Here is a 397,662-nt window from a genome sequence, read left to right as displayed (position 1 = left end):
CGCGCGGGCCCTGCCTTCGTGAAAATGGTTCTTGTTTTCCCTTCCCCGTCACGGGGCAGGGCCCGCGCCTCGTGTCATCCGACACGAAACAGGACGCGACACACACCCCGCCGTGGCCCCGATGCCCGGCCGCACGATGAAACTTGCCTGAAGACCAACCCGACCCTGAGTGGGAGGCCCTGATGCGATCCCGGATAATCCATCATCGGATCGTCATCCATGTCCCAGCCGCTCACATCTCCGCTTGAACTCCGCCCGCTTCCGTCTATGGGCCGCGCCATGTCGAATTCCATCAAACACCTCCGCAATGTCGCCATCGTCGCGCACGTCGACCACGGCAAGACGACCCTCGTGGACAAGCTGCTGCGGCAGTCCGGCACGCTGGACGAACGCGGCACGCTGGACGAACGCGTGATGGACAGCGGCGACATCGAAAAGGAACGCGGGATCACCATCCTGGCGAAGAACACGGCCCTGCGCTGGACGGCTCCGGCGTCGGACGGAAAACCGGGCCAGGAATGGCGGATCAACATCGTCGACACGCCCGGCCACGCCGATTTCGGCGGCGAGGTCGAACGCGTGCTGTCGATGGTCGATTCCGTCGTGCTGCTGGTCGACGCCGTCGAAGGCCCGATGCCGCAGACGACCTTCGTCACGCGCAAAGCGCTGGAACGCGGCCTGAAACCCATCGTCGTCGTCAACAAGGTCGACCGCCAGGGCGCACGCCCGGACTGGGTCGTCGACCAGACCTTCGATCTCTTCGACCGTCTGGGCGCGACCGACGAGCAGATGGATTTTCCGACCGTCTTCGCCTCCGCCATCAATGGCTGGGCCACCCACGAAGCGGGTGAGGTCGGCACCGACATGACGCCCCTGTTCGAAACCATCGTCAAGCATGCGCCCGTTCCGCCCGTGGAAGTCGACGCGCCGTTGCAGCTGCAGGTCAGTGCGCTCGATTACGACAGCTACAAGGGCGTGATCGGAATCGGTCGCATCCAGCGCGGCACGCTGCGCAAGGGCCAGAACGTCGTCGTCGCCACGCCGGACGGCAAGGACCGCAAGGCCAAGATCGGACAAATCTTCGGCTTCATGGGGTTGGAACGGGTCGAGACGGAGGCCGCCACGGCCGGCGACATCGTGACGTTCACGGGGATCGAGGGCCTGGGCATTTCCGACACGATCTGCGATCCGGACCATGTCGAGCGGCTGCCGCAGCTCTCCGTCGACGAGCCGACCCTGTCGATGACCTTCCAGGTCAATGACAGCCCGTTCGCGGGTCGCGAGGGCAAATATGTCACGTCCCGCAACATCAAGGACCGGCTGGATCGGGAGCTGATCCATAATGTCGCCCTGCGCGTCGAACAGCTGGCCGAAGCGGACAAGTTCCGCGTGTCGGGCCGGGGCGAGCTGCATTTGTCGATCCTGATCGAGAACATGCGCCGCGAAGGCTACGAGGTCGCCATCTCCCGCCCGCAGGTCATCAACAAGGAGATCGACGGCGTGCTGTGCGAGCCGTGGGAGACGCTGACCGTGGACCTTGAGGAAGGCACGGAAGGGGCGGTCATCCAGCGCCTGAACGAACGCAAGGGCGACATGAAGAACATGACGCCGGACGGGCAGGGGCGGGTGCGTCTCGATTACGACATTCCAACGCGCGGGCTGATCGGTTTCCGGGGCGAGTTCATGACGCTGACGTCCGGCAACGGCCTGATGTATCACAATTTCGACCGCTACGCCCCGCGCGCGGCCGCCGGGATCGGCCGCCGCCAGAAAGGCGCTCTGATCTCCAACTCCACCGGCAAGGCGCTCGCCTTCGCCCTGTGGAACCTGCAGGAACGCGGCAAGATGTTCATCGGCCACGCGACCGAAGTCTATGAAGGCATGCTGATCGGGATCAACAGCCGCGACAACGACCTGACCGTCAATCCGCTGAAGGGCAAGAAGCTGACCAACGTCCGCGCGGCCGGGAACGACGAAGCCGTGGTGCTGACGACGCCGATCGACACGACGCTGGAATTCGCGCTGGAGTTCATCAACGACGACGAGCTGGTCGAAGTGACGCCAGAAAACATCCGCATCCGCAAGCGCTACCTGCTGGAGCATGAGCGCAAGAAAGACATGCGCGCGCGCGAAGCCATGGACGCCGAAGCCTAGGAGCGCGTAACTTTCAAGGGCGGGCGCGGATAGCCGTAAATGGCGGATGCCGACTTGATCAGCCGGGACTCCTCGGTGACATATTCCCGGTCCGCCACCGCGATGGAGACGAGCGCATCGTAGACGGCCTCGCAATGGGCGGGTTTGGTGAAGCGGGTCAGCGCCTGCAGGACGAGCGTGTTGCCGCCCTTGTCCCAGAGCTGGTCTTCCAGATCGTCCTTGCTCGCGGCGAACCAGTCCAGCAGCGCCTGGCGCGGCATCGTCTCGTGGCCGAACAGTTCGAGCAGGCCGTTGGCCAGTTCCGCAAAGGCCGTGCGTTCGACGGGCCGGACTTTCTGATCGATCACGACCGCGATGGCGAGCGGCATGAGAATGTCGTCGAGGCTCAGATTGGACGGGGCGGGTCGGGTCATCAGACGATCCGGACCCGGATCGGGGCGAGGCCTTCGATCCCGCCTTCGAGTTCGTCGCCCGCGACCGTTGGCCCGACGCCGTCCGGCGTACCGGTGTAGATCAGGTCGCCCGGCCCCAGATCCATGTCGCCGCCGATCTGGGCGATGATGTCTTCCACCGACCAGATCATGTCCGACAGTCGGCCATGCTGCACGATCTCGCCGTTCTGGCGCAACACGATGTGGGCGCCGGACAGATCGACCTGATCGGCGGGCGTGATGTCCGAACAGGGCGCGGCGGCGGCGAAATCCTTGGCCCGCGACCAGGGCGCGCCCTTGGACTTGGCCGTGGCCTGCAGGTCGCGCCGCGTCAGATCGATGCCGACGCCGTAGCCGAATATGCCGCCATTGATTCCGGCGGGGCCTATGGCAACGACGAGCTCCACCTCGTAATGCATGTCCGATGTGTTGGGCGGATAGCGGATCTCGCACCCGCTCTCGACCAGGGCTTCTGCGGCCTTGGTGAAGATGATCGGCTCGCACCGTTTCGGGTCGCCGCCCATTTCGCGCACATGGTCCGCGTAGTTGCGACCGACGCAGTAGATGCGCCGCACGGGAAAGCGCGCCTGCGTCCCGATGACGGGCAGAGATGCGGGATCGCTTGGCGGGAATACGTAATCGGTCATTGTCGGCCTCTGAACGAGAGCCTAGCCTAGCCAAAAGGAAGGGTCGGGTCATGGAAAAACTGAGAACGCCGGACGACCGGTTCAATGGATTGCCGGACTACGCCTTCGCACCGAACCATGCGGAAGTCGGCGACGGTCTGCGCCTGCATTACATCGATGAAGGTCCGCGCGCTGGCCGGCCCGTTCTGATGATGCATGGCGAGCCGAGCTGGTCCTTTCTCTACCGCCATATGATCCCGCCGGTCGCACAGGCGGGCTACCGGGTTCTCGCGCCGGATCTGATCGGGTTCGGCAAATCCGACAAGCCGGTGCGGACATCCGATTACAGCTACACGGCGCATGTGGACTGGATGCTGGATTGGTTCGACGGGTTGGCGCTGAACGGCGTCGTGCTGTTCTGTCAGGATTGGGGCGGGCTGATCGGCTTGCGCTTGGTCGCGGCGAGGCCGGATCGCTTCGCGGCCGTGATCGCGGGCAATACGTCGCTGCCGACGGGCGAGGGTACGCCGCCGGACGCCTTCGTCGCTTGGAAACAGTTCTCGCAGACCGTGCCGGAATTTCCGACCGGCAAGATCCTGCAGGGCGCGACGGTCCGTGAACTATCTGATGCCGAGGTCGCAGCCTATGACGCGCCTTTCCCGAACGAGCGCTACAAGGCCGGCGCCCGGATTTTTCCGGCGCTGGTGCCAACATCGCCCGATCAGGACGGTGCGGAGGATAATCGCGAGGCTTGGAAAATCCTGTCTGCGTGGGACAAGCCATTCGTCACGTGTTTTTCGGACCAGGATCCCGTTACCAAAGGCGGAGACGTCATGTTTCAGAAGCGTATCCCGGGAACCAAAGGCCAGCCGCACCGCATGATCGCGGGCGGTGGGCATTTCCTGCAGGAGGACAAGCCCGGCGAACTCGCCGAGCTCATCCTTGAGGTCGCCAAGGCGCTCTAATCGGCGATGGCATAGCTCATCGTCACGGTCGAGGCGATCTCGCGCTGGCCGGGAGCGAGTGGCGGGGCGGCACCGTCCATAGCGCTCTGTCGAGACATCGATACGACTTCGTCATACATGAAGGGTCCCGGCGCGGTCCCTTCGCGCATGGACAGGAGACGCCCCAACTGCACGCCGGCGGCCTGCGCCATCATCCGCGCCTTCGCTTGGGCCTTGGCGATCGCGGCGGCGCGGGCCTGTGCCTGGGCGCGGTCCGGTTCGCTGACCGTGAAGTTCACGCCGTTGATCGTATTGACGCCCGCCGTGATCAGCGAGTCGATCATCGGCCCCGTCTTGTCGAGGTCGCGGGTCACGACGGTGACTTGATTGCTGGCCTGGTAGCCGACCAGGCGAGGCTGGCCTTCACTGCGCTGTTCGTAATCATAGCGCGGATTGAGATTGAGGTAGGACGTCGAAACATCCTCGCGCGGAATGCCTTGCGCATCGAGCGAGGCGAAGACGGCGCGCATGAGTTCGGAATTGTCCGCCATCGCCTGTTTGGCCGTCAGGGCGTTGGTCTGAACTCCTGCGGAGACGGAGACCCGGTCCGGTGCGGCGTCGGCGGTCGCGGTCGCCGTCGCATGGATCACGCCGGGCATGTCGTCCAAGTCGGTTTGCGCCAAGGCCGTAGCGGGTAGCGCGATGGCCGCCGCAGCAAGGAGTGTGGTGAGAAGTCTGGGCATAACGGGCCTTTCGTGTCGGTTCATCTTGGCAGACCCGCCTAGCGTGCCAGACATGAACCGTGGATTATAGGGGTAAAGCGGAATTTCGTCATAAACGCAGCACGAATCAGCGTTCGAACGTCGACTTGACCCGACCGATCTGGCCTCAATCAGGCTCATGGTTGTGGTGCACTCGGCTTTGACACGCTCTTCGCGCGAACGCCTGTTTGGTGGGAGCTTCCAATGTCGAATTTCATTTTCGTCGCGCCGACCGACGCAGGCGGAAGACCTCCATAATCGAAGCGGATGGACTAGGCTGTTCGACGCCTGACTGGTCGGTCAGTAGAGCGTTTCCAGCGATTTGGCATCGTAATCGCGAAGTTCGTTCTCGCGCCCATCCTTGACCTTGGTCGCCCATTCCGGATCCTGCAACAAGGCGCGGCCGACGGCGACCAGATCGAATTCGCATTTATCCAGCCGTTCGATCAGATCGTCCAGCGAGCGCGCTTGAGAGTTCTCGCCTTGAAACGCACCGATGAAGTCCGATGACAGTCCCACGCTGCCGACCGTGATGGTCGGCAAACCCGTCAGTTTTTTGGCCCATCCGGCGAAGTTCAGGTCCAAACCGCCGTCATGGTCCGGAAATTCCGGTTCCCAGAAGCGGCGTTGCGAACAGTGCAGGCAGTCCACGCCGGCGTCGGCGAAAACGCTCAGCCAGCGCTCCATCTCTTCTGGCGTCTCCGCCAGCCGGGCGGAGAAGTCCTGCTGCTTCCACTGCGAGATGCGGATGATGATCGGCATGTCGGGACCGACGGCCTTGCGGCATTCGCGGATGACGTCGCCCGCGAAGGTCGCGCGGTCGGCCAGGCCGCCGCCGAACCGGTCCTCGCGCACATTCATCACGTCCCAGAAGAACTGGTCGATCAGGTAGCCGTGCGCGCCGTGGATCTCAATCGCGTCGAATCCCAACTCCTTGGCGGAAGCGGCCGACCGGGAGTAGCTGGCGACCATGTCGGCGATGTCTTCGTCGTTGGGCGGGTCCATGACGGCCTTGCCCGTATGGGTCCGGCCCGACGGGCTGTCGGAGGCGACGTCGGGATAGTGGCCTGTGCCAGGCTTGCGCATCATGCCGACATGCCAGAGCTGCGGCGCGATGCGACCGCCCTCGGCCTTGACCCGCTCCACGACCCGCTTCCAGCCGTCCAGCGCGTCGCCGTAGAACTTCGGCACATTGGCATCGTTGCCCGACGCTTTCCGGTCGGGATTAGTGCCCTCGGTCACGATCAGGCCGACATGGTTGGCGGCGCGACGGGCGTAATAGTCGGCCACGTCCTCGCCCGGAATGCCGTCCGGCGAGAAGCTGCGCGTCATGGGCGCCATGACGATCCGGTTGGGCAGGTCGAGCGTCTTGAGTGTGTAGGGGGAGAAGAGGGGGTTGGTCATGCCGCGCCTCTGCCTATGCGAAGGCGCGCCGTAAAGGCAAAGCCGCGCCACATTCTCGATAAGCCGTGGCGCGGCTTCGACCGTGTCGCGATTCAGCCGCCGAGCAGTTGCTTCATGGCGTCCAGATAGTCGATCCACGCCGCGCGTCCGTTCTTGGTCAGATGGACGAGGGTCTGCGGGCGTTTGCCCTTGTAGCCCTTTTCCAGCCGGACATAGCCCGCGCCTTCCAGCTTGGTCAGATGGGTCGACAGATTGCCGTTGGTCGCGTCGGTCCGGTCGCGCAGCTCCGGAAAGCTGGCCGGCGACACGGCCGAGAGATAGGCCATCACGCCGAGACGCAGGCGGCCGTGGATGACATCGTCGATGGCGCCGAGGTCGAAGTCGGGTGTCTCCGTCATCGATCAACCCCGGCCGGACAGCAGCGTCGGCACCACGATGGCGAAGAAACTTCCGATCGCCCCGATCAAGTACACGGCAGTCGTATCGTGCATTATCAAAGCGGCTGATCCGGCCACCAGGCAGGCGACGGAAGAGAAAGCGACCAGTCTGGATGGATGGATGCGCGCCGTCGTCCCGTAGGCCAGTCCTTGACCCATGAAGGCGACGACGACGATCAGGCCCCATGCGGTCTGGTCCTGGAAGCCGAAGACCATGGACAGCATCGCCGCGACGAACGCCGTCGCGATCGTGGCGCCGAACATGACCCAGACCGCGGTCTCGACCCGGTTGCCGACGGAATTGACGCCGGGTTTCTGGTCGATGCGGCGGCCGAGAATGGCGCTGCCCGCACCGCCGACGACGCCGAAGCCGATCCACAGGACGGCGATCCACCATAGCGGCGCCGCGATGATCTGTTCCAGCAGCGCATACTGCAAGCCCAGCACGAGCGTCAGCAAGACGCCCCACATGAGGCCGATGGGACCGCCCAGCAGAGGCGCGTTGTCGGCCGCCCGCGCGATCGCGGCAGCGCCTTTAAGGTCTTTGATGAGGGTCTCGTTGGTCACGGTCTTTTCCTTCCATTGGGTTTGAAATACAAACTACTCTTGACAGTAGTTTATTTCACCGTCAAGTCTGAAATGCAAACCAAACTGAAAAGGAGATTACATGTTTGCTTTTAGAAATATTCCAGGGGTCTTGGGAGCCGTCGCGCTGGTCTGCGTCGCAGGGCCTTCCGATGCGGCGCCCGAGCAGGATGCACGGAATGTGTCCGTGCCTATCACGGTCACATTCAATGATGTGCGAGCGGGTGACGTGCCGTTTTATGTGTCCATACAGACGGAGGGTGAATACCGGTCCCCGCAAGGCCATGGAGACGTTCTGGAAGCGACGGAAGCTGGTAGTTTCACCCGGACATTCATGTTGCCAGCAGCAGGCGACTATGCCGTCAGCGTCTGGCACGATCTCGACGCCGACCGTCAGTTCACCATGGGTCCAGACTACAAGGTCGAAGATGGATGGGGAACTTCGGGCGATCCGGCGCTCGATACCATGCCGACATTTTCGGATGTGAAAGTCAGCGTTTCCGGCGAAGACACGGCGATTGAAATCGACATGGTGTATCCGGAAGACTGACCGCAGATAGACTGATGGCGGCCAGCCCGAGAGCTAGCCGCCATCTTTTACTCCGCGTGGGTTTCCCCCGCGGAGAAGCGCGTTCGGATCCTATACGCCTGTGAGCGTCAGCGGTTCCGGCGGTTCGCATGTGTCGCGGCGGCCAGTTCGCGAACAAGGGCGAGAGCGGCATCTTCGCCCTCTTCATGCAACGCCTTGACGATGGCGGACCCGACCACGACGCCGTCCGCGTCGCGCGCAATCTCTGCCGCGCGCTCCCCTGTCTTGACCCCGAAACCGACCACGACGGGCAGGTTCGCGGCCGTGCGCACGCGCGCGACCTGGTCCGCGACGGATCCTCCGGACACCAGTGCCGCGCCTGTCACGCCGGTCATGCTCACATAATAGACGAAACCCGAACTGCCGGACACGACGATGGGCAAACGCGCCGCGTCGGTCGTCGGCGTGGCGAGGCGGATCAGCGATAGGCCATTGGCGTCCATGGCCGCGCGCACCGGACCGTCCTCCTCCGGCGGCAGGTCGACGATGATCGCCCCGTCCACGCCGGCGTCCGCCGCGGTCTCGGCGAAGTCTTCATAGCCCATGTGGTAGACGGGGTTGGCGTAGCCCATGAGGATGACGGGCGTGTCGGCGTCGGTTGTGCGGAAGGCCCGCGCCATGTCGATCACACTGCTCAGCGTCGTTCCCGCCTGCCGCGCGCGGATGCCCGCCTCCTCGATCACCGGCCCGTCCGCCATCGGATCGGTGAACGGAAAGCCCAGTTCGATGATGTCCACGCCCGCGCCGGGCAGAGCGTTCATGACACGCTGTGAGGCTTCCAGGTCCGGATCTCCGCCCATGATGTAGGCGACGAAGGCGGGGCGGCCCTTGGCGAAGACCGCGTCGATCCGCACGCTCACTGTTCCGTTCCCGCCGCGATATCCTCGCCCAGCGCGTCGGCGATGGTGAAGACGTCCTTGTCGCCGCGGCCGCACATATTCATGATGATGAGGCCGTCGGGGCCGAGTTCCTTCGCCAGATCGAGCGTGCGCGGGATGGCGTGGCTGGGTTCCAGCGCGGGCAGGATGCCTTCGAGCCGGGCGCAGAGCTGGAAGTGTTCCAGCGCCTCGTCATCCGTCGCGCTGACATATTCGGCGCGGCCGATATCGTGCAGATGAGCATGTTCAGGGCCGATGCCGGGATAGTCGAGCCCGGCGCTGATCGAATGGGCATCGGCAATCTGGCCATGTTCGTCCTGCAGCAGATAGGTGCGGTTGCCGTGCAGGATGCCCGGCGTGCCGCCGTTCAGCGAGGCCGCGTGCAAGCCGCTCTTCACGCCGCGCCCCGCCGCTTCGACGCCAATCAGGCGCACGCTTTCGTCCGGCACGAAGGGATGAAACAGGCCCATCGCGTTCGACCCGCCGCCGATACAGGCGACGACCGCGTCGGGCAGGCGGCCCTCGCGTTCCATGATCTGCGCTTTCGCTTCGTGCCCGATCACGGCCTGGAAATCGCGGACCATGGCCGGGTAGGGGTGCGGTCCGGCTACCGTGCCGATGCAGTAGAACGTGTCTTCGACGTTGGTGACCCAGTCGCGCAGGGCTTCGTTCATCGCATCCTTGAGCGTCGCCGTGCCGGAATGGACGGCGCGGACTTCCGCACCGAGCAGACGCATGCGGAAGACGTTCGGTTTCTGCCGGACAATGTCGACCGCGCCCATATAGACGATGCAGTCCATGCCGAGCCTTGCGGCCACCGTCGCGGTCGCGACGCCGTGCTGGCCCGCGCCGGTTTCGGCAATGATCCGCTGTTTGCCCATGCGCTTGGCGAGCAGGAGTTGGCCCATGCAATTGTTGATCTTGTGCGCGCCGGTATGGTTCAGCTCGTCGCGCTTGAAGTAGATCTTCGCCGCACCCCCATTTTCCTTGGCTGCATGTTCCGTCAGCCGTTCGGCGAAATAGAGCGGTGAAGGGCGACCGACATAGTGCGTCAGGAAATCGTCCAACTCCGCCTGGAACGCCGGGTCGGCCTTTGCATCAGAGTAGGCCTGTTCCAGCGACAGGATCGGCGGCATCAGCGTCTCGGCCACGAACCGTCCGCCATAGTCGCCGAAGCGCCCGCGGTCGTCGGGCCATTGCCGGTTTGGGGCCGTGTTGGGAGCCGGGTCAGCCACGCAGCGCCTCCATGAAAGCGGTCATCAAAGCGGGATCCTTTACGCCCGGCGCGGCTTCGACTCCAGAGGAGACATCGGCGATCGGCGCACGCGTCCGCGCCACGGCGTCGCGGACATTGTCCGGGGTCAGTCCGCCCGCGAGCAGGAAGCGTTTCGGCGTAGGCGCCGCGCGCAGGACCGACCAGTCGAAGGACAGGCCGTGCCCGCCGCGCTGCTCGGCGTTCACAGGCGGCTTGGCGTCGAACAGCAGCAGGTCCGCCGCGCCGCTATATTCGGTCGCCAGCTTGACGTCGTCGGCGGTCGCGACCGGCACCGCCTTGATGACGCCCAGGCCGGTCCGCGCGATCTCCGCCGTGCGGTCCAGCGTTTCCGCGCCGTGCAGCTGGATGTGGGTGAAGCCGGCGTCGCGGATCCCGGCGACGAGCGCATCGTCCGGATCGACCGTGACGGCCACCGTATTCGCGCGCACATCGCCGATCAGCGGACCCGCCTCGGCAAGGCTCAGGCGGCGCGGGCTCGGCGCCTCCACGATGAAGCCCAGCCATGCCGCGCCGGCGGCTTGCGCGGCGGCCACGTCCGCGGCGCGGGTCAGCCCGCAAATCTTGGCTTCGGTTCGCACCGCGCGGCCATAAGGGGCGGGCGCGGGCTTGTCACCCGATCACCTCGAAGCCGTGCAGCACGATGTCGGGCGAGAGGTAACCGTCGCGGACCGGCTCGACCCGGGTCAGGTCGGTCGAGAGGTATTTCTTGCTGTCGTCGCAGAACACGGTCGCGACATGACCGCCGCCGGATCCCGCCTTCACGGCGGCCACAAGGTTGGCGCCGGAGCTGATGCCCACGCCGAGCCCGAGCTCCGCCGACAGACGCTGCGCCATGAGGATGCCGTCACCGTCATTCACGGCGATCACGGCGTCGCAGCTGCTAAGGCACATGATGTCCGGAATGAAGTCGTCGGACACGCCCTGGATGCGGTGCTTGCCGACCTTGTAGCCCGTGGACAGGGTCGGGCTTTCGGCGGGCTCGACCGGATGGATGCGGATGGACGGATCGGCAGCCCGCAGCGCCCGTCCCACGCCCATGACCGTGCCGCCAGTCCCCACGCCCGCGACGAAAGCCGAGAGCGTGCTCCCGGCGGCTTGCGCCTGAGCGAGTATTTCCGGTCCTGTCGTCCGGCAATGCGCATTGCAGTTCTCCGCATTCTCGAACTGGCGCGGGAGGAAGACATTGTCCCGCGCGTCCGCCAATGCCCGTGTCTTGGCGATGCTGCCCAGGAATCCACCTTCGTCGTGACTGACCAGACGCACATCCGCGCCGTAGCTTTTCATCAACGCGACCCGTTCCACGCTCATCCAGTCCGGCATGTAGATCACGACCGGATGGCCGAGCGCGCGGCCCAGCGCGGCCAGTGCGATGCCCGCATTGCCGCTGGTCGCTTCGGCGATCGTGTCGCCGGGGCGCAGCGCCCCGGTTGCGTAGGCCCGGCGCAGCACTGCCAGCGCCATGCGGTCCTTGATCGAGCCGGACAGGTTGAAATATTCCAGCTTGGCGAGAACGCGCCGCCGCTCGGTCCGGTAGCTCAGATCGATGGCGATCATCGGCGTGTCGCCGATGAGCCGTTCGAGGCAAGTGAAGGCTTTCGGCTCCAGCGCGGTCGCGCCGTCACGGCTCAGGGTCAGATCGTTCATGGGGGAGACGTAGCGCACGGCCACTGTCGAAATCATCGCAGCGCCGTCATGTCGTTCTTTCCACATGTCGAAAATTATCCTATTGATCGTTCATGACGGCGAAACTCGACACCACGGACCGGCGCATCCTCGCATCGCTGCAAGCCGATGCGGCGCAATCGCTCGACTCGATCGCGGTGGCGCTCGGCGTGTCGCTGAACACGGTCTGGCGCCGGGTGCGGCGCCTGGAGGAGGACGGGGTGATCGAACGCCGCGTCGCGCTGCTCGACAACGAGAAGCTCGGCCTGCCGCTGACCACCTTCGTGCAGGTCCGCACCGACGACCATTCCGCCGCGTGGTCCGCCGACTTCGCCGCCGCCGTCGATGCGATCCCGGAAATCGTGGAGTTCTACCGGCTGGCGGGCGAGGTCGACTACATCCTGAAGATCCTGATCGCGTCGGTCGCCGACTATGACCGGGTTTATCAGCAACTGATCGCGAAAGTCAGGATCAGCGACGTGTCGGCCAGCTTCGCGATGGAGAAGCTGAAATTCACGACGGAGCTGCCACTGTAGCGGGATCACGGCTTGGCGGTGCGGTATACGGATCGCCGAGGTCGGTTTGCGGGTCATTTTCGTGTCCTGGGCTTGGGGGGAGGGGCTTTGTGGTTCGCGCAGGCGCCAAGGCTGGCCGGCCGGGCTGTCTTTCAGCCGGTCCGGCGGATCTGCGGTGCGGCGCCGGCGAAGGCGACACGAGCGCGGGCCCCGACCAACGACGGAACGGGGAAGAGAGTACCGTTTTACGCTGGCCGGAGCCCGCGCCCTGGATCTACCCGGGGTTTGAGCGAGGGGTCCGGCAGGGCCCGCAATGGGCGCACCCGCCGCGGGCGCCAGAGGCCGTCCGCGCTTTCGGCGCGGCCGGCCTGACGCCCGGACGACGGGGGAGGGCGCATCCGCCTTCGCCTGACCTGACGGTCGGCTACGGCGGACTCGTTCACACTCCCCCGCCCGACCCCTCGTCCGCCGCCCGAAGGCCGTCCCGCGCCACGTCAGCTCACGGGACCGCCATGCACGATGGCACAAGGTCCAGGCCCACCAAAACCGAGGTCAACGTAACCCCTCGTGTCCGGGGTGGGTGCGAGTAATATGGGGGCATGGGGCGTTCGCGCGGATACGATAGTCGGTTTGCTTGCGAAAACAGCGGACTAAGCCCCTCTAAATCGAGGACCAATCCTTCCACCGGCAACAGGGCAACACGCGGAGAAAGCGCAGTGAGCATGATGTCCTTTTGTCGCCGCGCGAGACTCCAGCGCGCCGTGCGGCAGCGAAAAAGTAATGCAGATAAGGTTTAAACTTCCAATGTATGTAGAATGTTAAGCATTTCAGCCACTACATTTCTGTAATCCTTGACGTCAGTATTGGTAATAGCAGCTGTGGTTCTTTCATGTATAAGTTTATTTCTAAGAAGGTAGTAATGTTCTGCTTTGACGATCAGTTCATCTGGAATGCAGATTTTATTGGTTACGTGTAATAAAACGTCAGATCTATTTTTAAAAATGTTTAGTAACTTCACATCATCGTATTCAGATTTTGGGAAGATGTCCTTCCTGTGGACAATAAACTCCTTTAACGCTATTTCGAAATTGCTATCTAACAAAATCAAAGCAACTCGATTGTTTGTGGACACTCTTTTGCGAGAGACAAGGTCAACAAAAGCCATCGCCTCTACAAGTCCGCGTAGCCAAGGTTCTTCATCGATTAGCTGAGCATTCTGGGCAAGAAGCCGATCAAAAGCGTTTTGCCTTTGCCTTGGTAAAGGAGGAAATATGTGTTGGCTGGCTGAGCCGAGAACTTCAGGCTTAACAGACCTAACGTCACCTTCGCAAAAAGGCGTTACAGTTTCGTTCCACGTTTTCTTTAGTGCTCTAGAAACTTTTGAGTATCGACTGCACAATGCAATAATGGTTGGTTGTACCTTTTTCAAACAGTAATTATCAAACATGACTTGGGATTTACTACTATTCCAAGGCATTGCGCCTGCTGCGCCATTAAATTCTACTATAACTCTACAAAGTGATGCGTCCGGGTGTGGCACTCCAGCTAGCTGCGAGTTATTATAACCAACTTCTCTTGATCGGTGCTCTTTCTCTATAAGGCGGTCGTTACAGTAAAAATATACGCCGTAATTATTTTTATCAGGTACACGGTCTGCAATCAGACCGCTTGTAATAATCGTCTTTACTAATCCGAACTCTGGATCGGTAAGCTCAATTTCTGTTTTAGTTGGAAGATGCTCTGGAGGATAACTCCAATTTGAAAATTGCCTGGACTGTATCGGTGTTCCGTTCAATTCAATAATTACTCCTTGCAGTATATACTTTGCATATGTTTCAGATAGTTTCTCTCTTACATAGCCTATATCTGCATCCGTCAATATACGTCGAAGCCGTGTTATAGTAATGCAAGTGCTACTCGCTTCGATGTCGTCAACTTGATAAACTGGCACCTCCCACTCATCGGTTAGCAACCAATCCTTCGTCACTTCGATTTGTAATGTTGGACCTTCAGCTTTACGTGTTCTAATTTCTATATGTTCCCCTAGAGCGACTCCTGCGCGTTTGCTGCCAACGCCAAATATCCCAATCACCTGTTCATCAGGATTGTGTCCGCTGCCGCCTGGAGTGACTAAAAGGCCAAGGTCTCGGTGCTCAACTCCGCCTGCGTTGTCTGTGATTGAAACTATCTGACGTTGATGATCGAGGTCGATTGAAACTCGAAGTTCTGATAAAGAGCTATTTTTTGTGGCTAGGTCGACAGCATTGTCGACCAACTCCAAAAGAGCCAAAAGCGTGTTATAATCGCTTATTATCGACCAAAAAAGTCGCTTGTTAGGCGTGCTGTCGATCCGGTCAATCTCGGATTTGTAAACTCCTGTCACACTACCTAAATGCCGCAAAGTAAGTTTGGAGCAAGTAAAAAGGCCGCCCCCAATCGGAAGCGGCCTTTTCTTTAGTCGAGCTAGCGAACAAGTCTCGGGAGACCCCGGATCAAGTCCGGGTAAGTTCGGTACGCCTGCCGGAGGCAGGCTGCGGGCGCGGCGAGCCGCGCCCGACCTCACTTACATCATGCCGCCCATTCCCCCCATGCCGCCCATGTCAGGCATGGCTGGCGCGTCGGCTTTCGGGGCTTCCACGATGGCGGCTTCGGTCGTCAGGATGATGCCGGCGACGGAGGCTGCGTCCTGCAGGGCCGTGCGGACGACTTTGACGGGGTCGATGATGCCGGCCTTGACCATGTCGACATATTCGTCGTTCTGGGCGTCGTAGCCGTAATTCGCCTTGTTCGCGGCATGGATGTTGCCCACGACGACGGCGCCTTCGACGCCGGCATTGTCGGCGATCTGGCGCGCCGGATAGGCGAGGGCGGCTTTGACGATGTCGATGCCGGCCTGTTCGTCGTCGTTGACGCCTTCGATGTCGATGAAGCGACCGGCACGCAGCAAGGCTGTGCCACCGCCCGGAACGATGCCTTCTTCGACGGCGGCGCGGGTGGCGTTGAGCGCGTCGTCGACGCGGTCCTTGCGTTCCTTCACTTCGACTTCGGTGGAGCCGCCGACCTTGATGACGGCGACGCCGCCGGCCAGTTTCGCCAGACGTTCCTGCAGCTTCTCGCGGTCATAGTCGGACGAGGTGTCCTCGGCCTGCTTGCGGATCTGCTCGACGCGGGCGGTGATGTCGCCCTTCTTGCCGGCGCCGTCCACGATGACCGTGTCGTCCTTGGTGATGTGGACGTGCTTGGCCGTGCCGAGATCCGTCAGGGCGACGTTTTCCAGCTTGATGCCGAGGTCTTCGCTGATGACCGTTCCGCCCGTCAGGACGGCGATGTCCTGCAGCATGGCCTTGCGACGGTCGCCGAAGCCCGGAGCCTTGACGGCCGCGATCTTCAGACCGCCGCGCAGCTTGTTGACCACGAGCGTGGCCAGCGCTTCGCCTTCGATGTCTTCGGCGATGATGAGCAGGGGCTTGCCCGTCTGCACCACGGCTTCGAGGATCGGCAGCATGGCTTGCAGGGAGGACAGCTTGCCTTCATTCAGGAGGATGTAGGGATCGTCCAGCTCGGCGCGCATCTTCTCGGGGTCCGTGATGAAGTAGGGCGAGAGATAGCCGCGGTCGAACTGCATGCCTTCGACGACGTCGAGTTCGGTGTCGGCGGTCTTGCCTTCCTCGACCGTGATGACGCCTTCGTTTCCGACCTTGCCCATCGCGTCGGCGATCATCTGGCCGATGGCCACTTCGCCGTTGGACGAGATCGTCCCGACCTGGGCGATTTCCTCGGACTTCTTGATCTTGGACGCCTTGCTGAGCAGGTCCTTGACGACTTCGGCCGACGCCTTGTCGATGCCGCGCTTCAGATCCATCGGGTTCATGCCGGCGGCGACGCGCTTCAGGCCTTCGCGGACGATGGCCTGGGCCAGCACGGTCGCTGTGGTCGTGCCGTCACCGGCCTTGTCGTTGGTCTTCGACGCGACTTCGCGCAGCATCTGCGCGCCGAGGTTCTGGTACTTGTCTTCCAGCTCGATTTCCTTGGCGACGGACACGCCGTCCTTGGTCGAGCGGGGGGCGCCGAACGATTTCTCGATGACGACGTTGCGGCCCTTGGGGCCCAGCGTGGTCTTCACGGCGTTGGCGAGGATATCCACGCCCTCGAGCATGCGGTCGCGGGCTTCGGACCCGAATTTGACTTCCTTGGCAGCCATTTAAGCTTCTCCTAGGTTTGAGTGTGTTGGTGTTGGGTAATCGGGGGTATCGGCTGCGTTAGCCGATGACGCCCATGATGTCGGATTCCTTCATGATCAGCAGCTCCTTGCCGTCGATCTTGACTTCGGTGCCGCCCCATTTGCCGAACAGGACGCGGTCGCCGGTCTTGACGTCGAGCTTGCTGGTGCTGCCGTCATCGTTGCGGGTGCCGGGGCCGACGGCGACGACTTTGCCTTCGGAGGGTTTCTCGGTGGCCGTATCGGGGATGATGATGCCGCCGGCCGTCTTGGTGTCTTCGGCGACGCGTTCTACGACGACGCGGTCGTGGAGGGGACGAAACTTCATGGTTCGATCTCTCGTTTCAAAGGGTTGATAGCGATTGGCACTCCCCGATCGGGAGTGCCAACGCGCCGCATGTATGAAGCGGGCGGAAGCGTCGCAAGGGCGCGGGCGTGAAATTTTCGCAAAAGTTCCGGACGAGACGGTCCGGCAAATGCGGCGCAATTAACGCGGGTTGCGTTTTTGCCGGTCCGGGGTTGCGCCGCTATGCGCTAGTTGGGCCGCCAAGGTTGCGCTATCGCACGAACGGTGGGGTGACGGAAGAAGGACGTTCGCATGACCGTTTTCTTGTTCGAGGGCTTCGACGCCGTCATGCTGGCGCGCATCCAGTTCGCCTTCACGGTCGCGTTCCACTTCATCTTTCCGGCGTTCACCATCGGCCTGGCCAGCTATTTGGCCGTTCTGAACGGGCTTTATCTCAAGTCCGGCGACACGAAATTTCTCAACCTGTTCAAGTTCTGGGTGAAGATCTTCGCCATCACCTTCGCCATGGGCGTGGTGAGCGGGATCACCATGGCCTATCAGTTCGGCACCAACTGGTCGGTCTTCTCGGACCGCGCCGGACCGGTCATCGGACCGCTCATGGCCTACGAAGTCCTGACGGCGTTCTTCCTGGAAGCGGGCTTCCTCGGCATCATGTTGTTCGGGCGCGACCGGGTGGGGCCGGGCCTGCACATGGCGGCCTGCGTGCTGGTCGCCTTCGGCACGGCGCTGTCCGCGACCTGGATCCTGTCGGTCAATAGCTGGATGCACACGCCGCAGGGCTTCGAGATCGCGGCCAACGGCCAGTTCGTGCCGGTCGACTGGCTGGAGATCATGTTCAATCCGAGCTTCCCCTACCGGCTCGCTCATACGCTGACGGCGGCCTATCTGACGACGGCCTTCATCGTCGGCGGGGTCGGGGCGTGGCACTTGCTGCGCGACCACGATCATGACCGCGTCCACCAGGGCACGCGCACCATGTTCTCTATGGCGATGTGGATGGCGGCGATCGTCGCGCCGCTGCAGATCCTGCTCGGCGATCTGCATGGACTCAACACGCTGGAATATCAGCCGCAGAAGGTCATGGCGATGGAAGGCCATTACGAGTCCCATCCGGAAGGCGCGCCGCTCTATTTGTTCGGCATTCCGAACGAGGAGGAGCAGCGGCTGGATTACGCCATCGGCATTCCCAAGGCGAGTTCGCTGATCCTCAAGCACGACCTCAACGCGCCGCTGGACGGGCTCGACACGATCCCGATGGAAGAACGCCCGCCCGTGGCCATCGTCTTCTGGTCCTTCCGCATCATGGTCGGTATCGGCTTCCTGATGCTGTTTGTCGGCCTCTGGTCGCTCTGGGCGCGTTTTCGCAAGCGCCTGTTCACCGACCGCTGGTTGCACCGCGCGGCGCTGGTCATGGCGCCGAGCGGGCTGGTGGCCGTGCTGGCGGGCTGGGTCACGACCGAGGTCGGGCGCCAGCCCTATACGATCTGGGGCCTGATGCGCACATCCGAGAGCGCCAGCCCCCTGGATGCGCCCGCCGTGGGGGCGTCGCTCATGGCGTTCGTCATCGTCTATTTCTTCGTCTTCGGGGCAGGCGTCTTCTACATTTTGCGCCTGATGGCGGCCGGACCGCATGTCTATGAGGAAGGCCTGGCCGAAGCCGACGGTCCGATCCGGACCGCCGGCATCACGCCCGCGCAGCAGACGCAGGCGCATGAGCGCGAAGAGGGCGGCATCAGCCGCAACCGCGCGCCCGAAATCGACACCAAGACAAACGAAGACGGGGAGGGCTGAGCATGGACGTCGTTCCTTGGCTGGCCTATAGCTGGGCGTTCCTGCTCGCTTTGGCCGTGTTCATCTATGTCGTGCTGGACGGGTTCGATCTCGGCCTCGGCATCCTCTATCCCTTCTATCCTGAAAAACGCGACCGCGACCTGCTCATGAACACGGTCGCGCCCGTTTGGGACGGGAACGAGACCTGGCTGGTGCTGGGCGGGGGCGGCCTGTTCGCGGCTTTCCCGGTCGCCTATGCGATCCTGATGCCCGCGCTCTACGTTCCGATCATCGCCATGTTGCTGGCGCTGGTCTTTCGCGGTGTCGCGTTCGAGTTCCGCTGGCGGACCCAGCGTTGGCTGAAATACTGGGACGCGGCCTTCATCGGCGGCTCGCTGATCGCCGCCTTCTCGCAAGGCATCGCCCTCGGCGCGATGGTGCAGGGCGTGGAGATCGATGGCCGCGCCTATGGCGGCGGCTGGTGGGACTGGCTGACCCCGTTCACGCTGCTCTGCGGCGCGGCGGTCGTGGTCGGATATGCGCTGCTGGGCGCGACCTGGCTGATCATGAAGACCGAAGGGCCTGTGCAGGACCGGGCCCGCAAGCTCGCCTGGACGTTCGGCATCGGCACGGTGCTGTGCATCGCCGCGGTCAGCGTCATCACGCCGTTCCTGGACAGCGTCTATTACAGTCGCTGGTTCGAAATGCCGGGCCTGTTGATCGCCGCGCCTGTCCCGGTCGCCGTGGCCGTGATCCTGCTGCTGCTGTTCCGGTCGCTCAACGTGCATCACCACGAATACCGGCCGTTCATCCTATCTTTGATCCTGTTCGCGCTCTGCTTTATCGGGCTCGGCATCTCGATCTTCCCGGACCTGATTCCGCCGGACCTGACCATCCTGGCGGCGGCGACGCCCTACAATTCGCAGATCTTCATGTTCGTCGGCGCGCTGGTGTTGTTGCCGCTGATCCTGGGCTACACGGCCTATGCCTATTGGGTGTTCCGCGGCAAGACGAGCCCCGACGAGGGCTATCACTGATGGAGCGCAAGCCCTGGGCGAAACGGATCGGCTGGTTCGTCGTGCTCTGGTTGGGCGGTGTGGCCGTCGTGACTGTCGTGGCCTATGCGATCCGGGCGGCCATTCTTTAGTGCCTTTCTCTCCTCATCCCGGATCAAGTCCGGGATGAGAATGGCGAAACATTGCGTAGAAGGGTCTTGAAGGCTTCCACTTGCCCCCTTCCGCGCGCCTGCTATGGGCGCGGCGAGGGGACACATGAATTTCGCGTCGGTCACATTCCTGTTCTTCTTCCTGCCTGCCGTGGTCGCGCTCTACTTCGTCATGCGCGGGCGCATGGCGCGCAACGTGTTCCTGTTGGCGGCGAGCCTGTTCTTCTATGCCTGGGGCGAAGGGCTGGGGCTCGCGCTGCTGCTGGTGTCCATCGTCATGAACCACGAGCTGTCGCACCGGATCGCGGCGCGGCGCAAACCCTGGCTCGCCATCGGGATCGCGGCCAATCTGGCGCTGCTGGTCACGTTCAAATATCTCGGTCTCATCACCGAGACGCTCGGCCTGCCGCGTGTCGAACCGCGCCTGCCGCTCGGCATCTCCTTCTTCACCTTCCAGGCGATGAGCCTGCTGGTGGACGTCTCGCGTGGCTCGAAACCCGCGCGGAGTCCTTTGAAAACAGGGCTCTATATCAGCATGTTCCCGCAACTCATCGCCGGGCCGATCGTGCGCTGGGACGAAATCCGCGACCAGATCACCGAGCGCCGCGAAAGCTGGGACCGGTTCTGCGACGGGGCCAAGCTGTTCATGCTCGGCCTGGCGCAGAAGGTTCTGATCGCCGACACGGTCGCGCAAGTCGCCGATGCGGCCTTCGGCGCGGAGGCCGCCACACTGGGGCCTGCGGCCGCTTGGCTCGGTCTTGCCGCCTTCACCCTGCAGATCTATTTCGACTTCGCCGGCTATTCCAACATGGCGATCGGGCTGGGCCGCATTTTCGGATTCGAGCTGCCGCGCAATTTCGAGCATCCCTACAGCGCGGCGTCTTTCCGTGAATTCTGGCGGCGCTGGCACATGACCCTGTCGCGCTGGTTTCGAGACTATCTCTACATTCCGCTGGGCGGGTCGCGCGGCGGGGAGCTTGCCACCTACCGCAATCTCGTCATCGTCTTCGTGCTGTGCGGGCTGTGGCACGGGGCGGCATGGACTTTCCTGCTCTGGGGTCTGTGGCACGGCATCTTCCTGATCGGCGAAAGGCTGGCGGAGAAGGCCGGATGGCCGAAGACGCCGCGCTTCGCCGGCATGGCCTACACCGTTTTGTTCGTGGCTCTGGGCTGGGTCTTGTTCCGGGCCGACAGCCTACCCCATGCGCTGGCCTATTGGGGGGCGCTGGCCGGAATGGGCGAGGGCGGTATGACGATCGACGTGCCGCCGACCGCTTCATATGCCATGATCGTCGGCGGGCTGTTGTCCTGGGACGGCTGGAAGCGGATGAGCGAACGCCTGCCGGGCGTGCCCGCCGTCGCCGCGGTCGGCCAGTGGAGCGCCGTCCTGATTCTCGGCGTTCTGTGTTTTGCAGCCGTGGCCTCGACCACGCACCAGCCTTTCCTGTATTTCCGTTTCTGACATGGCCCGTCTGTTCCGCAATATCGCCGTGCTCCTGCTGATCATGGGCTTCCTTCTGCCGCTGGCCGGTTATGCCGGGACGGTGTTCTTCGGCACGGGCACGATCAGCGAAACGGAAAAACGCACGCTGGCCCCGGTGCCGCGACTCGATGGCAGCCTGCGAGACTTCACGGCCGGTCTGGACGCTCATTTCGAGGACCATTTCGGCTTCCGCATGACCTTCATCCGGACCGCGCGCGAGATCCGCGACAATCTCGGCGAGGATCCGCCCGCCGTGGTCGTCGGCAAGGACGGCTGGCTGTTTCTGGGCAACAACAAGTATCGCGACGAATTCGAAGGGAAGGGGGGCTGGGACGAGACGCAGGTCGACGCCTGGATCGAAACGCTCGCACTGGCCCGCTCTGAACTGGGTGAGCGGAATGTTCCTTTCGCCGCCTTCATCGCGCCGGACAAGGCCCGTATTTTCCCCGACAAGCTGCCTGACGACTGGATCGAGGGGCGGCGGCGCTTCCGCACCGCCGTTCACGGCCATCCCGGAACAGGGCGGACCGGTTTGGTCGATGCGGAACGCTATGTGCGGGCTGCGAAGGCGCACGGGCGGACCGTTTTCTTCCACCGCGATACCCACTGGACGCCGGACGGATCCTATGACCTGGCCATGGCGGTCATGGACGAACTCGACCCGTCCACGCGGCGGCCGCGCCATTTGCCGGATCCGCCGCGCATCCCTGCGCCGAGGTTGATGGATCTGGAAGGCATGGCCGGATATGCGGCAACATCCGAGCCCAGCCATGAGCTGATCGCCTTTCCGCCGGCATCCGGCGACTATATCGAGATTTTGCCGCCAGCCGATCCGGACTCGCCGGCACGAGGCGAGTTCGCCACCTTGCGCATGCAGGGCACGGATGCCGCTCCTGCAGGTCGGTTGGTCATCGTCGGCGACAGTTTCGCCGACACCATGCTGGAACATTTCCGCCCCAGCTACCGCGAGATCGTCCGGTTGCATCACGGGGCGCACCATTACGATATCGGTCTGAAAGACGTTCTGGCGCTCGACCCGGATGCCGTGCTGTTCGCCACCGCTGAACGCCAGGCGGCCCGCAAGGCTCGCCCGCTGCGGCTCGACTGATCCGTCCTCCTAAACGTCCCGGCCGTTCTCGCCGGTTCGATCGTCTTGCTCAGTCTTGTTTGATTAAGCCTTGGCCACGTGCCTTGTTTTCGCCACAGGACCCGATCACCTTTCAGCGTGTTGATACAAGTTAATGAAAGTCGGGCGGATTTTACTGCAAGACTGATCTGACGGGACGGCTCGAACAGTGTCGGCCGAGTGCGAGGAGAGACAGGGCCATGTCGGTAATGCGCGTTTTGACTCGGAGTCTGGCATGCGGCGTCTCGGCAGTGGCTCTGGCTGCCTGCGGTGGCGGGGGCAGCTCTGCACCAGCGCCCGTCGTGCAGGCTCCACCGCCTTCTCCGCCGCCCCCTCCGCCACCGCCCCCGCCACCGCCCCCGCCACCGCCGACGTCGGCCACGACCGTTACGATCAGCGGCAAGGCGACTTTCGACCGTGTGCCGTTCGGCGCTCCGGGCACGGGTCTGGACTTCGGGAGCATCCGGCAGGAACCGATCCGCGGCGCCGTCGTGCAGTTGCTCGACGCTTCGGGCGGTGTGCTCAAGACGTCGGAGACGAATGCCAGTGGCGATTACAGCTTCACATCGGATGCGAACACCGAGGTCCGGGTCAGGGTCCGGGCGCAGATGCTGCGCACGACCAACGCCCCGATCGATACCGAAGTGATCGACAACACGAATGGCAACGCACCCTATGTCCTGGATGGATCGCTCGCTTCCAGCGGGACGGCGAACCAGCGCCGCAACCTGAACGCCGGTTCGGGCTGGGGCGGGTCGTCCTATACGGGAACGCGCGCAGCTGCGCCGTTCGCCATCCTGGACACGATCTACGAGGCGACCCAGGTCTTCATCGCCGTCGATCCGAACATCGTTTTCCCGGAGCTCGATGTGGGCTGGAGCGTGAACAACAGGTCCGCTTCGGGCGCCATCGCCAGAGGCGAAATTACGACATCGTCCTACCTCACCGTCAACGGCGTGCCGACCATACTCATCCTGGGCGATTTCGCGATGGATTCCGATGAGTATGACGAACATGTCGTCTCCCACGAATGGGGCCATTATTTCGAGAACACCTTGTCGCGGGCCGACTCCATCGGCGGGCCGCACAGCAATTCCGAGCGACTGGACGCCCGTGTCGCGTTCGGAGAAGGCTGGGGCAATGCGCTCTCCGGGATCGTTTCCGGCCGGGTCTACCGTGACAGCAGCCGCAATGGCTCGCGGGATTTCGGCATCGATATGGAGCGCAACGATTTCGCGAACGAGGGTTTCTACAGCTCCGGCTCGGTCCAATCCATTCTGTACGACATCATGGACGGGACGGCGGACGGGTCGGATACCATCTCGGACGGTTTGGGACCGATATACCGGGCCTTCACGTCCCAGACCTACAAGGACGTGCCCGAAGTCACCTCGATCTTCGCCTTCTCCAATGCGCTGCGATCGCAGTCCGGCATCGATGCCGCCGCCCTTGACGCGCTATTGAACGACCAGCGGATCATCGGTCGCGGTCCGGCCGGTGCGGGCGAGACCAATAATGGCGGCATAACGGAACGGCTTCCGGTCCACCGTACGCTGACGATCGGCGGACCGGCGCAGTCGTTCTGTTCGGTCAATGACGCGGGCACGTATAACCGTCTCGGCAACCGGGCCTTTTTCCGGTTCAGTCTGCCGGCCGCACAATCCGTCACCCTGACCATGACGCGAACCAGCGGTCCGGCTTCCGCCGATCCGTATTTCGACGTCCTGCGCCGGGGTCGCTATCTGGCAACGCCGGACAATACGGCCGGAAGCATCGAAAGCCAGACGCTGAACCTGCCTGCGGGCGAATATCTCGTCGATGCCTTCGACAATATCAACACCGACATTGACGGAGCCGGTCACGACAGCTGCTTCACCCTTCAGGCACGATGATGGAGACGATCATGACGACTATCAGAACCCGGACCCTGCTGGCAGCATCCTGCCTGGCCGTCGGCCTCGCTGCCTGTTCTTCCGCCACCCCGGAGGCGGAGCACCGCGCCGCCCACGATCACACCGCCCACTCGCATGACGGCGCGACCATCAAGCTCGGCGCCCCCGTCGCCTTCGCCCACACGGTGGACGGGGACTTCTCGGTCGGCACCTACACCGATATCGTCGTCAGTGTGTCGGAGAACGCCGGGACCGGCGCCATGGACCTGTCGGCCTCGGGCACGGACGATCTCGACGTGCTGGGCTCGACGGCCAGCCTGACGATCGGCGATCTGGGCGCGGACGATCCCACCGCCTGGCGGATCGCGGTGCGCCCCAACGCGGACGGCGTCCACTATCTGAACCTGTTCGCGCAGGTCAGGGGCGGTGCGGAAGACGGGCTGACGCGCGCCCATTCCATCCGCATCGATCTTGGCGGCGGTTCTGCGGCGCAAACCGACAACAAGGTCACCGTGATGGACGGCCAACGGGTCGTCGTCATGGAAGCCGAAGAAACGATCGAACAGGCCGAACCGAACTGACGGGCTGCTCGTTGCAGATCCGCTCGCCCGGGACATCTGCGCATCCATTGTTGTGATCGGCCCTGATTCGCTGCTAGGACGGCGATCCGGCGTGTGCGTATCTTCGGGCGCCGGACAGGAAGGACCGCCCGCAATGCAGAAATGGACCCCCTCCAGCTGGCGCCGCAAGCCGGCCCTGCACATTCCCGACGACTATCCCGACGCGGATGCGCTCGAGGCCGTCGAGACGACGCTGCGCGGCTATCCGCCGCTTGTCTTCGCGGGCGAGGCGCGGCGGTTGAAAGCGCGGCTCGCGGACGTGTCCCGCGGCGAAGCGTTCCTGCTCCAAGGCGGGGATTGCGCCGAGAGCTTCAAGGAATTCCACCCCGACAATCTGCGCGACATGTTCCGCGTCATGATGCAGATGGCCGTGGTCCTGACCTATGGCGGCGGGCAGCCGGTCGTCAAAGTCGGGCGGATCGCCGGCCAATTCGGCAAGCCTCGGAGTTCCCCGGTCGAAGTGCGCGACGGCGTCGAACTGCCGAGCTATCGCGGCGACAACATCAACGGCATGGATTTCGATCCGGCGCAGCGCACGCCCGATCCGGAACGGCTGCTCAAGGCCTATGGCCAGTCGGCAGCGACGCTGAACCTACTGCGCGCCTTTTCCACCGGCGGCTATGCCAACCTTCGCAACATCCATAAATGGACGCTGGGATTCGTGGCCGGCACGACGGCAAGCCAGCGTTATGCGGAGCTTTGCGACACGATCAGCGATGCGCTCGACTTCATGGAAGCCTGCGGCGTGACACCGGAATCGACGCCGCAAATGGCGGCGACGGATTACTACACGTCGCATGAGGGCCTGTTGCTCGGCTACGAGGAAGCGATGACCCGCATCGATAGCACGACGGGCCGCTGGTACGACACGTCGGCCCATATGCTTTGGATCGGCAACCGCACCCGGCAGCTCGACCACGCCCACGTCGAGTTCTTCCGCGGCATCGAAAACCCGATCGCGATGAAGATCGGAGAGGGGCTGGAGCCGGACGAGCTGCTGCGCCTGACCGACGTGCTGAACCCCGACAACGAGCCCGGCCGTCTGACCCTTATCGCGCGCTATGGCCACGACAAGGTGGCCAAAGGCCTGCCGACGCTGGCCCGCGCCGTGAAATCGGCAGGCCGTCATGTCGTCTGGTCCTGCGACCCGATGCACGGCAACACGATCAAGACGGCGTCCGGCTACAAGACGCGGCCCGTGGACAATATCCTGACGGAAGTCCGCACCTTCATGCAGGTGCTGCACAGCGAGGGCTGCTGGCCCGGCGGCGTGCATTTCGAAATGACCGGTCAGAACGTGACCGAGTGCATTGGCGGCTCGGCCCGCATGGTGCGCGAGGAAGACCTGTCGTCCCGTTATCATACCCATTGCGACCCCCGCCTGAACGCGGACCAGGCGCTGGAACTGGCCTTCCTGATCGCCGAAGAACTCAACGCGCACCGCAAGGGCGACCGGGCAAAGCTGGCGGTCTGATTTGCTCTAGGGTCCGTCGAGGGTCGGACCGGCGGCAGCGAGCGCGTCGCCCATCGCGGTGACCATGCCGATCATCAGCGCGGCGAACGTCGCGACGAATATCACCGCGACGAGCGCGAAGCCGAGTGTGAGCGCCCGTGCAAAGCGCCTGCCGCGGCTTTCCGATTGTGGGAAGGCTCCGAAATAGGCCGTGATCGACACGATGACCGCGCTGCCGAACAGCCCGAAGAACGACAGGAACGGCGCGGCTTCCGCGGAAAGGGTCGCGATCGGAACCGTCATGACGAGCATGAAGATCTGCGCAGGGATCAGCAGCGCATAGATGTAGCGAATGCGGACGACCATGTTCAACGGCTCGGCATAGGCGCGCCAGACGATACCGAAGAGAGTGTACAGGGCGAAGCTTGTGAACGGCGCCCAGAAGAACATTCCTTCCAGCAGTTCGTTGGTCAATGTGCGCGGATCGATCGATCCAAAAACGCGGGTCGGTTTCCGCCAGACTTGTCAGAGCGTCATCGAACTGATCGACGTAAAGCTCGGTCACGACCTGGCCCTCGCCGATATAGAGATAGCGCAGATAGGACGAGAGGGCGAGCAGGACAACATAGACCCGGATCGACGGCGTATAGCCGGACCAGTCTTGTGTCTGCGCGGCCAAGGAAATAACGGCGCGAATAGACAAGGACGTCCTTGATCGTCAGCGCCGTCATCGCCCCGAAGCCGAAACCGTCCTCGAACAGGTCGGAAATGCCGATATCCACCATATCCGTCTCCCCACGAAAAAGGCCGCTCCGATACGGCGGAGCGGCCCTGACATGTCGAGAGGCAAATCGCGGCACAGCGATGCGAATGTGCGGTCAGCCCGGCGCGCGCATCTGATCCAGCTTCTCGGTCTGCTCCGTCAGCGTCGGTACGCCGAGAGCTGTCCGCAGCGCATCCGGAACGAGATCGCGATCATAGGGGTCCATGGTCACTTTGCCGTCCTCCCGAGTGTACTGCGTGCCGTAGACCTGCGGCTGGCCGATGTTCATCAGGTAACGATCAAGCGTAGCCGCGGAAATCCAAGCGGCGCTCTCATGGCCCTTGGCGACGGCGGCGACGGCCAGCGAATGCGCGAGCAGATAATCGTCCGCCGTGCCGCCATGCTGGAAAATGAAGGCGGCATGATAGAAGTCGTTGTCCGTGCGCAACGCGTCTTCGGCCAGAAGCGCGAGCGTCCGTTCGCGCCGTTCGCGGTCCCCGTCGATCATCGCCTTGATGAATGCGGGATCCTTCGCCTTTTCGGGCGTGAACCCCTGACGCACCGCCTGGTCCGCTTCGAACAGAGCGGCGATCTCGGCATTGTCGGCCGGATGGTCTTTAGCCTGTGTGATCCGGCGATCGCCAACATCCGATTGCGCGGAGACGCCCATCGGCACCACGAAGACACAAAGCAGGGTTAGCAAAAATCGCGTCATGGCGGGTCCGATCCGTTGGTCATGAAAAAAGCCGCCCCGTGGTGACGGAGCGGCCCATGCCTATCAAAGACTACAAGTGTAGTCTAGAGGTCTTTCAAGCCGACGCTCGGACGGAACTGAGCGGAGGTCTTGGCTTTGCTCATCATCTTCTCTCCGGTTTGCGGATTGCGCATTTCACGCGACGGACGGTGTTTGGCGATGAACTTGCCAAAACCGGGCAGGTTCACTTCGTTACCGTCTTTCAATTCGTTGGTGATGATTTCCAGCGTGCCGTTGAGCATGTCGCCGGCGGCGGACTGGCTGGTGTCGAGATGGTCGGCCAATTTGGCGACGAGTTCTTTCTTGTTCATCGTGGAGGCTCCTTCGATGTCTGCCCTGCGGCGACGTGCCCGGGACGTGCTGTAATCTTACTCATTAAAGCGGTCATGTCACGGAAATGCCCATGAAACCGGGGGTTTTTACGGGTTTTTCATCGAAATGTTCGGATTCGAGCCTGTCAGATCGGTCAGATCACCCGAAAATCGTGATTCTGCATGTTCCGGACCGAATCGCTTTTCGCATCGAGATCGCTCTTGCCGCGCGCTTTCGCGGACTTATGACGGCGCCATGAGCGATGTCTTCAAGGTCGGAATCGTCGGAGCCGGCGTCTTTGCCGGTTACCACGCCGGAAAGGTCGCCGGGCATGACCGGGCGGTCCTGTCAGGTGTGTTCGACCGCAATGCCGGACCCTGCCGAAATCTGGCGGCGCGATACGGAGCGCACCCGACGGATAGTCTGGACGCCCTGGCGTCCGCTTCCGATGCTTTGATCGTCGCCATTCCCGCCAACGGACATCTCGATGCCGCTTTGTCGGGGCTCGCTCATGGGTGCCATCTGCTGATGGAAAAACCGCTGGCCGCGACCGTCGCGGAAGCGGAGCGGATCGTCGGCACTGCGGCGGTGCAGAACCGCGTCCTGCAGGTCGGGCATCAGGAACGCATCGTGATGGACGCGATCGGCTTGCAGGATGTTTCAGTCCAACCGAACGAGATCGCCATTGTCCGCCACACGGGCCGCGCGACGCGCAATCTCGATGTCGGCGTGGTCATGGACCTGATGATCCACGACATCGATCTGTTGAACGCGCTCTATGGTCTGCCGGACTGGATCAGCACGGAACGCGCGCGCAGCATCTATTCGGACAGGCTGGACGATGTCTCGGCGGAGTTGGGTTATGGCGACATGACGGCCTATCTGTCCGCATCGCGCAACGCCGAACCGGAACGACGCTGGACCTTGCGCTTTGATGCCGGAACGGTCGAGATCGACTTCAACGCCAAGACGTTGCGCCATGACACGCCGTTCGACCTGGATGCGGATTTCGGGTCGAAGCCCGACGCCGCGGACAGCCTCGCGGCCGCTTTCGACCGTTTCGTCGCCGCCTGCCTCGACGGAGCCTCGCCTCTGGCTTCGGGAGAAGAGGGGCTTGCAGCCGTCAGGATCGCCGCAACGATCGAGGCGAACTGATGGCGCGTATGTCCAAGCGTCTGGCGGTCTTTGCCGTCGCGGTGTTGCTGGTCGCCGGTATCGTCTTCGCCATCAAGAAAGACGACATCGGCCGATTGATGACGGTCAACACGCTGTTCGACGAAGGCAGGATTGTCGACAATTTCTCCAATATGGACCGCGCCTTCCTGACAAATACGCTCGATGTGCCAATCCGCGACGATCTGATGGGCGACAGTGGACCGCTGCCCGACACCGTCACCATTGCAGGCGAAGAGCGCGGTACACTGGATGTTCTGGACGAACTCGACACGACCGCCCTTGTCATCCTGCGCGACGGCGAGATCATTCACGAGAGTTACTACCGCGGCACCGGTCCGGACGACCGCCGCATAAGCTGGTCCGTCGCCAAATCTTTCCTGTCGGGCCTGTATGGCGCGGCACTCGAAAACGGCGCGATCGCCAGTCTCGACGACGATGTCACGACTTACGTCCCGGAACTCCAAGGCACGGCCTATGACGGTGCGACTCTCCGCAACGTGCTGAATATGAGCTCCGGGGTTCGCTATAACGAAGACTATATGGATCAGGACTCCGACATCAACCGGATGGGCCGGACCATCGCATTGGGCGGATCGCTGGACGATTACACGACGACGCTGACCGAGCAGGATTTCACGCCGGGCGACCGTTGGCATTACGTGTCGATGGATACGCACGTTGCGGCATGGGTGCTGCGCGCGGCGACGGGCCGGTCCGTGCATGACCTCTGGGAGGAGATCTACGGTCCGCTCGGCTTTTGTCAGCCACCCTTCTACCTCACGGACGGGGAGGGCGCGGCCTTCGCGCTGGGCGGGCTGAACCTGACCACGCGCGACTATGCCAAGTTCGGGCAGCTCTATCTGCAAGACGGAGAATGGAACGGTCAGCAGCTGATCTCCGCCGACTGGGTCGCCGCCAGCACGGCGCATTCCGCACCGGGCCTGACCGGGCGCGGCACGGGCTATGGCTATCAATGGTGGGTCCCGATGCCGGCGCGCGGCGACTTCATGGCGTCGGGCATCTACGGCCAATTCGTCTATATCGATCCGGCCCGCGATATTGTGATCGCCAAGAATGCCGCCGACCGCGAATTCGCCCTGCCGAACGCGTCCGGGCCGCATTCGATGAACATGAACATCGATCTCTTCCGGAGCTTGGCGGAGCGGTTGGGCGGTTGATGGACCCCGCGCGCCGCTTCCCCTAAAGCGCCTGCATGACGCTCCGCCTCCGCATCGCTTCCTGCCAGCTCAACCCCGTCGTCGGCGACATTTGGGGCAATGAAGCGAAGATGGCGGACGACTACGCCCGGGCCAAAGCCGACGGCGCGGACCTTGCGATCTTCCCGGAGTTGATGATCCTCGGCTACCCGCCGGAAGACCTCGTGCTGCGCCCGACCGTCCAGGACGATTGCCGCAAGGCGTGCCTGCGTCTGGCCGGGTTGACAGCTGACGGTCCTGCCATCCTGACCACCGCGCCCTGGGTCGATGACGGCCAACTCTATAACGCCGCGCTTTGGATGGAAGCGGGCGAAATCAAGCATATACGGTACAAACATCACCTGCCGAACTATGGGGTGTTTGACGAAGCGCGCGTGTTTGCGCGCGGGCCCTTGCCCGAACCCATTATTTTCAAGGGTGTCTCCATCGGCATTCCGATCTGTGAAGACCTGTGGCAGCCGGGAGTCGCGTCGCATCTGGCCGACAAGGGCGCGCAGATCATGCTGTCGCCCAACGGCTCGCCCTGGCGACGCACGGCCCATGCGGAACGGCACGCGGCGCTGGGCGACAAGGTGTTCAACGAGGGCCTACCGCTCGTCTATGTCAATCAGATCGGGGGACAGGACGAGCTGGTCTTCGACGGATCCAGCTGGTCGATGGCGGCGGACGGTCAGATCGTCCAGTCGCTCAAGAGCTTCGTCGAGGACTACGACGTCGCGGAGTGGGAACGGCGTGACGGAGTCTGGCAGTGCGCATCGGCCAAGACCGAGGGGCATCTATCGGGACTGGAGGCCGACTGGCGCGCCTGCTGTCTCGGCCTCGGCGACTATGTGAACAAGAACGGGTTCGAGCGGATCGTGTTGGGCTTGTCCGGCGGCGTGGACAGCGCCATTTGCGCGGCGATTTGCGTCGACGCGCTCGGCCCGGATCGGGTCTGGTGTGTGATGATGCCCAGCGAATATACCTCGTCTGACAGTCTGGAGGACGCGAAAGCCTGCGCGCAGGCGTTGGGCGTGCGATACGACATCATTCCCATCGCCCCGGCGCGCGAAGCCTTCTCGCAGATGCTGGATCCGCTTTTCGACGGAATGGCGGCGGATACGACGGAGGAAAACATCCAGTCGCGCATCCGCGGCCTGACCTTGATGGCCCTGTCCAACAAGTTCGGACCGATGTTGGTCACGACGGGCAACAAGTCGGAAATGGCGGTCGGGTACGCCACCATCTACGGCGACATGTCGGGCGGCTACAATCCGATCAAGGACCTTTACAAGACCGAAGTCTTCCGGCTGTGCGAATGGCGCAATGCCCACACGCCGGACGACCTGCTCGGCGCGGACGTCCCGATCCCGCAGCGCATCATCGACAAACCGCCGTCCGCCGAGTTGCGCGCCGACCAGAAGGACAGCGACTCGCTCCCGGACTACCCCATTCTGGACGACATCCTTCTGGGCCTGATCGAACAGGAACTGCCCGTCGAGGCCATCGTCGCGCGCGGCCACGACAAGAGCGACGTCATGCGCATTCAGAGGCTGCTCTACATCGCTGAATACAAACGCAGACAGGCCCCGCCCGGTGCAAAGATCGGAAGCAAGAATTTCGGACGGGACCGGCGCTATCCGGTGACGAATGGATATCGGGACCGGTATGGGGATTAGAGCCAACCCATGCGCTTGCTAAGCGGAGGCTTGTCCCTATAAGCCGCCGCCATGACAACACGCGTCCGCTTCGCCCCCAGCCCCACGGGCAAACTCCATGTCGGCAATGTCCGCACGGCGTTGATGAACGTGCTGCAGGCGCGCAGCACGGGCGGCACCTTCATCCTGCGCATCGACGACACCGATCTGGAACGCGGGACGCAGGCCTATGAAGACGGCATTCGCGACGATCTGAACTGGCTCGGCCTGCACTGGCAGGAGACGTTCAGCCAGTCGAAGCGCTTCAACCTCTACGACGAAGCGGCTGAAAAGCTGAAGGAAATGGGCTTGCTCTATCCAGCCTACGACACGGCCGAAGAGCTCGACCGTCAGCGCAAGTTGCAGGCGGTCAAAGGCCTTCCGCCCATCTATGACCGCCGGGCCTTGGATTTGACCGACGCGCAGAAAGCCGCCTTCGAGACCGAGGGCCGCAAACCGCATTGGCGCTTCAAATTGTCCGGGAACAGCGTGAGCTGGACCGATCTGGTCCGCGGTGAACAGTCCATCGAGACCGGCAGCATCTCGGACCCTGTGCTGATCCGCGGCGACGGCTCCTATCTCTACACGCTGCCCAGCGTCGTGGACGATATCGACGCGAACATCACCCACGTCATTCGCGGCGAGGACCATGTCACCAACTCCGGCGCGCAGATCGAGATCTTCCGTGCGCTCGGTGGCGTCGAGCCGATCTTCGCCCACACGCCGCTGCTGGTGGACAAGGATGGCGGCAAGCTGTCCAAGCGCCTCGACAGCCTGTCCATGGGTCAACTGCGCGAGCAAGGCTACGAGCCGATGGCGATCCTGTCGCTGCTGGCCAAGATCGGCACGTCCGATCCGGTCGAGGAACGGTTCACGATCAAGCAGTTGGCGGACGAATTTTCGTTCGACAAGATCGGCCGTGCGCCGGCGCGCTTCGATGACGACGAATTGCGGGCCTTGAATGCCAAGATCCTGCACGAGACACCCTATGCGCAGGTCGAGGGCCGCCTCGACGCGCTCGGCGTGGATGGCGGCGAAGCCTTCTGGCTGGCGATACGCGACAATGTAGACGTGGTCGACGACGCGGCCGGATGGAACACGACCCTGTTCGCGCCTATGGCCGGAATGATTGATGCGGACGACAAGGCCTTTTGCGACACGGCGGCCGAGCTGGTCGGTGACGAGGCCGATTGGTCCGAGCTGGTCCGCAAGCTGAAGGACAATACGGATCGCAAGGGGCGACGCCTGTTCATGCCGTTGCGCAAGGCGCTGACCGGTCGCGACCACGGGCCGGAAATGGGTCCGTTGCTGAGGCTGATGGGGGCCGATCGCGCGCGGGCCAGACTGCGCGGCGAAAAGGCGTAAGGGATGACCGACGCTCTCGCGCAGCAAGGGCGGGAATCCATCGAAGCGGGCAGCAAGAGCTTCGCGCTCGCTTCAAAGGTCCTGCCGCCGCGTATTCGCGACGACGCCTCCATGCTCTATGCCTGGTGCCGCTATTGCGACGATGTGATCGACGGTCAGGAGATGGGACACGGCCAGATCGCCGACTATCGCGACGGGCAGGGGGAGCGGTTGGGTATTCTCCTGGAAAGAACCCGCAACGCTCTCATTGTCCCGCCCGCCCCGACGAGGGCCGGGGCCCAGATCGACGCCCAAGCAGTGGCATCGAAGCTGGACCCCGACATGGGTCGAGATGAGCGGGTGGATGGGATATTTAGGGGGATGGCCGTCGTCTTCGAACGCAACGCCGTCCCGCATCGCCATGCATTTGAGCTTCTCAGAGGCTTCGAAATGGACGCCGCCGAGCGAACCTACCGCACGACCGATGACATTCTGGACTATTCCTATCACGTGGCGGGCGTGGTCGGGGTGATGATGGCGATGATCATGGGTGTGCGCGACGACCCCACGCTCGACCGGGCCAGCGATCTGGGGCTGGCCTTCCAATTGACCAACATCGCCCGCGACGTGATCGACGACGCAAGAGCCGGGCGCGTTTTCGTGCCGCAGGAGCTGCTGCTCAAGCATGGCGCGCCTGTCGAACCGGATCTGCTGATGCAACCGCAGAACTGGCGCGCCGCGCATGAGGCGGCCGTCGAATTACTGGACGTCGCCGAAGGCTATTACGCCTCGGCGCGGACCGGCATCCGACATCTGCCGTTCCGCTGCGCTTGGGCGATCACGGCGGCGCTGAAAGTCTACCGCGAGATCGGCGAAGTGCTGCGACGGGGCGGCCCGGAGGCTTGGCAAGACCGGGTGGGCGCGGGAACGGGCCGGAAACTAGCTCTGGCAATGATGGCGGGCGGCCCGGCCATGGTGCGAGCGAGGGCGAAAGATGCGCCGCGCGACGGCTTCTACGCCCGGCCCCTTTAGAAGTCCAGCTTTCACGTCCCCGGCATGAATTGCGGGGATGGAGATGCACGGACGTGGCAGAGACGAAGACGAAAGAGCGGTATAGGAAAGTGACTGGGACTGCGCTCAGCGCAACGCCCTAATTCCGGTCGAACCGCACGCTTTGTTCTGCCGCTCTGAAAAGGGCGGCGGCCTTGTGCCGGGTTTCCGCCCATTCATAGTCCGGCGTCGAATCCATCACGATGCCGGCTCCGGCCCGCACGTGGAGCGTGCCGTCCTTGACGATTCCGGTACGCAGCGCGATGGCCGTGTCCATGTCGCCATTGGCGCTGACATAGCCGACAGCGCCGGCATAGATGCCGCGCTTTTCGTCTTCCAGCTCGTCGATGATCTCCATGGCGCGGACCTTGGGCGCGCCGGAGACCGTTCCGGCCGGGAAGCCAGCCATCAGCGCATCGATGCAATCCAGCCCGTCACGGATGTCACCTTCGACGTTCGAGACGATGTGCATGACGTGGCTGTAGCGTTCGACGATGAAGCGTTCCGTCACGCGCACCGTTCCGGCCCCGGCGACGCGCCCGACATCGTTCCGGCCCAAATCGAGCAGCATGAGATGTTCTGCCCGCTCCTTCGGGTCGGATAGAAGGCTGCGTTCGTTTTCAAGGTCTTCCGACACTGTCTTGCCACGCGGACGGGTGCCGGCGATGGGCCGGATCGTAACCGTGCCGTCGCGCAATCGGACGAGGATTTCCGGACTGCTGCCCACGATCTGATGATCGTCGAAATCGAGAAAATAAAGGAAGGGCGACGGATTCATGCGCCGAAGGGCCCGGTAGAGCGCGAACGGGCTGGCCACCATGGGCGCGGAGAGGCGCTGGCCGATCACGACCTGGAAAACGTCGCCCGCCAGAATGTAGTCCCGCGCGGCTTTCACCCGCCCGCCGAAAGTCAGGAGGTCCGTGCCAAGGGTTGGCGTGATTTCCGGCACCTGCACGACCGAAGAAGGCGAGGGCGGCGTCGGGCCGTCCAGATCGGCAATGGTGGCTTCGATCCGCTTGACGGCGCTACCGTAATCGCCGCCCGGCGGGACGAGCGCGGCGACGATGATCTCCTGCTTGACCTGGTCGAAGATGCAGACGGTGCGCGGCCGCACCATGATCGCGTCCGGCGTGCCGATCGGATCGGGATTGGGCTGGGCCAGGACTTCGACATGGCGGATCATGTCGTAGCCGAGATAGCCGAACAGGCCCGCCGTCATGGGCGGAAGATCGTCCGGCAACTCGAACTCGCACTCCGCGATCAAGGCGCGCAACGCATCGAGTGGCTCGCCCGACATGACCGCATAGGCATTGCCGTCGCGCGATAACGCCGCCTTGTCGCCATAGCTACGCCAGATCAGGTCCGGGTCGAAGCCGAAGAAGGAAAACCGCCCCCGCTGTTCGCCGCCCTGGACGGACTCGAACAGGAAGGCATAGGGCTTGCCGAGCGCCGCTTTCATGAAGGCGGAGACGGGCGTGTCGATGTCGTTGACGACGCGCGCATAGACGATCTGCGGCCGGTCGGACGGCCGGAAGGCCGTGCGGGACGGGGTGAGAGCGGGCGTCACGGCGTGAGCCGGGCTCAGCCTTCGGCGTCGAGGTTCAGAACCGCGCGCAACTGGTCTTCGAAGACGACGTGCTCCGCATCCGCCAGAATGGCGTCCTGATAAGCCTGGCTGACATCCAGTGCGATCTGTTCGGAGACCTGACCGCGGATGATGTCGAGCATCTGTCCGCCGACCCGTTCCCCGGCCGAGGATACAGTGTCGAGGATTGCGATCTCGTAGGTGCCGGGCGTCTGGCCGGGGCCGCGCGCCACCGCGCCGACTTCGCCGTCAAGCAATCCGATGAGCACGGCAGGCGAGACCGTGTTGAGGGGCGAAGATCGCTGGACGGCGATGTTCTCGACTTCGGCGCCGAGTTCCCCGGCGACGACTTCGATGCTCTCGCCGGCGCGCAGGCGTGCGGCCAGTTCAACGCCGCGCGCGGTCAAGGCGTCGCTCAGCTGTTCGGACTTCCAGAGCCGCACCGCTTCGCCGCGCGATTCCTCGAACGGCTCCGGCGCGCTGGGGATGGTGTCGGTAACGCGGAAAACGGCCAACCCGCCATTGGCGGACGGCACGATGTCGGACTCGAATCCGATGTCGCCGGTGAAGACCGCCTGCAGCAGCCGGTCGTCGGACGCGATGCCCGGTATGGCGGAAAAGCCTGTCATGGCGATGCCGTCGGGCGTGGTGCCGCTGCGGTCCAGATAGGGGTAGGAGGACAGGGGAACGTCGAGTGCTTCGGCGATCTCTTCCAGGGTCGCCCCTTCCAGTAGCCGGTCGTCGATCACGCGTTCGTAGTCGTTGATCGTGCGCAGGGCTTCGCCTTGCAGCACGTCCGCCGTCAGCTCGTCGCGCATGGAGTCGAAGTCCGGTTCGTCGGCTGGATTGATATTGCGCACATAGACGACTTCGAACGATCCGAAGCCCGTGGGCGCGACGCGCGCCGTACCGGCTTCGGCCTCGAAGGCGGCGGTCGAGCTGGCGGGGTTGATCAGACCGTCTTCCTTCACGGCATCGAACGTGTCGGGCGCAGGCAGGTCGAGGCTCGCGACGACGGCGTCCAACGCTTCGCCCGCGCTCAGGCGGGCGGCGGCGTTATCGGCGATGGCCTGCGTCGGAACGGCGATGATGCTGACATCGCGCGTTTCCACGGCTCCGATTTCGCCTGCGCCGATCAGCGTTTCGAACCGTTCGCGCAGTTGGTCGTCCGTCACTTCGATATCGCGTTCAAGATCGAACGGTTCGATGCGGATCATCAGGAAGCGGCGATATTCAGGAGCGATGAAACGCGACTGGTTGGCGGCGATGAACGAGCGCAGCTCGTCCTCCGTGGGCTCCGGCAACGTCTCCAACGCGCTGGCATCGAACCGAACCAGGCGCGCGCGCCGCGTTTCGTTGACGAAGCGGTTATAGCGCTGCGCATAGTCGCCAGGCGCCAGGATGCCGCCCATCACGGCTGGGATCGTCTGGCGCTGGACCAGCACGGTGCGCGCGTCGCGTTCGAAGTCCGCTTCCGTCATGCGGTTGGACGCCAGGATGCGTTGCAGCTGCGTCCGGTCGAATTGCTGCGTGATGCTGTTGCGGAAGGCGTCGATGTTCTCGGCGTAGCGAACGATGTCGCGATTGTTCACGCCGATGCCGAGCGCTTCGGCGTCCGCCTCGATGGCAAGCCGTTGCGTGAATTCACCGACCAGCTGTTGCGGAATACCGCGGTCATAGGCTTGCTGCGGCGTCATGCCTTCGCCCGCTTCGTCGGAGATGCGGCGCATTTCCTCGTTGAACCGGTCCAGAAAGGCCTCACGGCCCACTTCGGCGTCGCCGACCTTGACGACGGCGTTGCTGCTGTTGGGCGAGAACACGTCCTCGATGCCCCAGACCGCGAAGGCCAGGACGAGCATCCCGACCAGGACGCCGACCAGGACGGTGCGGATGCGGGAAAACAGGCCCTTGGGGCGGTCGTAAATGTCGTCAGCCATAACGTCGCGCCTGTAGCAGACCCGCGCCGCCTCGCAAGCGGTTGCGTTCAGTCGCGCGAGCCGCCAAACCGGGCGCATGCCACAGCTGATCGCCGCGAACTGGAAAATGAACGGTCGACTCGATTGGGTGGACAAGGTCGGCGAACTTGCCGCGCTGACCGGGGAGGCGGTCTGCGAGCGGCTGATCTGCCCACCGCATCCGCTCGTCGGAGCGATGGCCAGGGCGGCGCAAGGAAGCGGGATCGCCATCGGCGCGCAGGATTGTTCCGAGCATGAAGCCGGGGCGCATACAGGCGAGACGGAGGCCGCATTGCTGGCCGCGCTCGGTGCGCGCTACGTCATTCTCGGCCATTCGGAACGGCGCACCGGCGGCGAGACGGACGACCGCGTCAAGGCCAAAGCCGAACGTGCGGTTGGGTCCGGGCTGCGGCCTCTCGTCTGTGTCGGGGAAAGCCTGGCCGAGCGCGAGGCCGGGACCGCGATCCCGGTCGTCGAAGCGCAACTCTCAGGCAGCCTGCCGCAGCAGGGTGACTACGACATCGCCTATGAACCCGTCTGGGCGATCGGTACGGGGCGCACGGCAACGGCCCGCGACGTGGCGGAGATGCACGCCGCCATCCGCCGCCATGTCGGGGTGGGGCCGCGCATCCTCTATGGTGGATCGGTCAAGCCGGACAATGCGGCCCTGTTGCTGGGCGTGCCGGAAGTCGGCGGGGCTTTGGTTGGCGGCGCGAGCCTGGAGATGGAGAGCTTCGCGCAGATCGTTCACGCAGCCAAAGCGGATTAACGCCGCGCTAACCACGATCGGACAGGTTGGGTGCGACCGAATCGCGAGACCGCCATGCGCTTGTCCTTATTCTCTCTGTCCGCCGTTCTGATCGCGGCTCCGGCTCTGAGCCAGACTTTGGCCGCCGACCCGGGCACCTACCGTCCCGGCACGCCCTACCATGCGGTAATCGTGCCCGGCGCGGATGTCTGTGCCAGCCAGTGCGACGGCGATGCGCGTTGCCGAGGCTGGAACTACGTCAAACCTTCACCGACCGCGAATGGCGTATGCGATCTTCAAGCCGAGATCGGAGCGCCGATCGCCAGCGATGTGTCGATAAGCGGGGTGAGCGTGTCTGCCCCGCCTTTTTCCGTAAACGTCACATCCGGGGGAACGAATACGATCCGGGTCGGCACGGCGGTGACATCGAACCCAGAAACTCGACCTGTCCATCAAGGCGGGCGGGTCGTTCGCCGCGAAGCCGTGCCTGCGCCTTTGTCTGCACGATCCTTGTCGCCCCACCCCGGTCTCAGGCCGCAACTCGACGCGTTTGCCGCCGGATCCGGGTTGCACAGTCCCGGACGGGCCGTCTCTAATCCACGGCGCGGAGTTGCGCCGCCTACCGGACAGCCTATGCCGCGCAAGCCCGCCAGCGCGCCGGTGACATGGCAGTCGAGTGCGTCACTCAATCTCCATGGACGCCCGCAAGAGGATATTGGCGGATCCAGAAGCGTGCAAGGCTACGCCCGTCCGAGCCAGCCGGTCATGCAGTCGGAACTGTCCGAGGTTCAGCCGCGCTAGGACCGGGCAGCGACGCGCCGCACGCCGTGCCAGAGGGCGGCTCCCGACAGGCGGGCCCATCCGAACATCACGAACAGCATGAAACAGAGTATGGCGGAGACTTGCAATCGGGCGGCCAGAGCCGGAACGTCCTGACCCGACAGCATCAGAGCCTGTTCTCCGCCCGCCAGCGCAGCGATCAAGGCAAGGAAAAGCCAGAAGCCGGACCAATAGAAACCGACCAAGCTGGACGACGGCTTGAACGCGGCCGGAACGAGGCAAGTCGTCGCGACAACGACCGTAATGGCGAACATGATCAGGGACGGTAGAAGCATCGGCGTGATATCCGGTTAACGTATCGTTACCGTCATGCAAGTCCTTTGCCAAAATCGCGGTCAGCGGCGCTCCTTGGTCGTCAGGAAGCGCAATTCCGGGTTCTTTTCCTGAGCGTAGCCGATGTCCCATGCCGATTTCGCAAGCAGGACGGGATCGCCGTCAATGTCCTCGGCCATGGTGGCGGTATTCCTGTCCACGAAGTCCTTCAGCTTGTCCGGATCGTCGGAAGCGACCCAGCGCGCCGTCTGGTAGGGCGGCACCTCGAATTGCACGCCGAGCCCGTATTCGGTCTTGATCCGTTCGCGCATCACGTCGATCTGCAGGCTCCCGACCGCCCCGACGATCATGTCCGCGCCGAGCGCCGGCTTGAACAGCTGCGTCACGCCTTCTTCTGCGAGTGATTCCAACGCTTTGCGAAGGTGCTTGGCCTTGAGCGGATCCTCCAGCCGGGCGCGGCGAAGGATTTCCGGCGCGAAATTGGGTATGCCCGCAAACTTGATCTTTCCGGATTCCGACAGGCTGTCGCCGACCCGCAGCACGCCGTGGTTCGGAATGCCGATCACATCACCCGCATAGGCTTCCTCGGCCAGTTCGCGGTCCTGGGCGAAAAACATGACGGGGTTGTGGACGTTCAGGCTGCGGCCATCGGCGGATTTCAGCTTCATGCCGCGTTTGAACTCGCCGGAGACCATTCGGTAGAAGGCGACCCGGTCGCGGTGGTTCAGATCCATATTGGCCTGAACCTTGAAAACGAAACCCGAAACCTCCCTGTCCGTCGGCGACATCTCCACGGACTGCCCCGCCTTGAGCGCGGGTTCGGGCTGTGGCGGCGGGGCAAGCTCGGCCAGCGCGTCGATCAGTTCCAGCACGCCGAATTTGCGCAAGGCGCTGCCGAAATAGACCGGCGTCATGTGGCCTTCGCGGAAAGATTGTTCGCTGAAATCGGGGTATTCGCGGGCCAGCTCGGCTTCCATCTGGAATTCTTCCAGCAAGGCGTCATCATCGAAGGTCGCGCCGATGGAGTTTCCATCCATCTGCGTCCAGGCATGGTCTTCGCCGCTGTCGGGTTTGGCAAAAGCCAGGAAACGGTTCGTGCGCAGATCGGCGACGCCCTTGAAGCGGCGGCCCGACGCGGCGGGCCATTGCATCGGCACGACATCCAGCGCCAGCTTGTTCTCGATCTCGGCGATCAGCTCGAACGGATCCACGCCTTCGCGGTCGAGCTTGTTAATGAAGGTCACGATGGGAATGTCGCGCAGGCGGCAGACCTCGAACAGTTTGAGCGTCTGCGGCTCGATCCCCTTGGCCACGTCGAGCACCATGACGGCGCAATCGGCGGCGGTCAGCGTGCGGTAGGTGTCCTCGGAAAAGTCCTCGTGGCCGGGCGTGTCGAGCAGGTTGAAGGTCAGGCCCTTGTGTTCGAACGTCATGACGGACGAGCTGACCGAGATGCCGCGTTCCTGCTCGATCTTCATCCAGTCGGACTGCGTGCGGCGCGCTTCGCCGCGCGCAGCCACGCGCCCGGCCTGGTGGATCGCGCCGGAGGCGAGCAGCATGTTTTCCGTCAGCGTCGTCTTGCCCGCATCCGGGTGCGAGATGATCGCGAAGACGCGCCGCTTGAGCGGTTCGGTTTGCAGGGCCTTGGACATGAGGGCGGCGGGTAGCGCCGCCGCCGCACGACGTAAAGCGTCCTGTGCGGCCCAAATTCGTGCGAAGCGCTTTGACACGCCGCAGGCGAGTTGCGACGAGAGCGGATGAGCAAGTCCCGATACACATCGGCCGTCAAGGCCGGGAAACATCTCTACAAAGCGGCCAAGTCGATGCGGGTGCTGCGCTCCGTCGCCTGGAACCCGGCCATGAAGACGGCTTTCCTGAAGCGCGGCAAGCTGCCCGACCCGACCTATGAGGCGATGCCGACCGACAAGGCGCGCGAACATGTCAAGGACGCCAGGGCGCTGATCGATGCGGGCGACGACCTCATGTCCGGCTGGCTGTGCCGCTTGAGCGACTCGATGATGAGCACGGTCAACATGATCGAGACGCGCGGCACGCCGGAATTCTTCTCCCACTCCACGGCGCTTTACGGACAGCCCACGCGCCTGATGCTGGACCGCAAGACCATGGTGCTGGACCTGGCCAAGCACATGGATTCGTCGCTGGAAGGTCTCGATTTCGACCGGCTGGTGGTGGAAGGCACGGAGAAACATCTGACCGACACCCAGTTCGCGCGGGCCTTGCGCAAGAAACTGGACCGTCACTTCGAGACCGATGCGCCCAATGTCATCATCAGCCCGACCGTGTCCGCCAAGGCCGCGGCGACGTCCAAGCGAATCAGGATCCGGCAGGGGGCGAGTTTCACGGCGCGGGATGTGGAGCAATTGCTGCATCACGAAGCGCTCGTGCATACGGCGACCGCGTTGAACGGACGCTCGCAGAAGAAGTTTCCCATTCTGGGCTGGAGCCATCCGGGCACGACCGAAGTGCAGGAGGGGCTGGCCGTCTTCGCCGAACTCGTCACGGGATCGATGGATCCGCGCCGCTTCCGCCGCCTGTCGGGCCGGGTGCTGGGCATCCAGATGGCGGTGGACGGGGCGGACTTCAAAGACGTGTTCGACTTCTTCCTGGAGCGCACCGACAGTCCGGACCAGTCCTACGAAAATGCTCGGCGGGTTTTCCGCGGCGGGGTGATCGCGGGCGGCGCGCCGTTCACCAAGGACATGGTCTATCTGAACGGTTTGCTGCGCGTGCACAATTTCATGCGCACGGTGGTCAAGATGGGGCGGTCCGACCTGATCCGGATGTTGTTCGTCGGCAAGCTCGACATCGAAGACGTCCCGGCCCTGTCGCAGATGGCCGTGGACGGCATGATCGAAAGCCCGAAATTCATGCCGCCTTGGGTCAACGATCTGCGCTTCCTGGTCAGCTACATGGCCTATTCGGGGTTCCTGAACCGGGTCGAGATGCCGGGCTTCCAGGAATACTACCAGGAAGAGCTGAAGGAAGTTCCGGACGTGTGGTCGCTAGTGCGGCACGACCGAATAGACGAGACGGGCGAGGATATCATCGCCGAATAGGGTGCGTTCGGACAGGTCGCAGCCCGTTCTCGTTTTCGCAAGGAACTGGCCCGGCAGGCGTCGTTCCGTCGCCGAGAAGATTAGAAACGAGCCTTCCGGAAAGCCTGTTTCCGGCACGGCGTTGAGTGCGAACAGGTCTGTCGTGTCGCCCGCCACGGCCAGATAGCGTACAGGTTGGCCCTGGCGTGGATCGGTCGGACCGCTCGGCCAGTCATAAACCGCGATGTGATGGATCGGTTTGGCCAGATGCTGGTGCGCAGGATTGCGTGACGCCGGCATTTCTCCGGACAATAGCCAAGTCGGGTCCGTGTCCAGCGCCTTGGCGATCCGGTCCAGCGCATCGCGGCGCGGCGTGTGGCCACCACGCTCCCAATTGGCGATGGAGGGCTGCGAGACTTCGACCTGTTTGGCGAGCTCGCTTTGGGACAGACCGTGTTTCTTGCGCGTGTCCTTGAGGCGTTTGGCCAGACTCATAACTTAACTTATATTTACGGGGTGACGGGGTCGATGTGACAAAGCCTGTTGCTTTTATCAAATGCATACCAGCATTGCGGAAATGCATAAAATGAATGGGGGCTGAACCTCAATAATTGTGATAAGTATTACCAACAATACATAAGAAATCCGAATGACGGGCGTTGTGCCATAAAGATCGATTTCTTAACTGTGTCTACGGGAAATGCCACACGAACATGACGCGCTCTCGCGGGTGCGACGTCATCTACACCATTACGAAGGAAACAACGCCATGAAAGGTGATTATTGCACGCGCGAAGGCGCAGAGCGTTTGAAGCAGCAGATCGAGGCCTACTGGGCCGAACGCGGTCACGACGTGAAGATCAATCTCGTCCAAGGTGGATTCCTGGCCTCCATGCGCTCCGCGCGCACGGACGTCCGGTCCAACATGGTCAACGGGGTTCCGAGCCGCAACAAGCAGGACTTCGGCTAGGCCGCCGTTCGTCAGTACGATCCGGCATTCCTGTGCCGGTTGAACAGCATGATAAGGGCTGGTGCGAGGTCGCGGAAATTCCGCAGCCGCGTATCGGCCCTTAATCGTATCTGGGGTCGGTAGCTGTAGCCATAGGTCACGAGCACGCCGTGGCAGCGTGCGCGCCGCGCCCCTTCCATGTCCGGCCAGCTATCGCCGACCATCACGATACGCTCGGCCCGCCTGTGTCCGGCGGACGTGAAAATATGCGAGGGATCGGGTTTGGACGCCGGAACTTCGTCGCCGCCCACGATGCGGTCGAACCGCGCCGTCATGCCGAGCGCATCGAGCAGCGGCCGCGCCAGCCAGCCGGGTTTGTTGGTGCAGACGCTTAATCGCGCGCCCATCCGGTCCAGCTCGTCCAGCGTCGCGCATACGCCGGGATAGGGCCGTGACAGACGCGCAATGTCTTCGGCGTAGCGCGACAGGAATTCGCGTTGCAGCACGTCCAGGCGCGCGGTGTCCACGCCATGTCCCGCACGATCGAGTGCATCGGTGATCAGACGCCGCGATCCCAAGCTGACTGCCGCCCGGGCGAGGCCGTAATTCGTGGCCGGCAAGCCTTCCAGGGCGATGACCTCGTTGGTGACGCGCACCAGGTCCGGCGCCGTATCGACCAGTGTTCCGTCCAGATCGAAACAGATGGACAGCCCTGCCAGAGGCGTAGGCAGAGACGACGTGGAATTTCCTGTTTCGCGGCGTGTCATTCCGCGCGCTATCGGTTAAGTGCGCCGCCATGACAATGTCCGATCGCCCGTCCAGACCGCGTGCCGCCATCATTCTCGCTGCCGGGAAAAGCACGCGGATGAAGTCCGCTACGTCGAAAGTATTGCACGATCTGGCCGGGCGGCGCCTGCTGGATTGGGTCTGCGCTTGCGCCCGTGAGGCAGGATGCGACCGCATCATATGCGTGGTCGGTGAACAGAACGCCGATGTGCGCGAGGCTGCCGAGACCCTCGGCCTGCAGATCGCCGTGCAGGAGCCGCAACTGGGCACGGGTCATGCCGTGAACAGCGCTCGCGATGCGATCGGTGACTTCGACGGCGACGTCGCAGTGCTGTTCGCCGACACGCCCCTCATCACGACGCGGACGCTGACATCGGTTTATGAGTCGTTGAGTGTCTCGGATGTCGCCGTGCTGGGTTTCGAAGCCGAAGAGCCCGCTCAATACGGTCGGCTGATCGAACGCAGCGGCGCTCTGGAAAAGATCGTGGAGGCGAAAGAGGCCGGACCTGAAGAACTGGCCGTGACCCTTTGCAATAGCGGCGTCATCGCCGCTCGGTCCGGCGACATGTTTGCCGCGCTCGACCAGGTGACGAACGACAACGCCAAAGGCGAATACTACCTGACGGACATTATCGAGATCCTGAGGCGGGACGGCAAACGCGCCAGCGTTGTGCGCGGCGACGAAGGCGAGATGCTGGGCGTGAATTCGCGCGCCGACCTGGCCGCCGCCCATCAGGCCTTCCAGAGCCACATGCGGGCCATGGCCCTCGACGACGGGGTGACGATGCGCGATCCTGACAGCGTGTATTTCAGTTATGACACGGTCATCGAACGCGACGCCGTGATCGGCGAAAACGTCGTCTTCGGCCCGGGCGTGACGGTGCGCTCGCACGCCACCATCCATCCGTTCTCGCATGTCGAAGGGGCGGTCGTCGGGGAGGGCGCGTCGGTCGGTCCGTTCGCTCGCCTCCGACCGGGCACGCAGCTCGGACCGGACAGTTTCATCGGCAATTTCGTGGAAGTGAAGAAAAGCACGCTTGGACGCGGGTCCAAGGCGTCGCACTTGACCTATATCGGCGATGCCGAGATCGGCGAAGGCAGCAATATCGGCGCCGGAACCGTCACTTGCAATTATGACGGCTTCTTCAAGCACAAGACGGTCATCGGCGACGGCGCGTTCATCGGAACGCACACATCGTTGGTAGCCCCCGTGACGATCGGCGACGGGGCGTTCACTGCGTCGGGCACGGTGGTCACGCGGGATGTGCCGAACGATGCCATGGCGATCGCCAGAGCGGACCAGGCGAACAAGGACGGCTGGGCGGCCCGGTTCCGCGCAGCCATGACGAAGCGCAAGGGGCAGTCATGAAGGTCGCCAAGGAGAATGCCGCACTCGCGGCGCTGGATTTCGTCTCGGACGGCATGGTGCTGGGGCTGGGCTCCGGCAGCACGGCTGAGATCTTCCTGGAAAAGCTGGGCGACAGGATTGCGGGCGGCCTGAAAGTCTCCGGCGTGCAGACCTCGGAACGAACCCGCCAGGTCGCACTGGAAGCCGGTATTCCGCTGCTGGACCCGGACCGGGTCGAACACATCGACGTCACCGTAGACGGCGCCGACGAGGTGGACGAAGCGTTTCATCTCATCAAGGGCGGCGGGGCCTGCCTGCTGCGCGAGAAGATCGTCGCGCAGGCGTCCGCAAAGATGATCGTGATCGTGGACGATCGCAAGCTCGTCCATACGCTCGGCGCGTTCCAGCTGCCGGTCGAGGTCGATCCGTTCTGCCTCGGCGTCACGGCGCGGCAGGTCTATGACGCGTTGCTCGCGTCGGGATGCCGGGACGGTCTGACGACCTTGCGGCAGAAGGGCGCAGGCGAGGGGCCTTTGGTCACGGACGGCGGCAACTACATTCTCGATTGCCAATGCCAGGAGATTCCGGATCCGGCCAAGACGGCCGACGCTCTGGCGCGCATACCCGGCGTCATGGAATCCGGACTCTTCGTCGATCTCGCGGATGTGATCGTGGTCGGCGAAGTCGATCATGCCAAGGTGCTAGAAATCAAGCGGGACAGCTGAATGAGCGATTACGACTACGACCTCTTCGTCATCGGAGCGGGATCGGGCGGCGTGCGGGCCGGGCGGCTTGCCGCGCAGCTGGGCAAGCGAGTCGGTGTGGCCGAGGAAAGCTTGCCCGGCGGCACCTGCGTCGTGCGGGGCTGCGTCCCCAAGAAATTCCTCGTCTACGGCGCCGATTTCGGCGACGCGATCCGGGACGCCGAAGGCTATGGCTGGTCGGTGGACGCAGCCACCTTCGAATGGTCGGTCTTGCGCGATTCGATCCAGAAGGAGGTGAACCGCCTGTCAGGCATCTATTCGACCATTCTGGAGAAGAACGGCGCCGATCTGTTCCGCGAACGCGCTGAATTCGTCGATGCGCACACGCTCCGACTGGTCGAGAGCGGTAAAACGGTCACGGCCGAGACAATCCTGATCGCCGTGGGCGGGTCGCCCTGGGCACCGGACCTCAAAGGAATCCAACACACGATCGTCTCGGACGACATCTTCCATTTGCCGGAGCAACCCAAACGGATGCTGATCATTGGCGGCGGCTACATCGCCTGCGAATTCGCGGGCGTCTTCGCCGGCTTGGGCACGGACGTGATCCAAGCCTACCGTGGGGGGCGGCTGCTCAACGGGTTCGACGCGGAAGTCCGCGACGAAGTCGGCCACTTGCAGCTGCGCAACGGGATCGACCTGCGGTTCAACATCAGCCCGACGGAAATCCGCAGGACGGAGGGCGGCCTGATCGTGTCATTCGACGACGGTTCCAAGATCGGGACGGATTGCGTGCTGATGGCGACGGGGCGCCGGCCCAAGACGGATACGCTCGGCGTCGAAGCGGCAGGCGTGAAGGTCGATCCGAACGGCGCCGTCCAGGTAGACGCCTATTCGCGGACCAGCCAGCCCAACATCTACGCCGTTGGCGATGTCACCAACCGGGTCAATCTGACACCCGTCGCGATCCGCGAAGGCGCGGCCTTCGTGGAAACCGTGTTCAAGGACAACCCGGTGGCGTTCGATCACGACGATATCGCATCCGCCGTCTTCACCCGACCGCCGGTCGGCGTGTGCGGCATGTCGGAAGGGGATGCGCGCCGCAAATATGGCGACGCCGTCACCGTCTACACGACGCAGTTCCGGCCGATGAAGAACATTCTGGCCGGAAACGAGCATCGCTGCTTCATGAAGGTCGTGACGAAGGGCGAGGAAGAAACCGTTATCGGCGTCCATCTGGTCGGCGACGATAGCGCGGAGATGATCCAGATGGTCGGCATCGCGATCAAGGCGAAACTGACGAAAGCCGATTTTGATGCGACATGTGCCGTCCACCCGACGATCGCCGAGGAAATCGTCACGTTGAAGCCGCGAGAGATCAACAAGACGACCGTCGTGACATGAAAAACGCGGCCCGCGGCCGCGTCAGATATTCCAGGATTTGATGTTCCGGAATTTGATGTTTCAGAGTTCGATATTCGAATCGAGCGTCAGTCGGCGAGTTCTTCCTGCTTGTCGACTTCGGCCGCCTTGCGCTTGTTGAACATCCTGAGCGCTTCTTCTTCCTGACTGTCCGACAAGGTTTCCTTGGCGTCCGGAAAGAACTCCTCTTCCTCCTCGTCGACATGATGGACGACCTTGTGGGCGAGCTTGCCGAACAGCGTGTCCCAGACATCGGCGGATTGGTCCATCGCGTCGAGCTTGGCGGTCATCTCGTGCATTTGCTGATGTTCTTCGATGGCATGGCGCGTATCGTCCGTGCCTTCCGGTTCGGCCATCAGCTTGGAATAGAAGGCCTGTTCCTCGGCGGATGCATGGGCTTCCAACTCGATCTTCAAGTCGGTCCAGAGCTGGGCGCGAGTTTCCGAGCCGGGCTCCGACTGCTTGATGCGGTCGATCAGCGTTCGCTGTTTGTCGTGGTCCTGTTCGAGACGTTCGTAGATGTCCATATGTGAGTCCTTGTATTCAGAGCGTGTTTTCGGGGGCGTTGCCGAAGCAACGACTCACGCAAGGACTCCGTTCCGCCCAATCAGGTCGGGGCAGGATCACTCGGCTTCGATCAGGCCCGCCTTGTCGGCGGCCGCGACGGTCGCCTTCTGGATCTTCTCGAAAGCGCGCGCCTCGATCTGGCGGATGCGTTCGCGCGACACGCCGTAAACCTTGGCCAGCTGCTCGAGGGTCAAAGGCGATTCCGAAAGGCGTCGCTTCATGAAGATGTCGCGCTCCCGATCGTTCAGATCCGCCATGGCGTCCCGCAACAGATCCATCCGGGCGTCGTGTTCCTGATCGTCGGCCAGAATGGCTTCCTGGCTGTCGCTGTCGTCCTGCAACCAGTCCTGCCATTGCGTGGAGCCGTCTTCGGCGCCGATCTGCACGTTGAGCGACGCATCGCCGCCGCTCAGCATGCGCCGGTTCATGGAGGTGACTTCCTCTTCCTTGACGCCAAGCTTGGTCGCGATGGTCTTGACGTTTTCAGGCGTGAGGTCGCCGTCTTCGATCGCTTTCATTTCCCCTTTCAACCGTCTGAGATTGAAGAAAAGTTTCTTCTGCGCGGCGGTCGTGCCCATCTTGACGAGCGACCAGGACCGCAGAACGTATTCCTGGATCGCGGCCCGGATCCACCACATGGCGTAGGTGGACAGGCGGAAGCCTTTGTCGGGATCAAACTTCTTGACCGCCTGCATCAAACCGACATTGCCTTCGGAGATGACTTCGCCGATCGGCAGACCGTAGCCGCGATAGCCCATGGCGATCTTGGCGACGAGGCGCAGGTGGGACGTGACCATCCTTTCGGCCGCTTCCGTATCGCCCTTGTCGGCCCAGCTTTTGGCCAGCATGAACTCTTCGTTCTTCTCCAGCATCGGAAATTTGCGGATTTCCTGGAGGTAGCGGTTCAGACCCTGTTCGGGCGAGAGCGAAACGGACAGGCTGCCCGTATTTCCGGACTTCTTCGCCGCGGTCTTGTTGCGCTTTGCCGGGAGCGTCTTGGTTTCGGCCATGAATATCTCCTGCCGGAGTCGGGTGGGGTGGGGCGCCGCTTTATCGGCGCGGGTGCTCGCGTGAAAGACGCAATCGCGTGATCGGCTATTCTTCTTCGTCGTGGGCGATCTGCGACTGGCTGTTGTGGATGGCCGGGCGGGGCGAGCCGTCGGTCGATTTGCCGGCCATCCGGGCGACCGAACCGTCTGCAACCGGCGCATCCTTGCCGACATAACCGTAGCCGCCGCCGTTTTCTTTCGTCTTGTCCGTCATGAGGGTCTCCTGTTCGGTATAGCGACTCAACGCGAGGGAGTCGGCGCAGGTTGCGAGATTCGTTCGTTTCTTTTGTCGCAGGCCCAGTCGGTGATCTTGTGAGGTGGACGCTTTGGACGCGTGCGCCTAAAGCGCGTTTCATGTCCCGATACGATAAGCTCGACCAACTCGGCGCGTCAGGCGCGCTCCCGGCCTCGCCCGACGACGCCGTGCTGGAACGCGTCGCCAATCCTTGCGACGACCCCTACATGGTGCGTCTGGTCGCGCCGGAGTTCACTTCGATCTGCCCCGTCACGGGACAGCCCGACTTCGCGCATCTGGTCGTCGACTACTGTCCCGACCGATGGATCGTCGAAAGCAAGGCGTTCAAGCTGTTCCTCGGAAGCTATCGCAATCACGGCGATTTTCACGAAGCCTGCACGACCGGCATCGGACAACGGCTGGTCAAGGAGATCGAACCGCGCTGGCTGCGCATCGGCGGGTATTGGTATCCGCGCGGCGGCATACCCATCGACGTCTTCTACCAATACGGCAAGACACCGGACGGTCTCTGGGTGCCGGATCAGGGTGTGCCGCCCTATCGCGGCCGGGGCTGACGCAGGCCGGGCGGGCGGAATTGTGGGTTCCAATCCTCAAGAGGGTCGGTTAGGCGACGGCATGTCCCAGGTAAATCTCGTTTGCGACGAGGCCGACGATGTCTGCGTCTGGAGCGCGCTTAAGCGCGAAGCCGCAGCCTATGCCGTCAAGGAAGTCGCCCTGTCGTCCCTGCTGCACGCCACGATCCTCGACCAGGAGGATCTCGGCTCCGCGCTCGTCAACCATCTCGCCGAAAAGCTTTCCAGCAGCGAGTTCTCGTCCCTGAAGCTGCGCACCGTACTGGCCGAAGCCATCGAAAGCGATCCGTGCCTGGTGCCCTGCATCGCCCGCGACCTTCAGGCCGTGAAACAGCGCGACCCGGCGTGCCATTCCCACCTGCAATGCTTCCTCTATTTCAAGGGCTTCCTCGCCATCCAGACGCACCGTTGCGCCCATGCGCTCTACAAGGCGGGGCGCGACCTGGTCGCCTTCCACTTGCAATCGCGCAGCAGCGAGCTGTTCGGCGTGGACATCAACCCGGCGGCCGAAGTCGGCTGCGGCATCATGCTGGACCACGCAACCGGCTTCGTCATGGGCGAGACGGCGCGGCTCGGCGACGATTGCTCGATCCTGCAGGGCGTCACGCTGGGCGGAACCGGCAAGGCCGACGAAGACCGGCACCCGAAAATCGGCAACCGTGTCCTGATCGGCGCCAACGCATCCATTCTCGGCAATATCGAGATCGGCGACGGCGCCAAGATCGCGGCGGGCTCCGTCGTGCTGAAACCCGTGCCGGAGAACTGTACAGTCGCCGGCGTGCCGGCCAAACCGGTCGGCGGATCCTGCGGGGATCCGGCCGCCGCCATGGACCAAGGAATCGAGTCATGACCCCCGAACAGATGAAATCCGTGCGCGACTATCTTTGCGCGCGGTTCAAGACCGAAGCGATCCGCCTTGCGCCGCGCAAGGTACAAGACAGCGTCGAAGTCTATCTCGACGACGAGATCCTCGGGCTGCTCTACATCGACGACGAGGACAAGGACGACATTTCCTACGATCTCAACATCTCTATCCTGCAGCAGGATCTGGACGGCTGATGGCGGTCTACGCGCTGGACGACCATGGCCCCGACCTGCACGACAGCGTCTGGGTCGCCGAAACGGCGGCCGTGATCGGCAATGTGATCATGGCCGAGGACAGCTCGGTCTGGTTCGGGGCGGTTCTGCGCGGGGACAACGAACCCATCGATATCGGTGCCCGGTCCAATGTTCAGGACAATGCCGTCCTGCATTCCGACCCGGGCCAGCCACTGGTCATCGGCGCGGACGTCGTCATCGGCCACCAGGTCATGCTGCATGGCTGCAGGATCGAGGATGGCTGCCTGATCGGGATCGGTGCGACGGTCCTGAACGGCGCGACGATCGGCGCCGGCTCGATCATCGGCGCGCATGCGCTGGTGACGGAGAACAAGGTCATCCCGCCGAACAGCCTCGTCGTCGGAGCGCCCGGACGTGTCGTCAAGACGGTCGGCGACGCCGAAGCCAGGATGCTGAAACTGAACGCCGACGTCTATGTATCGAACGCGAAACGCTTCCGCGACGGTCTGCGCCGCCTGGATTGACGCCGTCCGGAACTATCGTGCGCCGATCTGCGCTTCGCAGATCGCTTCCAGTCCCGCATTCGCGTCCTCGCCGAGATTGTAGGCCGAGAACTTCGCATGGGTCGCATCCATGACAAACAGGCTGTCGCCGACGCCCAGCGACGGCCCCAGCAGCGCATGAGCTTGGTCCGGAGAGGCGTTGGTCCGAAGCAACCAGACCGTCTCGCCCAGCCGCGTCTCTTCGCCGGCACGGCGCAGATCGCGCAAGAAGTCGGCGGTGCGCCCCGAACGGATTTCCGCCATGACCAGGGCGAGGTTCGCATAGGTGACCGGCAAGGCTTGCGCCGTCGTCTCGACGACGGGAGACGGAATAGGCGTGTGGAACCAGTGGGCGATCTCCAGCCAGTCCTTGGCGGGCAGGAAACCCCCGTCCGGCCGCAACGACAGATCGGACGCCGCGATGACGCGCCCTTCCTGGACGTAACCCCAGAGAGTCGGGTCCGAAAAGGGCCCATAGACCGCATCCGACACGCAGACATACCAGCGTTTGTCCGCCTGCGTTTCCGAAGGGCTCTGTGCGAAAGCGGTCGTCTCGTTCATCATCGTAATACTGATCCTGTCAGAGGGGTGTGTGCGACATTGCGGGGGTTGAGCACCATCACGACCGCGATGGCGACGGCCAGCCCGGTGCAGATCAGAACGGCCAGGGCCACATCGAATGTCCCCGTGACGCCTCGCAGCACGAAGATGGCCTGTATCATCAACGTCAGAGCCGAAAGCGCAGTCAGAGCCGGGCGGTAGGCGCGCCAGGCTCGCAGCAGGCACAGATAGGCCAGACCGCCAATCCCGATGGCGATCATGATCGCCAACAGTTCGGCCGGGGCGGGAAAGCCGAAGCGCGCCAGGCGCGACGGATCCGAGATGATGGTGCTGGTCAGGCCGAACAGAGCCTGCATCAGCATCAGGTCGGCCAACGCGATGCGCCGCGCCAGCCAGCCGATGATCGACGCGTACAGGACGAGGCCCTGGATACCGATCAGAAGTGCGATGCCGAACCCCGGCATGACGAGGGCCGACTGGCCGGAGGCATGCGCCATTTCCCCGAGCAGGTAGAGCTGGAACATGATCGCCGCCGCGACGGAGGCGATCCCGGCGATGGACATGGGCAGTCCGGCGGCGGAGAACCCTTGGGCGCGGTAGGTCCTCAGAAGCAAGGTCATGGCCGCCGCGAAAACGGCGAGAATGGCCATGGCGCCGGCCGTCGGTATGCCGAATGCCGCCATCAGGGTCATGGCCGACGCCATGACGGCGATGATGGAAATGCCGGCGATGAGGCGCGATCCGGCTAGGATCCCGCCGCACAGCCCGATGGAAAAGAGAACCAGCGTGGCAAGCTGTCCGTCCAGCCGCATCCGTGTCAGCCCGTCGGCATCGATCATCAGTCCGAGCAGTGCGGCGATGGCCACGGCCAGGCAGGCGCGCGACCGGGTCAGAGTGCCGATGATCGTGAAGATCAGCGACAGGATGAGCGGTCCGCCACCGCTGGGCCATAGGTCGAGCGCGGGTAACAGGACGATGGCCGAAAGCGACAGGAAGATCCCGGAGAGCATCGCAAAGCCCGATCGCAGCGAGTCGCGGCCTTGCGGCACGGACCGGAACACGATCGCGGCGGCTGCCGCACTCAGCAGGGCGAGCAGACCCGTTTCGTAGGCATCGAAGCCTGCATGCACGGCCGCAAACGTCAGTCCTGAGGCCGCGGCCAGAAAGATCAGTGCGATCAGCCGCGCCGGGGCGAGAAAGAACGTGAAGTCGCGTCTGCGGCGCGGTTTGGAAGGCTGTGCCGGAGCGACGTGGTAGGTGACGGGCTGCGATGATCGCGACGCCGGCGCCACCGTTCTGCGAAACCGTCTTTCGGACGGAACGGCCCTGCGGCCGAAGGAAGCGGAATGCGTATAGGCTGTCATGCGGAACGCGGTAATGGCCGCCAGTCTGTGTGTCTCGCCCCGACACCGAACGGGCGAGTGGCCATCGTTAATTTTCCCTTAAGGCCGGGCGGGTTTCACTCTTCTTCCATCCTGCCGTCGGTCGGCGAGGCTGCGCTCGGCATGTCGCCGATGATTTCCAGGATAGAGCGGATCAGGGGGATTTCGTGTTGCATGGCGCGGTAGCCGCGTTCGATCAGTTCGTCAGCGCGCGTGAACTCCAACATGCCGATATGACCGATGCGAGGAGCGACGAACACGTCCGGCGGATCGCCCGCCATGCGCGAACGGGTCAGCCGGTCCATGACGATGTTGAGCGACCCCATCATGACCGTACCGATCCGCGGGCTTTTCCCCCGCTTGGTGCCACCCAGCAAGGATTTCAACAGGATACGGTCGGGTCTTAACTTGTTGATCGACTGGTGCGCCATGATCGCAATCTCGGAGGCATTCGGCTCGATCTCGGAACCGTCGTCGAAATCGACTTCGTGGCTGGACCCGATCGGGCCGAACGCGTCGCCGCTGAGCGACACGGCGATCACCATGTGCGCGCCCAGCGCGCGGCATGCCGATACGGGCACCGGGTTCACCATCGCACCGTCGATCATGTACCGGTTGTCGATCCGGACCGGTTCGAACGCGCCGGGCAGGGCGTAGGAAGCGCGGATCGCCGGGATGACCGGACCCTGCTGCAACCAGACTTCGTAGCCGGTGCGCAGGTCGCAGGCGACCGCCGCGAAACGCCGGTCGAAATGTTCGATTTTCACATCCTTGAGATAATGTTCCAACACCTTGACCAGGCGCGCGCCCTTCATGAGGCCCGACCCGCCCCAGGACAGGTCCATATAATGGATGACCCGGCGGCGGTTGAGCGCCCGCGCCCATCGTTCCAGGCTTTCCAGCCGGCCCGCCAGGTAGGCTGCCCCCACGACCGACCCAATCGACGTTCCGGCGATGATATCCGGTTCGATGTCGGCTTCGATCAGGGCGCGAAGCGCGCCGATATGCGCCCATCCGCGCGCCACGCCGCCGCCCAAGGCCAGACCCAGCGGCGGCCTGTTGCCGTTGCCGATCGTTTTCGTGTCCAGGCGCATAGGGCGCGCTTAATCATGTCGGCCAATAGCCAGCAAGGGAAAGTCGTTGTCGAGGATGACAAGCCGCGATTGGAAGCAAGACATGAGCGAACGATGAACGGATTGCTCATCGCCTGTGGGGCGCGACCCTGTTAGTCAGGGTTGGCTATCAAGGGGGAAGACCATGAGGCATGACATCGCGAAACTGGGCTTGTGCGCCGCCATGGCGGCGTTGTCGGGCTGCGCGTCCATATCCGAGGACGCCTGCCGGGCCGGCAATTGGGAGGATATCGGGTTCAAGGATGGCGAGGCGGGCCGGTCGCGGTCCCGCTTGGCGGATATCGGCGAGCGTTGCGCGGAGTTCGGCGTCACACCGGACCGGCTTGCCTATATCCGGGGTCTCGAAATGGGCTTGCGACGCTATTGCGGTCCGAGCGCGGGTTACAGCGACGGCCGGTCCGGCGAGCGCCCGAATGCCGAGTGCGAAGCGGGCGGCTACCACGATTATCTCGTGGCGCATGCCGATGGCTATGATGTCTACCGGGTCATGCAAACGCGCGACGAGCTCGTCTCGGACTGGCGGGCACGGCGGAAAGCCTGGCTCAATGTCACGGACCGGTTGGACGAGGCCGACGGGCTGAGCGCCAAGGAAGTTCGCCGGTTGGAACGCAAGGCCATACGGCTGGAGCGTCAGATGGATGATTTGCGGGTCGAGATTCGCGTCTTGGAGGAGTTGAACGGCTTGCCTCGCTGGACACCGTAGAACCGATAGCGACCTCTCAGACCATGGCGGGTTCGCAGTCCGGCGTTTCGCCCGCATGGACGCTGCGGGCGGTGAAATTGCCGTTCTGGTTCAGCGCGTAATGGTAATAGCAATTGCCGCGCTGGAAAATGTTGAAACAGGCGCGGTGGATGCCGCCGTTCCAATTGTCGTAGGTGAAACAGATCACGTTGGACATGATGCGCCATGTGCCCGTATCGATCTTGTCGCCGTGATAATGACGCGTCGTGCCGTTCGCGCTGGTCGTCTCCCGGAACGAAAAGGTATCGATTTCGGGGCGTTTGAAGTTGTAGGTGCCCAGATGCGTCTGGCCGGAAAAGGCGGCTCTCAGAGCCTCCTCGTCCAGAGGCGCTTCCGTCCGCGGATCCGGCATGAAATCCGCATCCGCCGGCGGGGCATCGGACGGGTCTTGCGCGTAGGCAGGGGCTATCGCGGCGATGCAGATCGTTACGGCCGCCATGATCCTACGCATAGGACGGCTCGCAATCGGGCGTTTCACCGTCCAGCACGCTGACGGCGATCATGGTCTGGGACGACGCCGACATCGCATAATAGCAGTTGCCGCGCTGATACATGTTGAAACAGCCGCCGTCCAAATCCTCGTAGGCGAAGCAGACGACGTTGGCGCGCGCTCTCCATGTTCCGGGCGATACGACACCGTCGCGTTCATGCACGGTCGTGCCGTCGGCGTTCATCCGTTCGACGAAGGCCGGATCGGCATCGTCCCAGTCTCCGAACTGGTAATATCCGCGGTGGGTCTTGTCCATGAACAGCGCCGTCAGGGCTTCGCCTTCCAAGGGAACCTCGACGGCCGGGTCTGGCGGACCGTAAGGATCGATCGCCTCGACCTGGGCCACGGCGGTCGTCACGCAAAGGCAGGCTGCGGCGAATGAAAGCAGAAACGAACGCATGTCGCTTCTTACCATGCAAGGCCGGACGCGCCATGTTAAGACGCAGCCATGAACGATCCGCAACGCAAGCCGCCTGCAACGCCTCAGTCCAAACCCAGGCGGCGCGCCAGCCGCTACCAACGCGCGCAGGAACGCCGCCAGGCCCAGCGACGCGCAGACCAGCGGTTCTACAATCTCATCTTCGGCGTGGTCGGCGCCTGCGTCCTTGTCGTGCTGGGTCTGGCAATGATCGCCAGTTCCGGCCAGTCTCCCACTGTTTCCGCCGGCACGCAGATGATGGCCGAGGATATTGTCTTCGGTCTGTCGGGGATCGAAATCGCGGGGCTTGCCGTCGTGACCGTCATCGCAGTCTTCCTATGGCGGCGGATCAGCAAGCGCTGACCGGCGCCACCGGCGACGGTTGCTAGCGGGACTTCGATCTTCTAAGCGGCCCAGTCTTTCATACGTCCCGCTTTTCCACACAAGAGGTTCATCATGGCGACTGATTTCGCTATCGTCGGCGCGACCGGCAATGTCGGCACGGAAATGCTGGAAATCCTGTCCGAGTCGGATATCGACGTCGGACAGGTCTATGCCGTCGCCTCGCGAAATTCGCTGGGCCGCGAGGTCAGCTTCGGCGACCGCACATTGAAGTGCCAGGACATCGAGACATTCGACTTCTCCAAATGCGACATCGCGCTGATGAGCGCGGGCGGGTCCGTGTCCAAGGAATGGTCGCCCAGGATCGCGGCCAAAGGCGCGGTCGTCATCGACAACAGCTCCGCCTGGCGCATGGACCCGGACGTGCCGTTGGTCGTGCCCGAGGTCAATGCCGATGCCGTCGAAGAGTTCGGCAAGAAGAACATTATCGCCAATCCGAACTGCTCCACCATCCAGATGGTCGTCGCGCTGAAACCCCTGCACGACCGCGCGACCGTGAAACGCGTCGTCGTTTCGACCTACCAGTCCGTGTCCGGCGCGGGCAAGAAGGCGATGGACGAGCTGTGGCTCCAGACCAAAGGCATCTATTCCAACGAAGACCTGCCGGCCATCAACTTCCCCAAGCAGATCGCCTTCAACGTCATCCCGCAGATCGACGTGTTCATGGAGGACGGCTACACGAAGGAAGAGTGGAAGATGAAGGTCGAGACCAAGAAGATCCTCGGCTCGGACGTGCGCGTCGCCGCGACCTGCGTGCGCGTGCCGACCTTCGTCGGCCACGCCGAAGCGATCAATGTGGAGCTGGCCGAGGAGCTGTCGGCCGACGACGCCCGCGCGCTATTGCGCGAAAGCCCGGGGCTGATGGTCATCGACCAGCCCGACGGCGAGGACGCGAACTACATTACCCCGATCGAATGCGTTGGCGAGTTCGCGACCTTCGTGTCCCGCATCCGCGAGGACAGCACGCAGGACAACACGCTCGACCTGTGGGTCGTGTCCGACAATCTGCGCAAGGGAGCCGCGCTGAACGCTGTCCAGATCGCGGAATTGCTCGTGCACCGTGGGTTGCTCAACCGCGCATGAGACAAAGGCGCCCCGCGGGGCGCCTTTTTCTTTCAATGACTTGGAACCACCTATTCAACCGGATTGCCGTCCGCATCGACTTCGACGATCGGCAGGCCCAGCGTTTCGAGCTTCTCCATCTGGGTCGCCTTATCGCCGACCACGACGATGAACATGTCGTCCAGGTCGAGATGTTCGGCCGCGAGTGTCGCAGACTCGTCGCGCGTGAACGCTTCGAGAATGCGTTTCTGCTCCGCGATATGCTCCGGCCCGACATCGTAGGTGTTCATCCGCGACAATAGGCCCAGCTTTTGAAACGGCGTCTCGTACTGACGCGCTTCGGACTGGCCGATGGCGGATTTCGTGAACTCGATCTCTTCTTCCGTCGGTCCGTTCTCATGAAAACCGCGGATCTCCGTGAGGAATTCCTGCAGCGACTCCGTCGTGACGTCGGAGCGCACAGCGCCGAAGGCGCGGTACTGACCGCGGTCGAGCTGGCCGATGAACCGCGAACCCGCACCGTAGGTGTAGCCCTTGTCTTCGCGCAGGTTCAGATTGATGCGCGAATTGAACGCTCCGCCGAGCGGGAAGTTCATCAGGGTGGACCGGTAATACTCGCCCGTTGGCGAATAGGACAGGGACGGCTTGCCGATGCGGATTTCCGACTGAGCCGCGTCGGGCTTGTCCACGAAGTAGATCGTGCCCGGTTCGGCCGACAGGCTCGGCGTGATCGCGGCCAGTTCGACATCGCCGCCTTCCCACGCGCTCAACGGTGCGAGCGCTTCTTCGATCTCGGATTGCGACAGGTTCGACACGACCAGGATGCTGCCAATGGTTGGCGAGACGTGAGCGTCGTAGAACGCCCTGACATCGTCCAGCGTGATCGACTGCACCGTTTCCGCCGTGCCGCTCTGCGGGTAGGCGAAAGCATTGCCAGTGCCGTATGCCATCTTGTCGAACAGGGTCGTCGCGACATAGCCTGGATTCTTCTTCGAAGCCTCGATGCCTTGGAGTTGATTGGCCTTGACGCGGTCGAAATCCTCCTGGCTGAAGGCCGGACTGGTCAGCGTATCCACGGCCAATGCGACCGTCTCGTCCAGATTATCGGACAAGGTGCGGATCGTCAGAGTCGATTCCACATCCCCGGCCTGCGCGTTGATGGACGAGCCGAGCTTGTCGAGTTCGTTGGACCGGTCTTCCACGCTCATCGTCTCCGATGCTTCGCTGACCATCTGCATCGTCAGGGAGGCGAGGCCGAGCTTGTCGAGCGGTTCTTCCTTCTGGCCCACATCCATGCGGATCTGGATCGTCGTGGTCGGCGTTTCAGCATTCACGGCGCCCATGACGGGGATGCCTGCGACTGATCCTTCATAGACGTCGGGGGCCTTGATCGACGGGTTTTCGCCAGGCGCCGGGATGATGGAGCGGTCGAAGTCGTCGCTCGGCATCGTCCATTCGATGTCCTCTGCGGCTTGCTTGGGCGGTATGGTGCGTTCGTAACGGTCCCACGTATCTTCGCGCGCGACCATTTGCGGCTGCCCCTTCGGCACGATCGACATGATGACGGCCGGCTTATCCTTGATGTATTCGTTATAGACGCGCTCGACATCCGCCTTGGTGACATTGCGGTAACGCTCGATGTCGTCGGAAATCCCGTTGGGCGTATCACGGAACGTCTCATAGAACGCCAGCTGCGAGACCTTTCCGGAAACGGACTCCAATCCATAGATCAGCCCGGACACGATCGAGGATTTGACCCGGGTCAGATCATCATCCTGGACGCCGCGTTCCTCGAACTCCGTAAAGCTGTCGCGCAGGATCGGCTCCAGTTCCGACAGGCTTTGCACATTGGCGGGATTGGCCACGGCGATGAGGGTGAACATGCAATGCAGTTCGCGGCAGCCGTGACCGGCGCCGGACTGAACGGTCAGCCCGGGTTTGTCGAGGTTCTTGTAGAGCAAGGACGTCTGTCCACCGCCCATGATGTTCTGCAACACGTCTAGCGGCGCTTCGTTCGGATGGTTCGCCGACACGGTCGGCCAAGCCATGTAGAGCAGCGGCAGCTGGACATTGTCTTCGAGCGAGATGTAACGGTCCTGGTCCAGCTCGACTGGCGGCTTCTCGGGTTTTTCGACTTCCGGGCCGCGCGGGATGGAGCCGAAATATTTCTCCACCATGGCCAATGTCTCGGCCTTGTCGATATCCCCGCCGATCGTCAGCGTGGCGTTGTTGGGCCCGTACCAGCGCAGGAAGAAACGCTTCAGATCGTCCAGATCGGCGCGGTCCAGATCCTCCATGTAACCGATCACGGACCAGCTATAGGGGTGTCCTTCGGGATACATGGCTTCCCCGATGCGCTCGCCCAGCAGGCCATAGGGGCGGTTGTCGATACGCTGACCGCGTTCGTTCTTGACGGTCTCGCGCTGGACTTCGAACTTTTCCTGCGTGACGGCGTCGAGGAAATACCCCATGCGATCCGCTTCCAGCCACAACATGCGCTCCAGCTGATTGCTCGGCACGGTCTGGAAGTAGTTAGTGCGGTCGGAGTTCGTCGTGCCGTTCAACGTCCCGCCCGACTCGGTGATCAGCTTGAAGTGCTGTTCGTCGGCGACGTTCTCCGAGCCCTGGAACATCATATGTTCGAAGAAGTGTGCGAACCCCGAGCGGCCGATCTCCTCGCGGCCCGAGCCGACATGATACGTTACATCCACATGGACAAGCGGGTCGCTATCGTCTTCGTGCAGGACGACGGTCAGGCCATTGTCCAGAACGTATTTCTCGTATGGAATCGCGACTTCGGCATCCTCGCCCGTGTAGCGCTCGACCAGTTCGAACCGGTCCGGCACTGCGGTGGTTTCGACGGTCTCGCTGACGGCGGCCTCCGGTGAGTCGGTCGAAGCTGTGTCATCGGCCGGCTGGCAGGCTGCGAAAGCGATGGTGGCGGTGCCGAGAAGAAGAAAGCGGGCAAGCTTGGAAGTCATGAAAGTCCCCTGAACGTCGTTTTGATTTGATTTTTCGTAATTGCCGAAGGCGCGGCTGTCCATAGATAGGATTACAGCCACGGATTGCGAAGATCGCCTCCGGCCGAGCGGCTAGATTGCGGATGCCGCCGCCTTGGACGGCTTTGCGTGTCGGTGCGGCCACCTGCATATTTCACCAACGCCTCGATCCGTTTCTCGATCGGGGGATGGGTCGTGAACAAACCCGCCAGGCCCGTGCGCGGATTGTAGAGCGCCATTTCGCGCACTTCGTCCGGCACGGTCGCCATTTCGGCGTTCCCGGAAATCTTCTGCAGGGCGCGGATCATGGCATCGGGGTTCTTGGTCAGCTCCACCGCACCGGCGTCAGCCATGTATTCGCGCTTCCGGCTCATGGTGAAGCGGATCATCAGCGCGATGACGTAGGTGAGTGCCACGACGACGAAAGCGACGAGGATCAGCACGCCGGCATTGCCGCCGCCCGAACGGCGGTGATTGGACGAGCGCGCGAAATTCACCCGGAACATGTTGCGGAAGATCATCTCGCCGACGAAGGCGAAGATGCCGACGAAGATCACCGCGATGATCAGCATCCGCACATCCTTGTGCATGATGTGGCTGAGTTCGTGCGCGATGACGGCTTCCAGCTCCTCGTCGTCCAGCGCGTCCATCAGGCCGCGCGTCAGCGTGACTTGGTAGTTTTCCTTGCGAATGCCTGACGCGAACGCGTTCATGGCGGGCGTTTCCATCACCATCAGGCGCGGCGTCGTGAGGCCGCGCGAGATGGAGAGCGTCTCGAGCATGCGATAGGCGCGCGGCTCCTGGCTCGGCGTCACCGGTTTGGCGCGCGTCGCCGCATTGATCATGGCGTTGTGGCTGAAGAAGGCGATCCCGAACCAGGCCCCGGCTCCGGCAAGCGCGTAGGGCGCGGCGGTCGGCAGCATGGCGGCGGCTTCGGTCAGTCCCGTTTCGAGCGTGCCCGATCCGGACATGCCGACGAAACCGATCAGGAGGCCGTAGAAGAGGAGCAGTAACAGAACCGGGAAAAAGCACAGCAGAGCCACGCTGCGCAGATTGTTGTTCCAGATGTGCGTGCGAAGCCCGGTCGCTTCGATCAACATGACGGCGCGGCGCCCCTAGGAGGTGCCGAAATCGACGACGGGCGGCGTCTGCAACGTCTCGCGGCCTTCCGGCGCTTCGAAGAACTCACGCTCCGCAAATCCGAACGGCCCGGCGATCAGCACGGCCGGGAACTGTTCGCGCGCCGTGTTATACTCCTGAGCAGCGTTGTTGTAGAAGCGGCGCGAGGCGGCGATCTTGTTCTCGACGTCCGACAGCTGGTCCTGCAGCTGCAGGAAGTTGGTGTTGGCCTTCAGCTCCGGATAGGCTTCGGCCAGCGCGAACAGCTTGCCGAGCGCGGCGGACAGCATGCCTTCGGCTTGCGCCTGGCCTTCGACCGTGTCGGCGCTGACGGCGCGGTTGCGGGCTTCGATGACTTCCTGGAAGGTTTCCTTCTCGTGCTTGGCATAGCCTTTGACCGTATTGACGAGCTGGGGAACGAGGTCCTGGCGCTGTTTCAGCTGCACCTCGATGTCCGACCAGGCCTGGTTCGTCGTCTGCCGCAGCGCGACCAAGCGGTTGTAGATGCCGATGATCAGGACGGCGAGGACGGCGACGATGCCGAGGATCACGAGGAGCGTTGTCATGCGGGCAAGTTACGGGCCGCGGCGCTTCGCCGCAAGCCTAATCCAGCCATCCCGTGACCAGACCGGGAAAAACGATGAGCAGGGCTATGAGCGCGAGCTGGATCGCGATGAAGGGAACGACGCCGCGATAGAGATGGGACGTCGTGACTTCGGGCGGCGAAACCCCGCGCAGATAGAAGAGGGCGAAGCCGAAGGGCGGCGTCAGAAAGCTCGTCTGCAGGTTCAGCGCCATCACCACGCCGAGCCAGACCGGGTCGAACCCGGCCGCGAGCAAGGGCGGCGCGACGAGCGGGACGACGACGAAGGTGATCTCGATGAAATCGAGGAAGAAGCCCAGCACGAACATGACGAGCATGACCAAGGCGAACGCACCCCATGTCCCGCCCGGCGCGGACGCCATGAGGTGGGCCACCATGTCGTCGCCGCCGAGCCCCCGGAAGACGAGGCTGAACACGGTCGCTCCGATCAGGATGACGAACACCATGCCCGTGATATGCATGGTCGTGCGCGACACGTCGGCGAGCTGCCCGTTGCGCCAGAGGCGCAGCGACCCGACCGAGGTGCCGAACAACCCGATCAGGACGAGGAGGGCGGCCACCAGGATCGCCACCGTTTCCACCGTCGTCCATCGCGTCTGCGCAAGGCGCAGATCGATGCCTGTCAGATCCAGCCCAACGAGCGCGAGCAGGGCCACCGCCGCCCAGAGCGGCCATTTCCGGCGCTCCGGCGCCATCCGCGTCGCAGCGAGAAGCATCGCCCCGAGCGCGCCTAGCGCGGCCCCGCGCGTCGGCGTGGCGTAGCCCGACAGGATCGAGCCGAGCACGGCCACGATCAGGAAGAGGGGCGGTCCCATCGCTTTGATGGATTTCCAAAGCAAGGCTCTGGCATCCGTGTCGTCCGGCCAGGGTTGGGCCGGGGCCTTGGCCGGTGTCAACACGGCAGTCGCGAAGATGTAGAGCGCATAGGCGGCGACCAGAATCAGGCCCGGTAGGAGCGCGCCCGCGAAGAGATCGCCGACCGACACGACGGCATCGGTCTGCAGCCCGTAGGAGCGCTGCGCTTCCTGGAAGGCGTTGCCGATCTGGTCGCCGAGAATGACGAGCACGATGGAGGGCGGGATGATCTGTCCCAGCGTTCCCGACGCCGCGATGGAAGCGGAGGCGAGGGGGATGTCGTAGCCGCGCTTGAGCATGGTCGGCAGGCTCAGCAGGCCCATCGTGACGACGGTCGCCCCGACGATCCCGGTCGACGCTGCCAGCAACGCGCCGACGAACACGACGGAAATGCCCAGCCCGCCGCGCAACGGCCCGAACAGGTCGCCCATGTTCTGCAGCAGCTCTTCGGCAATGCGCGATTTTTCCAGCATCACGCCCATGAAGACGAAGAGCGGCACGGCGATCAGGATTTCCCGCGTGATGAGGGGGTAGATGCGCGCGGGCAGCGACAGGAAGAAGCTGACATCGAACAGGCCCAGCCCACTGGCGATGGCGGCGAACACGACGCTGACCCCGGCCAGAGTGAAGGCAACGTTGTAGCCCGCCATCAGGGCATTGCAGGCGGTCACGAACATCAGGGCGGCGATGAGTTCCGACGGGCTCACAGCGGGCCGCCTTCGACATCGCTGAACAGAGGGGGCACGCCGTCCGGCAGGTCCGGCTGGGGATCGTCCCGCAGGGTCATGGCCGCGCGCAGCGCGATGGCCAGACCCTGCATCAGCATGGTGAGGGCGAAGATGGGGATCAGCGTCTTGAGCAGGAACACGCCGCGGATGCCGTCGCTTTCGGTCGAGCCCTCGAAGGTCCGCCAGGCGAAACCGACGAAAGTCTGGCTGTTCCACAGGATCAGGATGCAGACCGGGGCGAGCAGCAGGTAGAATCCGGCCAGATCGACCCGCGCACGAGACTTCCGGCCCATGCCGGCATAAAAGACATCCACCCGGACATGCTGACCGGCCAGCAGTGTCGCCGCGCCGCCCAGCAGGATCACGATGGCTTGGAAGTAAAAGGCGCTTTCCAGCCATTTCACGTTGGCGGTGCCGAAGACCGACAGACCGAAGACGGAGGCTGCAACCGAGATGACGAGCAGGGGCAGGGACCATTTGGCGATCTCGCCAACGCCGTGGTTGATCGTGTCAATGGTCCGCACGAACGCGCTAGCAGACGCCTGCAGAAAATAAGGCTTATAAATCAGGTAGACAAACGGCAAAACTAAAGCCGGGCTGAAAATCCAGCCGATCGCCTTGATCGTGTCCCCCAACATCCGGGCTAGATCCTGCACATCTTTGCAAGACCATAGGCACGATCATTGTCCCCGGCCTTCGTTGCCGGAGACGGCCTTGTCCTGAAGATCATGTCCACGGTCTACCTAGCCCTGCTGCCGGAGCGCGCGGGCTCTGATGAAGGCGCCGTCGCTGATCTCCGTCCATTCGGCGTAGCGGTTGCGCGCGGCGATGTAGCTGTCGAAGATGCGCGTGACCAGCGGATCGCCCTGCGCCAGGTCGCCGACGATGGCGTCGGCCGTGTCGCCGACGGCGCGCAGGATCTCGTCCGGCATGAGCTGCGGTTCGATGCCGTGCCTGTCGCGCAGCGTTTCCAGCGCGCGGGCGTTCTCGACCGTGTATTCGCCGATGGACTGATCGTTGGCCGACTTGCAGGCATGGCGGATGATGGCCTGTTCCGAGGTCGACAGGCCCGCCCACCGGTTGAGGTTGACGCCGACCGCGAGGCTTGCCCCCGGTTCGTGGAAACCCGGCACGTAATAATGCGGCGCTTCGCGGTAGAAACCGAGCGCCAGATCGTTCCACGGCCCGACCCATTCCGTCGCATCGATGGAGCCGGATTGCAGCGCCTGGTAGATTTCGCCGCCGGGCAGCAGGACCGGCGTGGCGCCGAGCTCCGTCAGCACTTTGCCGCCCAGCCCCGGCATGCGCATCCGCAGGCCCTTCAGGTCCTCCAAGCCCGTCAGCGGGCGCTTGAACCAGCCTCCGGTCTGGTGGCCCGTATTGCCGGCCTGAAAGGCGATGACATTGTTGCGGGCCGACAGTTCATGCCACAACTCCTGTCCGCCGCCCCAATCGATCCAGCCCATGATCTCGGTGGCCGTCATGCCCATCGGCACGGCGGTGAAGAAGGTGAAGCCCGGCGACACGCCCTGCCAATAGTACTCCGCGGCGTGGTACATGTCGGCCGCGCCCGTGCTGGTGGCGTTGAAGCATTCCAGCGCGCCGACGAGCTCGCCCGCGGCATAGACTTTCACGTCCAGCAACCCGTCGCTCATCGCGCGCACGGCATCGGCGAACCGTTCCGGCATGATGCCCAGGCCCGGGAAGTCCTTCGGCCAGCTGGTCGCCATGCGGAAGCGCCTGATGCCGCGATTGAGGTTGGGTGCGGCGACGCCGTCAGGTGCGGCGCGCGGCCGATCGGGCTTGTCGCTGCCGGACAGGGCGCCGAGGACACCCGCGCCCGCCGCCAGCGCGCCCGCCCCCAGCACGATGTCGCGCCGGCGCGTCACGCGGTCGGCGTCTGCAACGGCATCCATCCGCGATGGCCCAGCACTTCGGCGGGGCGGAACCGCATCTTGTAATCCATCTTGGGACTGCCCGGCACCCAATAGCCGAGATAGAGGTAGGGCAGGCCTTCCAGCCGCGCGCGCCCGATCTGGTCCAGGATCATGTAGTTGCCGAGCGACCGGGCTTGAGCGTCCGTATCGAAGAAGCTGTAAACCAAGGATAATCCGTCCATCAGCCGGTCGATCAGCATGCATGCGATCAGCGTGCCGTCCGGCTCGCGATATTCCACGATTTCGGTCTCGGATGCGCATTCCTCGACCATCATCTCGTAGCGGCTCATATCCATGTCGGTCATGCCGCCGCCGGGATGGCGATGCTTCAGGTAGCGGGCCAGCAGGGCGAACTGTTCGGTGGTGGCGATGGCGGGCGCGACCTCGATGGACAGGTCGTCATTGCGCGCGATCGTGCGGCGGAAACTGCGCCCTGGCTCGAACATGTCCGCCTTGACGCGCAGCGAGCGGCACTCGCGGCAGCTTTCGCAGGCCGGGCGGTAGATGACGTTCTGGCTGCGCCGGAAACCGGCATGGGTGAGATAGTTGTTCAGGTGCGGGCCGTCGAGCGGGTCGAGCTGGGTGAAGATCTTCCGTTCCATCCGTCCGGGCAGATAGGGGCACGGGGACGGAATGGTCAGGAAGAATTGAAGCTGGTTCGGATCGAACGGATGGCTCATCTCTGATCGGACTCCCCTGTGACCATGGTCCCTGTCATCCGCCCTAAAGACCAAACAAAACGGGCAGGAGCAAGACGTAAGACACCCAGATCACCAGGATCAATGGAATGCCGAAACGGGCGAAGTCGCCGAACCGGTAATGGCCGGGGCCCATGACGAGCAGGTTGGTCTGGTAGGCGATGGGCGTGGCGAAGCTGCAATTGGCGGCGAAGATCACCGTCAGCACCATGATGATCGGATCGATGTCGGCCTGCTGCGAGATCGACAGGGCGATCGGCGCGAACAGCAGAGCGGCCGCCGAATTGCTGATGATGTTCGTGAAGATCGCCACGACCAGGAAGACGGCGGCGATCAGCGCCTGCGTGCCGAACGGCTTGAAGGCACTGACGACGTTCGTGCCGATAAATAGCGCGCCTCCCGTGCGTTCCAGAGCCAGGCCCATGGCGAAGGCGGCTCCGATCAGCAGGAAGATGCGCATGTCGAGTGCGCGGACGGCCTGGCGGATGTTCAGGCAGCCCGTGGCGATCATGCCCAGCGCCCCGCCGAGCGCGGCGATCTCGATGGGAACAAGCGACAGAGCGGCGGCAGCAATCGTCGCCAGAAAGATCAGCCGCGCCGCTTTGGCCTTGCGGATATCCGGCAGTTCCGACGTGCTCCAATCCAGCAGGATCAGATCACGATTCTGACGCAAGGCACTGATTTCGCTCTCATAACCGAACAGGAGCAGAATGTCTCCCGCCTCCAGCCGGATGTCCAGCATGCGTTTGCGGATCATGCGGGAGCGTCGCTGGATGCCCAGGACCAAACATCCGGTCATGCGGCGAAAGCCGATCTGTTCGATATTGCGGCCGATCATGCGCGAACCCGGTGCGACCACGGCTTCCGAGAGCATGATCGAACTGTCCTGTCCGGTATCGCCGTCCGAGAAGCCGCCAATATCGAGCATGCCGCGCAGATATTGCGGCCGTGTCTTGAGCAGGGCGGAGAGTTGCGGGCGGGTCGCCGCGACGATCAGCACGTCCCCAGCCCGAAGCCCTTCCTCGAACGGCGGCAGGAGCGAGGTTTCGCCGCGTTGGACCATGCGGACGGTCACGTCGCGCAATTGCGTGTAGAGTCCGGCCACGGGCTCGACTCCGTCGAGCGGATGACCATCCGCGACGCGGATCTGAGCGATATATTGCTGCCCCGTTGATTGCAGCGCCGGTTCTTCGGATTCGCGTTCGGTCAGCAGCCAGGGCGAGGCGACGATAATGAAGACCGCGCCGATCGAGGCGAGCACCATGCCCGGAACGAATTGGGTGAAGAAGGAGAGCGACATGTCGGTGGAGCGCACGAGCACGTCGTTGACGAGCAGGTTGGTCGAGCTGCCGATCAAGGTCGTCATCCCCGCCAGGATGCAGAGGAAGGACAGCGGCATCATGAAGCGCGAGGCCGTGACGCCCAGTTTCCCCGCCATGGCGGCCAGGACCGGAATGAACATGACCACGACCGGCGTGTTGTTCATGAACATGGACACGGCGAAGGCGACCCCGAAGACCATGGCCAGCGTGCGCCGCGGACGCTTGTCCAGCGCCTTGTTGATCGAAACGGTCACACGTTCCAGCGCGCCGGTCTGGAACAGGCCCTGACCGACGACCAGCAAGGCCATGATGGTGATGAGTGCGGGCGCCGCGAAACCGGACAACAGCGTGGCGCTGCCCATATCCTGTTCCGGCGCGGCGAACAGATTGCCGAACGCCATCAGGGCGAAGATCAGCCCGACGCTGATCGCCTCGATGGAGAACCGTTCGCGGACGTAGAGATAGACGCCGACCGCCACGATGGCGAACACGCTCCACATCTGTACGGTTTCGGGCAAAGCCCACATTACGACGACGACCTCGCTTGCGTTGGACTCGCGCTATGGGCGATAGGCGGCGGCGAACTCAAGCGGTTTCGGACAAATCGCGTAACGTCTTTTAGGAATAGATCATGGCGAAATGCGCATTTCTGGGTCTGGGTGTGATGGGCTTCCCGATGGCCGGACATTTGCGGGCCAACGGCCATGACGTCCAAGTCTGGAACCGGACGCCATCACGCGCACAGGAATGGGAGGACATTCACGGCGAAGGCGCGGCACAAACGCTCGAGGTCGCGGTCGAGGGCTGCGACTACGTCATGATCTGCGTCGGCGCGGATCAGGACGTGTTCGACATCATGGACCGCACCCTGCCGTCTCTGGCGCCGGGCACGACCGTGATCGACCACACGACGGCCTCGCCGGATTGCGCGCGCGAGGTAGCCAAGCGTCTCGCAGATGCCGGTGTGGATTTCATCGACGCCCCGATTTCCGGCGGCCAATCAGGCGCCGAAGCCGGCCGTCTATCGATCATGTGCGGCGGTGAGCGGTCCGTGTTCGATGCCGCGGAACCTGTGCTGCGAAGCTACGGCAAGACCATCACCTATCTGGGCGCGGCGGGGTCGGGCCAGACGGCCAAATGCGTCAACCAGATCTGTATCGCCGGGACGTTGCAAGGTCTGTCGGAAGGCTTGCGCTTCGCCCAGGCCGCCGGTCTCGATCCGGACGCGCTATTGTCGGCGATCGGCGGCGGCGCGGCCCAGAGCTGGCAGATGGACAACCGGCTGCTGAGCATGGCCGCGGACGAATTCGACTTCGGTTTCGCCATCGACTGGATGCGCAAGGACCTGGCCATCGCCCTGAGCGAGGCCGAAGCGATGGGGCTGGACCTGCCGGTCGCCGCGCAAGTGGATGCCGCCTATGGGAAAGTGCAAGAGATGGGTGGCGGGCGTCAGGATACCTCCGCTTTGGTCCGGAGCCTGCCCAAGACCTAACCAGCCAGCAATCGCGCCGCGCGGATGGCCCCGTAACTCAGCACGGCGTCGCATCCGGCGCGTTTGAACGCGGTCAGCGTCTCCAGCAGCAGGCGCTCGCTATCCCCCCAGCCGTTCTGCGAGGCCAACTGGATCATGGCGTATTCGCCGCTGACCTGGAAGGCCAAAGTCGGCACTTCGAACTCGGCCTTGATGCGGTGGCAGATGTCCAGATAGGGCAGGCCGGGCTTGACCATGACCATGTCGGCGCCTTCCTCGATATCCATTGCGACCTCGTGCAGGGCCTCGTCCGTGTTGCCCGGATCCATCTGGTAAGTCCGCTTGTCGCCCTTCAGTGCCGACGCCGTGCCGATGGCATCGCGGTAGGGGCCGTAGAAGGCCGACGCGAACTTGGCGGCATAGGACAGGATCATCGTCTCAGTCAGGCCGGCGTCGTCCAGCGCGTCCCGGATGACGCCGACGCGCCCGTCCATCATGTCCGACGGCGCGACCATGTCTGCACCGGCCTCGGCCAGGATGACGGCGCCTTGCGACAGCATGTCGAGCGTGGAGTCGTTGTCGATCACCTCGCCGCGCATCAGCCCGTCGTGACCGTGGTCGGTGAACGGATCAAGCGCGACATCGACGATGACACCGATTTCCGGCACGTCGCGCTTCAGGCGGCGGATGGCTTCGGGCACAAGACCGTCGGGATTGAGCGCTTCGCTGGCCGTCGCATTCTTCCTGGCCGGGTCGATGTGAGGGAAGAGCGCAAGGGCCGGAATGCCGAGCGCGGCCGCTTCCTTTGCCTGCGCGACCAGCGCGTCCAGGCCGAGCCGCGACACGCCGGGAAGGCTGCCGACGGGGCCTTCCCGATCCACGGAATCGGTGATGACGGTCGTCAGAACCAGGTCGTGCGCGGTGAGGGCAGTTTCGCGCACAAGATTGCGCGACCAGTCGGCGCGCCTCTTGCGACGCATTCTTAGCTGGGGGAATTGGCTCATTTAATCGAATGCTTTCAATGACCTGGCGCTTGTGTCTTGCGTCACAAAAGCGCAGAATTTCGCTGCGGGTTTGCTGGTCATTAACGCTTGTCTTGTCTATATTCCAGCGAAGAGAAGTCAGCAGGTGAGACGTGACCACATCGGTACGATACAGGGATCAGTTCAAGGCGGCCGTCGATGCCGTCCGGGCGGAAGGGCGTTACAGGATCTTCCGCGACATCCGTCGCAAGAAAGGCGCGTTCCCGCGGGCGACCTGGTTCAAGGACGATCACAGCGAACAAGACATCACCGTCTGGTGCTCCAACGACTATCTCGGCATGGGCCAGAACAATTGCGTGGTAGAGGCCGTCAAGTCCGCCGTCGAAGCGGCCGGGACCGGATCCGGCGGAACGCGCAACATCTCCGGCACCACGCGCTACCACGTGCAGCTGGAGAGCGAGCTGGCCGATCTGCACGCCAAGGAAGCGTCGCTCGTCTTCACCTCCGGCTACGTCGCCAACGAAGCGGCGCTGTCCACCATGAGCAAGATCCTGCCGGATCTGCACATCCTGTCGGACGAAATGAATCATGCCTCCATGATCTCCGGGATCCGCAACGCCCGGACGCACAAGCACATCTTCAAGCACAACGATCTCAATGATCTGGAAGAAAAGCTTAAAGCCATACCGGCGGATGCGCCCAAGCTGATCGCCTTCGAGAGCGTCTATTCCATGGATGCGGACATCGCGCCGATCGAAGGCATCTGCGATCTGGCCGACCGGTACGGCGCGCTGACCTATATCGACGAAGTCCACGCCGTGGGCATGTACGGGCCGAGAGGCGGCGGCGTCTGCGAAGCGCGCGGCCTGATGGACCGGGTCGACATCATCCAAGGGACGCTGGCCAAGGCGTTCGGCATGATCGGCGGCTATATCGCGGCCGACCGGGTGATCGTCGATGCGATCCGCAGCTTGGCCTCCGGCTTCATCTTCACCACCTCCATTCCACCCTCCACGGCCGCGGGCGCTCTTCGCTCCGTGCGTGTGCTCAAGATCAGTCCGCAAATGCGCGACCGTCATCAGGACCGCGCCAATGTCTTGAAGGCCCGGTTCCGCGCCGCCGGCTATCCCTTCATCGACGGGGACACGCATATCGTCCCGCTCATGGTCGGCGATCCGGTCAAGTGCCAGGCGGTCAGCGACCGGTTGATCGAAGATTACGGCATCTACGCCCAGCCGATCAACTTCCCGACCGTCCCTCGCGGTACGGAACGCTTGCGCTTCACGCCCAGCCCGTTCCACACCGACGCGATGATGGACGAGTTGATGAGCGCGCTATCGGAAGTGTGGGACGAGTTCGAGCTGGAGCACGTCGAGGCGGCTTGAATGTGGTGCATCTTTGGTGCAATGTCGCACCAAAGGAAGTGCTCATGTCCCGTCAAAGTGTCACATTCACCGATGCCAACGACAAGTGGTTACAAACTCAAGTCGCGAAAGGTGAGTATTCGAGTAAGAGCGATGTCATCAATGACCTCGTTAGACAGGAGCGTCGAAGAGAACGTCGAATTGACTGGATCCGCGCCGAACTCGATAAGGGATATGAGTCCGGAATAAGCGAGCGGTCACCCTCCGAAATTTGGGAAGATGTAAAGGCTCGGCATCATCGCCGTGCCGGTTAAGCTTTCCGCGAAAGCCGACGAGGATCTCGATAACATTTTCACGTTCGGTATCGAACGCTTCGGTGAGCATCTCGCAGAGCGCTACGTTTCGGAACTGCTCTCGCATCTAGACCTTCTTTGCACGTCTCCTGAGCTGTTTCCTTTGGTCGGTTCGGAACGTGCTGGATTACGTCGTAGCGTTTTCCGCTCGAACGTCATCTACTTCGAAAAGGAAGGGTCCGGCATTATCTTGATACGCCGTGTAATCGGCAGACAGGACGCAAGCCAAATATTCTAATTCCGGACTCTGCCGCATTGCTCGGCCCGGCTAGGACGTTTATGGGCGTAACGAACCAGGGAGCACCTATGTCCGTCGCCGAACAGAACTCGACCGCATACGTCGAACGTTTCTTCTCCCAATCCCTCGCCGAGCGCGATCCGGAGCTGTTCGCGTCCATGGCGGACGAGCTCAAGCGCCAGCAGCAGGAAATCGAGCTGATCGCGTCGGAGAACATCGTGTCTCACGCGGTGATGGAAGCGCAGGGATCCGTTCTGACCAACAAATATGCCGAAGGCTATCCGGGGCGTCGCTATTATGGGGGCTGCCAGCATGTCGACGTGGCGGAGCAGCTGGCCATCGACCGGGCGACCAAGCTGTTCGGCTGCGGATATGCCAACGTCCAGCCCAATAGCGGCTCGCAGGCCAATCAGGGGGTCTTTCTCGCCCTGATCAAGCCCGGCGACACGATCCTCGGCATGGATCTGGCGTCCGGTGGGCACCTGACCCACGGCGCGCCGCCCAACCTGTCCGGCAAATGGTTCAATGCCGTGTCCTACGGCGTGAAGGATGACGACCACCTGATCGACTACGACCAGGTCGAGCGTCTGGCCGTGGAGCACCAGCCCAAGATCATCATCTGCGGCGGCTCCGCCTATAGCCGCGTGATCGACTTCGCCCGCTTCCGCGAGATCGCGGACAAGGTCGGGGCTTACCTGCACGTGGACATGGCCCACTTCGCCGGGCTCGTCGCGGGCGGCGTGCATCCCAGTCCTTTCCCGCATGCCCACGTGGCGACGACGACGACGCACAAGACCTTGCGCGGGCCGCGCGGCGGCATGATCCTGACCAATGACGAAGCGCTGGCCAAGAAGTTCAACTCGGCCATTTTCCCGGGACTGCAGGGCGGGCCGCTGATGCACGTCATCGCGGCCAAGGCCGTGGCTTTCCGCGATTGCCTGCAGCCGGAATTCAAGGATTACTCCGCTCGTGTCGTCGAAAACTGCCGCGCCATGGCCGGGGCACTCGTCGAGGCAGGCTACGCCGTCGTGTCCGGCGGGACCGACACCCATCTGGCCCTGATCGATCTGACGCCCAAAGGCGTAAAGGGCAGGGCGGCCGAGAAGGCGCTCGGCCGGGCCTACATCACCTGCAACAAGAACGGCATTCCCAACGATCCGGAGAAGTTCACCATTACCTCCGGCATCCGTGTCGGCAGCCCGGCCGGGACGACGCGCGGCTTCGGTCCAGCGGAATTCCGCGAGATCGGCCTGCTGATGGCCGAAGTGCTAGATGCCCTTGTCGACAGTCCGAAAGGTAATGACGAGGTCGAAGCCAGCGTGCGCGAGAGCGTCAAGACGCTCACGGCGCGCTTCCCGATCTACGAGAGCGTCTCCGCATAGGGGTCGTCTTCGGCATCGGTCGGGGCCGGGGGCCGCGTTCCAGCCTTTTCGTCAAGGTCGACAATATGCCCCGGGCTGGCCGGAATGGGCTATGTCGGCTTTGGTCACGTTCCGGATATAGGAGGTGACAGGTCCTTCGCGCGGCTCTGTTGACGTCCGGTCTCTGCCATTGCCGCCTGCACACCGGAGTTCGCGAAACTGAACCGCGCCCGATTTTAGCGAAGCGCATTTCTCCTTCCTGCCAGGCCAAGTTACACGGCTGCACCACCATTGCTGTGTGAATGACAGCAACTCAAAACACCTATAATTCAATGGTCTAAGATTATTGCCTCATGCTCCTTTGCTTTTATGCATGGCGCCCAAAGCCACTTATAAGTTTCGTTGATGTCCTGCTCTGAAGCCGCCCGGCGCCGTTTTATATAACGAACACGCCGCAATTTCGTGGCTTTGCAACTTTTACAGCCTTGCCCTATGTGATGGCGCATGCGCTGCCCGTTCTGCTCAGGCGAAGATACCCAAGTGAAGGACTCCCGGCAGGCGGAGGACGGCACCGCCGTGCGCCGCCGCAGGCTCTGCGTGAAATGCGGCGGGCGTTTCACGACGTTCGAACGGGTTCAGCTCCGTGATCTCATGGTCATCAAGAATACCGGGAAACGCGTGCCGTTCGATCGGGACAAGCTGATGCGGTCCGTCGGTATCGCGCTGCAGAAGCGCCCGATCGACGAAGACCGGATCGATCAGATGGTGTCCGGCATCGTGCGGCAGTTGGAATCGTCCGGCCAGGCGGATGTCACGTCCAGCCAGATCGGGGAGCTGGTGATGGAGGGCCTGTCCGAACTCGATAAGATCGCCTATGTCCGCTATGCCAGCGTCTACCGCGATTTCCGTGCGACCGAGGATTTCGGGCAGTTCATCGCATCCGAGAAGCTGGGCGACGAAAGCTAGGCCATGTTCACCGGCATCATTACCGATATCGGCATCCTCCATGATGTCAGGCGGGGCTCTGGCTCGGAATGGGGCGACACGCGCATGGTCGTGAAGACGGCCTATGACACGGACACGATCGATATCGGCGCGTCCATCGCCCATGCCGGAGCGTGCATGACAGTCGTGGAGAAAGGCCCGGACTGGTATGCTTTCGACGTCTCCGACGAAAGCCTGTCGAAGACGACTTTGGGCGATTGGAAAGTCGGCCACCGCATCAATCTGGAACGCGCCCTGACCGGCGCGGACGAGCTGGGCGGTCATATGGTCACGGGCCATGTCGATACGACCGCGCAGTGCCTTGCTCGCGAACCGGTCGCCGGATCCGTGCAGTTCCGGATCGCCGTGCCGGACACGTTCGCTTTCGCCATCGCGCCCAAGGGCTCCATAACCATCGACGGCGTGTCCCTGACGGTCAACGACGTTGGCGACGGGGCGTTCATGCTCAATATCATCCCGCACACGGCGGAGATGACGACGCTCGGGACATTACAGCCGGGCGACGATGTAAATCTGGAAATCGACGTGATCGCCCGCTATGTCGCCCGCTATCTCAAGCATATGAAAGATGCGGTTTGACCCAATTGAACGAAGCCACCTTCCAGGACGTCTACAATCTCGCCACGCCTGAAGAGATCATCGACGATGCCCGCAATGGCAAGATGTACATTCTGGTCGATGCGGAAGACCGGGAGAACGAAGGCGACCTCATCGTCCCGGCGCAGTTCGCCACGCCCGATGCCATCAACTTCATGGCCAAGCACGGCCGCGGCCTGATCTGCCTGGCAATGGAGCCGCAGCGGGCCGACGAACTCGGCCTCAAGAACATGAGCGTCGACAACGCGTCGCGCTTCGAGACCGCCTTCACCCAATCCATCGAGGCCCGCGAGGGCGTGACCACCGGCATCAGCGCCGGCGACCGTGCGCGCACCATCCAGGTCGCCATCGATCCGGACAGCCGCGCCGACGACATCGTCAGCCCCGGTCACATGTTTCCGATCATCGCCAAGGAAGGCGGCGTGCTGGTCCGCACGGGCCACACCGAGGCGTCCGTCGACATCTCCCGCCTGGCCGGGCTGAACCCGTCCGCCGTGATCTGCGAGATCATGAACGATGACGGCACCATGGCGCGGCTCGACGATCTGGTAAAGTTCGCGCAATTCCACGGCCTGAAGATCGGCACCATCGAGAGCCTGGTCGCGCACCGGCTGGAACGCGACCATTTCGTCAAGCATGTGGCGACGTCCGACTTCACCTCGCAGCGCGGCGACGACTTCCGCATCCACGTCTACCGCAACCTGCTCGACGGCAAGGAGCATGTCGCGCTTTCAAGGGGTGAACCGCGCGACGGACATCCCAGCCTGGTAAGGGTCCACAAGATCGATTTCGCGGGCGACATCCTGTCCGAGGACAGTCCGCGCTCCGGTTTGATCTGGGACGCGATGAAGGTGCTGGCCGACCATGACGGCCACGCCGTGCTGGTGCTGATCCGGGAAGGCTCGATCGATTCGCTGCTGGAACGGCTTGGCGCGCACAAATCCACCATCGACCGCAAGGAACAGACCGTGCGCGAATACGGCGTCGGGGCGCAGATCCTGACCCATCTGGGCGTCCACCAGATGACCTTGCTGTCCAACACCATGCCCAAGCTGATCGGCCTGGACGCCTACGATCTGGAGATCGTCGGCCTCCACCCCCTCGCGAACACGCGGACCTGAGCCGATGAAAGTCTTGGTCATCGAAGCTCGCTTCTACGAGCATATTTCCGACATGCTTCTGGCCGGCGCCATGGCCGCCCTCGAAGACAGCGGTGCGGATGTCATGACGATGACCGTGCCGGGAGCGCTCGAAATCCCTCACGTCATCAGCTACGCCGAAGATGCCGATGCCGGGTTCGACGCCTACGTCGCGCTGGGTTGCGTCATCCGTGGCGAAACCACCCATTACGACTATGTCTGCCAGGAGAGCGCGCGCGCGCTCATGGATTTGGCCGTGGATCGCAAGCTCGCCATCGGCAACGGCATCATCACGGTGGAGAATGAAGGCCAAGCCATCGCGCGGGCGGATGGATCGCAAAAAGACAAGGGCGGCTTCGCGGCCCGTGCGGCAATGAGGATGGTCGGCCTGCGCGACGATCTTCGGAAAGGCCAGGTCAAATGAGCGGCGCGACCCCGAAACTGCGGCGCCAGGCTCGCCTGTCGGCCGTGCAGGCCCTCTACCAGATGGACCTGACCGGCGCGACGTCAAAGCCCGTTATCTTCGAGTTCCTGAACCACAGGTTCGGTTTCGAGGACGAAGACGGCATGGTCGCGGCGGACGAGCCGTTTTTCGAGGATGTCGTCAACGGGGTCATCCGCGAACAGGCCGAAATCGACTCGAAGTTAGACGCGCAACTCCCTGAAAAGTGGCCGCTTCGCCGCCTCGACATGACGCTGCGCGCGCTATTGCGTGCCGCCGTCTACGAAACCCTGAAACGCCCCGACGTGCCCGGCTTGGTCGTCATCGACGAATATGTCGCCATCGCGTCCGACTTCTTCGACGGCAAGGAACCGGGCATGGTCAATGCCGTGCTCGACAGGATCGCCAAATCGGTGCGCTCAACCGAGTTCGGATTGCCGGCTTTTGAGAGCCCCGGACCGGACGGCTCCAGATCGAGAAATCCCAAGCCTGAAGATAAGGCCGCTTCTTGAACGAGGCGGACTTCATCGCGCTGCTGCGTCCGCTAGCGGGTCCTGGCGGGCTTGGCCTCATGGACGATGCGGCGCTGTTGCAGATCCCGGACGGTCAGGACCTGGTGGTTTCATCCGACACGATGGTCGAAGGCGTTCATTTCCCAATGGGCCGGATCGGCGGCGGCTTTTCGGAACGGCTCCTGCGCACGGCTCTGTCTGACCTGGCCGCCAAGGGCGCCCGGCCGGTCGGCTACATGCTCAACGTCAGCTGGCCGAAGGACCGCGACCCGAAATGGCTGCGCGGCTTCGTGCAGGGTCTCAGCGATGCGCAGTGTGCCTTCGATTGCCCGATCCTGGGCGGCGATACGACGTCTGGAACGGGGCCGCTGGTCGCCAGCGCGACGGTGTTCGGGCACGTGCCGGCCGGCGACATGGTCACGCGCTCAGGCGCACGGCCCGGCCATCAGGTCTGGCATACCGGAGAACTGGGTCTGGCGGAGATAGGCCTGGAATTCGTCGAAGGCCGCGCGCGCGGTCACGACCCGTCTCTGTTGCATCTGGCGGAGGAAGCCTATCTGCGCCCCGAACCGCGTTTTGCATTCCGCAAGCCATTGCGCCGCTATGCTTCGGCCTGCGCCGACATTTCGGACGGCATCCTGATCGATGCGCGCCATATCGCCACTGCCAGCCGGGTGGCCTTGAACCTGAAAGGGGACTGCGTCGCAGGCAAGGACTTCGGCGACGATTACGAGTTGCTATTCACGGCGGATCCGGACTTCGAAAAACCGGTCCGGGAAGCGGCGAAAGCGATCGGATTGCCGGTCACTCTGTGCGGCGAGGTCATTGCGGGCGAGGGCATCAGGGTGAACGGCGAACCGGTGGCCCCGCAAGGCTATACGCACAAGCTCGACTAGGTCGCCCTAGCGCGGACCGCCTGGGCCGCCCGGGACATCCTGCTGCTGGCCGCCGCCGATCCGGTCGACCGGGATGCGGCCGATCGTCCCGAAGACCTGTTCCAGCACCGACAGTTCGCGTCCGCGCGTGGGCGTTTCGCGGTCGCTATAGTCCACGATTCGGCGGTCCTCGATGCCGTATTCGGCCACGCGCGTGACCTGTCCGTCCGGATTGAAGGTGATCGCAGTGACGGACTGGTCCTGGATCTGCGGGCGAAGATAGGCGTACCGCTCCCGGACCTGGTTGATGTAATACCAAGTGTCTTCCTCGACTTCCTCGTCGAACGTGCCTTGGACCGACGGGCTGCCCAGCGCGGCCAGCACGCTCGCCTTGGTGTCGGAATCCGGATTGATCGCCTGCGGCCTGGCGTCGGCCGTCGGCACGTAGCCATGCGTCCTCAGGATGGGATTGCACCCGGCGAGGACGAGCCCGCTGGCCAACAGGATGGTTGCAACCGAATTGCGCATGGACCGTCTCTCCCTTAGGCCGCTCAAATCGAAGGGCGCCCGAAGTCGCGTTGCCCTAGCCAAAGCGCCGACGCGGTGCAAGCATGGCGCGCGGTAGATGACGGAGGCGTAATATGGGGCTTTTTGGCCGGTTGATGGGCCGGGACCTGCCGGAGCGGCGCGACGGTAGGCGCATCTATTTCCGCCTGCTGGAACAGGCCCGCCAACCCGGCTTCTTCGGGTCCGGCCGCTTCGCCGACGATTATGACGGCCGCATCGATGCGATCAGCCTGCACATGGCGGTTCTGATGGAACGGCTGAGGTCCGAAGGCGAGGACGGACGATTGCTGACGCAAGCGATGTTCGACGAAATGAAGGACGATTTCGAGATCGCCCTGCGCGAAGAAGCCATCGGCGATACGGGGGTCAAGAAGCGCATCAAGCCGATGATCGGCCATTTCTACGACCGGCTGAAAACCTATACGGACGCCTTGACCGGACCCGATGCGGTGGACGTGTTGGCGCAATCGCTTCGCTTGACCGACACTGACGATGCGCACCAGGATTTCGCCCGGAAGATCGCGGCTTATGCCGTGCAATGGTCACGCGACCTGAAACAGACGCGTCTGGAGGACATCACATCCGGCCGTTTCTATTTTCCAGAGCTTTAACCCTATGACTGCCGGGATGCGGGGACTATAGCGGCCGGATGCTGGACGGTCTGGTCATATCGGTCGATGCGATGGGCGGCGACGATGCGCCCGATATGGTGGTCAAGGGACTGGAGTATTTCCTGACGCATGCGGGCAAGGGCCGGCGCGCGCGTTTCCTGCTGCATGGCGACAGCGCCAAGATCAAACCGATACTCGCCAAGGCGCCGCAGACGCGCGAGCGCTGCGAGATCGTCCATACCGACAAGGTCGTCTCGATGGACGACAAGCCGTCCCAGGCCCTGCGCCGAGGCAAGGACAGCTCGATGTGGAACACCATCGCCGCGGTCAAGGCCGGTCGGGCCGAAATCGCCGTCTCTGCCGGGAACACGGGCGCGCTTATGGCCATGAGCAAGTTGCAGCTGCGCATGAAACAGGGTGTGCAGCGACCTGCCTTGGCAGCGACCTGGCCGAAGCAGGACGGCGTTTGCGTCGTGCTGGATGTGGGTGCCAATATCGACGTCGATCCGGCGCAACTGACCGAATTCGCCGTCATGGGCGAAGCCTATTACAAGGCGATCCACAAATCGGCGAATCCGTCGATCGGGCTGCTGAACGTCGGCACAGAGGATCAGAAGGGCAACGCCGTGATCCGCGCCGCGCATGAGCGGCTCTCGCAAAGCCGTCTCGGCCTCAACTATGTCGGCTATGTCGAAGGCAACGACATATCCACCGGTCGCACGGATGTCATCGTTACGGACGGTTTCACCGGCAATGTTGCGCTCAAGACGGCCGAGGGCACGGCAAAGCTGATCGGCACTTTCTTCAATGAGGCGCTACAGGGCAATATCTGGTCCAAGATCACGGCCAGCCTGAACGCTTACGCCCTTTTCAAGCTCAAGCACCGGATCGATCCGCGGCGTGTCAACGGGGCCGTCTTCCTGGGCCTGAACGGCATCGTCATCAAGAGCCATGGCGGCACGGACCGCGTCGGTTTCGCCAACGCGGTCAACATCGCCATCGGTCTGGCCGAAACCGATTTCATGCACGCCATTGATGCGCGGCTCGACGCGCTGCACGACGAAGACGACAATATCGGGTTCATCACATGACACGACGCGCCGTCATCGCCGGGATCGGCAGTCATCTGCCCGAACGGATCGTGGAGAATGCGGAGTTCGCGGACCGCATGGGCCTTGAAACCTCCGATGAATGGATCCGCGAACGCACAGGCATCAAGCGCCGGCATTTCGCGGCCGATGACGAAACCACGAGCGATCTTGGCTTCAAGGCCGCGCGCAAAGCCCTTGAAAACGCAGGCTTGACCCCGGCCGATCTCGACCTCGTCCTCGTCGCGACATCCACACCCGACCTGACTTTTCCGTCGACGGCCACAATGATCCAGCATCGCCTGGGCATGACTCACGGCGCGGCATTCGATGTCCAAGCGGTCTGCAGCGGGTTTCTCTACGGCATGCACACGGCGAACGCCCTGATCCGGTCTGGCGCGCATGACCGCATCCTGCTGATCGGCGCCGAAACCTTTTCACGCATTCTCGATTTCGAGGACCGCTCGACCTGCGTGCTGTTCGGCGACGGGGCGGGGGCGGTCGTGTTGGAGGCCGCAGACGATCCGGACCGCGGCATCATCCACACCGTCATACGGTCGAACGGCGCGCACAAGGATATGCTTTATGTCGACGGCGGCCCGTCCGCGACCGGGACGGTCGGCAAGCTGCGGATGCTGGGCAACGCCGTTTTCAAGCATGCCGTGACCGACATCGCCGGCATCATCCGCACTTGTGCCGAAGAAGCGGGGCAGGACGTGCCGTCGATCGACTGGTTCATTCCGCACCAGGCCAATCAGCGCATCCTCGTCGCCGTGGCCCGAAAGCTGAAACTGCGCCCCGAACAGGTCGTCTCGACCGTAGCCGAGCATGCCAATACTTCGGCCGCCAGCGTGCCTCTGGCTTGGGATGCGGCGGTCCGGGACGGGCGCATCCAGAGGGGCGACAGCATCATGCTCGAAGCCTTCGGAGGCGGTTTCACCTGGGGCGCATGCCTGCTTCGCTACTGAAAGTGAAACCCTTTTCGCCGAATCAATCGAACTTTCGCCTTGCTATCCCGCGTCACCATTTGCTTTAAGGTCCACCATGGGTAGCAAAACCGTCAACAGGGGAACCGTCACGCGCGCCGATCTAGCCGAAGCGGTCTATAGTGAAATCGGTCTGTCACGCTCTGACTCATCCGACCTGGTCGAATCCGTGATCGGTCACATATCCGGCGCGCTGCTGGACGGCGAGAACGTCAAGCTGGCCGGCTTCGGCACCTTCCTGCTTCGAGACAAGAACGAACGGGTGGGACGCAACCCGAAAACGGGCGTCGAAGTGGCGATCACGCCGCGGCGCGTCCTCGTGTTCAAACCCAGCCAGGTCTTGCGTGAAAGGGTCGATTCGGCACTTAGCCCCAAACGGTGATAAGGTCTGATTCGCAACAGGAACCCATCCATGCGAGCCAAGACGACACGCGCCTTCAGGACCATCAGCGAAGCCGGAGACGAACTGGGCCTCCAGCCGCACGTCTTGCGCTTCTGGGAATCCAAATTCTCGCAGATCACGCCCATCAAGCGGGGCGGCGGACGGCGTTTCTACCGTCCTGAAGACATCGAATTCCTGCGCGGCATCAAGACCTTGCTGCATGACGAAAAGCACCCGATCAAGGATGTCCAGAAACTGATCGCCAAAAGCGGATCCGAGCGGATCATCGAACTCGGCCGATCCGTCGAGCAGGCGTCGCGCGAGCGCGACCTGACGGACATGCCGCTCGTACCGGACCGGATCGAGACCGGTCAGACCCCCCAGGTCGTACAAGCCGCTCCGCCGATCGTTGCCGAAATCGTCAAGCCCAAGCCGCCCGTTCCCGAAAAGCCTGAGGCGTCCGAGCCGTCCGATGCGGACGTGGAAGGGCTGGAGAGCGCCTTGTCACGGCTGAAATCGCTGCGCGATAGCTGGACGGACTTCGATACATCCGGCTGAAGGGCGTGATGCTCGCCCCGCGTTTGCGCTCTTGCAGGTCCGTGCGCCTCTGCGTATAGGCCGCCTCCACGAGCGGACGGAGTATGGCGCAGTCCGGTAGCGCACACGCCTGGGGGGCGTGGGGTCGCAGGTTCGAATCCTGCTACTCCGACCACTCGCATCGTATTTTTCCGACGATCCGGCTGCGATTGTCGCAGCCCGTTTTCCGCCGCTTCCTCTATATGAGGCCCATGTCAGTTTCCTTCGATCATCGGACGCCTGGATGGGTGACGGCTTGGCTGGGTTTCATGATCGCGCTCGTCGTCGCCATGATCGTCATCGGCGGGGCGACGCGGCTGACCAATTCGGGCCTGTCAATCACGGAATGGGCGCCGATTAGCGGCGCGCTGCCGCCCCTGTCGCAGGAGGCCTGGATCGCCGAATTCGAACGCTACAAGCAGATTCCCGAATTCGAAGCCGAGCATCCCGGCATGGATCTGAATGGGTTCCGCTTCATCTATTTCTGGGAATGGGCGCACCGGCAGCTCGGCCGCATCATCGGCATGGCTTTCGCGGTGCCGTTCCTGATCCTGCTCGTGTCCAAACGGTTGCCGCGGGGCAGGGGGCTGCATCTGTTCGCTGTCCTGCTGCTGATCGGCCTGCAGGGCGCGATCGGATGGTGGATGGTCTATTCCGGCCTGCAAGACGGCATGGTGTCGGTCAGCCAGTACAGGCTCGCCACGCATCTGGGCATGGCCTTCGTCATTCTGGGATTGCTGATCTGGCTGTTCATGGATGGCCGTCGCGGCTGGCGTCCGGTCGTCGGCCGAAGGGCCGGTTGGCTCGCGCCCCTCTTTCTCGGTCTGGTCTTCCTGCAAATCATCGCCGGGGCCTTCGTGGCGGGCACGGGCAGCGGCAAGACCTTCAATAGTTGGCCGTTGATGGACGGACGGCTCATACCCTCCGGCTACTGGTTCCAGCAGCCAGTCTGGCGCAACCTGTTCGAAAACGCCGCGGCGATCCAGTTCAATCACCGTATGCTTGCCTATCTGCTACTGGGCGTGTTCGCGGTCCTGGCATTCCGGCTTCTGCGAAAACCGTCCATGCAGCTTCCGGTCATCGTGCTCGGCGCCCTGTTGATCTGGCAGGTCGCGCTCGGCATCTGGACCTTGCTGGCTGTCGCCCCGCTGAACCTGTCGCTGTTGCACCAGTTCAGTTCGATCCTCGTCTTCATCGCTTCGGTCTGGATGCTCTATCGTCGCAAAGAGTTACGGTATTGAAATACCGTTTCTGTAATGCATTGAAAGCTATGGACATTTAAAGCCTGAATCATGCATGCGAGTCTTGACGGGTCGGTGGGCGCTCTGTAGGTCGCGCCCAATCCTTTTTCCGGAAGGTCCGCCACAGCGCGGGCCTTTCGTTATTTCCGAGGTCACCATGAAGACGACTAAATTTCTCAAGACGGCGGAGGTCGAAAAGACCTGGATCGTCGTGGACGCCGAAGACGCCGTCGTCGGCCGTCTCGCCAGTTTCGTAGCCCTGCGCCTGCGCGGCAAGCACCGTCCCGACTACACACCGCACATCGATTGCGGCGACAATGTCATCATCATCAATGCCGACAAGGTGAAGTTCACGGGCAACAAGCTCACGGACAAGGTCTATTACCGCCATACCGGTCACCCGGGCGGGCTGAAGGAAACCACCCCGGCCAAGATCCTGGACGGACGCTTTCCCGACCGCGTGATGCGCAAGGCCGTGCAGCGCATGTTGCCCAAGGAATCGCCCCTCGCGCGCCAGCAACTCTCCAACTTGCGCGTCTATGCCGGAGCGGAGCATCCGCACGGACCGCAAAACCCCGTCACGGTGGACTGGAAGTCCGCCAACCGCAAAAACGTCAAGGGAGCCTAAGACAATGACCGACCAGGACACTGTCGTTGCCACGAGCCTCGAAGACCTCAAGGCCGCCATGGAAGACCAGGGCGCCGAAGCGGCCCAGGACATTCCGCTTCCCGATCCCAAGATCGACGAGCACGGCCGCTCTTATGCAACCGGCAAACGCAAGAACTCCATCGCCCGCGTCTGGATCAAGCCGGGCTCCGGCAAAATCATGATCAACGGTCGCGATCAGGAAACCTATTTCGCGCGGCCCGTGCTGCGCCTCATCATCGCTCAGGCCTTCCAGGTCGCCGACCGCGTGGATAGCTACGACGTGACGGCCACTGTCAAGGGTGGCGGTCTGTCCGGCCAAGCCGGGGCCGTGCGCCACGGTATCACCAAGGCGCTGACCTATTACGAGCCTGCTTTGCGTCGTCCGCTCAAGGCGGCCGGGTTCATCACGCGCGATTCGCGCGTCGTCGAGCGCAAGAAGTATGGCCGGGCGAAAGCGCGCAAGAGCTTCCAGTTCTCGAAACGCTAGACAAGACGGCCATTTACGGCTCTTCAAGGCGCTTCGGGATCATCCGGAGCGCCTTTTTGTTTGGAGGCTCGCATGAAGAACGCCGCCATTTTCGGAGCAAGCGGCTATACCGGCGCCGAAGCGGTGCGCTTGCTCCAGTCCCATCCGAACATCCGCATCAAGGCTCTGTCCGCCAACCGACGTGCGGGCGAGCCCTACAGCCGCGTCTTCGACAATTTCGTCGGCCATGATCTGCCTGAGACGCAGACTCTGGACGCCATCGACCTGTCGGAAGTCGATGTGGTCTTTTCCTGCCTGCCGCACTCCACAGGTCAAGCCGCCATCGCGCGGGCGCTGGAACAGGTGGAGACGGTCATCGACGTGTCCGCGGACTTCCGACTGGACGACCCCGCGCTGTTCGAGACCGTCTACGGGTCGCCGCACACGCAACCCGACCTTCTATCGGACCGGGTCTACGGACTGACGGAATTTGCCCGGGACAGATTGCCGGGCGCGCGGCTGATCGCCTGTCCCGGCTGTTTTCCGACATGCACGCTTCTGGCCTTGCTGCCCGGCGTCCAGGCCGGGGCTTTCCTCGACCGGACGATCATCGTCGATGCAAAGACAGGGGTGACCGGGGCGGGCCGCAAGGCGACCCTAGGTCTGCACTTTTCCGAACTGTCCGACGGCGCGCAGGCCTACGGCGTGGGTAACCACCGCCATGCGCCCGAAATGGAGCAGGAACTGCGCCGGTCCGGTCACGCCTCGCCTCTCAGCTTCACGCCGCATCTGTTGCCGATGAACCGCGGCATGATCGCGACCTGTTACATGGAACTGGCCGAGGGCATGTCTGTGTCCGCACTGCGCAAGCTTTATGAAAAACGTTACGAATCAGCCCCTTTCATTCATGTCCTGACGGAAGGCGAGGTGCCGCAAACACGGCATGTGCGCGGCTCGAACCAGGCCCGGATCGGTGTGTTCGAAGACCGTGCACCCGGCCGGGCGATCCTGATCTGCGTCATCGACAACCTCACCAAGGGCTCGAGCGGCCAGGCGGTCCAGAACTACAATCTGGTCCAGGGATGGGACGAAACGCTGGGACTGGGCGCTGCGCCCCTGTTTCCATAGTTTAAGCCAAGGGCGGGGTAGGCTGGCCCGGCATTATGCGCTACTCGGCCGCCATGAGACTCCGGTACGCCTTCGCGATAGCAGCCTTTCTTTCGCCGCTCGGCGCCTGCGCGTCCGTCGATCTGCCGGACGTCGAGTTCATGGGCGAATCCGACTTCGAGCAGGACATCGCGCAGTTGGAGCGCAGTTTCCCCCGGGTCGACGAAACGCAGGCCATTCCCACGGACGTCAGGACGGCGCAGGATTGGGACGTCACGGCGCGCCGCATGCTGGAACTCTACGATCTCGACGACGCGCCCGAAAGCGTTCCGCCGCTGGACCCGGCCGAATTCGACCGGCGCTTCCAAAGCGCCAAGGCGGCGGCCAGCGCCTACAAGGCGGACGACCCTCAATGAACTGGCCCAACCCCGACAAGGTGTTTCGGGACGAATTTCATCGCATCCAGCGCCTTCCCCCTTACGTCTTCGCCGAAGTCAACAAGCTGAAGGCCGAACTGCGCGCCGCGGGGCAGGACATCATCGATTTCGGCTTCGGCAATCCCGATCTGCCGACGCCCGGCCATGTCATCGACAAGCTGGTCGAGACGGTGCGCAAGCCCAAGGTCACGGGCTATTCCGCATCGCGCGGCATCAAGGGCCTGAGACAGGCCTGCGGCCGCTATTACGAACGCCGGTTCGGGGTGAGTTTCGACCCGGAGACGCAGATCATCGCCACGATGGGATCCAAGGAGGGCTTCGCCAATCTGGCACAGGCGATCACGGCACCGGGAGACATCATCTATGCCCCCGATCCATCCTACCCGCTTCACGCCTACGGCTTCATCATCGCGGGTGCCGAGATCAAGGCCATCCCCGCCATAACGGCCGAAGACTATCTGGCCGGCGTGAAAGCGGCATTGGCCGAAGCCGACACGCCGCCCCTCGCGATCGTCGTCTGCTTCCCGTCCAACCCGACCGGCATGACCTGCGACCTGTCCTTCTACGAGGAAATCGTCGCGATCGCGAAAGCCAACGATATCATCGTCTTGTCGGACTTGGCTTATTCGGAAATCTACTTTGCCGACCCGCCGCGGTCCGTTTTCGAAGTGCCCGGGGCACACGACATTCTGGCCGTCGAGACGATCTCCTTGTCCAAAACCTATTCCATGGCCGGATGGCGCATGGGTTTCGCCGTTGGCAGCGAAAGGCTCATCGCCGCGCTGACCCGGGTGAAGTCCTATCTCGACTACGGGTCTTTCACGCCGATACAGGTGGCCGCCTGTGCGGCGCTGGACGGGCCGGAGGATCCGGTCGAACAGGCCCGGGCGACCTACAAGGCGCGCCGGGACGTGCTGGTGGAAAGCTTCGGGCGGTCGGGCTGGACGATCCCGGCTCCGGACGCGTCCATGTTCGCCTGGGCGCCACTGCCGCCCGCCTACCGATCCATGGGGTCGCTGGCGTTCTCGAAACTACTGATGCAGGACGCGTCCGTGGCGGTATCGCCCGGCGTCGGTTTCGGTGAAAACGGGGAAGGCTATGTCCGGATCGCCCTTGTCGAGAACGAACAACGCATCCGGCAGGCCGCGCGCAACATCAGGCACATGTTGCAAGGCGATGCCGGTGCCCTGCGCACCATGGATAATATGCCCGCATCATGAATGACCTGCCGCCCGCGCGGCATCCCTTGGAACGATACGAAGAACGGTGAAGATTATGGAATTCAATGCAGCCCTGGCCGTGCAGGCCGCACTGGTGACGGAACAGGCGGCCATCGCCGCGTCCGAGATGGTGGGCCGCGGCCGTGAAAAGGCCGCCGATCAGAAGGCGGTCGATGCCATGCGCCAAGGCCTGAACGCCATGGCGATCCGCGGCCGCATCGTGATCGGGGAAGGGGAACGCGACGAAGCCCCGATGCTCTATATCGGCGAGGAAGTCGGCACCGGCCAAGGGCCGGAAATCGACATCGCTCTGGATCCGCTGGAAGGCACGACGCTGACGGCCAAGGCCATGGCCAATGCGCTGGCCGTCATGGCGTTCGCGCCCAAGGGCGGGCTGCTGTTCGCGCCCGACGTCTATATGGACAAGATCGCCATCGGCCGAGGCTATCCGGACGGCACGATCGACATCAACGACAGCGCGGCAGACAATGTGAAGCGTCTGGCCAAGGTCAAGGGCGTCCGGCCGAGCGACGTGACGGTCTGCGTGCTCGACCGGTCCCGCCACACCGACATCGTCGATAGCTTGCGCGACATCGATGCGCGTGTCCGCCTCATCACGGACGGCGACGTGCAGGGCGTCATCAGCACGACGGACCCGGACACCCAGACGGACATGTATATCGGCCAAGGCGGCGCGCCGGAAGGCGTTCTCGCCGCGGCCGCCCTGCGTTGCATCGGCGGCCAGATGCAGGGCCGCCTGCATTTCCGCAATGACGACGAAGTCGCGCGGGCGCGCCGCGTCGGCATCGACGATCTGGACACGGTCTACGATCTGGAAGGATTGGCGGCAGGTCCGACCATCTTTTCCGCGACAGGCGTCACGCAGGGATCCTTGCTCGATGGGGTGAAGATCCGGAACGGCCGTGCCGAAACGCACACGCTCGTCATGAATTCCGTCGACAATGCGGTGCAGAGGCTCCGCTCGTCCCGGCCCTACGGTCCCGGCGAGACAGGATGAACGAGCCGCGCCCCTTGCTGGGGGTCGAGCGGTCCATTCTCGGCCGACGGTGGGAGACGCGCACCGACGACGCCGCCATCGAGGCCTTCCAACAGGTGTCGGGGTGCGACCGTGTCGTGTCCGCGCTTCTGGCCGGTCGCGGCGTGGCTGGCGAGGCGGCGCAGCGTTATCTGAATCCGACGCTCAAGGCCGATCTGCCCGATCCGTCCGTTCTGACGGATATGGACAAGGCCGCTTCGTTGATCCTCGATGCTCTGCAGGCTGGCCGGAAGATCACCCTGTTTTCGGACTATGACGTCGATGGGGGCACGTCGGCGGCCCAGATGATGCGATGGGGGCGGGGGCTGGATTACACGTTCGGCCTGCATGTGCCCGACCGGGTCCGCGACGGTTACGGCCCGTCGGTCAAGGCGTTCGAAACGCTCAAGGCGGACGGCACGGATCTCGTCGTGACCTTGGACTGTGGCGCGGCGGCGCACGAGGCCCTGGCAGGGGCGGCCGACCTCGACCTGCCCGTCGTGGTCGTGGATCATCACCTCATGGACGGATTGCCGCCGGCGGCCGCGATCGTCAATCCGAACCGGCCCGACGACGCAAGCGGGCTCGGCCATCTGGCGGCGGCCGGCGTCACCTTCATGCTGGTGGTTGCCCTGAACCGCGAAGCGAAGCGTCGCGGACTCGATCCGCGCTTGGACATCCGCGAACTGCTCGGCCTGGCCGGCCTTGGCACGGTGTGCGACGTGGTGCCCATGACCGGGCTCAACCGGCTGCTGGTCAAACGGGGATTGCAGGTCATGGACCGGCAGGGGATCGCAGGGCTGAATGCCTTGTCGGCCATCGCCAATACGGCGCCGCCCTATACGACCTACCATCTCGGGTTCGTTCTGGGACCACGGATCAATGCCGGTGGCCGGATCGGCCGGTCCGAAATGGGCGCGGAGCTGCTCTCGACGGATAATCAGGCGATCGCCACGGCCCACGCCTACGAGCTAGACCGTCTGAATCGGGATCGCCGCGCCATGCAGGACGACATGCTGCGTGGCGCCATCGAACAGGCCGAACGCCAGGCCAACCGTGCCGTCATCGTGGCGTCGATGGAAGGGTGGCATCCCGGCGTGATCGGCATCGTCGCGGGACGCCTCAAGGACAGGTTCGAAAAGCCCGCCATCGTCATCGGCATCGACGATGACGGCACGGGGAAGGGATCCGGCCGGTCCATTCGCGGCGTCGATCTGGGGTCCGCTCTGGTCGAAGCGAAGAAATCGGGATTGCTGTCATCCGGCGGCGGTCACGCCATGGCGGGCGGTCTGACGATCGGGCGGGAAGCCTTGCCGCGATTCACCGACTGGATCGAGGACCGCTTGTCCCCGGATGTCGCGACGGCTCGCGCCGCACCGGTCGCGAAGGCCGATATGGCGCTGTCGGCCGGCGGCGTGACGCCGGATCTGCTCGGCAAGATCGAAGCGGCCGGACCCTATGGTCCGATGAACCCACGCCCGGCGTTCGCCGTGTCCGGTGTAAAGATCGTCTATGCGAATCGCCTGAATGGCGGCCATGTCCGGTTCACGGCCGAAGGGCGCGGCGGCGACCGCCTATCGGGTATCCTGTTTCGGGGCGACGAAACCGATCTGGGACTGGCTTTGCTCGAAGCTGGGGAGCGACGGGTGCACTTGCTCGGGCAGGTCAAGAGCAATCGCTACAAGGGCCAGACCCGCGCCGATTTCCATCTGACGGACATGGCGTGGGCGGATTGATCCGGCAATCGCGCTGCAAATAGTCGGGCGCGCGGCGACTTTTTCCGCTTGAAAGCCCCGACCCACTTTCATATATGGCGGCTCGCAACTGCGTGGTCCCTTCGTCTATCGGTTAGGACGCCAGGTTTTCAACCTGGAAAGAGGGGTTCGATTCCCCTAGGGACTGCCAGTTGCTTTTCCTTCCCCTGATGCGATTTCGACCTGACAGGCCGCTCCCGCTTGGCTACAGGCTTGCGCCATGAAACGCCTGTTCCTGACCGCTATCTTCGCCCTTGCCGCCGCACCTGCGCTTGCGCAGACCGCGCAGGACGACATGGTTGAATTCGGCGATCCGGTTCCGCTGACGATCCAGTCGGAGAACGGGGAACACGTCTTCATGGTCGAAGAAGCCAAAACGCTGGACCAGCAAGCGCGCGGCATGATGTGGCGCGACGCGATGGGCGACGATGAAGGCATGATCTTCGAGTTCGACGAACCCAAGATATCCACCATCTGGATGAAGAATACGGCAATCCCGCTCGACATCCTGTTCGTGCGCTCCAACGGCAAGATCCTGAAGATCGAGCACATGGCGCAACCCTACAAATTGCGCTCGGCCAGTTCGGAAGCCGTGGTGGCCAGCGTGGTGGAATTGAAAGGCGGGCGGGCGCTCGAACTCGGCATCAAGCCGGGCGACATCGTCGTGCATCCGTTTTTCGGCAGTTAGACGCTTGCGCTTGTGCGCCGAGCGGCTATGAGCCGCTCAGTCTGGAACGGGGAGTAGCGCAGCCTGGTAGCGCATCTGTTTTGGGAACAGAGGGTCGCTGGTTCGAATCCAGTCTCCCCGACCAGACATCATCACGACTTGTAAGCCCGTCTTAACGCCTTCCGTCTTAGTCACTGGCGCGAAGAGGCGAGGCTATGATTCCAAACCATATGGGACAGGGGCAGGCGGCCGTGCCCGCCGGTAACGTTCAGCGGTCCGTCGCGCAGGTCGAAATCGGCCGGATCGTCACGGTCGGGTCGTCGGAAGCCGTGATCTCCATCAACAAGTCCCTGATCCGCGACGGCCGTCTGCAGCTCGCGCAGATCGGCACGATCCTGAAGATCCTGACCAGCGCGTCGATCGTCGTCGCCATGGTGACATCGCTGGAAATCGAAGCTGTCGACGACGAAGGCATGAGCGACGGTTGCCTGGCCCGGATGAGCATTCTGGGCGAGATCACCACCAACCCGACCACGCGCCAGACCAAGTTCTTCCGGGGCGTGCGGACGTTCCCCGTGCTGAACGAGCCCGTCTACACCATGTCGCCGGCCGATCTGCAGCTGATCTTCAGCAAGGAGAACGTCCCCACCATCGAGATCGGGCGAATGCAGCAGGATCCGTCGATCGTCGCGCGCGTCCGGACCGACGACATGCTGTCCAAGCATTTCGCGATCATCGGCTCGACGGGGTCGGGCAAGTCCTGTGCGGTCGCCCTGATCCTGCAAGCCGTGCTGCAGACCAACCCGGCGGGGCATATCGTCCTGTTCGACCCGCACAACGAATATTCCCGCAGCTTCGGCCGATGGGCGGAAGTCATCACCGGAGAAACGCTGGACCTGCCGCTGTGGATGTTCGACTTCGTCGAAACCGTCGCCTTGCTGACCTCCGAGATCGAAGACCATTCGCGCGAGGAAGAGGAAATCCTCAACGATGTCATCCTGACGGCGAAACGGCTTTACGACCGTTCGTTGCAAAGCGGCGACGTCAGCGCGCAGGTCAAGCTGGACGATCTGGAAGCGGAACTGCAACGCGCCACGCACATCACGCTGGACAGCCCGGTGCCGTACCGCATTCATGACGTGCTCAAGATCCTCAACCACGAGATGGGCAAGCTGGAAAACAATTCCAATCTCCAGCCCTACAAACGGCTGAACCGCCGGATCGCCACCCTGATGGGCGATCCGCGCTACGCCTTCATCTTCCGCAACCAGGCGATGCCGCGGCCGATCGACGAAATCGTCGGCCGCATCTTCCGCCTGCCGGTCAACGGCAAGCCGATCTCGATCCTCGATTTCTCGTCCATCCCGTCGGAAATGCTGAACATCGTCGTCTCCGTCGTCAGCCGTCTGGCGTTCGAAGTGGCGATGTGGTCGAACCGCAAGATCCCGATCCTGCTGGTCTGCGAAGAGGCGCACCGGTACATTCCGCGCGATCCGAGCCAGGGCTTTCATGCGACGCGCCGCATCATATCGCGCATCGCCAAGGAAGGCCGGAAATACGGCGTATCGCTGGGCATCATCTCGCAGCGCCCTTCGGAGCTGGAACCCAGCACCTTGTCGCAATGCTCCACCGTGTTCTCGATGCGTCTGTCGAACGAGGTCGACCAGAATTTCGTCAAGGCGGCCGTCCCGGAAGGCGCGGCGGACCTGCTCGACTTCCTGCCCTCGCTCGGAACGGCCGAAGCGATGGTGTTCGGCGAAGCGGTCAACATGCCGATGCGGGTCTTGCTCAACACGCTGGCGGAGAAGTACCGGCCGCATAGTTCCAGTGCATCCTTTACCGGCCTCTGGTCGAAGGACCAGGCGACGCCGGACATGATGAAATCCGTCTATGCCCGCTGGCGCAGCAAGACGCCGATCGCGGCCGCTTCGCGCGGAGCCGGATCGCCCGCCATGCCGCCCCAGACGACGCTCGCCCAGAAAGTGGCGGCGGCGCCTTCGCTGCAGAAAGATGTCAAACGACGCAACACGACGGATTTCGAAGCGATACGGTCGCAATTGCGCGCTGCCGCGCCCGAAACCGGCAAGGACGATCCGCGCAGCGTCAAACAGAAACTGAACGACGCGTTCCACCGCAACAATTGAGCGGCGCGCGAAACTGCCGTCTTGCGAAGGTCCGGCCGCGCCTATATCGCCGTGTCCATGTATGCGAAGATCTACAGGCCCCGCCCATCCGCCATGAGCTCGGGCCGTGCGCGGACGCATCACTGGATCCTGGAATTCGACACCGACGAACCGCGCGCCATCGATCCGCTGACCGGCAATGCGGTCTCGACCGACACGCGCGAACAGATCCGCATGACCTTCGACACGCTGGAAGAGGCCGTGTCCTATGCCAAGGCCAACGACATCCCGCACCGCGTGCACGGCTCGCAGGAGCCCAAACGCATCCCGCGCGCCTATTCCGACAATTTCTCCTTTGACCGCAAGCTTCCCTGGACGCATTAGGCGCACGCGCGAAGACCGGCCCCGTAGCTCAACTGGATAGAGCAGCTGACTTCTAATCTGCAGGTTGGGGGTTCAAGTCCTCCCGGGGTCGCCATCTTCCGCTATTGCGCCTTGCCGAAATGCGCGTCGAGGAAAGCGAGAAAGGCCGGCCAGTCTTCCTTGACCACGCCGTGCGTTCCCGGCCTCAGCCAATAGGCCTTGCGGGCGGCCGGATCGAAATCGCCGGGTCGCGCGGCGGTGAAATCCTCGCCCCAAGCCCGTTTGGCTTCCTTGAATGCGCCCCACGGATCCGACCAGACATCGCGCCGCGCATTGCCGAGCAGGACGGGCTTGTCGCCAAGCATGTTCAGAAGATCGGCGGGATCGACGGGCAAGGCGGAGGGGTTGCCGGCATGACGCTCCAGACCTGGGCCAGCCCAATGCGGATAGGACGATAAGAGAGCCGAGACCGGTTCGCCGTCTTCGTCGTCGACCGAAGAGGCGCCGAGCGTTCCGCTCTGATGCGCGATCACGCCGTCGATCCGGTCGGACCAAGCGCCTGCCAGCAACGCCGTTTTGGCGAAACGCGAATGCCCGTAGGCGATGAAGGGCCGCGAACCCTGTTCTTCTTCGATCAGTTCGGCCGCGATGCCGAAGAGTTGCGACCAGACGGCCAGCGCGCCGGGACGATTGTCTGCCGCTGGAAACATCGCATCCAGCACAGCCATGCCGTCCTCGGCGCTGTCCGGGATGAGTTGGGACGGGTAGAGCGCGGCGAATCCGTAACCGCGTTCCAGTATGGTCTGCAGCGGCGGCGTCACGATATAGCGTCCGAATATGCCGGTCATGAGCGATCCGAACAGGCCGCCGCCGGCACAATCGAACGAACTGTCCGAAGGGTATGCAACGCCCGGCAACGGCACGACATCGTCATTGGGGCAGAAGTTCTGCGACAGGATGACGGGGGCCGACGGGTGGGCGTTCGGCATCACCAGGACAAGGTCCACCCTGCGTTCCGCAGCGCCGTATCCGATCTTCAGCTGCCATTGCGTCAATGTGCCCAGACCCTCGACCGCGCTGCCGGACAGGACGGCGGAGGACCGGACGGCGATTCCGGGCACAAGCGACAGATCGCCGTAGATCTCCGTCTGCAAAAGCGAACGCGCAAGTTCTTCCGGCAGTAGCGCGCGCGGGTCCGGCTGCCAACCTTCGGGCAGTTCGGTTGGTGCCTGTTTCAACAGGGTCCGCGCCATCGTGCAGGATCCAAGCGCGATCAGCCCGGCGATCAGGACCAGTTTGGCCAGCGTCCAAACGACATCAAGAATATTGCGCAAACGCTTGTTCCAGATCGGCAATCAGGTCGTCGGGATGTTCCAACCCGCAGGCGAAGCGAACCAGCGGGCCTTCGAACGGCTCGCCGAATTTGCGCTTGAGTTGCGGATCGCAATGGATGGCGAGGCTTTCAAAGCCTCCGTAGGAGAAACCGACCCCGAACAGGCGCAGCGCGTCGATGAAGCGATCGACCTGAACGACGGGCCCAGGCGCCAGGACCGCACCGAACAGGCAGGCACCGCCCGAAAAGTCGCGCCGCCAGAGTGCATGGTCCGGATGGGAGGGCAGAGCGGGATGCAAAACCTGCCGGACTTCATCCCGGTCCGCCAGCCAACGCGCCAAGGCCTCGGCCGTGCGCTCCTGCTGTGCAAACCGTGCCGAGACGGAGCGGAAACCGCGCAGCACCTGATAGGCGTCGTCCGGCGAACTGGCGACACCGAGCTGCTTCGCCGTCAAAGCCAGTGTCGAACCGTGATCTTCGGACGCGCAGATCGCGCCGCCGTAAAGCAGGTCGCCATGCCCGCCGAAATATTTGGTCGCCGAATGAGTTGTGATGTCCGCGCCAAGCGCGAGCGGGTTGCAGGTCAGCCCGGCCGACCATGTATTGTCCACGATCGTCACGGCGGCTCGCTTGCGCGCCGCCGCACTGATCGCCGGGATGTCCTGAATCTCGAAAGTGAGCGAGCCTGGGCTTTCCAATAGAACGACAGCCGTATTGTCCCGGATCAGCGCCTCGATCCCGGCGCCGATGCGCGGATCGTAGAGCTCCGTTTCGACACCCATCTGTTTCAGGAAGGTCTGGCAGAAGAATCGGGTCGGGCCGTAAGCGCTGTCCGTCAGAAGCACATGATCGCCGGGACGCACGAAACTCAAGACCGGCTGAGTGCACGCCATGACCCCGGACGGGTAGAGCTGCGCCGTCGCACCGCCTTCCAAATCGACGAAGAGGCGTTTCAATGCGTCGTGGACCTGGCTGCCGTGACGGCCGTAACCGCGCAAATCGCTACGGTAGAGGTCTTCGGACTTGTCGAACAACAGCGTCGACGCCCGCTCGACGGGGTGATTGACCGGTGTGGCGAGTGTCGGCTCCGGACGGCCCAGATGCGCGAAACGCGTGCGTCGATGCGTCATGATCCGGTTTCGACAGGCAAGTCCGGGTCCACGCCCCACTCCGCCCACGATCCCTGATAGACTTTCACGTTTTTCGCACCACACCGCGTCAGCGCGAAGGCAAGCCCCGACGCCGTCACGCCCGATCCGCACGTCGTGATGATCGGTCGGGACAGATCGATCGTCTTGTCGTCGAAAAGAGCGCGAAGATCGTTCGCCGCATGGAAGCGCCGACCGCTTTTCAGCTGGCCGAACGGAACGTTCACGCTGCCGGGGATGTGGCCGGCGCGACAATCGGGCCGCGGTTCGGGCGTCTCCCCCGCGAACCGCCCAGCCGGGCGGGCATCGACGATCTGCACACCGGTGCCGATCCCGGCGAGAACCTCATCACGATTTGCATTCATCAGGCCCGCATCACGGGTCGGCAGAAATTGGGTTGGCGGCGCGAGCGGCGGGTCGAGCCGGGTCTCGCCCCATCCTTCGACCAGAGCAGCGTCACAGCCGTGCGATCGCAACAGCCACCAGATCCACGGCGCGGAAAACAATCCGACCCGGTCATACACTGCGACGGGTTCGGTGCCGTCCAGTCCGGCCTTGCCGAACATGGCGGCGCTGACGGCCAGACGCTCGCCCACCGGCGCGGCCTTGATGGCCTGCGTGTCGATGCTGAGAGCGGTGTCGCGCAGATAGGGATCGAAGGGCTCCTCGCGGCCCGGCATCGCCCAGCTCGCTTCGGCCAGCACGTAGCCATCCGCGTGGCGGTCGGCGTCGACCGACAGCGTCACAGCCAGCACGGAACCGGCAGGTCACGCTCCCGCAGGAATTCCGGATTGTAGACCTTGGATTGGTAACGCTGCCCGTAATCGCACAGGATCGTCACGATGGTATGGCCCGGACCGAGCTCGCGAGCCATGTGGATCGCCCCCGCGATGTTGATCCCCGACGACCCGCCCAAACAGATGCCTTCCAGCTGATTGAGCTCGAAGATGATCTGCAGGGCTTCCGTGTCGCTGATGCGGTAGGCGCGGTCGACGGCGATGTCTTGCAGATTGGCGGTGATCCGTCCCTGGCCGATCCCTTCGGTGATGGAATTGCCTTCGGTTTCCAGCTCGCCATGATCGTAATAGGCGAACATCTTGGAGCCGTAAGGGTCGGCCACGCCGATCTGGATGTCCGGGTTCTTCTGCTTCAGCCCGATCGACATGCCGCCGAGCGTGCCGCCGGACCCGACCGCGCAGACGAACCCGTCCACCTTGCCGTCCGTCTGCGCCCAGACTTCCTCGGCCGTGCTTTCGACATGGGCCTGCCGGTTGGCGGTGTTGTCGAACTGGTTGGCCCAGACCGCGCCGTTGGGTTCGCTTTCGTTCAGTTCCTTGGCGAGCCGTTCCGAAACGTGAACGTAGTTCCCCGGATTGGCGTAGGGTACGGCATCAACTTCGACCAGTTCCGCGCCGAGCAGCTTGATGGCGTCCTTCTTTTCCTGGCTCTGCGTGCGCGGGATGACGATCTTGCAGCGATAGCCCAGGGCGGAACAGACCATGGCCAGGCCGATGCCCGTATTGCCCGCCGTACCTTCCACGACGACGCCGCCCGGTCGCAATGCGCCGCGCGTTTCCGCATCGCGCACGATCCAGAGCGCCGCGCGGTCCTTGACCGACTGGCCGGGATTGAGGAACTCCGCCTTGCCATAGATGTTGCACCCCGTCATCTTGGAGGCGTCCTGCAACTTCAGAAGCGGCGTGTTGCCGATAAGGTCGATGACGGAATTGGCGATCATGGCGCGTCCATGCCAGCCGCGCGCCGCATTTTCTAGCGTTTATCGCGGGTCGGGGAATTGTGAACGCGGGGGCCGGTCCTGCGCCGGCACGACCGGACTGTCCTGGATCGGCACGACGTCGAGATCGTCCAGCCTGCGCGCGCGTTTGGGCAGGGTGCCGGACGCGACGAGCGCGTCCACCCTGGCCACGGCGTTCTGCTTCAGATCCTCGTAGAACAGGTTCGACGGCAGCGTCCTGAACTTGGCCCCGACCTGGATCGGGCGGCGCAGCGAGCGCGACCGCGGGCGGTCCACCTGCAACGTGCCGTTCACGCATCGCGCTCCGACCTGGTTCGGACTAGCGGCCGGCCGGATATCCGGTTCCAGCCCTTCGGCCGCCACGCCGCCCAGATGCAGCCGTTCGGGCGCGTAGTTTCCGTTTTGCAGCCAAGTCAGCGGATTGATGCAGAGCAGCGGGCGTCCGCTGACGCTCTCATAGTCCTGCCCGCCATGCACGAGTAGACGGTCCCGGAAGCGCTCCGTGATAACGTCCTCGCCAGGCATGAATGTGCCGAAGGCAACGACGCAGTTCGTGTCCACCGCATCCTCGCAAGGCTGCAGCGGCGCAAGCACGGTCTCGAACAAATCCAGCGGCAGGGGGTAATCGATGACGTAGGCCACGGCGAGCCGTTCGATCAGAGGCGACTCACCGGAAAAGAAGTCGTCCAGCAAGCGGATCAGGTGCGCCGCCCCCTGATTGTGCCCGACCAGTACGATGGGCCGCTCCGGCGGACTGTGTTTCAGGAAGGTGTGGAAGGCGCGTTTGACATCCTGGTAGGCGAAGTCCTGCGCCAGGCGCGCATCCTCGCGCGTGGTCATGTAGCTATAGAGCGACGCTTGGCGATAAAAAGGGGCGAAAAGCCGTCCCGCGTCGCCGTAAGGCGTGACGTAGTTCGGCCTGACGATCCGTTCCAGCTTGCTTTTGCGGCGCAGATCGTCGCTCGGCAGGACGTAGTGCTCGCCGCCGCGATAGACGCTCGGCACCACCACGAAGACATCGCCGAGTGCATCGAACGTGAACGGATCCACATCCAGGTCGGGTTGGCTCAGCCAGCTTTCCGGATCGCTGTAGATCGGCGCTTCGGGCGGATCGTAGGTCTGGAAGGGTTGGCGGGGGTCCTGAATGGTCTGGAAGATGTCGTCGCGGTAGGTCCAGGCCAGAACGGCCGCCAGGACCAAGACGAGGAACGCACCGCCCAGCAGCTTCCGCCACAGGGAGAATCGCTTGGCGGTTTCGTCGGTTCGCGGCATTGACGTGATAGGCTTCTTCGCTTTCCTTCGGCGTTCATCACAGCCATAAGCGCAAGGGGGGCACAGCGGCAAGCGCACAAGGTATATGGCAATGACAGGCAGTCATCCCGAAATCAAAGTGGTGCCGAAAGCGGGCCGCTTCCGGCTGATCCGGTGGTTTCGCAACCGGTTCATCGCCGGCATCCTGGTGGCGCTGCCGATTGTGGCCGTGTTCTGGCTGCTCAGCAAGCTGATCGGGACCATCGACAATGCGGTCTGGTCCATCGTGCCGGACGCGCTCGATCCGGCCAACTATTACGACTTCCCCTTTTTCTGGCTGCTTTCGGTCGTGCTGGCTGTGGTCGGTCTGACCCTGTTCGGCATCTTCGTGTCGAACCAGATCGGCACCCGCATCCTGCGGGTCGGCGAGTCCGCACTGGCCAAGGTGCCCGTGGTCGCACCGATCTACAACGGCATCAAACAGATCCTGAACACGATCGCCCAGCAAAAGGACCGCGCTTTCCGGGACGTCTGCCTGATCGAATATCCGCGCGAGGGCATCTGGGCCGTCGGGTTCGTCACCGCCGACCTGTCCGGGGCGCCGAAACGCGAGCTGGCGGCGGACGGCAAGGACTATGTCTGCGTCTTCCTGCCGACCACGCCCAATCCGACTTCCGGCTTTCTTCTGTTCGCGCCGACCGACGAGATAAAGTTGCTGGACATGACGCCGGAGGAGGGGGCCAAGATGATCATCTCGGGGGGCATGGTCTCGTCCAATGAAGCGCTGGAGGAATTCAAGGCCAAGCAACCGACGGTTCCCCTGACGGACGAGACGCTGTCGGATTAGGGCCAGCCGCTGGGAGTCTCAGCGGTGCAGGAAATCCAATCACCCCGCGCGCATCATGGCGATGCCGTGGTCCTGTTCGAACAGATAGAGCAGCACGCGCGCGGCCTGTCCCCGCTCGCTCGTCAAAGCGGGATCGCGTTCGACCAGCAGGCGCGCATCCTGCGTCGCCGTTTCCAGCAGGTCGCGGTGCTTGTCCAGATTGGCGAGGCGGAAGCGCGGCAGACCGGACTGCGCCGCGCCGAGCAGGTCGCCGGACCCGCGCAACTCCCAATCCTTTTCGGCGATCAGGAACCCGTCTTCGCTCTCCCGCAGGATGTTGAGCCGTTCCTTGCCGTTTTGCGACAGCGGGTTCTTGTAGAGCAGGATGCAGGATGAGGCCTTGTCGCCACGTCCGACACGGCCGCGCAATTGGTGCAGCTGGGCCAGACCGAACCGTTCGGCATGTTCGATCACCATGACGGTGGCGTTGGGCGCATCGACGCCGACCTCTATGACGGTCGTGGCGACGAGAATGTCGTAGCGCCCCGCCTTGAAGGCGCGACTGACCGATTCCTTTTCCAGCGCATTCATGCGGCCGTGCAGAAGACCGACCTTCTCGCCGAATATGGCCGTCAGCTGGCGGTGCCGGTCCTCGGCGCTGCCCAGATCGCTGACGTCGCTGTCTTCGACCAGCGGGCAGACCCAATAGGCCTGGTCGCCCGCCTCCACGGCGCGACCGATGGCGTCGATGACGTCGTCCATGCGCTGCAGGGGCAGGGCGACCGTCTGGATCGGCTGCCGACCGGCGGGCTTTTCGTCCAGGATCGAAATGTCAAGATCGCCGTAGCTGGTCAGGGCCAGGGTCCGCGGGATCGGCGTCGCCGTCATGACCAGCAGGTCCGGCGCGTCGCCTTTTTCCGTCAGTCGCAACCGGTCCCGCACGCCAAAGCGGTGCTGTTCGTCGATGACGACCAGCCCGAGCCGGCCGAACTCCACCCCGTCCTGGAACAGGGCGTGCGTACCGACCACGACATCGATGTGGCCTTGGGCGAGGCCGGTATTGATCGCCTTGCGCTGCCCGCCTTTGTCGCGGCCCGTCAGGGCCTCGACCGTCAATCCGGCGGGGTCCAGCATCTGCGACAGGGTGTCGGCGTGCTGGCGCGCGAGGATTTCCGTCGGGGCCATGACGGCGACCTGCGCCCCCGCTTCGCAGGCATAGGCGGCGGCCAAGGCGGCGACGAACGTCTTGCCTGCGCCGACATCGCCTTGCAGCAGTCGCGCCATGCGTGACGGCGATTGCATGTCGGCCTTGATCTCCTCGAAGGCGCGGCTCTGCGCCCCGGTCGGCGGAAAGGGCGACCCTCCCAACACGTCCTGCACATATTCGCCCTTGGCCGCCAGCGCCTCGCCTTTCATCGCGCGGTTGCGTTCGCGCACCAGCGCCATGGCGAGCTGTTTGGCGAACAGTTCGTCATAGGCAAGACGACGCAAGGGCGGGGCGCTGGGCGACACATCCACCACGTGATCGGGTTGATGCAGGCGCAGCACGGCCTCGTTGAAGCCCGGCCACTCATTGGCCTTGATGAAATCCGGGTCGAGCCATTCCGGCAGGGCTTCGCCCAGACTGACTTTCTCCAGGGCGGACCAGACCGACTTGCGCGCCACCTTCGGCGACAATCCAGCCGTGAGCGGATAGACGGGCTCATAGGTCGGGAGTTCGTCCGCCTTGTCGGGCGCGAGGATGTAGTCCGGATGGGTCATCTGCGCTTCGGCCTGATAGATCTCGACCTTGCCGGAGATCAGCCGCTGCGCACCTTCGGGGAATTGCCGTTGCAGCGTCGAGCCGTAGGACTTGAAGAAGACCAGCGTCATCTCGCCCGTATCGTCATAGACCTTGATCCGGTAGGGTCGCGATTTGGTCGATGGCGGCGTATGCCGACCGACCGTGATGAGGAAAGTCGCCACGTCGCCCTGCATCGCGCCCGCAATGCCCGGACGGTTGGACCGGTCGATCAAGGACGCTGGCGGCGTCAGCAGGAGGTCGCGCAGCCGGGCCGGGGCGCGCACGGTGAAGGCCCGCTCCAGCGCGTCGGCTACCTTGTCGCCGACGCCGGTCAACGAGCGGATGTCGGCGAACCAGGGATTGAGGATAGGCGGTCTCACGGCGGCAGATGTGGCGCGGCAAGAGCGCGCGCGCAAGCGTCGCGGCGGTGACAATCCAGTCCTAGCGTCCTAGGGAGGCTCATGGATACGATGGACACGCAAGACGACCTCGACCTGGAAACGCGCCGCAAGCGGCTGATCCACCGAGCGCACTACCGGGGCTTCAAGGAAGCGGACATGATCCTGGGCGGTTTCGCGCGTGAACATGGGCCGGGCTTGAGCGAATCCGAAGTTCTGATGTTCGAGGATCTGCTCGGCGCGAAGGATCACGACATCTATGCCTGGATCACCCAAACTTTGCCCGTGCCGGCCAATTACGAGACCCCTTTGTTGGAGCGTTTGCGGACCTACCGCCCGAAAGTCGGCTGACAGGCCCAACCCTCGTTCCCGGCATGCATGGCCGGTTATGACTCCACGGGCCTGCGTCGTCGAACAACGGCCTGCATTTTCTATTGAAGCCCTTGCTAGGCGCTCATAGGAACCGCCGAACCTCTCAAGCGCTTCGTAACCGTCATGCAGATACAGCTTTCCCGATATGTCGGTCCCGACCTTCGCCTGACGGCCGCCGGCCTGCCCGAAGGCGCCGATGCGCTCGTCGTGACGCGCGCGGCGGTCAGGACTTCGGGGCGCGTGCTGTTCGTGGCGCGGGACGATGCCCGGGCGGCGTCCTTCACCGCGGCCTGCCGTTTCTTCCAACCCGATGTGCCGGTTCTGAACCTGCCGGCCTGGGACGCCTTGCCCTATGATCGCGTGTCGCCCAGTCGCGTGCTGGCCGCACGACGGGCCGGGGCGCTCTACAGCCTGTTGGCCGTCAAGGCGTCCAAACCTTTGATCGTCGTGACGACGGTCGCGGCGATCCTGCAGCGCGTGCCGCCCCGGAAGGTCATCAAGGCGGCGGGCTTCCGCGCCAAGGTCGGCGACGATGTCCGGCGCGAGGATCTGGAAAACTACCTGTCGCGCAACGGCTATGTCCGCGCGTCCACCGTTGTCGAGCCGGGCGACTATGCCGTGCGCGGGGGTCTGATCGACATATTCCCGCCGACCCGCAAGGCACCTTTGCGGCTGGACTTCTTCGGCGACGAGCTGGAGTCGTTGCGCGAGTTCGACGTGGACTCGCAACGCACGACGAACGCCTTGAAGAGCCTGACGCTCGCACCGGTCAGCGAAGTCTTCATCGAAGACGACACGATGAGCCAGTTCCGCAAGAGCTATATCGCGGCCTTCGGCGGCGGAGTGAGCCGCGATCCCGTCTATGCGGCCGTAACGGACGGGATTCGGCCGCAAGGCATCGAACATTATCTGCCGCTTTTCTACGACCATGCGGAAAGCGTGCTCGACTATGTCGGTCCGCAAGCGCTGATCGCCTTCGACGGCCTCGCAAACGAGGCAATGGCGGAACGCGAGGCGCTGATCGAGGATTTCTACACATCGCGGCGCGAGCACCAGGACGCCCGCGACACAGGCTCTGGCGACCCGGCCAAGACGGCGGGGCTGTACCGGCCGCTGCCGACCGACGCGCTCTACATCCCGCCGTCCGAGCTCGCGGAACTGACGGCGCCGTTACGGGTCCGCCAGCACACGGCATTCGACGCGCCGGACGAGGGCGACAAGGTCGACTTCGGCGCGCGCACCGGACGTAGTTTCCTGGCCGAACGCCAGACGGAAGGGGTCAACGTCTTCGATTCGGTCGCGCGGCATGTCCAGGCCCTGCGAGAGACCAAGCACCGCGTCTGGATGGCGGCCTGGTCGGAAGGGTCGCGTGAACGGCTGACCAACGTGCTGGAAGACCAAGGCGTCATCGTGCCGATGGCGCGCGACGGCCGCGCCGCGTTCGACATCGGACCGGGCGAGGTGAGGGCGGTCGTGCTGCCGCTGGAGCAGGGTTTCGTGATGCCGGGTCCGGACGCCGACCTCGCCGTCATCTCCGAGCAGGACATTCTCGGCGACCGCCTCGTCAATCGGGGACGCAAGCGACGGGCGAAGAACTTCATCGCCGAAGCCAGCGCGCTCAATCCGAGCGACCTCGTCGTCCATATCGACCACGGCGTCGGGCGCTATCTGGGGCTGAAGACGCTGGACGTTGGCGGCGCGCCGCACGATACGCTGGAGCTGGAATACGCTCAGGGCGCGAAACTCTACCTCCCGGTCGAGAATATCGAACTGCTGTCGCGCTACGGCAATGCCAACGAGAACGCCGTTCTGGACCGGCTGGGCGGGGTGGCGTGGCAGTCGCGCAAGGCCAAGGCCAAGGGCCGCCTGCGCGAAATGGCGGCGGAGCTGATCAAGATCGCCGCCAAGCGGGCGATGAAGACGATCGAACCCATCGAGATCGACGACGGTGCCTATAACGAGTTTGCCGCGCGCTTTCCCTATGCGGAGACCGACGATCAGCTGAACGCGATCAAGGACGTTTTCGGCGACCTGACGTCCGGCAAGCCGATGGACCGGTTGATCTGCGGCGATGTCGGCTTCGGCAAGACCGAAGTCGCCTTGCGCGCCGCCTTCGCCGTGGCGATCACGGGCCGGCAGGTCGCGGTCGTGGCGCCGACGACTTTGCTGGCGCGCCAGCACTTCAAGACCTTTTCCGAGCGCTTCCGCGGCATGCCGGTCAAGGTGCGGCAGCTCTCGAGGCTGGTCCCGGCCAAAGATGCGAAGCTGACCCGCGAGGCTCTGGCCAAGGGCGAAATCGATATCGTCGTCGGCACCCATGCGGTCCTGTCCAAGCAGGTGTCGTTCCAGAACCTTGGTCTGGTCGTGGTGGACGAGGAACAGCGTTTCGGCGTCCGTCACAAGGAAAGGCTCAAGGCCTTGCGCGCGGATGTTCACATGCTGACCCTGACGGCGACGCCGATCCCACGCACCCTGCAGATGGCGCTGACGGGCATCCGCGACCTGTCGCTGATCGCAACGCCGCCCGTGGACCGGTTGGCCGTGCGGACCTATGTGCTGCCGTTCGACGAAGTGTCGATCCGAAAGGCGCTGTTGCGCGAGAAGTATCGGGGCGGGCAGAGCTACTACGTCACGCCGCGCATTGCCGACATTCCGCGATTGGAAGAGTTCCTGCGGACGAACGTGCCGGAAGTGAAGTATGTCATCGCCCACGGCCAGATGGCGGCGGGCGCGCTCGACGACATCATGAGCGCCTTTTATGACGGCGAATATGACGTGTTGCTTTCGACTTCGATCATCGAGAGCGGGATCGACATTCCGACCGCCAACACCATGATCATCAACCGCGCCGACAAGTTCGGCCTCGCGCAGCTCTACCAGATGCGCGGCCGGGTCGGCCGGGCCAAGACGCGTGCCTATGCCTACCTGACCATGCCGGACGAACATGTCGCCACGCCGGGTGCGCAGCAGCGGCTCAAAGTGCTGCAATCGCTCGACACGTTGGGCGCGGGCTTCACCCTGGCCAGCCACGATCTGGACATGCGCGGCGGCGGCAACCCGCTGGGCGAGGAGCAATCCGGTCACGTCAAGGAATTGGGCGTGGAGCTTTACCAGCACATGCTGGAGGAAGCGGTCGCGGAGCTGAAGGACGACGACACGGCCCATGACCAGAGCTGGACGCCGCAGGTCAATCTGGGCGTCGCGGTCCTGATCCCCGAAGATTACGTCGAAGACCTCAATCTACGCCTGTCGCTCTACCGCCGCATTTCGGATCTCGAAACCGATACCGACAGCGACGCGCTCGCGGCCGAGCTGATCGACCGGTTCGGACCGTTGCCGGACGAGGTCGATGCGCTGTTGAAAGTCATGAAGATCAAACGCTTGTGCCGTAAAGCTCATGTAGCGAAGGTCGATGCCGGACCCAAGGGCGTCGTTCTGAGCATGCGCCACGAGGACGTGACCGATCCAAGCGCCGTCATGAACGCCATCACGCAGAATAGCGGCTGGCGGTTGCGACCGGACCAGACCATTCTCGTCCAGGGCAGCTTCGGAACGCCCAAAGCCCGGGTCCAGGGTGCCGAACGCGCGGTCAAGGCGCTCATCGTCGACAGCGATGTGAAGGAAGTCGCCTAGACTAGACCCGCCTTAGACTAGACCCGCCAAGACTAGACCGCCAGCGTCATCGCGCCCGGCGCCCGCCTGGGGTTAGGGGCATGCTGCGCATCGTCTTGCATCATGATCGCCGTTTCGGCGCCCATGCGCAGCCCGGCTCCCTCGATCTGCGGGAAAGTGGACGTTTCGATCAGGGCCTTGATGCGTGCGGCGATCCGGGCGACGTCCTGCCGGTTCTCCTCCGGGAAGGCGATGATGACCGAGGTCCGGTCCATGCGCGCGACGATGTCCTGCATCCGCACCACGCCGGAGACGGTGCGGACCGACTGCGCATAGGCCGACGCGACCGTCTCGACCGGAAGGTCGGCCGTGGACCGCGCGGTCAGTTTCAGGGTCATGATGCCCAGCGGAACGCCGCGCCTGCGGCAATCATGGCTGACGCGGCGCAAATGCGGTTCCAGGAACCGGGCGTTCATCACGCCCGTCTCCGGATCGGAACAGTCCGGCCCGCCCATATGGTCGAATTCGTCTTTCAGCTGGCGGTGAATCCGGCAGTCGTTCGCGAGTTCGAGGATGCGGCCGCTGACTTCGAACAGGGGCGCTTCGGCGTCGATCACGTCCTTGATGCCGTGTGAATAGGCGACATCGGCCTCGCGGAACTCGGCGCCGTTCACCAACAGCAACGTCGGAACGTGAAACAGTTGCGGGTTGCGCCGCATCGTTTCCGCGATGGTCATGGCCGGCTCGCTGCCATGGCGCGCATTGATGACGACGGCGTCGAACGAACTTTCGTGCAGATAGTCGAAAGCGGAAAACGAGGTGAAGGCGGCGATCACATCGACGTTCTTGTCCTGCAACGCGTTCACGACCGCCATATAGGCCGGGTCGGCCTTGCCGATGAAGAGAACGCGGAACGGCTGGCGCAAGGGCGTATCGGCCAGCTCGAAGTCCTGCCCGAAACTGTCCCGCAACGTGGCTTGGCGCCGGATGATTTCGGCCTCCATCTGTCCGAGACGGATCAGCGAATAGAGACGCTGCGCGACCTGCACGGCATGGACCGGGTCGTACAGGACGGAGTCATAAGGGTGATCGTCCCCGGCTTCGCGCATCAGGCGTCCCAAGACCGGGAAGTCCCGCGGGGCATAGGCGTTGCGGATGCGGGCCACGATGTCGGTGCCGTGTTCGACATAGTCGGACAGGAAGCAGAGAGCGGCGGACGGGCTGCGGTCGGGAAGGTCCACGGCGCCAGTGCCGTCATAGGCGCTCAGACTGACATCCAGGCCCAGCGCCCGCAAATGTCCGATCAGGGCGACGGATCCGTCCACATTGTCCGTGACGACCAAGACCCGCCGGTTCAGGCGGGTCGGCGGTCTGGTCCTGTCCTGTGCAGCGGGAATCGGCATGGACCGAGCCCTAGCGGCCCGGCCCTTTCCGCGCGGTTAACCCTAATCGCGATTCCAGCCGCAGGTCCGGCCTTGGTTCTGCGTTTCGAGATAATCGATCAGCGGCGCGTAGTATTCCAGGATCGCGGAGCCGTCCATGTCGCGCGTGCCGGTGAAGGCTTCCAGCGCATCCGGCCAGGGTTGCGAGGCCCCCATTTCCAGCATGGCGTTGAAGCGCTCGCCGACTTCTTCATTCCCGTAGACCGAACAGCGGTGCAGCGGCCCCTCGAAGCCGGCCTGTTCGCAGGCCGCCTTGTGGAACTGGAATTGCAGCACATGCGCGAGGAAGTAACGCATATAGGGCGTATTGCCGGGAATGTGGTATTTCGCGCCCGGATCGAACGCGTCGGCTGGACGCTCCGACGGCGGGCGGATGCCCTGGTATTCGGTGCGCAGCGCCCACCAGCCGTCATTGTACTGGGCCGGTTCCAGCACGCCGTTGAAGACTTGCCAGCGCCATTTGTCGACCAGCAGACCGAAGGGCAGGAAGGCGATCTTGTTCATCGCCGTCTGCATCAGCAAGGCGATGTCCGCATCCTCTCCAGGCAGGTCGGCCGCGTCCAGAAGGCCGATCTCGACCAGATATTCGGGCGTGATCGACAGGGCGATCATGTCGCCGATCGCTTCGTGGAAACCGTCATTGGCGCCCGTCTTGTAGAAGACCGGCTGATCCTTGTAGGCGCGCTGGTAGATGTTGTGGCCGATCTCGTGGTGAACGGTCTGAAAATCCTCGCCGGTCACCTCGGTGCACATCTTGATCCGGACATCTTCGATATCGTCCAGATTCCAGGCCGAAGCATGGCATTGCACGTCGCGGTCGCGCGGCTTGGTGATCAGCGAGCGTTCCCAGAACGTGTCGGGCATGGGATCGAAGCCCATGGAAACGAAGAAGTCGTCCGCCGTCCGGACCATCTTCATCGCGTCATAGTCATTCTCTTCCAGCAAGGCCGTGACGTCCACGCCTTCGCCCGCACCCTCCGGCGCGGCCAAGCCGTAGATGTTGCCCCATTGCTGCGCCCACATATTGCCGAGCAGGTCGGCGCGGATCGGCGCATCGAGCGGCACGACATCGTCGCCGTAAGTTTCGTTCAGCGCGCCGCGCACATAGCAATGCAGCTGTTCATAAAGCGGATTGACCTGTCCCCAGAGACGATCGACTTCGGTCGCGAACGCATCCGCATCCATGTCGTAACCGCCGCGCCACAACGCTCCGGCATCCGCATAGCCCAACTCTTGCGCGCCTTCATTGATCAGTTCGACCATGCGCGCATAATCGTCGCGCATCGGCGGGCTGATCGTGCGCCAGCCTTCCCAGACCTGCCGCAGCAGCGCCGGGTCGCGCAGTTGCGCCATCAGGCGCACGGCCTGGCCCAGATCGATCCGGTCGCCCTCCACTTCGCCCAGCACCGCGACGATGGCGGGATCCGACGTGTCGATGGCGAAAGTGCCGGTCGCGTAGGTTGCGTCCAGCCCGGCCATGATTTCGGAAAGTTCTTCCGCCGCGCCGTCGCGCATCGGGGCCGGGAAGTTCGACCCGCGCTTGAGCATGTCGATCTTGCGGCGCATGTCGTCGGGCAGGGACACGCCGTTGAACCGTTTGGCTTCATTGGCCAGCCGCGTCGCCAGTTTGGCGCCTTCCGCCGAGGTCTGCGCGACGAGGGCGTTCGTGTCCTCGGTCACGAAGTTGGCATTGATCCAGGCGGCCCGTGCGCCGATCTCGCTGGCCGCGACGATGTCGGCTTCGGCGTCTTCGAGGAACTCGCGCGCATCCTGGACGGTCGGCCGGGTCTCGACCTGGGTCGTCGCGGCCACCGTCAGTTCTTCCGTTGTCGTTTCCGCATCGCGTATCTGACCGTCCTGGCAGGCACCGAGGCCAAGGGCGGCGAAACAGGATGTGGCGAGGAAGAAACGTTTCATGTAATTACTCCGATCAAGAACCGGCTTGCGTGCGCGCCCGGCCGTCTGCATGGCTGTCTCGTTCGTAACCAGCGCAACGGCGTGATTCAACGCCGCTTTTCGCCTTAAACCTGATAAAATCGGAGAAATTCGTGCCCGTCGGTCTTCTCATGGTCAATCTCGGCAGCCCCGATGCGCCGACGGCGGACGCGACCCGGCGCTATCTCGCGCAGTTCTTGCACGATTACCGCGTCGTCGACACCAGCCGCTGGATCTGGTGCCCAATCCTGCACGGCATCATATTGCGCATCCGGCCTGCCCGGTCCGCCAAGGCCTATGCCAGCATCTGGGGCGAGGAGGCGGAAGCGCCGCTGGTCCGCATCACCCGGGCGCAGGTCGCCGGCGTGCAGGCGAGGCTGGGTCCGGAGGTCATCGTGGAAACGGCGATGCGCTACGGCAATCCTTCCATCGGAGCGGGCCTGGAATCGCTGCAGGCCCGAGGCTGCACCCGCATCGCGGTCCTGCCGCTCTATCCTCAATATGCCGGGGCGACGACGGCGTCCGTCTATGATGATGTCGCCAAGTCCCTGCTCGGCAAGTGGAACGTGCCGGAACTGAGGCTGCTGAGGGATTATTACCGCGAGCCGGCGTTCATCGCAGCGCTGGCCGATAGCCTGTCGGACCATTTGGCGACGCTGGACTGGAAACCGGACCGGATCCTGTGTTCCTATCACGGCCTGCCGCAAACCTATGTCGATGCGGGCGATCCCTATCAGTCCGAATGTCTGGAAACGACGCATCTGCTGCGGGAGCATACGGGGTATGACGACACCGTTCTGCAATCGACCTTCCAATCGCGTTTCGGGCCGAAAGCGTGGTTGCAGCCCTATACCGACAAGACGCTCGAAGCGCTGCCGGAGCAGGGGGTCAAGCGCGTCGCCGTGATGATGCCCGGATTTTCGGCCGATTGCCTGGAAACGCTCGAAGAGATCGCGATCGAAGCCGAGGAGAGTTTCCACGAGGCGGGCGGCACCCATTTCACGGCCGTGCCGTGCCTCAACGACCGGGACGACCATCTCGACATGTTCGCCGATGTCGCGCGGCGGCGTTTGCTATGCGGCTGGCTTGACTAGGTCGAACAGGACAGCCGTATCCGGCGTGAGGATGTCGGCGGAACTCACTGTTTTATCGGCCAAAGCGGCGTAGCGCTCCGCGCGTGACGCCAGCAGGCCCGGATAGCAGGCCATTAGCGACTCCCTTTCGCTCAGCCCTGGCATTTCCTTGTAGTGCCCATTCCAGGCCAGGGGTTTGGGCTGGGCGAAATACTGGCTTTTCAGTCTGTCGAGATGCTCGTCCGCTGCTTCGATATAGACGATGAACCACTCCGCGCGCAGCCGCTCCAGCAGACCGGCCTCCGTATAGATCACCGATCCCGTCGTATCGAGCAGCGGATTGCGCGCCTCTCTGTCGAGGCATCGCCGCGTCGCGTCCGTTTCCATGGCGATGGAGCGGCGTTCGCGCGCCTCGTAGCCTTCGCTGTAGGGTTGGCCCTGCCATGCGGCGAAAGCGTCCATGTCGGTCTCGCCGAGCGAGTCCCAGATCAGACGGTCCACTTCGATCAGGGTGAAGTCGTAATCCGTCGCCAGTCGCATGCCCGAATAGCTCTTGCCGATGTTCGACATGCCGATCAGGGCGAGCTTCAGCGTTCCGGCCGCATAGCGTGCCTTAAAAGCGTCGCAGGTCAGTTTCATTCCAGTTCGGACGCCAGATGATCCGCCAGCGCTCCAAGCGTGGGGGCGAGCGTCGCCACGCGCGGTTTCTGCGCCATGGCCTTCGCCAACGGGGGCGGCAAAGGCACATCGTCCCGGATGATCGCTTCCAAACTATCGGCGAACTTGGCCGGATGCGCCGTCCCGACCGTGATCCAGGTCGCATCGGACTCGTCGTGATAATCGCGGAAGGCCTGCAGGCCGAGATGGCCCACTGCCGTGTGCGGACACATCAGATAGCCCGTTTCCTGGTACACGCGGCGAATATGGCGGGCCGTCTGCGCATCGTCGAACGACGTGCCCCAGACCGCTTCCCGCACCGCGTCGACATCGCCGCCGAACAGGCTGAGAATGCGCGGGAAATTGTTCGGACGGCCGATATCCATGGCATTCGACAAGGTCGGCGTGGACGGGCGCGGCCGGTATTCGCCGTCCGCGAGATAATCCACGAACGGATCGTTGACGTTGTGGGACACGACGAACCGGTCGATCGGCGCGCCCATGCGCCGCGCCATAAGCCCGCCGGTCAGATTGCCGAGATTGCCCGACGGCACGGAGATGACGAGATCGCGCATCGGATAGGCCGCCTTGGCCTGCAGCGAGGCCCAGACGTAATAGAAGCTCTGCGGGACGACACGGCCGACATTGATGGAATTGGCGCTCATCAGCTGAAAGCGCCCGGTCAAGGCGGCGTCGGCGAAAGCTTCCTTCACCAGCGCCTGGCAATCGTCGAACGTGCCGTCCAGGGCGAGGGCGCGCACGTTGGATCCGGCTTCGCCGATCGTGCAAAGCTGGCGCTCCTGCACCTTGGACACGCCGCCCATCGGAAACAGGATGAAGACGTCCACTCCGTCCTGGTCCAGGAACGCATCGCCGATGGCCCCGCCCGTATCGCCGGATGTGGCGACCAGGATCGTCCGCCGCTCGCCCGACCGGATCATCAGCGTCGAAGCGGCGCGGCCCATGAAGCGGGCGGCGAAATCCTTGAAGGCGAGAGTCGGTCCGTGGAACAGTTCCAGGATGAAGTCGTCCGCATCGGGCGGCATGGCCGGATCGAGCCGTTCGCCCGAAAACGTCGTCATCGGCACGGCAAAGTCATAGGCATCGCGGCAGAGCGCGGTCAGGCTGCCCGTGTCGAACCCGGCATCCACGAAATGTGCGGCCAATTGGGCGGCGCAGTCGGCGAAATCCATTGCGCCCAGCGTCGCCATCTGTTCCGGCGTGAAACGCGGCAGACTGTTGGGCATCCACAGCCCGCCATCCGGAGCCAGGCTAGCGAGCAGCGCATCGCGGAATTCCGCTTCGACGGAGCGGTCGAGATGTGAGTGGTAACGCATGGGTAAGTCCGACTAATCCCAAAAGGCGCGATGGCAAGTCTTACCTCACCCATGGTGTCCTCGGCAGTGAATGCCGGGACGAGACAAGCTGAACCGCCATCATCCCGCCCGGACACTGTGGGCGAGGATGTTGACCATCGTCGCATGGGCGGGGACGTCGCCGACATTGCGGATCCCGTGTGGCCGGTCGGCCCGGTAGCGCAATGTTTCCCCTTCAACGGCGCGCCAAGCCTCGTTTCCGATCCGGACCTCCAATGTGCCTGCCAGAACCGTCAGGTTCTCGACCGAACCGAGCGGGTGGGCCGAGCTGGCCAACTCGCCGCCGGGTTGGGCCCGGAAATCATAGACCTGCACGAATTCGACCGTTTCCAGCGCGCCGATGATGCGCAATTCGCACAAGCCGTCGTCGGACGTCAGGCGCGGAACGTCCTGTATCCGGGCATGCTGGACGAGGGCGCTTTCCGCCGGACCGGTCGCGAACATGGCTTCGACGCTGGTGCCGAGGGCCTGGCTCAGGCGCGAAAGGGTCGCGACCGTCGGATTGCTTTCGTTCTTTTCGATCTGGCTGATCATGGACTTGGCGACGCCGGACATCTCGGAGAGTTCGCCCAAGGACAGCTGATCGGCTTTGCGCAGGCGAGAAATCGTCTCGCCCAGCTTTTCGGACAGAGCGTCCGTTTCGGGGCAGGGCATGCGGCGGGCGCGGCTTTTGCGGGTCATGACAGCTTCGTGAGGTTTTTGGGGTGGAAGTGCATCAGGGTGTTCGATATATAGAACGCCACGAACTTTCAAGAGAACGACTTCGCCATGCGGTACCTTCCGATCCATATCGACCTCAAGGACAAGACCGTGCTGGTCTTCGGAGACGGCCCGGCCGCCGAAGCCAAGCTGCGCACGCTGATGAAGACCGACGCCCGCTTGGTCGCCGTGGCGGACACGCCGAGCACGGAAATGGCGCTGTGGGCCAGAGAGGGACATATCGAGATATCGGCCGACGCCGACCTGGCGACCGCGACGCTCGTCTATGCCGCGACGGAAGACGAGACCGAGAACCTGCGCATCGCCGGGCGGGCGCGGGCGTTGCGCATTCCGGTCAATGCCGCGGATCAGCCAGCGGGTTGCGATTTCATCACGCCGGCCATCGTGGACCGCACACCTGTCGCCATATCCATCGGCACGGAAGGCACGGCGCCGGGACTGGCGCGCGCCCTCAAGAGCGATCTCGAAGCGCGCCTGCCCAGCGATCTCGGACAAACGTCCCGGCATATCAAGGCACTGCGCGACACGCTTAAAGTCGAGGAGCCGGATATCGCCAAACGGCAGGCCGTCTGGGCCGACGTGCTCGGCGCGGGACTGAACGACCTGACCTCTCTGAACGCCGACGCCGTGTCCGAGCGTTACGACGCCGTCCGGGCCGGCTCCGCGTCCGGTCAGGGCCATGTCCACATCGTCGGGGCGGGGCCGGGAGATCCGGACCTTCTGACGGTCGGAGCGCTACGCGCTATGCACAGCGCCGATGTCGTGGTCTATGACCGCCTCGTCAGCGAGCCCGTCCTGTCGCTCTGCCGTCGCGAAGCCGAATTCGTCTATGTCGGCAAGCAAGCGGGCGAAGCGTCCACGCGGCAGGACGAAATCAACCGCATCCTCGTCGAGAAAGCGCATGAGGGCTACCGCGTCGTCCGGCTGAAATCCGGCGATCCGCTCGTCTTCGGCCGCGCGGAGGAGGAATTCGCCGCGCTGGACGCCGCGCGGATCGGTTTCACCATCCATCCCGGCATCACGGCCGCGGCCGCGGCCGCCGCATCGATCAGGCACAGCCTGACCGTGCGCGGGGAGAACACCGCCGCCGTGCTGGCCACCGGTCATGACGAAAACGGCTTTGCGGAGCTGGACTGGGCCTCGCTGGCCGAGCCGGGCGCGCGGGCGACCATCTATATGGGTCTGCGCGCCGCCCGCTTCATCCAGGGCCGCTTGATGCTGCACGGCGCGCGTCCGACCACACCGGTCGCGGTCGTGGAGAACGCGTCGCGTCCCGACGAGGTCGTGCTGCAGACCACGCTGGGCGACCTGCCCGACGATCTGGTCACGCACGGCATCTCCGGCCCAGCCGTACTGATGATCGGCTATGCGCGCCGCGCCGCCCAAGCTCACTTGAAGGCGGCCTCGTGAGCACGCTGAAACACAAGGGAAAAGGTCCGCAGGCGATGACTGCCAATGAGCTTCGGTCCGGCCTATCGGTCTGGATGACGAAGGATTTCGGGTGGTCGCGTGACTACCGGGACGCGCTGCTGACGGAAGACGAGGCCACGATCGAGAGGATGGACGAAGTCGCCAGGGCGGCGGAGCTCGTCAACGACGTGGTCGGCGCCTATTTCATCGACACGGTGGACGGCAAGCCGGCGCGTTACCGCGAACGCTTCCGCACCCACGGTCCAACTTATGACACAGCGGAGCTGATCTAATGTACCGCTACGACGAATTCGACGCGACGTTCGTGGAAAGCCGCGTGGCGCAGTTCCGGGGTCAAGTGGAACGCCGTCTCGATGGTCGCCTCTCCGAGGCGGAGTTCCGCCCGCTGCGCCTGATGAACGGCCTCTATCTGCAGCTTCACGCCTACATGTTACGGGTCGCCGTCCCATACGGCACGCTGCGGTCGGACCAGTTGAGGATGCTCGCCCATCTCGCTGATAGATATGACAAAGGCTATGGCCACGTCACGACGCGTCAGAACATGCAATTCAACTGGCCGAAGCTGGAAGACGTGCCGGACATGCTCTCGGATCTGGCCAGCGTGGAGATGCATGCCATCCAGACCAGCGGCAATTGCATCCGCAACGTGACCTGCGATCCCTATGCCGGGGCGGCTGCGGACGAGATCGAAGACCCTCGCCCGCTCGCCGAGCTGCTGCGCCAATGGTCGATGCTGCACCCGGAATTTTCGTTCCTGCCGCGCAAGTTCAAGATCGCCGTGACCGGCGCGCCGACCCATGACCGCGCCATGGTGCGCGCTCACGATATCGGCATCGAAGTGGTTCGCGGCGTCGAAGGCGAGGTCGGCTATCACATCATCGTCGGAGGCGGCTTGGGCCGGACGCCCGTGATCGGCCAAACCTTGCGCGTTTTCTGCCCCAAGGACGAATTGCTGCCCTATCTGGAGGCGACGATGCGGGTCTACAACCGCTTCGGTCGGCGCGACAACAAGTACAAGGCCCGGATCAAGATTTTGGTCCGCGAGACCGGGATCGAGGAGTTCCGCTTCCTGGTGGACGAGGAGTTCAAGGCCTTGCCCGCGAGCAAGATCATGGTGGGCCAAGCCGAGCGCGACCGCATCGCCGCCTATTTCGCTCCGCCGGACTATGCCAATGACATCAAGGCCTTCGACCTGTCCGCTCAACCCGAAGCGTTCCGGAAATGGGTCGACACCAATGTCGTGCCGCACATCCAGCCGGGCTACGCCATCGTCAATATCAGCCTGAAGGATCCGGACCGCGCGCCGGGCGACATTACGGCGGACCAAATGCGCGCCGTCGCCGATCTGGCCGACGCGCACAGCATCGGCGAAATCCGAACGACGCATCAGCAGAACATGGTCCTCGCCCATGTGCGCCAAGACGAGTTGCGCGCCGTCTGGGACGGGCTGGTCAAGGCCGATCTGGAAGATGCCAACATAAATCTGATCGGCGACATCATCTGCTGCCCCGGCATGGATTTCTGCGCGCTGGCGACGGCGCGTTCCATCCCGGTCAGCCAAGCCATCGCCGAACGGTTCAACGACCATGCCCGCCAGCAGGCGATCGGCGAAATGCAGATCAAGATCTCCGGCTGCATCAATGCGTGCGGCCACCACCATGTCGGCCATATCGGCATTCTGGGGCTAGAAAAGGCGGGCGTCGAATTCTACCAGGTCACGCTGGGTGGCGACGCGACGCAAACGGCGGCCATCGGCGACAAGATGGGCGCGGGGTTCTCTCAGGACGAGCTGATCGACGGCATCGAACGCATCGTCGATTTCTACATGGGCCAGCGGACGGAGGGCGAACGGTTCCTCGACACCTACCGCCGCCTCGGCACCCCGGCTTTCAAGGAGGCGCTTTATGCCGACGCTTGAGCTTATCCGCCCGACGGGCGTGGAAGCGGACGCGACCCTTCCGCTCGATTTCGACGCATCCCGCAATGACGACATCGAGGCGCTGCGTCTGCCGCCCGATGCCGATCTGTCCCAGATCGAGGACGCGCTGCCGCGCATCAAGTCGATCTTCGTGGCGTTCGATGCCTTTACCGATGGGCGCGGCTTCAGTCTCGCCCGCCTCCTGCGCCAGCGTTACGGCTATGACGGTCTGCTCGTGGCGGACGGACAGCTGATCCCCGACCAGTTCGCCTTCGCTCTGCAATGCGGGTTCGATGCCGTGCGCGTCGCCGAGGGCGAGTTGAAGCGCCACACGCCGGAGGCCTGGACCGACGCGCTGGACGCCTTCGACCTGACCTATCAGCGCGGTTATGCCGTCGCGGCGGGTCCGGCGACCAACATTTTCGACGCTCGCCTGACAGCGATGGAGGCAGGCCAGACCGCCGACCCTTTTTCGGTCTGAGCGCGGAAGCCGCGCTCGCCAAGGCCATCGAGACCCACGCGGGCGACATCTTCCTCGCCAGTTCGCTGGGCGCGGACAGCGCCGTCCTGCTGCACATGGTCAGCCGCATCCGCCCGGACCTGCCGATCTACTTCCTCGATACGGGCAAGCATTTCCGCCAGACGCTGGCCTATCGCGACACGCTGGTCGACCGGCTGGGCCTGACCAATTTCATCAACGTCCATCCCGACCCGGACCAGTTGCGCGACGTCGACCCGACGGGCGACCTGCACGAAACCATGCCCGACGCGTGCTGTGCCGTGCGCAAGGTCGAGCCGCTCAAACATGCCGTCGGGCGTTACGGAGCGCAGATTACGGGCCGCAAACGCTACCAGACGCCGGAACGCGCGGAAATGCCGATCTACGAGGATCTGCGCGACGCGGGCGAAGGCATGGTGAAGATCAATCCGCTGGCCTATTGGTCGGCGAAAGACGTGACCGCCTACATTCGCCGCCACGACCTGCCGCCCCATCCCATGTTCGCCCTCGGTTACCCCTCCATCGGCTGCCAGCCCTGCACGACCCGCGTCTCCGAAGGCGAAGACCCTCGCGCCGGCCGGTGGCGCGGCCAAGGCAAGACGGAATGCGGCATCCACATGGTGGACGGAAAATGGCAGCCGGTGCGGCGCGAAGTGAAGACGTTCGAGGCGTTCTGATCGGCGCGCGGCGCGCTTTCATTGCAGGCGGTTTTAGAAGCGGGATCGCGAATGGGCTCAAGTCTGTCCCGAGCTATATTGACGGGCTTTGTAGAGGCCCGGCCCCAAGACCGATCCAGCGGACCCGCGCTCGTCATGTGAATGTCGACGCTGACAGACCCGGCATTGAATGCCGGTGACGATCAGCGGTGGCGGTCTCGGAGAACGTCTATCACCTCCGCCAAGGCAACATCCTTCGCCGCCAGCAACACAAGCAAATGGTAGATCAGATCCGCCGCTTCGCCCCGGAATGCGTCATCGCCTTCCGCCACGGCGGCGAGCGCGGTTTCCACGCCCTCTTCGCCGACCTTCTGTGCGGCCTTGACGAGCGGGCCTTGCAAGAGCTTCGCCGTGTAGCTCTCTGACGGATCGGCGTTTTTTCTCTCCCGAACTAGCTTGTCGAGATAGGCCAGAAAACCCGCGCCTTCCGCTCCGCCTTCGCCGAAGCACGACGTCGTGCCGAGGTGACAGGTCGGCCCGGCGGGGCGCGCCTTGACCAGAAGCGTGTCTGCGTCGCAATCGACCTCGACGGAGACGAGCGAAAGCGTGTTCCCGCTCGTTTCGCCCTTCGTCCAGAGCGCATCGCGGCTGCGCGAATGGAAGGTGACGAGCCCGGTGTCCCGTGTCTTGGCCAGCGCGGCTTCGTTCATGTAGCCCAGCATCAGGACCTGCAGCGTGTCCGCATCCTGCACGACGGCCGGGACCAATCCGCCGCCCTTGTTCCAGTCGACCCTCATCGCCGCATCTCCACGCCCGCCTCGGCCAGATCGCGTTTCAGGTCGGGAATGGCGATGATCCGCTTGTGGAAAACGGAGGCGGCCAGGGCTCCGTCCACATCCGCCTGCTTGAAGACCGCTTCGAAATGGTCCGTCGCCCCAGCCCCGCCGGACGCGATCAGCGGCACATCGCATATGCCGCGAACGGCCTTGAGTTGCGCGATGTCATAGCCCTTGCGCACCCCGTCGCGGTTCATGCAGTTTAGGACGATTTCGCCCGCACCGCGGTCTTGCACTTCGCGCACCCAATCGAGCGTGTCCCGTCCGGTTTCGCGGGTTCGGCCCGGGTCGCCCGTATGGCTCTTGACGCGGTAGGCGCCGTCTTGCTCGAACGTGTCGATGCCGGCCACGATGCATTGGCGGCCGAAGGCCTGCTGCAACTCGTCTATGAGCGTGGGACGGAGCAGGGCCGGGGAGTTGACCGAAATCTTGTCGGCTCCGGCGGCGAGGCGCTCTCCGGCGACCGCGACCCCGTCGATCCCGCCGGCGACGCAGAAGGGGATGTCGAGTTCCCGGCTGACGCGCCGGATCCAGTCCGTGCCGACGGTCCGGTCATCCGTGGAGGCGGTGATGTCGTAGAAGACCAGCTCGTCCGCGCCTTCGTCGCGGTAGCGCGCGGCCAGTTCGACGATGTCGCCGACATCCTCGTGATTGCGGAACTGCACGCCTTTCACGACACGGCCGTCGCGGACGTCGAGGCAGGGAATGATCCGCTTGGCTAGCATCCTAGCGCTTCACCGACGGTGAAGTTGCCCTCGTAAAGCGCGCGTCCGATGATGATGCCGTAAGGGTCCAGCGCCTTGAGTTCCCTTACATGGTCCAGCGTGCCGACGCCGCCCGACGTAATCAGGTCCAGCGTCGGATAATCTCTCAAGATCGTCTCGTAGAGCTTTGTATTGCCACCGGTCTCCGCACCGTCACGGCCGATGTCGGTGACGAGGATCGTCTTGAGCCCCGAGCCCGAATAGCCGTCGAGCAATTCGAAAAACGGCGTTTCGCTCGCTTCAGTCCAACCTTTGATGGCCGGATAGGCGACGCCGCGATCGTCCAGATTGACGTCGAAGGCCAGCACGATGCGGTCCGGGCCGAGCTCGTTGATCCAGCGGCGGATCATGATCGGTTGCGTGACGGCGAGGCTGCCGATCACGACGCGGTCCACGCCCTGGTCCAGCAAACGCCGGACCATGCCGATATCGCGGACGCCGCCGCCCGACTGCACTTTCAGCCCGCCATCGCGCGCGATCCGGCCGATAAGCTCGGCCTGCGAGAGGGAGCCGTTCTTCGCGCCGTCCAGATCGACGACATGGACCCATTGGGCGCCGGCGTCGGCATAGGACCGCGCGACCTCCACCGGATCGGCGTCATACTCCGTCTTGGCATCGAACCGGCCTTTGAGCAGGCGCACGCAGCGGCCGTTCATCAGGTCGATGGCGGGGAAGATCGCGGAAGAGCTCATAGGGCGGCGAAGGCTTTCAGGATGGCGGCTCCGGCATCGGAGCTGCGCTCCGGGTGGAACTGACAGCCTCTGACATTGCCATGCCGGACGATCGCGGAAAAGGGCGAACCGTAGGACGTCATGGCCAAAGTATGGGTGGAGACCGGCGCAGCATAGGAATGGACGAAATAGGCGTGGTCGCCCTCGGACAGTTCCGCGGTCAGAGAGTCGTCCGCAATATCGGTCAATCGGTTCCAACCCATGTGCGGCGAGGGGAGGTCCTTCGTGTCGAGCGCGCTCACCCGCCCCGGGATCAAGCCGAGACCTTTCGTGACGACGCCGCCTTCGGCCAAATCGTCGAACAGAAGCTGCATACCCAGGCAGATGCCCAGAACGGGCTGGGTGAGGGCGCGCAGCGTGTCGGTCAGCCCGGCCGCGTCGATCCGTTCCATCGCATAGGGGGCCGCGCCGACGCCGGGGATCAGCACGCGGTCGGCGGCGGCGATCCGGTCGGGGTCGTCGCTGATCGTGCTTGTGATGCCGAGCCGGTCGAAGGCAAAGCCGACCGACGCCAGATTGGCGCATTTGGTGTCCACGATCAGCACAGACATGACTACAGCACGCCCTTGGTGGACGGCATGTCGGTTCCGGACACGGCCAGAGCCGGGCGCAGGGCGCGGCCGACGCCCTTGAAGCAGGCCTCGATCATGTGATGGCTGTTCTCGCCCTCGACCTCGATCTGGATTGCCGCGCCCAGCGTCTGCGCCAGACTGGCGAAGAAGTGCGGGCACATCTCCACGGCGAATTCGCCGACATGGTCGGTCGGGAAGTCGCCCTTGAAGGTCGCGGCTGGGCGGCCGGACAGGTCGATGGCGACACGCGCCTGCGTCTCGTCCATCGGCATGACGAAGCCGTAGCGTCCAATCCCGGTGCGGTCGCCCAGCGCCTGTTTCATGGCCGAGCCGAGCGCCAGCGCCGTGTCTTCCACCGTGTGGTGGGCGTCGATCTCCAGATCGCCTTTGACCACGCAGGTCAGGCCGAGCCCGCCATGTTTGGCGATCTGTTCCAACATGTGGTCGTAGAAGCCCAGGCCCGTATCGATCCGAACCTCGCCCGGATCGTCCAGATTGACGCGGATGGCGACGTCGGTTTCCTTGGTCGTGCGGAAGGTCTCCCCGATGCGCTGCGGCTGGGTTGCAGGTGTCACGACGCCAAATGCGGCGAGGGCGAGGTCGTTCTCCTCCGGCGTGCCGATGGACAGGCGAAAATGGCCGGGCAGTTTGCTCCGGAAGTCGCGGATGCGGATGTTCGCGGCATCGAGCTTGGCCAACATGGTGTTGGCATCCGCCGCCTCGAACAGGATGAAGTTTGCGTCCGAATTATATGATTTCGCAACGAATTCCGAGCGCGGTAGCAAATCGGCGACGCGGTCTCGCTCTGACATAAGGATGGCGCGGCGGCGTTCGATCACGGCCATGGCCGGGGCGGATAGGGCCGCCATGGCCGTGTCGATGACTGGCTTGGGCACGGGATAGGGCGGCATGACCTTGAGCATCAGCTCGATCACGGACTTGTCCGCAATGGCGGCCCCTAGACGCACGCCCGCAAGGCCGTAGAGCTTGGACAATGTCCGGGTCACGACCAGATTGCGCGGACGCCGGTCGGCAAAGCTCGGACGGTCCGAAAACTCGATATAGGCCTCGTCCAGCACGACTAGCCCGTCGCTCGCCTCGCAGACGCGCAAAATGTCGGCGTCGTCCAGAGAATGCCCCGTCGGGTTATTGGGCGAGCAGAGAAAGATGATCTTCGGCTGTTCCCCCGAGACCGCGTCCACGACGGCATCCATATCGGGCAGGAAATCATCGCCGCCAGGCACGTCGATGACGCCGCAATCGTTGAGCGAGGCAACGGTGTTGAAGAAGGAAAAAGTGGGGGAAGACAGCAGAATGCGGTCCTGTCCTGGCGTACAGAATGTCCGCACCAGCACATCGATGGCTTCGTCGGCCCCGCGACCCATGGCGATCTCGCTGGGCTTCACGCCGTAAATGTCGGCCAGCCTTTGGCGCAGGGCCGGGGGCTGCTGACCCGGATAGCGGTTATAGCCCGCAACCGCGGCGGTACCCGGCGGCGGTGCCCAGGGGCTTTCATTGGCATCCAAGTGTAGCGCGCCCGTCGACTCGCCGCGCGCGGAATAGGCCGTCATGGCGACGATGTTCGGCCGCGCGATCTGTTCAGCCCAATTCATGACAATGCCTCCAGCCGCAGTGTCACGGCGTTGCGGTGCGCGTCCAGGCCTTCCATCTCCGCCAGCCGCTCGACCACCGGGCCGAGCCGCTTCAGCCCCGCCTTGCTAAGCTGTTGAACCGACACATACTTCAGAAAGCTGTCCAGCGTGATGCCGGAATAGGCCCGCGCCGCGCCATTGGTGGGCAGCGTGTGGTTCGTGCCCGACGCATAGTCGCCCACGCTTTCGGGCGTCCAAGGGCCGAGAAAGATCGATCCGGCATGGCGGATAGCGGGAACGAGCAGTTCGGGCCGCTCCATCTGCACGATCAGATGTTCGGGCGCGTAGCGGTTGACGATGTCGACAATGTCCGCGCGTTCGTCCGTCACGATCAGGCGCGCATGAGAGAGCGCCTCGGCGGCGATGTCGCGGCGGCTCAGGCGCGCCAGTTGACGATCCAGTTCGACTTCCACCGCATCGGCCACGTCCGGGCAACAGGACACACACAGCACCTGCGCGACCCGGTCATGCTCGGCCTGGCTGAGCAGGTCGGACGCGATGAAGGCCGGATCGGACGCCTCGTCGCAAATCACCATGGCCTCGGATGGACCCGCTGGCATGTCGATGGCCGGACCGCCCGGCGCGGACGAGACGAGCGCCTTGGCGGCGGCGACATAGGCGTTGCCGGGGCCGAAGATCTTGTCGCAGCGCGGGATAGTCTCCGTGCCGTAGGCGAGGGCGGCGATGGCCTGCGCCCCACCCACGGCGAACACGTCCGTGACCTTGCAACGCCAGGCGCAGGCGAGGATCACCGGATCGATCCGGCCGTCCTTGCCGGGCGGCGTGACGACAACGCGGCGGCGTACGCCCGCCACTTTGGCCGGGGTCGCCAGCATGATGAGAGTAGAGACAAGCGGCGCCGTTCCACCCGGCACATAAAGCCCGGCGGATTCGATGGCCCGCACTTCGCGGCGGCAGACCACGCCCGGCTCGGTCTCAACCTCCACATCCGCGGGCATCTGCGCGGCGTGGAAGGCTTTGACGTTGCGGCGCGCATGTTCGATCACCGACTGGTCGCGCGCATCCAGCGCGTTCCAGGCGGCTTCCAGTTCCGCGTCCGGCACGCGCAGCGTCACGGCGGCGTCCGTGTCGAACCGGCGCGTATACTCCGTCAGTGCCGCATCGCCGCGCGCTTTGACCTCCGACAGGATCTCGGCCACGCGCCCCATCAGCGCCGGATCGGAGACACCTTCGGGGCGGGCGAGGGCGCGCGTGCGCGCGTCCGCATCCATGTCTGTCCAGTCATAGCGGCGCATCAGCTCATCAACTTCTCGATCGGCAAGACCAGAATGGCGCGGGCACCGAGCGCCTTGAGGTCTTCCAGCGTCTCCCAGAAGACGGTCTCGGTGCAGACGGCCTGCACGGCGACCATGTCGTCCCGCCCGGCCAGCGGCATGACGGTCGGAGCGTCCGAACCCGGCAGCAGGGCGCTGATCGCATCGACCTCGGCCTTGGGCGCGTTGAGCATGATATATTTCGATCCCGACGATGTGGTGACCCCTTCGATTCGCCGCAGCAGCTTGTCGAGCAGATCCGCCTTCGCGGCGGGAAGGGCGCGTGTGCTGCGGATCAGCACGGCCTCGGACTCCAGAATGGTCTCGAACGCGGCCAGCCCGTTGGCTTCCAGCGTCGCGCCGGAGGAGACCAGATCACAGATGCTCTCCGCCACGCCAATGGACGGGGCCAGCTCGACCGCTCCTTTCATCTCGACCAGCTTGGCGTCGATGCCGCGTTCGGACAGGAAGCGCCGCGTCACGCCCGGATAGGTCGTCGCGATACGCGTGCTAGACAAATCGTCCGCCGACTGAACGGTACCGCGTTCCGGGGCGGCCAGGCACAGACGGCAGCGCGAGAAGCCGAGCCGCATCGCGATCTGCGCATCCAGTTCGCCCGTCAGCTGCTCCTCGACCAGCACATTCTCCCCGACGATGCCGATATCGGCGGCGTCATTGGACACGAAGGAGGGGATGTCGTCATCGCGCACCAGCAACAGGTCCACCGGCATATTCTTCACACGCGCCAGCAACCCGCCGCCCCGGATGGCGAAGCGCAGGCCGCAGGCCTTGAGCAGCGCGAAGCTGTCATCGGCCAGCCGCCCTTTCTTCTGCAAAGCGATCAGCAGCCGTTCTTCCGACGGTTTGGCGATCATTTCATCTGCTCCAGCATGAGGCGATATCCGCCATGGGGTTCTTCCTTGAGGAAACGCGACACGCGGCTGATGGTCGTCGTGCTGACGCCCGTCTCCGCACTGATCTCGCGGTAGCTCATCTCGCCCTCCGCCAGCATCTGCGCCACCCGCCAGCGCTCGGCAAGCGCGCGCATTTCCGCAGGCGTGCAGAGATCGACCAGCACGGCGCGCATGGCGTCGGCATCGTCTATGCGTGCGAGCGCGTCGCAGAGATTGTCGAGTGTTAGGTCGGTCATAGTTCCGTGTGAATGTGTTAGCGCACTAATACGCTTTCAAAACACACGGTCAACCGTCGATACTGTTGTTCTATATAAAACGAAGCTTCCCTATGTCGCGTCTCCCCGAAGCGGGTCGGTATGAGAGTAGGCTCAGTCGGAAATCTCTTGCCGAAAATTTCCAGCGACGTCTCACAGACGACAAGACCGATCATATGTGGATTAGGCGAGCCAAGTCTTCACATGAGCCTCACCGACCACTGCAGCTGCGTCCTTTGCCAGGCTTTGCCTCTGAAGGCCGCCGGATGATGTGTGTTCATCAAGCCACTTCACAACATCACCCCCTCTTTGCGCAAAGCCTGTGCGGTTCATGGCATTGTACATTGCGGCTGCGAAGATATGCATGCCGCCATCCTGCTTGCGCCAATAGGCTGTGACGTCTCGGGCTTGGTCCAGTCGAACATTGATGACCGCTTCCAGAGCTTGAACGGCCCCTTCTTCCACCAAACTCCGGATCGATGAATAACCGAAGGTGGAGTTGGATTTTTCGATGACAGATTGCAGTCCGGAGTCCGCCGACAAGCGATCGGTTATCGTCTGAACTTCCGGTCGGGACGGAGGCAGAAGAATGTGCAGCATCTCGTGCACACTGTTACGTCTGACGATCATGATGTCCCAGGTTGGACTGGTGATGAAGCGTTGCCCCACGATCTTGATACCGTGCGGACGCGTCAGTTCGCTGACAAAAACCGAGATGTTCGGATCTAGAGTTTTTGTGGTGTATCGATCGATTTCGCGGACGACATCGATCGGTTCCAGCTGCAATCCGATTTCTTGGACACTCTGGTCTAGGGTTAGCTTGTAAGTGTTATGCCACCAGTCCACGAAATCGGACTCGGCAATGTCATGGAGCGCTTCCGCGCACGGGCCGACAAGCTGACGCAGCTCAGCTTTGCTCTCATCGCTTGTGAAGAAATCGGTCTCTTCGAACGCTGCCAGAACCTTCGCGGGATCGTTGAAAAAACCGGCTGTTTGCACAATATCCGTCAAAGGTGCCGGTGACGCGATCAGGGCTAACGAAGCCCCGGGTGTATTGACGCGTCCCGTATCGGCCAAAGCCCGAATGAGGGTTTCAGCGGATCTCAGCGCCTTTGCTCCCATAAGCGTTCGCAGCGTATCCCGCCGATCAAGATTGTGCCGGACTTGGAGGACAGTGTCAGGAGCGGCTGCAATAATGATGGCGAAACAGGCATCCAGGCCGATGGCAGGGCTGGCTGCCCAACGCGTTCCGACGGGTCGAGGAACTTGCTGGATAGCCTGTCTGGCGCAGGAGGGAAGCACGGTCGCGGCTGAGGCAAGCAAGCCGGATGTCAGGAGAAAAGAACGGCGGTCATAGAGGGTCATGCCTTGCGATTATTGGCTGGCCGCGCACCCGTCTTGTATAATTGTGATATTGTAAATCAGGTTCGGGGCTTGTCAGGTTTGGTAAGGTTCAGAAAGTCGCCCGGCGTAACACCCAAGGCTTTCCGGAAGCGTTTCGTCATGTGGCTTTGATCCGTAAATCCTGCATCATAGGCGACGCTCGCAAGGTCGAGCCCCGACTCGATCAGGGTCATGGCGTGCTGAATCTGCCTTTCCCGTCTCCAGCGACCCGGTGTCATCTGAAAATAGTCTCTGAAGGTCCGGTGAGCGTGCTCTCTACTCAAGATTGATTGCGCGCCATCGAACCGGTCAAATCCAGACTGCACCAGCTCGTCAATCCAGTGTGGCATGCGTTCGGGGTCAACGGACGTGGCGGTCTCCAGAGCGTCCAGGACAGAATGGGCAGGGGGCGGATTGTCCTTCGCGATCAACCTTTCGATCGCCCGTCCGGTATAGCAGGCCCAGGGCAGATCGAAATCAGATCCCAAACCGATATTCCAAACAGACGTCGGCTCGTGGATGTGGTCGACATGAAGATTGAGATGCGGGTGAACGATCAGCATGCCCCGTCGAACATTCACCTTGGCGGTGAGGCTGGCTTCCACATAAGATCCGCAACGGACGAGGGTCGCGTAGGCATCATGATGTCGATGAGGCGAGATAAAGCCTGTTTCCATGCTGGATAAGGCTGTCGTCAACACATCCGACAAGAAGACCATCCTTTCGACAAAGCCTGAAATCAACGAGTAGGGCGCAACAGACGCAGCCTTTGCTTGACTGACGTCGAGCCGTGGCGGGCGGGGCGGGATTCGAACCCGCGAAGGGGTTGCCCCCTTGCCGGTTTTCAAGACCGGTGCATTCAACCACTCTGCCACCCGCCCGTTTCGCGAGGTGTCGTGGCGCGTCGTTACAGTGTGGGCGCAATAACGACGCAATTCCGCCACATCAACCGGCAACTGCCTTTACCGATGCGTAACCATGAAGCTTGGTGATCTGTTTGCAACGTTTGCATACCGCAACTTAGGATCGTTTCTGTAATCCGTTCCTCAATGACACGAAACGCGTGGCGAAAGCCCGGACAGTTTCGGGACGAAAAGGTGAGGGCGCCTGAGGAGGCGTCGTGTTCAGTGACCGAATTGTGAGGCCAGATGTATTTCAAATTAGCTAGAGCGGCGACGCTGACACTCATGGCGGGCCTCATGGCCACGGGGTGTGCATCGACGCAGATGACGACGACCAAGTCGGTCGCACCGATCACCTACAAGATCGGGCAAGGCAATGCGCAATATGCGTCGTTGAGCTACGAGAACCGCGGGCCGCGGGCCGCGACGCCGCGCTTCACCGACCCTCTGGGCGGGCAGGGACCCGTATTCGATCCGGACCGGATGGACCGCAACCTCTACGACCATCAGAAAGTCGGCAAGCGCTACACCATCATGGGACAGACTTTCACGCCGCGCCACGATCCCGATTATGACCGCACCGGCACCGCGTCCTGGTACGGCCCGAAATTCCACGGCAAGCCGACCGCCAACGGAGAGAAATTCGACCAGCATGCCCTGACGGCGGCGCACACGACATTGCCGCTCAATTCTCTGGTCCGCGTGACCAACCTCGACAATGGCCGCGCCGTGACCGTGCGCCTCAACGATCGCGGCCCGTTCACCGGCGGCCGGATCATCGATCTGTCCAAGGCCGGTGCCGAAGCGCTCGGCTTCAAACGCAAGGGCACGGCCAAAGTTCGCGTCCGCTATATCGGCCCGGCCGACCCGATGGCCGCGAATCGCGACGTGCCGCGCAACGCGCCGCGTTTGGCCGAAGTGCCGCGCGAGACCCTGGCGCCCGCCCCTTACGTGGCTCCCATCGTGCCCAAGCGTCTGACAGCGCCCGAACGGGCGGTCCCGCAGGCCGAAGCGCCGCGTCCAGCCCTGCCGGCGCCGATGGCACCGCGCCGCGCTCCGGAGGCGGACTTGCCGGGCGGCGGCAACGTGACGCTGACGATCAAGGGCCCGATCCATATCGCCAAATCCGGCAGTGCGGATGCCAAGCCCGAGTTTCTGACGGGCCCTGTCCGGACGAAGTGATTAAACTTGCGGTTCGCCGCCTTGCGGCGGGTCGCCTTTCCGGGCATTCGGGACGGACGCCATGTCGGCGTCCCTTTTCGATTCAGCAGGTCCATGTTCAAACCCTATTTCCTCGCCGCCTCGCTTCTTGCGCTCTCCGCGCCCGCTTCGGCGCAGTTCACGACCGACGCCAAGCAGGCGATCATCATGGACCACGCGTCCGGCCTCGTCCTTTACGAAAAGGATGCGCGCCGACCCATGCCACCGGCTTCCATGACCAAGATCATGACGGCCTTCATGGTGTTCGAGGCGCTGGAACGCGGCGACATCCAGGAAGACACGACGTTCACCGTCAGCGAAGAGGCCTGGCGGCGCGGCGGCATCAAGTCGGGATCCTCCACCATGTTCCTGGACGTCAACTCCGAAGTCCCGGTCATCGACCTGCTGCGCGGCGTCATCATCCAGTCGGGCAACGATGCCTGCATCGTGCTGGCCGAAGGGCTGGCCGGGTCGGAGGATGCATTCGCGCGCCGCATGACCGAACGCGCGCGCGAGCTCGGCCTGGAAAGTGCGACCTTCCTCAATTCCACCGGCTGGCCGCATGAGGACCACAAAATCAGCGCAGCCGATCTCGCCACGTTGGCCAGCGAGCTGATCGAGCGCTTCCCGGATTATTACGGTCTGTATTCCGAGCGCAGCTTCGAATGGAACGGCATAAGCCAGGGCAATCGCAATCCTCTGCTCGGCCGGTTCACCGGTGCGGACGGGGTCAAGACCGGATCGACTAGCGTGTCGGGCTATGGTCTGGTCGGGTCGGCCGAGCGCGACGGGGCGCGGCGCGTCATCGTCATCAACGGGCTCGACAGCCAGCGCGACCGGGCATCGGCCGCCGTGGACATCATGGAAGCGGCCTTCCGCGATTTCGATGTGCTCAACATGTATGCCAGCGGTGCGGAGCTGGGCGACATCGACGTCTATATGGGTAAAAGCGACACGGTCGGCGTCGTCCTGCGCGAAGACGTATTCGCCAGCTACGAACGCGCCGACGGCGACGAGATTTCCGCACGGATCGATTACCAGATGCCAGCCGCACCGATCGCGGAAGGCGACAAGGTCGGCGACCTGATCGTCATGCGGTCGGGCCAGGAGACGGCCCGCTACCCGCTCTACGCCGCCGAAAAGGTTGCGCGGAAAGGGTTTTTCAGCCGCGTCGGGGCATCGATCCTGCAGAAGATCAGGGGCTAGAGCGCTGTGTCCGGACAGTTTATCACCTTTGAGGGCGGCGAAGGCGCGGGCAAGACCACGCAGGCCAAAATGCTCGCCGATACTCTGGAAGCCCAAGGCGTTGAAGTCATCCTGACCCGCGAACCCGGCGGCACGTTCGGCGCGGAGTCGATCCGCAAGCTGGTGTTGGAGGGCACGGACGACCGGTGGTCGGGCATGACGGAATTGCTGCTGATGTATGCGGCGCGGCTCGACCATGTCGAGAAGCTCATCAAGCCGGCATTGGAGCGCGGGGCCTGGGTCGTCAGCGACCGGTTTTCCGACTCCAGCCTCGCCTATCAAGGCTATGCGCGCGATCTCGGCCCGGACCGGGTGAGGGCGGTGCACGATGTCGTCATGGAAGGGTTCGGCCCGGACCTGACACTCGTCTTCGACATGGATGTCTATCTGTCGCTGAAACGGGTGGAGACGCGCGCGGCACAAGACGATGCCGATCTGACCCGTTTCGACAAGGCCGGACAGGCGTTTCACACCACGATCCGCGACGCCTTCCTCGATATCGCCGAAAAAGAGCCGCAACGCGTGAAGATCATCGATGCCGACGGCTCGCGCCAAGCGGTGCATGCGCGCATCCTCAATGCGCTGACGGCCCGCTATCCGGAATTTGCCGGGAAGCTCAGTGCCGCGTGACGACCCCGCGTTTCCCGAACCGGACCGTTCGTTCGGCTCGGCCCATCCGCGCGAAGTCTACGAATTGCTGGGCCATGCCGATGCCGAAGCGCGCTACCTCGACGCGCAAGGCTCGAACCGCCTCCATCATGCTTGGCTGATCACGGGTCCGCCGGGTATCGGCAAGGCGACGCTGGCCTATCGCATCGCCCGTCACAGGTTGGGCGGGACGAGCCTGCTCGACCAAAGCCTCGACATTCCGCCTACGGACCCCGTCGCGCAGCGCATCGAAAGCCAGGGGCACGGCAATCTGTCAATCCTGCGTCGTCCCTTAGACCCCAAAAGCAAGAAGCTGAAACGCGACATTCCGGTCGACGAGGTGAGGGCGCTGTCCAAGTTCTTCCAGAGCACGGCATCCGAAAGCGACGACTGGCGGGTCTGCATCGTCGACAAGGCCGACGATCTGAACGCGAATTCCGAAAACGGCATTCTGAAACTGCTTGAAGAGCCTCCGGCCAGAACCTTGTTCTTGTTGTTGTCCGACCAGCCCGGCACTTTGTTGCCGACGATCCGGTCACGCTGCCTGCATCTGCCGTTGCGCGCCGTTCCCGATGCCGACATCGCGCGCTGGCTCGGTGCCCGGACGGATGTGCGGCCCGAATTCCAGCAGGCCGCCATCGCCTTGTCCCGGGGCGCACCGGGAAAGGCCCTTGCCCTCGTCGAACATGTCGAGACTGTTCTGCAGCCGATTAAACGGCTCATGCAGTCCCTGACAGGCGAGGGGGACGACATGACGCTCGCAAAGACGCTCGCAGTTGCGAAGGAAGCCACGGCGCGGGCCCTGTTCTGGGACGCTCTGATCGACACGTTGCAGGCCCAGGCTGTCCATGCCGGCACCGGCCGATGGTCCGGGCCGTTCGAACCGATCGGCGCACGCAAACCGCCTGCCACATGGGTCGCGCTGGCCGAGCGCGCTCAATCCACGCGCATGGCGGAGGAGGGGATCAACCTCGACAAGACGGCGTCCATGTTCGACCTTTTGAGCCATGTCCGCGCCGCATGATCGTCGATAGCCACGTCAATCTGCACGGCGAGCGCTTCGCCGACGACCTGGACGCCGTCATCGCGCGCGCCGCCGACGCTGGCGTCAGCCATATGCTGAACATCTGCTGCAACATCAAAGACTTCGACGCCGTCGTGAAAGTCGCGGAAGACCATGATCATATCTGGGCCACGCTGGGCACCCATCCGCACGATGCCAAGGACAACCCCGATCTGAAAGCCCAGACGCTGATCGATATGGCCGCACATCCCAAAGTCGTCGGGATCGGCGAAACCGGCTTCGATTTCCACTACGGCTATTCGTCACGCGAAGCGCAGATTTCGAATTTCGCGGTTCACATCGAGGCGGCGCACGAAACGCAATTGCCGTTGGTCGTCCACACGCGCGAGGCGGACACGCTGATGCTCGATACGCTGCGACGGACGGGCGCCGGGCGGGACTATCCGGCCTTGCTGCACTGCTACACGTCCGGCGCTGAACTCGCCGATTGGGCGGCAGAGCAGGGAATCTACTTCTCCGTGTCCGGCATCGTGACGTTCAAGAACGCGCATGACGTTCGCGACCGTATAAAGGCCATGCCCGACGACCGCATCATGCTGGAAACCGATTGCCCCTACCTCGCCCCCGTGCCGTATCGGGGACGGCGCAATGAGCCCTCATACCTGCCTTACGTCGCGCAGGGTCTCGCCGACGTGAAAGGCTGGACGCTCGAAGAGACGGCCCGCCGCACGACAGACGCTTTCTTTCGCCTTTTCAAGAAAATCGAACGGTGACCTTGCGCGCGACCATCCTCGGATGCGGCAGCTCCGGCGGCGTGCCGCGCGTCGGCGGCGACTGGGGCGCCTGCGACCCGGACGAGCCGAAAAACCGCCGCATGCGGTGCTCGCTGCTGGTCGAGAAAGACGCAGACGGCGGCACGACCAGCATCCTGGTCGACACCTCGCCAGACCTACGAGAACAATTGCTACGCGCGGACGTCAAACGGCTCGACGCCGTGCTCTACACGCACGATCATGCCGATCAAACCCACGGCATCGACGATCTGCGCGCCATCGCCTACCGCATGCGCACCCAGATCCCGGTCTACATGGACGCGCACACCAAGGAGCATCTGGTCTCGCGCTTCGACTATTGCTTCGAAATGCCGGAGGGCCGCGTCCATCCGGCCATCCTCGCATTGCAGGACTTGGTCGAGGATGGCCGGTCTCTGACGATAGACGGCCCGGGCGGTCCGATCAGCGTGGATGTCGTCGAAGCCTCGCACGGACCCACGCCGACATTGCTCTTCGTCTTCGACGGCAAGATCGCCTACAGCCCCGATGTCTGGGAAATCGAAGAAGACCGGCTCGAACGTTTGACCGACATCGACTGCTGGATCTGCGACGCCCTACGATACAGCTCGCACCCGACACATGCCCACGCCGACAAGACCTTGTCCTGGATGGCCCGCGTCAAAGCCCGCCGCGCTATTCTGACGAACCTGCATATCGACATGGATTACGATGTCATGCGTGATGAGCTCCCCGCGATCGCGCAACCGGCCTATGACGGGATGGTCGTGGAAAGTCTTTGAGCCGAAGATGGGAACCGGGTTCTACGGCCCGTGTTCATCCTCAGGCGACTGATTGCGAAAGAAGGCAAGGGATATGGAAACGACAATGCGAACGTTACGAATGACAGTTCTGTTGAGCGCGATGACGGTGACACCTCTAGGGCTCGGAGCTTGCACGACGGCCACCAACCCGATCCAGCAAGCCGGCTACTCCATCCAGGAACGGCTGGGGATCGAAAAGCGCGACATCCTCGTGGACCGTGTCGGGGACGTCGCCGAGGCGCAAGGCGAGGCGAAAGAGGAATTCGAGGACGCACTGAGCGCCTTCCGGGCCGTCGTCGATGTGAACGCAGGCGACCTGGAGTCGACCTATGACGATCTGAGCCGCGCCTATGACCGGGCGGAAGACCGGGCCAACGCGGTTCGCTCGCGTGTAAAATCCGTCAGACGCGTCGCCCGTGATCTGTTCAACGAATGGGAAGGCGAACTCGCGGATTTCTCCGATCCCACGCTACGCCGCGTTTCGGAAGAACAGTTGCGAAGCACGAAGCTGAGATATCAACTGCTGACCGACAAGATGGACGCCGCCACGGCCTCCATGGATCCCGTTCTGACCGTCTTCAACGATCGCGTCCTCTACCTCAAGCATAACCTCAATGCCCGTGCCATCGCCGCCCTCGATGCGGAAACCGCCGACCTGGAAGACGACGTCGCCCGCCTCATCGCCGACATGGAACAATCTATCGCCGCAGCGGACGCCTTCATCCTGGAAATGCAGGGCTAGGAAGGGTCGGCAAAGCTTGGGGTTAGGCAAAGCCTAAGCTAACACGAGAGAATCCGATAATGTATATTATGAGAATATATTTTCTTGATTTACTACATATATGACCTTGATACATGCCAAATTAGTGTAAGAATATTAGCGAAGCAGTGCATAAAGACACTTAGAACGTATGCATCTTTTAAATCGTAATGTTTGCTGATTATGACATAAAAGAATGCCATAATGGCAAAAAAGATCCCTGAATACAAGCCCAGAAAGTTCGACCCATGAATAAAGTATGCGATACTGAATGATAAACCACACGTAATAAGTATTTGCATGTTAAAGGAGCGAAAGGCTAAGGATGAGAGCCAAAAGCTTAATGCGATTACAATGTTTTCGAGAAGCGGGGCTAAAAGAACAGACACAAAAAGAAAATTGATGATAAAAGCAACTGCACCACTAACACTATCTAATAATGAATGAGTATATTCTTGAAGTCTTCCAAACAATAAAAGAAAAATAATGGGAAATAACTTGTAAAAAAAAGTTATTAAGGCGGCAATAATGTAGTACGACTTTAAATCTTTTCTGTCAGCTAAAACAACACAAAGATGTAACCTGGGAACCATTGAACCCAAGTTACAGTTTAATCACCTAAAAAGCTATTCAGATTTATCTTCATCTGCATTGCGAGCCCACTTGCCGGTACCCATCATTTTGTCAAACATATCATTCCAATCATCATGCCAATCAGAAAGAGCTTCAATGCCAATATCGATAGCCTCTCCTATTGCAGTGAAAGGATTGTCAGCCGCACAACCCATTGCTTCAAAAAGACCATCAGAATCTGAACACCCACCGCCACCTGAAACCGATGACATTTCTGCAAGACTGAGATTTCTCATAATTTTCTCCTAAGTGAAAGCCCTAAGCGCTCAACGATTAGTACATAATCTACACAATTACATCTTGTCAACGTCTATCAAACTTTCGTAAAGTGTCATATATTAGCGACGCCCATGGCCTGGATGAAGGCATCCGCCGCGGCGATGGATTCTTCCATGTCGGCGATCAGGTGGGCGACATCGCTTTCTATGTTGGCGGTTTCGGTGTCGAGTGACGCGATCGCGCGGGCGTTGAGATTGTGCTTCAGATACAGGATGCAGTCGTTGAAAACGGTGTTGAAAACGGTCAGGACCGGATCCATGGACGCGGTCGCGGCATCCATCTTGTCGGCCAGCATTTGGTAACGCAGTTTGATATCGCGCAATTGGCGTTCCGACACGCGGCGCAGACCCGTGTCCTAATAAATATCGACTTAGCCTTCCCATTCGCGGAACAGGTCGCGCGCCACTCGCTTGACGGATGCCACGCGCGCCCGGACATTGTTGGCTTGGCCTTCGGCGCGGTCATAGGTATCGCTCAGACGGTCATAGGTAGTTTCCAGCTCGCTCGCATCGAATCGACGACGGCCCGGAACGCACTCAGCGCGTCCTCGAACTCTTCCTTGGCCTCGCCCTGCGATTACGCCACGTCGTAGACGCGGTCCACGAGAATATCGCGCTTCTCATTGCCGAGAAACCGCTCCTGCAAGGCATAGTTCGCCGTCGTGCATCCCGTGGCGAGGACCGGCGTCAATGCCAGCACGCCCATTATTCCGATCAGCTTGTACATGTCCGCTCCGCCATGGTGATCCGTGTCGTCGTGAGGATTAAACCGCTGCAGCCCTGTCGGTTCCGCAATTCGCCCAACTCTATTCTTCCCAATCCGCGCTTTCTAGGATGCGGTTCGCCGTGGCGGCATCGAACAGCTCACGCACGCGCGCCAGTTCGATCTCCGCTTGCTCCCGCTGCCCCAGCACAATCCGCGCGCGCAACAGTCTTGCCCACCCATCCGGGTCGTCCGGCTCCGCCTCCAAGCGCTCGGCGAGGCTGTCCACCATGGCTTGGATCATGGCGGCGCGGTCCGCTTCGCTCAGAGCGTCCGCATTACGGATATCCTCCGCGGTCGGGCCGCGTTGAGGCTGGCTGCCGATCGTTGCGCGCGACCGGATAAGCGCGACGGCGCGTTCACGTTCGGCTAGAATATCGGGATCGGAGCCGCTCAGCGCGACGGCCCGGTCGAAGGCACGCAAGGCGTCCTCATAACGGCCAAGGCTGGTCAGGCTGCGCGCATAAAGCCGCCAGCCTGTCGCATCGTCGGCACGATCCGTCTGAAGCCGCTTTTCCAGCTGGGCAACGAGCGCGGCGAGTTCGGCCGGACGGACGCCCTGCCCGGCTTCGACCGGCATGTCGACATGCGACTGCAAGGGCGTCCCTTGATCGGCATAGACGCCGACCCCGATGAGAAGCACGGCCGCCAGTATGGCCGCCGACCAGACCTTGTTCGGTTTTCCGCCGACGGCTTGCGTTTGACGCGCCAGGATCTGCCGTTGCAGGACGGCGATGGCCGTATCCGCTTCTTCCCGGTCCATGTCGCCGTCGGCGCGGACCGTGTCGATCTGCGCGAAGTAGGCTTCCAGTTCGGCGTCGTCTTCCGGGCCTATATCGGCAAACAGGACCGGCGCGAGATAGGCGACGGCGAGTGCGGCCATCACCGCGAAGGCGATCCAGGGCATGATCATGATTGCGACTGCCGCAGGCGCTCGAGCCTGGCCCGTTCCTCGTCAGACAGTGTCGCGACCGACAGCTTGCGGCTCCTGCGTTGCAAGGAGAAGATCCACCAAGACAGGAATATGGCCAGCAGAACGACGGGTCCGGCCCAGAGAATGAGCGTGTTGGCCTGAACCGGCGGCTTCAGGAGGACGTAATCGCCGTAGCGGTCGCGCATCCGGGCGATGACTTCGGCTTTCGTATCGCCCGCGGCCAGACGTTCGCGCACGACCAGCCGCATATCGGCGGCCAGATCGGCGTTCGATGCCTCGATGCTTTCGTTCTGGCAGACGACACAGCGGAGTTGCGCGCCGACTTCACGAGCGCGCTCCTCTATCTCAGGCGGAAAAACCGGGGCCGTCGCCTGCGCACATGCCGGACTTGCCAACGATCCTAGCAGGATCGCAATCAGCGCGATGTTTCCAGCCGGTCTCATTCGGCCGGAACGGCGGCGGGCACGCCTCCCCTCGCCTTCGTCGGCGTGATGACCGGCTCGGAGACACGCAAGCGACGGTCGGCCATGCTGATGAAACCGGCGAACGCCATCATGAAGGCCCCGATCCAGATCCAGACCACGCCGGGTTGGTAATAGACGCGCATGATGACGCCCTCGCTCAGATCCGTTCCGGTCGCCCCGTCGCCGATCGACGCAAACAGGGTTGCCCCCAAAGACGGCCGGAACCCGGCCTCCGACGTGATCATGCCACGCACGGGATATAGGCGCTGTTCGGTCCGTAGCGCCGTGACCTCCCGGCCGCCACGGGTCACGCTCACATCGCTGCCCATGTAGAGGAAATTGTCGCGCTGACCCTGTTCCAATGTGCCCATGGTAAAGCTGTAACCCGATACGTTCAGCGATTCTCCGGGCTTGAGGCGGCCGACATCCTCGTCGGCGCCGATGCTCATTGCCGTCACACCCAAGGTGAAGACCGCCACACCGAGATGGCTCAGCGCGAAGCCCCACGTTCCGGCCGGTTGCGCCTTCAGTCCGGCCCAGCGCCCGTTGGACCGGCGGTAGAGAGCGCTCAGCGTGCCGAAGATGAGCCATGCGGCGAAGCCAACGCTGATCGCGCCCAGCACGGAGCGGCCGAAGACGAAACCCAGTCCCGCCACGACGACGGCCGCCAGAGCGGCTTTCACGAGGAGCGATCTGTAGCGCGCCAGCCCGTCCGAGCGCCATTTCAGCAACGGGACGATGGCCATGACGGCGATCAGGGCGATCATCATCGGCGCGAAAACGAGATCGAAATAGGGCGCGCCGACCGTGATCTTCTCGCCCGTCGTGGCTTCGACGAACAAGGGGTAGAAGGTGCCTAGGAAAACCGTGGCGGTTGCGGCGACAAGAACCAGATTGTTCAGCACCAGCCCGCTTTCGCGCGATACCATGTCGAGCTGGGTGCGCCGGACGATGGTGTTAGCGCGAAGGGCATAGAGCGCAAGCGCGGCCCCAGTGAAAATCAACAACAGAGTCAGGATCACGACTCCCCGCGACGGATCAACGGCGAAGGCATGGACGCTGACCAGAACACCGGAGCGCACGACGAAGGTGCCGATCATTGCCAGCGAGAAGGTCGCGATGGCGAGCAGGACCGTCCAGTGCGCGAAACTGTGCCGTTGCTGCAGGGTCAGGATGGAATGCAGCAACGCCGTGCCGGACAGCCAAGGCAGGAAAGACACGTTCTCCACCGGATCCCACATCCACCAGCCGCCCCAGCCCAACTCGTAATAGGCCCAGACCGACCCGACCGTGATTCCGAGCGTCAGAAACGACCAGGACACAAGCACCCAGGGCCGCAACCAACGCGCCCAGACCGCATCGACCCGACCTTCCAACAGCGCGGCGACGGCGAAGGAGAAAGCGACGGAGAACCCGACATAACCGATGTAAAGCAATGGTGGATGGATGGCGAGGCCGGGATCCTGCAGCAGCGGGTTGAGCCCCTGCCCGTCCGTCGGAACTGGAAACAACCGCTCGAACGGGTTGGAAGTGAAGATGACGAAGGCGAGAAAACCCGCGCCGATAATGCCTTGGATCGCGAGCGCCCGGGCCCGCAACGATAGCGGGAGTTTGCGGCCGTAGAGCGGGATGGCCGCCCCGAACAGGGCCAGGATCAACACCCAAAGCAGGATCGAGCCTTCATGGTTCGCCCAGACGCCGCTGATCTTGTACATGAGCGGCTTGGCCGAGTGGCTGTGCGAAGCGGCGAGCTTGACCGAAAAGTCCGATGTCACGAACACGATCGTCAGCGCTGCGAAGGCATAGATCAGGAGCACGGCCTGCAGGATGGCGGCGCGGTCGGCGAACATCATCCACCGAACGTTGCGGCGATAGGCGCCCAGCAACGGAATGATGCCCTGTAGAACGGCCACGGCCAATGCCAGAGCCATCGCGATCTGTCCCGTTTCAGGCAGCATGCGCCGCCTCTAGCCAAGGGACGCTGCGGCCACAACCGCCGGTATGTAGAGAAGCCTGCGTCATATCATGTCCGCTCGCCATGACGGACGGCATCGACGCGGTCTTGACGGGCGTCACGTCTTCGTCAGGTGAGTGTTTCCAACTGAACGCCACACCTTCCATCCCGACCATCAGCCATTTCGTGGCCGGTTCGGGCGCCTTGCGACGAGCATGCGCCGAACTGAACGTCCGCCCTTGACCGCATGACTCCCTGTGTGGTCTTTGGGAACGAATATCGAACAAAACAGGCACGCATTGGGGATAAGTCTGTGAGCAAACCGGGGAACAGACTGTGAGTATCGCGCGCGCCAGAGATCATGTCCGCGCCGAGCAAAGACGGTTCCGCCGGGCGCAAGCCGGTCGCTCCTGGAAGATCCGAGACCTCCCACAATATTATTACCTCACCAATTTCAACGACTTTCTGAAAGACGTTCACGCGCTTTGCTTCGACTTGCTCGGCCAGGCGGAGCTGGACTTTCTCAGCGGTTTCGCGGCCCTGCCCCGCGATGCGCAGGCCACCTATGTGAGAATGGCGAACAGGCGAGGCTATGTGTTCGATCGGGATCGCTTCGTTTATGACGAAATCGAAGCCCAGGATCGTCAATGGGACCGGCTCATTCAGAGTGGTTTCGCGGAACCGATCGGCCCGTTGCTCTTCCGCGACTGGTTGTCGAGCCTCGCCAAGCCCGATCTGGCTTTGACGATGGCCGACAGCATGTGCGAAACGCTGTTCCGCAAGAGCTGGAAGAAGGACCGGCTGGTCGATCTGGCCGCGACCCATATCGATCCGCACGACGCCTACGTATCCGACCGTTATATCGGACAGGGCCGTCGCGACGTGCTGCAATACATGCTGTTCCTTTATTTCGGGCGCATCGAAGACAATCTGCAGGTTCTGACCCATCGCGACCTCGGTCTGGTCCGCTTGCCCGAAAGCCGACCGACCTCGCCGGACTACGATGCGGTCGAAGACGCGAAAACGGCCTATTTCTACGCGCAGGCTCTGCATGATTTCCGCAAAGGCACCGACCGGCAGAGCCTCGCACTGTGCGAGAGTGTGCAAAGCTGGCCCGAGCCCGTCTGCGAACGCTCGACGGGCCATCGCGACAAGCTGCTGCAGAAGCTCGGCGGATGGGCGGAACGCCGCGGGGATCTCGAAGTTGCACTGACACTCTACGGACGCAGCGATGCCCCGCTTTGCAACGAGCGCGTCGTGCGCATCCGCTGGAACCGCGACGACGACGGCGACCGCGCCTGGTGCAGGACACGGCTGGAGGGGATGATCGAAAACCCGGCTTCCGATCAGGAAGTCGATTTCGCCGGTGACTTCTATTCGCGCAAATTCCGCAAGAAACGCACCTCTGCCACGACCGACCTGCTCCGGACCGCGACGACGCTCACGCTCGACGAAGCTTACCGCAGCCAGCCGGAGCGGGCGGCGCTGCATCATTACAAAGCCCAAGGCATGACAGCCTACCGCACGGAAAACGTTCCGTGGCGAAATCTGTTCGGCCTGTTGTTCTGGGACTTGCTGCATCATGGTCAGGACACGCGGCGGCGGGTTCCGGCGAAGTTGCGCAACGGAGGTTTCTACGGCGATTACCGCGAGGAGATCGAACGTCGCCTGGGCCGCCTCGACCAGCCATCCGTGATCATGCTCGATTTGCTCAGGACGCTGTCCGTGCATTACGGCGAGGACAATGCCCTCGTCCATTGGGGCTCGCGCTCGCTCGACCGCATCCAGGCGTTGATCCTGCACTCGCCGCGCGGCGCTGTCGCAGCGATGCTGCGGTCCATGGCGCAGGACTGGATCGGGACGAAGGACGGCTTTCCGGATCTGATGCTTATCGATGACGGTCGCGTGCGTTTCGTGGAGATCAAGACTGCCGGTGACAGCATCCGGCGCAATCAGCTGACGCGCCTGCGGCAGTTGACCCAAGCCGGATATGCCATTCAGATCGTCAAGGTGAACTGGGCGGTCGATCCGGACCAGCCTTATGTCGTCGTCGATGTCGAAACGACGGGCGGACGCCCCGGCTTGCACCGGCTGACCGAAATCGGCGCGGTCCGGATGATCGGCGGCGAGATCGTGGCCGAGTTCCAGACCTTGCTGAACCCGCAACGCTCCATTCCGCCGAATATCACGCGGATCACGGGCATCGACAACGCTATGGTCGCGAGCGCGCCGCATTTCATCGAAGTCGCCGAACGCTTCCGCGAGTTCATGGGCGACTCCATCTTCGCCGCACATAACGTCAACTTCGATTACGGCTTCATCTCCGCCGAATACGAGATGATCGACCAGCGCTTCCGCCACCCGAAGATCTGCACCTGCGCCTCGATGCGCCGGCTCTATCCGGGACACCGCTCCTATTCGCTGAAAAACCTCTGTCGCGAATTCGAAATCGACCTGAAACAGCATCACCGCGCGCTTTGCGACGCAAAGGCCGCGGCGGAGCTGCTGAAGCTGGTCAACGAAAAACGCATGGCCGACTAGCGGCGCGGCGCGGACCATGCGATGCGCCACAACATGACGGTCACGGCGCTCGACACAAATGGAACACCGGAGGACAGGATCGACGCGGCGCGCAGCCGTATCGATGCCTGTCTGGCCGGACTCGTGCCGAGCGAGGCGATCTGGCCACGCCGTCTGCACCAAGCGCAGCGACACGCCCTCCTCTCACCCGGCAAGCGGTTCCGCCCGCTCTTGACCTTGTTCCTGGCCCAGGCCCGTGGGCTGGACGCCGCCAAGACGGATGCGGCCATGGAAATCGGCTGCGCGGTCGAAATGGTCCATGCCGCTTCGCTGATCCTGGACGACCTGCCCTGCATGGACGATGCGGATCTACGTCGGAACCAGCCCACAACCCATGTCGCCTTCGGCGAGAGCACGGCGATCCTGTCGGCGACGGCCTTGCTCAATCGGGCCTTCGGCATCATCGCGCGCAATGCGGAAGTTCCGGCCGAGCAGCGGGCCGAGCTGTGCGATCTATTGTCGTATTCGGTTGGATCGACCGGCCTGATCGCCGGGCAGATGGCCGATCTCGACAATACGGGTAACGCATCCGTGTCGGAGATCGAGCGAGTCAACCGACTCAAGACCGGAGCGTTGTTCGATTTCGCCGCCGATGCGGCAGCCATTCTGACCGAAAGCTCCGCGCCGCAGCGCGCTGCGCTGAAGGACTTCTCGCGACAGATCGGACTGGCCTTCCAACTGTTGGACGACGTGAAGGATGTGCTCCAGAGCCCTGAAATCAGCGGGAAAACCTCCGGCCGCGACGCGGGAAAGACGACGTTGGTCGCCAAGCACGGCCTGAGCGAGACAAAGGCCATGTTGAAAACCTACCTCGACAACGCCAAGACAGCCCTCACGCGCGCCGATCTGACCGGGACGGAGGATCTGTCGGCGCTGATCGACCGGCAGTTCGCTTTCATGCGCGACCTCTGATCGCAGCCAAAGCCGCAACGGACGGTTTCATGGCCGCGCAATATCGCCTAGATGGCTACCGCACCATGACCCCGAGTGAGTCCACATCCGCCGCGTCCGCCCGGACGCGCCAGACGGCCCCGGCGAACCGAGGCCCTCTCTATGCCGTCCTGATAGGTGCGGCATGGGTGGCCAGTCACATCTACGCGGTCTTCTTCCACCAGATCGGTGATCCGCTTTGGGCGACCTTCGCGATTATCGCCGTGCAGCTCTGGCTCTATACCGGTCTTTTCATTGTCGCGCACGACACCATGCACGGTTCGCTGGCGCCGAACCGTCCAGCCGTGAACAAGTGGGTCGGCCGCGTGATCCTGTTCTGGTATGCCGGATTCAACTGGGACAGCATGCGCACCGCCCACCACCAGCATCACGCCACGCCGGGCACGGCCGACGACCCCGACTTCAATGCCGACAACCCCCGTGACTTCTGGCCCTGGTATTGGCGTTTTTTCGTCCAGTATTTCTCGTGGCGGCAATTGGTCGTTCTCGTCGCGATCGGTGCGGTCTACATGTTGCTGGGCGCCAGCTATCCGAACCTGCTCGTCATGTGGGCGGTGCCTGCGATCCTGTCTTCCGTGCAGCTCTTCTATTTCGGCACCTTTCTGACCCATCGTCACGGCGACCCTTTCGCAGACGAGCATCTGTCGCGGTCCAACAACTATCCGAAATGGCTGTCACTCCTGACCTGCTTCCATTTCGGCTATCACCACGAACATCATCTCTATCCGCATGAACCGTGGTGGAGGCTGCCGGCCCGCAAAAGAAAGCCTGTTGCATGAGCATCCTGTCCGCCGTCGCCATCGTGCTGGGCTCCGTCGTCATGATGGAAGTGCTGGCCTGGGCGATCCACAAATACGTCATGCACGGCCCCGGCTGGGGCTGGCATGAAAGCCATCACCGCGAAACCGACGGGCCGTTCGAGAAGAACGATCTCTATGCCGTGTGGTTCTCCGTCATCGCCGCCGGTCTTTTCATTGCCGGATCGCTCTGGTGGCAACCGCTCTGGTTCGTCGCGCTCGGCCTGACCATCTACGGCTTGCTTTATGCTTTCGTGCATGACGGTCTGGTGCATCAGCGTTGGCCCTTCTTCGTCCATACGCGCGGGCGCTACATGAAGCGCCTGGTCCAGGCGCACCGCCTGCACCATGCCGTCAATACGCGCGAAGGCGCGGTCTCCTTCGGCTTCCTCTGGGCCGATGATGTCCGCAAGTTGAAGGCGCAACTCAAGGCCAACGCGTCCAAGTGAGCGACCCCGGAACGGGCGGTCTGGAACGATGAGCGGATTCGGTCCCGACGACCTCATCGAATGCTATCGGCGGGGCATCTTCCCGATGGCGGATGCGCGCGACGCGACCAGCTTCTACATACTGGATCCCGAACACCGAGCGGTCTTTCCGATCGATGCATTCACCCCGTCCCGGTCCATGCGAAAGTTCGCCCGCAAAACGCCCCTGATTGTGACGGTCGATCAGGCCTTCGACGATGTCATCGCCGCTTGCGCCGACCGCAGGGACGAAACCTGGATCAGCCACGGCCTGGAAGGGCTCTACCGCATCCTGCATCGACGCGGCGATGCGCATTCCGTCGAAGTCTGGAACGAGGATCGTCTCGTCGGCGGTCTGTACGGCGTCAGCCAAGGCGGCGCCTTTTTCGGCGAAAGCATGTTCAGCGCCCAGACCAACGCCTCGAAGCTCGCCCTCATGCATCTCATGGAGCGGTTGCAGCAGAGACGCTTCCGCTTGCTGGATGCGCAATTCATGACCGATCATCTGGCCTCGATGGGCGCGGTCGAGGTCACAAAAGCGGAATTCCGCCGGCGGTTGGCCGATGCTTTGGCCGTGAAAACCGCCTTCGATTGACTTGCGCCCTGTCGCGCTTGCGTTACGGTGTTGTCATGAAGACGTTCCGTGCCTGCCTGATCCTGTCCGCCGCCATTGCCGCCGCCTGTTCGGGAGCGGACGATGGAGACAAGAAGGACGGCGCCTTCGCCCTGCCGACCGCCTTTCCCAGCACGTACGAGCCCCTGCCCTCGGAATCGCTGCTCATCACGAATGCCACGATCATCGACGGTACGGGCGAAGCCTCCGATGCGGACTCGCTCCTGATCGTCGATGGCGTCTTGTCCGACATCGGGACGGATCTGGACGCCGATGACGCGACGGTGCTCGACGTGAACGGCCGCTACGTCACGCCCGGCATCATCGACATCCATAGCCATCTGGGCAATTACCCCTCCCCCGGCGTGGACGCACATAATGACGGCAACGAGGTCACTTCGCCGATCACGTCGGAAGTCGATGCGGAACACGGTGTCTGGCCGCAGGATCCCGGCTTCGACGAAGCGTTGCAAGGCGGCGTGACGACACTGCACATCCTGCCCGGGTCTGCCAACCTGTTCGGCGGGCGCGGCGTGACCTTGCGCAACGCACCGGCTCGCACGGTCCAGGGCATGAAGTTTCCGGACGCGCCGGAGACGCTGAAGATGGCTTGCGGAGAAAACCCGAAGCGGGTCTATGGCAACCGCGGCGGGCCGGGATCGCGCATGGGCAATGTCGCCGGCTACCGCAATAATTGGGTTCGCGCGGCCGACTACAAGCAGAAGATAGAAGACGGCGACGAGCCGACCCGCGACCTCCAGCTGGAGACGCTGGCCGGTGTGCTCAATGGCGACATTTTGGTGCACATGCATTGCTACCGGGCCGACGAAATGGCCATCATCATCGACCTGGCTAAGGAATTCGACTATACCGTCTCGACTTTCCATCACGCGGTGGAAGCCTACAAGATCGCGGATCTGTTGGCGGAAAACGACATTTGCTCGGCCATGTGGGCGGACTGGTACGGCTTCAAGATGGAGTCCTATGACGGCATTCTGGAAAACGTCCCTTTCGTTCACGCCGCCGGGGCCTGCGCCATGATCCATTCGGACGACGACAAGAATATCCAGCGCCTCAATCAGGAAGTCGCTAAGGCCTGGGCCAACGGCAATCGTGCCGGGCTGGACATCAGCCGGGACGTCGCCTGGACGTGGCTGTCCACCAATCCGGCCAAGGCGCTCGGCATCCTCGACCAGACGGGAACACTGGAGGAAGGCAAACGCGCCGACATCGTCATATGGAGCCATGATCCTTTCTCCGTGAGGGCGCGGCCCGACCAGGTCTACATGGACGGTGCCCTGATGTTCGATCGGGAAAACGGCCTGAAACCGGTTTCGGACTTCCGTCTCGGAACCTTTGCGACCTTGGGGGAGGCCCGGCCATGATGCGTTCTCTTGTCCTGACGGCGGTCCTGTCCGTTGCCGCGACGCCCGCGCTGGCGCAATCGCTCTTTCTCGATGACGCCAATTTCGTCCTGGATAGCGGCGAGACCCAGATCGTCGACATCCGCATAACCGACGGGCGCATCGCCGACATGCAAGCCGATCTGCAGGTGCCGTCCGGGGTCACGACGATCTCCGGCGCCTGGGTCAGCCCCGGATTGTTCGCGCCCTATTCCACTTTGGGAATCGTCGATATCGGCGGTGAAAGCTCGACCAACGACACACAGGCCGAAACCGAACTGTTCTCGGCCGCCATACGCGCCGCGGACTCGTTCAATCCGCGTGAAGTGCATATCGCCAATGCGAGACGACGCGGCGTGACCCACGCGGCCGTCGTGCCCCAACCCGACGGCGACGTCATTTTCGGCGGCATCGGCATGATCGCCAAGCTCGACAATGAGGACGATTCCATCCTGTCCGAAACTGCCTTCATGCATGTCGCCCTGGGCGAGGCCGGGGCGTCGCGGGCCGGCGGATCGCGCGGCGCGGCCATCCAGCAGCTGAGGAGCGCGCTGGACGACGCCCGCCGCAGCTATCTTCAGCATGTCGAAGGCGACGTTTTCCAACGCCGCGACGCCCGGGCATTCCGCGCGGTTCTGTCCGGCGACATGCCGCTTATGATCAGCGCGAGCCGCGCCTCGGACCTGTTGCGCATCATCCGTATCAAGGAAGACGTGCCCGCTCTCGACATCATCGTTGTCGGTGCGGAAGAGGCGCATCTTGTTGCGGATGCCCTCGCCGAAAACGATATCAAGGTCATCGTCGACCCGCTCGAGAACCTGCCCGACAGCTTCGACTCCCTGAATGCGTCCCTGGATAACATCCTCGTTCTGGAAGATGCCGGTGTCGAATATGCCATCTCCGGCTTGTCGTCCCGCAGCGTCGTGAAAGCGGGCGCGCTTGCCCAGCATGCCGGGAATGCGGTCGGCCAGGGATTGCCCTATGACGCGGCGATGAGGGCCGTGACGACAGTACCGGCAGGCTGGTTCGGCATCGATCTCGGCCGCAGAGCCGTCGGGGAAGCTGCGACGATGGTTGTCTGGGACGGCGATCCTCTGGAAGTGACGTCCGCGCCGACCGCGATCTTCATCGACGGAGAAGCCGTCCCGATGGTGTCGCGCATGACGGCGCTGCGCGACCGGTACAACCCCGCCAATGCGGACGATCGGCCGCACAAATACCGCTAGCCCGCATCGGTCAGGCCCAATCATTGCAGCGCTTGATTATGGGGCGCGCCTGTGTAGGGTGCGCTCGCCCGATAGGAGTGCGCGAGAGTCGCGCATATCGCCGCGCCTTTAATCCGACTGCCCGGCACCTGGCCCGAAAGACCCTTAAGTGAGCTCAAAAGACGATTCATTCGAAATCCCGCCCGACGCGCCTGTCGACACGACATTCAAGGAATTGGGTCTCGACCCGAAGATCCTGAAGGCGCTGGACGATATCGGCTACGAAACGCCAACCCCGATCCAGGCGGAGGCCATTCCGGCGGCGCTGCAGAACCAGGATGTGCTCGGCATCGCCCAGACCGGCACCGGAAAGACCGGCGCCTTCACCTTGCCGACCATGAACAAGCTCGCCAAGGGGCGTGCCCGGGCGCGCATGCCGCGCTGCCTGATCGTCTGTCCGACACGCGAATTGGCGGCGCAGGTCGCCGAGGATGTCGAGTCTTACGGCAAATACCTCAAGCTGGAGATGGCGTTGCTGATCGGCGGCGTCTCCTTCGGCGAACAGGACCGGAAGCTGACCAAGGGCGTGGACATATTGATCGCCACGCCGGGCCGTCTGCTCGACCAGTTCGAGCGCGGGAAGATCCTGATGACGGGCGTGCAGACGCTGGTCGTGGACGAGGCCGACCGGATGCTCGACATGGGGTTCATTCCCGACATCGAACGCATCTTCGAGATCACGCCGTTCACGCGGCAAGTCCTGTTCTTTTCGGCCACCATGCCGCCGGAGATCAAGCGTCTCGTCGATCAGTTCCTGCACCAGCCCGTCACGGTGCAAATCGCACGTCGCAATTCGACGGCCAAGACCGTCAAGCAGCGCATCGCGCGGGTGCCTTCGTCGGACGGCAAGCTCAAACGCACGGCGCTGCGCTGGATCATCGAACAAGAAGAGGTCGATAGCGGCATCATCTTCTGCAACCGCAAGAAGGACGTCGATATCGTCGCCAAATCCTTCACCAAACACGGGCTGAACGCCGAACCCATCCACGGCGACTTGCCGCAAAGCGTCCGCACCAAGACCCTGGACCGGTTCAAGGAAGGCTATATCAAATATCTCGTGGCGTCCGACGTGGCCGCGCGGGGGCTGGACGTCTCTTCCGTCAGCCATGTCTTCAATTACGATGTCCCCTTCCATAGCGAGGATTACATCCACCGTATCGGCCGGACGGGCCGCGCGGGCCGCAAGGGCGATGCCATCATGCTCGTCGCGCCGCTGGACGACAAGAATTACGACAGCATCCTGGACCTGATCGACAAGGAGTCCATCGAGGAAATCGACATACCCGACGTGGACGACATGCCGCGCGAAGGTCGCGGCGGATCACGCGGCGGGCGCTCGCCGAAGTCTCGGTCGTCCAACGGGCGTTCCAGAAGGTCGCCGTCGTCACGCTCGTCGTCGGGTGGATCTTCCGGCAGCCGAAAGTCTTCGCCAGTGCAGCGCGAGAACCCGCCGGAAGAAGTGCAGGTCGAGGACAAGCCCAAGACGTCGCGCACGCGCCGCGCGCCTTCCAAATCCGAATCCGGGGGCTCCAAAGCTGAAGAAAAGGCGACGGAGAGCCCGAAACGCGAACCGCGCAAACGCAGCCCGCGTCAGGACGCGTCCAAATCCAAGAAAGACGATAGCGACAAGCCTTCACGCTCATCCCGGTCGAACGACAGACCCAAGACCGAATCGTCGAAGTCCGGCAAGCAGACCGGTTTTGCGGGCGACATGCCCGCCTTCTTCAACCGCTAGGCGCTATTCCCACTCGATCGTGCCGGGCGGCTTGGACGTGACGTCGTAGACGACCCGGTTCACGCCCCTCACCTCGTTGATAATCCGCGTCGCGGTCTCGCCTAGGAAGTCGTGGCTGTAAGGGTAATAGTCCGCCGTCATGCCGTCCGTCGACGTCACGGCGCGCAGGGCCAGCACATAGTCGTAGGTCCGGCTGTCGCCCATCACGCCAACGGTCTGCACGGGCAGAAGTACGGCAAAAGCCTGCCATATGTCGTTGTAAAGCCCGTGTTTCCGGATCTGGTCGAGATAGACCGCATCGGCTTCGCGAAGGATGTCGAGTCGGGCAGCCGTGATCTCGCCCGGACAACGGATGGCGAGGCCCGGCCCGGGGAATGGATGGCGTTCGACGAAGTCCTTGTGTAGCCCCAGCTCGCGTCCGAGCGCTCTGACCTCGTCCTTGAACAGTTCGCGCAGCGGTTCGACCAGTTCTAGATCCATGCGTTCCGGCAGCCCGCCGACATTGTGGTGCGACTTGATGGTGACCGACGGCCCGCCGTCGAAGGACACGGACTCGATGACGTCGGGATAGAGCGTTCCTTGGGCCAGGAATTTAGCCCCGCCGATCTTCCCGGCTTCGCGTTCGAACACGTCGATGAACGTGCCGCCGATGATCTTGCGCTTGCGTTCCGGGTCGGACACGCCGTCGAGCTTGCCGAGGAACTCCTCGCTCGCATCCACATGGACCAGCGGAATGTTGTAATGGCCGCGGAACAATTCGGTGACCTGATCGCTCTCGCCCTTTCGCATCATCCCGGTATCGACATAGACGCAAGTCAGCTGATCGCCGATCGCTTCGTGGATCAGGACGGCCGCGACCGAGCTGTCGACACCGCCGGACAGGCCGCAAATGACCTTGCCGTCGCCGACCTGATCGCGGATCGCCTGCATCATCTCGCCCTTGAAGGCGGCCATGGTCCAGTCACCGTCGAAACCGGCAATCGCGTGGGTGAAGTTCCGCAGGATCGTCGCGCCGTTTTCCGTATGGACCACTTCCGGATGGAACTGGACGCCATAGAAACGGCGGGACTCATCCGCGATGGCCGCCAAAGGCGCATTGGGGCTTTTCGCTATGATTTCAAACCCGTCCGGCATGTCGCTCACCCGGTCCCCATGGCTCATCCAGACCTGTTCCCGGTCGGAGAGACCGTCGAACAGGGGCGAGCCCTGGGTGCTTTCCAGATAGGCCCGTCCGAATTCCTGCTCGTCGGACTTCTCGACTGCGCCGCCGAGTTGCGCCGCCATCACCTGTTGGCCGTAGCAAATGCCCAGCACCGGCACGCCAAGATCGAAGATTGCAGCGTCCGCGCGCGGGCTGCCCGCATCCGCCACGCTGGCCGGGCCGCCCGACAGGATGACGGCCTTGGGCGAGAAGTCCGTGAGAAACGCTGCATCGACCTTGTTGAACGGATGGATTTCGGAATAGACACCGCTCTCGCGAACGCGCCGCGCGATCAGCTTCGTCACCTGCGACCCGAAATCCACGATCAGCAGCCGCTCATGCTGCTGGATGATCCCGTCATGCTGCTCGGTCATGTCCAAAATCTCATGTCTGACGTTCCATCACTGCAAAGAAGAACCCGTCCGTGCCCGTCGATGCGGGCGTCAGGGTCAGGGTCAGCCCGTCCTCGGACCAGGGTTTAGGGCCGTCCGCGCCGAAACGTTCCTCGAACACTTCCCCAGCCGACAGGAGCGCGAACCCCTTATTGCGTTCGAGGAAGGCATAGACCTGCGCTTCGTTCTCCTCGGCCAGCATCGAGCAGGTGACGTAGAACAGGAAACCGCCGGGCCGAACGAATGCAGACCCTTGGTCCAGCACCGTCACCTGTTCCTTGCGGCGGCGCTCCAGCGCGTTTTCCGTCAGGCGCCATTTAGCATCGGGCTTGCGCCGCCACGTCCCCACGCCCGTGCAAGGCGCATCGATCAAGACGCGGTCCAGGGTGCCCTTCAGCGCCGGCAAAGCTTCGGCAGGCGGCGCGATGACATCGATGATGCTCGCCCCGGCCCGGTCCGCGCGTTGCCAGGTCGGTGCCAGCCGGCGCTTGTCGATGTCATAGGCGTGGAGCGCCCCGCGATTGTCCATGTCCGCAGCGATCGCGAGCGACTTGCCCCCGCCGCCCGCGCAATAGTCCAGAACCTTGTCGCCCGGCTGCGCCGCGCAGAGGAGGCTAACGAGCTGGCTGCCTTCGTCCTGGATCTCGAGCTTGCCGCGCTGATAGTCCTGCGTCGATTGGACGTCCGGATGACGGCCGAACCCGTCGACCGGCGGATGCCGCAATCCGATGGGCGACAAAGGCGTCGGCCGGGCGTCCGTCTCGATCCGGTCCCGCTTCGCCTTCAACGTGTTGACCCGCATGTCGAGCGGCGGACGCCGTGCCAGCGCCTGTCCTTCCAGAACCGCTTCGTCGGTGAAGTTGTTCTCGAAAGCCGGCCAAAGCCATTCCGGCACATCCGCTTGCACCCAGAGCGGCGCCTCGTTCAAATCGATGCGGCCTTGCAAGCGGTCTGTTTCGGCCTTCGAGAGCACGCTCGGCGCATGTCGGTCCTCGCCGAAATCGAGCTGTGACACCGGCACGCCGCACCCCCAGACGGTCGCCGCAAAAGCCAGCGCGCGCGGGCTGTCATCATCCATGCGGTAGGCGAAGCTGCTGCGACGCCGCAGCGCATCATAGACGATGTTGCCGATGGCGGCCCGGTCTTTCGATCCGGCGAAGCGGTGACCCTTCGCCCAGTCGCGCAGAGCCATGGCCACGGGGGTGCGGCGCGTCAGGATGTCCTGCAGAACCTCTTCCGCCGCCGAAATGCGTCCGCCCAGCCTCACGCGTCTGCGCCCGTCAACCCGGCATCGAATAGTTGGGCGCTTCGCGGGCGATATGGACGTCGTGAACGTGGCTTTCGCGCAGACCCGCCCCGGTTATGCGGACGAATTCGGCATTTTCATGGAAGGCGGCGATACTCTCGGACCCGGTATACCCCATGGAGGCGCGGACGCCGCCCAATAGCTGGTGCAGGATCGGTCCGACCGGGCCCTTATAGGCCACGCGACCCTCGATCCCCTCCGGAACCAGCTTCATGGTGTCGGACACTTCCTTCTGGAAATAGCGGTCGGCCGAGCCGCGCGCCATGGCGGCGACCGATCCCATGCCGCGATAGGCCTTGTACTGGCGGCCCTGATAGAGAAATACTTCGCCTGGGGCTTCCTCAGTCCCAGCCAGCAGCGAGCCGACCATGGCCGCCGCGGCGCCCGCCGCCAATGCCTTGGCCATGTCGCCGGAATATTTGATCCCGCCATCGGCGATGACTGGCACACCGGCTGCCTTGGCCGCTTTGCAGACATCCATGATCGCCGTCAGTTGCGGCACGCCCACCCCGGCCACGATCCGCGTCGTACAGATGGACCCCGGACCGATGCCGACCTTCAAGGCGTCCGCGCCGGCCTCGATCAGCGCTATCGCGGCGGCTTCCGTCGCGATGTTGCCGGCGATGACCTGTGTCTCCGGATGGCTCGCCTTGATGCGCGACACTTGCGCACCGACGGCGGAACTGTGACCGTGCGCCGTGTCGATGACCAATGCATCGACCCCGGCTTCGATCAGGGCGATTGCGCGGTCATAGCCCGCGTCACCGACCGTGGACGCCGCGGCGACGCGCAAGCTTCCGCTGTCGTCCTTGCAGGCGTTGGGAAAGTTCAGCGCCTTTTCCATGTCCTTGACCGTGATCAGTCCGACACAACGGTAATCGTCGTCCACCACGATCAGCTTCTCGATCCGGTGCTTGTGCAACAACGTGCGGGCTTCGGCCTGTGTCACGCCGATCGGCGCGGTGACGAGATCGGTCGTCATCAGGTCGCGGACTTTCTGCTTGGGGTCGTCTGCGAAACGGACGTCGCGATTGGTGATGATCCCGACCAGCTTGCCGTCCTTTTCCGTCACGGGCAGGCCGGAGAAACTGTAGCGATTTCCCACTTCGGCCAGTTCGCCGCGCGTCGCGTCGGGCGAAATCGTCACCGGGTTGACGACCATGCCGGATTCGTAACGCTTGACCTTGCGCACCTCTTCGGCCTGTTCGTCGATGGACAGGTTGCGGTGCACAACGCCGATGCCCCCGATCTGAGCCATGGCGATGGCCAGCGGCGCTTCCGTGACCGTGTCCATGGCGGCGCTGATCAGCGGGACGTTCATGTCGATCCCGCGAGTCAGGCGCGTGTTCAGACGCGCTTGCGCGGGAATGATGTCGGACGCCTTGGGTTGCAGCAGGACGTCGTCGAAGGTCAAACCTTCTCGAATCTCCATCAGGAGCCTCCGTTCCATTTGCGAGCCGCCCCTATCAGGCATCCATCCGGCCCGCCACCCCAATTTGTCAGGGCCTGAACGATTTCGCGACGAGGTAGATTTCGGGTGAGCCCTTGCGCGAACTCTTCGGCTTGGCGTGACGGACGAAGTCGAACCGGTCGCGCAAACGCTTGAGCAGCATCTCCTCCGTTCCGCCTTGAAACACCTTGGTCACGAAATGCCCGCCGGGCTTCAGCACATCCATGGCGAACTCGGCCGCCGCCTCGACCAGCGCGACGGTCTTCAGATGATCTGTCTGCTTGTGGCCCGTCGTGTTGGAGGCGAGATCGGACATGACGAGATCGGGCGCCCGGACGAGATGGGCTTTCAACCGCTCCGCCGCGTCCTCGGCCATGAAATCGAAATGCAGGATTTCCGCACCGGGCACCGATTCGACCGGCAGGATGTCGATGCCGACGATCCGCCTTGCCCCGCGTTTGAAGGCCGCCTGCATCCATCCGCCCGGCGCGCAACCGAGATCGACGATCAGCGAATCCTTGCTCAGCAGGCCGAACTTGTCGTCTAGCTCTTCGAGCTTGAACGCCGCGCGCGAGCGGTAGCCGAGCTCCTTGGCCTTCTGGACGTAAGGATCGTTGATCTGGCGTTCGAGCCAGAGCTTGGAGCTGATCTTGCGGCCGCGCGCCGTCTTGACCTTCTTGGTCAACATGCGCGTCGCGTTGTCGGCATTCGGCTTGGTCTTGCGCGACCGCTTCTCGCCGCTCGGTTTGCCGCCGCTCATCTTCCGGTCGGTCATTCGGCTGCATCCTGGATTTCCGTCCGGGCGGGAGGCGACGGCTTCGCACCCATCAGGCCGATCAACATGCCTTCGCGCAGGCCGCGGTCCGCCACACGGATCATCTTGGACGGCCACATCTCGCAGATGACATCGATGATGGCGCAGCCGGCCACCAACATCCGCGCGCGGTCCGAGCCGATGCAGGGTTCCTTGGCGCGGTCTTCGGGCGAGCGCGAGGCCATATCGCGTGCGACCGCCACCGCATCGTGCGAGCGCAGCCAGAGGCCGTCCACCTTGTCGCGCTGATAGTAGGGCAGTTTCAGGTGAATCCCGGCCAGAGACGTGATGGTCCCGCTGGTCCCGACCAGATGCCCCCGGCCCTCTTCGAAGGCGCGGACGAAACGGGTATCGCAATTCTGGTCGCGGATCGCCTGGCGCACGGCCTCTTTCATGTCGCCATACCAGCGCTCGCGGTCGTCGTGCTCCGGCACATTGTCGGACAGGGTGACGACGCCCAGCGGCAGCGAACACCAAGCGCTGATCGGCGGGCGATGGATCTTGTGGGTTTCCCCGTCGCGCAATTTGCGCACATCGACCCAGGACAATTCGGTCGAGCCGCCGCCAATGTCGATCACGAGCGCGACATCCTTGGTCTTGTCGATCAGCTTGATGCATCCCATCACGGCGAGCCGCGCCTCGACCCGCGGCGAGATGACTTCGAGCGAGATGCCGGACTCGGACTTCACCCGGTCGAGGAAGTCCATACCGTTCGAGGCCCGGCGGCAGGCTTCGGTCGCGACGCAGCGCCAGCGCTTGACCTGCTTGGCCTTCATCTTGCGTGCGCAGACTTTAAGCGCCTCGACGGCGGCGTCCATGCTGTCTTGCGCCAGCTCGCCCGTATGCGCCAGATCCTGGCCCAGCTTCACGACCTTGGAATAGCTGTCGATGACGCGGAAACCGTCACGGGTTTCGCGTGCGATCAGCAGACGGCAGTTATTGGTGCCCAGATCGATCGCGGCGAAGGTGCGGCTGCGACTGCCGCCCGGACGGCGACCGTCGCGAGCGGGTTTGTTGCGTCGCCTTGCCCGTCTCCGTGCCGTCTCGGGCGCAGCTGTTCCGTCGGGAACTTGCGCGGGCGCGGAGCCGGACCTTTCGTCGTCCGGCATGGCCTGTTCTTTCCATCGCGGCTGCCGGGTCGCGCGGTCCGCAGAGCGCGCGCCGCCTGGCATCCTTCTGATTTGCTTGACGATACGCTTAGACAGGCTCGCGCCGACGCGCAAGCGATCGATTTAATCTCAGTGAATGTCGATATGGTCGTCCAGGAAAGACCAGTCCGGGCCGGGCTGCAACGCTTCCATGGCCTCGTGCTGGGACAGGAAGATCTGGCCGGTCAGCCGGTCCAGGAATGTGGACCGGAACAGGCGCTCGCGCACCCGGCTCTGCATGTCGGAGAAATGCAGCCGGATGTCGGCCGACTTCAACCGGTTGTTGATCGTCTCCAGCGAACTGAGCGCGGAGGCGTCGATCCGGTTCACCGCCGTGCACATCAGGATCAGGTCGGTCAGCTCCGGGTGGGTGGACACGACTTGCGCGACACGGTCTTCCAGCGTCCGCGCATTGGCGTAATAGAGGCTCTCGTCGATCCGCAACGTCTTCACCTGGTCGTTGGTCTCGACCACGAAGCGTTCGGCGTCGCGGTAATGTTCCGTGCCCGGAAAGCGGCCGACCAGCGGCATGTGCGGATTGACCGTCGTCTTGATGTGCAGCGCCATGGCGAGCACGACGCCCGCGAGCACGCCGTATTGCACGCCGAGCAGCAGGACCGACAGGAAGGTGGCGATCGCAGTGAGCCCGTCCATGCGCGAATAGACCCAGGTCCGCCAGATGGAGCGGAAGTCCAGCAGGCTGAGGCAGGCGATGATGATGAGCGCCGCGAGCACGGCCAGCGGCAAAGGCTGCAACAAAGGCGTCAGGAACAAGGCCGTTATCGCCATCATCCCGGCGACCATGACGCCCGACAGCGGGGTTTCGCCCCCGGCGGCGGCATTGACCGCCGAGCGCGACATGGAACCGTTGATGGGGTAACCGCCCGACAGGCCGGACGCGATATCCGCCGCGCCGAGCCCGAACAGCTCCCGGTTGCCGTTGATCGATCCGCGCTGCCGCGCCGCCAGTTCCTGCGACGTGGAGGTGCTGTCGACGAAGGACACGATGGCGATGACCGATGCGGGGATGAGCAGCGCGCGCATCAGGTCGGTCTCGATCATCGGAATGCGGAAAGGCGGCAGACCGCCCGGCACCTTGCCGACCACGGCGAGACCATACTGGTCCAGCGAGACCATCCAGCTGACCAGTATGAAGACCGCGATGATCAGGATCGGCGCCATCCGGGACGCCATCTTGGCTAGATTGCTCGACACACCGGCCCTGACGAGCCTGTAGGCAATGCTGTTGCGCGCCAGGTAGAAGGCCATCAGCGCGACGGCACCGACGAGCAGCGCGACCACCGTGACGTCGCCGATCTGCGCCCTGAGGTTCTCGACCATGGCCAGCGCCGTCCGCCCGCCGCCATCCACGCCAAGAACGTGCCGCAACTGACTGATAATGATTAGGAATGCCGCACCGGTGATGTAGGCCGAAACGACCGGTCGGGCGACGAAGTTCATCAGGAAACCGGCTTTGAGGATGCCGGCGACGATCAGCATGGATCCGACCATAAGCGCCAGCGCGGCCGCGCCGACGATGCGTAGCTCTTCCGGCAGTTCCGAGATCGTGTTCGCCGTCATCAGGGAGATCACCGCCGTGGGGCCGACACTGAGCTGGCGAGAACTTCCCAGCAATGCGTAAGCCAGCAAGGGCGTTATCGAAGCGTAGATCCCGACTTTGGGCGGCAGGCCGGCCAGCATCGCATAGGCCAGCGATTGCGGCACGAGCAGGATGGTGACGACGATGGCCGCAACGAGGTCGCGCGTGAAGATGGAACCCGAATAGTCGCCGATCCATCCCCATTGGGATTTGACGGCGGATCTGAGCCGGCCTTTCACGACAGCGGGCCGATCGGCGCGTCTGTGGCGCCGGGCGTCAGTCCGCGCTCCGCCCGGCGAAGTCGGTCAAGGGTCGGCGGATCCGCTCCAGATCGTACCCGGCCGCGGCCAGCGCATCCATGACGGCGTCCACGCCCATCCGGTCCACATGGGCGAAACCCCACAGCGCGGCCGAGCGCATGCCCGACGCGCAGAATGTCACGATGGGTCGCGGCGCAGTCTCGTAGGCCTTCAGCGAGGCTTCGATCAGGCCGGGCGTCAGCCCTCCCGCCATCGGAATGTGGAAATAGTCGAGCGACGCGGCCATGGCGGCCTGCTCCAACTCATCGGACATGGGCTGCAAGGGCGCTTCCTGGTCGGGCCGGTTGTTGATGAAGCTCATCACGCCCTGCTCGGCCAGCGCCTGCAGCTGGGCCGGCATGAGCTGGCCCGTCACGAAGACATCTCCCGGCAACTCCTTCACCGGGCAAGCCGGTGCTTGGCCGCGCGGTAGACGGCGTTGGCCGTGATGCCGAAATGTTCGAACAGTTCCGCGCCGGGTGCCGACGCCCCGAACCCTTGCATGCCGATGAAGGGGTCGTCGCGGCCGATCAGTGCGTCCCACCCTTGGCGTATGCCGGCTTCGATCGCGACTTTCGGCAAATCCTGCCCCAGGACGGAGCGAATGTAGTCGGCGTCCTGTTCCATGAAGACATCGTAGCACGGAATGGACACGACGCGGGCGGAAATGCCGTCTTCGCCCAGCCGCTCGGCCGCTTCGACGCAGAGATGCACTTCCGAGCCGGTGCCGATCAGCACGATATCGTCCGCCCCCTCCCCGGCGCGCAGCACGTAACCGCCGCGTTCGCACCAGTTCGTGGAGGCATCGTCGCGCACGGCCGGGACGTTTTGGCGGGTCAGCGCCATGACGCTGGGGCCGTCCGCGCGCTGCACGGCCAGTTCCCAGCACTCCGCCGTCTCCACCGCATCGGCGGGGCGGTAGGTGTAGACGTTGGGGATGGCGCGCAAGGACGCCAGATGCTCGACCGGCTGGTGCGTGGGACCGTCCTCGCCGACGCCGATGGAATCGTGGGTGGCGACGAAGATCGACCGGATTCCCATCAGGCCCGCCAACCGGACCGACGGGCGGCAATAATCCATGAAGACCATGAACAAACCCGAATAGGGTATGATTCCGCCATGCAGGGCCATGCCGTTCATCGCGGCCGCCATGCCGTGTTCGCGGATGCCGTAATTGATGTAGCGGCCGTCGTAGCGTCCGGCCTGGATCGCATCGGACGTGGCGGGGGTTTTCGTCTTGTTGGACCCTTCTAGATCGGCGGATCCGGAGACCATGTCGGTCAGGAGCTCGGTGAGCGGCACGAGCGCCTTGCCGGATGCGGCCCGGGTCGCCAGCGTCGGCTGTTCACGCGCGACCGCGTCCTTGTAGGTCTGGAACGCGTCCAGCCACCCCTCGTTCAGCTCCCCCGCCACGGCGCGCTCGAAATCGTCTTTCACGTCCGAGGCGGACAGGCGGTCCTGCCATTCGCGGTTGGCCTTGCGACCCTTGCGGGCGGGCCGCTTCCAGAGTTTGTAGACGGAATCGGGTATTTCGAACGGCGCATGTTTCCAGCCGATCGCCTCCCGCACGCCGGCGATTTCATCGTTGCCCAGCGGCGATCCGTGCGCCTTGTTGAGACCCGCCTTGGTGGGCGCGCCTTTTCCGATCGTCGTCTTGCACGCGATCAGCGTCGGCCTGTCCGATTTCTGCGCGCGGCGCAGGGCGCTGGCGACCTTCTGCGGATCGTGGCCGTCCACGGCGATCACCTTCCAGCCCGACGCCTCGAAGCGTTTCTTCTGATCGGTCGAGTCCGACAGGCTGACGGCCCCGTCGATGGTGATATCGTTGTCGTCCCACATCACGATGAGCTTGTTCAGCGCCAGGTGACCCGCCAGGCTGATCGCCTCCTGGCTGATCCCTTCCATCAGGCAGCCGTCGCCCGCGACGACGTAGGTATGATGATCGACCAGTTCGTCGCCATAGCGCGCATTGAGCTGACGCTCCGCGATAGCGAAGCCGACTGCATTGGAAATGCCCTGCCCCAGCGGTCCGGTCGTCGTCTCCACGCCGGGGACGTGGCCATATTCGGGATGGCCCGCCGTGATGGAGCCGAGCTGGCGAAAATTGCGGATCTGGTCCATCGTCACGGCCTTGTAGCCGGTCAGGTGCAGCAGGCTGTAGATCAGCATCGAGCCGTGACCCGCCGACAGGATGAACCGGTCGCGATCGGCCCAGCCCGGATCGGACGGATCGAATTTCAGGAATTTCGAGAACAGAACCGTCGCGGCGTCCGCCATGCCCATCGGCATGCCCGGATGGCCGCTACTCGCGCGCTGCACCGCATCCATGGACAAGGCGGTGATCGCGTTGGCCATGTCGCGATGGTCGCGCTGGCTTTTCGAAAGCTCGGTCATTTGCGCCCCCTGCCATGAAAAGACGGCGGCGTTAACCCGGCATGACCGGAGTTTGTGGACGAGCGGGAGACCAGCGCCGCACACGGCTCTGGCCAGTCCGCCCAAACGGGCCGGCCAAAGACGACGCAAAGGCAACCGCTGTTAAAATTTAGGAACACAGAGCCAAGTGAGTCGTCCTATGAGCGGGAAGATACTGGAGACCTCATGTTCACATCCAAAAGCAGCGTGGCCGTCATCGGCCTCGGAACCTTCGGTATCGCGCTGGCCCGGTCCCTGACCGAGAAAGGCGCGCGCGTCCTGGGCATCGACACCAGCCAGCACCTGGTGGACCGGTTCCACGCCGAATTGGACAATACGATCCGGGCCGACGCCACGGATGAGCGCGCCTTGCGCGAATGCGCCATCGACGATCAGGACATCGTCGTCATCGCCATCGGCTCCGACGTGCAGGCCTGCCTGCTCGGGACTTATACCGCCAAGAAACTTGGCGCGGAACGGATCTACGCCAAGGCACAGACGCACGCACAGAAAGCGATCCTGGAATCGATCGGCGTCGACGGCGTGATCATGCCGGAAATGGAAACCGGAGAGCGGGCCGCCGAGGACATCCTGTCCTCGCCTGAATCGTGAGGGCCTGAACCGTGAGAGAATGGCTCGACGGCCTGCCGACCCCGCTGAAGATCGCGGTCGCCTATCTGGCCTTCGTTGCGTTCGGGACGTTCCTGCTCTGGCTGCCGGTCAGCTCCCATGCGGGGCTGAGCGTGTCCGAAGCCGCATTCACCGCGACATCGGCCGTCACCGTGACGGGACTGTCCGTCATCGATGTCGGCGCGGAGCTGACCTTCGCGGGCGAGTTCGTCCTGTTGCTGCTGATCCAGTTCGGCGGAGTCGGTCTGATCACGCTGACCGTTTTCGTGCTTTCGGCGTTGGGCATGACGGTCGGGGTGGAACGGTTGACGCTGATGCACAGCGAGATCGGCGCCGGAAAGCGCACACGCATCCTCAAGCTGATCACCCGCATCGTGAAGATCGTCATGGTCGGACAGGCGCTCTGCGCCGCTATCCTGGCCTGGCTGTGGATTCCGGAAATGGGCTGGCGCGACGGGCTGTGGATGGCGGTGTTCCATGCCGTGTCCGCCTTCAATCATGCCGGGTTCGATCTGTTCGGCAACAGCCTGAAGGATTTCGCGACCGATCCGTTCGTGTTGCTGACCGTCTCCATCACCTTCGTGCTCTCCTCGCTGGGTTTCATCGTCTATGCCGATTTGCGGCATGGTTGGCGGTGGGCGCGGCTGAACCTGCATACGCGACTGATGCTCGTCGGCACAGCCGTGCTGATCGTCGTGCCTGTCGCTCTTTTCATCCTGCTGGAACGCGACAATCCGCAGACTTTGGGCCAGACGGCGAGCGGGCTGGAAATGTTCGGGCTGGCTTTCTTCCAGAGCGTGACGCCCCGCACGGCCGGTTTCGCCGCCGTCGATACGGCGTCCCTGGAAGACGCCACGACCTGGATGACGATGATCCTGATGACCATTGGCGGCGGGACCGGGTCGACGGCGGGCGGCATCAAGGTCACGACCATCATCGTGCTGTTGCTCGCCGCCGTCGCCTATTTCCGGCAAACACGCCACATCCGCATCTTCAGAACCTCGGTGGACAGGCGCCAGGTCCACAAGGCGATGACGCTGGGCATCATCGCCGGTCTCGTCATGTGCGTGACGACCTTCGTCCTGCTGGCGACGCAGACGACCGACATGATCGACACGATGTTCGAGGCGACGTCCGCCCTCGGCACCGTCGGCCTGTCGCGTGGCATCACCGGCGATCTGGACCAGACGGGCCGGACGACCGTGATGATCCTGATGTTCCTGGGACGGCTCGGCCCGCTCACGCTTGGCTACCTCATCGCCTCGCAGCGGCCGCCTCTGACGCGCTATCCGAACGGTGAAATACACCTCGGATAAAGGCGGTCATTCGACGGCGAAACGCGGTGGACAGGCCGGATCGGCCTCCCTATAGACGCGCGTCCATGATGGATGGGCCCGAATAGCTCAGTTGGTAGAGCAACGGATTGAAAATCCGTGTGTCCCTGGTTCAAATCCAGGTTCGGGCACCATTCCCCTTCCTGTTTCCCTGACTGCCGCGATCCGCTAGCCTGTCCCGATCATGGCCCGGTTCGATCAGCTCATCTCCCACAGGTTCCGCGGCTTCGCCGACCATGAAAGCACGATGGACGGGCTGACGGCCGCCTTGGATGCGGGCGTGCAACAGATCGAATTCGACATCCGCATGAGCCTGTGCGGCACGCCGCTCATCACCCATGACGAATCAAGCCTGACGGAAGACGGAGAGCTCCTCAGGCTCTGCGACATCCGCGCCGCGCGACTGCACGAGCTGGGCGGCGAGTTCGCCCGCATGCCCGTGGCGGCCGAGCTGTTCGCAGCGATTGCCGCGCACGGGAACCGGACCTGCCGGATCCTGATCGACGTCAAGGATGCAGGCTTCGAAGAGCAGCTCTACGCCTTGTGCGCCGAACACGGATTGCGCGACCGTGCGCTCTGGGTCTCGTGGCTTCCAGAAGTCCTCTATGGGATGCATGATATCGACGGTGGCGCGCGGACATGCCTGTCCCACTGGTGCCGCAGGCCCGGTCGCGCCGTCCGGGCCGTTCATGCCGTCTACGAAGCCAATCTCGGCCATATCGACCGACCGGAACGGCGCTATGCCCACGGCGAGCGCTCCGGCTGGTTCGTGGACGGGCCGCTGCGGGGCGAGTTGCGCGACATCGTGGATTGGGTCTGCGTTCCGGCGGACCAGATCAGCGCCGCACTCGTGGACGACTATCATGCGGACGGCACGCAGGTCAGTGCGTTTTCCTACGTCGCCGCGGTGGACATCGAGCTGTCCGAGGCGCGCTACGGCCACGACGCCTTTTTCTGCGACGCGCGGGAGCCGTTCGACAGTCTGCGTTAGTCGTTCGCCGGATCGGGCAGAGTGTCTCCGTCCGGCGCGCGCTCCTGCGTCGGAATGGCGTAGCCGCCCTTGAACCAGCGACCCAGATCGATGTCGGCGCAGCGTTTGGAGCAGAACGGCCGGTAATCGGCGACGACGTCGCGTGTCTTGCAGATCGGGCAGGTCCGGCTCATCGGTCGCTCCTCGCCTCCACGGTCTCGCCGCGCTCCACCGAGAAGCGGGCGCCCAACCGTTCGGTCATCGGCGTGCGCCAATCGAACGGCGGTTCGTCCAGCCAGTTCCCAATCGCATCCGTCACGCTCAGCACGAGCTGCGCCCCGCCCGACGCCTTGCCTTCGCGTTCCAGCCGCCGCAGCGCGCGGATCGCCTGCGTCTCGACCGTCGGCTCGCCGAAGCGGTCGTTCAGCTTGGCGTCGATGGACGGGCCGTCCTGGCCGCGCGTCATTTCCACCACGCCGAACCTTGAAAAGGGCGCGATGCGGAGGCTCGCAGGGTCGGCTTCGGCCGCATCCTCCATCAGGCGGATCACGGTCGAACGCTGCCGCGGCTGGCGCAGATTCGGAAAGTCGATGGCGATCAGGCCGCCGAGCCCCCGCAAGCGCAATTGGTCGAGGATCAGCTTAGCGGCATTGGTGCTGCAATCCATCCCCGTCTTGGCGCCGCCCTTGTCCACATCCACGGCGATCAACGCCTGTGTGCGGTCGATCGTGATCGACCCGCCGCCCGGTACGGCCAATGTGCGTTCCGTGGCGTTGTCCAGGATGCCGACCGGCGCGTCTTCGAACGCGATGCCCGGAAAGCGGCGGCTCAGCCTCTGTTTCAGGTCCAGCGCCTCGATCACCCCGGGCGCGTCGCGCGTGGGGTCGCCGGCATAGCGCACGACCGGGCCTTTTTCGGCAATGGATTGTTTGGCGATGACGACATCGACCGATTGCCCTTCGGTCAAACGCGGCATGTCTCTCTGACCCTTGAAGGACAGCAGCGCATCCGGCCCCTTGCCCAGCGCCATCCAGATGCCGCCGATCGAGGCGTCGATGGACGCGGCCTGCGCGGTCCAGCGTTCGCCGATGCGCGGCGTGTGGAAGTCCGACCAGCGGTCCAGATGCAACTCCACCAGTTTGCGGCCTTCATAGACGGCGGCGCGGGTTTCGCCGACCGCCTCTTCGATCACGGCGCGGCGTTTCATAGGCTCACTCCGGCGGTTTTCAGCATTTGTGCGGTCTCGTAGACCGGCAACCCGACGACGCCGGTGTAAGACCCGGACAGGAACGGAATGAAGGCCCCGGCTCGGCCCTGAATGCCATAACCGCCCGCCTTGCCGTGCCATTCGCCGCTGTCGAGATAGGCGTTCAGTTCCGCGTCCGACAGGCGTTTGACCTTCAGCCGCGTCTCGCTGAGCTTGCTGCGCGAAACGCCGTTCGCATCGACCACGCAGACGCCGGTGAAGACGCGGTGCGCGCGACCGCTCATCAGGCGCAGGCAGTCCTCCGCCTCGCCGCGGTCCATCGTCTTAGGCAGGATGCGCCGCCCGACGCCGACCACCGTGTCTGCGGCCAGCACGACCCGCCCGGCAAAGCGCTGGGAGACGATCGCGGCTTTTTCGGTGGCAAGGCGGCGCGCATGCGGGCCGGGCAATTCGCCGGGAATGGGATCTTCGTTGATGTCGGCCGGTTCGACGCAGTCGGGCGCCAAGCCGATCTGGGCGAGGAGTTGCAGGCGGCGCGGGCTCGCACTGGCCAGGATGAAGCCGTCACCGGACATGACGGTACGCCCGGACGCTATTTGAATCGGTAGGTGATCCGACCCTTGGTCAGGTCGTACGGGGTCATTTCGACGGTGACGCGGTCGCCGGCCAGCACGCGAATACGGTTCTTGCGCATCCGTCCGGCCGTGTGGGCGATGATCTCGTGATCGTTCACCAGCTTCACGCGGAATGTCGCGTTGGGAAGCAGTTCGACGACTTCCCCTTCGAATTCGAGTAGTTCTTCTTTGGCCAAAACCTATCCTTATGCATCGCCGCGACGCGCGGCGCTTCCATGTCGGGCGCTATATAGGGGCTTTGCGCGCATCCGAAAGGGGAAATGCACTAGGTCAGGCGATCGAGCCGATTGGCGATGACCGACCGGATGGCGCGATAACCGTCCATGACGGCGCGCACATCGTAACTGCCGGAATCCGGCATGGGCAGCGACCAGAGTTCCACCGGGGCGTCCGGACCGAACACGGCCTTCGATGCGGCGAAGGTTTCGTCGGTGAACGCGATGATGCGATCGAACGGCTCATCCGCCATGGACTGGAGCGATTTCGGATCGTGTCCGCTCATGTCGATCCCGACTTCGCGCATCACCGCCATCATGAGGTCGTCCGGCTCCCCCGGTTCCAATCCGCAGGACACGGCCTCGAACCCTTTCCGGCGGGCCAGGCCTTCCGCCATGGGCGAGCGCACCATGTTCAAATGGCAGACGAATAGAAGGCGGCCGGTCACGCGGGCCGCCTGTGCAGCGCGCAGATCAGGGTGAAGAGCCGCCGCGACGTATCGAAGCTCACCTCCGCCTGGTTGCGCAAGCTATCGGCCAGCAGGCGCGAGCCTTCATTGTGCAGGCCGCGCCGGCCCATGTCGATCGCCTCGATCTGGGCCGATGTCGCGGTGCGAATGGCGTTGTGATAGCTCTCGCAGATCATGAAATAGTCCTTCACGATGCGGCGGAACGGCACCATCGACACCGCGAATTTCCCGCGCGGCACGCCCAGCGTCGTTCCGACATCGAAGGTCAGACGGCCATCGTCGAGCGCCAGCCGCACCATGTAGGGACCGGTCGGAGAGCCCTTGGGGCGGAACTGGTTGTCCTCGATCAGGTCGAAGATCGCGACGCGGCGCTCATGCTGCATTTCGGCCGAGGAAACCGGCAGGCTGGCATCGTCGATGTGAAGCTCGGCGATGTAATGGTCGCCGGCCTGGAAATCGGCCTCTTCCGTCACGCGTCCTCATGCCGGGGTTCGGACTTGACGGGACGCGGATCGCCCGTGTCCGAGAGCAGCAAGTCCAGCCCTTCGACGTTCAGGCGCAACACTCCGCCGCCGGCGAGTATGAGGTCCGCGTGACCGGCCGGCGCGTCACCGGGTTCGAAAGCCAGGTCCAGCACGACCATGAAGGCGTCCGGCTCGCCGCGTTCGATGCCGCGGCTTTGCAACGACATGACGCCGTCCACGCGCAGCCCGCATTCCACGCGCTCCCGGCGGCCGGTCTCGTGGCGGTAACGGCTCAGCCGCATCGAAACGGACCGGGCGACGGGATCGAAGCGGATATCGCCCACACGCAGGATCGCATCCTGCAGCGCGGCGGCCACGACTTTCAAGTCGTCCGCGTCGTTGGCTATGAGTTTCAATGGCATAGACGGTTCAGCTCATCCTTCTTCGTCCGGCATGCGCCTGATATGGGCGCCGCAATTGCCGAGCTTCACTTCGATATGTTCGAACCCGCGGTCCAGATGATAGACGCGCGAAATATGGGTTTCGCCCCGCGCCGCCAAACCGGCATTCACCAGGCTGGCCGAGGCGCGCAGATCCGTCGCCATGACCGGCGCGCCGACATATTCGGGCACGCCCCTGACGATGGCTTCGCGCCCCCGCACCGTGATGTCCGCGCCCATGCGGATCAGCTCCGGACAATGCATGAACCGGTTCTCGAAGATGTTCTCGCGGATGATCGACGTGCCGTCCGCCAGCCCGACCAGCGCCATGAACTGCGCCTGCAGGTCGGTCGGGAAACCCGGATAGGCCGACGTGTCGATATCGACCGGGTTGGGCCGTCCCGTGCCACGTTCGATCAGCACCGAATCGTCGTCCAGGCTGACGCGCGCGCCGGCCTGGGCGATCAGCGGCCATAGGGCGCCGAGATGATCGTGGCGCACATTCGTCAACCGGACCGATCCGCCCGCCGTCGCGGCGGCCAGCGCGTAGGTTCCGGCCTCGATCCGGTCCGGCACGACCGAATGGGTGGTCCCCGACAGGGAGGCGACGCCTTCGATCCGGACTTCGGAGCGTCCGGCGCCCGTGATCTTCGCGCCCATCGCATTCAGGCAGTCCGCCAGATCCACGATTTCCGGCTCTCTTGCGGCATTCATCAACACGGTTTCGCCCTTGGCCAGCACGGCGGCCAGCATGGCATGTTCCGTCGCGCCGACGGAGACGAAGGGGAACGAAATCTCCGCGCCTTTCAGACCGCCCTTGGCCGAAGCGATGACATAACCCTGTTCGAGTTCGATCTTCGCGCCCAGCGCCTCCAGCGCCTTGAGGTGCAGATCGACCGGGCGCGCGCCGATCGCGCAACCGCCGGGCAGGCTGACCCGCGCCTGGCCCTCGCGGGCGAGGATCGGGCCCAGCACGTTGAACGAGGCGCGCATCTTGCGGACCAGGTCGTAAGGCGCTTCGGTCCCGGCAAGGTCCGGTGCGTGAAGTTTCAAGGTCGAATCGCCGTCTTGCTCGACGCTGAGCCCGAGATGTTCCAGCAATCCGCCCATGGAGCGCGTGTCGCGCAGCCGCGGCATGTTGGTCAGCGTAACCGGTCGGTCCGTCAGCAACGGCACGGCCATGAGCTTGATGGCGGAGTTCTTGGCCCCGCTGATGCGAATTTCCCCGCGCAGCGGATAGCTGCCTTCGATTACGATCTTGTCCATAGAGCGGCGGCATGACGCGCGGACCCGCCGCAATCAAGGCTGTGGTGCGTCTTTTTCGGGTTTTTCGGGCTTTTCGGTGCAAGCCGTCTTGCGCGCCGCCGCCTTGCGTCGCCGCAAGTTGGCGCGCAATTGCGCGGCCAGACGCTCTTCGCGCGTCATCGGCCCGCGCGATTTGGCGCCGTCTTTCGAAGCCTCTGCCATCGCGTCCATCCTAGCGGCGCGAAAGGGGTTTTCAATGCCGGGAGCGCAAGTTATAGCGCGGCGCCTTCGAACCGGATCGGCCCCGCGTGGATCGGCACCGAACAGGGATCGAACGACGGCACGCCGCGGTAGCTCAGTGGTAGAGCGCATCATTGGTAATGATGAGGTCGAGAGTTCAATTCTCTCTCGCGGCACCAGCCTTCCCGGCTTGCCACTCCAGGCCAGTCCCCCAGACCAATCTCCCAGGCCCGGTCCGCATCTTAACGCCCTCTTTCCCTTTTTCTGCGATTCCAGGCCTCAGTAAGTGTTGGCAGCCGATTGCGACGGGGCATTTTGGACGACTCGCGGGAATACGAACAGGTCGACCGGCGCACATCCATCAGGCGCAAGGAAGACTATTTCTGGCTGAAGCGGCTGGCCGATCTCACCGGTGAGGCCTGCCTGGCCGTCAACCGCCGGATGGATATCGAATATATCGACGACAAGGTCTTCGACGTCCTGCGCATGGATCCGCCTGCTTCGGGCACGATCACGAAACTCGGCCAGCTGACCGGCGTGATGGCCGAACGCGGCTATTTCGGCAAAGGCGACCCGAAAGTGTTCGAGGCGCTGATCTCCGACCTGCTGGTCAATCAGCGCCTCAAACAGGCCAAGGCCACCCAGATCATCAACGCCGTCACCCCGTCCGGGCAGCATATCGACATTCGCGTCAGCCTGGGCCGCGACGACGGCTATCTGATCCTGATGCGCGACACGACGGAGCAGGAGCTGCAACACCGCGTTCTCGAGGCCGCGCTGGAGATCGGCGAGAGCGGTTATTGGTACTACAACATCAAGACCCGGGACTTCTATGTCCGCGCCGATTCGCTGCGCCAGCATTTTTCACCGGAGAACCATGCGCGCATCTTCAAGGAGGGCTTCACCCATGCGGTCCATCCGGACGATGTGGCGTTGGTGCGGTCGACGATGTCGGAGACCATTAAGTCCTGTCGTCCCGCGCACGGCATCATCCGTGTGATCGGAGACGACGGGAACGTCCGGCACCTCAAATCCAGCATCATGCCCAATGTGGACGAAAGCGGGAAAGCGCGTTCGCTCTGTTGCTTCTTCACCGACATCACCAAGCAGATCATGACTGAAGCCGCCCTGCGCCAGGCTCAGCAGGAGGCCGAGAACCTGCTCGGTCTGAACAACGACTTCCTCGGCCGCATGTCGCACGAAGTCCGCACGCCGCTCAACGCCGTCATCGGGATCGCCGACGCGCTGGTCAACAATTCCCGCGATCCGGAACTGACGCCCCAGCTCAAGCTGATCCAGAGTTCGGCCGAGCAGGTGATGGTCATGGTGGACGACACGCTGGAACACGCCAAACTGTCGGAAGACGCCGTCGAGCTGGACATCCGCGATCTCTCGCCGGGCGACCTGGTCAGGTCCATCTGCAGCAAGTGGAGGCCGCGCGCGGAGGCGAACCAGGTGAAGCTGACCTGCACGGTCCATGAAGACGTGCCCGCCACGGCCGCCCTCGACGGCTACCGGCTGGAGCAATGCCTGGGCAACCTGTTGTCCAACGCCATCAAGTTCACGGCCGGAGGAAAGGTCCAGGTCCTGCTGGCCCCGACCGGACAGGGCGAGAAGCGCCACCTGATCCTGGCGGTGCGCGACACCGGCATCGGGATGACGGAACAATCCATCTCCCAGATCTTCCTGCCGTTCAAACAGGCCGACAAGTCGATTTCCAGCCGCTTCGGCGGAACCGGGCTCGGCCTGTCCATCGTCAAGGATCTGGTCGACCTGATGGGCGGACGGATCAACGTCACGTCAGAGCATGGCAAGGGCACGGTGTTCGCCATATCGTTGCCGCTCGCCATGGCGGAGGCCCGAACCGGGCCGCGCCCTGTGCCGAAGGCGGCGGCGGAAGCCGAACCGCGCGAATTACGAGCCGAACCATCCGCGTCACCGCAGAATGCGGAGCCTGTCACGGTCCGGTCTTCCCCGCCTGAGACGACCGTCGAACAGGCGCACCCCCCTGCCCCAGCCGGTACGCCGGACGCGCCATCCGATCCCGACAAGCCCTACGGCGACGTTCGCGTCCTGATCGTCGACGACAATGCCACCAACCACATCGTCGCCAGCTCCCTGCTGGCCCGCGTCGTGGGGGAGATCGAGACCGCGCTCAACGGCCAGGAAGCGATCGACATGCTGAAGAAAAAGCGGTTCGATCTGGTGCTGATGGACATTCACATGCCGGTCATGGACGGCATCGAAACCACATTGGCCATCCGCAGCGAACCGTCCGACTATCAGAACGTGCCGATCATCGCGTTGACCGCCGACCCGCAATACCAGCAGGCGCGGCTCTGCCGGAACATCGGCATGAACGCCTCGCTCGGCAAGCCGATCAAGCTGGCCGGGTTGATGCAGGCCTTCGAGGACGTGCTCTCGGAAGACGGCAAATCCGTCGCCAGCGCCGCCTAGACGCCACGATCGACCGGAACACGCCTTACCGAACGGTCACATGACCGGCTGACACCGCGCATCGGCCCCGCTATGGCGTACGTCATGAAAACTTTCCTACATGCGGTTTCGGCCGTGCTTCTTCTCTCCGCCTGCGGTCAGGCCATGACGCCGGCGGCACCGTCCGTGGCCAGCGTCGAGGGCTGGTGTTTCAGCGGCGGCCCGATCCATACGGCGGACGATCTTCGGCCGCGCGCCGAGGCGGTCGCGGTCGTCGGCGAGACGATCGCCTATGTCGGCGCCGCCGAGGGCGACTGGTGCCCGGACGGAGCGGCGACCTATGACCTGGCTGGCGCCGCGCTCTATCCCGGCCTGACGGACGCCCATGCCCATCTGATCGGCATCGGTGCGCGGGAGATGGAACTCGACCTGTCCGGCGTCACCTCCGTCACGGAGCTGCAGGACGCCGTGCGCGAGGTCGCGCGCGACCTGCCGGTCGGCGAAACGATCCATGGCGACGGCTGGATCGAAACCCATTGGCCGGAGGGCCGCTTTCCCACGCGCGACGACCTCGACGCGGTGACGACGGATCATCCGGTCGTCTTGCAACGCGCCGACGGGCACGCCTCTGTCGTCAACAGCCTCGCGCTCGAGCGCGCCGGGATCGACGAGATGACCGAAGCGCCGTTCGGCGGGGCCATCAACCGCCGGGACGACGGCCGTGCCGACGGCATGCTGATCGACAAGGCGCAGGACCTGGTTGCGGATCTGGTCCCCAAGATGGACGCGGCCGGACGCGAACGGGCCTACCGGTTGGGCGCGGAGGTCTATGCCTCGCGCGGCTGGACCAATATGCATTCGATGAGCGTGGACCGCGACGATATCGAGCTGATCAACCGGATGGCCTCGGACGGCGACATCGGCATCCGCGTCTACAATTCCATCGGCGTGCCCGAACGCCGCCCCGGCGAACGCGTCCGAACCATGCGCGGCGGCCTGTCTGCCGGAGCGCCGACGGTCGTCACCCGGGCGGTCAAGCTCTACGCGGACGGCGCGCTCGGATCGCGCGGCGCGGCCCTGATCGAACCCTATGCCGACGATCCGGACAATCACGGGCTGATGACGCTGGAACGCGACCGCGCGCTGCCCATCTTCCAGAGCGCCCTGCGCAACGGCATCCAGGTCAACACGCACGCCATCGGCGACCGCGGCAACAAGGAAGTGCTGGACTGGTACGAGGAAGCGTTCGCGACCGTCCCGCGCGGGGAGTGGGCCGTGGCGGAGCCGCGCTGGAGGATCGAGCACAGCCAGATCCTGGATCCGGCGGATATTCCGCGTTTCCGCGAGCTCGGCGTCATCCCCTCCATGCAGCCCAGCCATGCCATCGGCGATCTGCACTTCGCCGTGGACCGGCTCGGCCCGGACCGGCTGACCGGCGCCTATGCCTGGCGCGCCCTGATCGATAGCGGCGTCGTGATCGCCGGCGGATCGGACGCCCCCGTCGAAGTCGGCGATCCGCGCATCGAGCTCCACGCCGCGATGAGCCGCACCGACCTGTCCGGCTACTCCAACGAGGACTGGAACGTAGACCAGCGCGTCACGCCGCAGGAAGCGCTCAAGATGTTCACCCTCTGGCCGGCCTATGCCTCGTTCCAGGAAGACAAGCTCGGGTCGATCGAAGTCGGGAAGAAGGCTGATTTCAGCGTGTTCGACCGCGACATGCTTGATCCGGGCATCGAGCCGATGGACGCGGAAGCCGTCATGACGATGGTGAATGGCGTGGTGATTTGGAGTCGATGAGCGAAGCGGTTAGTGTCGACGCGGGGCACTCGCCCTCAAGCCAAGATACGGCCGAATTGCTGGACCGGCTTTCGGCGTTCAACCGCAAACAAGTTCCTGATCTGCAAAGAAGCACGGACGCCATTCCGTGCTTCGTCAGCGCCAAGACGGAAGACGGCACGCTGGTCGGGGCCATAAGCGGGCGATGCCTTTGGAATACGCTGCATATCGACCTGTTCTGGATAGAAGACGATATGCGGGGCCAAGGTCTTGGCCAAAGGCTGCTCTCAGCCTGTGAGAGACTCGCGATCGGACGAGGTTGCGTGAATGCCTATCTCGAAACCTTCAGCTGGCAAGCCAAGCCGTTCTATGAAAACGAGGGCTACCGCCTACTCGGCACGATCGAGGACATGCCCATCGGGCACGCCACGCACATGCTGACGAAAAGGCTCAGTCCCGGAAGTTCTTGAACTGCACCGGCTGTTCCAGGCCCATATCCTTCACGAACTGGATCGCGGTCTGCAAATCGTCGCGTTTCTTGCCGGTCACGCGCAACTCCTCGCCCTGGATCGCGACTTGAATTTTCATCTTCGAGCCCTTGATATCCTTGACGATCTTGCGGGCCATGTCGCGGTCGATTCCTTCCTTGACCGTGATCGTCTGGCGGACGCTTGCCCCGGCGGCGGGTTCGGGGGTGTTGTAGTCGAGCTGGCCCGGTTCCACGCCGCGCTTGGACAGGTGGCCGCGGATCAGCTCCTGGACCTGCTTGAGCTTCAGATCGTCGTCGGCGAAAACCTTGATCGCCCCGTCCGCGACCTCGACCGTGCTCTTGCTGCCTTTGAAGTCGTAGCGCGTGCCGACTTCGCGCATCACGTTCTGAACGGCGTTGCGGACTTCGGCCAGGTCCACTTCGGATACGATGTCGAATGACGGCATGGGAGACTCCTTCGGTGTTTCGTTCCGCTGGAATCGGGGTCCGGGCCGCGAAAGGCAAGCCCTAACCGGAGTCCGACGCCGTGGCTGACCGCATCCGGAAAGCTTGCTATGGGGTCCGGGTCTTCCAGAGCGAAAGTGTCCGATGCCCCGTTTCCGCGCCGCCTTAGTCCTTGCAACGCCAGCCCTTGCGATCCTCGTCGCCTGCGGCGGGCCGTCCGACCGCGAGCCGGACATTCCCGTGCAACCGGTCGTCACGGACGCGCCGGAGCCCGCACTCACCCAACCTGAAACGCCCGCCATCGATGTGCCGGAAGCCGGACCCACTGCTTTCACTTGGCCCGCCAGCCTCGCCCCGTTCGGTGACGGCTACCTCGATGCGGACGATCCGTGCCGACGCGTCGGCGAATCGGCGGCGATGGCGGAGCATCTCGACCATGAACGCGATCTGGTCGGCTGTCCCGGCGATTGGGAGAGCCGCGCCGTGCTGGATCTGATGCAGCGCCGGAACGCGGAAATCGTCGGCGAGGTGGACGGCGTGACGCTGGTCTCCGTCGAACGGTCCTAACCCAGCAGCCGCTTCGCCACCTCGGCCCAGTCATCGACGCGGTCATAACCTGTCTCGTCGCGGTTGTGCGGCGCGGTGTAGAGGAGCGGCTTGCCCTTGAAGCCGTCGAAATGCTTGACGCTGTCGTCGATCAGCCAGTCCGTGCCCATCACCTGCTTGTAGCCGCAGAAGACGAATAGTTTCGGATCCAGGAACGGGAAATGCTCGTGCAGCCAGGCGATCTTTGGCGGGATCGTGTCGGGATATTCCATGGCCGCCGTGCAGATGACGACGGCGTAGCGCTCGTGGAGGCGCTCCACCACGTCGCGGCAGCCCGCCATTAGCGGCAACTCGCGCATCAGTTCGCCGTTGGCGACCAGATCCATCATGGCCCGGCGCGGCTCGCCGTCCAGCTGGTCGCGCAGCGTCTTGAAGCTTTCGTCCGCCAGCTCCAGCCCGTAGCGGTCGTTCAGCCAGTCGCAGAGATAGGCGCCCGTGTCGGCCATGACATGATCCATGTCGATGGCGACCTTGGGCCGGGACAGCAATTCGGTCTTGTCGGGCATGTCGAGCTTCCAAAGAAAACGCCGCCCGGAACGGCGGCGCTGTGACGAAGGATATACGTCCCGTCAGACGGATTGGTTCGTATAGGGCTTCAGTTCCTTGCGCGCGACCTGCATGCGGTGGACGGCGTCGGGGCCGTCGGCGTAGCGCAAGGTCCGCATCTGGATGAACATGCCGGCCAGCGGCGTGTCCTGGCTGATGCCGACGCCGCCATGCATCTGCATGGCTTCGTCGATGCATTTCAGCGCGACTTGCGGCGCGGCGACCTTGATCATGGAGATGTAGGGCGCGGCCGCGCGGTGGTCGCCCGTATCCATCATCGACGCCGCCTTCAGGCAGAGCAGGCGCGCCTGCTCAATGCCGATGCGGCAATCGGCGATGATGTCGTAATTCGCGCCCAGCTTGGCCAGCGGGCGGCCGAAGGCTTCGCGCGACACGGCCCGCTTGCAGAGCAGGTCGAGCGCGCGCTCCGCCTGGCCGATGGCGCGCATGCAGTGGTGGATGCGGCCCGGGCCGAGGCGGCCCTGGCTGACCTCGAAGCCGCGCCCCTCCCCGATCAGCAGCGCGTCGGCGGGCACGCGGACATTCTCGAACTTCATATGCAGATGGCCATGCGGCGCGTCGTCCTGGCCGAAGATGGTCATGGCGCGGACCTTGGTGATGCCCGGCAGGTCGGCCGGGACCACGAACATGGAATGCTGCTTGTGGCGGCGCTCGAAATCGCCCTTCTCTTCCGTGCGCGCCATCAGGATGTAGACCTTGGTGCGCGGATCGCCCGCGCCGGACGACCAGTATTTCTCGCCGTTCAGCACCCATTCGTCGCCGTCCTTGACCGCGCTGAATTCGAGATTGGTCGCGTCCGAGCTGGCCACGTCCGGTTCGGTCATGAGGTAGGCCGACCGGATCTTGCCGTCGAGCAGCGGCTTGAGCCAGCGCTCCTTGTGCTCCTCCGTCCCGTACTTCTCGAACACCTCCATGTTGCCGGTGTCGGGCGCGGAGCAGTTGAAGACTTCGGGCGCCAAGTGCGACCAGCCCATTTCCTCGGCGAGGTGGGCATACTCCACCGTGGTCAGGCCGAAGCCCTTGTCCGACGCCGTCAGCCCCGTCTTGGTCAGCCAGAAGTTCCAGAGCCCCTTCTCTTTCGCCTTCGTCTTCAGCGCCTCCAGCGTCTCCGTCTGCCAGGGCGTATGCGCCCAGCGGTCGTCCGCGTTTGCGGTCTCGTCATGCCACTTCTCCTCGATGGGCAGGATGTCGTTGCGCACCATCTCGCGCACGTCTTCGAGAATGGGTTTCAGGCGTTCCGTCACGCCCAGGCACATCGCGTCGCTCATATCTATCTCCTAAAGTGTTCCGCTATCGATCTTGTGCCGCGCCAGCGCGCCGAGCGCTTCGACCGACCGGTCCATCACCGCGAAGCGTTCGTCCTGCGTCTGTCCGCGGACATAGCGCGCGTGGATCTGCTGGATGATCACCGCCAGCCGCCAGATGCCGTAGACGAAATGGTAGTGGATGTCGGACACGTCGAAGCCCGTCTTCTCGCCATATCGTTGCGCGAATTCGCGGCGGCTCGGCATGCCGGGCGCGGCGGAGGGCTGGCGGATCATCTGGTGCATCGGCGCGGGATCGTCGGCCTGGATCCAGTAGGACAGCGTGTTGCCCAGATCCATCAGCGGATCGCCGATGGCGCAGATCTCCCAGTCCAGCAGCGCCGCGATCTCGCGCGGATCGTCCTCGCGCAGGATGGCATTGTCGATGCGGTAGTCCCCGTGCAGCACGGACGCCGTGCCGCTCTCGGACGGCATTTCGTCCTCGAGCCATTTCTGCACGTCCTCGAAGCGCGTGATGCCGTCCGTCCAGGCCTTGTCCCAGCGCCGGTTCCAGCCCTCGATCTGGCGCCGGACATAGCCTTCCGGCTTGCCGAAATCCTCAAGCCCCAACGCACGCCAATCCAGCGAATGCAGCTTGGCGAGCGTCTCGATGAAGTTCTCGCCCAGCCGCGCCGTGTCGTCCTCGCTCCAGCCCCACTCCGCCGGGATCGTCTTGTGGATCAGCGGGCCTTCGACCCGGTCCATGACGTAGAATTCCTTGCCGATGACGGATTCGTCGTCGGTGTAGAAGACCGTATTCGGGACTGGCTCGAAGGCCGGTTTCAGGTCCCGCATGATCCGGTATTCGCGGAACATGTCGTGACCCGCCTTGGGCAGCGGCCCGAAGGGCGGACGGCGCAGCACCAGCCGCCGGTCCGGATAGTCGACGGCGTAGGTCAGGTTGGAATTGCCCGACGGATATTGCGTCACCTTCGGCGTGCCGGACAGCCCGTCCACATTCGCCTTCAACACCGCATCGACGGCGGCGACATCGAGATCTTCGCCCTTGCGGACCTCGATCGTGGCATTCTCTCCCGCCATGGCTAGAGCGTCGCTCCGCCGTCCACCACCGTGCATTGCCCGGTATAGAAGCTGGCCTCGTCGCTAACCATGAACAGGACCGCGCCGACCATCTCCTCGGGTTGGGCGAAGCGTTTGATGGCCATGGTCATATCGAGGAATTTGTCCACGCCCGGCGCGTTCTTCAGCGCGCTGGCGAGCTTCGTATCCACCGGTCCGGGCAACAGCGCGTTGACGCGAACCCCCTCGCCTTTTTTGTCGTCGGAATACTCCTTGGCCATGCCCTGCGTCATCGCGATCAGCGCGGCCTTGGACATGCCGTAGATCACGCGCGCCGCCGCCGGTTGCAGCCCGTCGATGGAGGCGACGTTGACGACCGATCCGCCGCCGTCGCGCTTGAGCATGGGATAGGCCTTGGACGTCAGGAAATAGGGCCCGCGCGTGTTCACTTCGAAGGTCTTGTCATAGGCCTCTTCCGTCGCGCTGTGCGCCGGGCCGAAATGCGGATTGGTCGCGCCGTTGTTGATGAGGATGTCGAGCCGGCCATGCTCGGCCTCGATCTGCTCCAGCACCCGGTCGTGATGGGACAGCTCACCCAGATGCAGCTCCGCGAAGCTCGCGCTCCCGCCATTCGCCTTGATGTCGTCGGCGACCTTGGCGCAGGCCTCGGGCTTGCGCGAGGTGCAGACCACATGCGCGCCGTGCTCGGCCAGACCGTGCGCGACGGCCTCGCCGATGCCGCGCGACGCCCCGGCGACGAGGGCCACTTTTCCAGACAGGTCGAAACGGCTCATTCGGTCTTCTCCGCGAAAATGTAGGACTTCGTCTCTTTCAGCTTGGCGAGCATCCGGCGCATACCCCCCAACCATGCATCCGGGTCATGCGCCCGGGCGATATAGTATGTCTGCGCCACCGGATGCGGCAGGACGAGGAACCTATCCTCTTCGATGGCGAGCCGCAGCGCCTCGGCCACGTCCTCCGGCTCGATCAGCTCTTCGCGCTGACCGGAGAAGTCCACCCCCGCCGTCATGTTGGTCCGCACATATTGCGGGCAGATGCAATGGCTGTGGATGCCGTCATCGCCATGTTCGATGGCGATACTCTCCGCGAAGCTCACCGCCGCGTGCTTGGTCGCGCTGTAGCTGGCCGAGCCGACCTGGTTGAGCAGCCCGGCCGCCGACGCCGTGATGATGAAGCGCCCCTCGCCCCGCTCCAGCCAACCCGGCATCAACCGCCGCGCCGCATAGACGCTGCCCATGACGTTGACCTGCCAGGCCGTCTCCCAGCTCTCGTTCGACCCGCCCGCCACATGCGGACCGTTGCCGGACCCGACGCCCGCATTGGAAACGAAAATGTCGATGGGCCCTAGATCGGCCTCCACCCGGTCGATGAAGTCGGTCACGCTCGGCTCGAACGACACGTCGCACGCATAGGCCTTGCCGCCGATGGCCTCCGCCGCTTCCGTCGGCGGCGACAGATCCGACAAGGCGACCTTGGCCCCGCCCCGTGCGAACATCTCCCCGATGGCGCGGCCGATCCCGCCCGTGGCGCCCGTGACGGCGACGATCTTGTTCTCGAACATGGCCAAGGTCTTAGCGGACGCGACGCCCTGCGCAACCCGAACCGGACCGGTTCACATGGGCGATGGAGAGTGGGACCTATGAATATGTGGCACACCTTGCGACATGGCGCGCGTCATGCTACATAGAGTGCGTGATCAAGAGCATTCGCCACAAAGGTCTGAAACAGTTCTGGACGAGAGGTCGAACTCAAGGGCTGCAACAGACCCACGTGAGCCGCATTACCGAGCAAATGAACGCTCTCGACGTAGCGGTCGATGTTCAGGACATGAACATACCGGGTTATTCTCTTCACCCTTTGTCGGGTCGGGACAAAGGACGTTGGTCAATCCGGGTCAACAAGAATTGGCGGCTCACCTTCGAGTTCATCGATGGTGACGTCTACATTTTGGATTACGAGGATTATCACTGATGCAACGCCACGCTTCCATAAAGCCGACCCATCCCGGCGCGATCTTGCGGAACACGGTCATTCCGGCGCTCGGCGTCACTCGCCAGGCCTTCGCCGACGCGCTCGGCACGACTCGCAGCACAGTGCAACGCCTTCTGGCCGAAGAAATCGGCGTCTCCGCCGAAATGGCCGTCCGTCTCGGCAAGGTCTGCGGGAACGGACCGCGTCTCTGGATCAATCTCCAAGCCGCCTACGACCTTCATAAAGCCGAACAATCCGTCCCGGTCGACGATCTGCCGACGCTGGAACCGGTGTCGGCATAAGGGTTGGCTATTTGAAGTCGCCCACGGCACTTATTGCCGAAAACATCCTTAACATTTCACCGCTCAGGCCGACTTGATCGGCCTGCCCATCTCCCAGACTTCAACTCATGGGTGATGGGTTCGCCGATCAAGTCGGCGAAAGCGGGGAGACGGGAAGATGGTCTCCTTCCACTCCGCTCATCCCGACGAAAGTCGGGATCCGGGTGACGGTTTTGCGAGAGGCAAATTGGGTCTCAGCTTTCGCTGGGATGAGCGGACGGTGGAGGAGTCGCTCACCGGATCCCCCTATCCTCCGAATCTCCCCGCTTCACAGCCGCGTGGATTTCCGGCAATGTCGGTCCCATGGGGACGGAAGAGGACATCCTGTTGGGGATCGACGAAGGGCGCGGCCTGTTGGACCGGGACCGGATCCCGAACGAGAACCAGTCGCTCGCCTGCTTTTCCTGCGGCGCGCGGATGGTCGGGCTCTATTGCCACGAATGCGGCAACAAGAACGACGATTACCGCCGCTCCGTCTTTTCGCTCTTCGTCGAGTTGATCCAGAACCTGACCGCCGTGGACAGCCGCATGTGGCGCAGCCTGCGCTCGCTGCTGCTGCGGCCCGGGCGCATGGCGCGCGATTTCGCCGACGGAGCCCGCTCGCGCTGGACCTCGCCGGTGCGCTTCTACATCGCCGCCTCCATCCTGCTGTTCGGCTATGTCACCCTGTCCCAGACGCAGATCATCGCCGTCGGCGGCCTGCATGAAAGCACGCCGACCAGCATCGCCAAGATCACCGCCGACGACTCGGCCGTCAGTCCGGAGCTGCACTTCTTCATCCGCAAGAACCAGCTCGTCACCGGCTTCGACCCCGAAGTGACCCGCAGCCAGACGGACGATTTCCTCCGAGGCCTCAATGCGGGGCGCAACGGGGACGGCCCCGAAGCCCTGCGCGAGTCCATCGCGGAGCTCGACGCGCAGATTGCCACCGCCAGCAACGAGATCGAACGCTTCACGCTTCAGGCCACGCGCGACGGCATGGCGCGGACCCTGGCCGAAGCGGATCCACCCGAGACGCCCCGATCGCCGGAGGACGGCACCCCAGACCCGTCCGACGCCGAGGAAAGCGGCGACTCGGGCATCGAGCTGACGGGCTGGGCCGGACGGGAGGTCTCGCTGGACCGTGAAGGCCTCAGAGTCCTGATCGACCTGATGATGGAGCGGCCCGAACTGTTCAACGAACAGGTCAATGACGCGCTCAAGCTCGCCCTCTTCTTCATGATGCCGCTAGCCATGCTGATCGGGGCGATCTTCATCCGCGGGCGGAGCAACGCCATGCTCTACGACCATCTGGTCCACGCCGCCTACCTCCACGCCTTCTCCTTCATCCTCCTGCTCGCCTTCATCCTGCTGCACCAATTTACGCCGGCGACCTGGCTGATCGTGCCCTATACGCTCATCCTGCTGATCTACCTGCCTTTGTCGGCCAAGGGCATGTTCGGACGCGGCTGGTTCAAATCCGTCCTGACCGCATACAGCGTCGGCGCGATCTACAGCTTCGTCATGTTCGCGGCCTTCGTCGTCATCGTCGCGGTGGCGGTGACGAACGTGGCCGCCGACCTGACGGACCAGCGCGCCCGGCTGGCGGCCCTGTCGAGCCCGTCCCAGACCGCGCCGCCCGACCGGCTTGAGCCCCAGACCGGAGATCCGGCCCCCGCGCCGGTCGAGGACTAGGCTCGGTCAGACCGATCCGGCGCCGCCCGTCAGCCTTCGGCCCCATCATGGCATCGTCCTCGGATCACCCAGGGTCGAAATCACCGGTTCCGAGCGCATCATGTCGGGCTCCCGTTGCGGCTCCGGCTTCGAAATTCCGCTCGCGGCGTCCGAAGCCGCGTCTATGGACCGGTCTCCATCCCGCAGGGTCCGGCGTCCGGCCCGACTCCAACCGGTGGTAGCCGTGCGTCTGTTTCGCCCGGAGCGCCTGCAACCGCGTCAAGGCGTCCCGGATCAGGTCGGCCTGGGTCGCGCCGGTATCGGTCTCGTCCGCCTGAGGCGGTCCGGGCGGTGGCGGAGGCGGGTCCGCCTCCGACCAGACCGGCCCCAGATCGACGCAGCCCATCCGCCAGCCGAGGAAACGCCGCGCCATCAGACCGGGCCCACGATGGAGCGGCCGCCCATCGTCCGGGGCCCTGCGCCGTTGCGCGGGGCGCGGTCGCCGAACCACCACAGGGTCGCCGCCGTCGCCGCGAAGACGCAGGCGTCGATCACGCCCGTATCCTGCGTCCGGGCGAAGATGTAGGCCGTGATCAGCCAGAGCATCAGCGTCAGCGCGGGCCGCACCAGGCGCAGCGTGTTGACCACCCATCGGCTGGCCTCGCCCAGCGCGGCGTCGGCCAGGATCGAGGCTTCGAGCCCGCGCCAGCTGCCCGCCTGCGCCGCCAGGGCGAGTTCGTTTTCCGCCTCCTGCGCCTTGGCGCGGCGGTTAAGCTCGTGCAGCCGCAGTTCGTGCGTCCAGCGCGCCCGCTCCTGTTCGAAGCTCTGCTTGCGTTCGAAGAAGCCCGCGACGCGGCCCAGTGCCGTGCCGATCAGGCCGAACAGGCCGCCTGCGGCGGCGTCCAGTGTGAGTGTGGCTAATCCTGTCGCCATTGTGTCCTCGCTGTGTCTGAGCCGTACCAGGACCGCGCAGGCCCCAGATCGGCATGGATGAATGTGGTGTAGAAGCCGAAGCCGGTGAACCCGGCCTCGAGGAGCGCGCCGTGCAGCGCGTGTCGGTCGTGCCCCCGCAGGGCGATGTCGGCGGCCAGGCGCAGATGCTGCGACAGCGGCGCGCCGCCGACGCGGGCATTGTGCAGCCCGCAGCGGTGGCCCGACAGGATGTGGAAGGGGCGCCCGACCCGGTCGCGCGCCGCCTGCAGCGCGTCCATGAAGGCGGGCCAGCGGTAGCCCTCCCCGCAATGGCGGCAGGCCATCTCGCGTGGGGTGAAGTCGGGCCAGCGCCAATCGCCGGACCCGCGCGGAGTCGGTCCGTAGCGCGGATGCACCGGGCTGCGGCTGAAGGAGGGTGTCGATGGGATGTTTCGGATCATGCCATCGAATATGCGGCCGTTCCGCCCAACCCGGATCTTTTAGTCGGGAAAAATGAAAAAGCCTGCCGGATGGCAGGCTTGGGGCGGTTCGCTAAAGTGGATTAACGAGGATGGATTGGCGGATGAGCGCCGACGAGCGCCGCCCTGACCCTCCACTTTCAATACCCGTCCCCGGCATCCGTCGCCGGGGACGGAGATTCGAGGAGACCTGAGCAGCCCCTGAACTTAGCGGAACAGGCTCAGCTTCTTGGCCTTCTTCGCCGCGAGGTAGTAGAACGTCACCCGCGATTTGAGGCGCTGGCCCTTCATCTGCTCGCAGACCGACTTGACCAGCTCCAGCTGCCCCTCTTCCAGGCCCAGCTTCTTGGTCACGAACCCGCTGGCGACGCGGCGCAGTTCCGCTTCGTCCGAACAGGCGACCAAGCTGCTGTCGCGCGATTGCAGCGAGATACCGCAATAATCGACGATGTTCTGAACGACCTTCTTGGAGGCGCGCGCATCATAGGCTTTGACCTTTTCGAGGTACCGGTCGATCTCGTCGCTGGCCTTCGATGCCGATTTGGCGGAGGCGGACTTTGTCGGCATGGCTTTAGCCGGGGCCTTCTTCGCTGCCGCCTTCTTGGCGGTCGTCGCCTTCGCCGTCGTTTTGGCGGCACCCGTTTTCGCCGTGGCCGTCTTGGCGACGGCCTTGGTTTTCGCCTTCGTCATGGCCGTCTTCTTGGGCTTGGCCAAAACCTTGGTTTTCTTGGGCTTTTTGGCGGATGCGGCGGCATCGGACACATCATCCGCTTCGCTCATCTCCGCCAGGCGGCTGTCGAGATATTTGACCCGCGCGGCGAGATAGCGGTTCTGCCATTCCAACGCGTAGGTATCGTCCGTATCGGTCGTCTTGGCGGTCACGTCCGACCCGGTCGGCACGGCGTCGGGGAGCTCGGCTTGAGCGGTCGCTTGCGTTTTCAGCTCGGTCAGTTCGGTCTCGCGCGCCGATAGCCGGCCTTCTAGATCCTGCACGCGGGTGCGCAACGTGTCCGTCTCGGCCCGCAGCGCCCCTTCGCCTTCGACCGACAGATCGCCAGCCCGCTTCGTGCTCGGCTTGAGGAACCAGCCCAGCAGGAAGCCGATCCCGCCGATGACGATGGAGGGGATCACATAGTAAGCCCCGAGAAATGCTAGAAAGTCGTCCATGGATTGGGTCCTACTCCGCTCTGCTCAATAAGAATTCGATGCGCCGGTTCTTTTCGCGGCCGTCCGGCGTTTCGTTGCTGGCCACGGGATTGTCCGGGCCGAACCCGCGCGCGGCCAGGCGCGACCGTTCGATCCCGCCCTGTTCGTTCAGGTGGAACAGCACCGCATTGGCGCGCGCTTCCGACAGGGCCTGATTGTCCCGGGCGTCGCCTTCGCTCGACGTATAGCCGTTGATCGCGATGCGGTAGTCCGGACATTGCCCGGCGGCTCCGGCGATCTCGGCGAGCAGGTCGAAGTTGGCGTCGCCGCGGATCGCCGCTTCGCCCGGCTGGAAGCTGATTTTGCGCTCGCGCCGCAGATCGTCCAGCAGCCCTTGGCAGATGGATTGCGATCCGGACTGTCCGTACACGGCGACCGGCCCGTCCGGCACGGTCACGTTTCCAGCGAAATTGTAGCCCTCCGGCGTGGCGCGTTTCATTTCGGCGTAGAGCGTGTTCTGCACGGCCGTGTTCGCCGCCTGCCCCTGCAACGAACCTTCGCGGTCCTCGATCTGCAGACGCCCGGCTTCGAGCCGGTCGAGCTTGCGGAAATAGCGGCGCACCACATCGCCCCAGGCGCCGTCCGGCGCGCCGTCGGCCAAGTCCACCCGGTCGATCGCGACCCGGTCATTGCCGAAGACGGCCACGGCGTCTTGGAGGATTTCAGCGCGCACCGCTTCGGACGGCGCGTAGCCGCTCAACACGACCGTGCCGTCCGGCGCCTTGCGCGCCGAGAACATGTAGGGCGAGCGCGTTTCCAAGGGCGGGGCTTCGCGCAAGGCGGTCGCGTCCACGACGTCATGCCAGACTTCGTCCGCGTCGCAGGCGGAACAGCGCGCGTCCCGCGCGACCTGGACCGCGGCCTGGCGCTCCCCGACCGTCGGCGCCGTACCGCCGATACGCGCGACATCGACGTCCATGGCGACATCCGCCCAGCCGTAGCCGGCCTCCGCCAAGGCGGCCTCGATCTGCGCACCCACATCGTCGATCCGCGTCTGCGCCGTCAGCACCCCGTAGCCGAGCCCGACCAGCGCCAGCACGACAAGCGCGATGAAAAACCGTCCCAGCACCGTTCTAACGTCCCGCCTTCATGACCCGATGGTTAGCCGACACCTTCCGGAGTCGCAAACGCTTATGACGACAGGCCCGGGACCCAAAGGTCCGAACGTGCCGTCACATCTGCCGAGGATGCATGAAAAAAGCGGCTCCGAAGAGCCGCTTTAGGAAACACATGGAATTGGACCGAACTAGAAGTCGATCGTCGCACCCATGAAGATGTAACGGCCGAAAGCGTCATAGACTTGCGGGTACGTGTTGCCGTTGCCCGGCGCCGTGCCGACGATCGACGACAGAGGCGGATCGACATCGAACACGTTGTTGACGCCGGCCCGGAAGATAATGTCTTCCGTGACAGCGAAGTTACCCGACAGATCGATATAGTCCTGATCGCCGAAGGTCCGGTTGACGTTCGCGAACGACCCGGCCAGCGCACGCTGTCCAGAGGTCTGAGCGACATTGACGGACCCGAAGTGGCGCCACGTCAGTTGCAGGCCCAGACGGGAATCCCACATGTCGGGACGCAGGTTGAAGTCGACCTTGTGACGATATTCCGGGTTCGGAGCTCCGCACTGACCGCCATAGTAACCGGCGCAGTCATAGATCTGGCTGGTCGTGGAAGTCGGAAGCGGCTTCGTCGTGAGGTCGTTCAGAAGCGTCCCAACGTAAGATATCCGCATATCGGCAAAATCCCCGGCACGGAAATCATATCCTGCTAGGAAATCGATGCCGCTTGTCGAAAGCTCACCTGTGTTGAGGTTGGTGGCCGTGATGAAACCGGAATTGTTCGCCCAAAGCGTTCCGCCCGAACCCCGGTTCACCAGATCACAGAAGAACGCCTGACCTGTCTCCAAACACTGGTTCAAAGACAGTTGCTCGGGAACGGTCCCGATGAACCCATCGACGCTGATATCGAAATAGTCGACTGAAACGGTCAGGCCGTCCGCAAACGAGGGCTGGAAAACAAAACCGAACGTGTAGGTGTCGCTCACCTCCGGTTCCAGATCGAGATTGCCGCCGCCAAACGTATTGAACTGGCCTGCAGGGTTATCCGCAATACTTCCATATTGAGCTGCAGTGACTCCGGTATTGGCGCACTGAGCCGCAGTCGCTGCAGGCGTGGTCCCGGCACAGGGATCGAACAGCCCGTTCGATCCTGCAGACAGGTCGAACAGTCCAATCGATTGTTCGGCGAACAGTTCGAACACGTTCGCCGCACGGACGGCACGCTGGTAAGATCCGCGGAACCGGATAGGCTGCACCGGACTCCAGTCCAAGCCGACCTTATAGGAGTCAGTACCGAAATTGTCGTATTCAGACCGGCGATAGGCAAGGTCGAGGCCGGCATCGTAGAAGCCGGAACGGTTCTGGACCAACGGGATGTCAAGCTCACCGAAAATATCCAAAACATCCTGTTCGCCTGCAATAGCGTTGGTCGGCCCGCCTTGACCCGCGCCGTCGCCGGACAGGAAATTGCCATCCGGATTGGAATCGAGCTCATCTTTGCGGTATTCTACACCCACGGCGAAAGCGACTGTGTCGTCAGCCCAGCCAGTGCGAACGCGGTCGCCGAAATCGCCAAACATCTTTGCCGTTAGAATTGTCTGTTCGGTCGTTCCGGTTCTGAGAAGCGGGTTCGACAAATAGTCAACAGCAGCCGGATTCGGTGGCTGCCCAGAAAAGATGTCATAAGGCACACAAGCCGGATCGACGGTGATGAGCGCGCCAGCCGCATCACGCCGCGAATTGATGGCGCAGATCGGATTGCCGGCTCCGTCATCGACTGCATTCAACGCCCTTGTGATCGCGCGGATCGAAAGATCGTTGTTGTACACTTCCGAACGGCGGACGCGGGCATAGGACGCCGAAACATCGTAACCCAGGTTCGTACCGGAAATGTCACCTTCGAACCCTGCTAGCAGACGGAAAGTCGTATGCGTGATGTCGTTGTTGCGCGGACCGCCTTCGACGTTCCGGCGGAGGAGCAATACGGGTGCCACGTCGCCAGCGCCGAGACCGTTCGACGTACAGAGGAAGTTGACTTGCTGTGCCGACAGGAACGGGTTGTTGCAATTCACACCGCCGGTGTCGCCATTGACGCCAAGTCCGAAGACGCCGGATGGAGCGATCTGGTTGTTCGTGCTGTTCTCCATGAACAACAGTTCCGAATAGAAATTGATGTCCGGTGTGATTTCGTAATTGACGAAGGCACCCAGATTGTAGCGCTCGTTCGGCCGCTGGTAGTGGTTGAACGGATTGAAGTTGAACGTATCGGTGGTGAAGTCACGATCGATAATCGTGCCTGTGCCAGCCGGATCGATACGCGCCCAGACCGAACCGTTTGGAAACGCGTAGCCCGGAGCGACTTCGAGAAGGTTCGCAACTTGGTTGGTTGGCGAACCGGAACAGCTGAACTCGTTACCGCCTGCGCGAGTTCCTAATGCACACTGCGCATAGTCACGGTCGCCTTGGAAGATCGGATCCGTTTTCTGATAACCTGCGAAAGCGGTGGCATGGCCGCGACCGCCGTCGAAGAAGCCGCCGACGACACCGGTGATGTCGATGGTTTCGCCGTCGGTGACACTGCCGTTCGGAACACGGTACTGGTCGGGATTGGCTGTGGCGAATTCCTGCAGGAGTCCCTGCAACGGACCGTTATTGTTGTGCTGATAGAACGAGAAGTTCGTGTCCAGGCGGGCCCCTTCGAATTCGTCATCGATGATGAAGTTCACCACACCCGTGATGGCGTCCGACCCGTAGGTCGCGGAAGCGCCACCGGTCAGGATCTCGACATTGGAGACCAGAGCCGAAGGGATGAAATTGACGTCGGCGGCCGCTGTATTCAGAGAGCCGTATGGCATGCGCCGGCCATTCACCAGAACAAGGTTGCGGGTCGAGCCCAGACCGCGAAGGTTGATCGAAGACGTTCCGGTCGCGCCGTTAGCCAGGTTCGATCCCTGTGCGCCGAAGGCTTGCGGCAACGTGTTGATCAGGTCTTCCACTTGGACAACGCCGCGTGCGTCGAACTCGGCTGCGTTGATCTGAGTGACGGGACTCGTCGTCGTCAGATTGGTCGAGCGCGGGATCAGCGTGCCCGTTGTAATAATGACATCCTCTTCGGCGTCACTTTGTTGCGCCATGGTCGGAGCGGCAGCCGCCAGAACCATGCCGGAAATGATCGAAGACAGAAGCAACGACTTCTTGTTGAGCTTACTCATGGGTGAGATTCCCCTTAGGTTGATGAATCGCCCTCTTCTTAGAGATAGAAATATGGCGATGGTTTGATTTATTCAGAGATTGCGGTTGTATGACCGATTTTATTCGAATTCGTTGCATTTATGTCACGTTTCGTTTCCACAAAGTTAAAATCCGCACGGACCGAAACGCATAACGTCTTGGTCTACTCGCTTTGATGCTTCGCCAAACGCGCCAACGCCGCCTTGAACTCTGATTCCATCGCATCGACTAGATCGGCGACGGGCGGGACGTCGTCGACTTGGCCGACGCCCTGGCCCGCGCCCCAGATGTCCTTCCAGGCCTTCTTGTCTGTATTGCCGCCGGAGCCGAAATCCATCGCGGTCTTGTCGGCTTCGGGAAGATTGTCCGGGTCCATCCCGGCCTTTTCGATGGAGCCGCGCAGATAGTTGCCGTGCACGCCGGTGAATAAGGAGGAATAGACGATGTCCTGCGCCACGCTGTCGACGATCTCCTGCTTGTAGGCGGCATCGGCGTTGGCTTCTACGGTGGCGATGAAGCGCGTGCCGACATAGGCCATGTCCGCGCCGATGCCGATCGCGCCCGCGACCGACCCGCCCGTGCTGATCGAACCCGACGCCAGCAGCGGCCCGTCGAAGAACTTGCGGATTTCCGGGATGAGCGCGAAGGGCGACAGGGTCCCGGCATGGCCGCCCGCCCCGGCGCAGACCGCGATGATGCCGTCCGCCCCCATGGACAACGCCTTCTTGGTGTGGCGGATGTTGGTCACGTCGTGCAGGACGATGCCGCCATAGGAATGGGTCGCGTCATAGACCGCCTGGCTGGCCTGCAGCGAGGTGATGACGATCGGTACCTCGTGCTTCACGCAGACCGCCATGTCGTGTTCCAGCCGGTTGTTGGACGGATGGCAGATCTGGTTGACGGCGAACGGTGCGACGACCGCGTCCGGATTGTCGCGCTGGTATTCCTCCAGCTCCAGCTTGATGCGCACGATCCATTGCTCCAGCACCTCGGCGGGGCGCGCATTCAGCGCCGGAAAGCTGCCGATGATGCCCGCCTTGCACTGCGCGATCACCAGATCCGGTCCGGACACGATGAACATGGGCGCAGCCAAGACGGGAATGCGCGTGCGGGTGAGGATATCGGGAAGAGCCATGGAGGTGTGATCCTGTGGTTTCGATGCTGGTGCTTGCGAACCACCGGTCCCGGCACTCATTGCCGGGGTCCGGTGTCGTGATGGTTCGCAACGGTAAGGGTCTGGCCGCGCTCATCTTGTGAGCGATGCCTGTATCAGGCCCCGGCAAAGGGGGTCGGGGACGCAGGTCGTGGCGATCGCGCTCAGCCCTCCGTATCCGCATCCGCGCGGAAGTCCGTCTCCGCATTGGCGGCCGTCCAGGCCATCAACGCGAAGGCGGCGACGTTTTCGGCGATGTCGTCCGGGTCGATCTTGTCGAGCGTGTCGTCGGGCGTGTGGTGCAGGTCGAAATAGTCGGTGCCGTCCTGCTGGAAGCGCATGACGGGCACGCCGGCGCGCGCCAGCGGGATGATGTCCGGACCGCCGGTCGTGGTCCGGTCGCCGATGGGCAGGCCGAGCGTCGCGGCGACATCCCGTATGACCGCGTCGCCTTCGCCGACATTGATCAGAACCTCGTAGGGCGGCTCCGCGCCGAAATCGGATTCGGTCGCCAGGACATGGTTCTCCACCGTGTCCGCATGGGCGTCCGCATATTCGAACGCGCCCAGCAGGCCGACTTCCTCGGCCCCGAACGCGACGACGCGGATGGTGCGCTTGGGCCGCAGGCCCGCTTCGATCAGCACTTGCGCCGCGCCCGCCACGATGCCGATTCCGGCCCCGTCATCGACGGCGCCCGTGCCCAGGTCCCAGCTGTCCAGATGCGCGCCGATCAGCACGATCTCTTCGGGCCGCTCCGTGCCGACGATCTCGCCGATCACGTTGCCCGACGGCGCGTCGCCGAAGAAGTGCGGCCGGACCTTCAGAAAGACCTCCACCGTTTCGCCGCGTTCCAGAATGCGTTCCAGCTGGTCGGCGTCGGGCGCGGACAGGGCCGCGATCGGAATGGGCGGCACGTCGTCGGCGTAGCGCATCTGGCCCGTATGCGGGAAGCGGCGGGAATCGGTCCCGACCGACCGGATGATGACGGCGGCTGCGCCGCGCCGCCCGGCTTCGGTCGCGCCGCGCTGCCGCTTGACGTTGGCGGGGCCATAGCCCGCCCCGTCCGGCGCCTTTTCCATCCGGCCGGAGATGAAGACGATCTTGCCCGCCAGATCGCCGCCTTCGGACGCGAGCGGCGCAGCCTCCAGCGCATCGAAGGTCGGGAAGTAGACCACCTCGGCCTCGATCCCGTCCGCCGGTGTGGCGACGGACCCGCCCAGCGCGGTGACCAGCATCTGTTGCGGATAGGGCGCGGTGATGCGCGCCGTCTCGACGCCCCGGATCCAGCCCGGAATGGTGAAGGGCTCGATGCGGACGTTCTCGAGCCCGATCTCGCGGAACTTCGCGGCGGTCCAGTCGCGGGCGCGCGCTTCCTCGGGCGTCCCGGCCAGCCGCGCGCCGATCTCCGTCGTCAGCCCTTCCACGATGTCGTAGCCCTGCGTGCCGGACCGCGCAGCCTCCAGGATCGCGCGGCTCGTCGCGTCTGCGGTGTCAGGCGTCGCCGCTTGCGGGGCGGCCTGCTGGGCGGCCGCCTCCAGGTTCAAGGCCGCCAAGACGGCCAATGCGGTCGCGGCGCGGCGCGCCAGTCCCTCGATCATCATATGCATCCCCTCTGTCGTCCCGGCCTTATGCCGAATTGCGGACTTGATAAACGGTCGGGCGGCGTTAGCAACTGCGTCAAAGCGAATGGGAGAGATACAATGACCAAGACCGCTGCGACGACCAAGACCGCCCTGATGGGCAAGCCTGTCCTGACAAACAAGACCGCTCTGATGGCGACCGCCTGCGCCGCCCTGCTGCTGGGCGCGTGCGGGCCCGCCACGCCAGACGTGGAAGAACCCGCCGAAGTGGATCACGCCGCCCTGATCTCGACGACCGATCTGGGCCGACGGATCGAAACGCTGTCGGGCGACGATTTCATGGGCCGCGCGCCGGGCACGCAAGGCGGGCAGATGACGCTGGACTATCTGTCGGCGGAAATGGAGGCGGCGGGCCTGGCCCCCATGGGCGAGAACGGCACCTACTTCCAGACCGTGCGCCTGTCCGAAGCGACCCTGTCGCCGGACAGCACATTGCGCATCGAAGGAGGGGGCGGCGACGTGCTGCTGGACGTCGATGCGTCCCAACACGACAATGCCGTGTTCTGGACCAAGAAGACGGCCGCCGAACACAGGCTCGACGATAGCGAGCTGGTTTTCGTCGGTTACGGCACGGTCGCGCCGGAATTCGGTTGGAACGACTATGCCGGGCTGGACGTGACCGGCAAGACCGTCGTCATGCTGGTCAACGATCCGGGCTTCGCGACCAAGGACGACGCGCTCTTCGGCGGCGATGCCATGACCTATTACGGCCGCTGGACCTACAAGTTCGAGGAAGCCGGGCGCCAGGGCGCGGACGCCGCCATCGTCATCCACCAGACCGAACCGGCGTCCTACCCGTGGGAGGTCGTCTCCGGCAGCTGGACCGGGCCGCAGCTCGACGTGGTGCGCACGGATGGCGGCGCGGACCGCACGGTCATGGAAGGCTGGATCGACGAAGACACGGCGCGGCGCCTGTTCGGTGCCGCCGGTCTGGACTTCGACACGTTGGCCGTCGAAGCCTCCACGCAGGGATTCGAGCCCGTGGCCATGGGCGATCTGACCCTGGACGCCGCGCTGGACCAGCAGGTCGCAACGGTCGAGAGCGCCAATGTGATCGGCGGCGTGCGCGGCACGGTCCGGCCCGACGAATACGTCCTCTACATGGCCCATTGGGATCATCTCGGAAACAACGGCGTCGGCGAAGACCACATCTATAACGGCGCGGTGGACAATGCGACGGGCACAGCCGCCATCATCGAGATCGGCGAAGCCTTCGTCGAAGCGGGCGCGCCGGAGCGCACCGCCCTGTTCATGGCCGTGACGGCGGAAGAAAGCGGCCTGCTCGGCTCCGCCTACTATGCGGCCAACCCGCTCTATCCGCTGGAAAACACGGTCGCCGGAGTCAACATCGACGCGGTCCTGCCGGTCGGCGAGACCAAGGACATGACCGTGATCGGTTTCGGCAGCTCGGAACTGGAAGACCGGCTGGGCGACATTCTCGCCCTGCGCGACATGCGCATCGAACCGGACACCAACGCCTCGGCCGGCTATTTCTACCGCTCCGACCATATCAGCCTGGCCAAGCGCGGCGTGCCGATGCTCTACGCGGACGGCGGTACGGACCATGTCACCAAGGGCACGGCGTATGGCGAGGATTTCGCCGCCGAATACACCGAACTCCGCTACCACAAGCCTGCCGACGAATACGACAATAGCTGGGACCTGTCGGGCATCAAGCAGGTCACGGAGATCCTGTTCGAACTGGGTTACGACCTGGCCGACAGCGAGGACTGGCCGAACTGGTACGACGGCAACGAATTCCGTGCCCTGCGCGACGAACAGCGGTCGGGGATGGAGTAACGCTTGATCCCGTGACACGGGATCCGGATCATCAGCGTGAGCGAAGCGAACACAGTTTGATGCAAACCGTCATCTGCATGAAATGGGGCACGCGTTACGGGCCGGAGTTCGTGAACCGGCTCTGGGGGGCGGTGCGGCGGAACACGGTGCGGCCGACGCGGCTGGTCTGCCTGACGGATGACGACACCGGCGTCGATCCGGCGGTGGAATGCCGGTCCATTCCGGAGATCGACCTGCCGCCGGACCTGATCAACACGCCCTGGCGCAAGCTGACGCTCTGGAAGGCGCCGCTGCACGACTTGTCGGGCGACGTGCTGTTCCTCGATCTGGACCTGGTCGTGACCGGATCGCTGGACGACATGTTCGACTTCGAGGCGGGCCGCTACTGCGTGATCGAGAACTGGACGCAGAGGGGCCAAGGCAACGGCAACACCTCCGCCTTCCGCTTTCCGGTCGGCGAACACGCCTATATCTACGACAACTTCCAAGCCGATCCGCAGCGCGTCCTGTCGAGCTACCGGGTCGAGCAGCTCTATATCTCGCGCGAGATCAAGGACATGGTGTTCTGGCCCGCGCTCTGGTGCGCCTCGTTCAAACACACATTGTTGCCACGCTGGCCACTGAACTTCCTCAAGGCGCCTGAGCTGCCCAAGGAGACGAAGATCGTCGCCTTCACCGGCAAGCCGGACCAGGACGAAGCCCTGCGCGGCGAATGGCCGGTCCGGGCGGGCTGGAAGAAGCTCTACAAGCATGTGCGCCCGACGCCCTGGATCGCGGAGCATTGGTGAGCGCCATACGCGTCAAATTCGTGGCCAAGATGGAGGCAGGCGGGATCGACGCGCTCTGGCGGCCGCTTTTGCCGGACGGATCGGACCGGATCGGCGACTGCGTCTTCACCTTCGATGCGGAAGCCCGCGACTACGACTTCCTCGCCGTGTATGAAGACCTGCCGCCTCGGCCCGGCGAGCGGCAGGTGCTGCGCCGCGAACCCCTCGCCTGCGCGCGCGCCAACACGCTGCTGCTCACGACGGAACCGTCCTCCATCCGGATCGACGGACCCGCCTACTTGCGCCAGTTCGGGCATGTCTGGACGTCGCGCCATGCCTCGCTCGCCCCGCACCCGAACCGGGTGCCCGGCACTCCGCCGCTGCGGTTCTTCTACGGCCGCAACATGGCGGGCGGGGCGCATCGTCCCCTGTCGGACGCCCCGCCCGCCAAGTCGAAGGACCTGTCCGGCATGTCGTCCACCAAGGCGATGGCGCACACGGTCCACGCCAAGCGATTGGAGTTCATGCTGGCGCTGAAGGACCGGCTCGGCGCGCGGTTCGACCTGTACGGACGCGGTCTGAGACCCGTGGACGACAAGGCCGAGGCGATGTCCGACTACCGCTATCACGTCGCGGTCGAGAACCATGTCGAGCCCGGCCATTTCACGGAAAAGCTGACCGATTGCTTCGTCGCCGGGTGCCTGCCCTTCTATTACGGCGATCCGGACTATGCGCGGGTCTTCCCGGCCGAGGCGGTCCTGCCCATCGACATCTACGACCTGGACGGCACGGTCGCCCGCATCGAGCGGGCCATCGCGCAGGACGAGTTTATGCGGCGGCGGTCTGCCCTGGCCGAAGCGCGGCGCACCGCGCTGGAGCGCTTCAACACGCTGCGCGCCGTGGCCCGCACGGCCGAAGCCGTCTACGATCCGGACGCATCACGCGGAGGGGAGTTGCTGGGACGCCACGCCTTCCGTAAGGCCCATCCGGTCAAAGCCGTGTCGGACGCGGTCTTCCGGATGCGGGCGAGGAAGAGCCCATTATCCGACCCGCTCCAACGGAACCGAGCGGATTAGCCCTTGCCGCCACGGCGGCAAGCGGTGATATTGTAACTTTGCGACACACTGGCGACCGGCCGGTGGAGGGGAAAACCGATGCCAGACTTCACGATCCGCCGAACGGCGCTGATGGCCGCCACGATCCTGTGCGTGCTGGGCGGCACGCAAGCGGCGAGCGCGACGGACAAGCGGCCCGGTCGCGGTGTCGCGGGCAGCGACACCGACGCCGTCGCCAAATTCCGCCAGATGGGGCCGGAGTTCCGCTCGCCCAATATCTACCGCTCCGCCTCCGGCGCGCCCGGTCCCGGCTATTGGCAGCAGCGCGCCAATGTCGACATCGACGCGACGCTGGACGAGAGCGCGCAGCGCATCACGGCGGAGATGGACATCGAATATGTCAACAACTCGCCCGACACGCTCAACTATATCTGGCTGGCGCTGGACCAGAACCGGTTCAAGGATGGCAGCCTCGCGCGGATGAGCGACACGGCCGGGGCGACCGGCAGTTCGCGCGGACAGGGCGGCGGCGGATCGGACAGCTACAGCTTTTCGCAACTGCGCTACGAACAGGCCACGGAAGACCGCGAATACGGGTTCGAATTCGCGCAGATCGCCGACAGGGACGGCGACGCCCTGCCCTACTTCATCAACGATTCCATGATGCGGATCGACCTGCCCGAACCGCTCGCGCCGGGCGCGACCTTCGACTTCCAGGTCGACTGGGAACACAACATCATCGACGAGGTCGCGGTCGGCGGGCGCGGCGGATACGAGTATTTCGAGGACGAGGACAACTACATCTTCGCCCTGGCCCAATGGTTCCCGCGCCTGGCGGCCTATACCGACTATACCGGCTGGCAGAACAAGCAGTTCCTGGGGCGCGGCGAGTTCACGCTGGAGTTCGGCGACTATACGGTCGATCTGACCGTGCCGTCCGATCACATCGTGTCGGCCACCGGCGTGCTGCAGAACCCGCGCGACGTGCTGAGCGCCACTCAGCGCCGACGCCTGGACGACGCCAATGCGGACGGCCCGATCTACATCGTCACGCCGGAGGAAGCGGCCCAGAACGCGGCCGAGAAGGCGACCGGCACGCGCACCTGGCGCTTTGCCGCGGAGAATGTCCGCGACTTCGCCTGGTCGTCCTCGCGCAAATATATCTGGGACGCGATGATCTTCGAACAGGACGATCCGGACAATCCGCAGGTGCTGGCCATGAGCTTCTTCCCGGAAGAGGCCGATCCGATCTGGTCGCGTTTTTCGACCCAGGCCGTCGTCCACACGATGGACGTCTATAACCGTTTCGCCTTCAACTACCCTTACCCGACCGCGCAGAGCGTGAATGCGTGGGAACGCGGCGGCATGGAATATCCCATGATCACCTTCAACGGCTACCGGCCGTACGAGGATACGGACTCAGGCGAGACCGTCTATTCGCGCAACACCAAATACGGGCTGATCGGCGTCATCATCCACGAGATCGGGCATATCTATTTCCCGATGACCGTCAATTCGGACGAGCGCCGCTTCACCTGGATGGATGAGGGCATCAACACCTTCCTGGAATACATGGCCGAATATGAGTGGGAGGAGAACTTCCCCATCCGGCGTGACATGCAGAATCCGCTGGACGAGATCACGCGCTACATGACCAGCTCCAACCAGGTGCCGATCATGACGCAATCCGACTCGGTGCTGCAATTCGGGCCTAACGCCTACGCCAAGCCGGCGGCCGCGCTGATCGTGCTGCGCGAGACGGTGATGGGACGCGAAGCGTTCGACTTCGCCTTCCGCGAATATTCGCGACGCTGGAAGTTCAAGCGCCCCACGCCCGAAGACTTCTTCCGCACGATGGAGGACGCGTCGGCCGTCGATCTGGACTGGTTCTGGCGCGGCTGGTTCTTCGGCACGGACCATGTCGACATGGCCATCACGGACGTGCGCGAGTACCGGATCGGCACGAACGATCCGGACGTCGAGGGAGACCTCGACCGCGAGGAAGACCTCGTCCGCTATCCCGAAAACATCGTGCAGCGCCGCAACCGCGAGGAAGGCCGCACGACCCGGGTCGAACGGTTCGAGGACCTCAACGACTTCTACAACGAGAACGACAAGTTCGCCGTGTCCAACGCCGACCGCAACACCTTCCAGGATTTCTTGGACGGGCTGAAGGACTGGGAGCGCAAGGCCTACGACCGCGCCATGGAGGACGGCAAGTTCCTCTACTTCGTTGACTTCCGCAATGTCGGCGGGCTGATCTCGCCCCTGCCGCTGACGCTCAACTACGCCAACGGGCAGACCGAAGAGCTGATGATCCCGGCGGAGATCTGGCGCCGCGACAGCCGCAGCGTCAGCAAGCTGATCGTGCGCGACGAGCGTATCGACAGCATCCTGCTCGATGCGGCGCACCAGACGGCGGATGCGGACCATTCCAATAACGGTTTTCCGCAATCCATCGTGTCGGACCGGCTCACCCTGGCCCGCAGCGATGCCAAGCAGCGCAGCCTGATGGCCGACATGCTGCGCGAGTTGAAAGCGGACGAAAAGGGCGAACCGGAGACGCGCGACGGCAGCGGCGACGTCCCGCTGCAGCGCGCCGAGGGCGTGCCGGACGGGCGTGCGGACAGCGCGCCCGAGACGCCGGACGAGGCTCCGGACGAGGCAGGGGAGACGGGCGCCGAAAACACGGATGCCGCAGAGACGGGCGCCGAAGAGACGGACGCCGAGGATGAGGACCGCCGCCGCTCCTTGCGCGAAACGCTGCGCCGGATGCTCGGCCGGGACCAATGATGCTGTCGCGCCGTCTCGTGCTAGGTGGGCTGGGCGCCGTCGCGCTCGCCCGACCGGCCTTCGCGCACCGGCTGGCGCGCACGGAGACGGAAGTGCGCATCGATCCGGACGGCACGGTCGGGGTGGTTCATGTCTATCACGTGCAGGACGCGCAGGTCGCGCTCTACAAGGCCGGCCTGATCAACCGGCCCGACCTTGGCCGCCTGCGCGCTCGTGCCACGCTGGCGCTCTATACGGACCGCAATTTCACGCTCTCCGACGCGACCGGTCCCGTGGCGCTGGACATCATCGGGTCCGAGATCGAAGGCGACAGCATCTATGTCTACCAGGAGGGCCGCGTTTCCCGCGACGGTCCAGGCGGCCCGCTCACCATCGACGCGCGCATGCTGCGCGACCTGGTCCACGACCAGAGGAACAGCGTCAACGTCGTCCGCGGCGGCCGCACGGTCACGCTCGACTTCTCCGGCGAGGGCGGGCCCAAGACGGTTGATTGAAACCGGCGGCGCTCCTAGGCGGTGCTCATGCTGACCGTCCATCATCTCAACAATTCCCGCTCGCAACGCATCCTCTGGCTGCTGGAAGAGCTGGGCGTGGATTACGACATCCGCGCCTATCAACGCGATCCGGAGAGCCGTCGCGCCCCGGCCGTGCTGAAGACCGTCCATCCGCTCGGCAAGAGCCCCGTCATCGAACATGACGGTCTGGTTGTGGCCGAGACCGGGGCGATCATCGTCTATCTGCTCGACACTTTCGACGCCGACCCGGCCTTGCGTCCGGAACGCGGCACGCAGGATTTCATCGATTACGTTCACTTCCTGCACTTCGCGGAAGGCTCGGCCATGCTGCCGCTCCTGCTCGCGCTCTACACCGGCTTTCTCGGAGAAGCCGCCAAGCCGATCCAGCCCCTGATCACGAACGAGATCCGGAGCGTGCTCGACTATTGCGAATACTCCCTGATCCGAAGCGCCTGGTTTGCCGGAGGCCGGCTGAGCGGCGCGGACTTCAACATGATCTTTCCGCTCGAAGCCGCCCGCGCACGGGGCCTGCTCAAGGGTTACGACGCCTGCAACGCCTATATCGACCGCGTCTGGGCCCGCCCCGCCTATCGCCGCGCGCTTGAACGGGGTGGGGATTACGATTACGGACCGAAGGGATGAGTTTCATTCGCCTGAAAGGGACCCGCGAGGCCAGAAACGAACAGCGGAAATCCATTTCCGTCATCTTTCGCACGATCGGATTCGGAGCGCTGGGCGTCGGTCTTTGGGAACCGCTCAGCCAACGATCGGTTGACGGCATATTGCTATCCGTGCCGTTGGCGCTTATCTCTATCGGCATGTTTGCCTTCGGTCTGCGTTATCTGGCCGAACTCGAAGATGGAGAGACGAATGACTGAAGAAATGTGGGTCAATCTCTACATCGTTGGTTTGTTCCTCTTCATGATGGTCGCCTTGCTCTATCTCGGCAGCCGAATCGAGTCCGACAATGCCGACCAGGTCGAGCGGCGCGATTGACCGTCATCCCCTTCCACCTCGCCGCGCCGATCCGGGACAAGGAGGAAGCGCGCCTGTTCTACCGCGACAGGCTGGGCTGCGCGGTCGGACGGGAAGCGGAGAACTGGATCGACTTCGACTTTTTCGGCCATCAGGTCAGCCTGCATGTCTGCCGCGAGCCCGAAACCCAGGCCACGAACGAGGTGGACGGCAAGCAGGTGCCCGTCCGCCATTTCGGTGCGGTTCTCCCCTGGGAGCGTTGGCACGTGCTCAAGGACCGGCTGGCGGCAGCGGGCACGGATTTCGTGATCGAGCCCTATATCCGGTTCGAGGGCGAGCCGGGCGAGCAGGCGACCATGTTCTTCCTGGATCCCAGCGGCAACGCGCTGGAATTCAAGAGCTTCAAGGACCCCGAGCGCCTCTACGCGACTTAGAGCACCTTTCTTACCCTCATCCCGGACTTGATCCGGGATCCATCACAGGACCGTCAGCCTTGCTCGAACAGCTGGGAGATGGATCCCGGATCAAGTCCGGGATGAGGTATGTTAAGGATGATCGGGCTTACAAGGAGCCGTTCTAGAAACTCCGCTCCACGAACAGCCGCAGCTGGTTGTCGTCCGAACTCCCCGTCAGCCCATGCAACGTGCCGAGATAGACGGTGACGTCCTCGCCCACGCCGAACTCCACGAACGGGCCAATCTCCGCCTCGCTGCCCTTGAAGGCGCGCAGCTTTCCCGTGTCGCCGAAATCGACATAGCTGTGCAGGCCGAGGCGGACGCCGCGGTCGGGTAGGTTTCGCGACAGCTCGAACCGGCCCTGGAACTGCAGCTCGTCATTGGTGCGCTGCGCGACCTGCAACGTATTCATGAGGTGCGCCCGAATGCGCCAGTCGTCCGGCAATGCCCACTGGTTGAGCCAATTGGCGCGGATCTCCTCCGGACGGCCGTCGCCGCGCGTGCGCGCCTCGAACCGCATCCCGGTCTGGTAGGCCCGCTCGTCGGGCGTGATCTGCCAGACGGCCTCGATCCGGGCATAGTCGTAGTCGATTTCCCGCGATGGCGTTTCGCGCGTGGCGATTATGCCGCGCAGGCGGAAACTCCCGCTCAGGGCGCGTTCGTAATGCAGGCGCTGGCCCCATTCCGCCTCGTCATCGCCCGCGGCGAGAATGGCGCCGACGCGGTATTCGAGCGCATGGTCGTCGGCATCGACGACGGGGCCGAACACGCCGGTCAGGTTCTGCGCGCTGGCCGACGAGGCCAGACCGGCGAACAACAGGATCGCAAGGCTGAACAGGAGTCGCATGGTTCGATTTCGTCCTTAGAAAATCAACTCTTTGGGCAGGGGGATCGACTCGGTCGCATCGCCGGGCACGGTCGGGAACTCGCCGTTGCGCCAGGCTGTCGCGGCCTGGGCGATGCGGTCGCGGCTGGAGGAGACGAAATTCCATTTGATGTGGCGTTTGCCCAAGGGCGCGCCGCCGATGACGGCGAAACGGGTCCGGCCCTTCGCCGTGACGCGCCGCGCGCCGGGCGACAGAATCGAGAACTGGAACCGCTCCGACACCGCGCCGTCTACCTCGGCTTCGCCGTCCACGACATAGAGCGCGGACTCCGGCGTGTCCGGCAAAGTGACGGCGGCGCCGTCCGGCAGGTCGATTTCGTAATAGAGCGTTTGGGAAAAAGTCTCGACCGGTGAAGCCAGTCCGAACGCCTCGCCCATCATGACGCGAATCGTCGCGCCGTTTTCCAGCTCCGTTTCCGGGATGGTCTCGGCCGGGTGGTGGTGGAAACTCGCCTCGCGCTGTTCCTCGTCCTCCGGCAGGGCATGCCAGAGCTGCAGCCCGTGCAGGCGGTAACCGGACGCACGCAATTCGTCGCGCGTGCGCTCGCTATGGACGATGCCGGAACCCGCGACCATCAGATTGACGGCACCCGGATGGATCGGCGCGGAATTGCCGAGACTGTCGCGGTGCCAGATCTCGCCCTCGAACAGATAGGTGACGGTCGCCAGCCCGATATGCGGATGCGGCCGGACGTTCATGCCGTCGCCCGGCGCGAAGTCCACGGGGCCGAAATGGTCGAAGAACACCCACGGCCCGACCGACCGGTACGACAGATAGGGCAGCGCCCGGCGCACGGTGAAACCGCCCAGTTCCTTGACCTTCGGGGTCAAGGCGGCCTTGATCGGGGCTTCGCCTTCGGACAGCATGGGCGCGGATTAAGGAGAACCGCCGCAATGCTCAAGCTCTATGATTGCTCGACCGCCCCCTCGCCGCGCCGGGCGCGCATGTTCCTGGCCGAAAAGGGCCTGGAGTGGGAGACGGTCGAGGTCGACCTGCGCAACCGGGAGCAGCTGGGCGAGGCCTTCCTCGCCCTCAACCCGCGCGCGACCGTGCCCGTTCTGGAAACGCCGGACGGCGAGATCATCGCCGACAATATCGGCATCGCGGCCTATGTCGAAGCGCTCCATCCCGACCCGCCGCTCATGGGCACGACGCCGCTGGAAAAGGCGCGCGTTCTGGCCTGGGACCAGCGCTGCATGCTCGAAGGCCTGTCGGCCATCGCCGAAGTGCTGCGCAACGGCTCGCCGCATTTGAAAGGCCGCGCCCTCCCCGGCCCGCGCGACCTGGACCAGATCCCCGACCTGGCGGATCGCGGCCGCAAACGGCTCGGCTGGTTCTTCGAAGACGTGGAAGCGCATCTCTCGGATCGCGACCATCTGGCGAGCGACCGCTACAGCCTGGCGGATATCACGCTGACGGTGGCGTTCGACTTCTCCAAATGGGTGAAGGCGCAACCGGGCGACGACCATCCGCACCTGCAGCGCTACATGGCGCGCATGCGCGAACGGCCGTCATACGGTCTTTGAGGGTTGATCGGGTTCGTCATGCATTTACACATGGCGGAATGAACGAGATCCACGTTCCAGACGCCATCGACGTTCCGCGCATTCCCCGCCGCTGGATCAAGGCGATGTATCATTTCCGCAAGCTGATCGCGGACAAGGAGGACACGTCGCAGGTCTTCCACATCACCAAGGCGCTGCACGGCAACGATCTCTACCGCGAATTCAACCGGTTCCTGGCCGACCCGGAAGGACGCAAGCGCTTCGCCGAACATCGCTATCTTCCGCCGCTGCTGGACGACCGGGCGCGCCTGCGCGCCATGCCGGCGGGCTCTCTGGCGCAGGCCTATTGCGATTTCATGGACCGCGAAGGGCTGACGGCGCAGGGGCTGGTGGACGAATATGATCGTTTCATGGAGGGGTCCCAGGACACGCGCAGCGAGGCCTTCCGCTGGTACAACAACCGCTCGCGCGACACGCACGACATGGACCATGTGCTGACCGGTTACGGCCGCGACGCGCTAGGCGAAACCTGCGTGCTGGCCTATAGCTATCAGCAGACCTCCGGGCTGGGCATCCAGTTCATCGCCTATATGGGCGCGCTGGAGGTCAAGCGCTGGGCGCCCCGGGGCGCGCCCGTCATCAAGGCCATCCGCGAAGCTGCCGCGCGGGGCCGGGCCGCCCGCTCGGTCACCTATTATGACCTGCTCGACCTGTTGCCCCGCCCCTTGGAAGAGGTGCGGGACATGTTGGGTGTCAGGCCGATGGAGGTCTATCCCGAGGTCCACCGCCGGATGCGCGACGCGGGACTGGATCCGTACGAGGCACTGGGCGGGCCGCAGCTTGACCCGGTTACAGTCTAGCGAATTACCGAATTGTCAGACCGGTCCGTCCTGTCCGTGTGATAGAGTCACGATGACAAAGATCATCCCACGGCAAAGGTCTGCGCCATGCGCTTCAAGACAAACGCAATTCTGACGACATCCGTGCTTGTCCTGACGGGATGCGGCCACGCCAAGACCTCCGATGTGTCGCGAGCCGAGGCACCGCGTCCGGCAAGCTCGATGCCGGACACGGTCACGAACGCCCAACGCGGCGACGACTGGTCATCGCTCGACGCGTTTGTCGGCGGATATCCGAACAATAACGCACTGTTCGACGATAGCGCGATATCCGATACGCTGAGGACCTTGCTCGGCGACCGGATGACCACGCTCGAGACCAACATGCAGACGGCCGGGCCGCTGCAGCGCGAGGGGTCCGTTTACTATACGTCCGGCAACAAGGCGCACCAAGGCGGCACCGACGCGGCCTATCTCCTCATCGACCGGACACGCCAGGATCTGGAAGTCGGTCTGTGGACGGACGGGGAGCTGAGCGTCTACAAGACCGACGGCGCGGATATCGCCAAGCCAGAAGACATCCGGGTCATGATCGCAAACAGCGAAGACGGGTGAGCGTTACGCGACGGATCGTCGGCGCCATGGTCTTCGTCAAACGAAAAAGCCGCCCCGAGGGACGGCTTCGATACGGATAGGAGGGATGCCCGCCTAACGGCGGGGCTTGCGCTTCTTGCCGGGGATCAGACCTTCGATCTGGGCGCGCTTGCGGGCCAGCTTGCGGGCGCGGCGGACGGCTTCGGCCTGTTCGCGGACGCGCTTCTCGGACGGCTTTTCGTAATGCTTGCGGGATTTCATCTCGCGCAGGATGCCTTCGTTCTGAAGCTTCTTCTTCAGCGCGCGAAGGGCCTGATCGACATTGTTCTGACGGACGTAGATTTCGACCATGTGTAGCGTTCAACTCTCTATTCGGGTTCGACGCGTCGGCGGCGTCAATGTGTGTCGTATCAATAGCAAAAGGCCCCGGGTTGCCCGCGGGACCAGCGTTCAGGCGGGGCCATAGGGGCGATTCCCGGTTCCCGCAAGGCATTTTTGCGGTTGGCAGCGGTCGCGAAAGCGCCAAGACTGCGGCCATGACCTACGATGATCCCACGTTCGTTCCCATAGATGGGTTCCGGATCGCCGCCTATCCGCACGGCCCGGACAGCGGCACGCCGATCGTCATGATCCATGGCTGGCCGGAACTGGCCTATAGCTGGGCGACGACGGTCCCGGCCTTGGCGCAGGCCGGATACCGCGCCCTGCCCTACGACCTGCTCGGCTTCGGCCGGTCCAGCGCGCCGCGCGGCCTGAGCCATTACCGCATCGAAAACCTGGTCGGCCATCTGGAGGCCGTGCTGGACCATTTCGGCATCGCCCAAGCGGTCATGCTCGGCCATGACTGGGGCGGGATCGTACTCTGGCACGCCGTGCGGATGCTGAAGCACCGGACGCTCGCCGCGATCAGCATCAGCACGCCCCATGTCGGCCGCCCGCCCGTCGATCCGATGGCGATTTTCGAACGGCGGTTCGGCCGGGACCATTACTTCGTCCAGTTCCGCGACAATCCGGACGACGTCGAGGCGCTCTATGATTCGGATCCGGATGCATTCTTCCGGATGATGTTCAGGACATCGCCGCAAGGCCTTGAACTCACACCGGAACTGACCCACCTGCCGAACCGCTTCGCCGCCTATCTGGAGCGCGGCGCGCCGGATGATGGCAATATGGTGCTCACGCCGGAACAGCGGCGCGTCTACAGCGAAGCCTATGCCCGCACCGGCTTCCTGCCCGGGATGAACTACTACCGCAACACGACCGCCAATTGGGCGCTGGCCGAAGGGCTCTCGACCCGGATCGACGTGCCGACCCTGATGATCAGCCCGGAAGACGACTTCTTTCTGCCGCCCAGCAGCACGGACGGCATGGTCGAAACCGTGCCGGACCTCACCCGCGTGACGATCCCCGATTGCGGCCATTGGGCGATGTGGGACCAGCCGGAGGCGCTCAACGCCGCCATTCTCGGCTGGTTGCGCGAGCGCGGTTTCTAAACCCTGAAACGCCTTTACCGCGCCAGTCGGGCGCGAACCTCTTCCACGACCGCGTCGCGGCCCGCCATGAAATCCTCGAAACGCGCCGGGGCATAGATGTCGGGGTCCAGGCTGCCGCTCTCTCCCTCGACATACTTGAAATACTCGGTGGAATGCGGCAGCTCGATGCCCGAACGGGGCAGCACGAACATGCGGACTTCGCCGAAATGGTTGGCCTTGCCGCCGCTGCGCGTGCCGATGAATTCGGCATCCAGCATCTGCTTGAAATTCATGGCGTTGATGATGGCGGCCGAGAAGGTCTGCTCGCCGATCGCGACATAGACGGCCTCCGGCTTCTGGCCTTCCGGCAAAGCCGAGATCTGTTCGGCCAACCGGGTTCCCTGCGGCGACGACCCGCCGGAATTGGCGCGCACGTCGAAGATCATCGCTTTCACATCGGTCTCCCGGAGCGTCGCGAGGACGCGTTCGGCGAAGGTCTCGAAGGATGGATAGTCGTCCGCCGTCTCAGGATCGCGGAAGCGTTCCTGCAATTCCCGCCCCCAGGCCGAATTGTACTGCACCAGATAGATGCCGTCTTCATACAGCCGGTCCCGGAACATGATGTCGAGCCGGTCTTCGTTGAAATTGATCCAGGTAGGATGATCGATCCGGTCCGACAGATAGATCAGATCGCCTTCCACCCCACCGAAAACCGACGCCGGGACGCGGACCTTGCGGCCCTCGCCCATCGCGTCGGTCAGGCTCAAAACCGCCGCATCGCCTTCGGCGAAGCCGAGATAGTGATGCAGGCCGATATAGCGCATGAACCACGGTATGCGCTTGCGCATAAAGCCCGTATCCTGCGGCGGGACGAGGCTCGCCAGCCCGGCCGCGACCTCGTCGAAGGGGGTGTCGTCGATCGCGTCGAGACGTGCTCCCAGCAGGGAGACGAACGCTTCCTCCGCACCGATTACCCTGATTTCGTCGCCGAACCAGGCGAATTCCAGCGGAAACGCGCCGCGTTCGAAGATGGCGTCGTAGAAGCCGACGCTGGTATGCGAGTCGCCCAAGGCGGCGACCAGCACCCGCAAATCCATCATGGTGGTGAAAGCGTCCTGCGTCTCCACATCGTCCAGCAACGCGTCGAGACGCGCCTCGAACTCCGGCTTCGACAGAACGATGAACGGGTCGGGATGCCGCGCTTCCAGCTGTTTGACCAAATAGGCGAAGTCGGCCTCGTAGTCGCCGCGAGTCAGATCCTGCGCCCAGGTCGGACTCACCAGGCCGACCGCCAACGCCATTCCCATGACCAAGCGCTTCAACATCGCATCTTCCCTTGTCAGGAGGAGGATATCTCCCGCTCAAAACGCAGGCAAGCGGAAAACGACCTGTGTCGTCGGCTCTTAGAACCGCTTCGTCACCTCCACGCCGTAAATCGCCGGTTCGTTGATGAAGGCGGTGAAGTTGTTGAAATCGACCGCACCTTCCAGCGCCAGAGCGTCAAAGGAGTTGCGGACATAGGCCGCGATCTCCAGGCCGTCTTCATGCATGTACCCGCCGCGCAGGCCGACCTCGGTCAGGCCGTTGCTGCGGAACTCCGCGCTTTCATAAAGGAAGAAATTGACGGCGCTGCGATGGGCCACGTCGGCGAAGACGAAAATCTCGCCGGAGGCAGAAACCGGGAGGCCAAAGCGAGCCGAGGCGTTGGCGATGTATTTCGGCGCCTGCGGCAAGGGGTTGCCGTCGATCCGGGCATTGCCGGTCAGCGGATTGACCGGATCGAGAATGGTACAAGGCGCGCCGCAGGGTCCGACTTCCAGATCGCCGTCGTGGATCTCGGTGTCGTTGATGGAAAAGCCTGCACTCAACTGGATATGATCGGTCGGATCGAGCGTGGCGTCGAGTTCGATGCCGCGCCCGCCGACCGCGTCCGCGTTGAGCAGCTGGTTGAAATTCCCGGCCCCACCCACGGCCGTCAGCTGCTGGTCGCGGGTCTCGAACAGGAACGCCGTCGCGCTGACCGTGCCGCGGCCATCCAGGACGCGGGATTTGAACCCGACATCGATCGAATCGATCGTTTCCGTATCCGCGACCGTGACGGCATCGCCGAAGACGATGCGGCCCTGCACGTTCGGTGCCCGGAAGCCCCGGGAATAGCGGGTGAACAGGTTCAGGGCGTCGTTCACCGCATAGGTCAGGGCCAAGTCGCCCGTCACGACCGTGTCGTCCAGGCTGCGCGTGACGGGACCGAGAGTCCCGGAGCCGAACGGCCCGATCAGGCGCGAGGCGGTGAAGTCTTTCTTCTCTGCCGAAATGCGCAGCCCGCCCGTCGCCGTCAGCCGGTCCGTGGCCTGCCACTCCATCGAGGTGAACAGGGCGTAGCTTTCCGTATCCTGGTCTTGCACGGCCTGGCCGTTCACGACGCCGCCGCCCAGCGTGTCGAAGGACAGGCTTTCGATTTCTAGCTTTTCGATGAAGGCGAAACCGCCGAAAGTGACGTTGAGCGCCGAAGACGCATCGAAATTGTAGCGCAGTTCCTGCGTCCATTGGCCGTGGCCGGTGATGTTGTCCTGGCTCTCTGCCGCGAACGGGATGATGCCCGGGCCGGACGGCGGCGCGAAGACCGCGCCGAACCCGCCATCGACATCCCCGCGCGCATCGATCCGCACGCGCTCATAGGCGGTGATGGCCGTCAATGTGCCCGGGCCGATGCCGCTTTCGATCGTCAGCGAGCCGCCCAGGTTCGACACGTCCAGCAATTGATCGGCATCCTGGGACGCTTCGAACCGGTCGAAACCCGCCACCAATCCGCCCGTGCCGGGGCGGATGGCATTGGCGCGGTAGGTGCGCGACCCGCCGTCGAGCTGCCGACCATGCAGGTTCAGCAAGACGGTCGTGTCGCCCACGGGTTCGAACAATAGCTGCAGGCGCGCCGCATATTCGTCGAATTCCTCATAGCCCGCCTCGGACGGGTTCGGCGCGACATTGTCGACATAGTCGTCGCGGCTCTGGAACAGGCCGGACAGGCGTGCGGATAAGGTCTCGCTCAAGGGGCCGCTGACTGCGCCTTCCAGATCGACCGTGCCGAACCGGCCGTAGGCGCCGCGCACATAGCCTTCCACGTCGTGCGTCGGACGCGCGGATTCGAACTTGATGACCCCGGCTGGCGTGTTGCGGCCGAACAGCGTGCCTTGGGGACCGCGCAGGACCTCGATGCGGTCGAGGTCGAAGACGGGAAAGCCCTTCAGCACCGGGTTCTCCAGCACGACGCCGTCATAGACCAGGCTGACCGGTTGGTTGGCGTTCAGGTCGAAATCGGTATTGCCCAGGCCGCGGATGTAGAAGCGCGGAAAGGTCCGGCCGAACGAGCCTTCGGCATAGACGCTCGGCACGCGCGCGGAGAGGAAGAGAATGTCTTCTGCGCCGGAACTGACCACGTCCAGCGCTTCGCCGCGCACGACGCCCAGGGAGACGGGAACGTCCTGCTGGCTCTGTTCACGCTTCTGGGCCGTGACGATGACTTCGTCGGCGATCGCGCCCTGGGCGCGGGCCGTGCCGAACGACGTGCCCGCAAGGAGAACGGCGCCGAGCGCGGCACCGGTAAGATAACTGGGAAGCATGGGAGGACGGTATCCGGGTCTGTTGTCGAAGCGCCCCCTCAATGGCGCAACGGGCCCAGGGTCAACTCACTTGTGACGGATCGCTCACACCTTTGCGTGAACGACAACACCGGTGCGGGTTTTGAGCCTAGACCAGGCGCGACTGCGCCTTCGCGGCGCCAATGAACCCTTCGAACAGCGGGTGCGGATCGAAGGGGCGGCTCTTGAGTTCGGGATGGAACTGCACGCCGACGAACCAGGGGTGGATGTCCTGCGGGATCTCCACGATCTCGGGCAGCACGCCGTCGGGCGAGAGACCCGAAAAACGCAGGTCGGTGCTTTCCAGCCGGTCGCGATAGTCGATATTGACCTCGTAGCGGTGGCGGTGGCGTTCGCTGATCTCGGTCGTCCCGTAGGCGTCGGCGACCAGAGACCCGTCCGTCAGGACCGCCGGATAGGCTCCCAGCCGCATCGTCCCGCCCAGATCCGTGTCCTTGTCGCGTTCCACCCGCTCATTGCCCTTGGTCCATTCGGTCATGAGACCGACCACGTTTTCGCCGTCCTCGCCGAATTCCGAGCTGCTCGCCGCGTCCAGTCCGGCCAGATGCCGTGCCGCCTCGATGACCGCCATCTGCATGCCCAGACAGATGCCGAAATAGGGGATTCTCTTTTCGCGGGCATATCGCACCGCCCGGATCTTGCCTTCCGTGCCGCGTTCGCCGAACCCGCCGGGCACGAGGATTCCGTGGGCGCCGCGCAGGACCTCTTCGGGTTCCTTGGTCTCGAAGTCTTCGGCCTCGACCCAATCGATGCGCACCCTGACCTTGTTGGCGATACCGCCATGGACCAGCGCTTCGGTGATGGATTTGTAGGCGTCCGGCAGGACCGTGTATTTGCCGACGACGGCGATCTTCACCTCCCCGTCCGGATTGGACAGGGTGCGGTCGATCTCCTGCCAGACGCCCAGGTCGGCCTGCGGCGGGGCGAGGATGCCGAAATGGTTCAGCACTTCGCGGTCCAGCCCTTCCTCGTGATAGGACAGCGGCACGGCATAGATGGACGGGGCGTCCAGCCCCTGGATCACGGAGCTTTCGCGCACATTGCAGAAGCGCGCGATCTTGGCGCGTTCATTGGCGGGAATGGGCCGTTCCGTGCGGCAGAGCAGGATGTCCGGCTGGATGCCGATCGATCGCAATTCCTTGACCGAGTGCTGGGTCGGTTTGGTCTTCATCTCGCCCGCCACGGCGATGTAGGGCAGCAGAGTCACATGCAGGAAGCAGCATTGGCCCCTGGGGAGTTCCTGGCCGAGCTGGCGCAGCGCTTCGAAGAAGGGCAGGCCCTCGATGTCGCCGACCGTGCCGCCGACTTCGCAGAGCACGAAATCCACGTCGCCCGCATCGGAGAGGACGAAATCCTTGATCTCGTTCGTGACGTGCGGGATCACCTGCACCGTCGCGCCGAGATAGTCGCCGCGCCGTTCCTTGGCGATGATGTCGCTATAGATGCGGCCCGTCGTGATGTTGTCGCCCTGCGTGGCCGACACGCCGGTGAAGCGTTCATAATGGCCGAGATCGAGGTCCGTTTCCGCCCCGTCGTCGGTGACGTAGACTTCGCCGTGCTGGTACGGGCTCATCGTGCCCGGATCGACGTTCAGATAGGGGTCGAGCTTGCGCAGCCGGACCTTGTAGCCGCGCGCCTGCAGCAGCGCGCCGAGCGCGGCGGACGCCAGACCCTTGCCGAGCGAGGAGACCACCCCGCCGGTGATGAAGATGTAACGTGGCTGTCCGGCCATTGGCGCAATATCCCGACGCCCGGCGAGGGGCGCGCCGATCGCGCATCCACCGAGGCGTTTAGTCGTCAGTGTCGGTGGGATCCGCAGGGGTCGCAGGGTCGTCTGCAGGTCCATCCAACGGGGTCGCCCCATCGGACGACTCGGCGGGGCTCGTCAAGCCGCCGACTTCGTTGTCCACATTATCCAGAGCGCCCGTTTCCTGGTTTTCGAGCGCGAAGACGACCGAAAGCAGCAGCGACATGACGAGGAACACCGTGCCGAGAATGGCGGTCATGCGCGCGACGGACGTCGTCGCCGCCCGGCCGGACATGAAACCGGTTCCGCCGCCACCGCCGCCCCCGCCGATCCCCAGCGCGCCGCCTTCGGAGCGCTGGATCAGGATCAGGCCGGTCATGACGACCGAGATGATGAGCAGGATGACGAGGAGAACGGTGGACATAGGTGATCGCAGTCAACGAAAGGGCGTCGGACGAGGCCGCGCCCTTAAACCGGACGGGCCGGGACTTCCACCCTCAATGTGGACAGGTTGCAGCCGCGGCCGGAGCGATGGGCCGCTCTAGACGGAACAGTCGTCCATCTCTTCGGCCACGCCTTTCAGATAGGCGCGGCGGACCAGGCCCCGCTCATAGGCTTCGCGCGCTTGCGCCCGGTTGCGGGTCGCCCCGGAAATCGCCCGGATGATGCCGCGGAACGGCAACAGCCCGCCAATGGTGCTGGAGGTGGCCTGCAGGGCGGTCTGTTCGCGCTTGGCGTCCTCGTCTTCGGGCACGTCCATGTCCGCGCCCAGCAGGCGGTCGAGCATCTCGATCTCGGCCTTGGCCGCCGCGCAGTCGCCCGGCAGTTTGGCGTAGGGATTGGTCATTCTGGAGAGGTAGACCGGGATGTCGATATCTTCGAGACCGACATCGTAGACGGGCGAGGCGACGGCGGAATCGACGTCCTGAATGCGGTCGCCCTTGAACGTGGCATCCGTGCCCGCCGTCGCGCATCCTCCCATGGCGAGCGCGGAGGTCAGGGTCAGGGCGAGGATGTATCGTGTCATAAAAGGTCGAACGCGCTTTCGGATGGGTTGGTTGCGATTAAATGGGTCGGGCCGCGTCAGATCAGTCCGGCGAGCGGCGAGCTGGGGTCGGCATAGCGTCTCTTGGGCATGCGTCCAGCCAGATAGGCGTCGCGCCCGGCGATGACGGCATGTTTCATGGCGCGCGCCATGCGGATGGGGTCCTTGGCTTCGGCGATGGCCGTGTTCATCAGCACGCCGTCGCAGCCTAGTTCCATCGCCACGGTCGCGTCCGACGCCGTGCCGACGCCCGCATCCACGATGACGGGGACAGACGATTGCTCCACGATGAGGCGGATGCCCACCGGATTCTGGATGCCGAGGCCCGACCCGATCGGCGCGCCCAGCGGCATGATCGCGGCCGCGCCCATCTCTTCGAGTTTGCGCGCGAAGACCGGGTCGTCGGAACAATAGACCATGACCTCGAACCCGTCGTCCTTCAGCATCGCCATGGCGCGCATCGTCTCTTCCATGTCCGGGTAGAGGTGCTTGGGGTCGGACAGGACCTCCAGCTTCACCAGGTCCCAGCCGCCCGCTTCGCGCGCCAGACGCAGCGTCCGCACCGCGTCCTCGCCCGTGAAACACCCCGCCGTATTGGGCAGATAGGTCGTCTTTTGCGGATCGATGAAGTCGGCCAGCATGGGCTGGTCCGGGTCCGAGACGTTCACCCGGCGCACGGCCACGGTGACGATGTCGGCACCGCTGGCCGCCAACGCGTCGGCATTCTGCCGGTAATCGGCATACTTGCCCGTGCCGATGATGAGCCGCGAATCGAACTCGCGGCCCGCGACGATCAGCTTGTCCCGTTTATCAGACACTTAGCCGCCTCCGATGAAGTGGATGATTTCCAGCACGTCGTGATCGGCGAGCCGCACCTCCCCGAACGTGCTCTTGGGCACGACCTCGCGGTTGCGCTCGATGGCGATCTTGCGCTCGGGCAGACCCAGATGCGCGACCAGGGCCGCGACGGTCAGCCCGTCCGGAAGATCGTCGTGATGATCGCCATTGATGATCAGATGCATGGGCGCGCCGTCTATCCTGTCGTTGCAGCTTGCCTGACGGCATAATGATGACTGCTTGTTGAACCGGGTTGCGGGCGTTAACACGCCGCCCTGTCTCCCGGAAGCCTCATTGGCGCAAGGACCGCAATGCCGATTTGCCTGCACATCATCAACGGCCCCAACCTGAATCTGCTGGGCGCGCGCGAACCGGACATTTACGGGGCGCAGACGCTGGACGATATCGAAGCGATGTGCCGAAAGGCGCATCCCGGCGTCGAGCTGGTCTTCCGCCAATCCAACATCGAAGGCGAACTGGTGGACATGGTGCAGGCGGCGGGCGAGTCCGCCGATGCCGTGGTCATCAATCCCGCCGCCTACACGCACACTTCGATCGCGCTTCACGACGCGCTGAGGGCGGTCGGCGTCCCGGCCGTGGAAATCCACCTGTCCCAGCCCGCTGCGCGGGAGAGTTTCCGCCGCCGCTCCTACGTTTCGGAGGCGGTGACCGGCACGATCAGCGGGTTCGGCGCGGATTCCTACCTTTTAGGGCTGCAAGCGGCGCTGAAACTCGCTAAGGCGCACGGATAATTTCTGCCACGGGGACTCGTTATGGCCGGCTCCAAATCGAATTCGGACAAGACCGATACCGATCTCACGCTCATCAAGGAGCTCGCGAAGGTCCTCGACAGTAGCGACCTGACCGAGATCGAGATGAAAAAGGGCGACCTGAAAATCCGGGTCTCCAAGAACGGCGCCGCCGGTCAGCAGACCGTCATGGCGGCCGCCCCGATGCAGACGGCTGCGCCCGTTGCATCGGCCGCCCCTGCAACGATGGCTGCTGCCGCGTCGCCAGAGACCGCCGACGCCGTCCATCCCGACGCGATCACATCGCCCATGGTCGGCACCTGCTATCTGCGCCCCTCCCCGGATGCGGAGCTGTTCGCGGAAGTGGGCGCGCAGGTGAAGGAAGGCGAGACCATCATGCTGGTCGAAGCGATGAAGACCTTCAACCCGATCACCGCGCCGAAATCCGGCTCGCTGTCGGCCGTCTATGTCGACGATGTTTCGCCGGTCGAGTTCGGCGATGCGCTGTTCCTGATAGATTAAGGCCGCTCCGTGATCAGCAAGGTTCTCATCGCGAACCGGGGCGAAATCGCCCTGCGCATCCACCGGGCGTGCAAGGAGATGGGCCTGTCCTCGGTCGCCATCCATTCCACGGCCGACACGGACGCGATGCATGTCCGCCTGGCCGACGAATCGGTCTGCGTCGGGCCGCCGTCCAGCACGGACAGCTATCTGAACATCCCGTCCATCATCGCGGCCTGCGAGATCACCGGCGCGGACGCCATCCATCCGGGCTACGGTTTCCTATCGGAAAATGCCCGCTTCGCCGAAATCGTCGAAGCCCACGGCCTGACCTTCATCGGCCCCACGGCGGAGCATATCCGCATCATGGGCGACAAGATCACCGCCAAGCAGACGGTCGCCAAGGCCGGCATCCCGGTCGTTCCGGGCTCCGACGGCGCGGTGGAGGATTTCGAGGCCGCCAAGGCCGCCGCCAAGGAGATCGGCTTTCCGGTCCTCATCAAGGCGGCGGCGGGCGGCGGCGGGCGCGGGATGCGGCTGGCCGAAACCGAAGGCGATCTGGACGAAGCCTTGAGATCGGCCCAGACCGAAGCCGAAGCGGCGTTCGGCAACGGCGCCGTCTATCTGGAGCGCTATCTCAAGGGTCCGCGTCACATCGAGATCCAGGTGCTGGCCGATACCCACGGCAATGTCGTGCATCTGGGCGAACGCGACTGTTCGCTGCAGCGCCGGAACCAGAAAGTGCTCGAAGAAGCCCCCTCGCCCGCTCTCACACCCGAAGAGCGGGCCGAGATCGGCGAGATCACGGCCCAGGCGGTCAAGGCCATCGGCTATCGCGGCGCCGGCACGGTCGAATACCTCTACGAGAACGGCGAGTTCTTCTTCATCGAGATGAACACCCGCCTGCAGGTCGAACATCCCGTCACCGAGGAGATCACCGGCATCGACCTGGTGCGCGAACAGATCCGCGTCGCTTCGGGTCTGCCGCTCAACTACGAACAGTCGGACGTGCGCTTCAACGGCCATTCGATCGAATGCCGCATCAATGCCGAACACCCGTTCACCTTCGCGCCAAGCCCCGGCAAGGTCGCCGACTTCCACGCGCCGGGCGGGATGAACACGCGCCTCGATAGCGGGCTCTATACCGGCTATTCCGTTCCGCCCCATTATGACAGCCTGATCGGCAAGCTGATCGTCTGGGGCAATACGCGCGAAGGCGCGATCCTGCGCCTTCGCCGCGCGCTGGGCGAAATGGTCATCACCGGCATCACGACGAACAAGGCGCTGCACGAAGCGCTGATCGAGGATCCGGAATTCCAGGCGGGCGAGTACGATATTCACTGGCTCGAAAACTGGCTGAAAGAGCGCATCGAGGAGAGCTGATGCTGCTCGTCATCGACAATTACGACAGCTTCACCTTCAATCTCGTCCATTACGCGCAGGAGCTGGGCGCGGATACCAAGGTCGTGCGCAATGACGAGATCGGCGCGGACGAGGCGCTCGCGTCCGGCGCGCGGGCCATCCTGCTGTCGCCCGGGCCCTGCACGCCGAACGAAGCCGGGATCTGTCTCGACGTGATCCGCAAGGCGCCGGACGATCTGCCGATCCTCGGCATCTGTCTCGGCCTGCAGGCCATGGGACAGGCGTTCGGTGGGCGCGTGATCCAGTCGCGCGAGATCATGCACGGCAAGACTTCGCCCGTGCATCATGACGGAACGGGGCTGTTCGATGGGCTCGACAGCCCGTTCGAGGCGACGCGCTATCATAGCCTTGCGGTGGACCGCGAGACGGTGCCGGGCGAGCTGCTGATGAATGGCTGGACCGAGGACGGCGAGATCATGGGCCTGCGCCACGCGACCCGGCCCATTCACGGTCTGCAGTTCCATCCCGAAAGCATCGCGTCGGAGAACGGCCACGCCCTGATTGGCAACTTCCTGAAGATCGCCGGGTTGCGGTGAGCGTCGACCCGCAGATCCTCGCCACCCTGTCGCGAAACGAACGCCCGGGCGAAGACGCGCTGCGCGCCGCGCTGACCGCCATCCTGAACGGCGACGCCCGGTCGGAACAGGTGAGCGCCTTGCTGCTCGGTCTTGAAATGATTGGACTTTCCGCTCGCGAAGTCCGTATCGGCACCGAAGTCATGCGCACCAACATGATCCCCGTGGAGATCGACGGCGACGTGATCGACATCGTTGGGACCGGCGGGACCGGTCTGCACACGCTGTCCATCTCGACGGCGACGGCCATCGTCAGCGCGGCGGCCGGAGCCAAGGTCGCCAAGCATGGCAACCGTGCCGCCTCGTCGCTGACCGGCACGGCCGATACGCTGTCCGAGCTGGGCGTGAACCTTGCTCTGTCGCCGGACCGAGCAGCGCAAGTGGTGGAAGAGGTCGGGCTCGGCTTCCTGTTCGCGCCGAACCACCATCCCGCCATGCGCCATGTCGCTCCGGCCCGCAAAGCGCTCGGCATCCGCACCCTGTTCAACATGCTCGGCCCTATGAGCCATCCGGCCCGGGCGCGGCGCATGCTGCTGGGCGTGTGCGACGATGGCTGGCGTGCGCCGATGGCCGAAGCGCTGCGCGATCTCGGCGTCGACCACGTCTGGGTCGTCCACGGCCAGGACGGGCTGGACGAGATCACGACGACCGGTCCAACATACGTCACCGAGGTTAGAGGCGCGGAGATTCGGGAATTTACGCTCTCACCCCAGACCTACGGGTTCGATCTGGCCAGCCTGGACTCCTTGCGCGGCGGCCAACCGTCCCAGAACGCCGATGCCCTGCGCGACCTGCTGGACGGCAATGCCAGCGAATATCGCAACATCGTGCTGCTGAACGCCGGGGCGGCGCTGATGATCGCCGGGATCGCCGAGACCGTGCCGGACGGCATCGACCGCGCCGTGCAGGCCATCGACAGCATGGACGCCCGCGACACGCTCGCCCGGCTCGTCGCCGCGACCAACGCGTGAAAGACGTTCCCGACATCCTGGCCAGGATCGCCACCTACAAGGTGGGCGAAGTCGCAACCATCGACGACGCCGCGGTCGAGCGCGCGCTGGACACGGTCGCCCCGCCGCGCGGCTTCCTCCCGGCCTTGCACGACGCGCAGGCTCCGGCCCTGATCTGCGAGGTCAAGAAGGCATCGCCCAGCAAGGGCGTCATCCGCGAGGATTTCGATCCCGTCGCAATCGCGGAAGCCTACGACACCGGAGGCGCGACCTGCCTGTCCGTGCTGACCGACGGCCCCGGCTTCCAGGGCAGCGCCGCCATCTTCGCCGAGGTCCGCCGAAACACCGCCCTGCCCTTGCTGCGCAAGGATTTCATGATCGACGTCCGGCAGGTTCGAGAGGCGCGGGCCATGGGCGCCGACGCGATCCTCGTCATCCTCGCCATGACGGACGACCGCACCTCGCACCGCCTGATGACTGAGGCCGCCTCGCTCGGCATGGACGTGCTGGTGGAGACCCATGACGAGACGGAAATGCGGCGGGCCGCGGATCTCGGCGCGCGGCTGGTCGGGATCAACAATCGCGACCTGCGCACCTTCGACACATCGCTCGACACGTTCGACCGGGTCGCGCCGCTCGCGCCGGACGACGCATTGCTCGTGGCCGAAAGCGGCATCTTCACCCGCGCGCATATCGACCGGTTGACGGGGTCGGGGGCGGACGCCTTCCTGATCGGAGAGAGCCTGATGCGTCAGGACGATGTCGAAACGGCGACGCGCACGCTGATAGGATTATGAACCCTTTCTTGACATTTGCGGAACATTCATAGAACAGAGTGGCAACGTTGCCATTTTGTTCAAGGGCGATTCCCTTGGACCCGCGCGAAAGGGACAGACCCATGCTGACGAAAAAGCAAAAGGACCTCCTCCTTCTGATCGATACCCGCATCCGGGCCGTCGGCGTGCCCCCGTCTTACGACGAGATGAAGGATGCACTCGGGCTGGCGTCCAAATCCGGCATTCACCGGTTGATCACAGCGCTGGAAGAGCGCGGTTTCGTGCGCCGCCTGCCCAACAAGGCGCGCGCGCTGGAAATCATCAAGATGCCGGAAGGGCTGCAGAAGGACGCGCCCCTCGCCCCGGTCGCGGCCAACGATACCTATGAAATCCCGTTCGTCGGCAAGATCGCGGCAGGCGTTCCCATCGCGGCGATCGAGGATGCGCACAACCTCATGGCCGTGCCGCCGTCCCTGCTCGGCAATGGCGACCATTACGCGCTCGAGATCGAAGGCGAGTCGATGATCGGCGCGGGCATCATGGACGGCGACGTTGTCGTGGTCCGCAAGTCCGACACGGCCCGCAACAACGAGATCGTCGTGGCGCTGGTCGACGAGGAAGAAGCCACGCTCAAGCGTATCTACAAGCATGACGGCCAGGTCGAGTTGATCGCCGAGAATCCCGACTTCCCCAGCCGCACCTTCGGTCCGGACCGGGTGCAGGTCCAAGGCGTGCTGGTCGGACTGGTCCGCAACTACCAGTAGGCTTCAGCCGCCCCATGGCCGGTTGCGTCTCGCCTCGGTGAGAATCGGGACGACTTTCGGCGGCGCCTCTCCGATATCGACGTGGACGCCGCCCGTCCGGGCGAGTTCTCTCACATCGAGCAATCGTGCGGTGCAGCCGCGCCGCGCGACAGGTCCGGCGTTCCGGCTGGCGAGCACGACGATGTCGCTGGTCTCGCACGCTTCGATGACTTCGGACGGCTCTTCGATGACCGTCACGACCGTGGTTCCGACGGTCACGCGGCAGGCCAGCGCATCGCAGTCGGCCAAGGCGTCCCGGTAGTTCCGCCAGACGATGTCGGGATCACCCGACGCTCTGGCGAATTGATCGCGTCCGTATCGGTCGGCGCGCAGGCTGCTCGTCGCCGATTCACCGCCTGACAGGATGCTGACACGACCGCTGTCCGATATCCGCAACTCATAGTTCGGCGCCTGGCTCCAACCGATCAGCGACACGGTCATGGCCGCGATGCCGATCGCTGCGGTCGACCGCGTCGCCAGGCACGCAACGGCGAACCCCAGACCGTAAAGCCCGATCACCCAAGGCTGGCTGGCTTTGACGGTTCCGACCGCGCCCGGCATGGCGCTGACCCAGTCGGCGACGGACAGCATGAATTGCAGCAGCCAACTCATGAGTTGAAGCGGCAGCGCCTCCAGACCCAGCGGCATCAGCAGCAAAGCGACGACACCCGATGCCATGACGACCGGAAAGACGGCCATGGCGGCCATGTTAGCCAGCAGGCCGTAATTGGCGATCCGTCCGAAATGCAGCAGCGCGAAGCCGCCCGTCGCCAGCCCGGCGACCAGGCTGGTTCCGAACAGCGAGCCGTAGAATTTGCCGACCTTGTCCCTGAACGAGACCGGCCGCTGCGACGGCCATCGGTCCTGCCACGCGCGGAAGATCACGACCATCGCCGTCACGGCGGCGAAAGACATCTGGAACCCGACGCTGACGAGCGCTTCAGGCCGGATCAGCAGGGTCAGCAAAGCCGCAACGGCGACGGACCGCACGCTGATCGCCCGCCGGTCGAACATGACGGCCAGAAAGGCGATGCTGACCATGATGTAGGCGCGTTGCGTCGCCACCGATGCGCCCGACAGCAGCAGGTAGAGCGTGGCCGACACGATGCCCACGAACGCGGCGATCTTGCGCACGTCGCGGCCGCGCGACAACCGTTCGACCGCGGCGAGGCTCGCACTGACGCAGACGAAGACGCCAAAGGCGACCATGCCCATGTGCAGGCCGGAGATGGCCAGGACATGGGCCAGACCGGACCGCCTGAGCGCTTCCGTCTGTTCGTCGGGAATGTGGTCCCGGATCCCGGTCAACAGCGCGGCCTGCAGGCCGGACGTGGCGTCCGGCGCGCTGTCGATCACGCGCTCGACGATGTCGGCCCGCAATCGCTCGAGCCTGACCCTGGCGTGCTCCCGACCCGACAAACCCACCTCGACCCGCGTTCCGGGCGATATGGCGAAGCCCGTGCCGGCCAGCCCGTCGAAGTAGGCGCGGCGTCCCGGATCGTAGCCGTCCGGCACGACCGGCCCCGGCAGGGGGCCGACGACGGCCTGCACATGGATGCCGTCACCGATCTCGAAATCCGGGAAGGTCCGACCGACCCGGATACGCACGCGCTCCGGCTGTCCGGAGTCCGGCACGCGGTCGGTCTCGATGACGTCGATGGTCAGCCGCCGCATCCGGCCGCCGGTCTCCACACCGGACACCCATCCGGTGATCCCCAGCCTCTGTTCGGTCACGAGCGGGTTCGGCGAGACGAGCTTCGCATGGATCGCGCACCAGCCGAAGCCGATCAACGCGATCAGAAGAACGGACGGCCAGGCCGAGCTGTGAGACGGCGCGCGCCACGCCGCGGCCCAGACGATGAGAGCGGCCAGGAGCACGATCCATACGCGGGGCTCCGTCGGCCAGGCGAAATAGGTGCCGATCCCGATCCCGAAAGCGATGATCGCCAGTTCGAAGCTCAGCGTCAGGCGCGGCAGAGAGCCTCCGCGCCCGGCTGCAGGGATATATCCCCTCTCCGCGATTTGGCTTTGAAAGCCGCCCATGATCTTGCATAGACCGCGCGCCGCCCCCCATCGCAAGCCTCTTGCCGAAGATCATTCACGATGAGCCGTTCCGTCCGCACCCGTTTCGCCCCGTCTCCGACGGGTTTCCTGCATATTGGCGGGGCCCGTACCGCCCTGTTCAACCGCTATTTCGCAGACCGGATGGGCGGGGAGATGTGGTTGCGCATCGAAGATACGGACAAGCAGCGGTCGACGCCCGACGCGACGCAAGCCATCATCGACGGCTTGGACTGGCTGGGGATCCGCCATACGGGCGACATCGTCCATCAAAGCCGGAACGCGCGCGCGCATGTCGCGGCCGCAGAAGCGTTGCTGGCGTCCGGTGCGGCCTACCGGTGCTATCTGAGCGCGGAAGACCTGGACGCCGAAAGGGACAGAGCCAAAGCGGCTGGAACGGCGTTCCGCTCGCCTTACCGCGACGGCGAGACCGGGTCGGGCGACTTCGCCGTGCGTTTCCGGGTGCCAAGCGGGCGGACCGAGATCCGCGACCATGTCCAAGGCGACGTCGCGTGGGACAACGACCAGTTCGACGATCTGGTCCTGCTGCGCGCGGACGGCACGCCGACCTACATGCTGGCCGTCGTGGTCGACGATCACGACATGCAGATCAGCCACGTCATCCGCGGCGACGACCACCTGATCAATGCCGGGCGTCAGCAGCAACTCTATGACGCGCTCGGCTGGGACGTGCCGGATTGGGCGCATGTGCCGCTGATCCATGGTCCGGACGGGAAGAAACTGTCCAAGCGTCACGGCGCGCTCGGCGTCGAAGCCTATCGGGAGATGGGGTATCTGGCCTCGGGATTGCGGAACTATCTGGTCAAGCTCGGCTGGTCGGACGGCGACCGCGAAATCTATCTGGACGACCGCGAGATTGCGGAGGCTTTCAACCTGGACGGCATCAATGCGGCTCCGGCCCGGCTCGATTTCGACAAGATGGACCATGTCAACGCGCAGCATATCGCGGCAGCCGACGATGCGGTCCTGATGCAGGCAGCCAGGCCGTTCCTCGAACGGAAATCGGGATCGGATCTATCCGCAGACGTCACGGCGCGCATCCGGTCGGCCTTGCCGACATTGAAGCCGCGCTCCAAGACTTTGGTCGAACTCGCTGATAACGCGGCCTACCTGTTCGACGCCAGACCCCTGCAGATCACGGGTAAAGCGGCCAAACCGCTGCGGCGCGAAGGCACGGCCGATCTGGTCCGCGCTTTGACAACGCGGCTGGAATCCTTAGAAGACGCATCGTGGACGGCGGACAGGCTCCAATCGGTGCTGACCGGCTTCGTCGCGGATCATGAGATCGGTTTCGGCAAGATCGGTGCGCCCGTCCGGGCAGCGCTGACAGCGGGAGCCCCGTCCCCCGACCTGCATGACGTCATGGCCCTGCTGGGCCGGGACGAAACGCTCGGACGTATCGAAGATGCCAGGCCCGCAATGGGCTAGAACCAGAACCCGTCAAGGGCAGAAACGACCCCCAAGGGGCTGAAAACGAAGAGAGTCATGGAAAACAAAGTCAAACAAACCGGATCCTCCACCATCAAGATCGAAGGCGGCGAGACGGCCGACTTCCCCATCCTCAGCGGCTCCATGGGCCAGCCCGCCATCGACGTCCGGGCCCTGTCCAAGAAAACGGGTCACTTCACCTTCGACCCCGGCTACACCTCCACTTGCTCGACCGAATCCCAGATCACCTTCATCGATGGCGAGAAAGGCCAGCTTCTCTATCGCGGCTATCCGATCGAACAGCTTGCCGAGCAATCCACTTTCCTGGAAGTCGCCTATCTCCTCGTGAACGGCGACCTGCCCGACAACAAGCAGTACAAGAATTTCACAGACACGATCACGCGTCACACGATGCTGCACGACCAGATCGAAAGCTTCTTCCACGGATTCCGTCGCGACAGCCATCCGATGGCGATGCTGACAGGGACAGTCGGCGCCCTGTCCGGATTCTATCACGACGATCAGCACACGACCGAGGACGAGGCCCGCAATCTTGCGATCCACCGCATCATCGCCAAGATCCCGACGCTGGCGGCGCGGTGCTACAAATACCGGATCGGCCAGCCGCACGTCTATCCCGACAACAGCCTGTCCTATGCGGGCGACTTCCTTCGCATGTGCTTCTCCGTGCCGGCCGAGCCCTATGAGTTGAACCCGGTCATCGAAGCGGCGATGGACAAAATCTTCATCCTCCATGCCGACCATGAACAGAATGCCTCGACATCGACCGTGCGGCTGGCCGGATCGTCGGGCGCCAACCCTTACGCCTGCATCGCGGCGGGCACGGCCTGTCTGTGGGGGCCGAGCCACGGCGGCGCGAACGAAGCGGCGCTGAACATGCTGCGCGAGATCGGGACGGTCAACCGCATCCCGGAATATGTCGACCGGGCCAAGAACAAGGAAGACCCGTTCCGTCTGATGGGCTTCGGCCACCGCGTCTACAAGGCGACCGACCCGCGCGCCAACGTCATGCGCAAGACCACGCATGAAGTGCTGGGCGAGCTCGGCATCACAAACCCCGTTCTGGAAGTCGCGCTGGAGCTGGAAAAGATCGCGACCAACGAGGACTATTTCGTCAAGCGCGGCCTCTACCCGAATGTCGATTTCTATTCCGGCATCGTCCTGTCCGCGCTGGGCTTTCCGACCGACATGTTCACGGTGCTGTTCGCCCTGGCGCGCACGACGGGCTGGATCAGTCAGTGGAACGAGATGCTGGAAGATCCCAGCCAGCGCATCGGGCGCCCGCGTCAGCTCTATACCGGCCCGACCGAGCGCGACTACGTCCCGATGGGCAAGCGCTGACCGATCAAGGACAGGACGGCCTTCGCGGCCTTGTCTGAAGCGTGTTCCGGCCCGGCGCTCATGCGCCGGGTTTCCTGCATCAGCCGGTCACTCAAGCGCTTTGATAAGTCAGCGTTTTCGAGCAATTCAATCAGCGCATCAGCCGGCGCGTCCGAGTCGATGTCGTCCTGCATGAATTCCTGCAACAGCGGAGCCTCGGATCCCGCGCCTGCGCTGTCGGCCGAAATGTTGACGAGCGAAATGAAGCGCGGGCGAAACATGCGACTGGCGATCGCAAACGTCAGAGGTGAAAGCCTGTAGAGCACGACCGTCGGAACGCCCGCGGCGGCCAGCTGCGTCGTTACCGTCCCCGAACAGGCCAAAGCCGCATCCATCGCGGACAGGGCGTCGATGAACTCCGTCTGGTCGATCAGGGTCACGGCTTCGCCAGCGAAAAGCGCCCTCACCTGCGTAGTGACGACTTCGGCGACGATGCAGACGGGCTGCAGCGCAGGTATCGCCGCGCGCGCCGTCCGGAGCGCGCCCAGGATGGCAGGCCCGACACGGTCCACTTCGGCGGGACGGCTGCCCGGAAAAAGACCGACGATCGGCCGTGCCGCCGACAGCTCATGGCGCGACCGGAAAGCCTCCGCATCGCCAGCGCCGTAATCCGTGTCCAGAACGGGGTTGCCGACGAAAGTCAGCGGCAAATCGAGGGGCTCGAAATGCGGGGTGTCCATCGTCTGAGTGGACAGAAGATGGTCCACATGACTGGCCAGTATCCTTGCCCGCCCGGGCCGGGTCGCCCAGACCTGCGGCGCGACATATTTGACGATCCGACCTGCGTAGCCCTGTCGGCGCAAACGTTTGGCCACGCGCATCATGAACCCCCAGCTATCGATCAGCACGACCGCTTCCGGATTCGAATTCATTATGGATTCAGTGGCTTGGCGGACTTTCCTGAGCACATGGCCATAGGCTTTCAGCCCCTCGACGAAGCCGAGGATCGCCAACCCGTCAATGTCCATGCGTGACGGCAGACCCGCCCGTTCCATGTCCGGCCCTCCGATACCGGCCAGACGGATCTCCGGGCGAAACTTGATCAGGGATTGCGCGAGAGCGGCCCCGAGCCGGTCACCGGACGGCTCGGCGGCAACGATGAAAACGTCAGTTCGGGACATCGGGGGCGGGTTTCTTCGGCAACCCGACGATGAACAAGCCGGCCTCATCCGCCAGGCGTACCGTTTCGGACCGGTCGATCACGAAGGCGTCGCCTGCGTCGGCGATGATTCCCGCCAGCCCGGCGGCCGCGGCCAGGCGCACCGTTTCGGGGCCGATGGTCGGCAGGTCGACGCGGTCGTCCTGTCCCGGCTTCAAGCGCTTTGCCAACACGCCCGCCCGTCGGTCTCTTTGCCCTGTCAGCGCTTTTGGAAGGTCCGACACGCGTTCGAGCATCGCATCCGTGCCCTCCTGCGCTTCGACCGCCAGAACGATACCCTTGGCGACCACGGCACCCTGGCCGATATCCCGGTCGCCGATGATGCGGGCCACTTCCATGGCCCGTTGCGCATCTTCCCGGTGAGCGTCCGGCAGGCCATGCAGACCGAGCGCGCCCGCATCCAGCAGCAAGCTCGAACACAGGGATTGCGCGGACACGATTGCGAACCCGCGCGATTCGAAGATCGCCATGACATGGCGCAACAAGGCATCGTCGCCTTCCTTCGCCGCCATCAGCGTGCCCGGCAGGTAGCGCATGGCCCCTAGATCCGGTTTGAAGGTCGAAAAGTCTGGACGACCGACCGTTCCGGCCAGGCAGACATGCGTCACGCCCGCCTTGTCGAAGGACTTCAGCATCTTGCCGAACTTGGACATGGGATAGCGCAAGGACGTCCCGAACTGCCCTGGCGGGCAATCCGGATCGATCTCCATCACGGTCAGATCATGGCCATCCTCCCGGATGGCCGATGCCACGTAGGCCGGCAGCTTTCCGCCGCCGGCCACGAGTCCGATATGCATTGACTGCTTCACCCTTTAACGACGCATGTCCGGCAAGGTCAGATTGCGCCCGTTGCTCTGCGTCATGATGAATTCGATGATTTCCATCACGAGCGGCTCATCCGAATAAAGCCGCGTCGCGTCCTCGACCCGTTCGGCCAAAGTGCCCTCATAGGCGAAAAGCTGGCGATAGGCGGCTCTGAGCTTGTGGATCTGCGCCTTGCCGAAGCCGCGGCGTCTCAGCCCGACGACATTCAATCCATTCAGATGCGCCGAATTGCCCATGACGAGACCGTAGGGAATGACATCGTTCGTCACCAGCGCCATGCCGGCGACGAAGGCGTAGTTTCCGATCCGGGTATGCTGATGGATCGCCGCCAATCCGCCAAGGGTCGTGTAGTCGCCGATCGACACGTTTCCGCCGACTTGGACATAGTTGGACAGGGTGACGTTGTCGCCGACCTGGCATTCATGCGCCAAGTGCGATCCCACCATGAAATAGCAGTCGTCGCCGATCACCGTCCTGGGTTTGCCGACATCCGTGCCGGGATGGACATTGACCATCTCGCGGAACGTGCAGCGGTCCCCGATCCTGATGCCGATATCACCTTCGCCGCGATGTTTGAAATCCTGTGGCGGATATCCCATCGAGACTTGCGGGTAGAGCAGGCAATCGGCGCCGATCTCCGTCCGCCCCGATACCGTTACATGGCTGACCAGACGCGTCCGGTCACCCAGGGTGACATGTTCGTCCACGATGCAATAGGGCCCGATCTCGACCTCGTCGCCCAGACGGCAAGCCGGATCGACGATGGCCGTCGGATGTATCGTTGCCGTCATGCCTTACCCGTCGAAGGATAGGGGGCTGGCCAGGAACTCGACCGTCAGGGCCTTGACCCCGTTGCAGACCGCCTGCCCCCTGAAGCGATAGATGTACCGCCGCACGTCGATCAATTCCGCATGAAGATCCAAAGTCTCTCCCGGCACGACCGGGCGGCGGAAACGCGCCTTGTCGATGCCCGTGAAGGCGAGGAACGCGTCGTCGGCCACCATGTTTCCCAGCACGCCGATCAACGCCCCGGTTTGCGCGACCATTTCGATCATCAATACACCCGGCAAGATGGGACGGTTGGGGAAATGGCCGCGAAAGACATCCCAGTCCTCGGCGACATGGACTTGCGCGTGGGTCGACCGGCCGTCGAAAGAGAGCACCCGGTCCACGAGCAAGGCCGGTGGGTTATGCGGCAGCAGCCCAGCCACGACATCGCGCTCGAGCGGATATTGCAGGCTCATTTGCGGATCGACCGCTTGGACTGGGCGACGATCTTCATGTGATCGCGGATCGGCATGGCCGGAATGCCCGACCAGGTCTCCCCGGCCGGAACGTCGTGCATCACACCGGCGAAGGCCGCCAGGCGGGCACCGTCGCCGACAGTGATGTGATCGGCCAGACCTGCGCTCCCCCCCATCATGACGCCTGTTCCGATATGGCAGGAGCCGGACAGACCAACCCGGCCCGCCAGGATGCAGCCCTGTTCCAGAACGCAATTATGCGCGATCTGCACCAGATTGTCGATCTGGCAGCCATCGGAGATGCGCGTATCCCCCAACTGACCCCGATCGACGCAGACATTCGATCCGATGCGGACATTCTCCCCGATCATGACGCGACCAACGTGCGGGACGGGCAACATGTCGCCGTCCGGGCCGACGACGACACCGAAGCCCTCGCCGCCGATGACCGTGCACGCACCGATCGTCACGCCCCGGCCGATCACGGCGTTCGTCACAACGGAATGCGGGCCAATTCTGACATCGTCACCGATCACCACGCCGGGCCCGATGTGAACGGTCGGGTGGATGTCCGCCTTGGCGGAGATGTCGGACTCTATCGTGTTGTCCGAGACGAGCAGCATCGTCGCCCTCGCGAGGTGATATTTGGGCACCTCCGTCTGGATGGGAACGATGTTCTTCTGCGCCACGGTGTCGGCGAGCGCGGGTTTGACGAAACAGGCCGAAGCTCCGGCTCCTTCGAGCGAAGCGAGATGGCGCTTGCTTTCGAGAAAGGCGAGGTCGCCGGAAACGGAGCCTGCCAGCGCGGCGGGCTGCAAGACCGGTGTTTCGCCGAACGATCCGTCAGGCGCCGCCAAATCCAGGCGAGCGCATAGCTCCGAGACCGTCATGGTTTGCGAGCGCAGACGATAGAAGCGCGGATCGATCATGAGGAGCGATTAGGGGCCGTCAGGCCCCGTCTCAAGACACGTCGCATGTCAGCAGGTGACGCGGCTGCGCCGTGCAATCACCGGGTCGGCGCGGGGAGCTTCTCGCGCGTGACGGGAACGGTCGTCATCTGCGCATTCAGGCGAGACAGGACATCCGGCGTGATGTCCGCCGGTGCGCCGTAGATGACGTTGGCACGGTCGATGACGATGTCGGCCTTGCGTTCACTGACGAGCGTCTTGATGATGGAGGAGACTTTCGCATCGACCAGTTGAACGGCCTTGAGCTTGGCCATCTGAATTTCACGCTGGGCGATGGCGGCATCCTGTTGCAGCTGCATCTCGTCCTTCTGCTGCTTCTGGATCTGGGACACGAGCGTCGTGTTGGCTGCGATCTGTTCGCGTGTCTTGCCGTCCATCTGGGTCATCAGGCTCTTGCCGCGCGTCTGAAGCGGGCTCTGCTTGGCTTCGAGTTGCGTTTTGGTCGTGTTGGCCATCGTCGAGATCTGGCGTTCGATATGTTTGCCGACGGTGCTGTCATTGTAGACCTTGGCCGTGTCGACGACCAGAACCGTACTCTGGGCGAACGCCGACGCGGACGCCAGAAGGGCGAAAGCCGTTCCGGCCAGGGCTTTGGCGGCGGGTGTGGTGAAGTGGGAGCGGATGGACATGATTAGAACCTCGTACGGGTAGTGAACTGGAACGACTGCCGGTCGTCGAACGGTTGCTTGACGAGCGGTTGGGTGAAATCGAAGCGGATCGGACCGAATGGACTCTCCCAGAAGACGCTGGCCCCGGCGGTGACACGCGGATCAAGCGTATCGATCGTCCGCTGACAGATGACGCCTTGCGCGGTGACACCGTTGCAACTTGCCCCGACCTGGAGACCGGATGCAGCAGCATCGATGATGATGTTGGACTGGAAATCCTCATCCAGCAAGCCGACCGTGCCGGCCTCGACGAAGACTGACCCGAGAAGCTGGGGCAAGCCAATAGGAAAACTCACCTCGGCTGCAGCCAGGCCGAACAGGTTGCCGCCCTGAGCGCGGCCGCGACCATCGACATTGCCGCCCGCCGTGGGAATGAGCGTCGACCCAGTCTCGGCGACATAGTTGATCAGGCGCGGCCCGATACCGGCATTGTCGAAGCCCCGGAAATCGAAATTGCCCTTGAAGTAGCGGTCGTTGATCTGCACGGGATCGCCGCCCCAGCCGCGAATATACCCGCCGGACAAGGTCGCGGACGCCACGACGCCTGGGAAGATACCCTTGTAATAGTTGCCGCGCACATCGGTCCGCAGATAGCGCACATCGCCGCCGACACCGGCCACATCCTGGCTGAACCGCAGGTCGAAGCCGCCTGTCGGTGTGATCGGATCGTTCCGCCGGTCCCAGCCGAACGTATAGCCGACCACCGAGGACAGACGTCCGCCGACCTGCTGGCACAAGGTCAGAAGCTGGGTATCCTGAGGAGAAAGCCTATTGTCGGCGGAGTTCTGCAACAGCGTATCGCACTGGTTTTCCTGCGGAAACTCAATCGATTCCGACCGCAGCGAATATCGGGTCGACAGGCTGGTGTTCTGGGTCAACGGAAATGCGAGTCCGACCTGCCCCCCCGTCCGCGTGGAGCGGAAACCCGCCTCGTCGAGGAAATCGATCACGACATCGAACAGCTCCGCGCTGCCTGCGAGATTGCGTCCGAGAAACCGCGGTTCCGTGAAACGGAGATCGATTTCGCGGCGGTTCGACGATGCACGGATGACAAACCGCAAGAGCTGGCCCCGACCCCGAAGGTTTCGTTGCGTGATCGACAGATCGACCAGAAAGGCGTCGGCCGACGAGAAACCGGCCGAGAAGGACAGCTCGCCCGTCGGTTGTTCGCTGACGCGGACTTCCACGACGGCCTTGTCGGGTGCGGAGCCTTGCGTTTCCTCGATCTCGACCTCTTCGAAAAATCGCAGCGCCCGGACGCGGTTGCGCGACCGGTCGAGCAGGATGCGGTTGAAGGCGTCGCCTTCGACCAGTTCCATCTCGCGACGGATGACATAGTCGAGCGTCGTCGTGTTGCCGACGATGTCGATGCGTTCGATATAGACGCGCGGCCCCTCGACCACGTTGAAGACGAGATCGACCGTCTTGTCTTCGCGGTTCAGGCGGAAGTCCTGCTGGATGTCCACGAAAGCGTAACCGGACGTTCCGGCGGCGAAATTCAGGCTATCGATCGCATTTTCGATCTGCGAAGCATTATAGACCTCGCCGCTTTCGATGTTGATCAGCCGTTCGAGGAAATCCTTGTTGAGCGCTTCCAGTTCGGTTTCGACCGATATGTCGCCCCAGCGGTATTCGCCGCCTTCGTCGACCGTGAAGGTGACGTAGAAATCCTCCTGGTCGGGTGTGAGTTCCGCCACGGCGGACACGACGCGGAAGTCGGCAAAACCGCGATTGGTGTAGAAGGTCCGAAGCTGCTCGCGGTCGAATTCCAGTCGCCCGGGATCGTAATTGTCGTTGGAGCTGAAGAAGTTCCACCACTTCGATTCGGTCGTCGCGATCTCCTTGCGCAGCGCGCGGTCGGTGAATTCCGTGTTGCCGATGAAGTTGATCCGCTTGATGCCGGTCACGGGGCCTTCGGAAATCTCGAAGATCAGGTCGATCCGGTTCTGCGGCTGTTCCACGACCTTGGGTTCGACGGTCGCGCCGAACCGGCCGGATTGTCGGTACAGTTCGATGATCCGCTGCGTGTCTTCCTGCACCTGGGCCCGCGTGAATAGCGCCCGGGGTTCCGCGCTGATCTCGTCATTGATCTTGTCGGTTTTCAGCGACTTGTTGCCCTCGAAGATCACCCGGTTGATGATCGGGTTCTCGATCACCTGGATCAGGACGTTGCCGTCGCGCGGATCGATGATCACGTCCGCGAACAGGCCCGTGGCGTAGAGCGTCTTCAGGCTGAGGTCGATGCGCTCTTCGGAATAGGGATCGCCGGGCGCGAACAACAGATAGGAAGCGACCGTATTGGCTTCGACCCGCTGGTTGCCGATGACCTGCACGCTCTGGATCCGAGTCGGCGGCTGATATTGCGGCGCCTGTGGTACAGGGGCGGGCGTCGTATCCGGGATGGGTGTCTGCTGGGCGCGGGCGGACAGAGGTGCAATGGCGAGTGCGAACACGCATGCCAAGCACGATAACAGGCGCGAAAAACGGATACGCCGCTCCATCCTTATGTGGAAAGATCCCATTCGTGGTCGTCCAATTATGAAAGTAGGCTTCCGATATAGCCGATGTCGTTGATCGTCAGGACGACGAACAGCCCCAGAAGAATGGCCATTCCGAACCTGAACCCTATTTCCTGCTTTTTCTGGCTCAGGGGTTTCCCCGCGAGCGCTTCATAACCGTAGAAGACGAGATGTCCACCATCGAGCATGGGGATCGGCAGCAGATTAGCGAAACCTAATGCGACGGAAATTCCGGCTCCAAGATTGAGCATGACGAGCAGCAGGTTGCGCACGCGTTCGCCGGCCGGCACTTCCGCTTTGGCGACATCGACCGTGGCCTTGCCGGTCATGGCACCGATCCGTAGGATCGAACCGAGTTGCTTGCCGTCTTCGCGGCCCGAGAAGATGCGGCCGATATACCGGCCCGTGGCGGAGAGGGTGTTGACCACCTGATCCGATCCGAAAGCGAGCGCGGACACGGGATTGTAGCGCCGCGTTTCCATTTGCGCGTCCGAGGACAGCCGGATCCCGAACTGGCCGCGGGTCATGCGCCCCCCGACGAAATCCTCGTCCTCGATCATGCGTGGCGTAACGGTCAGTGCGATACGGTCCGCATCGCGCTCAACGACCGTCTTAATAGGCGTGTTCCCGCGCAATTGGATATGCTGTGCCATCGAAACCCAATCGTCGATGGGGCGGCCGTCCATTTCGACAATGCGGTCGCCGGGCTGGATTCCGGCCAAGGCGGCCGGGCTGGTCGCCTCGACCTCGCCGACCAAAGCTTCGGGGTGACGCGTACCGACCCACAGGACGGCGACAGCGAACAGGACAGCGGCGAGGATGAAGTTCGCCACCGGTCCGGCCAGGACGACTAGGGCGCGCTGCCAGACCGGTTTGAAATGGAAGATGTCGCTGACATCGTCTTCTTCGGAGCGGATCCTGTCGAGCGCCGCAGCATCGGGATTTGACGCCGATCCGGCATCGCCCGCGAACTTGACGTAACCGCCCAGCGGCCAGCGCGAGACGGCCCAAGTCGTTCCCGACCGCGCCTTTCGCTTCCAGACGGGTGCGCCGAAACCGATCGAAAAACGCTCGACGCGAATGTTGAAAAAACGGGCCACGCTATAGTGGCCGAGCTCGTGGATGAAGATCAGCAACGAGATGAGGAACAGGAAAACGACTCCTGCCAGAAGAATGTAAAAGAGGTCGATAATGGCTGTGCCTTCACGATGCGGCCTGATTCCAGGTCCCCATCGCGGATGCCCGGATTGGGCGGGGCTTACAAGTTTACAATATGCTCATTTGCAGTTTCGCGGGCCAATCGGTCGGCCTGCATCACGGTCTGCATGTCGGCCGGCGCCGTACCGAATCCGGTGTCGGCGGAGAGCTTGCCGAGCGCCTCTTCGCAGATCCGCGGAATGTCCATGAACGCGATCCGCCCCTGGAGGAACGACTCCACGGCGATTTCATTGGCAGCGTTCAGGATGCAGGCCGCCTGCCCGCCCGCTTCGAGCGCCTCGCGGGCGAGCCTCAGCGCGGGGAAACGTATCAGGTCGGGTTCGGAAAAGGTCAGCTGGCCCACGGCGGCGAGATCGAGCGATGTCACCGGCGTGACCATCCGGTCCGGCCAAGCCAGAGCGTAGGCGATCGGGGTCCGCATGTCGGGCGAGCCCATCTGCGCCAGCACGGAGCCATCGACATATTCGACCAGGGAGTGAACGATCGACTGCGGATGGACGATCACGTCGATCTGCGAAGACGGCCGGTCGAACAGCCACGCGGCCTCGATCAGTTCCAGGCCCTTGTTCATCATCGTCGCCGAGTCGATGCTGATCTTCGCCCCCATGCTCCACACGGGGTGATCGAGCGCGTCCTTGCGCGTGACGGTCTGCATCTTCTCCATCGGAGTTTCGCGGAACGGCCCGCCCGATGCCGTGAGGATCAGTCGTCTGACCCGCTCGGGACGGCGGTCGTCCAGAACCTGGAAGATCGCATTGTGCTCGGAGTCGACGGGCAGAAGCGTCGTGCCGTGGCGTTCGACCGCCGACATGAAGCTCTCGCCCGCGCAAACCAGGCATTCCTTGTTGGCCAAGGCGAGAGTGTTCCCCTGCCCGACCGCCGCCATGGTCGGTTCGAGACCGGCGGAGCCGACAATGGCCGCCATGGTGATGTCGGCGGACAGGCGGGCGAGCTCGACGAGGCCGTCAGGCCCGGAATAGATGTCGATGGCATGACCGGACAGCTTTTCCGCCAGCCGTGCTTCGCAGGACGGATCCGCGATAGCGACCGCTTGGGCCGAAAACCGCACAGCCTGTTCGGCCAGCAGATCGACATTGCTATGGGCGCTGAGCCCGACGACGGAGAACGCCCCGTCATCGGCGCGCGACAACAGATCGAGCGTATTGACGCCGATGGATCCGGTCGATCCGAGCACTGTGATGGATTTGGTCATGCGACGGGCCAGCCCTCTCCGACGACCATCAAGATCACGGCGCCGCCTACGACAGCCGCCATGAGGCTATCCAACCGGTCGAGCAAGCCGCCGTGACCGGGTAGCAACGCTCCGGTATCCTTGACGCCTATCTTGCGCTTCACGCTGCTTTCCAGAAGATCCCCGAGGATCGACAAAACGACGATCGGCAGCGCCAGGAGTATGGCCAGGACAGGCGACAAGCCGATGAATAGCCCCGCAACGATGGCGACGAAGCTGGCCAAGGCCGCGCCTGACAATACGCCGGACCAGGTCTTGTTGGGCGACAAGGACGGCGCGAGCTTCGGACCGCCTAGCGTCGATCCGCCGAAATAGGCTCCGACATCTGCTGCGATCACGATCAGGATGATGAAGGCCAGTTGAGTAAAACCGCGCGTGTCCAGGCCCGCTTCCGGTCCGCGCAACAAGACGATGACGGCCGCCGGAATGATGACGTAGGGCAAGCCCATGGCGGTCCAGAACGGATCGTCGCGTCGCATGCGCTCCCAGACTGCGAGGCCGGTGAACAAGACGACTGTTGCGAGCAGCCAGAGCTCCAGGCTCTGCATTGCGTAGAGAAGCGCGACGATGAGGCCCGACAGAGCGATGAAGATCGCGGGCCATGAGGCTTCGGGGTCGGTCATCCGCACCCATTCATACATCATCCGCGACGCGAACAGCGCCACCAACATCGTCCAGACGAACCCGCCCAGATACAAAGGGACGATGCAGACCAACGCAACGATGAGGGCCGTCAGCAACCGCGCGCCCAGACCCGTCCAGCGCGGCCTTTTCGCTTTGGCGGACATCAAGCGACTTCGGTTTCTTGCGCCGCGCCGAAACGCCGGTCCCGGGACGTGTATTCATCCAGAGCCGCAATCAGCTCGTCCCGGCCGAAATCTGGCCACAGGACATCCATGAAAACATATTCCGCATAGGCGGCTTGCCAGAGGAGATAATTGGAGATGCGCCGTTCGCCGCTTGTCCTGATGACGAGGTCCGGATCGGGCAGGCCGGCCGTATCGAGATAGCGCGAGAAATCGCTTTCGGTCATGGACTGAAGATCCACGTCCGACGCACTGGCTTTTCGCATCGCCCGCAGAATTTCGTCACGGCCGCCGTAGTTGAACGCGATGTTCAGTTTGAAGCGCTCATTCTGCGATGTTTCGGAAACCGCCTTGTCGATCAATGCCAAGACGTTTGGCGACAACCCCGTTCGTCCGCCCAGCACGCGTATCTTCACGCCTTCACGCTTGAGACGGGCGAGATCGTTCTCGATATATTCCGACATGAGCGTCATCAGCGCAGCGATCTCGGCGCGTGGTCGCGTCCAGTTTTCGGTCGAGAAACTGTAGAGGGTCAGGCATTCGATCCCGATATCGGCTGCATCCTCGACGATGCGCCGCACAGCCTCCACCCCGGCCCGATGACCGAAACTGCGCGGTCTGTGGCGCTTCTTGGCCCAACGGCCATTGCCGTCCATGATGATGGCGACATGGTCGGGGATAGCGCCCTGATATGCAGGTTCGTCGGCGATCGTCAGACCTGCATGATCTCTTCGGACTTCTGGGCCAGCGCATCATCGATCTTCTTGACCAGATCGTCGGTCGCCGCCTGGATATCCTTTTCATGCGCTTTCAGCTCGTTTTCGCTGATCTCGCCGTCCTTTTCGAGTCGCTTGACGGTGTTCATGCCGTCGCGCCGGACGTTGCGCACGGCAATCTTGGCATTCTCCGAATAGGTTCCGGCGACCTTAGTCAGATCGCGGCGGCGTTCCTCCGTCAAGGGCGGCATGGGGATGCGCAACGTCTGGCCATCGACGACGGGATTGAGCCCGAGACTGCTCTGACGCAGGGCCTTTTCGACCGGCCCGACCATGGTCTTGTCCCAGACGGAAACGGTCAGCATACGCGCTTCCGGCACGGACACGGATCCAACCTGGTTGATCGGCATTTCCGAGCCGTAAGCCGACACCACGATACCGTCTAGCAACGCCGCATTCGCACGGCCCGTGCGCAACCCGGCGAAATCCTTGCGCAATGAATCAAGCGCGCCGTCCATGCGCTTGCGGTAGTCAGAAAGTTTGAATGTCGTCATCCGCCTGTTCTCCGATGTCCGTTGGCCCGCATCAAGGCCGAACTATGATCCTATCAAGGTCGATGTGCCCCGTCCCGCCATGACGGCATCAAGCCCGCCCGTTTCGTGGATCGAGAACACGATTATGGGGATGTCGTTCTCACGCATCAAGGCGATGGCCGAGGCATCCATGACTTTAAGATCGTCCGACAAGACCTTGTGATAGCTCAATTGGTCGTAGCGCGTCGCATCTGGGTCGTCTTTCGGATCGGCGTCGTAGACCCCGTCCACCTGCGTGCCTTTCAGCAAGGCGTCGCAATCCATTTCGGCCGCTCTCAGGGCTGCGGCCGTGTCGGTCGTGAAATAGGGATTGCCCGTGCCGGCGGCGAAGATCACGACCCGGCCTTTTTCCATATGCCGAACGGCACGACGGCGGATGTAACTTTCGCAGACCGTCTGCATCGGAATGGCCGACTGAACCCGCGTGTCGACGCTCAGCTGTTCCAGTGCGCTCTGCATGGCCAGCGCGTTCATGACCGTCGCCAACATGCCCATGTAATCGGCCGTGGAGCGTTCGATGCCGCTCGCTTGGGCCGAAAGGCCGCGGAAGATGTTTCCAGCCCCGATGACCAGCGCGATCTGGAGACCTTTCTCGTGGACCGCCCCAACCTCGCCTGCGATGCGCTTAACCGTATCAGTGTCGATGCCGTATTGAAGATCGCCCATCAGGGCTTCACCCGAAATCTTCAAAAGGACGCGTTTGTAATCATACTCCGACATGCGTTCCTCGACCGACCCGTTTCAGCGGCTCTATCGCAGTGGTCCGGCATAGCCAAGGCCAATCGCGGCAAACGTTGCGGCATTGAAAAAACCCGCTCCAGAACGTCCGGAGCGGGCTTTTGCTTTCGGCGGAAGGCCTAACCGTTGACGGCGGCGGCGACCTCTTCGGCGAAGTTCTCTTCCTTCTTCTCGATCCCCTCGCCGACGGCCATGCGGACGAAACCGGCCAGAACGATGTCGGATCCGAGCGTCTTGCCTTCGTCTTCGAGGACTTTCTCGACCGTGCGTTCGCCGTCCATGACGAAAACCTGCGTGGCCAAAACGCTTTCCTTGAAGAATTTCTGCATGCGGCCATCGACCATCTTGTCGACGATGTTTTCCGGCTTGCCGGATTCCAGCGCTTCGGCCTTCAGCATTTCGCGTTCCTTGGACACGAGCGCCGGATCCAGATCGTCAACCGTGTTGGCGAGCGGAGAGGTCGCGGCGACGTGCATGGCGATCTTCTTGGCCAGGCCTTCAAGCTTGGCCGTATCGCCAGCGGATTCGAGGGCGACGAGGACGCCGATCCTGCCCATGTCGGGCGCGACCGCATTATGGATGTAGGAGGCGACGACGCCTTGCGGCACTTCGAGCTTTTCCATGCGGCGGAACGACATGTTCTCGCCGATCTTGCCGACCAGCTCTGTCAGGTAGCCGGTCACGGATTTGCCGCCTTCGAGATCGGCATCCGCCAAGGCGGCCGAGTCGCTGACCGTGAGACCGCGCTTGGCGATCTTGCCGACCGTTTCCTGGAACAGCTCGTTGCGCGCGACGAAATCCGTCTCGGAATTGACTTCGACGACGACGCCCGTTTTGCCGTCCGTCGCGGCCGCGACCAAGCCTTCGGCTGCAACGCGCGACGCTTTCTTGTCCGCCTTGGCGATGCCCTTCTTGCGCAGCCAATCGACGGCGGCGTCCATGTCGCCATTCGTTTCGTTAAGGGCTTTCTTGCAGTCCATCATGCCTGCGCTCGTCTTTTCGCGCAGTTCTTTGACCATTGCGGCAGTGATCGCCATGGGTCTTCTCCATTGCTGAATGGGTTCGGGGGTTCGCGCTGCAGATAGGGGCGGCGCGTTACAATTTAAAGACGGCCGGAGCGGATGCGCCCCGGCCGCAAGATCGCAGGACGACTAGGAGGCGGCCTTCAGCGCTTCCTTGTCCGCAGCGGCCTGCGGCGCGTCGCCGTTCAGCAGCGCTTTGGCCTGGTCGCGGAAATCGCCGTCCTTCAGTTTGCCGTTCAAGCCCAGGGATTCATCGATCTCGGCGACCTTTTCGTCGGACAAGTTCGCCATGACTTCCAGCGAGTTGATGCCGGCGGCCTCCAGCTTTTCTTTGTAAACCGGGCCGATACCGTCGATCAGGGCGATGTCTTCCAGCTTGAGCGCAACGTCGGCCATCTGTTCGGACGTGGCCGGTTCCGTCGAAAGGGCTTCCGTGGCAGGGCTTTCGACCGGTTCGGACGCCGCTTCGGCGATCTCGGCCGCGACGGCCTCTTCTTCGGCCGGAACCGTGTCGGCGAGCTCGAGCGCCATTTCCTCGGGGTTCTCGGCAGCGCCGAGATCCATGCCGACGGCGGCGGCCGCTTCGGTCATGCCGTCGAGCACGGCGTCGGCCATCAGTTCGCAATAGAGCTGGATGGCGCGGGCGGCATCGTCATTGCCCGGTATCGGAATGTCGGCTTCGGACGGGTTGCAGTTCGTGTCGAGAATGGCGACGACGGGAATGCCAAGACGACGCGCTTCCTTGATGGCGATGCTTTCCTTGTTCGTGTCGATCACGAACATCAGGTCCGGCTTCCCGCCCATGTCCTTGATACCGCCCAGCGTCCGGTCCAGCCGTTCGCGCTCGCGCGCCAGGTTCAGAAGTTCCTTCTTGGTCAGACCGGCATCGTTCGGGTCCATGGCGTCGAGTTGCTTCAGGCGCGCAATGGAGCCGGACACGGTCTGCCAGTTGGTCAGCATGCCGCCGAGCCAGCGGTGGTTGACATAATATTGGGCGCAACGCTGCGCCGCCTGTGCGATCGGCTCCGATGCGGCACGCTTGGTTCCGACGAACAGAACGCGGCCGCCCTTGGCCGCGACATCGCGGACTTCCTTGAGCGCCTGATGCAGGAGCGGAACCGTCTGCGACAGGTCGAGGATATGGATGTTGGACCGTGCCCCGAAGATGTAGGGGGCCATTTTCGGGTTCCAGCGGTGCGTCTGGTGGCCGAAGTGGACGCCGGCTTCGAGCAGCTGGCGCATGGAAAATTCTGGAAGAGCCATTGGATATCTCCTTCTTCCGGTTAGCCTAAGTGCGGGGTTGAGGAAGAAACCTTCCACCGGAACTGACGTCTGCGCTATATGCACAGGGCCAAAACCCGCACGCGAATTGATGCGGCGCGCCATATCAGCTTGTCGCGCCGCTGCAAGCCCGAATTTCAGGATGTGAGAGGCGCAACCGGACTTAGGCGGCAATTTCCTCGATCGTCTCGACGGCGCGGTTCGCCTTCAAGGCCTTGCGTATTTCCGGGTCGATCGCCCAATTGCCTTGTAGCCGCCATCGGGCTTCGCGCGCATCGCTTAGCGGGGCGGCCAGTTCGATCAAGCCCGACTGCAGATGCGGCGTGTCCCGCAATTTGCAAAGCATGGCTTCGAGCTCGTCCAGCGTCTCGGCTTCCGCGTTTCTGAGACGGATCCGCAAACCTTTGGGCGGCGCGACCTCATCGACCGACCGGGAAGAGCCGGACAGCAAACGGACCGATTGCGCGAAGAACCGGGTATCGCCCCCCTCACCTTCCACCCGCGCTTCACAGACGACCGCGTTTCCGACCGTCATCACCTCGCGCTTGGCGAACAGCAAGTCTTCGCGCACGAAGAGTTCGAATTCGCCGGTCGGGTCGGACAGGCCGAGATAGGCGAAGCGCTTGCCATGTTTGGAACTGCGTTCCTGACGGCGGCGGACGATCCCGGCCACGCGGAAATTCTTCTGGCCGCTGGCGACGAGGTCTTCCAGCTTGTCGCTCATGACTATGGTTTCGGACATGGTCTGCAGATGATCTTCGAGCGGATGCCCGCCGAGATAGAAGCCGACGGCACCGAATTCGTGTTCCAGCGTCTCGATGTTGGACCAGGACGGACGGGAGAGAAGGTCCGGATCGGGCGTGGCTTCCGCGATGCCGCCGAACAGGTTCACCTGAGCCGATTCCCGCTCCTCGGCCGCTAGCGCGCCGACCTTCTGAAGCATTTCCGCCGAGGCCAATGCGGTCGGCCGGGACACGCCGAGGCAATCGAACGCTCCGGCGCGCGCCAGATTCTCCAAAGCGCGCTTGTTGATGATGCGCATATCCACGCGGCGCGCGAAATCGTAAATATCGGTGAACGGCCCGCCGCCCTCGCGAACCTCCACGACGTGCTTCATCGCTTCCAGACCGACATTCTTGAGCGCGCCGAGAGCATAGAGCACCTTGCCATCGGCCACATCGAAATCGGCCATGGAACGGTTGACGCAGGGCGGCAGCACTTCGACGCCGATCCGCTTCGATTCCTGGAAGAAGAAAGCCAGCTTCTCGGCGACGCTGAGGTCGAGGCTCATGATGGCGGCCATGAAGTGCGCCGGATAGAGGGCCTTCAGATAGGCGGTCTGAAAGGAGATCAGCGCATAGGCCGCGGCGTGGGACTTGTTGAAGCCGTAGCCCGCAAATTCGTTGACGAGATCGAAGATGCGCGCCGCATGGTCCCGGTCGGTTCCGCGCGACACGGCACCGTCGATGAATTTGTCCTTCTGGCGGTCCATTTCCGCCTGATCCTTCTTGCCCATGGCACGACGCAGCAGGTCCGCATCGCCGAGCGAGAAACCGGACAGGATCTTCGCGATCTCCATCACCTGTTCCTGGTAGATGATGATCCCGTAGGTTTCCTTGAGCAGATCCGTCAGTTCCGGATGCGGGTACTCAATGGTCTGGCGTCCGAATTTGCGCTCGATGAAATCCGGAATGTTGCGCATGGGTCCCGGCCGGTAGAGCGAGATGATGGCCGTCAGTTCCTCGATCGAATCCGGTTCGAGCTTGCGCAACGCGTCCCGCATGCCGGAACTCTCAAGCTGGAACACGCCCGCCGTCAGCCCCTTGGCCAAGGGTTCGTAGGCTTTGGGCTCCGTCGTGGCGATCTGGGCGAGATCGATGTCGATGCCGTCCTTGCGCATCAGTTTCAGGCAGCGGTCTATGACCGTCAGGGTTTTCAGACCCAAGAAGTCGAACTTCACCAGGCCAGCTTTTTCCGCCCATTTCATCGTGAACTGCGTCGCCGGAATGTCGGAGCGCGGGTCGCGGTAAAGCGGGACCAGCTCCGTGAGCGGACGGTCGCCGATGACCACGCCGGCGGCGTGGGTGGAAGCATTGCGGTAGAGACCTTCCAGCGAGAGCGCCGTATCGAGAAGGTTGCGCACGGTCGGATCGGACCGGCGGGCATCCTGCAGGGAGGACTCGATATTGATGGCCTGCTGCAACGTCACGGGATTGGCCGGATTGTTGGGCACCAGCTTCGCCAGCCGGTCCACCTGCCCCAGCGGCATCTGCATGACGCGGCCCACATCCCGCACGACGGCGCGGGCCTGCAGCGTTCCGAAGGTGATGATCTGCGCCACCTGCCCGTCGCCATATTTGCGGCGCACATAGTCGATGACTTCGCCGCGCCGTTCCTGGCAGAAGTCGATATCGAAGTCGGGCATGGAGACCCGCTCGGGATTGAGAAAGCGCTCGAAGAGCAGGCCGTAGCGCAACGGATCCAGATCGGTGATCAGGAGCGCCCAGGCGACGACGGACCCCGCACCGGACCCCCGTCCTGGACCGACCGGAATGTCATGTTCCTTGGCCCATTTGATGAAGTCCGAAACGATCAGGAAATAGCCGGGAAAACCCATCTGGGTAATGATGCCGAGTTCGTAGTCGAGTCGGTCGAAATAGGCCTCGCGCGGTTCGGCCAGTTCGGTTTTCGACAACCTTGCTTCGAGACCTTCGCGGGCTTGATCGGCCAGAATTTCGGCCTCCGACTGCGAGCCATCGCCGAAATGCGGCAGGATCGGACTGCGTTTGCAGGCCTTGTAGGCGCAACGGCGCGCAATGTGCAGCGTATTGGCGAGCGCTTCCGGCAGATCCTCGAACAGCTGCAACATCTCTTCGGTCGATTTCAGATAGTGTCTGGGCGTCAGTTTCCGCCGGTCCTGTTCGAGGACATAGGAGCCCTCGCTCATGGCGAGAAGCGCGTCATGCGCCTCATACATTTCCGGGCCGAGGAAGTAGGGCTCGTTCGTTGCGACCAGTGGCAGTCCGTGGCGGTAGGCCATGTCGATCAGCACCGGTTCCGTCACGGATTGCTGCGGAAGGCCGTGACGCTGCAACTCGACATATAGCCGGTCCGGGAAAAGTTCGATCAGACGTTCGAGCCAGCGTTCGCCTTCTGCGGTGCGGCCACCACCGATCAGAGCGTCCAATATGCCGTCCAGACCGCCGGTCAGCGCGATGACACCTTCCGTCCGGCCTTCGAGCGTACTGGCTTTGATGTGGGGCAGATCGGTCGCATCGACGTCCAGAAAAGCCGAGGACGACAAGGCCATCAGGTTCTCGTAGCCCGTTTCGTTTTGCGCGAGCAGGACGAGGGATCCGTCGGGATCCTTGCGCAATTGCCCCGGCTGGCGCTCGCCTTCGATATCGAGGCAGAGTGTGACGCCGATGATCGGTTGGACCCCCGCGGCGCTCATCGTCTCGGAAAATTCGAGCGCGCCGCAGAGATTGTTCGTGTCCGTCAGGGCGATGGCGGGCTGGCGGTACTTGACGAGACGGTCCGCCGTCTCCTTCATCTTCAGCGCGCCTTCCAGCATGGAGTAGGGCGAACGCATGCGCAGATGAACGAAATCCCGGACCATCGCCTGTCTATCCTCCCACGACCATCATCCAGAACGACATGACGACGACGAACGACGTCAACACGATAGCGGACCCGAGGTCCTGCGCGAACTGCTTCAACATACTTATCCCCTCTTTCGGCCATTCCGAAATGTGCCGCGCTTATGTTCATGCTTTGTTCCGGAGTCAAGCTGCCTTTCCAAGTGCAATTTCTTGCCTGTCGCATGCAGACGAACCGACCGCTTATGGAGAGGGGAAATCGGAACATTGTCTCGGCCCGGACCGACGAGCTGCTGCGCGCTCATACAAAGTCCAGAGCGTGTTCCTGCGGCAAAGACCTTCCAGCCAGACAGCCTTTAGCTCAATAGGAAGCGGGCGCGGGTTTGAACGGCACCACCATGCCTTCGCGCACGGTCAGCAGCCGGTCCATGTAACTGGCCAGCTGCATATTGTGTGTCGCCACGAGCGCGGCCACGCCCTCCTGCCGGGTGAGTTGATAGAGCTGATCGAAAACGGTCGCGCTCGTGGCCGGGTCGAGATTGCCGGTCGGTTCGTCGGCGAGCAGAATCTGCGGCTTGTTGGCGAGCGCCCGGGCAATTGCCACGCGCTGCTGTTCGCCGCCCGACATCTGGCTGGGGCGATGGGTCAACCGTTCGCCCAGCCCCATGGCCGTCAGCAGCCGCCGCGCCTCGTCCCGCGACCGACGCGAGCTTTTGCCTGCAATCATTTGAGGGATCATCGCATTTTCCTCGGCTGTGAATTCCTTCTGCAGGTGATGGAATTGATAGACCATGCCGATCCGTTCGCGACGAATGGCGGTGCGTTGGTCATCGGGTAGCTTCAGACACTCCCGGCCATTGATGAAGACTTCACCCGCATTCGGCTTTTCGAGCAATCCGGCGGCATGGAGCAATGTCGATTTGCCGGACCCGGACGGACCGATCAGGCCGACCATTTCGCCGGGAAAGATATCGATGTCGGCGCCGGCGAGAACCTTGAGCATTCCTGCGCCGGACTTGTAGGCCCGGTGCAGATTGCGGACGGACAGAACGGGCCTAGTCATAGCGCAACGCCTCGACGGGATCGATCTTGGACGCCTGCCAGGCCGGCCAGAAAACGGCGAGCGCGGAGATCAGGAAACCCCACAGCGCCACCGACGCAACTTCCGACCAGACGATCTTGACGGGGATCCGGTCTGCGAGCTGATAGGCGGACGCTGGAAACAGCTCCACATTGAAGAGCCGTTCGAGGAAAAGCTGTATCGGATACAGGTTCAGGCAGAACAGTATGCCGAGCACCAGTCCGGCCAGGGTCCCAATGATGCCGACGGTGGCCCCGCTCATCAGGAATATCCGCAAGATCCCGCCGCGCGGCGTACCGATCGTCCGAAGAATGGCGATATCGCGCGACTTGTTCTTCACCAGCATGATCATCGAAGCGAGCACGGGAAATGCCGCGATGACGACGACGATCATGAAGATGAGGCGCATGGCAACCTGCTCGATCCGGAGTGCGCTGGCCGTACCCTGGTTGCGGTCTCTCCACGTCAGCATCCGCACCGGACGACCGGCCCGTTCCAAGACGAGCGGCGCGATGCCGTCGATCTCGTCGGGGTCTTCCAGCCTGAGTTGGATATCGCCCATGAGCTGCCCGCCCTCGAACAGAAGCGTCGACTGTTCGATGTCCATGTAGATGTAGGTCTGGTTCGTCACGAACAGGCCGACGTCGAATATTGCGCCGATCGTGTAGGTCTTGCTGACCGGAACCGGTCCCGAAATCGTCTGTCGCATCCGCGGCGAATAGACGAGCAAGCGGTCCCCGGCTTGCACGCCCAGACTCGTGGCCATGGCAGAGCCAATGGCGATGGCCTGCTCGTTACCAGCGCCCTCGCCCAGCGTTTCCAGGCTTCCCTGTATGACGCCGTCGGCGATCAGGTCGAACGACATGAGGTCGTTCTTGGCGATGCCGATCACCTGGGCGACGCTCATCTCTCCATTCGCCTGGACGGCCGTGAAATGCTGGGTGAAATGGAAGGCGTTTTCCACGCCGGGGATGGCTTGCATCCGGCTTTCCAGATCGTCGATCTGTTCGATCGTGACATCCGGCTCGATCGGCTGCACGAAGACGTGGCCTTCGCTGCCGATGGTCAGGCGGATAACGTCCGACCGGAACCCGTTCATGATTGACATGATGATGATCATCGCGGCGATGGCCAGCATGATGCACAGGAAGCTGATCACGGCGATGAAGCCGACGCCGCCCTGGCTCTTCTTCGCGCGAAGATAGCGCATCGCGATCTTGCGTTCGACACCGCCGAAGGGTGCATTCTGACCCGGTTCCGCCAAGGTTCAGCCCGCCAGCTTCGCCAGAGCCGCATCGGGAGACAGGTTTTCACGTTCGCCCGTCTTGCGGGCCTTCACCTCGACCTCGCCAGTCTTCAGACCGCGCGGCCCGATGATGACCTGCCAAGGCAGGCCGATCAGATCCATGCGCGAAAACTTGACCCCGCCACGGTCCGACGTGTCGTCATAAAGCGGGTCGAGCCCGGCTTGGACGGCCTTCTCGTAGAAGTCCGAACAGGCCGCGTCGCAAGCCTCGTCCCCTGCCCGCATGTTGACGATGCCCACCTTGAACGGCGCGACGGCTTCGGGCCAGACGATGCCGTCATCGTCGTGGCTGGCTTCGATGATGCCACCGACCAGGCGTGAAACGCCGATCCCGTAGCTGCCCATTTCGACGAGTCCGGGCTTGCCGTCCGGTCCCATGACCGTGGCGTCGAACGGCTCGGAATATTTGGTCCCGAAATAGAAGATGTGACCGACCTCGATCCCGCGGGCTTCCACCCGCTTGTCTTCGGGCAAGGCTGCGAAAACCTCGGGATCATGCATGTCGTCGGCAGCGGAATAGAGCGCCGTCCGTTCGTCCACGACGGGCTGCAGGTCTGAATCGAAGTCGATATCCAAGCCCGGCGCGCCCATCTGGACCAGGTCCTTATGCGCAAAGACCGCGCTTTCGCCGCTTTCGGCCAGGATCACGAACTCATGGCTGAGATCCCCGCCGATCGGCCCCGTATCCGCGCGCACGGGTATGGCTTTCAGCCCCATGCGTTCGAACGTGTTGAGATAGGCCACGAACATCCTGTTGTAGCTCTTGCGTGCCTCTTCCGGGGTCTGGTCGAAACTATACGCATCCTTCATCAGGAATTCGCGGCCGCGCATGACGCCGAAGCGTGGGCGGCGTTCGTCCCGGAACTTCCATTGGATGTGATAGAGCATTTTCGGCAGATCCTTGTAGGACCGCACGAAACTGCTGAAGACGTCGGTCAGCATTTCCTCATTGGTCGGGCCGAACAGCATGTCGCGGTCATGCCGGTCCTTGATCCGCAGCATTTCCGGACCGTAGGCATCATAGCGGCCGGACTGTTTCCAGAGGTCCGCCGACTGGATCGTCGGCATGAGCATTTCGATGGCCCCGGCCCGGTTCTGCTCCTCGCGGACGATCTGTTCGATCTTCTTGAGAACCTTGTAACCCAGGGGCAGCCATGTGTAGATGCCGGCGCTGTTCTGCCGGATCATGCCGGCGCGCAGCATCAGCTGGTGGCTGATCACGGTCGCATCCGACGGGGTCTCTTTGAGCAGAGGCAGGAAATAGCGTGAGAGTCGCATGAAGCGCGCTTAGCGACGTGATCCCGGCGCGGCAAGGAAGGGCTTGACCCATTCTGCCATTCCTAGAGCCCCATCAGATCGCCCAGCATTTCCCACGACAGCCAACCGCCCGTCACGACAATCCAGACCAATCCGAAAAAGAGAATGGCGAGCAAGGTCGCCCAGAGCGCTTTTTTCCACATGTTGGATTGGATGGGCGCACCCGGTTCGGTGCCAAGCTCGACCGAATCGTCCTCCGCCTGCCCGCGGACGCCGATCGGCAGGACGATGAATAGCGATAGCCACCAGAGGATGAGAAAGGTGGCAAGACCCGTGAACCAGTTCATGGACTTGCCTTAATGGCCCGCCTTCGGGGACTCCATCAGTTCTATCAGCACGCCGCCACTATCGCCGGGATGCAGGAAGATGACGGGTGTGCCGTGCGCGCCGATGCGCGGCTCGTTCAGCACGCGCATGCCGCGTTCCACCATCCGGTCTCTCGCGGCGTGGATGTCATCGACCTCGAAACAGACATGATGCTGTCCGCCTTTGGGGTTGCGTTCGAGAAACTTCGCGATGGGCGAGGCTTCGCCATAAGGCTCGATCAGTTCGATCTGTCCGGCCGGCAAGTTGATGAAGGCGAAGCTCACCCCTTGCTGCGGCAGGGGCTTGGGTTGCGTTATGTCGGTCGCACCCAAGGTCTCGCGGTAGAATGTCATCGCTTCGCGAATGTCCGGAACGGCGATGCCGACATGGTTGAGCGGCCCGATCATGTCAGGCCGCCTTCTTCACGATGTGGGCATGGACTTCGACGATGGACCGCTTGCCCGTCATGTCGCGCAGGATGCGTCTGACCCGGCCACGGACCTTGTCCTCGATCGTGTCCTCGTCCTTGCGGCCGCGCATGGGAAGCTCCCTGAAAGCGTCCTCGGCCGCATCCGCCACGGCGTCGATCAGTTCGTCCATGATTTCGCCGTCGCGCCCTTCCGGGAAACCGGCGATGCGGGCTTCGGGTCCGCTGACCAGCCGGCCTTTTTCGTTGACGACGAGGCTGACCCCGACATGACCGGCAAAAGCCATCTTGCGGCGCAACCTCAAGCCGTCATCCGACGCCGACACGATCTGTCCGCCGTCTTCGAACAGGCGGCCGGACGGCACGATGTCGACGACTTTCGGACCTTTGGGCGCAATTCGGATCATTTCCCCGTTGCGGCCCGGCATGGACTTGTCGGCACCGACCGTCTTGGCGAAACGGGCATGTTCGAGCAGGTGACGCCGCTCGCCGTGGACGGGTATGGCGATGCGCGGCCGGACCCATTCATACATGCGCTTGAGTTCGTCGCGGTTGGGATGGCCCGACACATGGATCGGCCGGTCCTTTTCGGTGACGATTTCGACGCCGTCATCGGCGAGCGCATTCTGCAAGGCGAAGATGCCGCGTTCATTGCCGGGAATGATCTTGGAGCTGAAGACGACCAGATCGCCGCGTTTGAACTTGACGCTGCGATGCGAGCCTTCGGCGATGCGTGACAGGGCGGCGCGCGGCTCGCCCTGGCTGCCGGTGCAAAGGTAGAGGACATGACCCGCCGGCATGGCGGCCGCTTCGTCCTCGGACAGGATATGGCCGACATCGGACAGAAGGCCGACCGCCTTCGCCGCCGCCGTCATGCGTTTCATGGACCGGCCGATCAGGCAGACGGACCGGTTGTTCTCCTTGGCCGCATACATGACCGACTGCAGCCGCGCGACGTTGGACGCGAACGTCGCCACGGCGATTCCCTTGCCGTCATGTTCGCCGATCAGCTGCGTCAGCTCTTGCCGGACGCCCTCTTCGGAGCCGCTTTCGCCGGGCGAAAAGACATTCGTGCTGTCGCAGATCATGGCCAGAACGCCTTCATCGCCCAGGGCCTTGAGCGCCGCTTCGTCCACGCCTTCGCCGATCTGTGGATCGGGATCGATCTTCCAGTCGCCCGTATGCAGTACCGTGCCGAGATCCGTGCGGATGGCGAGCGCATTGGGCTCCGGAATGGAATGGGTCAGCGTGATCAGATCGAAGCGGAACGGTCCGAGGTCGAAGCCGCCTTGCAGCGGGATCTCGATCAACTCGACCTCGTCCAGCAATCCCGCTTCCGCCAACCGGTCCTTGACCAGCCACATGGTGAACGGCGTGGCATAGACCGGACAGCGCAGGCGCGGCCAGAGCCGGGCCAATGCGCCCATATGGTCTTCATGCGCGTGCGTCAGAACGATGCCCAGCAGGGACTCCCGCCGTTCCTCGATGAAGGCCGTGTCGGGCATGATGATGTCGATGCCGGGCGTTTCGGCATTGCCGAACGTCACGCCGAGATCGACGATCACCCATTGACGGTCACTGGGACGACCATAGCCGAACAGGTTCAGGTTCATGCCGATTTCGCCTGACCCTCCCAGAGGCAGGAACAGAAATTCCGATTCGTTCTTATCCATGCGTTTTGTTCAACTTCCAGATTTCCAGCAGACCGCGGATCGTAAGACCCGGATCGAAATGCTGAATGGTTTCACTCGCCCCTTCGAAAAGGCTCGCCACGCCTCCGGTTCCGATAATGGTGAAGTCGCGGCCGTCTTCGCGGCGGATGCGCTCCACCAATCCGTCGATCAGCCCGATATACCCCCAGAACACCCCCGACTGCATGGCCGGCACCGTATCCCTGCCGACGACGCGCTCCGGCCGGCGGATCTCGATGCGCGGCAGTTGCGCCGCCGCTTCGTGCAAGGCGCGCATGGACAGGTTGATGCCGGGACAGATCACGCCGCCTTCAAAATGGCGGTCGGCGGAAACGACATCGAACGTCGTCGCCGTGCCACTATCCACAATGATGAGCGGTCCGCTATATTTTTCCACAGCACCCAGAACGGTGACGAGGCGGTCCGCCCCGACGGACGCCGGATTGTCCACGCGCAGACCGATGCCCAGTTCGACTCCGGCCTCGCCGACGACGATGGGCTCGACCTTCAGATGACGCCGGACCAGGTTGCGTTGATTGAACAGCGATTGCGGAACGACCGTCGATATGACGCAGCCCGTGATGTCGGCAAAGGAGAGATCGGCCATGGCGAGAAGCTGGAAGAACCAGACCGCGAATTCGTCCGCCGTTCGGGCGGCATCGGTCGCGATCCGCCATTCGCCGAGCCAATCCTGCCCGTCGTGAATGGCGAACAGCGTATTGGTGTTTCCGGTATCGATGACGAGCAGCATAAGCCTATCCGAACGCAACGTCGCCCGCATGGACGCGCACTTCTGTGCCATCCGGACGCGTCAGGCACAATGCGCCATCGGGACCGAGCCCCGTAAAGCGCCCGGTCTGGTCGTTCACCGTCACGGTCCCGCCAGGATTGTGGGCACGCGCCATCCATTCGCGCCGGATCAGATCGAAACCATGGGTGCGGAACATCCGGACCGATTTTTCGACGTTGCGGGACAAGAGGGCCAACACCGCCTCAGGCCCCGTGAAGAGCGGCTCGGCATTCATTAGATCGCCCCCTTGCATCTGTTCGACCAGATGGGTCGCCGGATAGGGCGTGTCGGATGGATGGGAGACCAGATTCATGCCGACACCGATCAACAAGGCTTCGGCTTCGCGCTCGACCAGGAGACCACTGATCTTGCTGCCGCCGATGAGCACGTCGTTGGGCCATTTCAGCTTGGCGGGCTTGATCGGGTTGTACCGGTCCAGCGTCTGGGCGATCGCCAGCGAGACGGCGAATCCGTAAAGCGCGGATTGCGACGGGTCCTCCGATGCGGGCTGTATGAGCGTAGCGAAAAGGTTGCCGGTTTCGCTGACCCAGTTCCTATCGCGGCGGCCGCGGCCCTTGGTCTGCCGTTCCGCGCGGATCCAGACCGGGCCGCGTTCACCTTCATCATATAGCGTGCGCGCTTCGTCCTGGGTCGATTCGACGGTTCCGAGGTGGAGTAATCGCAAAACGGCTAGAACAGGGACGCGGCAGCGCTGTCGATCAGACCCTGCACCGGGATAGCCACGAAAGGCAGCGCGATGATCAGGATCAGCGCGATGGCCGAACCCGTCGTGATCCATCGCAGCGATCGAGGCGCCGACACGAACTCCTGCGCCGGTTCGTCGAACCAGATCGTCTTGATGACGCGCAGATAGTAGAACGCTCCGATGACCGACGCCACCAAGGCTGCCACGACGAGCCACCACAGACCGGCATCCACGGCCGGCCAGAAGGCAAACAGCTTGCCGAAGAAGCCCAGCAGCGGCGGAATGCCCGCAAGGGAGAAAAAGAAGATCGTCATGACGATGGCCATCGGCCGGTTCGTCTCCGACAGTCCGGCCAGGTCGGAGATCTGCTCCACCATGCCGTTGCGGATGCGCATTTGCAGGATGCCGGCGAAAACGCCGATCGCCGTCACGACGTAGATCGTCATGAAGATCAACATGCCGCGCAAGCCGAACACGGTCCCCGCCGCCAGTGGAACGAGGGCGTAGCCCATATTGGCGATGGACGAGTAGGCCATGAGCCGCTTGATGTTGCGCTGGCTGAGCGCGCCGATGGCGCCCACGAACATGGAGACCAGGGCGAGCGCCGCGACGACTTGTTGCCATTGGCTGAAAATGTCCTCGAGCGGGCCGAACAGCAGCCGCGCGATCAACGCCATGGCGGCGAATTTGGGTGCAGAGGCAAAGAACCCCGTCACAGGCGTCGGGGAGCCTTCATAGACATCGGGCGTCCACATGTGGAACGGCGCGGCCGAAATCTTGAAGGCCAAGCCGCACATCATGAAGACCATGCCGCCGACGATGCCGACACTCATTCCGTTCGCCTCAATGGAAGCGGCGATCCCGCCAAAGTCGAGATGCCCGGTGAAACCGTAGATCAGCGACGCCCCGTAAAGCAGCAGGCCCGACGACAGTGCGCCGAGCACGAAATATTTCAGCCCGGCTTCGGACGCGCGCAGGCTGTCGCGGTTGAAAGCGGCCATGATGTAGAGCGACAAAGCCTGCATCTCCAGACCGATATAGAGAGCCAGCAGATTGTTGGCGCTGACCATGATCGACATGCCGAGCACGGCGTAGATCATCAACACGGAAAACTCGAACCGGTCCAGCCCTTCGGCTTTGAAGTAGGGTCGCGTGAAGACCAGCGCCAAAGCGGCGGTCAGACCGATGACGAGCTTGGAGTAATGCCCGAAATCGTCCACGGCCAGCAGGCCGTTGAAGGACGTGCCTTCCGGACGCCCCAGGAGGAACCCGCTAAGCGCGAAGACGACCAGCATGATGATGGCGATCCAGCGCATCACGTCGGCCTGTTTTCCGCTTTTGACGAACAGGCTGATCAACACGACGAAGATCGTCTGGCCGGCGAGGATCAACTCCGGCGCCATCAGTCTCACGGCTTCCATCATCTTAATTCACCTCGGCCGGATCGGGCGCACCAAGGGCGGGCACGGTCGTGTCCGCCTGGAAGTCGGATATGAGTTGCAGGACACTGGCTTCGGTCACGTCCGTCACAAGCGATGGGTAGATGCCCAGCAGCAAGGTGAAGACCGCCAATATGGCCAGGATCATCCATTCGCGAAGCGTGACATCCGTGATTATGTCCAGCTTTTCGTTGACCTGCTCGCCGAACACCGTCTCGCGGTAGAGATGCAGCGCATACATGGCCGACAGAATCATGCCGATGGCCGCGCCCGCCGCGATCCACGGACTGACCTGGTAGGCGCCGATCATGGTCAGGATCTCGCCGACGAAACCCGACGTGCCCGGCAGGCCGACATTGGCCATGGTAAAGAGCAGGAAGAAGGCGGCGAAGACCGGCATGCGCTTCACCAGCCCGCCATAAAAGGCGATCTCGCGCGTGTGCATCCGGTCATAGACGACGCCGACGCAGAAGAAGAGCGCGCCCGAGACGAGGCCATGGCTGATCATCTGGAAGATGCCGCCCTGTATGCCTTGCAGGTTGAAGGTGAAGATGCCCATCGTCACAAAGCCCATATGGGCAACAGAGCTGTAGGCGATCAGCTTTTTCATGTCGGTCTGGCGGTAGGCCACCAGCGAGGTGTAGATGATCGCCACGATCGACAGCAGGAAGACGAGCGGGGCGAACTGGACCGAGGCGTCCGGGAAATAGGGCAGCGAGAACCGCAGAAAACCGTAGCCTCCCAACTTCAGCAAGATGCCTGCAAGAATGACGGATCCGGCGGTCGGCGCCTGCACGTGTGCATCCGGCAACCAGGTGTGGACCGGCCACATCGGCATCTTGACGGCAAACGAGGCGAAGAACGCCAACCACAGCCAGGTCTGGATGCCGCCCGGAATGTCGAGATCCTTGAGCGCGCGCATGTCGGTCGTGGCTTGGCCGAACTGGTCCGCCGACGCGCCATAGAGCCAGAGGATGGCCGCCAGCATCAGCACCGAGCCGAGCAGCGTGTAGAGGAAGAACTTGTAGGACGCGTAGACCCGGTTCGCCCCGCCCCAGACGCCGATGATGATGAACATCGGGATCAGCACGGCTTCGAAGAAGATATAGAACAGGACCAGATCGAGCGCGCAGAATACGCCGATCATGAGGCTTTCCAGCAAGAGGAAGGCGATCATGTAGTCGGCCTTGCGCGTCTTGATCGAGGTCTCCGACGCCAGGATGCAGAGCGGCGTCAGGAAAGCCGTCAGCACGATGAACAACACGGAAATGCCGTCCACGCCCATGCGGAAGTCGATGCCGCCGCCCAGCCAGGGCGTTTCGTCGATGAACTGGAATCCCGGATTGGACGCGTCGAAGTCCACGACCAGAACGATCGAAAGAAGCAGGACGATCAGGCTGACCAGCAGCGCGGTGCGCGGCGCGTTGCGCTCCGTCTGCTCACGCCCTTCGCCGCGCGCCAGCCAGGACACGAAGGCCAGGAACAGCGCGCCGATCAGCGGGATGACGACGAGTGCCGGGAGGATGGGAAGGTTGGAAAACACTGGCCTAGCCCCCCAGCCCGCGAACGCCGATGACGATCAGGATGGACACGCCGATCAGCATCACGAAGGCATAATGGAACAGCTTGCCCGACTGCAAACGCGACAGGCGCTGCGAGGCGCCGGATGTGAAACCGGCGATCCCGTTCGGGCCGAAGCGGTCGATGATGCCGACATCGATGATCTTCCAGAAGACGTCGCCGAGCGCCCGCGCGCCGCGAACGATCGTCGCCTCGTAGATTTCGTCGATGTACCACTTGTTCAGCAGGAAGCGGTAGATCGGCGATCCGCCTGTATCCTGGACGGTCGCGATATGACGGCGCGCACCGTCGTTGCGGTACATCAGCCACGAAATCAGGAAGCCGATGAAGGTCGCGAGGAGCGGGGCGAAATAGACCCAGGTCGGATATTTGTGATGCCCGTCGCCATGACCGTCGCTTGCCCCCTCATAACCTTCGGCAGCCGCATAGAGGTTCGTCGGGGCCATGGCGTAATCGCCGCCCGGCAAGGCGCCGTGCCAGAAACCGTCCACGCCGTAGCGGAAACTCTCGTAGAAGGCGGCACCGACAAAGACCGCCCCGATCGAGAGAACGACCAACGGGATACGCATGGACCACGGGCTTTCATGAGCATGTTCAAGCGTGTGGTGATCGCCGCGGAACTCGCCGTGGAAGGTCATGAAGATAAGGCGCCAACTGTAGAAGCTGGTCATCAGCGCGGCGACGATCCCCATCCAGAAGGCGAAGACGGCGGCGTTATTGCCCCCGGCCGCGCCGACTTCGTAGGCGGCCTCGATCACGAAGTCCTTGGAGAAGAAGCCTGCAAAGCCCCAGCCCAGCAACGGGATGCCGACGCCGGTCAGCGCCAGGGTCCCGATGATCATGCCGCCATAGGTCCAGGGCACTTTGCGCCAGATGCCGCCCATCTTGCGCATGTCCTGTTCATGGTGGAGCGCATGGATGACCGAACCGGCGCCGAGGAAGAGCAGCGCCTTGAAGAAAGCATGGGTGAAGAGGTGGAACATGGCGGCGTTGTAGGCCCCGACACCGGCCGCGAAGAACATGTAGCCAAGCTGGGAACAGGTCGAATAGGCGATGACCCGCTTGATGTCGTTCTGCACCAGCCCGACCGTCGCGGCGAAAAAAGCCGTGAACGCGCCGAGCGCCGTGATGAAACCAGACGTGATCGGAGCGGCCTCGTAGATCGGGAAGGCCCGGCAGACCAAGAACACACCGGCCGTCACCATGGTCGCCGCGTGGATCAGGGCGGAAACGGGCGTCGGGCCTTCCATCGCGTCTGGCAGCCAGACATGCAGCACGAACTGCGCCGACTTGCCCATCGCCCCGACGAAAAGGAGCATGGCGATCAGTTCCATCGCATTGAGGTTCAGGCCCAGAAAGTCGAGGCGGCGGTCGCTGTTCTCGGCGATGGCGGCGAAGACCACGTCGAACTCGACCGAACCGAAGACCAGGAAGATCGCCATCACACCGAGCGCAAGGCCGACGTCGCCGACCCGGTTGGTCACGAAGGCCTTGATGGCGGCGGCGTTGGCGGACGGCTTCTTGTAATAGTATCCGATCAGCAGATAGGAGGCGAGGCCCACCCCTTCCCAGCCGAAGAAGAGCTGGACGAAATTGTCCGCCGTCACCAGCATCAGCATGGCGAAGGTGAAGAGCGAGAGATAGGCGAAGAAACGCGGCTTGTACGGGTCCTCCTCCATGTAGCCCCAGCTGTAGAGGTGGACGAGCGCGGAGACGCTGGTCACGACGATGAGCATGACCGCCGTCAGCGTATCGATCTTCAGAGCCCAGTCGGCTTTCAAGCCGCCAATATCCATCCATCGCATGAGGGTGATCGTCGTATCGGGAGCGTCTCCGAATGCGATCCCCATGAAGGCAACCCAGGACAGGATGGCGGACAGGAACAGCAAGCCCGTCGTCAGAACCATGCTGAGCTTTTCGGGCAAGCGGGCACCGCCGAAACGCGTGCCGGCCAACCCTGCAATGATGGCCCCGATCAGAGGCGCGAAGACGATTGTCTGATACAGCAAGAGATCAGCCCTTCATCAGGTCGGCGTCTTCGACCTGGATGTTGCCGCGATTGCGGAAATAGACGACGAGGATGGCGAGACCGACGGCCGCTTCGGCGGCTGCGACCGTCAGGATGAAGAGCGCGAAGATCTGCCCGTCGATCGGGTTGACGCCGGGCATGACCGGCATGTGGGCCGAAAACGCCACGAAATTGATGTTCACCGCCAACAGGATGAGCTCGACGCACATCAGGATGACGATCACGTTCTTGCGGTTCACGAAGATGCCGAACACGCCGATGATGAACAGCATGGCGGCAACGACCAGATAATGGGACAACCCGATGACCATCTCTTCCCTCCCAGCAAAACCCGGCTAACCGAGTCCCTGCCCCGGTTCGATATCCACCAATTCGACGCCGTCCTCGCGGGTCCGCGCCATCTGATCGACCGCGCTCTGCCGACGCACGCCTTCGCGGTCGCGCAAGGTCAACACGATGGCCCCGATCATGGCGACGAGAAGGACGAAACCGGCCGCTTCGAAGGCTCCCGCATATTTCGTGTAGAGAACGGCCCCGAACGCCTCGAGGTTCGTCATGGTCGCATCGGGCGCCACGAGAGGCCGGCCGCCATCCATGAAATAGGCCGCCCCGAGCGCGATCATCTGCAACAGCAGGATGGCCGCCACGATCCCCCCGATCGGCGCGAAGGAGAGGAAGCCCTTCTTCAGTTCGACGAAATCGACGTCGAGCATCATCACGACGAAGAGGAACAGGACGGCGACGGCGCCGACATAGACCATGATGAGCAACAGGGCGAGAAACTCGGCGCCCATGAGGATGAACAGGCCCGCCGCGCTGAAGAATGTCAGGATGAGGAACATCACGGAATGCACGGGGTTGCGCGACGCCACCACCATGAAGGCGGCACCGACGGCGACACTGGCAAGGATGTAAAAGGCTATGGCCGCGATCACGTCTGGCTCTCTTCTCTCGGTCCGCAATGGAGGTCCGTCAGGCCCCTCCGGAAGCGGAATCGCGCCCCCTTAGCGGTAGGGCGCATCCATGGCTAGGTTCTTGGCGATTTCGGTTTCCCATCTGTCCCCATTTTCGAGCAGCTTGTCCTTGTCGTAGTAAAGCTCTTCGCGGGTTTCGGTCGCGAACTCGTAATTCGGCCCTTCGACGATGGCGTCGACGGGGCAGGCTTCCTGGCACAGGCCGCAATAGATGCACTTGACCATGTCGATGTCGTAGCGCGTCGTGCGGCGCGATCCATCGGGCCGCGGTTCGGCCTCGATGATGATCGCCTGGGCCGGACAGATCGCCTCGCACAGCTTGCAGGCGATGCAGCGTTCTTCCCCGCTGGGATAGCGGCGCAGCGCATGTTCTCCTCGGAAGCGCGGCGATAAGGGACCCTTCTCGAACGGATAGTTGATCGTCACCTTGGGGCGGAAGAAATAGCGCATGGCGAGACCGAAGGCGCTCACGAATTCCAGCAGCAAGGCGCCGCGAATGAACTGTTTGACGCGGACCATCAGGCAGCTCCCGTGAGGACGACGACGCCGGAGACGATCAGCACGGCGACGATGGCGGTCGGCAGGAACACCTTCCAGCCCAGCCGCATCAGCTGGTCGTAGCGGTAACGTGGCACGATGGCTTTCACCATGGCGAACAGGAAGAAGATGAAGGCCGTCTTCAGGAAGAACCAGAACACGCCCGGCAGGAATTGCACCCCGATGTCGATCGGCGCGTGCCAGCCGCCCAGGAACAGGATCACCATCATGGCCGAGAGCAGCATGATGTTCACATATTCGGCGAAGAAGAACATCAGGAACGGCGTCGAGGAATATTCGACCTGATAGCCGGCGACGAGCTCACTTTCCGCTTCCGGCAGATCGAAGGGCGGACGGTTCGTCTCCGCCAGCGCGCTGATGAAGAACAGCACGCCCATATAGAACAGGACCGGCGTCAGGATGTAGTTGGCCAGACCGAACTCCGTCGCGGGGTTCAACCGGAACATGTTCCAGTTCCAGAACCCGCCCGCCTGCGTGTCGACGATCTCCGTCAGGTTCATGGACCCCGTCACGAAGATGACGGTCAGAATGATGAAGCCGATCGAGACTTCGTAGGACACCATCTGCGCCGCCGAGCGCAGCGCGCCCATGAACGGATATTTGGAGTTGGACGCCCATCCCCCGATCATGATGCCGTAAACACCGAGCGAGCTGATGGCGAGGACGTAGAGAACCCCGACATTGATGTCGGAAATCACCCATCCCGGCGCGACCGGGATCACCGCCCAGGCGAGAAACGCCATGACGAGCGCGATCAACGGCGCGAGGATGAACAGGAACTTGTCGGACCCGGCCGGGACGATGATCTCCTTGAAGAAGAACTTCAATGCATCGGCAATGGTTTGCAACAGACCGAAAGCGCCGACCACGTTCGGGCCGCGGCGCATCTGCACGGCCGCCCAGATCTTGCGATCGGCCAGGACGAGCGCTGCCACCAGCAGCGCCAAGACAATAACGAAACCAAGCACTTGCAGCAGTTTCATCAACACCCACAAACCCCAGCCGGGATCCTCTGCCGGGATGGCGATAACCGTCTGCAGGATCGGCAATGCTGCGAAGTCGATCATTCCGCAGCCTCCGCCAGGGTCGGGCCATCCAGCAGGGCGGAACATTCCGCCATGACGTTGGACGCCCGTGCAATCGGGTTGGTCATGTAAAAGTCCGCAACGGGGCTGCGCAGCGTTTCGCTGGAAAGCGCGCCGTCCTTGCCGAGCGTGGAAACGTCGAACGCGGTTGAGGCCACCGCTCCGGGTGCGTAGCCGAGCGCACCGAAGGTCGGGTGTTTCTCGACGAGTTGGTCGCGCAGCTCCGACTGGGTGTCGAACGGAAGCACTCGATCCACGGCGGCGGACAGGGCCCGGATGATGGCCCAGTCTTCCTTGGCCATGCCTTTGGGCGGCACGGCCCGCATGCCCATCTGGACGCGGCCTTCGGTGTTCACGTAAAGCCCGTCTTTCTCCGTATAGGCACAGCCGGGCAGGATGATGTCGGCGACATGCGCCCCGGCATCGCCGTGATGGCCCTGATAGATCACGAAGCTGTTCTTCAGACGTGATGCGTCGAACTCGTCGGCTCCCAGCAGATAGACCGTATCCATGTCGCCGCGCTCGGCCGCATCGAGAATGCCCGAAGCGGACTTGCCGCCCTCACCCGGAACGAAGCCCATGTCGAGGCCGCCGACCCGCGCTGCGGCGGTGTGAAGGACATTGAACGGGTTCCAGTCCTCGCGCGCGAAATTCGGGCCGGACATCAGGTTTCCGAGTGCCGACAGCAGCGCCAGCCCCTCTTCGCCGACCAGAGCACCCTGCCCGACGACGATCATCGGATTTTCGGCGTCCTTCAATGCCGCCGCGAAACCGGTGCTGGCACGGCTGAAGTTGACGAGATCGGCGGCCGTCTCTCCGGCGTGATCGTAATCGTAGGTCAGATCCGCCACTTCGCCGATCATGCCGACGTCGAGCCCGCCTTCCAGCCAGCGCTTGCGGATGCGCGCATTGATGATCGGCGCTTCGAGGCGCGGGTTGGCGCCGACCAGCAGGATCGCATCCGCCCGGTCGATCCCGGCGATGGTGGTGTTGAACAGGTAGCTTTCCCGAGAACCGGTGCCGACGAGGCTACCGTCCTGACGGCAATCGATGTTCTGCACGCCGAGCGAGCCCATCAGCTCCTTCAGCGCGAACATGGATTCGGCATCGCACAAATCGCCGGCGATGGCGGCGATCCGGCCCGGGTCGCCCTTCAGCTTTTCGGCGGCCAAGGCGAGCGCTTCGTCCCATCCGGCTTGGCGCAGTTTGCCGTTTTCGCGGACAAAGGGCCGGTCGAGCCGTTGGCGCGTCAGCCCGTCCCAGACGAAGCGGGTCTTGTCGCTGATCCATTCCTCGTTCACGTCGTCGTTGACGACGGGCAGAATGCGCAGGACCGCATCGCGGCGGCTATCTACCCGGATGTTCGACCCGACCGCGTCCATCACATCGACGCTTTCGACCTTGTCGAGCTCCCATGGACGCGCATTGAAGGCATAAGGTTTGGAGGTCAACGCACCGACCGGGCAGAGGTCGATGACATTGCCGGACAGTTCGGATGTCAGCGATTGCTCCAGATAGGTCGTGATCTCGGCGTCCTCGCCGCGATTGACCAGACCGATCTCCTGAACGCCCGCCACTTCGGTGATGAAGCGGACGCAGCGCGTGCACTGGATGCAGCGCGTCATGATCGTGTTGACCAGCGGCCCCATATGCTTGTCGTCCACGGCGCGCTTGTTCTCCTCGAACCGCGAGAAGTCGCGGCCATAGGCCATCGCCTGGTCCTGCAGGTCGCATTCGCCGCCCTGGTCGCAGATCGGGCAATCCAGCGGGTGGTTGATGAGGAGAAACTCCATCACCCCTTCGCGGGCCTTCTTCACCAGCGGAGAATTGGTCTTGATGTGCGCCGGCGAGCCGTCGCGGTTGGGCCGCAAGTCCTTGACCTGCAAAGCGCAGGACGCCTGAGGCTTCGGCGCGCCTTCCCATTCGACCAGGCACATGCGGCAATTGCCCGCGACGGACAGGCGCTCATGGTAGCAGAAGCGCGGGATCTCGGCGTTGCCGAACTCCTCGCAGGCCTGCATCAGCGTATACTCGGCCGGCACGTCGTGCTCGACGCCGTCGATCTTGATGGTGCGAAGGTCGCTCATCGTTTCGGGCCTTCAAAGGAGGATTGTGTTTCAGCAACCGCATTGTCATGAAGATCCAAGCGGCGTTCCATACGACCCATGCGCTCTTCAAAGCGGTCCATGCGCTTGTTCAACCCACCTATGGACGTCATGATGAAACCCAGATGTTCTTCAACGTTCGACATTCGGCTCTTCAAATCGCTTTGACTCTCAAGCATGCGGTCCATCTTTTCGTCGAGACGTCGAAAATATTGATGGCTGAAATTGTTCGGATCGAAATCGTTCACAGGCTTACTCCGCCGCCTGCACGAACACGGGACGACCCGTGCGGTAGAGGTTGATCCGCTCTTCGATTTCGTGGCGGAAGTGACGGATCAGGCCCTGGACCGGCCAGGCGGCCGCGTCGCCGAGGGCGCAGATCGTATGCCCTTCGACCTGTTTGGACACGTCCAGCAGCATGTCGATCTCGTGCGTTTCCGCCTCGCCGCGCACCATGCGTTCCATCACGCGCCACATCCAGCCCGTGCCTTCGCGGCACGGCGTGCACTGGCCGCAGCTCTCGTGCTTGTAGAAGTATGAGAGGCGCGCGATCGCTTTCACGATGTCGGTGGACTGGTCCATGACGATCACGGCCGCCGTACCGAGACCGGACTGGTGCTCGCGCAATGCATCGAAATCCATCAGGACCGTATCGCAGATTTCCTTGGGCAGCAGCGGCACGGAGGAACCGCCCGGAATGATCGCCTTCAGATTATCCCAGCCTCCACGCACACCGCCCGCATGCGTGTCGATCAATGTTTTCAACGGGATGGATAGGGCTTCTTCAACGTTGCAAGGCGCGTTTACGTGCCCGCTGATGGAGAAGACCTTGGTACCCTTGTTATTTTCCCGACCGAAGCCGGCGAACCAATCCGCACCCTTGCGCAGGATCGTCGGCACGACCGCGATCGACTCGACATTGTTCACGGTCGTCGGGCAACCGTAAAGACCGGCATTGGCCGGAAATGGCGGCTTGAGGCGCGGCTGGCCCTTCTTGCCTTCGAGGCTTTCGAGCAAGGCCGTTTCCTCGCCGCAGATGTAGGCGCCGGCGCCGTGATGGACGAAGACATCGAAGTCCCAACCGGAACCGCAGGCGTTCTTGCCGATCAGACCGGCCTCGTAAGCCTGGTCCACGGCAGCTTGGAGCCGCTTGCGTTCGAACGTGTATTCACCGCGCAGGTAGATATAGGCCGCATGGGCCTGCATCCCGAACGAGGCAACCAAGCATCCTTCGATCAGCAAATGCGGGTCGTGCCGCATCATTTCGCGGTCCTTGCACGTGCCGGGCTCGGATTCGTCGGCGTTGACGACAAGGTAGTGCGGCCGCTCGCCGACTTCCTTGGGCATGAAGGACCATTTCAAGCCGGTCGGGAAACCGGCGCCGCCGCGCCCACGCAGGCCCGACGCCTTGACCTGTTCGATGATCCAGTCGCGGCCTTGCGCCAGCATCGCGCCCGTACCCTCCCAGGCTCCGCGTTGCCGCGCGCCGTCCAGGCCCCAGTCCTGCGTGCCGTAGAGATTCTTGAAGATGCGGTCTTCGTCTTTGAGAAGCTGCGTCATGTTTCAGCCTTCTTGGCGAGCGCCTTGGCCTGCTTCACCCAACCTTCACGCTTGATGCGCCCCGGATGACGTCCGAGCGCCTCGCGCTCGACGGTCTTGATGTCCGCCACCTTCCAGGCCCCGATCTGACGGTAATAATAGATGCCGCCTTCGTTGAGCTCTCGTTCAAGAACCGGGCCGATACCCTTGATTTTCTTCAGGTCGTCCGCCTGACCATCGGTCGGGCCTTCGCGGTAGAGCACCTCCGGCACGGCGCCCGATGTCCGGCGGCGCGGGGCGACAGCGGCGCCTTTTGGATCGGGAGTCGGCTTTCCGTCGGCCTTGACCGGTTTTCGGTCCGTGACAGGCGTCCCTCTATTGTCGGGCACCACGGCCTTGGCCATGTCCTTGGCCTTGTCGAGCAGTTCGCCGGCCGGGCTGCGCTCGTGATCGACACGGGTCTTGGGCGGCGACTTCGGTTTGTTGCGGCGGCCGGCGATTGTGGCGCGCACGCCTTTTGGATCGTCCGCATGGCGCTTGATCGCCACCTTCTTGTCTTGATGGGGAAGCTGGGACAGCTTCTGGGCCGCCGCATAGAGATCCTTTGAATTCAAAGTCTTCGGACCGCCTTCCGGTGCGGAATTGATGCGGTCGATCTGCGGTCCGCGCGCAGGCTCGCGCCCCGCGGCCAGGTCGTCGAGAATGGCTTCGAGCGTGTCCGGCGTCAGGTCTTCGTAATAAGGATCGTCATCGATATCGGCGGACACCTGCATCATCGGCGCATTGGCGCAGGCCCCCAGGCACTCCACCTCGATCCAGCTGAAAGTGCCGTCGGCGCCGATCGTGTTCTGCGGCCCGACCCGGCGCGCCAGAACGTCTTTCAGCGCGTCCGAACCGCGCAGCCAGCACGGCGTCGTCCCGCAGAGCTGGATGTGGTACTTCCCAACCGGGGCCAGGTTGAACATGGTATAGAAAGTCGCGACTTCGTAAACCCGGATGTAGGCCATGCCGAGCCTGTCGCCGACTTCGCGCAGGATCATTTCCGGGAGCCAGCCGCCCGCATCCTTCTGCGCGATCCAGAGCGCCGGGATCAGCGCCGACCGCTGCCGTCCGGTCGGATATTTCTTCGTCCAAGCCAGGATTTCGGCCTGCGCTTCAGGAGACAGATACACATCCGTCGGCTGGACGGGCGAGAAGCGGCGCGAGCTCATCGGTCGATCTCCCCGAAGACGATGTCGAGCGAACCCAGAATGGCGGAAACGTCGGCGAGCATGTGACCCTTGTTGAGATAGTCCATGGCGGCCAGATGCGGGAAACCCGGCGCGCGGATCTTGCAGCGGTAAGGCTGGTTTGTCCCGTCGGAGACGAGATAGACGCCGAACTCGCCCTTCGGACACTCAACGGCGGCATAGATTTCGCCTTCGGGCACCTTGATGCCTTCCGTATAGTGTTTGAAGTGATGGATCAGCGCTTCCATCGACTGTTTCATCTCGGCGCGGCGCGGCGGCACCCACTTGTTGTCTTCCGTCATGACCGGACCTTCCGGCATCATTTCAAGGGCTTGCTGCATGATCTTCACGGATTCATACATCTCCTCGACGCGGCAGAGATAGCGGTCGTAGCAGTCGCCGTTCTTGCCGAGCGGGATGGAAAAATCGAGCTCGTTATAGACCTCGTAAGGCTGGTTGCGGCGCAGGTCCCAAGGGATGCCGGAGCCGCGCACCATCACGCCGGTGAAGCCCAGATCATAACAGTCCTGCTTGGACACGACACCGATATCGACGTTGCGCTGCTTGAAGATCCGGTTCTCGGTCAGCAACGTCTCGATCTCGCGCAACCGGTCCGGGAATTGCTCGCACCAGACGAGGATGTCGTTGACCAGAGCGGGCGGCAGGTCCTGATGCACGCCGCCGGGGCGGAAATAGTTGGAGTGCATCCGCGCCCCACAGGCGCGCTCATAGAACACCATCAGCTTTTCGCGCTCCTCGAACCCCCACAGCGGCGGGGTCAGAGCGCCGACGTCCAGCGCCTGCGTCGTGATGTTGAGCAGATGCGACAGGATCCGGCCGATCTCGCAATAGACGACCCGGATGAACGACGCCCGACGCGGCACATCGATGCCCGCCAGACGCTCGATGGCGAGGCAGAAGGCATGCTCCTGGTTCATTGGCGCGACATAGTCGAGCCGGTCGAAATAGGGGATCGCCTGCAGATAGGTCTTGTGCTCGATCAGCTTCTCGGTGCCGCGGTGTAGCAAGCCGATATGCGGGTCGACTCGCTCCACGACCTCGCCTTCCAGCTCCAGCACGAGGCGCAACACGCCGTGCGCGGCCGGGTGCTGCGGGCCGAAGTTGATGGTGAAACGACGATCTTGTTCGTCGGTGACTAAGGCTTCGGTAGTGGCCATCAGTTGGCAGCCTCGCTCTTTTCATCGCCCGGCAAGATGTATTTCGCACCTTCCCACGGACTCAGGAAGTCGAACGACCGATACTCCTGCTGCAGCACGACCGGCTCATACACGACTTCCTTGCGCTCCTCGTCGTAGCGGACCTCGACATAGCCCGTCAGCGGGAAGTCCTTGCGCAGCGGATAGCCTTCGAAGCCGTAATCCGTGAGGATCCGGCGCAGGTCCGGATGCTGGTCGAAGACGATGCCGTACATGTCGAAGGCTTCGCGTTCGTACCAGTCGGCGTTCGGAAACAGCGAGACGACAGACATGACGGGCGCGTCCTCGTCGGTCGTGCACTTGACGCGGATGCGTCGGTTATGCGCCATGCTGAGCAGGTGATAGACGATGTCGAAACGACGCGCGCGCGCCGGATAGTCGACGCCGCACAGGTCGATCAGCTGGTTGAACTTGCAGATGGGGTCGTCGCGCAGAAAGGCGATGATGTTCAGGATCGACGCCCGGCGAACGATCAGCGTCAACTCGCCATGCGACTCCTGCATGTCGCGAACATCGTCGGCATGATGCATTTCGATATGATCGCGGATGTCGGCCCAGGTCTCCGACGCTTCTTGATGGGACACAGGGCCGGTCATCGGATGATGCTTCCCTCGCGGCGGATCTTCTTCTGCAGCTGCAGGATACCATAGATAAGCGCTTCGGCGGTCGGCGGACAGCCGGGCACGTAAACGTCAACCGGCACGATCCGGTCGCAACCGCGCACGACGCTGTAGCTATAATGGTAGTAACCGCCGCCATTGGCGCACGACCCCATCGAGATGACGTAGCGCGGGTTCGGCATCTGGTCATAGACCTTGCGCAGCGCCGGCGCCATCTTGTTGGTGAGGGTCCCCGCCACAATCATGACGTCGGACTGGCGCGGGGACGCCCGCGGCGCGAAACCGAACCGTTCCAGGTCGTAGCGCGGCATGGACGCCTGCATCATTTCGACGGCACAGCAGGCCAGCCCGAACGTCATCCACATCAGCGAGCCCGTGCGCGCCCAGGTGATCAAGTCGTCGGACGCCGCCGTGATGAACCCTTTGTCGGCCAGCTGGTCAGACAGACCGTCGAAGCCGCCGTCATGCAGGCGCGGATCGTAGGCGGGCGTGCCGAGATCGCGGGCGGCAGCGCCTTGGGTAACGAGAATGTCGGCCACGTGTCTCTCCTATTCCCAGTCCAGCGCGCCGATCTTCCAGGCGTAGACGAGGCCGGCCAGCAGCTCGAGCAGGAAGATGACCATGATGATCCAACCGTAAAGGCCGACCACGTCGAGGCTGACGGCGATCGGGAACAGGAAGGCGACTTCGATGTCGAAGATGATGAACAGGATGGCGACCAGGTAGAATCGCACGTCGAACTTCATGCGCGAATCGTCGAACGCCTCGAACCCGCATTCATAGGTGGAGACTTTCTCCGAGTCCGGGTCGGCGGGCGCAATGACCGCCGGCACGACGAGGAACGCGATGGACAGCACCAATGCGATGCCGAACATCATGACGATGGGAAGATATTCGATCAGAAGATCGGGCATTCGCACCTCTGGATGTCTCTGTCCGCGGCAATGATCGGGAGGATTCGCCGGGGCCTTGAAATCGGGCGGAACCTAATTGGCGGGCTTCGGCTTTGCAACGTCGTTATCAGCGAAAAGGGCGCGACATCTGTGCGACGAATTCCCCATTCACGGTTGAAACCATTGGCTTATTGAGAACGATACGCAAGTGCCGACTGTCCTGTGTCCATTCCGTCAGTCTTCCCATCCCGGCTCTCCCGGCCAGAGCGTGATGCGGCTCAGCAACGCCGCCTCGCTCAGCCCTTCTTCCGTGACGGTCGCATTCCGCACGCTCATGCCGGCCTCGTGGATCGAGTCCCGGCTGCCCGTGCGCAGGTGATGCCATTCCGGCAATTCCGCGCCCTCTGACAACAGGCGGTAGGCACAACTTCGCGGCATCCACTTCAACGCCTTGATGTTGGCCGGCTTCAGTATGACGCAATCGCTGACCACTGCCTTGCGATTGACATAATCCTTGCATTCACAGGATCCACTGTCGAACAGCTTGCAATGCGCGTCGGTGTTGTGGACTTCGCCGGTCTCTTCGTCTTCGAGGCGGATCAGGCAGCATTTTCCGCATCCGTCGCACAGGCTTTCCCATTCGTCTGCGGACATGTCCGCGAGCGGCTTGGTTTGCCAGAACGGCTTGGGGAATTGAGGATCGGTCATGACGAAGGCGGTTATCAAGCGGCGTAAAGCCGGATAGACGGACCCTATGCCGACCTACAGGGCCGATATCAATGTGGTGGAGACAGGTGTGCGCAGGCGCCGCTCCATGTGGGCGCTCGGCATACTCGGCGCCCTCACGGCCCTGGCGGCGGCGACCTTCGTCCTGGGCCGCGCCTATCTCCTCGATGGATTGCCGAAGCTTCCCGACAAGGAAACCATGTGGCAGCTGAACCTGCAGGAGACGATCACGCTGGTCGACCGCAAGGGGCGCACGATCGGCCATCGCGGACCGTGGATCGGCCAGCCGCTCAAGCTGGACGACATGCCGGCCTATCTGCCCAATGCCGTGCTGGCGATCGAGGACGAACGCTTCTTCGAGCACGAAGGCGTGGACAACCGCGCCATCCTGCGCGCCCTCATCAGCAACGCCCGGTCCGGGGCGCGCAGCCAAGGCGGATCGACCCTGACGCAACAGTTGGTCAAGCTGATGATCCTGACGCCGGAGAAGACCTACAGGCGAAAATTCCAGGAAGCGCTGCTGGCCCGCGACATGGAAGCGGTCCTGTCCAAGCCGGAGATCCTCGAACTCTACATCAACCGCGTCAGCCTCGGCCCGCAGATCTTCGGCGCGGAAAGCGCGAGCCGGATCTTCTTCGGCAAGAGCGCGCGCGACCTCGACCTGCCCGAAGCCGCCATGCTCGCCGGACTGGCCCAGGCGCCGAGCCGCTTCAACCCGCGCCGCAACTATGAGCGTGCATTAACCCGGTCGCATCTCGTGCTCCGCCGCATGCGCGCCAATCTCTACATCACCGAAGCCGAATTCGACGCCGCCATCGCCAATCCTCCGGAAATCGTCGAGGAAGTCGATCTGGCCCTGAACGAAAGCACGCTGGGTTACGCCTTCGATTTCGTCACGGAGCGGGCGCGGGAACTGGCCGGTCCCGACAGTCCCGATCTCGTCGTCACCACGACGCTGGATGCCGATTACATGAGCGCCGCGCGCGACAGTCTGGCAACCGTGCTCGATGCCAACGCCGAGCGTCGCAAGGTTTCGCAAGGGGCCATCATCGCCCTGGACAACGAAACCGGCGCCATCCGCGTCATGCTGGGCGGCCGGGACTACGGCGCCAGCCAGTTCAACCGCACGATCCAGGCGCAGCGACAGCCGGGATCCAGCTTCAAGACTTTCGTCTATTCGGCTGCGCTCGAAGACGGCTTCACGCCGGGCACGGTTCGCGTCGATCAGCCGACGACCATCGATGGCTGGACGCCTAAGAACTACACGTTGCGCTACCGCGGCCCGATGACGCTGCGCGAGGCGCTGAAGCTATCCATCAACACGGTCGCCGCCCAGGTCGGCGCGGAAATCGGAGCCATCCGGGTCGCCGAGACCGCCCGCAAGTTCGGCATCGAATCCGAGCTGCGACCGACCCTGTCGCTGTCGCTCGGCGTATCCGAAGTGAATCTGCTGGAGATGACGAGCGCCTATTCAGTCTTCCCGGCGGAGGGCGTCCGGCGCGACCCCTACATCATCCAGCGCGTCGAAAGCACGAGCGGCGACGTCCTCCATACGCGGCGCCGCGACGAGGGCGAACGCGTCTACGCGATCCCCTACGCTCGTCAGATGACGGCGATGCTGCGCGAGACCGTGGAAAGCGGAACGGCCCACGGGGCGCGGATCCTGCCGCGCATGGCGGGCGGCAAGACCGGCACATCGCAGGACTACCGCGACGCCTGGTTCCTGGGCTTCACCAAGCAGCTGACGACCGGCGTCTGGATGGGCAATGACGACAACAGCCCGATGAACGAAGTCACGGGCGGATTGCTGCCGGCCGATGTCTGGAAGGAGTTCATGACGGCGGCCCATGACGGCCTGCCGCGCGAAGACCTGCCCTTGCCCGACATCGGATCGGATGGTGACGGGGAATCGGCGATCATGGTGTTCTATTCGGGTCTGGCGGCCGCGCTGCGGCAGGAACGCGATCTGGCCTCGGGCAACAGCGTCCGCACGACCGTCTCCACGAACGCTGGGCGGTGAACATCGCCTTTTGCGGACAACCCTGCGGAGAATGGGCTTAAACTGCCGCAATTGTTTGCTGATAATTAAGGACAATCTAACGATTTCCTAGGATTTGAGCTGCCTAATGGGCTTCCGAACCGAGGAGGGCCTATTATGTTCAATGGCATGAAGCTGGGGAAACTCGCAGCCGTCGCGCTGCCTCTGATCATCATGAGCACGCTGCCCGCGACCGCGAAGACCGGAGTGGTGCAGACGACGTTCGAACCCGATGACGGGACGTACAAGGTCGTGCCAATATCGAGTCCGGATCAATGCTCCGCGCTCTGCAAGGCGGACCCGAAATGCCGCGGTGCCGTGACCTACCAACCGGACGTGCGAAAGCCCGAGGCCGTCTGCCGCCTCAATGACGGTTTCGGCAGCAACCCTGTCTTCCCGCAAGTGGCGCCGCAACCCTTGAACCTCAGCCGCGCGGTCGGCGACCTGAATGCCTACCGTGCCAGCCACGGCCTGAAGCCCGTCACGATCGAGCCCAAACTGATCGAAGCTTCGCGCATCCATGCCGACGACCTGTCCAAGGCCGGCATCATTTCCCACAACGGCACGGACGGATCCACGCATGGCGACAGGGCGCACCGGGTCGGCTACAATTTCCTGATCGCGGGCGAAAACGTCGCGACCGGCCAGAAGAGCTGGGACCAAGTGTTCGAGGCCTGGAAGAAGAGCCCCGGTCACAATGAGAACCTCCTGCGGCCCGACGTGTCGGAATTCGGCATCGCGCTGGTCTATGAGCCTCGCACGACCTATTCGACCTACTGGGCGATGCTGGTCGCCGAACCGTTGGACACCGGCCCTCTCGGATCCCGCGATCTCCACTAGCCTCCCGCGGCTGGGGCTGTGATAGAGGGCCGACAGGCCCCCTTGGGCTCAGGAGCATTCATGCGACACGTCATCACCATCGCCGCATTTGTCGCCCTGAGCGGCTGCGCGACCGCGCCGACCGCGGAACAAATCTGCACGGCGGACTGGATCGAACCGCGCGTGGACCGCGCCGTGGGCCGCATCGAAACGCGTCTCGACAAGGCGCTCGGCGCCTTGCTGGATGCCGGGGAGAGCTGGGTCGACGGTCGTTCGCCCGGTCCGCTGACGATGTTCCGGCTGTCCAACTCGGCCAAGGCGCTGGAGAAGGAATTGAAGGACGGCCGGGGTGTGCGCGATCTGCGCCTGGTGGCGTCCACTTGCGACAACCCCGATCTGATCCGCACCGAGATCCTGTCGATGCTGGAACGTCGCGGCGTCTCCGCATCCCTCACCGGATTTCTCGAAGCGACCGGATTGCTGGACGAAATCATCCGCACGGCGGAAGGACCGACCCGCCAAGCTGACCGGAGCGGTTGACCCCGCGCCCAGGCCTTTCTAGCTCGCGGCCATGTCCCACACGGTCGCCGCTCTCTACAAGTTCACCCCCCTGCCCGACGCGGCGGCGTTGCAGCCCTGGCTGAAAGCCATGGGCGAACAACTCGGCGTGCGCGGCACGCTGCTGCTGGCCCGTGAAGGCATCAACGGCACGATCGCCGGCTCCGAAGGCGCGGTTCGGCATATGCTCGACTATCTGCGCGCCGATCCGCGGCTGGCCGATCTGGACGTCAAGTTCAGCCGGTCCGACGACATGCCGTTCCTGCGCTACAAGGTGCGCCTGAAGAAGGAGATCGTCACGCTGGGCGTGGACGGCACGGATCCGAACCGCATCGTCGGCACCTATGTCGCACCGTCGGACTGGAACGACGTCATTGCCGATCCCGACACGGTGCTGATCGACACGCGCAACCGTTACGAGATCGAGGTCGGCACGTTCGAAGGCGCCGTCGATCCGAAAACCGACTCCTTCCGCGAGTTTCCCGAATGGGTCGAGCGCAATCGCGACCGGCTGGACGGCAAGCGCGTCGCCATGTTCTGCACGGGCGGCATCCGGTGCGAGAAAGCCTCGTCCTACATGAAGTCGCAGGGTTTTCCCGATGTGCTGCATTTGAAGGGCGGCATCCTGAAATATCTCGAGACGCAGCCGGAGGAAACCAGCCGCTGGACCGGCGACTGTTTCGTCTTCGACCAGCGTGTCGCCGTGGGCCATGGCTTGCGCGAAACCGATTGGGAGCAATGTTTCGCCTGCCGCATGCCGCTGTCGCCTGACGACTTGCGCGCCGACTCCTACGTCAAAGGCGTTTCCTGTCCACACTGCGTCGACGACCGCACCGACCGGCGGCGCTTCGAAGAACGCCAGCGCCAGATCGAGCTCGCCGCCGCCCGGGACGAGGTCCATCTTGGCCAACGGGCGTGATACCGGTATCGAACGTCCCAATCCGATGAGCCTGCCGATCCTCTATTCCTTCCGGCGTTGCCCCTTCGCGATGCGCGCCCGCATGGCGCTGGACGCATCGGACACATGGGTCGAACACCGCGAGGTGCTGCTGCGCGACAAGCCCGCCGCCATGCTGGACGCTTCGCCCAAAGGCACCGTGCCGGTGCTCGTCACGGACGATAACGGCGTCCTGGATGAAAGCCTGGACATCATGATCTGGGCGCTCCGCCGTCACGATCCGGAAAACTGGCTGGCCGACCAGGCGTGCGACCAGGCCGACGCCGAGCGGTTCCTGGACGCCTTCAAGGACCGCCTCGACCGTTACAAATATGCGAGCCGCTACGATCCCGAGCAACCCCGCGGAGCCGTCGACCCCGACCAGCGCGATGCGGCGATGCAGGTCCTGACCCACTTCGCTGCAACCCTGAACGGCACGCCTTTTCTGCGGGGCGCCGCGCCGCGGCTCGTCGATATCGCGACCTTCCCCTTCGTGCGACAGTTCGCAGCGGTCGAACCGGACTGGTGGGCGCAGGCCGCACCGGAAGGGGTGCAGCGCTGGCTAGCGGGGCATCTGGCCTCGCCGCGCTTCAAGCGGATCATGCGCAAATGGCCGCTCTGGGATCCCGAAGCCGCCAGGAATGGCTGACCCGCGCGCTTCTTATCAACACAAGCCTCGTGAGCCCTGCTTGCCAAGCGCCTGAAATTGCTTAGCGGTTGAATCAGGAGATTCGCAGGACAGACCATGGCTTTTGCCGACGACAGATGCATCCGGCCCGCGCCGACACTCAAGACATCGACCGTCCTGCGCGGCAATCCGATCGAGACCTTCGTGCGCATCGCCACGGCCGAGACCTACGCGTTCGAGCGGATCGGCGAGCATGAAGTCCATATCAGCCTGACCGGCCTGTGGTGCGATCACGACCTGTCCCTGGCTTGGAACGCGGCCGACGAACACCTGTCTCTGTTCATCCTGTTCGACGGCAAGGTGCCGGGCGGCCGGTCGGACTCGATCTGCCGGTTGCTGTCGCTTCTGAACGAACAGCTGAGTGCCGGTCATTTCGATTACTGGCAGCGCAACGGCACACTCGTCTACCGCCATGCGGTCTCTTTGCGCGGCGGTGCGAAGCTTTCCATCGACCAGGCGCTCGACCTGATGAGCCAGGCGCTGGACGCGGCCGAACGCGGCTACCCGGCCGCGCAATATGTGATCTGGGCCGGAAAGTCGCCCGAGGACGCGCTCGCCGAAGCCCTTGTGGACATCGCCTCGCACGGCTAGCGACGCCGCATGGCGCAAACCCATCTCATCGTCGGTGCCGGCCATATGGGCGGCGCCCTGCTGGCCGGTTGGCTGCAGAGCGGCCTCATGGCACCGCGCCATGTCGCCGTCCTCGACCCCGCTCCGGGAACCGAAGCCGTCTATGCAATCGAACGCGGCGCGAAACACTTGCCCGGTCCCGGCGATATCCCGCGCACCATCGAGACCGTCCTCTTGGCGGTCAAACCGCAATTGTTTCCGGACATCGGCGCCGATATCGCCAAGGCGGTCGGCCCCGACGCCCTGATCATCTCCATCATGGCGGGACTGACGCTCGGGACGCTGAGCGCCGTCTTCGAAGACAATCCTATCGTCCGGGCCATGCCCAACATGCCCGTTTCCGTCGGACAAGGCATGACAGCGTTCGTCGCCGACGACTTTCCGGACAGGCATCTGGCACAGGTCGAAGCGCTGCTGGGGGCGAGCGGCGCGGTGCTGCGCGTCGAAAGCGACACGCAAATCGACGCGGTCACCGCCATATCCGGATCGGGCCCGGCCTACCTCTTCCACGTCTGCGAGACGCTGGCCGCCGCCGGTCTCGCCATCGGGCTGCCGGAGGAGACGGCCCGGCAGTTGGCGCGGCAGACCGTCATCGGCGCGAGTGCCATGCTGGAGGCGTCCGACGCATCCGCCGCGGAATTGCGCGAAGCCGTGACCTCGCCCGGCGGCACGACCCAGGCCGCGCTCGACGTGCTGGGAGGCTCCGGCGAACTGGAAGCGCTGATGCGCCGCGCTGCGCAGGCCGCCTTTCGCCGCGCCGGCGAGCTGTCCGGTTAGCGCGGCAGCTGGATCGTCGCCCGCAGCCCGCCGCACGGGCTGTCGTCGAGCTTGAGCCGCCCGCCATGGGTCTGCGCGATGTCGCGCGCCACGGCCAGACCCAACCCGACCCCTTCGACGTTCTGCGTGCGCGCATCGTCCAGCCGCGAGAACGGCCGCAGCACGTCCTCTCGCTTGTGTTCCGGTATGCCGCCGCCCGCATCGTCCACGTGGATCAAGACGTGCGTGTCGGTCGTCTCCGATGACAGGCGCGGCTCGCCCGCATATTTTCGCGCATTGTTGATCAGGTTCACGACCGCGCGGCGCAGCAGCTGCGGCCGCGCCTCGATCTCGACCGGTCCGTCGCTTTCGGCGGCGACGCCTTCGGCCGCGGCGATCTCCGCCACGAAGCCGTCCAGAGCGATCTCCTCCGGTGCGCCCTGCCCGGCTCCGTGGGCGAAATCCAGATAGGCGGACAGCATCGCCTCCATCTCGTCCAGATCGCGGCGCGCGGCCGCGATGTCCTCGGGCGTCTCGGCCATGGACAGGGCCAGCTTCAGCCGGGTCAGGGGCGTGCGCAGATCGTGGCTGACGCCGGCCAGCATCAAGGTGCGCTGTTCGATATGCCGGCGGATGCGCTGGCGCATCTTCAGGAAGGACTGCCCGGCGCGCCTCACCTCGACCGCGCCGTGCGGCTTGTAGGGACCGATATCCTGGCCCTTGCCGAAGGCGTCGGCGGCGTCGGCCAGTTCGCGGATCGGCACGCTCTGGCGGCGGATGTAGACGACCGAGACCAAAGTCAGCAGGATCGTCGCCGTCACCAGCCAGAAGATGAAGACATAGCCCGTCGGCGCGAAGACCCGGTCGCGCGCGGCGTAGAATTGCAGCACGCCTTCATCGACCTGGACGCGGATGTCGATATGGTTCGGATAGCGCGTCGTGTCGAACCAGTAGGGTTCGTCGATCGCATTGGACAAGGCCCGGCCGATCGACTGGTCCAGCACGGAATAGAAGTTGCGCCGCCGCGAGGTCGGCAGCGCGTCGCCGGGCTTGAGCCGCACCGACAACTGCATGTCGGGCCGCAGCAGGTCGTCCAGCGCCTGCGCGTTGCGTTCCGTCGGATTGCGGTCGTACAGCTCCGTCGCCACGGCCACGCTGGCCGCCACCGATTCGGTCATGTTCGCCGTGACCGTCGCCCAATGCGCGTTGAAGAAGATGTAGGCGACGATCATCTGCATGATCACGATCGGCAGGATGATGATCAGCAGGCTGCGCCCGAAGATCGACTTGGGCGCGATCTGGCGCAGGCTCAGCCCCACCTTAGGTGCCGGTTGCGGGTATCGGGGGGCTTTCCGGCTCGGCGACCAGGCGGTAGCCCTTGCCGCGCACCGTCAACAGGTGGCACGGCTCGGACGGATTGTCTTCCAGCTTGCGGCGCAGCCGCGTCATCTGCACGTCCACGGCGCGCTCGCTGTCGCCGTTGACGTTTTCCGACAGGACGTAGCGCGACACCGTCCCGCCGCCTTGCCGCGCCAGCAGATCCAGCAGATCCGTCTCGCTCGTCGTCAGGCGCACGACGTCGCCGTCCTTCGTCAGCACGCTGGTGCGCAGGTCGAAGACGAAATCGCCGAACAGCACCCGGTCGCCCACAGTCTTCCGGCCCGTGCGGCGGAAGATCGCGTCCATGCGCAGCAACAGCTCTTCGGGCTCGAACGGCTTGGCCAGATAGTCGTCCGCCCCGGCCTTGAGGCCGCGGATGCGGTGCGCCGGGTCCCCCAACGCCGTCAGCAGGATCACAGGAATGTCCATCAGCGTGCGCAGGTCCGCGACCAGGCTGACCCCGTCCTCGCCCGGCATCATCACGTCCACGATCAGCAGGTCGTATTCGATCCCGGCCATCTTGGCGCGCGCCTCCGCCGCGCTGCGCGCCGTGGACACCCGGTAGCCCTCGCGCCCCAGATAGCGGGCGAGCAGGTCCCGGATGCGGTCGTCATCGTCGATGACGAGCACATGCGTGTCGCTGCGGTCGAGATATGTTGCCTGCTGATCCAATTCATACTCCCTTCGCGTCCTTATGGCGGTTGACTTACCGCGCACCAAGACAAGAATGCGCCGCAGTGCAGGCGGCCGCTTCGACGGCCCTCATCCCGCATCCTTTCTCCCGCGTCCAAGTGGAAACGTTCCCCATGCTCGAAAAACCCTATCACGACCGCGACGGCCATATCTGGGTCGATGGCGAATTCATCGATTGGCGCGACGCGAAAGTGCATGTGCTGACCCATTCGCTCCATTACGGCTCCGCCGTGTTCGAAGGCGACCGCGCCTATGAGGGCGAGATCTTCCGCCTGACGGATCACAGCGCGCGGTTGCGAAATTCGGCCGATCTGCTGGGTTACGAGATTCCGTACACGACCGAACAGATCGACCAGGCCTGCGTGGACGCGCTCGCCAGATCGGGCCTGGGCGACGCCTATGTCCGCCCCGTCGCCTGGCGCGGATCTGAGATGATGGGCGTGGCGTCGAAGAACAACGTCATCCATCTGGCCGTCGCCTGCTGGCACTGGGGCAACTACTTCCCGGACAAGATGGCCGGCATCCGCCTGATGATCTCCGACTGGAAACGCCCCGCGCCCGACACCATTCCGTGCAAGGCGAAGGCGGCCGGGCTCTACATGATCTGCACCTTGTCCAAGGACAAGGCAGCCGCCGGAGGCTGGGACGACGCGCTGATGTACGACTATCGCGGCCGCGTCGCCGAATGCACCGGCGCGCATATCTTCTTCGTGCGCGACGGCGAGCTGCACACGCCGACCAACGACATATTGCTGGAAGGGATCACCTACGATACGGTCATCCAGTTGGCGGAAAAGCGCGGCATCACCGTCCACCGCCGCGACATCTACCCCAGCGAAATGCCGCATTTCGAAGGCGCCTTCGTGGTCGGCACGGCCGCCGAGGTCACGCCGGTTCGCGAAATCCAGGGCATTCACTATCGCGTGGGCGACACGATCAAGGAACTGGCGGCCGACTATGACGCGCTGGTGCGGGGGAAGATCAGCCTCTAGCCCCAGGCGGCGGCTCCGTCTGCTCATCGCGAAGCACCCCTTCTCTCCGGCCTCTCCTTTCCGTCCTCGGCATTCATGGCCGGGGACGACGGTTTGGTCTTTTCCGGTCGTGCTGTCACATTCGCTCCCGGCACCCTTTCTCCTCTCCCTCATCCCGGGCTCGATCCGGGATCCGTCTCCGGCCGTTTCGTCTGGCTGCAAAGGGTCGGGCGATGGACCGCACGCAACCGCGCGAGGGCGTCCCTGTCCGGGGGCGAGGGCTGATTGATCATCGGGCGAGTGTCATCGTGCGACCGGGCATCGGGGCCACGGCGGGGTTGCGTTTGTGCCGCGAAGGCGACACGAGGCGCGGGCCCTGCCCCGTGACGGGGAAGGGGAAACAAGAACCATTTTCACGAAGGCAAGGCCCGCGCGAGGAGTCCGGCCCGACATCGCCGCCCGGCGTGCGGCCCACCCTCTGCGCTCCACGGCCTCCCCCCGACCGCCGACCCTGGCGAGAGCGGGGATCTTAAGCGCGCGCGGATCGCAGGGACCAGCCACACGTCGGAGCGTTACGTCGGAGGCGATCGGCCGCTGCGTAGGTCGGCCGACCTCTCCACCCGGCGGTGCGCGGTCCTCTCCGGGGCTACGATTGCACCGGGGTTTGTCAGACCCCGGCGTCGGCTCTCCCGGAGACGACCCGCGGACTGCTCTTCACAGTCCTCATGCGGCGGAAGGATCCCCGCTCACACTACCGAGCCCTCGCTCCTGCCCGCTGCACCGAGGGTTACGCCCCTCCTCGTGTCTTGCAGCGAACGGGGCGGAAGATAGCACAGGTTCGCAGAGTGGGGATCTAATTGTCGATTCTTTCGGATGGGCGGGAGGGAAAGCGTGGGGGGACAAGGGGTTGGCGCGGGCGAAGACGCGGAAGGTTTGTGCGATAAACGAGGATGGGCGTCGGGAAAGGGCGGCCTGTGCGGTCTTCCCCCGTCTGTCCCCGGCCACGAATGTCGGGGACGGCGTCTCCCATACACCTCACCCCGGACTTGATCCGGGGTCCATCACGGGACGGCTGGGCCAGCTGGAACCGTTGGGAGATGGATCCCGGGTCGAGCCCGGGATGAGGGGTGGGGAGAGCCATGGCGTGACCGGATGTCGTAAGCAGGCGCGCGACACTCCTCGATCCCCATTATCCCAACGGATATCGTGAACCAGGGTTCGGCCTCTCCGGGGCTGTGCGGCTTCGACCTCGGCGCCGACATGCCTGGTATGAGCGGAATGGGGATCAGGACAGGCAAGCAGCCGTCGGTCGGCCTTGCACTGTGGCGTCCCTGCCCTAATCGCGGATCGCGTCCCGCAGATAGAGCGACCCGGTATAGGCGGACAGGAGCGCGGCGAGCCAGATGAGGCCGAGGCCGAGTGCGTAGGACGCGTCGGCGATGTCCGGGATCACCGAATCGATCGGCAGATAGGCCCGCGACAACGCCCAGACGATCAGGACGGCGATGCCCAGCAGTTCGAACGCCGTCTTCCACTTGGCCAGCTGGGTCGGGCTCATGACGCGGCCCGTGAGCGCCGCGTGTTCGCGCGCGCCCGAGACGAGGATGTCGCGGAAGATGATGACGAGGCCGGGCACGAGGAACAGCCAATCGCCTCTGGCGGCGATCATGAAAGCGATCAGGCATCCGGCCACCAGCAGCTTGTCGGCGATCGGATCGATCATCCGCCCGAAGCCGGTCACGACGGACCAGCGGCGCGCCAGATAGCCGTCGAGCCAGTCGGTGAAGGCGGCGAGCGCGAAAAGCGGGCCCAGAACGACCAGCTGCCCCAGCGGGCTGCCCCAGCCGAATTCCAGCGACAGGATGCCGATGATGAAGACGGGGATCAGCAGGATGCGGGCGATGGTCAGCGCATTCGGCACCCAGAACAGCGGATGCCGGGACGCCAGGTCGAGGTCAGACATCCGGGTCGCTTTCCGGCGAACGCACATGCGTCAGGATGCGGTAGGCCGACAGGACGGAAAAGACGGCGGCGATCCACAGGCAGGCCTGGCCCGCGATCCAGAGCCAGGGCGAGACGGATCCGTAGACATCCATGGCCCGGTCCGTCCCGGCGCGCAGGCTGTCCGTCCATTGGGTCAGCCAGGGCGAGGCCACCAGCAGGCAGGTGCCGAGCATGGCGAACCCGCCCTTGGCATTGGACAAAGGATTGTCTGGCCAGCCGAAGCGCGACAGTTCGTAGCCCTTGACCAGGCCGACCAGCAACTCGCGTCCGACCAGAATGACCGCCGGCACGGCAAAGGCCCATTGGAACAAGCCGTTGCGCCACAGCACGACGCTCAGCGCAATTAGCACGCCCACGATCAACACCGTGTCCGCCACGTCATCGAGATACCCATAACGTCTGAGCGCGCCGCGCGCCGCGCCGCCGAAAAAGTCGTCGAACACGTCCGACAGCGCCGCGACGATGAACAGGACACTGGCCAGGATCGCGATCTGCGGCTCCGGCCATTGCCAGAGGATCAGCGCCATGATGAGGGGCGTGACCGCCAGCCGGACGAAGGTCAGCCCGTCGGCGAACGCGCCGCCCCCGCCTCCGGGCGCTATGACGGCGTCATCGTCGGAGCGCGGCTCATTCGTGGAAGTAGTCATGTATCGCCTGCGCCAGCTTTCGACTGACGCCCTCCACACCGGACAGTTCGTCCACGGACGCGTTCTTGACGGCCTTGGCCGAACCGAAATGCGCCAGCAGAGCGCGTTTGCGCCCCGGCCCGACTCCGGGGATACCATCGAGCGGGCTGCGTTTCATGTCCTTTTTTCGCCGCGAGCGATGCGTGCCGATGGCAAAGCGGTGCGACTCATCGCGCAGGCGTTGCAGATAGTACATGACCGGTTCGCGCGGCGGCAGGGTGAACGGGTCGCGGTCGTTCATGTAGAAGGTCTCCCGCCCGGCGTTACGGTCCGGTCCCTTGGCGATGGCGACCAGCGTGATCCGGCCCAGCACGCCGAGCTCGTCCAGCACGCCGGTCACGGCCGAGAGCTGCCCCTTGCCACCGTCGATCAGCACCAGGTCCGGCCATTCCAGCGTGTCGTCCTTGACCAGCCGGGAAAAACGCCGCGTCAGCACTTCGCGCATCATGCCGAAATCGTCGTTCGTGACTTCGGTCTCCTTGATGTTGAAGGTGCGGTAGTCGCGCTTTCGGAAGCCTTCCGGTCCGGCGACGACGAAGGCGCCGATGGCGTTGCTGCCCTGATTGTGGCTGTTGTCGTACACCTCGATGCGGTTCGGCGGCTGTTCCATGCCGAACAGTTCGCGCACTCCGTCGAGCAATCTGGCCTGGTTCTTGGTCTCCGCCATGCGACGGCCGAGCGCTTCCTCGGCGTTGCGCCGGGCCGTCTCCAGCAGCGTCTTCTTCTCGCCGCGCTGGGGCACGCTGAGCGTGATCTTGCGGTCGGCGCGTTCCGACAGGGCGGTTTCGATCAAGGCGTGGCTCGGCAGGACGTGGGAGAGGAAGATTTCTTTCGGAACCGGCTTGTCGGAATAGAATTGCGCGACGAAGGCATCCAGCACCTCTTCGGGGCCCTGGTCTTTCTCGTGGCGCGGGAAATGGGCGCTGTTGCCCCAGTTCTGACCTGCGCGGAAGAAGAACACCTGCACGCAGCTCTGCCCACCCGCCGAATGCACGGCGATGACGTCGCCGTCGCTGAACGTCTTCGGGTTGATCTTGCCCAGGCTGCCGCCGGTGATCCGCGCCAGCGCGTGCAGCCGATCGCGCAGCTCGGCCGCCTTCTCGAACCGCATCGCCTTGGAGGCCTCGTCCATTTCGGCCTGCAGGCGTTGGCGCAGCGTGTCGGAGCGGCCTTTCAGGAAGTCTTCGGCGTCGTCGACCAGCTTGCCGTATTCGTCCAGATCGACCACGCCCGTGCAGGGCGCTGAGCAGCGTTTGATCTGGTATTGCAGGCAGGGCCGCGTGCGCGACTCGTAGATGCTGTCCGAGCAATTGCGCAGGCGGAAGGCGCGTTGCAGCGTGTCCAGCGTGCGGTTGACAGCGCCCGCGCTGGCGAACGGACCGTAATAGTCGCCCTCGATCTTCTTCGCGCCGCGATGTTTGACCACTTGCGCGGCCGGATGGTCCTTGCGCACGAGGATGTAGGGAAAGCTTTTGTCGTCGCGCAGCAGGATGTTGTAGCGCGGCTTGAGCCGCTTGATCAGCTGCGCTTCGAGCAGGAGCGCCTCGACCTCGCTCTCGGTGACGACGAATTCCATGTTGGTCGTCGCGCGGATCATGCGGCGCAGCCGGGTCGGGTGCCGGTCATAGGCCGTATAGGCGGTGACCCGCTTCTTCAGGTCCTTGGCCTTGCCGACATAGAGGACCGTGCCGTGCTCGTCCGTCATGCGGTAGACGCCCGGCTTGTTGGGCAGGCGGGCGACATAGTGCTTGATGCGGTCGGGGCCGTGCTGGCGCACGCGCACGTCGGCCAGCCGCGCGGGCGCGTCGCCTTCGGCGGTCAAGTCCTCGACCTTGCTGTCCGATTCGTGCGGGTTCACACGATTGAATCTAGGAGTCCGAAGCCTCCACTGCAAACGCCCGCAGTGTAGAAAGTGTCACACGCTCTAGCGCGATCTGGTGCGTGGCCTCCAGCACGACGGACGGCGCCCGGCCCGCCGCATGGGCTTCGCGCCACCGGTCCAGGCACAGGCACCAGCGGTCGCCCGCCTTCAATCCGGGAAACCGGTATTGGGGCCGCGGCGTGGTCAGGTCATTGCCTTGCACCTTGCTGAACTGCAGGAAGTCGTCCGTCATCACGGCGCAGACGATGTGCCGCCCCCGGTCCGCCGCCTGCGTCTCGCAGCACCCGTCCCGGAACCAGCCGGTCATGGGATCGGTCGAACAGGCCTGCAACGGCGTGCCGAGGACGTTGAGGCTGTCGAAGCGGGAGGTCATGCAGGAGAGTTATATCAGCGCGCCGGACGCGCCTATCGAAATCGGGCCGGTTGCAGCGTGCAAAATGCGCCCCGTTCAGTCCATGACCGTGTCGTAGGTTTTCTGGAGCTGAGCCCGGATCGCCTGGCATTGCGCCGTCAGAGCGGGGCTGTCCCTGACCGTGTCGGACGCGCAGTCCGCCGGCATGTAGCGGTCGATCACGCTGGTCTTCGAATGGGCGCCGGATGCTTCGTGACCCGACTGCACCTGATGGCCCAGCGGGCCGTAGGCGGTCTTGTTGTAGGTCGTCTGGTACACGCCCTGAATCCTGTCGTCGCGATCCGTCACGATGATGCAGTGAATGTCGGCATGCAATGTGTGCACAATGGTCTCGCTGTGGCGCGGCAGGCCCTTGATCGGGGCGTTCTCCGTCTGCGTCACGTAATACGGCGCCTTGGGCGTGGCGACGACGACGCGCTTGAGGGCCTTGTCGTTGGCGCGGGCTTCCGCAGGCGACATGTTGATGAACTGCATGGGTTTATGGACGGGCCGGTCGAGATTCTGTTTCCGTTCCCACGCATGGTCGCGTCCGATCGGCATGTGCACCATGAGCGGGCGCTTGCCGATGGCGCAATCCGACCCGCAGGCTCGCGCGCGTTCGTCCGGATCGCCGGAATGGATCCCGGTCTTGGGCATGTTGGGGGGCGGGTCGGCCGCCCAGTGATCGAAGATCTGATACGCCTCGCCCTTGTAGGTCTTGCGCTCGAAACTGTCGCCCCAGCTATTCGCGATCATCGCCGTGCCGGTTGCGACGAAGCTCGCATTGTAACGGACGGCGAACGTGCCGTATTGGTCGACGCCTTGCTGCGTGGCGAAATGGGCGCGAAGCGCGCCGTCCGTGATCGAGAAGCGCTGGTTTTCGACATCGTAGGCCGGCGTCGTGACGGGTTGTTCGTACGTGTCCGGGCTGGTGCGGTCGGGATAGGGGCCGTACCAGGGCATCGAGAAGACCAGGGTCGGTGAAGCGCTCGCGGCTGCGCGGATTTCCTCCGGCGTGGAATATTGATCGACCGGCGCCGATTGCGCGGTTTGCGTTTTCAATCCCGGCAGCGCCGTCTTGAAATCCGGCGCGGGCAAAAGGTCGCCGATCTGCGCCGTGCATTGCTTATGGCCGTTGATGTGCGCCTGAGCCGCCATTGGCATCAGTGACACGCCCGCAACGAAGACAACGCTGGAACACAGTCGGATCATGTTGTCTCGCCTGTGGTCGAAATGCGGCGCGAATGTGGCCGGCCGCCCCGCAACCGGGACCTAGCGGCTCTTCACCACCTCCACGCCTGCCGCATCCGCCTTCAGCAAGGCTTGCGGCTTGGCGATGGAGACGGCGACGCGCTGGACGCGGCTGTCTTCGGCCAACGCCCAATCGGCGATGCGTTCGGCCAATGTTTCAACGAGTTGGACGTGGGCCTTCAAGGCGATCCGTTCCGCCGCTTCGGCCACGAGGGCGTAGTCGAGCGTTTCGGACAGCCGGTCGCCTTTGGGCAGCGCCATGCCGCCCATGTCCAGTTCGATGTCGATGACGACCGGCTGGGTCTGTTCGTGTTCGTGCGGGTGCACGCCGATGCTGGCCTGGATCAGCAGGCCGCGCACCATGATGCGGGTCGAAACCTTCTCGCGGCGGGAAAAACGGCGGAAGACGGGTCGGTTCATGGTCAGGGCTCGGTATTGAGGTGCTGGCCGCCATCGACGGCGACCATCTGTCCGGTGACGCTGGTCGCGCTGAGCAGGTAGCGCACCGTGTCCACGATCTGGTCCGGTGGCGAGCCGTGGCCGAGCAAGGTGCCCCGCCGTTCCCGCTCGAACTCGTCCTCGGTCTGCATGTGGTTGCGCAGGGTCGGGCCCGGGCCGACGGCGTTGACGCGCACGTCCGGCGCGAAGGCCTGCGCCATGGTCCGGGTCGCCCAGTGCAGTCCGGCCTTGGCCACACCATAGGTGAAATAGCCGGGATGGGGGCGCAGCATGCGCTGGTCGAGCATGTTGACGATCGCGCCCTGCCCCGGCGCCTGTGCCGCGAAGTCGCGCGACAGGTGCAGCGCGGCGCGCAGGTTCACATCGATATGATGATCGAAGGTCGCGTCGGTGAAGTCGTCCGCACCGTCAGGATCGAAGGTCGAGGCATTGTTGATCAACGCATAGAGCGGTGCGCCCAGGGCGGCTCTGGCAGCGTCCACCAGACCGGACACGTCGGCCGGAACGCGCAGGTTCGCCCTGACTGCCACGCCGCCTATTTCCGAGGCCAAGGCTTCGGCCGGAGCGCCGGAGGTGCGGTAGTGGATGCAGACGGTCCAGCCATCGGCGGCCAGGCCGCGCGCAATGTACGCGCCGATGCGCGCCGCGCCGCCGGTGATCAGGACCGTTCTCAACCGGCCCTCACGCTGTCGGCATAGATCCGCGCGCGTTCGCCGCAGGACGGGCGGCCCACTTCGACGCAGTGCAGGCCCGGCAGTTGCGGCTCCAGCCGCTCGAAGATCCACAGCGCGATGCGCTCCAGCGCCGGTTGTTCCAGGCCTTCGACCTCGTTGAGCAAGGCGTGGTCGAGCGGGGCGACCGTATCCTTCACGATGGTCTCGATCTTCCAGAGGTCGCGCACCCAGCCCTTGTCGGACTGTGCCTCACCGCGGATCGTCACGCGGCCCTTGAAGCTGTGGCCATGGATCTTCTTGAACAGGTCGTTGGCGTCGGCATGGCCGAAATAATGCGCCGCTTCGAACTGGAAATCCTTTTCGATTTCGACTTGCACGGGACTATCCGGCCAGGCCGAAGCCGACGGCAGCCATGTAGAGAATATAGCATAGCACGAACAGCGCCCCGGTCTTCCGGCCGATCGGTTTGCGCGTCATCACGAACAGCATCAGGATGAATGTCGTGGCCAGCATGACCCAGAAGTCGAACCGGAAGAGGCTCGGTTCCACCAGCACGGGCCCGGCCAGACCGGCCGCGCCCATCACGGCGAACAGGTTGAACACGTTAGAGCCCAGCACGTTGCCGATGGCCACTTCGGAATGGCCGCGCAAGGTCGCCAAGACGACTGTCGCGATTTCCGGCAGGGAGGTGCCGATGGCGACGATGGTCAGGCCGATGACGGTTTCCGAGACGCCCAGTCCGGAGGCCAGCGCGATGCCGTTGCCGACGATGAGTTCTCCGCCCAAGAAGAGGCCGACCAGTCCGGCGCCGACATACAGGACATCGACCCAGATGGATTTCGGCAGACCGCCCTGGCCTTCCTCGATCTCGGCCATCTCCTCCAGGATCGTCTCGTCCACGCCCGCGCGGGCGAGGAAGAACATCCAGGTCAGGTAGATCACGATCCCGGCGAACAGGATCGCGCCCTGCCACCAGATGATGGGATTGCCCAGGAACGCCAGACCGATGAAGAGCAGCGTCGCGACGATGCAGACGAAGGTGTTGCGCGCCACGCCGCTCAGATTGGTCGGAATGGCCATGATCAGCGCGGGCAGTCCCAGCGCCAGCAGGACGTTGGCGATGTTGGAGCCGACCACATTGCCGGCCGCCATGTTGCCGACCCCGTCCAGCACGGCCCCGACGCTGACGACCAGTTCGGGGGCCGACGTGCCGAACGCCACGATGGTCAGGCCGACGATCAGGGCCGGTATGCCCCACCGGCGCGCCAGCGCGGCCGCCCCGCGCACGAGCACGTCCCCCGCCACGACGAGGATGACGAGGCCGAGGATCAGCAAAAGCGTGGGGGCGAGCAACGCCACGAGAGCGTCGCTCTAGTCGATGCGCTTCTTGTCGATATAGTTCAGCACGGCGAAGAAGACGAAGATCATCGCAAACGCCAGCAGGGCCGGGTCCATGGTGAACAGACCGAAAATGCTGACGCCGGCTTGGATGAGAGAGGCCATGAACGGTCCTTGTCGCGTTGGCAGCGCCGCGCGGGCGGCACGTTGAAGGTATTGCGTGCGCCAATAGCGAACCCCTTGTCCCAGGCCAACACCTTAATCCCCCTCTTGATCCCCCTAGGGGTTGCGCGAAATGGGGGTTGCGCGAAATGGCACCGAAGCGGTTCCAGCGCGTTAGGCTTTCGGGAAGCGGGATGTCCCCGCTATCCAACCTTTATCCACTCGCAGGAGAATAACGCATGTTCGGATTGATCCCCTTCGTCAAAGCGGCGGGCCGCGGCCTCGGAAAACTGTTCGGAGACGACGACGCCGAAGAGAAGCTCAAAAAGGAAGTCAAAAGCTACGACCTCGAAACGGACGGCGTGAACATGTCCGTCGACGAAGACGGCGTCGTGACCGTCAAGGGCGAAGCGGCCAGCCAGGAGATGAAGGAAAAGATCATTCTCTCGGTCGGCAATATCGAAGGTGTCAGCGGCGTGAAGGACGGCCTGTCCACGCGCACGGCCGGACGGGCCTCGCGCTTCCACACGGTCGAACGCGGCGATACGCTGTCGGCCATCGCGCAGACCCATTACGGCAAGGCGAGCCTGTATCCGAAGATCTTCGACGCCAACCGGCCGATGCTGAAGGATCCGGACGAAATCTATCCCGGCCAAGTCCTGCGGATCCCGGACCTCGACGGCGGCACAAGGTCCGTCTGAGACTAGGATGGCACCGTTTCGGCCCCGTCCCCGGCATGTCGTGCCGGGGACGCCCGGCCTGGAAACCGAAGTCAGCCCCCGCCATCCTCGGCTGCATCCGCGTCCCACTCGTAGATTTCATCGACGACGCATCGATTGAACCCCAGCGCGCCTCGAGAATTGGTTCCGAACGCGGTCTCGTAGATCCGGATGCCGTCGAAACGCGCCAGACAATTCATGTTCGAGTCCAGCCTCAGGCTCTGAGCGCGCTCCAGATCCCGGCAGTAGCGCGTCGTCACCAGATAGTCTTGGCTTGGCGAAACGCTCAGAACGACCGAATAGGGCGTCGAGTCCGTGAAGCGGTCGATGTTGCTGGCGAAACAGACGCGCTCAGCCGGCGGTCCGACACGCGGATCGGCGAGCAGCTCCGCGACCGCGTCGTCCCGGCTCTGGCGGTCAGAGGTCGCGCAGCCGGATGCGATGGCGGCCAGGCAGAACAGACTGGCATGTCCGAAGAGTTTCATGGCTCCGAGACTATCACATTTCGAAGCGGGGCAGAAGTCAGGTTTTCTTGTCTGACTGGGTCGTCCGCCGCTTCGGCGCGGCTTTGCGGGCCCGTGTCGGCTTCGACGCGGACTTGAGTGAATCCAGCTCGGCCTGCATCACGTCCAAGCGGGCTTTCAGCACATCATGTTCCTCGCGCGTGACGAGATCCATGTCGGCGATGAATTTCTCCGCCTGCGACCGGGTGACGGCCTTCAGCTCGTCGCCCACGCCCTTGGCTGCGCCCACGGCACTGGCGAACAGATTGGAGATGTCGGATAGCGGCTTGTTGCGGGTTTGCATGAGGGGCTCCGTATGATGTCACGCTTCGTCTAGGCATCATCTAGGTATGGGCGCCTCCGATTGCCAGTTGCGGGTTCCCACGCCCCCTTCCCTTCGGTAGAGCGGCCCCATGATTTCCCTCATCGACCTTTTCGGCGCGATCGTTTTTCCGACATGGCTGGACGAGACGGCGCTCGAGATCGGGCCCGTGTCCGTGAAATGGTACGGCATCGCCTATGTGGTCGGACTGTTCGCGGCCTACCTATACGCAGTTCGCATCGCGGAAACCGGCAAGCATTGGCTGCCGCCGGGTCCGACCCGCGGCCCGCAAATCATCCCGACGCGTGAGGATCTCTCGGACCTCATGTTCTATGCCTTCCTCGGAATCCTGATTGGCGGCCGTATCGGCTTCGTCCTGCTCTATTCGATCGACATGATCTGGACGGCGCCCTTTGACGTTTTAAAGATCTGGGACGGGGGAATGAGCTTTCACGGCGGTTTTCTCGGCGTCTGCGCCGCCGTGGGCTATGCGGCTTGGCGCAAGAAGACCTCCTACATGCGGTTCGCCGATCTGGCCTGCATCGGCGCGCCGATCGGGCTCGGCCTGGTGCGCATCACCAATTTCGTCAATCAGGAACTCTACGGCCACCCGACTGACCTGCCCTGGGGCGTGATCTTCCAAACGGCGCCGGACAGCCTGCCGCGCCATCCGAGTCAGCTTTACGAAGCCTTTCTGGAGGGGTTCGTCCTGTGGCTGATCCTGCGCGTGCTGACGACGCGCTTCAAGGGTCTGACCAAGCCCGGACTGATCACGGGCGTGTTCGTCATGGGCTACGGCGTGTTCCGCTTCATGGTCGAATTCGTCCGCACACCGGACAATATCCCGCAATTCGGAATGTTGACGCGCGGCATGGCCTACAGCTTGCCCATGGTCGCCGTGGGTCTGGGTGTCGCGATCTGGGCGGCGCGCCGGGCCGCGGTCGAGCCCGCCTATGCCAGCCGCAGGATCGGGACCGGCAAGACGGCCACGCCTGGAACGGCCTAGATCGATGGCATCCACGGCGCTCGCCCAGCGCATCCGTGCGCGGATCGACCGGACTGGCCCGATCAGCGTCGCGGAATACATGACGCTCTGCCTGCTCGATCCGGTGGACGGCTATTACCCGACCCGCGACCCGCTCGGCTCGGACGGCGATTTCGTCACCGCGCCGGAAATCAGCCAGATGTTCGGCGAATGCCTCGGCCTGTGGGTGATCCAGAGCTGGGACGATCTCGGCCGGCCCGACCGGTTCAACCTGGTCGAACTCGGACCGGGACGCGGCGTGATGATGGCGGACATGCTGAAGACGGTCGCCTTGCAACCGGATTGCTTCAAGGCCGCCAACGTCGTCCTCATCGAGGCCTCGGCGGCGTTGCAGGCGGTGCAAGCGAAAACGCTCGGCGCGAGCGGCGTCCAGGTCGGCTGGGCGGACACGCTCGACGATGTGGACAACCGCCCGACGCTGATCGTCGGCAACGAGTTCCTCGACTGCCTGCCCATCCGCCAATTCATCCAGACTTCGGACGGCTGGAGCGAACGGTGCGTCGGCGCGGACGGCAGCGAGCTGCGGTTCGAAACGGACGGCCATACCGCACCCGAGAGCGTGACGACGGCCTTTCCTGGTACGCATCCCGACCCGGCGGATGGAGACCTTCTGGAAATCTGCCCCGCCGCGGCACAGATCGTGGACCATCTGCGCGACCGGTTCGCCCAGCGTGGCGGCCGGGCGCTGTTCATCGATTACGGCCCCGCGCACACGGAATTCGGCGATACGCTGCAAGCGATCAAGCGGCATGAAAAGGTCGGCGCGTTCGACGCACCGGGCGACACGGACCTGACCGCGCGCGTGGACTTCGCCGGGCTGGCCGCGCTCGCCCTCCAAGCGGGCCTCGTCGTTCACGGTCCCGTGCCGCAACGGACCTTCCTGTCGCGTCTCGGCATCGAAGTGCGGGCGGCCGCGCTGCTGCGCGAGCATGAGGGCGCGCGCCCCAAACTTCTCCGGCAGCTGCATAGACTGCTGGATGAGGACGAGATGGGCACATTGTTCAAGTCGGTTTGCCTGTCCTCGTCCGGCCTGCCTCATCCGCTGGGCTTCACGTGACGGATCACCGGGTTCACCATAGCGCGCATCTGCGTGTCCCGCATGGGTTCTGGGGTCGTGCGGGGGGCGTCTCGCCGCCGCCCTGGGACAGTCTGAACTGCGGTCTCGGCTCCGAAGATGCGCGGTCCAATGTCGAGGAAAACCGCGACCGCGTGCGGCGATGGCTGGGCGCCGCCGCGCTGCAGAATTGCTGGCAGACCCATTCCGCGACGGCGCATCTGATCGATGCGCCCCTGCCCGAGCGGCCCAAGGGCGACGGACTCGTGACCCGCACGCCGGGCCTGGCGCTGGCCGCGCTGGCGGCGGACTGCGTCCCCGTTCTGTGGGAGGACGCAGAGGCCGGGGTCGTCGGCGCCTGTCATGCGGGTTGGCGCGGGGCGGTCGGCGGCATTCTCGAAGCGACGCACGACCTGATGGTCCGACAAGGCGCCCGAGACATCCGCGCCGCCATCGGACCGTGCATCGGTCCGCGATCGTTCGAAGTGCGGTCGGACTTCGAAACGGCCGTGCTTGACCAGGACCGTGACGCGGACGCGTTCTTCGTCCGGGGCGGCAAGCTGCATTTCGACCTGCCCGCCTATGTCCGGGCGCGATTGGCGAAGCTGGGCGTCGAAGCGGCGCCCAGTCGGCACGACACCTATGCGGAACCCGACCGGCTGTTCAGCTATCGTCACAGCCTTCACAACGGCAAAAGCGACTTCGGGCGCAACATATCCGCAATCATGCTCCCAGCCTGATTTACACGCCCATTCATCCCGTCTAGGGGACGCGCGCGATTGCCCTTGGGAGGGACCCTCAATGAAGCTCATCAGCGGCACGGCGAACGAAACACTCGCCCGTGACATTGCCGACGTCCTGGACGTCCCCCTGACCAATATCGACATCGAGCGGTTCCGGGACCAGGAAATCTTCGCCCGCATCAACGAGAATGTCCGCGGCGAGGACATCTTCCTGATCCAGCCGACATCGGCCCCGGCCAACGACCATCTGATGGAATTGCTGATCCTGATCGACGCGCTGGTGCGGGCCTCGGCCAAGCGAATCACGGCGGTGGTGCCCTATTACGGCTATGCCCGGCAGGACCGGAAGACCGGCGGCCGCACGCCGATTTCGGCCAAGCTGGTCGCCAACCTCATCAGCACGGCAGGCGCCGACCGCGTCCTGACCGTCGATCTGCATGCCGGGCAGATCCAGGGCTTCTTCGACATCCCGACCGACAATCTGTTCGGCCAGCCGGTCTTCGTCACCGACATCAAGGACCAATGGTCGGCCAAGGACCGCGAGGACCTGATGTTCGTCTCGCCCGACACGGGCGGCGTGGTGCGGACGCGTTCCATCGCGAAGATGTTCAACGCCGACATCGCCATCGTGGACAAGCGGCGCCCTAAGGCGGGCGAGAGCGAGGTCATGAACATCATCGGCGACGTGGCCGGACGCAACTGCATCCTCTATGACGACATCATCGATAGCGGCGGCACCATCGCCAACGCCGCCTCCGCGCTGAAGGATCACGGCGCGTCGTCCGTCTCCGCCTACATCACCCACGGCGTCCTGTCCGGCCCGGCCGTGGAGCGCATCACGAACAGCGAGCTGAAGGAAGTCGTCATCCTCGACACGATCGGCCAGCCCGAAGCCGTGAAGGCCTGCGACAAGATCCGCGAACTTTCCGCCGCCACCCTGCTCGGCGAAGCCATCCGCCGCATCGCCAACGACGAAAGCGTGAGCAAGCTGTTCGGCTGACGCATCCACTTGCATCGAGACCGCGCGTCGCCTAAACGGTCGCCCGAACGAGCCGCTCCACTTTCCGGGGCGGCTTTCCTTTTGAAACCGAACAATTGAGTAGGATCGATCCGATGGGTGTTGTTCTCGATGTGACCGTGCGTGAAAACACGGGAACCGGCGTGGCGCGCGAAGCCCGCCGCAACGGCATGGTGCCAGGTGTGGTTTACGGCGGCGACGAAAACGCCGTTCCCGTTTCCGTGAAAATGAACGAAGTGCTGAAAGCCATCAATTCCGGTGACTTTCTCGGCTCGATGATCGAGCTCTCGCACGAAGGCAAGACGCAGAAGGTCTTCACCAAGGACGTTCAGTTCCATCCCGTCACGGATTTCCCGCAACATGTCGATTTCTTCCGCGTCACCAACAAGACGCTGATCGACGTCGAGGTCACCGTGCAATTCGTCGGTGAAGACCAGTCGCCGGGCCTCAAGGAAGGCGGCACGCTGAACGTCGTGCGCTACAGCGTCGAAGTCACCTGCCCGGCCGGCGACATTCCGGACCACTTCGAAGCCGACGTCTCCAAGATGGAAATCGGCGACACGCTGAACATCTCCGACATTGCGCTGCCCAAAGGGTCCAAGCCGACCATCACGGACCGCGACTTCACGATCGCGACCGTGCAGGCGTCGCGCGCGGCCATCGAGGAAGACGTCGAGGAAGACGTCGATGCGGACGAAGTGCCGGCCATCGAACAGAATCCTGAAATCGACACGGACGGCGACGGCGAGGCTTAGTGCTTCGCTGGCTCTTTCCCGGAAGAGAGCCCGACATCATGCAGATCTGGGTCGGTCTCGGCAATCCGGGCGCGAAACACTCGCTCGACCGCCACAATATCGGCTTCATGGTCGTCGACGCGATCGCCGACGATCACGGGTTCGGATCGGAGCAGGCCAAGTTCAACGGCCTGTCCCGCACCGGCACGATCGGCGCCGAGAAGATCCTGATCCTTAAGCCGACGACCTTCATGAACAAGTCCGGCATCGCCGTGCAGAAGGCCATGGCCTTCTACAAGGTGCCGCTAGACCGCGTCACGGTCTTCCATGACGAACTCGATATCGCGCCCGGCAAGGTGCGCGTGAAGATGGGCGGCGGTCTGGCCGGTCATAACGGCCTGCGATCGATCAACCAGATGTGCGGCGGGCCTGACTTCCAGCGGATCCGGCTCGGCATCGGCCATCCGGGTCACAAGGACCGTGTCAGCGGCTATGTCCTGTCGGGCTTCGCCAAGGACGAGATCGATCTGCGCGACGACATGTGCAACGGCGTCGCGCGTTACGCGGACGACTTGGCGGAAGGCGCGACGGATGTCTTCCAGACGCGCGTCGCCGAATATATTGCAAGGTAGACCACCATGGGTTTCAAATGCGGCATCGTCGGGCTTCCCAATGTCGGAAAGTCCACGCTTTTCAATGCGTTGACGAAAACGGCTAACGCACAAGCCGCCAACTATCCCTTTTGCACCATCGAGCCGAATGTCGGCGACGTGGCGGTTCCGGAATCGCGCCTGTTCGACATCGCCAAGATCGCCAGGTCCGCCCAGATCGTTCCGGCTCGCATGAACTTCGTGGATATTGCGGGCCTGGTGAAAGGCGCGTCCAAAGGCGAAGGCATGGGCAACCAGTTCCTCGCCAACATCCGCGAAACTGACGCCATCATCTATGTTCTTCGCTGTTTCGAGGACGAGGATATCACCCATGTCGAAGGCCGGATCGACCCGATGGCCGATTACGAGACCATCGAGACCGAGCTGATGCTCGCCGATCTGGAAAGCCTGGAGAAGCGCAAGCCGGGTCTGGACAAGAAGCTCAAGCAGCGCGACCCCGAAGCCGAGCAGACCATGCGCCTGATCGAAACGGCCATCGCCGCGCTCGAGGAAGGCAAGCCCGCCCGCACGGTCGAGGTGGACGCGGACGACCGGAAGGCGTGGCGCATGCTGCAGCTGCTGACGACCAAGCCGGTCCTCTATGTCGCCAATGTGGATGAGGACAGCGCCGCGACCGGCAATGCCTACTCCGACAAGGTCGTCGCCCACGCCAAGTCCGAAGGCAGCCAGGCTGTCATCATATCCGCCCAGATCGAGTCGGAAATGGCCGTGCTGGACGATGAAGAGCAAGCCGAATATCTAGAGGCCATCGGGTTGGAAGAGCCGGGCCTGAACCGCTTGATCCGCGCCGGGTACGACCTGCTCGGCCTGAAGACCTATTTCACGGCCGGACCGAAGGAAGCCCGCGCCTGGACTTTCCGCGACGGCTGGACCGCCCCGCGTTGCGCGGGCGTCATCCACGGCGATTTCGAAAAGGGTTTCATTCGCGCCGAAACCACCGCCTATGACGACTATGTCGAGCATGGCGGCGAGCAAGGCTCGAAGGAAGCCGGCAAAGTCCGGCAGGAGGGCAAGGACTATCTGGTGAAGGACGGGGACGTCCTGTTGTTCAAATTCAACGTTTGACGGATCGTTTCCTGGCGAGCCGCTCGGCGGAACTGCCATAGGCGATTTCGACAAGCAGGCCGGCGATGCCGATCATCATGGCGGCGAACACCACCATGATGACAAGCAGTATCGGGCTCGACACGTCGAATTCGACGTTCCGGAACAGCCCGGGGCCGTATATGATCCCCGGAATGACGAGATAGGCCAACCAGATCAGCAGGCTGACATGGGTCAGATGATCCCGTTCGCGCTTCGTCGGAGAGCGCCTTTCGCGTTTCACGAAACGTTGTGCGGTGAAGCCTGCGGATAGCGACGCCGCGAACACGATCATCATGCCGGCTATCGGAAAATATTTCGTGGCCCAGATCGCTGCGAGAAGCGTCGGAGCGAGAACCAGGGCATAGAACCGCACATACCGCGACAGCGACGTTTCCGGAAAATCCCTCTCAGTCACCATCGAAACTCACCAACGCCGTGACAGGCACGTCCATGCTGCGGATGCGGGTGGCGCCATGCAGGTCGGGCAGATCCACAAGGAAGGCCGCGCCGAGAACGTCGCAGCCCGTCTGGCGAAGCAACGAAATCGCCGCTGCCGCCGTTCCGCCCGTGGCGATCAGATCGTCGACCAGCAGGACGTTGTCGCCCGGCGCGGCCGCGTCGGCGTGGATTTGCAACGTGTCAGAGCCGTATTCCAGCGCGTAATCCTCCTCCAGCGTGTCGAAGGGCAGCTTGCCCGCCTTTCGCACCGGGATGAACCCGACGCCGAGTTCGATAGCCACGGCCGTGCCGAAGATGAAGCCGCGCGCATCGATGCCCGCGACCTTGTGCACACCGGCGTCGCGGTACGGGTCAGCCAGACGCTGCACGGAGGCGGCCAGCGCTTCGGGGTGGCTCAAAAGGGTCGTGATGTCGCGATACTGCACGCCGGGCTTGGGAAAGTCCGGCACGGTGCGGATGATGGACTTCAAACAGACATCGGATCTAGGGGGCATTCACGGCATCCGTTTCGGGCAGGACATGCGTTTCGGCGAAGGCGAGCGCTTCCCATTCCTGGAAATGCTCGTCGCTCATCAGCTCCGAAATATAGGTATCGGACCGGCGAGAGCGCGGCAGGCCGTAGCTTTCGAACCGGGTCGCGACCGGCGTGTAGAAGGCATCGGCGATGGACCATTCGTCAAACAGATACGGGCCGTCATGGCGGGAGAGCAGATCATCCCACATTTCAACGACCTGCGCCGCGTCCTTCAGGCAGCTTTCGGGCATGCGGCCATCCGTCCGGCGCTTGAGGTTCATCGGCGCTTCGCGGCGCAGGGCCTCGAAGCCTTCATGCATCCTCTGCGTCACGCGCCGCGCTTCGACTTTATCGGCCTCGTCCTTCGGCCAGAGGTTCGGCACCATCTGGGCGCAGAATTCCGCAATGGCGAGACTGTCGGGGATGCGTTCGCCGTTCACGTCCAGAACGGGCACGGTTCCCGCCGGGCTGAGCTCCAGCAGGCGGTCCTTGTAACCCGGAACGTCTAGATCGATCACCACGCTCTGGAACGGCACGTCCATCTTGCGCAGGACCAGCCAAGGCCTCAGCGACCAGCTGGAATAGGTGTAGTTGCCGATGAACAACGTCAGCGCCATGTCAATATCCCAGCAGTTTCAGCGCGGCGAGCAGCTTAGGTTTTTCCGTGGAAAATCCGGACTTTATCCAAAGCGCTTCAAGCGCTTTCATCGCCTTGCCCAGCCCCGGGCCCTTGGGCACGCCCGCCGCGAGGAGATCGGCACCGCGGACCGGGAAAACCGGCGGCGTCCAGCCCATGGCCAGATCGGCCAGCCCCATCCAGCGCGCGGATTCGATCGCGTCGCTCGCCCCGGCGGCGCGCAGTCGCGCGCGGTCGAGAATGGGCTGCTTGCCGGACCGGTAGATCGCCTGCAACCGCGCGCGCTCCGGCATGTCGGACGACAAGTCTTCCCCATCGGACGCCCACGCCTTCAGCCGCTCAGATTCCCTGTTTGACAGCTTCAATCGCTTGGACAGCAGCGCGGCCGACAATGGCTCGCGCGCCATCATGGCCATCAGGCGCAGCATCGGATCCGGGACGATCCCTTCTCGCGCTTCCAGAGTGACCAGTTTCGCCAACCCATCGACATTCGTCGCTTCGGGCAACAGGGTTTCGAGCAGTTCCTGCTGCAACATGATCCGCACGGCGCGGACGGGGTCGCGCGCGGAGAGGAGTTTCTTCAGCTCGCTCCAGACCCGCTCGGCCGACAGCATCTTCATGCCCGCGCGATTGTTGCGGCAGGCCGTCAACGCGTCCTTCGTGATTTTCGCGTCCTGGCCATACCAGGCCACGAAACGGAACAGTCGCAGGATGCGTAGATAGTCCTCCCGCACCCGGTCTTCCGCTTCGCCGACGAAACGGAAGCGCTTGGCCGCGATATCGTCCAGCCCCTCGCCCGTCGGATCGAAGACCTGGCCCGACGCATCGGCATAGAGCGCGTTGACGGTGAAGTCGCGACGCTGCGCATCTTCCGCCCAATTCCGGGTATAGGCGATCACGGCGCGGCGGCCATCCGTCTCGATATCGCGCCGCAACGTCGTGATTTCATAGGGCTTTCCGGATATGACCGCGGTCAGCGTCCCGTGCGCGATCCCGGTCGGCACGGTCTTGATCTTCGCCGTCTTCAGCGTTTTCCGAACGGCGTCCGGTTCCAGTTGCGTCGCCATGTCGATGTCGGAGACGGGCAGGTCCCAGAGCGCGTTGCGCACGCAACCGCCGACGAAACGGGTGGATCCGCCGGGCAGCGCGGCGAGGATCCGCTGCGCGCCGGTGTCGTCCAGAAATGGCCATGTCTGTTGCGGTGTGTCCATCGCCGCCGCTCATAGCCCAGGCGGCGCCTCCCGCAAGCGATTGGTTCGTTCAGGACGCGTTGAAAGCCCGGTTCCAGACCCGGCGCGTCATGCCCGCCGTCATGCCCCAGATGTTGCGCTCGACCGCATCCGGGCCCGTATAGGGCATGTAGTAGACGGTCACCGTTCGACCGTCGAAGGTCACGGGCCTGGCCACGTGATTGTCCGGATCCATCAGGAAGCTCAGCGGCACTTCGAAGACCTCCGCGACTTCGTGGGCGTCGATGACGAGTTCGGCGTCCGGATCGACGATCCCGGCATAGGGCGTCACCCGGAAATGGCCCGCCGCGTCGAACGACGGCAGGCGGCCGATCACCTCGATCTCCGTGCGCTCCAGTCCGATCTCTTCCTTCGTTTCGCGCAAAGCCGCGTCGAACACCGATTCGCCGACTTCCGCCTTGCCGCCGGGAAAGCTGATCTGCCCCGCATGGTTGGGCATGGTTTCGGGCCGCTGTGTGAAGATCAGGTGCCAGCCGGAGGCGCGCTTGACGAAGGGCAACAGGACGGCGGCGACGCGCTGAGTCTCGCGCGTCACCTCGTCCGATCCGTCATCGATGACGACGGGCAGGAACGCCCGGCGCAGCTTCCGCTCGATCAAGTCCACTGGGCAAGTCCATTGCGCAAATCCATCGGGCAAGTCCATCGGGCCGGATCCAACTAGGCCTCGTGCGCGCCCTTTGGGCCGAGCGGGAAGAACGCTCCGCCGGCCCACACGCCAAGCACCCCGTCATTCTCGACGGCCAGTTCCACCAGTTCGTAGAAGACCGGGCGGTTGATCGCGGCTTCCAGACGGCCCCGGACCAGGACGAACGGGTCGGGCTCCATCGTCTCCGCATCGGTTTCCACGCGGATCGGATGGTCCGGCCCGGCTTCGACCGTTTCGTCCAGATTGGTCGTGAAGAAAAGGCGCTGGGCCTCGCCCTCGCCGGTCGCGTCCACCCGAATCGCGATGAAGGGCGCGCGTTCGACCCGGACGCCCAGCTTCTCGACCGGCGTGACCAGATAGGTGCGGCCGTCTTCGTCCTTGCGCAGGACGGAGGCGAACAGTTCGACCAGACCCTTGCGGGTGATCCGCGACCCTTCGTGCCACCACGACCCATCTGCCTTGATGACCAGATCCATCTCGCCGCAATAGTCCGGATCCCAGCGGTCGACCGGCCGTTGCCCGTCCGATGTGTCGGCCAGCGCGTCCATCAGGTCCTGCAAGGAGAAACCTTGCGACTTATCGTCGGACTTACCGCCATTTAACGTGTTTTCAGTGGTCATGGGCCTTTCCCGTCGGCGAGCGCATCGTTACGCGGTCTATCAGACAGTTTACGCATGGATACGCATTATGGGCCAGCCCCTGGATCGAACAATGGATCAGACAATCGACACCGCCACGCAGGATGCCGCCCGCCAGGCCGTCGAAACCCTCGCCCAAGCCCGCACCAATATCGGCGACGTCATCTACGGCCAGGACCGCGTGGTCGATCTGGCTCTGACGGCGATCCTGTCGGGCGGGCACGCGCTGCTCGTCGGGGTTCCGGGTCTGGCCAAGACGCTGCTGGTGGAAACGCTCGGCACGGTGCTGGGCCTGAAGGAGTCGCGCATCCAGTTCACGCCGGACCTGATGCCCGCCGACATTCTCGGCTCCGAGGTGCTGGACCAGGCCGAGGGCGGCCAGCGCTCCTTCCGCTTCATCAAGGGCCCGATCTTCACCCAGCTGCTGATGGCGGACGAGATCAACCGCGCCAGCCCGCGCACCCAGTCCGCCCTGCTGCAGGCCATGCAGGAACGACACGTCACCATCGCGGGCAAGCCGCACGCTCTGCCCCGGCCGTTCCACGTGCTGGCGACGCAGAACCCGATCGAGCAGGAAGGCACCTATCCCCTGCCCGAAGCCCAGCTCGACCGCTTCCTGTTCCAGATCGATGTCGGCTTTCCTGAACTGGCGACCGAACGCGACATCCTCATCGCCACGACAGGCGCGAGCCTGCCGGACGCCGCCAAGGCGATGACGGCGAAAAAGCTGATGGAGATGCAGACGCTCGTGCGCAAACTCCCGGTCAGCGAAAACGTGCTCGACGCCATTTTGTCGCTGGTCCGGAACGCCCGTCCCGATCAGTCGGACGACGAGACGATCCGCAAGACCGTTTCCTGGGGCCCCGGCCCCCGCGCCGGACAGGCACTGATGCTGGCCAGCCGCGCCAAGGCGCTGATCGATGGGCGCGTGGCGCCATCGGTCGACGATGTGCTCGATCTCGCCGGTCCCGTGCTACGCCACCGCATGGCGCTCAGCTTCGCGGCGCGCGCCGACGGCGCGACCATCGACGGCACGATCGACCGATTGAAGGATCGCATCCGCTAGGCATGCCGGTCGCGACCTCCGCCCACGCACTCAGACAGGACGCCGACCGGCTGGCGTCGGGCTATCCGGCCCTGCTGGCCGAAGCCGACCGGGTGGCCGCGCTCGTCGCGGCCGGGGTGCATGGCCGCCGCCGCGCCGGACAGGGCGAAACCTTCTGGCAATACCGGCCCTATGATGTGTCCGACCCGGTCAACCGGATCGACTGGCGGCGTTCGGGACGCGGCGATTCGGTCTATGTGCGCGACAATGAATGGGAAGCCGCCAATTCGGTCTATATCTGGCGCGACGGCGGCCCGGGCATGGACTGGGCGTCCGCAAAGTCTCTGCCCACCAAGCGCGACCGCGCCAGCGTGCTGTGCCTCGCGCTGGCCTCGCTGCTCATGCGCGGCGGCGAACGCTGCGCCATTCTGGGCGAAAGCGAACGGCCCCGCGCCGGACGCGTCGGCTATGAGCGGCTGGCCGACCGGCTGGCCCGTTCGGACGGAGAGATGGACCATCTGAGCGCGCGTTTCCCCCGCCACGCCAAATTGCTCATCGCCAGCGATTTCCTCTCCCGACCGGAGGACTGGCCCGCGCGGCTCGCCGCGCTGGCCGCGCGGCCCGCTTCAGGCGTGATCCTGCACCTCATCGACCCCGCGGAGGAGAGTTTCCCCTTCAAGGGCCGCGTCGAATTCAGGACGCCCGGCGGCTGGCTGTCGCCTTATCTGCTGGGCCGGGCGGAGCGGGCGAAGGATGAATATCGCCGCAAGTTCGCCGCCCACTGCGCCCGCATCGACATGACGGCGCGCCAGCTTGGCTTCACGCTGGTCCGGCACCGCACCGACCAACCGCCCGGCCCGGCGCTGACCCTGCTCTATCAGGCTTTCGAAGGCACGCTGACGTGAGCGGCCTGACCCTGCTCGCCCCGCTCACCCTGATCGGCCTGCTGACCCTGCCGCTGGTCTGGTGGATCCTGAAGGTCAGCCCGCCTGCTCCGAAGCGCCGCCTCTTTCCGGCCCTGTCGATCCTGAAGGGTGTCGAGACGGACGAGGAGACGCCGAACGCGACGCCGCTCTGGGTCCTGCTCTACCGCCTGCTGATGGTCGCCCTGGCCGTTTTCGCGCTCAGCCTGCCGCTGCTGCAATCCGGTGCCGAGGATGATGGCCGCCCGCTGACCTTGGTCATCGACGACAGCGCCGCCGCCGCGCCGGTCTGGTCCGACATGATGGACGAGGCGAGACACCGCGTGCGGGACGCCCAGCGACGCAATCTGGACGTCGTGCTGATCACGGGAGAGACGGAACGGTTCGACGCCGTGCCGGCCGCCGAAGCCCTGCAACGGCTCCGAAGCGCCTCGCCGCGTCTCGATACCGCCCCGGCGACATTGCCGGATCTTCCGCCCGGCCGCGACACGGTCTTCTTGTCGTCGGGCGTCGGCTTCGGCGACGACGACGCGCTGCAAGACCGGCTGCAGGACGCGGGCGCGCTTGTCGTCATGCCCGACCCGGGGGCGACCGTCATCGTGCCGGGCGCAGTGCGCGAAACGGCGGACGGGTTCGAGACTGACTGGTTCAGCGCCCACGCCCCGCGCACCGCAGTCGTCGATGCGCTGAGCCCGAATGGCGACGTGCTGTCGTCGGAAACGTTGGGCTTCGCTCCGGGACGCAGTCTCGCCACCGCATCGATTTCCCTGCCCCCGCAGCTCCGGTCCCGCGTCACCCGCTTGCGCATCGCCGGAATGCGGGCGGGGGCGGCGACGAAGTTGCTGGACGACAGTTTCGGGCGCCCGCTCGTCGGCGTGCTCGCCCCGCCGTCGGGCACGTCCAGCCCGCTTCTGTCGGAGGACTTCTATGCCGAGCAGGCTCTGGGCCCGTTCGCGGACTTGTTCATCGGCGATCCGGAAACCGTCCTGTCGCTCAATCCGACCGTGCTGGTCATGCCGGACTCGATGAGTTCGGACGCCACCGAAATCATCGATTTCGTGGAAGCGGGCGGCATCCTGATCCGCTTCGCCGGGCCTCAGCTGGCCGAAGGCGACGATACGCTCTCCCCCGTGCCGCTGCGCCGCGGCGGCCGCTCGATCGGCGGTGCGCTGGCGTGGGAGACCCCGCAGGCGCTGGCCCCGTTCGCGTCCGAGTCGCCGTTTGCCGGATTGGCCGTCCCGGCGGACGTGACCGTGTCCCGGCAGGTCATGGCCAGCCCCGGCGCGGAAACGGACGCCGCGACCTGGGCAAGGCTGGAAGACGGCTCGCCCGTCGTGACGTCGGCCGCACGCGGCGAAGGGCGGATCGTGCTGTTCCATGTGACGGCCGGACCGGAATGGTCGAACCTCGCCATTTCAGGGCTCTACATCGACATGCTCAAGCGGATTCTCCCGCTCGCCAAGTCGCGCCGCCTCGCGCCGTCCGGCGACGGCGGGGCCTGGACGCTCGACCGGCTGCTCGGCCCCTTCGGCGAACTGCGCCCGCCGCCGCCGCAGCCCGTCACGGTCGCGGACGCGGACTGGGACACCGCGCAAGACGGCCTATCGCCCGGCTATTACCGGTCCGGCACGCGGCAGCGCGCGGTGCAGCCCGTCGCAAATCCGGAAGACATCGCACCCTTCGGCGTCCAGGGTTTGCGCGTCGAACGGATGGACGGCGCGGAGCCGCGCTCTCTCGCGGGGCTCCTGTTGGCCGCCGCGCTGGTGATGCTGGCGCTCGACATGCTCGTCTCCGCCCTCATGTCGGGACGGTGGCGTCCGGCGGGGGCCGTCGCCGCGGCGCTCGTGGCCGTGACGTTGGTTTCCGTGCCGACGGACGGGTTGGCGCAGGACCGTGTCCGCGACGCCGCGCTGGGCCTACATCTGGCCTATGTCGAAACCGGCGACGGACGCACGGACGACCTCAGCCGCATCGCCATGGAGTCGCTGTCGCGCGAACTCACCCGCCGCACCACGATCGAACCGGTCGGGGTGCACGGTGTCGCGCCCGACAGCGAAGGGCTCGTCATGTATCCCTTCCTCTACTGGCCCGTCCGTCTCGACACGCCGGCGCTGAGCGAAACCGAACGGGTGTCGATCAACAACTACATCGCCGCCGGCGGGACGCTGGTTCTCGACACGGCCGACGAGGCGGAGCGGTCCTTTCGCGGCGACGCGGCCCATCCGGGGCTGGCCCGCGTGACGGACGGGTTGAACATCGGGCGCCTGGCGCGCGTGCCGGACGATCACGTGCTGACCAAATCCTTCTACCTGTCCTTCGTCTTTCCCGGACGATGGGCGAACGGCCCGGTCTATGTCGAAGCGGACGGCGCGACGCAGGGCGGGCGCGACGGCGTGTCCGCCGTCATCATAGGGTCGAACGATTGGGCATCGGGCTGGGCGCTGGACGAGACCACCGGGCCGTTGGTCGATCTGTCCAACGATATTCCGCGCCAGCGCGAAATGGCGATCCGCTTCGGCGTCAACGTCGCCATGTACACCCTGTCCGGCAACTACAAGGCCGATCAGGTCCACGCCAAGGAGCTGATCGAACGGCTCGGAATGCAGAACCGGTGATCGAGAGCTGGCTTTCATCCATCGGGTTCGACCCGCTCCTGCCGTGGCTCTGGGTCGGCGTCTTCGTCGGCTTGGCGGCGCTGTCGGCTCTGACGGCGACGATCCTGCGTCTGCGGTCCGACTTCCAACGCCTGTTGGCCGCGCTTTTCCTCGGCCTGGCCCTGTCGGGTCCGCAATGGGTCGAGGAGGACCGGACGCCCTTGCCCGATACGGTCCTGATCCTGAAGGACGCGTCCGGCTCGATGGACCTCGGAACGCGCAGCACCGTCGCAGACGAGGCCGAAGCGGTCGTGCGGGACCGCCTGACGGCGACCGGAGCGGTGGATGTCGTCACCGTCGAGGTTCCGGCCGATCCGGAAGGCACCCGCCTCGCCCGGACGCTGAACGACGCGCTGGCGTCCGTCCCGACCGGTCGCCTGGGCGGGGTCATCGCTCTGACCGACGGACAGGTCCATGACGTGCCGGACGCGACCGCCGACATCATGCCCGACGGCGTGCCGGTCCACGCACTGGTCATCGGCGATCCGGACGCGCGCGACCGGCGCATCCGCGCGGTGACGGCGCCCAAATTCGGCGTGGTCGGCGAAATGGCCGATTTCGAATTGCGCGTCGACGATCCCGGCTTCGAAGGCGAGCGCGCGGAAATCGAAGTCCGGCTGAACGGCGAGCGCAAGGCGCGGTTCCCGATCACCATCGGCCAGACCCTGCCCATCCCGCTGGAGATCGAGCGGCGCGGGCGCAACATCGTCGAAATGAGCGTCATTCCGGCCGATGGCGGCGAACTGACGCTCAACAACAATCTCTTCATCGCGGAGATTTCGGGCATCCGCGATCAGATGCGTGTCCTGCTGATCACGGGCGAGCCGCACAATGGCGGTCGGTCCTGGCGCAATCTGCTGAAATCCGACCCGGCGATCGAACTCGTACAGTTCACCATCCTCACCCAACCCCGGGTCAAGAACACCAATGCGGCCGACCGCGAGCTGGCCCTGATCCGGTTTCCCCGCGATCAGCTGTTCGAGGAACGGCTGGACGATTTCGACCTCATCATCTTCGATCAGTACCAGCGGCGCAACGTGCCGCGCATGAACGGGCTCTTCGAGCCGACGATCCCGCCCCGCTATTTCTCCAACATCGCCCGCTATGTCGAAGACGGCGGCGCCTTGCTGCTCGCGACTGGGCCGGACTTCGCGTCCGGCGACAGCCTCTATCTGACGCCGTTGGCCGGCGTGCTGCCGACGCGCCCGTCGGGCGAAACGCTGGAAGACCAGTTCCGGCCGGAACTGAACGACAAGGGCCGGCTGCACCCGATCACCCGGTCGTTCGCGGGTCGCGAAGACCAGAACTGGGGCGGATGGTACCGCGCCATCGGCAACGATCCGCTCTCCGGCAACGTCCTGATGGAGGGCCAGGACGGCACGCCGCTCTTCGTCATCGACCGGGTCGGCGACGGCCGCGTCGCCATGCTGATGAGCGATCAGGCCTGGCTCTGGGCCAAGGGCCACGATGGCGGCGGGCCCTACCGCGAAATGTTCCGCCGCACGGCGCACTGGCTGCTCGGCGAACCCGATCTGGACGGCGAGACCCTGTCGGCGCGCGTGGAGAACGACCGGCTTCTGGTCGAACGGCGGACCCTGGACGAAGCGCCCGGCACGGCGGAGATCATCGCCCCGGACGGCAGCGCGAGCACCATCGCCATGACCGAAATCGAACCGGGCTACTATACCGGCACGCTGCCGACCAGCGGGCTGGGCGCGTACCGGCTGAGCCATGGCACCCTATCGACCGTGACCGCGGTCGGTATGCTCAACCCGGTCGAGTTTTCCGAACTCCTCCCGACGGCCGCCAAGCTGGCACCGCTGGCCAATGCCACGGGCGGCGCGGCCCGCATGATCGGACTGGACGCGCAGGCCGTCCCCGACATCCGCCGCGTCCGCTCCGGCGCGACGGCGGGATCCGGCTGGATCGGAGTCCGCGACAATGAGGCTTTCACGGTGACGCGGTCCCAGCGCCGCCCGCTGGCGCCGCCTCTCATCTTCTTCCTGGCCTTCTTCGCCGCCCTCGCCTGGGGCTGGATGCGCGAAGCGAAATAGTCCGGCGGATTAAGGCGAGGTTCAGCCCTCTACCCGTAAGGGTTGGAAAAAGAGGTTTTGCGATGCGCTTGATGATCACAACCGGCCTGGCGGCCATTCTCCTGTCTGGCTGCATCACGGCCGCGAAAACGGTGGTCGGCGTCGCGACCTTGCCGGTCAAAGCGACCTATCATGCCGGCAAGGCCGTCGGCAAAGGCGTCGTCGGGGTCGGCAAGCTGGCGGGCAGCGGAGCGAAGGCGACCGGCGAAGGCGTCTATTACGTCGGATCGATTCCGGTGCGCATCACGGACCGGGCCCTATCCGCAACGACCGACATGCTGGTCGTGACGACGCAACTGGTCGATGCGACGGGGCGGCTCATCGCGACCACACGCACCATTCAGGCAAGCCAGCTCGACGCCGAACTCCGCAGTCTCGAACAGGCGGAGAACGTCGTTTCGGTCTTCGTGGATGCCGCGACATAGGCGCGTGACAGCAGCCGATTTGTCGAAAACGTCCGAAAATGCTATATTGCCAGGGCCGAACAAGGAGTCCCTGACCATGATCCGCTTTACGTCCTACGCCGCTCTCGCCGCCCTTCTGCTCGCCCCGGCCATGGCCGACGCCGCGCCGCGCGGTTTCGACACGACGATCGACCAGCCTCTTTACGCTCCGGTGAAGATCGAAGTGGTCCTGTCCGACAGCCTCGTGCACCGGGCGAACAATCTGCCGACCGAACTGCGCAAGCGCGGCAATGCGCGCGGCCTGCGGTCGGGTTTCGCCAATAACGGCTTCTACGGCGAGAAGTCGCTGAGCCTGCTGGTGGAAGAGGTCCATGAGGAACTCTCCGAGGATTTCGCCAAGCACGGTATCGAAGTCAGCGACGATGCCGGACTGACCTTCCGCGTCACGCTCGAGGACGTGAAGAACAACCGCCCCACTTTCGAACAATTGTCGCGGCAGCCCGGTCTGAGCTTCGATAGTTTCGGCTTCGGCGGGGCGGAGCTGAGCGGCGAATTGCTGACGGCCGATGGCGGACAATTGGGTACCGTCAGCTATAGCTGGTTCGAGACCGGTGGCGGCCTGTCGTTCCAATTCGCGCAGGCCAACGGCATCTGGACCGACGCCCGCCGCGCCATTTCCCGTTTCGCGCGCAAGACGTCCGACGCCTTGTCGTAACCGCGTCTACGGCACGCCGATATATTTGTGCGACTGCACGCTCAGCCGCCATTGCGGATGGGCGAGACAGTATCGGAAGGCCGCGTCGGTGTTCGCCTGGCGCTGTGCGCTGTCGAGCGGTTGCAGGAAAAAATGCTCGAAACCGAGATGGGCGAAGTCCTCGGGCCGGTTTCCCGCTTGCGGATAGACCAGTTTCAATTCCTGCCCCGACGTTTGCACGACGGGCGCGTTCGACTTCGGGCTGACGCAGATCCAGTCGATGCCGTCGGGCGCTTTGATCGTGCCGTTCGTTTCCACGGCGATCTTGAAGCCGCGCCGTTTCAGCGCGCCGATCAGCGGCGCATCGAGCTGGAGCAGAGGCTCGCCGCCCGTGCAGACGACCCAGCGATCCGCCCGTCCGTCCGGCCAGGCCGCCAACACCGCGTCCCCCAGACCGTCCGCCTCGAAGCGCCCGCCGCCTGGACCGTCCAGGCCGACGAAATCCGTATCGCAGAAATCGCAGACCGCCGCCGCGCGGTCTTCTTCGCGTCCGCTCCACAGGTTGCATCCGGCGAAGCGCAGGAAGACCGCCACGCGCCCAGCCTGGGCGCCTTCGCCCTGAACGGTCAGATAGAGTTCCTTGACGGCGTAGCTCACGGCTGTGCGAACTCCGTCCACCCTTGGGCGCGCAACTCACACGCCGGACACGCGCCACAGCCATACCCCCACGCATGCAAGGCTCCGCGTTCGCCGACATAGCAGGTATGGCTGCCGGTCCGGATCAATTCGACCAGAGCGTCGCCGCCAAGCTCGCCCGCAAGCTGCCAGGCTTGGGCCTTAGAGCGGTGCATGAGCGGCGTGTGCAGGATGAAGTCGCGGTCCAAACCCATTGAAATCGCTTCCATCTGCTTATCCAGCGTATCCTTGCGGCAGTCGGGATATCCGGAGAAATCGGCTTCGCACATGCCGGCCACGAGGTCGGCGAAACCGCGACGCCAGCCAATGGCGGCCGCATAGGTCAGAAAGACGAGATTACGGCCCGGCACGAACGTGTTGGGCAGGCCGGACCCGAGCGTGTCGATCTCCCGCTCCCGCGTCAGCGCCGTGTCGCTGATGGCGCCGAAACCGGACAGGTCGACCAGATGGTCGTCGCCGAGACGATCCGCCCAACATGAAAAATCGGAGCGGATACGGCCCAGCAAATCGGCCCGGACCTGCATTTCGATGTCGTGACGCTGGCCGTAGTCGAAGCCGATCGTCTCGACATGGCCGAACCGCTCGAGCGCCCAGGCAAGAACGGTCGCGCTGTCCTGCCCTCCGGAGAAGAGGACACCGGCTGTCTTGGCGGCATCGGTCATGGCGGCCACTTAGGCGTCCCGGCCCCGCGTCTCAAGCGCTCCGGCGCACCATGTGCACCAGCGGGCGGACCACCCCGACATCAGCCCATCGGCGCAATCCTCGGTGCCATGTCGTCCCCGCCGGCAAAGGCGAGGGACGGATCGCCGTGGACGGTCGGGATGTCTCCCGACCCTAATTTATCGCCGCCCTAATTCATCGCCGCGAGGAAGGCTTCGCCGAACCGTTCGAATTTGGTTTCGCCCACCCCGGACACATCCAGCATCTGCGCCCGGCTCATGGGCCGTTTCTGAGCCATGTCGATCAGGGTCGCGTCCGAGAAGATGATATAGGCCGGTTTGCCGAGATCGCGCGCCATCTCGCGCCGCAGCCCCTTCAGACGGACCAGCAATTCCTGGTCGGCATCGTCCAGCAGTTCCGGCGCGGGCTTGCGCTTGCGCATCTTTTTCTTCGGGGCTTTGGGCTCCGTCATCAGGAAGTCGCCATTGCCCGACGCCAGGTCGCGGCCGGACGCGGTCGCGACCAACCGACCGTAACGCGACATATCCACCCGCAGATAGCCCGTCGCGATCGCTTGGCGCACAAGCGATTTGAAGAAAGCGTCGCCCCATCGCTCGCCGGTGCCGTGGCTGGGCAGCTGATCGTGACCGAACTGCCGGATCTTGTCCGTATCCGCACCGCGCGCGACCGCGATGACGTGGTTGGCGCCGAAGCGCTCGCCCGTTTCCAGAACCGCGTTGATGAGCGCCACGGCCGCACCGGTCGCATCGATCCGTTCGGGCGGGTTCTCGCAGACGTCGCATTGGCCGCAAGGCGGCAGATCTTCGCCGAAATAGGCCATCAGAACCTGACGTCGGCACGTCGAGGCCTCGCAATAGCCGAGCAGCGCATCGAGGCGCTTATGTTCGCGCAGCTGGTGCTCCGGGTCGGTGTCTTCCTGGGTGATGAACTGGCGGCGCATGCGGATATCGTCGAGACCGTAGAGCAGCACCGTGTCGGCCGGCTGGCCGTCGCGGCCGGCGCGGCCGATCTCCTGATAATAGGCTTCCGGGCTGCTCGGCAGATTGACGTGGAAGACGAAGCGGATGTCCGGCTTGTCGATCCCCATGCCGAACGCAATCGTCGCGACCATGACAATGCCCTCCTCGGCGATGAAGCGCTCCTGGTTCTCGAACCGCGCCTCCGGGCTCATGCCGGCGTGATAGGGCAAGGCGGTATAGCCTTCCGCGACCAGAGCCGCGGCATGTTCTTCCGTATTCTTGCGCGACAGGGCATAGACGATGCCGCTTTCGCCGCGCCGGTCCTTCATGAAATCAAGCAGTTGTTGCGTTCGGTTCGTCTTCGGCCGCACGGTCAGGGACAGGTTCGGCCGGTCGAAACCCTGCACGATCGTCTTGCCGCGTCCGCCGAACAGCTGATCGGCGATGTCGGCGCGCGTGCCTTCGTCCGCCGTGGCGGTGAACGCGGCGACGCGAGCTTGCGGAAAGCGCGATTTCAGCTCCGACAGCTGCGCATATTCAGGCCGGAAGGCCGGACCCCATTTGGAGACGCAATGCGCTTCGTCGACGACGAAGAGCGGCGGTTGCAGCTTGTGCATCGCGGCCAGCATCCGGTCCGTCATCAACCGTTCCGGCGAGAGGTAGAGCAAATCCGCTTCGCCCTTGGCCACGCGCCGCCATTCCTCGACATTGCGGCCGCGCTCCTGCCCAGAATGGATGCAGCTGACCGCCACGCCGTTCGCGCGCAAGGCCGCGGCCTGGTTGTCCATCAGCGCAACCAACGGACTGATGACGATGGCCGGACCGTCCAGCAGCAACGCCGGGACTTGGTAACAGAGCGACTTGCCCGCCCCCGTCGGCATGACGGCCAGCACGTTTTCGCCGGCCAGGACGGTGTCGATCACCTCTTCCTGGCCGGGCCGGAAAGCGTCGTGTCCGAAGACCGTTTTCAGCGCGTCGTATTTGTCGGCATGGGCTTGCGGCATCCCCTGTCAGTTGCGGCGCTTCGCCGTCCACTGCAAGAGCGGCCGCCATGCATTTTCAGCGCTTTCCACAGCCCCTCTTCCCCGCTAGTCGCGCACCCGATGACGGACCGTTCCGACATGTCTGATCCGTCCCGGTCCGCCGGGGCCGCCTTCACCGCGCAGGTCGAGCAGGAAAAAGGTCACCGCGCCCGATCGCGTTCGCTCCGGCCGCTCGCGAAGCTGTGGCCCTTCGTGCGGCGCTATCCGGGACGGATTGCCGGGTTCCTCGTCTTCCTCGTCCTGTCATCGGTGTTCACCCTGTCCTTGCCGGGCGTTCTGAAGGTCATCGTCGATTGCGGCTTCTCGGACGACGCCCCGCCCTATTGCGCGCAACTGCCCGTCGATCCGGCAGCCGGTGTGGACGGCTATTTCATGCTGGTGATCGGTTTCGCCGTATTGTTTTCGGCCTTCGGGGCGCTGCGCTTCTTCTTCGTGACGACGCTCGGCCAGAGGGTCGTCGCGGACCTGCGCCGCGCCGTGTTCGACCGGCTGACCCTGCTCAGTCCGCAATATTTCGAACGCATCCGCACCGGCGAAGTCCTGTCCCGCCTGACGACCGACACGACGTTGGTGGAAACCGTCGTCACCGGCTCCGTATCCTTTGCGCTGCGGTCGATCGCGACCATCGTCGGATCGGTCGCACTGATGTTCGTGGTCAGCTGGCAGCTCGGGCTGCTCGTCGTGGCCGTCGGCGGCGTGATCGTCGCCATCGTCGTCTTCGTCACCCCCGTCATCCGCCGCCTGTCCAGGGACGGGCAGGACCGGCTGGCGGAAGCGTCGGGCCGCGCAGGCGAAGCGATCTCTTCGATCCAGACGGTGCAGGCCTATACGCGCGAGCGTCTGGAACGCGAGCTGTTCGGCGCCGCCATCGAGCGCACCTACGATGTCCAGGCCAAACGGATCGGCGTGCAGAGCTGGCTGACCGCCGTGCTGTTCGCCATCGGCATGGCGGGCATTGCGGGGATCCTGTGGTACGGGGCGCGCCAAGTGCTGGCCGGAACGATGGACGGCGGCAGCATCGTCGCCTTCACCCTCTACGCCATTCTGGCCGTGTCCGCTCTGTCCTCGCTGACCGAGACCTGGACGAACCTGCTGCGCGCGGCGGGCGCATCCGAGCGGCTGATCGACATCCTGGACGAAACCCCGACGCTGACCGGCGCAACGCTTCCGTCCGAAAATGGAACCGTCGCCTTCGACCGGGTCGATTTCGCCTATCCGTCCCGTCCCGACGCGCCGGCCTTGCACAAAGTGACTTTCGATGTCGCGCCGGGCGAGACGGTTGCGCTGGTCGGCCCTAGCGGGGCAGGCAAGACGACCGTGTTCCAGTTGATCTTGCGTTTCTACGATACCCGATCGGGAACGGTGCAGGTCGGCGGCACCGATGTCAGACAGATCGATCCTGAAGGGCTGCGCAGTCGCATCAGCGTCGTGCAACAGGGCGCGCCGCTCTTTTCCGGCACAGCCTACGAAAACATCGCCTATGGGCGCGAGGGTGCGAGCCGCGACGAGGTCGTCGCCTCCGCGAAGGCCGCCTACGCCCATGACTTCATCACCGCCCTACCTGATGGGTACGAGACCGACATCGGCGAACGCGGCGCGACCCTGTCCGGCGGCCAGCGCCAGCGAATCGCCATCGCCCGCGCCGTGCTGCGCGACGCGCCGATCCTGCTTCTGGACGAGGCGACCTCGGCGCTGGACAGCGAAAGCGAACGCGCCGTGCAGCAGGCCTTCGAGACGCTACGCCGGGGCCGTACCACGCTCGTCATCGCCCACAGGCTGGCCACCGTTCTGACAGCCGACCGGATCGTCGTGCTGGACCAAGGCCGCGTGGTGGACACGGGCCCGCATGCTGAGCTGGTCGCGCGCGGTGGCCTTTATGCCCGGCTGGCGGAGCTGCAATTCGGGGCCGGGTAATGATCATGCCGTCCCCAGCATTCATTGCCGGGGACGCAAGAGGGTTCATGCCGCGCCTATGGCCCGCCTTTCGTCCCGCCCCATGACCGGACGGCTCGATATCGGCATCGCCGGCTGCGGGATCGGGGGGCTCGCACTTGCGATCCGGCTGTCCGATATTGGGCATAAGGTGAGCCTCTTCGACCGGTTTGACGCGCCGCAGCCGGTTGGCTCGGGCCTCGTGATCCAGCCCGTCGGCAAGGTCTGTCTCGACAGGCTGGGCCTGATGCGGGCCGCCATCCAACGCGGGCGTCCGATCCACCGGTTGCACGGGATCGAAAGCGCGTCGCGGCGAACCGTGCTGCGGGCCGATTACAGCCAGGTCGGCGGCGACGATTACGGGTTGGCGATCCATCGCGCCGATCTGTTCGACCTGCTGTTTTCCGCAGCGCGGCAACGGCCCTGCGACATCGTCCCCTCGGCCGAGATCGTCGCGACCGGGCTGACGGGGTCGGAACGAACGCTTTCGACCGTGGACGGACGCCGCTTCGGGTCGTTCGACCTCGTCGTCGATGCCTCCGGATCCCGATCGCCTCTGTCGCCAATCAAGACGAAGGCCCTGCCCTACGGCGCCCTTTGGAGCACGGTGCAATGGCCGGAGGATACGGCCTTGCCGACGGATCACCTATCGCAATGCTATCGCGGCGCCCATCACATGCTGGGTGTGCTGCCGCTCTCGGACGACGGACGCACGGCGATTTTCTGGAGCGAACCGACGGATCGGCTGAGCGAATGGTTTCAATGCGATCTCGATGACTGGAAACGCAAGGCGGTCGCTCTGTGGCCGGAATTTCGTCCCTTCGCCGAACAGATCACGACGCACGACCAGATGATTCCGGCGCGCTACCGCCACGGTACGCTGGCCAAGCCTTACGGTCTGCATATCGCCTATATCGGCGACGCCGCGCACCAGGCCAGCCCGCAACTGGGACAAGGGGCGAACATGGCGCTGCTGGATGCGATGGGCCTGGCCGATGCGCTGGAAGGGCGCGATTTGCCCGATGCGCTTGCGACCTATGCGAAACGTCGGAAAACTCACGTCCGGTTCTACCAGACGGTCTCGGACGTTTTCACGCCCCTCTACCAGTCCGGAAGTCCGGTCCCGCCGTTCCTGCGCAACAACGTCTTTCATCCCGCCAGCCAGGTCTGGCCCGCGACCCGGATGCTGACGAGGCTGATTTCGGGACGGCTGGTCCCGACGGGCGTCTGATCAGGCTTTGGCCGGAACGATGGTCACGCTTTCGCCGCATCCGCAGGCATCGGTCTGGTTCGGATTGCGGAACACGAACTTGCTGTGCAGCAAGGTCGTTTCGTGATCGACGACGCAGCCGAGAATGAACAGCACGGCCTTGGAGTCCACGACGATCTGGACGCCTTTGTCCTCGACGATTTCGTCGAACGTCTCCGGCTCGGACACATAGTCCATGACATATTCCATGCCGGCGCAGCCGCCATTGCTGACGCCGACGCGAAGATAGCCTTCGCCGCGTTCGGCCAGGATGTCGCGCACGGCTTCGGCGGCGGCTTCGGTCAGCGTTACGAGCTTCGGCCTGGGACGGCGGGTTTTCGTCATCGTGTCGGTCATAGCATGTTCAGCTCGAGCCGAGCCTCCTCGCTCATTCGGTCGGGGGTCCAGGGCGGATCGAAGGTCATCTCGACCTCGACGCGGCGCACGCCGTCCACCCGTGCGCACGCTTCCTGCACCCAGAGGGGCATCTCGCCCGCGACGGGGCAGCCCGGCGCAGTCAAGGTCATCGTAACCAGAAGGGTGCGGTCGTCTTCGAGCTCGACCTTGTAGATCAGGCCGAGCTCATAGATGTCGGTCGGGATTTCGGGATCGTAGACGGTCTTGAGCTCTTCGACGACATCGTGCGTGATGCGGGCGATTTCAGCGTCCGTCGGGGCTTCCACCGGGGCGCCGGACACATCCATGACGTCGCGCCCGGCCTTGTCATCGACAGGCGCAGGCGCGTCCATCTCGGGCACGTAGCCGGGAATCTGCGCATTGGCGAGCGCTTCCGCCTGGCGCTGTCTGTTCGTCAAATCGTCCATGTCACCATCCAATATAGGATATGTCGCTCTTGTTTGAAACTCGCTCTCGCTGTCGTGATCAGCGAGTTTCCTAAACGACCCCAATCGCGAACTTGATCCGGGAGCCATTTTCCAGCCTTTTCAGCAGCTGAGCCGTCCATTGCCGAACTCCGGTCAGGAAACGCACCTAAGTCAGCATCATTGCCGCCTTCTTCACCGCGCCGACAAACCGGTCCGCCTCGTCCAGCGTGTTGTAGATCCCGAAACTCGCCCGCACGGTCGAATGCACGCCGAACCGTTCCATCAGGGGCTGCGTGCAATGCTGTCCGGCGCGAACGGCGATACCGTATTTATCGAGGATTTGGGCCACGTCATGAGCGTGGGCGCCGTCGAGATTGAAGGCCAGAACCGGACCTTTTTCAAGGGTTTCGCCGAATATCCTCACAGTGTTCAGGTCGCGCAGCCCGTCGCGTGCGGCATGATAGCAGGCCATTTCGTGCTGGTGGATTTCGGCTATATCGTATTGCGCATACCAATCGATGGCCGCGCCCAAACCGATCGCTTCGAGGATCGGCGGCGTACCGGCTTCGAACTTGGCGGGAGCGTCGGCATAGGTGATCCGGTCCTGCCAGACATCCTCGATCATTTCCCCGCCGCCATTGAAGGGCTGCATCCGTTCCAGAATGTCCGTCGTGCCGTAGAGCGCGCCGATGGCCGTCGGGCCGTAAAGCTTGTGACCCGTCATGGCGTAGAGATCGACGCCGAGCGCCTGCACATCCACATCCATATGAACGGCCGCCTGCGTTCCGTCCGAGACCATGACGGCCCCGGCCGCCTTGGCCCAACGGGCGATCTCGGCAATGTCGTTGACGGTGCCGAGCACGTTGGACATGTGGACGACGGAAACGATTTTCGTTTTCGTTCCAATGAGTTCACGGAAAGCCTTCATGTCGAGCGATCCGTCGTCCAGAACCGGGATGAACTTCAGCACCGCGCCATGACGTTCGCGCAGAAAATGCCACGGCACGATGTTGGAATGGTGCTCCATTTGGGTGATGACGATCTCGTCGCCCGGCTCGATCAGGTGGGATAGACCGTAGGCGCAAAGGTTCAACGCTTCCGTCGCCCCGCGCGTGAAGACGATAGTGTCCGGCGAGGGCGCGCCGAGATGGCGGGCGACGGAAGCGCGTGCCGCTTCGAATGCATCCGTCGTCTCGTTGGCCAATGTGTGCAGGCCGCGGTGGACGTTGGCGTAGGCGGAACGCATCTGGTCCGCAAGCGCGTCGATGACGGCGGTCGGCTTCTGGGCGGAGGCCGCGTTGTCGAGATAGGCGAGCGGATGGCCGTTCACCTCGCGGGAGAGGATGGGGAACTGGTCGCGGATGGAGCGGACGTCGAAGGTCATGCCGTAAACCGTTGATAGAAATAGAAGGCCGCCAGCAACAGAATGACGACCGCAAGGATGCGGATGAGCGCAGACAGCCAAGCCGGCGCCGAAGCCGCCCGGCGTTCATATTGCGACGCCGCGAACAGCGTCACGGACAAACCGGCCAGGATCAGAGCGAGGTTCATGCGCGTGCCGCGAGCCAATCGCGCACCAGGCCCAGCATGTCTTCGTCGTCACCCAGCCGCGCCGCCACGAACGCCTCGATCAGCAGCGCCCGCGCCTGCGTTTCCGGAATGCCGCGCTGGCGCATGTAGAACAGCGCGTTCTCGTCAAGCTGGCCGATCGTATTGCCGTGGGCGCATTCCACGTCGTCAGCATAGATTTCCAGCTCCGGCTTCGCGTTCACCCGGGAAGTGTCCGACAGCATCAGCGCATCGTGGCGCATCTCCGCGTCGGTCTGCTGCGCCGGGCGTCGGACATGGAACTTGCCCTGGAAGACGCCGCGCGCCTTGTCGGTCACGACGCCCGCGACCGCGTCGCGCACCGTCGAGCCGGGCGCGGCGAAATCGATGTAGTGGGTGATGTCGGCATGGCGGCTGCCATCCAGCAGGTAGGCGCCGCTCATCTCCACATCGACCGCGCCCATGCAGGCAAGCCGAGTTTCCAGCCGGGAAAACGCCCCGCCGAAGGTGAGCTTGGTCTGTTTGAAACCGGCCCGGTCCCAAAGCGTCACATGCGCGCGGACATGCCGGATCATCTCCGGCCCGTCACTGGACAGAACGGTCCGGTGCAGCGTGCCGCCCGCCTTGACCACGTAGCGGATGTCGAGATTGGCGAAACCGCTCTCGCCGTCATGACGCTCGATCACATCCAAGGTCGCGCCCTCGCCGACTTCGATGACGACGCGGCCATTGCCTTGCGACAGGTTCGAGAGTTCCAGCGGGCGGTCGTAGGACGCACCGTCCGGAATGCGGAGCGCGACCGAGTCGGCGGCATACTCCGCGGCGATGCGGCCCATCAGGTCGTCCGGTTCGGCCACCGTCGCGCGCGCTTCGCCGACATCGCCCGGCAAGGACACTGTCGCCTCCATGGATGCGTCGAACCCGGCCGGGTCGTGCTTGGCCACTTCGGCGCGAAGGTCCGACCATTTCCAGGCTTCCAGGCCGCGGTGCGGGAGCTGATCACGCATAGGCGTCATAGCCTTCCGTTTCGAGCGTCTTGGCGAAACCGGCGTCGCCGCTCGCGCGGATCGCCCCGCCCGCCAGCACATGCACCTGGTCCGGCACGATATAGTCGAGCAGACGCTGATAGTGGGTGATGATGAGGATGCCCCGGTCTGGCGCGCGAAGCGCGTTCACCCCGTCCGCCACGACCCGCAGCGCATCAACGTCGAGCCCGGAGTCGGTCTCGTCCATGACGATGAAACGCGGCTCCAGCACCATCATCTGGAAGATCTCCATGCGCTTCTTCTCGCCGCCGGAGAAGCCGACATTGAGCGGGCGGCGGAGCATCTCCGGAGCGATCTTGAGCTGCTTGGCGACGTCTCGCGCGCGCTTCATGAAGTCGGGCGCGCTGATCGGCTCCTCCCCGCGCGCCTTGCGCTGGGCATTCATGGCGGTGCGCAGAAAGGTCAGCGTCGGCACGCCGGGAATTTCCAGCGGGTATTGGAAGGACAGAAACACGCCCTTCGCCGCCCGCTCCTCCGGATCCATGTCCAGCAGGTCTTCGCCGTCCAGCGTGACGGAGCCACCCGTGACATCGTAGCCGTCCCGTCCCGTCACGACATAGGACAAGGTCGATTTCCCGGCTCCGTTCGGACCCATGATGGCGTGGACTTCGCCAGCCGGCACGGACAGGGAAAGACCGTCGAGAATGGTCTTCCTGCCGTCGTCGACGGTGGCGGTGAGGTTTGTTATGTTAAGCATTGTTTTATCTCATCTATTTCGCTCATTCCCAGACACGCTGGGAATGATTGGAAATTTTTCAACCTTTGAACGCCGTCACTTCGATTTCGACCTTCATGCGTTCATCCACCAGGTCGGCGATGACCATGGTTGCTGCGGGACGGATCGCCCCGAAATGCTGGCGGATGACCGGGAGGACGGCGTCCATGTGGGCGCGGTCGCTCAGAGTGTACTGAACGCGGACCGTGTGACCGAGCTCGAACCCGCCGCCGTCCAGCGCCGCCATGATGTTGGCGAACGCGTTCATCGCCTGCTGCGCCGGATCGTCCGGGAGTTCGCCCGTATTGTAATCATAGCCGACCGTGCCGGAGACGAAGCACCAATCGCCCTGCACGACGGCGCGGCTCATGGCGTAGCGTTCCTCGCTGTCGCTCAGCTCGATGAGGATGCGTTTCGGATCCGGATCGCTCATGGGGCCGCGATCCGCGTATTCTGGTCGTGGACGAGACGCCAAGCCCCGTCTTCGAGCTGGAAGACCAGGGTGAGGTAGTTGAAACGGTCTTCACCGTCCGGTGTGTCGCGGTAGCTGACGCGCATCAAGGCGATGGCGGTCGTCTCGCCGACGCGCATGTGAACGGGCTCGAAACCCATGCGCCAGTCCGGGTTGCCGAACCAGTCCTCATGAAAGGCGAGGATGTCGTCGCGCGATGTCACGAGCGTTCCGTCCGGAAAGATCAATGGCAGCTCGTCACCCGTCGTGATCGTTCGCGCATAGGCCTCGAGGTCGCGCGACTGCACCGAGTCGAGATGCGCCTGCAGCGCCGCGTCGAAGTCCGGCGCGGCGGGTGCCTGACTGCATCCAGCGGCCAGGACCAGGCCTAAGAAAAGAAGAGGTCTCATGGGCAAAGCTCCGTCGTCCATGTGTCCGGCGTGTCGCCGCGCCGGCATTGCACGCGCGACCCGAAATCGACCAGCGCGCCGTCGTCGAACAGGGCGAATGTCTCCTCGGCCGACAGAGCATCATCCGCAAGGCCGCTGCGACGGATGACGAACAGGGTTGCACCATCGACCGTGCGTTCCGACGAACTGACCTTGGCGCCGCTCTCCGGCTCGGCATTGTAGTAGAGCAGCAGCGCGTCCACTGCAGCGTAACGGTCCATGCCCATCGCGATCGGAACGGGAGCCGCCAGTTCGCGCGAATAGTCATCCGGGTCGAGTGCCGCGTCGGCGACGGGCATGACCGGCGTGCCGGGCGACACCGGCGTGACCATGTCGCGGACCTGTTGCTCCTCCGCATCCAACGGCTCGTCCGGGGCGGTCTGCGCCACGGCGGTGTCGTCCAGCGGCATGAAGACGCTGGCGGCGAACCAGATCTTGAGGATCAGCATACCGCCGATCAGCACCGCGCCGAGCGCAGCGATGATCCAGACGAGGCGTTTGCGCGCGACCGTCATCAGCCGACGCTGCCTTCGAGCGAAATGGCGACGAGCTTCTGCGCTTCCACGGCGAATTCCATCGGCAGCTCCTGCAGCACGTCGCGGCAGAAGCCGTTGACGAGCAGAGCGACCGCATCCTCTTCCGACAGGCCGCGCTGACGGCAATAGAAGAGCTGGTCGTCCGACAGTTTGGACGTCGTCGCCTCGTGCTCGAACTGCGCGGTCGGCGTGCCTGACTCGATATAGGGCACGGTGTGCGCCCCGCATTGGTCGCCGATCAGCAGGCTGTCGCACTGGGTGAAGTTGCGGGCGTTCTTCGCCTTGCGGTGGGCCGAGACCAGGCCGCGATAGGTCGAATTGGACTTGCCCGCGCTGATGCCCTTGGAGATGACGCGCGACTTCGTGTCCTTGCCCAGATGGATCATCTTCGTGCCCGTATCGGCCTGCTGATGGCCGTTGGTGATGGCGATGGAATAGAACTCACCCTGGCTGCCATCGCCGCGCAGGATACAGGACGGATATTTCCACGTCACGGCGGATCCGGTCTCGACCTGCGTCCAGCTGACCTTCGAGTTCTCGCCCCGGCAATCGGCGCGCTTGGTCACGAAGTTGTAGACCCCGCCCTTGCCTTCGCTGTCGCCCGGCCACCAGTTCTGGACGGTCGAGTATTTCACTTCCGCATCCTTCAGCGCCACGATCTCGACGATGGCGGCGTGCAGTTGGTTTTCGTCGCGCATCGGCGCCGTGCAGCCTTCCAGATAGGAGACGTAGGAGCCTTCGTCGGCGATGATGAGCGTGCGTTCGAACTGGCCCGTGCCCTGCGCATTCATGCGGAAATAGGTCGACAGCTCCATCGGACAGCGCACGCCCGGCGGAATGTAGACGAAGGAACCGTCCGAGAAGACGGCATTGTTGAGCGTCGCGTAGTAATTATCCGTGACCGGGACGACCGAGCCCATATATTTGCGCACCAGTTCGGGATGATCCTTCACCGCTTCGGAGAAGGAGCAGAAGATCACGCCGTGCTTGGCCAGTTCCTTCTTGAAGGTCGTCACGACGGACACGCTGTCGAACACGGCGTCCACGGCCACTTTCGGCGCGCCCTTCACGCCCGCCAGTACTTCCTGCTCTTTCAAGGAGATGCCGAGCTTGTTGTAGACTTCCAGGATCTCCGGATCGACCTCGTCGAGCGACTCCAGCTCCTTCTTCTTCACCGGAGAAGCGTAGTAATACATGTCCTGGAAATCGATCTTCGGATAATCGACCATCGCCCATTCGGGTTCGTCCAGCGTCAGCCAGCGGCGATAGGCTTCCAGCCGCCAGTCGAGCAGCCATTGCGGTTCGTCCTTCTTGGCGGAAATGAACCGAACGATGTCCTCGTTCAGACCCTTGGGCGCGAATTCCTGTTCGATGTCAGAGTCGAAGCCATATTTATACTTGTCCGCTTCCAGCGCGCGAACGCCTTCGACGGTTTCGGCTTCGATGCCATCTTTCACTTTTGTTTCAGTCATCTATGCGGCTTTCTTCGCCTTGCGCAAATCGGCCCACGCATTTGCGAAGGCCTCCACGTCATTCATTGTGTTGCCGGGCCCGAAGCTAACGCGGACCGCGCCATCCGGAGCGTCTTCGATACGGCCCATGGCGCGCAGGGCGCGGCTTTCGCCGACCTTTCCGCTTGAACAAGCCGTGCCCGTGCTGACGCTAAGTCCGGCGAGATCGAAACGCATCATCGCCGTCATGGCCCGCAGGCCCGGCGCGGAGAAAAAGAGCGTGTTGGGCAGGCGCGCGTCGTCCGCGCCGAACATGACGATGCCCGGATCGATCGCCGTCAATTCCGCCTGCAGCGCGTCGCGCAATGGCGCCAGCCCAGAAAAGCGTTCCGACGCATCGCGAGCGGCGGCGCCGAAACCCGCAATGCCCGGCACATTGAGCGTCCCGGCGCGGCGGCGCTGTTCCTGCCCGCCGCCATGGATCAGCGGTGTAAACGGCGCGTCCGGCGACACGTAGAGCGCGCCGACGCCTTGCGGCCCGCCAATCTTGTGGGCCGACACCGCGACATAGTCGGCCGGATAGAGCATCGGCCCCTTGCCCAGCACCTGCACCGCGTCGATCAGAACCAGCCCGCCGACGTCCTGGACAAGATCGATGGCAGGGTCCGTATTCTGGATCACGCCCGTTTCGCTGTTCGCGGCGACCATCGAAAGGAAGGGGCGGCCATCCGCATCGTCCCAATCCCTCAGAATCGCGGCCAGCGCGTCCAGATCGGTCTGCCCGCTCGGCGTGGCGGGCAACAGCGTCACGCGCGCTCCGCTCGCCTCCGCCGCCATGATGGACGCCGGATGGTCGAGCGAGGAGACGAGCAGATGGCGGCAACCGTTTGAAACGGCGGAATGAATGGCCGTGTTGATCGCTTCCGTACCGGAGCCTGTGAAGACGATGTCCTGCGCGCATTGACACATCGCCAGGCCGACGGATTCGCGCGCATCGGCGACCAGTGCGGCAGCGGCGCGCCCATGCGCATGCTGCGCCGACGCATTGCCGACGACCGTCATGGCGTGCGCCACGGCATCGATGACCGACTGCGGGGCGGGGCTGGTCGCGTTATGGTCCAGATAGACGCTCATGCCGGAACGTCCATGCGCGGCAGCTCGCCGTCCACGATCATCTGCACGGTCACCGTGTCCAGGAATAGGCCGATATGATCCTCCAGCGCGCCCCACAGGCTGTGGGTCAGGCATTTGGCGGTCCGGCCGGTGCAGCCCAGCGCTTGGTCGGGCCGGCAGCCATGGGCGCGGACTTCCTCTTCCACCGCGGCGATGATGTCGGCGACCCGCAATTGCGCCGCCGGACGGGTCAGCGCATAGCCGCCCGTCGGGCCGCGCTTGCTGTCGACAAGCCCGGCGCGGCGCAGATCGCCGAAGACCTGCTCCAGGAAGGACTGGCTGAGCCCCTGGCGCTGCGCGATCTCGGTCAGGCGCACACGCGCGTCAGGGCCGCTTATGGCGGTCTGAGCGGCCAGATCGGCCACGGCGGTCACGGCCGTTCGTCCTTTCGCACTGAGCTTCACGCTTTACCGGTCTCCACTGTCATTTTTTTTGCAATGCGTGCGCCCCGTTGTTAGGGCGCTCCGGAACCATCATAGAATCCGGATTTGGTCGGCGAATAGTATTTCCGACCAACCCAGTCAAGAATAACAGCTGCAACGCCGCTGCGGCGTTTGCGCATAGCTTGCGAAGCGCGATCCCTTATGCCCGAAGTCATTTTCGCCGGCCCAGAAGGCCGTCTCGAAGGCCGTTACCATCCGTCCGACGACGCGGCCGCGCCCTGCGCCCTGATCCTGTCGCCGCATCCGAAGGCGGGCGGGCATATGGATCACCGCATTCCGGTCGCCATGTATGAACAGTATAAGCGCCGCGGCTTTTCCGTTCTGCGCTTCAACTTCCGCGGCATCGGCCGCTCGATGGGCACCTATGACAACGGTCAGGGCGAGCTGCAGGACGCGGCCTATGCGCTCGACTGGATGCAGAGCTTCAACCAGAATGCGCCCTTCTCCTGGGTGTCGGGATACAGTTTCGGCGCCTGGATCGGGATGCAGCTCTTGATGCGCCGTCCGGAGATCGCCGGCTTCATCTCGATGAGCCTGCCGACCAACACGTACGACTTCTCGTTTCTCGCCCCCTGTCCGGCATCGGGCTTGATCGTCTACGGCGACGAAGATCCGGTCGTCCCGCACGAAGACGTCGTCCGCGTGGCCGAGAAGATCCGGGTTCAGAAGGGCCACGTCATCTCGACGCACCTGATCGAAGGCGCCGATCACTTCTATACCGATCATCTGGAGGAAGCGACCGACGTGATCGAGGACTATCTCGACGAACATCTGGACCCGCGTTATTCGCCGCCACGCGAGCCGAAGTTGCTGGAGGGCTGAGCCTTTCGCCACTGAAGTCCGGCAAAGCTACGCTCCGGGCCACGACACCACACCGCCGACGGTCGGTTCCCGCACGCCGGTCGTTTCCGGAAAACTGTTCGGCAGACCTTCCAGCACCCGCACCGCCAGATAGGCGAAGGCCTGGCTTTCGATCGAATCGCTGTTCCAGCCAAGCCGCTCCGCCGGAACGACCTGACAGCCTGTCTCCATCGCGATCAATGTCGCCAGGGTGCGGTTGTGACGCCCGCCGCCGCACAGCACGATACGGGCGGGCACGGCCGCCATCGCGCGCAAGGTCTGCGCCACGCCGCGCGCCGCAAAGGCGCATAGCGTGGCCGCTCCGTCCGCCGTTCCGTGCGCGGCCAGATCATGCCAGACATCGAAATCGTGGCGGTCGGCGGACCGGGGCGGCGTCTGGCGGAAGAAGGCCCGGTCGGTCCAACGCTCCACGAGTGCGAAATCGATGTCGCCCGACATCGACACCGACCCGGCTTCGTCCTGGGCGATGCCGCGTTCGCGCAGGAAACTGTCGAGCGGCCCATTGGCCGGACCTGTATCCGATGCCGACAACGCCTCGTCGTCGATGATGGAGACGTTGCCGACGCCGCCGAGGTTCAACACGGCCGTCACACCGTCCAGCCCGCTGCGCGCCACCAGCGCCTTGTGGAAGATCGGCGCGATCGGTGCGCCCTGCCCGCCTGCGGCGACATCGGCGGAGCGGAAATCCCAGACCGTGGTGATTCCCAGCCGGTCTGCCAGCCGCTGCCCGTCGCCGATCTGCAAGGTCCGTCCGCCGGCCCCGTCATGCAAGACGGTCTGACCATGATATCCCACCACGTCGATATCGTGCGGCGTCAGGCCATGCGCCGCCAACAGCGATTTCACGGCGGCCGCATGTTCCGCATCGGCGATGTCCTCCGCGCGGAACAAGGAATTCGGGCGCGGTCCATCGAAATTCCAACGGACCGCCGCCTGCGTCGCTTCCGATAATGTGTCCTGCTGCGAGGCCGTGAACGCGGTCGTGCGCGCCGGGCCGAAGGTCTGGATGGTCACGCCGTCCGTTTCGATGATGGCCGCATCGACCCCGTCCAGCGAAGTGCCGCTCATCAGGCCGAGCGCTTTGTAAATCTTTGTCATCTGCGCCTTTGACACTATTCGTGCGGCAATTAGAAGCCGCGCCCTATGACGGATTACAAATCGGACCTGATGACCACGCTGACGGAGCGCGGCTATCTCTACCAATGCACCAATGCGGATGGCCTCGACACGGCTGCGGCGGACGGCATCACCGGCTATATCGGCTTCGACTGCACCGCGCCGAGCCTGCATGTCGGATCCCTGGTCCAGATCATGATGCTGCGCATCCTGCAGCGAAGCGGCGGCACGCCGATCGTCTTGCTGGGCGGGGGCACGACCAAAATCGGCGATCCGACCGACAAGGACAAGTCGCGCCCGATCCTGACGCAGGACGCCATCGAAGCGAACAAGGCCGGGATCCGCCAGGTCTTTGCCAGATTCCTCGACTTCGACGGTCCCAATGCCGCCATCATGGTAGATAATGACGACTGGCTCGGCGGCCTCGGCTATCTCGATTTTCTGCGCGAGGTCGGCAAGGAGTTCACGATCAACCGGATGGTGACGATGGACACGGTCAAGCGGCGGCTGGAGAACGAACAGCCGATGACCTTTCTGGAGTTCAACTACCCGCTGCTGCAGAGTTACGATTTCGTCGAACTTTACCGCCGCCATGGCTGCCGTCTGCAACTCGGCGGGTCGGACCAATGGGGCAATATCACGACCGGGGTCGATCTGACCCGGCGCATGGAAGGCGCCGAAGTCTTCGGCTTCACCACGCCGCTCATCACGACGGCGTCCGGCGGCAAGATGGGGAAGACGGCGGACGGCGCCGTCTGGCTGAACGGCGATCCTGAGCTGGGCGAAGACTTCACTCGAAGTCCCTATGAATATTGGCAATTCTGGCGCAACACGGACGATGCCGATGTCGGTCGCTTCATGCGGCTGTTCACGGATATGCCGCTGAGCGAGATCGCCGCGTTCGAAGCCATGGAAGGCGCGGATATCAATACGGCCAAGACCAAACTCGCCGATGAAGCGACGGCCTTGCTGCACGGGGCGGATGCGTCGCAGACCGCCAAGGCGACGGCGCGCGAGGTTTTTGCGGGCGGCGCGGCGGAGGGCTTGCCGACGACCGACGTCACGCTCGACGTGCTGCTCGGGATGGGCATTCTGAACGCCACGGTCACGGCTGGCTTGGCGGCGTCGAACGGCGAAGCACGCCGCCACATCAAGGCAGGCGCGTTGAAGCTCAATGACGATGCGGTCGCGTCCCACGAAACCTCCATCGGCGACCGCGACATCCATGACGGGATCGTCAAGCTTTCGGTCGGGAAAAAGCGCCATGCCTTGCTGCGCGCGACCGTGGGCTAGTCGGTCGGCGCGGGCCTGACCGATTCGATTTCGTCCATGACGCTGTCCGGAAGGTCTTCGCGACTTTCGCGGAAGATGCCTCGGATGAAGCCGGGCGTCAGGGCGGATAGCGGATTGATGGCGATCAGCGCGCCCGAAAACGGTCCCTCGACCGAGTAGGTGACGGCGAACACTCCCTCCCCGTCCCGGCCGATCAGGAGCGGACCGAGCAGCGGTATGTGGCCGAGGATCGAGTTGGCCGTATAGGCGGGCACGAGCGTGCCGCCGAAGTCCACATGCTTTCCGGTCAGATCGACATCGCCTTCGCCCGTCATCCCGATGGCGGGACCGCACAACTTGGCGTCGCGCACCGACAGGGTGCCGTCTTCCAGCGCGAAGTCGAATTCCAATGCGTCGAAACCCAACCCGCTGCCCGATAACGTATCGACGATGCCCGTCAGCGAGGCGAGTGACAGGATCTGCGCCAGGAAAGGCGCGCGGATGACCGTGAAATCCCGCGCGACGAGCCTGCCGATGGTCGGACCCTTCGCTCCGGCCGGTGGCATCGTGGCCTGAAGGCGCAAAGAGCCGTCGCGGATTGCCTCCAGGCCGAGCAGCGACCTGGCGATGGCGGACGCATCGGGAACGACGACGTTGACCGATCGCCCGGATCCCGGCGCGTCGTCCATGATGGCGACCAGACGGCCGGCCGGCCGGTCGCCCTTGAGCGAAAACCGGTCGACCGCCTGACCATCGTGCCGATAGGTCAATGCGGCTTCAGCCAGGGCGTAATCGTCGCCCAGTACGATCTGGTTGAAGGCCGCGTCCAACGAGATCGGCAAGTCCGGGGTTTCGCCCCCCGCACCCTGCAAAGCCGCTTTGACGAAAGGAGTCAGATCGAGCCGGTTCCCGCTGGCTTCCACAGCCAGCCGTTGCGCCGCCTCGTCGCGCCGAAGCAGGACGCGCCCGTCGATGAACCCGTCGATACGGGCGCGGTCCAGCCGCGCCTCGCGAAGAGCAAACCCCGACTTGAACGCTGCCGATCCCGACAGATCCAGGCCCGGCGCCACGGCGGTCGCGCGGGGAACGGCCATGCCATCGTTCTGCCAGACGATGTCCAGACTGGCGGATCCCGGCATGCCGATTGGTTTCGACCACAGGTCCGGCAAAAACAGCTCGGACTGTGCGAAATCCAGATCGATGGTCGCGGCTTCGATGGTCAAGCCGGTTCCGCTCGCTTCGATGTCCATCCCGATCTCGCCGCCGAAATATTCGCGCAGACCGATTCCGAACCCGTCCAGGGTTTCGCGGTTCACGGGACCGGTCAGCCTGTAACGCGTCGGTTCGCCGTTCTGTCCGAACCGTTCGGCCCAGACCAGATCGGCACGCCAAGGTCCCAGATTGGCCGGACCGGTCAGGAACAGCCCGTCCTTGCCGCCTTTTATGGTCACATCGGCATCGTGCAGCGCGTGCGGCCCGAAAGAGAACGGCGCGGCAGCATCGGTGAACGTGCCGGAAATGTCGTATTCGATGCGGTCTTCGTCGAAATGCTCGAGCAAGGGCCGCCTGATGTTCAGAGTGACATCCGCCTCCCCTGCAAACCCGTCCGGATCGACACCGTATCGGTCGAGGTAGCGGAAGGGCGGCTGGTTCACGAGACCGAGCAGAGACTGCGCCCGCCCGCGCGCGCCGGCGGAGATCAGTATGTCGCCGCCTTTCGGGGTCAGGCGCGGAATGTCCACATCTGCGCCGACGATGGCGACATCGTCGATGCGGCCGGAGTCCAGCACGAATCCGAACCGGTTGCCGTCGATCCGTCCCGAACCGCTCGCTTCCACCAACGGGTCCATCGTGCTGATATAGCGTACGACGCCGTCATGGGCGTCGAAGGTCAATTGCAGCCGATCCGCATTCAGGCGCGGCGTTTCGAAGAAGTCGGCATCCAGATCCACATCGAACACGACATTATCGATTCGGCCTTCCAGAACCGCACGATCGATCCATCGCCGCGCCCCGTCCGCCGCATCGACCGGCCAGAGGGATAGAAGGTCCGGCGCGCTCAAAGCCGTCGTGCTGCGTCCCCGCAGCACGACCCGCTCCAGGCCGTCCGCCTGCGTGCCGATCCGGCCTTCCAGTTCCAGGCCGAAAGTGGGAAAGCGCGCATCCAACCGGTCCAGAGTCAAAGTGCGCGTGTCGAAATCGATCTCGCCGACCACATCCGCCCGGCTGACTAGAACCGGCGCTTCTAAGACCGGTGTGAGATCCAGGCGCATATCCGACACGTCGAGGTCGAATTTCGGCGACGTACCGATGTCTCCGTCGCTCCAACGTCCGATCTCGCGGACGACTCCCTGCGCCTCCAGGCTCAGATGATCCGCCTTGATCATCAGCCGTTCGACGCGCATTTCCTCTTCGCCCGGATCGAGCGACGCCGTGAACCGGGCGGACTCGACCGTCTCTTCACGCCCCGCCAAGCCGATCCTGCCGGCGCCGACCGTGACGTCGACGGTTGCCGAGACGACGCCCGCCGAGCGGCTGTTCACACCTTCGAGCGTGACATCGATCGGCACTTCGACACCCGCCAATGCGCCCAAGCGACCTCGGGACGGCGCGATCCGGCTGGGCACGAGATCGTGCGTTTCGATCGCAAAGGCGAGTGTTTCCAGCCCGTCTTCCGTTTCCACTTCCAAGCGGACCGACCCGGCATCCGGTCCGTCCGGCGCCCTGACGTCGCCGACCATGTTCATCTGCATGAGCGCGCCGTCGCGAAGCCCGTCGAAGGTTGCGACATCCAGAACGATGTCGAGACCGTCCGTCTCCCGTACGACATGCGCCGTGCTGTCGCGCATCGACACAGTCTCGAATGCCTCCAGCCAATCGAACCGGTTGGCGCGCCCCGCCGCGGCCGTGCCGCGGAAGACGGGGCCGAAGCCGCCGACCGACTTCGGCGTTCCCAGACCCGCAACGACCGTGCCGTCGGCCCGTTCGAGCCAGGTCACCTCGCCGCCGATGATTTCTATGTTCCTCAGTACGGCGCGCCGTGTCGCAATGTCCGTCTTGCGGGTCGTCGCGCTCAACCGGTCCAGGGTCTGCAGGATTTCACCGTCCGGGTCGTAGACCACGACGTCGGACGCTGTGAACGACACCGTATCGTTGGATGGATTCCAGTCCAGACGCAGGTCTCCCAACTCGGCTCTCGCCCCGTCGAAGCTCTGCGAGAACCAGCGTTCGAAGGTCGGCCTGAGCGGTGTCAGATCGGCGGACTGTCGGGAAACGAGGCCGCCGGCGAAGAACAGGGCGATGATGCCGCCCGCCAGAACCATGGAGACGACCTCACCGCCCAAGCGGAAGACACGGTATCCGGTCCGGCGCAACCAACGGTTCACCGTCCCCGACGCGTCGCGCTCGGGATCGGCGGGGCCGGCCGCCTTGTCGGATGTCGGACTCTCCGCCATAAGCGGCCTTCGCTAGACAAGGCCCGCCATGGCGTCCAGCACCGGGGTCATGGCGTGACCTGAAATATCATCTGGAAAGGCGGACCATGTCCCATCTTCAAGTCGGCGACGAAGCGCCGGATTTCACGCTGCCCGGCGACGGCGGCAGCACCGTGGCGCTGTCGGACTTGCGCGGGAAACATGTCGTCCTCTACTTCTATCCGCGCGACGACACGCCGGGCTGCACGACAGAAGCCAAGGAATTCACGGCCGCGAAAGACGAACTCGAAAGCTTGGGCGCGACCGTGATCGGCCTGTCCAAGGACACGGTCGCCAAGCATGACAAGTTCGTCGCCAAGCACGATCTGGATGTCCGCCTCGCTTCGGACGAAGAAGGCGGAACGCTGGAAGATTACGGTGTCTGGGTCGAGAAGAAGAACTACGGCAAGACCTATATGGGCATCGAGCGCTCGACCTTCCTGATCGGCCCGGACGGCAAGATTCTGGAAATCTGGCGCAAGGTCCGCGTCAAAGGCCATGTGGACAAGGTCGTGAACGCCGTCCGCGACCATGCGGCCTAAGACCGACCCTCTATCGGTCCTGTGCGAAGGCGATCCGTGGCGGAAGGCCCGGGCTGCCCGCGCCATGCATGCCGCCATCTGCGACGGTGCGACGGTCGTGACAGCCGCGCCTCCCGATCGGCCGTCCCGACCCGACCGGCCCCGGCTCGTCCCGGCCCGCTCGCTCGCCAAGCGCAAGTTGGGCAGCGAGGAGGGCCGCGCAGCCCTGTTGCATGCCATCGCGCATATCGAGTTGAACGCCATCGACCTTGCCGCCGACATGATCGCACGGTTCAGCCGGTGCGAGGAAGTCGCAGACCGGCGCGGCGATTTCATCCGCGACTGGTCGTCCGTCTGCGACGACGAAGCGCGCCATTTCGTCATGGTATCGGACCGGCTGGAACAACTCGGCCACAGCTATGGCGATTTCCCGGCGCATGGCGGATTATGGGATGCCGCTTTGAAAACGCGCGGCGACATCGCGGCACGACTGTCCGTCGCCCCGCTCGTCTTGGAAGCGCGCGGCCTGGATGTCACGCCGGGCATGATCGACAAGCTCGTGCAGGCAGGCGATACTGAAAGTGCGGATGTGTTGCGCGTGATCTACCGCGAGGAGATCGGCCATGTCGCGACGGGCATGACATGGCTCCGACACGTGGCCGCTTTCAGGCAACTGGATTGTCGCGATCTCTTCCGCGGCATGGTTGTTGAACATTATGACGGCGTGATCCGGCCGCCGCTCAACCATGACGCCCGTCACGAGGCGGGTCTGGAGTTGACTTATTATAACGAACTGACGCTTCAGCCGCGAATTTAATGCGATGTTAACCCTGTATGGTGGCAAAAGGGCTTTACGATCCGGATAAGCCTATGGTGTAAGAGATGACAGCTTCCAAAGCCGGATGGGGAATCATGATTGTCGATATATTCGGGGACATGCGGAAGCGTGCTCTCAGAACTTTTCCCGAACGTCAGATCTATCTCCGGTCCGGCGGCGAGGTCACCTATTACAATCTTTCGACGCGACTGCAGGTCTCCTTCGTCACCCTGCTTCTCATCATGTTGGCCTGGTGCCTGGTTTCGGCGGTCAACATCGCGCTGGGCGGCTCTCCATTCGCCAACACGGATGAGCGCATCGTCGAACTGGAAACGACCTTCGAACGCCAGCTGGCCGAAAGCCAGGCCCAGATCCAGAACGCCGAATTGCTGTTGACCGAACAGCGCGAGAATTTCGAAGCCATGACGGCCAGCATCGAGGCCAAGCACAACATCCTGTCCGAACTGGCCGGCAACGAGACGATCCTCAGCCTTGGCGAGGAACCGGTCATCCAGTTCGCCGAAGCCGAAATCCTGATGGCGCCAACCTTGCGCGACAGCGAAGACCGCGTCGCGCGGCGCAGCCGCATCCCCAGCCAGGACGCCGCGACGGGTCTGCCGATCGATAATTCCCTCGCCTCCCTGGACGACACGCAAAACGACATTCTCATTTCCGCCGAAGCCGAATTGCTCGACACGATCGCGTTCAAACGGGCTCTCATAGATTCCACTCAGATGGATCCGGACCGCGTCATCCAGGCGGGCGCGCAAGGCCAAGGCGGTCCCTATATACCGCTCGACGGCCCCGGAGCGGCACTTGTGGAAGGCCAGTTCCAATCCCGGCTGACAGCCATCGAGGCCCGCCTCTACGAAGCCGAAGCCTTGAACGAGGTCATCGACGCCATGCCTCTGGGCCATCCCGTCAAGACGACCGCGATGATGACGTCGCGTTTCGGCGTCCGACGCGACCCCTTCACGAAGCGGCCGACCCATCACAGCGGGCTGGATTTCATCAGCGGATCCATGGCTCCGATTCTGGCCACGGCGCCCGGCATCGTCACCAAGGCCGGGTGGAACGGCAGCTACGGCAACATGGTCGAAATCGACCACGGCCACGGTTTCACAACGCGTTACGCGCATCTGAAGAAATTGCATGTCAAACGGGGGCAGACCGTGCAACAAGGCCACAAGGTCGGGGGCATGGGATCAACGGGTCGCAGCACAGCGACGCATCTCCACTACGAGGTGCGTTTCGAAGGCCAGGCCTTCGACCCCCAGACATTCATCAAGGCAGGGCGTCATGTTCACTAAGTCTTCCGGCGGGTCGTCGTCTCAATCCGATAGCATCCCGCCGCGGAAGGCCAGCACCGCTCCAGGTCAGAATCGCGCCGCCTCCGTCCCGTCCCTGCTCAGCCAGGATCTGCTGATCACCGGCGACATCAAGACCGATGGCGAAGTGCAGATCGATGGACGTCTCGACGGCAACATCTCGGCCGGCAAGGTCACGATCGGCGAGCACGGAGCCGTCAACGGCAAGATCGTCAGCACGGTCGTCCTCGTCCGCGGCAAGGTCACGGGCAAGATCGACGCAACCAGCATCGAACTGGCCGAGACGGCCAACGTCCAGGCCGATCTGGTCCAGGACAAGCTAGTGGTGGCGAACGGCGCTTTCCTGGACGGCAAGTGCAATCGCAAATCCGCCGCTCCGACGCCGATCAAGGCGGCCGAACCGGTCAAGGCGGCCGCCAAGAAATCGGCCTGATCCCGATCAGAGAGCGAGCAGCGAGGCGCCGTTACGGCGCCTTTTTCTATGCCGGGTTCGCATCGTCCCCGACGCGGGCCGACAGCGCGGCCGCCATGAACTCGTCGATCTTGCCGTCCAGCACGCCTTGAGTATCGGACGTTTCCACTCCGGTCCGCAGGTCCTTGACCATCTGGTAGGGTTGCAGGACGTAGGATCGGATCTGGTGGCCCCAGCCGATCTCGGACTTCGAATCGGCTTCGGCCTGGGCCGCCGCTTCGCGGTCCTGCAATTCCTTCTCGTACAGACGCGCCCGCAACATGTCCCACGCCTGGGACCTGTTCTTGTGCTGGCTGCGGTCGTTCTGGCACTGCACGACGATGCCGGTCGGTTCATGGGTGATGCGAACGGCTGAATCCGTCTTGTTGACATGCTGCCCGCCAGCGCCCGACGCCCGGTACGTATCGACGCGGCAGTCGGACTCATTGATCTCGATCTCGATGGAATCGTCGATTTCCGGATAGACCCAGACGCTGGCGAAGCTGGTATGACGGCGGGCGCTGGAATCGTAAGGGCTGATCCGGACCAGGCGGTGCACGCCGGACTCCGTTTTCATCCATCCGAACGCATTGTCGCCCTTGAATTTCAACGTGGCGGATTTGATGCCCGCCTCGTCCCCGTCGGACGTTTCAAGAACGTCCACCTTCATGCCGCGCGCATTGGCCCAACGCGAATACATGCGCATCATCATCTCGGCCCAGTCCTGGGCCTCCGTGCCGCCCGCCCCGGGATGGATCTCGACGAAGCAGTCATTGCCGTCCGCTTCGCCGGACAGCAGCGCGTCCAGCTCAGCCTTGGCGGCCTTTTCGCTGACGACGGCCAGGGCCTTGGCCGACTCGTCCAGCAGGTCCGTATCGTCGTCCATTTCGGCCAGCTCGGCCAACTCGACATTGTCGGACAGATCGGTTGTGATCGTGTTGATGGCGTCGAACGCGGCTTCGAGGCGCGAGCGCTCCTGCATCAGTTTCTGGGCTTTCTGCGCGTCGTCCCAGAAGGACGGATCTTCCGCGAGCGCGTTCAGTTCCGCTAAGCGGCGTTCACTGGTTTCCCAGTCAAAGACGCCTCCTCAGCAGTTCCACGGACTGCTCGATTTCGGATTTCAGCTGTTCGATGTCAGCCCGCATCAATCATACCCTCGGTCTAATAGAGCCCGTCTTCCAGATCCCGCTTGGGTTCGGGGTCGGTCGGGCGGGGAGTCGGCATATTGGGAATAGGAAACGCTTCCGCAAGCGGGTCGACGGCCGGAGCGTCCTGATCGGGCAGGAAGCCGTCAGGGGTGCCGTCATCGAGGATCTCCTCGCCGTCGCCGAAGAAGTTCGATCCGAACGTATCGTCGCCGCTGCCGATCCGGATAGTCGTGTCCAGGCTGCCGACTTTGGGCTCGGTCCCCGGCCGGTAGGCTTCCAGGATGACGTTCGGCGCGCCGATGAAGCTCGGAGTTCCCGTGTTGCGATTGACGGGAGACATGGTCATGCCGTCCGGAATGCGGAACGGAACGACCGGTTCGTCTTCCAGCACTTCGGTCATGAAGTCGAGCACGATGGGAACGGCAGAGGACGAACCCGTCTCGTTGGCCATCTGTTCCGGCGTGTCCTTGCCGACATAGACGCCGACGACGAGGTCCGGCGTGAACGACATGAACCAGTTGTCCTTCGAATCATTCGTGGTGCCGGTCTTGCCGCCGACCGGTCGGCCGAGGGCGCGCATCTTGGCGCCGGTTCCGTTCTCCACCGCGCCGATCATCATGTACGTGATCTGGTAGGCCGTGATCGGATCGACGATCTGTTCACGCGCGTCGGGCAGGACCGGCGGTGCCTGGCCCGTATAGTCGTCCTGCCGGCATTCCGGACAGGCGACAGACGAATTCAGGAAGATCGTATTGCCCTGTCCGTCCTGGACACGGTCCAGAATGCTCGGCACGACGCGCTTCCCGCCATTGACCATCATCGAATAGGCCGTGGCGAGGCGAAGCAGGTTCGTCTCCCCGGCCCCGAGCGACCAAGCCAGCTCCGGACGGGGATTGTCGTAGATGCCGAACCGCTGAGCCAGATTGATGATCGGCTCCATGCCGACATCGTTGGCTAGGCGCACGGTCATGGCGTTGCGCGACTTCTCGATTCCCAACCGCAGCGTGGACAGACCGTAATAGCGCCCGGCATCGAAATTCTGCGGCTTGTAGAAACGTTCGCATTGGTCGCGGCGGGCCGGCGCGCCGCCCGAGCCGTTCTGACGCGCCCGGTAGGCGCCGCGCCGCTCCAGCACGCCGAGTTCGTTGCTCACGCAGCGCCCGTCCGACTTGGGGATGACGAAAGGCGAGTCGAGCACTTGCGTGGACGGCGTATAGCCTTCGAGCAGGGCCGTCGCGTAGACGAAGGGTTTGAAACTGGATCCCGGCTGCCGATAGGCTTGTGTCACGCGGTTGAATTCGCTCTGGTCGAAGCTGTAACCGCCGATCAAGGCTTTCACCCGTCCGGTATGCGGATCCATGGCGATCAGCGCGCCGTTCACTTCGGGGATCTGGCGCAGGTTATAGGCGCCGTCCTTTTCCAGATGCGCCTGTACGAGCACGACATCGCCGGGTTCGATCACGGTTTCGAGCGATGTGGGTGCCGGACCCTTGCGGCCATTGTCGCGCGCCCGTCCGGCCCACAACACGTCCTCCAGATCGAGCCGTCCCGTTTCCGTCCGGACTTCGTCTTCATCCGTCTCGACCACGAAACCCAGTTCGGCCGTTTCCTGGCTGCGTTCCAGCACGACCGCCACGCGCCAGTCGCCGATATCGTTCGGGGCATCGAAGGCGGCGAGCTGCTCCGCCCAGTCGCCCAAAGTCTCGAACGTCGTCAGCGGCCCGCGCCAACCCATGCGCCGGTCCAGCAGCTCGATCCCGCGCCGCAGCGCGCGACGCCCGGCCAGCTGCATGTCCGTATCCAGGGTGGTGCGGATCGACAGCCCGCCCGAATAGAGCTCGTCCGAGCCGTACATGGCGAAGATCTGCTTGCGGGCCTCTTCGACGAAGTATTCGGCCGCGAGATATTCGGCCCCCGACAGCCTGTCTGTCCAGACCAGCTCTTCGGCATGGGCGGCATCAGCTTCGGCCTGGGTGATATAGCCGTCCTCAGCCATGCGATCGAGGACGTAGCGCTGGCGCTGCTTGGCCGCCGCATATTCGCGGGGATCGTCCAATTCGTAATTGGCCGGGCCTTTCACGACCAGAGCGAGATAGGCCATTTCGCCAATGGACAGGTCGTCCATCTCCTTGCCGAAATGATTGAGCGCGGCGGCCGCCACGCCATACGCGCCCCGGCCGAAATAGTTGTCGTTCAGGTAGAGTTCGAGGATTTCGCCTTTGGTGAAGGCCTTCTCCATGCGGCGGGCGATGAAGATTTCGCGCACCTTCCGCTTCATCGAATAGTCTCTCCCGACCAGGAAGTTCTTGGCCACCTGCTGGGTGATGGTGGACGTGCCGCCGATCCGCTCGCCGCGCATCTTCTTGCCCGGGGCGGTCAGAGCCGCCCGGGTCAACCCGATCGGGTCCCAACCATTGTGACGGAAGAACCGTTTGTCCTCGGACGCGATGAAGGCCTGCTGCAATTGCAGCGGCACGCTCTCGATCGGCACGAAGACCCGGGCTTCGGTCCGGAACTCGCTGATGAGCTTGCCGTCCCCGGCATGGACCCGGCTCATGACCGGGGGCCTGTATTCGGACAGCGTCTCGACGCTGGGCAGGTCTTCGGTCGCGCGTATGGTCCAGACCGTCAGAATGACGGCCGCGATCAGGCCCAGAACGACGCCGACGATGACGACCCATTTGGCGATCCTGAACCAGAGCGCATCGCGCAGTCGCGTGCGCGGCGGCGTCTCGTCAGCGATGATATGTTCGACAGTTTCGGTCACGATGGCCCGTGTAGCGGGAAATATGGCGAGGTCGAGGTCTAAGACCGGCTATTTGCAGATGAAGGTCAACCGCTCCGGCGCGACACCGAGAAATACTCATCGATGGAGAGCCGGACGGCGCGCATCAGCTTGTCGCGATGCGCTTTGGTCTTGAGCAGCTTTTCGTCCTGTGCGTTGGATAGGAAACCGAGTTCCAGCAGAACGGCCGGAACGTCGGGCGCCAGAAGCACGAAATAGCCCGCCCGGCGGTGGGAATTGCCGACCAGCCGCGTCTGGCCTTCCAGGTTGGACAGCAGGATGTCGGCGAAGGCTTCCGATTGGCTCTCCGTGCTGCGCATGGCGAGATCGACGAGGAAGTCGCCGACCGGATCGGTCTGTTCGGCCAGATCGACATCCATGATCCAGTTCTGGCTGTTGACGATTCGCCGGCTGCGGTTCCGCGCGCGGTCCGCGAGCGTATAGACAGACGCCCCGCGCACGTTGCGGCCAGAGGTCGAATCGGCGTGAATGGAAATGAACAGGTCCGCCTGGCGCTCCCGCGCGATCCGGATGCGGTTGTCATGCTCGACATAGCTGTCATTGTTACGCGTCAACACAACGCGATAACGGCCCGTCGCTTCCAGCAGACGCTTCAACTCGTTGGCGGCCGATGTCGTCACCGTCTTTTCCTGCAGACCGTTCTGCCCGATCGCGCCGGGGTCGCGCCCGCCATGGCCGGGATCGAGAACGATTAACGGCAACGTCGACGGCTTGATCGGCGCAGGTTTGAGGCGCGGATAGGGGACAGCGTCCTTGAAATAGCGCGATTGCGCCGTGGCGGGCACAGCGGCGAACAGGCCCATCACGGCAAGCATGATGATGGCGATGAATGGCCGGATCGACATGCGCGGACCCTTTCGCAACAGGATGAACAAAGTCTTGCCAGACTCATGACAGGATGGACAGGCTGCGGCAGGCTGACAAATGCTTTGCACAGCCCGGCGAATTGAGGCAGGACGCTTGAGTCCGTTCGCGTTCCGGGTTGTAAGGCCCTGTCCGGCAACGGTTATCCGGGGACAGCTCGCAAATCCGCGCCCTGCCCCGCATTAGAGAGAATTCATGCGCAGTGTGAGGCTGACAGACCTGTTCGATCCGATCGACAATGTCCGCCCCGTATGCGCCCGACCCATCACCCCATCATCTGGCCCCGTCTTGCATGGACGCCGCACGCATTCGCGTGTCGCCGCGCCGCAGGCACGCTTACGGGCCACAGGAGACCCACATGACGAAACGTATGCTGATCGACGCCGCCCACCCCGAAGAAACCCGGGTGGTCATCGTCGACGGGACCCGCGTCGAAGAACTTGATTTCGAAAGCCGCAACAAGCGCCAGCTGCGCGGCAACGTCTATCTCGCAAAAGTCACGCGCGTCGAGCCGTCGCTCCAGGCGGCGTTCATCGAATATGGCGGCAACCGCCACGGCTTCCTCGCCTTTTCCGAGATCCACCCCGACTATTACCAGATCCCTTACGAGGACAAACTCGCGCTGCAACAGGAAGTCGAGGCCGAACTCGCAGCCGAGGAGGACGACGAGAACGAAACGGTCGAAGAGGACGAGAACCTAGATCCGGACGAGGACGATACGTCAGACGAGAACGACGCCGAGGTCGCCGACGAGCAGGTGAAGGTCGCCTCGCGCCGCCGCCGCTCCAAGTCCAAGCGCCGCTACAAGATCCAGGAAGTCATCAAGCGCGGCCAGATCCTGCTGGTCCAGGCCGTCAAGGAAGAACGCGGCAACAAAGGCGCGGCGATGACGACCTATCTGTCGCTCGCCGGGCGCTATTGCGTGCTGATGCCCAACACGCCGCGCGGCGGCGGCATTTCGCGCAAGATCGCCAACGGCTCGGACCGCAAGCGTCTGAAGACCATCATGAGCGACCTCGAGGTGCCGCAAGGCATGGGCGTGATCGTGCGCACGGCGGGCGCCAAGCGCACCAAGGCCGAGATCACGCGAGACTATAGCTATCTCTCACGCCTCTGGGACGAGATCCGCGACACGACGCTGAAATCCGTCGCGCCCGCCTTGATCCACGAGGAAGGCAATCTGGTGAAGCGGTCGATCCGCGACCTCTACAACAAGGACATCGAAGAAGTCCTCGTCCAGGGCGAGGAGGCCTACAAGACGGCCAAGGCCTTCATCAAGATGCTCATGCCGAGCCACGCCAAATTCGTGAAGAAGTATGACGATTCGATCCCGCTTTTCCTGCGCTACGATGTCGAACGCCAGATCGAGAACGGCCTGGACGCGACCGTCAAGCTGAAGTCCGGCGGCTATCTGGTCATCCACCCGACCGAAGCGCTCGTCTCCGTGGACGTGAACTCGGGAAAATCGACCAAGGAACGCAATGTCGAGCGCACCGCGCTGAAGACCAATCTCGAAGCGGCCGAAGAGCTAGCCCGTCAAATGCGCCTGCGCGACCTGGCCGGTCTGATCGTGGTCGACTTCATCGACATGGACGAACGCAAGAACAACTCCGCCGTCGAACGCAAGATGAAAGACTCGCTCAGCCGCGACCGCGCGCGCATCCAGACGTCGCGCATCAGCCAGTTCGGACTGATGGAAATCAGCCGTCAGCGCCGCCGCCGCTCCCTGCTCGAAGGCTCGACCGCCGTCTGCAAGCATTGCGACGGGGTGGGCCGCAAACGCACGGTCGAATCGTCCGCGCTGGCTGCCATTCGCGCGGTCGAGGAATTCGCGATCCGTGGCAGGGCGAAGAAGATCCGCCTGAAATGTCCGCCCGATGTCGCGCTCTATCTGCTGAACGAGAAGCGCGACCTGCTGACGAAGGTCGACGAGAATGCGGACGTCTTCACCGTCGTCGAACATGACGACGCGCTGATCCGCCCGGACTTCACGATCGAAGTGTCGGAGAAGCGCAGCGACGGCCGCAAGGATCCGCTCGTCCAGATCGAGAAGGATCTGCGCGAGGAGAGCAAGCAGGCTGCGAAGAACCGGAAACGCGCCATGGCCGTTCAGGACGAGGATGAGGACGACACCGAGGTGGAGGCGACCGAGGACAGGACCGAAGACGACGACGCCAAGCCGCGCCGTCGCCGCGGCCGTCGCGGCGGCCGCAACCGCAAGCGTCAGAGTGCGGACCCGTCCGGATCCGACGCCGAAGCGGCGTCGGAAGAGACCGGATCGGCTTCCTCCGACGATGAGACGGAGTCCGCCAAGCCCAAGCGCCGCCGTCGCCGCGGCCCGAAGAAGGACGCCCAGGAGCGGACGGAAGACAGCGCGGTCGAGACGGATGATCGGTCAGACACTCAGTCTGGCGATCGATCTGATAACCAGGCTGGCGAAGACACCCCCAAACCGAAACGTCGCCGCAGCAGCTCCCGCCGCAAGGCGCCGTCCCGGTCCGGCGGCAATGCCGAACCCGTCGAGGACGCCGCCGCCGTCCCGTCCGAAGACGAGGCAGAGGCGCCCAAGCGCCGTCGCAGGGCGCCGTCCCGTGCGTCGGACGACACTGCGGACGACACTGCGGATGAGGCCAAGCCTGCCCGCCGCCGCCGCGCGCCTTCGAAGCCCAAAGCCGAGGACACGTCCGAAGCGGAGGATGCATCGAAGCCGAAACGCCGCCGCGCTGCACCGAAGCGCGACGCCGGAACGTCGGCCGACACGGAGGATAAGCCCAAACGTCGCCGCGCGCCCAAAAAGGACGACGCCGACGCACCGGAAGCGGATGCGAAACCCGCCCGTCGTCGCCGGGCTCCCGCCAAAGGGGCGGCCAAGGAAGCGAGTAAGGCCGCGTCCGGCAATGACGCGCCGAAGGCGAAACCCGTCCGCAAGCGAAAGGCCCCCAGCCAGGCGAAGGCCGAGGATGGCCAACCGGCCAAGCCAGCCCGCAAGAAAGCGGCGCCTAAGAAGCCTGCCACCCAGAAGCCCGTCACCGAGAAGGCCGAAGCGTCCGAGGATGAAGCCCCGGCAAAACCGGCGGCACGGCGCAAACCCGCCAAGGCGGGTGACGCGGACGAAAAACCGGCGCGCCGCCGCCGGGCTCCCGCTCGCAAATCGGCGCCTGCGGCCAAAACCGAATCGGACACCAAGGCCGAACCGGCTCCGGCCGCCGAGCGCCCGGCCGAGGCGGAACCCGCCGAAGCCCGTCGCCGCAAGGCGCCGCCCCGGCGCAAACGCGGTCTGATTGACCGCTTGATGGGCAAGGACTAGCCGCGTCGGCGATGCTTTCGCGCAGGGGTCACACTGAATCGTGACCCCTGCGTAACTTGATTCCGGCCTCTCGCAGGTGGAAGAAGCCCGTAATGATCCGTTCACGTGTCATCATAACAGCTTTGCTGCGCCTGCTCGGCGGCTTCGCCGTGGCGGCCATGCTGTTCGCGCAGAGCCAGGCGCAGAGCTTGCTGCGCGATACGGAGATCGAGGAAACGCTGCGCGAATTCACCGATCCGCTGCTGCGCGCCGGTGGGCTGAACCCGGCGTCCGTCGATATCTATATCGTCAACGATCCGGAACTGAATGCCTTCGTCACACGCGGGCAGAACATCTTCCTGCATAGCGGGCTGATCATGCGGGCGGAGACGCCCAATGAGCTCAAGGGCGTCATCGCCCATGAAGCCGGGCACATCGTCGGCGGCCACATCGTGCGGTCCGATTACGGCAACCGGTCCGCTTACGGCGCCATGCTGCTCGCAGCCGGGGTCGGACTGGCTGCCATCCTCGCGGGTGAAGGCGGCGCGGGCGCGGCCATTCTCGGCGGAGCGACGCAGTTCGGCGCGGTCGAAGCCTTGGCCCATTCCCGCGTCGACGAATCGGCCGCCGACCAATATGCCATCCAGTTTCTCGAAATGACGGGCCAATCCGGCCAGGGGCTGATCGACTTCTTCGACAATTACCGCGCCCAGGAAGTGCTGTCGCAAGCCCGTCGTTACGAATATTTCCGCTCCCACCCTCTGTCGGCCGACCGGATCGACAAGATGCGCGAACGCGTGGCCGAGAGCGAATATGCCGATGCGGTCGATCCGCCGGAGGATCTCCACCGGCACGAAATGATGAAAGCCAAGTTGCGCGGTTTCCTCGATGCGCCGCAACTGGTCTTCAACCGCTATCCGCTCGACGACATGACGCAACCCGCCCGCTATGCCCGCGCCGTCGCCCACTTCCGCGCCGCCGATCTGCGCAATGCGATCCGCGAGGTCGACACGCTCATCGACGATGAGCCGGACAATCCCTACTTCCATGAACTCAAGGCACAGATCCTGCACGAATCCGGTCAACGCGAACTGGCGCTGCCGCCTGCCGAGCGGGCGCTGGCACTCAAACCCGACGCCATGTTGTTGAAGGTCGCTCTGGCGCGGTCATTGTTCGAAACGCGCGATCCCGAGAAAGTCGAGCGATCCGTCGAGCTGCTCAAGTCCGCCCTGCGTCAGGAGCCGTCCTATTCCTATGCCTGGTATCTCCTGTCGCTGGCTTACGCGGAACAGGATGAAGACGGACTGGCCAAGTATGCATCGGCCGAACGCTTCTATGCGATCGGAGAGCTCGATCAGGCCTACTCTTTCGCCGGACGCGCCAAGGAAGATCTGGAAGAAGGCATTCCGCAATGGCGCCGCGCGGCCGACATCGTCGTCGTCGCCGAAGCGCAACTCGACAAGCGCCGCCGCGACCAGCGCCGCGGCAAACCGTTCGGCCTGTCCGTGACGTCCGGTCAGGACGACCCGCACGAACACGTCAGGACGCGGCCCGTTTGGCCATAGCCAAACCCCATGCAGGCGACTAAGTCCGACCCGACCTTCGACCCTTTCCGGATATGTCCATGATACGCCTTCTCCGCACCGCTGCCGCCCTCTCGGTCCTCGGCCTCGCCGCCTGCGCGCAAGCCGATCCGGGCCAGATGTCCAAGAGCGACGTGGAAGAGATCGTTCGCGCCTATCTGCTGGAAAACCCCGAAGTCATCCGGGAGGCCCTGATCGAACTGGACCGCAAGGACAGCCAGGCCGAGCTGCAGGACAGCGTGGATGCGATCGCGGAGCTTTCGGACCAGATCTTCCGCGACCCGCGCGACTATTCCATCGGCCCCAAAGACGCCAAGGTGCAGCTGGTCGAGTTCTTCGACTATAATTGCGGCTTCTGCAAACGCTCGACGGATTGGGTCGAAGCAACCATCGAAAAGCATCCCGACGATGTGCGCGTCGTGTTCAAGGAATTGCCCGTGCTGACAGGCCGCGACGGCACGTCCCACATGGCCGCGCGCGCGGCGCTCGCGGCGGCGCGCCAGGGCAAATACCGCCAGATGCATTTCGCGATGATGGGTGAGCGCGCGCTCAACCGAAAGCGTGTTCTCGACCTCGCCAAGACCATGGGTCTGGATACGGAACAATTGGAACGCGACATGAAGGATCCGGCCATCGACCGCCAGATCGCGGACAATCTCGCGCTCGGACAGCGCATCCCGGCTCTGACGGGTACGCCGTTCTTCATCGTCAACGACGAATTCGTGTCCGGCGCGGACATGGCGAAGATGACCGAGCTGCTGGACGCCGCGCTGGAGGGCTAGGGCGAAGCCGGCCTGACCGACCTGAGCGCCGCGCCGTATAGCGGCGCATAGGACGCAACGATGCGGCGGACGGGCATGTCGGCGAGATATCCGGATCCGGCGCCACGCTCGCGGAAGCGCGCGGTGAAGTCCGACTCGGCGAAGAACGGCGCGACATGGCGTGTCACGCCTCCGGCCAGGGTGACGCTGCCCGCGCCCAGCATCAAGGCGGCATTGCCCGCATATGTGCCGAGCATGCCGCAGAACAGATCGACGCTTTGCCGGGCGACCGATGCCGGATCGGACAAGGCGATCAGCACGACTTCCTCCTCGTTCGACAGATCCAGCGCGTTGCCAGTCGCGTCGCAAAGCGCGCGATAGACGCGGTGCAGGCCCGATCCGGACAGCAATGTCTCCGCCGACACGAAATCCTGCCGCTCCAGCCAATAGCGCCACACCGCTATTTCCAGATCGCCGATCGGCGACAGGGCGGCATGTCCGCCTTCGGTCGCCAGAACGCGCGGCGGGTCGTCCGGCAGGATGGAAGCCAGACCCAGGCCTGTCCCAGGCCCAAGCACGGCGACCGGTGTGGCCGGGTCCGGCACGCTGCCCTCCACGACCGTTTCGAACGCCGTATCCGCCATGATGGACACACCATAGGCCATGGCGACGAAATCGTTCATCAGAACGGCGTCGCGCAGTCCGAACGCACCGCGCAATCCGCTTTCGGATACCGTCCAATCCACGTTGGTCATGCGGATCGTGTCGCCGGTTTTCGGCCCGGCGAATGCGAAGGCCGCCCGGTCCGGCGCGCTGCCCGTATTGGATAGGTAGAGGCGCGCGGCGTCGTCGAAAGCCGGAAACTCGCGCACCGGAAAGATGTCCGGATCGTGCAGATGGATCGTTCCGTCGGCCATCGTCTCGGCCAGAGCGAAGCGCACATTCGTGCCCCCGACATCGCCGACGAGGACGCGGCTCATGCCGGCACCGCCGCATTGCCGAACATGTTCCCAAGTGTCGATGCGCCGCTTTCCGCATCGGTCGCGATAGACCGTTGCGGCGCGAACATGTTCATGCCGAGCGCCGACAGGTTGCCGCGCATCGGCGCCGATGCGGGGTCACGGCGCGACAGGTCCGCATCCAGCACCTCGACCGTCCCGGCCGCCGCATCGACCCGGACCGTGTCGCCCGTCACGACACGCGACAGGGGCCCGCCGAGCAGCGCTTCCGGATGCATGTGGATCGCCGCCGGGATCTTGCCGGACGCTCCCGACATGCGGCCGTCCGTGACCAGCGCGACGCGGAAGCCCTTGTCCTGCTGCAGACCCAGTACGGGTGTCAGCTTGTGCAACTCCGGCATGCCGTTGGCGCGCGGTCCCTGGAACCGCAGCACCGCCACGAAATCGCGTTCCAGCTCGCCTGCCTGGTGCAGGGCGATCAGATCGTCCTGATCGTCGATCACGATGGCGGGGGCTTCGACCTGCCAGTTCTCGCGCGCCACGGAGGAGACCTTCATAACGCCGCGTCCGAGATTGCCGGTCATCAGCGCCAGCCCGCCATCGGCCCGGAACGGCTCGGAAACGCAGGCCAGTATGTCTGGCACGAGACTGGTTCCGGGTCCGTCCCTGTAGCCGACCTCGAGCGTGCTCTCATCCATCAGGACCGGCTCCTTCGCGTATTCCAACAGGCCCTCACCGCCAGCCACGGTCGTGACATCGGGGTGAAGCAGCCCCTCGCCCAGCAATTCACCGACCAGATAGGCCATGCCGCCGGCTGCGTGAAAGTGATTCACATCCGCCGCACCGTTGGGATAAATGCGGCAGATCAGCGGCACGATGCGCGAAATCTCGGCATAATCGTTCCAATCGATCAACAGGCCCGCGCTTCGCGCAATGGCGGATAGGTGGATCGTCAGATTGGTCGATCCGCCCGTCGCCATCAGGCCGACCAGCCCGTTGACGATGGCGCGGACGTCGATCACCTCGCAGGCCGGTGTGAAGTCTTCGGCCATGTTCGTGATCGCGACGGCGCGGGCGACGGTGCGCGCCGTCATCGCGTCACGCAGCGGCGTGTTGGGATGGATGAACGAACTGCCGGGCAGCTGCATGCCCATGATTTCCATCAGCATCTGGTTGGTGTTGGCCGTGCCGTAGAAGGTGCAGGTGCCCGGCGAATGATAGCTGGCGGCTTCGGCAGCAAGGAGCGTGTCGCGACCGACCTCTCCGGCGGCGAATTGCTGGCGCACCTTTGCTTTTTCCGGGTTGGGAATGCCCGACGGCATCGGTCCGGCCGGTGCGAAGATATGCGGCAGGTAGCCGTAACGCAGCGCCGCGATCAGCAGGCCCGGCACGATCTTGTCGCAGACGCCGAGATGGATCGCCGCGTCGAAACAATCGTGCGACAACGCCACGGCCGTGCTTTGCGCGATCACGTCGCGCGAAAACAGCGACAGCTCCATTCCGTCGCGGCCTTGCGTGACCCCGTCGCACATGGCGGGCACGCCGCCCGCGACCTGCGCCGTCGCCCCGGCCTTGCGCGCGGCCCGTTTGATGACGTCCGGAAAACGGCCGAATGGCTGATGCGCCGACAGCATGTCGTTATAGGCCGTGACTATGCCGAGATTGGGCCAACTCGCCCCGAGCAATTCGGTCTTTTCCAGCACCGGGCACGCCGCAGCCGCATGGGCGAGATTGCCCTCGGACAGAAGGCGCCGCCGCGGGCCGGGCCGCATATTGGCGCGGCAGGCGTCGAGATAGGCGGCACGGGTCTTCGCCGAGCGCGCAGCGATCCGGTCCGTCACGGCCTGCAGGGCGTCATGGACGGTCATGCGATCTCCAGCGCGAACACGGTCAGCCGGTCGCCGAGCGACAGCAGCGCCTTGACCGGGGCGTCCCTGACATCGAGGTCGGCCGCGGCGCGGAAGACATCAAGCTTTTCCCAACTGCTGAGCAGCAGAACCGTATGGCGCGCCGCCGCGACCGCCGCGAATGTCAGCGTCATGCGCTGCGTGATTTCCCCGGCCCCTTCGCACCCGCGGGCATCGACTGCTGCCACGCGAGCGTCGCCATCGGCATCCAGAGCCGCGTCCAGACCCATGGACCGCGGAAACCAGGAGGCCGTGTGCCCGTCCAGCCCCATGCCCATGACGCAAATGTCGAAGGGTTGCGCCAGCAAGGCCAGAGCTTGCTCTGCAGCCTCCAGCCCCTCCGCCGCGCGCTCGTGACCGTTATGGAGCGGAACGAACAAGGCGCGGTCTGCCGGGCTGTCCTCGAAACAGTTTTGCACGAAATCCGCGTTGGACGCCGGATGGCCGCGCGGCACCCACCGTTCATCCACCAGTCCCACGCCGACGCCGTCCCACGCCAGCGGCTCCTGCGCCAGGCGGCGATAGACCGGCTCCGGACTGGACCCGCCGGACAGCATGAGGCTGGCCCGCCCGCGCGCGTCCAGCGCTTTGGCGAGGGTTCCCGACAGATGCGCCGTAGCCGCATGAACGAGATCATCCAGATCACTGAAGTATCTAAGGAAAGCCTCAGTCATGACGCATCCGCCCAATGATCGCCGTGCTGCTCCAGCATGAAGCGAGCCGCGTCCGGCCCGTCCTCTCCGGCCGGGTAGAGGCTCAGCCGCTGCTGCGTCTCGGCCCAGGCGTCGATGATGCCGTCCACCCAGTGCCAGGCGGCCTCGACTTCGTCGCGGCGCATGAAAAGCGACAGGTTGCCGCGCACCACATCCATTAGCAGACGTTCATAGGCATCCGGATAGCGCACGGCGAAATTGTCGGCATAGGACAGGTTCAGCGGCAGGGTCTTCAACCGCAACCCCCCGGCGCCCGGCTCCTTGATTTCCATCCACAGCGTGACCGCCTCGTCGGGTTGCAGGCGGATGACGAGCTTGTTGGCGTCCAGATTGGTTTCGCCCGGAAAGATGGAATGGGGCACCGGGCGGAACTGGATCACGATCTCGGAACGCCGCGTCGCCATGCGCTTGCCGGAACGCATGTAGATCGGCACGCCGGCCCAACGCCAGTTCTCGATCTCCGTCCGGATGGCGACGAAGCTTTCCGTACCGGACTCGACCGTGTCGGCATCGGCCAGATAGTCGTCGACCGGAACGCCGTCGATGCGGCCTTTCGTGTATTGCGCGCGCACCGTCGTCTCCGCCACGTTTGCAGCCGTCACGGGTCGCAGCGCTCTCAATACCTTGATCTTCTCGGTGCGCAGATCGTCCGCATCGATGGAAGCCGGCGGCTCCATAGTCGTCAGGCACAGCAGCTGCAGCAGATGGTTCTGGACCATGTCGCGCAGGGCCCCAGACGCGTCGTAATAGGCGCCGCGGCCGTTCACGCCCAGCGTTTCGGCGACCGTGATCTCGATGTGCTCGATGGCGCGGCTGTTCCACAGCGGTTCCAGCAGAATGTTGCCGAACCGCAGCACCATCAGGTTCTGCACCGTCTCCTTTCCCAGATAGTGATCGATCCGGTAGATGCGGTTTTCGTCGAAAACCCGGCCGACCCCGGCATTGATCGCGTCCGCGGAGGCGAAGTCCCGGCCGAGCGGTTTTTCCAGCACGACCCGGCTTTCCGCATGTGCCAACCCGGCCTTGTCGAGCCCTTCCGCGATCCGGACATAGAGCTTGGGCGGCATGGCGAGGTAGAAGATGCGGATCAGGTCCGACTTCGGGCCGAGCGTTTCATCCAGACGCGCCCAGTCGTCGCCGTCCGACATGACGTCCAGGGCGACATAGTCGAGCATTTCGGCGAACGCCTCGAAACAATCGGGCTTCCAGTTCTCCGCGTCCTCGAATTCGGCGTAGGCGTCGCGCACCAGGGCGACGAACGCCTCGCGGGTCAATTCGGTTCGCGACACACCGATAATGCGCGAATTGTCGGGGATCTGGCCGTCGCAATAGCGGTGATAGAGCGAAGGCAGCAGTTTGCGGCGGGCCAGATCTCCGGTTGCGCCGAAGACCACGATCTCGAACGGGTCGACGGGAACGAATGTCGAGGACCCTTCATGTTCGTCGGACTGCTGAGGGTCGCGTTCCGGCATCATGACCTCGTGACGTATAGACGGATTGGCGGCTGGACGGGGATGCGCCTGGCCACGAATATGAAAGCTCTTGACAGCGCTGTCAACACGAAACCCCTCATGTTGGCGCCGGCCCAGTCGAGCCGCGGACGGCCAGATCGAATCCAAAGGCGTCCGCATCGGATCCATCGCCGACGGGCCGGGCGATCAGCCGCATGGCGGCCGCGGCACCCATGTCCCGGATCGGCTGTGCAATGGTCGTCAGCCCGGGGCGGATCATGCGGGCGATCGGCGTGTCGTCGAAACCGCCGACAGACAGGTCGTCCGGTATGGCAAACCCCGCTTCTGTGGCTGCGGCCATGACGCCGGCCGCCATGTCGTCATTCGTGGCGAAGATAGCGGTCGGGCGGTCGCCTCCTTGCGACAGTAGTGTTCGGCCTGCGCGGACTCCGCTGTCGAAGGTGAAATCGCCTTGCGCCATCCGGACCGCCGGGACCGCCAATCCGGCCTCCGTCATGGCGCGCACGAAACCCTCGCGGCGGCGAGACGATGCGGGATGGGAATCCGGGCCGGCGACGAACCCGATGGCGCCATGGCCATGATCGATCAGGTGGCAGGTCATGCGGTGAGCGGCCTCGGCATCGTCCATGTGCACCGTCGGAACGGATCCGATCGGGCTGGATGCGATCGCGACATGCGGGAGGCCGACATCCGCCAATGCCGCGAGCAGGCTGTCAGACGCCGACAGAGGCGGCGAGACGATCACGCCGTCCACGCCGAGACGGCGCAGGGTCAGCGCTACGTCGGGCGCTTCCGCCGCGGCTTGCGTCATCGGCTCAAGGACGAGGCGGTAGCCCTTGCGGCGGCAAGCCGCGACCGCGCCGCCCTGCAGGCCTGCAATGTAGCTCGGATTGGGATTGTCGTAGATCAGCGCGAGCATGTAGGACCGCGATCCGGCCAGCCCGCGCGCCGCAAGATTGGGCGCATATTGCAGCTCGCCCGCCGCTTTGACGACTTTCGCGCGCGTTGCTTCGGCCACGTTCGGTTCGTCGTTCAGCACGCGTGAAACGGTCTTTATCGACACGCCGGCCTGGCGGGCGACATCGGTGATGGTCGTCTTCATGACAGGTTGATGCAGCCGCGTTGACAGCGGTGTCAAGCCTGACTACCGCCGCATCATGTCCCTGCATGACGTCGATATGTTGAAACGCTCCCAGCTCGTCCCGGTCGTCGCCCTCGGCGATCCCGACGACGCCGTCCCCCTGGCGAAAGCCCTGATGCAAGGCGGGATCGAGGTCATCGAACTGACCTTGCGGACGCCGAATGCGTTCGATGGGATCGAAATGCTGAAACGGGCGGACACCGGCATCGTGCTGGGTGTCGGCACGGTCGTCGATACGGACCAGGTCGAACGCTGCGCGGATATCGGGGTGGATTTCATCGTCACGCCCGGCACGACGCCGCGCCTGGCCGATGCGATGGCCGCGGCGAACGTTCCGGCCATTCCCGGCATCAGCACGGTCGGCGAAGCCGTGGCGATGCTGGAGCGGGGCTACGAACTGGTCAAATTCTTCCCGGCCGAAGCGTCGGGCGGGGTTTCGGCCCTGAAAGCCATTGGCGGGCCGTTGCCGCAACTTTCCTTCATGCCGACGGGCGGGATCGGGCGCGGCGATGTCCGGCGCTATCTCGACTTGCCGAACGTTGTCTGCGTGGGCGGATCGTGGGTCGCGGACAAGGCGTCGCTGGCCGACAGGGACTGGGATGCGATCACGCGCAACGCCGAGGCGGCCACCTCGCTGTAGCGGCCCTTCCCTCACCCCCGTCGCCTGTCACTCGTCTTGCAATCGCCGCCCCGCCTCTCTAGGCGCGCGGCGATGGACCTGCCCGCCTACTCCACCCGCCCGACCTTGCGTGTCGATCTCGCGCGGGTGAAAGCCAATTATGAGGCGTTGAAGGCGTTGACGCCGCGCGCCAAGGTCGCGGCCGCCGTCAAGGCGGATGCCTACGGGCTAGGCGCGGACAGTGTCGGCCGGGCGCTCTACGGGTCGGGATGCCGCATCTTCTTCGTGGCGACGGCGGGCGAAGGCAAAAGGCTGCGCGACGCCATCGGCCCGAATGCGGCCATCTACGTGTTGAACGGCCCGGCCCCGCGCGACAAGGGCGCCTTGCTGGGCGCGAAGTTGAAACCGGTGATCAATTCCATCGATCAAGCCCGCTATTGGGCCGACATCAGCCGTCAGGTCAACGAACCGCCCTACACGGCCATCCACATCGATACCGGCATGAACCGTCTGGGCCTGACGGCGGACGGCGTGCGGGACTTGTCGCGCGACACCGCGCTGTGGAAGGCGCTGAACCCGGAATGGGTGATGAGCCACCTCGCCTGTGCCTCGATCACGGATCACCCGCTGAACGCCGAACAGCTCGGGCGGTTCAAGGCCGCAGCCGCGAGCCTGCCGCCCACACCGCTCAGCCTCGCCAACACGGCCGGGATCTATCTCGGCAGAAGCTATCATTTCCAATTGGTCCGGCCCGGCATCGGGCTCTACGCCGCGCAGGCGACGGATCGGCCGGATCGGGAGGTCACGCAGACGGCCGTCAAGCTGCTCGCGCCGATCCTGCAGATCCGCGATGTCGCCGCCGGCGAAAGCCTCGGCTACAATTCCACGCATACGGCCGCCCGCGACATGCGGGTCGCCACGGTCGGCGCGGGCTATGCGGACGGCGTTCCGGTCAGCGCGTCGAATGCGGGTCATGCCGTCCTGCACGACCAGCCCGTGCCCATCGTCGGCCGGGTATCGATGGACCTGACCTTGCTCGACGTGACCGACGTGCATCTGCCCATGAACGTCGGCGGCGTGGTGGAGCTGCTCGGCGAACGGCTCGAAGCGTTGGCCGAAGAAGCCGGAACGATCAATTACGAACTGCTGGTCCGGATCGGCCAACGGCCGCGCCGCGATTACTGGAAGCCCAGACAGGGCTCTGCCAGACAGGGCTCTGACAAGCCCGGCGCCCCTGCGAACCGGTCCAAACCGCCGCAAAAACCGCGCGGCGGCGGACCGTCCGCGCGCCGCGGGCCGAAGCGGCCTCAGCGCTCGCCCGGCCGGTAATCCTCGACGGCGCTGGCCAGCACCGCCTCCTGGCTCATCGCCAGCGTCCTGTATTCGCCCTTGGAAAACATCTCGACCTGGTCGTCGTAATGCGGCGAGGTCTCGTCCACCGTCGCCGCGCCGTATTGCAGGATGCTTTCGGCCCGCAGCGTGCCGTCCGGCGCCCAATCCGCCACCATGATGTGCGTGTCCCCGGCGAGGGCGTTCAGATAGCCCTGCGTCGCCAGCCCGTCCTCGTCCGAATAGATGGCGCGCAGCACGTCGGGCGCGCCGTCCAGCGGCCAGTTCTCCTCGCCGCGCACGATCCGGTTCACCTCGCCCCATTCTGGATCGATGCGCCCGAAGACCGCCTCCAGCTCCGACGCCACCTCCAGAAGGGTGTCGAGCGACGCGTCGGCTTCGTCCATGTACTCGCGGCCCAAAGTGCGCACCCCGGTGATGACCGCCAGCGCCGCCCCGCGCGAGGGTGTGTCGGCATGGCCGTCCCAGTTGCGCAACACGTCCTGGGCGGCGCGCACGTCCGCCTCGTCGCTGGGCAGGGACACCAGTTCGACGACGAGCTGCATCAGCAGGGACTCCGGATCGTACCGCGTGTCGGACCGGTAGCGCATCAAGTCTTCGCGCGTGATCGACGCGTCCGGCCGGAACAGCGCGACGGCCCGGCGCGACCGGTTGGTGATGCGGTCCTCGATCCCCATCGTCGTGGAGAAGTCCGCGCGCGCATTCTCGCAGGCTTCGTCCGTCACCATGAAGGGCGTGGCATTGGCGGAGAACAGCCAGCCGCACTCCGGGTTCCAATGCTGCGGCAGGTCGGAGACGGCGTGGAATTCCCGCCAGATCAGGCGCGAATCGTCGCCCGGCAGAATGGACTGCCAGTCCGGCCCGGCGATCCGGTCCGGCACGCGGCCATTGTAGATCGTGCCGATATTGCCGTCGCGGTCGCCATAGACGATGTTGAAGGACAGGACGCCATTGATATCAAGCGCCTCGCGCCATTCGTTCACGTCGCGCGCCTTGCCCATCCGGTACCATTGCTCGATGGCGCGCGTCTCGCCCATTCCGGCGAACCGCAGCGCGTAGTGTCCGCTCGGCGTGGACAGGACGGGGCCGTGTTCGGACCAGAGCGCGTCGCGCGTGACCGGCAGGGAAAACGGCCCCCACAGCTTGACCCGGAACTCCGCCTCGCCCCGGTCGAAGTCGCGCCACTCGCCGTCCAGCCGGTAGGCCTGCGGATCGTCTTCGTCGTCCACGTCGAGCTTGTAGATATCGACCAGGTCGGGCCGGTTGACCGTGTGCGTCCAGGCCGTGTTCGGCGTGATGCCCTGCGGCACGATCGGAAGTCCGGGAAACGTGCCCCCGAAGATGTTCAACCCCTCCTCGCTCATCAGGTGGATTTCGTACCAGGCATAGCGGCCATTCATGGGCTGGTGCGAATTGACGATCAGGCGGGTATGGCCGTCGGCGCTGCGCGACGGGGCCACGGCGAACCCGTTGGAGCCGCGCACCGCGTCCGGCAGGTCGAGGCGAGCCGTTCTGCCCCAGGGCGAGACCTGCGGCGCGTCGGTTTCGCTGAAGAGCGGTTCCAAATGGCCGTCGAGCAGGTAGAAGAACGGGGTCAGCCACATGACGGCGGCGTGGATGTCGGCTTCGGTCACCGGCAGCAGGCCCGGCGTGACGCGCTCAGGATGCTCCGCCCCGAACAGGTTCAGCCCGGCGGCATAGGCCCGGACGATGGCGCGCACGTCGTCGGGGACGGGGAAATCCTCCGCCGCGACCGCCTGTTCGACCCGGAACAGATCGTAGAGATAGTCCGCCGGGGCGTCGCCCTGCCCGCGATACTGCGCCGCCATGCCGCGCCCGGCCATGATGGTCTCTTCCATGATCTCCCACGCATCCTCGGCATGGGCGTAGGCGAAGCCGAAATGAGCGTCCGCATCGGTCCGGCCCATTACGTGGGCGACGCCGAATTCGTCCCGCACGATGCGCGCGTCATAGGGTTGGGCCGCAGCCCGCGCCGCGTCCGGATCGAAGGACCGGTCCACCGGCGTCCACAGATAGACGGCCGCGCCGACGAGCACGATCGCGACCAACCCCGCCAGGGAAAACAGAATTTTCTTCATGATCCGGCTTTTGCGCGAAACTTTCGTGACGGCAAGACAACATTTGAAGCGTCGGGCGGAACATCATAGGCATGGGGAAAGGAGATGTTTACATGACCGACTCGCGCAACCTACCCGGCTCGCCGCAGGATCTGCTGGCGCAGATATTGGGCGGCGGCTCCCGCGACATGTCCGGCCTGTCCGGCGACCTGACCCGACAGGCCCGCGATCTGGGCCAGCGCGGCGAAGACTTCCTGATCGACAAGCTGGGCATGGAGGACACGTCCCAAAGTCGCGACAAGATCCGCCAGCAGGCCAAATATGCCGGCATCGCCGGGGCGTTGGCGCTGCTATTGAAGTCGCGCTCGACCCGCAAGGTCGCGGCGCTGGGCGGGCTCGCCGCCTTGGGCGCGATCGCCTATAAAGGCCACAAGCGCGGCCGCATGCCCGACAGCTTCAAGGATGCGGTGGGGCTGCTGACCGGCCAGGCCGCCGATGAGCGCGCCGACCGCCTGCTGCGCGCCATGATCGCGGCGGCCAAGGCGGACGGCATCGTCACGGCGGACGAACGCGCCATCATCGAAGCCTACCCCAACGCCGACATCGACACGCTCAACGAACTGCTTTCCACGCCGCCCGATCCGGTCGCCATCGCCGGTCTGGCGACGTCGGACCAGTGCGGCGCGGAGATCTACGCCGTCAGCGCGCGTGTGGCGGATGGCAACATCCCGGCGGACCGGGACTATCTCGACCGCCTCGCCATGGCGCTCCGGCTCGACCCCGAAGCCGCCGCCCTGATCGAAACGGAAGTGAGAACAGGATGATACGCGTCTTTCTTCTCGCGATCGGATCGGCCGTGCTCGTGTCCTGCATGCAGACCGGGCCGCAACAAGGCCCGGGCCATGGTGCAGCGCCGCCGGTCTACCAGCCCATCCCGCAGCCCCCTCTGCGATCGCCCCTCCCGCCCGGACCGGCCGTCCAGCCCGGCGACCGCCTGTGCGGCGGGATGGTGGCCTGGCAAGGCGCGCCGTGCGGCCCTGGCGAATTCTGCTACCGTCCGCTCGAAGCGCAGTGCGGCGCGGCCGACCAGCCCGGCGTGTGCCGAACGGCTCCGGAGATGTGCACGATGCAGTACGATCCCGTCTGCGGCTGCGACGGCAAGACCTACAGCAATGAGTGCGTCGCCAACGGCAACGGCGTTTCCGCCGCCTATCGCGGCGAGTGCAACAGAGAACCGTTGAGGCCGATAGATAGACCGCGTTGATGTTCCACCACTTCTTCAGCGAACTCAGGCGGGCGTCCGTGCCCGTGTCGATCCGGGAATATCTGACCCTGCTGGAAGGGGTGGACAAGGGCGTGGCCGAAGAGTCGATGGACGGCTTCTACCACCTGTCGCGCACCGCGCTGGTCAAGGACGAACGCGATCTGGACAAGTTCGACCAGGTCTTCGGGCACGTTTTCCGCGGGGTCGACTATCTGAACGACATTTTCGGCGAAGACGAACATGCCATCCCCGAAGACTGGTTGCGCAAAATGGCGGAGCTGCATCTCAGCCCAGAAGAGATGGCGGAGATCGAAGGCCTGGGCGATCTGGACAAGATCATGGAGGCTTTGCGCGAGCGGCTGGAAAACCAGGACAAGCGACACGAGGGCGGAAACAGGAATATCGGCACGGCGGGCCGCTCGCCCTTCGGCGCCTATGGCTACAATCCCGAAGGGGTGCGCATCGGTCAGAAGGAGGGCCGCCACGGCAAGGCGGTCAAGGTCTGGGACAAGCGGCAGTTCAAGAATCTGGACGGCGACCGGGAGATCGGCACGCGTAACATCAAGGTGGCGCTGCGCCGCCTGCGCAAGTTCGCGCGCGAAGGCGCGGCCGAAGAACTGGACCTGCCCGGCACGATCCGCGGCACGGCGCGGCAGGGCTGGCTCGACATCAAGATGAGGCCCGAGCGGCGCAACGCGGTCAAGGTGCTCGCCTTCTTCGACATTGGCGGGTCCATGGATGCGCACGTTCAGCAGGCCGAAGACCTGTTCTCCGCCGCCAAGTCCGAGTTCAAGCGGCTGGAATATTTCTACTTCCACAACATGATCTACGAGCAGGTCTGGCAGGACAACCGCCGCCGAATGAGCGAGGTCACGCCGACTTGGGACATCTTGCACAAGTTTCCCAGCGATCACCGCGTCGTCATCGTCGGTGACGCCGCGATGAGCCCCTATGAGGTCGCCATGCGCGGCGGGTCGGTCGAGCACTGGAACGAGGAGCCCGGCGCGGTCTGGCTGAAGCGCATCGCCGACGTCTACCCGCACCTGGTCTGGATCAATCCGACGCAGGAGACATACTGGGAATACAGCCAGTCGACACAGATGATCCAGCAGATCATCGGCCCGGATCGCATGTTTCCCATGACCCTGTCGGGATTGGAAAGCGCCATGCGGGAACTCGCCCGCTAGCCAGCCGTTGCCGCAATCACGCCATTATTCAACGTCACCTTCGTCCACCTGTTCAATTGGAGTTTTCATGACACGCTTTCTCGCCGCCATTTCCACCGCCGCCCTGCTGGCCGCCTGCACCGCGTCGTCCGACGATGTCGGCGAGCTGGGCGAGAACGACGCGCCCGGCGTGGCCGAAATGGTCTCCGTCTGTCCCGACAACCTGGTCCTCGATCTGGACGGCTACGCGGATGAAACGCTGCCCGAAGCCGAGGACTACAATGCCTGGCACATGGAAAACGCCGAGCGTCCCGACGTGCAGCAGACCGCAAGCGGCATGCAGTACAAGGTCATCCAGCCCGGCATGGAAAACGGCATGACGCCGCGTCCGGGCGAAGAAGTCATCGCCATGTATCACGGTTACCGCACGGACGGCACGGTCTTCGACAGCTCCTACGAGCGCGACGAGCCTTTCATCTTCCCGACGGACCGGGTCATTGCGGGCTGGACGGAAGCCGTCGAAAGCATGAAGGTCTGCGAAGCCCGTACGCTCTACCTGCCCGCCAACCTGGCTTACGGCGAGCGCGGCGCTGGCGAAGACATCCGACCCGGCGACACGCTGGTCTTCAACATGCAGCTGATCCGCGTGAACCGAGAAGGGCTGGACGACGCCGTGGGCGTGGAAGACTGAGTTTCAGTACAGCACGGCAGTCGTTGCGCTCGCCCGTTCTCATATCCATCAAGGGCCTTAGCCCGGATCCTCGCCCCGGCATCGATTGCCGGGGCTTACTTTTGGAAAAGAGCAACGTTTTTCTTATTGGTCAAACCTGTAGCCCCGAGTCTTAACAGGCGCGGAGCTATTCGCTCGCAGTTTTTGTCTCGTCAGCCTTCCGGCAACACATGAACCCGGACGGCGCGGTCCGGCGACAGGATCTGCTCGGCCAGGCCTGACAGATCCTCCGCCGTCATGTCGGCATAGGCCGCTTCGCGCGTGCGGTGGCGGTCGAGCGTTTCAGGCCGGGTCTGGGCTTCGTCGATCACGCCGAGCCAATAGTCATTGTTCTCCAGGCTGGTCTCGATCCCTTCAAGCGTCGGTTTCATGGCCCGGTCGAACGTGTCGGCCTCCACGCCGTTCGTGACCAGATCCGCCGCCACCGTTTCGATCACGCCTGTCAGGCGCGCCGCCTCGTCCGGTTCGGCTTCGATGGTCACGGCGATATAGCCCCAATCCGGGTCGGTGTCGGGCAGCGAGGCGAAGGCGGACGGCGAGTAGGTCGCGCCCTCCTCTTCCCGCAGCACTTCGTTGAGTTCGAGCTGCAACACGTCGGACAACGCCCGCAGGCGCCGGTCCGTCAGCGTGTCTTCATGATCGGCGACCGGCCAGTAGACGCTGACGCGGGCCGTGTCCGGCTCGCCCGCATGGGCGATGAGGTGCGGCGCGGCGCGGCCGTCCGGGAAGACCCGGTCGAGCGCACTGGCCGGCAGAGCAGGCGATGCGGCCGCGCGCTCCGGCAGGGTGCCGAACGTGCGCGCGACGAGATCGGTCATGGCGTCGACGTCGAAATCGCCGACGACGCCGATCTCGATCGGACCGCCTTCGATGTTGGCGTCGTACCAGTCCGCGAGCGCGTCCAGATCGACGTCCAGCGCCTGCGCCTCGGACGGGTGCACGTCGCGCCAATGGCCTGAGGACAGGATGGACGGGACCGCGATCCCGGCCGCACCGCGCGGGGTCGAGTCGAGTTTGGACCAGACCGACCGGATCTGGCTTTCGAAATTGGCCAGCGTTTCAGGACGGTAGGCCGGATCGGCCAGATAGGCGGCCATCAGCTGCATCTGCAGATCCAGATCGCCCGGCACCGTCGCGCCGGACAGGATCATGTCGCGCGTGCCGAACGACCGGCTCACGCCGACCGTGCGGCCCGCCGTGAGCGTGGCGAGGTCGTCCGCCGCATGTGCGCCGACCGCGGATGCGCCCAGCACGGACCGCAGCTGCATGCCGAAGGCCGGCCGGTCCTGCGGGTAGAAGGCCCCGCCCGACCCGGCCCGCACGCGGATGCGCACCACGTCCTGCTCGTAATCGGTCGGCTTCATGTTCAAACGCACGCCATTGTCGAAGACGACCGTCTGGATGCCGATGTCCGCGATCTCTCCGCGTTCGGCCACCGTGCCCGCCTCGCCCCAATCGACATAGGCGAACGCGCCCGCATCCTTGCGCACATCCGCCGGCAGCGACACCGAGCGGGCCTCGTCCAGTAGGGACTGCAGCCAGCCTTCCGGATCCTCGACCGCCTCGTCGCTCTGCAGATAGAGCTGCGGCGCCGTGTCGAGCCTTTCCCAGGCATCGCGCAGCGCCGCCTCGACCGCGGCCAGATCGACGTCGCCGATGGTTGCGTCGAACCGCTCCAGCGAGCTTTCGGCGCTTGTCACGACGCGTTCGCTGGCGAAACTGTTGACGATGCGCTGCGCCAGCGACGGCGTGCGGCGCGTCGGCGCGGTCTGCACGGCGACTTCCCAGCTCTTGCGTGCATTGGCGATCTGCTCGTCCAGCTCGGCCTGGGTGAAACCGTGGTCGATGGCCTGGCGCAGGATCCGCTCCGCCTCGATGAAGCCGTCGCGCAGACGGTCCGGCTCGGCCGAAACCCGCAGGCTCGCGATCTCGGCCGAGTCGAACAGGTCGCTGACACCGACACCGGCGCCCGTATAGCTCGCCTCCCCGGCGCGCACCTTGCGCGCGAAACGGCGGTTCAGAATGGCGTTGGCCAGATAGAGCGGCATGTCGGCGGCCCGGTTGGCGGCCGTGTCGCGGCGTTCCTCCTCCGGTGCGATTTCGCCGATGGTGGACAGAGTGATCTGGCTGACGATCTCGGGATCGAAGAAGGCGCCGAAGCGCGGCTCGTCGAAACCGATCTCGGGCAGGTCGGTGTCGCCGACCGGCTCGGCGTCGTTGGCCCAGTCGGCGAAAGCCGTTTCGATCGCGGCCGCCAGTTCCTCCTTCGACCGGTCGCCGACCAGCACGACGAACGTGTCTTCGGGTCGGTATTGCGTCTCGTAGAAATGGCGGAATTGCTCCGGCGTGACGGACTGGATTGTCTCGACCGTGCCGATCGGCAACTGCTGGCCCAGTTCCAGCCCTTCGGTCTGGAATTCCAGCGCGGCGATCTGCGAGCGGTAGGCCGGGCTGTTGCGCGCGCGTTTCTCGGCCAGGATGACGCCGCGTTCGCGGTCGATCGCGTCCGGCGCCAATGTCAGCCGCTCCGCCGTCTCGCGAAAGATGCCGAGCGCCTCGCCGATCAACTCGTCCGACACGTCCGGCAGTTCCAGCTGGTAGACGGTCTGGTCGAACCCGGTCGAGGCGTTCGTGTCCGGACCGAAGGCCAGGCCGAGACGCTCCAGCCGCTTGATCATCTCGCCTTCGGGCACGTTTTCCGATCCGTTGAAGGCCATGTGCTCCAGGAAGTGCGCGATGCCGCGCGTCTCGTCCGTTTCGTCGAACGATCCCGCATCGACGCGCATCAGCAGGGTCGCCGTCTGCGACGGGGTGTCGTTGCTCATCACCGCATAGCGCAGCCCATTGTCGAGTTTGCCGTACAGAATGTCCTCGTCCATCGGCAGGTCACTGATGTCCTGGACGAAATCGAAGGGCCCGGCCTGTGCCGTCTGGGCGGCCTGGGGCGCCGTCTGAGGCGCCGTCTGCGTCGCGGCCGGGGGGTCGGCCGGATCCTGAGCCCCGCAGGCTGCGAGCCAACCGGCCGCGACGGTGGTGAGAAGTCGCAATTTCAGATGCGTCATGATAGAGGATGCCCTTCGACCCTGCCCCGGGCGGCCAACGCCCGGATCCTTATCCGACCGACATCGGGCATGATGCGGGAAGTCGCAAGGGTTCGTTAATCGAGGATCGGTCTCGCGCCGCGTCGATTCGCCGATCGACCGACGATTTCGCTCCAACGATGCGAACGCCGTCAGGATTTGGCGGGACGTGTCCCGGAAAGGGACATATTTTAAGAACTGGGAAACCATAAAGCGGCGCCAGGTGAAATTCTTGAAAAAAAGTTTCGTTCTATTTCAAGGATATGAAAATTATCTTCTGCGGCCCGGTTGAGTGCGTTTGCTAGCGAAACCGTTTTGGCGAAGCCGGATAATGGCGAAAATCGGGCACGCTTGGTGTAAATTTTATCAGGTTCCCTAACCCCGGTTAATTCTTGGTCGGATATTCCGGGGCGCGATCCGGGAACGAAACCGGGTTTGCCGCAATCCATTGTACTTTTCCGGCGGCCCGGCCGATTTGATACATTTATATTAACACCTAGCCATGTTTCCGGCCATTGGCTAAACCCTGCCCTACCTGCGCCTTTGCAGCGACATCGACCGGAGACTTGGGGGTCTTGACCATGAAACGCACTCTTTTGACGGCAGCCAGCGTGGCTGTCTTGGCCGCACCGACCGTGGCGCAGGAATTGCCGCCCGGCAATCCGTTGCCCGGCGAATGTTTCGCCCGGGTCATCGTCCCGGCGCAGTACGAGATATCGACCGAACAGGTCGTCCTGCGCGAAGCCGTCGAGGAGATCCGCAAGATCCCGGCGCAGATCGAGACCGTGACCGAACGCGTCCTGGTCCAAGAAGAAAGCACGGAGCTTGTTGTCGTCGGGTCGGGCACCCCCACCTTCCGCGACGTCACCGAGACCGTCATCGTCCAGGAAGCCTCGACCGAGCTCGTGACGATCCCCCCCGTCTACGAGACCGTCGCCGAAACCGTCCTGGTCCGCCCGGAATCCGTCGCCTTCGTCACGTCCCCCGCCGTGTTCGAAGACTATGTCGAGAATGTCGTTGTCCAGGCCGCCTCCACCGAACTGATCGCCGTCCCCCCGGTCTTCGAGACCGTCACGGAAACCGTCGTCACCCAGGCCGCGGCCAGCGAATTGCTGATCACCCCGGCCGTCTATGAGGACGTGACCGAGACGGTCGTCGTCCAACCCGCCAGCGTCGACTACCAGACCGTCCCGGCCGTGTTCGAAGACGTCGCCGAGACGGTCGTCGTCCAGGACGCCTCGACCGAGCTGGTCGTCACCCCGCCCGTCTTCGAAACGGTCGCCGAAACGGTCGTCGTGCAAGAGGCCTCGACCGAGCTGGTCACCGTGCCGGCCACGTTCGAGACCGTCGCCGAGACCATGGTCGTCACGCCCGCCGTGACCGAACTGGTCGCGACGCCCGCCGCGTTCGAGGACGTGACCGAAACGGTCGTCGTCCAGCCCGCCAGCGTCGAATATGTCAGCATCCCGGCCGAATTCGAGGAGGTCGCCGAGACGGTCGTCGTGCAAGAGGCCTCGACCGAGCTGGTCGTCGTGCCGCCCGTCTTCGAAACCGTCGCCGAGACGGTCGTGGTCCGCGACGCCGATGTCGAACTGACGGTCGTTCCGGCCGTGTTCGAGGACGTGTCCGAGACCATCGTGGTGCAAGCCGCCGCGACCGAACTTGTCGCCACCCCGCCCGTCTTCGAGACGGTCAGCGAGACCGTCGTCGTCCAACCGGCCAGCGTCGAGTACGAAACCGTTCCGGCCGTGTTCGAGGACTACACCCAGACGGTCGTCGTCCAGGACGCCTCGACCGAGCTCGTCACCGTCCCGGCGGTCTTCGAGACCGTCGCCGAAACGGTCGTGGTGCAGGAAGCCAGCGTCGAGTTCGAAACCGTTCCGGCCATATTCGAGACGGTCGCAGAGACCGTCGTCATCCAGGAAGCCGTGACCGAACTGGTCGCGACTCCGCCCGTCTTCGAGACCGTCGCCGAGACGGTCGTCGTCCAGCCGGCCAGCGTCGAATATATCGCGACCCCGGCCGTCTACGAGGACGAAGTCTATACGGTCGTCGCGCAGGACGCGTCGACCGAGCTGGTCGCCGTGCCGCCGGTCTACGAAACGGTCGCCGAAACGGTCGTCGTCCAACCGGCCGGTGTCCGCTATGACACCATCCCCGCCCAGTTCGAAGAGGTCACGCAGACCGTCGTCGTGCAGGAAGCGTCGACGGAACTGGTCAGCATCCCGGCCGTGTTCGACACGGTGACGGAAACGGTCGTCGTCCAGCCCGCCAGCGTCGACTACGTCACCGTTCCGGCCGTGTTCGACACGGTGACGGAAACGGTCGTGGTTCAGGACGCCTCCACCGAGCTGGTCGCCGTGCCGCCGGTCTTCGAGACCGTCGCGGAAACGGTCGTCGTGCAACCGGCCTCCGTCGAATTCGACACTCTGCCGGCCGTCTATGAAGAAGAGGCGTTCACCGTCGTCGTGCAGGAAGCGTCCGCCGAGTTGGTGACGACTCCGGCCGTGTTCGAGACCGTCGCGGAAACGGTCGTCGTGCAGCCGGCCACGGTCGAATACCAGACCATCCCGGCCGTTTTCGAGGACGTCGCCGAAACCGTCGTCGTCCGGGAAGCGTCCACCGAGCTGGTCAGCGTGCCGCCCGTCTTCGAGACCGTGGCCGAAACCGTGGTGATCCAGCCTGCGGGCGTGGAGTATGAGGCCGTTCCCGCTCAGTTCGAGACCTATCAGGAAACAGTCGTCGTCCAGGCGGCCTCGACCGAACTGATCGCCACCCCGGCCGTGTTCGAAACCGTGGCCGAAACCGTCGTCGTCCAACCCGCCAGCGTCGACTATGTCACGGTCCCGGCCGTGTTCGAAACCGTGTCAGAGGCGGTCGTGGTGCAGGATGCCTCGACCGAGCTCCTGACCGTTCCCCCCGTCTTCGACACCGTGACCGAAACGCTGGTCGTCCAGCCCGCATCGGTCGAATTCGTCGCCACCCCGGCCATCTACGAGACCGAGCAGTTCGAAGTGGTCGCCCAGGAAGCGGCGACGGAGCTGGTCACCGTTCCGGCCGAATTCGAAACCGTCACCGAAACCGTTGTCGTCCAGCCCGCCAGTGTCGAATATGTCACCGTTCCGGCCGTGTTCGACACGGTGCAGGAAACCGTCGTCGTTCAGACGGCCGCGACCGAGCTGAACGTCGTGCCGCCGGTCTTCGAAACCTATACGGAAGTCGTGCTGGTCCAGCCCGAAACGGTCCAGTACGAAACCGTCCCGGCCGTCTATGCCGACGAGGACTTCACCGTCGTCGCTCAGGAAGCGTCCACGGAGCTCGTGACGATCCCGCCGGTCTTCGAGACCGTGACCGAGACCATGGTCGTCCAACCCGCTTCCGTCGCGTTCGAGACCGTTCCGGCCGTGTTCGAGACCGTCGCCGAAACCGTCGTCGCGCAGGAAGCGTCGACGGAACTGGTGACGCAACCCGCCACCTTCCGCGACGTCACCGAGACGGTCGTCGTCCAGGACGCCACGACCGAACTGGTCGTCACGCCCGCCCGCTACGAAACCGTGGCCGAGACGGTCGTGGTGCAAGAGGCCAGCGTCGAGCTCGTCAGCGTGCCGGCCGTCTACGAGACGGTCGCCGAGACCGTCGTCGTCCAGCCCGCATCGGTCGAGTTCGAGACCGTCCCGGCCGTGTTCGAGACGGTCGCCGAAACCGTCGTCGTCCAGCCCGCTTCGACCGAACTGGTCGTCGTCCCGGCCGAATTCGACACGGTGACCGAAACGGTCGTGGTGCAGGACGCCACCACCGAGCTCGTCGCCGTTCCGGCCGAGTTCGAAACGATCGCCGAGACGGTCGTCGTCACCCCGGCCACGACGGAACTGATCGCCACGCCTGCCACGTTCCGCGATATCACCGAGACCGTCGTCGTGCAGCCCGCTTCCGTCGAATTCGAAACCATCCCGGCCGTGTTCGAGGACGTGACCGAGACGGTCGTCGTCCAGGACGCCAGCGTCGAGCTGATCGCCCAGCCCGCCACCTTCCGCGACGTCACCGAGACGGTCGTCGTCCAGGACGCCTCGACCGAACTGGTCGTCGTCCCGGCCGAGTTCGAAACCGTGACGGAAACCGTCATCGTCCAGCCGGAAACGGTCGAATACGTCGCCGTCGCCGCCGAATACGAAACGGTCGCCGAGACCTATGTCGCGCGCGATGCCGCCTCGCTGCTGCGCGTCATTCCGGCCCAGTTCGAGACCGTGTCGGAACAGGTGCTGCTGCAGGAAGCCACGACCCGCGTCGAAGTCGTGCCCGCCACCTACCGCGACGTATCGGAGACGATCGTCGTCTCGCCGGAACGCGTCGATATCGAAGTCATCCCGCCGGTCTACGAGACCCGCACCGAACAGGTCATCATCGAACCCGCCCGCGAGGAATGGAAACCCGGGTCGCAGGCGCTCAATGCCGCGCAACTCGGCGGTTCTGGCCGCATCAACACCAATACGCGCGGACAGTTCACCGTCTTCAACGGCGTGTCTGAACAGGTCGTGGAATCGACCCAGACCATCGTCACCCAGACCGGCGAGATCCTCTGCCGCGTGCTGGTTCCCGCCCGCTACGAAACGATCACCAAGACCGTCGTCGCCCAGCCCGCCCGTGCCGTCGAACGGGTCGTTCCGGCCGTCACGCGCCAGGTCACGCGCCGTGTCGTAGACCGTCCGGCGACGACGCGCGAAGTCGCCGTGCCGCCGATCTACGAAACGGTCGAGGTCAACCGCCTGGTCGCTCCGGCCCGCGTGGTCGAGATCGATCCCGCAACGGCCGGCAACGCCGACTTCACCCAGCAGGTCGACGTCGTCCAGGTCGAGCGCCTGATCGAGGAAGCCCGAATCGTCGAACGCCGCGTGCCCGCCGTGACCAGACAGGTCTCGACCCAGGTCGTGGTGCAGCCCGCCCGCATGGTCGAACGCGACATTCCGGCCGTGACCCGCGCCGTGACCCGCCGCGTCATCGACCGTCCGGCGACCGCCGTGGAGCGGGCCGTCCCGGCCGTCACCCGGACCGAAACCCGCCGCGTTATCGTCCAGCCCGCCCGCACTGTGGAACGGGCCATCCCGGCCGTCACCCGCGCCGTGACCCGCCGCGTCGTGGATCGTCCCGCCGCCGTCGTGGAACGCGCCGTTCCGGCCGTGACCCGCGTCGAGGAACGCCGCGTCGTCGCCCAGCCCGCCCGCACGGTCGAGCGCGTCATCCCGGCCGTCACCCGCGAAGAGACGCGCCGCGTCATCCGCACGCCCGCCCAGGTCGTGGAGCGGGCCGTCCCGGCCGTCACCCGGACCGAGGAACGCCGCCGCATCGTCCAGCCCGCCGCGACCGTGGAACGCGCCGTTCCGGCGATCACGCAGGTTGTGGAGCGCCGCATCGTGGCGCAGCCGGCGTCCGTCGTCGAACGGGCCATCCCGGCCATCACCGAAGTGGTGGAACGCCAGGTCGTCGCCGAACGCGCCGGTGTCGTGGAACGCGCCGTTCCGGCCGTCACCCGCCAGGTCACGCGCCGCGTCGTGGACCGTCCGGCCGCCGTCGTCGAACGCGTCATCCCGGCCGTGACCCGCGTCGAGGAACGCCGCGTCATCGCCCAACCGGCCCGCACCGTCGAAGTGGCCATCCCGGCCGTGACGAAAGTGGTCGAACGCCAGGTCCTGCGCACCCCGGCGCAGGTCACGGAACGCACGATCCCGGCCGTCACCCGCGTCGAGAGCCGCCGCGTCGTGGCCCAGCCCGCCCGCGTGGTCGAACGGGTCATCCCCGCGGTCACCAAGGAAATCGAATGCCGCCGCGTGCGAACGCCCGCCCAGGTCGTCGAAACCGCGATCCCGGCCGTCACCCGCGCCGAGGAACGCCGCATCGTCCGGACGCCCGCCGCCATCACCGAGCGCGCCATCCCGGCCGTGACGAAAGTGGTCGAACGCCGCGTCCTGCGCACTCCGGCCCAGGCCGTCGAACGCGTCATTCCCGCCGTGACGCGCCTGGAAGAGCGCCAGGTCCTGGTGCAACCGGCCCGCACGGTCGAACGCGCCGTCCCGGCCGTGACCCGTCAGGTCGAGCGCCGCGTGGTCCGCACGCCGGCCGCCGTGACGGAGCGCGCCGTTCCGGCCGTCACCCGCGTCGAAGAACGCCGCGTCATCCGCACTCCGGCGGCTGTGACCGAACGGGCCATCCCGGCGATCACCGAAGTGGTCGAACGCCGCGTCGTCGCCCAACCGGCCGCCGTGGTCGAGCGGACCGTTCCGGCGGTCACCCGCGTCGAGGAACGGCTGCGCATGGTCCAGCCGGCTGCGACCGTCGAGCGCGTCATTCCGGCGATCACGAAGCAGATCGAACGCCGCGTCGTGCAGACACCGGCCCAGACCGTCGAACGGGTCATTCCGGCCGTCACCCGCGTCGAGACCCGCCGCGTCGTCGCACAACCGGCCCGCACGGTCGAAGTCGCCGTTCCGGCCATCACCAAGCAGGTCGAACGCCAGATCCTGCGCACTCCGGCCCAGGCCGTCGAACGGGTCATCCCGGCCGTCACCCGCCAGGAAACGCGCCGCGTGCTGGCGCAGCCGGCCCGCGTCGTGGAACGCGCCGTCCCGGCCGTGACGCGCCAGGTGGAACGCCAGGTCGTGCGCACCCCGGCGCAAGTCACCGAACGGGTCATCCCGGCCGTGACACGGGTCGAGGAACGCCGCGTGATCGTCCAGCCGGCCGCCGTCACCGAACGGACCATCCCGGCCGTCACGGAAGAGATCACCCGCCGCGTCGTGCGCACCCCGGCCGCCGTCACCGAGCGGGTCATTCCGGCCGTCACGCGCCAGGAGGCCATCCTTCGCGTGTCCGCTCCGGCCCGCACGGTCGAAGTCGCGGTTCCGGCCGTGACGCGCCAGGTCGAACGCCGCGTCGTGCGCACCCCGGCGACTGTGACCGAACGCACCCTTCCGGCCGTCACGCGACAGGAAACGCGCCGCGTCATGGTCCAGCCGGCCGCGACCGTCGAGCGCGCCGTTCCGGCGATCACGCAGGTCGTGGAGCGCCGCGTCGTGCGCACCCCGGCCGCCGTCGTGGAACGGGTCACCCCGCCCGTCACCACCGTCGAGGAGCGCCGTGTCGTGGTCCAACCGGCCCGCACCGTCGAACGCGCCATTCCGGCCGTCACGCGCCAGATCGAACGCCGCGTCGTGACGCAGCCTGCCTCCGTCGTGGAACGCACCCTTCCGGCCGTCACGCGACAGGAAACGCTGCGCCGCATCGTGCAACCGGCCGCGACCGTCGAACGCGTCATCCCGGCCGTCGCCCAGCAGGTCGAACGCCGCATCGTGCGCACCCCGGCCGCCGTCGTGGAACGGACCATCCCGGCCGTGACCGACGTGATCACCCGCCGCGTCGTGGCGCAGCCCGCCCGTGTGGTGGAACGCGCCATTCCGGCCGTGACCCGCGTGGAAGAGCGCCGCGTCGTCCGCACCCCGGCGCAGGTGACGGAACGGGCCATCCCGGCGGTCACCCGCCAGGAAGTCCGCCGCGTCATCGCGCAACCGGCCCGCACCGTCGAACGCGCCATACCGGCCGTGACGGCCAATGTGACGCGCCGCGTCATCGCCCAGCCCGCGGGTGTCGTGGAACGGACCATCCCGGCCGTGACGCGCCAGATCGAGCGACAGGTCGTGCGCACCCCGGCGCAAGTCACCGAACGGGTCATCCCGGCGGTCACCCGCCAGGTCGAACGCCAGGTGCTGCGCCAGGAAGCGCAAGTAATCGAACGGGCGGTTCCGGCCGTCACCCGACAGGAAGTCCGCCGCGTCATCGCGCAGCCGGCCCGCACCGTCGAAGTGGCGGTCCCGGCCGTCACCAAGGCGGTCACGCGCCGCGTCGTGGCGCAGCCCGCCCGCGCGGTCGAACGCGCCATTCCGGCCGTGGCCGAGACGATCACGCGCCGCGTCGTCGCTCAGCCGGGCCGTGTGGAAGAACGCGTCATCCCGGCGGTCACGCGCCAGGAAACGCGCCGCCGCATCGTGCAACCCGCCCGGTCCGAGCAGCGCGTCGTCCCGGCCGTCACCCGCACGGTCGAACGCCGCGTGCTGGCGCAGCCGGCCCGCGTCGAGGAACGCACCATCCCGGCGGTCACCCGCACGGTCACGCGCCGCGTCGTGGACAGCCAGCCGCAGGTGCAGACCCGCGTCGTTCCCGCCGTCTACGACACGATCGAGGTCCAGCGCGTCGCCGTACCCGCCCGCATCGAGACGGTCGTCATTCCGGCCGAGTTCGGCGTGGTGGAGAAACGCGCGCAGACCAGCGCGCAGCAATCCGAATGGCGCCAGGTCCTGTGCGAGGCCAACGCCAACTCGGTCGTCATCTCGGCCATCCAGCGCCGCCTGCAGGAACTCGGCTTCTACCAGGGGGCTATCGATGGCCGACTGACACAGGAAACCTACGCCGCGGTCGAAGCCTTCCAGGTCTCGCGCAATCTCTCCACGGGCGGGCTGACGCTGCGCACGGTGGATGAGTTGCAGGTCGATTGGCGCTCCATGGTGGGCGGTACCGCCGTCACGACGACCAGCAGCTTCTCGACTGGCGCCCCTGTCGTTCCCGTCGTCGTCGATGCCCCGGCCGGGCCGGTCACGGTCAGCGCTCCGGGCACCGTGCCGGCGACGACCGCCGGCGGTTTCATCGTCCGGTCCGACGGGTTCGTGACGGATAATCGCGGCGTCATCGTCGGCCGTGTCGACGGCCAGGGCCAGATCCGCGACGCGCGCGGCAATGTCATCGGCCGGGCCAACTAAAGCCCGCGCCGCCCACGAGACCGGCCCCGTCGCCTTTCCGGCGGCGGGGCTTTTTTCATGGGTCGGGCACGCGTGACGGCCTGATGTCGATCCGGCCCGGTTACAGAACGGCCACAGCCAGCGGAAATCGACGCCATGACACATCGGCATGTCGGCTCAGGCCTGTGCGGAACCGTCTGCCCAGCACACGTCATGCGAAAAGCTCTTGCGCGACATGCGGCTCTGCCGTTCCGAGCCTGTAGATGGATGGCGCGCTTCCGGTCGTCCCTGCCGGAAGCCTCGACACATCCGTTCCGGTCAGGCCGGACGCACACATCCATATGTCCAGTCGCGCCGATCGGGAGGATCGGCTCGAGGCCATTCCCAAGGTCGACCACGCGCCGCAATGACGTCGCGCTGCGATCCTGTACGCAAAGACCTCTCATCGTGTCGGGACGGCATGAACCACATATCAGCGCGAACCGTCTGTCCGGGACGGCTTGACAGTTTTTCAAGGCAGGGTTAGGTCGCCCGCTACTGCCGCCGGTGAGTCTCTCACGCGCGCGGCTTTCGTGATTTTTGGGTTCGGCGGCACGCAACGCGTTCGGCCTGGCCACCAGACAGCAAGGACGGAACGATCATGTTCGCAGTCATCAAGACAGGCGGCAAGCAGTACAAGGTTGCCAAGGACGACATCATCGTCGTCGAGAAACTCGACGCCGAAGAAGGCAAGAAAGTCACCTTCGGCGACGTGCTGATGCACGGTAAGGCCGGCGACGTCACCGTGGGCGAGCCCCTGGTCGATGGCGCGTCGGTCACCGGCGAAGTGGTCGAGCAGCGCAAGGGCGCCAAAGTCCTCGTCTTCAAGAAGAAACGCCGCCAGAACTACCGCCGCAAACGCGGCCACCGCCAGCTGGAAACGGTTGTGCGCATCACGGGCATCAAGGGCTAGGGCGCACGCCCTTCCCCGACACAGGAACAGGAGACCGACATGGCACACAAGAAAGCAGGCGGCTCGTCCAATAACGGCCGCGATTCCGCAGGCCGCCGCCTCGGCGTCAAGAAATTCGGCGGCGAAGCCGTCATTCCGGGCAACATCATCATCCGCCAGCGCGGCACGAAGTACTATCCGGGCGTCAATGTCGGCATCGGCAAGGACCACACCATCTATGCGCTAGAGGCCGGCCGCGTGACGTTTGCGACCAAACGCAACCAGCGCACCTACGTGTCCGTCGAGCCGATGGCCGAAGCCGCAGAGTAAGCGACCGCTCTCTTACAAGGGTCGCCCGCCAGGACGATCCGCCGCTTGATATGCAGGGAAACCGGATCGTCCGGTTTCTCTTTTTCGTTTCCCTGCCTCCCTTTTTTCCAAGGAGGCCGACATGCAAGAAACCATCCGGACCGACAGGTTGACCCTGCGCCCGTTGCGACGCGCCGATGCCGCGCGATTCTCCGCCCTCGCGGGCACGCCGGAGGTCGCGCGCATGACGGGCTCCTTCCCCTCGCCTTTTCCAATCCGGTCCGTGGAAGGCCTGATCGACATCTTCCGGGCGCGCGAGGCCACCGGTCAGGCCATACACCGCGCCATCCTGTCGGACGACCGGCTGATCGGAGTCGTCGGCTTCGCCCGCAAAGACCGGAGCTGGGAGTTGGGCTATTGGATCGGCAGACCCCATTGGGGCCGAGGCTTCGCCAGCGAAGCGGTCCGCGCTGCCTTGCTCGCCTTTCGCGGCGCGCACCCGGACGCCACCGTGAGCGCGGGAGTCTTCACGGACAATCCGGCGAGCCGGCGGTTGCTGCTCAAGCTCGGCTTCACCGCGCTCGATGGTCTGTCTGACAGCTACAGCCTGTGCCGCGATGCGCGCCATCCGCTTTGGCGGTTCGAGATGTCGGCCGTCGCCGAGGAACGGCGCGAGCGGCTCGAACTCATGGCGGCCGGATGAGGGCGACAGGCAGGCAGGCGAACATTGCGACCGGCCATCGAAGGGTCCGGCGGGGATCGATCGGCTCGCGGTGGGTGACACGAGCGTGGAACACCGTCCCGTTGCGATGGGCTGGTGTGGATGGGAAACGCGTCGGAAACGGTGTTCCATGCCCCGAAGCGGCGGCCGGATGGCAAGGGGAAGCTCGAAACGTCGGTCTCCGGGTCGTCATTCCCGGTCCGACGACCGCCGGTCCCGGACGTCACCCCGTGTCTGCGGCATCGATCTTTCCCATCCGGCCTGCCAAGTGCCGTTTCGGGCCCCGGTCCGCGCGAGTTCTGCAGCGCTCGTGTCCAGACCGGGTGAGTTGAAAATAGCCTTGAATCGACCAACACGGATCTATTTCGCTGTTTTTCCTGCAAGGCACTGAAACAATGCGAAATTCCAATGGTATTTTCGCGGATCTATTTCCGCACCAGTCCCGCCCCGCCCTGGTCCGACGGCGAACAACCCCTTAAGAGCGCGCCATGAAGTTTCTCGACCAAGCCAAGATCTATGTCCGTTCCGGCAATGGCGGGGCGGGCAGCGTGTCGTTCCGGCGCGAAAAATATATCGAGTTCGGCGGCCCGAACGGCGGCGATGGCGGGCGCGGCGGTCATGTCCACATCGAAGCGACCGACGATCTGAACACGCTGATCGACTTTCGTTACCGCCAGCATGCCAAGGCCGGCACGGGCGGGCACGGCATGGGCCGCGACCGGTCCGGCGCATCCGGCGAGGACATCACCTTGATGGTGCCGGTCGGAACGCAGGTGATCGACGCGGAGACGGACGAGATGCTGGTCGACCTGGCCAAGGACGGGCAGCGGGCCATGCTGGCGCGCGGCGGGAACGGCGGCTGGGGCAATGCCCGCTTCAAATCGTCCACCAACCAGGCGCCGCGCAATGCCAACCCAGGCGAGCCGGGCGAAGAGCGCACGATCTGGCTGCGGCTGAAAGTGATCGCCGATGCTGGCCTGGTCGGCCTACCCAATGCGGGCAAGTCGACGTTCCTGGCGGCCGTATCGGCGGCGAAGCCGAAACAGGCGGACTATCCCTTCACGACGCTGCATCCGCATCTGGGCGTGGTCGATCTGGGGCCCGGCGAGCGGTTCGTGCTGGCCGACCTGCCCGGCCTGATCGAAGGCGCGGCGGACGGGGCCGGGCTTGGCCACCGCTTTCTCGGCCATGTCGAACGCTGCGCGGCGATCCTGCACCTGGTCGATGCGACATCCCAGGACCCGGCGGAGAACTACCGGATCATCCGCGGCGAACTGGACGCTTACGGCGAAGGCCTGACCGACAAGCCGGAGATCGTGGCGCTGACCAAGTGCGAAACGGTGGGCGAAGACAATCTGGCCGCGGCCAAGGCCGAGCTGGAATCGGCTTGCGGCCGGACGGTCTTCCTGGTTTCGTCCGTCGCGCGGCAGGGGCTGAAACCGCTGCTGTCGGCTCTGTACCAGCATGTCGATGCGCGACGCACGTCGGAGCGGGCACCCGACGCCGATGAGGCCGCCGGATGGTCGCCTCTGTGACGGGGCTGAACCGCTACAGACGGATCGTCGTCAAGGTCGGATCGGCCCTGCTGATCGAGGGCGGGGCGCTGCGGCGCGCCTGGCTGACACGGCTATGCAGCGACATCGCCAATCTGAAATCGGCCGGTGCAGAGGTTGTTCTGGTGTCTTCCGGTGCGGTTGCGCTGGGCTGTCCGGTGCTGGGACTGGACCGCGCCAAGCTGTCCCTGGCTCAGAAACAGGCGTGTGCGGCGGCTGGGCAATCGCGGCTGACGCGCGCCTATGACGATGCGCTGGGCGCGTTCGGCCTGCGCTCGGCCCAGGCGCTGCTGACGCTGGACGACACGGAAGACCGGCGGCGCTGGTTGAATGCGCGCGCGGCGCTGCGGACCCTGGTGGACGCGGGCGTCGTGCTGGTGGTCAATGAAAACGATACCGTCGCCACGGCGGAGATCCGCTACGGCGACAATGACCGGCTGGCCGCCCGCACGGCGCAGATGATCGGAGCGGACATGCTGGTCCTGCTGTCCGACGTGGACGGGCTCTACACGGCCGATCCGCGTCTGGACTCCGTGGCTGAGCACATTCCGGTCGTGGAGCGGCTGACGGACGATGTGCTGGCCATGGGCGGCGAAGCCAATAAACGAGGCGGGGTCGGGTCTGGCGGAATGGCGACGAAACTGCTCGCCGCGCGCATCTGCATGGACTCCGGCTGCGACATGATCGTGTGCGACGGGCGGCCCGACAATCCGCTGGGCCGCCTGGCAGGTGGCGCCAGGCACAGTTTGTTCAAGTCCCAGGCCGACCCGATCAGCGCGCGCGCGCAGTGGATTCGCGGCAGCCTCGCACCGAGTGGACGGTTCGTCGTCGACCAGGGCGCGCAAAACGCGCTTGGCGACGGCCGCAGCCTGTTGGCAGCGGGACTCGTCTCCGTCTCCGGCACCTTTTCCAAGGGCGACACGGTTTGCGTCGTCGGCGCGGATGGCTGCGAGATCGCGCACGGCCTGTCCGCCTATGACAGCCCGGACTTGCCGCCTTTGTGCGGTCTGCGGTCCGACGAGATCGACCATCCCTACGGTCCGGTCGTCATCCATCGCGACAATCTGGTGATGCTATGAACGCCCTTCACGATCGTCACGGCGCGCTGGCAGACGCCATGGGCGATCTGGGCCGCAAGGCACGGGACGCCTCGCGCAGCCTGGCGACGATCGACGGTGACGCCAAAACGAAAGCGCTCCATGCGGTTGCCGCCGCATTGCGGAATGCGACCCATCATATCCTCACCGCCAACGCGGCCGATGTGGAAGCTGCGGCGGCGCGCGGGCTGAGCGCCGCCATGATCGACCGGCTGACGCTCGACAGTCCCGCAATCGAGGCCATCGCCGCCAGCGTCGAGGCCATCGCCGATCAGGACGATCCAGTCGGCGCCGTGTTGGAAACATGGACGCAACCGAACGGGCTGCGCTTCAGGAAAGTCGGCGTTCCCATCGGCGTGATCGGCATGATCTATGAAAGCCGTCCCAACGTCACGGCGGACGCGGCGGCGCTCTGCGTGAAGTCGGGCAATGCGGTGATCCTGCGCGGCGGGTCCGAAGCGGTCCAGTCCAACCGCGCGATCCTGAAAGCCGTGCAGCACGGATTGCGCGTCGGAACCATGCCTGAAAACGCCGTGCAGCTCGTCGGGACGCAGGACCGGGCCGCAGTCGGACACTTGCTGGGCGGCCTTGACGGCAAGATAGACCTCATTATTCCACGCGGGGGCAAGGGGCTGGTGAACCGGGTGCAAACCGATGCGCGCGTGCCGGTGCTCGCGCATCTGGACGGGCTGAACCACACCTATGTCCATTCCGCCGCGGACCTCGGCATGGCGCAGTCGGTCATCCTCAACGCCAAGCTGCGGCGTCCGGGTGTCTGCGGGGCGACGGAAACGGTGCTGGTGGACCGGAACATCGCGAAGGGTTTCGTGCCGGATCTCGTCTTGGCCCTGACCGATGCGGGATGCGAAGTCCGCGCCGATGCGGCGGCCATGGAGCTGTCGGACGGTTTGGTCGCCGCCAACGACACCGACTTCGACACGGAACATCTCGCGCCCGTCCTCAATCTGGCCGTCGTCGACGATCTCGACGCGGCGCTCGCCCATATCGACCGGCATGGCTCGGGCCATACGGACGCCATCATCACGGCCGATGCGGATGCCGCGCAGATCTTCCTCGACCGGGTCGATAGCGCCATTGTCATGCACAACGCCTCGACCCAGTTCGCCGATGGCGGAGAGTTCGGTTTCGGCGCGGAAATCGGCATTGCGACCGGACGGCTGCACGCGCGCGGCCCGGTCGGCGCCCAGCAGCTGACAAGCTATAAGTATCAGGTCTCTGGCGACGGAACTTCGCGTCAGTGAGACCGCTTGGCAGACCGCGCTCGGGGCTGGCCGTCGGATTGTTCGGCGGGTCGTTCAACCCGGCGCATGCGGGCCATCTGCATGTCGCCGAAGCCGGACTGCGCGAACTGGCGCTCGATCAGGTCTGGTGGCTCGTCAGCCCGCAAAACCCGCTCAAGCCCGCCCAGCCCGATGCGCGGCAACGGGCCGACACGATCCGCGCGCTCGACCTGCCCTATGCCATGAAGATCAGCCACATCGAGACCCGGCTGGAAACGCGCTACACGGTCGAATTGCTGCGGATCCTGCGCCACCGCAACGCCGATACGCGCTTCGTCTATATGATCGGCGCCGACAATCTGGCGCAGATGCCGGAGTGGAAGGACTGGAAGGCGCTGTTCGAGCTCGTACCGGTCGCCGTGGTCGCGCGACCCGGCCAAGCGGTCAGGGCGAGATTGGGCCGGGTGGCGCGCCGGGTGGCACAGTCGCGCGTGTCGGAAGCACAAGCGCATACGCTCAAGGACCGCGACCCGCCCGCCTGGACCTATCTGACCCTGCCGCTCAACCCTTTGTCCTCGTCGCGCATCCGGATGCGACAGTCTGCGGAGCCATCATAGTTTTGCCGCGTTGAGTATGCTAACGACGCCAAAAGCCCTCACCCCGGACCAAAGGAGACCGACCCTGTCCGACGCTCTCGCTCACGCCCCTTTCATCAATGCCGGGACACCCGAAGCCGACGCGCTCCATGACGACGCCCAAGCTTTGTCCCGCTACGTCCAGGAGATCCTGGACGACAATTCCGCCCAGGACATTCTGGAAATCGACATTCGCGGCAAATCCTCCGTCGCCGACTACATGATCGTCGCGTCCGGGCGGTCGAACCGTCACGTCGGCGCCCTGTCCGACTATGTGTTGCGCGGCCTGAAACAGGCCGGGTTCAAGGATATCGGCACGGAAGGCCAGGACGGCCAGGACTGGGTCCTGATCGACGGCGGCGATGTGATCCTGCACATCTTCCGCCCGGAAGTTCGCGTCTTCTACAATCTGGAGAAGATCTGGTCCGTCCCGCTGCCCGACGGCTTGCGCGGCGTGGCGGAACGCTCCCCTGACGAATCAACTCCCAACGAATCAAGGGAGTGAGGCTGGTTCTTCGCGCGGGCGGTGCCCTGCGCACCGGCCCGGAACGCGATCTCGTCGATGACTATCTCGGCCGCGCCAGAGGGTTGGCGCGAGGCCTCGGTTTCCTCGATGTCGAGGAACACAGCGTCGATCTGGGCAAGTGCCGATCGCGCGCCGACGAAACCGAGAAAATCGTCGGCGGCGTGCCGCGTGATGCGGCCGTCTTCGTCCTGGACGAGCGCGGCAAGTCGCTCACCTCGCGCCAATTGTCGGACGCGCTCGTCCGGCTGCGCGACGAGGGCCGGCCGTCATCCGTCTTCCTGATCGGCGGGGCGGACGGGTTCGACCCGGCCGCCCTGCCCTCAGGCATACGCAAAATCTCTTTCGGATCACAGACTTGGCCGCACAAGCTCGTGCGGGTCATGCTGGCCGAGCAGATCTACCGCGCCCTGACGATCCTCGCCGGAACGCCCTATCACCGCGACTGAACTCCGACCACGCCAGGCATTGACGAACGATGCCTTCCTGCGGAAGAGCACCCATGCGCCTCGTCGTTTTCCTTCTCATCCTACTGGGCCTTGCCGGTCCGGTCGCCGCCCAGCAGGCCGAAGACCTGGACGCGCTGACACAGGCCGAGTCCGAAGCGCGCGAGACCGAAGCCCGTCTGAAAACCGAACGCGAAACGGTCGGCCGCGAGATTGCGGAGCTGAAGGCCGCGCTCGCCCGGGATGTCGAACAGACCCGCGCCTTCGAGCGCGAAAGCCTGCGGATCAGCGAGCGCGTCGCCGAGGCGACGCAGACGCTGGACCGGCTGGAAGCCGAGCTGGCCGAGACCCGCATGGAAACGCAGCAACTGCTTGCCGCGTTGCAGCGCCTTCAGATGGCGCCCAGCGCCGCGGCGATCGCCGATCCGGACGACGCCGTGCGCACGGCGCAGGCCGCGACCATGATCGACATATTGTCGCGCGAATTGCGGCTCCGGGCGGAGCAGACGGTCGCCCTGGCGGCACGCGTGTCCGAAAGCCGCGCCGAAGCGCAGGCGCAACAGGCCGAACTCGACGCCAACACCGAAGAGTTGCGCCGCCGCCGCGCCCAGACGGAAGCGCTCGTCGCGCAGAAGGAGGCGCTGCAGGCCTCGATCCAGTCCGACGAGGACAAGGCGCGCGCCGAGGCGGTGCGGCTGGCCAGCGAAGCCGAAACCTTGCGCGAATTGCTGGAACGCGTCGCAGCCATTCCCGATGACATCACGCCGCGAATCAAGCCGGGCGTCCGGCCGGACGAACCGGTCGTCCTGCCGCCCGGCACGGTGCGCTTCGCCGAAGCCAAGGGCGGCGTCGTCCGGCCCGTCACGGGCTCGCTGACGAAGGGCTTCGGGCGCGGGGCGGAAGGCCAGACCTATTCGGCCCGGGGCGGCGGACAGGTCCTCGCCCCCTATGCGGGACGCGTGGAGTTCGTCAGTCCGACCCCCCGCATGGATCTGGGCTACATCGTGATCATCAATCTGGACGATACGCATTACATGGCACTGACGGGCTTGGGCCAACCCTATGTGGGTTTGAACGAGGTGGTGAAGCGGGGCGAGCCGATCGGGCGCATGCCCGAAACGTCGGGCCGCACGGACCTCTATCTGGAACTCCGCCGCGACGGGCGGCCCATCGACCCGGAGCCCTGGATGGGCGGACGAGGTTAAACGTCTGTAAGTCGGACCATAAATCGCAGCAATTTGACTGGAAACGCGTCCGTCGCGGCGATAGGCAATGATTTCGCAAGGAGACGCCCGATGAAATATGTATTGCCGCTCGTGGGCACGGTTGCCGCCGTCAGCCTGTTCGCGGTCTCCACGGCCAACCAGGCGGCGCTCGCGGTCGAGAAACCTTCCTACACCGATACGTTCGAGCAGCTGGACCTGTTCGCCGACGTCATGGCGCGCGTGCGCAGCGACTATGTCGTCGAGGTCGAGGACGGCGAGCTGATCGAGGATGCCATCAACGGCATGCTGCAATCGCTCGACCCACACAGCTCCTACGTCAATCCGGAAGATTTCCGCCGCCTGCAGGAACAGACCACGGGCCGCTATGTCGGCGTCGGGATGGAGGTCACTCAGGAAGACGGCTACGTCAAGGTCGTCGCCCCGATCGACGGCTCTCCCGCCAAGGAGGCCGGGATCAAGTCCGGCGACTATATCATTGAAATCGATGGAAAAACCGTTCTGGGCCTGTCTTTGACCGAAGCGGTCAACACGATACGCGGCAAGGCCGGCGACAGCGTCACGCTGACCATCGCCCGCATGGACGAAGACCAGAAGGACATCACGCTGGTGCGCCGCGAAGTGGACCGCGAAGTCGTGACCCACGAGATCAAGAACGGGGTGCCCTATATCCGGATCAGCCAGTTCAACGAAAAGGCTGCGCCGGGCTTCGAAGGCGCGGTGACGGAATTGCGCCGCCAGGTGAATGGCCGCCTGCCCGGCCTCGTGCTGGACCTGCGGACCAATCCCGGCGGATTGCTGGACCAGTCCATCAAGATTTCCTCCTACTTTCTGGACGGCGACAAAGTTGTCTCCACACGCGGACGCGACGGGGCCGACCAGCAGAACTACGATGCCGAGCCGGGCGAACTGCTGCGTGGGGTGCCGGTCGTCGTGCTGATCGACGAGGCGTCGGCGTCGGCATCCGAGATCGTGGCGGGCGCGATACAGGATCACGACCGCGGCATCGTTCTGGGCATGACCAGTTTCGGCAAGGGATCGGTCCAGTCGCTCATCCCGTTGCGCGGCGGACGCGACGGCGCACTGCGCCTGACGACCCAGCGCTATTACACGCCGGACGGCCGGTCGATCCAGGCCACGGGCATCGACCCGGACCTGTTCGTCTCCTCCTTTCCCGATGACGGCGAGGACCATTCGCGCATGAGCGAGCGCGACCTGCCCAATGCCATCGAAAACGAAAATCCCGTGGACGATGCGCAAGACGCCAGCGAGACGGCCCCCGAAGAGGGTGCGGAAGTGCCGGCGGACGCCGTGATCGACTATCCGCCGGTTGATTTCGATATCCAGGAAGATTACCAGCTGCAGCGCGCCATCGCCCTGATCAAATCGGGCGAATATCCGCAGCGGCTCGCGGAATTGTCCGACTAGTGCCGCTCGGACGGGGGATCATCGCATCGCTGATGGGCGGTCTTGCGCTGGCTTCGGGCCAGTCGCATGCCGCGCCGCCCGAGGGCCCCGACGCGCCGTCCTACGACAAGATGCAGGTCATGGCCGACATCATGACCATCGTGGAGCGCGAATATGTCGAACCGGTGGAAACGCGCGCACTGATCGAAGGGGCGCTGAACGGCGCCTTGTCCAAGCTCGATCCGCATTCGGCCTATGTGCCCCCCACCGACTTCTCCGAGCAGCGCGAGGCCGCGCGGCGCGAATATGGCGGGCTGGGCATCGAAGTCCTGATGGAAGACGGGCTGATCAAGATCACCTATGCGCTCGAAGAGGGTCCGGCCTATGCCGCCGGCATCCGGACGGGCGATTTCATCACCGCCGTCGAAGGCGTGTCGATCCGCGACCAGGATCTGGACGACGCGGTCGAGGGCATTCGCGGACTGGCCGGAGATCCGGTCGATGTCACCGTCCAGTCGCCCAACGGTGTGACACGCGTGGTCACGGTCATCCGCCAACAGGTGCGTGGCCGCGCCTTGCGACACCGTGTCGAGGACGGGCTGGCCTATGTGGTGATCGAAAGCTTCAACAATGACCGCCTGACCGGCGACATGGTCCGGGCGCTGGAGATCTTGCAAGGTGAGCTGGGCGGCGAGATTCCGGGCCTGATCATCGATCTCCGCGGCAATCGCGGCGGGCTCCTCACGCAGTCCGTCTCCATCTCCGGCCTGTTCCTGGACGGCGGCGAAGTGCTGTCGGTCCGCGGTCGCGACGACCGCGACACGGAACGCTATCATGCCGAAGACGGCGAGACCCTCGCCGGTGTGCCGATCGTCGTGCTCGTCTCGCCCGGATCGGCCAGCGCCGCCGAAATCCTCGCCGGATCGCTGCAGGACCGCGGACGCGCCATCGTCGTGGGTCGCCGCACCTTCGGCAAGGGCTCGGTCCAGTCCGTCACGCCCCTGCCCGGCGAGAAAGGCGCGCTGCGCCTGACGACGCAGAAATATTACACGCCGTCCGGCAAGAGCATCCAGGGCCGCGGCATCATGCCGGACCTGCTCGTCTCCGCCCTGGACGATGACGGGGAGCTGCGCCGCCGGTTCCGGGAAGACAGCCTGCCGAACGCCCTGATCAATCTGGACGAGACGGATTACGAGGAAAAGTATGACGACGTCCTCTTTCCGCCGGAGAATTTCCCGCGCGACGAGGACTTCCAGCTCGCCACGGCGGTGCGCATCCTGAAATCGCCGCGCTATGCCGAGCTCCTCGACGCGCAATCCGATCTCGACTAGCGCTGCGGTCCGGCACAAGAAGCCCGCATGAGTCCGGACAAACCGACCGCGAGGGCTGCTGCGCATCGGCGGCGCCAATCGCCCCGCCTGCCCAGACGCCGCCACCACCTCGCCCTGTCGCTTGGCCTGTTGGCTGTCGTCGCCGCCCTGCCTTTCCTGCTGGCGCGCCTCGTGGGCGACGGGGCGGACGCCGAACCGCACGGCGCCGTGGCGATCGCCACGCTTCCCGCTGGGCAGCGCCCTTCCCCCTTGGACGCCAGCGCGGACCGCCTGCCCGACCTGCTCGCCGACACCGTTCCCGTCGGGGACAACCCAACGGAGGCGATGGTGCGGGAGACGAAACCAGGGATTGCCACGCCTGATAAACCCCGAGTCATCACACTCCCCGAACCCGATTTGGAGGCACCGCCGCTGGATGCATCCCTGACACGCCAAAGCGCATCCGGACCGATACCGGGCCCGAACGCCCAGGGCCTCACACCGCTGGCCGCCTACCGAGCGGCCGTTCCCGATCTCGACGACCGCCGCCCCGTCTCGCTCATCGTCGGCGGGCTGGGCATCAATGCGGAGTTGACGGAGCGGGCCATCCGGGACCTGCCTGCCGCCGTCACCCTGTCCTTTGCGCCGCAAGCGCCGGATCTGCAGGATTGGGTCGGCAAGGCGCGCGCACGGGGTCACGAAGTCCTGCTGGAGATCCCGATGGCAGGCACAGGCTTCGATCCGTCCGCCACTGAGGCGGACAGAACGCTCCGCACCGATACCGACGCCGAACGCAACCGGCGGACACTGCATGCGCTCCTGGCGTCCGCCCAGGGCTATGCCGGCGTCACGCATTATCAGGGCGAGGCCTTCCTGACACGAACCGACGCGGCCGCGCCCGTTTTGGCGGAGCTTGCCGCATCCGGGTTGGCCTTTTTCACCGATGGATCATTCGAGACGCCGTCCCTGTCCGCCCTGGCCCAATCGGCGAAGCTGCCTTTTCGTCAGGGTCACGGGATCATCGATCCCGCGCCGAGCCGCCGCATAATCGATGCGCGACTGAACCGGTTGTCCGACGCCGCAGCGACGGACACCGGGGTCGTCGGAGTCGGCTTCGCCTATCCGCAGACGCTCGACGCCGTCCAAGGGTGGGCCGCGACATTATCCGACGACGGTCTCGTCCTCGTCCCCGCCACGGCAGCGCTCCCGGAATGAAATCCGACATCAAGCGTTACCGGCCCTGTGTCGGCGTCTGCCTTTTCAACGCGAAGGGCCGAGTCTGGCTCGGACGGCGCTACGGCGAGAGCGGACCGCATAGTTGGCAGTTCCCGCAAGGCGGTCTGGACGCCGGTGAGAGCCCGGAGTTCGGCGCCTTGCGGGAATTGTGGGAAGAAACCGGCATCACCATTGCGCATCTCTCGCCCTTGGGCCGGATCGAGGACTGGCTGACCTACGACTATCCGGCGGGCGTCGCACCGAAGAAGGGCCAGCGCTATGCCGGGCAGCGCCAGCTTTGGTTCGCCTACCGCTATCACGGCGCCAAAACGGATTTCGACCTGACGGCCCACGGCACGCAGGAGTTTTCGGAATGGAAATGGGCGAAGCTGCACAAGACGCCGGGCAAGGTCATCCCGTTCAAGCGGGGGGTTTATGAACGGCTGGCGCGCGAATTCGAACGGTTCGCCGCGGATTGAAACCGGTTAAGGCCGTCCCATGACCTCCTCCTTCCGGGACCGCCACGCTCTGATCTTCGTCCTGATCACGGTCGCGATCAATTCGATCGGCTTCGGGATCATGATCCCGGTCCTGCCCGATCTCATCAAATCCCTGACAGGTCTCGGCAACAACCAGGCCGCCTTGCATCTGGGCGGCATGACCTTCGTGTTCGCCGTCATGCAGTTCGTGTGCATGCCGGTCGCGGGCGGCCTGTCCGATGCATTCGGGCGACGGCCGGTCATGCTCGTCTCGGTCGGGGCGTTGGCGCTGGACTATCTTCTCATGGCGCTCGCGCCGACCGTGGCCATCCTCTATCTCGGCCGCGCCATATCGGGTGCGTTCGGCGCGACCTTCTCGACGGCCAATGCCTATATCGCCGATGTCAGCCCTCCGGAAACGCGAGCGCAGAACTTCGGCCTGGTCGGCGCCGTGTTCGGCGTGGGCTTCATCCTCGGTCCCGTGCTCGGCGGATGGCTGGGCGAGTTCGGGCCGCGCGTGCCGTTCTTCGCCGCCGCCGCTATCTGTGCGGCGAACTTCGTCTACGGCCTCGTCGTCCTGCCCGAGACGCACAAGCCGGAAAAGCGCCGGGCTTTCGATCTCGCCCGATCCAATCCGGTCGGTTCGCTCAGGAGCCTGGGCCGGATCACCGGCGTTAAAGGCTTGATCTTCGTCTATTTCCTGCTGGCGCTGGCCCACACGGTCTATCCCAGCACCTACACGCTTTCGACGCAGGAAGCGCTTGGCTGGACGCCGAAGGATGTCGGCAATTCGCTCGGCGCCTTCGGCCTCGCCAGCCTGTTCGTGCAGGGCTACCTGATCCGGATCGCCATACCCAGGCTGGGTGTCTATTGGTCCGGCCTGATCGGCATGGTTAGTGCGGTGCTCGCCTATTTCATTCTCGGCAACGCGACCCAGGGCTGGATCGTCTATGCGGCCGGACCGTTCGCCGCCCTGGCCGGGTTCTACGGCCCGGCCCTGACGAACATGATGAGCGTGCGCGTCTCCGATAGCGAACAGGGCGAGTTGCAAGGCGCACTCGGCGCCGCGCAAGGGCTGGCCCTCATGATCGGCCCGCTGGTCCTGACCTGGGTGTTCTACGTCTTCGCCGACCCGGAGACGTCGGCCTTCTATCTGCCGGGTTCGCCGTTCCTGCTCGCCGCCGGGCTCGCCGTCATTTCATTCGCAACGTTCATCATCGCGACGGATGCAAGCGACCGGGCGCGACCCGCGAGACAGTCTGACGACAGACAAGAAAAAAGCGGCCCGGAAGCCGCCATTCCAAAAAGACGGTGATCGAAGCTCAGACCAGGTCGAACAGCATTTCGAGGCCGTCGATATTCTGGCGCGCGGCAAGCGCGCCTTCATCGCCCAGCGCGTCCAGGTCCGCCTTCGCCTTTTCGATTTCCGCGCTAAGGTCGTCGCGCGTCATGTCGCGCAGCGGCAGGGCCCGTTCGGCCAGAATGGTAAGTCCGGCGGGTGTCACGTCGGCAAAGCCGCCCTGGACAAAGAACTTCTCTTCCTTGCCGCCATCATAGAGCGTGATCGCCCCGGTCGAGAGCGCCGCCATGAGCGGCGCGTGGTCGGGCAGGATACCCATATTGCCTTCGGTCCCCGGCAGATCGACCTGGTCGACCTGCCCCGAAAACAATTCCCGCTCCGGCGAGACGAGAGAGACGTTGAGCTTGTCAGCCATGGCGGCTGGCCTCTACGCCGCGTCGGCAGCCATCTTGGCCGCCTTCTCGATCACGTCGTCGATGCTGCCGACCATGTAGAAGGCCTGTTCCGGCAGATGATCGTAGTCGCCGTCCACGACACCCTTGAAGGAACGGATCGTCTCTTCCAGCGGCACCTGGATCCCTGGAGAGCCGGTGAAGACTTCGGCCACGTCGAAAGGCTGGGACAGGAACTTTTCGATCTTGCGCGCGCGCGCGACCGTCATCTTGTCCTCTTCGGACAGCTCGTCCATCCCGAGAATGGCGATGATGTCCTGGAGCGACTTGTAACGCTGCAGGATCTCCTGGACCCGGCGGGCGACCTGGTAGTGCTCCTCGCCGACGATGCGGGGTTCGAGGATCCGAGACGTCGAATCGAGCGGATCCACGGCCGGGTAGATGCCCTTCTCCGAGATCGCGCGGTTCAGAACGGTCGTCGCGTCCAGGTGAGCGAAGGAGGTCGCGGGAGCCGGGTCGGTCAGATCATCGGCCGGCACGTAGACGGCCTGGATCGAGGTGATCGAGCCCTTGTGCGTCGACGTGATCCGTTCCTGCATCTGACCCATCTCGGTCGCCAGCGTCGGCTGGTAGCCCACGGCGGACGGGATGCGGCCCAGCAAGGCGGACACTTCGGAACCCGCCTGGGTGAAGCGGAAGATGTTGTCCACGAAGAAGAGGACGTCCTTGCCTTCCTCGTCGCGGAAATATTCGGCCTGGCTCAGACCCGTCAGGGCAACGCGGGCGCGGGCTCCGGGGGGTTCGTTCATCTGGCCGTAGACCAGGGTCACGCGCGATTCGCCGTCGAGATCGATCACGCCGGCTTCCTGCATTTCGTGGTAGAGGTCGTTGCCTTCGCGGGTCCGTTCGCCGACCCCGGCGAAGACCGAATAGCCGCCGAACAGCTTGGCGATGTTGTTGATCAATTCCTGGATCAGAACCGTCTTGCCGACCCCCGCACCGCCGAACAGGCCGATCTTGCCGCCCTTGGCATAGGGACAGAGCAAGTCGATGACCTTGATGCCGGTGGCCAGCACTTCCGTTTCCGTCGCCTGGTCCACGAAAGGCGGGGCCTGCCTGTGGATGGAGGCTTTCGTTTTCGCAGAAATCGGGCCGCGTTCATCGATCGGCTCGCCGATCACGTTCATAATGCGGCCCAGCGTTTCCGGACCGACCGGCACGGTGATGGGCGATCCGGTGTCGGTCACGGCCTGCCCTCGGACCAGACCTTCAGTCGCGTCCATGGCAATGGTGCGGACCGTGTTCTGGCCGAGATGCTGTGCCACTTCGAGCACGAGGCGCGAGCCCTGATTGTCGGTTTCCAGCGCATTCTGGATTTCCGGCAGATCGCCCTCGAATTCGACATCGACGACGGCGCCGATGACCTGGCTGATCTTGCCGGTCGCTTCTATGTTGGTGTTGGCGACTTTCTTGGTCGCACGCTTCTTGGCCGGAGCTTTCTTAGCCGCGGGTTTCTTGGCGGGAGCCTTCTTCGCCGCCGTTTTCTTGGGTGCAGTCGCCATCGGGTGTTCCTGTCAGCTACGTACGTTAGAGCGCTTCCGCGCCTGAAATGATTTCAATGAGTTCGGAGGTGATCTTCGCCTGGCGCGTCCGGTTGAACGTCAGCGTCAGGTCGTCGATCATCTCGCCGGCATTGCGCGTGGCATTGTCCATGGCCGTCATCTTGGAGCCCATTTCGCCTGCCTGGTTTTCCAGCAGGGCGGAGTAGATCTGCGTATTGATGGAACGCGGCAGCAGGACTTCCAAAATGCCCGCCTCGTCCGGCTCGTAGGTATAGATCGCACCGCCGAGATCCGGAGCGGAAGCACCGGCCTCGGTCGCGTCGATCGAGGCGTTGGCGGGAATGATCGTCTGAGCGACCGGATCCTGCTCCATGACGTTGCGGAACTTGGCGAAGACCAGCTTGGCGATGTCGAATTCGCCAGCGTCGAACATGGACGTCACGTCCTCGCCGATGCCCTTGGCGATCCCGGCATGCAACGTCCGCTCTTCCTTCAGCGAGATGTATTTCACGATCTGGTCGCCATAGAGCCGATTAAGCTGATCATGGCCTTTCTTGCCGATTACATAGAGCTTCACCGACTTGCCGGCGCGCTCCTGCGCAACGATCTCTTCACGGGCGCGGCGGACGATATTGGTGTTGAACCCGCCGCACAGCCCGCGATCGGCTGTCGCAACGATCAGCAGAACCGTCTCGTCCGAGCCGGTTCCGGTCAGAAGCTTCGGGGCGTCACCGCCTCCCTCGCCCATGGAGTCGGCCAGATTGGCGATCACGCCGCGGATACGCTCGGCATAGGGGCGGGCATTCTCCGCCGCTTCCTGCGCCTTGCGCAATTTCGCGGCCGCGACCATCTGCATGGCGCGCGTGATCTTCTGCGTGTTCTTGACGCTGGAAATCCGGTTCTTGAGCTCTTTGAGAGAAGCCATCGATTAACCTGCGGTGTAGCTCTTGGTGAAAGCGTCGAGCACATCCTTCACCTTGGCTTCGATCTCGTCGGTCAACTTCTTCTGCGTCCCAATGTCCGACAGTAGAGCCGTCTGGTCGGTGCGCAGATGGTGAAGCAGCTTCGCCTCGTAGTCCTGCACATCGCCGACGGCGACATTGGCGAGATAACCACGCGTTCCGGCGTAAAGCACGACCACCTGCTCCTCGACCTGAAGCGGCGAGAATTGCGGCTGTTTGAGCAGTTCCGTCAGGCGGTCGCCGCGTGCCAGAAGGGCTTGCGTCGAGGCGTCGAGGTCGGAACCGAACTGCGCGAAGGCCGCCATTTCGCGGTACTGCGCCAGTTCGCCCTTGATGGGACCGGCCACCTGTTTCATCGCCTTGATCTGCGCGGCAGACCCGACGCGGGACACCGACAGGCCGACATTGAGCGCCGGACGGATACCCTGGAAGAACAGGTCGGTTTCGAGGAAGATCTGCCCGTCCGTGATCGAGATGACGTTGGTCGGGATGAAGGCCGACACGTCGTTGCCTTGCGTTTCGATGATCGGCAAGGCCGTCAGCGAACCGCCGCCATAGGGCTCGTCCATCTTGGCCGCACGTTCCAGCAGACGGGAATGGAGGTAGAACACGTCGCCCGGATAGGCTTCGCGACCCGGCGGGCGGCGCAGCAGCAGGGACATCTGGCGATAGGCCACGGCCTGTTTGGACAGATCGTCATAGACGATCAGCGCATGCATGCCGTTGTCGCGGAAATATTCGCCCATGGCACAGCCGGAGAACGGCGCGAGATAAAGCAGCGGGGCCGGCTCGGACGCCGTGGCGGCGACGACGATGGAATAGTCCATCGCGCCGTTTTCCTCGAGCGTCTTGACGAGTTGCGCCACGGTCGACCGCTTCTGTCCGACGACGACATAGATGCAGTAGAGCTTGTCGCTTTCGCGGTCCTCGTCGAATGCCGCCTTCTGGTTCAGGATCGCATCGATCGCCACGGCGGTCTTGCCGGTCTGGCGGTCGCCGATGATAAGTTCGCGTTGGCCGCGGCCGATCGGGATCAATGCGTCGATCGCCTTGATGCCGGTCTGCACCGGCTCATGCACGGATTTGCGCGGAATGATGCCGGGCGCCTTGACGTCGACGCGGCGGCGCTCCGTCGCTTCGATCGGGCCCTTGCCGTCGATCGGATTGCCGAGCGGGTCGACCACCCGGCCGAGCAGGCCCTTGCCGACCGGCACGTCCACGATTTCGCCGAGACGCCGGACCTGGTCGCCTTCCTTGATGGAACGGTCGTCGCCGAAAATCACGACGCCGACATTGTCGCTCTCCAAGTTCAGGGCCATGCCCTTGATGCCGCCCGGAAACTCGACCATTTCGCCGGCGCTGACATTGTCGAGACCATAGACCCGGGCGATGCCGTCGCCGACGCTCAGCACCTGTCCGACATCGGAGACCTTGGCCTCCTTGCCGAAGTCCTTGATCTGCTGTTTCAGGATTGTGGAAATTTCAGCGGCGCGAATGTCCATCGAAGAAGTCCTTGTCGTAAGGCCGGCCATCGCCGGAAATCAGAATGCGAAACCGCGTCGGTTACGCGTGTTTGAGAGCGAGGCGCAGGTCCTCGAGTTTGGTCTTGAGAGACGCGTCGTAAAGGCGCGAGCCGAGCTTGACGACGAAACCGCCGAGCAGGTCGGGATCGATCGCCGTCTCGATTTCGACGGTCTGGCCGGTCTCGGTTTTCAATTGCGATTGTAGCTCTGTCAGCTGCGCTTGCGTCAGCTTCGCGGCAGACGTCACGCGCGCGACCTGGCTGCCCCGCCTCAAGGCGACCAGCTCGTTGAAGGCGCTGATAATCGCCGGCAGATCGGCAGACCGGCGATTCGCCGCGACCGTACCGACAAACTGTTGCGTCAAAGGACTGACGCCGACCTTTTCGGCGATGGCCGTCAGGGCCGACACCTTGTCTTCGGTCGCGAAGACAGGGCTGTCGACTAAACGGCAGAGATCGTCACTGTCCTTGAACGCCTGTCCAACGAAAGCGAGATCCCTTTGCACGCGCGACAGCGACTTGGCTCTTTCGGCTAGGTCGATCAGCGCCTCGGCGTAACGCGCTGGGGCTTCGCCCGTGATAACATCTTCGGAAGTCAAGTGTGCAATGTCCGCTATAAAGGACCGGAAGAAAGATCCGATCGATCATCGAGGTCCGAAACATTTCCAAACCTCTCACATCCGCGCGCGGCCTAGCAAAACCCGATGCGAATGCCAACCGCGGAATCAGCGCGGCACATAAGTCTTCTTCATACACAAAAGCCGCCCCAGAGGGGCGGCTTAAAAGCTATGAATTAGCTTTAGAACTTTGCGTTGAAACCGATGAACATCCGACGACCAAAGATGTCGAAGATGTTGTTAACAGCATAAAGAGGCGGATCGTTGTCAAAAATGTTGATGACGCCACCTCGTAGCACGACACCTTCGCCCAGTTCGAATGTGCCTGTTAGATCATGTTGGTCGAACGATCCGGTTTTCAAGAACTCGCTGGGTATGTCAGCACCAGCAGCATCTCTGATATCAGGATTTTGTTCATCGAACACGTTCTGCGACGACTGCCAATCAACACGGTATGTCAGACCAAAGCGCCCGATATCCCAAGCCAAACGTGTGTTGAACCGCCACTCGGGAAAGCCGATTTCACCTTCGTCGGTATCGAACGTGGTATCATCGAGCGGGTCAGGCTGCGTATCGAAGTTGATCAGATGCGTGCCTTGCAAACGGAGCGTCAAGGAGCCGTAGTCGCTCGCAGACGCACCGAAAATATCAGACAAGTCTTTGCGATACAAAGCCTCAAAATCAATCCCCTCCGTTGCAAAGAATGCAGCATTGATCGGCGCAACGTTTATGTTGGCGATCTCATTTCCGTTTGCAGGATCGCGCTCAAAAGCTGCGCAGAAGGCATTATCAATGCCATTTGCACTATCGTAACAGTTGTTGACGACAGTTTGAGCACCCAGAGTCGTGGTGGCATCCTCAATATCGATGTTAAAATAATCAAGATCGATGACGAAGTCCGGTTCGAAACTCGGACGCCAGCTTACACCGAAGAAATACGTATCCGATGTCTCTTCGATAAGGTCGGGATTACCTCCGTTAAATCCCGAATTGGAGATATTAGGATTGGGATCAATGAAGTCAGCTGCAATTCCAGCCGCTGCACAATTAGCAGCCCGAACCGTTGGATCGTCTGCATTAGGTACGGATGAAACCGAGTCGCAGGGATCTAGTATCTGAAAGAAGGTCTGAGCTGGAGCTTGAAAGAGCTCGCCAATATTGGGCGCTCGAACAGATCTCGCAAAACCACCACTGAATCGAAGATCGGTTATGGGCTCCCACTCGCCGCGTGCGCTCCATGTGAAAGTCTCACCAATCGTAGTGTAGTCCGAATATCTCGCCGCTCCAGCCACGGTCAATTGCTCAGCAAACGGGGTTTCAGTAAGGATTGGAATTTCTAGTTCACCAAAGACCTCCGTCACACTGAACTTACCCGCCGTGGGTTGTATGACGTTTGCAAAAGTGTCTCTCTCAAGAGCCAACTCATCAGGGTTCGTTTCGGATCTTTCTTCGCGATATTCAGCACCGGCGACGAAGAACATATCTCCCGCACCCCAGAAATCACCGAGCGGGCCATTCAGACTGGCATTGAATACAACCTGCTCCTGCTCGAAGCGATCGTTAAGATTGGCCTGAACGTATTCGAGCGCATCACCGTTGATCTGGTTTTCGCCAAATACTGAAAATGGCACGCATCCATCGATCACCTGCTGAGATATATTGCCAACACCTGGTACAGATGCCGGGAGACCAACGGCTTGCAGATATTGCACACGGCAAACCACGTCCCCGACACTAAATCCTGAAGTGCCCCCTGCGGCAGCAATTCTATCAATATCAGCTTGGTTGATACGGATAGCGTCGGCCCCTGCGAAGAAAGAATCGTTCAATCGAACGTTGAGCTGTCTATTGGTGGCGAGAGTGCGGCCAAAATTTCCGGAAACCTCCCATTGCCATATATCATCACTGTCGACGAGAGAATCGATCTCACCCCGAAGCCCCCCGACCACACGGAACAGCTCGCGAGTCGCATCCTGCGAGCGATTGAATTCACCTTGAAAACGCTGCACGCTTGCAACGCCCAGATTGCCGTTGATTGCCGTTACAGCAGCAGGATCAAGGAATGCATTGTCAATTGCCGTAAATGGCGTGACACCGAACCTTTGCGCGCCCAACTGGCGAGGATCATCCGCCGTTCCAGGCTGGCCGATGAAGTTCGGCGCACCTGAAAAGAAGCTAGGTTGGAAGGAGGTTTGCGCACTTGTATGCGAATACCGCCCGTCAACGAACAACTCGACAGACGGAGTCAGCTCATAGCTGATCTTGCTCATAAGGTTCGTGACTTCGGAAGACGGCGTCAGCGATGCTATAAGGCCTGTATCAACACCTGGCCCATCACCGCCAATCAGTGTGGCACTCGAACCAATCAGCGCGCCCGTACGTGGATCCGTGCCTTGCAGAAACGGAATGGCCTGCCCAGAAGAATTAAATGTGAAAAAGTTACCGGTCGGAGAGATTCCATTTGGCCCGAAAGCATTTACCACACCCGCATTATTGATGATGTCCAAAGTAGCATTGGTAAACAGACCAAAATTAGGCTGACCATCTGGAATAGAAACACCTTCAGGGTTGTCAGTATCACTGTCTATGCGAATTAGTGCAGCATTGGGCTTGTAAAAATCGACGTCACTCTGCACCAACTCGTCAGCATTGCGAAGCTCAACCGCTATGAATGCGTTGCCTCGATCATCATCGAAATTACCGCCAACCATGCCGGAAAGACGGAATGAGTCGTTGAAACCATTACGGTCTTCTTGATAAGTGCCATCCAGTTCAACACCTTCGAAATCATCTACCAAGATGAAGTTCACAACACCTGAGACCGCATCGGCACCGTAGATGGCGGATGCCCCACCTGTTGCGACTTCCGTCCGCTCAATGGCAATTTGAGGAATCGTACTGATATCAACCGCCGAAGTGCCGCTCACGCTGGCAACCTGACGCTGGCCGTCCACAAGTGTTAGCGTTCGGTTTGTGCCAAGCTGACGCAAGTTCAAAAGCGACAATCCTGCTGCGTTGAGCGTAGCACCAGTCGTATCATCCGGAACTTGTGACCCCTGCAACGCGGGCGTATCCGAAAGAAAATCAGCTAGATCGATGAAGCCAGATTCGAAGAGTTGTTCTTGCGACAAGGAAATCAACGGAATTGGAGCGTCGCCAACAGTTCGGGCAATACGTGAACCGGTGACGATGACTTCATCGTCAAGCAGCTCTTCGATACGTTCTTCCTCAGCCGGAGTTGGGACGATTTCATCGTCGACCTGTGCGTAGGCAGGCATTGATACCATCGACGCAACGAGACTAACGGCCACGCCGGATAGGAGCAGGCGCTCCTTTATGCTTTTTGGCATTTGATTTCCCTTCAAGTTCGACAGCACTTTCATTTGGTTTTTGTCTGCAGCGTACTGAAACTGCTTTGACCATCGAATATTACAAACTCGCCAGACTTCAAGGCACCGACGCAATGACTTGGACCTAAGTGTTACGTTTGTGTAAGAGTGTGATGTTTTTGCATCACTTGCGTATACGCACGTTTTCCGCACCTCATCGTATGTTGCGGCAGAGGTCACTAGCCGTGTAAATCCGCCTCTGTTATAAGCGGCCGATGAACTACATCGACGCTACCGATGCACCCGCTTTGCGTGACGGCGCGATCAAGCTACATGGCTCTGCCGGTTTCGAAGGCATGCGCAATGCCGGGCGGCTTGCGGCGGAATGCCTCGATCATCTGGCGCCTATGGTGCAGCCCGGCGTCACGACCGGGGCTTTGGACGATGCGGCCCGAATCTTCGTCCTCGATCACGGCGCCCTGCCCGCCACGCTGGGTTATCGCGGGTACAAGCATTCGCTCTGCACCTCGATCAATCATGTCGTCTGTCACGGCATTCCAGGTGACAAACCACTCAAGGACGGCGATATTCTGAACATCGACGTCACCGTCATCGTCGACGGTTGGCATGGGGATACGTCGCGCATGTATGCGGCCGGGCAGCCGAACCGCCGGGCGGAACGATTAATGGATGTGACCTATGATGCGCTCATGCTCGGCATCGCCGCTGCAAAGCCGGGCAACAGGACGGGCGACATCGGGCACGCGATCCAGAGTTTCGCGGAAAACGAACGCTATTCCATCGTCGAGGATTTCTGCGGGCACGGTTTGGGGCAGCTGTTCCACGACAGCCCGAACATCCTGCACTACGGACGCCCGGGCGAAGGCGAAGAGTTGCGCACGGGCATGTTCTTCACCATCGAACCCATGGTCAATCTGGGTCGTCCGAGCGTCAAGATCCTGTCTGACGGCTGGACGGCCGTCACGCGGGACCGCAAACTGACCGCCCAGTTCGAGCATTCGATCGGCATCACCGAAACCGGCTGCGAGATCTTCACGACATCTCCGGTCGGGCTGCACAAGCCCTACGCGGCGTAAGCCGGGTCACATGGAAGAGCGTCCGCCCGAAGGGTTCGAAAACCTCTTCAACCAGGCTCTCGGGCAATCCGGGACCCGCCGCGACGATACGAGCCTCAAGGACTCCGAACGGATCGGTGACGCCTCCAAGGCGGCGCTACGTCCGGACGACAAGATAAAGACCTCCAAGCCGCATTTCCACGACCATCGGACACGGTTGCGCGACAAGTTCGCCCGCCGCGGAGCGGAAGCTTTCGACGATTACGAACTGCTGGAGCTGATTCTTTTCCAGGCTCTGCCACGAATCGACACGAAGCCTATCGCGAAAGCGCTGATCGGCGAGTTCGGCTCGCTCGCGGAAGTCGTCGCGGCGCCTATCGGAAAGCTGACCAAGATCAAGGGCATCGGTCCGAATGCGGCGCAGCATCTGAAAATCCTGCAACAGGTCGGCATCCGGATCGGGCAGAGCTCCATCATCAATCGTCCGATACTTTCCAGCTGGAACGCCCTGCTCGACTATTGCCGCGCCGCCATGCAATTCGAGGGGCGAGAACAGTTCCGCGTGCTGTTCCTCGACCGCAAGAACACGCTTCTGGCTGACGAAATCCTCGGACAAGGCACGGTGGACCGCGCGCCTGTCTATCCGCGTGAGATCGTGCGGCGCTGCCTCGTCCATGAGGCCACGGCGATCATCCTGGTCCACAACCATCCGTCCGGCGACCCGACCCCGTCCCGGCAGGACATCGACCTGACGCAGTCCATCATCGAAACGGCCAAGGCGATCGACGTTACCGTCCACGATCACCTCGTCGTTGGACGGAAGGACGTGGCGAGCTTCAAGATGTTGGGGTTGATGTAGGTTTCAGAAACAGCTCCGCTTGACCCCGCCCGTTTTTTCGCGTCATGACAGCTTGAACGGGGATCATGACATGACGGACATTCCGGTCGCGCAGGCCAAACCGAAACGCTACCGGACTATGGTCCTATTGCTGTTGACGCTGGTTTACGGATTCAACTTCATCGACCGCCAAATCGTTGGGATCTTGGCCCCCTTCATTCAAGCCGATCTCGGACTGACGAATACGCAGTTAGGTCTGCTGATAGGCCTGGCGTTCGCCGCATTCTACACCATCATGGGCATACCCCTGGCATTCCTTGCCGACCGCATGAACCGCGTGACGTTACTGGCTTTGGCTTTGGCGACCTGGAGCGGCTTCACGGCAATCACCGGTTTTGCGCAGAACTTCATGCATATCGCGCTCGCGCGCGTCGGGGTCGGAGTCGGCGAAGCGGGTGGAAGCCCGCCGTCGCATTCGATGATCTCCGACTTCTACGGCAAGGAAGAACGCGCAGGCGCGCTCGGCATATACTCGCTGGGCATTCCGTTGGGCATCATGAGCGCCTACTTCCTGACGGCGGCCTTGATCGGCGCAGACCCCAACACGGTCGATTGGCGACGGATTTTCATCATCCTGGGCGTTGCAGGCATCGCACTGGCGGTCGTTGTGAAATTAGTCATCCGCGAGCCCATGCGGGGGGCGATGGAAAACAATGTGTCGAAGACCAGTGGATACATTTCCATCCGCGAAGCCATGGCCAGATCGCGCATGATGCCGCGCTATATCGTCTTTGGTTTCTTGATCGGCTTGGTCCTGACCCTGACGTTGATGGGCGTTGTCGCTTGGCTCATCGCGGTCATCGCATCGCTGTTGTTCACGACGCTCTTCCTATTGTCGATACAGCCAGGGGTGCTGACCATCATTTCAATCAAGTCCTGGTGGTGGATGGCTCTCGGCATCGCCTTCGCGAGTTTCGCCGGTTATGCCGTCGCGGGATTCCAGACGAAATTCCTCAGACTGTTGGACCCGGAGTATAATTTCAGGACCATTATCATATGGATCGGCATCATTAACGGCACGCTCTATGTCGCTGGAACGTATTTCGGCGCAAAACTCGTTGATTGGAAAGCAAAGAAAGACATCCGCGCCTATGGATCGATCCCTGCAATTTCTCTAGCCATCGCCTTTCCGCTGGCGATTCTGACATTCTGGGCACCAACGGTTGAGTTGCATCTCATCTTCGGCGCAGGGCTGCAACTCTGTCTGGGTGTCTATCTCGGCCCGAGTTTTGCCATCGCACAGACATTGGCGCCAATCGCACTCAGGGCCATGTCGACAGCCCTGTTCTTCTTCGTCCTCAACATGATCGCCTTGGGCGGCGGGCCGACATTCGCGGGGTTCATGATCGACGTGTTCATGGAGCGCGGAAATGATGAATTGAGCGCGACACGCCTTGCCATGTATTGGACATTCGGGGCCATGTTGTTGGCGATATTCTTCTACTCTCTCGTGCGCATCACATTGCCGAAAGACTGGGCCGCGGCCGAAGCACGGAATTCTGCCGGGAGTTGATATCCTCCCCTTCCCTCGGCCGCTGCAATCGCTAGAACGCGGCCATGATAGACCGCTACACCCGTTCCGAAATGGCCGCGATCTGGTCGCAGGCCAGCAAGTATCGCATCTGGTTCGAGATCGAGGCCCATGGCTGCGACGCGTTGGCGGAGTTGGGCGTCATTCCAAAGGACGCCGCAAAGACGATCTGGGAAAAGGGCGGCGCGGCCGAATTCGACGTGGCGCGCATCGACGAAATCGAACGCGAGGTGAAACACGACGTCATCGCCTTCCTGACCCATCTGGCGGAGTTCATCGGCGAAGACGCCCGTTTCGTGCATCAGGGTTTTACCAGCTCGGACATTCTGGACACGACCCTGTCCGTGCAGCTGGCGCGCGCCACAGACCTTCTGCTCGACGGCATGGACCGTGTGCTGGCCGCGCTCGAGGCGCGCGCGCGCGAGCACAAATCCACGATCACGATCGGGCGGAGCCACGGCATCCACGCCGAACCGACGACGATGGGCGTCAAATTCGCGCGGTTTCACGCAGAGTTCGCTCGGGGGCGCGAGCGGCTCGTCCGCGCACGTGAGGAGATCGCCGTCTGCGCCATTTCGGGGGCGATCGGCACCTTCGCCAATATCGATCCCAGTGTCGAGGCGCATGTCGCCAAGGAGATGGGGCTGGCCGTCGAACCGGTGAGTTCGCAGATCATCCCGCGCGATCGTCATGCCGCCTATTTCGCCATGCTCGGCGTCATTGCGTCATCCATCGAGAATGTCGCGGTCGAGATCCGCCATCTGCAGCGTACCGAAGTGCTCGAGGCTGAGGAGTTCTTCTCGAAGGGGCAAAAGGGCAGTTCGGCCATGCCTCACAAGCGAAATCCCGTATTAACGGAAAACCTGACCGGCCTTGCGCGTCTGGTCCGTATGGCGGTCGTCCCGGCGATGGAAAATGTCGCCCTCTGGCATGAACGCGACATCAGCCATTCCTCGGTCGAGCGCGGCATCGCCCCGAACACAACCATCCATCTCGACTTCGCCCTTCATCGCTTGGCCGGCGTGATCGAGAAGCTGGTCATCTATCCGGACAAGATGAAAGCCAATATGGACCGGCTGGGCGGCTTGCATAACAGTCAGCGCGTGTTGCTGGCTCTGACTCAGGCGGGGGAGCAGCGCGAAAGCGCGTACCGCCTGGTGCAGCGCAATGCGATGAAAGTCTGGGAGATGTTCCGCAACGAAGGCGATGCCGGCGACGGCGCTTTCCGCGATCTGCTGCACCGGGACGACGACGTGACAGCGCTGCTGACGGCGGAGCAGATCGACGCCATGTTCGATGATGCCTATCATCTGAAGCATGTCGATACGATTTTCGACCGCGTCTTCACGCACGCCTCGTAATCGGTGCGATCGTCTGGACAGATGCACTGGAACAGGCGCTGGCAGAGCACCTTGGGTGTGTAACAGCCTGACATTTCCGTTGGTCGCAATGCCTGCTGCATTCATCCGCCAGGAAACTTTCTCGCTTTCATAGACACTTGGCTCCGAACTTCCTGTCGTTCGGATAATGGTGAATCACACGTTACGCGGCAGTTTCCGCTTTATTCACCCTCTTGCGTCACGTTCCGGCTCAGAAACGACTTTCAGCCTTCATGACACAGGAACCGACCATGAAACTCTCACGCATTGCCGCCCTGTCAGCCTTGACAAGTGTCCTCCTCGCAGCCCCCGCCTTCGCGACGCCGGACATCTATGTCGTGAACTTCCGTCACGCCGAAGATGCCAAATCCCAGCAACTCGATACGAGCCTGCCCGATGTCATCCGCATGTCCCAGATCGAGGTCGAGGAGATCGTGATCGATACGACGACGGCAGCCAAATGGGAGAAATCCGCCCATGATGCGTTCAATCGCGATATCGTGCCGGTCTTCAACAAGTGGGTCGGTCTGCCTGGCTTCGCTGCGGTCGTCGATCCGCAAAGCAAGTCGGTCATGGGCTGCCTGAACGCTGCCGGCGATCCGGTTACTCTGGCCAAGGAGCTACGCAACATGGCCGCCCGGTCGAAAGGCCAAGCCTATGCCAGCAACGCGTCCACGTCGGCTGCGCTGACGCAGTGCCCGAAAACCTACAACCTTCCGCCCGTTCGATAGATCCTGCTCCAGCCAAGCGATCGATGAAGCCCGCATGACTCATAGTGCGGGCTTCATGCGTTCGAGGCTTACTCAAACAGTGGCTGGACCCTATCTGGCACCAGGATTGCAATCGCCAAAGCCATCAACGGGCTGCGAAAGACACTCATGAGACTCCGCTTTAAACCCATCGCAGCCGCCGTAGCGGCCGCGCTGGCGGCTCTAATGGGACCGACGACTCCGACCCAAGCCCAGCAGTACAGCACCGCCGCCTCCACACCGGACGTCTATATCGTCATGTTCCGGGCCGATTGGTGTGCGCCATGCAAGGTCGTGGAACCGCGACTAGGGCGTGCACTCGAAACGCTGCGCGATCCGCGCATCGAATACGTCGATATCGACATATCCGGCGGACGCGGCGAGCTGAATGCCCATGCCGTTTTCGATCGCGGCATCGTCGATCAGTATAATCGCTGGATGGGCGTCACAGGCTTTGCGGCCGTTATTGACGGCGACACGAAGCGGACGCTCGGCTGCATCAACATATCCTATGACACGCAGGCCATGACGCAACATATCCGCAACCTGCAAGCACAGGCCCAGCGCAACACCCAATCCTTCGACCTGACCTGTCCGGAGCCGAACCGGCCCGTCTGAGTGGGGGCCGTCAGGTCAGGACGCGTCCGGCACGTCAACGTCGCCCGACGCTTCGGGCGCCTCGCCGTCCTCATCCTCGGTTTCCGCGATCCGTTCGACGCTGACGACATGCTCGTCCTCGCGCGTGCGGATCACCCAGACGCCTTTCGAACTGCGCGACACGATGGAGATGTTGTCCACCCCGGTGCGCAATAGCTGACCGCCATCGGTGACCAGCATGATCTGGTCGCCATCTTCCACGACGAAACTGCGCACCAGATAGGCCTTGTCCGCTTTCTTCCCCCGATCGAGGTTCTGCGCGATCACACCTTTCCCACCCCGTCCACGAACCGGATAGGAGTAGGAGCTCGCCCGCTTGCCCAACCCGTCATCGGCGATGGTCAGAAGGAACTGCTCGGCCGCCCCCATCTCACCCAGGCGTGCGTCGGACAGAGATGTTTCGTTCGCGATGTCTTCGTCGTCGTCCGCCGCGTCATCGACCTCGTCGCCCATCGCCCGTCGCATCGCATTGGCATGTTTCAGATAGGCCGTGCGTTCTTCGCTGGCCGCATCGAAGTGCCGGACGACGGCCATCGAAATGACCTCGTCGCCCAAACCGAGCTTGATGCCGCGCACGCCCGTCGACGTCCGGCCGACGAACCGACGGACATCCGTGACCGGAAAACGGATGGCGCGGCCCAGCCTAGTCGTCAGAACGATGTCGTCCTGTTCGCTGCAGAGCCGCACATCGACGATGCCGTCGCCTTCACCGGGCTTCATCGCGATTTTCCCGGACCGGTTGATCCGCGTGAAATCGGCGAGGCTGTTACGACGCACGCCGCCGGATTTGGAGGCGAACATGATGTCAAGGCCCGCCCAATCGTCCTCGTCCTCCGGCAGCGCCATGATCGAGGTGATCTTCTCGTCGTCCCCGTCAGCATCCTTGGTGAGCGGAAGAAGCTGGTTGAAACTGCGTCCGCGCGTCGCGGCGCCGCCCTGCGGCAGCTTCCAGACCTTCAGCTTGTAGGCCATGCCACTGGAGGAAAAGAGCAGGACCGGCGTATGCGTCGTCGCGACGAAAACCGTCGTGACGAAATCCTCGTCCTTGGTCTGCATGCCTGACCGGCCCTTCCCGCCCCGATGCTGAGAGCGGTAGGTGTCCAGCGGAGTCCGCTTGACGTAGCCATTATTGGTCACGGTCACGACCATGTCTTCGACCGCGATGAGATCCTCGTCGTCGAAATCGAAACCGCCTTCCGCAAACTCGGAGCGGCGCGGGGTCGCGAACTTCTCGCGCACTTCGGTCAGCTCTTCGCGGATGATCGTGCGGACGCGGTCGCGCGACCGCAGGATTTCCAGCAAGTCGGTGATCCGCGCGGCGAGTTTCTCGGCCTCTTCGGTGATCTCTTCCATGCCGAGCGCGGTCAGCTTCTGCAGACGCAGGTCGAGAATTGCCCGGGCCTGCTCATCCGTGAGCTTTATGGTGCCGTCATCCTGCAGACGAGAGCGTGGATCGGCGATGAGCCGGATCAGCGCGCCCATGCTCTCGGCCGGCCAATTGCGTGAGGTGAGCGCCTCGCGCGCCGCGGCTGGGTTGGGCGAGGTGCGGATCAGACGGATGATCTCGTCGATATTGGCGACGGCCGTGGCCAGTCCGACCAATATGTGCGCCCGGTCCCGCGCCTTGGACAGATCGAATTTCGTCCGACGCGCGATCACGTCTTCGCGGAATGCCAGAAACGCTTCCAGCATGTCCCGGACGTTCATCTGTTCGGGCTTGCCGCCGTTGAGCGCCAGCATGTTGGAACTGAAATTCTGCTGCAGCGGCGTGTAGCGGAACAGCTGGTTCAGCACGACGTCCGGCACGGCGTCGCGCTTGAGCTCGATGACGACGCGCATGCCGACCCGGTCGGACTCGTCGCGGACGGCCGAAATGCCTTCGATCCGTTTCTCGTTCACCAAGGCCGCCATCTTGGCAATCATCGAGGCTTTATTGACCTGGAACGGCAACTCGTCGACGATGATGGCGAACCGGTCCTTGCGGATTTCCTCGACCCGGGTCTTGGCCCGGACCGTGACGGTTCCCCGTCCGGTCATCACGCCCTGCTTGGCGCCGCTGCGGCCCATGATGAGGCCGCCTGTGGGAAAGTCCGGCCCTGGGATGATGTCCAGCAAGTCTGCGTCGCTCAGCGCCCCGTCATCGAGCAAGGCCATCGCGGCGTCGCAGACTTCACCGAGATTGTGCGGCGCGATGTTCGTCGCCATGCCAACGGCGATGCCACCCGCGCCATTGACGAGAATGTTCGGAAAGCGCGCCGGCAGCACGACCGGTTCGGATTCGGACGAGTCGTAATTATCCTGATAATTGACCGTGTTCTTCTCGATGTCGGCCAATAGCTGCGCGGCCGGGTTGTCCATACGGACTTCGGTGTACCGCATGGCGGCCGGCGGGTCGCCGTCGACGGACCCGAAATTCCCCTGGCCGTCCAGCAATGGCAGTCGCATGGAGAAGTCCTGCGCCATGCGGACCAACGCGTCGTAGACAGCGCTGTCGCCGTGCGGATGATACTTGCCGATCACGTCGCCGACCACGCGCGCCGACTTCTTGTAGGGCTTGTCGCGCGTAAAGCCGTTTTCGTGCATGGAGTAGAGAATCCGGCGGTGAACCGGTTTCAGACCGTCGCGCACATCGGGAATCGCCCGGCTGACGATCACGCTCATGGCATAGTCGAGATAGGAGCGTTTCATCTCCTCCTCGATCGTCACGGGCGAGATGCCGGGATCCTTTTCCGGCGGCGTGGAGTCCGGATTGTCTGTTTGGTCGCTCACACGATATCCTCGGATCGATCTGCCGGAAAAGGCGGAGGTTTTCCCGCCCGCGATTCGACGATCTCGGTTCGGCTCAGGCTACCATTTCAGATCGTTTTGCACAAATGCGCGCAGCGTTGGAACGCAGCCGACGGGATCGCGTTTTTGAGGCAAGCCTGCATTCCAAAAGGCAATGAAGAGAGGACCTTACCATGAAGAAGATCTTGCTAGCGACCGCGGCCATGACGCTTGTCGCATGTGGCGGAACCGATGATGCCGCTGATGACGTCGGTATCGACGACGAGACGGCCAATGAGGTCGAGATGTACGATCGGTTCGATAGAGACGTTAACGATGACGCGGCCTTGATGAGCGCAACCTATCCCGTCATCAACAGTGCCGGATCGGAAATCGGCACCGTGACGATCTCCGACGTCGAAGGTTCAGGCGTGACGGTCTCGCTCGATGTCACGGCGATCCCCGAAGGCCAACGCGCCATTCATTTCCACGAGACCGGGTCCTGCGACACGCCGGACTTCCAATCGGCGGGCGGCCATTACAATCCGTCCAACGCCAATCACGGATTCGAGGCGGATGATCCCAATCCGCATGCCGGCGACATGGAGAATTTCGACGCGCCAGCGTCTGGCGTGGTTCGAACGGAGATCGGCAATGACCGGGTCACCTTGTCCGATCGTGAGGGCCTGGCCCCTCTCCTCGATGCCAACGGCACGGCCCTGATTATTCACGCCGGGGCCGACGATTACGAAACGCAACCGTCCGGCGATGCCGGATCACGCATTGCGTGCGCCGTGATCGAGCCGTAGCCGCACGGAACGATCCGACAGGAAAACAAAAAAGCCGCCCCAGGGCGGCTTTTTCATTGATGCTGGAAGGATCAGCCTGCTTTTTCAGCGGGCGGGTCGGCATAGATGAGAAGAGGTGCGGATTCGCCGTCACCTTCCACGACATCGTCATTGATGACGACTTCGTCCACGCCTTCATAGGATGGCAGATCGTACATCGAGTCCAGCAGAATGGCTTCCATGATCGAACGCAATCCGCGGGCGCCGGTCTTGCGCGCCAAGGCCTTCTTGGCGATTGCCTGAAGCGCGTCTTCGGTGAAGGTCAACTTGACCTCTTCCATGGCGAACAGCGTTTCATACTGTTTGACCAATGCGTTCTTCGGTTCTGTCAGAATCGTCACCAGCGCATCCTCGTCCAGATCCGTCAGCGTCGCGATGACCGGCAAGCGGCCGATGAATTCGGGAATCAGACCGAATTTTTGCAAATCTTCGGGCTGCACGCCGCGCAGTATGTCGCCGACGCTCCGGTCGTCCTCATCGCGGACACGTCCGCCGAAACCGATGGAAGCCTGGTCGCCGCGATTGGCGATGACCTTGTCGAGGCCCGCAAAGGCGCCGCCGACAACGAACAGGATATTGGTCGTATCGACCTGCAGGAACTCCTGCTGCGGATGTTTGCGGCCGCCCTGAGGCGGCACGGAGGCGACCGTGCCTTCCATGATCTTCAGCAAGGCCTGCTGCACACCCTCGCCCGATACATCGCGCGTGATGGAGGGATTGTCCGACTTTCGGCTGATCTTGTCGACTTCGTCGATGTAGACGATGCCGCGCTGGGCCCGCTCGACATTGTAGTCCGAGGATTGCAGCAGCTTCAGGATGATGTTCTCCACATCCTCACCGACATAGCCGGCTTCCGTCAGCGTGGTCGCATCGGCCATGGTGAACGGTACGTCGAGAATGCGGGCCAGCGTCTGGGCCAGCAACGTCTTGCCGCAACCGGTCGGCCCGACCAGCAGGATGTTGGATTTGGCCAGTTCGACATCCGGATTGGTCGTGGCGTGGTTCAAGCGCTTATAGTGATTGTGGACCGCGACGGAGAGAACACGTTTCGCATAGCCCTGCCCAATGACGTAATCGTCCAAGATGTTGCAGATTTCCTGCGGGGTCGGAACGCCTTCCTGGCCTTTGGACAAGGAGGACTTCCCCTCCTCCTTGATGATGTCCATGCAGAGTTCGACGCATTCGTCGCAGATGAAGACGGTCGGACCGGCGATCAGCTTGCGAACCTCGTGCTGACTCTTCCCGCAGAAAGAGCAGTAGAGCGTATTCTTGCTCTCGGTCGTATTGTTCTTGCTCATACTCTATCCAGTTCCACATACGGCGAGCGCCGACGGAACTCCCTGCAATCCGGATGCCGATTCGACCACCGATCTACCGGTTTTATGACGACATTGTGTAAACGGCGCCTTTCGATACGCATACGACACCGGAAACCGGACTCTGGCAAGACCGGATGTGTGTAATCGCGCACCAAAAGATGTGTAGCTTAACCCGTCTGAAACTATAGCAGGACCGATCTGTCCCGATAATCGCGCAAACGACGGACCAACGGGTCTGTCGCGGAGCGCGGAAACGCTATGCGTCTTCGCCTCGTTTTTCGTAGACGTGATCGACCAAGCCGAAATTCTTGGCTTCTTCGGCCGTCATGAAATGATCGCGGTCGAGCGTTTTCTCGATCGTCGCGTATTTCTTGCCCGTGTGCTTGACGTAGATCTCGTTGAGGCGCTTCTTCATCGCCAGAATGTCCTGGGCATGACGTTCGATGTCGGACGCCTGGCCGCGGAAACCGCCGGACGGCTGGTGCACCATGATCCGGGCGTTCGGCAGCGCCACGCGCATATCCGCATCGCCAGCAGCCAGCAGCAGAGACCCCATCGAAGCGGCCTGCCCGATGCAGACCGTGCTGACGGGGCAACGGATGTACTGCATCGTATCGTAGATCGCCATTCCGGCCGTCACGACGCCGCCGGGCGAGTTGATGTACATGCTGATTTCCTTCTTCGGGTTCTCGGATTCGAGAAACAGAAGCTGGGCGCAGATGGAGGCGGACATATTGTCCTCGACCGGACCAGTCAGGAAGATGATGCGGTCGCGCAACAGTCGCGAATAGATGTCGAAGGCGCGTTCGCCGCGCGAGGACTGCTCCACCACGGTCGGGATGAGGTAATTGGTGACGTTATTCAGTTTTTCGATCGGATCGTACATGCAGTAGAAGCTTTCGGTCTTGATGCGCCGGCAGGACGCTGGCGTCTTTGGTCCTATATTGCGATCACCATCCTGCTTCGCA

General features: G+C 63.7%; 379 protein-coding genes, 7 tRNA genes and 2 pseudogenes. 182 read left to right on the top strand and 206 right to left on the bottom strand.

The annotated features are described in order from the left end of the window. Positions 1-279: 279 nt before the first annotated feature. On the top strand, positions 280-2,154 hold the full coding sequence (gene typA / locus Q0718_RS02515) for a translational GTPase TypA (protein ID WP_298912946.1): 1,875 nt from the start codon (positions 280-282) through the stop codon (positions 2,152-2,154). On the opposite strand, the gene Q0718_RS02510 is transcribed toward typA, so the two are convergent. Continuing rightward, the gene (locus Q0718_RS02510; RefSeq protein WP_298912944.1) at positions 2,151-2,567 is read right to left on the bottom strand and encodes a TerB family tellurite resistance protein; all 417 of its coding nucleotides are present in this window, start codon (positions 2,565-2,567) and stop codon (positions 2,151-2,153) included. The two genes, typA and Q0718_RS02510, sit on opposite strands and share 4 nt — an antisense overlap. Further along, positions 2,567-3,232 carry a fumarylacetoacetate hydrolase family protein gene (locus Q0718_RS02505; RefSeq protein WP_298912941.1) on the bottom strand — a complete coding sequence of 222 codons (666 nt, stop codon included), beginning with the start codon at positions 3,230-3,232 and terminating at the stop codon, positions 2,567-2,569. Before Q0718_RS02505 ends, Q0718_RS02510 begins: the two co-directional genes overlap by 1 nt. 50 nt (positions 3,233-3,282) lie before the next feature. Here Q0718_RS02505 and Q0718_RS02500 point away from each other — a divergent pair, with 50 nt between their 5' ends. Then, on the top strand, positions 3,283-4,176 hold the full coding sequence (locus Q0718_RS02500) for a haloalkane dehalogenase (protein WP_298912938.1): 894 nt from the start codon (positions 3,283-3,285) through the stop codon (positions 4,174-4,176). Here Q0718_RS02500 and Q0718_RS02495 read toward each other — a convergent pair. The 4 genes from Q0718_RS02495 to Q0718_RS02480 all read right to left on the bottom strand — a co-directional run bounded on the left by Q0718_RS02495 (position 4,173) and on the right by Q0718_RS02480 (position 7,324). After that, complete coding sequence (locus Q0718_RS02495) at positions 4,173-4,898, bottom strand: SIMPL domain-containing protein (protein ID WP_298912936.1); 726 nt, start codon at positions 4,896-4,898, stop codon at positions 4,173-4,175. The genes Q0718_RS02500 and Q0718_RS02495 overlap by 4 nt on opposite strands. A 318-nt stretch (positions 4,899-5,216) precedes the next feature. Then, entirely contained in the window at positions 5,217-6,320 is a 1,104-nt protein-coding gene (locus Q0718_RS02490; RefSeq protein WP_298912933.1) for an NADH:flavin oxidoreductase, read from the bottom strand. 92 nt (positions 6,321-6,412) lie between these two features. Next, positions 6,413-6,718 (bottom strand): transcriptional regulator, encoded by a 306-nt coding sequence (locus tag Q0718_RS02485; protein WP_298912930.1) that lies wholly within the window; start codon positions 6,716-6,718, stop codon positions 6,413-6,415. 3 nt (positions 6,719-6,721) lie between these two features. Beyond that, the gene (locus Q0718_RS02480) at positions 6,722-7,324 is read right to left on the bottom strand and encodes a hypothetical protein (protein ID WP_298912928.1); all 603 of its coding nucleotides are present in this window, start codon (positions 7,322-7,324) and stop codon (positions 6,722-6,724) included. A gap of 199 nt (positions 7,325-7,523) precedes the next feature. On the opposite strand from Q0718_RS02480, the gene Q0718_RS02475 reads away from it, so the two are divergent. Continuing rightward, positions 7,524-7,892, top strand: a complete 369-nt coding sequence (locus Q0718_RS02475) for a DUF2141 domain-containing protein (RefSeq protein ID WP_298912926.1) — start codon at positions 7,524-7,526, stop codon at positions 7,890-7,892. 107 nt (positions 7,893-7,999) lie between these two features. On the opposite strand, the gene trpA is transcribed toward Q0718_RS02475, so the two are convergent. Genes trpA through Q0718_RS02455 form a run of 4 tightly spaced genes read right to left on the bottom strand, consistent with a single transcriptional unit; the run spans position 8,000 to position 11,795 of the window. Further along, a complete protein-coding gene (gene trpA, locus Q0718_RS02470) occupies positions 8,000-8,791 on the bottom strand; it encodes a tryptophan synthase subunit alpha (protein WP_298912924.1) in 792 nt (263 codons plus the stop codon). Beyond that, positions 8,788-10,044 carry a tryptophan synthase subunit beta gene (gene trpB / locus Q0718_RS02465; protein WP_298912921.1) on the bottom strand — a complete coding sequence of 419 codons (1,257 nt, stop codon included), beginning with the start codon at positions 10,042-10,044 and terminating at the stop codon, positions 8,788-8,790. Before trpB ends, trpA begins: the two co-directional genes overlap by 4 nt. Continuing rightward, entirely contained in the window at positions 10,037-10,663 is a 627-nt protein-coding gene (locus Q0718_RS02460; protein WP_298912919.1) for a phosphoribosylanthranilate isomerase, read from the bottom strand. Before Q0718_RS02460 ends, trpB begins: the two co-directional genes overlap by 8 nt. A 31-nt stretch (positions 10,664-10,694) precedes the next feature. Continuing rightward, positions 10,695-11,795 carry a cysteine synthase family protein gene (locus Q0718_RS02455; protein ID WP_298912917.1) on the bottom strand — a complete coding sequence of 367 codons (1,101 nt, stop codon included), beginning with the start codon at positions 11,793-11,795 and terminating at the stop codon, positions 10,695-10,697. Between the two features lie 26 nt (positions 11,796-11,821). Between Q0718_RS02455 and Q0718_RS02450 the strand changes: the two genes are divergently transcribed. Then, positions 11,822-12,283 carry an Lrp/AsnC family transcriptional regulator gene (locus tag Q0718_RS02450; protein WP_298912915.1) on the top strand — a complete coding sequence of 154 codons (462 nt, stop codon included), beginning with the start codon at positions 11,822-11,824 and terminating at the stop codon, positions 12,281-12,283. A 772-nt stretch (positions 12,284-13,055) separates the two neighbouring features. Here the strand turns inward: Q0718_RS02450 and Q0718_RS02445 are convergent. The 3 genes from Q0718_RS02445 to Q0718_RS02435 all read right to left on the bottom strand — a co-directional run bounded on the left by Q0718_RS02445 (position 13,056) and on the right by Q0718_RS02435 (position 16,809). Next, positions 13,056-14,645, bottom strand: coding sequence for an ATP-binding protein (locus tag Q0718_RS02445; RefSeq protein ID WP_298912913.1), 1,590 nt, complete (start codon positions 14,643-14,645; stop codon positions 13,056-13,058). A gap of 180 nt (positions 14,646-14,825) precedes the next feature. Next, positions 14,826-16,463: a chaperonin GroEL gene (gene groL / locus Q0718_RS02440; RefSeq protein WP_298912911.1), complete on the bottom strand. Its 1,638-nt coding sequence runs from the start codon at positions 16,461-16,463 to the stop codon at positions 14,826-14,828. Positions 16,464-16,521: 58 nt separating this feature from the next. Further along, the gene (locus tag Q0718_RS02435; RefSeq protein WP_298912909.1) at positions 16,522-16,809 is read right to left on the bottom strand and encodes a co-chaperone GroES; all 288 of its coding nucleotides are present in this window, start codon (positions 16,807-16,809) and stop codon (positions 16,522-16,524) included. A 270-nt stretch (positions 16,810-17,079) separates the two neighbouring features. Here Q0718_RS02435 and Q0718_RS02430 point away from each other — a divergent pair, with 270 nt between their 5' ends. From Q0718_RS02430 to Q0718_RS02395, 8 genes are all read left to right on the top strand, one after another. Beyond that, positions 17,080-18,579 (top strand): cytochrome ubiquinol oxidase subunit I, encoded by a 1,500-nt coding sequence (locus Q0718_RS02430; protein ID WP_298912906.1) that lies wholly within the window; start codon positions 17,080-17,082, stop codon positions 18,577-18,579. A gap of 2 nt (positions 18,580-18,581) precedes the next feature. Continuing rightward, a complete protein-coding gene (gene cydB / locus Q0718_RS02425) occupies positions 18,582-19,595 on the top strand; it encodes a cytochrome d ubiquinol oxidase subunit II (protein ID WP_298912903.1) in 1,014 nt (337 codons plus the stop codon). Beyond that, the gene (locus Q0718_RS02420) at positions 19,595-19,705 is read left to right on the top strand and encodes a DUF2474 family protein (RefSeq protein WP_298912900.1); all 111 of its coding nucleotides are present in this window, start codon (positions 19,595-19,597) and stop codon (positions 19,703-19,705) included. Before cydB ends, Q0718_RS02420 begins: the two co-directional genes overlap by 1 nt. A 124-nt stretch (positions 19,706-19,829) precedes the next feature. Next, positions 19,830-21,185, top strand: a complete 1,356-nt coding sequence (locus Q0718_RS02415) for an MBOAT family O-acyltransferase (RefSeq protein ID WP_298912897.1) — start codon at positions 19,830-19,832, stop codon at positions 21,183-21,185. Position 21,186: 1 nt separating this feature from the next. Next, entirely contained in the window at positions 21,187-22,314 is a 1,128-nt protein-coding gene (locus Q0718_RS02410; protein ID WP_298912895.1) for a hypothetical protein, read from the top strand. A gap of 437 nt (positions 22,315-22,751) precedes the next feature. Beyond that, positions 22,752-24,224, top strand: a complete 1,473-nt coding sequence (locus Q0718_RS02405) for a hypothetical protein (RefSeq protein ID WP_298912893.1) — start codon at positions 22,752-22,754, stop codon at positions 24,222-24,224. An 11-nt stretch (positions 24,225-24,235) separates the two neighbouring features. Beyond that, positions 24,236-24,805, top strand: a complete 570-nt coding sequence (locus Q0718_RS02400; RefSeq protein WP_298912891.1) for a hypothetical protein — start codon at positions 24,236-24,238, stop codon at positions 24,803-24,805. A 133-nt stretch (positions 24,806-24,938) separates the two neighbouring features. Further along, positions 24,939-26,318, top strand: a complete 1,380-nt coding sequence (locus Q0718_RS02395; protein ID WP_298912889.1) for a class II 3-deoxy-7-phosphoheptulonate synthase — start codon at positions 24,939-24,941, stop codon at positions 26,316-26,318. Positions 26,319-26,324: 6 nt separating this feature from the next. Here the strand turns inward: Q0718_RS02395 and Q0718_RS02390 are convergent, their stop codons facing one another. The 3 genes and pseudogenes from Q0718_RS02390 to Q0718_RS02380 all read right to left on the bottom strand — a co-directional run. Then, a complete protein-coding gene (locus Q0718_RS02390) occupies positions 26,325-26,771 on the bottom strand; it encodes a hypothetical protein (protein WP_298912886.1) in 447 nt (148 codons plus the stop codon). Positions 26,772-27,175: 404 nt separating this feature from the next. Beyond that, positions 27,176-27,775, bottom strand: a complete 600-nt coding sequence (locus Q0718_RS02385) for a DUF6624 domain-containing protein (RefSeq protein WP_298912883.1) — start codon at positions 27,773-27,775, stop codon at positions 27,176-27,178. 83 nt (positions 27,776-27,858) lie between these two features. Further along, positions 27,859-28,146: pseudogene (locus Q0718_RS02380) on the bottom strand (HU family DNA-binding protein); the annotation flags it as partial. Positions 28,147-28,381: 235 nt separating this feature from the next. Between Q0718_RS02380 and Q0718_RS02375 the strand changes: the two are divergent. Genes Q0718_RS02375 through Q0718_RS02355 form a run of 5 tightly spaced genes read left to right on the top strand, consistent with a single transcriptional unit; the run spans position 28,382 to position 34,571 of the window. Next, entirely contained in the window at positions 28,382-29,281 is a 900-nt protein-coding gene (locus Q0718_RS02375; protein ID WP_298912880.1) for a Gfo/Idh/MocA family oxidoreductase, read from the top strand. Beyond that, the gene (locus Q0718_RS02370) at positions 29,281-30,480 is read left to right on the top strand and encodes a serine hydrolase (RefSeq protein ID WP_298912878.1); all 1,200 of its coding nucleotides are present in this window, start codon (positions 29,281-29,283) and stop codon (positions 30,478-30,480) included. The genes Q0718_RS02375 and Q0718_RS02370 overlap by 1 nt, the downstream gene beginning before the upstream one ends. A 35-nt stretch (positions 30,481-30,515) precedes the next feature. Further along, positions 30,516-32,177 carry an NAD+ synthase gene (locus Q0718_RS02365; protein ID WP_298912876.1) on the top strand — a complete coding sequence of 554 codons (1,662 nt, stop codon included), beginning with the start codon at positions 30,516-30,518 and terminating at the stop codon, positions 32,175-32,177. Positions 32,178-32,228: 51 nt separating this feature from the next. Next, positions 32,229-33,560, top strand: a complete 1,332-nt coding sequence (gene gltX, locus Q0718_RS02360) for a glutamate--tRNA ligase (protein ID WP_298912873.1) — start codon at positions 32,229-32,231, stop codon at positions 33,558-33,560. 3 nt (positions 33,561-33,563) lie between these two features. Next, positions 33,564-34,571 carry a phytoene/squalene synthase family protein gene (locus Q0718_RS02355; protein WP_298912870.1) on the top strand — a complete coding sequence of 336 codons (1,008 nt, stop codon included), beginning with the start codon at positions 33,564-33,566 and terminating at the stop codon, positions 34,569-34,571. A 118-nt stretch (positions 34,572-34,689) separates the two neighbouring features. Here the strand turns inward: Q0718_RS02355 and trpE are convergent, their stop codons facing one another. Together trpE and Q0718_RS02345 are read right to left on the bottom strand one after the other, a co-directional pair. Next, a complete protein-coding gene (gene trpE, locus Q0718_RS02350; RefSeq protein WP_298912867.1) occupies positions 34,690-36,156 on the bottom strand; it encodes an anthranilate synthase component I in 1,467 nt (488 codons plus the stop codon). Positions 36,157-36,170: 14 nt separating this feature from the next. Then, entirely contained in the window at positions 36,171-38,111 is a 1,941-nt protein-coding gene (locus Q0718_RS02345; protein WP_298912864.1) for a peptidylprolyl isomerase, read from the bottom strand. Positions 38,112-38,187: 76 nt separating this feature from the next. On the opposite strand from Q0718_RS02345, the gene tpiA reads away from it, so the two are divergent. Both tpiA and Q0718_RS02335 read left to right on the top strand, forming a co-directional pair. Beyond that, positions 38,188-38,898 (top strand): triose-phosphate isomerase, encoded by a 711-nt coding sequence (gene tpiA, locus Q0718_RS02340; RefSeq protein WP_298912861.1) that lies wholly within the window; start codon positions 38,188-38,190, stop codon positions 38,896-38,898. 54 nt (positions 38,899-38,952) lie between these two features. Further along, entirely contained in the window at positions 38,953-39,678 is a 726-nt protein-coding gene (locus Q0718_RS02335; protein ID WP_298912858.1) for a PAN domain-containing protein, read from the top strand. Here the strand turns inward: Q0718_RS02335 and Q0718_RS02330 are convergent. Both Q0718_RS02330 and Q0718_RS02325 read right to left on the bottom strand, forming a co-directional pair. Continuing rightward, positions 39,675-39,992, bottom strand: coding sequence for a hypothetical protein (locus tag Q0718_RS02330; RefSeq protein WP_298912855.1), 318 nt, complete (start codon positions 39,990-39,992; stop codon positions 39,675-39,677). The two genes, Q0718_RS02335 and Q0718_RS02330, sit on opposite strands and share 4 nt — an antisense overlap. A gap of 60 nt (positions 39,993-40,052) precedes the next feature. Then, on the bottom strand, positions 40,053-41,642 hold the full coding sequence (locus tag Q0718_RS02325) for a peptide chain release factor 3 (protein WP_298912852.1): 1,590 nt from the start codon (positions 41,640-41,642) through the stop codon (positions 40,053-40,055). A gap of 105 nt (positions 41,643-41,747) precedes the next feature. Between Q0718_RS02325 and Q0718_RS02320 the strand changes: the two genes are divergently transcribed. After that, positions 41,748-43,067: a flavohemoglobin expression-modulating QEGLA motif protein gene (locus tag Q0718_RS02320; RefSeq protein WP_298912849.1), complete on the top strand. Its 1,320-nt coding sequence runs from the start codon at positions 41,748-41,750 to the stop codon at positions 43,065-43,067. On the opposite strand, the gene Q0718_RS02315 is transcribed toward Q0718_RS02320, so the two are convergent. Continuing rightward, positions 43,014-43,541, bottom strand: a complete 528-nt coding sequence (locus Q0718_RS02315; RefSeq protein ID WP_298912847.1) for a helix-turn-helix transcriptional regulator — start codon at positions 43,539-43,541, stop codon at positions 43,014-43,016. The two genes, Q0718_RS02320 and Q0718_RS02315, sit on opposite strands and share 54 nt — an antisense overlap. 274 nt (positions 43,542-43,815) lie before the next feature. On the opposite strand from Q0718_RS02315, the gene Q0718_RS02310 reads away from it, so the two are divergent. Beyond that, positions 43,816-44,016 carry a phosphoglycolate phosphatase gene (locus Q0718_RS02310; protein ID WP_298912845.1) on the top strand — a complete coding sequence of 67 codons (201 nt, stop codon included), beginning with the start codon at positions 43,816-43,818 and terminating at the stop codon, positions 44,014-44,016. Between the two features lie 11 nt (positions 44,017-44,027). Here Q0718_RS02310 and Q0718_RS02305 read toward each other — a convergent pair whose 3' ends face one another. Then, on the bottom strand, positions 44,028-44,762 hold the full coding sequence (locus Q0718_RS02305; RefSeq protein WP_298912843.1) for an HAD-IA family hydrolase: 735 nt from the start codon (positions 44,760-44,762) through the stop codon (positions 44,028-44,030). A gap of 29 nt (positions 44,763-44,791) precedes the next feature. Here Q0718_RS02305 and glmU point away from each other — a divergent pair, with 29 nt between their 5' ends. Genes glmU through gor form a run of 3 tightly spaced genes read left to right on the top strand, consistent with a single transcriptional unit; the run spans position 44,792 to position 48,237 of the window. After that, entirely contained in the window at positions 44,792-46,150 is a 1,359-nt protein-coding gene (gene glmU, locus Q0718_RS02300) for a bifunctional UDP-N-acetylglucosamine diphosphorylase/glucosamine-1-phosphate N-acetyltransferase GlmU (protein ID WP_298912841.1), read from the top strand. Further along, complete coding sequence (rpiA, locus tag Q0718_RS02295) at positions 46,147-46,854, top strand: ribose-5-phosphate isomerase RpiA (protein ID WP_298912839.1); 708 nt, start codon at positions 46,147-46,149, stop codon at positions 46,852-46,854. The genes glmU and rpiA overlap by 4 nt, the downstream gene beginning before the upstream one ends. Beyond that, the gene (gene gor, locus Q0718_RS02290) at positions 46,855-48,237 is read left to right on the top strand and encodes a glutathione-disulfide reductase (protein WP_298912837.1); all 1,383 of its coding nucleotides are present in this window, start codon (positions 46,855-46,857) and stop codon (positions 48,235-48,237) included. It abuts the gene before it with no gap. 86 nt (positions 48,238-48,323) lie between these two features. Here the strand turns inward: gor and Q0718_RS02285 are convergent, their stop codons facing one another. The 3 genes from Q0718_RS02285 to Q0718_RS02275 form a co-directional block, all read right to left on the bottom strand. Beyond that, on the bottom strand, positions 48,324-48,782 hold the full coding sequence (locus tag Q0718_RS02285) for a hemerythrin domain-containing protein (protein ID WP_298912835.1): 459 nt from the start codon (positions 48,780-48,782) through the stop codon (positions 48,324-48,326). A 96-nt stretch (positions 48,783-48,878) separates the two neighbouring features. Then, positions 48,879-49,832, bottom strand: coding sequence for an RNA polymerase sigma factor RpoH (gene rpoH, locus Q0718_RS02280; protein WP_298912833.1), 954 nt, complete (start codon positions 49,830-49,832; stop codon positions 48,879-48,881). An 85-nt stretch (positions 49,833-49,917) separates the two neighbouring features. Next, positions 49,918-50,085: a hypothetical protein gene (locus Q0718_RS02275; protein WP_298912831.1), complete on the bottom strand. Its 168-nt coding sequence runs from the start codon at positions 50,083-50,085 to the stop codon at positions 49,918-49,920. Between the two features lie 140 nt (positions 50,086-50,225). On the opposite strand from Q0718_RS02275, the gene queF reads away from it, so the two are divergent. The 4 genes from queF to Q0718_RS02255 all read left to right on the top strand — a co-directional run bounded on the left by queF (position 50,226) and on the right by Q0718_RS02255 (position 52,282). Then, complete coding sequence (queF, locus tag Q0718_RS02270) at positions 50,226-50,681, top strand: preQ(1) synthase (protein WP_298912829.1); 456 nt, start codon at positions 50,226-50,228, stop codon at positions 50,679-50,681. Between the two features lie 61 nt (positions 50,682-50,742). Beyond that, positions 50,743-51,549, top strand: coding sequence for a serine O-acetyltransferase (gene cysE / locus Q0718_RS02265; RefSeq protein ID WP_298912827.1), 807 nt, complete (start codon positions 50,743-50,745; stop codon positions 51,547-51,549). Beyond that, positions 51,546-51,758 carry a DUF3126 family protein gene (locus Q0718_RS02260; RefSeq protein WP_298912825.1) on the top strand — a complete coding sequence of 71 codons (213 nt, stop codon included), beginning with the start codon at positions 51,546-51,548 and terminating at the stop codon, positions 51,756-51,758. The genes cysE and Q0718_RS02260 overlap by 4 nt, the downstream gene beginning before the upstream one ends. Next, on the top strand, positions 51,758-52,282 hold the full coding sequence (locus Q0718_RS02255) for a gamma carbonic anhydrase family protein (protein ID WP_298912823.1): 525 nt from the start codon (positions 51,758-51,760) through the stop codon (positions 52,280-52,282). The genes Q0718_RS02260 and Q0718_RS02255 overlap by 1 nt, the downstream gene beginning before the upstream one ends. A gap of 12 nt (positions 52,283-52,294) precedes the next feature. Here Q0718_RS02255 and Q0718_RS02250 read toward each other — a convergent pair whose 3' ends face one another. The 3 genes from Q0718_RS02250 to Q0718_RS02240 form a co-directional block, all read right to left on the bottom strand. Continuing rightward, a complete protein-coding gene (locus tag Q0718_RS02250) occupies positions 52,295-52,861 on the bottom strand; it encodes a hypothetical protein (RefSeq protein ID WP_298912821.1) in 567 nt (188 codons plus the stop codon). Beyond that, positions 52,861-54,225, bottom strand: a complete 1,365-nt coding sequence (locus Q0718_RS02245) for a hypothetical protein (protein WP_298912819.1) — start codon at positions 54,223-54,225, stop codon at positions 52,861-52,863. The genes Q0718_RS02250 and Q0718_RS02245 overlap by 1 nt, the downstream gene beginning before the upstream one ends. Positions 54,226-54,320: 95 nt before the next feature. Further along, positions 54,321-55,337, bottom strand: a complete 1,017-nt coding sequence (locus tag Q0718_RS02240) for a patatin-like phospholipase family protein (protein WP_298912817.1) — start codon at positions 55,335-55,337, stop codon at positions 54,321-54,323. Between the two features lie 163 nt (positions 55,338-55,500). On the opposite strand from Q0718_RS02240, the gene Q0718_RS02235 reads away from it, so the two are divergent. Next, the gene (locus Q0718_RS02235; RefSeq protein ID WP_298912815.1) at positions 55,501-56,079 is read left to right on the top strand and encodes a DUF2799 domain-containing protein; all 579 of its coding nucleotides are present in this window, start codon (positions 55,501-55,503) and stop codon (positions 56,077-56,079) included. 16 nt (positions 56,080-56,095) lie between these two features. On the opposite strand, the gene Q0718_RS02230 is transcribed toward Q0718_RS02235, so the two are convergent. Both Q0718_RS02230 and Q0718_RS02225 read right to left on the bottom strand, forming a co-directional pair. Further along, a complete protein-coding gene (locus Q0718_RS02230; protein ID WP_298912812.1) occupies positions 56,096-56,557 on the bottom strand; it encodes a hypothetical protein in 462 nt (153 codons plus the stop codon). Positions 56,558-56,561: 4 nt separating this feature from the next. Further along, positions 56,562-57,008 carry a hypothetical protein gene (locus Q0718_RS02225; RefSeq protein WP_298912810.1) on the bottom strand — a complete coding sequence of 149 codons (447 nt, stop codon included), beginning with the start codon at positions 57,006-57,008 and terminating at the stop codon, positions 56,562-56,564. Between the two features lie 48 nt (positions 57,009-57,056). On the opposite strand from Q0718_RS02225, the gene Q0718_RS02220 reads away from it, so the two are divergent. After that, entirely contained in the window at positions 57,057-57,389 is a 333-nt protein-coding gene (locus tag Q0718_RS02220) for a hypothetical protein (RefSeq protein ID WP_298912808.1), read from the top strand. A gap of 93 nt (positions 57,390-57,482) precedes the next feature. Continuing rightward, positions 57,483-58,511 carry an aspartate-semialdehyde dehydrogenase gene (locus tag Q0718_RS02215; protein WP_298912806.1) on the top strand — a complete coding sequence of 343 codons (1,029 nt, stop codon included), beginning with the start codon at positions 57,483-57,485 and terminating at the stop codon, positions 58,509-58,511. 50 nt (positions 58,512-58,561) lie between these two features. Here the strand turns inward: Q0718_RS02215 and Q0718_RS02210 are convergent, their stop codons facing one another. The 8 genes from Q0718_RS02210 to Q0718_RS02175 all read right to left on the bottom strand — a co-directional run bounded on the left by Q0718_RS02210 (position 58,562) and on the right by Q0718_RS02175 (position 69,279). Next, positions 58,562-61,471, bottom strand: a complete 2,910-nt coding sequence (locus Q0718_RS02210) for a pitrilysin family protein (RefSeq protein WP_298912804.1) — start codon at positions 61,469-61,471, stop codon at positions 58,562-58,564. Between the two features lie 71 nt (positions 61,472-61,542). Further along, positions 61,543-62,589 carry a M48 family metallopeptidase gene (locus tag Q0718_RS02205; protein WP_298912800.1) on the bottom strand — a complete coding sequence of 349 codons (1,047 nt, stop codon included), beginning with the start codon at positions 62,587-62,589 and terminating at the stop codon, positions 61,543-61,545. 15 nt (positions 62,590-62,604) lie between these two features. Continuing rightward, on the bottom strand, positions 62,605-63,174 hold the full coding sequence (locus tag Q0718_RS02200) for a LemA family protein (RefSeq protein WP_298912797.1): 570 nt from the start codon (positions 63,172-63,174) through the stop codon (positions 62,605-62,607). 37 nt (positions 63,175-63,211) lie between these two features. Then, the gene (locus Q0718_RS02195) at positions 63,212-64,774 is read right to left on the bottom strand and encodes a TRAP transporter large permease subunit (RefSeq protein WP_298912794.1); all 1,563 of its coding nucleotides are present in this window, start codon (positions 64,772-64,774) and stop codon (positions 63,212-63,214) included. Further along, positions 64,771-65,319, bottom strand: a complete 549-nt coding sequence (locus Q0718_RS02190; protein ID WP_298912791.1) for a TRAP transporter small permease subunit — start codon at positions 65,317-65,319, stop codon at positions 64,771-64,773. Before Q0718_RS02190 ends, Q0718_RS02195 begins: the two co-directional genes overlap by 4 nt. Positions 65,320-65,538: 219 nt before the next feature. Beyond that, positions 65,539-66,711 carry a TRAP transporter substrate-binding protein gene (locus Q0718_RS02185; protein ID WP_298912789.1) on the bottom strand — a complete coding sequence of 391 codons (1,173 nt, stop codon included), beginning with the start codon at positions 66,709-66,711 and terminating at the stop codon, positions 65,539-65,541. Next, the gene (locus Q0718_RS02180; RefSeq protein ID WP_298912786.1) at positions 66,681-67,412 is read right to left on the bottom strand and encodes an arginyltransferase; all 732 of its coding nucleotides are present in this window, start codon (positions 67,410-67,412) and stop codon (positions 66,681-66,683) included. The genes Q0718_RS02185 and Q0718_RS02180 overlap by 31 nt, the downstream gene beginning before the upstream one ends. Positions 67,413-67,455: 43 nt before the next feature. After that, positions 67,456-69,279 (bottom strand): SLC13 family permease, encoded by a 1,824-nt coding sequence (locus Q0718_RS02175; protein ID WP_366523784.1) that lies wholly within the window; start codon positions 69,277-69,279, stop codon positions 67,456-67,458. Between the two features lie 104 nt (positions 69,280-69,383). Here Q0718_RS02175 and Q0718_RS02170 point away from each other — a divergent pair, with 104 nt between their 5' ends. Then, entirely contained in the window at positions 69,384-70,244 is an 861-nt protein-coding gene (locus tag Q0718_RS02170) for an NAD(P)-dependent oxidoreductase (protein WP_298912780.1), read from the top strand. Here the strand turns inward: Q0718_RS02170 and hemB are convergent. After that, complete coding sequence (hemB, locus tag Q0718_RS02165) at positions 70,241-71,227, bottom strand: porphobilinogen synthase (protein ID WP_298912777.1); 987 nt, start codon at positions 71,225-71,227, stop codon at positions 70,241-70,243. The genes Q0718_RS02170 and hemB overlap by 4 nt on opposite strands. Positions 71,228-71,358: 131 nt before the next feature. Here hemB and hemA point away from each other — a divergent pair, with 131 nt between their 5' ends. The 10 genes from hemA (at position 71,359) to thiL (ending at position 79,113) form a co-directional block, all read left to right on the top strand. Beyond that, entirely contained in the window at positions 71,359-72,591 is a 1,233-nt protein-coding gene (hemA, locus tag Q0718_RS02160) for a 5-aminolevulinate synthase (protein ID WP_298912774.1), read from the top strand. 44 nt (positions 72,592-72,635) lie between these two features. After that, positions 72,636-72,884, top strand: coding sequence for a type II toxin-antitoxin system ParD family antitoxin (locus Q0718_RS13660; RefSeq protein ID WP_366523783.1), 249 nt, complete (start codon positions 72,636-72,638; stop codon positions 72,882-72,884). Next, a complete protein-coding gene (locus Q0718_RS13655; RefSeq protein ID WP_366523782.1) occupies positions 72,874-73,161 on the top strand; it encodes a type II toxin-antitoxin system RelE/ParE family toxin in 288 nt (95 codons plus the stop codon). Before Q0718_RS13660 ends, Q0718_RS13655 begins: the two co-directional genes overlap by 11 nt. Positions 73,162-73,229: 68 nt before the next feature. Further along, entirely contained in the window at positions 73,230-74,543 is a 1,314-nt protein-coding gene (gene glyA, locus Q0718_RS02155) for a serine hydroxymethyltransferase (protein WP_298912769.1), read from the top strand. A gap of 483 nt (positions 74,544-75,026) precedes the next feature. Next, positions 75,027-75,488, top strand: a complete 462-nt coding sequence (nrdR, locus tag Q0718_RS02150) for a transcriptional regulator NrdR (RefSeq protein WP_298912766.1) — start codon at positions 75,027-75,029, stop codon at positions 75,486-75,488. Between the two features lie 3 nt (positions 75,489-75,491). Next, a complete protein-coding gene (locus tag Q0718_RS02145; RefSeq protein WP_298912763.1) occupies positions 75,492-76,106 on the top strand; it encodes a riboflavin synthase in 615 nt (204 codons plus the stop codon). After that, on the top strand, positions 76,103-77,245 hold the full coding sequence (gene ribB, locus Q0718_RS02140; protein ID WP_298912761.1) for a 3,4-dihydroxy-2-butanone-4-phosphate synthase: 1,143 nt from the start codon (positions 76,103-76,105) through the stop codon (positions 77,243-77,245). Before Q0718_RS02145 ends, ribB begins: the two co-directional genes overlap by 4 nt. 4 nt (positions 77,246-77,249) lie before the next feature. Next, the gene (gene ribH, locus Q0718_RS02135) at positions 77,250-77,687 is read left to right on the top strand and encodes a 6,7-dimethyl-8-ribityllumazine synthase (protein ID WP_298912759.1); all 438 of its coding nucleotides are present in this window, start codon (positions 77,250-77,252) and stop codon (positions 77,685-77,687) included. Then, positions 77,684-78,217 (top strand): transcription antitermination factor NusB, encoded by a 534-nt coding sequence (gene nusB / locus Q0718_RS02130; RefSeq protein ID WP_298912757.1) that lies wholly within the window; start codon positions 77,684-77,686, stop codon positions 78,215-78,217. The genes ribH and nusB overlap by 4 nt, the downstream gene beginning before the upstream one ends. After that, positions 78,214-79,113: a thiamine-phosphate kinase gene (gene thiL, locus Q0718_RS02125; protein ID WP_298912755.1), complete on the top strand. Its 900-nt coding sequence runs from the start codon at positions 78,214-78,216 to the stop codon at positions 79,111-79,113. The genes nusB and thiL overlap by 4 nt, the downstream gene beginning before the upstream one ends. 6 nt (positions 79,114-79,119) lie before the next feature. On the opposite strand, the gene bamE is transcribed toward thiL, so the two are convergent. Further along, a complete protein-coding gene (gene bamE, locus Q0718_RS02120; protein ID WP_298912753.1) occupies positions 79,120-79,620 on the bottom strand; it encodes an outer membrane protein assembly factor BamE in 501 nt (166 codons plus the stop codon). A gap of 113 nt (positions 79,621-79,733) precedes the next feature. On the opposite strand from bamE, the gene Q0718_RS02115 reads away from it, so the two are divergent. From Q0718_RS02115 to Q0718_RS02020, 20 genes are all read left to right on the top strand, one after another. Continuing rightward, on the top strand, positions 79,734-80,270 hold the full coding sequence (locus tag Q0718_RS02115) for a ubiquinol-cytochrome C chaperone family protein (protein ID WP_298912750.1): 537 nt from the start codon (positions 79,734-79,736) through the stop codon (positions 80,268-80,270). 38 nt (positions 80,271-80,308) lie between these two features. Next, positions 80,309-81,361 (top strand): phosphate acyltransferase PlsX, encoded by a 1,053-nt coding sequence (plsX, locus tag Q0718_RS02110; RefSeq protein ID WP_298912747.1) that lies wholly within the window; start codon positions 80,309-80,311, stop codon positions 81,359-81,361. Continuing rightward, positions 81,358-82,326: a beta-ketoacyl-ACP synthase III gene (locus Q0718_RS02105; protein WP_298912744.1), complete on the top strand. Its 969-nt coding sequence runs from the start codon at positions 81,358-81,360 to the stop codon at positions 82,324-82,326. The genes plsX and Q0718_RS02105 overlap by 4 nt, the downstream gene beginning before the upstream one ends. Positions 82,327-82,402: 76 nt before the next feature. Further along, positions 82,403-82,726, top strand: coding sequence for an integration host factor subunit alpha (locus tag Q0718_RS02100; protein ID WP_298912741.1), 324 nt, complete (start codon positions 82,403-82,405; stop codon positions 82,724-82,726). A 30-nt stretch (positions 82,727-82,756) separates the two neighbouring features. Continuing rightward, positions 82,757-83,284, top strand: coding sequence for a MerR family transcriptional regulator (locus tag Q0718_RS02095; protein ID WP_298912738.1), 528 nt, complete (start codon positions 82,757-82,759; stop codon positions 83,282-83,284). Between the two features lie 77 nt (positions 83,285-83,361). Further along, positions 83,362-83,438: transfer RNA gene (locus tag Q0718_RS02090), tRNA-Pro, on the top strand. A 76-nt stretch (positions 83,439-83,514) separates the two neighbouring features. Then, a complete protein-coding gene (locus tag Q0718_RS02085; RefSeq protein WP_298912735.1) occupies positions 83,515-84,543 on the top strand; it encodes a COX15/CtaA family protein in 1,029 nt (342 codons plus the stop codon). 157 nt (positions 84,544-84,700) lie between these two features. Next, complete coding sequence (gene rplM / locus Q0718_RS02080; RefSeq protein WP_298912733.1) at positions 84,701-85,171, top strand: 50S ribosomal protein L13; 471 nt, start codon at positions 84,701-84,703, stop codon at positions 85,169-85,171. A gap of 4 nt (positions 85,172-85,175) precedes the next feature. Continuing rightward, positions 85,176-85,679 (top strand): 30S ribosomal protein S9, encoded by a 504-nt coding sequence (gene rpsI / locus Q0718_RS02075; RefSeq protein ID WP_366523781.1) that lies wholly within the window; start codon positions 85,176-85,178, stop codon positions 85,677-85,679. A 72-nt stretch (positions 85,680-85,751) separates the two neighbouring features. Next, on the top strand, positions 85,752-86,786 hold the full coding sequence (gene argC, locus Q0718_RS02070) for an N-acetyl-gamma-glutamyl-phosphate reductase (protein WP_298912730.1): 1,035 nt from the start codon (positions 85,752-85,754) through the stop codon (positions 86,784-86,786). Positions 86,787-86,839: 53 nt separating this feature from the next. Further along, the gene (locus Q0718_RS02065) at positions 86,840-87,181 is read left to right on the top strand and encodes a hypothetical protein (RefSeq protein WP_298912728.1); all 342 of its coding nucleotides are present in this window, start codon (positions 86,840-86,842) and stop codon (positions 87,179-87,181) included. Beyond that, positions 87,178-88,422 carry an LL-diaminopimelate aminotransferase gene (locus Q0718_RS02060; protein ID WP_298912726.1) on the top strand — a complete coding sequence of 415 codons (1,245 nt, stop codon included), beginning with the start codon at positions 87,178-87,180 and terminating at the stop codon, positions 88,420-88,422. Before Q0718_RS02065 ends, Q0718_RS02060 begins: the two co-directional genes overlap by 4 nt. Before the next feature lie 55 nt (positions 88,423-88,477). Further along, complete coding sequence (gene glpX, locus Q0718_RS02055) at positions 88,478-89,440, top strand: class II fructose-bisphosphatase (protein ID WP_298912724.1); 963 nt, start codon at positions 88,478-88,480, stop codon at positions 89,438-89,440. After that, positions 89,437-91,194: a single-stranded-DNA-specific exonuclease RecJ gene (gene recJ / locus Q0718_RS02050; RefSeq protein ID WP_298912720.1), complete on the top strand. Its 1,758-nt coding sequence runs from the start codon at positions 89,437-89,439 to the stop codon at positions 91,192-91,194. Before glpX ends, recJ begins: the two co-directional genes overlap by 4 nt. Positions 91,195-91,288: 94 nt before the next feature. Further along, positions 91,289-91,363: transfer RNA gene (locus Q0718_RS02045), tRNA-Glu, on the top strand. 69 nt (positions 91,364-91,432) lie between these two features. Further along, positions 91,433-91,900 carry a DUF192 domain-containing protein gene (locus Q0718_RS02040; RefSeq protein ID WP_298912717.1) on the top strand — a complete coding sequence of 156 codons (468 nt, stop codon included), beginning with the start codon at positions 91,433-91,435 and terminating at the stop codon, positions 91,898-91,900. Between the two features lie 47 nt (positions 91,901-91,947). Beyond that, positions 91,948-92,024, top strand: a tRNA-Pro gene (locus Q0718_RS02035). 70 nt (positions 92,025-92,094) lie between these two features. Further along, positions 92,095-94,023: an ATP-binding protein gene (locus Q0718_RS02030; protein WP_298912714.1), complete on the top strand. Its 1,929-nt coding sequence runs from the start codon at positions 92,095-92,097 to the stop codon at positions 94,021-94,023. Between the two features lie 57 nt (positions 94,024-94,080). Then, on the top strand, positions 94,081-94,386 hold the full coding sequence (locus Q0718_RS02025; protein ID WP_298912711.1) for an ETC complex I subunit: 306 nt from the start codon (positions 94,081-94,083) through the stop codon (positions 94,384-94,386). 17 nt (positions 94,387-94,403) lie between these two features. Beyond that, a tRNA-Arg gene (locus Q0718_RS02020) sits at positions 94,404-94,480 on the top strand. A 7-nt stretch (positions 94,481-94,487) separates the two neighbouring features. Here the strand turns inward: Q0718_RS02020 and Q0718_RS02015 are convergent. From Q0718_RS02015 to Q0718_RS01995, 5 genes are read right to left on the bottom strand one after another with little or no spacing between them, the layout of a single operon-like run. Further along, a complete protein-coding gene (locus Q0718_RS02015) occupies positions 94,488-95,699 on the bottom strand; it encodes a hypothetical protein (protein WP_298912708.1) in 1,212 nt (403 codons plus the stop codon). Continuing rightward, the gene (gene metC / locus Q0718_RS02010) at positions 95,683-96,828 is read right to left on the bottom strand and encodes a cystathionine beta-lyase (protein ID WP_298912704.1); all 1,146 of its coding nucleotides are present in this window, start codon (positions 96,826-96,828) and stop codon (positions 95,683-95,685) included. Before metC ends, Q0718_RS02015 begins: the two co-directional genes overlap by 17 nt. Next, entirely contained in the window at positions 96,825-97,601 is a 777-nt protein-coding gene (locus Q0718_RS02005) for a rhodanese-like domain-containing protein (RefSeq protein ID WP_298912702.1), read from the bottom strand. Before Q0718_RS02005 ends, metC begins: the two co-directional genes overlap by 4 nt. Then, positions 97,589-98,584, bottom strand: a complete 996-nt coding sequence (locus Q0718_RS02000) for a cysteine synthase A (RefSeq protein ID WP_298912698.1) — start codon at positions 98,582-98,584, stop codon at positions 97,589-97,591. Before Q0718_RS02000 ends, Q0718_RS02005 begins: the two co-directional genes overlap by 13 nt. Before the next feature lie 39 nt (positions 98,585-98,623). After that, positions 98,624-99,874, bottom strand: coding sequence for a DUF3089 domain-containing protein (locus Q0718_RS01995; RefSeq protein WP_298912695.1), 1,251 nt, complete (start codon positions 99,872-99,874; stop codon positions 98,624-98,626). Positions 99,875-99,965: 91 nt separating this feature from the next. On the opposite strand from Q0718_RS01995, the gene Q0718_RS01990 reads away from it, so the two are divergent. Next, the gene (locus Q0718_RS01990) at positions 99,966-100,700 is read left to right on the top strand and encodes a DUF502 domain-containing protein (protein ID WP_298912692.1); all 735 of its coding nucleotides are present in this window, start codon (positions 99,966-99,968) and stop codon (positions 100,698-100,700) included. A 39-nt stretch (positions 100,701-100,739) separates the two neighbouring features. On the opposite strand, the gene recG is transcribed toward Q0718_RS01990, so the two are convergent. Next, on the bottom strand, positions 100,740-102,842 hold the full coding sequence (recG, locus tag Q0718_RS01985) for an ATP-dependent DNA helicase RecG (protein WP_298912690.1): 2,103 nt from the start codon (positions 102,840-102,842) through the stop codon (positions 100,740-100,742). Between the two features lie 81 nt (positions 102,843-102,923). Between recG and Q0718_RS01980 the strand changes: the two genes are divergently transcribed. Both Q0718_RS01980 and mfd read left to right on the top strand, forming a co-directional pair. Further along, on the top strand, positions 102,924-103,211 hold the full coding sequence (locus Q0718_RS01980; protein ID WP_298912687.1) for a succinate dehydrogenase assembly factor 2: 288 nt from the start codon (positions 102,924-102,926) through the stop codon (positions 103,209-103,211). Positions 103,212-103,355: 144 nt separating this feature from the next. After that, a complete protein-coding gene (gene mfd / locus Q0718_RS01975) occupies positions 103,356-106,865 on the top strand; it encodes a transcription-repair coupling factor (RefSeq protein WP_298912684.1) in 3,510 nt (1,169 codons plus the stop codon). 32 nt (positions 106,866-106,897) lie between these two features. On the opposite strand, the gene Q0718_RS01970 is transcribed toward mfd, so the two are convergent. Both Q0718_RS01970 and Q0718_RS01965 read right to left on the bottom strand, forming a co-directional pair. Next, positions 106,898-108,247 carry a hypothetical protein gene (locus Q0718_RS01970; RefSeq protein ID WP_298912681.1) on the bottom strand — a complete coding sequence of 450 codons (1,350 nt, stop codon included), beginning with the start codon at positions 108,245-108,247 and terminating at the stop codon, positions 106,898-106,900. A gap of 42 nt (positions 108,248-108,289) precedes the next feature. Beyond that, a complete protein-coding gene (locus tag Q0718_RS01965; protein ID WP_298912678.1) occupies positions 108,290-110,203 on the bottom strand; it encodes a M2 family metallopeptidase in 1,914 nt (637 codons plus the stop codon). 131 nt (positions 110,204-110,334) lie between these two features. Here Q0718_RS01965 and hemH point away from each other — a divergent pair, with 131 nt between their 5' ends. After that, positions 110,335-111,315 (top strand): ferrochelatase, encoded by a 981-nt coding sequence (gene hemH / locus Q0718_RS01960; protein WP_298912675.1) that lies wholly within the window; start codon positions 110,335-110,337, stop codon positions 111,313-111,315. Here the strand turns inward: hemH and Q0718_RS01955 are convergent. From Q0718_RS01955 to Q0718_RS01945, 3 genes are all read right to left on the bottom strand, one after another. Continuing rightward, complete coding sequence (locus tag Q0718_RS01955; RefSeq protein ID WP_298912672.1) at positions 111,295-111,933, bottom strand: hypothetical protein; 639 nt, start codon at positions 111,931-111,933, stop codon at positions 111,295-111,297. The two genes, hemH and Q0718_RS01955, sit on opposite strands and share 21 nt — an antisense overlap. After that, the gene (thrC, locus tag Q0718_RS01950) at positions 111,930-113,288 is read right to left on the bottom strand and encodes a threonine synthase (protein ID WP_298912669.1); all 1,359 of its coding nucleotides are present in this window, start codon (positions 113,286-113,288) and stop codon (positions 111,930-111,932) included. The genes Q0718_RS01955 and thrC overlap by 4 nt, the downstream gene beginning before the upstream one ends. 99 nt (positions 113,289-113,387) lie before the next feature. Continuing rightward, the gene (locus tag Q0718_RS01945) at positions 113,388-114,008 is read right to left on the bottom strand and encodes an XRE family transcriptional regulator (RefSeq protein WP_298912666.1); all 621 of its coding nucleotides are present in this window, start codon (positions 114,006-114,008) and stop codon (positions 113,388-113,390) included. A gap of 87 nt (positions 114,009-114,095) precedes the next feature. On the opposite strand from Q0718_RS01945, the gene cysG reads away from it, so the two are divergent. The 5 genes from cysG to Q0718_RS01920 are packed head-to-tail and all read left to right on the top strand — an operon-like array spanning position 114,096 to position 118,572. After that, entirely contained in the window at positions 114,096-115,457 is a 1,362-nt protein-coding gene (cysG, locus tag Q0718_RS01940) for a siroheme synthase CysG (RefSeq protein WP_298912662.1), read from the top strand. Further along, entirely contained in the window at positions 115,454-115,750 is a 297-nt protein-coding gene (locus Q0718_RS01935) for a DUF2849 domain-containing protein (protein ID WP_298912659.1), read from the top strand. The genes cysG and Q0718_RS01935 overlap by 4 nt, the downstream gene beginning before the upstream one ends. Beyond that, positions 115,750-117,396, top strand: coding sequence for a nitrite/sulfite reductase (locus tag Q0718_RS01930; RefSeq protein WP_298912656.1), 1,647 nt, complete (start codon positions 115,750-115,752; stop codon positions 117,394-117,396). Before Q0718_RS01935 ends, Q0718_RS01930 begins: the two co-directional genes overlap by 1 nt. Beyond that, complete coding sequence (locus Q0718_RS01925; RefSeq protein WP_298912653.1) at positions 117,383-117,877, top strand: DUF934 domain-containing protein; 495 nt, start codon at positions 117,383-117,385, stop codon at positions 117,875-117,877. Before Q0718_RS01930 ends, Q0718_RS01925 begins: the two co-directional genes overlap by 14 nt. After that, positions 117,874-118,572, top strand: a complete 699-nt coding sequence (locus Q0718_RS01920; RefSeq protein ID WP_298912966.1) for a phosphoadenylyl-sulfate reductase — start codon at positions 117,874-117,876, stop codon at positions 118,570-118,572. The genes Q0718_RS01925 and Q0718_RS01920 overlap by 4 nt, the downstream gene beginning before the upstream one ends. Positions 118,573-118,754: 182 nt before the next feature. On the opposite strand, the gene hisIE is transcribed toward Q0718_RS01920, so the two are convergent. From hisIE to Q0718_RS01865, 11 genes are all read right to left on the bottom strand, one after another. Then, positions 118,755-119,348 (bottom strand): bifunctional phosphoribosyl-AMP cyclohydrolase/phosphoribosyl-ATP diphosphatase HisIE, encoded by a 594-nt coding sequence (hisIE, locus tag Q0718_RS01915; protein ID WP_298912650.1) that lies wholly within the window; start codon positions 119,346-119,348, stop codon positions 118,755-118,757. Then, positions 119,345-120,112, bottom strand: a complete 768-nt coding sequence (gene hisF / locus Q0718_RS01910; protein WP_298912647.1) for an imidazole glycerol phosphate synthase subunit HisF — start codon at positions 120,110-120,112, stop codon at positions 119,345-119,347. Before hisF ends, hisIE begins: the two co-directional genes overlap by 4 nt. Continuing rightward, a complete protein-coding gene (gene hisA / locus Q0718_RS01905; protein WP_298912644.1) occupies positions 120,106-120,843 on the bottom strand; it encodes a 1-(5-phosphoribosyl)-5-[(5-phosphoribosylamino)methylideneamino]imidazole-4-carboxamide isomerase in 738 nt (245 codons plus the stop codon). The genes hisF and hisA overlap by 7 nt, the downstream gene beginning before the upstream one ends. After that, positions 120,840-121,433 carry an imidazole glycerol phosphate synthase subunit HisH gene (gene hisH / locus Q0718_RS01900; protein ID WP_298912641.1) on the bottom strand — a complete coding sequence of 198 codons (594 nt, stop codon included), beginning with the start codon at positions 121,431-121,433 and terminating at the stop codon, positions 120,840-120,842. The genes hisA and hisH overlap by 4 nt, the downstream gene beginning before the upstream one ends. A gap of 2 nt (positions 121,434-121,435) precedes the next feature. Further along, on the bottom strand, positions 121,436-123,067 hold the full coding sequence (gene hisC / locus Q0718_RS01895; RefSeq protein ID WP_298912638.1) for a histidinol-phosphate transaminase: 1,632 nt from the start codon (positions 123,065-123,067) through the stop codon (positions 121,436-121,438). Beyond that, a complete protein-coding gene (hisD, locus tag Q0718_RS01890; RefSeq protein WP_298912635.1) occupies positions 123,064-124,362 on the bottom strand; it encodes a histidinol dehydrogenase in 1,299 nt (432 codons plus the stop codon). Before hisD ends, hisC begins: the two co-directional genes overlap by 4 nt. Continuing rightward, entirely contained in the window at positions 124,362-125,255 is an 894-nt protein-coding gene (hisG, locus tag Q0718_RS01885) for an ATP phosphoribosyltransferase (RefSeq protein ID WP_298912633.1), read from the bottom strand. Before hisG ends, hisD begins: the two co-directional genes overlap by 1 nt. Beyond that, positions 125,252-125,530 carry a YerC/YecD family TrpR-related protein gene (locus tag Q0718_RS01880; protein ID WP_298912631.1) on the bottom strand — a complete coding sequence of 93 codons (279 nt, stop codon included), beginning with the start codon at positions 125,528-125,530 and terminating at the stop codon, positions 125,252-125,254. Before Q0718_RS01880 ends, hisG begins: the two co-directional genes overlap by 4 nt. Before the next feature lie 201 nt (positions 125,531-125,731). Next, positions 125,732-126,913, bottom strand: coding sequence for a hypothetical protein (locus Q0718_RS01875; protein ID WP_298912629.1), 1,182 nt, complete (start codon positions 126,911-126,913; stop codon positions 125,732-125,734). Positions 126,914-126,969: 56 nt separating this feature from the next. Next, a complete protein-coding gene (locus tag Q0718_RS01870; RefSeq protein WP_298912963.1) occupies positions 126,970-127,632 on the bottom strand; it encodes a helix-turn-helix domain-containing protein in 663 nt (220 codons plus the stop codon). Positions 127,633-127,722: 90 nt separating this feature from the next. Further along, positions 127,723-127,812: transfer RNA gene (locus tag Q0718_RS01865), tRNA-Ser, on the bottom strand. Between the two features lie 318 nt (positions 127,813-128,130). On the opposite strand from Q0718_RS01865, the gene Q0718_RS01860 reads away from it, so the two are divergent. From Q0718_RS01860 to Q0718_RS01830, 7 genes are all read left to right on the top strand, one after another. Beyond that, positions 128,131-129,015: a septal ring lytic transglycosylase RlpA family protein gene (locus tag Q0718_RS01860; RefSeq protein ID WP_298912627.1), complete on the top strand. Its 885-nt coding sequence runs from the start codon at positions 128,131-128,133 to the stop codon at positions 129,013-129,015. 93 nt (positions 129,016-129,108) lie between these two features. After that, positions 129,109-130,239, top strand: a complete 1,131-nt coding sequence (locus tag Q0718_RS01855; protein ID WP_298912625.1) for a D-alanyl-D-alanine carboxypeptidase family protein — start codon at positions 129,109-129,111, stop codon at positions 130,237-130,239. A 6-nt stretch (positions 130,240-130,245) separates the two neighbouring features. Further along, positions 130,246-130,908 carry a dTMP kinase gene (gene tmk, locus Q0718_RS01850; RefSeq protein ID WP_298912624.1) on the top strand — a complete coding sequence of 221 codons (663 nt, stop codon included), beginning with the start codon at positions 130,246-130,248 and terminating at the stop codon, positions 130,906-130,908. Then, on the top strand, positions 130,898-131,950 hold the full coding sequence (locus Q0718_RS01845; RefSeq protein WP_298912620.1) for a DNA polymerase III subunit delta': 1,053 nt from the start codon (positions 130,898-130,900) through the stop codon (positions 131,948-131,950). Before tmk ends, Q0718_RS01845 begins: the two co-directional genes overlap by 11 nt. Continuing rightward, on the top strand, positions 131,947-132,723 hold the full coding sequence (locus Q0718_RS01840; RefSeq protein ID WP_298912618.1) for a TatD family hydrolase: 777 nt from the start codon (positions 131,947-131,949) through the stop codon (positions 132,721-132,723). The genes Q0718_RS01845 and Q0718_RS01840 overlap by 4 nt, the downstream gene beginning before the upstream one ends. After that, positions 132,720-133,523, top strand: a complete 804-nt coding sequence (locus tag Q0718_RS01835; protein ID WP_298912616.1) for an MBL fold metallo-hydrolase — start codon at positions 132,720-132,722, stop codon at positions 133,521-133,523. The genes Q0718_RS01840 and Q0718_RS01835 overlap by 4 nt, the downstream gene beginning before the upstream one ends. Positions 133,524-133,623: 100 nt before the next feature. Beyond that, positions 133,624-134,286 (top strand): DUF2959 family protein, encoded by a 663-nt coding sequence (locus Q0718_RS01830; RefSeq protein ID WP_298912614.1) that lies wholly within the window; start codon positions 133,624-133,626, stop codon positions 134,284-134,286. A 644-nt stretch (positions 134,287-134,930) separates the two neighbouring features. Here Q0718_RS01830 and Q0718_RS01825 read toward each other — a convergent pair. From Q0718_RS01825 to Q0718_RS01800, 6 genes and pseudogenes are all read right to left on the bottom strand, one after another. Continuing rightward, on the bottom strand, positions 134,931-135,173 hold the full coding sequence (locus Q0718_RS01825; RefSeq protein ID WP_298912612.1) for a hypothetical protein: 243 nt from the start codon (positions 135,171-135,173) through the stop codon (positions 134,931-134,933). Between the two features lie 95 nt (positions 135,174-135,268). Further along, positions 135,269-135,694 (bottom strand): annotated as a pseudogene (locus Q0718_RS01820) (DUF2959 family protein). A 98-nt stretch (positions 135,695-135,792) separates the two neighbouring features. Next, positions 135,793-135,942, bottom strand: a complete 150-nt coding sequence (locus tag Q0718_RS01815) for a hypothetical protein (RefSeq protein ID WP_298912597.1) — start codon at positions 135,940-135,942, stop codon at positions 135,793-135,795. Between the two features lie 79 nt (positions 135,943-136,021). Continuing rightward, a complete protein-coding gene (gene ccmI / locus Q0718_RS01810) occupies positions 136,022-136,891 on the bottom strand; it encodes a c-type cytochrome biogenesis protein CcmI (RefSeq protein WP_298912594.1) in 870 nt (289 codons plus the stop codon). Beyond that, positions 136,888-137,355: a cytochrome c-type biogenesis protein gene (locus tag Q0718_RS01805; RefSeq protein WP_298912592.1), complete on the bottom strand. Its 468-nt coding sequence runs from the start codon at positions 137,353-137,355 to the stop codon at positions 136,888-136,890. The genes ccmI and Q0718_RS01805 overlap by 4 nt, the downstream gene beginning before the upstream one ends. Beyond that, a complete protein-coding gene (locus tag Q0718_RS01800) occupies positions 137,352-139,334 on the bottom strand; it encodes a heme lyase CcmF/NrfE family subunit (protein WP_298912590.1) in 1,983 nt (660 codons plus the stop codon). Before Q0718_RS01800 ends, Q0718_RS01805 begins: the two co-directional genes overlap by 4 nt. A 332-nt stretch (positions 139,335-139,666) precedes the next feature. On the opposite strand from Q0718_RS01800, the gene Q0718_RS01795 reads away from it, so the two are divergent. The 8 genes from Q0718_RS01795 (at position 139,667) to Q0718_RS01760 (ending at position 149,141) form a co-directional block, all read left to right on the top strand. Next, positions 139,667-141,871: an exonuclease domain-containing protein gene (locus Q0718_RS01795; RefSeq protein ID WP_298912587.1), complete on the top strand. Its 2,205-nt coding sequence runs from the start codon at positions 139,667-139,669 to the stop codon at positions 141,869-141,871. A gap of 21 nt (positions 141,872-141,892) precedes the next feature. After that, positions 141,893-142,822 (top strand): polyprenyl synthetase family protein, encoded by a 930-nt coding sequence (locus Q0718_RS01790; RefSeq protein ID WP_298912584.1) that lies wholly within the window; start codon positions 141,893-141,895, stop codon positions 142,820-142,822. 29 nt (positions 142,823-142,851) lie between these two features. After that, the gene (locus Q0718_RS01785; protein ID WP_298912582.1) at positions 142,852-143,640 is read left to right on the top strand and encodes a fatty acid desaturase; all 789 of its coding nucleotides are present in this window, start codon (positions 142,852-142,854) and stop codon (positions 143,638-143,640) included. After that, positions 143,637-144,107, top strand: a complete 471-nt coding sequence (locus Q0718_RS01780) for a sterol desaturase family protein (protein ID WP_298912579.1) — start codon at positions 143,637-143,639, stop codon at positions 144,105-144,107. The genes Q0718_RS01785 and Q0718_RS01780 overlap by 4 nt, the downstream gene beginning before the upstream one ends. Before the next feature lie 28 nt (positions 144,108-144,135). Continuing rightward, positions 144,136-144,720 carry a leucyl/phenylalanyl-tRNA--protein transferase gene (aat, locus tag Q0718_RS01775; RefSeq protein WP_298912576.1) on the top strand — a complete coding sequence of 195 codons (585 nt, stop codon included), beginning with the start codon at positions 144,136-144,138 and terminating at the stop codon, positions 144,718-144,720. Between the two features lie 35 nt (positions 144,721-144,755). Next, positions 144,756-146,123 carry an amidohydrolase gene (locus Q0718_RS01770; RefSeq protein WP_298912573.1) on the top strand — a complete coding sequence of 456 codons (1,368 nt, stop codon included), beginning with the start codon at positions 144,756-144,758 and terminating at the stop codon, positions 146,121-146,123. Then, positions 146,120-147,367 (top strand): amidohydrolase, encoded by a 1,248-nt coding sequence (locus Q0718_RS01765; protein WP_298912570.1) that lies wholly within the window; start codon positions 146,120-146,122, stop codon positions 147,365-147,367. The genes Q0718_RS01770 and Q0718_RS01765 overlap by 4 nt, the downstream gene beginning before the upstream one ends. A 148-nt stretch (positions 147,368-147,515) precedes the next feature. Continuing rightward, a complete protein-coding gene (locus Q0718_RS01760; RefSeq protein WP_298912567.1) occupies positions 147,516-149,141 on the top strand; it encodes a DEAD/DEAH box helicase in 1,626 nt (541 codons plus the stop codon). Between the two features lie 3 nt (positions 149,142-149,144). Here the strand turns inward: Q0718_RS01760 and guaA are convergent, their stop codons facing one another. The 8 genes from guaA to tkt all read right to left on the bottom strand — a co-directional run bounded on the left by guaA (position 149,145) and on the right by tkt (position 159,745). Then, complete coding sequence (gene guaA, locus Q0718_RS01755; protein WP_298912564.1) at positions 149,145-150,716, bottom strand: glutamine-hydrolyzing GMP synthase; 1,572 nt, start codon at positions 150,714-150,716, stop codon at positions 149,145-149,147. A gap of 10 nt (positions 150,717-150,726) precedes the next feature. Further along, positions 150,727-152,001, bottom strand: coding sequence for an RsmB/NOP family class I SAM-dependent RNA methyltransferase (locus Q0718_RS01750; protein WP_298912561.1), 1,275 nt, complete (start codon positions 151,999-152,001; stop codon positions 150,727-150,729). Positions 152,002-152,014: 13 nt separating this feature from the next. Further along, positions 152,015-153,472: an IMP dehydrogenase gene (guaB, locus tag Q0718_RS01745; RefSeq protein ID WP_298912558.1), complete on the bottom strand. Its 1,458-nt coding sequence runs from the start codon at positions 153,470-153,472 to the stop codon at positions 152,015-152,017. A 67-nt stretch (positions 153,473-153,539) separates the two neighbouring features. Then, positions 153,540-154,178, bottom strand: coding sequence for an RlmE family RNA methyltransferase (locus tag Q0718_RS01740; RefSeq protein ID WP_366523797.1), 639 nt, complete (start codon positions 154,176-154,178; stop codon positions 153,540-153,542). A gap of 83 nt (positions 154,179-154,261) precedes the next feature. Beyond that, positions 154,262-155,413: a Ppx/GppA phosphatase family protein gene (locus Q0718_RS01735; protein ID WP_298912546.1), complete on the bottom strand. Its 1,152-nt coding sequence runs from the start codon at positions 155,411-155,413 to the stop codon at positions 154,262-154,264. Positions 155,414-155,542: 129 nt separating this feature from the next. Next, positions 155,543-157,291 (bottom strand): SulP family inorganic anion transporter, encoded by a 1,749-nt coding sequence (locus Q0718_RS01730; RefSeq protein ID WP_298912543.1) that lies wholly within the window; start codon positions 157,289-157,291, stop codon positions 155,543-155,545. Positions 157,292-157,328: 37 nt separating this feature from the next. Continuing rightward, complete coding sequence (locus Q0718_RS01725) at positions 157,329-157,754, bottom strand: TIGR01244 family sulfur transferase (protein WP_298912541.1); 426 nt, start codon at positions 157,752-157,754, stop codon at positions 157,329-157,331. Beyond that, the gene (gene tkt / locus Q0718_RS01720; RefSeq protein ID WP_298912538.1) at positions 157,751-159,745 is read right to left on the bottom strand and encodes a transketolase; all 1,995 of its coding nucleotides are present in this window, start codon (positions 159,743-159,745) and stop codon (positions 157,751-157,753) included. The genes Q0718_RS01725 and tkt overlap by 4 nt, the downstream gene beginning before the upstream one ends. Before the next feature lie 204 nt (positions 159,746-159,949). On the opposite strand from tkt, the gene Q0718_RS01715 reads away from it, so the two are divergent. The 4 genes from Q0718_RS01715 (at position 159,950) to Q0718_RS01700 (ending at position 162,718) form a co-directional block, all read left to right on the top strand. Continuing rightward, on the top strand, positions 159,950-160,375 hold the full coding sequence (locus Q0718_RS01715) for a TrkA family potassium uptake protein (RefSeq protein WP_298912536.1): 426 nt from the start codon (positions 159,950-159,952) through the stop codon (positions 160,373-160,375). 11 nt (positions 160,376-160,386) lie between these two features. Next, complete coding sequence (locus tag Q0718_RS01710; RefSeq protein ID WP_298912533.1) at positions 160,387-161,709, top strand: potassium transporter TrkG; 1,323 nt, start codon at positions 160,387-160,389, stop codon at positions 161,707-161,709. A 76-nt stretch (positions 161,710-161,785) separates the two neighbouring features. Then, a tRNA-Phe gene (locus Q0718_RS01705) sits at positions 161,786-161,861 on the top strand. A gap of 50 nt (positions 161,862-161,911) precedes the next feature. Then, on the top strand, positions 161,912-162,718 hold the full coding sequence (locus Q0718_RS01700; protein ID WP_298912530.1) for a hypothetical protein: 807 nt from the start codon (positions 161,912-161,914) through the stop codon (positions 162,716-162,718). Here the strand turns inward: Q0718_RS01700 and yacG are convergent. From yacG to Q0718_RS01655, 9 genes are all read right to left on the bottom strand, one after another. Beyond that, a complete protein-coding gene (gene yacG, locus Q0718_RS01695; protein WP_298912527.1) occupies positions 162,715-162,891 on the bottom strand; it encodes a DNA gyrase inhibitor YacG in 177 nt (58 codons plus the stop codon). The two genes, Q0718_RS01700 and yacG, sit on opposite strands and share 4 nt — an antisense overlap. After that, positions 162,888-163,904 (bottom strand): ribonuclease E/G, encoded by a 1,017-nt coding sequence (locus Q0718_RS01690; RefSeq protein ID WP_298912524.1) that lies wholly within the window; start codon positions 163,902-163,904, stop codon positions 162,888-162,890. The genes yacG and Q0718_RS01690 overlap by 4 nt, the downstream gene beginning before the upstream one ends. Further along, on the bottom strand, positions 163,901-164,479 hold the full coding sequence (locus Q0718_RS01685) for a Maf family protein (protein WP_298912521.1): 579 nt from the start codon (positions 164,477-164,479) through the stop codon (positions 163,901-163,903). The genes Q0718_RS01690 and Q0718_RS01685 overlap by 4 nt, the downstream gene beginning before the upstream one ends. A gap of 17 nt (positions 164,480-164,496) precedes the next feature. Continuing rightward, entirely contained in the window at positions 164,497-164,715 is a 219-nt protein-coding gene (gene infA / locus Q0718_RS01680; protein WP_189499413.1) for a translation initiation factor IF-1, read from the bottom strand. An 89-nt stretch (positions 164,716-164,804) separates the two neighbouring features. Further along, positions 164,805-165,203 (bottom strand): low molecular weight phosphatase family protein, encoded by a 399-nt coding sequence (locus tag Q0718_RS01675; RefSeq protein ID WP_298912506.1) that lies wholly within the window; start codon positions 165,201-165,203, stop codon positions 164,805-164,807. After that, complete coding sequence (locus Q0718_RS01670) at positions 165,200-165,697, bottom strand: UPF0262 family protein (protein WP_298912503.1); 498 nt, start codon at positions 165,695-165,697, stop codon at positions 165,200-165,202. Before Q0718_RS01670 ends, Q0718_RS01675 begins: the two co-directional genes overlap by 4 nt. Next, a complete protein-coding gene (locus Q0718_RS01665; RefSeq protein ID WP_298912501.1) occupies positions 165,694-166,110 on the bottom strand; it encodes a DUF2948 family protein in 417 nt (138 codons plus the stop codon). Before Q0718_RS01665 ends, Q0718_RS01670 begins: the two co-directional genes overlap by 4 nt. 12 nt (positions 166,111-166,122) lie before the next feature. Continuing rightward, the gene (gene murA / locus Q0718_RS01660; protein WP_298912499.1) at positions 166,123-167,394 is read right to left on the bottom strand and encodes a UDP-N-acetylglucosamine 1-carboxyvinyltransferase; all 1,272 of its coding nucleotides are present in this window, start codon (positions 167,392-167,394) and stop codon (positions 166,123-166,125) included. 33 nt (positions 167,395-167,427) lie between these two features. Continuing rightward, positions 167,428-167,595: a hypothetical protein gene (locus tag Q0718_RS01655; protein ID WP_298912497.1), complete on the bottom strand. Its 168-nt coding sequence runs from the start codon at positions 167,593-167,595 to the stop codon at positions 167,428-167,430. A gap of 122 nt (positions 167,596-167,717) precedes the next feature. Between Q0718_RS01655 and Q0718_RS01650 the strand changes: the two genes are divergently transcribed. The 4 genes from Q0718_RS01650 to Q0718_RS01635 all read left to right on the top strand — a co-directional run bounded on the left by Q0718_RS01650 (position 167,718) and on the right by Q0718_RS01635 (position 172,298). Beyond that, positions 167,718-167,792 (top strand) — tRNA-Thr (locus Q0718_RS01650). A gap of 136 nt (positions 167,793-167,928) precedes the next feature. Beyond that, complete coding sequence (locus Q0718_RS01645; RefSeq protein WP_298912495.1) at positions 167,929-170,070, top strand: ATP-binding protein; 2,142 nt, start codon at positions 167,929-167,931, stop codon at positions 170,068-170,070. An 84-nt stretch (positions 170,071-170,154) separates the two neighbouring features. Next, complete coding sequence (locus Q0718_RS01640) at positions 170,155-171,849, top strand: amidohydrolase (protein ID WP_298912492.1); 1,695 nt, start codon at positions 170,155-170,157, stop codon at positions 171,847-171,849. Continuing rightward, the gene (locus Q0718_RS01635; protein ID WP_298912489.1) at positions 171,846-172,298 is read left to right on the top strand and encodes a GNAT family N-acetyltransferase; all 453 of its coding nucleotides are present in this window, start codon (positions 171,846-171,848) and stop codon (positions 172,296-172,298) included. The genes Q0718_RS01640 and Q0718_RS01635 overlap by 4 nt, the downstream gene beginning before the upstream one ends. On the opposite strand, the gene Q0718_RS01630 is transcribed toward Q0718_RS01635, so the two are convergent. Continuing rightward, the gene (locus Q0718_RS01630) at positions 172,279-172,764 is read right to left on the bottom strand and encodes a YajQ family cyclic di-GMP-binding protein (RefSeq protein ID WP_298912486.1); all 486 of its coding nucleotides are present in this window, start codon (positions 172,762-172,764) and stop codon (positions 172,279-172,281) included. The two genes, Q0718_RS01635 and Q0718_RS01630, sit on opposite strands and share 20 nt — an antisense overlap. Positions 172,765-172,906: 142 nt before the next feature. On the opposite strand from Q0718_RS01630, the gene Q0718_RS01625 reads away from it, so the two are divergent. Continuing rightward, entirely contained in the window at positions 172,907-173,329 is a 423-nt protein-coding gene (locus tag Q0718_RS01625; protein ID WP_298912484.1) for a hypothetical protein, read from the top strand. Here Q0718_RS01625 and Q0718_RS01620 read toward each other — a convergent pair. From Q0718_RS01620 to Q0718_RS01600, 5 genes are all read right to left on the bottom strand, one after another. Then, positions 173,326-173,874, bottom strand: coding sequence for a hypothetical protein (locus tag Q0718_RS01620; protein ID WP_298912481.1), 549 nt, complete (start codon positions 173,872-173,874; stop codon positions 173,326-173,328). The genes Q0718_RS01625 and Q0718_RS01620 overlap by 4 nt on opposite strands. A gap of 63 nt (positions 173,875-173,937) precedes the next feature. Then, positions 173,938-175,203 (bottom strand): acyl-CoA dehydrogenase family protein, encoded by a 1,266-nt coding sequence (locus tag Q0718_RS01615; protein ID WP_298912478.1) that lies wholly within the window; start codon positions 175,201-175,203, stop codon positions 173,938-173,940. A gap of 9 nt (positions 175,204-175,212) precedes the next feature. Next, positions 175,213-176,280 carry a phosphotransferase family protein gene (locus Q0718_RS01610; protein ID WP_298912475.1) on the bottom strand — a complete coding sequence of 356 codons (1,068 nt, stop codon included), beginning with the start codon at positions 176,278-176,280 and terminating at the stop codon, positions 175,213-175,215. Positions 176,281-176,282: 2 nt separating this feature from the next. Continuing rightward, positions 176,283-177,053, bottom strand: a complete 771-nt coding sequence (locus Q0718_RS01605) for a glucose 1-dehydrogenase (protein WP_298912472.1) — start codon at positions 177,051-177,053, stop codon at positions 176,283-176,285. Next, complete coding sequence (locus Q0718_RS01600) at positions 177,050-177,841, bottom strand: SDR family oxidoreductase (RefSeq protein ID WP_298912469.1); 792 nt, start codon at positions 177,839-177,841, stop codon at positions 177,050-177,052. The genes Q0718_RS01605 and Q0718_RS01600 overlap by 4 nt, the downstream gene beginning before the upstream one ends. Before the next feature lie 131 nt (positions 177,842-177,972). On the opposite strand from Q0718_RS01600, the gene Q0718_RS01595 reads away from it, so the two are divergent. The 3 genes from Q0718_RS01595 (at position 177,973) to Q0718_RS01585 (ending at position 180,266) form a co-directional block, all read left to right on the top strand. Then, positions 177,973-178,251 carry a type II toxin-antitoxin system RelE/ParE family toxin gene (locus Q0718_RS01595; protein WP_298912466.1) on the top strand — a complete coding sequence of 93 codons (279 nt, stop codon included), beginning with the start codon at positions 177,973-177,975 and terminating at the stop codon, positions 178,249-178,251. Further along, positions 178,251-178,553, top strand: coding sequence for a HigA family addiction module antitoxin (locus Q0718_RS01590; RefSeq protein WP_298912463.1), 303 nt, complete (start codon positions 178,251-178,253; stop codon positions 178,551-178,553). The genes Q0718_RS01595 and Q0718_RS01590 overlap by 1 nt, the downstream gene beginning before the upstream one ends. A 342-nt stretch (positions 178,554-178,895) precedes the next feature. Continuing rightward, positions 178,896-180,266: a DUF3667 domain-containing protein gene (locus tag Q0718_RS01585; RefSeq protein ID WP_298912459.1), complete on the top strand. Its 1,371-nt coding sequence runs from the start codon at positions 178,896-178,898 to the stop codon at positions 180,264-180,266. Between the two features lie 64 nt (positions 180,267-180,330). On the opposite strand, the gene Q0718_RS01580 is transcribed toward Q0718_RS01585, so the two are convergent. From Q0718_RS01580 to Q0718_RS01545, 8 genes are all read right to left on the bottom strand, one after another. Then, positions 180,331-180,678 (bottom strand): hypothetical protein, encoded by a 348-nt coding sequence (locus Q0718_RS01580; RefSeq protein WP_298912457.1) that lies wholly within the window; start codon positions 180,676-180,678, stop codon positions 180,331-180,333. Continuing rightward, a complete protein-coding gene (locus tag Q0718_RS01575) occupies positions 180,678-181,178 on the bottom strand; it encodes a hypothetical protein (protein ID WP_298912454.1) in 501 nt (166 codons plus the stop codon). Before Q0718_RS01575 ends, Q0718_RS01580 begins: the two co-directional genes overlap by 1 nt. Further along, positions 181,163-181,618, bottom strand: coding sequence for a D-Ala-D-Ala carboxypeptidase family metallohydrolase (locus Q0718_RS01570; RefSeq protein WP_298912452.1), 456 nt, complete (start codon positions 181,616-181,618; stop codon positions 181,163-181,165). The genes Q0718_RS01575 and Q0718_RS01570 overlap by 16 nt, the downstream gene beginning before the upstream one ends. Before the next feature lie 225 nt (positions 181,619-181,843). Then, positions 181,844-182,803, bottom strand: coding sequence for a DUF2853 family protein (locus Q0718_RS01565; RefSeq protein WP_298912450.1), 960 nt, complete (start codon positions 182,801-182,803; stop codon positions 181,844-181,846). A gap of 10 nt (positions 182,804-182,813) precedes the next feature. Then, positions 182,814-183,911 (bottom strand): OmpA family protein, encoded by a 1,098-nt coding sequence (locus Q0718_RS01560; protein WP_298912447.1) that lies wholly within the window; start codon positions 183,909-183,911, stop codon positions 182,814-182,816. 177 nt (positions 183,912-184,088) lie between these two features. Continuing rightward, positions 184,089-187,037 carry a TonB-dependent receptor gene (locus tag Q0718_RS01555; RefSeq protein ID WP_298912960.1) on the bottom strand — a complete coding sequence of 983 codons (2,949 nt, stop codon included), beginning with the start codon at positions 187,035-187,037 and terminating at the stop codon, positions 184,089-184,091. A 260-nt stretch (positions 187,038-187,297) separates the two neighbouring features. Next, on the bottom strand, positions 187,298-188,269 hold the full coding sequence (locus Q0718_RS01550) for a nitronate monooxygenase family protein (protein WP_298912444.1): 972 nt from the start codon (positions 188,267-188,269) through the stop codon (positions 187,298-187,300). A 182-nt stretch (positions 188,270-188,451) separates the two neighbouring features. After that, positions 188,452-189,888 carry a M20/M25/M40 family metallo-hydrolase gene (locus Q0718_RS01545; RefSeq protein WP_298912441.1) on the bottom strand — a complete coding sequence of 479 codons (1,437 nt, stop codon included), beginning with the start codon at positions 189,886-189,888 and terminating at the stop codon, positions 188,452-188,454. 99 nt (positions 189,889-189,987) lie between these two features. Here Q0718_RS01545 and Q0718_RS01540 point away from each other — a divergent pair, with 99 nt between their 5' ends. From Q0718_RS01540 to Q0718_RS01500, 9 genes are all read left to right on the top strand, one after another. Continuing rightward, positions 189,988-191,727 carry a M28 family metallopeptidase gene (locus Q0718_RS01540; RefSeq protein ID WP_298912438.1) on the top strand — a complete coding sequence of 580 codons (1,740 nt, stop codon included), beginning with the start codon at positions 189,988-189,990 and terminating at the stop codon, positions 191,725-191,727. Positions 191,728-191,738: 11 nt separating this feature from the next. After that, positions 191,739-192,515, top strand: a complete 777-nt coding sequence (locus Q0718_RS01535) for a hypothetical protein (protein WP_298912435.1) — start codon at positions 191,739-191,741, stop codon at positions 192,513-192,515. Then, positions 192,512-193,570, top strand: a complete 1,059-nt coding sequence (locus Q0718_RS01530; RefSeq protein WP_298912432.1) for a glycosyltransferase family 10 — start codon at positions 192,512-192,514, stop codon at positions 193,568-193,570. Before Q0718_RS01535 ends, Q0718_RS01530 begins: the two co-directional genes overlap by 4 nt. A gap of 78 nt (positions 193,571-193,648) precedes the next feature. Next, positions 193,649-196,342, top strand: coding sequence for a M1 family metallopeptidase (locus Q0718_RS01525; RefSeq protein WP_298912429.1), 2,694 nt, complete (start codon positions 193,649-193,651; stop codon positions 196,340-196,342). Next, positions 196,339-196,836: a DUF6702 family protein gene (locus Q0718_RS01520; RefSeq protein ID WP_298912426.1), complete on the top strand. Its 498-nt coding sequence runs from the start codon at positions 196,339-196,341 to the stop codon at positions 196,834-196,836. Before Q0718_RS01525 ends, Q0718_RS01520 begins: the two co-directional genes overlap by 4 nt. Positions 196,837-196,863: 27 nt before the next feature. Then, positions 196,864-197,499, top strand: coding sequence for a glutathione S-transferase (locus Q0718_RS01515; protein ID WP_298912425.1), 636 nt, complete (start codon positions 196,864-196,866; stop codon positions 197,497-197,499). Further along, the gene (locus tag Q0718_RS01510) at positions 197,496-197,735 is read left to right on the top strand and encodes a hypothetical protein (RefSeq protein WP_298912422.1); all 240 of its coding nucleotides are present in this window, start codon (positions 197,496-197,498) and stop codon (positions 197,733-197,735) included. Before Q0718_RS01515 ends, Q0718_RS01510 begins: the two co-directional genes overlap by 4 nt. Next, entirely contained in the window at positions 197,728-197,853 is a 126-nt protein-coding gene (locus tag Q0718_RS01505) for a hypothetical protein (protein WP_298912419.1), read from the top strand. The genes Q0718_RS01510 and Q0718_RS01505 overlap by 8 nt, the downstream gene beginning before the upstream one ends. After that, the gene (locus Q0718_RS01500) at positions 197,850-198,266 is read left to right on the top strand and encodes a VOC family protein (protein ID WP_298912417.1); all 417 of its coding nucleotides are present in this window, start codon (positions 197,850-197,852) and stop codon (positions 198,264-198,266) included. The genes Q0718_RS01505 and Q0718_RS01500 overlap by 4 nt, the downstream gene beginning before the upstream one ends. Positions 198,267-198,408: 142 nt before the next feature. Here Q0718_RS01500 and Q0718_RS01495 read toward each other — a convergent pair whose 3' ends face one another. Then, entirely contained in the window at positions 198,409-199,134 is a 726-nt protein-coding gene (locus Q0718_RS01495) for a hypothetical protein (RefSeq protein ID WP_298912413.1), read from the bottom strand. A 15-nt stretch (positions 199,135-199,149) separates the two neighbouring features. Continuing rightward, the gene (locus Q0718_RS01490) at positions 199,150-200,040 is read right to left on the bottom strand and encodes a pirin family protein (RefSeq protein WP_298912410.1); all 891 of its coding nucleotides are present in this window, start codon (positions 200,038-200,040) and stop codon (positions 199,150-199,152) included. Between the two features lie 27 nt (positions 200,041-200,067). Between Q0718_RS01490 and Q0718_RS01485 the strand changes: the two genes are divergently transcribed. The 3 genes from Q0718_RS01485 to Q0718_RS01475 all read left to right on the top strand — a co-directional run bounded on the left by Q0718_RS01485 (position 200,068) and on the right by Q0718_RS01475 (position 202,133). Continuing rightward, positions 200,068-200,700 (top strand): glutathione S-transferase family protein, encoded by a 633-nt coding sequence (locus Q0718_RS01485; RefSeq protein ID WP_298912407.1) that lies wholly within the window; start codon positions 200,068-200,070, stop codon positions 200,698-200,700. A 38-nt stretch (positions 200,701-200,738) separates the two neighbouring features. Then, positions 200,739-201,539 (top strand): Coq4 family protein, encoded by an 801-nt coding sequence (locus Q0718_RS01480; RefSeq protein ID WP_298912404.1) that lies wholly within the window; start codon positions 200,739-200,741, stop codon positions 201,537-201,539. Between the two features lie 87 nt (positions 201,540-201,626). Then, on the top strand, positions 201,627-202,133 hold the full coding sequence (locus tag Q0718_RS01475; protein ID WP_298912401.1) for a hypothetical protein: 507 nt from the start codon (positions 201,627-201,629) through the stop codon (positions 202,131-202,133). 93 nt (positions 202,134-202,226) lie between these two features. Here the strand turns inward: Q0718_RS01475 and rpsU are convergent, their stop codons facing one another. Next, on the bottom strand, positions 202,227-202,463 hold the full coding sequence (rpsU, locus tag Q0718_RS01470) for a 30S ribosomal protein S21 (protein WP_298912398.1): 237 nt from the start codon (positions 202,461-202,463) through the stop codon (positions 202,227-202,229). A 185-nt stretch (positions 202,464-202,648) separates the two neighbouring features. On the opposite strand from rpsU, the gene Q0718_RS01465 reads away from it, so the two are divergent. Further along, positions 202,649-203,605, top strand: coding sequence for an alpha/beta hydrolase (locus Q0718_RS01465; protein WP_298912395.1), 957 nt, complete (start codon positions 202,649-202,651; stop codon positions 203,603-203,605). Positions 203,606-203,619: 14 nt separating this feature from the next. On the opposite strand, the gene Q0718_RS01460 is transcribed toward Q0718_RS01465, so the two are convergent. The 7 genes from Q0718_RS01460 to thiS form a co-directional block, all read right to left on the bottom strand. Beyond that, complete coding sequence (locus tag Q0718_RS01460) at positions 203,620-204,909, bottom strand: hypothetical protein (protein ID WP_298912393.1); 1,290 nt, start codon at positions 204,907-204,909, stop codon at positions 203,620-203,622. 78 nt (positions 204,910-204,987) lie between these two features. Further along, positions 204,988-207,204: a TonB-dependent receptor gene (locus tag Q0718_RS01455; RefSeq protein WP_298912390.1), complete on the bottom strand. Its 2,217-nt coding sequence runs from the start codon at positions 207,202-207,204 to the stop codon at positions 204,988-204,990. A 127-nt stretch (positions 207,205-207,331) separates the two neighbouring features. After that, entirely contained in the window at positions 207,332-208,975 is a 1,644-nt protein-coding gene (locus Q0718_RS01450; RefSeq protein ID WP_298912387.1) for a CTP synthase, read from the bottom strand. 58 nt (positions 208,976-209,033) lie between these two features. After that, the gene (secG, locus tag Q0718_RS01445) at positions 209,034-209,414 is read right to left on the bottom strand and encodes a preprotein translocase subunit SecG (protein WP_298912385.1); all 381 of its coding nucleotides are present in this window, start codon (positions 209,412-209,414) and stop codon (positions 209,034-209,036) included. Positions 209,415-209,531: 117 nt separating this feature from the next. Further along, on the bottom strand, positions 209,532-210,017 hold the full coding sequence (locus tag Q0718_RS01440; protein ID WP_298912382.1) for a hypothetical protein: 486 nt from the start codon (positions 210,015-210,017) through the stop codon (positions 209,532-209,534). Positions 210,018-210,073: 56 nt separating this feature from the next. Further along, on the bottom strand, positions 210,074-210,853 hold the full coding sequence (locus Q0718_RS01435; protein WP_298912379.1) for a thiazole synthase: 780 nt from the start codon (positions 210,851-210,853) through the stop codon (positions 210,074-210,076). Further along, positions 210,854-211,057, bottom strand: a complete 204-nt coding sequence (thiS, locus tag Q0718_RS01430) for a sulfur carrier protein ThiS (RefSeq protein WP_298912376.1) — start codon at positions 211,055-211,057, stop codon at positions 210,854-210,856. 126 nt (positions 211,058-211,183) lie between these two features. Here thiS and aroQ point away from each other — a divergent pair, with 126 nt between their 5' ends. The 7 genes from aroQ (at position 211,184) to lexA (ending at position 216,609) form a co-directional block, all read left to right on the top strand. Further along, a complete protein-coding gene (aroQ, locus tag Q0718_RS01425; protein ID WP_298912373.1) occupies positions 211,184-211,624 on the top strand; it encodes a type II 3-dehydroquinate dehydratase in 441 nt (146 codons plus the stop codon). A 21-nt stretch (positions 211,625-211,645) separates the two neighbouring features. Then, positions 211,646-212,143 (top strand): acetyl-CoA carboxylase biotin carboxyl carrier protein, encoded by a 498-nt coding sequence (gene accB, locus Q0718_RS01420; protein ID WP_298912370.1) that lies wholly within the window; start codon positions 211,646-211,648, stop codon positions 212,141-212,143. Positions 212,144-212,152: 9 nt separating this feature from the next. Then, positions 212,153-213,505, top strand: coding sequence for an acetyl-CoA carboxylase biotin carboxylase subunit (accC, locus tag Q0718_RS01415; protein WP_298912367.1), 1,353 nt, complete (start codon positions 212,153-212,155; stop codon positions 213,503-213,505). Further along, positions 213,505-214,080 (top strand): aminodeoxychorismate/anthranilate synthase component II, encoded by a 576-nt coding sequence (locus tag Q0718_RS01410; protein ID WP_298912364.1) that lies wholly within the window; start codon positions 213,505-213,507, stop codon positions 214,078-214,080. Before accC ends, Q0718_RS01410 begins: the two co-directional genes overlap by 1 nt. Next, positions 214,077-215,090: an anthranilate phosphoribosyltransferase gene (gene trpD / locus Q0718_RS01405; protein ID WP_298912361.1), complete on the top strand. Its 1,014-nt coding sequence runs from the start codon at positions 214,077-214,079 to the stop codon at positions 215,088-215,090. The genes Q0718_RS01410 and trpD overlap by 4 nt, the downstream gene beginning before the upstream one ends. Then, entirely contained in the window at positions 215,087-215,866 is a 780-nt protein-coding gene (gene trpC, locus Q0718_RS01400) for an indole-3-glycerol phosphate synthase TrpC (RefSeq protein WP_298912356.1), read from the top strand. The genes trpD and trpC overlap by 4 nt, the downstream gene beginning before the upstream one ends. 101 nt (positions 215,867-215,967) lie before the next feature. Then, a complete protein-coding gene (gene lexA, locus Q0718_RS01395) occupies positions 215,968-216,609 on the top strand; it encodes a transcriptional repressor LexA (protein WP_298912352.1) in 642 nt (213 codons plus the stop codon). Between the two features lie 3 nt (positions 216,610-216,612). Here lexA and Q0718_RS01390 read toward each other — a convergent pair whose 3' ends face one another. Further along, complete coding sequence (locus Q0718_RS01390) at positions 216,613-218,691, bottom strand: ComEC/Rec2 family competence protein (RefSeq protein WP_298912349.1); 2,079 nt, start codon at positions 218,689-218,691, stop codon at positions 216,613-216,615. Positions 218,692-218,751: 60 nt separating this feature from the next. On the opposite strand from Q0718_RS01390, the gene gltX (Q0718_RS01385) reads away from it, so the two are divergent. Beyond that, complete coding sequence (gltX, locus tag Q0718_RS01385; protein WP_298912347.1) at positions 218,752-220,158, top strand: glutamate--tRNA ligase; 1,407 nt, start codon at positions 218,752-218,754, stop codon at positions 220,156-220,158. A 57-nt stretch (positions 220,159-220,215) separates the two neighbouring features. Continuing rightward, on the top strand, positions 220,216-221,520 hold the full coding sequence (locus tag Q0718_RS01380) for a citrate synthase (protein WP_298912345.1): 1,305 nt from the start codon (positions 220,216-220,218) through the stop codon (positions 221,518-221,520). On the opposite strand, the gene Q0718_RS01375 is transcribed toward Q0718_RS01380, so the two are convergent. The 40 genes from Q0718_RS01375 to Q0718_RS01180 all read right to left on the bottom strand — a co-directional run bounded on the left by Q0718_RS01375 (position 221,496) and on the right by Q0718_RS01180 (position 263,768). Continuing rightward, the gene (locus Q0718_RS01375) at positions 221,496-222,680 is read right to left on the bottom strand and encodes a lipid-A-disaccharide synthase (RefSeq protein ID WP_298912343.1); all 1,185 of its coding nucleotides are present in this window, start codon (positions 222,678-222,680) and stop codon (positions 221,496-221,498) included. The genes Q0718_RS01380 and Q0718_RS01375 overlap by 25 nt on opposite strands. Beyond that, complete coding sequence (gene lpxI, locus Q0718_RS01370) at positions 222,667-223,515, bottom strand: UDP-2,3-diacylglucosamine diphosphatase LpxI (protein WP_298912341.1); 849 nt, start codon at positions 223,513-223,515, stop codon at positions 222,667-222,669. The genes Q0718_RS01375 and lpxI overlap by 14 nt, the downstream gene beginning before the upstream one ends. Positions 223,516-223,530: 15 nt before the next feature. Further along, positions 223,531-224,334: an acyl-ACP--UDP-N-acetylglucosamine O-acyltransferase gene (lpxA, locus tag Q0718_RS01365; RefSeq protein WP_298912338.1), complete on the bottom strand. Its 804-nt coding sequence runs from the start codon at positions 224,332-224,334 to the stop codon at positions 223,531-223,533. A 3-nt stretch (positions 224,335-224,337) separates the two neighbouring features. Then, positions 224,338-224,787 carry a 3-hydroxyacyl-ACP dehydratase FabZ gene (gene fabZ, locus Q0718_RS01360; protein WP_298912335.1) on the bottom strand — a complete coding sequence of 150 codons (450 nt, stop codon included), beginning with the start codon at positions 224,785-224,787 and terminating at the stop codon, positions 224,338-224,340. Continuing rightward, positions 224,784-225,716, bottom strand: coding sequence for a UDP-3-O-(3-hydroxymyristoyl)glucosamine N-acyltransferase (locus Q0718_RS01355; protein ID WP_298912329.1), 933 nt, complete (start codon positions 225,714-225,716; stop codon positions 224,784-224,786). Before Q0718_RS01355 ends, fabZ begins: the two co-directional genes overlap by 4 nt. A gap of 77 nt (positions 225,717-225,793) precedes the next feature. Then, positions 225,794-226,384 carry an OmpH family outer membrane protein gene (locus tag Q0718_RS01350; RefSeq protein ID WP_298912325.1) on the bottom strand — a complete coding sequence of 197 codons (591 nt, stop codon included), beginning with the start codon at positions 226,382-226,384 and terminating at the stop codon, positions 225,794-225,796. Positions 226,385-226,386: 2 nt separating this feature from the next. Next, positions 226,387-228,876, bottom strand: coding sequence for an outer membrane protein assembly factor BamA (gene bamA, locus Q0718_RS01345; protein ID WP_298912322.1), 2,490 nt, complete (start codon positions 228,874-228,876; stop codon positions 226,387-226,389). Between the two features lie 83 nt (positions 228,877-228,959). Continuing rightward, positions 228,960-230,084: a M50 family metallopeptidase gene (locus tag Q0718_RS01340; protein WP_298912957.1), complete on the bottom strand. Its 1,125-nt coding sequence runs from the start codon at positions 230,082-230,084 to the stop codon at positions 228,960-228,962. A gap of 116 nt (positions 230,085-230,200) precedes the next feature. Then, the gene (locus tag Q0718_RS01335) at positions 230,201-231,373 is read right to left on the bottom strand and encodes a 1-deoxy-D-xylulose-5-phosphate reductoisomerase (protein WP_298912319.1); all 1,173 of its coding nucleotides are present in this window, start codon (positions 231,371-231,373) and stop codon (positions 230,201-230,203) included. Continuing rightward, complete coding sequence (locus Q0718_RS01330; RefSeq protein ID WP_298912316.1) at positions 231,370-232,200, bottom strand: phosphatidate cytidylyltransferase; 831 nt, start codon at positions 232,198-232,200, stop codon at positions 231,370-231,372. Before Q0718_RS01330 ends, Q0718_RS01335 begins: the two co-directional genes overlap by 4 nt. After that, the gene (locus tag Q0718_RS01325; RefSeq protein WP_298912955.1) at positions 232,200-232,928 is read right to left on the bottom strand and encodes an isoprenyl transferase; all 729 of its coding nucleotides are present in this window, start codon (positions 232,926-232,928) and stop codon (positions 232,200-232,202) included. Before Q0718_RS01325 ends, Q0718_RS01330 begins: the two co-directional genes overlap by 1 nt. A gap of 2 nt (positions 232,929-232,930) precedes the next feature. Next, the gene (frr, locus tag Q0718_RS01320; protein ID WP_298912311.1) at positions 232,931-233,488 is read right to left on the bottom strand and encodes a ribosome recycling factor; all 558 of its coding nucleotides are present in this window, start codon (positions 233,486-233,488) and stop codon (positions 232,931-232,933) included. Between the two features lie 42 nt (positions 233,489-233,530). Then, on the bottom strand, positions 233,531-234,247 hold the full coding sequence (gene pyrH, locus Q0718_RS01315; protein WP_298912308.1) for a UMP kinase: 717 nt from the start codon (positions 234,245-234,247) through the stop codon (positions 233,531-233,533). 137 nt (positions 234,248-234,384) lie between these two features. Then, positions 234,385-235,302: a translation elongation factor Ts gene (tsf, locus tag Q0718_RS01310; protein WP_298912305.1), complete on the bottom strand. Its 918-nt coding sequence runs from the start codon at positions 235,300-235,302 to the stop codon at positions 234,385-234,387. 114 nt (positions 235,303-235,416) lie between these two features. Beyond that, positions 235,417-236,550: a 30S ribosomal protein S2 gene (rpsB, locus tag Q0718_RS13650; protein WP_366523774.1), complete on the bottom strand. Its 1,134-nt coding sequence runs from the start codon at positions 236,548-236,550 to the stop codon at positions 235,417-235,419. A gap of 181 nt (positions 236,551-236,731) precedes the next feature. After that, positions 236,732-240,187: a DNA polymerase III subunit alpha gene (gene dnaE / locus Q0718_RS01300; RefSeq protein ID WP_298912302.1), complete on the bottom strand. Its 3,456-nt coding sequence runs from the start codon at positions 240,185-240,187 to the stop codon at positions 236,732-236,734. Positions 240,188-240,528: 341 nt separating this feature from the next. After that, on the bottom strand, positions 240,529-241,230 hold the full coding sequence (locus Q0718_RS01295) for an ABC transporter ATP-binding protein (protein WP_298912299.1): 702 nt from the start codon (positions 241,228-241,230) through the stop codon (positions 240,529-240,531). Further along, complete coding sequence (locus tag Q0718_RS01290) at positions 241,223-242,512, bottom strand: FtsX-like permease family protein (protein ID WP_298912295.1); 1,290 nt, start codon at positions 242,510-242,512, stop codon at positions 241,223-241,225. Before Q0718_RS01290 ends, Q0718_RS01295 begins: the two co-directional genes overlap by 8 nt. A 3-nt stretch (positions 242,513-242,515) precedes the next feature. Further along, complete coding sequence (gene proS, locus Q0718_RS01285) at positions 242,516-243,832, bottom strand: proline--tRNA ligase (protein WP_298912292.1); 1,317 nt, start codon at positions 243,830-243,832, stop codon at positions 242,516-242,518. Between the two features lie 62 nt (positions 243,833-243,894). Further along, the gene (locus tag Q0718_RS01280) at positions 243,895-244,158 is read right to left on the bottom strand and encodes a DUF1467 family protein (protein ID WP_298912289.1); all 264 of its coding nucleotides are present in this window, start codon (positions 244,156-244,158) and stop codon (positions 243,895-243,897) included. 9 nt (positions 244,159-244,167) lie between these two features. Further along, positions 244,168-244,584 carry a methylmalonyl-CoA epimerase gene (mce, locus tag Q0718_RS01275; RefSeq protein WP_298912286.1) on the bottom strand — a complete coding sequence of 139 codons (417 nt, stop codon included), beginning with the start codon at positions 244,582-244,584 and terminating at the stop codon, positions 244,168-244,170. 1 nt (position 244,585) lies between these two features. Beyond that, positions 244,586-246,277 carry a ribonuclease J gene (locus Q0718_RS01270; protein WP_298912283.1) on the bottom strand — a complete coding sequence of 564 codons (1,692 nt, stop codon included), beginning with the start codon at positions 246,275-246,277 and terminating at the stop codon, positions 244,586-244,588. Next, positions 246,270-247,046 (bottom strand): type III pantothenate kinase, encoded by a 777-nt coding sequence (locus Q0718_RS01265; protein ID WP_298912279.1) that lies wholly within the window; start codon positions 247,044-247,046, stop codon positions 246,270-246,272. Before Q0718_RS01265 ends, Q0718_RS01270 begins: the two co-directional genes overlap by 8 nt. 4 nt (positions 247,047-247,050) lie before the next feature. Then, positions 247,051-247,770, bottom strand: a complete 720-nt coding sequence (locus Q0718_RS01260) for a biotin--[acetyl-CoA-carboxylase] ligase (RefSeq protein WP_298912276.1) — start codon at positions 247,768-247,770, stop codon at positions 247,051-247,053. Between the two features lie 5 nt (positions 247,771-247,775). Further along, a complete protein-coding gene (nuoN, locus tag Q0718_RS01255) occupies positions 247,776-249,215 on the bottom strand; it encodes an NADH-quinone oxidoreductase subunit NuoN (protein ID WP_366523773.1) in 1,440 nt (479 codons plus the stop codon). A gap of 1 nt (position 249,216) precedes the next feature. Then, complete coding sequence (locus Q0718_RS01250) at positions 249,217-250,773, bottom strand: NADH-quinone oxidoreductase subunit M (RefSeq protein ID WP_298912273.1); 1,557 nt, start codon at positions 250,771-250,773, stop codon at positions 249,217-249,219. 4 nt (positions 250,774-250,777) lie between these two features. After that, positions 250,778-252,817: an NADH-quinone oxidoreductase subunit L gene (gene nuoL, locus Q0718_RS01245; RefSeq protein ID WP_366523796.1), complete on the bottom strand. Its 2,040-nt coding sequence runs from the start codon at positions 252,815-252,817 to the stop codon at positions 250,778-250,780. 7 nt (positions 252,818-252,824) lie between these two features. Continuing rightward, entirely contained in the window at positions 252,825-253,151 is a 327-nt protein-coding gene (nuoK, locus tag Q0718_RS01240; protein ID WP_298912269.1) for an NADH-quinone oxidoreductase subunit NuoK, read from the bottom strand. Between the two features lie 24 nt (positions 253,152-253,175). Continuing rightward, on the bottom strand, positions 253,176-253,775 hold the full coding sequence (locus Q0718_RS01235) for an NADH-quinone oxidoreductase subunit J (protein WP_298912266.1): 600 nt from the start codon (positions 253,773-253,775) through the stop codon (positions 253,176-253,178). A gap of 69 nt (positions 253,776-253,844) precedes the next feature. After that, positions 253,845-254,333 carry an NADH-quinone oxidoreductase subunit NuoI gene (nuoI, locus tag Q0718_RS01230; protein ID WP_298912263.1) on the bottom strand — a complete coding sequence of 163 codons (489 nt, stop codon included), beginning with the start codon at positions 254,331-254,333 and terminating at the stop codon, positions 253,845-253,847. Continuing rightward, positions 254,333-255,355, bottom strand: coding sequence for an NADH-quinone oxidoreductase subunit NuoH (nuoH, locus tag Q0718_RS01225; RefSeq protein ID WP_366523795.1), 1,023 nt, complete (start codon positions 255,353-255,355; stop codon positions 254,333-254,335). Before nuoH ends, nuoI begins: the two co-directional genes overlap by 1 nt. Before the next feature lie 80 nt (positions 255,356-255,435). Continuing rightward, the gene (nuoG, locus tag Q0718_RS01220) at positions 255,436-257,544 is read right to left on the bottom strand and encodes an NADH-quinone oxidoreductase subunit NuoG (protein WP_298912255.1); all 2,109 of its coding nucleotides are present in this window, start codon (positions 257,542-257,544) and stop codon (positions 255,436-255,438) included. After that, positions 257,541-257,810 (bottom strand): hypothetical protein, encoded by a 270-nt coding sequence (locus Q0718_RS01215; RefSeq protein WP_298912252.1) that lies wholly within the window; start codon positions 257,808-257,810, stop codon positions 257,541-257,543. The genes nuoG and Q0718_RS01215 overlap by 4 nt, the downstream gene beginning before the upstream one ends. 4 nt (positions 257,811-257,814) lie before the next feature. Beyond that, on the bottom strand, positions 257,815-259,122 hold the full coding sequence (gene nuoF / locus Q0718_RS01210) for an NADH-quinone oxidoreductase subunit NuoF (RefSeq protein ID WP_298912250.1): 1,308 nt from the start codon (positions 259,120-259,122) through the stop codon (positions 257,815-257,817). Continuing rightward, positions 259,119-260,312 (bottom strand): NADH-quinone oxidoreductase subunit NuoE, encoded by a 1,194-nt coding sequence (gene nuoE / locus Q0718_RS01205; protein ID WP_298912248.1) that lies wholly within the window; start codon positions 260,310-260,312, stop codon positions 259,119-259,121. The genes nuoF and nuoE overlap by 4 nt, the downstream gene beginning before the upstream one ends. Further along, entirely contained in the window at positions 260,309-261,508 is a 1,200-nt protein-coding gene (locus Q0718_RS01200; RefSeq protein ID WP_298912246.1) for an NADH-quinone oxidoreductase subunit D, read from the bottom strand. Before Q0718_RS01200 ends, nuoE begins: the two co-directional genes overlap by 4 nt. Then, positions 261,508-262,143, bottom strand: a complete 636-nt coding sequence (locus Q0718_RS01195) for an NADH-quinone oxidoreductase subunit C (protein WP_366523772.1) — start codon at positions 262,141-262,143, stop codon at positions 261,508-261,510. Before Q0718_RS01195 ends, Q0718_RS01200 begins: the two co-directional genes overlap by 1 nt. Continuing rightward, positions 262,140-262,706, bottom strand: coding sequence for an NADH-quinone oxidoreductase subunit B (locus Q0718_RS01190; RefSeq protein WP_298912240.1), 567 nt, complete (start codon positions 262,704-262,706; stop codon positions 262,140-262,142). The genes Q0718_RS01195 and Q0718_RS01190 overlap by 4 nt, the downstream gene beginning before the upstream one ends. A gap of 9 nt (positions 262,707-262,715) precedes the next feature. Beyond that, positions 262,716-263,081 (bottom strand): NADH-quinone oxidoreductase subunit A, encoded by a 366-nt coding sequence (gene ndhC / locus Q0718_RS01185; RefSeq protein WP_298912237.1) that lies wholly within the window; start codon positions 263,079-263,081, stop codon positions 262,716-262,718. A gap of 213 nt (positions 263,082-263,294) precedes the next feature. Beyond that, a complete protein-coding gene (locus Q0718_RS01180; protein WP_298912234.1) occupies positions 263,295-263,768 on the bottom strand; it encodes a YcgN family cysteine cluster protein in 474 nt (157 codons plus the stop codon). A gap of 46 nt (positions 263,769-263,814) precedes the next feature. Between Q0718_RS01180 and Q0718_RS01175 the strand changes: the two genes are divergently transcribed. From Q0718_RS01175 to proC, 7 genes are all read left to right on the top strand, one after another. Next, positions 263,815-265,806: a PBP1A family penicillin-binding protein gene (locus Q0718_RS01175; protein WP_298912231.1), complete on the top strand. Its 1,992-nt coding sequence runs from the start codon at positions 263,815-263,817 to the stop codon at positions 265,804-265,806. 135 nt (positions 265,807-265,941) lie between these two features. Further along, on the top strand, positions 265,942-266,664 hold the full coding sequence (locus Q0718_RS01170; protein ID WP_298912228.1) for a CAP domain-containing protein: 723 nt from the start codon (positions 265,942-265,944) through the stop codon (positions 266,662-266,664). Between the two features lie 60 nt (positions 266,665-266,724). Beyond that, complete coding sequence (locus tag Q0718_RS01165; RefSeq protein ID WP_298912225.1) at positions 266,725-267,183, top strand: hypothetical protein; 459 nt, start codon at positions 266,725-266,727, stop codon at positions 267,181-267,183. Positions 267,184-267,214: 31 nt separating this feature from the next. Next, positions 267,215-268,120, top strand: a complete 906-nt coding sequence (locus Q0718_RS01160) for a rhodanese-related sulfurtransferase (protein WP_298912221.1) — start codon at positions 267,215-267,217, stop codon at positions 268,118-268,120. Then, entirely contained in the window at positions 268,104-268,787 is a 684-nt protein-coding gene (locus Q0718_RS01155; protein WP_298912218.1) for a glutathione S-transferase N-terminal domain-containing protein, read from the top strand. Before Q0718_RS01160 ends, Q0718_RS01155 begins: the two co-directional genes overlap by 17 nt. Before the next feature lie 96 nt (positions 268,788-268,883). Further along, positions 268,884-269,417, top strand: coding sequence for a YbjN domain-containing protein (locus tag Q0718_RS01150; protein ID WP_298912216.1), 534 nt, complete (start codon positions 268,884-268,886; stop codon positions 269,415-269,417). Between the two features lie 9 nt (positions 269,418-269,426). Beyond that, positions 269,427-270,233, top strand: a complete 807-nt coding sequence (gene proC / locus Q0718_RS01145) for a pyrroline-5-carboxylate reductase (protein WP_298912213.1) — start codon at positions 269,427-269,429, stop codon at positions 270,231-270,233. On the opposite strand, the gene Q0718_RS01140 is transcribed toward proC, so the two are convergent. Both Q0718_RS01140 and Q0718_RS01135 read right to left on the bottom strand, forming a co-directional pair. Next, a complete protein-coding gene (locus Q0718_RS01140; protein WP_298912210.1) occupies positions 270,230-271,531 on the bottom strand; it encodes an ATP-binding protein in 1,302 nt (433 codons plus the stop codon). The two genes, proC and Q0718_RS01140, sit on opposite strands and share 4 nt — an antisense overlap. A gap of 1 nt (position 271,532) precedes the next feature. Continuing rightward, complete coding sequence (locus Q0718_RS01135) at positions 271,533-272,264, bottom strand: response regulator transcription factor (RefSeq protein WP_298912207.1); 732 nt, start codon at positions 272,262-272,264, stop codon at positions 271,533-271,535. Positions 272,265-272,398: 134 nt separating this feature from the next. Between Q0718_RS01135 and Q0718_RS01130 the strand changes: the two genes are divergently transcribed. Further along, on the top strand, positions 272,399-273,277 hold the full coding sequence (locus tag Q0718_RS01130; RefSeq protein ID WP_298912204.1) for a branched-chain amino acid aminotransferase: 879 nt from the start codon (positions 272,399-272,401) through the stop codon (positions 273,275-273,277). A gap of 1,315 nt (positions 273,278-274,592) precedes the next feature. Here Q0718_RS01130 and pgsA read toward each other — a convergent pair. From pgsA to Q0718_RS01080, 10 genes are all read right to left on the bottom strand, one after another. After that, a complete protein-coding gene (pgsA, locus tag Q0718_RS01125) occupies positions 274,593-275,219 on the bottom strand; it encodes a CDP-diacylglycerol--glycerol-3-phosphate 3-phosphatidyltransferase (RefSeq protein ID WP_298912201.1) in 627 nt (208 codons plus the stop codon). Continuing rightward, a complete protein-coding gene (locus Q0718_RS01120; protein WP_298912193.1) occupies positions 275,212-275,907 on the bottom strand; it encodes a CDP-alcohol phosphatidyltransferase family protein in 696 nt (231 codons plus the stop codon). The genes pgsA and Q0718_RS01120 overlap by 8 nt, the downstream gene beginning before the upstream one ends. After that, complete coding sequence (uvrC, locus tag Q0718_RS01115) at positions 275,888-277,804, bottom strand: excinuclease ABC subunit UvrC (RefSeq protein WP_298912190.1); 1,917 nt, start codon at positions 277,802-277,804, stop codon at positions 275,888-275,890. The genes Q0718_RS01120 and uvrC overlap by 20 nt, the downstream gene beginning before the upstream one ends. Before the next feature lie 10 nt (positions 277,805-277,814). Beyond that, positions 277,815-278,201, bottom strand: a complete 387-nt coding sequence (locus Q0718_RS01110; protein WP_298912187.1) for a DUF2237 domain-containing protein — start codon at positions 278,199-278,201, stop codon at positions 277,815-277,817. Positions 278,202-278,276: 75 nt separating this feature from the next. Further along, positions 278,277-279,431: a hypothetical protein gene (locus Q0718_RS01105; protein WP_298912184.1), complete on the bottom strand. Its 1,155-nt coding sequence runs from the start codon at positions 279,429-279,431 to the stop codon at positions 278,277-278,279. A 60-nt stretch (positions 279,432-279,491) separates the two neighbouring features. Then, positions 279,492-279,890 carry a dihydroneopterin aldolase gene (gene folB / locus Q0718_RS01100; protein ID WP_298912182.1) on the bottom strand — a complete coding sequence of 133 codons (399 nt, stop codon included), beginning with the start codon at positions 279,888-279,890 and terminating at the stop codon, positions 279,492-279,494. 2 nt (positions 279,891-279,892) lie between these two features. After that, entirely contained in the window at positions 279,893-280,603 is a 711-nt protein-coding gene (locus Q0718_RS01095) for an SDR family oxidoreductase (protein WP_298912178.1), read from the bottom strand. Next, positions 280,600-280,980 (bottom strand): 6-carboxytetrahydropterin synthase, encoded by a 381-nt coding sequence (locus Q0718_RS01090; RefSeq protein ID WP_298912176.1) that lies wholly within the window; start codon positions 280,978-280,980, stop codon positions 280,600-280,602. The genes Q0718_RS01095 and Q0718_RS01090 overlap by 4 nt, the downstream gene beginning before the upstream one ends. 4 nt (positions 280,981-280,984) lie before the next feature. After that, positions 280,985-281,962, bottom strand: coding sequence for a calcium/sodium antiporter (locus Q0718_RS01085; protein WP_298912174.1), 978 nt, complete (start codon positions 281,960-281,962; stop codon positions 280,985-280,987). A 12-nt stretch (positions 281,963-281,974) separates the two neighbouring features. Then, on the bottom strand, positions 281,975-282,106 hold the full coding sequence (locus Q0718_RS01080; protein ID WP_298912172.1) for a hypothetical protein: 132 nt from the start codon (positions 282,104-282,106) through the stop codon (positions 281,975-281,977). A gap of 236 nt (positions 282,107-282,342) precedes the next feature. On the opposite strand from Q0718_RS01080, the gene lysM reads away from it, so the two are divergent. Continuing rightward, complete coding sequence (lysM, locus tag Q0718_RS01075; protein WP_298912170.1) at positions 282,343-282,804, top strand: peptidoglycan-binding protein LysM; 462 nt, start codon at positions 282,343-282,345, stop codon at positions 282,802-282,804. A gap of 71 nt (positions 282,805-282,875) precedes the next feature. Here lysM and Q0718_RS01070 read toward each other — a convergent pair whose 3' ends face one another. Both Q0718_RS01070 and Q0718_RS01065 read right to left on the bottom strand, forming a co-directional pair. Next, positions 282,876-283,307 carry a DUF6491 family protein gene (locus Q0718_RS01070; RefSeq protein ID WP_298912167.1) on the bottom strand — a complete coding sequence of 144 codons (432 nt, stop codon included), beginning with the start codon at positions 283,305-283,307 and terminating at the stop codon, positions 282,876-282,878. Positions 283,308-283,344: 37 nt separating this feature from the next. Beyond that, on the bottom strand, positions 283,345-283,629 hold the full coding sequence (locus tag Q0718_RS01065; protein ID WP_298912164.1) for an accessory factor UbiK family protein: 285 nt from the start codon (positions 283,627-283,629) through the stop codon (positions 283,345-283,347). Positions 283,630-283,738: 109 nt separating this feature from the next. On the opposite strand from Q0718_RS01065, the gene lgt reads away from it, so the two are divergent. The 7 genes from lgt (at position 283,739) to ychF (ending at position 289,977) form a co-directional block, all read left to right on the top strand. Next, positions 283,739-284,653 (top strand): prolipoprotein diacylglyceryl transferase, encoded by a 915-nt coding sequence (lgt, locus tag Q0718_RS01060; protein ID WP_298912160.1) that lies wholly within the window; start codon positions 283,739-283,741, stop codon positions 284,651-284,653. Between the two features lie 4 nt (positions 284,654-284,657). Continuing rightward, a complete protein-coding gene (locus Q0718_RS01055; RefSeq protein ID WP_298912157.1) occupies positions 284,658-285,749 on the top strand; it encodes an SAM-dependent methyltransferase in 1,092 nt (363 codons plus the stop codon). After that, positions 285,746-286,486: a peptidoglycan editing factor PgeF gene (gene pgeF / locus Q0718_RS01050; RefSeq protein WP_298912153.1), complete on the top strand. Its 741-nt coding sequence runs from the start codon at positions 285,746-285,748 to the stop codon at positions 286,484-286,486. Before Q0718_RS01055 ends, pgeF begins: the two co-directional genes overlap by 4 nt. Positions 286,487-286,547: 61 nt before the next feature. Continuing rightward, complete coding sequence (locus tag Q0718_RS01045) at positions 286,548-287,489, top strand: ribose-phosphate pyrophosphokinase (protein WP_298912150.1); 942 nt, start codon at positions 286,548-286,550, stop codon at positions 287,487-287,489. Positions 287,490-287,602: 113 nt separating this feature from the next. Then, complete coding sequence (locus Q0718_RS01040; RefSeq protein ID WP_298912147.1) at positions 287,603-288,262, top strand: 50S ribosomal protein L25/general stress protein Ctc; 660 nt, start codon at positions 287,603-287,605, stop codon at positions 288,260-288,262. 38 nt (positions 288,263-288,300) lie between these two features. Continuing rightward, entirely contained in the window at positions 288,301-288,873 is a 573-nt protein-coding gene (gene pth / locus Q0718_RS01035; protein ID WP_298912144.1) for an aminoacyl-tRNA hydrolase, read from the top strand. A gap of 6 nt (positions 288,874-288,879) precedes the next feature. Next, the gene (gene ychF, locus Q0718_RS01030) at positions 288,880-289,977 is read left to right on the top strand and encodes a redox-regulated ATPase YchF (protein ID WP_298912141.1); all 1,098 of its coding nucleotides are present in this window, start codon (positions 288,880-288,882) and stop codon (positions 289,975-289,977) included. Here the strand turns inward: ychF and Q0718_RS01025 are convergent. From Q0718_RS01025 to Q0718_RS01000, 6 genes are read right to left on the bottom strand one after another with little or no spacing between them, the layout of a single operon-like run. Further along, on the bottom strand, positions 289,967-290,416 hold the full coding sequence (locus tag Q0718_RS01025) for an ABZJ_00895 family protein (RefSeq protein ID WP_298912138.1): 450 nt from the start codon (positions 290,414-290,416) through the stop codon (positions 289,967-289,969). The genes ychF and Q0718_RS01025 overlap by 11 nt on opposite strands. Further along, positions 290,406-290,951, bottom strand: a complete 546-nt coding sequence (locus tag Q0718_RS01020) for an adenine phosphoribosyltransferase (protein ID WP_298912135.1) — start codon at positions 290,949-290,951, stop codon at positions 290,406-290,408. The genes Q0718_RS01025 and Q0718_RS01020 overlap by 11 nt, the downstream gene beginning before the upstream one ends. Continuing rightward, positions 290,941-291,588 (bottom strand): glutathione S-transferase family protein, encoded by a 648-nt coding sequence (locus tag Q0718_RS01015; RefSeq protein WP_298912132.1) that lies wholly within the window; start codon positions 291,586-291,588, stop codon positions 290,941-290,943. Before Q0718_RS01015 ends, Q0718_RS01020 begins: the two co-directional genes overlap by 11 nt. A gap of 1 nt (position 291,589) precedes the next feature. Beyond that, the gene (locus tag Q0718_RS01010) at positions 291,590-292,819 is read right to left on the bottom strand and encodes a CCA tRNA nucleotidyltransferase (protein ID WP_298912129.1); all 1,230 of its coding nucleotides are present in this window, start codon (positions 292,817-292,819) and stop codon (positions 291,590-291,592) included. A 49-nt stretch (positions 292,820-292,868) separates the two neighbouring features. Next, complete coding sequence (locus Q0718_RS01005) at positions 292,869-293,462, bottom strand: CoA pyrophosphatase (RefSeq protein WP_298912126.1); 594 nt, start codon at positions 293,460-293,462, stop codon at positions 292,869-292,871. 53 nt (positions 293,463-293,515) lie between these two features. Beyond that, on the bottom strand, positions 293,516-294,124 hold the full coding sequence (locus Q0718_RS01000; RefSeq protein ID WP_298912123.1) for a DUF1285 domain-containing protein: 609 nt from the start codon (positions 294,122-294,124) through the stop codon (positions 293,516-293,518). Between the two features lie 91 nt (positions 294,125-294,215). On the opposite strand from Q0718_RS01000, the gene Q0718_RS00995 reads away from it, so the two are divergent. The 6 genes from Q0718_RS00995 (at position 294,216) to Q0718_RS00970 (ending at position 301,976) form a co-directional block, all read left to right on the top strand. Next, positions 294,216-295,208 carry a MoxR family ATPase gene (locus Q0718_RS00995; RefSeq protein WP_298912120.1) on the top strand — a complete coding sequence of 331 codons (993 nt, stop codon included), beginning with the start codon at positions 294,216-294,218 and terminating at the stop codon, positions 295,206-295,208. Positions 295,209-295,210: 2 nt separating this feature from the next. Next, positions 295,211-296,092, top strand: a complete 882-nt coding sequence (locus tag Q0718_RS00990; RefSeq protein WP_298912117.1) for a DUF58 domain-containing protein — start codon at positions 295,211-295,213, stop codon at positions 296,090-296,092. After that, the gene (locus Q0718_RS00985) at positions 296,089-298,725 is read left to right on the top strand and encodes a DUF4159 domain-containing protein (RefSeq protein ID WP_298912114.1); all 2,637 of its coding nucleotides are present in this window, start codon (positions 296,089-296,091) and stop codon (positions 298,723-298,725) included. Before Q0718_RS00990 ends, Q0718_RS00985 begins: the two co-directional genes overlap by 4 nt. Further along, positions 298,722-300,818, top strand: a complete 2,097-nt coding sequence (locus Q0718_RS00980; protein WP_298912111.1) for a hypothetical protein — start codon at positions 298,722-298,724, stop codon at positions 300,816-300,818. Before Q0718_RS00985 ends, Q0718_RS00980 begins: the two co-directional genes overlap by 4 nt. Positions 300,819-300,880: 62 nt before the next feature. Then, positions 300,881-301,282, top strand: coding sequence for a hypothetical protein (locus Q0718_RS00975; protein WP_298912108.1), 402 nt, complete (start codon positions 300,881-300,883; stop codon positions 301,280-301,282). Between the two features lie 76 nt (positions 301,283-301,358). Beyond that, entirely contained in the window at positions 301,359-301,976 is a 618-nt protein-coding gene (locus Q0718_RS00970; protein ID WP_298912105.1) for a hypothetical protein, read from the top strand. Between the two features lie 6 nt (positions 301,977-301,982). Here Q0718_RS00970 and queE read toward each other — a convergent pair whose 3' ends face one another. From queE to recQ, 3 genes are all read right to left on the bottom strand, one after another. Further along, positions 301,983-302,612, bottom strand: a complete 630-nt coding sequence (gene queE, locus Q0718_RS00965; RefSeq protein WP_298912103.1) for a 7-carboxy-7-deazaguanine synthase — start codon at positions 302,610-302,612, stop codon at positions 301,983-301,985. Next, positions 302,609-303,313 (bottom strand): 7-cyano-7-deazaguanine synthase QueC, encoded by a 705-nt coding sequence (gene queC / locus Q0718_RS00960; RefSeq protein WP_298912099.1) that lies wholly within the window; start codon positions 303,311-303,313, stop codon positions 302,609-302,611. Before queC ends, queE begins: the two co-directional genes overlap by 4 nt. A gap of 188 nt (positions 303,314-303,501) precedes the next feature. Continuing rightward, positions 303,502-305,295 carry a DNA helicase RecQ gene (recQ, locus tag Q0718_RS00955; protein WP_298912097.1) on the bottom strand — a complete coding sequence of 598 codons (1,794 nt, stop codon included), beginning with the start codon at positions 305,293-305,295 and terminating at the stop codon, positions 303,502-303,504. A gap of 117 nt (positions 305,296-305,412) precedes the next feature. Between recQ and Q0718_RS00950 the strand changes: the two genes are divergently transcribed. Beyond that, the gene (locus Q0718_RS00950) at positions 305,413-307,248 is read left to right on the top strand and encodes an ABC transporter transmembrane domain-containing protein (RefSeq protein WP_298912094.1); all 1,836 of its coding nucleotides are present in this window, start codon (positions 305,413-305,415) and stop codon (positions 307,246-307,248) included. Between the two features lie 58 nt (positions 307,249-307,306). After that, positions 307,307-308,497 carry an NAD(P)/FAD-dependent oxidoreductase gene (locus Q0718_RS00945; protein WP_298912091.1) on the top strand — a complete coding sequence of 397 codons (1,191 nt, stop codon included), beginning with the start codon at positions 307,307-307,309 and terminating at the stop codon, positions 308,495-308,497. Here the strand turns inward: Q0718_RS00945 and Q0718_RS00940 are convergent, their stop codons facing one another. From Q0718_RS00940 to Q0718_RS00885, 12 genes are all read right to left on the bottom strand, one after another. Then, a complete protein-coding gene (locus Q0718_RS00940; RefSeq protein ID WP_298912088.1) occupies positions 308,498-308,872 on the bottom strand; it encodes an iron-sulfur cluster assembly accessory protein in 375 nt (124 codons plus the stop codon). Further along, entirely contained in the window at positions 308,869-309,219 is a 351-nt protein-coding gene (locus Q0718_RS00935) for an SUF system Fe-S cluster assembly protein (RefSeq protein WP_366523793.1), read from the bottom strand. Before Q0718_RS00935 ends, Q0718_RS00940 begins: the two co-directional genes overlap by 4 nt. A gap of 286 nt (positions 309,220-309,505) precedes the next feature. Further along, positions 309,506-310,723, bottom strand: a complete 1,218-nt coding sequence (locus tag Q0718_RS00930; protein WP_298912082.1) for a cysteine desulfurase — start codon at positions 310,721-310,723, stop codon at positions 309,506-309,508. Then, positions 310,720-310,890, bottom strand: coding sequence for a hypothetical protein (locus Q0718_RS00925; RefSeq protein WP_298912080.1), 171 nt, complete (start codon positions 310,888-310,890; stop codon positions 310,720-310,722). Before Q0718_RS00925 ends, Q0718_RS00930 begins: the two co-directional genes overlap by 4 nt. After that, positions 310,887-311,894, bottom strand: coding sequence for a SufD family Fe-S cluster assembly protein (locus Q0718_RS00920; RefSeq protein WP_298912077.1), 1,008 nt, complete (start codon positions 311,892-311,894; stop codon positions 310,887-310,889). Before Q0718_RS00920 ends, Q0718_RS00925 begins: the two co-directional genes overlap by 4 nt. Further along, the gene (gene sufC, locus Q0718_RS00915) at positions 311,887-312,630 is read right to left on the bottom strand and encodes a Fe-S cluster assembly ATPase SufC (protein WP_298912074.1); all 744 of its coding nucleotides are present in this window, start codon (positions 312,628-312,630) and stop codon (positions 311,887-311,889) included. Before sufC ends, Q0718_RS00920 begins: the two co-directional genes overlap by 8 nt. 58 nt (positions 312,631-312,688) lie before the next feature. Then, positions 312,689-313,018 carry a RidA family protein gene (locus Q0718_RS00910; protein WP_366523792.1) on the bottom strand — a complete coding sequence of 110 codons (330 nt, stop codon included), beginning with the start codon at positions 313,016-313,018 and terminating at the stop codon, positions 312,689-312,691. Positions 313,019-313,077: 59 nt separating this feature from the next. Further along, the gene (locus Q0718_RS00905; protein ID WP_298912069.1) at positions 313,078-313,509 is read right to left on the bottom strand and encodes a nuclear transport factor 2 family protein; all 432 of its coding nucleotides are present in this window, start codon (positions 313,507-313,509) and stop codon (positions 313,078-313,080) included. Then, complete coding sequence (locus Q0718_RS00900; RefSeq protein ID WP_298912067.1) at positions 313,506-314,063, bottom strand: hypothetical protein; 558 nt, start codon at positions 314,061-314,063, stop codon at positions 313,506-313,508. The genes Q0718_RS00905 and Q0718_RS00900 overlap by 4 nt, the downstream gene beginning before the upstream one ends. Next, a complete protein-coding gene (sufB, locus tag Q0718_RS00895) occupies positions 314,063-315,556 on the bottom strand; it encodes a Fe-S cluster assembly protein SufB (protein ID WP_298912064.1) in 1,494 nt (497 codons plus the stop codon). Before sufB ends, Q0718_RS00900 begins: the two co-directional genes overlap by 1 nt. Beyond that, positions 315,557-316,669 (bottom strand): cysteine desulfurase family protein, encoded by a 1,113-nt coding sequence (locus Q0718_RS00890; protein WP_298912059.1) that lies wholly within the window; start codon positions 316,667-316,669, stop codon positions 315,557-315,559. It lies immediately after the preceding gene. Then, a complete protein-coding gene (locus Q0718_RS00885; RefSeq protein WP_298912056.1) occupies positions 316,666-317,112 on the bottom strand; it encodes an Rrf2 family transcriptional regulator in 447 nt (148 codons plus the stop codon). Before Q0718_RS00885 ends, Q0718_RS00890 begins: the two co-directional genes overlap by 4 nt. Positions 317,113-317,292: 180 nt before the next feature. Here Q0718_RS00885 and Q0718_RS00880 point away from each other — a divergent pair, with 180 nt between their 5' ends. Next, positions 317,293-317,973, top strand: a complete 681-nt coding sequence (locus Q0718_RS00880) for an alpha/beta hydrolase (RefSeq protein ID WP_298912053.1) — start codon at positions 317,293-317,295, stop codon at positions 317,971-317,973. A 27-nt stretch (positions 317,974-318,000) separates the two neighbouring features. Here the strand turns inward: Q0718_RS00880 and Q0718_RS00875 are convergent, their stop codons facing one another. Then, the gene (locus tag Q0718_RS00875) at positions 318,001-319,110 is read right to left on the bottom strand and encodes an anhydro-N-acetylmuramic acid kinase (RefSeq protein WP_298912050.1); all 1,110 of its coding nucleotides are present in this window, start codon (positions 319,108-319,110) and stop codon (positions 318,001-318,003) included. Between the two features lie 45 nt (positions 319,111-319,155). Here Q0718_RS00875 and tyrS point away from each other — a divergent pair, with 45 nt between their 5' ends. Then, complete coding sequence (gene tyrS, locus Q0718_RS00870; protein ID WP_298912045.1) at positions 319,156-320,421, top strand: tyrosine--tRNA ligase; 1,266 nt, start codon at positions 319,156-319,158, stop codon at positions 320,419-320,421. Here tyrS and Q0718_RS00865 read toward each other — a convergent pair. Then, positions 320,418-323,855 carry an AsmA-like C-terminal domain-containing protein gene (locus Q0718_RS00865; protein ID WP_298912042.1) on the bottom strand — a complete coding sequence of 1,146 codons (3,438 nt, stop codon included), beginning with the start codon at positions 323,853-323,855 and terminating at the stop codon, positions 320,418-320,420. The two genes, tyrS and Q0718_RS00865, sit on opposite strands and share 4 nt — an antisense overlap. 86 nt (positions 323,856-323,941) lie before the next feature. On the opposite strand from Q0718_RS00865, the gene bcp reads away from it, so the two are divergent. From bcp to Q0718_RS00845, 4 genes are all read left to right on the top strand, one after another. Then, positions 323,942-324,415 carry a thioredoxin-dependent thiol peroxidase gene (gene bcp, locus Q0718_RS00860; protein WP_298912039.1) on the top strand — a complete coding sequence of 158 codons (474 nt, stop codon included), beginning with the start codon at positions 323,942-323,944 and terminating at the stop codon, positions 324,413-324,415. Beyond that, positions 324,405-325,211 carry a ferritin-like domain-containing protein gene (locus Q0718_RS00855; RefSeq protein WP_298912036.1) on the top strand — a complete coding sequence of 269 codons (807 nt, stop codon included), beginning with the start codon at positions 324,405-324,407 and terminating at the stop codon, positions 325,209-325,211. The genes bcp and Q0718_RS00855 overlap by 11 nt, the downstream gene beginning before the upstream one ends. Positions 325,212-325,276: 65 nt before the next feature. Next, entirely contained in the window at positions 325,277-326,521 is a 1,245-nt protein-coding gene (locus Q0718_RS00850) for a peptidoglycan DD-metalloendopeptidase family protein (protein WP_298912033.1), read from the top strand. Continuing rightward, a complete protein-coding gene (locus Q0718_RS00845; protein ID WP_298912031.1) occupies positions 326,511-326,972 on the top strand; it encodes a polymer-forming cytoskeletal protein in 462 nt (153 codons plus the stop codon). The genes Q0718_RS00850 and Q0718_RS00845 overlap by 11 nt, the downstream gene beginning before the upstream one ends. A 46-nt stretch (positions 326,973-327,018) precedes the next feature. Here Q0718_RS00845 and prfB read toward each other — a convergent pair. From prfB to Q0718_RS00830, 3 genes are all read right to left on the bottom strand, one after another. Next, a protein-coding gene (prfB, locus tag Q0718_RS00840) for a peptide chain release factor 2 (protein ID WP_298912950.1) occupies positions 327,019-328,135 on the bottom strand; the annotation gives its coding sequence in 2 pieces (ribosomal slippage) (positions 327,019-328,065 and positions 328,067-328,135; 1,116 coding nt in all). A gap of 16 nt (positions 328,136-328,151) precedes the next feature. Beyond that, the gene (locus Q0718_RS00835) at positions 328,152-330,905 is read right to left on the bottom strand and encodes a transglycosylase domain-containing protein (protein WP_298912029.1); all 2,754 of its coding nucleotides are present in this window, start codon (positions 330,903-330,905) and stop codon (positions 328,152-328,154) included. A 65-nt stretch (positions 330,906-330,970) separates the two neighbouring features. Beyond that, positions 330,971-331,789: an N-acetylmuramoyl-L-alanine amidase gene (locus Q0718_RS00830; RefSeq protein ID WP_298912027.1), complete on the bottom strand. Its 819-nt coding sequence runs from the start codon at positions 331,787-331,789 to the stop codon at positions 330,971-330,973. Between the two features lie 377 nt (positions 331,790-332,166). On the opposite strand from Q0718_RS00830, the gene Q0718_RS00825 reads away from it, so the two are divergent. The 3 genes from Q0718_RS00825 to Q0718_RS00815 all read left to right on the top strand — a co-directional run bounded on the left by Q0718_RS00825 (position 332,167) and on the right by Q0718_RS00815 (position 337,459). Continuing rightward, a complete protein-coding gene (locus Q0718_RS00825) occupies positions 332,167-335,115 on the top strand; it encodes an Rne/Rng family ribonuclease (protein WP_298912025.1) in 2,949 nt (982 codons plus the stop codon). Between the two features lie 92 nt (positions 335,116-335,207). Next, positions 335,208-336,659, top strand: a complete 1,452-nt coding sequence (locus Q0718_RS00820) for a M48 family metalloprotease (RefSeq protein ID WP_298912022.1) — start codon at positions 335,208-335,210, stop codon at positions 336,657-336,659. A gap of 59 nt (positions 336,660-336,718) precedes the next feature. Beyond that, positions 336,719-337,459, top strand: a complete 741-nt coding sequence (locus Q0718_RS00815) for a DsbA family protein (protein ID WP_298912019.1) — start codon at positions 336,719-336,721, stop codon at positions 337,457-337,459. Here Q0718_RS00815 and glk read toward each other — a convergent pair. From glk to Q0718_RS00790, 5 genes are all read right to left on the bottom strand, one after another. Next, positions 337,456-338,418 carry a glucokinase gene (gene glk, locus Q0718_RS00810; RefSeq protein ID WP_298912016.1) on the bottom strand — a complete coding sequence of 321 codons (963 nt, stop codon included), beginning with the start codon at positions 338,416-338,418 and terminating at the stop codon, positions 337,456-337,458. The two genes, Q0718_RS00815 and glk, sit on opposite strands and share 4 nt — an antisense overlap. Continuing rightward, positions 338,415-340,265 (bottom strand): phosphogluconate dehydratase, encoded by a 1,851-nt coding sequence (gene edd / locus Q0718_RS00805; protein WP_298912010.1) that lies wholly within the window; start codon positions 340,263-340,265, stop codon positions 338,415-338,417. Before edd ends, glk begins: the two co-directional genes overlap by 4 nt. Then, a complete protein-coding gene (gene pgl, locus Q0718_RS00800; RefSeq protein ID WP_298912007.1) occupies positions 340,262-340,978 on the bottom strand; it encodes a 6-phosphogluconolactonase in 717 nt (238 codons plus the stop codon). Before pgl ends, edd begins: the two co-directional genes overlap by 4 nt. Then, positions 340,975-342,492, bottom strand: a complete 1,518-nt coding sequence (gene zwf / locus Q0718_RS00795; RefSeq protein WP_298912004.1) for a glucose-6-phosphate dehydrogenase — start codon at positions 342,490-342,492, stop codon at positions 340,975-340,977. Before zwf ends, pgl begins: the two co-directional genes overlap by 4 nt. A 94-nt stretch (positions 342,493-342,586) precedes the next feature. Continuing rightward, positions 342,587-343,591, bottom strand: coding sequence for a LacI family DNA-binding transcriptional regulator (locus Q0718_RS00790; protein WP_298912001.1), 1,005 nt, complete (start codon positions 343,589-343,591; stop codon positions 342,587-342,589). A 76-nt stretch (positions 343,592-343,667) separates the two neighbouring features. On the opposite strand from Q0718_RS00790, the gene eda reads away from it, so the two are divergent. Together eda and alr are read left to right on the top strand one after the other, a co-directional pair. Further along, a complete protein-coding gene (gene eda, locus Q0718_RS00785) occupies positions 343,668-344,270 on the top strand; it encodes a bifunctional 4-hydroxy-2-oxoglutarate aldolase/2-dehydro-3-deoxy-phosphogluconate aldolase (protein WP_298911998.1) in 603 nt (200 codons plus the stop codon). A gap of 72 nt (positions 344,271-344,342) precedes the next feature. Next, positions 344,343-345,578: an alanine racemase gene (gene alr, locus Q0718_RS00780; RefSeq protein WP_298911994.1), complete on the top strand. Its 1,236-nt coding sequence runs from the start codon at positions 344,343-344,345 to the stop codon at positions 345,576-345,578. Here the strand turns inward: alr and Q0718_RS00775 are convergent. Then, complete coding sequence (locus Q0718_RS00775) at positions 345,557-347,698, bottom strand: penicillin acylase family protein (RefSeq protein ID WP_298911991.1); 2,142 nt, start codon at positions 347,696-347,698, stop codon at positions 345,557-345,559. The genes alr and Q0718_RS00775 overlap by 22 nt on opposite strands. Positions 347,699-347,790: 92 nt before the next feature. On the opposite strand from Q0718_RS00775, the gene Q0718_RS00770 reads away from it, so the two are divergent. From Q0718_RS00770 to Q0718_RS00755, 4 genes are all read left to right on the top strand, one after another. Beyond that, the gene (locus Q0718_RS00770; RefSeq protein WP_298911988.1) at positions 347,791-348,501 is read left to right on the top strand and encodes a DUF533 domain-containing protein; all 711 of its coding nucleotides are present in this window, start codon (positions 347,791-347,793) and stop codon (positions 348,499-348,501) included. Then, positions 348,498-348,941: a Kazal-type serine protease inhibitor family protein gene (locus Q0718_RS00765; RefSeq protein ID WP_298911986.1), complete on the top strand. Its 444-nt coding sequence runs from the start codon at positions 348,498-348,500 to the stop codon at positions 348,939-348,941. Before Q0718_RS00770 ends, Q0718_RS00765 begins: the two co-directional genes overlap by 4 nt. Then, a complete protein-coding gene (locus Q0718_RS00760) occupies positions 348,941-350,128 on the top strand; it encodes a VWA domain-containing protein (protein ID WP_298911983.1) in 1,188 nt (395 codons plus the stop codon). The genes Q0718_RS00765 and Q0718_RS00760 overlap by 1 nt, the downstream gene beginning before the upstream one ends. A gap of 67 nt (positions 350,129-350,195) precedes the next feature. Continuing rightward, on the top strand, positions 350,196-350,798 hold the full coding sequence (locus tag Q0718_RS00755) for an FKBP-type peptidyl-prolyl cis-trans isomerase (RefSeq protein WP_298911980.1): 603 nt from the start codon (positions 350,196-350,198) through the stop codon (positions 350,796-350,798). A 191-nt stretch (positions 350,799-350,989) separates the two neighbouring features. On the opposite strand, the gene Q0718_RS00750 is transcribed toward Q0718_RS00755, so the two are convergent. Further along, positions 350,990-353,899 carry a M16 family metallopeptidase gene (locus Q0718_RS00750; RefSeq protein ID WP_298911978.1) on the bottom strand — a complete coding sequence of 970 codons (2,910 nt, stop codon included), beginning with the start codon at positions 353,897-353,899 and terminating at the stop codon, positions 350,990-350,992. 599 nt (positions 353,900-354,498) lie between these two features. On the opposite strand from Q0718_RS00750, the gene Q0718_RS00745 reads away from it, so the two are divergent. The 16 genes from Q0718_RS00745 (at position 354,499) to Q0718_RS00670 (ending at position 377,102) form a co-directional block, all read left to right on the top strand. Next, complete coding sequence (locus tag Q0718_RS00745; protein ID WP_298911975.1) at positions 354,499-362,718, top strand: peptidoglycan-binding protein; 8,220 nt, start codon at positions 354,499-354,501, stop codon at positions 362,716-362,718. A 619-nt stretch (positions 362,719-363,337) separates the two neighbouring features. Further along, entirely contained in the window at positions 363,338-363,649 is a 312-nt protein-coding gene (gene rplU / locus Q0718_RS00740; RefSeq protein WP_298911972.1) for a 50S ribosomal protein L21, read from the top strand. A gap of 39 nt (positions 363,650-363,688) precedes the next feature. Next, the gene (gene rpmA, locus Q0718_RS00735; protein WP_298911969.1) at positions 363,689-363,958 is read left to right on the top strand and encodes a 50S ribosomal protein L27; all 270 of its coding nucleotides are present in this window, start codon (positions 363,689-363,691) and stop codon (positions 363,956-363,958) included. A gap of 121 nt (positions 363,959-364,079) precedes the next feature. Continuing rightward, positions 364,080-364,640 carry a GNAT family N-acetyltransferase gene (locus Q0718_RS00730; protein WP_298911967.1) on the top strand — a complete coding sequence of 187 codons (561 nt, stop codon included), beginning with the start codon at positions 364,080-364,082 and terminating at the stop codon, positions 364,638-364,640. Between the two features lie 506 nt (positions 364,641-365,146). Then, positions 365,147-366,193: a GTPase ObgE gene (gene obgE / locus Q0718_RS00725; protein WP_298911964.1), complete on the top strand. Its 1,047-nt coding sequence runs from the start codon at positions 365,147-365,149 to the stop codon at positions 366,191-366,193. Continuing rightward, on the top strand, positions 366,178-367,290 hold the full coding sequence (gene proB, locus Q0718_RS00720; RefSeq protein WP_298911961.1) for a glutamate 5-kinase: 1,113 nt from the start codon (positions 366,178-366,180) through the stop codon (positions 367,288-367,290). The genes obgE and proB overlap by 16 nt, the downstream gene beginning before the upstream one ends. Next, positions 367,287-368,570, top strand: coding sequence for a glutamate-5-semialdehyde dehydrogenase (locus tag Q0718_RS00715; protein WP_298911955.1), 1,284 nt, complete (start codon positions 367,287-367,289; stop codon positions 368,568-368,570). The genes proB and Q0718_RS00715 overlap by 4 nt, the downstream gene beginning before the upstream one ends. After that, positions 368,567-369,166: a nicotinate (nicotinamide) nucleotide adenylyltransferase gene (gene nadD / locus Q0718_RS00710; RefSeq protein ID WP_298911952.1), complete on the top strand. Its 600-nt coding sequence runs from the start codon at positions 368,567-368,569 to the stop codon at positions 369,164-369,166. The genes Q0718_RS00715 and nadD overlap by 4 nt, the downstream gene beginning before the upstream one ends. 16 nt (positions 369,167-369,182) lie before the next feature. After that, positions 369,183-369,689 (top strand): ribosome silencing factor, encoded by a 507-nt coding sequence (gene rsfS, locus Q0718_RS00705; RefSeq protein WP_298911949.1) that lies wholly within the window; start codon positions 369,183-369,185, stop codon positions 369,687-369,689. Then, positions 369,686-370,156 (top strand): 23S rRNA (pseudouridine(1915)-N(3))-methyltransferase RlmH, encoded by a 471-nt coding sequence (locus Q0718_RS00700; RefSeq protein ID WP_298911947.1) that lies wholly within the window; start codon positions 369,686-369,688, stop codon positions 370,154-370,156. Before rsfS ends, Q0718_RS00700 begins: the two co-directional genes overlap by 4 nt. A 53-nt stretch (positions 370,157-370,209) precedes the next feature. Further along, positions 370,210-371,358, top strand: coding sequence for a peptidoglycan DD-metalloendopeptidase family protein (locus Q0718_RS00695; RefSeq protein ID WP_298911944.1), 1,149 nt, complete (start codon positions 370,210-370,212; stop codon positions 371,356-371,358). Between the two features lie 90 nt (positions 371,359-371,448). Continuing rightward, positions 371,449-372,804: a S41 family peptidase gene (locus Q0718_RS00690; protein ID WP_298911941.1), complete on the top strand. Its 1,356-nt coding sequence runs from the start codon at positions 371,449-371,451 to the stop codon at positions 372,802-372,804. Next, complete coding sequence (locus Q0718_RS00685; protein ID WP_298911938.1) at positions 372,804-374,114, top strand: S41 family peptidase; 1,311 nt, start codon at positions 372,804-372,806, stop codon at positions 374,112-374,114. The genes Q0718_RS00690 and Q0718_RS00685 overlap by 1 nt, the downstream gene beginning before the upstream one ends. A 27-nt stretch (positions 374,115-374,141) precedes the next feature. Next, the gene (locus tag Q0718_RS00680) at positions 374,142-375,308 is read left to right on the top strand and encodes a divergent polysaccharide deacetylase family protein (protein WP_298911935.1); all 1,167 of its coding nucleotides are present in this window, start codon (positions 374,142-374,144) and stop codon (positions 375,306-375,308) included. Then, positions 375,305-375,787, top strand: coding sequence for an RNA pyrophosphohydrolase (locus Q0718_RS00675; RefSeq protein WP_298911933.1), 483 nt, complete (start codon positions 375,305-375,307; stop codon positions 375,785-375,787). Before Q0718_RS00680 ends, Q0718_RS00675 begins: the two co-directional genes overlap by 4 nt. A gap of 19 nt (positions 375,788-375,806) precedes the next feature. Continuing rightward, a complete protein-coding gene (locus tag Q0718_RS00670) occupies positions 375,807-377,102 on the top strand; it encodes a TCR/Tet family MFS transporter (RefSeq protein ID WP_298911931.1) in 1,296 nt (431 codons plus the stop codon). 7 nt (positions 377,103-377,109) lie between these two features. Here Q0718_RS00670 and Q0718_RS00665 read toward each other — a convergent pair whose 3' ends face one another. The 6 genes from Q0718_RS00665 to Q0718_RS00640 form a co-directional block, all read right to left on the bottom strand. Then, positions 377,110-377,502 carry an ATP synthase F1 subunit epsilon gene (locus tag Q0718_RS00665; RefSeq protein WP_298911928.1) on the bottom strand — a complete coding sequence of 131 codons (393 nt, stop codon included), beginning with the start codon at positions 377,500-377,502 and terminating at the stop codon, positions 377,110-377,112. 12 nt (positions 377,503-377,514) lie between these two features. After that, a complete protein-coding gene (gene atpD, locus Q0718_RS00660) occupies positions 377,515-379,041 on the bottom strand; it encodes a F0F1 ATP synthase subunit beta (protein ID WP_298911925.1) in 1,527 nt (508 codons plus the stop codon). Positions 379,042-379,066: 25 nt separating this feature from the next. Continuing rightward, on the bottom strand, positions 379,067-379,966 hold the full coding sequence (locus tag Q0718_RS00655; protein ID WP_298911923.1) for a F0F1 ATP synthase subunit gamma: 900 nt from the start codon (positions 379,964-379,966) through the stop codon (positions 379,067-379,069). A gap of 3 nt (positions 379,967-379,969) precedes the next feature. Continuing rightward, positions 379,970-381,505, bottom strand: a complete 1,536-nt coding sequence (gene atpA / locus Q0718_RS00650; RefSeq protein WP_298911919.1) for a F0F1 ATP synthase subunit alpha — start codon at positions 381,503-381,505, stop codon at positions 379,970-379,972. Positions 381,506-381,566: 61 nt separating this feature from the next. Beyond that, positions 381,567-382,124: a F0F1 ATP synthase subunit delta gene (locus Q0718_RS00645; RefSeq protein ID WP_298911898.1), complete on the bottom strand. Its 558-nt coding sequence runs from the start codon at positions 382,122-382,124 to the stop codon at positions 381,567-381,569. A 200-nt stretch (positions 382,125-382,324) separates the two neighbouring features. Next, positions 382,325-385,525 (bottom strand): TonB-dependent receptor, encoded by a 3,201-nt coding sequence (locus tag Q0718_RS00640; RefSeq protein ID WP_298911895.1) that lies wholly within the window; start codon positions 385,523-385,525, stop codon positions 382,325-382,327. Positions 385,526-385,746: 221 nt separating this feature from the next. On the opposite strand from Q0718_RS00640, the gene map reads away from it, so the two are divergent. From map to Q0718_RS00610, 6 genes are all read left to right on the top strand, one after another. Beyond that, positions 385,747-386,568 carry a type I methionyl aminopeptidase gene (map, locus tag Q0718_RS00635; RefSeq protein ID WP_298911893.1) on the top strand — a complete coding sequence of 274 codons (822 nt, stop codon included), beginning with the start codon at positions 385,747-385,749 and terminating at the stop codon, positions 386,566-386,568. A gap of 10 nt (positions 386,569-386,578) precedes the next feature. Continuing rightward, the gene (gene radC / locus Q0718_RS00630) at positions 386,579-387,406 is read left to right on the top strand and encodes a DNA repair protein RadC (RefSeq protein WP_298911890.1); all 828 of its coding nucleotides are present in this window, start codon (positions 386,579-386,581) and stop codon (positions 387,404-387,406) included. Positions 387,407-387,524: 118 nt separating this feature from the next. Continuing rightward, positions 387,525-388,958, top strand: a complete 1,434-nt coding sequence (locus tag Q0718_RS00625; protein ID WP_298912948.1) for an MFS transporter — start codon at positions 387,525-387,527, stop codon at positions 388,956-388,958. A gap of 44 nt (positions 388,959-389,002) precedes the next feature. Then, positions 389,003-390,337, top strand: coding sequence for an adenylosuccinate lyase (gene purB / locus Q0718_RS00620; RefSeq protein WP_298911888.1), 1,335 nt, complete (start codon positions 389,003-389,005; stop codon positions 390,335-390,337). A 269-nt stretch (positions 390,338-390,606) separates the two neighbouring features. Then, the gene (locus Q0718_RS00615; protein WP_298911885.1) at positions 390,607-391,086 is read left to right on the top strand and encodes a hypothetical protein; all 480 of its coding nucleotides are present in this window, start codon (positions 390,607-390,609) and stop codon (positions 391,084-391,086) included. A 147-nt stretch (positions 391,087-391,233) separates the two neighbouring features. Beyond that, the gene (locus tag Q0718_RS00610) at positions 391,234-391,722 is read left to right on the top strand and encodes a thioredoxin family protein (RefSeq protein WP_298911882.1); all 489 of its coding nucleotides are present in this window, start codon (positions 391,234-391,236) and stop codon (positions 391,720-391,722) included. Positions 391,723-391,737: 15 nt separating this feature from the next. On the opposite strand, the gene gyrA is transcribed toward Q0718_RS00610, so the two are convergent. After that, positions 391,738-394,530 (bottom strand): DNA gyrase subunit A, encoded by a 2,793-nt coding sequence (gyrA, locus tag Q0718_RS00605; protein ID WP_298911880.1) that lies wholly within the window; start codon positions 394,528-394,530, stop codon positions 391,738-391,740. Between the two features lie 191 nt (positions 394,531-394,721). On the opposite strand from gyrA, the gene Q0718_RS00600 reads away from it, so the two are divergent. Further along, positions 394,722-395,336, top strand: coding sequence for a superoxide dismutase family protein (locus tag Q0718_RS00600; protein ID WP_298911877.1), 615 nt, complete (start codon positions 394,722-394,724; stop codon positions 395,334-395,336). A 71-nt stretch (positions 395,337-395,407) separates the two neighbouring features. Here the strand turns inward: Q0718_RS00600 and clpX are convergent, their stop codons facing one another. Next, the gene (gene clpX / locus Q0718_RS00595; protein ID WP_298911874.1) at positions 395,408-396,673 is read right to left on the bottom strand and encodes an ATP-dependent Clp protease ATP-binding subunit ClpX; all 1,266 of its coding nucleotides are present in this window, start codon (positions 396,671-396,673) and stop codon (positions 395,408-395,410) included. Positions 396,674-396,950: 277 nt separating this feature from the next. After that, positions 396,951-397,580: an ATP-dependent Clp protease proteolytic subunit gene (locus Q0718_RS00590; RefSeq protein ID WP_298911871.1), complete on the bottom strand. Its 630-nt coding sequence runs from the start codon at positions 397,578-397,580 to the stop codon at positions 396,951-396,953. Positions 397,581-397,662: the final 82 nt, after the last annotated feature.

The sequence above is a fragment of the uncultured Algimonas sp. genome, assembly GCF_947498175.1.
In the GTDB taxonomy this organism is placed as follows: domain Bacteria; phylum Pseudomonadota; class Alphaproteobacteria; order Caulobacterales; family Maricaulaceae; genus Litorimonas.
This window is presented reverse-complemented; position numbering and strand designations above follow the sequence as displayed.

Coding starts and splice junctions, on each gene's coding strand:
- nuoG (WP_298912255.1), bottom strand. CDS start 257,544: ATGAGCGACCTTCGCACCATCAAGATCGACGGCGTCGAGCACGACGTG.
- Q0718_RS00610 (WP_298911882.1), top strand. CDS start 391,234: ATGAGACTCCGCTTTAAACCCATCGCAGCCGCCGTAGCGGCCGCGCTG.
- Q0718_RS01980 (WP_298912687.1), top strand. CDS start 102,924: ATGGATACGATGGACACGCAAGACGACCTCGACCTGGAAACGCGCCGC.
- Q0718_RS02225 (WP_298912810.1), bottom strand. CDS start 57,008: ATGCGTTCGTTTCTGCTTTCATTCGCCGCAGCCTGCCTTTGCGTGACG.
- hisIE (WP_298912650.1), bottom strand. CDS start 119,348: ATGAGGGTCGACTGGAACAAGGGCGGCGGATTGGTCCCGGCCGTCGTG.
- Q0718_RS01475 (WP_298912401.1), top strand. CDS start 201,627: ATGCGCTTCAAGACAAACGCAATTCTGACGACATCCGTGCTTGTCCTG.
- Q0718_RS01735 (WP_298912546.1), bottom strand. CDS start 155,413: ATGCCGGACGACGAAAGGTCCGGCTCCGCGCCCGCGCAAGTTCCCGAC.
- Q0718_RS01545 (WP_298912441.1), bottom strand. CDS start 189,888: ATGATGATCGAGGGACTGGCGCGCCGCGCCGCGACCGCATTGGCCGTC.
- lpxA (WP_298912338.1), bottom strand. CDS start 224,334: ATGACGGCAACGATACATCCGACGGCCATCGTCGATCCGGCTTGCCGT.
- Q0718_RS01525 (WP_298912429.1), top strand. CDS start 193,649: ATGCCAGACTTCACGATCCGCCGAACGGCGCTGATGGCCGCCACGATC.
- Q0718_RS02455 (WP_298912917.1), bottom strand. CDS start 11,795: ATGTGGAAAGAACGACATGACGGCGCTGCGATGATTTCGACAGTGGCC.
- Q0718_RS02175 (WP_366523784.1), bottom strand. CDS start 69,279: ATGTGGGCTTTGCCCGAAACCGTACAGATGTGGAGCGTGTTCGCCATC.
- atpA (WP_298911919.1), bottom strand. CDS start 381,505: ATGGACATTCGCGCCGCTGAAATTTCCACAATCCTGAAACAGCAGATC.
- Q0718_RS01930 (WP_298912656.1), top strand. CDS start 115,750: ATGTACCGCTACGACGAATTCGACGCGACGTTCGTGGAAAGCCGCGTG.
- Q0718_RS01605 (WP_298912472.1), bottom strand. CDS start 177,053: ATGAGCCGTTTCGACCTGTCTGGAAAAGTGGCCCTCGTCGCCGGGGCG.
- radC (WP_298911890.1), top strand. CDS start 386,579: ATGGAAGAGCGTCCGCCCGAAGGGTTCGAAAACCTCTTCAACCAGGCT.
- Q0718_RS00830 (WP_298912027.1), bottom strand. CDS start 331,789: ATGTCGATCCGGCCATTCATCGCCATCATCATGCTTGCCGTGATGGGC.
- Q0718_RS01110 (WP_298912187.1), bottom strand. CDS start 278,201: ATGACCTCCCGCTTCGACAGCCTCAACGTCCTCGGCACGCCGTTGCAG.
- glmU (WP_298912841.1), top strand. CDS start 44,792: ATGACAATGTCCGATCGCCCGTCCAGACCGCGTGCCGCCATCATTCTC.
- glyA (WP_298912769.1), top strand. CDS start 73,230: ATGTCCGTCGCCGAACAGAACTCGACCGCATACGTCGAACGTTTCTTC.
- tkt (WP_298912538.1), bottom strand. CDS start 159,745: ATGACCGAGCTTTCGAAAAGCCAGCGCGACCATCGCGACATGGCCAAC.
- ribH (WP_298912759.1), top strand. CDS start 77,250: ATGAAAGTCTTGGTCATCGAAGCTCGCTTCTACGAGCATATTTCCGAC.
- Q0718_RS00845 (WP_298912031.1), top strand. CDS start 326,511: ATGTTCACTAAGTCTTCCGGCGGGTCGTCGTCTCAATCCGATAGCATC.
- Q0718_RS00930 (WP_298912082.1), bottom strand. CDS start 310,723: ATGACCTTCGACGTCCGCTCCATCCGCGACCAGTTCCCCATCCTCTCC.
- hisF (WP_298912647.1), bottom strand. CDS start 120,112: ATGCTAGCCAAGCGGATCATTCCCTGCCTCGACGTCCGCGACGGCCGT.
- Q0718_RS00665 (WP_298911928.1), bottom strand. CDS start 377,502: ATGGCTGACAAGCTCAACGTCTCTCTCGTCTCGCCGGAGCGGGAATTG.
- Q0718_RS01970 (WP_298912681.1), bottom strand. CDS start 108,247: ATGCCGATTCCCGCTGCACAGGACAGGACCAGACCGCCGACCCGCCTG.
- ndhC (WP_298912237.1), bottom strand. CDS start 263,081: ATGCCCGATCTTCTGATCGAATATCTTCCCATCGTCATGATGTTCGGC.
- gltX (WP_298912873.1), top strand. CDS start 32,229: ATGACAACACGCGTCCGCTTCGCCCCCAGCCCCACGGGCAAACTCCAT.
- Q0718_RS00850 (WP_298912033.1), top strand. CDS start 325,277: ATGACAGCTTCCAAAGCCGGATGGGGAATCATGATTGTCGATATATTC.
- Q0718_RS02385 (WP_298912883.1), bottom strand. CDS start 27,775: ATGACGCGATTTTTGCTAACCCTGCTTTGTGTCTTCGTGGTGCCGATG.
- Q0718_RS02345 (WP_298912864.1), bottom strand. CDS start 38,111: ATGGCTGACGACATTTACGACCGCCCCAAGGGCCTGTTTTCCCGCATC.
- bcp (WP_298912039.1), top strand. CDS start 323,942: ATGTCCCATCTTCAAGTCGGCGACGAAGCGCCGGATTTCACGCTGCCC.
- Q0718_RS00920 (WP_298912077.1), bottom strand. CDS start 311,894: ATGCGTGATCAGCTCCCGCACCGCGGCCTGGAAGCCTGGAAATGGTCG.
- Q0718_RS02310 (WP_298912845.1), top strand. CDS start 43,816: ATGAAAGGTGATTATTGCACGCGCGAAGGCGCAGAGCGTTTGAAGCAG.
- Q0718_RS01130 (WP_298912204.1), top strand. CDS start 272,399: ATGCTCGAAAAACCCTATCACGACCGCGACGGCCATATCTGGGTCGAT.
- Q0718_RS00760 (WP_298911983.1), top strand. CDS start 348,941: ATGTTCCACCACTTCTTCAGCGAACTCAGGCGGGCGTCCGTGCCCGTG.
- Q0718_RS01790 (WP_298912584.1), top strand. CDS start 141,893: ATGCGCCACAACATGACGGTCACGGCGCTCGACACAAATGGAACACCG.
- Q0718_RS02180 (WP_298912786.1), bottom strand. CDS start 67,412: ATGAGCCATCCGTTCGATCCGAACCAGCTTCAATTCTTCCTGACCATT.
- recQ (WP_298912097.1), bottom strand. CDS start 305,295: ATGCCGCAAGCCCATGCCGACAAATACGACGCGCTGAAAACGGTCTTC.
- Q0718_RS02410 (WP_298912895.1), top strand. CDS start 21,187: ATGGCCCGTCTGTTCCGCAATATCGCCGTGCTCCTGCTGATCATGGGC.
- nrdR (WP_298912766.1), top strand. CDS start 75,027: ATGCGCTGCCCGTTCTGCTCAGGCGAAGATACCCAAGTGAAGGACTCC.
- Q0718_RS00935 (WP_366523793.1), bottom strand. CDS start 309,219: ATGGATGTGTCCGGCGCCCCGGTGGAAGCCCCGACGGACGCTGAAATC.
- rplM (WP_298912733.1), top strand. CDS start 84,701: ATGAAGACGACTAAATTTCTCAAGACGGCGGAGGTCGAAAAGACCTGG.
- Q0718_RS01335 (WP_298912319.1), bottom strand. CDS start 231,373: ATGACCAAATCCATCACAGTGCTCGGATCGACCGGATCCATCGGCGTC.
- Q0718_RS01070 (WP_298912167.1), bottom strand. CDS start 283,307: ATGAAACTCTTCGGACATGCCAGTCTGTTCTGCCTGGCCGCCATCGCA.
- Q0718_RS01780 (WP_298912579.1), top strand. CDS start 143,637: ATGAGCATCCTGTCCGCCGTCGCCATCGTGCTGGGCTCCGTCGTCATG.
- ychF (WP_298912141.1), top strand. CDS start 288,880: ATGGGTTTCAAATGCGGCATCGTCGGGCTTCCCAATGTCGGAAAGTCC.
- nuoF (WP_298912250.1), bottom strand. CDS start 259,122: ATGACGCAGCTTCTCAAAGACGAAGACCGCATCTTCAAGAATCTCTAC.
- Q0718_RS01120 (WP_298912193.1), bottom strand. CDS start 275,907: ATGACTACTTCCACGAATGAGCCGCGCTCCGACGATGACGCCGTCATA.
- Q0718_RS02305 (WP_298912843.1), bottom strand. CDS start 44,762: ATGACACGCCGCGAAACAGGAAATTCCACGTCGTCTCTGCCTACGCCT.
- Q0718_RS01995 (WP_298912695.1), bottom strand. CDS start 99,874: ATGCCGCGAACCGACGAAACCGCCAAGCGATTCTCCCTGTGGCGGAAG.
- rpoH (WP_298912833.1), bottom strand. CDS start 49,832: ATGGCCGAAACCAAGACGCTCCCGGCAAAGCGCAACAAGACCGCGGCG.
- Q0718_RS02065 (WP_298912728.1), top strand. CDS start 86,840: ATGAGACTCCGGTACGCCTTCGCGATAGCAGCCTTTCTTTCGCCGCTC.
- Q0718_RS01295 (WP_298912299.1), bottom strand. CDS start 241,230: ATGACTAGGCCCGTTCTGTCCGTCCGCAATCTGCACCGGGCCTACAAG.
- Q0718_RS01610 (WP_298912475.1), bottom strand. CDS start 176,280: ATGGCGGGAGAGAATGCCACGATCGAGGTCCGCAAGGGCGAAGATCTC.
- Q0718_RS01785 (WP_298912582.1), top strand. CDS start 142,852: ATGGCCGCGCAATATCGCCTAGATGGCTACCGCACCATGACCCCGAGT.
- rpiA (WP_298912839.1), top strand. CDS start 46,147: ATGAAGGTCGCCAAGGAGAATGCCGCACTCGCGGCGCTGGATTTCGTC.
- Q0718_RS02285 (WP_298912835.1), bottom strand. CDS start 48,782: ATGGACATCTACGAACGTCTCGAACAGGACCACGACAAACAGCGAACG.
- Q0718_RS01195 (WP_366523772.1), bottom strand. CDS start 262,143: ATGACCGGCCCTGTGTCCCATCAAGAAGCGTCGGAGACCTGGGCCGAC.
- hemB (WP_298912777.1), bottom strand. CDS start 71,227: ATGAGCCAATTCCCCCAGCTAAGAATGCGTCGCAAGAGGCGCGCCGAC.
- Q0718_RS02430 (WP_298912906.1), top strand. CDS start 17,080: ATGACCGTTTTCTTGTTCGAGGGCTTCGACGCCGTCATGCTGGCGCGC.
- Q0718_RS00855 (WP_298912036.1), top strand. CDS start 324,405: ATGCGGCCTAAGACCGACCCTCTATCGGTCCTGTGCGAAGGCGATCCG.
- Q0718_RS01180 (WP_298912234.1), bottom strand. CDS start 263,768: ATGACCGATCCTCAATTCCCCAAGCCGTTCTGGCAAACCAAGCCGCTC.
- Q0718_RS01580 (WP_298912457.1), bottom strand. CDS start 180,678: ATGGCGCGGCGTTTCCTCGGCTGGCGGATGGGCTGCGTCGATCTGGGG.
- Q0718_RS02260 (WP_298912825.1), top strand. CDS start 51,546: ATGACCCCCGAACAGATGAAATCCGTGCGCGACTATCTTTGCGCGCGG.
- thrC (WP_298912669.1), bottom strand. CDS start 113,288: ATGCGTTACCACTCACATCTCGACCGCTCCGTCGAAGCGGAATTCCGC.
- thiS (WP_298912376.1), bottom strand. CDS start 211,057: ATGCATCTGATCATCAATGGCGATCATCACGACGATCTTCCGGACGGG.
- Q0718_RS01570 (WP_298912452.1), bottom strand. CDS start 181,618: ATGATCCGAAACATCCCATCGACACCCTCCTTCAGCCGCAGCCCGGTG.
- Q0718_RS01590 (WP_298912463.1), top strand. CDS start 178,251: ATGCAACGCCACGCTTCCATAAAGCCGACCCATCCCGGCGCGATCTTG.
- Q0718_RS00655 (WP_298911923.1), bottom strand. CDS start 379,966: ATGGCTTCTCTCAAAGAGCTCAAGAACCGGATTTCCAGCGTCAAGAAC.
- Q0718_RS00715 (WP_298911955.1), top strand. CDS start 367,287: ATGAACGCCCTTCACGATCGTCACGGCGCGCTGGCAGACGCCATGGGC.
- gor (WP_298912837.1), top strand. CDS start 46,855: ATGAGCGATTACGACTACGACCTCTTCGTCATCGGAGCGGGATCGGGC.
- Q0718_RS01805 (WP_298912592.1), bottom strand. CDS start 137,355: ATGAGACCGGCTGGAAACATCGCGCTGATTGCGATCCTGCTAGGATCG.
- Q0718_RS00970 (WP_298912105.1), top strand. CDS start 301,359: ATGATCCGCTTTACGTCCTACGCCGCTCTCGCCGCCCTTCTGCTCGCC.
- Q0718_RS01840 (WP_298912618.1), top strand. CDS start 131,947: ATGATCGTCGATAGCCACGTCAATCTGCACGGCGAGCGCTTCGCCGAC.
- Q0718_RS02105 (WP_298912744.1), top strand. CDS start 81,358: ATGACACGACGCGCCGTCATCGCCGGGATCGGCAGTCATCTGCCCGAA.
- cysE (WP_298912827.1), top strand. CDS start 50,743: ATGTCCCAGGTAAATCTCGTTTGCGACGAGGCCGACGATGTCTGCGTC.
- Q0718_RS02510 (WP_298912944.1), bottom strand. CDS start 2,567: ATGACCCGACCCGCCCCGTCCAATCTGAGCCTCGACGACATTCTCATG.
- nuoK (WP_298912269.1), bottom strand. CDS start 253,151: ATGGTCATCGGGTTGTCCCATTATCTGGTCGTTGCCGCCATGCTGTTC.
- Q0718_RS01585 (WP_298912459.1), top strand. CDS start 178,896: ATGGGGACGGAAGAGGACATCCTGTTGGGGATCGACGAAGGGCGCGGC.
- Q0718_RS00750 (WP_298911978.1), bottom strand. CDS start 353,899: ATGACGCATCTGAAATTGCGACTTCTCACCACCGTCGCGGCCGGTTGG.
- Q0718_RS00745 (WP_298911975.1), top strand. CDS start 354,499: ATGAAACGCACTCTTTTGACGGCAGCCAGCGTGGCTGTCTTGGCCGCA.
- Q0718_RS01765 (WP_298912570.1), top strand. CDS start 146,120: ATGATGCGTTCTCTTGTCCTGACGGCGGTCCTGTCCGTTGCCGCGACG.
- nuoH (WP_366523795.1), bottom strand. CDS start 255,355: ATGAAACTGCTGCAAGTGCTTGGTTTCGTTATTGTCTTGGCGCTGCTG.
- Q0718_RS01550 (WP_298912444.1), bottom strand. CDS start 188,269: ATGGCTCTTCCCGATATCCTCACCCGCACGCGCATTCCCGTCTTGGCT.
- Q0718_RS02485 (WP_298912930.1), bottom strand. CDS start 6,718: ATGACGGAGACACCCGACTTCGACCTCGGCGCCATCGACGATGTCATC.
- mce (WP_298912286.1), bottom strand. CDS start 244,584: ATGATCGGGCCGCTCAACCATGTCGGCATCGCCGTTCCGGACATTCGC.
- Q0718_RS00770 (WP_298911988.1), top strand. CDS start 347,791: ATGACCGACTCGCGCAACCTACCCGGCTCGCCGCAGGATCTGCTGGCG.
- Q0718_RS02250 (WP_298912821.1), bottom strand. CDS start 52,861: ATGAACGAGACGACCGCTTTCGCACAGAGCCCTTCGGAAACGCAGGCG.
- cydB (WP_298912903.1), top strand. CDS start 18,582: ATGGACGTCGTTCCTTGGCTGGCCTATAGCTGGGCGTTCCTGCTCGCT.
- Q0718_RS02085 (WP_298912735.1), top strand. CDS start 83,515: ATGTCAGTTTCCTTCGATCATCGGACGCCTGGATGGGTGACGGCTTGG.
- Q0718_RS02375 (WP_298912880.1), top strand. CDS start 28,382: ATGAGCGATGTCTTCAAGGTCGGAATCGTCGGAGCCGGCGTCTTTGCC.
- sufC (WP_298912074.1), bottom strand. CDS start 312,630: ATGCTTAACATAACAAACCTCACCGCCACCGTCGACGACGGCAGGAAG.
- Q0718_RS01025 (WP_298912138.1), bottom strand. CDS start 290,416: ATGGTGACTGAGAGGGATTTTCCGGAAACGTCGCTGTCGCGGTATGTG.
- sufB (WP_298912064.1), bottom strand. CDS start 315,556: ATGACTGAAACAAAAGTGAAAGATGGCATCGAAGCCGAAACCGTCGAA.
- nuoI (WP_298912263.1), bottom strand. CDS start 254,333: ATGGTCCGCGTCAAACAGTTCATTCGCGGCGCCTTGCTGCTGGAATTC.
- Q0718_RS00950 (WP_298912094.1), top strand. CDS start 305,413: ATGTCTGATCCGTCCCGGTCCGCCGGGGCCGCCTTCACCGCGCAGGTC.
- Q0718_RS00730 (WP_298911967.1), top strand. CDS start 364,080: ATGCAAGAAACCATCCGGACCGACAGGTTGACCCTGCGCCCGTTGCGA.
- Q0718_RS01620 (WP_298912481.1), bottom strand. CDS start 173,874: ATGCCCGACAAGACCGAATTGCTGTCCCGGCCCAAGGTCGCCATCGAC.
- Q0718_RS01015 (WP_298912132.1), bottom strand. CDS start 291,588: ATGGCGCTGACGTTGTTCATCGGCAACTACACCTATTCCAGCTGGTCG.
- Q0718_RS01565 (WP_298912450.1), bottom strand. CDS start 182,803: ATGGACGACTTTCTAGCATTTCTCGGGGCTTACTATGTGATCCCCTCC.
- Q0718_RS01880 (WP_298912631.1), bottom strand. CDS start 125,530: ATGACCGACCTAACACTCGACAATCTCTGCGACGCGCTCGCACGCATA.
- ccmI (WP_298912594.1), bottom strand. CDS start 136,891: ATGATCATGCCCTGGATCGCCTTCGCGGTGATGGCCGCACTCGCCGTC.
- Q0718_RS02495 (WP_298912936.1), bottom strand. CDS start 4,898: ATGCCCAGACTTCTCACCACACTCCTTGCTGCGGCGGCCATCGCGCTA.
- Q0718_RS01375 (WP_298912343.1), bottom strand. CDS start 222,680: ATGTCCCGAACTGACGTTTTCATCGTTGCCGCCGAGCCGTCCGGTGAC.
- Q0718_RS01280 (WP_298912289.1), bottom strand. CDS start 244,158: ATGAACTGGTTCACGGGTCTTGCCACCTTTCTCATCCTCTGGTGGCTA.
- Q0718_RS02095 (WP_298912738.1), top strand. CDS start 82,757: ATGCGAGCCAAGACGACACGCGCCTTCAGGACCATCAGCGAAGCCGGA.
- pgl (WP_298912007.1), bottom strand. CDS start 340,978: ATGACTGAGGCTTTCCTTAGATACTTCAGTGATCTGGATGATCTCGTT.
- rpsU (WP_298912398.1), bottom strand. CDS start 202,463: ATGGTCGAAATCTACGTCCGTCAGAACAATGTCGATCAGGCCCTTCGC.
- Q0718_RS00775 (WP_298911991.1), bottom strand. CDS start 347,698: ATGAAGAAAATTCTGTTTTCCCTGGCGGGGTTGGTCGCGATCGTGCTC.
- pgsA (WP_298912201.1), bottom strand. CDS start 275,219: ATGTCTGACCTCGACCTGGCGTCCCGGCATCCGCTGTTCTGGGTGCCG.
- Q0718_RS01540 (WP_298912438.1), top strand. CDS start 189,988: ATGACCAAGACCGCTGCGACGACCAAGACCGCCCTGATGGGCAAGCCT.
- Q0718_RS00890 (WP_298912059.1), bottom strand. CDS start 316,669: ATGAGCGTCTATCTGGACCATAACGCGACCAGCCCCGCCCCGCAGTCG.
- edd (WP_298912010.1), bottom strand. CDS start 340,265: ATGACCGTCCATGACGCCCTGCAGGCCGTGACGGACCGGATCGCTGCG.
- Q0718_RS02230 (WP_298912812.1), bottom strand. CDS start 56,557: ATGGCGGCCGTAACGATCTGCATCGCCGCGATAGCCCCTGCCTACGCG.
- Q0718_RS00680 (WP_298911935.1), top strand. CDS start 374,142: ATGAGTCCGGACAAACCGACCGCGAGGGCTGCTGCGCATCGGCGGCGC.
- Q0718_RS01330 (WP_298912316.1), bottom strand. CDS start 232,200: ATGTCCGCCAAAGCGAAAAGGCCGCGCTGGACGGGTCTGGGCGCGCGG.
- Q0718_RS00905 (WP_298912069.1), bottom strand. CDS start 313,509: ATGAGACCTCTTCTTTTCTTAGGCCTGGTCCTGGCCGCTGGATGCAGT.
- Q0718_RS01505 (WP_298912419.1), top strand. CDS start 197,728: ATGACTGAAGAAATGTGGGTCAATCTCTACATCGTTGGTTTGTTCCTC.
- Q0718_RS02335 (WP_298912858.1), top strand. CDS start 38,953: ATGCGCTTGTCCTTATTCTCTCTGTCCGCCGTTCTGATCGCGGCTCCG.
- Q0718_RS01575 (WP_298912454.1), bottom strand. CDS start 181,178: ATGGCGACAGGATTAGCCACACTCACACTGGACGCCGCCGCAGGCGGC.
- Q0718_RS01055 (WP_298912157.1), top strand. CDS start 284,658: ATGGCATCCACGGCGCTCGCCCAGCGCATCCGTGCGCGGATCGACCGG.
- Q0718_RS02255 (WP_298912823.1), top strand. CDS start 51,758: ATGGCGGTCTACGCGCTGGACGACCATGGCCCCGACCTGCACGACAGC.
- Q0718_RS02435 (WP_298912909.1), bottom strand. CDS start 16,809: ATGAAGTTTCGTCCCCTCCACGACCGCGTCGTCGTAGAACGCGTCGCC.
- alr (WP_298911994.1), top strand. CDS start 344,343: ATGGACCTGCCCGCCTACTCCACCCGCCCGACCTTGCGTGTCGATCTC.
- Q0718_RS02240 (WP_298912817.1), bottom strand. CDS start 55,337: ATGCGCCTGGACACGAAAACGATCGGCAACGGCAACAGGCCGCCGCTG.
- Q0718_RS00640 (WP_298911895.1), bottom strand. CDS start 385,525: ATGAAAGTGCTGTCGAACTTGAAGGGAAATCAAATGCCAAAAAGCATA.
- Q0718_RS01010 (WP_298912129.1), bottom strand. CDS start 292,819: ATGGACACACCGCAACAGACATGGCCATTTCTGGACGACACCGGCGCG.
- Q0718_RS02185 (WP_298912789.1), bottom strand. CDS start 66,711: ATGGATGCCGTTGCAGACGCCGACCGCGTGACGCGCCGGCGCGACATC.
- proS (WP_298912292.1), bottom strand. CDS start 243,832: ATGCGACTCTCACGCTATTTCCTGCCTCTGCTCAAAGAGACCCCGTCG.
- mfd (WP_298912684.1), top strand. CDS start 103,356: ATGCAGATACAGCTTTCCCGATATGTCGGTCCCGACCTTCGCCTGACG.
- murA (WP_298912499.1), bottom strand. CDS start 167,394: ATGGACAAGATCGTAATCGAAGGCAGCTATCCGCTGCGCGGGGAAATT.
- Q0718_RS00675 (WP_298911933.1), top strand. CDS start 375,305: ATGAAATCCGACATCAAGCGTTACCGGCCCTGTGTCGGCGTCTGCCTT.
- atpD (WP_298911925.1), bottom strand. CDS start 379,041: ATGGCGACTGCACCCAAGAAAACGGCGGCGAAGAAGGCTCCCGCCAAG.
- Q0718_RS01770 (WP_298912573.1), top strand. CDS start 144,756: ATGAAGACGTTCCGTGCCTGCCTGATCCTGTCCGCCGCCATTGCCGCC.
- Q0718_RS01830 (WP_298912614.1), top strand. CDS start 133,624: ATGACAGTTCTGTTGAGCGCGATGACGGTGACACCTCTAGGGCTCGGA.
- Q0718_RS00600 (WP_298911877.1), top strand. CDS start 394,722: ATGAAGAAGATCTTGCTAGCGACCGCGGCCATGACGCTTGTCGCATGT.
- Q0718_RS01485 (WP_298912407.1), top strand. CDS start 200,068: ATGCTCAAGCTCTATGATTGCTCGACCGCCCCCTCGCCGCGCCGGGCG.
- nuoE (WP_298912248.1), bottom strand. CDS start 260,312: ATGAGCTCGCGCCGCTTCTCGCCCGTCCAGCCGACGGATGTGTATCTG.
- fabZ (WP_298912335.1), bottom strand. CDS start 224,787: ATGAGCCTGCAATATCCGCTCGAGCGCGATGTCGTGGCTGGGCTGCTG.
- hisH (WP_298912641.1), bottom strand. CDS start 121,433: ATGTCTGTGCTGATCGTGGACACCAAATGCGCCAATCTGGCGTCGGTC.
- proB (WP_298911961.1), top strand. CDS start 366,178: ATGGTCGCCTCTGTGACGGGGCTGAACCGCTACAGACGGATCGTCGTC.
- Q0718_RS01040 (WP_298912147.1), top strand. CDS start 287,603: ATGGGTGTTGTTCTCGATGTGACCGTGCGTGAAAACACGGGAACCGGC.
- Q0718_RS01390 (WP_298912349.1), bottom strand. CDS start 218,691: ATGGGCGGCTTTCAAAGCCAAATCGCGGAGAGGGGATATATCCCTGCA.
- obgE (WP_298911964.1), top strand. CDS start 365,147: ATGAAGTTTCTCGACCAAGCCAAGATCTATGTCCGTTCCGGCAATGGC.
- Q0718_RS01440 (WP_298912382.1), bottom strand. CDS start 210,017: ATGACACGATACATCCTCGCCCTGACCCTGACCTCCGCGCTCGCCATG.
- tyrS (WP_298912045.1), top strand. CDS start 319,156: ATGACGGATTACAAATCGGACCTGATGACCACGCTGACGGAGCGCGGC.
- Q0718_RS13660 (WP_366523783.1), top strand. CDS start 72,636: ATGTCCCGTCAAAGTGTCACATTCACCGATGCCAACGACAAGTGGTTA.
- Q0718_RS02235 (WP_298912815.1), top strand. CDS start 55,501: ATGAGGCATGACATCGCGAAACTGGGCTTGTGCGCCGCCATGGCGGCG.
- Q0718_RS01150 (WP_298912216.1), top strand. CDS start 268,884: ATGGCTTTTGCCGACGACAGATGCATCCGGCCCGCGCCGACACTCAAG.
- Q0718_RS01855 (WP_298912625.1), top strand. CDS start 129,109: ATGTTCAAACCCTATTTCCTCGCCGCCTCGCTTCTTGCGCTCTCCGCG.
- Q0718_RS01815 (WP_298912597.1), bottom strand. CDS start 135,942: ATGTACAAGCTGATCGGAATAATGGGCGTGCTGGCATTGACGCCGGTC.
- Q0718_RS00690 (WP_298911941.1), top strand. CDS start 371,449: ATGAAATATGTATTGCCGCTCGTGGGCACGGTTGCCGCCGTCAGCCTG.
- typA (WP_298912946.1), top strand. CDS start 280: ATGTCGAATTCCATCAAACACCTCCGCAATGTCGCCATCGTCGCGCAC.
- hisA (WP_298912644.1), bottom strand. CDS start 120,843: ATGAGCTCTTCCGCGATCTTCCCCGCCATCGACCTGATGAACGGCCGC.
- Q0718_RS00755 (WP_298911980.1), top strand. CDS start 350,196: ATGACACGCTTTCTCGCCGCCATTTCCACCGCCGCCCTGCTGGCCGCC.
- frr (WP_298912311.1), bottom strand. CDS start 233,488: ATGACGACATTCAAACTTTCTGACTACCGCAAGCGCATGGACGGCGCG.
- queC (WP_298912099.1), bottom strand. CDS start 303,313: ATGACCGATGCCGCCAAGACAGCCGGTGTCCTCTTCTCCGGAGGGCAG.
- Q0718_RS00625 (WP_298912948.1), top strand. CDS start 387,525: ATGGTCCTATTGCTGTTGACGCTGGTTTACGGATTCAACTTCATCGAC.
- Q0718_RS00945 (WP_298912091.1), top strand. CDS start 307,307: ATGGCCCGCCTTTCGTCCCGCCCCATGACCGGACGGCTCGATATCGGC.
- Q0718_RS01490 (WP_298912410.1), bottom strand. CDS start 200,040: ATGCTGTCCGAAGGCGAAGCCCCGATCAAGGCCGCCTTGACCCCGAAG.
- Q0718_RS00875 (WP_298912050.1), bottom strand. CDS start 319,110: ATGACAAAGATTTACAAAGCGCTCGGCCTGATGAGCGGCACTTCGCTG.
- guaA (WP_298912564.1), bottom strand. CDS start 150,716: ATGACCGAGCAGCATGACGGGATCATCCAGCAGCATGAGCGGCTGCTG.
- Q0718_RS01510 (WP_298912422.1), top strand. CDS start 197,496: ATGAGTTTCATTCGCCTGAAAGGGACCCGCGAGGCCAGAAACGAACAG.
- Q0718_RS01615 (WP_298912478.1), bottom strand. CDS start 175,203: ATGAGCGACGCGATGTGCCTGGGCGTGACGGAACGCCTGAAACCCATT.
- Q0718_RS02205 (WP_298912800.1), bottom strand. CDS start 62,589: ATGTTGATCGAAGCGACCGGGCTTCGCACGCACATCTGGAACAACAAT.
- aat (WP_298912576.1), top strand. CDS start 144,136: ATGAGCGGATTCGGTCCCGACGACCTCATCGAATGCTATCGGCGGGGC.
- Q0718_RS01800 (WP_298912590.1), bottom strand. CDS start 139,334: ATGCTGCCTGAAACGGGACAGATCGCGATGGCTCTGGCATTGGCCGTG.
- plsX (WP_298912747.1), top strand. CDS start 80,309: ATGCTGGACGGTCTGGTCATATCGGTCGATGCGATGGGCGGCGACGAT.
- glpX (WP_298912724.1), top strand. CDS start 88,478: ATGGAATTCAATGCAGCCCTGGCCGTGCAGGCCGCACTGGTGACGGAA.
- pyrH (WP_298912308.1), bottom strand. CDS start 234,247: ATGTCGGAGTATGATTACAAACGCGTCCTTTTGAAGATTTCGGGTGAA.
- nusB (WP_298912757.1), top strand. CDS start 77,684: ATGAGCGGCGCGACCCCGAAACTGCGGCGCCAGGCTCGCCTGTCGGCC.
- zwf (WP_298912004.1), bottom strand. CDS start 342,492: ATGATGCCGGAACGCGACCCTCAGCAGTCCGACGAACATGAAGGGTCC.
- Q0718_RS01465 (WP_298912395.1), top strand. CDS start 202,649: ATGACCTACGATGATCCCACGTTCGTTCCCATAGATGGGTTCCGGATC.
- lgt (WP_298912160.1), top strand. CDS start 283,739: ATGATTTCCCTCATCGACCTTTTCGGCGCGATCGTTTTTCCGACATGG.
- Q0718_RS01170 (WP_298912228.1), top strand. CDS start 265,942: ATGTTCAATGGCATGAAGCTGGGGAAACTCGCAGCCGTCGCGCTGCCT.
- Q0718_RS01105 (WP_298912184.1), bottom strand. CDS start 279,431: ATGATCCGACTGTGTTCCAGCGTTGTCTTCGTTGCGGGCGTGTCACTG.
- Q0718_RS02030 (WP_298912714.1), top strand. CDS start 92,095: ATGATTCCAAACCATATGGGACAGGGGCAGGCGGCCGTGCCCGCCGGT.
- Q0718_RS02275 (WP_298912831.1), bottom strand. CDS start 50,085: ATGACGGACAAGACGAAAGAAAACGGCGGCGGCTACGGTTATGTCGGC.
- Q0718_RS01265 (WP_298912279.1), bottom strand. CDS start 247,046: ATGCTGCTCGTCATCGATACCGGAAACACCAATACGCTGTTCGCCATT.
- Q0718_RS01450 (WP_298912387.1), bottom strand. CDS start 208,975: ATGGCCGGACAGCCACGTTACATCTTCATCACCGGCGGGGTGGTCTCC.
- aroQ (WP_298912373.1), top strand. CDS start 211,184: ATGCCGATTTGCCTGCACATCATCAACGGCCCCAACCTGAATCTGCTG.
- Q0718_RS02170 (WP_298912780.1), top strand. CDS start 69,384: ATGGCGAAATGCGCATTTCTGGGTCTGGGTGTGATGGGCTTCCCGATG.
- Q0718_RS02200 (WP_298912797.1), bottom strand. CDS start 63,174: ATGACAACGCTCCTCGTGATCCTCGGCATCGTCGCCGTCCTCGCCGTC.
- Q0718_RS01555 (WP_298912960.1), bottom strand. CDS start 187,037: ATGGCGCAACAAAGTGACGCCGAAGAGGATGTCATTATTACAACGGGC.
- Q0718_RS01690 (WP_298912524.1), bottom strand. CDS start 163,904: ATGAAACGCCGCGCCGTGATCGAAGAGGCGGTCGGCGAAACCCGCGCC.
- Q0718_RS02395 (WP_298912889.1), top strand. CDS start 24,939: ATGCAGAAATGGACCCCCTCCAGCTGGCGCCGCAAGCCGGCCCTGCAC.
- Q0718_RS00995 (WP_298912120.1), top strand. CDS start 294,216: ATGGATCAGACAATCGACACCGCCACGCAGGATGCCGCCCGCCAGGCC.
- Q0718_RS02320 (WP_298912849.1), top strand. CDS start 41,748: ATGAGCAAGTCCCGATACACATCGGCCGTCAAGGCCGGGAAACATCTC.
- Q0718_RS02490 (WP_298912933.1), bottom strand. CDS start 6,320: ATGACCAACCCCCTCTTCTCCCCCTACACACTCAAGACGCTCGACCTG.
- Q0718_RS02400 (WP_298912891.1), top strand. CDS start 24,236: ATGACGACTATCAGAACCCGGACCCTGCTGGCAGCATCCTGCCTGGCC.
- Q0718_RS00910 (WP_366523792.1), bottom strand. CDS start 313,018: ATGAGCCGCGCCGTCGTGCAGGGCGATTGGTGCTTCGTCTCCGGCACG.
- Q0718_RS01200 (WP_298912246.1), bottom strand. CDS start 261,508: ATGGCCACTACCGAAGCCTTAGTCACCGACGAACAAGATCGTCGTTTC.
- Q0718_RS00925 (WP_298912080.1), bottom strand. CDS start 310,890: ATGAACCTCGCTCTGATCCTGGCCGGTTTGTCCGTGACGCTGTTCGCG.
- Q0718_RS00825 (WP_298912025.1), top strand. CDS start 332,167: ATGACGAAACGTATGCTGATCGACGCCGCCCACCCCGAAGAAACCCGG.
- groL (WP_298912911.1), bottom strand. CDS start 16,463: ATGGCTGCCAAGGAAGTCAAATTCGGGTCCGAAGCCCGCGACCGCATG.
- Q0718_RS01410 (WP_298912364.1), top strand. CDS start 213,505: ATGCTGCTCGTCATCGACAATTACGACAGCTTCACCTTCAATCTCGTC.
- lpxI (WP_298912341.1), bottom strand. CDS start 223,515: ATGCATATCGGACTCGTGGCCGGCGGCGGAAAGCTGCCGGCCTACGTG.
- accB (WP_298912370.1), top strand. CDS start 211,646: ATGGCCGGCTCCAAATCGAATTCGGACAAGACCGATACCGATCTCACG.
- Q0718_RS01990 (WP_298912692.1), top strand. CDS start 99,966: ATGACAGGCAGTCATCCCGAAATCAAAGTGGTGCCGAAAGCGGGCCGC.
- Q0718_RS02000 (WP_298912698.1), bottom strand. CDS start 98,584: ATGATCGCCAATTCCGTCATCGACCTTATCGGCAACACGCCGCTTCTG.
- Q0718_RS02330 (WP_298912855.1), bottom strand. CDS start 39,992: ATGCTTCTACCGTCCCTGATCATGTTCGCCATTACGGTCGTTGTCGCG.
- Q0718_RS02420 (WP_298912900.1), top strand. CDS start 19,595: ATGGAGCGCAAGCCCTGGGCGAAACGGATCGGCTGGTTCGTCGTGCTC.
- Q0718_RS00880 (WP_298912053.1), top strand. CDS start 317,293: ATGCCCGAAGTCATTTTCGCCGGCCCAGAAGGCCGTCTCGAAGGCCGT.
- Q0718_RS02500 (WP_298912938.1), top strand. CDS start 3,283: ATGGAAAAACTGAGAACGCCGGACGACCGGTTCAATGGATTGCCGGAC.
- Q0718_RS01355 (WP_298912329.1), bottom strand. CDS start 225,716: ATGATCGATCCGCGCTTCTATCGTCTGCGCTCGCAAACCATGACGGTC.
- tpiA (WP_298912861.1), top strand. CDS start 38,188: ATGCCACAGCTGATCGCCGCGAACTGGAAAATGAACGGTCGACTCGAT.
- Q0718_RS01080 (WP_298912172.1), bottom strand. CDS start 282,106: ATGGCCTCTCTCATCCAAGCCGGCGTCAGCATTTTCGGTCTGTTCACC.
- Q0718_RS01460 (WP_298912393.1), bottom strand. CDS start 204,909: ATGTTGAAGCGCTTGGTCATGGGAATGGCGTTGGCGGTCGGCCTGGTG.
- Q0718_RS01380 (WP_298912345.1), top strand. CDS start 220,216: ATGGAAAACAAAGTCAAACAAACCGGATCCTCCACCATCAAGATCGAA.
- tsf (WP_298912305.1), bottom strand. CDS start 235,302: ATGGCGATCACTGCCGCAATGGTCAAAGAACTGCGCGAAAAGACGAGC.
- Q0718_RS00990 (WP_298912117.1), top strand. CDS start 295,211: ATGCCGGTCGCGACCTCCGCCCACGCACTCAGACAGGACGCCGACCGG.
- Q0718_RS01685 (WP_298912521.1), bottom strand. CDS start 164,479: ATGTCCGGTGACGGCTTCATCCTGGCCAGTGCGAGCCCGCGCCGCCTG.
- Q0718_RS02040 (WP_298912717.1), top strand. CDS start 91,433: ATGAAACGCCTGTTCCTGACCGCTATCTTCGCCCTTGCCGCCGCACCT.
- eda (WP_298911998.1), top strand. CDS start 343,668: ATGTTGAAACGCTCCCAGCTCGTCCCGGTCGTCGCCCTCGGCGATCCC.
- yacG (WP_298912527.1), bottom strand. CDS start 162,891: ATGAGCCGGACCTGCCCGATCTGCAAGACACGCGACGTCGTCGCCGAT.
- dnaE (WP_298912302.1), bottom strand. CDS start 240,187: ATGGTCCGGGATTTCGTTCATCTGCGCATGCGTTCGCCCTACTCCATG.
- Q0718_RS01965 (WP_298912678.1), bottom strand. CDS start 110,203: ATGAAACGTTTCTTCCTCGCCACATCCTGTTTCGCCGCCCTTGGCCTC.
- Q0718_RS01495 (WP_298912413.1), bottom strand. CDS start 199,134: ATGCGACTCCTGTTCAGCCTTGCGATCCTGTTGTTCGCCGGTCTGGCC.
- proC (WP_298912213.1), top strand. CDS start 269,427: ATGGCGCAAACCCATCTCATCGTCGGTGCCGGCCATATGGGCGGCGCC.
- Q0718_RS02370 (WP_298912878.1), top strand. CDS start 29,281: ATGGCGCGTATGTCCAAGCGTCTGGCGGTCTTTGCCGTCGCGGTGTTG.
- Q0718_RS01875 (WP_298912629.1), bottom strand. CDS start 126,913: ATGACCCTCTATGACCGCCGTTCTTTTCTCCTGACATCCGGCTTGCTT.
- metC (WP_298912704.1), bottom strand. CDS start 96,828: ATGACGCATCGACGCACGCGTTTCGCGCATCTGGGCCGTCCGGAGCCG.
- Q0718_RS01020 (WP_298912135.1), bottom strand. CDS start 290,951: ATGCCCCCTAGATCCGATGTCTGTTTGAAGTCCATCATCCGCACCGTG.
- hisG (WP_298912633.1), bottom strand. CDS start 125,255: ATGATCGCCAAACCGTCGGAAGAACGGCTGCTGATCGCTTTGCAGAAG.
- Q0718_RS01665 (WP_298912501.1), bottom strand. CDS start 166,110: ATGCCATTGAAACTCATAGCCAACGACGCGGACGACTTGAAAGTCGTG.
- Q0718_RS02315 (WP_298912847.1), bottom strand. CDS start 43,541: ATGAGTCTGGCCAAACGCCTCAAGGACACGCGCAAGAAACACGGTCTG.
- hisC (WP_298912638.1), bottom strand. CDS start 123,067: ATGAATTGGGCTGAACAGATCGCGCGGCCGAACATCGTCGCCATGACG.
- lysM (WP_298912170.1), top strand. CDS start 282,343: ATGTTCGGATTGATCCCCTTCGTCAAAGCGGCGGGCCGCGGCCTCGGA.
- Q0718_RS02245 (WP_298912819.1), bottom strand. CDS start 54,225: ATGACAGCCTATACGCATTCCGCTTCCTTCGGCCGCAGGGCCGTTCCG.
- Q0718_RS01635 (WP_298912489.1), top strand. CDS start 171,846: ATGAGCGAAGCGGTTAGTGTCGACGCGGGGCACTCGCCCTCAAGCCAA.
- Q0718_RS01515 (WP_298912425.1), top strand. CDS start 196,864: ATGCTGACCGTCCATCATCTCAACAATTCCCGCTCGCAACGCATCCTC.
- Q0718_RS02060 (WP_298912726.1), top strand. CDS start 87,178: ATGAACTGGCCCAACCCCGACAAGGTGTTTCGGGACGAATTTCATCGC.
- Q0718_RS01715 (WP_298912536.1), top strand. CDS start 159,950: ATGTTCACATCCAAAAGCAGCGTGGCCGTCATCGGCCTCGGAACCTTC.
- Q0718_RS00975 (WP_298912108.1), top strand. CDS start 300,881: ATGCGCTTGATGATCACAACCGGCCTGGCGGCCATTCTCCTGTCTGGC.
- rplU (WP_298911972.1), top strand. CDS start 363,338: ATGTTCGCAGTCATCAAGACAGGCGGCAAGCAGTACAAGGTTGCCAAG.
- Q0718_RS01165 (WP_298912225.1), top strand. CDS start 266,725: ATGCGACACGTCATCACCATCGCCGCATTTGTCGCCCTGAGCGGCTGC.
- Q0718_RS02025 (WP_298912711.1), top strand. CDS start 94,081: ATGTATGCGAAGATCTACAGGCCCCGCCCATCCGCCATGAGCTCGGGC.
- Q0718_RS02220 (WP_298912808.1), top strand. CDS start 57,057: ATGAACGATCCGCAACGCAAGCCGCCTGCAACGCCTCAGTCCAAACCC.
- Q0718_RS00940 (WP_298912088.1), bottom strand. CDS start 308,872: ATGACCGACACGATGACGAAAACCCGCCGTCCCAGGCCGAAGCTCGTA.
- queF (WP_298912829.1), top strand. CDS start 50,226: ATGTCCCGATACGATAAGCTCGACCAACTCGGCGCGTCAGGCGCGCTC.
- gltX (WP_298912347.1), top strand. CDS start 218,752: ATGAGCCGTTCCGTCCGCACCCGTTTCGCCCCGTCTCCGACGGGTTTC.
- Q0718_RS01630 (WP_298912486.1), bottom strand. CDS start 172,764: ATGCCGTCATTCGACATCGTATCCGAAGTGGACCTGGCCGAAGTCCGC.
- Q0718_RS02505 (WP_298912941.1), bottom strand. CDS start 3,232: ATGACCGATTACGTATTCCCGCCAAGCGATCCCGCATCTCTGCCCGTC.
- bamE (WP_298912753.1), bottom strand. CDS start 79,620: ATGCGCAATTCGGTTGCAACCATCCTGTTGGCCAGCGGGCTCGTCCTC.
- Q0718_RS01825 (WP_298912612.1), bottom strand. CDS start 135,173: ATGAGAAATCTCAGTCTTGCAGAAATGTCATCGGTTTCAGGTGGCGGT.
- folB (WP_298912182.1), bottom strand. CDS start 279,890: ATGAACCGACCCGTCTTCCGCCGTTTTTCCCGCCGCGAGAAGGTTTCG.
- Q0718_RS00615 (WP_298911885.1), top strand. CDS start 390,607: ATGAAACTCTCACGCATTGCCGCCCTGTCAGCCTTGACAAGTGTCCTC.
- purB (WP_298911888.1), top strand. CDS start 389,003: ATGATAGACCGCTACACCCGTTCCGAAATGGCCGCGATCTGGTCGCAG.
- Q0718_RS02325 (WP_298912852.1), bottom strand. CDS start 41,642: ATGTCCAAGGCCCTGCAAACCGAACCGCTCAAGCGGCGCGTCTTCGCG.
- Q0718_RS02415 (WP_298912897.1), top strand. CDS start 19,830: ATGAATTTCGCGTCGGTCACATTCCTGTTCTTCTTCCTGCCTGCCGTG.
- Q0718_RS01480 (WP_298912404.1), top strand. CDS start 200,739: ATGAACGAGATCCACGTTCCAGACGCCATCGACGTTCCGCGCATTCCC.
- Q0718_RS01160 (WP_298912221.1), top strand. CDS start 267,215: ATGTCCCACACGGTCGCCGCTCTCTACAAGTTCACCCCCCTGCCCGAC.
- clpX (WP_298911874.1), bottom strand. CDS start 396,673: ATGAGCAAGAACAATACGACCGAGAGCAAGAATACGCTCTACTGCTCT.
- Q0718_RS01600 (WP_298912469.1), bottom strand. CDS start 177,841: ATGTTCGAGAACAAGATCGTCGCCGTCACGGGCGCCACGGGCGGGATC.
- Q0718_RS01925 (WP_298912653.1), top strand. CDS start 117,383: ATGCCGACGCTTGAGCTTATCCGCCCGACGGGCGTGGAAGCGGACGCG.
- Q0718_RS01955 (WP_298912672.1), bottom strand. CDS start 111,933: ATGAAACTGACCTGCGACGCTTTTAAGGCACGCTATGCGGCCGGAACG.
- map (WP_298911893.1), top strand. CDS start 385,747: ATGAACTACATCGACGCTACCGATGCACCCGCTTTGCGTGACGGCGCG.
- hisD (WP_298912635.1), bottom strand. CDS start 124,362: ATGCGCCGCTATGACTGGACAGACATGGATGCGGACGCGCGCACGCGC.
- Q0718_RS00590 (WP_298911871.1), bottom strand. CDS start 397,580: ATGTACGATCCGATCGAAAAACTGAATAACGTCACCAATTACCTCATC.
- rsfS (WP_298911949.1), top strand. CDS start 369,183: ATGCTAACGACGCCAAAAGCCCTCACCCCGGACCAAAGGAGACCGACC.
- Q0718_RS00900 (WP_298912067.1), bottom strand. CDS start 314,063: ATGACGGTCGCGCGCAAACGCCTCGTCTGGATCATCGCTGCGCTCGGC.
- Q0718_RS01520 (WP_298912426.1), top strand. CDS start 196,339: ATGATGCTGTCGCGCCGTCTCGTGCTAGGTGGGCTGGGCGCCGTCGCG.
- rpsI (WP_366523781.1), top strand. CDS start 85,176: ATGACCGACCAGGACACTGTCGTTGCCACGAGCCTCGAAGACCTCAAG.
- Q0718_RS01860 (WP_298912627.1), top strand. CDS start 128,131: ATGGCCACGGGGTGTGCATCGACGCAGATGACGACGACCAAGTCGGTC.
- Q0718_RS00765 (WP_298911986.1), top strand. CDS start 348,498: ATGATACGCGTCTTTCTTCTCGCGATCGGATCGGCCGTGCTCGTGTCC.
- Q0718_RS01625 (WP_298912484.1), top strand. CDS start 172,907: ATGCCCCGTTTCCGCGCCGCCTTAGTCCTTGCAACGCCAGCCCTTGCG.
- Q0718_RS01655 (WP_298912497.1), bottom strand. CDS start 167,595: ATGGCAGAGGCTTCGAAAGACGGCGCCAAATCGCGCGGGCCGATGACG.
- Q0718_RS02365 (WP_298912876.1), top strand. CDS start 30,516: ATGACGCTCCGCCTCCGCATCGCTTCCTGCCAGCTCAACCCCGTCGTC.
- Q0718_RS01045 (WP_298912150.1), top strand. CDS start 286,548: ATGAAGCTCATCAGCGGCACGGCGAACGAAACACTCGCCCGTGACATT.
- guaB (WP_298912558.1), bottom strand. CDS start 153,472: ATGGAGATTCGAGAAGGTTTGACCTTCGACGACGTCCTGCTGCAACCC.
- Q0718_RS01175 (WP_298912231.1), top strand. CDS start 263,815: ATGCCGACCTACAGGGCCGATATCAATGTGGTGGAGACAGGTGTGCGC.
- rpmA (WP_298911969.1), top strand. CDS start 363,689: ATGGCACACAAGAAAGCAGGCGGCTCGTCCAATAACGGCCGCGATTCC.
- Q0718_RS01945 (WP_298912666.1), bottom strand. CDS start 114,008: ATGACCCGCAAAAGCCGCGCCCGCCGCATGCCCTGCCCCGAAACGGAC.
- Q0718_RS01270 (WP_298912283.1), bottom strand. CDS start 246,277: ATGGATAAGAACGAATCGGAATTTCTGTTCCTGCCTCTGGGAGGGTCA.
- Q0718_RS02450 (WP_298912915.1), top strand. CDS start 11,822: ATGACGGCGAAACTCGACACCACGGACCGGCGCATCCTCGCATCGCTG.
- Q0718_RS02215 (WP_298912806.1), top strand. CDS start 57,483: ATGGCGACTGATTTCGCTATCGTCGGCGCGACCGGCAATGTCGGCACG.
- Q0718_RS00865 (WP_298912042.1), bottom strand. CDS start 323,855: ATGGCGGAGAGTCCGACATCCGACAAGGCGGCCGGCCCCGCCGATCCC.
- pth (WP_298912144.1), top strand. CDS start 288,301: ATGCAGATCTGGGTCGGTCTCGGCAATCCGGGCGCGAAACACTCGCTC.
- Q0718_RS02210 (WP_298912804.1), bottom strand. CDS start 61,471: ATGACTTCCAAGCTTGCCCGCTTTCTTCTTCTCGGCACCGCCACCATC.
- Q0718_RS01065 (WP_298912164.1), bottom strand. CDS start 283,629: ATGCAAACCCGCAACAAGCCGCTATCCGACATCTCCAATCTGTTCGCC.
- Q0718_RS02115 (WP_298912750.1), top strand. CDS start 79,734: ATGGGGCTTTTTGGCCGGTTGATGGGCCGGGACCTGCCGGAGCGGCGC.
- argC (WP_298912730.1), top strand. CDS start 85,752: ATGAAGAACGCCGCCATTTTCGGAGCAAGCGGCTATACCGGCGCCGAA.
- secG (WP_298912385.1), bottom strand. CDS start 209,414: ATGTCCACCGTTCTCCTCGTCATCCTGCTCATCATCTCGGTCGTCATG.
- Q0718_RS02145 (WP_298912763.1), top strand. CDS start 75,492: ATGTTCACCGGCATCATTACCGATATCGGCATCCTCCATGATGTCAGG.
- Q0718_RS01700 (WP_298912530.1), top strand. CDS start 161,912: ATGGCCCGGTTCGATCAGCTCATCTCCCACAGGTTCCGCGGCTTCGCC.
- Q0718_RS00790 (WP_298912001.1), bottom strand. CDS start 343,591: ATGAAGACGACCATCACCGATGTCGCCCGCCAGGCCGGCGTGTCGATA.
- Q0718_RS00670 (WP_298911931.1), top strand. CDS start 375,807: ATGACCTCCTCCTTCCGGGACCGCCACGCTCTGATCTTCGTCCTGATC.
- Q0718_RS02355 (WP_298912870.1), top strand. CDS start 33,564: ATGACCGACGCTCTCGCGCAGCAAGGGCGGGAATCCATCGAAGCGGGC.
- nuoN (WP_366523773.1), bottom strand. CDS start 249,215: ATGATGGAAGCCGTGAGACTGATGGCGCCGGAGTTGATCCTCGCCGGC.
- Q0718_RS00695 (WP_298911944.1), top strand. CDS start 370,210: ATGCGCCTCGTCGTTTTCCTTCTCATCCTACTGGGCCTTGCCGGTCCG.
- Q0718_RS00820 (WP_298912022.1), top strand. CDS start 335,208: ATGATCCGTTCACGTGTCATCATAACAGCTTTGCTGCGCCTGCTCGGC.
- rpsB (WP_366523774.1), bottom strand. CDS start 236,550: ATGGCTCTTCCAGAATTTTCCATGCGCCAGCTGCTCGAAGCCGGCGTC.
- Q0718_RS00815 (WP_298912019.1), top strand. CDS start 336,719: ATGATACGCCTTCTCCGCACCGCTGCCGCCCTCTCGGTCCTCGGCCTC.
- glk (WP_298912016.1), bottom strand. CDS start 338,418: ATGAGCCGCGTCCTCGTCGGCGATGTCGGGGGCACGAATGTGCGCTTC.
- lexA (WP_298912352.1), top strand. CDS start 215,968: ATGCTGACGAAAAAGCAAAAGGACCTCCTCCTTCTGATCGATACCCGC.
- Q0718_RS01350 (WP_298912325.1), bottom strand. CDS start 226,384: ATGTCCATCCGCTCCCACTTCACCACACCCGCCGCCAAAGCCCTGGCC.
- cysG (WP_298912662.1), top strand. CDS start 114,096: ATGCGGTACCTTCCGATCCATATCGACCTCAAGGACAAGACCGTGCTG.
- Q0718_RS02100 (WP_298912741.1), top strand. CDS start 82,403: ATGGGTAGCAAAACCGTCAACAGGGGAACCGTCACGCGCGCCGATCTA.
- Q0718_RS01455 (WP_298912390.1), bottom strand. CDS start 207,204: ATGCTTCCCAGTTATCTTACCGGTGCCGCGCTCGGCGCCGTTCTCCTT.
- Q0718_RS01640 (WP_298912492.1), top strand. CDS start 170,155: ATGAAAACTTTCCTACATGCGGTTTCGGCCGTGCTTCTTCTCTCCGCC.
- Q0718_RS01000 (WP_298912123.1), bottom strand. CDS start 294,124: ATGACCACTGAAAACACGTTAAATGGCGGTAAGTCCGACGATAAGTCG.
- Q0718_RS01740 (WP_366523797.1), bottom strand. CDS start 154,178: ATGTTGACCAAGAAGGTCAAGACGGCGCGCGGCCGCAAGATCAGCTCC.
- recJ (WP_298912720.1), top strand. CDS start 89,437: ATGAACGAGCCGCGCCCCTTGCTGGGGGTCGAGCGGTCCATTCTCGGC.